Source organism: Bdellovibrio sp. CKG001 (genome assembly GCF_055397465.1).
In genome coordinates this window covers 2350059-2808961 of sequence record NZ_AP029173.1, presented here as the reverse complement: position 1 = coordinate 2808961, position 458903 = coordinate 2350059, and the positions used below count along the sequence as shown (strand labels likewise).

Here is a 458903-nt window from a genome sequence, read left to right as displayed (position 1 = left end):
GACGAAGGTCAAGCAGGGGACAACTGCGGTGTTCTTCTTCGTGGTACTAAGAAAGAAGACGTTGAGCGCGGTCAAGTTCTTGTTAAGCCAGGCACTGTTAAGCCACACAAGAAATTCAAAGCTGAAGCGTACATCCTGACTAAAGAAGAAGGCGGACGTCACACTCCATTCTTCAACGGTTACCGTCCACAGTTCTACTTCCGTACTACAGACGTTACTGGCGTTTGTACTTTGAAAGCTGGTACTGAGATGGTTATGCCTGGTGATAAGATCGAAGTTTCTGTTGAACTTATCGCTCCTATCGCTATGGAAAAAGAGCTTCGCTTCGCGATCCGTGAAGGCGGTCGTACAGTTGGAGCTGGTGTTGTTACTGAAATCCTTGAGTAATAACGCAGCGTAAGCTAAGTAATAATCACCCGGGGGACTTCTTGACAAAAGAGTCCCCCTCGGTGTTTCTTGGCAGTAGTAAAATGTAAGTCAAAATGGCTTTTACTGGTCCTAAAATCTCCCTCAAAAACAGTATCGCTGGGGAGATTATTGATGAGAAACGATCCGGCGCGGTCGCTTGTCATCAATAAGATCAGTAGGGGTGTAGCTCCAGCGGTAGAGCGAACGACTCCAAATCGTTAGGTCGTGGGTTCGAATCCCTCCGCCCCTGCCAATTTTGACTCCATAACTTTAGGATGAGGAACAATGGAAAAGGCGAACTCTAAGATTTTGACTATCAGCTTTGCACTTGCAGGTATCTTGGTCGGTTTGACTGTGTCTCTTCTTATTAAGGCTTTCGCTGGTGCTTTCGGTGTTGTTGCTCGTGCGGCTGACTCCGACATGGTTCGCCACGGTTTGCCGGTGTTGGCAGGTTTCGCGCTTTTTGCGGCCCTGCAATTCAACCCACGCGTTCATGCTTGGGGTGAAGAAGTTGTTTCTGAAATCCGTAAAATCGTATGGCCTTCACGCAAAGACACAACAGCAATGACGATTGCGTGTGTGGTGATGGTTCTTATTTCCAGTGTTATCATCAGTTCCTTCGACTTGATCTCTGGCTTCTTTATCAACTATCTCATGAAGTAAGGACGGAACCATGGAAAAGAAATGGTACATCGTTAACGTTCAGACGAGCTGTGAAAATACAGCTAAGAAGGCCATTGAAGAGAAAATCAAGTCTTCCAAAATGGAAGAGTTCTTTGGCGATATCCTGATCCCTGCGGAAAGCGTAGTGGAGCTTGTAAAAGGTCAAAAACAGACAAAATCACGTAAATTTTTCCCAGGTTATATCTTCGTTCAGATGTTTTTGAATGATGAGACTTGGCATTTGGTACGTAATTCGTCTAAAGTCACGGGCTTCGTGGGCGGTACTAAAACCCGTCCTCCGGAAGTTCCGGAGGCAGAGGTTCTTCGTGTGACTCAGCAGATGGCTGGCGTTGCTGAAAAACCAAGACCAAAAGTGAAGTTCTCTGTTGGTGAGAACGTGACTGTTATCGACGGTCCATTCTCCAACTTCCAGGGAACGGTAGAAGAAGTGAACGAGGACAAAGCGAAGCTTAAGGTTCTTGTGAGCATCTTCGGTCGTCCAACTCCAGTTGAGTTGGACTACATTCAAGTAGAAAAACCATAACCAGATGCCGCATGGGGCGGCTTTTGGATATTAATTAACACAACCTCTTGCAGGAGTGGGTCATGGCAAAAAAAGTTACAGGAATGATCAAGCTGCAAATACCGGCAGGGAAAGCTAATCCAGCTCCTCCCGTTGGACCGGCACTTGGACAGCACGGGGTAAACATCATGGAATTCTGTAAGCAGTTCAACGCTCGTACACAAGCGTTGGGTGATAGCATCATCCCTATCATCATCACTGTTTACCAAGACAGATCGTTTACTTTCATCACAAAAACACCACCGGTGTCTTCTTTGATCAAAAAGGCGTTGAAATTGGAATCTGGTTCCAAGCAGCCTCAAAAAGACAAAGTTGGCAAAATCAATAACGATCAAATCAAGCAAATCGCTACAACGAAGTTGCCTGACTTGAACTGCTTGAAAGTTGAATCCGCAATGTCACAAGTTGCTGGTACAGCTAAGAGCATGGGCATCGACATCGGTTAAGGGTGGTAAAAATGGCAGGTAAGAAATTCGCAGCAGTCGCTAAAAAAGTTGATTCTGCAAAAAAGTACACTGTTGAAGAAGCATTCAAACTGGTTGTTGAAACAGCTCCAGCAAAATTTGATGAATCTATCGACGTAGCTTTGCGTTTGGGTATCGACCCTAAGCAATCCGACCAGCAAGTGCGTGGAGCGATCGCTCTTCCTCACGGTCTGGGCAAAGAAGTTAAAGTTGTTGTTTTCGCAAAAGGCCCGAAAGAGGCTGAAGCCAAAGCAGCTGGCGCTGACTTCGTAGGTGCTGACGACCTTGTGGCTAAAATCCAAGAAGGTTGGTTGGACTTTGATAAATGTATCGCGACTCCAGACATGATGGCGACTGTTTCTAAAGTTGCTAAGATCCTGGGGCCTCGTGGTTTGATGCCGAATCCAAAGATCGGTACTGTAACTATGAACGTTGGTGAAGCTGTGACTGCCGAGAAAAAAGGTAAGTTGGACTTCCGCGTTGATAAAGCAGGTATCGTTCACGCTGGTATCGGTAAGAAATCCATGGGCGATGCTAAACTTAAAGATAACTTCATGACTTTGTTGGGAGCTATCGTTAAGGCAAAACCAGCATCTTCCAAAGGTATCTATCTTAAATCCATCGCCGTAGCTTCAACTATGGGCCCTGGCATCAAGATCGAGCCAAATGCGGCAGCAGCTGCAACTGGTGTTAACTAGTAAATAATTAGGCTCCGATTTCAATCGGGGCCTTGTTTTTTTGTTAGTTATTTTGTATTAGTTCATACGTTTTATTGCGATCAGAGACAGTAGGTTTCTTTTAGTGGATTTAATCCTTCGTTTGTGAAGGGCCTACCGAGATAAGGCAAAAAGGTTTTCTAAATGGATTCAGATTTTCTGGATTCACCAATGCGACCTCCAAACCGACCTGATTCGCACAGGCCCCTTCGAAAGAAGGGCAAAAGTCTAATGAAAGGAGGCTCACTTATGATCACTCGCGCAGATAAAGAGCAAGAGATTAAGCTTATCACTGAAAAGTTCGGTAAGGCTAAAGGGGCTTTCATCGTCGACTTCAAAGGCATCAAGGTTGAGCAAGTAACTAACTTGCGTAAAAAATTGAATGCTGCTGATTCTGAGATGAAAGTTGTCCGTAACACTCTTGCAAAAAGAGCGTTCAAAGATCACCCAGCTATTGAAACAGCATTTGCTAATTCAATGAAAGGTACTAACGCCATCGTATTCTCTTACGGTGAAGTGAACGCGACTGCTAAAACATTGGCTGATTTTGCTAAGGACGTAGAAGTTCTTCAAATCAAGTCTGGTGTGATGGACGGCGAAGCTTTGGATGATGCTAAGATTAAGTTCTTGGCGACACTTCCGGGCAAAGACCAGCTCCGCGCTATGTTGTTGGGTACATTGTTGGGTGCAGGATCTGCACTTGCTAGATGTCTTAACGCTTACGCTGAGAAAATGGGCGGCGGCGCAGCCGCTGGTACTGAAGAAGCTCCACAAGCTTAATGGCTTGAATCCCGAAGGTTCGGGACTGATGGTGCTGAATATTTGAATTTTTAAATAATTTTTTATCCCTGGAGGATTAAAATGTCTCTGACTAACGATCAAATCGTTGAAGCGTTGTCTGCGAAAACTGTTCTAGAAATCGCGGAACTTGTAAAAACTTTGGAAGAAAAATGGGGCGTTTCTGCTGCTGCTCCAGTAGCTGCTGCTGCAGGTCCTGCTGCTGTAGTTGAAGAAAAAACTGCTTTTGACGTTATCCTTGTTGACGCTGGCGCCAACAAAATCAACGTTATTAAAGAAGTTCGTGGCTTGACTGGTTTGGGTCTTGCTGAAGCTAAAGCCCTTGTTGAAGCTGGTAACAAAGCTGTTAAAGAAGGCGCTTCTAAAGAAGACGCAGAAAAAATCAAGAAAGCTCTTGAAGCTGCGGGCGCGAAAGTTACTGTTAAGTAATTTCTGCCTTTTAGTTTACGCTAAAAATGAAAAGCCTCGTGGAAACACGAGGCTTTTTGTTTTTCTGGGCCTGTCGTCGAATCTTACCAAGCAAAGCCGACTTTCATTCCGTAGGCTCCTTGTCCTGTCTGATTCGAATCTTTCCATTTAATATCAATATAGCTGTACTCGGCGGCGATGCGCAGTCCGCGGCGATGAGTGCTGAGTCCCAGGGAATAGTAGCTGTGAATCCCCTCGTCAGTGTAGGGGCCGAAAGATCCGTGATTGTTCTTTACGTCTGTTTCGATTTTGTGAGCCTCATAGATATATGAAAAGTAGGGCACTACGTGTTGAAATTTATAGCCTAAGCTGATTCCTGCCTGGGAGGTTGTGATGCTGGATTTGGCTTCAGACTGGGGTGTGGATTGATTGACGCTAAAATCGTCGGTGGACTCGCTTTTTGTTCCAAAAGCTCCCTGAAGCGACCCAACCCAGACGCCAGCTTGGGGTCCGTTGTTCAGGAATTGATACCGAGCTCCCCATAGAAAGTTATCCATGTAGATCTCAATGCCTTTATAGACGCTGAGGCTGGCGTCAAAACCGATATTATTGGCGGCAAACATGTCCCCAGCGTCGAAGTCCTCATTAATACGCACCTTATTGCGAACAGGAGGATTGGAGGTAATGTCATCGATGACAGTCACTCGCGTTTCAGAGGCGGCTACGATGGCTGCGTGGCCACTCCATTGGTTTTCTCCAACCACAGGAACGGCGAAATGTGAGGCGCGCAAGCTGATAGAGTGGGAGCAGGCGCTTAGAAATAGGGAAAAAAGAACAAAAAGAGCTTTCATCAGCTGGGTCCTTTGAGGGTTTAAAATAGGCTACGATGCGGTCTCGTTTCTGAGCCAGAAAAATGGCGGCAACCAGACCTATTGATGCGATGCGTTTGATTGCGAAAATCGGGCTCTGAAGAAATTGGAAAGTCCTCAAAAACCTCTAGAATCACTTGATTTATTGAAAACTTAGGGTAGTTTGAGATACTTGCGTTTTTATTTAATGTGGGCCTTGGAATGTTCCCCCCGAAGCGAACATCCGATTTTCTTATCACGGAGAGTACATTGGAAAAAACTCCAGTTACGGCTTCTAACATTCGAGTTAGAAAGTCATTCGCGAAAAATAAGCAAGTCATTGATATCCCAAATCTGATTGAACTGCAGAAGTCTTCTTACGAAGCTTTCATTCAAAAAGATATGGATCCAGATCGCCGTGGCGATGCTGGTCTTAATGGCGTTTTCAAATCTGTTTTCCCAATCACAGATTTCAACAATACAGCAAGCCTTGAGTTTGTATCTTACACTCTAGAGCCAGCTAAGTACGACGTGGACGAGTGCCGTCAGCGTGGTATGACTTTCGCTGCTCCTATCAAGGTGACTCTTCGTCTGATCGTTTTCGATGTTGATGAAGAAACTGAAGCACGCAGCATCCGTGACGTGAAAGAGCAGGAAGTTTATCTGGGCGAAATCCCATTGATGACTGCCAATGGTTCCTTCATCATCAACGGTACTGAGCGCGTTGTTGTTTCTCAGTTGCACAGATCTCCAGGTGTATTCTTCGACCACGATGGTGGTAAGAACAATGCTTCCGGTAAATTGATCTACTCTGCGCGCGTGATCCCTTATCGTGGTTCATGGTTGGATGCTGAGTTTGACCAAAAAGATCTTATTCACGTACGTATCGACCGTCGTCGTAAGTTCCCAGTGACAATCCTTCTTAAAGCTCTTGGTTACAACTCTGAGCAGCTTCTGGAATACTTCTACGATCTTGATGAGGTTTACGTTAAGGGTGGCAAGCTCTTCCGTAAGTTGGACATCGAGCGTATGTCCGGTCAAAGAGCATTGACTGATATCGTTGATCCTAAATCCGGTGAGGCGCTTGTTAAAGCAGGTCGTCGTATCACTCGTGCTATCGTTAAAAAGATCAAAGATCTTGATATCACAGAGCTTGAAGTTCAGCCGGAAGATCTAGATGGTAAAGTTTTGGCGAAGCCATTGATCGATGAATCCACTGGTGAAATCATCGCTGACGCCAATGCGGAATTGAACTCTGCAATCATCAAACGTTCCATTGAAGCTGGTATTGACCGCTTCTTCATGATCTTCTTCGATGGTTTGACTGTAGGTCCTTACCTGCGCAACACCCTGTTGGTTGATAAAGTCTCCAACAAAGAAGAATCTTTGGTTGAGATCTACAAACGTCTTCGCCCTGGTGAGCCTCCAACTCTGGAAGCTGCTACGACATTCTTCGGCCGTTTGTTCTTCGATCCAGAGACTTATGACCTTTCTGAAGTTGGTCGTATCAAGATCAATCACAGATTCGGTATCTCCATGGACGAGTGCCCACCGTCTCACAGAACACTGACTCACAAGGATATCCTGAGCACCATCAAAACTTTGATCGATCTGAAAAATGGTCGTGGTGTTATCGACGATATCGATCACTTGGGTAACCGTCGTGTTCGTTCCGTAGGTGAGTTGCTTGAAAACCAATACCGTATCGGTTTGGTTCGTATGGAGCGCGCTATCCGTGAACGTATGTCCCTTCAGGACGTTGAAACAATGATGCCTCACGATCTTGTGAACGCGAAACCTGTGAATGCCGTAGTTAAAGAATTCTTCGGTTCTTCCCAGTTGTCTCAGTTCATGGATCAGACGAACCCTCTTTCTGAGATCACGCACAAACGTCGTTTGTCTGCTCTTGGACCTGGTGGTTTGACTCGTGACCGCGCTGGTTTCGAAGTACGTGACGTACATCCTACGCACTACGGACGTATCTGTCCTATCGAAACTCCAGAGGGTCCAAACATCGGTTTGATCGCCTCTTTGGCTACTTATGCTCGTATCAACAACTATGGTTTCATCGAGACTCCATACCGTAAAGTTGAAGCGGGTCAGGTTTCCAAAGACATCAACTATCTTTCTGCATTGGAAGAAGCTGGTCACCACATCGCTCCGGCGGCTCGTGACGAAGCTGGAAACAAAGCCATCCAGACTGCGACTACCATCACTCGTCGTGACGGTGAGTATGAGATCGTAGACAAGGATAAAGTTGCTCTGATGGACGTTTCTCCATCTCAGCTGGTTTCCATCGCAGCTTCCCTGATTCCATTCCTTGAGCACGATGACGCCAACCGTGCCTTGATGGGATCGAACATGCAACGTCAAGCGGTTCCACTGCTTCGTTCTCGCGCACCACTTGTTGGTACAGGCGTAGAGCGTTTGGTTGCTCGTGACTCCGGTACTTCCATCGTTGCTCAAAACGATGGTATCGTTGAGGAAGTTGATGCTTCCCGTATCGTTATCCGTCGTTTCGCCAAAGGCGGCGAGCTGGGTGCGAACGTGGACATCTACAACCTGACGAAGTATCAGCGTACGAATCAAAATACGTGCTTCAACCAAAAACCAATCGTTACTGTTGGTGACAAGATCTCCAAAGGCGACATCATCGCTGACGGACCTTCCACTGAACTTGGTGAATTGGCATTGGGTCAGAACATCCTTGTGGCGTTCACCCCATGGCAAGGTTACAACTTCGAGGACTCCATCCTTATTTCTGAGCGTCTGTTGAAAGACGACGTTTACACTTCCATCCACATCGAAGAATTCGAGTGCGTGGCTCGTGACACAAAACTTGGTAAGGAAGAGATCACTCGCGATATCGCCAATGTAGGTGAGGAAGCTCTAAAAGACCTGGACAGCTCTGGTATCATCCGCATCGGTGCGGAAGTTCGCCCTGGCTTCATCCTGGTTGGTAAAGTGACTCCAAAAGGTGAAACTCAGCTTTCTCCTGAGGAAAAGCTTTTGAGAGCGATCTTCGGTGAAAAAGCCGGCGACGTTCGTGATACATCCTTGCGCGCTCCATCCGGCGTGTACGGAACTGTTATCGATGCTCAAGTTTACTCTCGTGAAGGCGCAGACCGCGATGAGCGTTTGTCCCTGATCATCGAAGAGAAAAAACGCAAGCTTGAAAAAGACTTGGCGGTTGAGCAGAACGTTATCAAAAATAACGCTATCTCCAAACTTCGTGACATCCTGGTGGGTAAAATCACTACAGGCGTTCTTCTGAATGAAGACGGTTCTCAGAAGTTGTTGAACAAAGGTCAAGAGATCACTGAGGCGGATCTAGAGACAGTTCCATTCGAATTGTTGAACTACATCCCTCTTGAGCAAGACCTTGAGTTCCAGGTGAACAAAATCATCGACAATGCTCGTAACCAGTTGGATGCAGTTAAACTTGTGTTCAACGAAAAGATCGATCGTCTTCGTAAAGGTGACGAATTGCCTCCGGGCGTGATCAAAATGGTTAAAGTTTACGTTGCTATCAAACGTAAAATGCAAGTCGGGGATAAGTTCGCCGGTCGTCACGGAAATAAGGGTGTTGTCTCCAAAGTATTGCCTGCGGAAGACATGCCTTATCTAGCTGACGGTACTCCAGTGGACATGGTTCTGAACCCACTAGGGGTTCCTTCTCGTATGAATATCGGTCAGATCCTTGAGGTTCACTTGGGTTGGGCAGCGCACAACCTTGGTAAGCAACTGGGTGCTCATCTTGAGAAATGGAATGCGGAAAACGCACGTTCCGAGATGAAAGACATCTTCAACGACAGCGATATCTCTGCAAAACTTGATAAAGCTGATGATGCTTCATTGAAGTCTATGGTTCAGCGTATGAAGAACGGTATCCACGTGGGTACTCCGGTCTTCGACGGTGCCCGTGAGTCTGATGTGAAAGGTCTTCTTGAAAAAGCACAGGTTCCAACATCTGGTAAGTCCGTCCTCTTCGACGGTCGTACAGGGGAGCCGTTCACGAACCCAGTAACCGTGGGTATCATGTACATGCTGAAACTTCACCACTTGGTGGAAGAGAAGATCCACGCTCGTTCTATCGGACCTTATTCTCTAGTTTCTCAACAACCATTGGGCGGTAAGGCTCAATTCGGTGGTCAGCGTCTAGGGGAGATGGAAGTTTGGGCGATCGAGGCGTACGGTGCGGCTTACTCTCTGCAAGAGTTCCTGACTGTTAAGTCAGATGACGTTGCAGGTAGAACTCGTATGTACGAAAGCATCGTGAAGGGTGAAAATATCCTTGAGCCAGGCTTGCCTGAATCCTTCAACGTATTGGTGAAAGAGCTTCAATCTCTGGCGCTGAACGTGGAGCTGATGGAGTCTGACATTCTACGTGACCAGGATGAAGATTTTGGTGACGAAGAAGTGATCGAGGTAGAACCAGTTGCGCCGGTTGCGTCTAAAGACGAACCAGAGCAGCACTAAGTTTAATAATTTAACAACAGGGGTGTTCTTTGAGAGACTTGTTGAATTTTTTCGATAAACCAAAAGATCCACTTTCGTTTGACGCCGTACGAGTTTCGTTGGCGTCACCTGAAATGATTCGTGAATGGTCATTTGGTGAAGTTAAGAAGCCAGAAACTATCAACTATCGTACTTTCAAGCCTGAGCGTGACGGCTTGTTCTGTGCGAAAATCTTCGGTCCTATCAAGGACTACGAGTGCTTGTGCGGTAAGTACAAACGTATGAAGTACCGTGGCGTCGTCTGTGAAAAGTGCGGCGTTGAAGTGACTCAGACCAAGGTTCGCCGTGAGCGCCTTGGTCACATCGAATTGGCAACTCCAGTAGCCCATATCTGGTTCCTGCGTTCTTTGCCTTCTCGTATTGGTAACCTTTTGAATCTTTCTTTGAAAGACGTTGAAAAGGTTCTTTACTGTGAAGCACACGTTGTTATCGATCCAATGGAAACAACACTGGAAGAAGGTCAGGTTCTGACTGAAGAGGCGCTGCAAGCGGCTCTGAACGAATTTGGTCCTTCCTTCAAATACGGCATGGGCGGTGAAGCGGTTCGTGATCTTTTGAAAAAGATCGACCCAGAGTACCTGTCTCGCAAGCTTCGTATGGAAGTGAAAGATACCAAGTCTGAAGCTGGTATCAAAAAATTGACTAAACGTCTGCGCGTTGTTGAAGCCTTCAAAGGTTCCATCAACAAGCCAGAGTGGATGATGTTGGAAGCGCTTCCAGTTCTTCCTCCTGATCTTCGTCCATTGGTACCTCTTGATGGTGGCCGTTTCGCGACGTCTGACCTGAATGACCTGTACCGCCGTGTAATCAACCGTAACAACCGTTTGAAACGTCTTCAGGAGCTGAACGCTCCAGACATCATCATCCGCAACGAAAAACGTATGTTGCAAGAAGCGGTTGATGCGTTGTTGGATAACGGTCGTCGCGGTAAGACCTTCACGGGTCCAAATAAACGTCCATTGCGTTCTCTTTCTGACATGTTGAAAGGTAAGCAAGGTCGTTTCCGTCAAAACCTTTTGGGTAAACGTGTTGACTACTCTGGTCGTTCCGTCATCACAGTAGGTCCAACTTTGAAACTTCACCAGTGCGGTCTTCCTAAGAAGATGGCTTTGGAGCTGTTCAAGCCATTCGTTTACAACAAACTTGAAGAAAAAGGTTTGGCAGCAACGATCAAGCAAGCAAAACGCCTTGTTGATCAAGAGACAGTGGAAGTTTGGGATATCCTGGCTGACGTGGTTAAAGAGCACCCAGTGCTTCTGAACCGTGCGCCAACTCTTCACAGATTGGGTATCCAGGCATTCGAGCCTGTTCTTCACGAAGGTAAAGCTATCCAGTTGCACCCGCTAGTATGTACGGCGTTCAATGCCGACTTCGACGGTGACCAAATGGCAGTTCACGTTCCACTTTCTGTGGAATCCCAAGTTGAAGCGCGCGTTTTGATGATGTCTACAAACAACATCCTTTCTCCAGCTTCCGGTAAGCCGATCATCAATCCTTCCCAGGATATCGTGTTGGGTCTTTACTGGTTGACTCGTATGCGTCCAGGCGCCAAGGGTTCAGGCAAAGCCTTCTCTAGCGTTCAGGAAGCTCAATACGCGTTTGAGACTGGTTTGGTAGACCTTCAGGCGTCTTGTAAGGTTCGTATCAAAGGTCAATTGCAGGAAACGACTGTAGGTCGTGCAATCCTTTCTGATATCGTTCCTAAAGAAGTTCCGTTCAACGAAGTGAACGTAACAATGAATAAAAAACAAATCGCTGCGTTGATCGACAAGACGTTCCGTCTTGCGGGCGCTAAAGCGACTTGCATCCTTGCTGATAAAATCATGGAGTTCGGCTTCAAGTATTCAACAGCAGCAGGTATGTCCATCGGTATCGATGACATGGTGATCCCGGCAGCGAAAGCTCCGATGATCGCGGATGCCGAGAAGCAAGTGACTGAGATCCAGCAGCAGTACGACGAAGGTTTGATCACAGATGGTGAGCGCTACAATAAAGTGGTGGATATCTGGGCTCAGACTGCGGATAAGATCGCTAAAGAAGGTATGAACGCGATCGAAAAACAAACGTTCAACGTTGGTGGCAAAGAAGTTGTAGGCCCGTCCTTCAACCCTATTTACATCATGGCTGACTCCGGAGCCCGTGGTTCCGCAGCTCAGATCCGTCAGTTGGGTGGTATGCGTGGTTTGATGGCGAAACCTTCTGGTGAGATCATCGAAACTCCGATCACTGCGAACTTCCGTGAAGGTTTGACAGTTATCCAGTACTTCATCTCCACGCACGGTGCGCGTAAAGGTTTGGCCGATACCGCATTGAAAACAGCGAACTCCGGTTACCTGACTCGTCGTTTGGTTGACGTTGCTCAGGACGTGGTTGTTTCTGAAGTGGATTGCGGTGTTGAAGATGGTTTGGAAATCACTCCGATTTACGAAGCGGGTGAGATCGTTCAAAACATCGGTGACCGTATCTTGGGTCGTACAGCATTGAAAGATGTAGTTGATCCGGCAACGAACGAAGTTGTTGTTCGTGCAAATCAAGAGATCACTGAAACTGACGTTAAGGTTATCGAAGGCCGTGGTATCGACAAAGTCGACATCCGTTCTGCGTTGACCTGTCAGTCCAAGCGCGGTGTTTGCGTGAAGTGTTACGGACGTGATTTGTCCCGTGGTGCGACTGTGAACCTGGGTGAAACAGTGGGTATCATTGCCGCTCAATCTATCGGTGAGCCGGGTACTCAGTTGACGATGAGAACGTTCCACTTGGGTGGTGCGGCTTCTCGTGCGGTTGAACAATCTGTTCACACATCTCGTTATGACGGTACAATTAAACTTGAAAACGTTCATGCAGTTACAAACCGTAATGGCAAGTTGACTGTGATGAATCGTAACGGTTCTGCAAAAGTTATCGACGAAGCAGGCCGTGAAAGAGAAGACTTCAAGCTTGTTTACGGTGCTGTATTGAACTTCAAAGAAGGCGACAAAGTTGCCAAGGGTCAGACAGTAGCGGAATGGGATCCATACTCGAATCCAATCATCGCAGAGGTTTCTGCGAAGATCCAATACCAGGATATCGAAGAAGGTTCCACAATGCAGGAGCAAGTGGATGCGGTAACTGGTTTCGCGACCAAAGTTATCATGGAGTCCAAGTCTTCCGATGTTAAACCAACAGTGTTCCTAGTGGACGGTGCTGGTAAGACATTGAACCTTCCTGGTCGTGACATCCCAGCACGTTACCTGATCCCAGTTGGGGCTCAGTTGCTTGTTGCGGATCAACAGGAAGTGCATGCGGGTGACGTAATCGCGAAGATGCACCGTGAAGCTTCGAAAACGAAGGATATCACTGGGGGTCTTCCGCGCGTTGCCGAGTTGTTTGAGGCTCGTAAACCGAAAGAAGCAGCTATCATCTCTGAGATCGATGGTTATGTGACATTCGGTAAAGACGTTAAAGGTAAACAACGTGTGATCGTAACTCCTGAAGTGGGTGAGCAAAAAGAATACCTCATCCCTAAAGGTAAGCACGTTGCGGTAAGAGAAGGTGAGTACGTAAGAGCCGGTGAGGCTTTGATGGATGGTCCAACAAATCCTCATGACATTCTGGCGGTTCTGGGTGCTAAAGCCTTGTCTGCATACCTTGTAGATGAAATCCAAGAAGTTTACAGACTTCAAGGGGTTGGTATCAATGACAAGCATATCGAAGTCATTGTTCGTCAGATGCTACGTAAAGTAGAAATCAAAGATGCCGGCGACAGCCGCTTCTTGGCTGGTGAGCAAGTGGAAAGATACGCTTTCCTTGAGGAAAACGAACGTATCAATAAAGAAGGCGGACAGCCTGCGACTTGCAGCCCACTTCTTCTTGGTATCACTAAAGTTTCCTTGAGCACTGACAGCTGGATTTCAGCAGCGTCCTTCCAGGAAACTACAAAAGTTCTTACGGAAGCAGCGATCAATTCTCGCACAGACCATTTGCGTGGCCTGAAAGAGAATATCATCATGGGTCGTCTGATCCCGGCAGGAACTGGTTTGACTTCTTACAAACGCTGGAAAGTGTCTGTACATGAAGACGACGATATCGGCTTTGTTGCATTGCCAGGTATGACGTCTTCTGTTCAGCCACAAGGCTAAGCAGTAAGAAAAGCCTGATTTGCCGGCTTCACAGGCCGGCAATAGGGTAAAAAGCCCATAGAATAAGGACCTCACGCCTGTTTTTATGGATAAATGTAATTTTAACAACAAAGTCTTGACCTGGGCGTCACAGAAATGTAAGTTCCAGCGTCCAGAACCGCATAATTGTTTTTAAGGGGTATATAAAGTGCCAACAATTAACCAGCTCATCAAAAGTGAGCGTACAGTTCAAAAAAACCAAACAAAATCACCAGCTTTGGACTCTTGCCCTCAGCGCCGTGGTGTTTGTACTCGTGTTTATACAACGACTCCAAAGAAGCCGAACTCCGCTCTTCGTAAAGTAGCAAAAGTTCGTCTTTCCAATGGCTTCGAAGTTATCTCTTACATCCCTGGTATCGGCCATAACCTTCAAGAGCACTCCGTTGTACTAATCCGCGGTGGTCGTGTGAAGGACTTGCCGGGTGTTCGTTACCACATCGTTCGTGGGGTATTGGACCTTCAAGGTGTAAACGGTCGTCTGCGCGCCCGTTCTAAATACGGTACTAAGAGACCTAAGAAATAAGGATTGAGAGATGTCACGTCGTAAAAAGACCTTTAAAAGAGAAATCATTCCAGATCCGGTTTTCAAGGATCTAGTAATCGCTAAGTTCATCAATAAAATGATGATCCAAGGTAGAAAAGCAACTTCTCAAAAGTTGTTCTACGGTGCTTTGAAAGAGCTTGAAGGAAAAGTTCAAGGTGAAGAGCCATTGGCAGTCTTCAAAAAAGCTCTTGAGAACGTTAAGCCGTCTATCGAAGTTCGTTCCCGCCGTGTAGGTGGTGCGACTTACCAAGTTCCAGTAGATGTTCGCCCATCTCGTCGTTTGGCTTTGGCTATGCGTTGGTTGGTAGAATACTCTCGCGAGCGTGGTGAAAAAGACATGGCGAAACGTTTGGCTGGTGAATTCTTGGACGCGTACAACAATAGAGGTAACTCTATTAAGAAGAAAGACGACGTTCACAGAATGGCTGAGTCTAACAAGGCATTCTCTCACTACAATTGGTAATCTGCTAAGATGTCAGCTAAAGATCCTAAAGTTGTAGCTGATCTCAAGTACACTCGTAATATCGGCATCATGGCTCACATTGATGCCGGTAAGACGACCACCACCGAACGTATTCTTTACTATACAGGTAAAAGTCATAAAATCGGCGAGGTCCATGATGGCGATGCTACCATGGACTGGATGGTTCAAGAGCAAGAGCGTGGTATCACTATCACGTCTGCTGCGACCATGGCGTTCTGGAAAGATCACAGAATCAACATCATCGATACTCCGGGCCACGTTGACTTCACTATTGAAGTTGAACGGTCTTTGCGCGTTCTGGATGGTGCTATTGCTGTTTTCGATGGTGTGAACGGTGTTGAGCCTCAGTCTGAAACTGTCTGGAAGCAAGCTGATAAATATAAGGTTCCGCGCATTTGTTTTGTGAACAAAATGGACCGTGTTGGTGCGGACTTTGTTATGTCCTACGGGACGATCAAAGAAAAGCTCAACGCGAACCCAATCCCTGTGCAAGTTCCTATCGGAGTCGAGGACACCTTCCGTGGTGTTATTGATCTGTTGGAGAATCGTGCTTATATGTGGGATCAGTCCGGAATGGGTGACCATTTCGAAGTTACCGATGTTCCCAATGACATGAAAGAGGAAGTAAACCGCTTCCGTACTGAGGTCATTGAGAAGATCGTTGAATTTGAAGACGAACTTCTTGAGAAATATCTCAATGGAGAAGAAGTCACTGTGCCAGAGCTTAAACGTGCTTTGCGCAAAGGGACTCTTGAATTGAAAGCCTTCCCGGTATTCTGTGGGGCCGCTTTCAAGAATAAAGGTGTTCAGCCACTTCTTGATGGCGTGATAGATTATCTTCCGTCACCTTTGGAAGTTCCTGCGATCGTGGGTCATGACCCTGATCGTCCTGATAAAGAAATTATCTGTAAAACTGACTTTGAGGGTAATACGGCTGCATTGGCATTTAAGATCGCCAATGATCCGTTTGCCGGTACTTTGACTTATATCCGTGTTTATTCCGGTGAAGTAAAAGTCGGTGAGCAGCTTTTGAATCCTCGCACTCAAAAGAAAGAGCGCATTCAGAAGCTTGTTAAGATGCACGCAAATTCCCGCGAAGAGATCGCGGGTCTTAAAGCAGGTGATATCGGTGCGGTGATTGGTCTTAAGTTCACTGGTACGGGAGACACTCTTTGTGAGAGTGCTCATCCTGTTGTGCTTGAGGCGATCACATTCCCAGAGCCGGTCATTTCTGTGGCGGTGGAGGCGAAATCCTCTGCGGATCAGGAAAAAATGTTGGCGGGCCTGGCAAAACTTGAAAAAGAAGATCCATCCTGTCGTTTGCGTACTGATCCGGAAACCGGGCAAATCCTGCTTTCTGGCATGGGTGAATTGCATTTGGAAATTCTCGTGGACCGGTTGCTTCGCGAACATAAGATTCAGGCCAATGTGGGTAACCCACAGGTTTCCTATCGCGAAACTATTACGGCTGCAGCCAAGGCTGATCACGTGTATGAGCGTGAAATCGCCGGTGAGGCGCATTTTGCGAAGGTTTCCTTGTCTTTGGAGCCTATTGCTCAGGCAGAGGGTATCCAGTTCGTTAGTAAGGTGGCTGTGTCTAAAGAGTTTACAGCCCCTATGTTGAAGGCGGTTGAGGCGGGCTTCCGTGAGGCGGCTGAGGTCGGTCCTTTGGCGAGCTGCTCCATGTTGGGTATTAAGGGCACTTTAACTTCTATTGAAGTGCGTCCTGAGGCTTCCAGTGAAATGGCCTTTAAAGCGGCGGCTTCCTTGGCGTTCCGGGATGCTGTAAGGGCAGCTTCTGTGGAGCTTATGGAGCCTATCTTTAAGCTAGAAGTGACATGTCCTGATGAGTTTGTGGGTAATATCGTTGGTGACCTCAATGCTCGTCGTGGAAAAATCCTCACGATGAATGTTAAGCAGGGTGGCGGGCAGGTTATTTCTGCCGAGGCTCCTCTGGCGAGTCTGTTTGGTTATGCTACGGACGTCCGCAGTTTAAGTCAGGGTCGTGCTAGTTTTAGCATGGAATTCCTAGAGTACGCCGTGGTGCCTGCGAAGGTAAAAACGGAAATTCTACATAAAATGGGAAGATACTAAAAAAAGTAATATTTCCCTTTGACATTAGATTTCAAAGTGCGCATACTCGCGCACTCATAGCGTCTAAATCTACAAAAAACCCCCCGCGTTGAAGGCGATTCAGGCCGCAAGGGCTAATTCGGGGCAAGTTTTCGATGGGATAGGGACGTGAGTTGTTAACAATTTGCTAGTAAAAACGATACTTTATAAAAGAGAAGAGTGTCCATATGCAAAGTCAGAAGATTAGAATCAGATTGAAGGCATTCGATCATAAATTGCTTGATCAGTCGACGAAAGAAATCGTTGAGACTGCTCGTCGTACAGGCGCTAAAGTTGCGGGTCCAATTCCCTTGCCTACTCGCATCAATCGCTACACTGTATTGCGTTCTCCGCACGTAGATAAAAAATCTCGTGAACAGTTCGAGGTGAGAACTCATAAGCGTATGCTCGATATTTTAGAACCCACTCAACAAACAGTAGATCAACTTATGAAGTTGGATCTTTCTGCTGGTGTTGATGTTGAAATCAAACTTTCTGCGGTTTAGAGGTAAGACGTGAGCGAAACTACAGAAACTCAAAATACTGCAGGTCTAAAGTTGAACGGCCTGTTCGCGTTCAAAGAAGGTATGGCTACTATCTATAACGAGAACGGTGAAGCTGTTCCTGTTACAGTTCTTCGTTATGAGCCTTGGTTTGTTTCTCAAATCAAAACTAACGAAACAGATGGTTACGAAGCTCTTCAAGTAGCTTGTCATCCTAAAAAAGCTAAAAACTCCAACAAAGCTGAAAAAGGTCACCTTGAAAAAGCTGGCTTCGAGAATGGCGCTCAGTTCGTAAAAGAACTTCGTCAAGCTCTTCCTGAAGGTGCTGCTGTTGGTGCGCAAATCTCTATCGACAGCTTGGCTAAGGGTGACTTCGTAAAGATCACTTCCAAGTCTAAAGGTAAAGGTTTTGCGGGTTCCGTAAAACGTTGGGGCTTTGCGGGTGGTCCTGCATCCCACGGTTCTAAATTCCACCGTCGTCCGGGTTCTTCTGGTAACAGAACATGGCCAGGTCGTGTAATGCCGGGTAAGAAATTCCCAGGTCATTTGGGTGCTGAAACTGTCACTGTTAAGAACGTAGAAGTTGTTCAGATCATCGCTGAAGAAAACGTTCTGATGGTTAAAGGGCCAGTTCCAGGTGCTAGAAACACTTTGGTGAAGTTGGTGAGAGAATAGTATGGCTACAGTAAATGTATTAAACTGGAAAAAAGAAAAAGTTGGTTCCGTTGAATTGGCTGCTGACGTGTTCGAAACTCCTGTTAAAAAGGAAGTTCTTCACACAGTTGTTCAATGGCAATTGGCGGCTCGTCGTCAAGGCACTCACATGACTAAGACCAAAGGTCTTGTGTCTGGTGGTGGTAAGAAGCCGTTCAAACAAAAAGGTACTGGTGGAGCTCGTCAAGGTTCTAGCCGTTCTATCTTGATGCCTGGTGGTGGTACCGCTTTCGGTCCTCAACCTCGCAGCTACGCTTTCGTATTGCCTAAGAAAGTTCGTCGTTTGGGTCTGAGCATGGCTCTTTCTCACCTTCAAAAAGAAGGTAAGTTGTTCGTTGTGGACAGCATGGCTTCTGAAGGTAAAACTGCTGAGCTTAACAAGCGTTTGAAAGCTTTCGGTTTGAAGAAAGCCGTATTGGTTGATTCTGCTGTTGATGAAAAATTCAGCCGCGCATCTAAAAACTTGCCGACATTCAAATACTTCCCAGTTGAAGGTTTGAATGTATTCGATTTGTTGAAATACGATGCAGCTATCATCACTAAAGAATCTGTGGCAAAAATCGTTGATCGTTGTTCATTGGAGAAGGCGTAATGAAACAAGTAATTAAAGCCCCTCTTGTTACAGAGAAAAATACATACCACAACGCAGCTGGCGTTTATGTTTTCGAAGTAGATATGAAATCTACGAAAACAGAAATCAAAGCTTCTGTTGAAAAGAACTTCAAAGTTAAAGTTGACAGCGTAAGAACAAGTGTCTGCCGCGGTCACTCTAAGCAAACTAAATTTGGTCTAACCAAGGTCCCTTACTGGAAAAAAGCTTACGTTAAGCTTGTTGAAGGTGAGAAGATCGCTCTATTTGAGGGAGTATAAAGATGGGTATTAAAACATTCGCCCCACGCTCTCATGGTCGCAGAGGAATGACTGGTTTCGATTTCAAAGAAATCACAAAGACAACTCCAGAGAAGTCTTTGCTTGCTCCTCTAAAAAAACAAGCTGCTCGTAACAATCACGGTCAAATCACGATCCGTCACCAAGGTGGTGGTCATAAGAGAAAATACCGTTTGGTTGACTTCAAGCGCACTAAGCTTGACGTAGCAGCGAAAGTTGTTGCGATCGAGTACGATCCAAACAGAACTTGCCGTATTGCTCTTATTTCTTACATCGACGGTGCTAAGGCTTATATCCTTGCTCCAGTTGGTTTGAATGTTGGTGATACAGTTATTTCTTCTGATAAAGCCGACATCAAGCCAGGTAACTCCCTGACTTTGGGTGCTATCCCAGTTGGTACTGTTATTCACAACATCGAATTGCGTCCGGGCAAAGGCGGTCAAATCTGCCGTGGTGCTGGTGCAAGCGCGACTCTTGCTGGTAAAGGCGAAAAGTACTGCCAAGTACGTATGCCATCTGGTGAGTTGAAGCAGGTGTTGACAGTTTGCCGTGCTTCTATCGGTCAAGTTGGTAACACTGACAACGAAAACATCAACCTAGGTAAAGCTGGTCGCTCTCGTTGGAGAGGTATTCGTCCATCCGTTCGCGGTATGCATATGAATCCAGTTGATCACCCACTCGGTGGTGGTGAGGGCGTTGGTAAGGGTCATCACCCAGTAACTCCATGGGGTCAACCATGTAAGGGTTACAAAACTAGAAACAATAAGAGAACCAACTCTTCAATCATCAAGAGACGTAAGTAGGAGTAAAAGGTGGCACGCTCAATTAAAAAAGGTCCATTTGTCGATACTCATCTTCAAAAGAAGGTCGACCATGCGATCGAAAAGAATGATAAAAAAGTTATTAAAACTTGGTCTCGCCGCTCAACAATTCTTCCTGAGACTATTGGACTTACTTTCGCAGTTCACAATGGAAGAAAGTTCGTTCCTGTGTACATCACAGAGAACATGATTGGTCACAAACTCGGTGAGTTTGCTCCAACAAGAACTTTCCATGGTCACGCCGAGAAGAAGGCCGCAGCTCCTGGCGCGAAGAAGTAATAGAGGTTGATAATGGAAGTTAAAGCAAGCTTGAAATATGCAAGAGTTGGCGCTCAGAAAGCAAGATTGGTTGCTGACCTGGTTCGCGGTAAAGACGTGAACGAGGCTGTTAAAACCCTTACTTTCCTGAACAAAAAAACCGCAGGTATGGTAAAAAAGCTAATCGAATCAGCTGTTGCCAATGCTGAATACAAAAAGGTTATGGATGTAGACAGCCTTTATGTTAAAGCTATCTGGGTTGATCAAGGTCCAGTTCTTAAAAGATTCCGTCCTCGTGCACAAGGTCGCGCGTTCGGTGTTCGTAAGAAGACCAGCCACATTAACGTAGTACTCGAGGAGAAATAGTCGTGGGTCAGAAGGTTAATCCAATTGGTCTAAGAGTTGGTGTTATCAGAACTTGGGATTCTCGCTGGTATGCGAAGGGTCAACAATATTATGAAAATCTCCACGAAGACATCCGTTTGAGAAAGTTCCTTAAGGACAAGCTTAAACACGCGGGTGTTGCGAAAATTGAAATGGAACGTGCTGCGAAGAAGATCAAAATCATCATCTCCACAGCTCGTCCAGGTGTTGTAATTGGTAAAAAAGGTACTGGTATTGACGCTCTTAAAGCGGAAGTTCAAAAACTTACACCCAACGAAGTTTTCTTGAGCATCCAAGAAGTGCGTAAACCAGACCTCGATGCTCAGCTCGTTGCTGAGAGCATTGCTCAACAACTTGAGAAACGTATCTCTTGGAGAAGAGCTCTTAAAAAATCTATTGCAGCTGCGATCAAAGGCGGCGTGAGAGGTATCAAGATCCGTGTTTCCGGTCGTCTTGATGGTGCAGAGATTGCGCGTTCTGAGTGGTACAATGAGAAGAGTGTTCCTCTTCATACATTGCGCGCTGATATCGACTACGGTACAGCAGAAGCTCTAACAGCATATGGTATCATCGGCCTGAAAGTATGGATCTATAAAGGCGATATCTTATCTGCTCGCGAAGTTGAGGAGGCAGGTCGTGTTAAGTCCTAAAAGAGTAAAATGGCGTAAACAATTTGTAGGCCGCGCTACTGGTTTTGCAGTAAGAGGCGCTAACCTTGATTTCGGAGACTACGGTCTTCAGGCAATCGAGGAAGGTCGTCTGACTGCTCGTCAGTTGGAAGCTGGTCGTATCGCTATCTCCCGTTCTGTTAAGCGTGGTGGTAAAATCTGGTGCCGTGTGTTCCCAAACATCCCGGTAACAAAAAAGCCTGCTGAAACTCGTATGGGTAGCGGTAAAGGTAACCCAGAACTATGGGTTGCTCGTGTTCTTCCTGGAAAAGTTCTTTTCGAAATGAACGGTGTGACTCGTGAGCAAGCTAAAGAAGCTTTCGAACGCGCAGCTCACAAACTTCCTTTCAAAACTCGTTTCTTGGTAAGGGAGTAGTTGTATGAAGTTCGTAGAGATTAAAGATCTTTCTGTAGCTGAATTGAAAAAGAAAAGAGCGGCTCTTTCTGAAGAGCTGTTCCAGGCTCGTATTAAGAATTCCATTGGGCAGCTTTCTAACCCAGTGCAAATCCGCGGTCTTCGCCGTGACATCGCTAAAATCAACACAGCGATCGTAAAAAAAGTGGCGAGATAGGGGTAGGACATGACTGAAACTAATTCTAGAGGACGTAAAATTGAAGTCGTAGGTGAAGTTATCAGTGACAAGATGGATAAAACTATCTCTGTCCTCATCTACCGCATGGTTAAGCACGCTAAATACGGTAAGTATGTTAAGAAGACATCTGTATTCAAGGCTCACGACGAAAAGAACCAAGCAAAAGTTGGTGATATCGTTAAGATCCGTGAAACTCGTCCTCTGAGCAAAACTAAACGTTGGGCTTTGGCTGAAGTCGTAGAAACGGCAAAGGCGTAGGAGACTGTTATGATTCAAATGCAAACTAGACTGAATGTAGCAGATAACTCCGGTGCAAAAGAAGTTATGTGCGTTAAGGTTCTTGGTGGTTCTAAACGTCGTGTAGCATCCATTGGTGATGTTATCGTTGTTTCCATCAAAGAAGCTTTGCCAAATGCAAAAGTAAAAAAAGGTGACGTAGCTAAAGCTGTTGTTGTTAGAACTGTTGCTAAACTTCGTCGTCCAGACGGATCTTACATCCGTTTCGATGATAACTCTGCAGTTTTGATCAATGCTTCTAAAGAACCAATTGGAACACGTATCTTTGGCCCAGTAGCCAGAGAATTGAGAGCTAAGTCTTTCGTTAAGATTGTTTCTTTGGCTCCGGAAGTTCTATAAGGGGTGATGAGATGAATCGCTTACATACAAGATATAATAAAGAGATCGCTCCCGCTCTTCAGAAACAACTGGGAGTTAAAAACGTGATGCAAGTTCCTCGCTTGGAGAAAATCACTCTTAGCGTGTGCTTGAGCGAAGCTGTTCAGAATCCAAAAATCTTGAACACTGTGGTTGATGAAATCACAGCGATCACTGGACAAAAAGCTGTTATCACTAAAGCGAAGAAGGCTATTTCCAACTTCAAATTGCGTGCTGGCATCCCATTGGGTGTTCGTGTGACTTTGAGAAGAGAGAAAATGTGGTCTTTCATGGATCGTTTGAACACGTTGGCACTACCTCGCGTACGTGACTTCCGTGGTTTGCCTAACAAAGGTTTCGACGGCCGTGGTAACTACAATATGGGCTTGAAAGAGCAGATCGTGTTCCCTGAGATCAACTACGATAAAGTTGATAAAACTCGTGGTATGAATATCACTATCTGTACAACTGCGAAGAACGATACTGAAGGCAGAGCGTTGCTTGAAGCGCTTGGCATGCCTTTCAGAAAATAAGAGGTGTCACTTGGCTCGTAAAGCAAGCATTGAAAAAAACAATAAAAGAAAAGCTCTTGCTGCTAAGTATGGTCAATACAGAGCAGAATTGAGAGCTAAAACTGTTGATATGAAGCTTTCTGACGAAGAAAGAGCGGCTGCACGTAAAAAGTTGCAAGCTCTTCCTCGTGACACAAATCCAAACCGCACAATCACACGTTGTGAAATTTCTGGTCGCCCTCGTGGTAACTACAGAAAGTTCGGTTTGTCTCGTATTGCGTTCAGACAATTGGCCCTTGACGGTAAATTGCCTGGCGTAACGAAAGCCAGCTGGTAAGAGGTTCAGAATGGATACAATTTCTCAGTTCCTTACAATGATCAGAAACGCTGGAGCAGCAAAACACGAAAAAGTGGATATGCCTGCTTCCAAAGTGAGAGCTGGTATTGCTCAGATCTTGGTAAACGAAGGTTTCATCAGAAGCTTTAAGGTTGCTAAAGACAGCAAACAAGGCATCATGCGTGTTTATTTGAAGTATGACGAAGCTGGAGCTCACGCGATCAATAGCATTGACCGTGTAAGCCGTCCTGGCCGTCGCGTTTATGTTAAATCTGACAAGATTCCAACTGTTCGTTCTGGTATGGGCATGTCCATCATCAGCACAAGCAAAGGGATCATGAGCGGTAAGCAAGCTACAGAGCAAAAGCTTGGTGGCGAACTGCTTGCGACACTTTGGTAGGTGAATTATGTCTCGTATTGGAAAAGCACCCGTTGTTTTTGATAACACAGTACAAGTAAGCGTAACACCTGCTAACGAAGTTGTCGTTAAAGGTGCGAAAAGCTCACTTAAAATCGGTATGAAGCCAAATGTTTCCGCGAAAATCGATGGAAACAAAGTGGTTTTGACTCCGAATGATGACTCTAAAGAAAGCCGCGCAATGCACGGTCTTTACAGAGCTCTTATCCAGAACGCAGTAACTGGCGTTACTAAGGGCTTCACTAAAGGTTTGGAGCTTCAAGGGGTTGGATATCGTGCAAACGTAGCAGGTAAGAAGTTGGAGCTTTCTTTGGGCTTCTCTCACCCTGTTATCTTCGATATTCCAGAAGGTATTGAAATTAAAGTCGATAAGCAAACCAGCTTGACCATCACTGGTCCAAGTAAAGAGCTTGTTGGACAAGTAGCGGCTAAAATCCGTTCCTTCCGTCCACCAGAGCCATATCTTGGAAAAGGTGTTCGTTACACTGGTGAGCAAATCAGACGTAAAGCCGGTAAGTCAGCTGGTAAATAATTGAGGTAACGTATGAAACTTAAAATTAGCAAACATACAAGCGATAGAAAAGTAAATCGCCTCAAGAAGAAGATCAGAATCCGCAAGACTGTACAAGGTACTGCGGAGAGACCACGTCTTTGCGTATTCAGAAGCGGTAAGCACGTCTACGCTCAGATCATCAACGACGTTGATGGTAACACGTTGGTAGCTGTGTCTTCTTTGGGTAAAGAGGATAAATCCGGTATCGAAATGGCGAAACTTGTTGGTATCGAAGCAGCTAAAGCAGCTACTGCGAAAAACATCAAGGACGTAGTTTTCGACAGAAACGGTTACCTCTATCATGGCCGTGTTAAATCTCTTGCAGATGGCGCTCGTGAGGGCGGCCTCAATTTCTAAGGAGTGATGTGTGGAGAAAGTTCAAGCTCAAGCAGCTGAATTAGAAGAGCGTGTAGTCGCGATCAACCGTGTAACAAAAGTTGTTAAGGGTGGTCGTCGCTTCTCTTTCGCAGCTCTAGTAGTTGTGGGTAACAAAGCTGGTGATGTTGGATTCGGTTCCGGCAAAGCTGGTGAGGTTCCAGAAGCAATCGGTAAAGCAAGCAGATCCGCTAAAAAATCTGCTAAATCTGTAGCTTTGAAGGAAGGTCGTACAATCCCTCACGAAGTTATCGGTAAATTTGGTGCTGCAAAGGTGATCATGAAGCCAGCAGCTCCTGGTACTGGTGTTATCGCGGGTGGTGCGGTTCGTGCCGTTCTTGAATCTGTAGGTGTAAAGGACATTCTTACTAAGTGTGTTGGTACTCGTAACCCACACAACGCTGTAAGAGCAACAATCGACGGCTTGAAGCAGTTGAAACAACAGCTTTAATTCGCGGACTGGTGGCAAAAATGGCTAAAACATTCGTAGTAACTTTGAAAAAATCAACTATCAAGTGCACACAAGACCAGAAGGACGCGGTTCGCGTTCTTGGTCTTAAGAAACTTCACCAAACTGTTGAGGTGAAAGATTCTGCTGCGGCACGTGGTAATATCATGAAAGTACAACATCTTCTTGATGTTGTAGTTAAGTAAGGAGAAGCCATGAGCTTGCTTAAAACATTGGCACCTAAGGCAGGATCCAAGCACGCTCCAAAAAGAATCGGTCGTGGTATCGGTTCTGGTATGGGCGGCACTTCTACTAAAGGTCACAAAGGTCAGCTTGCGCGTACTGGCGGAACAGTGCGTCGTGGCTTTGAGGGTGGTCAAACACCTATGCACCGTCGTCTTCCTAAGTTTGGTTTCAGCAACGTAGCATTCGCAAATAACTTTGAGATTGTAAACGTTGGCCAACTTGCTAAATTTTCTGGAGAAGTCACTCCTGAATCTCTACACGCTGCTGGACTTATTTCCAAAGGCGCTGTTAAGATTTTGGGAAATGGCGAGCTTAAAACAGCTTTGACTGTGAAAGCTCACAAATTTTCAGAAAGCGCTAAGAAAGCTATTGAAGCTGCTGGCGGCAAAGTCGAGGTAATTAAGTAGTGTCTGCAATTGAGAGCATCGCAAAGAATTCTGATCTTCGTAAACGCATCTTGTTCACATTGGCTCTTTTGGCCATTTACAGAATTGGTGTACACGTTCCGACTCCTGGTGTGGACGGATCTGCGGTGCTCTCATTTTTCCAGGCGCAAAGTCGTGGGATTTTTGGGCTCTTTAATACCTTCACGGGTGGGGCCCTGTCTCAGTTCAGTATCTTTGCACTCGGTATCATGCCTTACATCTCCTCTTCCATTATCTTCCAACTTTTGACTTCTGCGGTTCCATACCTAGAAGCTCTTAAGAAAGAAGGGGAGCAAGGTCGTCGTAAAATCAACCAATACACTCGTTATGCGACTGTCGCTTTGGCAATTATCCAAGGTTACGGTATCAGCACATGGTTGATGAACTCCACAAGCCCTGATGGACATCCTTTGGTGATTGCTCCAACTGTGGCCTTCCTTCCGTTCCAGATCATGACTATCATCACCCTGACAGCAGGTACCTGCTTCATCATGTGGTTGGGTGAGCAGATCACAGAACGTGGTATCGGTAACGGTACATCTTTGATCATCTTCACAGGTATCGCTGCTGCGATCCCTGGTGGTGCTCAACAGCTTTGGGAGCTTGTTCGCACAGGCGAAATGCGTTTTGCATTGGCTCTATTGTTGGTGGCTTTCATGGTTGCGATCATCGCAGCTGTTATTTACATGGAAGTGGCTCAGCGTAGAATCACAGTTCAGTACTCTCAAAGACAGGGTGGCGGTGGTATGCAGTCTATGCAGACTCCGACATCTCATCTTCCTATTAAAATCAATATCTCCGGGGTTATCCCACCAATCTTCGCCAGCTCCTTGTTGATGTTCCCAGCAACAATGGCTCAGTTCGTAGACACTCCATGGTTGAAGGCTTTGCAGGATTCTTTGAATCCGTCTGGAACAATCTTCAACATCATGTTCGTGGCATTGATCATCTTCTTCTCGTTCTTCTACACAGAGATCGTGTTCAATCCAAATGACGTCGCTGAGAACCTGAAGAAGTACGGTGGTTTTGTTCCTGGCGTTCGCGCTGGTAAGTCTACAGCTGACTATATTCAGAAGGTTCTTGAGCGTGTGAACGTTCTTGGTTGTATCTACCTTTGTACAATTTGTATTCTTCCGGGCATCATGGTGAACCAGTTCAACGTTCCGTTCCACTTTGGTGGTACAAGCTTGTTGATCTTGGTTGGTGTTGCTTTGGACACTGCTCAACAGATCCAGTCTCATATGATCACTCAGAAATATGAGGGCTTCCTAAAAGGAGCTAAGATCCGTAGCAGAAGGGTTCAGTTCTAATGAACTTGATCCTCTTTGGAGCCCCAGGGGCCGGTAAAGGTACTCAATCCGAACTTCTGATTAAACGTCAGGGCATGACACAGATCAGCACTGGCGACCTGTTCAGAGCTGCCATTAAAGGGCAGACTGATTTGGGTAAGAAAGCTCAGGAGTTCATGGATAAAGGGCAACTTGTGCCAGATAGCATTGTTATCGGCATGGTTGAAGAAGTGCTCCAAAAGGGCGTAAAAGACTTTATTTTAGATGGTTTCCCTAGAACTGTGGCGCAGGCTCAGGCTCTAGATGAGTTACTTGTAAAAATGAACCTATCCATTGGTAAGGCTATTTTCCTGGAAGTTCCCATGAAAATCCTTATGGATAGGCTGACTGGAAGACGCGTATGTAAAAATTGCGGCGCTGTCTATCATGTAGTCAGTAAGCCCTCCCAAGTAGAGGGTAAATGTGATTTGTGTGGTGGTGAGGTCATTCAACGGAATGATGACAAGGCGGAGGTAATCGAGACCCGTCTTAAAACTTATGAAGAGTTCACAAGCCCCCTAAAAGAGTTTTATAAAAAATCAGGCAAATATATTGAAGTGGACGGAAATAGAGACACCGAGGAAGTCTATAAAGAGATCGAAAAAATAATAAAATAGGCTGCTGTATTATTTTTATCTCTAGACTTTAAGGGTTTTCGGTGTTAGCGTGCCGGACCGCATTCGTATTTTTGCTGGAATTTTCACTTTTTTAATGAAGTGAAAAAATAGCGTATGGGAAGACAGTATGAAAGTAAGACCATCAGTAAAAGCAATCTGTAATAAGTGTAAAGTTATTAAAAGAAAAGGCGTTATTCGCGTTATCTGCGAGAACCCTAAACATAAGCAAAGGCAGGGTTAATCATGGCACGTATTCTTGGTGTCGACTTACCTAGAAATAAGCGCGTTGAAATCGCGTTGACCTACATCTACGGCATTGGCCGCCCTCGTGCTGCCATGATCTGCAAGCAAGTTGGTATTCCTTCTGAACTAAGAACTGAAGGTTTGACTGATGAGCACATTGCTAAAATTCGTAGCATCGTTGAAGCTAACTTCAAAGTTGAAGGTGATTTGCGTCGTGAAATCGGCTTGTCCATCAAACGTTTGATGGATTTGAACTGCTTCCGTGGTATCCGCCATCGCAAAGGCTTGCCTGTTCGTGGTCAGAACACTCGTTCTAATGCACGCACTCGCAAAGGTCCTAAGAAGACGGTAGCTAACAAGAAAAAAGCCGTATAATTGAGGTCACGTAAATGAACACTGATAAAAAAGCTGTTGCTAAGAAAAAAGTAAAAAGAAACGTTCCTCAAGGGAACTGCTATATCCAAGCTGGGTTCGGTAACGTTATCGTAACGATGACAGATCCAACCGGAGCTACTGTGGCTTGGTCCTCTGCAGGCCACCTCGGTTTCAAAGGAAGCCGTAAAGGTACTCCATACGCAGCTCAGTCCGCGGCAGAAGACGCTGCTAAGAAGGCTATGGAAGCAGGTATGAAATCTGTGGACGTTTACTTGAAAGGTCCAGGCGCTGGTCGTGAGCCTGCAATTCGTGCATTGGCTGCTACAGGAATGAGAGTTTTGTCTCTTAAAGACGTGACTCCAGTTCCTCATAACGGTTGCCGTCCACCTAAGCGTAGAAGAATTTAATAGGAGTATATCGTGAGCTGCATTAACGAAAGCGTTTGTAAGCTTTGCCGTCGCGAAAACGTGAAACTTTTCTTGAAAGGTGACCGTTGTTACACTGATAAGTGTTCCTTCGAAAGAAGACCTTATCCGCCAGGACAACATGGCCAATCTCGTTTGAAGTTCTCTGAATTTGCGCTTCAATTGCGTGAGAAACAAAAAGCTAAGAGATACTACGGTGTTTCTGAGAAACAATTTGTAAAATATGTTGGAGAAGCCAACCGTTCAAAAGAATTGACTGGTCATGCGCTTCTTAAGTTCCTTGAGACTCGTCTTGATAACGTTGTGTACACTTTGGGGTACGCAAATTCACGTCGCGAAGCAAGACAGCTTGTTAAGCACAACCATTTCCTGTTGAATGGTAAAAGAGCTAACATTCCAAGCATTCTTGTGAATAAAGGCGACGTTATTCAAGTTGCTGAATCAAGCCGCGAAATGGCTAAGATCCAGTCTGCTATCCAAGCGGTAGCTAGACGCTCTGTGCCAGCATGGCTTGAAGCCGATCATGCGAAGTTCACTGGAACTGTTAAAGATCTTCCAAATCGTGAAGACGTAGCAGTTGCTGTTGAAGAAAACATGATCGTTGAATACTACTCAAGATAATTTTACCTCTCGGGGGAGCTATGCAAGAGCATTATTATAAGTTTTGGAGAGAAATGATCAAACCAAAGGGATTTGAGGTTGATCGTGATTCTCTTCGTGATGACTACGCTAAATTCATTATCCGTCCCCTCGAAAGAGGCTTTGGGGTTACCTTGGGTAACTCCCTAAGAAGAATTCTTCTTAGCTCCATGATGGGTTCTGCAATTACAGCTGTTAAGTTCGAAGGCGTATTGCACGAGTTCACTACGATCCCAGATGTTCTTGAGGACGTCACTGACATCATCTTGAACCTCAAAGAAGTGCGCTTTAAACAATATACTGCAGATTCTTTGACTCTGAAGATCTCCAAAAAAGGTCCAGGCAAAGTAACTGCAGCTGATATCCAAACTAGCGACAAGATCGAAGTTTTGAACCCAGATCTTCCAATTGCTACTTTGGGCGCGAATGCAAACTTCAATGCAGAAATCGTTGTTAGTTTCGGTCGTGGCTATGTTCCAGTAGAGAACAGAGAAACAGACCTTCCAGTTGGCTTTATCGGCGTTGACGCTCTTTACAGCCCAATTAGAAAAGTAAACTACAACGTGTCCAATGCGCGTGTTGGTCAAAGAACTGACTACGATGCATTGACTCTTGAAGTTTGGACTGATGGTTCTTTGAAACCTGAAGAGGCAGTAGCTCTTTCATCTAAAATCATGAAAGAACAACTGCAAATCTTCCTTACTTTCGACGAGACTATGGAGCCTGCAGAAGAAGCACGCGAAATGGGTTCTCCAACATTGAACGAGAACTTGTTCCGTTCTGTTGATGACCTTGAGCTGTCTGTTCGTTCTGCAAACTGCTTGAAAAACGCTAACATCCGTTACATCGGCGAGTTGGTTGTTCGTTCTGAAGCAGAAATGCTTAAGACCAAAAACTTTGGTCGTAAGTCATTGAACGAGATCAAAGAGATCTTGGGCGAAATGGGTCTTGGTTTGGGTATGAAGATCGAAGGCTGGCCTCCAGCTGGTTGGGACCCAAGTCAACCTCCTCAAAAGAGAGAGACTCAACAATAAAGAAAACGGCACCATGAATGGTGCTTGAACACGCGGCCCTGCGGGGCTGCGAGGGCACGGAGCCCTGAAAAGTAACACTCGACCAAATTAACAAAGAGTGTTCTATCGTGTTGATACCTGATACGGTCAGCACGTTTAAACCGGAGAATAAAATGAGTTCACACAGAAGAAGAGTTAAACATTTTGATCGTAAATCTGGCCCAAGAAAAGCTTTGTTGAGAGGTCTTGTGACTTCTTTGATCGAGCACGGCCGTATCACTACAACTGTTGACCGTGCTAAAGAAGTACGTCGTCACGTTGAAAAAGCGATCACACTTGGTAAAAAAGGTGACTTGGCTGCAACTCGTTTGTTGCTTTCTCGTTTCCCTAACAAAGAAGCAGTTGCGACTATCGTAAAAGATTTGTCTCCACGTTTCAAAACACGTCCAGGTGGTTACACTCGTATCATCAAAATCGGTCGTCGCCCTGGTGACACTGCTGAGATGGCGTTCCTTGAGTTCGTAGACTACGATTTCGAAGCTAAAACTGCGAAAACTGAAGAAGCAGCTCCGAAAGCGAAAAAAGCTGATGCTAAAACTGCGGCAAAACCAGCAGCTAAAGCAAAAAAAGCTTCTACTAAGCTTGTAGCAGCTAAGAAAAAAGCTGTTAAAAAGACTCAAAAGAAAGCAAGAGCAGCAGCTCGCGCTTAATTGAGACTCAAAGATACATCTTCAAAAGAAGGCTCAAGGAAACTTGGGCCTTTTTTATTTTCTGATAGCTATCATCGTCGGCCGCAATTTTCGACCAAGCCTGAAGCCTAAAGCGCTCTCTTTCCTTCCGATGAACGTCACAAATTTATCTTGTGGGCCATAATACTAAAAGTAGACGGAGCCCATGCAGGGCTTCCCCGGATTGCGTCTTGCCAACGGGGACGGGGGCTTCTATTTTGAAGTTGTTCTTGCCCATGTGTCGGAGGTTCTTATGAAACAACATCTAAAAGCATTTGTTATTGTCGCCGTTTTAGCGATGGCCGGACTGTGGGCGTATACCACCTACTTTGCCAACAAGCTGAACCAGGCGCCCTCTGATTATTCAACCATCGAGACGATGGAAAAAGAGGGTGTCGCGAGCTTCGCGATGAAGAACCTGGATGGTCAAGAGTTCCAGCTTCAGGACTATAAAGGCAAAGTGGTCATTCTGAACTTCTGGGCTTCTTGGTGTGGACCTTGTATCGAGGAAGTCCCTTCATTGATCAAGCTGGTAAAGGAGTTCAAAGGCAACGTGCAGTTGATCGCGATTTCAGGTGACAGCAGTCGTGAGGATATCGACGTCTTTATGAAGTCTTTCCCAGAAATGAAAGGCGAGAATATTCATATCGTCTTTGACGAAGACCGATCATTGATGAAGAAGTTCCAAGTCGCAAGATTGCCAGAGTCCCTGGTGTTAGGAACGGATCATAAGCTGGTAAAAAAAGTTGTGGGATCTATCGAGTGGTATAACAAGGATTCGGTGGCCTACATCGAGTCCCTGCTAAAGAAGCAGGAATAACCCCTGTAAAAGCATAAAACGGCCATTCTTGGCCGTTTGTCGCTTCAAGGCCCTCTCAGTGGCCAAGTCTTATCATTCGATTCAACAGAGCCTGTTGTGGGGGCTCCAGCGCCAGCCCATTAAGGAATGCCTTCCAAGCAATCATATTGCAGATCGATTTTAGTTCCTTCGATCAGTGAATAGGTGAACTTCAGCAGATTTTTATCCACTTTAAAGTTCAGAATAGGAAGCCCGTCGATGCTGACTTTCAACGATGAAGGCACAGGTTGGCATTCCAAAGTCAGGTGCGACAATGAGTTTACGATCTTGTCTTTAAACGTGTTTAGGTTCGCGCTGTAGTCAGCATCACAGATACTGCCCACGCCCCCGTCGGTGAGTTTGGAGAGCTCTTCATAGACATGGCCCGCATGACTGGGGGAGGTGTCCTTATCCTGTTCGGCCTCGCAGACGGCATCACCCGGTTTCACGATGATGGAGCTGAAGGTAAAGCGAACGTCCTCGCCAAAGGTGGATTTGGATTTTGCCACCAGATTTTCCGGAAGATCTTCAGGTTCCATAGGTTGCAGGACGGCTGCGGCATCTTTTGCTTTCACGCGTGAAGCCACGCCACCGACAGATCGTTCGTCTTCGTCTGAAATCAGGATCACAGAAATCGCAGCTCCATCACGATAGCATCCATGTGCATCTTTGCTGGCAAAGTGATCATGGGCCGCCTTGATGCCACGTTCATCCCCCGAACTGCCGCCGCCGATGGTCAGCGTGTCAATGGTGGAGGTGAAGATGGTGTTCAGGTTGCCAGTGCCTTTTTTCAAAAGGTAAGCCGGAACCCCTGACGGAGGAGTATAGTTAGCCCAGTTATAGGGGCTGCCATAGGCCAGGCTGCCACCGGAGGAGAGGCCGCGAGTGGTCGTTAAACACATCTGCCAGTCGATATTGCTGGCGTCCAGAGAACTCACGAAGGTCGACATGCGTGCTGCCAGTTTTTTTAGTTCCGGTAACATGGAGTTGGAATCGTCCAATACAAACAGAAAGTCGACCTGCTTGTTGCCGTAGGCCACCACTTCCGTTGTGGAGACAGTCTTGTTGGGGGCTGGAGTTGGGGGCGGTGTGATCGCCGTTGACTCCTGCTCAGGGACGGGAGTGAAGTTCATCTTCGCGCATCCTGCAGTGAGAGTCATAACCACACAGCCCAGAACTATAAAATGTGTATTAAGCGATGCTTTCATACCTACCTCTTCGTCAAGACTAGCATGAAAATGAATGCTTAAAATAGAGGCAACATCAAAAAGCGAGGAAAATTGATAAGTGAAAACAAGAAGTTAGAAGTTAGCGTCGAAGCTTTCGACAGGACCTGTTGAAAGCTTCGACGAAAAAGACAGAGAGAAAACTGACTGTTTGAGAGCTAGTCAGAAATCCAAAAAAACTTACCAGCCGAATTTTTTCTTCAACTCGTCGACAGCTTTCTGTCCTTCTTTTTCGAGTTGTTTGCGGCCTTGGTTTTCTGCATCTTTCTTGGCTTGATTGATGCGGGCTTCGGCCTGTTTTTTCTGTTCATTCAGCTGAGTCTCAGCTTTTTTGATCTCGCTGTCGAACTGGCTTTTAAGCTTGTTGATCTCGGCTTCCACGCGGGCTTTTTGTTTGCCGATTTCTTCGTTTACGTAAGCTTCGATTTTCTTGCGAGCTTCATCAATCTTGGCCTGAATCTGTTTTTCAAAGCCTTTTTGCAGCTCGGGCCCCAGATTCGAGTTGATCGACAACGGCACATTCGGGAAGACGCCCTGACCATCCACGGTCAAAGTCACCACGGGGATGCCATTAAAGACGGCCTTCAGAATCTGATCGGCGATGTCATTTTTAGACGACACCTTATAGTCAATCTGTGTGAACTTGTTGTCCATTGCCAAGGTCACGTTCTTAAGGGCCACCAGCTTGCCTTCGATGCCCAAAGCTCCTTTGGCTTTGTTGAAGGCGATCTCAACATCCGGTGTTTTCACCAGGTCCTTACCATCGATCGAATAGGAGTCGACTTTGAATTTATAGTCGATCACGCTGTCGGCTTTGGTGTTATCCAATGACAAGCGCACCAGGAAACCGAAGATTTCCTTGGAAGGGAAGTCCCCCGCCAGTGTTGCCACTGTGGGCTTTCCGATCAATGCCTGATTTGAGGTGATGTTCAGGATTTCACCTTTGATGTTACCCGCATCCGGAGTCAGACCGGCTTGTGAACTGACGGCCGTGCGTTTGATCCAAAACAGCGGATAAGAGTTCGGGCGACCAAATTCATAGCTGATACCTTTTTCGCGCGGATGAGGCTGAATAGCCACCTCGGTTTCTGATGGGGTTTTCTTCTTCATCAGATTTGGTGGAATGTATTTTTCAGCCATGGCTTTATAGCGGAAGAACTTGGCTTTGTAAGGTCCCAGATAACGGTTGAAGATTGCCATGGACAAAGACTTGGCATCCAGCTTCGGAATACGGAAGTGCTGTTCCAGACTTTTGATGTCCAGCTTCACTTGTTTTTCGATTTCCTTGTACTGCGTCTCCAGTCCTTTGAGATCTTTTTTCAGATCATCGCCAGTGGACTGAACCTGCTTGTACATCGCATCGCCATCCTTGAAGACCTTATCCAGCTCTTGCAGAGAGGTTTGCAGTTCTTGAGGAGTTTTGAAGTCTTTGGTTTTGATTTTTCCCAGACGGGCGTTCAAAGCCTCAATGTCTTTGCCCTGAGGCAGAGTTTTCAGGCGTGCGTCCCATTCGGTTTGTTTGCCTTTCAAATCCTTTTCGAACTTTTCCAGCATCGCTTTGGAGGGCAATGAGTCCTGCAGTTTTTGCAGTTGTACGTTGGCGTCCGTGCCTGTCAGCATCGCGATCACATCGCCGAGGACGTTGTCGCCAGCCTGTTCTTTGGCTTCTTGAATGGCCTGCTCTTTGATTTTTTCTGCCATGCCAGGTTCATTGGAGACGGGCTCAGGTGGAGCCACCTTTCCAGGGCGCTTTCTTTTGTTGCCGAATTCGATTTGTTCAACGGCGGCTTCGTTGACAACGGCTTTGGCGCGCAACAGGGCATCCCAAAGCATGGAGAAACGAATGTCGCCAATTTTGATCGAATTGTGTGTCGGCTTTTCGGCGTCAGTGACCTCGATGCCTTGAATACGCAGGCTGGCATTAAAGAAGCTGGTTTTTACGCTGGCGATATTTACTTCCGCGCCGACAGCTTTGTAGCCGGCCCATTCCATTCCGCGACGCAGGTGAGTGTCGAAGAAGAAGTGGAAATACAAACCAATCAATGCACAGATAATCACAAAGGGAATGATGGCTTCCCAGCGGATTGGGCCTTTTTCTTTTTTCTTTTTTACGGGTGTTGTTTCTGGTGTTGTCATGATGCTGTCGTCCTATCCGTAAAGATTGTCGTAAGTGCAGTACCAGTTATAAAGCTTTGTGGCGGTGAAGGCCTTCCAGAATTTTGTGCCTTTGAATCGGGCCACAACGGTCGCACGATATTTCAGAATCGCGATCTTAAAGCCAAAGAACGCAAAAGGCAGAAGCAGAATGGAGACAATCATGGAGCCCATGACGATGGAGTTGTTAAAGCGGGTCATCGGCACAAACGGCATGTTGTACATGGTGACAAACAGCGGGCGCAGGGCTTCGTTTTCCAAAACAGCTTTTCCCAGGAAGTGGGCCGGCTGATCAAACAGGAAGGCCACAAACTTGAAGAAGAAGGCGGAAAGAAAAGCGGCGCCCAGTTGCACTCTGAAAATGAAAATCAAGGCGAAGACCAAAAGTGTCTGAATGGAAATGAACGGGGCAAAACCCAGAATCAGTCCCAGTGAAAGTCCCCACGCGAGCTGATTGGTGCCGGTGTCCGAGTTGAGGAGTTTCAGAAAGTTGAATATCTGCTTGAGTAACGCTGTCATGGATTCCTCCTGCAGCGATTTTAATAAGCATAAATGCAAGGCGGCAAGTAGAAACCCGAGGACAGGGGGATTGGTCTGTTGTAAACTGGGGCCCTATGTCACATCCGTTGGAGCTTTTGATTCTTGAAACAGTTCAACTGGGAGGAAACCTGGTCTTCCTTGCCGATAAGGCTCCGTCAACATTGTTTACCTGGACTGAGTCCCTACAGAAGCACTTTGGTGCCGAGATTCCCTTCACCATTCGACGCGTCCAGGACCTGGTGGCACGACGTTTTGTGACTCGCGCAGAGGATTTGATTTTGTTCTTCAAGGAGCAGGAAAGTTTGCTGCCAGTGCTGGAAAGTCTTCTGTCCGGTCAACGGGCTTTGGTGGGGACGGACGCAGCACCTCGACTGAAGGATTCCTGGGATTTTGTTTTTTCTGATGTGACGATCGAGACCTGGAGAGCTTTATTGCAAAGCTTGCACAATCAGTGGAATCACACTTCAGTCCTGCAGGGATTGCCTGGGGAGCATCAGGCTCCGTGTCTGTTCCTGGATCGAGACAATGTGGTTGTGAAGGATGTTCCTTACAATAAAGATCCAGAGGCTGTCGTGCTGATGCCGGGAATAGCGGATTTGATCAATCGTGCTCATGCTCTGGGCTGGTGGGTGGCCTTGGTAACAAATCAGTCAGGATTGGGGCGTGGTCGTATCGCTTGGGACGAATATCAGGGTGTGCATCAACAGATGCTGCGCCTTTTGGCGGAGCAGAATGCCTGGATTGATGACTGCGAGTGGTCAGCCTTTATCAGTGAATCCGTCACACAGCGCGGTCGTCTTTTGGCGGGCTTAAGAAAACCCCGCAACGGGATGTTCTTGAAAATCAATGATAAGTTGAAAGTGAATATGGGTCTTTCCATGATGGTGGGGGACAGTGCTTCGGATTTGAAGGCTGCTTATGCTGCCGGGGTGAGGAAGCTATATCTGCTGGCCTCTGATAAAACCTCAAAGCAGGAAGAAAGCCTGAAAATCTATCAGACGCTTCATCCTGAGTTCTCTTACGACACCGTCGAATCTTTGATGGATATTTCTTTATAAGTAAAAACCAAGGCCGGATTGAAGATCTGGCGGGTTCTTTTACATCTTTTCCAAAGCCGCCGTGCTGACGCGTTCTTTGATGCGCAGATAGAAGAAGGCTCCCGCCAAACTGACCACGAAAGTTGTGACCTGGAAGGCTGTGATGACGGTGGGGCCGACTTCAGAAGTATTTCCATTATAAATATTAAACAGGAAATAGAAGGCCGCTTGCCCGACGCCGACTCCAGCAGGAGAGATGGGTATTGCTGTGGCCATGTACCCCAGAGGAGCAACCAGGAAATAGGTCTTCGCTGCGATATCAGTGAAGCCTGCGGCATTGCCGGCCAGAATCAGGAACAGGATCGAGCAGACTTGGGACAAAAGACTGAGGCACAAGACCAAGACGAAACGTTTTCCGTCTTTGCCATACAGGTGCATACTTTCGTAAAGCTTCATGAACTTTTCAGACAGAGGTAACATGTGGATGATTTTTTTCAGAATGGATCTGTCATAGACCTTTTGTGAAAAGATCAGCGCCAGGGCGACGATAAATGCAAAGAACAGGCTAAGAATAAACCAGAACAGCGTGGTCAGTGCAGGCACGGTCAGGATGTGATTTAGGTCATAGACCATCACAAGCAAAGCCAGCAGCAACATTGCAAACAGCCCCAGCACCCGGTCCATCAGGACGCTGGTAACAGCAACAACTTTGGACCCGGGATTTTCCCGGGTAAAGTAGAAGGCCTTGATGACGTCGCCGCCGACCCCGCCGGGCATGGCGAAGTTAAAAAAAGACCCGATGAGGCTTAAGCGAAAGACCTTCAACGGACTGACCTTGAGCCCTTGGGACTTGATCAAGGCGCGCCAGCGTTCGCTGGCCAGGAACAGGTTCAGCACCACCAAAAGCAAGGCCACGGAAGCCGCCGCCGGAGTCAGAAGATTTTTAAGAGCTGCAAAGTTCAGCTTTCCGGATTGGACCAGCCAATAGATGATACCGGCCGAGAAGAGAATCTTGGAAGTTTGAACCAGGAGCTTTTTGGTGTGTTTAACCATAGGGGTCTGTCTTACTTGAAAACAGATCAGAACTCCAGAGAAATGGCTTATTTAAGGGCCGTCGGAGCTGCTATTTCAGAGGCTTTCTCAAGGGAACTCAGATTTTTGACGAATCGAGCCATGATGCGGCTAAAAATACTCACTCTCCTCGAATAGTGCTATAAAAGAGAGCTTATTTTGGAGGTCGTCTTGATACCAGTAATCCTATCCGGTGGCAGTGGAACGCGATTGTGGCCCGTATCCCGTCAGCAGATGCCCAAGCAATTCTGCGATATTTTTGGTGAGCCCTTGCAGACTCTGACGTTGAAGCGATGCCTTCGTATGGGAACGCCGTGGATTGTGACGTCCAAAGCCTTGCAGACCCTGACAGAGCTGAATCTGAAGCAAAACAAAGCCGACGGCGTTCAGGTGGTTTACGAGCCGATCGGCAAAAACACGGCCCCTGCGATTGCGGCCTTAAGCAAGCTTTTGTTGGATCAGGGAAAAGGTTCTGAGGTCGTGGGTATCTTCCCTTCGGATCACTTGATTGCAAAAGATGATGTTTTTCTGAAAGTGGTGGATTTTGCCAACACTGTTGCAATGGAAGACCGTGTGGTGACCCTGGGGATCACGCCATCATACCCAGAAACAGGGTATGGTTATATTCAGACCAAAGCTGTCAGTCTGAAAGACGGCCCGGGCAGTTTGAAGGCCTATTCAGTTGTGAAGTTCCACGAAAAGCCGGATCTGCAAAAGGCCAAAGAGTTTATTGCCCAGGGCAGTTTCAGCTGGAATGCGGGGATCTTCGTTTTCAAGGTGTCCCATATGGCAAGTCTCTTTGAAAAACATCAGCCGGCCTTGTGGAAGCAGATTCTGGCTTTGAAAGCTGATGCCTCGAATCTGGGTGAAATCTACGCTCAGGTGCAAAGTATCTCCATCGATTATGCCATTATGGAAAAGCTCAATGATCAGGAGCTGGCGTGTATTCCGGCGGATTTTGGCTGGAATGACGTGGGCTCTTGGGATGCGGTGGCAGCCTTGCAAAAGGGCCAGGACATCATCAACGTCAAAGGTCAGGAAAATTTTGTTTTCGGGGATCCGGCAAAGAACTACTCCATGATCGGCATGGAAGATGTCATCGTTGTTGATACGAAAGATGCCCTGATGTTGGTGAAAAAGGGGCAGTCTCAAGATGTGCGCCACGTGGTGGAAAAGCTGACTCAAGCACAGTCACCTTTAGTGAAAGAGCACGTGTTCGAATATCGTCCTTGGGGTTACTTTGAGATTCTTAAAGACACAGAGAATTTTAAATCCAAAGTGATCCGTGTGAATCCCCATTCGCAGTTGTCATACCAGTCTCATGCCAAAAGAGAAGAGCACTGGACTATTACACAGGGTTCGGGGGAAGTGGTCCTCAATGATCAGGTGATTCCTGTGAAGGCGGGCAGCCATATTCATATTCCACTGGGAGCAAAGCACCGCATGCGCAACAACTCGGATGAAATGCTGGAGTTTGTAGAGGTTCAGTTGGGAACATACTTCGGCGAGGATGATATTGTCCGTTATCAGGATGACTATAAAAGAGAGTAGTCACTTGCATCGTCTGGATCTGAAATAAAAAAAGCCCCGAAGTTCTTTCGGGGCTTTTTTGATTTTACCTGGTGAGTTCCAAATCAGATTACTGCTGAGGTGCTGAAACGGCTGACTGGCCCTTTCTGACGCTTTCTTCTTCATCTGGCAAATCCACGTCTTCATCGTCTTTTTCGCCGGATTGAACTTCCTGCAGTGTTGGATCTTTGGCGGCGACTGGGATCAAATCTTTGTGGTAAGCATAGATCAGTCCGCCTTCTTTAAAGTTATTCAGCATCTTTTTAATGATTCCAGGTGCCACTGCCGGACAGCCCCAGCTGCGGCCCAGGCGACCTTGGCTTTTTACGTAGTCCTCGGAAACATAGCTTGCAGCGTGTACGACGATATCGCGCTCTGCCGCCTTGCTGTTCGAAGCTTCAAGACCATACAGATTCAAAGATTCGCCATGGCCGCCATAATACGTATTGCCACCAAGATACATGCCTAAAGAAGACATTTTGGAGCCGTCGATATTTGAAAACTTGGCAGCCACGCGGACGCCAGAGCCCTTGCCGTGAGCGACGAAGTGTTTTGAGACAGCGCCGTCTTTCAGATTCATCACATACAGGCGTCGTTCACTGGAAGGCTTTGAGAAGTCGATGACAGCCACGAAGTCGTTGCGGATCGTGACTTCACGGTCGTCCATGAAGGTTCTTTCTTTGCCACGGACTTTGGAACGGACCTTGATGGTTTTGCCGGCATTGACATCGAGGAACTCAAAAGTTCTTTGTAAGGCGGCCTCTGGGACGCCTTGCTTGATAAACATATCGTAGAGGCGAACGTCCTTGACCTTTTTGTCGTACAGACTTTCTGCGAAGCTCTGTGAGCTGATAAGGGTGACTACTAGGGCTGTGATAAACTTCTGCAATTTCATTTCAGGTCCCAACTTTCCAATGAACGTTCGGTTATGATTCCGTTGTTTCTCTATACAAGGCACGTGCCATAATTTGGGGGCTTATGGACCCCCTTAAATCGAATTGAGTCAGCCTGGAGTGCCGTATATTGGCTTAGTGTGCAGAAGATATTCAGGGGGCTTGGGCCTTGGCAATATGCTCTTAAACAGTTTTCCGAGTTCGTGATTGAGGCTCCGCCTGGGCTGGAGATATGACTGTTCGGGAGGTATGAAAGTCACTTCGCCCTGATGTTGAAGTCGTCGGGATGTGGAGCATTGTTGCCGCTTCGAAAGCTAGTTGATAGAAACGTAATTCATCTTACAGCAAACGAGATTGCTAGGGGAATCTTCCGTCGGCTATCTATTCTGATGCTTGATACATCAAGGTAGGTGCCAATGGCGATTTTTAAGAAGTCTTTGATTTCGGCTTTTATTGCGGTCCATGTGATCATGATGGTTACGGCAGCACTTCCGGATCGAAGTGCGGTGGGGGATCAGGTCTTAAGATTTTTGTCTCCCTACCAGGTGTTCTTTGGCCTGGATCAAACTTGGAGCATGTTTGCTCCCAATCCCGCCTCGGTGAACTCATATTTAACAGCGACTTTGACGTTTAAAGATGGCTCCACTGAACGCTGGACCTTCCCACGGGCTTCTCAGCTTGACCCGCTGGAACGCTTCACTGCCGGTGAGCGATATCGCAAGTATCAGCAGGAAAATCTTTTGCCAATGGAAAAAGAAGAACTTTGGTTTGATCTGTCCCGCTATGTGGCCCGAGAGGTTGCGGCCATAGAGCAGCAGGGGCGTGGGCGTGAGCTGCAGGAGCTTTACTTCTATCGGCATTTCAATGTCGTGAAGCCTCCAGCACAATTGTTTATTCCCCACGGGCAGTTGAGCACCCAATACAATACCGAGACAGTTTTTCATTTCAAGCCCACGGGAGGGCCCCGCTATGAAGCTAGCAACAGTCACTAAGTCTTTAAATAATTTTTTCTTTAAGCCACAGCCTTCACACAGCGTCGCACTGATGAGGATTCTTTTTGGTGCGGTCTTACTGATCAATTGGTACATGATCTGGAGTCACCTGGAAACTTTCTGGGGAATAGATGGCCTGTTTTCCATGGAAAGCGCTCTGAAGTACAGTCACCCTTATCGCTTCAGTCTGTTTGAGCTGCTGCCGCCGGATGCCCGGGTTCCTATCTTGCTGGCATTAGTGAATTTGGTGGCGTCACTGGGGGTCTTTTTCGGTTTGTTCACCAGAACTTCTATTGCGCTCGCTTTTTTTACTCTTCTTTCCTTTCACAACAGAAACGTCTTTATTTTAAACAGTTCTGATATCGTTATCAGGAACTTTGTCTTTTTGCTGTTCTTTACTCCCTGTGCGGATTTGTACTCTCTGGATCGTTGGATTGGGTTGAAGCGGGGGACTGTGCCTCGGATTCCGGTCGAAAAGAGTCCTTGGGCCTTACGTTTAATGCAGATCCAGTTCAGTTTAATTTATATTGCGACGGTGATGTTTAAAATGAAGGGAACAATGTGGGCTGATGGAACGGCTGTTTACATTGCGACTCGCTTGGATGAGTTTGTACGAATGCCTTTGGAAATTTTAAACAATCTGATTATCGTCAAGTTTTTGACTTGGTCCACACTGGTGGTGGAATTGGCATTAGGAACTTTAGTGTGGATCAAAGAACTGCGCTATTGGGTTCTTTTGGCTGGCATGGGACTGCATTTGGGAATTGAAGTCACGATGAATATCCCGATGTTTGAGTGGGTGATGATCTTTTCCATGCTGTGCATGGTAGATTCCCGTGATCTTCAGTCGTGGTTGCAATCTGCCAAGGAAGGCCGTCTGATTCAAAGAATTCAATGGCCTTCCTGGTCTTTGCGCTACGCTAAGGATAAGTAGTTTTTAGGCGCTTTGGATCGTTTTCAGGCGCAGTCTTTGAAGGCGATCCATCCAGCTTTTTATGTCTCGAGAATCCACCATACTGACCATAAGAACAATCATGGCCCATTCAAAGACCGGGATCGACATTGTGTATTCGATACCCAGATGAAAGCCGACTCCCGCCAACAAAACCCAGTAACGAAGTTCTTTGACCCATACCAGGGTGCCCAACGCGAATTCAATAGCCAGTGTTGCCCAGGTCATCACTTTGATGAAGAGCATGCTGTTAAGCAATGGAAGTTCGAAGCGGATAAAGTCATCCAGACGGGTGGCGATGTAAACAGCGGTGCCGTCAACCCAACGATCGCCTTTAATTTTAAATAGAACAGTAGCAATGTAGATGATGCAGAACTGAATCTGAATCAAGCGAAGAGCCCAAGGGCTCTTCTCTTCTGGTATTTCAGGAGCACGTCCTTGTTGCCGCAAGCGCCAGCGATCCACAGACAGCCAATCTGCGCAGTGTGTGAAAAAGAGAAAGAAAAGGAAGATCCTTAGCACCGAATCTGCACTGTTTAAGATAAAGCCGTTGCGGTGATGAAACGAAACAAGAGTCACAAAGGCAATAAAGATGGATGTGCGGGTCCAGGCTCCGACGATGATTCCCAGAACAGCCAAAAGATTTACAAAGGCCAGTGTGGTTGTCACTTTTGCAGTGTTCGGTAAGTAATCAAATAGGGAAAAGCGCAAAGGATTTCCAAGTTGCTGCGCGGTCTGCAAGGACACAATGCCGTTAGGTCCGTAAAGGACATCGAGGTCCGTATAGAGCATCACCCAATTTAGGAGTAAAAGCAGTCCCAAGCCGATACGGAGAAGGGCGACACTATAGACGGGCTGTGGAATAAAGAGAAAATCATCAATGGCTTTGCTGATTGTTTTGAGCTTCATAGCGAATCCTTTCATAGGTTGGGACGTAGTGGAAGACATGAGTGACGTCAAAACGTTGGCTGCGCTGGCCGTGAGGTATGAAGGACCCCTCGGGCGGTAGATGAACACGGCTTTCAAATCGTTTGAATTGAATCTCTTTCAGCAATCGGCCTGAATTTTTGCTGGTCTCTTGCTGCATGATTTCGCGGGTGATGTAGCGGGACAGGTCGAACCAGACCAGATCATTATGCTCAGGCAGTAAAGTTTCCTGCCCCAGGATACGATAACGATCTCCGGTCAGAATTTTTCTAAAGAGGGGGAGGTCATGGGGGCGAGGAAGCTTCCAGACAGAAGTGCTTCCGTCGTCGAATCGGAGGTCGGCTTCTATGAACGCCGTTGTGTTCATGGGGTTTGGTGCAAACATCGACCAAGGTTGATACAGCATCGCCCACGCTTGATAGCGCGACACCAACGAGATGAATCTGGCCCCCAGGGCACTTTGATCCGGCAAACCATCGGCGATCATGATACCAACGTTCAGGGTAAAGAAGATCAGTATTAAAAGCTTCTTAATCGGAGGAATTAATGCATGGATCTTTTCAGATATATTCATTGGCCGGCTCCCGTGCGTTTAAGACCTTGAGTATTAACATAGATGGTTTGAAAAAGTGCTTTACGCTTTTGAAAGATCAGCAACTTTCCACCGAGGGGATATATTTCGGGGGAGCAAGAAATATGTTTTTCTGTGCGGATTACTTTTAAAGAGCAAGTTGTTTTTTGCGGTGTTTTCACTATGAAAAGTGTTGTGATCGCTTGTTTTGGAGTCGTCGAGGAATGAGGAGATTCCTGAAATCTGTCATTAGACAGACCAAGATGTGTCAATTAAATGGATGAAATTATTGTTTATGTAAGTGTCCAAAAAAATGCGTGCGTTCTAAAAAACTTAGTCAGCTTAAACAATTAATCACGCCCTGAAGATGAGGCCGCGGGGGCGGCGTCGTCAGGGGTGTCAAACTAAGGAGAATGCAATGAGTGGGTCAAGGAAGGTTCTTTTCTTGGCGGGCTTGTCGATGCTGGCGAACGTCGCATGGGCGAAGACGTCGGCAACCGCAAACGCAAAGAATGAGTCGCATCAGATTCTATCAGACGTAAAAGGTCAGGGAGGATTTGTCAGCTTTAACTCGGCAGATGGTCGAGCAAGAAGCATGTGTTTGATTAACAAGACATGGGTTCCTTGTGAGGGAGTGCCTTCTGTTCAGGCCGTTAACGGAACAAATGGTAATAACGGCAACAACGTTAACAACGGGAATAACGGTAATAACGTAAATAACGGGAATAACGGTAATAACGGTAATAACGGTAATAACGGTAATAACGTAAATAACGGGAATAACGGTAATAACGTAAATAACGGGAATAACGGGAATAACGGTAATAACGTAAATAACGGGAATAACGTAAATAACGGGAATAACGGTAATAACGTAAATAACGGGAATAACGGAAACAACGGGAATAACGGTAATAACGGTAATAACGGAAACAACGTTAACAACGGGAATAACGGTAATAACGTAAATAACGGTAATAACGGAAACAACGTTAACAACGGTAACAACGGTAATAACGTAAATAACGGTAATAACGGTAATAACGGTAATAACGTAAATAACGGTAATAACGGTAATAACGGAAACAACGGCAACAACGGTAATAACGGTAATAACGGTAATAACGGTAATAACGGTAATAACGGTAATAACGGCAATAACGGCAATAACGGCAACAACGGTAATAACGGCAACAACGGTAACAACGGTAATAACGGTAATAACGGTAATAACGGCAACAACGGCAACAACGGTAATAACGGCAACAACGGTAACAACGGTAACAACGGTAACAACGGCAATAACGGTAATAACGGTAATAACGGAAATAACGGAAATAACGGTAATAACGGAAATAACGGAAATAACGGAAATAACGGAACCAAGGGGAACCATGGCTCTACTGGCTATTCTACGGGTTATACAACCGGTTACTCTACAGGATATTCCACCGGATACTCAACGGGATACACGACCGGGCAGGCTACAGGTCAGACTACTTACAGTACCGGTTACACAACTGTGACGACTGCAACCACTTATGGTCCAACGTCCACTTCGACAGCTACGACCCGAGGGGATGATACGGTATCCACGTCAACGTCCACGTCAACGTCCACATCCACATCGACGTCCACGTCGACCTCGACGACTAGTGCAAGCAGTTCTTCCACAGGCTATGACGATGAAGATAAAAACGAGTTCAAGGCCAAACTGAAACCTTTGTTCCATTTGAGCTTTGATTATGGTCAGTACATCGTCAACTTGACACCACACTTCCGCAATGTTCAGCCGAAGTCCATCGTGAAGTATGATTATCGACCAAGCAGCGACACTTTGATCTATGGCGACTATCGTGATGGCTTCCAAAAAACTGTCTATGGCTCCATCGAAGTTGGTTTGGGCGCTCAGGTACGCTTCTGGTTCGACAATGCCACAGGTCTGCGTCAGCACTTCTGGGGTTATGTCGGAGTTCTACCAATCGTGGGTAAAGAAACAGAGTCTGTTCGTTATGTCAGTACTCTGGAGAAAGCCCGCAATATGGGCGGACGCTGGCAGGTACCTAAGGATGCAAGTGATCTGGATACTTGGGATCCAGGTGACAGTATCACCTACATTGGACATGGTGGTGTTATCTTCTCTGCAGGCGCCGGTTTTGGCCCAGTCGGAGCGGGTGTAGCCAAACTTGCTAATGGTACTTGGGAAACCTATGTTGAAAAAGTGGGCTCTGATCAGGCTTACGTAAAAATGACCAAAGGTAAGCTGAACAGCTTCTCTATGTTCACAAACGTATCTATCCTGACTTTGAGCTTGAGTGAATTCCGCTATGCCGATGACGGATTCTCATTCCTGTTTGACTTGTCTACAGACACGGGACGCAAGGCTTACGAAGACGTGATCCGCGGAAACGTTTTGGCATCAGAAAACTTTGCGGCACAAAAGCCAAGAAATCTGGTCGAACGCGCTCCAGTTCTGAAAGTTGAGACATTCCGCTCTGTCTCCACGGGCCGTGTAGTCAGCAAGTCGCTGTCTATCCCTATTATTTGGGACAAAACATACAGCAAAGGCAAAGTCAGCTCGTTCACGACATCTGACATGCACTTAGATCGCAACACCGCGGTTGTGCATTACGGTATCTTCTCTGATTCCGAGGATTCTCGCTTCTGGTTCAAACATAAAGAGAAAGACTTTATGTTCTACGGTGCGAAGTACTCTGTACAGAACTGGGATACGAAAGCACGCATGGATAGTATGTTCGGTACCTACTCTTACGCCTTCAAACATGAGCAAAGCAATGGCAACCGTCTGAAAGCGGGTATCTATGCTCTGGTTAAGAAAACAGGTATTGATTCGTTGATGGTGGGTGTTCCGGATCGTGATCTGGGTTACACGGGAATTGAATTCAACGTGAACTTCGATGACACCAATACGATGAATCTGATGAAGGCTGCTCAGAAACTGAGTCAGGATGACTTTATCGACAAGGCAACGGACCTGATCTATCCATACTTCAACGAACGCAATGATCCATATGATTTGTGCATGATTGATGGTGGTGGACGTCTGCCAGGCTCTTGTCTGAATACGACCATTCGCAAGACTGCGGAGGCCGCAAGCAAAATGTACTATGCTCTGAAGACTATGTACAAAACTATGAATTCAGATCCTAAGGCGTTTGCTGCAGCTTATGGTACCTTCGGTGAAGGTATGGCAGAAAATCTGTTTACATTCAGAGCAGCTATGAAATTGGCTGGTCCTGGTGCGACGATTGATTATCTTGTCGAAGGCACGCACATCAACATGTACTTCCGTGAATGGGCTGTTGATAGATCCGGCAGCTGGGTTCCAGCGATGCAGTCACCTAAATACAAAGGTCTGCCGTTCGAACCAGCGACTCGTCACTCTCGAGTGCGTGGTATGATCATCGGAAACTCCGATGCAGGCAAAGTTCCACACATGAGTCCTGTGACATTCTAATTGTTCGCAAAAAAAGAAGAAACCTTGGAAAGGCCGCTGAAAGAATCAGCGGCCTTTCTCATTCCCGGGGGTGGGGGAAATAAAGTTACAAATCCTTTAATTGCAGTTTCGTATTTTGTGAGCCCGAGATACTTGCGGTTAGAAGTATTTACTCAAAAGTTTTTTTGTTTTTCCAATCAAGGAAATCAGAAAGGGATATTTATGAATTTCAAAATGCTTCTTGGCGGTATTCTTCTGGCGACGTCCATGCAAGTCAGTGCTAGTGAGTTTGAAAGTGGAAGTGATGAGTTTACTCCGCGCCCGCTGCCTCAATACTCGGAAGCTGAACTTCAGAAAAAAATTGAGAATGAAATGGCCATCGCTTGTTCGGGGAATCTTTGTAAGATTGTGGGACAGGATAGCAGCGGTTCTGGTTGGACGGTGCAGTTCCAGGTGGGCTATGGGCGCGCCAATGGTGGCAACGGAGACACAATCTACATCGGCGACTATGACGGCAGCAATGATAACAATGGATTCGCCAGCATCACGGTGACATACAAAAACTATAAATGTCGATCAAACCTTCTGGTAACCCCCGCGGTATACCGTTTCGTAAATACCTACCTCTATAACATGGTGAATTCAGACGGATCTGTAAAAAGAAACTTCTCTCCTGCAGATCAGACCGTTGTTCTTTTCTATACGACGATGCTGAACAAAGTCAGCTCTTGCGGCAGTGGCATGAACTAATGCCTTTTTTGGAGAGGCGGGATCTATGGCTAAAAGTTTGATTTTATGTTTGCTGGTTTTTGGAATGGCGACGGGTGCTTATGCGCAAGTGGCTTCTTCTCTGGGGCTAAATAAGCTGCGAGTCACCAACCGGGCTCAGTGTGCCGTAGACTCCGAGATTCCGACAGAGTCCGCGTTTATCGTGGTGGACGGATACAATGCCGGAAAGATGGTTTACTCCCTTGGAAAGAACATCGGGTCTAATGCTGAGACAATGAGTGCTGAGGGCATGCAGCAGTTTCGAATTGCAGTGACCCGTCTCACCAAGGTGATCATGAACAAGTTGCTGGCCGGGCAACTGCCTCTTCTACCGACCAATCTAAAGAAATCCACGTTGACGGGTTACAACGCCATTGTGGAAAAGTGTCAGAACCAAACCTACTGTCCTGAGCTAAATGGATATCTGTCAAAAATCTGGGACAACTCCGAGGGTGCTGGTTTGCGCTGGGAAAGTCTGGATAAATTCAATGGCAGTCACTTTTTGTCCATGAAGAAAACGGACCGAGTTGCCTGTTTTTATGTGAAAAGATTCTCTGCCCTGCAGGAACAATTAAACTCTGTCGAGGTGGATAAGTCGGTTCTGTTGGATGTGGCACAGGCGGCTCTGGCAAAAGAGAAATATATAACGGATTGTGAAAGTAAAGATGCGGCACTTGATTCGCGCAACTCCATAATCCAGCTTGATTTGAAAATTCCACGCGCTGTTGAGTTTTCCTCTGTCGGATTTGACTTCTGGAACAGCGTAAAAATCTATCTGTCTTTCGCGTGGAGATATTCGAACATTCCTCTGCAGGTGGCACCAGAATACGGGCAGATGTTCCGCTCTATAGCTCTTGAGGAATCTATTATGATGATTCCGAACGGCTGTAAAAGCATTGAAAAGCCTGAGTGTGACGCTGCGACGCTTTCCATGAACAGTATTCGTGAGCTGGCTCGGCCGGACGGAGACAAGACGGAACACAAAAAGGAAGTCCCTCGCGGTCCGGAAAACGATGTGGTCAATCGCGGTCCTCGTGATGTGAATGACGACTTCCTGGGGACACGTAGTTTCGATGATGCCTCTGATTGGGTTGAGAATTTTCGCAAAAACTATGTTTCCGCACGTGGTTCTATGAAAAATCGCGTTCAAAGTGCCATTCAGTTTCTCAACATCATCGGGGGAGCTATGACTCCTGCCGAACTGACTGAATTTGTTCGACCACTGGCTTTTGCCAAAACCTATTCAAATCAACATCGCGATGAGCTGTATTACCTTTGTACCGAGGCTCGTTTGGCGGGCGATCAGCGTCTGGATTTTATGAAGACGGGCATCGACAAGGTCCAGCAGATGGAGGTCATGCAGCGGTCTTTCCAGGGTTCGAATGTGCAGCTTGCCGATGCGACTCGATACTTCGACAAGGTGGCTGAAAACATTGTGGCCTTCTGTGATGGTCTTGAGCGCGAAAGAATTTGGAATGTTTCTGGTTATACAGTCAACAGGAGTGGTTTCCATGCCTGGGCCCGGGAACTTTTGCAAATCCCGCCGCCAGCGACTATCGCCGCGACAGAAATGCAGCCAATGAGTTTTGGAGCACCTCTTTTGGTATGGGATATGTCGCGTGTTAGTGATTCGGGAAATACCATTTGCGTTTCGGCGATTGATTGCTCCCGTAAGCTGATTAAAGCCATGGTTGATTTGTATGCTGTTGCTAAGTATGCCGATGCCTTCTTGCCGGTGAACTCGACTGTTTCAACGCCGGATGTTTTTAATCCGTATGCGGATCTAAAGGCGTGCAAGGTCTATGATCCTTGGTTCCAGACTCGTCGAGCGAACAAACGACTGGTCGCAGACCTTGCCAGCACGGCCTTGTTTGGGTGGAATGCCTTGCCACTGTATCTTGATGTTGATTTTAAACCACCGAAAGTCACCAGCTTGAATGCGCTTATCCGTAATGGTGCAGTGAAGTTTGATCCGAAAATTCAGAAAGAAAAGATGGAAGTGGCTTTGTTGGCGGACTTCGGTCCTTTGCTGGGGGCTCCTTGCGCGGTCTCGATAGCACCCAATAGTGCCAAGGACTTTAGTTTCTATGCGTTTAACGGAATTTCTGTGAACTATTGCAAGATCCGCGATGCGGGAGATGTTGTAGGGCGATCGCCAGGCGAAATGGTCAGCGCTCCGCCGACAAGCAAATCATACTGTGGTGGATGTTCAATCAACTTTGTGGGTGTTGCTGGAGGGGCCGCTGTCTCCAGTGGGGGAATGCCGCTAAATCCCATCAAGCTGGGCGTGTACCTGTTCCGGAGTATCCATCGCTATATCACTGCAAAAAAAGACAAGGTGAACATACCTCGCGTGCAGGAGATTGACGTCAACCAAGTGGTGGCAACCTACAAAAGATATGGCGGAATCCCGGATCACTGCGTGGAGCAGCTGGCCGCGGGTGTGGGCTGTTACCAGAATATCTGTGCCGCCAAAGCGGCGGACTATTTCGAGCGTTATACCGGAGAAAAAGTCCAACATCTGGAGCTGGAGGAACTGACGGACGGTAACGGAAATATCGTACCTTCCTCTGGAGTGATCATTCAGTCCGATTACTGTGACGGCAAGGTCCGGGTTCGTTACAGCTGCTCTGAGGACGGCAAGAAATTTAAAACATTTGAAAAGTTCGGTGGCATGTACGGCATGAGCAAGGACTGTCGGCGAACCATCGGCCATAACATCTGGGGCTTCTAGTGAAAAAGTGGATAGGTGTTTTAGTGATATCAGTTTTACTTCTGGCGAATCAGGCGTCGGCCTTTCTGGTGGAAAGCAATTACATGAAGCAGCCGGGGGGAGCCTATGTGAAGGTGACGCAAGTCACCTGCGATACGGCTTCTTCATCATACTGCCAAAGCCTGTGTCGGAATCCGACGGCATGTCAACGGCCAGAACCTTACTGTCGCAACTGTGCGGGAACCACGTCGCCGTTGCTTCGGCAGTTGTTCACTGAAATTTCCAAGTCCTATGCGATTTCCCAAGAGCTGAACGATCGACAGACATTGGTGAAGTTTCTGGGGATGGAGAAGTACGTTCTTTTGGATATAAAAAGTGTTTTTAACTACTACACGGCGGTGGGTGGCGAAGCGTTTGTAAATGAGCTGCGCACCTTCTGTGGCGATGCTGCTGAAACAGCCCTTCTGGCGGTGAAGTTGGATGAGGTTCATCAGCCAATGGCTTTGAGCTACGTCCTTTGCCGCAACAATATCGGGCAGACTTCAGCTCTCGAGGTGAAGCCTCGTGTGCCTGGCATTGGAAGTCGTCCTTTGACCGCGCCATTAATTTTTAATTTGAACTGAGAAATCAGTTTTTTACAACAACACCCTTAAGTGGGAAAGGAGACAACATGAAACGTATGTTTAAGGCGATGGCAACAACTGCCGTCACACTTATGGCGATGCAAGCCAACGCCATTCAGGTGACCTATAGCTTCAGAGTGAACAGCTCGGGTCCAAGTATCTATCCTTGTAATGCCGGGTTGATGACTCATGATCCGCATGAAGGCGATAAGGTGGCATGTTATACGGCGATCACTCATGAGAAGTGTTCTGGAGACTGTGTCGGTTTGGATTGTAAGGGCGGAGAAGAGGATGATCATGGTCCTAAGCCCCATGCAAAACTACCGAAGTTCATGAACTTCAGTGGTGGTCACCACGGACCTCCAGGCCCTCCAGGTGGCGGTAAAGAAGATGATAAGAATAATTGCGTCTGTACGACTTCCAAAGGTCGTAAGACTGGAAATTACTTCCACGCCAATTACCGCCCTTGGGGTGACAGTGTGGATCCACATGCTGACGTGGTGTCCGGCGAAAGTCCAAAGTTCAACCAGTTGTTTGATGAAAAAACAGCTTATCACAAAGTGCTGGAAAAGTTGGCCTTCAACCTTGGCAGTGAGTTGTACAACGCGAAATACTTCGTGGATATCTGCTATCGTGGGTCTCAGATCGACTACAGCCACTTTGAAACTAAATGGAATCTTCTGGCTGAAGCATCAGTCTCTGACTACGGTCTGAAAGTCAATGGTGACGGTTACAGCGATTTGTCTGATCTTAAGATGAAAGCTTACATCATTTGCTCCACGCAGGAAAGATCTTGTGCCGAGGGCAAGTGTGACGACAAGGATGATGAGTTGAAGTACGACCTTCCAATGTTCAACGAGCACTTCCTAAGCTACTTCCATCCGTACAATGCTGACTACGAGTATGAATCTGACACATACCCAGCGACGTCTTCTTCCTTCAAGAAGATCATCGACAAGCAGTACAAAGAATTGGATTACAAAGGTGGAGCTGCCAAGTTCTGTAAAATCCGTTACGTCTTCGAAGAAAAAGATGGATTGGATAAAAAATACGCTAAGCACAGAAAATGGCAGAAACATGGTGCAGATATCTGCACTCACACAAAAGTTGAGATGGCAAAACTTGAGAACGGTTGCAAAGACTGTGACTAAGGATTTGTAGAACTGTATGCGACGGAGGCAGGATATGTGGAATGTATGTGTAAATAGCTCTTGGCATTATCAAAACAGGACGCAACTGTCTCTGTTGCTTATGTTCGTCTTTCTTTTTACAGGGTCGCCGGCTTCGGCGGCCTGTATTGTTGAAAACGACGATCGAATTCAGATCAATATTTCACCCCAAAACCGCTCTTGGGCGGATTATCTTGGGCAAATGTCAATACCAGCTTCGAAGGTGGTCAAGTGTCAGGAAGAGGCAGGTAAGTTCCTGATGTTTTCGTTGGGTTCGGTTCAGTGGGGACCTTCTTCTGAGTCAAAGGACAGCTATATTTTTGACAGCTATGAACCTGGCAAGTGCCAGCTTGAAAATTCCCGGTCGGTGTCCTCCTATGTTCCCCAGGTGACACGGGATAATTTCCAACGACAGTACAAATTTATTCGCAGTTGCATTGATTTGCGTGTGGCAGACACTCGCGGACTTCCTTTGGTTGTGAAAGACCAGCAGGAGTTCTGTCAGGTCCAGAGAATCGATGAAAGTGCCGTGCTTCTGCGCGGAAGCATGTGCTTCGTGAAAATACGTGCGCAAAATGATTTTTCGGTTCAGCCTCTTTTACGGTCTGAGTGCACCGATCCGGACTATTTGAAGTCATTGGGTATAGAGGCGCAGGATCTATTCTCTAATTTAGATACTCTGGTTGTCGGCGATGACACCGGCGTTTCGACTGATGTTCGCCATATTGGCAGTCGTGCTTTTAATGTCAATATCACTCCCAAAAAGGGACTGCTGGATCTATCCGATGATTTCGGCGAAGGGGTACCACGGTTTCCGACGACTTATAATGTTGAGGGCGATTGGGGGCCGGTTAATATTCGCACGCGCGAAAATATGACTCAATTTGATCTTTCTTTTTTTGTTTCCAATATCGGTGAACGTCGCTGTCTGAATGGTGAATGTTCCAGCTCTTCGAATTTTACCCAGCCTTTCACGGGTCAGATTGAGCTTTACAAGCTTTCCAAGAACGCACGGCCTGAACTGATTGAGGAATGGTGGGATGGAGGACTGGTTCCACCTAATTGGCAGGGGTTTATGAGCGGTATGAGCTTTAAGGTCCAGGATCAGATTATTAAGTCCGGATCCCGGTATCGCCTGATTGCGACTTTCCAGGACCCCACGGACGATTATGCTATTTTTCTCAATGGACTAAAACAAATGTTGGTTCGCCTTTATAATACTGAGGGCGCCACGGTTGGGATTGACAACCTTCCTGCCATTCAGACGCTGGGTGAGCTTGGTGTGGTTCCCACCTTTGCTGGCCTGAGCGGTTTACGCGAGAATAACCAAACCGTGAACTTATCAGAAACATTGGCGGGATTGGAAGGGATCATTGCCTCTACGACCTGGCCTCCTTATTACGGAAAAATATGCAGTGAGAAGGCGAAATGCCAGAAGCTTGGCAATCGCAAGTTCCATCAAAAACTTATTTTGGAATTTACTGCTATTTTACCGGATCCTTCCGGAGGGCGCGTGATTCTGCAAGACATAAAAATGCAGAAGATGTCACCTGTCTTCAGGGAATATCCATTGCAGTCCGGGGAATTTATTTCCCTGCAGTGTGAGAGGTAATTAATGAAAAAAATGATTTTGGTGCTGCTGGCGTTTTTGGGTGAAGCGGTCCTGGCTTCTCCGGCGAACATGCAGACAGTTGTCAATAAAGACTCTGGCGAAATGCTTTATGCCTGCAATGCGAGGATCAGGCATCCGGGCGGCGAAGAGCTTGAGTGTGTGAACCTTTCAACGGGGGAGTCCTGCTCTCCTGAGAAGGTCGCGGATGACGGAGCTTCTTGTGTTTGTCGCAGTCGAAGCAACTGGGGTGATCAAATTCAGGCTTCGACTGTTTTTAATAAAACCCAAATCGCAATGGCGGGACCTGACTGGGCATATCTTCAGCCTATGGATCGGTCTTTTGACAACAAACTGTCGGAACTAGATATTTCATTAGGGAGCGAACGCCTTGGTGCGGAATATGCCATTACGTTTTGTTATGTCGGCCCCAAGGAGATGATGAAAAAGAAGACGCGTCCAGAGGAGCAGGATCAGGACATGTCAGAGGGGCGCTATCAGTTGGATGTTTCGCTGGCCGGAGTAAACTATGGCGGGTCTTTGGCGGATATCCGGTTTTTGTATAGCTGTGATTTGAGGAGCTCGGGGCAGCAGCTTCGCGCTCGTGATGCCAATGACTTGATCCCTTCAGGAGGTCTTCCGGAGGACGATGCTGGCTCTGAAGTGCAGATTTTAGGGGCGGGTTCCGGTTCCTCGGAGGTGAGCTTTTCCAAGAATAGTATTTTTCTGAACACAGATTTTGTTCAGGTTCCGCGTTTTTGTGTCTTTGAGTTTCGCTTCAAGGAGCTCAGTAAGGGCTTTCGAGATGCGGTCGGTAAAAGTACAAACTTTAGTGGAAAACTTCGTATCTGCAAACAAGGTGGCAGTTGTCCCTGAGTTGGTGTCCTCAGGGACAGGGCATGCTAGACTTTAAATTGCTTCTGGGCGGCGGATGAAATGGTGTCTGCAATCAGGAATGCGATATCGCGTGCCTGTTGCTCTTTTTCTTCCGGCCCCAGCCTTTGTAAAGACTTAAATTTTGTCAGCTGTTCATTTGTAGCGCCCATAGAGCGCACCAGGAACTCTTCCAAAACCTGCCAAGCCTGATCTTTTTCAAAGGCTCGCAGCATATCCAAAGAAAGCACGTTGGTGGTGCCTTCCCAGATGGAAAAGACCTGGGCATCACGCAGCAGACGGGGAACGCCGGTGTCTTCGATGTAGCCGGCACCTCCGAACATCTCCACCACTTCGCTGGCTATATGAATGGTTTTTTTTGCTGTATAGAGTTTTAGAATTGGCGTAAGGACCCTCAGAAGAATTTTTTCTGAAGCAGAGGCTTCGCCGACTTCTTCTTTGCCCAAAAGATCCGCGACCAGAAAGCAAAAGCTGATGCAGCGACGGAAATCCGCCTCCAGGGAATCCAGTGTGGTCTTGTGCAGGGGGTGATCAATCAGAAGCTTGCCGAACGCGTGGCGTTTGCGGGAATAGCTTTGCGCCAGATCCAGGCAGCGACGCATGTGTCCGACAGCGCAGATGGAATTGTAAATGCGGGTGATATTCAGGACGCTGGCGATGCGCTTGACGCCTTCGCCGGCGGTGCCAATCATGCGGGCCGGGGTTCCTGACAAGCTCAGTTCTGCCGTGGGCAGGGCCTTGGTTCCAAGTTTGTCTTTCAGACGATGAATCTGAATATTGTTCAGTTGTCCGTGATCATTGCGCAGTTCCAGGAAGAACAAAGCCAGTCCTTTGGATCCAGCCGGCGCACCCTCAGGACGAGCCAGTGTCAGCGCCATTTGGGATGTCGTTGCCGAGGTGAACCACTTTGTTCCATGCAAGGAATGGGTGGCGCCAAAAGCACTGGTACCAGTGAAGGGATGGGCGTCGGTGGAGGTGCCGCTAACGTCAGAGCCTCCGCTTCGCTCGGTCATCCATTGGCCTGCGGTCCAGAAGTTTTTGGGGTCACGAGATAGCAGATGAGGCAAAGTCCGGGACTTAAGATCGCTGTCGCCGTAAAGTTCAATCGCACGGGCCGCTCCGTCGGTCATGGCCAAGGGGCACGAGAATATCGCAGAGCTTGGAGAGTACAAATAAAGCAGCGCCATCTGGTAAGCCCGTGAGGCCGGGCCCCAGGTTCGATCGTAGGCCGTGGCCACGATACCCTCTTCCGCAGCGACGCGTTCAAGGGCTTTCCATCCCGATGAAGTTTTGATGTTATCAATGCGACGCCCCCAAGGGTCGAAGGGGATATGTTCAGGGGGCTGGGCTTCGGCTTCCTCCGCCCAGATCAGCATATCCGTGACGGCACGTTCGCCCAGATGATCCAGATGAGGAAGGGCCTGTTTTTGAGCTTCCGGAGGCAACAGGGATTTAAGAATTTTCTGAAGAGTTTCATCGGAACGAAAAGTGTTCGAAAGGCTGGGACCTTCTTGATAAAAATTTTTCATACCTGAAAGTTTAGGCTTTTAGAGTCAGAGTTCAAGAATATGTCGGGAACCCCGTCTTTTTTTCAAAAATATGTTGCCGTTTGGTAACGTCCTACATATAAGAGCCCCTCTTTTAGGGGGAGGCTTTTTTGAACCGATATTTATTGGTATTGGCAACTATTGTTTTGGCGTCCTGTGGACTTTCAAATCGTCCACAAATCAACGCTAAGGATTCCACGGCTATTATTGGCGGCACAGATGTGGCAGAAAACAGCTCCATGTCCTCTGGTATTGTGGGAATCTATGACCTTGAAAATGATGCCATCTGCACGGGCTCTCTTATCGCGGATAACTATGTATTGACGGCGGCTCACTGTGTTTGGGGGGTGAAGCCAGCTAAAATTCGTCTGATCTTCGGTGTGGATATGGACGATCTTATGAACGCTCGTGAGCAGGATATCGTTCAGGCCTACACCCGCAGCGTGAGTGATTATAAAGTTCATTCCAGTTACGACCCGGATACCCAGGAAGACAAAGAGATGGATTGGGGCGATATTGCTCTTATTAAGTTCCGTGGTTCTTTGCCGCCAGGATACAAGCCTGTTCAGATTCTTCAGGATGACAGTATTCTGAAGCGTGGTTTGACTGTGACAGTGGCGGGCTACGGAGTTTCTGAAGTAGAGACCGAGCCGATCGATCCTAGAAAAGTAAAAAATCTGGACGAAGCCCTGGAATACGGCGAAGTCATGTGTGATGACGACCTGAAAAACTGCTTGAAAGTGGATATGTTCGGCGATGGGCTTTTGCGCGAAACGAAAGCTCCGATTTCATTTGTTCATGAAACAGAAGTTCGTCTGGATGAATCCAAAGGTCACGGGACATGTTCCGGTGATTCTGGTGGTCCCGCTTACGTGGAACAAAACGGCCAGATGTATCTGTTTGGCGTTACCAGCCGTGGCAGTGCATTGTGTGACAATACGGGTGTTTACACCAATGCGGTTTACTACAAAGACTGGATCGCTCAAACGATGCCAAAGATGCGCTAATACGCATGAAACAGCTGGTTGAGATCTGCTCAGGCTGTATTGTGAGATCTTCCGGGGAAGAGGGGTCCTCGGTGGTCATTAAAAAGGAGTTCCTGGAAAAGCTGCGAATTCGGCTGCAGGAACTCTGTCCGGATATTGCGTGGTCGGTGTCGACCACGTCCTGCCTGAGGCTCTGTCCGCCTCAAAGAATGTCGATGGTTGTGGCCAACCGCATGGAAATGAGTCGCAGCAACACGGTTGAAAGTGTTGCTGACGACATTATCTCTCGAATTAAATAATAAACTAGAGCTGAGGTCTGAGGCGCACGTATTCGTTGATCGCGCCCGTGATATGATAAAGCGAGCTGGCTTTGGCAGGTTGAATTTTGAACTCGCCACTTTCCAGCCAGGTATCAAACCACAAACCCTTTTGGGGAGTTTCAAAGAACTTAAACAACGTCGCCATGGCTTCGTCTGCGGCTTTCGCGTAGACAGCACGCTGGGTTGTGTTTTCCAGCCCCATCTGCAGGACTGCTTTGATGCGCTCACATTGAGGCCAGAAGCGGGAAGAACGCTGCTTTGAAGACAGATCACTCCAGACTTCATCATAGACAGATTTTCTTTCCGGCCAGACGCCGTGCTTTTCGCTTAGAGCAATCAATTTTTCACGAACAGCTGTGAGATCTTTGCCTGTGAGGCCCTGATAAAGTCCCAGCAACCAGGCCCATTCATATTGATGCCCCGGCTCGAAAACAAAACGGCCACCTTCAAGAATAGGGGACCAGTCAGCATTGAAGTGCTCGGCCAATGTGCCTGATTTTGCATCGATAAATTTATTCAGACACAGTTGCAGAATTTCATCGGCCAACCTTTGCCAAAGAGGATCTTTGTCGATAGCCATCCACGCCACAGCAGACTCAAACATGTGCATGTGCGGATTGGCCTCGTACTGAACTCCTTTGTCAGTCAGCTCAGTGAAGCCGCCTTGAGGCAGATGCCGTTCGTTGTATAGATACTGCACCAGTTGGCGTGCGCGTTCTTTGTATTCTGTCTTGGGAAGAACAGCATAAGCATGAGCCAAGCCAAAAAGAGCAAATGCCTGTGCATACAGGTCCGGTGTGGTGTTCTGAGCAACGCCATCTTTGCTGGCGGAATGAATGAAAGCACCAGATGGCAAGGAATAGTTTTTGATCAGGGTTGTTGCACCAAGTTCGATGGCTTTGAGGGCCTTTTCCTTATCGCAAAGCTGAAGCTCCATGGCGATACGCAAACTGTATATTTGGCGGGCTTGCACCATCGAGCGACGGGGAACATCCTGCGGTTCGCCGTCCAGCGAAAAGGACTCTACAAAGCCACCATTCTGCCAGTCCACTCCCTTTGTGATCCATAGAGGTAGGACCTCCTGGGAAAGCCATTGCTTGCACTGATTGATCATATCGTCTCCACAAAATTACCAAGCTTTGCAGGTCACGATATCATTGCAAAGTGACAGGAGTCCAGCAGACTCTGGGCCCAAACCGTGGGATTGCACAGAGTTTGGGTGTGTAAAGTATGTGTTTCATCCGTTGGCTTGCCACTGAAAAGGAATTCCTTCCGAATAAGATGAAGGAAACATGAACTGCGCAAGCAAGGAGGACAGTATGAAGAAGTTGATTCTATTTCTGGCATTTGGTTTGACAGGGGCCTTTGCCCACGCCAACACCGAAGCTGTGGTGATGAATGATGAGGCCAGTATCGCCGGCAACCGCCTGTGGGCCTGTGGGTTGGCTTTCAAGGGCACATCCAAGGGCATCAAGGTGATCGTCGGACACTTTAAAACAGTGGCGTACGGAACTTTGAAGTGCAAGAGCATCAAAGGCACACGCTATTCACAGGATGTGAAGGTGACGATCGGACATCATTGGATTGGTCCAACAGCGGGTATAGGCTATTTCAAACTGGCCGGGGCTTCTTCAGAAGTCAGTCTTTTCAACTCGTCCCCGGACGTGATCCTTGGAAAATATCTGGTGGCACAAGGGGAAGCGGCGATCATTGGCGGTGTCGGGGCCTTCACGGCTGTGAAAGTGGGCTTGCCACAACTGGCTATGAATATCTCGTTGCAGCTGCTGCATGGCCTGGGCGTGCAGGTTGGTATTGATAAGCTGACAATCTCTGCGATCGATTAGTTTCTAAAATCATGACGAAAGAAAAAGCCCTTCCAATCAAGGAAGGGCTTTTTTAGTTTATTGCTTTTTCACGTAGGCATTAAGTTTCATGCCAGGAGCCATCGAGCTAGTGACGACCACCTGTGTTCCGCGAGCCAGGTCTTCTGTTTTATTCGCGCCAAAATCAACGTTGAATGTGATTGTTTTAGAGCGATTGCTAGGGCAGGTGAAGTTGCCTTTGAATTGTTTCGAGACGGCCAGAAGCCAGTTTTCATCCCAACTGACACTGCTCAGCAGGTTGTAAGTGCCGTTGCAGACTTCGTCTTCAGCGCCGTTGGCATATGTTCTTTGTACTTCGAATTCGGTTGTGTTTAATACGCGAAAGTTCGCATAAATCTTTTGAAACCCGGCACGAGCCTCCACCTTATAGCGGCCCACCAAAGTTCCTGGGGTGATTTCAGCCGCCATTGCTGGCAACGCGGATAAAAGAATCATAGATGCAGAAATGAAATACTTTTTCATTAAGAGACCCTCCATTGGTTGATGAGCTTTTATACCGAGGGTATGCTGGACGGGACAAAACAAAAGACGGGACTTTGAGGTTATACAAAAGAATCTCGTCAAAATTTTTGTGGCAGTTGCCACTATTGGGAAAAGTATGCCGGGAAGAAATGTCGCTAAGCTTCATTCGATGGAAGCACTGGGTATTGTCACAGCTCAAAGAGGTGATATTCGCGCTGAAAGATTGGAAGAACGTGTGAACCCCAAGGTGCCGTTCCCGCATCGCCATGATTTTTTTCAGGTGGTGATCGTCACTGCTGGCAAGGGGCTGCACAACATTGATTTTAACAGCTACCCGCTGAAGGCCGGGAATATCTTTGTGGTTAAGCCTGGTCAGGTTCATCAGTGGTATCTGACCAAAGGAACGCGAGGATATGTGGTCGAGTTCTATCTGGATTCCTTGCGCATGGATCTTTTGGAAAAAGCTCCTTTGCAAAGCCTGTATGATGCTCCGGATGTATTTCGATTCTCTGCAGAGCTGCAAAAAGAAATGCGCTTTTATTGTGAGAAAATGTGCCTGGAGTTTGCAAAGAAGAAAATGGGGGCAGACCAGGCCTTGCGAAGTTTATTAAGCTTGCTGGCCCTGGAATTACTGCGCACCACCGAGTCAAAACCTAGCAAGGCCAAAAAAGCTGAAGTCAGTTTCATGCGAGAATTTGAAGGATTGATTGAAAAACACTTCAGTGAACAGCACAACGTGGACTTCTACGCCAGATCGTTGGGGATTTCGCCCAAGGCTTTGACGATGCGGGTGCTGAGACTATTGAATAAATCCGCACGTGAGATGATTCATGAACGTTGTTTGTTGGAAGCCCAAAGATATCTGGCTTACACAGTTTTACCGATAGGGGAGGTTTCCAATGCGCTGGGCTTTCAGGATCCCAATTATTTCAGTCGGTTCTTCCGCGCCAAACTGGGGCTGAGTCCCGGGCAATTCCGGGACCGGTATTCCAAGTTGAATTAGCCTTTGAAAGGAGTGTTGCCAGTGTCTTCGGATGCACCTTCTTTGTGGCTGCGTTCAGCATCCAGGGCGACCTTGCCAGTGATGCCCACCCACTCGGGGAAGAACACCATCAAAGAGAAATAGACTATCACGGAGATTCCCGCCACTGCTAAAAAACCAAGTATGAACCATAATTCCATGGCATGCCCCCTAAGAACTCTGTCACTATAGTCGATATTCCAGTTTTTTGCCAGAGACGCCTTTCACATTCAATAGCACAAAGGTAACAGAAAAGCCTTTGGACCAGGGCGTCCAGCAAAAGAGCCTTTTTAGCTCTCCTGCTGTTGTCTGCGGGCTTCGGCTTTTTCCACTTCAAGGATGTACTTCTTGGTGGCCTCTGGCAGTTCCTTCCACATGCGCAGGGCAAGAACCAGGCCCAGAACAGCAAAGGGGATCAGGAAAAGTGGCCAGTAGTGCCAGTTTTTTGCGGATAGATAGCCGATCGTAAGAGATTGCAAACCTGATCCCAGATAAACACAGCCGTCGACAATACCCGAAGCTGTTGCTGTCATTTTCTTGCCACCAAAGTCAGCCGCCGCTGTTCCTGACATCAGGGAATGCACGCCGATCACGGCCAGGGTCATCAAGACAGCGGCCAATCCGAAGACCGTAGGATCTTTGGTTAAGAAAACGCACATCACAATCAATAGCAGAATCATCACAACGTTATTGATTGCAGCCGGAGGCCCGCGACGGGACTGGAACATGCGATCTGAAACCAGGCCGGCAATAAAGCCTCCGAGAACCCCGGTTAAGCACAACAACAGCCCCCAGTTCTTGATGAAGAATTCGGACCCTGCATAGAAGGCCGGATTGGTGTCCTTGGTTTCATTGGCAAAGATCAGATACCATTGCATGATCCCGTTGCGCAAAACCCCTGAAGTGAAGTCCACCATGGCAATCGTGATCATGACGGGGTTAGAAAACACCTTCTTCAGAATCAGTGTCATCGTCATTTTGACATTTTCATCGTCATCGGTGGAGGAAGCATCAGCGGTGTCAAAGTCATCGAAGTTGGCTTCTTTTGGGGAATCTTTTAAAAGCACCATGTCGATCAGGGCCCAGACGATCAAGATGAAGGCGGGAATGGTAAAGACCAGCCAGGTGGCATCTGTGGCACCGGTATCAATCGCAAAGATATGTTGAATGAATTTTTGGAAAGCGGTCTTTTCACCTTCGATATGTAACTTCGAGGCATCAACGATGGCCTGTCCCCAGTCGAAGGCGAAGTACACGCCGAACGAAATCAGGGTTCCAAAGATGGCGCCAAAGACGCCGCGTTCACGAACGTGGAACCAATAGGCTTTGACCTTGATGATGGATACAGCTCCATAGCTTTGGAAGAACATGTTCATCGCGTACAGAACCGAAAAGGCCACAACCATATTGGTTTTCAGGCGTCCCATCAGGTACAAATAGGTTGCGCCGCCCATCAGCAGATTCATCAAGGCAGAACCCAGGGTGGCAATCAGAATTCCCTTTTTGCCACCCATTTTGTCCACCAGGGGTCCATTAATCAGGAATGACAGGCCATAGACAATAGTGCCCGCAGCAAAGATGATCCCAAACTGTTCTTTGGTCATCATCTCGCCCATGGCATTCTTGGAAACATTCAGATTGTAGCGGGCCATGTAGAGAAAGGCATAGCTCATCCCCAGGGGGAACCAGTTCACGAAGCGCCTGAAGATAAATTTTTTCGAGTGATTCAGAGGATTGTTGTTGAAGTATAAATAAATGACCGCGGCTAGACATATGCTGACGAGAAGTAAGGCCATAGCGTCTCCAGTGCGTTGAGCGGCCCCACAGTATGTGAGAAACGAGCAAATGGCAAACTGAAGTCTGTAATGTGAAGAGGTTTATTTTTCTTCTCACATGGGGGCTGCGTGACAAGGCCAATGAAGACAGCAGAATGTTGAAGAAAGTGCCCAGGTCTTTGACAGCTCTCTCAGATTGAATGCCTCAAAGGGGACATTTTTGAGTCTGTAAGTCGAGAGGAGTATATTGAGCGTAAGAATTACCAGGAGGGTAAGATGAAGCGTGTTTCTGTAAAGCTTATATGCCTCGGTGCTGTGCTGCTTGGGTCCGCCTGCAGTCGCACTGTCAGTGAGCCAGACTCTGAAAGCGGAGCCACCTCGAGTCAGTACAAAAGTGAAATGAGCACAGTCAGTTTCAAACTGACAGATGCGCCGAATAAAGATCTCAAGTCCGTTGTGGTGGATATTGATCACATGGAAGTCTTGATCGGCGGGGCGGGTAAATCCGGGCGTCTGCAGTTGGCTCAAGGATTGGGGCCGGTGGATTTGTTGAAGTTGCAAAATGGTGTGACGCTGCCGTTGCAGGATATCGTTGCTCCAGCGGGATTGCGTATTCAGCAGATCCGTCTGGTTCTAAAACATGAAGGACATTATGCCGTCAAAGGTGATGACTCCATCTGTGAGCTGAAAACACCGAGCGCCCAAAAGACCGGTGTCAAAATCATCCTGACGAATAAAGTGGAATTTGAAGCAGGTCATAACTATGAGGTTGTTGTGGACTTTGATGCGCTGAAATCCGTCGTTGTGCAAGGTAACGGGGGTTGTCTGTTGAAACCTGTGTTGAAACTGAAGTCCGTTTTGAAAACACCGGCAGCTATTGAAGAGCCTGGCACTGGCGAAGAATCCGGATCTGGTGAAGAACCCGGAACGGGTGAAGAAGCTGGGGCTGGCGAAGACCCTGGAGCTGACGTGGATTCCGGTTCTGGCGTTGATAGCGGTGGTGATTCCGGAGCGGTTGAACCTGAGCCAACACCTGAGCAGCCAGGAGAAGAGCTGGTGACTGTGCCTGATACGAATGATGGTTCTGACGATGGTTATGTCCCAATCGTAGATGGTCAGGAGTATCCTGTAGTGACAGAGGAAGAACTTTCTCAGCTTTTGTAAGTCTCATCTTTTTCCCGGGCTCTCAGTCGAGAGTCCGGGGTTTTTGAGTTGCCTCGCTTTCGTGGCCCCGGCATCATGGGAAGCATGAAGCAACAATCCGTCAAAAGAAAATCCGCACGCATTCAGAGTCTCTTGCAGCTCTGGCAGCAGCGCCTTCGTCAACATCAGAACATTCGTCTTTTAACAGCCCTGATCTTTCTTGCAAGCCTTGTTGTGCTGTCTATGATACCAAATGCACGCTCAGGTTTTGCAGTTCCGGCGGTGTTGATGGGGATCTTCGTGGTCCTTGTAGTGCGAACGCGCCGGATCTATCGTCACGTGCAAAGGTTGACCCGTTGGAATGAATTCCTTCTGCGCCAGCACAGGCGTCTTTTAGGGCAACCCTCGGGTCGCAGTTGGAAGCAGGCATTTGACACGTCGGCAGAGTTTCCCATGATCCGGGATTTGGGATTGGTGGGGTCGCACTCATTGTGGACTTTGCTGGACGAAACACTTTCAGAAGGAGGACTGCGTCGACTTTTGCGATGGATGAGTCAGCCGCCCTCTGAGGTCGAAGTTTTAAGAAAACGTCAGGAGCAAATCCGTCTGTTGCGCCCGCACGTCTGGTTCTACACGCGGCTGGGGATTGAAACCAATTCCAATGAGCTGAATCTTTCCACCTTGCAGATCCAGGAGTTTCTGAAAAACTCTTTCGTGGGGCCGCACTTTGGTGTGCTTCTGATTGCCAATTTGATTTTATGGTCGATCACACTGGCTGTGTTGATTTTTGTCATTGTGACGGGGACGGCTTTGCCATCAGTGGTGTTTATGGCATTTCCTCTTTTAAGTCTTTTCAGTCTGGGGTCCGTGGGGTCCGCCTTTTTGCAGGGAACCGGATTGTCTCATCATCTGACGGCTTTGGCGCCGGTGCTGGAGGCGATTGAAAGAAAGTCCTCCAGCGATAAAGTATTGCAGGATCTTTGTCCGACAATCTTTCAGTTGTCACCGTCACGAACAGCACAGAAGCTGGAAACAATTCTGGGCTTTGTGGGAACTCAGACCAATCCTATTTTGCATTTTATTTTAAATGCGATTCTTCCGTGGACGGTGGTCTCGGTCTATTTCCTGGAACGTTTAAGATTGAAGATGGCTCAGGACTTCCCGGCCTGTGTCGAAGAGCTTTCAGAATTTGAAGTGCTGGGGTCTTTGCTGGTCTTTGATAAGTATCAGACCCAGTGTTATCCGGAGTTTGCCACGGAAAAGACTTTGATTTGCAAGAATGTCTTCCATCCTCTTTTGGATCGCAGTAAGGCGGTCGCCAATGATTTTGAGTTCCCGAAAGATAAATCGTTGGGGCTTCTAACGGGGTCCAACATGTCGGGTAAGTCCACGTTCCTGCGCACCTTGGGGGTGAATCAGACACTGGCCAACATGGGCGCGCCAGTCTTTGCAGAACGCTTTGTGACGATTCCTCTGCAGATTGAAACCTGCATCGAGGTCAGTGATTCTTTGCGTGATGGGTATTCTTACTTCTATGCGGAAGTCCGACGTCTGAAGGACATTCTGAACACCGCGGCTTCAGGAAAGCCCGTTTTATACTTGATTGATGAAATCTTCCGCGGCACTAACAATCGGGAGCGTCAGATCGGCAGTCGTGCGGTGATTCAGACGCTGGCTCAGGAAAAATCTGCGATGGGCTTTATTTCAACACATGACTTGGAGCTGACAGCATTGGAAGCCAGCAACCCGACCTTGTTAAATCTGCACTTCCGGGAAGATATTGATGATAATGGAAAGATGATATTCCATTATCATCTGCGACGGGGGCCTTGTCCAACGACCAATGCTTTGCGAATTATGGCGGCTGAAGGTATTAAGGTCGAAGAAGTTTAAAGTTTACTCGGATTAAAGTGTCTGCTTCTTGGCAGCAGACGCTTTACTGAAGAAAAAGTGCGTTATAATAAGCATGTGGAAACGATCCGGAAGTTGGTAAGTGGTTTTAGATTTCATTCTTTTTTCACCTTCCATCTTTTAGGGGTCGTCCGAAACGGGACTTGGCCAAAGGGTCGGGGCCCGTTTCCATTTTTAGCGTCTAAAGTTCAAGTTCCTTTAAGCGCTCCTTCAAAAGGCCACTGGCGCAGTTAATAAAAGCCATAAGGCGCGGTTGGGTAAATCGTTGAGGCGGGTAGACGAAGCTCACGGGTCTTACATCTGAACGCCAGTCCGGCAGAATGCGCACCAGTTTTTTGGTTTTCGACTCCGCTCCACAAAGGAAGGTCGGCAGCAGAGCGATGCCCTCACCTGAAACCGCCAGTTCCTTGATTGTATTCAGATCATCAATGACCAGATCTCCGCGCAGATTCACAGTCACTTTATTGCGGTTTTTGTTTAAAAATTCCCAGTGGTCTTTTCCCAGCGGCGTGAATTGTAGGCATTGATGGTCGCGCAGGTCCTTGGGGTGAAGAGGAGTGTTTGTTCGTTTGAGGTATGTCGGACTGGCGAAAGGGGCAAAATAACTCAGTCCCAGTTTCCTGGTGATCAGTGTTGAATCCTTCAGCTCGCCCGCGCGAATGGCCAGATCCACTCCTTCGGAGATCAAATCCACCTGTCGGTCTGTCAGCAGCAGTTCCAGTTGAATTTTCGGATATTGGCGACGAAACTCTGTGATCACTTCCTTTAACAAGCTGGGGCCGATGATGGCAGGGGCGGTGACCCTCAACAGTCCCTGTGGTTCTCCTTGTCCTTGACTGACCTCTTCTGTGGCGGCTTTAAGCTCGCCAATCCCCACCTGACAGCGTTGAAAGAACATCTGTCCGGCCTGTGTGATTTGCAATTTGCGAGTGGTCCGATGAAGCAAGGTGACGCCCAGGCGTTTTTCCAGAGACGAAATTTTAGCGCTGACAGTGGAGTTGGGCATTTCCAACTGCTTTGCAGCGGAGGAAAAACTGCCGGTCTGAACGACTTTGACAAAGATGGCGATTTCATTCAAGTCCATGGCTGAATTGTGCCTGAGACCTGCGGGAAAAACAAATCCGAAGGAGCCTTGGCCCCTTCGGATTCTTTTTAGCGCGAACCTTCGATGGAATCAATCTGACCCATTTTACCTTCTTGGAAGTCAATAAAGGCCTGACGTATTTCTGCTTCCGAATTCATGACAAACGGGCCATAACCAACAATACGCTCTTCAATAGGCTCACCACCTAAGAAAAGTATTTTGGCATCAGTGCCGGCAGCCAGAGTGAAGCTGGCTCCCTCGCGGTCCAGGACGGCCAGCTCCGCTTCCTGCAAGCGCTCTCCCGTACCCAGTGTGACCTCGCCACTAAGAACAAAGACAGCCGCTGTATGGCCAACGGGGGGATTGAGTTCCGTTTTGCTTCCGGCCTGTAAACGCAGATCCCACAAGTTGATCGGAGTGAATGTCTTTGCAGGTCCTCGCATCCCATGGAATTCACCGGCGATCACTCGCAAGTGGCCCGCCCCATCTGCCAAAGCAACTTGAGGGATTTCCGTATTTATCAAGCCCTGATAGCGGGGTTTGGACATTTTGTCTTTCTTCGGCAGGTTGACCCAAAGTTGAACCATTTCAAAATTGCCGCCCTTTTTCGCGAAGTCGGCACCATGGAATTCTTCATGCACCAAACCTGAAGCAGCCGTCATCCATTGCACATCGCCGGGTTTGATCAGGCCACCACCGCCTGCAGAGTCGCGGTGTTCCACTTCGCCGTCGTAAACAATGGTCACTGTTTCAAAACCGCGGTGAGGGTGCTCACCCACGCCGCGACGATGTTCCGACGGAGGAAAAACGGCCGGCCCCGCGTAGTCCATCAGCAGAAATGGACTCATTTCCCGGGCGATGTCGTTGTAGGTAAAGATCGAGCGGACTGGAAAACCGTCGCCGACCCAGTGTCGGGCATTACTTTGTTGAGAGAATAAGAGTTTTTTCATAACAGTCCCTTTCATAGGCTGTTAATATAACACCCCGTTGATCTTTTGATTAGATGGATAAAATAGAAAGATTATTTAATGTATTGGATAATCAATGGATTTAAGGGGCTGGCTCATTGCCACAGCGTATAAGTTCGTTTTAAGAAAAAAGCAGGGACTTTGTCACAAGTGGGAAGCGGGCCTCCTAGTGACAGAGAGAAGCTTTGAAAGGATATTTATGATGAAGCAGTTCAAAGAATGGGGCGTTATTGTCGTTGCCGCCGTTTTGGTTTTTTTGGCGTTTGGATCAGAGGCTTTGGCAAAAGAGTCTTTGCAGATTGTTCCGAATCAAAAAGTCTGTATGGTGACGAACATGGTTTTCCCCCGTGATCAAATTCCAGTGTCCCATGCCGGGAAAACATACTATGGCTGCTGTGAGAACTGCAAAAAAACCCTGGCGGAAGATGCCAGTGCGCGCAAAGCGATTGATCCTGTAACCGGTAAGTCCATCGACAAAGCCACGGCTGTAATTGCGGCTCGCGCTGACGGTTCTGTGGTTTACTTTGAAAACAAGGCCAGCTTCGAGCGCTACAGTAAAAACAAATAACAATCGACCTTGGCCTGAGTCGTTCGCTGAGAGTTGGCACTTCGCTACCGGAGGGCTGGCTCTTGCGGAAAAGTCGCTATACTTTGAAGACATAAAACAGGGAGGTTTTATGTACAGCAAAGTATCAATCAAAGGGCATGGAATTCATCCCATGCTGGTGGCCTTTCCCATTACGTTTTATCTTCTTACCTTTGTCAGCTTTCTTGTGTACCAGTTCGCGGATGTTGAGATCTTCTGGTATAAGCTGGGATATTTTTCCAATATGGCGGCCGTGGCACTTGCCGTGGTGGCGGCCATTCCCGGATTCATTGACTGGGCCATGGCAATTCCCAAAGACACCACTGCAAAAAAAGACGGCCTGATTCACATGTTGCTCAATGTTCTCACTTTGGGACTATTTGCTGTGAGTGCAGTCCTGCTTGGGGGAACTTGGAATGCTCCGCTGAATTCGCTGACATTTCCGCTGGTTTTAACGGGCGTAGGTTGTCTGTGTCTGGTGGGCGCAGGTGCCTATGGATGGACCTTGGTAGCCATCCATAAAGTGGGAATTCCGATGAGTTCAGAACAGGCGATCTTGCAGGATCGTTATGAGCACGATGAAAGACCCCAGGATCATATCAGCTTTCATTAAAGTGGGCTGAGTCATTGTCCCCCTGGCGCAACAGAGTGATTCGGTTTTGAACCCTGCCGCAACAGTGAGTTCTTTCGGATAATGAATCCATGAAAGATCGATATCACCGAATCACACGCAGGTCCCTGATGTTCGGAGCCGGAGGTTTTCTGGCTCTACTGGGGCTGCGTCAGTTGAAGTTGGGGGGAGGTTCCTTGGATGCATCATCAGCTATGCCAGTTCTGTTTTTAGGTCATGGAAGCCCCATGAATGCAATCGAAGACAATCGTTTCACTCAGCGCTTAGGGCAGTTGGGAGTCGAGCTTCCGCGTCCCAAAGCCATCTTGTGCATTTCTGCTCACTGGTTGAGTGCCGGGACCTGGGTGACTCACATGGGTCAGCCTCGCACCATTCATGATTTTTACGGGTTTCCGCAGGCTCTTTTTGATGTGCAGTATCCTGCTCCGGGCAGTCCGGCCTTGGCAGAACAAATCCAAAAGTTGACCGACAAGCCCCAAATACACGCTGACAAAAATGTGTGGGGATTGGATCACGGGACCTGGTCCGTACTGCGCCGAATTTATCCCGAGGCGGATATTCCTGTGTTGCAGCTAAGCATAGATATGTCCGAACCTCCGGCGTTTCATCTGCAGCTGGGAAAAATTCTGAAGTCCTTGCGTGAGCAGGGGGTTCTGATCGTGGGCAGTGGCAATATTGTCCATAACCTTCGGCAGATTGACTGGAGTAAGCAGTCCCAGGGCTTTGACTGGGCCGTGGAGTTTGACGAGTGGGTCAAGGGACAGATTGAAAAAAGGGACTTTGCCTCATTGGCCTCTGATTTTATGAAGACCTCCGCCGGGCGCAACAGTGTACCGACTCCGGATCACTACTATCCGCTGTTGTATGTGTTAGGGGCTGCAGACGCGCAAAAAGATGAACTGAAGTTTGAGTTTGAAGGTTATGACATGGGTTCGATTTCCATGCGCTGTTTGAGTCTGGGAAGGAAGGTCTGAATTATGTATAAACACATCCCGGCAAAAGAAGAATCATCTGCGAAGACACCGGTTCTGGTGCTGATGCACGGAGTGGGATCCAATGAGCAGGACCTTGCGGAGTTCGGAGCTTCGTTGGATCCACGCTTGGATGTTTACAGCTTGCGTGGTCCTTTGGCGATGGGCCCTCACAGTTATGGTTGGTTTCATGTGAATTTCACGGAGCAGGGACCTGTGCATAATAAGGAACAAGCCGAAGTGGCGCGGCAGCACGTCGTCGAATTTCTTCGTGACCTTTGTCAAAAACCGAATGTCGATACGGAGAGAATTTTCCTGGCGGGTTTCAGTCAGGGCGCTATCATGAGTTTTTCCGTTGCTTTGACAGAGGCAAATCTTGTGAGGGCCGTGTTTGGTATGGGTGGGCGTACGTTGCAGGAGATGGCTGCACTGTCCCGGAAGTCCAACTACTCAGCGACACCGGATGTTTTTATTCTACATGGAATCGAAGATAACAGGCTTCCTTTCTTTCATGCTCAAGAGTCTGAAAGAGTTTTTTCGGATGCAGGCTTTCCTGTGCAATTACTGACTTATTCAGCGCAGCACGAAGTCAGTGAAGAGATGCGCGCGGATATCCGTCGTCTTCTGAAACAACGACTTTGAGTTTATCCATTAGAAAGTCTGAAAGGGAATCCGAACTAAAAAGGAGTTGAATATTGTCAGCTCTAAATTCATGCTAGTTGGAATGTTTTTAAAAACGCTGCTGTTTATTGTGGGTCTTGTTATTTCTTTTCCGGCGATGGCCGAAAAAGTTGTCTTTGCTTCTTACGAAGATATTCCGCCCAAAATCTATCGGGACAAAGGGGAGCTGAAGGGCACTTACGTCGAGATCATTCGGGAGGCGTGCAAAAGAATGAAGGTTCAGCCTGAATTCGTGACGTTCCCCTGGGCGCGTGCTGTGGTGATGGCTCGCACGGGGAAGGTGGATGCGCTCTTTCCCCCGTTTGTGACCGAGGAACGAAAAGAATTTCTCTATTTTCATGAACCGGTCAGTGAAACCCGTAATATGGTTTTTGCGCTGAAGAAGAGAAAGTTTAAAATTCGCAGCCTCGAGGACCTCAAAGGTCTGACGGTGGGAGTGAATGATCAATACTCTTATGGACCGGAGTTCGATGCCTATAAAAAGAATTTGCGATTGGATCTTAGTGGCACTCAGGAAATGCTGATTCAGAAACTGGGGCGCTCTGAGGGGGTCAAACGTGTGGATGTGGTAGTGGCATCAGAGGAAGCGTTCCGCTTCATGAGCAAAAAACTGGGATACAGGGATATCTTTGAATCTGTTTATCTGGTTTCTGAAAACCCGTCCTACGTGGCCTTTTCCAAGGCCCGAGGGCCTGGCAGCAAAGAGCTGGCAGAGCGCTTCGGCAAGACCATTCAGCAGATGAAAAATGAAGGCGTGATCCAAAAGATTTTTGATGATTACATGAAATAGAGATTTTGCGTCTCAACTTGAGAGACGAAAATTCAGCGAACAGTTAATTATGAGCATTCCTTAGGTCGAAGTTAATCTCCGCCGATCAATAAAACATGAGAACGTTTCTTCGTATTATGCTTTACCTAAGTTTGGTTGCTGGCCTGGGAGCATGTTCTCTGGATGCCTCTTTCGAGGATCTTAGTCAGCTTCCGCCGACACTTTCAAAGGAAGAAAGCTTTTATGCGGACTATCCTCCCGCTGAGATCTCTTTTTTAAAGTCATCTGATGTGCAGGTGAAAACTGGACAGACCAGCAGGCAGGAAATAGTCGTGACCATGGCGGAAGCCAGTCCGACGAATATCTATGTTCGATACACCTTGATTCCGGAACTTAGCACGGCTCAACAATCGGTGAACCATAATCTTCAAGATGGAGTGGTGATGATTCCCGCGGGACAAACCGAGGGAAAAATAACCTATGATTATTTTGGATCGTCTTCGGGTTCGAAAACTTTGCAGGTTGCTTTAAAAGAGGTCATTGGCTATCCGTCCTACTTTAAGCAGCAGGTGATGCGTCGGTTTGTTCTTGATCCTGCCGAGGATAAAACATTTATAAAAGTCAGCAGGGGCAGTGATTTTTCCTGCGGTATTTCTACGGGCGGAGTCCTGAAATGCTGGGGGCAGAATTCAGCCTTGCAGTTGGGAGCACCGGGGCCTGGACAGATTAGTCCCGTGGTTGTGGACGGTGGTGTTCTTTACAAAGACGTCGAGTTGGGGATGACGTCTGGTTGTGCGATCACGACGGCCGGGATAGTCAAATGCTGGGGCGGCGGGGCTGCCATGGCCGAAGTGGATGCGGCAGTGACTTACAAAAAGGTGACCCGAGGAACCAGCCATGCCTGTGGGATCACAGATGGTGGTGTTCTGAAGTGCTGGGGTAAGAATGATTATGCGCAAATGGGAACGGGGAGCACCAGTCCTTCGAGTACCACATTTGATCCAACGGAACTGGATCCTGGAGTTCTTTATAAAGATGTCACTGCCGGTGCCTATCACAGCTGCGGAATTACCACTGACAATGAATTGAAATGCTGGGGGACCAACAGTTCTTTGCAGGCGTTGGGAACGGGCGGTTCGCCGGTGGCAATCACGACTGTGGATGCCGGGGTTGAATACCGTCAGGTTTCTGCTGGGACCAGTCACACCTGCGCCATCACGATGGACGATAAGCTCAAGTGTTGGGGTAACAATGCTTCAGGTCAGGTGGGTGACGGAGTTGGCACGGGGAACAACCCTGTGACAGCGATTGATTCAGCGGTGGCCTATTCATCAGTAAGCACGGGTGGTGGGCATACTTGTGCCATCACCAAGAACGACAAGCGTCTAAAATGCTGGGGTGGTGGTGATTACGGGGAGTTGGGTTTAAACTCAACGGGTAAAGCCCTCGTGCCGACGCAGGTATCTGATGCAAGCTATTTGACAGTTGCCACTGGAATTGTCGGAACCTGCGGAATTCAAACTTCGGGTGTGATGTTCTGTTGGGGCGAAAATGGAAGTGGGCAGAACGGTGACGGCATGGCCTCTGTCCGACCTGTCCCTATTGTCGTCGACAATGGGGAGCAATATCAGTTGATGGATGCCGGGATCCTTTATCATGTCTGCGGTATTACAACGGCGGGTGTGCTGAAGTGCTGGGGGAACAACGGCAATGGTCAGGTGGGTGATAAATCAACGATCACTAAACCGTTCCCAGTGGAAGTGGACCGTGGAGTCAAATACAAAGCCGTTTCGCCCGGGAACTATCATACATGTGGGATTACGGTCGATGGAGTTTTAAAATGCTGGGGCGCAAATGGGATCAATCACCGTCTGGGCGATGGTATCACCACTCAGCGCGCGGTTCCCAAAGTTGTGGACAGTTCAGAGAAGTTCCTCAAGGTTTCTGCCGGAGGCGACCACTCTTGTGCATTGACGGATCAGAATAAGATCATGTGTTGGGGACTTAATGATGTCGGCCAACTGGGGAATGGCACCACGGACACCGCCAGCAAACCTCAATTTGTGGATTCAGTAGAAAGCTTTAAAGACATTGCCGTCGCCGGAAACAAGGCCACTTGTGCCTTGACCGGAGCGGGAGCTTTGATGTGCTGGGGTGGTGCCGGGCATTTTGTGCCAGAGAATGTTGACGCGGGAACGGTTTACGAATCACTCAGCCGCAGCGGGAATAACTTCTGCGCCAAAACCCAGGCCGGGGTTTTCAACTGCTGGTCGTCAGGAACCTATCCGACCAGCTTTACAGCTCAGCCTGCGGATCCTGGATTTGTGCATCAGGCCTTGGACGTGGGGTTTGCTCACAAATGTGTACTGACCAGTACGCAGGATATTCGTTGTTGGGGCAGCGGTTCTGACGGGCAGTTGGGGAATGGTCTGCAGGTTGTACAAGCTTCAGCAGTACCGATTTCTTCTTTGGATAAATACAAGGCTGTGGCAGTCGGGCGATATCATAGTTGCGGCATCACGTTGGCGGGAGCTTTGCACTGTTGGGGCTCTGATCGTCTGAATCAGCTCGGAGCAGGGCGTTTGGTGAATGTTCCTTCGCCAGTGAAGCCTTAGCCTGTAAAGTCCTGAAGGGTGGACTTGTTGTGTCTTATGTGCTATAGTGAGCAGATGTCGATTTATTCCTTTTATTCAGTCTCAGAGTAGTTTGTTGGAAGGACCTTAAGTCTTAGAGGTCTTTCCCTTCATCGTCATATCTTCAACAGAATAGACAATAGAATAGTTTTGAAAGCAGATGGCCACAGCCGTAAGGCTTTGTCCGTTGGATTTCTTAGAAAGAAAACAGAAGAATGAAGAAGGTAATACAGGTAGAGGAATCAAGCCCGGTTGAAAATTGGGAGCGCTGGTGGCATGCGCTGTCTATTTCAGACACGATCTTGTCGCGATCTGCGGAAGCGCCTTCGGCGGAGGAGATTTGCAATTATCTGGAAAGTATCGAAGTGGTCTTTGAAGATGCCTGCGATCCGGCCGAGGATTTCAAAGCCTATGCGATCCGGGCACTTTGTCAGGCCGTGCGACGGACTTTGGAAAATGGAAAAGAGTCCTTAGTAAAAGGCCCTGGGAGTCTGGAGGAGTGATCGATTTTTTCAATAAAACACGAAACCAAGGGCGTGTATTGAGGTCTTTCTTGAGATTTTAATTTATCGGGCATTGGCAAACTCTTAGCATTGTAATGTAGGAGTTTTTCTATGAAGACCGTTGTCGTTCTGTTGTCTTTTTTGATTTCCACTCAAGTGTGGGCCCGCTCCTGGGAAAGAATTCAGATCCCTGGCGCTTATTGCGGGGACGGCAGTCAGTACTCGGTCTTTCTGGACCAGCGTCGTAAGGATAAAATCTTAATTGAGTTCATGGGCGGAGGAGCCTGCTGGTCGGAGTCCACCTGTCACGGTTTGGATCGAAAAACTTGGATCTATAAAATTCCGGCAGTTCCGGCTTTTAGCTATTTAACGGCCGAGTCGGCATCCCATCCCTGGACAGATCATACGGCGCTTTATTTTCCCTATTGCACGGGGGATGTTTTTTCAGGCCGTCATGTGGCGCGCTACACGGAGTACTCTGCGCGCCAAACCTGGCATGTCGGTTACACAAACATCCTTAGATCTTTAAACTATCTCCGTGATCGAAAGATTTTAAACTTTGATAATTTTGATGACGTGACCTTGTGGGGTGCTTCTGCAGGTGCCATTGGCGCTTTGGTTCATTCCCACACGATCTCAGACGCATTCCCGAGGGCGACACAGAAAACTCTTTTGGCCGACAGTCCGGGACTGCATTTTGGGGATAAGTTCTTTGATAAGTTTTCTTCTCAAATGCGTGCAGATTTCAAACAGGCCTTTGCGGCGGTCGGGTTGATTTATCCAGAGCACAGTGGTTTCGTGGCTCCGTACTTCGGTCCGGTCTTTGCGCAACTGCGGGACTGGAAGGTCGGTCTTCTGCAGGCCACCAAGGATGTTGTCATGGCCGTGGTATTTGGTGAGATCTCTCCGCAAGAACATGAAAGACGTGTGCTTTCAGAAGGTGGCATTGTTGAAGTCGCTAAACCCTTCAATCATGTCCAGGTTTGGGCGCCTCGTTGCCTGATGCACACCTTCTTGTTAGCGCCACCGAGCGCCGGAATGGAAAACGAGGAAAACTTGTCAGCCATCCGCTTTGCTGAGCGAATCTATCACGAGAAAAGATAGCCCCTATCGTGCTCCGGCTTTTTCCAGAATCGCCACGATTTCCTTAAATCCCTTTTTTTTGGCGTGGGTCAGGGCCGTTACCTTATCCCGATCCGGGATGTTCACATTGGCGCCCGCATCGACCAGAATCTGAATAATTTGTTGATGAACAGGGCCGCCATCACTTAAGACAACGGCTTCCATCAAAGCTGTCCAGCCCAGGTTGTTGACATGATTTATATCAATGGGTGTTTTGACGAGTTCCTTCACAACCTCGACATGACCTTTTTCCGCGGCTGGAATTAAGGCAGTGCCTCCGAAACGATTGTATATTTTGAAGTTAGGTTTGGACTTCAGAATCATTTTCAGTATTTCCAGTCGGCCTTCTGCTCCCGCATAAAGCAGCGGACTGTCCTGAATTTGATCCTGAATGTTCACATCAGCACCAGCTTCAATCAGAAGCTTGGCGATTTCGACATCGTTATTGCGGGTGGCAATCAACAACGCCGTTCGGCCTTGAGAATCTTTTTCGTCAATTTTAACTTTCTGTTTCAGAAGGGCACGGACCATTTCGGCATTGTTCTTCTTTGTGGCTTCCAACAGTTGAGATTCCAGGGGTTTAGTCTGCACGTCTTTGTCCTTGCTGCAAGAAATGGATGCGATCAGTGTCGTTAAGAGAATGATTAAAATCTGCCTTCTCATAGAGCCTCCGGTTTTTCAGGAACGCCGAACTTTTCCAGTTCTTTGATCACAGTTTTAGGCAGGACCGTGGCATTCGGTCCGACGGTGGCACGGCGACCTATTTCGACTCCGCCCAGAACTTTTGCTGCAAGTCCTATGGTGGCGCCCGAGCCAATTTTCAAATGATCAATGATAAGATAACCTTTCATTCCGTAGTGGGCCATCAAATATGCAGATCCCCCGATAGTGACATAGTCACCCAACCTGATAAGGGCCGGATCCGAGATGTTGGAGGAATTGATCATACAGGCTTTGCCAATCTTCATGCCCATGGCGCGGAAGAAAAAGATATTCAACGGTGTCGGTGTGATAAAGTCCAAGACTGTGTAGCGCACCAGATAGGTCAAGGCATTGTGATAAAACCAGGGGATGGATTCCAAAGAAAACCAGGGACCACGATAAGTTTTGATAAATGGCAAGGCGGGCGCATTCAAAACGGGCACGACAACAATCAGAACAAAAATGAAGGCAACGAAACCTCCTGCCAAGGAGAGCCCCAGACACAGCGCCTGCAGCAGATCCGGCAGAGCGGTGCAGTTCGCAGACACCCAGCGGAAGAGATAAATCCCCGGAGCCAGCGAAACCCCCAGACAAATTACATAGGCCAGAAGAACTGGAATGATGGCAACCAGGTATGCTATCTGACGAAACTTGCGAAGAAAGCTTTCAAGCATCCCGGAGGCTCCGGTTTTTACAGATCGCTCGGCATTGATATCCTGAATGTCCTGATGATGTGTCATTCTTTCATAGTGAAATCTTGGAGCAACCTGGTCACGTCTTTTTTTTGGTTCAAGAAGATCATTTCAACACGAATGTAGACGCTGCTGATGTTCGCTGAATTTTAAGAGACAACAGAGGGCTGATTTTACTGTTAATTTTCTGCAAATTTTAAAAGGAGAGCTTTCGTTACCTCTTCCGTTCGGGTAAACAGCGTCCACTTCATTTTTAGCAGGAAGAAGATTATGAAATACTTTGTTCTTACTTTTTTCGCGGTTTTTATCTGGGCGCAGGACAGTTTGGCCATCTTTCTGGCGACAGATCCCGGTCAGCTTCGGTCGGGCGTCCCCACGGATGTGTTTGTTGCGGGAGATGGAGATGATCATGGAAATTTGTTTTTAAAATCGGCTATTCTGGCGGCGAAGGTATCACGCGATCGCTTTCCTCAGCGTCAAAGAATTATCATCAGTGCAGCCAATGACTTGTATTCCGATCAGCAACTTTTGGCTAATGCGGGTTTTAAGCTCCACATCGCAGATTCCTCCAGATTGGATAAATCCCAGATCCTAAGCGCATTGAAGTTTCCCCGTTCATTGCTGACATCGCTTCAGTTCTTTGTTCACTCAAACCCTCAGACGGGGATTGTGTTGCATAAGAGAACCAAGCGGTTGGCTCACACGGATGCAGAGTTTGTTCAGATGGGAAGTTTTTTGGCGCGCAATGCGGTTGTGATTTTCCATTCCTGCAACTCGGGGTGGTTCCTGGCTCCGGCGGCAGCGAAGCTGTGGGGGCGCCCGGCCTTTGGCACCTTCACGGCGGATGACTTTCAAGAGCCGATGTCTGATGGTCAATGGTACTATCATGATGCCGGCAGATATCCGGAACATCTTTCCCGAGTTGGTAACACGACTCGCATTCTTCGTCAGAGCATGCGCTGCGGATCCTACGATTGTCTGCGTTTAAAGCCTGTGAACAATAACTATTCAGGTATGATGGGCCGATTTGATAAGGGCCTGGGTTTCTATAAAGGTTTTGCCAAGAGCGAGGCGGACTTGCCTCAGGCGATGATTCATTATGCGCTGCTGATGCCTTCGGTGACGCCGCTGTCGATGCAGTCTTCGCGCGCAGAGTTCATGGCTGTCGTCAAAGACTGGATGTGTCCTTCGGATAAAAGCGGTTCGCTATTCGCAGCTTGTAGCAAAGCGATCGATAGCAAATCTTTTGAATCGAACCCGAAGTTGAACTTCTACGCCGGGACCCCGGTATCTTGCTCAGCTTCGCAATGTTATACCATCGTGAAATGCAGTTCCTTCAAGTCTGCTCTGGGAATCAAATCCTGTAAGACTGTGGATGTTCAGGACAAGCCCTCGACAGTCTTTAGTGATCAAATGAAGCAGATCATGAAAGGTGTTCAGATGTTTGAAAAAGGGCAGATCTCTTTATAGAGGTCCGCCTTTAAGTCGGTTCGGTGCATAAAAGCGCCCACTTTTTAGGTGCCTTAAAATTGAATAGATTTGAAATCAGCCTTCGAGTTGTTCGGTAAATGAGCCTAGTAACCAAATAAATTCTTGAAATCGGGGACTTCTGCCCCTATAAGAAAGATTCACTCAGCGTGATACCGTGGTTCCGTAGCTCAGCTGGATAGAGCATCTCCCTTCTAAGGAGAGGGTCGTACGTTCGAGTCGTACCGGAATCACCACTTTCTTTAATTAATCAATAAAATTAATAACTTATAGTCCTGTCGGGTCTTTGGGGTCGAATTGTCGCGAACTATGCAACGTGTCGTTTTTGCAGGCTCGCACACAGGGCGACGCCTCCCAGGATCACATACCATAGTGTCAGAATCCATAACAGCAACAGGGGCAGGGCTGCGAAAGAGCCGTAAAGTTTGTTATAGGCAAAGAACTTCTTGGCCAACAGAACGTAGCCTTTGTGAACCAGGAAAAGGCTGATCGAAGCCAGTACCGAACTAATGACAGCGGCTCGCGTTCGCACTTGCACGTCAGGAACCATCTTATAGACCAAAAACAAGGTGCCGACCAGAACCAGCGAGTTTGAAACCGAGGCCGGGATCACGCGGTGAACGAATTCAAACTGTTCCAGTGAAGTAAAGCCCACATAGATCGCCAGAAAAACCGGGATCGCCAGCACTAGAGCCCAGTGATAGATCAGGCGCTTGTAAAACGGTCTGGTGTTGCGCTGATTCCAGACGCGGTGAATGCCGACTTCCATGTCGTGCATCAGACGGATCGACGTGATGAACAGGAAGACCGCACCGGCGGTCCCCAGTTTACCGGCGTTGACGTTCTTTAGGACGATCTTCATCATTTTGGTAAAGCCACTGCCTGCGGCTTCCTTCATATTTGAAAGAAGCAGGGCTTCGACTTTGGGATAAAGAGCCTCCAGGCCCCCAATGGATTGAAAAGTTGCCAGAACAACGGCGATAAAAGGAACCAGAGCAAGAGCAGTGGAAAAAGACAAGGACGCGGCGACCAGTTGCAATTCACCATCGCGCATTTGTTGAAGGGTGTCTTTAAGTACGCTCCACAGTCTTTTTAGCAAAATGCAATCCAGTTCCGCGAGCCCCGCCCGCTGCACGTTCGGCGCGTGAGTGCGCTACAGCCAGAATCTTTTTTGAACGGCGAAATCGTTCCCGCTGCGTTCAATCAGAGCCGCATCACAGTAAGGATCGTGCTCAAAGAAAAGATACCATGAATGATCTGCTGCTTCACTAAGATACTTGGTTTTTTCCTCGATCAGCGTCAGCGGATGCAGGTCGTAACCCATTACCCAAGGCAGTTTCACGTGTGTGCTGGTGGGAACCATGTCCCCGCAATACAACAACGTGGTGCTGCCATCGGTGACTTTGATAACCTGCTGACCTTGGGTGTGCCCGTTGCTGATGATGGCAGAAATACCGGGCAGGAAGTTTTCCTGAGCGCCTTTCATGATATTCACAACGCCCGCATCAATCAGTGGCTGGAAGTTCGCAGGATAGTAGCTGGCTTTTTCGCGCAAGTTGGGGTTGGAGGCAGTGTCAAGGTTCGCTTTTTGGATCCAGTACTTTGCATTCGGGAATGTAGGAACCAGCTTGCCATCTTTTTCTGTGGTGCCACCGCCGGCGTGGTCGAAATGCAGATGAGTCAAAATCACATGATGGATATCTTCAGGTTTTACATGATGATGCTTCAGGGAGTTGAGCAGGGACGGGCCGTCGCTGTGAATGTTGAACAGTTCAGCAAACTTGCCACCCAGCTTTTCACCGTATTTGGCAATGAAGTCGCCACCGTTGCCGGTGTCGATCAGAATATTGCAACCCGGGGACTTTAACAGCAGACCACGGGCTTCCATCGAGATTCGATTTTTTTCATCAGGTGGATTGCTGCGCTCCCAAAGAACTTTCGGGACGGTACCAAACATCGCGCCGCCATCCAGTCCAAACAGACCTGTCGGGATGGGGCAGACCTCATAAGGTCCGATCTTTAAGTGTTTGTTTTCGATTTGCAGTTCATTATTCATGAGGCTTTTCCTCCGTAGCAGCCGGGAAGGCATCCGGGTTGATGGTCATAACCCAGCTCTTATAAGCAGCATACACCTCTTGAATCGGACCCGGTGGATGAACTGGACCGACGTGCAGGGTCAGTTTTCCAGGGCGAGGCATGCTTTGACCCTTGGGCCAAAGTTCCATCACGCCATCCAAATAGGTGAACAACAAAGGTGTCTGAGTGCGCTCTGAAAAGATCGAAACGCCCCGTTTGAATTCCTGAATTTTCCCGTCTTTGGAACGGGTGCCTTCTGGGAAAATGATCAGCCACATGCGGGGAAGCTCGGTCAGAAGCTTCAAAATCAGATTGATGGCTTCGCCCTTACGGTCCTTGCGGTCAATCGGAATGGCACCCAGGCAGTGTTGAGAGAAAAACATAAACAGCGGATTGCTGAAGAAGTAATCCTTCGCGGCAGCGATGTATAGATTCAGCCAGTAACGGCGTGGGATGGAGGCGGCAATGGACACCGCATCCAGGTGACTGGCGTGGTTGCTGATGATGATCAGCTTCGGCTGTGTTTTATAGATTTCGGAAAAGGGGGTGCCTTTGACTTCCAGTCGGATGTAAAACTTGTACAGAATATTTTTAAGGATCAGCGACCACAAAAAACGCATGCACACACTGAAAAGATCAATGTGGCGGGTGAAAAGCGGCAAGTGCTTCAGGTAAGTGGGAAGCTTGGTCCACTGTTCGTTTTCGTAGTTCCAATCCTTCATAAAATGACCGTCATGACGTAATAGTAAATAGGAGCAACAAAGATCAAGCGGTCCATACGGTGCAGGAAGTCCCCGCGGCCGATGATGAAAGGGCCCACGGTTTTCATGCCGGCATCACGGCGAACCACCGTCATCACCAGATCCCCGATAAAGCCGCCCATGGAGGCCACAAGACCGGAAGCAAGCCAGTACTTGTCAGACCCATCCGGCAAAAGGAAGCGCATGGAACCTGCCAGGAACAAAGTCAAAAGCATGGACACCACGGTGCTGCCCACGGTACGGCGTGGATTGATGCCCGGGAACAGCTTCCAGCCACCAATGTAACGGCTGACCGCCAAGTTGGTGTTATCGCAGAACTCTGTCAGGATGATCAGGTACATCACCTGGAAGACCCCGTTCGGGAACTTCATGATCAGTCCCAGGTGCATAAACGACCAGCCAAGGAAGATAAAGGCCAGCAAGGTCAACGAGATGTATTGAATCATGCGTTTGTACGAGTTGCGCACCAAAGGCACCAGGCAAGTCACACCCAGAACCATCATTGGCATGGCATTGTAAATATCCAGGCGGTCATACCAGGCACAGACCCCCAGGCCGATAATCCCCGCATAACAAATCAAAACAAAGTAACTGCGATGGAACATCCCCATGATTTGGAAGAAGATCTTTGCGCCTAAGATAGCCAGTGCGGTCAGAGCCACCAGCGGCCAGGGCTCGGGCATCCCCATCGCCAGGAACATCAGTGGGGCTGCGATCAGCCAGGATTTGATGCTGGCCCAGGATTGAACGAAGTAGTAATTCTTTTTACGGAACCAGAAAATGATAAAGGCCGAGGCAAAGATGATGGACAGGACAATCAGTACGGTCTGACGATAGATGTGGCTTTCCCAGGCCGTCGGCATGGCGATGCGGATGGGAAGATCAAGATCAAAAAAATCCATTAAGAAGGTTCCTCTTCAATTTTGTAGTCTTTGATTTTTTTGTATAGATTTGAGCGAGAGACTTTCAAAACTCGCGCGGCGTCTTCGATGTCGCTGGTTTGCTTGATGCAAGTGCGAATCACATGCGCTTCAAATTCTTCAACCAGGGTGTTGAGGCCCTTATTGAAATCAATCACAGTATAAGATGGTGCTCCCACCGGAGTAGCCGCAGGCTTCAGCCATGCCGTGACATCTTCGGCACGAATGAAGGGCAGGGGGGACGTCAGACTCAGTTGTTCGCACACGCGTTTAAGTTCGCGCACGTTTCCGGGCCAGTTATATTTTTTTAGGGCCTCAATGCCGTCGTCAGTGAAGGACTTGTTACGGCGCGGGCGTTCTGCATCCAGGAAGTGTTTTGCAAGCTCAGTGATGTCTTCCAGGCGTTCACGCAATGGTGGCAGTTCGATACGCTGAGAGGCCAGGCGGTACAAAAGGTCTTCGCGGAATTCTCCGGCAGCGACCATTTTTTCAAGGGACTTGTTGCTGGCAACAATCACGCGGGTTTTAACTTGCGTGCTTTCTTTGGCTCCGACTCGACGAACTTCACCGGTTTCCAGAAAGCGCAGAAGTTTTGCCTGCTGGGTCAGTGGCAGGGCTTCGATTTCATCCAAAAACAAATCTCCACCGTGGGCGGCTTCGGTCAGGCCGATCTTGTTTTGATCCGCTCCCGTGAAGGCCCCCTTCATATGGCCAAACATTTCAGATTCAAATAAATTTTCCGGAATGCTGGCTACGTTAACTGCGATGAAAGGGCGATCGCCCTCTTGTTCGTGCAGAAGTCTAGAAACAACTTCCTTTCCACACCCGGTTTCACCTTCGATCAGAACCGGACTGGTTTCGCCACGAAGATCTGCAATGCGCTTTTTTATTTTCAATGAGGCCGCAGATGTTCCTACCCAGCGTGTGCTTTTGCGGTTGGCTGCCGGGTCCACACTGCGCAAGTCCCAGAGGGCTTCGATTTTTTCCAGTACCAGAAGAATTTCTTCCGGCATCAGGGGCTTGGCCAGAAAGCGCTGGGCGCCGGCTTTAAGACAGCTTTCCATCAGCGGTCGGCTGAGGTCACCTGACATAGCCACAACTTCCAGTTGGTTGTTGTGCTTTACCAGTTTTTCAATCACCGACGGTCCCACGGCTTTGGTAGAGCCTGGTTCCAGATGCATATCCACAAAGGCAGCATGATAGAAACGTTCGTATTGAATGGCCTCTAAAGTCTGGGCCGAAAACACCTTCCAGTGATTCGGAAGGGCCAGCTTCAGGGACTGATGAATCAATGGATCGTCATCCACGATAAGTAGAGAAAATACTCGAGTTGATGTCATAGACTCCAGCATACCCGAGACGTCTAATTTGGCCATCATTAGCACGCCTCGTCACTGCGAATAGTGACGAAGATCGTGAATGGGAGTAGCATCATTGGTACGGAGGCCCGATGAGCGCTCAAAGAATTTTGTTGGTTGAAAATATTCATGCGGTGGCGAAACAAAGACTTGAAGAGGAAGGTTACAAGGTTGACCTGATCACGCATTCGCCTTCTGAGGAAGAGCTGATGCAGTTGCTTCCCAACTACGAAGTTGTGGGCATCCGATCCAAGACAGAGTTGACGGCCAAAGTCCTTGAGGCGAACAAACATCTGGTGACGATTGGTTGTTTCTGTATTGGCACAAACCAGGTAGATCTTCTGACCGCGCGTGAAAAGGGTGTGCCGGTTTTCAATGCTCCTCACTCAAACACACGATCTGTGGCGGAACTGGTGATTGCCGAAATGATATCTCTGTCCCGTCAACTGGGCGATCGCAATACTCAGGCTCATATGGGTGAATGGGTGAAGTCGGCTGTGGGATCTCACGAAGTGCGGGGTAAAACCCTGGGCATCGTGGGTTACGGGCATATTGGAAGTCAGGTCAGCATTTTGGCCGAAGCCATGGGGCTAAAGGTTTTGTTCTATGATGTTCTAAAAAAGCTTCCTCTGGGAAATGCCACCATGATGTCCTCAATGGATGAGCTTTTGCGCTCTTCTGATTTCGTAACCCTGCATGTCCCGGAGACTCCGGAAACCAAGGACATGATCGGCGCACGCGAGTTGTCGCTGATGAAAAAGGGGAGCTTCCTGATTAATGCCAGCCGCGGAACGGTGGTGGTGATCGACGATCTAGTGAAGGCTCTTAAAGACAAACATCTTGCGGGCTGCGCGATTGACGTGTTCCCGGAAGAACCTTCCTCTAATAAGGAAAAATTCAAGTCGCCATTACAGGGAATGCCCAACGTGATACTGACTCCGCATATTGCGGGAAGTACGGAAGAGGCACAGTACGCCATCGGTTTGGAAGTGGCGGAAAGCTTCCGTCGTTATTTGAAAGTCGGGTCTTCTCCGGGGGCTGTGAATTTTCCGAATGTGGATTTGCCAGTAAAGCAGGGGACTTCGCGTATTTTGAATGTGCATAAGAATGAGCCAGGGGTCCTGGGGGAAATCAACGGATTGATCTCTAAGGCAGGGGCCAACATCGAAGGACAGTACCTGTCGACAGATGAAAAGATCGGATATCTTGTGATGGACGTGCATTCATCCCATGCACACACACTGGCGGCGGAGATCGAAAAGTTGTCTCGATCCATCCGCACGCGGGTGGTTTACTAGTTCTGAGAAGTCAGTGCCTTGATTTCCGCGCCACTGAGCTCTTGGTCAAAGATCAGGAGCTCTTTGAGAGAACCCTTGATCGGCAGGGTTGTTCCCGCTGAACCACCTGAGAATAGATAGGCCTCTGTATTTGTAGAGGGTACATATCCTGTCAAGGACCCAGAAACCTTTGCCGGAGTCGTTGTCGATGAGGTGATCAGATCTCTTTTGGGTGCACCGACTGTGTTCAGAATCAGGGCTTGTCCCGGGACACTTGTGTTTAAGGCAGGGCCCGTCGTGGTTTCCAAAGTGGAAGAGGTCGACGCCGATTTCACGGACCATACGCCTCCGGCCGTGCGACCGATTTCAAATCCTTCCAAGTTCGACGGATCTTTTTTGCCAAATGAAAGCAGAGCTGCCGCAGTGCTTTGTGCGGTGAAGGTGAAGTGAGTGTAAGCGGTCATGGCGGTGAGTGCCGGGAAATCGGGAAGGATCATGGCATCATCAATTCCATCTGCAGTAATACGCAAAATGCCCCCGGACAAGCTGACCGTTGGCTGGCGGTTTGGGTCGGGCTGATAGGCGTGTTTGCCTTCTGCACCCTGGTCGTACCAGGTGACCAAGCGCCCGGTCGTACCAGCAAAGGTTGTCAGGTAAGAATCCACCATTCCATTGGTATCAAAATAAATGTCAGTGGTGCTGTTGTCAGAAGTACGGCGTACTGTCAGTGCCGGGCCGGAATAGCTGCCATGTTTGCGCCACGAATAAATCCGTCGTGGCGTCGGCAAGGCCTGGAGACTGATGTTCACGGTGCGGATGGCCTGACCGTCGGTGGCGTTCAGTGAAATGCCAGTTTGTCCATAAACTCCGGGAGTGGAGGCGATTGCGATGGAACAATTCAGCCCCGAACCGCCCAGTGTCAGACTGCTGTTGGGAATGACTCCGGTGTTGGAACTGGTGGCAGAGTTGCCACTGCAATCAATGGTATCTTCGGGGTCCGGATCGGCAATAGTGAATTTTCTGGTATATGTATCACCGAAAGTCACGGCGTTCACCGCCGTATTCACAGCCAGTGCCGGACCTTGCATGGTGATGTTGGGTTGATTGCTGGTGGGTGTTGTGCTGACGTTGGCCGCGGCGGTGCTGCTATAGGCGTTCACCGCTTCGACACGGAAGTAGTACAGCGTTCCGTTGGTCAGTCCTTCCACCACAAAGGGGGACGTTGCAGTTGTGGAGGCGACGGACGTGGGTGTTGTCGTGGTCCCGTATTTCACGGTGAAAGAAGAGGCGCCACTGCCGCCTGACCAGGTCAGTGTGGCCTTTTTGTTTCCGGCGGAAGCCGCGACAGAGGTCGGTGCACTAGGAGCGCCGAGTGTGCAGGCGATATTACTTGTTTTCGGTCCGGTGCCAACAGCATTGATGGCTTCGATGGTGTAGTTGTAAGTGGAGCTGGAAAGACCCTCTTCCGAACAGGTGCGTGCAGAGATATTCTCGCAGATCACAACGTTGGTGGTGGGGTTGACCACGCGACGAACAGTGTACGTTATAGGCGGAGCCCCGCTGGCCGGAGGCATCCAGTTCAGTGTGCACTTGCCGATTTCGTTCACCACCACTGTTGGACTCAAAGGGACTGAGGGGGGGACGTCCGGGGTCGCGCTCAATGAGTTGGAAGCTGTTTTGCTTCCCACCGCATTCGTGGCAATCACAGAGAAGTAATAAGGCACGGTGTTCGTCAAAGCTCCGACGACATGAGGTGAATTGGCACTCGTGGAGGCCGTGGAGGTGAAGTTGCCCGGACTGGTGCCATATTTAACCGTGTAAGCCGTGGCCAAAGAGCTGTTTTCCCAGGTGAGTGTGACCTGACCGTTGCCAGGGGTTGCCGTCAGCAGTTGGAAATCGCCGGGTGTTCCGACGGCGCAGGACACACTGCTGCTCAAAGGACTTGTGCCTGAAGTGTTGGTGGCTTCAACGGTGTAAGTGTGGATTGCATTTGAAATACCGCTGTCCAGACAAGTCAAAGTCGGAACGTTAGAGCAGGCCACAACGCTTGGATTGCCCCCAGTGGTTCTGCGAACGGTGTACAAGAAAGGAGCGGTGCCTGTGGCCGGAGCTTGCCATGTCAGGTTGCACTCTCCGGTGCCGGGCGTGGCCACAAGATTTTGTGGGGCGCTGGGTGGTGGACTGGGGGTGGCGCTTAAAGAGTTTGTTGCCACCGTCGAGCCGACGGAGTTTTTGGCAGTCACAGAGAAGTAGTAGGTGGTGTTGTTGCTCAGAGAGGAAATCAGTTTGTTGGTGGTCAGGGCCGTGCCTGCAGATGTGGTGAAGTTTCCGGGGCTGGTGCCGTAAGCAACCGTGTAACTGGAGGCCTCCGGGCTGGCTTCCCAGCTTAGCAGAACCTGACCGTCACCGGCGACGGCCGTAAGCAGGTTAAAGTCTCCGGGGGCTCCCATGAACGGAAAACTTTTTTCGGAAGAGGAATCCACGCTGCCCAGAGAGTTTGTAGCACTGACTCGGAAGTAGTAGGTGGTCTTGGGCGTCAAGCCTTCGATGATAGCAGGGGACTTGGAAACCGTGAGGCTGTTGGTGTAGGTGTTCGACGTGGTCCCGTATTTCACTTCATAGGAATTAGCGCCCTTGGAAGTTGTCCAAGAGACCAAAAGCTTTTGATCCACGCGCTGAAGAGAGGCCAGATCGAATTCCCCGGGCGCTTCTGTCGAAGGCTGCTCCAGCGGGTTTTGATCGCCTAAAGGTTTAGTACAGGAAACACACAATAAAAATAGAAATAGAATGAATATACGCACTGTACTTTCCAGTCTAACAGAAGACTGGAAAGCGGCAATGGTCGCAGGTCTTAGGTGAGGTCTAGATCACTTTACCCGGGTTGATGATATTGTCAGGATCAAAGACTTTCTTAATCCCGCGCATAAGCTCAATTTCAGCTTCAGAGCGCGTATAATTCAGGAAGGATCTTTTGGTCAGACCCACGCCGTGTTCGGCGGAGATCGAGCCCTTGTACTTTTGAACCGCCTCGAAGACCAGAACATCGACTTTGCGGCACTCTTTCACGAACTCTTCTTTGCTCATGCCTTCAGGACGCAGAATATTGATGTGCAGGTTGCCGTCGCCAATGTGGCCGAACCAGACCACTTCCCAGGTCGGGTACGCCGCGGACAGGACCTGGTCCAGGTCTTCCATGAACGGCGGCACTTTGGAGATCGCCACGGCAATGTCGTTCTTGTAAGGGGAGTACTTGGCCAGACATTCGGAGATGTCTTCGCGATATCTCCAGAAAGTTTTGGCTTGAACGTCGGATTGGGAAATCACGCCATCCAATACCCAGCCTTCTTCCAAAGACTTTTCAAACACGCTCAGCGCCTGTTCTTCATCGGCTTCATTGCGAGTTTCAACTTCGGCCAGAACATAGAACGGACATTCGGTCGCCAGCGGAGCGCTAAGCCCTGTGCCTTCCAAAACTTTGCGAAGGGCTTTGTCTGAAAACATCTCAAACGCCACCAGGGATGTTTTGGTTTTGAATTCCGCAAAGATCTTCATCACGGCATCCAAACCACTGACACCCATCACCAGAACTTTCATGGGCGGAGGCGCCGCAGCCAGCTTGATGGTGGCTTCAGTGATGAAGCCCAAGGTTCCTTCCGAGCCAATGAACAGATGGCGCAGATCATAGCCGGTCGCATTTTTCACAAGAGCATTGTTCAGATCCAGCACATCACCTGTGCCTGTGACCACTTTCAGGCCCACCACCCAGTCGCGAGTCAGGCCGTAGCGAACGACCTTGATGCCGCCGGCGTTAGTGGCGATATTACCACCCATTTGTGAAGATCCACGGGCTGCAAAGTCCACGGGATAGAAAAGATTTTTAGAGAGTGCGAACTCCTGCAACGCTTCTGTGACAACACCCGGATCAATCACCACGGTCTGATCGACGGGATTGAATTCCTTGATTTTGTTCATTTGATCAAAGGACACAACGACTTCACCTTGCGTGGCCACTGCCGCGCCAGAAAGTCCGGTGCGACCTCCCGAAGGGATCAGGGCCATTTTGTTTTTACGGGCCCAGTGAACCAGTTTAACGACGTCTTCGGTGGAGTGTGGAAAAACGATGGCAGAAGATTTGATATCAAAATAGGTTGTCCAGTCCTTGCCCCAGTACTTCAGACTCTCTTCGTCGGTTTTGATTTGGTCTTTCTTCAAGAGGCTTTCAAGTTCGAGGAGAGCGCTGGTGGACATGATGACAACATCCTATTCTTCGTTGATCGGTCGGTGGTAATCTTTCAGAGTTCTGATTCTAAAGAAAGCATAGACGGGACACAAGCCCCAAGCTGCGGTGATGAGGCCATAGACCCCGATGTACGCCCAGAAAGGACCGCCGGCCACGGCGTAGGCAGTTAAACCCACGCCGAATAAAAACCTTAGAATGCGGTCCCACAGGGCGACGTTGCATCTCATATTACTTCAAAAGTTCCTGAAGTTCGCCGGACTGGTACATTTCCATCATGATGTCGCTGCCACCAACCAGTTGAGAGTTGATGTAAAGCTGTGGAATTGTCGGCCAGTTGCCGTATTCCTTGATGCCCTGACGGATTTCATCGTCATCCAACACGTTCACATCGTGGAACTGCACACCCATGTCCTGAAGGATCGCGCAAGCACGAGCGGAAAAGCCGCACATAGGGAACTGCTGAGTTCCTTTCATGAACAATACGATTTTATTACCTTTAACAATCTGATCGATTCTTTCGTGAGTTGTAGCCATTTTTACGGGTCCTTTTTATGATTTAATCTTAGTCTTGATTGACAGGGCGTGAACCTCGCCGGTCTTCAATTCTGGACCAAAGCAAGCCATCACGTTTTGGTGCTGCTGGATGCGAGTCATCCCCGCAAACACAGTGCTTTCCACAAATACTTCCCAGTGATCCTGAGTGCCCGTCAGATCGAAAACTTCGATGATGGCACCTGGATAATGCTTCTCTAAACGTTCTTTCATTTGTTCTGCTGTCATAGATGGGGAAACTAGCAGAGCAGGCCCTCTCGGTAAAGGGGGAGGTGCTGATAGATTGAATGATGCAATCCGTCAGTGTAGTATATCCCCATGTTTGGACCGTCCCATCGAATTATTAAGATCTTCTCTCTGGTTTTAGTGGCCGTGCTGTTCTATTTCCTGGCACGGGTCGAGTTCCTGATCTGGAACTGGAGTCTATTTAAAAACAAACCGGGGCAGGATCTGTTGTGGTCTTTCATCGTGGGGTTGCGCTTTGATGTGGTGGCCACGCTGACTTTGGCGGCGCCTCTGGTGCTGCTGTCTCTGATTCCATGGCCGCAAAGCTGGAATCGTCTGTGGCAGCATTTTACTTGGATCTCTTTTAGTGCTTTGCAGGTGCCGCTCCTGATCCTTAATTTGGTGGATACGGAATTTATCAATTTTGTTGGGCGTCGTTTCACTTATGACAGCCTTTTTTTGATGAATGAGCTTTCCGGAAAGTTGTGGAACTTTGTCAGCAGTTATTGGCTGCTGTTTCTGGTGAACACATTGCTGGTGGTGTTGTTTGTACTGGTGGTGCGACGGGTGGCTCTGGCGGAATCCCCAGTCGTTTGGACGGCACCCAAAAGCTCGGGAAAGCTTAAGCTTTGGGGGGCTCACGTATTTTTAAGTTTTGTGGCTCTGGTGCTGAGCGTGATCGGCATCCGCGGCGGTTTGCAGGCCAAGCCCATTAACTTTGTAAATGCCAATGTCTTCACCGCTCCGCTCTTGAACAATCTGGTTTTGAACTCGACTTTCACCTTCATAAAAAGTTACGGCGCTGAAGGCCTGAGCAAACAGAAGTACTTCAACGACAAAGACCAGATGCTGTCGTTATTAAACGGTTCTTTGCGTGGTTCCCTGTTGGAGGGACGGCGGGCTCAGAAGCCTCAGAATGTTGTTGTGATTATCCTGGAAAGCTTCGGGGAAGAATACCTGGGGCCGGTCGACGGTGGGAAGTCCTACACACCTTTTTTGGATTCATTGAAAAGTAAATCTTTGAGCTTTGAAAACGCCTATGCCAACGGGCGCCGTTCCATCGAAGGGGTCGGAGCCATCATGGGCGGTATTCCGGCATTGATGAATGAGCCTTTTATCTCATCGCATTTTACCGCCAACTATTTCCTGGGTCTGGGAACTTTATTGACCCCGCATAAGTTTTCTTCGAGCTTCTTCCATGGCGGGCATAACGGAACCATGTATTTTGATAGCTTCATGCAAAGTGCCGGGGTGGAAAAGTATTTTGGTGCCCGTGAATACGGCAACACCGCAGACGATGACGGCGTGTGGGGGATTTGGGATGAGCCATTCCTGCAATGGATGTTGACCCAGGTGGATGAAATGCCTCAGCCGTTTATGACCTCGGTCTTTACTTTGAGTTCCCATCAGCCCTTCAAAGTTCCGGCACAGTATTCAGAGCGCTTTGTGGAAGGTCCGTTGCCTATTCTGAAGGCTGTGGAATATACGGACTACGCCCTGCAAAGATTCTTTGAGGAGGCAGCCAAGAAACCGTGGTTTAAGGATACACTGTTCATCATCACGGCGGACCATACATCCATGCACTATCGCCCTGAATATCAGAACGAGCAGGGGAACTACCGCATTCCGTTGATGTTATATCATCCGTCCTTTAAGTTCCCCCAAGTGGATACGCAGATGGTGGTGCAGCAGATTGATATTCTGCCGACGGTTTTGGACTTCCTGGGGATTTCGGATAAGGATCAGAACTATCTGGGAAGCTCTGTTTTTGTTCCAGGGGACAAAGTAGCCGTGAACTTTATTGATGGACGTTACATCCTGTTTGCCAGGGACTATTCAGTGACCTGGTCCCCAGGGCATGGCGAGCCTCAGATGTTTGCCATTACCGACCGGGCCCATGAAAAGGATCTGTCAGCCTCTCTGACCGAGGCCCCCCGTCGGGATCTGTTGGTACAAAGACTGAAGGCCACGATTCAGTACTTCAACGAAGGCATGTGGGACAATAAGCTTTATTATCCATCAAGATAGTTTTTCGTAAGAGAGGCCCGTTACCGGGCCTTTTTTTAGTGTGATACGTGCGAAAGAATATTGTGGGACAGCTTCTGGTCATGGCTTTTGTTGGCGATATCCCCCAGGCTCAGCATCCCGACCAGTCGTTTCTGTTGGTTGATTACCGGCATGCGACGGATCTTTTTTGAACCCATCTGAGTTCCGACGGAATCCAGATCATCGTCTTCAAAGCAGAAATTGATGCCCGGACTCATGCACTCACTGACCTTGGTGTTGTTGGGATCGAGTCCTTTGGCAACAACTCTCAGGGCGATATCACGATCGGTGATCATTCCGACCATTTTATCTTTGTCTTCAACAGGTAGACATCCGTAGTCGCCACGCGCCATCATTTGCGCAGCTTCGCGAACAGTATGGTTTAGGTTGATGACGTCGGCGTGCTTATGCATGACCTCTCTGACTTTCATGGAAAACTCCTTTGTTGGTGTGAATAGGATAAAGACTTTCGAAAAATAATATCTTTGTATTTTTCCGAAGCAGAGAAACAGACACACAGTTGACTGACAAAAACAGAATGATTATAAAATCTGTGTCATGTCAGAAGATAGAAATTCCAGCTTTGAAGTTCGTTGTGGTGTCGTGATTGCTATTTTTGCCGCGATCATGGCCGTGAGTGACCTGGTGGCCGGCAAATACGGTGATGATGAGATCATCGGGACCAATGAAAAGGCTGCCGCCTACATGTGGTATCAATCCAAAAGTATCAAGGAAACTTTGGTGGAAGGGGAAAAGTCCCTGCTTGAAAGTTTGAAGCAGGCTGGGGCCATTCAACCCAAGGCCGAGGTGGCTGTGAATGGGCATATTGCCAATTTGCAGAAACGCATCCTGCGCTACAAAAAAGAAAAGAATGAAATTCTCAAGGGCTCCGAGGTGGTCGGGCCGGAAAACTGGGTGCAGGATCTGGATGGAAAGTTAGGGCAGATTGTTGGTGCTCAGCAGATGGAACAGCAACTGGCGGTTCTGGCTACCGCAGGGGATCGCTTTGATATGTCCAGTTTGTTCTTTCAACTGTGTCTTGTCCTGGGTGCGATGAGTTTGGTGCTGAAAAAAGAAAACCTGCAACAGGTGTTCTTTACAGGCATGTGTGTACTTGGTTTTATTGGCACCGGGATTTCCCTTTGGGCTTATCTGGGTGTGGCTTAAGCCGCTTTGCGGAAGTAAAGCTCGCGCTGTAAATCTGTCAAAGAACTGACGATATGGTCTTCGCTGGCGTTGGCCAGGTGGTTGAACTCCACTCCCAGCGTCAGGAATTCGTCATCTTTGATGCGAATGTTTTTAATAAGTCCCTGAACAAGTATGGGCTCTCGATCCCCCAGGAAGATTTCGGCCTGAACCATGTCTTCAAGATTCAAGCTGGCCGCCGTCTGAGATATTTCAATCGCGCAGCCTTCCGTGGAAAGATCCAGCAGTCGACAGGCGTGGGAACAAACGACCTGATTCAAATAGGTGATCACGAACTCTGCCGAATAGTCTGAAGGGATCATATAGCGATAGTTTTTGCGCCTTTGTAAATGAAACAGATTCAGCACGGTCAAAGTGATGTTATGTTCATTCACCACCGGATGGGTTTCGAACAGGTACTTTTCACCTTTAAGCGAGAAGCTCGCTGTGAAGGTCACCGATTCGTCGGTGTTCATCGCTGTGGATTCCGGGGGATGACACTTGATTTGCAGTTTATCGTTGGTGCCCATCGGTTTTAGCACGATGATGCGGTCATACTTGTCGCGCAGGCTGATCAGCTCCTGAGAATTCAAGAGCTGCTGTAAAAGCTCGTGCTTTCTGGATTCGTTGTTAATAGCTTTGAAAATGACCAATGCTTCGCTCATTTTAGGCCGCCGCTGTCATCTTGTGGCCGCATTCGTGGCAGAACTTGGCGCCAGCCTGAACGTCCGCGCTGCATGCAGGGCAGGAAGGTCCGCTGGATTTTTTCTTGGGTTTTTCTTCTTTTTCGTCCATGTCGACGAAGCCTTTTTCGTTCCACTTTTCAATTTCACGCAGCATCTTCCAGCTCTGCAGGATCGAGCGGAACTCTTTGGTTTCGAACTGTAACTGAACTCCGGTGCCGCCGTTTTTGCGTTTCATGAAGACACCTTTGCCTTCAAGACGGTTGAAGTGGTCGTTGTTCAGATTAATTCCGATTTCCTCTTTGCAGTATTCGCTGAATTTGGCAAAGTCCACGCCGACAATGCCGAAGCGATCCGGCTGTTCGTTTTCTGACATTTTCAGGATGGCGGTCAGCATTTGCATGCACAGTTCGTCCACTTTCAAAAGATCCGAACGGCCGCCTTTGAAATAATAGTATTGATAGAATTCAAAGAAGCTTTCCACCAAAGATAGATCCAGGAAGTGAACTTTCTGAATTTCATCCGGTCCGTCGGGATTGGTGGGATCTTTGCCCATTTCATACAAAGCAAGCTTCAGTTTCACCAGGATATTGATAGCCTGCTCCAGACGTTTGGGGGATTCACCCATCACACGCTGGGAATACTGCTTCATCATGTTCCAGTCGACAATCACGCGACCGGGTTGAGATCGATCCCCTTTGTGGTTGGCGGTGTGGAAGACAGAACCGTAAACCTTGGCCACTTGATCTTCCGGGCAGGGGGAGGAGTCTTTTTCAAGTTTGTTGGAGCGAACATCATTCACCGCCAGGCGCAGACGGTCTGTCAGGGATTTGATGATCATTTTCAGGGTTGGAGGCGCACTTTCATAATGTTGTTTCAAAGTTTCAACCGGGATTTCCAGAACTTTGGTTTCAGTGGTGGCAACGGCGGCGGTGGGATGTGTGCTTTGCCCCAGAATCACCTGTTCGCCCAGAATGTGGGACGATCCAAGTTGAAAAAGGTCGATGGTTTTCTTTCCGCGGATCAGGCACTGGTTTGCACCACCGGATTGGATCAAATAAACGGCTGTAATTTTATCACCGTCTTTATAGATCACTTCGCCTTTTTTAAAGGTTTTTACTGACATAGAATCCCACTCCTTCAATAGTCACAGGGTTTTATCGGCTAAAAGAGGCCTGAATTTGAGCTCTTCCAGGGCACGGCCTCGTCCAGTTTTCCGGGTCTTGCGGGGGGGCTGGACTTAAGCTATAACGACTCTATGGATTATTTCTTTTCAGCCGCTCCACCCGAGCATCAAAAACGCGAAAAAGCCAAGGCCCGCGAGCTTCGTCAAAGCCAGTGGTGGAAGCAGGAGCTGGGAAAAGGTCTGTGCTATCATTGCGGTGAGCGCTTTAAACCAGCCGATCTCACAATGGACCACTTAATCCCCATTGCCCGTGGTGGAAAATCCAATAAGAACAACTGCGTGCCGTCCTGCAAGGATTGCAACAGTAAAAAAGGTTATAAAACCCGCGCAGAAATGGCGCTGGAAGAACTCAAAAGTTCCCAGGCACCCGCTGAAGAAACCCCAGAGGATGAATAACAAAAAACCCGGTGTCCCCGGGTTTTTTTGCTATGGGATCAGCGCACTGCCATCTCCGGCAGACGGCTGGTCTCAACGGCCATAATATAGGTGTCTTCTTTATTGGTGGAAAACAGGGGGCTTAGCCACCAGATCTTGGTCAAAATTTCCATGCGCTCCAAAGATCCGGTTTCGCGAATGATGTGTTCGGGAGCATGCACTTCGATGGTGCGCAAAGGGGAGTGTGCATAAAAAAGTCCCAGGTCTTTATCCAGTTGCTCTTGATCTTCAGGGCTGCGTTCGTACAGGTGATACCATTTGCGGCAGTAAATGTCTTCGAGGGAATAAGTGCACACTTCAAAGTAAGGAAGGCTTCGAAAGATCTGGGTGTGATTTGTGTTGTAGATTTCGACCAGATGATCTGGGCGTAAAAGATCCATCACCTTTGGATCGGCTCTTTTATTCAGGCGGGATATCGCACGTTCGGTGAACTTACGGGTGTCCTTGAGGGAGTCGCCCTGATGCTTCATATCCATGCAGATTTGATAGTAGATCAGCAGATCTTTAAGGACCTGTTCTTGTTCTTCGGTGGATAGAAGATTGAAATAAGGCAGTGTCGGGTGGGTGTAGGGGCGCACTACCAGGCCCTCGTCTTCGATGGCCTGGCTGATATTTTCGCTAAAAATTTTAAATCGCGCCTGCCGACTCAGGCTTAAAGCTGATTCCATAGTTTCTTATGCACTACGAAGTACCGTTTGCCAAGTTACATGCGGAAATTTCGCAGGATCTGTTCGGTAAATTGAATTCTTCTTGAATGAGCCCTATTTCACCCAACGCACATTGTAGTGATCGCCGTCGGAAATATAGAAACCTTCTGGAGTAAAGATCGGCTGAATAGGTTTGTAGAACAAGACGTCATTGAGTGGTCCATCGCCGTGTCCGATGAAAAGGGGATTTCCCAACCAGGTGGTCACTTCATTGTTGGCTGGATTGTAGCGACGTATGGAGTTTGTTCCCCGTTCTGTGAAATAAACGTATTTTCCATCGGTTGTGAGTCCCGTGGAGGTGTGCATCCTGGCAGCGGCACCAACGCCATCGGCGTACCCGACAAGACCATCCGTTCCAGCGACCGTCGTAACAGAGGCGTTGCGTGGATCAGTAATGTCGATTTTTCTTAAGACGCCTCTATCGGTGTCGGTGACATAGAGATCATCTCCCACGGCTGTTAAAGCATAGGGCCAACCCATACGACCTGTGGTTTTGTCGCCGTCGACAACAGTGTTGTCGCCTGCAACCCCCATCACTGTGAAAATTTCCTCAGTATTAAGATCCAGGGCCCGCACTAGGCCCGTGGTTCTTTGTACAAAGAACAGGTAATGGTCCTTGTGGACCAGGCCATAAGGTTGATTCATGCGGGCGGTTGCCAAAGGGCCGTCGTTGGTTCCGGATTCTCCTGCGACCCCGGCGACAGTTGTTACTTGTCCCGTCGTCATATCAATTTTACGAATGATATGAATGTCATAGTCAGCCACATAGAGCGCCCCATTATAGTGGCTGATAAAGTGAGAGGAGAAGAATCGAGCGCTTAAGCGTGGACCGTCAATATAGCCCGGGACGCCGGTTTTTCCGGCATACAGACTGACAACTCCATCCTTGTCGACCTTGTAGATGGCGGTGTCATAGAAAGATACCACGTACAAGTCATCACCCACTTTCACCTGATTCGTGCCGCGAATTGCGGAGGGTGTGCGCTCAATTGAGCCATCAGAGTCGGAACGAACGATCTCGCGGACCAGTCCTTGACCCACGATAAACTCCACCTCTTCTGAGATCAGACTGACCCGGGCGATAGAATGCTGATTTTGCATTGTGACGTAGGCATTGTCCCCGATGATGGCGACATCGGCCAAGGGAGCAGAAAGTGCATATAAAGATCTGCGTTTGGCCGGAGTCGTAGGGGCCATGTCTTTGTTAATGATGGACGTGACTTCGGCCGAATTATCCAGATCAATCTTGCGCAAACGTCCTGCGGACTCGGCAACATACAGGATGTTGCCGACTGCTTTGATTCCATACAAGGAGTCAAAGCGGGCAGCAGTGCCGATACCATCGGTGTTGCCTGTTGCAGCCAGGCTTCCCGCAAGGGTGGTGACATCTCCCGCCAGGGTAATTTTGCGTACAGCTCGGGTGTCGTTTAGATAAAGACCTTGATGTGCGCCATTGGCGATGCAGGCAATGCCCAAAGGTTCGGTGAATTTTGCTCCCGCGCCACTGCCGTCCTGATAACCGGAGCTGGAACCGGCGATAAAGACCGTGGCCGGATTGGTGACGGGGTTATTGATGTCTCCCACGTCCAGGCGGCGTATACGGACGTTATCGTTATCCACGACGTAAAGCGAATTTCCGATGGAACAAAGGCCGGTCATGCCATTGAAGCGGGCTACGTCCCCCGGATTGGTGGCTTCCAAGTATCCGGGAACCATCGGATCGCCGGCGACTGTGCGGGTGTTGCCTGAGTTGTCGGTAAAGCGAATCACGTGGCTTGCCCGGTCGATACTGTAAATGCCTCCGGTAACTCGCTCCAAACCCCAGACATTTGTATGTCGGGCATTGCCGCCGTTGCCGTCCACGTGACCGCCAAAGGCACTATGACCGCTGACGGTGGAAAGTGTTTTGGCCGTCAGATCGATTTTTTTGACGGCATTGTTGGCAGCGACATAAATGTGGGTCCCGTCTGTGGTAAGAAAACGCGGTGTCGATATTTTGGCGTGATTGCCGACCTTATGCTCTGTCAGCGCTGGAGGGGCTCCCAGATACTCAGACAGCTCGTAAGTTGTCAGATTCAATTTCATAATCTGATTGGCAAAAGGACTGGTGACGAACATGTCGTTTCCGTCAATCAGTGTGAAGGTGGGGGAGTAAAGCATGCTGACGGCGGGTAAACCCATTTTGCTGCCGGCCACACCTGCTTGTCCTGCCACCACTGCCGAACTTCCGACATAGGCCAGAGGATTGGTGGGGTCATAGGGGATTTCGACGATGATGTGCGAATACTCATCCGTCACAAAAAGACTGTTGCGAGGTCCCGCATTCAGGGCGCGCACACTGTAGGCGGCACGGAACATGGTGTTTGGTGCAGGCCCTACCGAGTTGGTGTCACGCACGGCTGAGGTTCCAGAGAATGTTTTTAAGTTAAACGGTGGCGTCAGCGAGGTGTAACTTAGAACACCGTTGGTGTGTTGAGCAATCCACAGATTTTCCTGGCTGTCGATATCGATACCCACGTTGTTGATGCGATTGGTGCCAAGGTCCCCCGCGATATTCCCGGAAGATCCGCAGTATCCGGCCACGGTGGAAACCGTGTCGTTCATATCAAAGCGGCGGACGCAGTAATTGCTAGTATCGGAAATGTAAAGATAGCCGTTGTGATACTTTAGATCCGTCGGGTTACGGAAACGTGAGCCCGCCTTGGTCTGATCAGCATTGGCTGCGGGTGTTCCCAGGGTGCCACAGGCTCCCAGAAAAACTTCTACTTCTTTTGAAAGAGGGCTTGGGTTGTATCGCAAAATACAGTGGCGCGAATAATCCGAAGCATAGACATAGGTGCCATCGGTGGTCACGCTGGAAGAAAGTCCCAGCGATACATTTCGGCCAATTCCCTGATAGGCCGTTGTATAGGAAGATCCCACCAAAGTTGTCACCGTTGGCAGCGCCGGAGCACTGATATCCACGGCGCGCAGATAAGCACGATCTGCCACATAAAGGGTGTTCCCAACCTTGGTCAATGAATTCGGGCCCCAGAAGCGGGCGGCAGTTCCGATTCCATCCGTTACTCCAATCGTTGGAGAAGTGCCGATCACGGTCGTGACTTCTGTCAAGATCTGGAAGGCAGGGGAAGTGACGGTGGAAACATTGCCCTGCACATCCGTGATGCGAACCCGCATTTTGGCCTGGCGTTGAGATCCGCCACTAAAGTTATAGATGTAGTTTGGCGTGGCAGATGTAAAGCTTTGAACCGATGTGCTGGAATCAGAGTCGTTCACAAAAAGAAGTTCCCAGGAAGCCACTTCGCTATCCAGCGCCAAGGAATTGAAATTGAAGTTGATGCTGTCAAGATCGCGACGATAAGCCGGATCAATGAAGCTGAAGTCATAGGTTTTTGCCGCAAGCTGATTGCGGGTGAAGGTTCGAGTCAAAGTCGTGACATTGCCCGCGTCATCACTTTGACTGACAGTGATCGTTTTGTTGCCAAATCCGGCACTGAACGTCACATTTGCAGACCAGTTCCCGGCGCTGCAGGTTGCGGAGGGAGAGCCTGTGACATCGCCGGTGATGGTCAGGGTGGCCATGTCTCCGCTGGCGGCTCCACAGGCTCCACTCAGAGTCAGACCGTTGATTCCGTTACTGCCATCGGCCGGGCTGGTCCAGGTTAAGGCCGGGGCCCCGTTGTCGATGGTGTAGGGAAGACTGATAGTTGTCTTGGAACGGCCCACGATATCCAGTGCGCTGACTGCAAATTCAACATTGGAGGAATTTATGTTCGCTGGAACCGACCAGTTCAAAGATCCCGTGGAGGGATGGTTGGCTGTGCCATTCAGTGTTATCCAGGAACCGCCATCGACACGGTAAACGGCAGTGACCGGATCCGTGCCGAGATTGGCGTCAGTTGCCAGCCAACTGAGGGTTAGGACGTCGCCTCCCTTCAGGGTGTCCGTGTTCGGAGAGCTTAAAGTCAGACTGATCAATGGGTCCAAGCTGTCAATCAGATGAGAAACCGGCGAAATCACCTCGGATGAGTTGCCAAGTATATCTTGAGCCACGATCCGGATGCGCAGTTGATTTGAATTCAAAGCCCCGGTGGTCCAAGAATAGGGCGACGTGTTTTGATTGTTCGCGATGCTCACCCAAGAAACCCCATCGTCCAGCGAATAGGAAAGAGCCACCGGATTTGCATGAGGATGAGCGTCAGTGTATGTCCAGGAAATATTCTGCGTGCTGCCACCGTTAATATTCAAAGATGAAAGAAAACTGGTCAGTGCGAGCGCGGGACCTGTGCGGTCCCGTGTCTTGTTGTAGGTTGTGACCGTCGGATTGATGTTTCCGACTTCATCTGCGAACCACAGATGGAATGGGTAGACTTTGTCTGTATCCATTGCGGCGGCCAAAGCTTCTGTTGCCGTTGAACAAGTAACCCAGGACCTGTCAAAAGCCGGAACCGTGGCGGACTCTGTGATTTTCACAAAGCGCACATCACTGCAGTCGGCGATAGTGAAAAGGGCCATCGTGTTGCGAGTTAACGCTGAAGTGTGGTCCGTGATCCCGGGAATGGCAGGAGGAGTGGAGTCAATCTCGAGATTGTTTTCCACCTGCAGTGAGCTGCCGGATTCGTTCTCCAGAACAGCACGCAGGCCTGCCTGAGGATAGTCTCCGGCGGGGACGGACCAGGTGTAGTTGTAAACTCCGCGAGGCAGTTCAGTCAGAAGACTCCAGGTACTTCCGTCCAATGTGTAATAGATTTTGGCTTTTGAATAATTGTTGCCGGAAACTTGCAGCTGGATAGGGAAGTCTTCGCCACCCTTAATTTTGCTGCCCACTTCCATGGCGACAGAAGGAATGCTGACATCCTCCAGGTTGGCTGTAAGATTACAGCCGACCAGCAGGAAGGGGAATCCAAAAATGAGACATTTAAATGCCAAACAAGCACGTCCAATAAGCATCAATGTCTTATCGGTTCTTTGATGAAAAACCTAAGCCATCCAATATAAAAGTGAGTAATCTAGTATCTACGGTTCAAGCTTCAATTTGTTAATCCAGTAGTTCGAAAAGAAAGAGGAATAAGTCAGAGGTTGTTTGCAGACATTTGTGAGTGACACCAACGGTTGCCAGGTTTCCTGGTTCTGATAGCGAATGGGAATATTCAGATCAATCTGCAATACGGCAGGATCTGCCTCGCTCCAGGTGCAGACTTTCTCTGTCAAGCGCATGAATATCAAAGGATCGCAGGAAGTTCGGGTCAGCAGCCAGGGGGGCACGAGGGGCACTTCCTCTTTGTTTTGGGACTTTTTCCAGATTGTCAGGTGAGGCTGGCACTGCGTTCGTCCGTCGTACATGATCAGGGCATACATTCGTCCTTCACCGGTCAGAGCGGCTTCACCGGGAATGTAGTACTGAGGCAACTGCAACAGAATAAATGCAAGCAGCAAGGCCTGTGCGCTTCGCTGTTTCAGGCACCGCATCCAGCTTCTGCTAAACCCTTCCTCTTTTTGCAAAGGTCGGGTGATCAATAAAATTCCCAACAGCAACAACATCACACTGGGATAGAAGAATCGTGTCAGATGCCAGGAGTACAAATGAAAAAGCACCAGTTGAACAAAGAGGAAATAGAACCAGCGGTCTTTGCGGGCAAACAGCAAAAACACCAGAATCAGTTCGAGAATCAAAACATACCAGACTCCCACGCGGGTCAGAACCTCCGGCACCAGACGGTCATTGATGGCGGCACCGGAAAGCCATTGATGATTCAACTTCAGTATTCCGGCCGTGAAATAGACAACGAAGAAGGCCACGGGCAGGGCCCGGATTCGGCCGGGTACCAGTAAAAACACCAAGGTCAGGATGGTGGGAATGTAGTGGTAATTTCCCGTCAGGCGATAATCCAGCAGGATCACGCCGACTTTAAAAAACAAAAGAGTCCATAAAAGAAGAATGGCGCATTTAAAGCGTTGAAGCCCCCAGCAGGCAAGGGACCCAACGGCAAGAATCAGATAGAGCCCAAGAAGGCCACTTAGTATCTCGGCAGAGGGCTTCAGAGCTTCACAAAAAGGCAAGGCTGGCCAACACACAGAAGGATGGGAGTTGGAGAGAATCAAATGAACGGGACGTTCTGTGAGCCAGAAGACAAAAGTGAAAATATGCTCCAGACTCAGAAGCACACCGATCCAAGCCAGGGATTTATGCTGTTGCAGCTCTTGCAGAAGACTTTTCATGGGACCTTCTTCATGCCAAGCTGCAAGGCTGTTTGTTGCGAAAACGGAAGACGTGTTTTTTCGTCGAACTGCGCCCCTGACAATTGGGCTCCATAAAGCAAGGCCTCGGAAAGATCTGTGCTGCGTAAGTCGGCGTCGCGCAGATCGGCGAAGCTTAAGTGTGCTTTGGAAAGATTTTTTCCAGAGAGATTTTGATTTTTTAGTACGATGAAAGGTGCAAAAAGACGTTCTTGCAGAATGATATCAGAAGCGGGGAACTGCGGGTGCAGTCCAGCGGAAAGAACCGGGAACTGAGGGTTGAAGGTCTGCTCGAGAGAAGGAAAGTTCAGATGATTTTTTTTGGGGGGAGGAAGCAGCCGTCGCCCCCCCTCGAAAAACTGAAAGGTTCCAATGACAATGAGCAGGCTGGCATAGTAGATTCCCAGCGACCGCCTAGAATCCATCCCCATCCCCGTCACAGGTTGAAGGGACTGAGAAGGTCCCCAGACTGACCGTTCCGCCATTCAAACATTGCGCCATGGTTTTGGAACTGCAGGTGCTGCTAGAGATATACACTTGTCCGTGCTGATAGCCGCCACAAGCTGTCCCAGCGGCGACCGCCACATGACTGACGGAAGTGATTCTTCCTTGGCTGTCTACATAGAATCTTGGCACCGCGGTAGAAGTACCATACCAACCAGCTCCGACCCCCGTATTGGTCAGACTTAACGAGACGGCGCCTGAAGAACCTCCACCGGCAAGTCCCGTTCCTGCTCCGACACTAGTGATCGTTCCGCCTGAGTTATTATCAGCTTGAGGAGTCCATTGAGAACCATTCCACTTCAGTACCTGACCAGCTCCCGGTGCAGTCGAAGCCACCGAACGGCCTTGAAGACCTTCAACGACCGTGGCGCCCTGAGTGCCCGTGACGTCCCCACCCAGTGAACCATAGAAGCCCGCCGCGTTGCCGGGAATGTTTCCCGTGACCTTGCTTCCAGAAACTGACGCAATTTTGGCGTCAGTGACATTGCCATCCAGAATTTTGACAGTGGTCACGGCATTGGAAGCCAGATCCGCAGCGACAATGGAACCGTCAGCAATCTTGGCAGAATTCACCGCAGAGTCCGCGATATCAGCAGTGGCAATACTGCCATCTTGAATCTTTGACGAATCCACAGAGGAATTTGCCAGATCGGCATTAACGATCGTTCCGTCCTGAATTTTTGTGGAGGTGATGGCTGAATCAGCGACGTCGGCCGTTACGATCGAACCATCGAGGATCTTGGCCGAGTTGATGGCAGCATCAGCCACATCGGCCGTAACGATGGAGCCATCCAGAATCTTGGAAGACGTGATGGCGGAATCCGCCAGGTCCACCGTGACAATGCTGCCGTCCAAAATCTTGGCGGAAGTGATCGCTGAATCCACGATTTTTGACGTGCTGATGGAACCATTGGCAATTTTATTGAATGTGATTGCTCCGTCAGCAATCTTAGAGTTTGTGACAGACATATTCATAATCTTATCTGTGGTCACTGACTCATCAGCCAGCTTGTCAGTGGTGACAGCATTGTTGGCGATTTTGCCGCCGGTGACGGCACTGTTGGCAATGTCAGGAGTACTGATGGAGCCGTCAGCAATGGTGGAGGAGCCCACAGTGGTATTGCCAGTCATTAAGTCCTGCCACTGTCCACCGACAGAGACCTGTACTGTTTGCGTGGTTTCATCGTAGCGCATCAGGCCGTCGCGAGCTGGTGAAGCACTGCCATCAGAGGTGGGGATGCCAATGACTCCGTCGCTGGGAGGAGCCGCTGTGGGATTTAACATGGAAACCAGGCCGTCAAAGTTGGCTGGCAGAAGCAGCTGTTCGATTCGTTCCTGGGTCACTGTGGCCGATGTCTGAATAAAATCACCGGCTTTCCTTCCGCTCAATGCCACAGCGTTATCCGCCTCCAAAGCGAAGGGGACGGACTTCATTTTAAAATCTGGAGCCAGCGTGACAGACTCACTGCCCACGGTAAAGGACACTCGGACTTTGCGTGAATCACCGGGTTGCGGGGTGTAGGTATTCCCGGAAGCGCAGGTGGTCAGACCGGTAATGGGGGCCGAGTTCTTAAGAACCTGGTGTATGGCAAGAAGAGGACCGGTGTTAACAACGGTGGTGCCAGGTTCTGAGGCGCCGATTGTGAAGTTGATGATGCCTTTGCTGTTGGTCATGTTCACGACACGGTTTTCTTCAAACAGCACACAGCTTTCGGCGCCAGGAGAAAGAACTTTGATATTAAAGCTGACATTGGAGTCTTCCAGTGGAAGCCCGTCCGGCTGGATGATCTTACCCTGGACGGTCAGTCCTTGCGGCACTTCAGTTAATGAAACTGATGCCAGTGCGGAAACCGGTGCAGAGAGCAGATATGAAAAAAGAATGACTGTTCTTACTTGTGAGAACCCCATACCTTTTCCTTCCATTTACGTTCATGTTAAGGTCACAAGTTCATCAATACCTATTTTATCGGGTAACTTTCGGTCATTCATAAGAAAGAATCGTGAGGATTACCAACATTTGAGAATAGTGTCCCAGGCTGAGACAAATCAGCGACGCGAGAACTGCTGGATGTTATTACGGCAGGCGGGACTTAAGGATGCCAGTTGCTGTTTGAGACAACCAAAGTAGCTGGATTGCTTTGGACAAAGACGCTGGATATCGGCACCACAGTCTTTTTGAAATTGATCCCGAACCGCCGTCACTTGGTTGAAGCAGGCTCTTGAAAGCTGTTCTTTGTGATGGCGTAGGCACGCCAGGGGATGCTCGGCCAGATACGGATTTGCCAGACAAAGTTTTTTATAGTCTTCTTTACAGTCAGGTGTCGCTTTTAAAAGGGTTGTCTGAACTTCGTCGGCACTTAAAGGTCTTCGATGATCAAGATAGGCTGCCGCATCCGGAGCAGATATTGGCACAGGCATCGCGGTTTGAGATGAGGCCATCGTTGTTGTGGCAGGCACTGATGACAGGGGTGTTGCCTTGGAGCTGGCTTTGTCCGGGTTGAGCGTGGAAGCCGGGCTGTCAGGAGGTAAAATTTTTTCTGAAACAACTTGGGATGTTTTATCCTGAGTCAAATGCACCGCCAGCAGTGCCGAGCACACTGACAGTAGAACGGTCCCAAGAATTAAAATCATGACGTTCCGGTTATTCATAGGCCCTTGATTATTCGGAACTTTTACTTGTTTTCTTAAGCCCGGTCCTCAACCTGAAGGGAGTGTAATATATAGTTGGCACGATTGCCCGCCGATAAGATGAGGGAAGTGTCGGAGGCATGAATGTACTGGAACCTTGCGATAGCCCTTATATCATTGATGTATTTTACATCAGGATGTTCGCTGGATGCGAGTCTTCAGAATTTGGCCGGCCTGAAAGTGCCGAAACTTCCCCCTGGCATCGAAATAGCCGAAAGACCTGTTAAAGGTGTTGTGACAGACCCAAGCAAAGCTGACTTTGCAAAATCCGAAATCTATGTTGGTTCGAACGGAAAAGCCGATGGCCTGACTGAACTTGAGTTTGTGATTCAGCTGATGAACTCAGATGACACCGTGGTGGCTGGGTATGTTCCTGAGTTTAGCATCACTAAGGGGACAGGCGTTTATCCTTTGAGTTGTTCGGCCAGTGATGAGTTTGGTATTTCCGTCTGCTCTCTGCGCGCGTCAGATCCGGGCATTAAAACTGTCAGTGTCAGCAACATCGGCATTGCTTTGGCTCGAGACATGATCTTTGATGCGATCTCTAAAGACAGCACTCAGCTTGTCAGTGCGGGTGGTGACGTCAGCGTGGCCTCGGATCCTAAGGGGTGGCGTATGACGGGGACAGTAGGCACTCAGTACGATCGCGCGGAAGTAAAAAAGGACGGCTACAAATTGCGTCTGGGGGCGGGCGGGGCCTCTATTGACTAAGGACCAACAGCCCGTCGTCGCCCGAAGTTCCCAATAACAGTTTTCCGTTCCAGAAAATGGGTGAACCCGAGAAATCCCCTTGTAGTTTTATTTTCTGCAAAACGGTCCCGCTCCCCAAATCCAGAAGACACAGGGATTTATTTTCACACAAAACAACGGCCACGTCCTGTGCTTGATAACTGATGATCAAGGGACTGGCCTGGGCGCGCTGAGTTTTTTCGGAAATTTCAGAGCTCCAAAGAGATGTCCCTGTAGCCGTTTGAATTGCAAAGTTCTTTGCAAAACCTGTGACCAATAAAAGATCGCCGGTTTTACTCAAGGAGGGACAGCTCATGGCACTGCCATCCAGGGCGGTCTTCCAGATCAACTTTCCTGTGCGATCGTCCAAAGCATAAAGAAATCCGTCCCAAGAGGTGAAGTAAGCACGCCCCCGGGCAATCAAGGCGCTGCACTTGATATCGTCTTGAGTTGCAAAGGACCAGAGTTTTTGTCCAGAGGCACGGTCATAGGCTGCCATGGCCCCGGTGTTTGATCCCATCAACAATCTTCGTCCGTCTTCGCTCAAAGCCGGGGAAGAGTGGGGATGATTTCCCACCAAGGGTGAAGTCCAAACCCACTGTCCTGTTGTGGCGTTGATGGCTAATAAAAAACCGTCGGGATCAGCCAGCTCCACCCCGACATAAAGAAAGCCTTCATGCAGAAGTGGTGAAGAGCCGATGGTGACACCGGTTTTTGTTATCCAGCGAATTTTGCCCGTACGTTTATCCAGACTGTAAAGAAAGCCTGCATAATCACCAATATATAAACTGTCCTGATCCGTCAGTGGAGTGGAGTGAAAACCGCGGCTGCTGACACCGGAATAAAACTGCCAAAGCAGTTTCCCCTGCCAACTGTAGGCGCGAACAAACCCGGTGTCATCGGCGACATAAAAGCCATCGGCATCCACGGCTGGACTGCTTTTGCTGGCGCGGTGAATGCCGTTATTTAAAGTCGGTATTTTCCAAAGCAGAGAAAAATCCGTAAAGCGCGGCAATGTGGCATGACTTCGCCCGGATCTTTGTGAATCCCCGCGATAGGTGGAAAGGGCTGAGCGGTTTTGCAATGTTGAAAGATCATAGGTGATGGTCGCCCCATGCACTGGAGCGTTCAGCTTGGAAAAGCGCAGTTCCTTGTCCAACAAAGGCCATGTTTTAAGTTCCGCCCGGGCCAGCAGAGCCACGATCACCAGGCTGTACAGAGTCAGCGTGATTTTCATAGAACCTCCGCCCAAAGAAGTTCGGTCGAGGATTTTTTGCACACATCCCGGATCAGAAGGCGCGTCTGGAACTTTGATTCTGTGGTTCGGCGGGACTGCAACCAGAAGTCCATGTTCTCTGATCGGTCTTTGCAAAGAGTCGGTATCTGGGACAGGAAAACAATCGGATCACACTGCGTGCGGGTGGAAGGCGCCTTCACAAAAGGATCGTAAACTTCGTTGGCGCGGTCCTGATGACGAATGAGCAGTGTTTCGCACTCCATACGGGCATCAAGCATATTCAACGAAATCAGTCGGGGAGTGCCGCTGGCGGCGGGATCAGAACTCGCGAAGTAAGGAAGAAGCTGAAGCAGAATCAGGATGCCGCCGAACACCAGCGTGGTGGTCTGTTTGAGGATGAATTGATTCCACACAGCTTCCCAGGATTCTTTGCAAAGAGCCGGCAAAATAAAAATTGCCAGAAGCAGGAACATGGTCAGCGGATAGAAGTAGCCGACGATGTGCCAGGAAAAAATATGGAACAAGATGAATTGAAAAAGAACCACATGGCGAAGCCACGACTTGGAGCTAAAAAGTCCCAGTACCAGAATACATTCCAGCAAAACGGCGTAGACCAGACCCGCATGTTCCAGGGCCCCAGGAAGGACGCTGGGATGAATCAAGGCCACCCCGGACAGCCATTCCGGATTGAGTTTCAGAACGCCAGCCCCCCAATAGAAAATGCCCAGGCAGAGCGGGATCAGAGTTTTCTTGTAAGGCAGGAATAAAAAAGCCCCGTGGACAATGAAGCTCATGTAGTGATAGTTCCCCATCAAACCGTAAGACAGGCTGGTGAAGAAGATCTTTAATCCCACAAGTAAAAGCAGTCCCGCATAAGCCAAGCGCGTTCTTTTCAGGACAAAGAGACCCGCGACGAACAATCCCAGGAAGGCATAAATTTCAAGATAGGTCGCAGCTGATGCTGTCGAGGAAAAGCGCAGCGCCTGGCAAAAGGGCGCCCAGGGCCAGCACAGCGGCGAGGACAGTTCGCCGGCTTTCACAACGAGATCCAAGGATCGGTCCATCCAGAAATAAGCTGAAAGAACGTGAGTCAGGGCCAGCAAGGCCCCATAATATTGCAAGGCGCGGGATTTTAAAATCTCTTTCATTGTTCCGCCTTCACTTGCAGTTTCCATTTTTTAAGTAGTTCGGGATGGGCCGTATTTGCGGTGTTTTGATCCAGGGTGCAGTTTTCAAAAGTGCTATTGATAAAATCCACGCGACTCAGATCCGAATTCACGAACGTGGTGTTGCGGAAGGTGCTGATTAAAAAACGGCTTCCATCCAGACGGACATTGGCAAAGGTGACATTTTCAAACAGGCAAAGAGTGCATTTTGCGCCTGCCATGTTCGTATTCATAAAGCGCACGTGTGTGAATCGGGTCTTCAGTGCTTGCACCCCGTTTAGACGGGAGTCGATGAACGACGAATTATCGAAGGACATCTGAAACCACGAACTGAGAGTAAAGTGGCTTTCTTTGAATTCCGCATTGATGATCTGTGAAAGGGCCAGAGGTTTTTCAGCGTATTCGATCTTATCTAGTTTTTGACCGCTCCAGGGGGATGCGTTCAGGGGCGCCGCATGAAGGGCGCAAGACACGGTCATGGCAATGATGAAGTTTCCAGACAAATACCGAAGTCTCATTGTGAGATAATAGTGACACTTTTTTAATGTCAAAACAATCCAGAATTACCTGAAATTTCCGATAAATATAAAGATGATCAAGGGACGTTACTTTATTTTTGTCATCATGATGACCTGTCTTTCAGGCTGTATGAATGCCGACTTGTCGGTGTTGTCCAGCAACTTGAAAAGCACCTTGGCTCTTCGTCCGGCCTATAAATCCACATCCACAATGAACATTCGCTGGAGCACCAGCGGCGGCTCCGCGCAGCCGGATTATTTCAAGCTGGAATACTCAGCCGACGGTGGGAGCACCTGGGTTGTAGCTGATGCCCGCATCACCACCGCAGGTTCTTATGACTGGCTTTTGAGTTCGTTGGTGCCGGGAAGTTATAAGGCCCGTTTGACCGCAGTTATCAGCGAGTCTCAGGAAACGATTCCATTGGGTGATTTTTTGATTGATGATCAGGCTCCGGTGGCTGGCGCAGTTCAAACGATCCCGGTGACGGAGGATACTCCGTCCGGATTCCTCTTAAACACCCCGACAGAAAATGATCAGTACGAAATCGTGATTGTAACTCATCCAAACAAGGGGACTTTGACTGGTTGCGGGAACGGGCCTGTCTTAAGCTGTCATTATACCCCGCAGTTGAACAATGAGGCGGATGATTCTTTCACCTACAAAGTGATCGACCGGGCTGGCAACGAATCTTCACTGGTGACCATCACCGTGGATCTGCAACCGGTGAACGATCTTCCTGTGATCAGCACTTTGGCGTGCCCCACCACCGTCGGGGAAAATTACAATTATTCATGCACGATCAACGCCACGGATGTGGATCTGCCGTCGCCACTGACTTTGACGTATTCACTGGATGTGGCCACCACCTGCAGTGGCTGGCTTGGGATCAATTCCACGACGGGTGAAGTCAGCGGCACACCAGCCGCCGCGCAAGTGGGAACCACTTGCCATGTGTCCGTTTATGCCGAAGACGATCAAATGGGTCGCAGTAGTTCCTTTGCCTGGGATCTCACCATCACGAACTCAGCCCCAATCATCGTGGTCAGTGGGGGGCCTTATGTGATTTCAGAAGATGCCCCTTTAGCCACGGTGATCCCGGCGGCCAATGTTTCTTCGATTGAAGAGGCCACAAGCACTTACAGTTTGGTCACACCCACGGTGGCCGGGGACCATTGCGAGGATTTCGCGATGGCACCAACCGCGACCAACTACAGCATTGATCCTGTAACCGGGGCTTTTTCCTTCCGTCCGGCGGCAGACTATGATGGTGTTTGCCATATTCGGATCGCTTTAACGGACGGATATCCTTCCACAGGTTATGCGGATGTCGCGATTACGGTGAACAATGTTCAGGATGCGCCTGTGGTTTCCGCCAATCTGCTTCCATGCTCGTCTTCTGCGACCGAGGACGTGGCCTATTCTTGTACGGTCGCAGTTGTTGATCCGGATCCAGAAAACCTGACAATCACACGCGATGCTTCTGATTCATGTTCCTGGCTGACGATCACACCCTCTGCGGACGGACGATCTGTCGCAGTCAGTGGCACTCCGGAGGACACTCATGTCGGGACTTGCCGTTTGGCTGTGCAAGCCACTGATCCGCAGGCGGCCTCGGACATGGAATACCTGGATATCACCGTCAATAATGCGGCCCCGACTTTGACGCTGGGGACGCCCACTGTTTTGACAGAAGATGATCCGGCTTTTGTCAGTCTGGTGCAGGTTCTCAGTGACCCTCAGGTGTCTTCTTTGGATGAAGGACAGGGGACGTATTCACTGGTGTATACAGGCTTGTCGGGAACAGCATGCAATGATACGGCGGTGGTGCTGACTCCAGCTTCGGATGTGATGATTGATCCTGCCACGGGGGCCGTCAGTATCAAGCCGCGAGCAGACTATTATGGAACTTGTTACGCCAAGATTCATTTTGATGACGGAAATGGGGCGGGGAACTCCGTTGTGCAGCAGGAGATTTCAATCGTCGTCAACCCGGTCAATGATGCGCCGTCAATCACAGCTGTTCCGGCGACACATGAAATACTACTGAACCCCACGGGAGCCACGCCTTCGTCCTTCAGTCTGACAGTGGATGTCGGCCCGACAAACGAGGAGGCTCAGCAGGTACAAATGATCTGCACCAACTCAAACCCCACACGATTGACTGTGGACTGCTCACAGACTCGCATCGGGGATGGTGGATTGACAATTCAGCTTTCAGCAACTGCGGGACTGGATACATCTGCTGTGGTGACAGTGAAGTTGAAAGACAATGCCGGCGGTACAGATGAATCCGCTGTCGCCACGATCAATGTCAGTATCACCGATGCTGTTGTGTTGGCGGCCATTGCCACTGATACAGCCAACTATAATATCTATTCGCAAGCCGTTGCTCAGTACAGTGGTGCTGTGGCTTCTTCCAATCGCACGTTTGTGGTGACGGTGAATTCCGGAGTCAAAGTTTCCAGTGCGGATCCGGCTCAGCCAGCGATGCGAACCGGCTCCCTGGCCGCGGGCGCTCGGGTGCGATTGATTAATAACGGCTGGATCGTCGGAGCTTTCGGCGCGGGAGGCCTGGCTTCAGCCGGTGCAACGGGCGCACAACGTATGGGTCAGCACGGAGGCACAGCCTTCAAAATTGATGATATCTATTCACAAGTCACAATCTTGAATAACGGAATGATCTTTGGCGGTGGTGGCGGTGGCGGTCGCGGCGGCACGGACAACTCGGATGCCGGAGCCGGTGGTGGCGGTGCCGCAGGTGAGGGGCCTTCGACGGCGGCACTCTCGGGAACTGCCGGCGCTAGCGGTGGCGGAGGCGGGGGAGCACTGGCAACCTCATTAGCAGCGGGTGCAACCCCTGCTGGAAACTATTCTCCTGCCAATGGCCTATCTCCAACTCACGGATCCGCCGGACAAGGTGGCAGCAGTTGTTTGATTGGTTCGGGACTGGGCAACAATCCCGGCGAGGCCTACTTTGGACGCGGCGGTTTTGGTGCGGGATTTGGAGGCGGTGCTGGGGCCTGCTCAACGACCTATGGTGGTGGCGGAGGCGGTGGTCACTTTGGTGGCGGCGGTGGTTCTGGAGGCCTGGCCGATTTAGGTGATGGTGGCAACGTCAATACGGACACCAACGGATATAACGGTGGAAATGGTGGAGCGGCGATAGAGGTTCCAGCTTCCGTGTCGGTTCCCGCAGATATTGCAATCGAGATCATTCCCGGAGGCGGCAGTCAGATTGCCGGCTGTGTTTGGAATGATATTTCCGGAGTTTATCTTTCAAATGTGGTGAGTGACACAGACATCAACAATCGTGTGTTGAGCTACTCTTCGACGGCAAGTCAAAGCGTCAATGCGCCTTCCAGTCTGAAAATATGGTCTAATGGGCGCGGAAAAGCCTATCGATAGCTATGAAAAAAGGGGGGTTTTAGACCCTTCCAGACCCTGTTTTTGAAGCTCTTCAGTTCCTCGCATTTAAATTTACGCCAAGCATCACCGAGCCTTAAGTCTTGCTTTGACCCCCTGCGTTCGGCTTAACCTATGAAAGTCATTCATTAAAATTCGTTAACATCGTGTAAGGATTAAGCGACTGTGAGCAAAATTACCAAAAGTAGCACAGCTGAATATTTTGCTAAGAACCTCCAGCAGGTGGGTTTTTCATCTCCTTTGAAGGCCGTTTTGACGACCTTGAAAGAAGCCGTGGACAACTCATTGGATGCGTGTGAATCCGCTGGCATCTTGCCTGATCTCCTGGTTGAAATCTCCAAAGTGGGAGCGGGCTCAACCAAAAATACTGATTTAATTCGCATCGTTGTCGAAGATAACGGCCCGGGTATCGAGGCCGAGGATCTGGCCAAAGTTTACGGTGAATATCTGGCGTCTTCCAAGTTCGGTCGCGGACAGTGTTCCCGTGGTCAGCAAGGTATCGGTATTTCCGCTGCAACAACTTGGGCGCAAATGACCAATGCCCGTGGTGTGAGTGTTATCTCCAAGACTAAAAAAATGCGCAAAGCGATCTCCGCGCAAGTGGACGTCGATATCAAATCCAATACTGGTGTTCTGAAAAACAAAGAAACTCTGGATTGGGACCGTGAACACGGCACCCGCGTTGAATTCGTGCTGGATGGCCGTATTCAATTGAACGGTGACGGTGGTCTTTTGACTTACATCGAGGGCACCATCCTGGTGAATCCTCATATGACCATCACCTACAAGCTGACGGACGCGGACTTTGTGACTGTGACCCGCGTAAGCACCGATGTTCCGAAAGTTCCGGAAGCGTCTTTGCCGCATCCTCATACGTTCAAACTGGGTGAGTTCATTACGCACGCCACTTTGTTCGGTAAAACGACTTTGTCCAAATTCTTGAAAACGGGCTTTTCCCGTATTTCTGATCAGGCTATTTCTGATTTCGTAAAAAAAGGTCTGCCAAAAGGTCTTCTTGAGAAGCCTTTGACCTCTTTGAGTGAAGAAGACTTCAAAAAAGTCTTCCAAGCTGTGCAGAACACAGACTTGATGGCTCCAAGCACGAAGTCCGTTCTGACCGTGGGTGAGGAGGCGTTGTCCAAATCCATCACGCGTCTGGGGGAAATCGATTTCTTCGCGGTTGTGACTCGTAAACCGACCATCTGTGACTTCAAACCTGTTGTGGTGGAAGTGGCTTTGGCGCGTTTCAAAGACCGCAATCAGCAAAACGATTCTCCGGTGACGTTGCTTCGTTTTGCCAACCGCGTTCCGCTGCAATTCGATAAATCCGGTTGTGCGATCACCTGGGCGATTGAATCTGTGAACTGGAAATCCTATGGTTTGGGTCAGCCTAAAGACTCTTTGCCACTAGGGCCTTACATCTTTGCGGTTTCCATCGTGTCTCCGTTTATTAAGTTTAAAAATGCCTCCAAGGAAACGATTGATGCTTCCGAGGAACTGGTAGCGGAAATCCGTCTGGCCTTGATTCAAGCCGGTCAAAAGCTGTCCCGTCACATCAAAAAAGAAGTGAAGGAAGCAGATCTGGAAAGAAAGCTTGCTCATATCGAGCAGTTCGGTCCGATCCTGGTGGAAGGTTTGGCAAGAATCATCAAGGCACCAGAGTCCCGCAAGAAGAAAGCCGAAGAAGGTTTGAAGAAACTTTTGGGCCGTGATTCTGAAGAGGCGATGGCTGATCTGGAAGCCGCGGAATCCAAGCTTCTTGAGCAGAAGAAACGCGAAAAGAAAAAAGGTATTGATCACGGTGACGAAGATTTCGATGTGATTTCTTCAAGTGATCTGGTGGAGGAAGCTTCTGAGGAACCGCAAGGGACCAAGAAAACCACCACAAAAAAGACTGTAACCACTAAGAAAACCACTGGGAAGAAAAGCTAATGGGCAAACTACTCAGCATTCGTGACCTGAAAATTGATATTCCTAAAGAAGCCCGCATCCTGGCAGATAAAATGTTGAGGGATCTGGAGTCTTCCAAACGTCCGGTTCTGGAGGCGGTGAAAACCTCTCTGGACAACTCCTTGTACAACTCCAAAGTGGGTTATCTGACTCCGGGGGACAAGGTTGTTCGCACCGAACTGAATGTGTCCTCTGTACAAAAACTGGCACGTGTTGTTTTCGTTTTGGAAATCCTGTTGAACAACCTGGAAAAAGGCGCAGTCAACACCAAGCGTGAGCTTTATTACATGTGTAAAGGTCTGATCAAAGGCAATCCTCGTTTGAAGCCTTTGGACTTTGATGACCAACCGGAATCTGATGCCATCATCGACTTCATCGGTGACATGCTGGAAGTTTACCGTGAGGAACTGAACTGTTTTGCCAATGATCGTGGTGGTCAGACGTACTCCCAGCAGTTGATCGTGACTGAAACTTTGGCCGATGGCGATAAAGCCGTGGTGGATCTTTCCACTCTGGGAACATCTCCGTTCCAGCCAAAGAACAAACCGCAGTCTTTGAAACTCAAGGCAAAGAAGAAAATCGACTTCTGCCTGATCGTGGAATCCGAAGGTACGGCGAATACGCTGGTGACCATGGGCTTCACCAAACGTAACAACTGTATCGTGATGGGTGCTCAAGGGGTTCCATCCAACGGTGTACGTGGCTGGTCTAAGTTGATTCAGGATGAATTGGATGTGCCAATGTACTTCTTCGGGGATCTCGATGCGTACACATTGCAAAACATCTTCCGTACTTTGAAAGCCGGTTCTGCGGCGTCTTTAATCCGTAATGCTGACTTCTCCGCTCCGAATGTAAAATTCCTGGGCGTGTTGCCAGAAGACGTGAAAAAATACGATCTGCCTCACTACAAAGTGAAAGAATCCGATCCAGCCGAAGCGCGCGCTTTGAAAAAAGCCAAAGACGCTTTGGAAAACGATCCGTTCTTCCTGGATAAAAAGAACAAAAATCTGGCAGACATTCTGCGCTGGTTGATCAAAGAGAAAATCCGTTGCGAACAGCAATCCTTCTTCTCTGTCGACCCGAACGATCCAATCAAGACAGAAAAACTGATCCTTGAGAAAATCAAACGCGGATCTTACGTCTAAGATTTTAAATAAGATAAAAAAACACCAAAGCCCCTGTCCTCACGGATGGGGGCTTTTTTTTTGCCCGGCTTCCGCCAGCAGAGCTGTAGCTCGGCTCCAGCCGGCAGAGCTGGAGCACCGGAGGTGCGCAAGCTGAAGCAGCCGGCGGTTTTCGGCGGAACACCTTTTCGCCGACTTTTATGAAGATTCCGAAGGCTTCGGGAAAAGCTGTGGCGGGCGTGAGGAAACTTTGTTAGACAGGGCTCGCTGTTTGCCTCGAACCGAAAGGACTTTCATGAAAACACTGTTTTTTGCTCTGGTCTCTCTATTGATGGGTTGGACGGCGCAAGCTCGCCCGGTTCCGGAAACCTATGCGACTTGCCAGGGAAAGCTCTATGATGGAACTGCTGTGACCTTCACTGTGCGCGAAATGGCGGTGGTCGGTCTTGCGCAAGGGCTTTTGCAGTCTGAGGCGGATCAGGCAGTCAGTTTGACTTGCCGAAATTCCACCGGGTCGTCCTCTAAGGATCGTGTGGTGATGTATGTCTGCACGGAAAATCGTGCAGGGGATGGCAAGGTCAGTGTTCGTCTTGAATACGGGTTCAGCGGGCATGTGATCGGCCAGATCCAACGGGAGCAGATGTTCCCCCTGCCAGCGCAGACCATCGGTCATCTTTTCTGTCGTTAAGAGATCATCACCAAGGGTGTGCCACGAATATCGGCCACCTGTTTGATATCCCGTCGACCTGCCAGCATTTTACGAGCCTCATTCAGCGGACTCCAGCCATGGTCTTGTAGATCACGAAGCAGAATGTAAGCGCGGCCCTGAGGATTCAGGGCCTGGTCGATGGCTTCAATCAAAGTTTTAAAATCTGAATCGATAAAAAAGCGGCAGCGATTTTTGAATTCCGAGGGCGACATCTTGCCCTGGTTCAGTCGAAAATAGGGTGGGTTGCTCAGAATCAAATCATACTTTTCTGAATCAGGTATCGACTTCAGGGATTCATAGTTTTGATTGAGGAAACGGACTGAAGGCAAACCGTCACCAAAGTTTTTCAGGTTTTCTTCAAAGTAGGGTTGATACACCTTCTGCACTTCCAGAAAATCAAAGTGCGCAGGCATTGTGAACTGGGCCTTTTTTAGGTGAAACAGAAAGTCCAAACCCACGATCCCACAGCCTGAACACAGATCCAATCCGCGCCACGAGCTTAAGTCGCCAGAAACCAGTTCAAACACCTGACGGGCTAAAAACACGGAATCGTGGGAAAAACGGTATTCCTCCGGCTGGGTGTAGTGAAAGGTAAAATGGGGGTTTATTGAGCTCATAGGGTCCTGCAGTTGTAAAAGCCTTGGGGAAACTTGTCCATTTTTTCATTTCGTTTTCATTGGGCGGGTCTGAAAGCTAAATTAATTACATTTGAGGCCATTTTAGGGTCGTCTGGTTGAGTTTTTGGGGCCAAGAACTTATAAAAGGGGCAAGCAAATCCTATGAAAATATCCAAGCTCGCTCCGAACATGAATGTTTCCCTGATCCTTTCCGTCCTGTTGCACGGGGGGCTGTTCGCGTTGGCTTTAGGGATGGCGGCGCCCAGTGTGGTGCCTTTGCCGGTGGGTGTGGAACTGATGTATGGCGATGGCGGAACAGTTCAGGCTCCCAAACAGGAAGAAATTATCAAAGCTCCGAAGGTGAAGGCCCCAGTAGTGGTGGATAATTCCGACGGCCCGGCGATTAAGACGGAAAAGGTCACGGAAGCCGCTCCTCAAGAACAATCACCAACTGGCAAAACGGCGGGCTCCTTGGCGGGCACTTCTGATAAAGGCGCTTTGGAAGGTCGTGAGGGGGTTGCAAATGGGATCGAAGTTTCCCCCGAGCAACGCTATCTTTATGAAATCAAAAAACTGCTGGAGCGTCGTAAACGCTATCCCGTGCTGGCTAGAAAAATGGGTCAGACCGGTAAAGTCACCATGCGCTTTACTCTGGCTCAGGATGGCTCGTTGTTAGCTAGCGAAGTTTTAGAAAAAGCTCCGTATGATACTTTGAATCAGGCCGCTTTGGATCTGGTCAAAGGCATCCACGGCATGAAGCCCTTCCCACAGGAAATCCAAAAGACCTCCTGGGTTATCACAGTCCCCATTGAGTATGTCTTGAATTAAAAAAACGCCGCTTCTGAACGAGCGGCGTTTTTGTTTGTGACTTCATTTAAATCAACTATTTCGTGATGCCCTGGAAGTTCTTGCAGAAATAGATGAAGAACGTTCGGGCGTGGATGCCGTGACGGAAGGTTTTGAGTTCTTCCTTTTCACAGGAATCCCACTTGGCCCACTCAATGGGGTTGGCCGGATACTTTTCTGAACTCACAAAGATCGCATTTTGACCTTTCAAGTTGTTCATCTCCTCCGGGGATTGCATCACCGTGTAGTTGCTGACCGTGGAGCTTAGCATGTACACCTTCTGCTTGGTGCCCCAAGTGACCTGTGCGGTATTTTCATAACGGTGAGCCGCGATGAACGGCTTGCTGCCGCTTTCGGCGTGGATTTCACGCTGACGGCGGTTTACGTATTTGCCCAGCTCTTCCCAGCCCGTGAATTCATTACTGAAATCGTAAGTGGTTTTCCATTCTCCATTGGGATTGAATAGATGGAAAGCTTTGGGAATCCACGGATACGCAAACGGAGTGTAGCTGATCAGACCCAGAACGATAAAGAATCCCGCAATACCCCAGGTGAAGACTTTACTGCGCGCTTTGACGATCTGACGACGGCCCCAGACAAGTCCCTGGGACCAGATCGCACCAGCCCCCATCAAAAGCAGGGTGTAAGCAGCCCCGCTCCAGTGCGGTTTATAATCGGCGAACAACGGCTGCGGATAGAAGATTGCGATGGATGGCAGGGTCAGGCACAGCAAGAATCTCCAGCGCGCCTCCTGGCGCTTTACGAAGGATGTGATGAAAGCCAAAGCGATCAGCACATACAGGAACGGAGTTGCAAACAACAGCTGCGCACTGAAGAACACGAACCAGCGATTCAAGTTGAAAGATTCGCCCGTGTGACGATCATGGAATTGATATTTGAAGCCCGGCCATTCATGGATGTGATTCCAAAGGAAGATCGGCGTTGCCAAAGCAGTAGCGATCAGGAAGCCCACCCACGGCCACGGAGTCAGGAAATCTTTGCGGCGAGATGGTGTCGCCAGCAGATAGATACCAAAGCCCGGAGCCAGCAAGGCGATGATGAATTTGGAGTTCAGCCCCAAGCCCATCAGAACCCCCAGCCACAGCCAGGTTTTTTTCACACTCCAGGCTTTGTCGTCTTCGCGCACCCCTTGCCAGAAGACGTAAGAAGCTGCCACCCAGCAGAGCATGAACGGAGGTTCTGGAGACGCCACGTAACCGCCAAAGCCCCAGAAAGGGGACCACAGCAAAACAACGCCGACAAAAATCGCAGCCCAGTCATCGAACAGATCCCGAGTCAGTTTATAAAGTAAAACCACGGTTCCAACAAAACACAGGAACCCCGGCAGGCGGACCCCCAGATAGGTGTCACCAAAAAGACGGGTGGTGATGGCTTCCAGCCACGCGATCATGCCCGGATGGTCGAAGTAAGAAAGCTGCAACCATTTCGCCCAGGACCAGTGGTAAGCTTCATCGTCAATCAGGCCGATATTCAGCGAGAAAAAAGCTCGGAAAAAGAGCGTCAAAATAAACAGGATGACTACTTTTTGAGAGAGAGTTTGCTGCTTCCAGAAGTCACGAATCACGGCCACGTCCTCACGGTCGAAATCAGGTTGTTGTGTCAATGCTCTGTCGTAATATCTTGGGGCGTTGCTGGCAACACATCCCCGCATGACAAACGGTGTAAATTGAAGCTTTCTTGCCTCTCAGGTCGCTCAGTGAGACTCTGCGGGGCATGAAATTGTCCATGGTTCTTTTTATCGGTTTATTTGTGCTGATGGGATGTCAGAGCTTCCGCTATTATGACCCGCAAAAGCCCTATCGTGGGAAGACTCAGTTCTATAATAACTATGACAATTCCCCCAAGGCCAGTTTCTGGAAGTGGCAGCTGGAGCGCTGGACAAGCTCAAAACCGGCAGAGCCCCCCTTTGAACCCGAGATCATTAAAACAGATCTTGGTTATCTTCAGCAGAACAGCCAGGACATCACATTGACTTGGGTGGGGCATTCCACAGCTTTGTTGCAGCTTCGGGGTTTGAATATTCTGATTGATCCGGTTTTTTCTGAACGAGTTTCTCCGGTCAGCTTTATGGGGCCGAAGCGTCTGGTGGGATTGCCGTTCACTATCAAAGATCTTCCCAAAATTGATGTGGTCGTGGTTTCTCACAGCCACTATGACCATCTGGATCTGCCGTCTTTGCGTGAGCTGGGTAAGAAAGACCCCGAGGTTCTTTTCCTGGTGCCGTTGGGAGATGCAGAGCTTTTGCAGTCCGAAGGAATCCCTCATGTTCAGGAATTGGACTGGTGGGATGAAGTGAAAGTGCAGAACCTGTCGTTTGTCTTTACTCCTGCCCAGCATTGGACTCAGCGTTGGTTGTTCCAGCGCAATCAAAGTTTGTGGGGTGGTTGGTCCATTAAGACGGACGGTTTCCATTTCGTTTACACGGGCGACACAGGTTATTCCAAGGACTTTGCTGACATTCATGCCCGTCGTGGGGATGTAGATCTGGCGATGATCCCCGTGGGCGCCTATGAACCCCGTTGGTTCATGGGACTACAGCATGTGGATCCTGACGGAGCTGTTCAGATCCATCAGGATTTGCGTTCAAAGCATTCTATTGGCGTGCACTGGGGCACCTTCCGTTTAAGTGATGAACCTATGGCCGAGCCTCCCGTCGAGCTGGCCAGGGCCCGTAAAAAGGCCGGCCTTGAAGACGGAGCGTTTCACGTCATGAAACATGGCGAGATCCTGAAAATAGAAGTAAAAAAATAGTTATTCTTGGAGAGATGTATGGATAAGTTCCGCGTAGAAAAAGATTTATTGGGCGAAAAGCAGGTTCCTGCCGAAGCTTACTATGGGATTCACACAGTGCGCGCGGTTGAGAACTTTAAAATTTCCGGCCAGACAGTCGGCACCAACCAAAGTTTCGTGCGCGGCTTGGCGCTGGTGAAAAAAGCCTGTGCTCTGGCAAACGGAGAGCTTGGCACCATTCCCGCAGACGTTTCCAGATCTTTGGTGGAAGCCTGTGACGAAGTTTTGCGTGATCCGAAGAAGTGGGGTCAGCAGTTCCCTTCCGACGTTTATCAAGGGGGAGCAGGCACCTCCATCAACATGAATGCCAACGAAGTGATTGCCAACATCGCACTGGAAAAACGCGGCTTGGCCAAAGGAACTTATTCAGTGATCAATCCGAATGATCACGTCAACAAATGCCAGTCCACCAACGATGCCTATCCGACGGCCTTCCGTGTGGCGCTGTTTGAACACATAAACGGCACCTTACAGGCCCTGGATTCTTTGGCTGTGGCCTTTGAAAAGAAGGGGAAGGAATTTCACAACGTTTTGAAAATGGGGCGCACCCAGCTCCAAGACGCCGTGCCGATGTCTTTGGGGCAGGAGTTTAATGCGTTTGCCACGCTGTTGAAGGAAGATGGTCGTCTGATTCGGACTGTGCAAAAGTTCATGCTGGAAGTGAACCTGGGGGCCACGGCCATCGGCACCGGCATCAATACGCCTCCGGGATACGCGGAGCTGGCAGTGAAGAAGCTAGCTGAAGTCACGGGACACCCTTACGTGCAATCAGAGGACTATATCGAGGCCACCAGTGATTGCGGCGCTTATATTATCATTTCCGGTGCGTTGAAAAGAACGGCAGTGAAGCTTTCCAAGATCTGCAATGACCTGCGTCTGTTAAGCTCTGGGCCGCGTGCGGGGCTGAAGGAAATCAATCTTCCAGAAATGCAGGCAGGTTCCAGCATCATGCCAGCCAAGGTAAATCCTGTGATTCCTGAAGTGGTGAATCAGGTCAGCTTTAAGATCATGGGTAATGATCTGGCAATTACATTGGCGGCCGAAGCAGGGCAGTTGCAACTCAATGTGATGGAGCCGGTCATTGCCTCCAGTTTGTTTGAATCCCTGGATCTGTTGAAGAATGCGTGTGAAACTCTGGAACACAAATGTGTTCACGGTATCACGGCCAATGTGGAGCGCTGCCGTGACTATGTGATGAACAGTATTGGCATTGTGACTTATCTTGATCCGATCATTGGACATGATGAAGGTGATCGTATTGGTAAGATCTGCGCGCAAACAGGTCGCAGTGTTGCAGAGGTGGCACTGGAGCGTGGTGTAGTCACGCAAGAACAGCTCAACGAGATTTTCTCTTTGGAAAATCTTTTGAACCCGAAGTATGTAGGCAAGATCCAGAAGTAAATTTTAGTGGATCGTTCCATATTCGGAACGATCCTTTCCGATTTCGCCGTCTAATCAAATCCACCCCGTGGGAGTAGTCTAATACCTGAAGGCAGGTTGAAGATGAAACTCCTCGTGATGCTACTGACTCTGGTGACCTTCGCAGGATGCGCAGAGTTTAAAAAAACACCTTTCACGGACGAGCTCAAGACAAGCACTCGCAATTGGAATGCCCGCAATGTTGAAAAGATTCGGGCCCTGAATCTTAGTGATACATTCAGGATCGCGACGATTTCCGATACACACTCAAATTATGATGACCTGCGATCGGTCATCAGGGAATTGAACTCTCGCAGGGATATCGATTTTGTGATTCACCTGGGGGATTTCACAGATCGTGGATACAATTTCGAATACGATATTTTCGTGGATATCATGCAAAATCTGAACAAGCCCTCGCTGGTGGTGATTGGCAATCATGACAGCATCGGCAAGGGTCCTCAGATGTATCAGCGCGTTTTTGGCAATCCTGACTTTGCCTTTGATTTCAACGGCACCAAGATCATTGTAGCCAACAACAATCGCCTGGACTTCATCAATTCCTGGTCTGCCGACTGGATGTTTCATGAGGTTTCCAAAAGCCAGGATTTTGAGCGGGTGATTGTAGCCCATCATGTGGACCCTGATTCCACCAATTATTTTACGACTACGCAGGTGATGCAGTTTGATAAGTTGTATTCAGACAGCAAGGTCAATCTGGTTTTAAACGGACATCAACACACCTTCCTGATGCGTGCGATGACGGACTATCTGTCCTTGCAGGTTCCGCGCATCCAGGATCGTCAGTACAACATTTTGGATTTTAAAAAAGGAGAACTTCATGTTTGGTATTGTCAGAAGGGAAGTTGTCAGACTGTGGCTCCTTAGTCTTCTGGTTTTGAGCCCCCTGTCTGTGCAGGCGGTTGAATGGCAGATGTCTTTGCAGCATGCAGGCTTTATGGGTGAAACTTCGGTGGCCGCAGGTTTCGAAAATCAAAGCCGCTGGTTTGGGATGGATTTGGGTGTGGGATTTAGTTCGGACAGCGATGGAAAATCTGTCCGGCAGATCAATGTGAAGGCCCGTTTTCAGCCTTTGATCTGGGGAGTAGGTAAATACGGAGAAGTGATTTTGCCTTACTTTGGTGTGCAGGCGATGTACACGGATGATACAGCTTTTTTTGTGCAAAGCGGAGATGAGTTTCCCGAGGACGAATATTACGATTTTACGGCCATTCGCTTTGGAATACCTGTGGGCATTGCCTGGAGAAATGAGACCTGGTCTGTTTATGCAGAGTACGTGTTGCTGGATACGGACATCATCGCTCAGTACAACACGAAGTCCGCTCTGGGCTATCAGGTCATCGCTTCGGCCTCCGTAGGTTTACGTTATTACTTTTGAACTGATTTGCTCTTGCGATTTTTGGGCGAAGGTTCATGATGAGACCATGAACCTTCATCATCTTGATATCAATGAAGTGTACTATTTTATTCGCATCATGCAGGCCGGAAGTATTTCGTCAGCATCGCGCCTGCTGAATATTCCCAAATCCAAGCTCAGTCGGAAGTTGAGCAGTCTTGAAAAAAAGATGGCCGTAAACCTGGTGAAAAGAAAAACCCGCCAGTTGGAACTGACGGCTGAAGGTCAGAAGCTTTTTGATCGCACGGAATCCCACTTTGATTTTATCGTCACAGAACTGGACAACCTGGTGTCGCCACATTCTATGTTAAGCGGTGAGTTCCGCATCGCTGCGCCGGTGGCGATGGCCTCTGATAGTTTTGTTGCGATGATCGGAGACTTCCGTCGGCGCAATCCGGCTTTGCGGGTGCATTTGGATTTGTTACCCAAAGGGCCGAACCTGACAAACGATGACTATGATGTGGCCTTTGCCGGCGGGACGGATATGCCGCCCCAGGTGGTGGCTTTGAAGCTGATGGAAATTGATATTCAGCTTTACGCCAGTGCTTTGTTTATTCAAGAGCGCGGACAGCCGAAAGAGCTGGATGAACTGCCACGTTTTGCCTGTGTTTCCATGCATGAAGTATCTGATCTTTTATCACTGACGTCTTATAAAAGCGGCGAGGTTCGCAAGGTTCCCATCCATCCGGTGATGCTGTCCAATCAACCGCAAGTTGTGCGAGGTGCGGTTTTGCAAGGTCATGGAATTGGTTTTTTGCCCGCGATGTTTGTGCAGAAGGAGCTGGATTCTGGAGCAGTCCAGAGGGTGCTGCCGGAATGGCATTATCCGGGAGTGGGGTTGTATCTGACTTATCTGAAGCAAAAGGTTCGAAATCCGAAAGTGAAGGCCTTTGTGAATTTCATCAAGAGCGAATTTAAAAATTATGAAGGGGTCTGTTAACGAGGACGTCGTCGCCAGACTTCCTGGGGATTGACCAGAACGATCGCGACCAGAGACAGCAGGCAGCCGATCCCGGTGGCGGTCAGGCGAACCATGGGTGTGTGCAGATCACCCCGTTGCAGATTGGGCATATCTAGAATGATCAGCAGCATAATGACCAGGACGGCCGACCCCAGCCAGTAGCTGCGCACAATGGACCAGGGGCCCCAGAAGCTGATCAATCCCAGAATAATGATGGCCAGCCAAGGTGAATGCACGCTGTAGATGATGATGTCGGCGACCAGGACCCCAAGCAAAGTGCCTAGGAAACGCTGAATGCTGCGATAGATGCTTTGTTTCAGCTCTGGCCGCATAATAATCAGAACAGTACCCACAGCCCAGTAGCCGTGATCTATTTTGAAGTAATCCACGATCACGAGGCTTAGGAGGATCGCACTGGCATACCCAGTGGCATAGAGATGGTGCGATCGTTCTGTCGTCAATGACTTCTTAAGTGAGGCACGCAGACCAGCAAAGGGATTGGGGGTGTGACGACGTAAAAACACCAGCAGGGTCAAAGAGACAATCACACACAGATAACCGAGCAATGCATAGGAGAGGACTGGGGCCAGATAGCGCTCCAGTCCCTGAACGTAGGCTCCGGCCAGAACCTGAAAGATTGCAAAAAGCAACGCTCGCTCCAGCTCGGCGCCTTTTCCTCCACCCATTAAGCCCAGCCAATACACCAGACCGAAAAGCAAAGGCATCAGAAGCCATCGATCCCCATGGGTTAGTATTCCCAGGGTCAGTCCACCCAGCATCATCATGCACGTCAGGGTGATCGTCCAAAGGCGATGTCCCAAGGTGCCCATATGGTCATTCAGAACCAGCAGAAAACCCATCAGTGAGCCAAAGATGGCGGCACCTATTTGCTGCGTCAGCAGCCCGATAATAAGAGGAATTGTCGTGGAAATGGCGCAAACAAACATGCGCGGCCAGGGCGAGGCGACGGGGTTTATTTTGAGAAGTTCATCGATATGATGGCGTAAGGTCATGATGTCCATTATACTACTTGGCAGGAGTCATTATGAAAAAGAAAATTGAACTGGAAGTGGTCGTCGATATCGTCTGCCCCTGGTGTTATGTTGGCAAAACAACACTTCTGAAAGCGATGGATCAGCTGAAGGATCAGATTGAATTTGATGTGAGAATCCTTCCTTTTCAATTGGATCCCGATGTCCCGGTGGAGGGGCTTCCACGAGCCGAATATTTGACAAAGAAGTTTGGCGACGGACAGCGTTTCGCTGAGGCGGAACGTCGTGTGGTTCAGGCCGCGAACAATATCGGTGCGGAAATGCACTTTGATAAAATTCAGACGCAAATCAACACCATGGATTGTCACCGTCTGATCTGGCTGGCCGGGCAAGATGGAAAGCAGTTGGCAGTGACCAATGAACTTTACAAGGCCTATTATGTCGAGGGTCTTGATCTTTCAAAGAAATCCAATCTGGCCGATGTGATGGCGCGACTGGGATATGAGGCTCAAAGTATTTATGAGTTTCTTAACAGTGATCAGGGCACGCGTGACGTTGAAGCACTGATTGGCGAAGTTTATAGTTTTGGTATTTCCGGTGTTCCGTTCTTTATTTTAAATAGGGAGGTCGGAATCTCAGGAGCTCAGCCACTTGAGGTGTTTTTACAGGCGTTTCAGGAAGTGTAAAGCCGGCCTGCACAGGAGGCGTCAGAAGAAGCACTTCTTTGGGCGCCTTCAGGTGGGAAAACCATTTTCGATACAAGTCTTCAAATTCACCACTGCGTTTGATTTCAGTCAAAGCTGTATGCCAGTTTCTGATCAGGTGGGGATCTGTGCCCTGGGAGAAAGCAAAGTACAGCGAGCTTGATTTCAGTGAAGCCACTTTGACATAATCTTTTTCTTTGTATCCAGTTCGTCGGAAAAGCTCGGCGACCGCCAGATCGTCATCACACAGAACCTCCACGCGGCCACTCATAAGCATGCGCACGGCACTTTCGGATGAATTCACAGGCACGATATGTTCAAATCCCTGCTGCTTCAGCAAGTTGTGAAAAGCTGTGCCCCGATGAGTGCCTACAGTCAGACCGCGTTTGATTTCATCCAGAGTGATCGTTTTTCGGTTCTTTGCGTGCGCTGACATGTACAGCGATATGTCGCCATCGGCGATCGGCCCCAGCAGGGTAAAGATTTTCTCTCGCTCGGGTGTGCGCACCAGGGTGAAGAGCAACACATTGGGTTGGGTCAGTGCGGTTTTATAAGCTCGGGTCCAAGGCTGGACTTCGACTTGGTTGTGCATGGAGAGATGCTTTTGAATCATTCGGGCCAGATCCACGGCCATACCTTGGGCAGTTCCGGATTTTTCGAAAGACATAGGAGGCCAGTGCTCGGTCACGAGTCTTAAAGAGGTCTCGTGTGACAAGCCCGGCTGCGATAGCAGCAGCAGACAGAATAGAAAAAAGTATTTTAGCTGCAACATGCCCTGATTTTAACACAAACTTGACAGCTAATCAGGGCATGGAGGAGAGAGTTGTTGAATATCAATTTCCCTCAAATCGCCTGTGGGGCAGGGAACTCGAGGGAAAAGTGAGTCTTGGATTAATTGCGTTTTTTGCGAGCCTGGTGGCGATGTTCTTCCTGCCAGTTGCGTCGTTCGCTTTGACCTTGATCCTTGGAAATAGTCATCTCGGGCAGCAATTGCAAGTGACCCTTTAATTGAGAGTGCAGGGGAAGCAAGTTTAATCCGGACATTAAAAGCTGGCGGAACTGTTTACCAAATTCACTTTGGTGCGGCGGCTCTTCAAACAGCAGACGTTCAATTTCTGCACGGGCCACAGCGGCATGTTGATCGGTGATGAATTCAAGTTCTGTCAGGGTGTCGATGTCAGCCATCAGGGATGTGAACTCGCGCAGCCACACGTAGCGTTCAGCACCCATCAAAGCCTGAAACCATTCTGTCGGCGTTGTTTCGTAACCATTTTCGCGATCGAACTCTGCTTTAAGGGCTGTTAGAGTTTCCTTTTGCAGGCCCCAGAGGGCATGGCGAACTCTCAGAGTGTTGGCGTGATGATGTGAATGAGTCATGGGGTCGGGCTCCTGTTGCTCTTAAAAAACCGATGCTAGCTTATTTTTACAGTCTTGACATCTACTTTTAAGAACAGGAGCCCGTGGGGTTTTTAGAGCTTAGCGGCAGCGTCTCCACTGAAGGTGATAGATCAGGCCGGAGCTGATATCGGCGCTATCCACAGTGGCCAACGTCTGCTCGCCACGACCGTTGGATCTGGCCATCATGGACGTATTGACGCGAAGGTTTACGTCCGCTCCGCACGGCGTCCAGACCATGGTGCTGGCAATCAGGCCGTCAGAGATCGTGTAGCTGTCGTTAACAGGGCCCATGAAGGTGCGGCTGATGCGTGGTCCGCGGGCGCCGGCCCAGAAGTATTCAGCGTCAAAGCGGGACATGCCTCCGCGTGGGACAAAGTTAAATCCACGATAGTCCACCTGGAAGACTGCCACACTGTAACCACTTGGAACAGAAACTGGGACCGAGATGTTGCAGGACTTACGATCCATTGCGCGTCCGTTACCGGCTTCCGCCACGTAGTTGTCAAAAAGGATACTCAGTGCTGAAGCATCCGGGCTGACTGTGACACTGGCGCTTCCCGCAGGGCAACCAGTACCGCCGTATGCAGGCTGACCCAAACGAATTTGTTGTGCCTGAGCGGTGATGCTCGCAGCGGACATAAGACCAACGATCGCAAGTAATAGTGTACCTTTCATAATTCCCCCTTTGGATTATGTGTGTTTTTGTTTTACTTAAAAATTTGGTTATTGATTTTATTTATGGAAAACGCGGTGGTCTTCCTGGTGCTGGGTTGGGACGCCCTGGTCCGGGATCGCGACCCGGGGGTGTCACTGAACCGCCGCCCGAGGGGCGACATTGCTTCCACGCCAGTTGGTAGCGCTGTGACTGCACCTGACCGTCAATGCTGTCCAGAGTGATCTGCGCGGTCAACAGCGATGACAAGTTCAGATTACGAGCCATCAAGTAAGTCGTGATGTAAAGCGACTGAATCGAATTGGCATTACAAGCCGCCCATGGAGCAACACGCGGATCGACCTGGTGACGGATGTAGTAGGTGTCGTTGTAAGGTCCGCGGAATTCCTGCGCGCGGAAGTTGTAGGTGCCACCGTTTTCATATCCGGGTCTTTCATTGCGGGGTTTGCTGCCGTCAAAAGAATAAAGAGCCTGGTGAGTTACCAGAGTGCCAACTTCAGCATAAGCAAAACCGCGATAGTCCGCCGACGTGACAGCGAAAGTCCATCCTGCCGGAACCTGGAAATTTACACGCAGTTCGCAGTTCAATCTCACAATAGGTTTTTGCATGGAAGATTCAGCAATGAAATTGTCCAGCAGTAAAGAGAAGGTCTGGGCGTCTGGAGAAATGGTGGCATTGTAGCTTCCAGCGGGGCAGCCGCTTCCCACTGCCTGAATACTATGAATCCTGATACCCGGTGGAGTTTGTGCCAAGGCCGGTGCTGCCGCTATGAAAGTAAGACCTAATATAGATGTAGTGATTCCCCGCCACATATTTGTTTCCCCCCAGAAACTGGTGACAACCGTCACCTGGGAAACAGCTATAGCAAGGGTTGGGCCACCTCTTATGGTGGCATCTTGGCTCTGAGTTCTTCTATGTTGCGCAGCAAGTCGGTTTTACGCAAGGGTTTGACCAGATGCAAATTGCACCCCACCTCAAGGCTGCGATCAATTTCATTTTTCAAAGCATAGGCCGTCAAGGCCCAGATGGTGGCCGGTGTTTTGCGATGTTCTTTTTCCCACTGACGGATTTTCTGTGTGGCCGTAAATCCATCCATCACCGGCATCTGCATATCCATCAAAATCAGATCATAGTTATTTTCGCGGGCCAACTCCAGAGCCTGCTGACCGTTGACCGCTTCATCAATGTGATGGAGAGAGCCCTTAAGGTAGGCTTTGATCAAGGTGCGATTGTCTTCGGTATCATCGACGACCAGAATGGAAAGAGCTCGGCCCTTTTTTTCGTGGGAGTCTGTCGGTGTGGCAGCAGTGGGCTCTTTTTCCAGAGTCTGCAGAGTTTCCTGATCCTGCAGGCAGGGAAGATCCAAAGTGAAAGAAAAAACACTTCCCTGATGTGGTTTGCTTTCAACCGTGATTTCACCACTCATCAGGTGAACCAGTCGCTTGGAAATGGACAGCCCCAGCCCGGTGCCTCCAAACTTTCTGGTGATGGTTGAATCGGCCTGAGTAAATGGCTGAAACAGGGACGGGATTTTTTCCTCGGGAATGCCGATACCGGTGTCCTTCACCTGAAACAACAAGTTGCCGTGCAGGTGGGGGAGGTTGTTGCGAGAAACGCGGACCTCAATAGATCCTTGCATGGTGAACTTCAAAGAATTGCCAATCAGGTTTGCCAGAATCTGACGAATGCGCGTGGGGTCGCCCAGATAGATATAATTCGTGTCCGGACTCAGAACAAGCGACAGTTGCAGATTTTTTTCCCGGGCTTTCAGAGCGAACATGTCGCAGACATCACGGACTAGTTCGTGCAGATGGACCTGGGTTTTTTCCAGAATCAACAGGCCGGATTCAATTTTTGAGATATCCAGGATGTCATTGACGATGTTCAAAAGATTCTGCCCGGCCTTTTTGGAGATTTCCACATAGTGGGCCTGATCTTCATTTAAGGGGGATTCCTCCAGCAAATCAGACATGCCGATGATGACGTTCAGGGGAGTGCGTATTTCGTGGCTCATGTTGGCCAGGAATTCAGATTTCGTTTCGGAGGCTTTCTTCAGTTGCAGATTTAAATCAATCAGGTGCTGGGTTTTCTCATCCACGATTTCCTCCACCGACATGATGCGATTGGCGATGGTGAGAAGCAGGGCGCAGAGTAAAAACACAAAGGTCAGGGAAGCCATCAGGAACAGATTGGAGTTGGACATGGCAGCCAGAGGCTGCGAGGGATCTTGTTCCAAAGTGACTTCCCAGATGCGATCACCGACCTCGATGGGCTTGCTCCAGCGGAAGTCCTCTAAGAAGGGATTGGCTTGTTCGGGAAACGACTTCGACTGCAGAACCAACGTGGCCGGAGTCGTTGTGATATCCCGGATTGTGACGGCGTAGCTGGGATCATTCAGAACGGCGGTGAGGTCCTTGAGGACATCATCCAGTCTCAGAACCTCCAGCAAAATTCCACCTGGATGTCCAAGGGCAAAAAACAGGAAGCTGCTGGAGCCGACCTCATTTATCTGCAGGGGCAGTGAGGAGGTGATTCGTTGCGATTTCAAAGATCTCCTGAACAGCTCTTCGTGCTCGGGATAGTCGCTGAACTTAAGGTTTTTGATCAGTTCATTCTTATTCAGAGGTTCGATGAATTCGATTTCGAAAAGACCGGGTTTTTCGGGGCGCACGGGAATCCAGGCAAGGGCCTGAACCTCGGGGTGACGGGCATGCAGGGTGCCCGCAAACTTTTTAAACTCTGCCACCGTCACTTCGGACGAGCTTTCGTAAAAACTTTGCAGGGAGCTGAGCATGTCCAGATTGGAGTTCAAATCCTTTTCCAGGACATTATAAGTGAATTCTGATTTTTTGCTGAATTCAGCCAGCCATTTGCTTTGTTCAGTTTTATTCAGATAGTGTGATACCGAAAGAATCAGGCCAAAAGAAACACATACTGGCAGCAGAACCTTGGTTACTGATTTGAGCCAGTACTTGCGCGACTGGATTGAAAACATCAGGGCCACCGGCGCAAAGATCAATCCTCCGGTGGCATCCCCCACAAACCAATGCAACCAGTTCTGGAAAAGACCCCTAGGGCCGACGGCACCGGCAAAATAAAGGGTGCCTGCGCCCAAAGTGGCAGTGATCAGTGATGACAGTGGACCTGCCACCAACAAAAAGAGCAGGACTTCCCGTTCTGTATAAAACCGTTTTGGAAACTGCAGCCAGCGGCGAATCAGCCAGGCCGCCGTGACAATGCCGAGCGTGCTTCCCAGGGCCACCCCGGAGGGGATCAGTATGGCATTGAGGGAATCCAGGTTGCGAATATTAATCAGAAAAGCGCCCGCCGCAACTCCGGGCCAGCGATTGATTCCAAAAAGCAACAGGGCGGCAATGCTAAGGCCTAATGGGGCCCAAATAAGGGAGGCGTACCCTGGTGGCAGGGCCAAAAGCAGGCCTGCTTTGCCGGTGATAAAATAGACAGCGGTAATCAGCAGAACCTGAGCAAGCCATGAGCGCAGAAGGGGTCTCTCCATAAATCAAGTTTATCGGGCTTCAGGCGGGGAAACAATAAATCTCTCGATGGAAGCACAAATGCGTTTTTGTACTGTAGTCAAAATTGTGCTATGAATAGACCTCGTTAGGAGATCTTTATGCAGACTATTCCCGGACTTTGTCAGACGCCTGACAAAGAAACTCAAGCATATACTTTCAACCACACTATGCTAAGGATCAAAGACCCCAAGGCGTCTTTGGATTTTTATACGCGTGTTCTGGGAATGAAGTTGATCCGCAAGCTGGACTTTGCGGAGTGGAAGTTTTCTTTGTTCTTCCTGGCTTATGTCCCAGAGAGCACTCAAGTTCCGACCGATAATGAGGCCAATGCAAAATATGCCTTCGGACGTGAAGCCGTGCTGGAGTTGACGCACAATTGGGGTACGGAGGAAGCAGAAACCACACCTTACCATAATGGCAACTCCGAGCCTCGTGGCTTCGGTCATATTTGTATCTCTGTTCCCGATATTCAGAAGGCCTGTGCGCGTTTTGAAGCATTGGGTGTGAACTTCCAAAAACGCCTGGGCGAAGGCGGAATGAAAAACATCGCCTTCATCAAAGATCCGGATCAGTACTGGATTGAGGTGGTTCAACCGGGTCTTCTTTAATGCGCAAATGGTGGCCGATTCTCAGAAAGTGGATGCTCAAAGCGGTGCTGCTCTTTTTTGTGAGCAGTCTGGGCTTTGTCTTGCTGTACCGATTTGTTCCGGTGCCGTTGACGCCGTTGATGGTCATTCGCTCTGTCAGTTCTTTGTGGGGGGATGAGTTTGTCGGCATCCACAAAGACTGGGTTCCGCTGGAAGAAATTTCACCAGCTGTACAAAAGGCGGTTCTTAAGGCAGAGGATTATCGCTTCTTTGAACACAGCGGGTTTGATTTTGATGCGATTGAAAAGGCCATCAAGTACAACAAGACCCATAAAAGAAAAAAAGGGGCCAGCACCATTTCCCAGCAGACGGCGAAGAATGTGTTTCTTTGGCCCAATCGGGACTGGATTCGCAAGGGTCTGGAGGCCTACTTTACGGTTTTGATTGAGACCACCTGGCCCAAAGAGCGTATCATGGAAGTGTATCTGAATGTGATAGAGCTGGGGCCGGGCGTGTATGGAGTGGAGGCGGCTTCACAAAAGTACTTCAAACGCAGTGCTAAAAATCTGAACTCTTATCAGGCGTCGTTGATTGCGGCAGTTCTGCCAAATCCACGACGTTTCCGTATCGATCGACCTTCAAACTATGTTGTCGGTCGTCAGCGTCGTATTTTGAACCGTGTGGCGCCAGCGATCCCCAAGACGGCCGAGGCCTCTTTGTTGGATTTCCTGGATCTGAAGTTTGATTCAGACGAAGAGGACGCTCCCTAAAATTGGTTTGCCCGGTCCTGGGCAGAGTTCTAAGATTTCCTTATGAGCTCAAACAAGAAAAAAGCCAAAATGATTGCCGCCATCAATGAACGCGGATGCCTGCTGGTGTATCCTCTGGAAAACCGTAAAGAGCCCGCCAGTCTTTGGAGTGAGCTCTATCCGCGCACGAAGATGCGTTGGGAGTGGGATCAGGACGGTGACAATCGAGTGGCAGAATTGTGGGTGTTGCGAGAGGAGCTGTCGCGCAGTGAAGAGGTTGTTTACGCCAAATGGTTTCGCAATCGGGCGACCTTCTTTTCAAAGGAAGTCTTCGTCCATCTGCTGGCCTGGTTGGGCAGTTCGCAAGGTCGCGTGAATCTGCCTCGCAGCAGTCAGGAGGCGCTGGACAGCTTCCTGCAGGACTCCCCGCAAAGCACCAAGATCATCAAAGAAAATCTGGGCTGGCAGGGGAAGATGATGGAAAGCCACTATAATCGGGCTATGAAACCCCTGTGGAATTATCTTTTTTTGGTGGGCTATGGAGAAGTGCAGGATTCCAGCTTTCCGTCGTTGAATATGGCGGCCACTCAAAATCTGTTTGAAGACCTGTGGCTGAAATCGCAGGAACTGGATGCGGCTTCAGCGGAATCGTTCCTGCGTAAAAAGCTGGGTCCGGATAATTTATTCTTTAAATACGCTCAGAAGCTGGTCAAAACCTAAGGGGCATACCAGCAGCGTGGACGTTCCTGCTCCAGAAGCCCGGCAATCATCGTGTCCAGTCGGCACTGGGCGCTGGGATAGAAGGTTTCTTGCAACTCCACTTTATCCACCACAGTCAGATCCGGTGTGTGATAGTCGGTTTCACCGCCACCGCTGGCAAGCTGGCGGAAGAAGAGGCGTTCCACCTCTAAAGCCTGAAATCCACGGAAGCAATTGTACAGTTCTTCCGGGGAGGAGAACTTCTGGCGACACAGATTTTCTGTATAGGCGTTGGGTGCCTGCACAGGCTGGAACTCAGGAATATATTTGAAAACTCGCTTGATACAGGAGCGGGTGGCAAAATAGTCGGACTGTCCTTCGGTGGAAGCCCGAGTGCTGTCGGTTTTTCTTTTGTAAGGGGCGCCACCAATGCCATGCCCCAGTTCATGACAAAGAGTCATAGCCACTCCATCCGGGGTCATTCCGGGCATGCGGGCATAGCCACCAAATAAAAACAGAAAATGCTCAGTCAGACCCTGGGAGTCCGTGTAAGCACTGTAAGATGCGTGACGGTCGTTTAAATCCCACCAGAAGTTGGGTAGCTGTGGACTGGGGGGACGATTGATGTTCAATCGGGCATTTTGTTTTGCCAGTTCGGTGGAAAACTCTGCTTGGAAGGCCTGACTGATAACTTGAAATTGTTCAAGGCTGATCTGCGCCTTTGCAGGAAGTGTTGTGCTGAAAACCAATAGTGCCAGTAGTGCCAGGAATTGCCAGAGTGTGTATTTCATGCCCCTTCTTTTAACAGATAGGTTCGGAAAGTCCCAGTGGGTGGGCGTTTTTTACAAGAACTGTTTATTGTTTTTCTTCAGTGTGCGAAGCGCTTTTTTGCCTCTGCCGCTAAAACCGTCAGAATAAGGTCTTATGAAAAAACAAATCATCTTTTTAGGACTTCTGGCGTGGTTTCTATTGAAAGTCCTTAGCGCACACGCTGCAGGGAATGATGTTCGTTTTATGACGGAATGCGAACCCGGGCAGGAACGGATCAGCCTGTCTTTTGTGGGGGATATACTGGTGCATGAGGCTCTTTATCGGGCGGTGGTGAAGGGGACTCAAAACTTCAGTCAGATTTGGAGACACACGGACAGCCTGATGACCAAAGCCCATTTTTCAGTGGGCAATCTGGAAGGTCCTGCTGCGATGGGTGTGGATCGCCGGGGGCGTGATCATGGGGATGTGGGATTTATCTATGACGAAGTGGTGTACTCGGGGTCTAATTTTTCCTTTAACTATCATCCGCGTATTCTGAGGGATCTGCAAAGATCGGGATATGATCTGTTGACCGTGGCCAATAATCATTCTTTGGACCGGGCTTCGTTGGGAATTGATAAGACCATCGATGCGGCCCGGGCGATTGGACTTCCGACTGTGGGGATTCGCAAAGCTTCGGAGCGAAATGCGCCGTTTTATGAAGTTGTCTCTGTCGGCGGTTTACGTGTGGCCTTCTTAGGATGCACCGAGATGAGCAATGGTCACAGCGATAGTAAAGACCAGCTTCTGTTCTGTTACAAGGCCCCCGAGAAAATGGTGGAGCTGATTCGCGACATCTCCTCACGCTCTGATGTGGATGCTTTGATTCTACTGCCGCACTGGGGGCAGGAATATAAACATACCCCGGACTCCCGCCAAAAAAGTTACGCCCGCAAATATCTGGAGGCCGGAGCCACGGCGATTATCGGATCGCATCCCCACGTTTTGCAACCGTGGGAAAAGTATGTCACCAAGGACGGTCGCGAAACTTTGATTGCGTATTCTTTGGGAAACTTCGTGGCCGGACAGGCGGGGGTGGCGCGAAAGACCGGTGTGGTGGTTTATCTGGGGCTTGTGAAAGAAGGAGGGCGAGCCCGGATTTTTGGAACCGCCTATACCCCCACTTATCGTGAAGGCACCGAGATCTGGCCGGTGACCAAAAATAAAGAGGCTCTGGAGCATGCCGCCTCTTTGTTTGGCAGTGAAAGACGGTTGTCGCCCGATGGAGCCTTGATGAATTTTCTTTGTCAGAAGAAAATGTGATGATCGACGGGTCAGCCGGGTGTAGAGTTTTGGCATGAACGACAAGGATAAGTTTCCCACCACGTTGGCAATTCGCGAACTTCTAAAATATCAGGTCAGCTATGAAGGACACCTTTTTCAGTATCAGGAAAAAGGTGGAACCGCACATTCCTCAAAAGAGCTCGGGGTCCCCGAGCACAGTGTGATCAAGACGCTGATTATGGAAAATGAAAACAAAGAGCCGCTGGTGGTTCTGATGCATGGGGATCGACAAGTTTCAACGAAGCAGTTGGCGCGAGAACTGGGGGTGAAAACCATTTCTCCCTGCAAACCTGAGGTGGCAGATCGTCATTCGGGGTATCAAGTGGGGGGGACTTCCCCGTTTGGGACCAAAAGAAAAATGCCAGTATATATGGAAAAAACCATATTGGATCTGGAGCTCATCTATATCAACGGTGGCAAAAGAGGCTTTTTGGTTTCCATGAAGCCGCAGGAAGTGGTTCGAGTTCTGCAACCGACGTTGGTGCAAGTGGGTGTTCAAAGCTCTTGAATCCCTGTATCCCGACACTTGATCTTGTTTGCCTGGTGCGGTGTCTTTAAAATCCTCTGTGAATATCATCACAGGAGGAGTCTATGAAAGCGGTCCGCTTTGTCGGAGTGGGAAAACCTGCGCAAATTGTTGAATTGCCAAAGCCAGAGCCCAAAGCGGGAGAGGTGCTGGTGAAAATCGGTGGGGCGGGTGTGTGTCACTCTGACCTTCACGTTCTTCACAGCGGGATTGGGATTGAACATTCTTTTACTCTGGGACATGAAAATGCAGGATGGGTGGCGGGTACCGGTGCGGGAGTCCGTAACTGGAAAGAGGGTGACGCCGTTGCCATCTATGGGCCCTGGGGATGCGGCCACTGTCACGCATGCATGCAGTCTTATGAAAACTATTGCGAAAATTGGAAGCCGGGTCAGGCCTATGGCGGTGGCTTGGGCGCAGATGGGGGAATGGCTGAATACATGCTGGTCCCTTCAGAACGTTTGTTAGTTTCGCTGGGAAAATTGAAGCCTCAGGATGCAGCCCCTTTGAGTGATGCGGCCCTGACGCCTTATCATGCCATCAAGCGGGCGTTACCACTTCTGACCCCCGAGGCCACAGCTGTGGTGTTGGGGGTTGGAGGATTGGGCCATATGGCTGTGCAACTGATCAAGTGTCTTTCTGGAGCCCGCATTGTGGCTGGGGATGTTGACGACGCCAAGTTGGAGATGGCCAAAAAAATGGGGGCCGATCTGGTGGTAAACACGAAGAGCGAGGATGCCGCAGAAAAGATTCTTAAATTCACCGGGCCCCGCAAGGCGGCCTTGGTTCTGGATTGTGTGGGAGTCCAACCCACAGTGACCTTGGGAAGCAAGATCGTGGGTATGAACAGTCATTTCACAATCGTGGGACTGGGGGGAGGCAAGCTCACCATGGATGGAGGTGCCTCAGTGCCGTTTGGCTGCATGGTCAGTACTCCTTACTGGGGGTCTCGCGCAGAGTTGATGGAGGTTCTGGCTTTGGCTGAATCGGGCCGCATCCACGCCGAGGTCACTCACTTCAAACTGGATGAAACTCCTGAGGTTTACAGAAAGCTTGATGAAGGAAAAATACGTGGTCGCGCTGTGATCGTGCCAGAGGCGAATTTTTAGTATCCGCCTTCGTCGAACATCATCATGCGCTCTTCGTTGCGTTGAAGCTCAAACCAGTATTGGTCTTCGCCATCGGCGCTTTTGTTGCGAACCTTGTATTCGCGCAGAGTGTCTTTGATCGATTTATTGAAAGAGTCATCTTTAAAGTTGATGCGAAGGCGGCCTCGTTCATCAAACTGGGAGGCCGGGGTGAAACGCAACTGCACTTTCATTTTTGGATTGTGCTGAGTCATGGAAGCCTGCCATGCGCTGACGGGGACGGCGCTTTTTTCTAGCGACGGATCCAGAATGTATGGGATCAGTTTGTTATCCTTTTTTACCAGAACCGCTGGAGCCACATGATACTTCCACTCGACCGTGGTTCCGGTTTTCGTGGGATTCGGGCGGCGCAGGCGTGGTGATTCGTTTTCATCAACAGAAGCGAAAACTTTTATAGGTGTGATACCCTTAAGTAACATCAGGCGTGACATTTCATGGGCCCTCTCTTCGCAGCCCGCGATGGAAAACTCGAAGGGGATATCGCCGTTGGATTTAAGTTCCTGAAAAAGTTTCTGTGCTTCTTTTTCCGTCAGGACAGACACATTATCGCTTTCCAGTTTGGTGGTGCGAGATTGGACTTGAGTCAGTTTCGAAGAATCACACTGAACCGACTGTTGCGCGTTCAGGTGGCGCAAGGTGGAGTCCAGGCTGGTGGCAAAGGACTTTAGATCATCAGCTGCGCGGGCGCTCAAAGAACTAAACAAGACAAAGATAAAAAAGACTTTAATCATGATGAATCTTATCGGCGCTTTGCTCCCCAAACATGACCAAGTCGAGCCAGAACCCCGCGAGGAAGATTTGATCAGAAAGAAATTGCACTCTTTGCGTGGACAGCTATCATCTCCTAATGACTTTGGTCCTGATCTACTTGTCCACAGCATTGAGCTTTCTTGTTTGCACGGTCTATGCCACTCGCTCTTGGTCCTATCGTCGCTCTTATTCTCACGGGTTGATTTTCTTGATCGAGGCCACCTATGCCATGTGGGCGTTTTCGCTGATCAGCGTGTTTGCTATTGAGACCATGTCATTTAAGGTCTTCATGACTCATGCTCGTCAGTTGATGCTGCCTTTGATCTGTCCTGCCTGGACGCTGCTGACTCTCGCTTTGTTCTTTCCGGACTTCTCAAATCGCATGCGACGGCATCTGCACTGGATTTTTCTGCTGCCAGTGATCGTGATTGCCGGGAATGTTCTGGCGATGCTGGGGTTTTCGTTTGCTGAGAAGTGGATTTTCTATGACTTCCAACTTGTGCCGGGCTTGAGTGGCTTGGTCGACTTCAAACGAGGGCTTCTGCTAAAGACTTCCTTTGCCTACAACACACTCTGTGTGGCTGCGGCTTTTGGAATTTCATTCTATGCCTTTGTGACTTTGCAGGGGCGTCGCAGGCTGTATGCGCTGGTGCTGATGCTGGCGGGCACCTGGCCGACTTTTCTAGAGGCGTGGGCTCGAATGGTTCCTTCGGAGACGATCCCTTGGGCTCAGTTGACGGTGCTGGGTTTGTGGCCCTGCGTATGGGGAATGCACTTTGCGGCCAGCCGGGTGGATTTGCTGGAGATTGTCTCTTTGGCGCAGCAGAAGGTCTTTGAACATCTGCCCAGCCCCGTGGTGACACTGAATACGCGGGGGGAATATTGGGATGCCAATCTTGCCGCGAAAAGATCTTTGAAGCTGCAGGAAGATTGGCGGGGCAGGTCCGCCGCTAAGATTCCTGTGCTGGATGCGATCGCAAATACGGTTGGAAAATATAAAATAGCGGATCGTAGTTATCAGGTGATTCGTCACACACTGGATTTTCACGGAGGCGAAAGTCAGGCACAGATTTTCGTACTCAATGATGTGAGTGAGCTTGAAGAAAGCAATAAGACCCTGCGGGACCTGAATGGTGCCATCTTGCAAATGACCCGCTTCAATAAAAAAGTCCAGACGGTGCTGGCACATGATCTCAGTGGTGCACTTTCCGGGGTGCAGATTCTTTTAAACGGCGTGATCCAGAAAATGCAGGGCACGGAAAACATAAACATGCTGCAGGCTTTGAACCGGGCCAGTGAAGCCAATAAGTCTTCGCTAGCGTTGTTGCAGAATCTGCTGGCCTGGAGTTACGAGGAAGAAAACTTCCACAAGGTAGGGCTGAAAGAGAGAGTTCACACCGCCGTGGCTCAGCTTTCACCGCAAGTCCTGCAAAAAAATATCACCTTGAACATCGATTTGCCAGAGCAGGATGTGGCATTGACGGGATCGGGGAAAGTGGTCGAAGCCATTATTCGAAATATTCTGTCTAATGCGGTGAAGTTCAGTCCGGTGGGGGGGCAGATCGACATTCAATGGGAGCAAATGGATCGCCATGTGGAACTGATCATTCAAGATCAGGGACCGGGGATTTCAGAAGAGTTGATGCGCCAGTTGTCGGACCCGACCGCCTCCATCACCGCTCAGGGAGAGGGTTTTGGTCTGGGACTTCGATTTACGACGGATTTCGTAGCCCAAATGGGTGGTATTATGGAATTAAAGAATCACCGTCCCACTGGGACTCGGGTTTCGGTCAAGTTTCCTTTATTTGTTTGACCGTAACCTCGCAGAACGAAATAGTTAATTGGGAGTAATGTTCTATTTATGTCAGAAAAAACGAAAGTTTCCTTTTATATCGTAGATGATCATCCTGTTACTCGGCATGGATTGCGCGTTTCTCTGGAGTCAATGTCAGATGAAATGGTTTGCCGTGGTGAAGCGGGCAGCGCTGAAGAGGCTCTGAAATTTTTTGAAGCGGGCAGTGCCGACATCGTGGTTCTGGATCACGCCTTGCCGGGGAAGTCCGGCTTGGATTTGGTGACAGAGCTTCGTCAGAAGGCGCCACATGTGCGTTTTGCTTTGTTAACTCAATGTGATGATGCGGGCGTGCTGGCTCAGTATCAGAAGCTGGGTGTGCGAGTCATGATGGCAAAGACCTCTGCCAGTGAAGTTTTAAAGGAGGCGATTCAAAGCCTGCTTAACGAGCGCATTTATATCTGCCCGGCGATGAGAAAACTTTTGGAAGAGCCACGCCTGACCTCGGTGCTGACGCCAAGAGAGATTGAAGTCATCCGCATGATCGCTCAGGGGAAAACCAACAAAGAAGTGGCTTTGGTTTTGGGATGCTCTGAACACACTATCAAGACCCACAAGACCAACGTGATGAGAAAGTTGAATCTTTCCAATGCCGTTGAAATCAGCGTCTGGGCTTTGAAGCGAAATTTGGCCTAAGGCGAAAGGCGGCGGAACACCCGAAGGTTTTCCGCCGCCAGTTCCTGTCTGTTAAACTTTCTTAGCAAACTGCAAATCCAATGAAATAGCGACGTCATCGCCGACCAACACGCCTCCCGCTTCCAGGGCCGCATTCCAGCTTAAACCGAAATCTTTGCGTTTGATTTTTGTCGTCGCTGAAAAACCAATTTTGATGTTGCCATAGGGGTCTTTCATTTCCGCAGAGGGGCCTTCCACTGCCAGTACGACTTCTTTGGTGACACCATGAATGGTCAAGTCTCCAGTGACCTTCAGGTCCTCACCATCTTTTTCAACGCGAGTCGATTTAAAGTTCAGGGTCGGATATTTTTCGACATTGAAGAAGTCAGCACTTTTTAAGTGTGTGTCGCGTTGGGCTTCGCGGGTGTTGATGCTGGCGGCATCAATGACAGCTTCGATGGATGACTTGGTCACATCGGCGGTGTCCAGTAGCAATGTGCCAGAAAGTTTTTCGAACCCGCCATGGACTTTGGCGATCATCATGTGTTTGATGGAAAAGTTCACGCTGGAGTGAGCCGCATCGATAGTGAAAGTGGTTTGAGCCATAAAATTCCTCCTTGGGAAGTGGTTGTTTATGGGTCTATGATGTCACTTTCTTGATTGTTGCGTAAGGGCACATTAATGCAATATATTGTTGCAATAATGGCACTAATCAAGTGTACTGACTCAAGCTACGATCAGGGCATCGGAGGAACTATGAAAATCGAGAATATTCTTAATCAAAAATTCACCGTGCAAGTGACCGGAGGGGAGGCTCGCCTATTGTATCGTCGTGGGCCTGAAAACTCATTGGATTTGTACTCCACTCAGGTGCCGGTGGAAGCTCGCGGTCAGAACATTGCTGAAAAACTTGTGTTGGAAGCTTTGAAGTTTGCCCAAGATGAAGGTGTGAAGGTGATCCCGACTTGTCCTTATGTGCATCGCTGGTTTGAGAAACATCCAGAGGAAGCTGGACGTCTGCTGAAGCCTTTGTCTGAAACGAGACCCTCTCATGGCTCTTAAGTCCTTACCTGCCGTCTATATGAGAGGCGGCACCAGTCGGGCTCTGGTCTTTAAAAAAGAAGACCTGCCGGCAGATCAAGCTCAGTGGGATGGGATTTTTTTGTCCGCTCTGGGAAGTCCGGATGCCTACGGACGACAACTTGATGGTATGGGTGGGGGGATTTCCTCTTTGTCCAAAGTGTGCATCCTTTCACCTTCACAGCGCCCCGAAGCTGATGTCGATTATACTTTCGCGCAGGTGTCTGTGCATGAAAGTAAAGTGGATTACAAAGGCAACTGCGGCAATATCAGTTCCGTGGTGGGGCCATTTGCTCTTTCCCAGGGCTGGTGCCAGGCCTCCGGCGAAGAGGCGTGTGTGCGCATCTTTAATACCAACACCCAAAAAATCATTCATTCTTATTTTCCTGTAAAAGACAAGCAGCCGATTTATGAAGGGGAGCTACAGATTCCCGGTGTTTCAGGAAGTGGCGCCCCCATACGCCTGGAGTTTCAACGCCCTGGAGGAGCCACCACCGGACGGCTGTTCCCGACGGGGAACAAGTCAGAGCCCTTGTCCTATCTGGGGCAACAGGTGGAGACCTCCATGGTGGATGCTGCCAATCCTGTGGTCTTTGTCAGAGCGGCAGACGTCGGTGTTTCCGGTTTTGAATCTCCGGAAGAGCTGGCTTCTCATAAATCGGTTCTGGCCGGACTTGATGAACTTCGGCGGCAGGCGGCCGTGGCTATGGGACTTGCTGCGGACCTGGAAGCAGCAAAAGACTTGGTCTCGGTTCCCTATGTGGGATTGGTCAGTCCTTCCCTGGATGGCACTGCCAGCTTCAATATGCGGGTGATTGCGGGGGGACAGCCTCACAAGGCACTGCCATTGACGGTGTCATTATGTGCCGCTGTTGCGGCGCGAATCCCTGGCACATTGGTGGCGGATCTTGCCACAACGGTCTCAGATGAAATTCGTATTTCAATGCCTTCGGGGGGCCTGACACTCAGTGCGAGAGTCGAGGAAAAAGACGGGCAGTGGGAAGCTGTGGGGGGAAGTTTCTTTCGTACAGCACGACCCCTGTTTGCCGGAGTCGTGTTTTACCGAGATTAAATTTTAGTGGTTTTTGCGAATCACGCGGATGGCGTGTTGCATGCCGAACTCATACACCTGGTCTGGAGACAGGCCAGGATCATTGCGATAAATCCAATCCGGATAGTACTGCACATAGTGCGTGCCCGCAAAAGTCATGGGCTGAGGCTCCATATTCAGGGCAATGCCGACAAGTTTTGAGCAGTAGGTTTTGTTGTTGTTCCAGACAAATTTATAATCAAAAGGCAGACCCATCTGTGACATCAACGCGTCTTCATTGACCAGGGAATCAGGAATTTCAATCTGGATATGCCCCAGGTTGCCCCCAAGGTGGGCGATGGGCAGACGACGTCCACCGGCACGAGTGTCGGCCTCGTAAGCGTAACCTTTGTATTCCAGGATGACGTGGAACAGAGGCTGAGGAACATTCGGGTTGCTGTAAAAGTGCAAAACGGCGGCAAAGCCATTAGCAGAGAAAAGCAGAGCTGAAATGAGGATAAAAAGACACTTTTTCATGCCCCACTTCAATAGACCTGTGTCTGCGCTTTGGCAAGAACTAAGACGCCCTGGGCTCTGTCTTGCTTATGATGAAAGCTAGGAGTAGGTTCAGGCCATCATCCCAAAGGAAGTCTTGTGGAAACTGATAATAAATACAATCGCCCGGTCTATATTCCTTACTCCGGAACGGTGTTGTTAGAGATGTCACTTTTAAATAAAGGAACGGCTTTCTCTGATGAAGAGCGCAGTCATCTGAATTTGCATGGCTTGGTTCCACAAACGATTGAAACCATAGAAGAGCAGGCCGAGCGTGTTTATTCTCAGTACCGTCTGCTCAAGGCTGATATCGACAAGCACATCTATCTGCGCAACCTTCAGGACACCAATGAAACCCTGTTTTATCATCTGGTCGTGAATCACCTCAACGAGATGATGCCCATCATCTACACGCCAGTGGTGGGTGAGGCCTGTGAGCATTTTTCTGAAATCTACCGTGCGTCCCGTGGGCTATTTATTTCCTATCCAAACAAAGACCGCATTGATGAAATGCTCAGAAACGTGACCAAACAAAAGGTCAAAGTGATTGTTGTCACCGATGGCGAGCGCATTTTGGGTCTGGGGGATCAGGGGATTGGCGGCATGGGTATCCCGATCGGGAAACTCTCCTTGTACACGGCTTGTGGTGGTATCAGCCCGGCCTACACCTTGCCTTTGGTGCTCGATGTAGGCACGAACAATCAGCAGTTGCTGAATGATCCGTTGTACATGGGGTGGCGCCATCCCCGGATCACAGGACAAGAGTACGAGGATTTTGTGGATGCCTTTGTGCAGGCGGTGAAGCGTCGTTGGCCGAACGTGCTTTTGCAGTTTGAGGATTTTGCCCAGAAAAATGCGTCGCCGCTTCTGCGCAAGTACCGTGATGAAATCTGCTGTTTCAATGATGATATCCAGGGAACCGCTGCGGTGACGTTGGGAAGTCTGATTGCAGCCAGTCGTGCGGCGGGTGGTAAGCTGCGGGATCAACGTGTGGTCTTCCTCGGTGCGGGGTCTGCGGGCTGTGGCATTGCGGAACAAATTGTCTTGCAGATGAAGCAGGAAGGACTCAGTGATAGCGAAGCCCGCGCGCGAATTTACATGGTGGACCGCTACGGTCTTTTGACCGACAAAATGCCAAACCTTTTGGATTTCCAGTCGGCCCTGGTACAGAAACATCAGGATATTGCCCATTGGGAAACGCAAGGGGATGAGATTTCTTTGCTCGAAACTGTGCGCAATGCACGTCCCACAGTTTTGATCGGGGTTTCGGCTCAGCCTGGGCTGTTTACTGAGGAAATCATTCGCACGATGCATCAGCACTGTCCGCATCCGATCATTATGCCGCTTTCAAATCCGACCTCTCGTGTGGAGGCGGTTCCAGCTGACATCCTCAGATGGACTGACGGGGCGGCCTTGGTGGCCACGGGCAGTCCTTTTGTGCCGGTTCAGCATGGTGACAAAGTGTACCCCATTGCTCAATGTAACAACTCCTATATCTTCCCGGGAATTGGCCTGGGGGTTTTAGCTTCGGGGGCTCGCCGTGTGACGGATTCCATGCTGATGGCTGCCAGTGCGGCCTTGGCGGATTGCTCTCCACTGGCGCAGAACGGGGTGGGTGCCTTGTTGCCGGACTTAGGTGATATCGAGAAAGTGTCCCGCTTGATCGCCTTCAGAGTTGGTAAAGCGGCCCAAGCCGATGATGTGGCATTAAAAACGACGGATGAAGAGCTTCTGAGTGCGATTGAGAAGAACTACTGGTATCCGATCTATCGCACTTACAGGCATGCGTCTTCCTAAGTGACGAAGGTGGACTCAGGCTTCGTCGGGACCATATCTTGACTGTTGCTTGTGGGCCACCGGATAATTAGATGCATGACAAAACTTGGCGCCCTTTTGCATGTTCTGATTAGTGCCTGTCTGCTGTTTTTCTCGCATGATGCCAGTGCTACGGACATCACCTCGCAAGTTCTTTGGGGAGAAGCGCCCTCTTCGATGACGGACCCTCTGCAGGTCAATTACGTTCAATCCGGACAGAGTGAAATCAATCGTGGTTATACTCCGCTGAACCAGTGGATGCAGATAAATCTGCGCAATGATGAAAGTCAGGCCGTGGAAAAGCTTCTGCTTTTTGATTCTCCGTTGGTCGGGAAACTGCGATTGTACAAAGAAGGACAGTTGCACGAATCTCCGCTTCTGTCCGGTCCTGGGTATTCCTTGCCCCAGCGACAATATCCCTTTCGTTTGGGCGCCTATCTGCTAAAGCTTGAGCCTGAACAGGAAGTTCGACTTTATGTGCAGCGGGACGCTCACCATGCCCTGAATACCCGTGTTTTTCTAAAAGATCCCCAGGAAGCAGCCCGCGACGAAGTGCAGGCCAAGATGATTTTCTATTTCTATCTGGGCGGTATTTTTGCCTTGGTGGTTTATAACCTTTTGATGGGTTTGGTGACCCACCAGAAGGATCATCTAAGTTATTCACTTTTTGCCGCCAGCTTCGGAGCCACCGCACTGGTTTTGCACGGGGTGGTGGATACCTATATCTGGCCCGAGGCGCCCTTTATTTTTTCCAATTATCTGATGTTCTTCTCGTCATTAACCTTGTTTGCCGCCAGTCTTTTTGTGGGGCGTTTTTTGAACATCAAAAAAGACTTTGCTGTGGGGTACTGGGGTGTTCGCCTGTTCCAGGCCCTGTCAGCAGTGACAATGGTGGCAAGTTTTTTTGCCCCTCAACAGCGAGGTTTGTTCTTCTTCGGGTACTGGATTGATCTGTCCATTGCGACGGGGATTGTGTTTTTTGTCTACTGCGGCTTTTATTCACTGTATCGCCAGGGCAACCGTTTGGCGCGATTCTTTTTGTTCAGTTGGCTGGTGGTTTTGCTGGGGACCTCGGTGTGGCTGGCCTCTTTTCACGGATTGGTGCGCAATAACACCTGGACACAGTATTCATTGTTATTCGCAAACCTGGGGGAAATGCTGATCCTGTCTTTGGGTTTGGCCTATAAGATCAAAGTTTTAAATGAAGAAAAGATGCGGGCTCAGCAGGCGGCCGAAGACAAAGAACGCTATCATCGTCTGGTGCGGGTGCTATCCCATGATGTCGCCAATACCGTCTCAGGATTGATGTATCATTCAGAAATGTTGCAGGAATACTGCGCTGGTGAGGCGGAACAGCAGCATTTAAGTCGTATCACCAACTCCATCGAAAAACTGAACGGCATTCTGCGTTCTGTCCGTCAGGAAGAGATTTTTCAGACGAATCGAGCTCATTTGAATCTACAAACTGTGGAGCTGAGTCCTGCCTGCTGGGAGGCTTTGAATCATTACTCCTGGCAGATGGAGGAAAAGAAACTCTCAGTTCATGTCGATGTTCCGACGGGTGCTTATGTGCGAGCAGATCGGGCGGCGTTGATCAATCAGGTTCTTTCTAATCTGCTTTCCAACTGCATCAAGTTCAGCGAATCAGGGGGCTGTATTTCGCTGACAATGTCCGAAAGGCAAGGAGCCCTGGTGTTAACGGTGCAGGATGAAGGTGTCGGCATCCACGAAGAAGAATTAAACCACCTCTTCAAAGGGACACACCTTTTTTCGCGCTCGGGCACGGCTGATGAGCAGGGTTCCGGTATGGGAACCGCTTTGGTGATGGAATACATGAAACTTTTTGGCGGGGCTATCGAAGTGCAGTCCACCCATCGTAGCAAGAATCCTCAATCCGGCACCAGGGTTCATCTGATCTTCCCAAAGCCCGTTTGACCGGGGACCGTGTCCTGGGGCAGAATGCCCCTATGAAAATCAGCCGGCTGCTGGAGCAGCATCAAAAATTCGCAAGTCACGGATTGCCGGAAAGTTTCGGTGATGGCTACCTGATTCAACACAATCGCTTTTATCGATCCATTCGCAAGGCTGCAGAAAAATTTGGTTTTTCCTTCAGCAAAGAACGCAATGAATTCTACGAAGTGTTTCCGCTTTTGCAACTGGAAAGCCTTCTGCAGACCAAGGTGCTTCCCTATGTTGATAATGTTGGGGTTTTTGCCCAGCTTGCAAAAACACAGTTGGAATCCCTGACCTGGGAGGATCTGGAAGGCAACCTGAAAAAGAACTATGTTTTTCATGAAGCCAGTCATGCTGTGATCCGTACTTTGACGACCCGTCATTGGGGAGTCGGGCCGAGACCGGGAACTTCCCTGGATTCTCAGCGTGACTACGTGATGCGAATGCTAATTGAGGAATCCTGCGCCAACACCTGCGAGCTGTTAGGCGTCGCCGAGGCCTCTGATGCCGTTCATCGCATGCTGTATGAAATGAACTCTTATGTTTGCGAATTTGAAAGCCGCACCCATCTTAAAAGAGCCTTGGAGGAAATAGGGGTGATGGAGGTCAGCAGCTTTATGATGCTGGCTTATTTGCAGTCCAACTTCCTGCGGGAAAGCATTACTGATAAGGATTTGCTGCTGATGCTGGAACTCTCCGGCCTCGAGGGACTTGATGCCAAGCACGTGAAGACCCTGCGAGCCCTGGCCCGGGTGGCATTCAATTTAAGCGAGCGCTTCCGCTATCAGACCACAAGTTTTCATCTGCGACTGGCAGGAGTGCAGACTTCTTTGCAGGATCTGGTTGATTATCCGTTCCTGGAATCACTAAAGCGAAAACCTCATTTCCAAAGCGTAGTAAAAGACTGGGTCATTTTGCTTTAAGGACTTCTTGCTCTAAATTCAGCAGCCGCTGTTTGATTTTTAATCCGCCTGAATAACCGCCAAGCCCGCCATCGGTATTAATCACGCGATGGCAGGGAATAACAAGGCAAAGTGGATTCTTCCCGTTGGCTGTTCCGACGGCACGACTGGCCCGGGGGCTTCCCAGTGCCGTGGCCAGTTGTTTGTACGACCGAGTTTTGCCAAAGGGGATTCGTCGCAGCTCTTTCCAGACTTTCTTTTGAAACTCCGTGCCCTCGGGGGCTAGTGGAAGGTCAAATTCTTTTCGGGTTCCGGCAAGATATTCTTCAAGTTGATTTTGAGTCTGAATCAACACCATAGCCGCCGCACTGTTGGGGTCTTTCAGCAGGGGAACCGCGGATTTTTCCCAGAAGACACTGTGCAGGCCTTCAGAGGAGGCCACCAGATACAGGTCTCCCAGCAGAGTTTTAATTTTAAGTTGGGCTTTTTCCATGGCCTGATCCTTTCTTTCGGGAAGAACGTTTTGTCAGCTTGTGGGTGTAGTTTCTCCAGAACAAGGCTGCAAGATAGCCTTTCCAGGGACTGAACTGTTCCAGTTTTATTTTTCGATGTTTTTCCAGGGCGCGTGCCAGAATCAGATCTGTCGCAGGAAACGTGTCCGTGTGGCGCAGAACTTTTAAAGCCATATACTGTGCGGTCCACGGACCTATGCCACGAATCTTTTGGATGCTTTCCAAAAAATGATCCACGTCCTGAGTCGGTTGCAAAGAGATCTTCTTTTCAACCAGAGCTTTGGAAAAATCCAGCAAAGTCTGTTTGCGGGCCCCGGTGGTTTTCAGGGAACGCAGATCACAGGACAGAATATCTTCTGCTGTGGGGAAGAGTTTGATACGGGTGTTGTTCAGCACCAGGCCTGAATCCTTTCCGGCAAGATCAATCAGATCAGCGACCAAGGCGCGGCCCCTTTCGATACTGACCAGCTGTCCAAGGATGGCTGAAATCGCCACTTCGAAGGGGTCCCATCCCGAAGGCAGGCGAATGCCGGGATAGGATTTCAGCATTTTTTTGATGTCAGTGTCGGCTTCCAGACAGTTGGCAACAATCACGGGGTCTGAGTCCAGATCAAACTGATTGCGCACACGTGATATGATCGTGTGAATCACCGAAGTGTCAGGGGAATTGATTTCTACAAGCAAAGCAGATTTTTCCGGCTGATTGGAGATTGTGACCGTTCCCACCTTTCCGCCGATGGAAATCACCCGCAGCATTTTGTTGTCCGTGAACCACTCCAGTGAACCCATCCGGTGATTTTGATAAGAGTTCATCAGGCCATCGAAATCAAATGGCGGCCGGTAAGGCAGACTGATTCGCAGGGCTCCTGGGGGGGCACTTTTTTGCCGTCGAACCTCGCGCGGGGCCTTTTTGAAACGATCCTTGAAGGCATCATTGAAGCGGCGGATGGAATCAAAGCCTGCGGCAAAAGCGACCTCCGTGATGGGAAGCGAGGTTTCCACGATCAGTTGTCTTGCCAGATTCAGGCGGTTTTCAAAGGACAATTGTTTGGGGGTTTTGCCAATTTCTTCAATAAAAAGACGGCGCAGGTGTCTGGCACTGACTCCGAACAAAGCGGCGAAGGCATCTTCATTGAATTCGATGCTTTCCTGGGAATTTAGAACTTTAACGGCTCTTTGTACGACTGCGGACTTTCCCACCCATGCGGGGGATTGGGGGGCGCTTTCCGGTCGACAGCGCAAGCAGGGACGATAGCCGGCTTTTTCCGCTTCCAGATGGGACTGGAAGAATTCCACATTTTCTTTTTTTGGTTTGGCTGGACAAATAGGGCGACAATAGATCCCGGTGGTTTTGACGCCGACAAAGAACTTGCCGTCAAAACGTGGATCCCGGGCTTTCATGGCTTCATAGTAGATGTCGCTCTTCTTCATGGGGGCAGTATATCTCTGTTTTTGCAAAAAAGTGGCTATTTTCGGACATGATCGTTTTTTGATGAGAAGACATCGGCCGCCCTGGACCCTGATCTGTGACAGAGCAAAACTCTGTCAAGTTACTCACTTACCAGTCGGGAGCAGATTGATATAGTAAGGGCATCAACAAATTCGACAGCAGGAGGTCTTCATGAATCCATCAAATCGGATGATTTTTTTGGGAACAGTTATGCTTCTTCTGGGTATTGCGGCGGTGATCTTTGCCTCCGTTTCGACCTTGGCCTCGGTGGTATTCCTGGGTGCTGTTTTGGGTGTTGCCGGCGTTTTTGAAATCACCTATGGGGTTCAAGGGCGCAAAGATGGAGAACTGTGGCCTCACCTGGGATTGGGTATTCTGTCGCTGGCGTGTTCGTTCCTGATAGTGCGTAACCCGATTGAAAACACGTTGGGGCTGACTTTGCTTGTCAGTTTTCTTCTGCTTGCCTCGGGCCTGACAAAGTTGATTGGTTCGTTAAGTGAACGCACGCCGGGGTGGGGCTGGATGGCCGTCAGTGGAGCCACGTCATTCCTGCTGGGCAGTATAGTGCTTCTGACTTTTCCAGCATCGGCTTTCTGGACAATAGGAACTTTTGTGGGAGTGGATCTGATCCTGGTGGGACTGAGCTTTATCGGCATGGGTGTTTCAGTGAAAAAGATAAAACAAGAGCTTCGTTCTGCCGGACATAGCTGGCGAAAAAGCACCTACCGGGCCCCGCATGAGAGAGACAGAGATCAGGACTCTGAGTTGCATCCTTAACTTCGAATGTTCGATTTTTATATTCGATCAAACCTGCGTCTTATCGTTGCAGGGTCAGTTTTATTCTAGACAAAATCTTCGTGAAAAATAATGTTGCTACAAATTTTTTTACGGAGGTTTTTGAAAATGAAAGTTCTGAATGTGGTTCTTGGATTGTGGCTGACTGCCAACGTGGCGCAGGCGGAAATCTGCGGAAAAACTGATGACCGAGTTCCTTCCTTTGATCCCAAAGTCGGGAGGCTGGTCAAAGAAGGTGCAACGTCTGGGTGTGGAGCGACACTGGTGGGTCTAAACTGTGTCATCACGATTGGTGAGTGCGCTCAGAATCGTGATTTGGTGGAGTTTAATGTTCCAGCTTCGGTTGCCGGGATTTCTCAGATGTCATCTTCTGAAGATGTTTATTACGTGGACAAAAGTGCGACCGTGTTTAAGCGTGGTGGGATTGGTAGTCAATGGGCTGTTTTGCGTTTGCTTCCAAACAAAGTGACGCAAAAGAATGCGGGTGACGTTCAGGGCTTCTATCGCCTGGCTGAAAAAAAATCTCAGAACGGGGACCCGATTCGGGTCGTTCAATACGCTTACGCTTTGAATGACATCTACGATATCCGTCAGGGGAATATACCTGCCAGTCAATATCCAGAAACCATGCACTTTGCACAGCAGGTGTCCCGCGGGAAACTGGTTAAGGCCGGTCTCTTCCTGATTGCTGAAATCATTGAACACGATGCTGACACCTCTTATGGCAGCTGGGGGGCGCCGGTGATCAATGAAAAAACCAATGAAGTTGTCGGAATCAACACCCATGGTGGTTGCAGAGCCGATTATATGGTCAAAGTCGGTGCTCGCTACACCAACTCGGGAACCTCTGTGACAGGCTCTAGTGAATTTAAACGCGCGATTGCCGCGTGCTTGGCCGGAAAATAGCCTCAGCCAGTTGAGGAAGACTTCAAACTGAAGGTGGAGTTCTCTGTGAGGCGGACATGAGTTTGATGCGTGCAAGCGCAATGGGTCCGTCTCACTTATGATGTGTCAAAGGTCTAAAGACTTGTCTTGAATGGTCGTCAAAAGCTCTGTGTTGGATCTGAGCGGTCTTTTTAATATAAAGTTCAATTAACGGTTTTAGCTATATCTATCTAGTCTTCGATGTGTTCTACTGCATGTACATAGTCGTTCACACAGTTCATTAGATGCCCTTTTGTCTTCTGCGAATGGCCCCAAGCTTTTTAAGGAGGCACAAAATGGGAAAAAAATTATACGTAGGCAATTTATCTTTTTCGGTTAGCTCTGATCGTTTGACAGAGATGTTTTCTGAAGTTGGAACAGTTGATTCTGTGAATATCATCACAGATCGCGATACTGGTCGCAGCAAAGGCTTTGCTTTTGTTGAGATGTCCTCAGACAGCGAAGCCCAATCTGTTATTGAAAAACTTAACGGGATGGACTGTGAAGGTCGCGCGATGAATATCTCTGAAGCCAAACCTCAAGAGCCACGTTCCGGTGGCGGTGGTGGCGGCGGCTTCCGTCGTAACAACAACAGCTGGGGTTCCAGCAACCGTCGTTCTTACTAGTTTTCCAGACAGCGTCTAATTCAAGGCCGGTGTCATGCCGGCCTTGTCATTTTCAGGGAGGACCATGGCTAAAGATGATTTGGTTATGATTGATGGGAAAGTATCGGATCTTTCCGGTGGTGGAGTGTACTTCATAACGCTCGAAAATGGTGTCGACATCAGAGCGCGCCTGTGCGGGAAAATGAAAAAATTTAAGATCAAGGTTGTCGTCGGCGACCGCGTCACCGTCGGGGTGTCCCCGTACGATCCAACGCACGGTCTTATCACTCATCGTTTCAAAGCTTAAATTTTCATTCAGAACAAATACTGCAAAGAAAGACCTGAAGGAATATAATACTGAAGGTCTCTCCGAGCATCGTCGGGGTTTCAACGTACCCACACCTTTCACAATTTTAAAATGCGTTCTTTGCAAGTTTTGACGTGTGTTTTTTGATATCAGCGGGCCAGTCAGCGATTCTCTTTTCAAAACTTTTTTCATCGCCGGCATAAAGGGCTCGTAGAGCCTCTTCATAGTCAGGCAGGTCTCCGGCCATTGCCTGCATGAATTTGTAAGTGGATTCCTGAGCTTGTCGGATGAGATCCTTAGAGGCGTTTTTCTTTCTTGCTTCTTCAATGAGTTTACGCAAAGTCACTGATGCGCCGCCGGGCTGTAGGGCCAACCACTCCCAGTGATGAGGCAGTAACGTGACTTCTTTGGAAACCACGCCCAATTTCGGACGTCCCGGTCCCGCCTTTTTTTCCTGCGGCTCCAGCATTTTTTCCAGGCGTCGGGCAACAGCTTCCGCCGTGCCACGCAGATCCAGCTCGATCTGGGCGCTGGTGACGTCGTCAAAGATCAGAATCTGTGCCTTGTGATCATTCAGGAAGCTTTTCACTTTTAAGGCCACTTCCTGAATATCCCCTGTGGCGATGATTTTATGGTTGGCAAAGGCCGTGCAGGGCCGGTTGGGTTGTGGTGTCACGGGGACTCCCTTGTTGCGGATTTGAGTTTTTCAACGGCTCGATTGATAAAGAACATCATTGCAAGAATCAGCAGTCCCAGAACCACCATGATGTAGCCGATCACTTCAAAGTGCCGGATCATGCCGGAGCTTTCCTGTACCACGATGGCGCCGGCAATAATGGCTCCCAAACCGCCTGCCAGTTGCTGCAGCGATGAGCTGACGGACATAAAAGATCCCCGATTGGCCGGAGAAGGAATGGCCGACATCAACGTCTGCGACGGGATCATGCGAGAAAAAATACCCACGAACATGGCAACATTCACGATGATCACCAACCATAGCGGAGTGGTTCCCAGGTGAGTGTAAATCATCACCATGACAGAGCTTACGATCGTACCAAAGAAGAAGACCTTCATGCCCCCGTAGGTGTCACTGACTTTTCCAATCAAGGGCCCAATCAAGATGGAAGCCAGGCCTGTGATCATGTAAATCATCGGGAGCTTTTCCATACCGATCCCTAGGTTGTTGACGGTGAAAGCGCTGGCAAAAGGCATGATCATAAAGCCTCCGATGGACAGCAGGGCCGTTGCCAAAAAGGGCAGGGCATATTGTCGGTCCGTCAGGGTGTGCCACAGATGCAGATAAGCCTTCTTATCCACCTGCAAAGTCAAATGACCGGTGATGGGTTGTAGATATCGCCAGATAAAAACACCTGCGATCCCGCTGATAGCAACGATCATCAGGAAGGGGGCATGCCAACCCCAAAGATTGGAAAGATAAAGTCCGATCGGCAGGCCAAGGACTTGGCTTGCGGCAAATGCCGTTTGCATAAAACCCATGATTCGTCCACGTTGCTCCAGCGGAAAGATATCAGTCATGATGGCAAATGAAATAGAGCCGATGACGCCGCCAAAGATACCTGTGACAATTCGGGCTGTCAGCAGCAGCGTGTAGTTCGGGGCCAGGGCGCAGAACAAGGTGCCCAGAGTGAATCCGACATAGAAAAACAAAAGTAACTTCTTGCGATCAAAGCGATCGGCAAAACCTGCGGTGAACATGCTGGAGGCCGCGGCACTTATGGCGTAAGCCGACACCACCGTTCCGAACTGCGCTGCCGTGATCTTAAGGGCTGGCATCAATAAGGCCCCCAAGGGGGACAAGATCATGAAGTCCAAAATAATTGTGAATTGCAGAAATGCGAGCAGGGCGATGACAAATTTCTGATAACCTGTGAACTTCATAAAAGGACCTTCCTTCAAGGAAGGATATTACCCGGGTAAAATAAAAAGTCAATATCACCCGGGTAATATTATTGAGGGGCAGGTCTTTTTTTTCTGAAATAGAATAGAAGAACGACCCCCAGGCACATAATCAATGATCCTGAATACTTCCAGATTCGTCCCGGATCATGATTCACTGACAAGATCGAGGCCCGCGCCTGGCCGGTGGGGGAATCCTCAAAGCTGGCCTGGTACAGATAAAAGGATTTATATTTTAAAGGCTCATTCATGGAAATCAGGGCTTTTTCATTTTCGCCATAGTGAACTTCGCTTTGATAGGCCATGGCTCGCATGGTGCCGGGATAATCGGATTTTTTAAAGTTGGCCAAAGAGATATCAAACCCCAAGGGTACGCGCTTATTTGTGTATGCGACCAAGTACACCCATTCGTCTGTAAAGACTTTCACATAGTCATTCAGGATCAGATAACTTTCCTGTCCGTTATGCCGGACTCGAACCGCAGGGCGGGTGTTGGGAGTCGGGCGCTCTAGCGCTTTGACTTCGTATTTTTGCTGAGCTTTGGGGAAATAGCGAAGTGCCTTCAGTTCCAGCCCCATCCAGCCAGTCGCAAGGGTTTGTCCTTCTTGCAGCTGCCCTTTCTTAAAAGGATTGGAGCTTTCCCTGTTGTACAGCGCATAGTGCAGGGTTGTATCCTGCTTTTGGAAAAGTCGAATTTCATTGATTTCAGGTGTTCGCTCCCAAAGGCCGCCCATGGTGATCAGGACAGGGCCCACTTGTTTTTCGGCCCGTTCAAAAAGATTGCGTTGGATCAGCCAGTCCACTTCGCTGACATTGGCATTGGAAAGTTGATAGCGGATGGCGGCACCACTTTGTAAGTTTGGTGATTCCTCGACTTTGATTTGCGCTTGCCCATAATCGATGGATTCCAACAGCTCAAAGCTGAGTCCCTTTGCTTTAATAAGATATGGATGCTGGGGTGTGATGGGTTTTTTCAGAAAATTAACATCTTCGCGGAAGACCTGCTCATAGCTGTCCCCATTGCGCGAACGATAGACTATCAACTCGGTGTCTTGCAGGGTGACTTCCCTGACGGGTTCTCCCGACCGGGGCAGGCGAATGGTGCCATCAATTCCAAAGAACTGAGTCAGTACAGATCCATAGAGAATAATGATGATACCGACGTGAGCAAAAATAAAAGCCGCGTGGTGGGGCTTCCAGGGCCAGCGATCCACCATGACCGCAACCAGGCTGAGTGTCAGCAACCCCAGAGTAAGATACATCCAGACTGAGTTGTACACCAGATTCTTGGCGGTCCAGGCGTCGTAACGGGCCTCCACAAGGGTGCCCACGGATATCAGGACCGCCAGCATGGCAATGATGACCACTGCCAGTTGAAGTGAAGCGAAGAACTTAAGGACAGATCGAAACACCAGAACCTAATTTCCAGCCACTTTGCTTCTGCGAAGTTCAGCCACAAGCTTTTGTCCCTCGCGTACTTTCTCGATGGAAAGTCCCAGGATGCGTGCGGATTCCTGAGGTGCGTGGAAGCCTGAAGAGTTTTCGGCTTCAACGAAATCAAACAGGAATTGGGCTTCCTTCTGCAGGGCGCGGGCTTTGGCCAGTGTGGCGTTCGGAGTTTTCTTCAGATCCACATCTTTGAACTCCTTCAGGTCGTTGATAAAGTCCACCAGTGCATCAAAGGCCACATTGCGCAGTTGAATGTGACGATCTTGAATGGTTTCCACCCGGGACTTCAGCTCGTTTTCGGGAACGTTGTGGCAAGTCTGGCAGGCTTTGTTGATGTTCAACAGTGGGCTTTGCACATGATGGTCCGTGATTTTCATGGCGCCGACACGTTTATAAGGCATATGGCAATCCACGCAGGCAACACCCGCACGCGCATGAGTGCCCTGATTGAACATTTCAAACTCAGGATGCTGGGCTTTGAGAACTTCCGCACCGGTCATGGCATGGACCCAGTCCTTATGACCATCTTCTTTGTAGTATTCCATGATTTGGTCAGCCTTTAAGCCTTTGGCCCACGGATACACCAGGCGCTTGTCCGGACCTTTAAAGTAGTACTCAACGTGACACTGGCCGCAGACGAATGTGCGCATCTCCTGACGAGAGGCCATTTTGTTCACGTCATATTCCTTGATGCCTTCTTTGGCTTTGACGGCCTTGATGCCTTCCATGAAAGCCGGGCGGGTCACACGCAAAGCCATCGTGGAAGGGTCATGACAATCGATGCAGGATACGGGGTGTTTGACGGAATGAACGATGTCTTTGTAGGGGATCTTGTTCATTTCCTCAAAACCCTTGGTGATGTCGCCCTGACCCAGTTTTTTATAAAGCGTGTACAGGGATGCGTGACAGTTCAGGCAAGTGCCGGGTTGTTTCGTCACGTTTTGACGTTCTGTGAACATCTGATCGATCAGCATATAGGCGTGACCACGTTCCTCGCGGAAGTCTGTTGCAAACGCGTATCCCGCCCACATGATTTTCAGGCGAGGATCCTCGTCCAGCTTTTGCGTGGAAACCTTGTCCCGGGGATCTTTATCTGTCGGGATGTGTGGGAAGGCCTCAGAGCCACCATATTTGGTGTGAGTCATGTCTGCGGTTTTCATGTAAGAGTCATACTGATGAGGGAAGTTTTTGCCCCAGACAGCCGGATCGTCAATTTCGTCGTTGATTTCAACCACACGGTAGAAAGGATTCTTCCCTTCGGATTTTCTTTCAAAGATATTTACCAGGAGTGCGGTGACAAGGACGGTGGCAATAGCAGCGCCACCAACGGCCAGAAACATCCATTTATTTTTGTTCATAGTCGAACTCCTTATCTTGCGTGGCCGACGCCGCGATGGCAGTGCAGGCAGTTGGCATCTTCATTATGATTTGTATTGGATCGATCCATGGCTTGCACCATGGGTTGATGGCAGGACAGGCAGGAGTTTTTCACCACCTGCAGGCTGTGTTCCTTAATCAGAATAGGCTCATGAAAGTTCTGCAGCGTGAAGGCCGACGAATGCGCCCAGCCGTTCAAGGCTTTGACGGCGTATTTACCGATGATGTTGTGAGGCAAATGACAGTCGTTGCATTTGGCAACATGATGATGGGCGGACTTTTGCCACGAATTCAGATTGTCCTGCATGATATGGCAGTTCACACAGGCCTTGGGGTCATCCGACATGTAGGAATAACCCTTGGCGTAGATAAATGAATAACAACCCAGGCCAATCACGATACCAAAGAGGATAAGTACAAGGATGTTAACTGTGTTTGACCTGTTCATGTGCGTAAATTTACAAAAGTTTACGCATGAGTACTAGTGAAAATAAGTGGAATGGGTGGAATGTGTCATGAATCCACCCCGGGAAGGCTGTTGGTGTTGGAAGGCACGGCCCCGTTATCCGAAGCGAGTGATGTAATTGCAGCGCTGGCACAGCTCCTCGGTCAGCTTGTTGCTTTTAAAACCGGCCAAAATTCTTTGCGATCGTTCACTGTTTAAGATGGACTCAATCGGCTGATCTTGCACTCGGCCCAGGGGGATTTTTCCTTCCTTGTCCAGACAGCATGGCACCACGGTCCCGTCGGCCAACACTCCAAAATGGCTGGTCAGCCCGTAGCAGGTGCCCCGTTGTCCCAAAACCGGCAGATCAAGGGATGGCCAGGTGAATTCGGTATCAAAGTGCAAATGCAGGCGGTTCTTGATGCGCACACTTTTTTGTCGCCGAATATCGATATTCTCATTGAAAGTGAAGTCAAAAAACTGGCAAACCCGATCCAACATGGACCGATTTTGCAGGCCGACGCCCAGGGGCTCATCCAGATTCCAAAGGCGGTAGTTGATGTAAAGGTCGGGTCTTTCAACAAAAGCCCTTTCCGTGAACCTGAAGATTTTTTTCAGATAAACGCTTGGGTCTTTGTCGCCGTAGTTGTCATGAAAGCTGTGCAGAGAAAAATTGATCTGGCGAATGATCTTATCAAGAAGGATGTCTTCTTTAAGCTCTGTTAACAAAACCCCGTTGGTCACAAAGAAAATGGGAACTTGGTTTTCTTTGCAGATATCGATGAATTCCGGCAGCCGCGGGTGGACCAGGGGGTCACCCATCAGGTGCAATGTCACCTGATCCGTCATCGGGGCCACTTGTTCGATCACCGAACGAAAGACCTCAGGGGCCATCATTTTCTTCTCGCGTTCCACCGGAGGACAGAAACTGCACTGGAGGTTGCAGATGTTGCTGATTTCAATGTTCACTTTGTTGAAACGATTTTTTTGCCTAATGATGGACCTCGTCAGCCCCTAGATAACACTGGAAGTTGCGGATAAGCAAGGCGGAGTTTTCAACCTCAAGGTGTCCTGACACCGGACTGGACTGACAGGGGCATTATCTCGACATTTTCGCAGGGCAAAGATTGAATTTGTTTTCATCGTGGTATCAGCTGGGGCTGTGGAGGTCTTTAAAGACCCAAGGAGATTCCAAATGAAATCAGCATTTGCTCTTTCTGTGCTCTTGTTTGTGGGAATGGCGGCGGCTCCGGCGTCGGCCTGCAATGCTCCGCTTTCCTGTGTGATAAAAACCTATACTGGAAACTATGTCACGGCTGTCGGTGGCGGTGGACGTGTGACAGATGTTATTCATACTGACGCCACTCGGGTGGGGTCCTGGGAACGCTTCACACTCGTTGATTCCTGTGATGGCAGCTCTTTTATCAATTATGGAATCAAGACGGTCAAAGGCTACTATCTGACGGCTGTTGGGGGTGGCGGTCGCATCACGGATGTCATTCACTCGGATGCGACCCTCTTGCAAGCGTGGGAAAAATTCAAACTGATTTCATTGGGGAATGGCGTATACGCAATTCAGACAATCAGTGGCAACTACCTTACAGCCGTCGGTGGTGGAGGTCGGATCACAGACACCATTCACACAGATGCAACTCAGATTGGGAACTGGGAAAAGTTCCGAATCATTTGCAGGCCCTAGGCTATTGAGTGGATGTGTTCAGGGGTGGCCCGAAAAAAACTGAGAAAGGATCTGCGCCATCTCGGCGGGTTTTTCCAGGGGAATGTAGTGACCGCATTCCTCTATGACATCAAGTTGGGCTTTGGGAATTTGCTGTTGCAGAGCTTCCAGTTGTTTCAAGGGGACCACGCGATCCTCTCGTCCGCCCACAAGCAGAATGGGGCAGGACAGCTGGCGCAGTTCCGAAGTCAGATCTTTTCGGTCCAGGGTGGCCATCATCTGATTTAAATACATCTCTGATGTGTAGCCTGCGCTCATATCCACAATGGTTCGGGTGATGTGGGCGTCGGTCAACGACTTGGGGTGCAGAAAACGCGATAGTTCTTTTTCGTTCATGCCACGATATTGGTATTTGCCAAGAAACTCCTTCATGCTCAGGCGCCATTGTCTTTCGCGCTCACTTAAAGGACCTACATTGGTGGCCACTAGGCTTAAACTCTGCACTCGATCCGGTTGTTGGGTGGCAAAAAGCTTCGCAACGTATCCGCCCATCGAAAAACCCACCAGATGAAATTGGTGGTAGGGCAGATCGTGTACAAGATTGAGCATCTCCTGAAGGTCCTTGCAGTCCTTGAAATGCACGGCAAGCATAGCCCCCGGCAAGTTCAAACGCGCCAGGGTATCACTCCAAACACGTTCATCGCACAAGAAGCCGGGAAGAAAAACTGTGGGAGTCAGATCATTGCGATTGTCCATGGGCTTATTGTGCATTTAACGGGAAAAAATTCAAGGCACTTTCATCCGCGCATTCAACATCGAGCTTTTCAGGCTGGCTCCTTACAGCGGGATGCCCAGGCGATCGACTTGCCAGATTGAAAACTCATCCGCGTGAATAATTCCCGAGACTGTGACCCCTTTGGTGCTTTTGGTATTTAGCTCCAGCTGTGAAAGCTTCTGATACCGGGCCAGGACTTCCATAAGGTCTCGGGCAAAGGATTTCTTCTGTTCGACCGAAAGCAGAAGTTCAAAAGGCTTGCAAACACAGCCAGTGCCTTCGTCATAGGTCGATGACTTATAACTCTTGGTGATGAAACTGAAAATGGAGCGTAGATTCTGCTGATAGTAGGCTTTCTGCAGCAGACCGTCTTCGCGCCATTGAAACGGGAAGCGGGCCATCTGGTAGATTCGATCCCGCGGCATTAGTTTGATGAGCTCCACGTTTTCCAGTTGGCGCAATCTTTTACGAAGTTCGGTCTCTTTTAAGTTCAAGCTGGTTTTTAACTGGGCAAAGTTAAGTCCCATGACAATGGATCGGAACAGCAGCAGATAGCTGAGATCGCTGGCAAAAAGCTTTTCCTGTTCTTCGCTGAACAGGTAAGGCTTGGGTGTGTTGTGCTTGCTGATCTCGATTAACTCGTAAAAAGAAGTGCCCAGGCTGGTGGCGATTTCGCTGAGTTCTGACAGGCTCAGCTCCCCCTTGTTAAGTCGTCTTTTGACGGTGGCAGTGGAGACACGCAGTTTTTTTGCAAGATCACTGTACTGAAGACCCTGTTCCTTCATGAGCTTCTTAAGGCTGTCCTTGATTTTGGCTTCTTCGGCTTTCATGGCGCTCCGGTCTATTAAAAAGAGCAAAAATTGACCCTTTTTGTAAGATTTGGCGCAAGAAAGGTCAAAATAAAAGACTTTGATTTCTAATAAAAGACAAGAATTTTAAGCGCCGCCAGCGCCAGGTGGTGGTAAAGTGTCAGAATGAAGAACGCGCTGAATGAACTTCTTTGGATCCAGGAGCTACTGCCCACAGACGTGCAGTCCGCCCCGCAACATGGGGGGATGGCCTATTATCTTGATATGAAGCTTGTCATGATTTTGGTGGAGGATCCGGCCAGCACCCACGAGCATAAAGGGGTCTTGTATCCTTTTCAGCTTTGGAATGGCTGTATTCTGCCGGTTGAGTACCGTAAGCAGAGTGCTTTTTTCCTGAAGTTCTCTTTCCTGGAAAATCATCCGGCCAACCGGGACTGGTTGTACATCCCGGCAGAGTCAGAAAACTTTGAAGAGGAGGTCCGGCAGTTTGTTCGTGAAATCACCAAAAGAAATCCGCTTCTGGGAACTCCCGTGAAGTTTTCAGGAGTGCCCAGATCAAAAGCCCCCTCCGATGAGCCGCGAAAAAAGACGTCCAAACCCATCAAAGCGGATAAGAAACGGGAAAACACTTTCCTTCTGGAAATGCTAAATAAGACCAAGAAGTGAAAAGTGCCAGTTTATCTCTTTTTTGGCCCAGGAGCAGTCTCAAGTGTTGGAAAACACAAGTGTTTACTTTCTCTTGAATATGTATAGGTTTTTCTATACAATAGATGGTGAGCTCAAAACAGAGAAGGAACTTGTATGAAAACAGTTATTTCGCTCTTGTCGTTGCTAGTTTTGACTTTTGCTCCGCTCACCCATGCGGAAGATCCATCAGATCCCGAGGTTGTCCCTGCGGTGGATTTGAATCGTTATGCGGGCCTCTGGTATGAAATTGCCCACTCTCCCAACTTCTTTCAGCGCAACTGCGTCCGTTCGACGGCAGAGTACGGTGTCCTGAGCCCCTTGTCAGTTTCCGTTAAAAACACCTGTTACAAAGAAAACGGGGCGGTGAGTGATATTTCAGGCGAAGCAAAAGTGGTGGATCCGGCTGTTCCGGCCAAGCTCAAGGTGCGATTTAACTTTTTTGCCCGTGGCGACTACTGGATCGTGGACCTTGACCCCGATTATCAATGGGCTGTGGTCAGTGGCCCGAAGAAGAAGTCTTTGTTTATTCTGTCGCGAAAAGCGCCGATGGATGCCCAGGTGTTGGCGCAGATGTTAGAACGACTCAAACAACGTGGCTTCAAGCTGGATGATCTTATTTACGATCAGTATTGATTTATGAAACTTTTAACGGCGATCACAGTTTTGTTGATGCTTGGAGGGTGTGGGACAATGTCTTCGCAAGATCCGCTGCCAACAGTATCTTATGTTGATATCCCCAGATTTATGGGGGACTGGTATGTGATCGCCAATATCCCCACGTTCGTCGAAAAGGGTGCGAATAATGCCATCGAAACCTATGCTTGGAACGCCAAAGAGGATCGAATTGATGTCTCTTTCCGTTTTAATGCAAAGACGCCGTCCGGGCCGCTGAAGAAGTATCCGCAGAAAGCTTGGATCTATGACAAGAAGACAAATGCAGAATGGCGAGTTCAGCCGTGGTGGCCGTTGAAGTTTTCCTATCTCGTTGTGGATTTGGCGCCAGACTATTCCTACACCGTGATCGGTGTTCCCAGTCGCAATTACCTTTGGATTATGGCTCGCAAGCCTCATTTGGATGAGGCCGTCTATTCAGGCATAATCAACAAGGTGAAGTCTATGGGCTATGACACTTCCAAAATTCAGAAAGTTCCCCAGGTCTGGGGAGCTAACTAGGGCAGCTCTTTGAGGTAATCCTGGAACTGTTGCATGGATAAAAAACCCGTGACCTTCCGTTTTAGCTTTAACTCCATTTGATTTGTATTTCGCCCAGCCAAAAGGAATTCAATTTCCGCAGGCAAGTTTCGATCAAGGAAGTTGATGTAGCTAAAAAGACTTTCTTTGGCGCCCTCTTTTTCAGACACAGTGCTGGAAAGAAGCAGGTGGGAGGCCTGATAGCGCAGGCAGGTTTCGCTAAGATCCTTTTTGGGGGTGCTGGGGCCAAGGAACAAAGTTTGAAGTCCTTCAAGTCTGCTAAGGCAGGAAGCAAAGGCGATACCCATATCGTGCAGATCACCGTCTGGAGTGGTCATGACAATACGAGACTTGGACTTCTTTTTTTTGCTGTCGGTTTGAACGAGTATCAGTTGCTCTTTGATAAAGGCAGACAGGATGTGCTCCTGTCCCACGGACAGTTGGTTTGCAGCAACCAGTGACCCCATTTGTCCGGCCAAGGGAGTCAGGATGGTCGTCACAAATGCGTCTGGCTTCAGGCTGCGGCGCTTTTTCTGAAGTCGATCAGAGATATCGTCCCATTTATAAAGGTGGGCTAGATCCAAAAGTTGGTTGATAAAGTTGAGCTGTCTGTCAGGAGGAGTCGGGGTGGCTGTGGCGGCTTCCTGCTGAGGAAGAATTTTCTCCAAATCAGTCAGTTCCAGTTTGGCGATGTTGCCGATCTTATAACCTTTATCCAGGAGGGCCTGCAAAAGACGAGCTTTCTGAATATCTTCAAGCGAATAAATTCTTCGGCCCGTGGAGCTGCGCTTGGGTTTAAAGGCTTTATAACGTGTTTCCCAGCCGCGCAACGTAAATTCAGAAAGCCCTGTGAGCTCAATCACCTGTCGTATCGAAAAAGAATCCTTCTTAGCCATTGACCTATTTTATCCATGGTCTCTTTAAAATGTATAGAAAAAACTATACAATAGGGTGAAAGTAAGTCATATGGCATGTGTGAGGTGTCAAATGAAGACAGCGGTCATCGGTTCCGGGATCAGTGGTTTGGGGGCGGCATGGATTATGAGTCAGACGGATGAGGTTCACCTCTTCGAATCTGACAGTCGCCTGGGAGGACATGCTAACACGGTGCGTGTCAAAGACGGCAGCTCTGATATTCCAGTCGACACCGGCTTTCTTGTCTACAACGAACTGACCTATCCTCATCTGAAAAGTTTCCTCAAGGAGCTTCAGGTAGAGACTGCTGCCTCTGACATGTCTCTGGCCATTAAAGCTCCTCATAAGGGGTTGGAGTGGGCAGGAACAAGTCTGGACACTGTTTTTGCTCAAAGAAGTAATATCGTTCGCCCGGGTTTTCTTAGAATGCTGTATGATATCACGCGATTTCACCGTGAAGCCGAGACTAACAGAAGCCTGGCGCAAAAGAACGGGTGGACTCTTGGACAACTGATGCACACTCGATCCTATAGTGAAGAATTCAAGCGCGACTACCTTCTTCCAATCGGAGCAGCGATTTGGTCCACCCCGGAGCGCGGCATGGAGCATTTTCCTGCCGAAAGCTTTTTGACGTTTTTTATTAATCATCGCCTTTTGCAAATTAGCAATCGACCTGTTTGGAGAACCGTCAAAGGGGGCTCGGTGGAATATGTCAAAAAGGTGGCGGCGCGAATTCCGTTCGTGCATTTAAACTCTCCAGTGACCGGCGTCGAGCGACGCGCAGGAAAAGTTTTGGTAAAGGTTCGCGGAGAGTGTCTGGAGTTTGACCGAGTTGTCCTGGCGACCCATGCCCCCATTACACTACAAATTCTGGAAAATGTGTCCCCTCTTGAACATCAAGTCTTAGAGGCTGTGAAGACAAGTGCAAATAAAACCTATCTGCACACGGATGCGTCGTTTATGCCGACCAGAAGAAAGTGTTGGTCGTCCTGGAATGTTCTGGGATCCCCGGAAGGTCAGAACCACGAGAATGTTTCTTTGACCTATTTTATCAACAAACTTCAGCCATTGGGGACGGACAAGGATTACTTTGTCACTCTCAATCCGCGCTCTCCGGTTCAGGAAGTTCTTCAGGAGTTCACTTATCATCATCCGCAGTTTGACCAAAAGGCCATTGAGGCTCAGAAGGCGTTGTCGCAGATTCAGGGCCGGGGAGGAGTTTATTTTGCCGGGGCGTGGACGCGATATGGTTTTCACGAGGATGGACTGCTCAGTGCTGTCCGCGTGGGTGAACTGATGGGGATTAAGCCTCCCTGGGAGGTCTCATGATGTCCCTGCAAATTCTTAAAGGCCATGTCTATCACAGTCGAAGCCATCAGGTGCGACACAGCTTTCGCTATCCCACCTTTGCTTTGCTTTTTCCGCTGCTTGAAGAGGACGCCAGTCTTCAGCTTCTGAAGCGTAAAACCTTCGGGCTTTTGTCCTTGCACTCGCAGGACTATCTTCAGGGCCACAAGGAGTCCTTGAAGGATTCGGTATTTCGCTTTTTAAAGGAAAAATGCCAGTACGAACCTGAAGAGGTTGTTCTGCAGACATTCCCCAGAATGTTGGGATATGTCTTTAATCCGGTCAGTTTCTGGTTTTGCCGTCGAAAGGGACATCTTGAGGCCGTCTTGTGTGAGGTGAACAACACCTTCGGAGAACGGCACTTTTACTGGATCTGTCCGCCGCAGGGTATAGAAGGGGCGCAGTTTTATCGTTCTGAAAAGGTTTTTCATGTCAGCCCTTTTTTCCCCGTGGATGGCTTCTATAAATTTCGCTTTCAGTTTGATAGCAACCGTTCCCGGGTTGAGATCTTTTATTACGATGCGGATGAAAACCTTAGATTTTCATCTTGGATTGAAGGGGCCGTGACGGATTTTGAAAAGCAGTCCCCCTGGAAGTTGTTTTGGAGCTACGGCTGGATGACGCCACTGGTGGTCATTCGGATACATTGGCAGGCCCTGAGGCTTTGGATGAAGCGAGTGAGTTTTTATAAAAAGCCGGAACCGCCGCGCAAGGAGATCACGTGAGCAAGATGACGTTTAAAACAAAAATTTTGATCAAGCTTCTGGGAAACTCCAAAGGTGCGACACTTCATCTGACCTTCCCGGATGGAACGGTGGATTCGTTCGGATCGGGAGGTCCTCAGATTTCCGTTCACGCCAAAACCTGGAAAGTTTTTGATGAACTTGTCGACAAAGGGGATCTGGGACTGGCTGAGGCGATCATTCGTGGGGATCTTGTCGTCGACGATGTTTCTGCTCTGGTGCAGTGGGCGTGTATGAACGAAGATTCCGTGAATCGTCTTCTGCACGGAACCTGGTATGGGACTTTGTGGGCCCGTCTTCGTCACTTGATGAATCCGAACACCAAACAAGGGGCCAAGAAAAACATTATGGCCCATTACGATCTGGGGAACAGTTTCTATAGTCTTTGGCTGGATCCCAGTATGACCTATTCGGCGGGCCTCTTCGCCGATCCGACACAGGATCTGCGGGAAGCCCAGATGAAGAAGTACGATCGAATTATCGATGTGCTTGATATACGACCTGGGGATCATGTTCTTGAGATCGGTTGTGGCTGGGGTGGCTTTTTCTCTCGGGCAATTGAAAGAACCGGCTGTCGTGTGACGGCAGTGATGAACTCGCCGTCACAGGCAAGATACAATCGTGACCTCATTGCCAGATTGGGCTTGGGAAATCACATCGATCTTCGACAACAGGACTATCGCGAGATTGAAGGGCGCTACGATAAAATTGTCTCGATTGAAATGGTCGAAGCTGTGGGCGAGAAGTACTGGCCCGATTTCTTTGGAAAAGTCAGTGGGTGTCTGAAAGACAAGGGGGCTGCCCTGGTCCAGTCCATCACAATGCAGGATCAGTACTTCGATCAGTACCGTCGAAAAACAGACTTTATTCAGAACTATGTCTTTCCAGGAGGAATGTTGCTGGCACCGAAAGTGTTCGCGGACTATGCCAGAAGATTTGATCTGAAGGATGAAAAGCCCTTTGAGTTTGGAGTTTCCTACGCCGACACCCTGGTGAAGTGGCGACAGAACTTCCAGGAGGCCGAAGGGGATGTGCGCAGTCTGGGGTTTGATGACAGGTTTATGCGCCTGTGGAATCTGTACCTGAGTTATTGCGAAGGGGCCTTCCGGGCCGAACGCATCAATGTCGGTCACTATCTGATGCAAAAATAAGGAGATCCACCATGGCACTGGGAGTATTTATTGACTGGATGGAACGAGGGTGGATTCCCGAGCCGATGATTCGAGCCGGGATTCGTCAGCTGTGTCGCCAGCGACTGAAAAGTTTGGAAGTCTCAGACCCAGAGCTTGAGCAAGAACGCAATTCCTCTTACGTGGGTGCACTAAAACAGTCCGCGATCGCTTTTGCCACCGAGAAGGCGAACCAGCAGCATTACGAGTTGCCGGCAGATTTTTATGAGCTTGTGCTGGGAAAAAATAAAAAGTACAGCTCTGGTTATTGGCCCGAAGGATGCCACAGTCTGGATCAGTCCGAAGAGACTGCCTTGCAGATCACCTTTCAGCGGGCCGAGGTCCAAGATGGTATGAGAATTCTTGATCTCGGTTGTGGCTGGGGATCTGTCTCATTAAACCTGGCGGCACAATTTCCGCAGGCGCAGATTGTGGGGATCTCCAATTCAAACTCACAACGTCAATATATCATGGATCAGGCCCAAAAAAGGGGGTTGCACAATGTGACCATCCTTACTGGGGATATCAGTACATTCCAGGCTCCGGATAACTGGCTCAGCGGTTTTGATCGGGTCATCAGTGTTGAGATGTTGGAACATGTCCGAAACTATGAAAAGCTGTTTGAAAAAATCAGTCAGTGGTTAAAACCTGAGGGTAAGTTCTTCGTACATATCTTCACCCATAGTCGCTATTCATATCCTTTTGAAACCGAAGGTGATGACAATTGGATGGGACGGTACTTCTTTACCGGCGGACAGATGCCAAGTCATCATTTGCTGACTTATTTCCAAAAAGACCTTCTTTTGGAACAGCAATGGAGTTGGCGCGGGACACACTATCAAAAAACTTCTGAAGCTTGGTTGCGGAACATGGATCAGAACCGGGATGCCATCATGCGGATCTTCCGCGAGGTCTATGGTTCGGCGGAAAGCGACAGATGGTTTGAACGCTGGCGTGTCTTTTTTATGTCGTGCTCAGAGCTGTTCGGATTTGATGAGGGGCGTGAATGGGGAGTCTCTCATTACCTTTTTAAAAACAGGCCACGCTAGGGGAATTAGATGGAAAATTTTTGGATTCAGATTCTGGCAGCGCTGTTTATCATGTTCCTGGTGATGACGGTCACCTGGGCTTTGGGACGCCGATGGGACAACTATGGGATTGTGGACGTCGTATGGTCCTTGTCGTTCTTTCTGGTGAGCGGTTTTTATTCTTTTATGACTGAGGGCTGGTGGGTCCGAAAGCTTCTGATTTTATCGATTGTGGGGTTGTGGAGTCTGCGGCTGTCCTACTTCCTTGCCCGAAGGATCTATCTACATCATCCCAAGGAAGATTCGCGCTATCAAACCTTGCGACAGGATTATGGGGCTCACTTGAGGTCTCGATTTTTTCTGTTCTTCCAGTACCAGGGTGTCAGTGTTGTTGTGCTAAGTCTGGTGTTTTTAGAACCACTTCGGAATACAACGGAAGTCTTGTCGTTGTGGGAAGTTGTGGGGTTGGCATTAAGTCTGCTGGCTCTGTGGGGGGAAGGGATTGCTGATGCCCAGGCTCAGAATTTCAAATCCAATCCTGACAACCGCGCCAAGGTGTGCAATGTGGGGCTTTGGAAGTATTCGCGCCATCCGAATTATTTTTTTGAGAGTCTTGTGTGGTGGGGATTTTATGTGACCGCTCTGGGAACGGAAGGGGCATTGTACACAATCTATGCCCCGTTAACTATATTGTTTATTTTGCTCAAAGTGACCGGAATTCCTCCGTCGGAAGCACAGGCTTTGCAAAAGCGGGGCGAGGCCTATCGCCGCTATCAGGCTGAGACCTCGGCCTTTGTTCCCTGGTTCCCCAAAAAAGGAGGATAGACTCACCAGTCCTTTTGCGGGAATTACTCCTCGTACATCATCATATGGCGCCCTTTTTTTTTGTCCATCATAGGGCATCCATTTTCGCCCATGTTTTTGCAGGCCATTCGCATGTCTGCCTGGCACTCCGAAGGGGATTTAGACGTGCGAAGACACTTCGCCATGTCTTCATGCATTTTTGCCATGTTTTCGCGCTGCAGATTGCTCCAGTTAACTGTTGGAGCTTTGGGTGGCATCGTGTCCCGGGCAAAAGCAAAAGATGCTGTCAGGGTCAGAGCCAGAATCGTGGCGGCTGAAACAAGGTTCATGGTTGTTTTCATAGATCATTGCCCTTTCTTCGTTTTGAAAAGTATGTTTGAGACAAATATATTGGCTCAAGAGAGGAAGGGCAGGTTTTTGTTGATGGGGTGCAAAGAAGCAGGGGAGTCAGGGCAAAAAAAAAGCGGCACCTTGTGGTGCCGCAAAAGAAACTAAAGAGGTTCCAGACCTGCATAAGGCTGGGGAGGTAAAGTCGGAGCTTCACGGAAGTTCTTAGGAAGTTCGCCCGTCAGACTTTCCAAAAAGGCTTTAATCAAAACGACCTGATTATCTGAGAGATCTTTGTTTAGCTGCAATTTTCCCATCCAGCGAATGGCCGTTTCCAGATCCTTGGCAGAAGCATCATGGAAGTAGGGGGCCGTTTCAGTGATATTGCGCAGTGATGGGACTTTGAACACGTAAAGATCTTCATCTTTCTTGGTGACGTCTTGTCGTCCCTTGTCTGGATTCTTGGATTTGGTCACATTCCAGTAATTCTGGAATACACCAAATTTTTGCATGGTGCGACCACCCACAGCGGTTCCGTTGTGGCAAGAAGCACAGCCGACTGTGATAAATTCCTGCAGACCTTGGCGGGCTTGTGTGGAAATGGCCTTTACATCTCCTTCCATGAATCGATCAAATGGGGCCCGCGTGGTCAGTGATCTTTGATAGCTGCCTAAAGCTGAAGCGGCGTTTTCTAAAGTCAGAGGTTTTTCTGATTTCGGAAACGCTTTTTGGAACAAGGGTGTGTATCCGGCCAGCTCAAATCTTTTCAAAGCCTCTTCAGTGGAGGAATTTCCGTAGCTGAGCGGTGTTGTGAACGAACGCAAAGCCTGATCTTCGATACTGGTGCGATCGTTGCGCCAGTGAACGATGTCCTGATATTTCAGGTTCAAAATGGATTGAGCGTTGCGCGCGCCTTTGTTGTTGTTAAAACCTGCGGACTGAGCCAGGCGATCGGTGCTGAAGTACTGGGGTTGGTGACAGCGCACACACGTGGTGCTGCCGTCCTTGGACAGGCGATAGTCAAAAAAGATCTTTCTTCCCAATTCAATTTGTTCAGCAGAGATTTTGTCCGGAGTCGGAGACTTCGCGGGAATGATCCCAAATAGCGCCTTGGCTGTGTTGACAAGTTCTTTGTCGCCCGAAGCGGAGTGAGCGTGCAGTCCTAAGATCAAAACACCTGAAAAAAGTAGTGAAGGAATTTTCATCGAAAGCCTTTCAGTTGAGTTGCGATTTTTTTTGGTTTATCGGACAGAGAATTTGCAAAGCTCTATTGTACATAGATTTTATGATTTAGAAAGTGGCATTGAGGTTGTTATTCGCTCCCAATACTCGTGTAAATCGAGTTCGACCTCGAGTTTTCTTAGAATTGCGAATACTCCTCCTAATTTCCGGTGCAGAAAAATCAGTTTGTGCGGAGGTGGTGAGAATTTAAGACTCTGAATCAGTTGCCTTGACAGGCGAGAGTTCTCTTTTAAAAAGTCATCATTTTTAAAGTTGAACTTTTTCCCGGGCGTATCATTGAAGAACGGACTCATGCCCAGCTTCATCAGTTCAACAAAGATAAGCTTTGATTCCCTGCTTTCCCGAGCATCCAACAGACCAAAGCTGATGGCATTATCCAAGATAGACTCAGGATTTGAGCTGTGGATAGAGTTTAGGAGTTCAACATATTTATTGCGAAAGTCCTGCGGGTAGTACTTCGAAGCGCCAAAGTCCAAAGCGACAATTTCCGGATGCGGAATTTCCCGAATCAGAAAGTTTCCGGGGTTTGGGTCCGTCTGGACGAAGCCCCAGACAAAGAATTCCATGATGTAAAGCTCTAGCAGTGTCTTGGCGACGATTTCACGTTTGGCTTTGGCTGGTGCGGTGTCCATCCATTCTTTCAAAGTCAGTCCGGATTCGAATGTCAGGCACAAAATCTTTTGTGTGCTAAGGTCTGACAGGGGCCGGGGAGTTGTGACCTTGGCATAGCGCCAGTTGTGGCTTGAAAAGAGATCGTTGAATTTTTCCAAGGCTTCAGCTTCATTGAGATAATTCACTTCTTGCAACAAAACCTCTTCAATTTCGGTGAATAAATAGTCCAGATTCATGTTTCTGCCGGTGAGAAGGCAGAAGGCCGATATAATTTTCTGAAGTGCTCTGATGTCATTTGTAATGGATTTTTCCAAGTCCGGATACTGAGCCTTAACGACCACAGGCTTACCATCGACCTTGGCACGATAGACCTGCCCCATGCTGGCGGCGGCAAAGGGTTTGAACTGTATGTCTTGCAATCGCTGAAGTTGGGCGGGGGAAAGTTCTTTTCTTAGGGTGGCAGCCAGATCCAGATCGGGACTTTCCCAGACCTGGTGTTGCAGTTGTGACAGGATCTGGATGGCTTCTGGAGGAAAGTAGTCATCCAGATCAAGACTTAAAAGCTGTCCGGCCTTCATGGCGGCCCCACGCAGGTTCCCAAGGCTTTCGGTAAGGATTTTAGCCTGCTCAATGCGTGACTGGATGTCCCCGGAAGTCAGCTCCTTAATACCAATCTTGGTTGCCATTTTGGTTAGTTCCAATGTCCGTTTAAATCGGCTGCTAAATAGGGACCCCATGGCAAACTCTCCTGAAGTTGAGGGCTGGTAATTATTGACTTCCAATTTGGTTCATACTACTATGAACCAAATTGGAGATCAAGATGCAAACGACAAAAGACACGTCTCAAGTTGAAATTACCGTGTTTTATGATGGCCTCTGTCAGTTGTGTTCGCGGGAAATCGATCATTATCGGACGATGAGGGGAGCTCATCGGATCTCTTTTGTGGACATCACGGCGGCAGGCTTTAATGCTCAGGCTGAAGGTTTGGATCCATATAAAGTTCACCAAAGTCTGCATGTGCGGGATTCGGGGGGCAGAGTCTACGTTGGCGTTGATTCTTTTCTGCAGATTTGGTCCCGCTTGGACAGGATGAAAAAAGTGGTGCCCTGGGCGTCTTGGGCTCCAGTCAAGAAAGTGTTGCAGGCGGGATACTTCTGTTTTGCGAAGGTGCGCCCTCTTTTGCCTAAGCGGGATTGCTCGAACAGTCCATATTGTGAATTGAAACCGGAATATAAAGGAAAAAAATCTTAGGCGTCCTGTCGCTGGGGGGTTCGTGGGAATATCAAAATCACTCAAAGAAAAGTTTGCCGGTTTTTCCCCCGAAGACAGATCCAGATTGGTTCGCATGGGGTGGGAGGATCGAAGCACCTTCGATGCCATCGCAAAGCAGTTCGGACTTTCGCCGAATGAATTTGTTCACTTCATGCGATCGAATTTGGAAAAATCCGCCTTCGATCGGTGGCGACGGCGTGTGTTTCAGCAGGGGCATTTGAAGAATGAAAAATTAAGGGGATTTAAGGTCACGCGCTTTAAATGCTCGCGACAATCTGTGGACGGCATCACCAAAGGTTGGAAGTAGCCGCCGGGGAGGCCCTCTTGGAATATCTGGACTGGAAAACTCTGCATCTGGCGTGTTGTTTCTATCTAACAGGTGTGATCTGGGTCATTCAGTTGACTCATTATCCTGCATTCTCTGTGGTTTCTGAAAAAGACTTCACCAGGTTTCACGCAAAGCACACCGCCGTGATGGGCGGGATCGTGGGACCTGCAATGATTCTTGAACTTTTGTCAGCACTGGTTTTGGCGCGCCAGCTTCACATGGGGTGGCTGTTGAATCTGTCTGCTGTCGCAGTCATTTGGATTGTCACTTTTGCCTTGAGTGTACCTTCTCATTCAAAGTTGTCCCGTGGGCGAGACTTGGATGAAATAAACAAACTGGTGCGTGACAATTGGACTCGCACCATTCTATGGACGGTGCGAGCGGCCGTTCTGTTAGGAACTTTATGAGCTTCACGAAGGTCAGCGACATTTCGATTTTCAGAAAAGTGGCGCTGTCCCTGTGGGGGCCCGGAGGGGATCCTTCGGTATACGGCTTTCTTGAGGTGGATGTCACCGACCTGCGGCTGACCTCATCCCCGATGTCGTTGGTCATCAAGGGGCTTGGTGAGGTCATGAAGAAGCACCAGGAGCTTAATTATATTATGCGCTTTGGAAGGTTGTATCGTCGGCGCGACATCAACATTTCAGTCATGGTGAATATTTTTGAACACGGGAAGCATGATCTGTCCTTTGCGACTTTGCGCAAGGTGGATGAGTTGAGTCTTGCAAGTATTGAAGAGCAGTTGTCAAAAGATGCCGCGCAAATCCGACGCCGCGAAGATCCTCATTTGGGTTTTGCTTTAAAGTTGATTCATCGCCTTCCGCATTCATGGACGCGAGTCTTTTTAAGGGCATTTGCTTTTTTGAGTCACGATTTGAATTTAAATCTCTCATTTCTTCGTCTGCCTAAAGATCCATTTGGTTCGGTGATTGTGACCAACGTGGGATCTCTAGGAATAAAAAAGGCCCTGGTGCCACTGGTGCCACTGACTCGCGCGGGACTTTTGGTTTCCATCGGACAAGTCAGTAAGGAAGCTGTCGTGGTCGATGATCGCATTGAAATACGTGAAATCATGCATCTGGGAGTAACCTTTGATCATCGTCTTTTTGACGGAGCTCAGGCCGCGAGAATGATTCGGGACTTCGAGCTGTTCCTGAAGCACGGTGAGTGGTGAACCTGGACGTTTGTCTCGAAGTGAGAAAAACTTTCGACAAGGCGATTAGATATCACATTTTTTGATTAAAAAAAACTTCATCGAAGGTATCATGAACTAATCAAAACATCCGATAAGGTGATTAGTATGGTTATTTCAGATGCACTTCTCGATATCGATCAAGTCAACCAGCTCACAGGGCTGTCCCAGGCGACTTTACGTAACTGGGAAAAACGTTATGGGTTTCCCAAGCCTCAGCGTTCTGAGGGGGGACATCGTCTTTACGATGTAAACGAAGTCAAAAAGATACGTGAAGTGGTAAGTCTTTGTAAAGGTGGAATCAAAATTCTTGAGGCCATCGAAACCGTGTTGCGCGGGGAAGGGGCACCCGTTGTTGCCAGTGCCGCAGCAGCCCCTTCCGCTGTCATGGTGGAGTCTTTGAATGAAGGCATCCATCAGGTGCTAAAGGCTCTTTATAAATACGATATGGATCTTGCGGAACAATACCTTTCCCGCCTGGGTATGCGTTTAAGTGAAACCGATCTTCTGGAAATGGTGTATCCGCAGCTTCTTATGCAGGTGGGGGATGATTGGGAAAACTCGCGCATTAATATCGCGCAAGAGCATTTCAGTTGGAACTTCCTGCGCACTCGTCTGTTGAATTACTTTAAGACCAACAAGATGGGTGTGAATCAACCCAAAGTGCTGTTGACGACTCCGTCGGGTGAATTGCATGAGGGTGGACTGATTGTTCTTGCGGCTTATCTGATGTTGAAAGGCTGGCAGGTCTATTATCTTGGTGTCAATCTGCCTATGGAAGACCTGCTGCATGCCTATGAAGGTATTGAGCCAGACATTGTTTGTCTGTCAGCGATCGAGGCCTGGAATATTGAAAAGAATTGGACTGAGCTGGAAAAAATGAAGTGCGTTGTTGTCGGGGGACCTTGTCTTGCAGAACTGAGAAAGCAAGAGCGTCCCGAATCCAAACGCATTTCTCTGATCGGGGGCAGTCTGCATTCGGCGGTGGCTCAGATGGAGCTGCTGTTGCATTCTGCCACATAGAATTTTGGATTTAGGTTTTATTGTTAGTATCACTTTTTAAAGGAGAGCCAAATGGGGTCGAATTTTAGTTTAAAAGCCAGACTTTTGCTTCTTGGGGCTTTCATGTCCGCTATTCCAGTGGCGGTGGGTGGATTTGCGTTCTATGGAATGCGTGAAGTTGCAGGCAGCTATGAAAAAGTCACCGACGGAGTCCTTCCCAATATCGAGTCTGCCGATCAGATGTACATGAGTTTTCGCGGTGTCAGAATCGGTTTGCGCAGTTTGGGCCTGCCGGGGTTGTCCAAAGAACAAGAGGCCGATTTTATCAAAAATGTTGAATCCTACATTGCCGAATATGAGGTGCACAAACAACAATATCTGCGCGTGAACTTCAAAAAAGGTGAACGGGAGCTTTATGAAAAGGTGGATGCGGCCTGGGAGTCCTTCAAAGTCCTGGGTGCTAAAGTCATTGAATACTCCCGCTCAGGCAAGCCCGAAGATCATGCCAAGATGCTTGAAATATTCCTTTATGACTGTCCTAAGGCGGCCAAAGTCTATGATGATGCCATGACCAATCTGGTGGCTTTCCAAAGAGCCACTGGCGGGCAGTATGTGAAAGAGGCCCGTTCCACAACAACAAAAACTGATGCAAGCATGGCGATCATCATCACACTTGGCGTGGTTGCGGGTATTTCTATCAGTGTCTTGTTTGCCTTCTCGCTGTCTAAATCCATTTCCACTGTTTCAGGTGACCTTGCTGAAGGTGCTAATCATGTGACAGATGCTGCGGGACATATTGCACATTCTTCTCAGTCCTTGTCCCAAGCAGCGCTCCAGCAGGCTTCTTCTTTGGAGGAAACCGTGGCGACAATGGAAGAGTTAACTGCCATGGTACGTGTTAACACCGAAAATGCGAAGCAGGCGGCGTCCCTGGCCTCTTCAACCCGCGAAACAGCAATCAAAGGTGAAAAAGAGATCACAACGCTGATTGAATCCATTCAGAGTATCTCCTCCGACTCAAAGAAAATTGCAGAGATCACGTCTGTCATTGATGACATTGCCTTCCAGACAAATCTTCTAGCATTGAATGCGGCAGTGGAGGCGGCTCGTGCCGGAGAGCAAGGGAAAGGTTTCGCCGTGGTGGCAGAGGCTGTGCGCAATCTGGCTCAGCGAAGTGCAGATTCTGCGAAAAACATTGCCTCTTTAATTGATGACAGTGTCAAAAAGATCGAAGCCAGCAGCCGTCAAGCTAATCAGGGCGGAGAGGTCCTGTCTGATATCGTGAACTCTGTGAAGAAAGTTGCGGACATTAACATGGAAATCGCCACAGCCAGCGAAGAGCAATCCCAGGGGATCGCACAAATAGGCAAAGCGATGAATCAGTTGGATCAGATCACTCAGCAGAATGCCGCGGCCTCGGAAGAAGCCGCAGCGGCAGCAGAACAACTATCAGCTGAAGCCGTATCTTTGATGGGGAACGTGCGGGTTCTGAACAAAGTGGTTGCCGGCTGCGCTGCGCAGGGCAAGAGCCCTGCCGAAGAGACACCGTCGGCAGTGAAAGCGGTTGCGCAAGTGAAAAATACCACTTTGCGTGCGGCTTAGTCTTAGGTAAGGAATGGAACAGCGTAGGCAGAACGGATCGCACCTTGGATGCTGCCGCCTCCAAAAGCATCGCCCAGAAGAACAATTCTTGGGCCGGTGCTTAAGGACACAAAGGGCGATTCAAAGACTGCCAGAGGATGACTGTAGCGCCATTTTTTCAACTGCGAGTTTACAAGAGTGAAGGAGTCCGAGGGCGCCATCTGATTCAGGATTTCTGCAAAAGAGGTTGAAATTTCCTGAAGCGACATGGTGTCTTCCTGATTAAAACGTTGTCGGCTCCATTCGGGTTGCATCACAACGGTGAAGGCCAGGTTCTGGCTGACTTGTTTTGAAAGTTGGTTGCTGACGGAAAAAATTTCTTTTGTCACTTCATTGAGGTGTCGGATCTGAAGAATATTTTTGTCAGAAGACTGCACGCGAAACAAACCCACCAGGGCGGAGGCGTACTGAATGTCATTCAACTCCGCAGGATAAGAGATCCCCGAGTCCTGCAGAAGAGCCAGAGACTGCGGAAGTGGACTGGTGATGTAAAGCTCTTTGCACTCGTAAATTTGCCCGTTGTCCGTTTCCACACAACACGTTTGATTCTGTTTTTGGATTCGGATGACTTTTTCTTTCAGCCGCAATTGCTCGGGGAAGTTCAGGGCCTTTGGCAACTGAGTCATGCCTTTGGGGAAAGCGATGTGGTCCATCGCCTCAGAGTTAAACCAGACTTTGCCGATTTCCTGAATTTGAGGAAGATCAGGCCACACCATGGGGTCCTTTGTTTTGACTCGAATAAACTGAGCCCCGTGATCGAAAGCACAATCTTCGCCCCGTCGCGTGGCCAGGCGGCCACCGACGCCGGCGGATTTTTCCAAAATAACGAAAGTCTTGTTCAGAGATTTGAGACGGGACGCCAAGGTCAGTCCCGCCATTCCCGCGCCGATGATAACGGCATCATAAAGTGAATTCATCGGGTCCGTCCCTTTTATTCTTCCTGAGCCTTCAAAGCTTCCTGCGTCCAGCAAGCCAGAGAATCTTCATCGCTTTGGCCGATAATAAAATTCAGTGCGAACTGTGCCAGGGTGATCATCTGCCCCAGCTCTTGCAGGCGGTCTTCTTCAAGGATTGAATCCTGCGGGCTTCTTTTTTGGTGGATCTTGTTAAGAGCCTCAAACTGGTCTTTGGCTTCTTCGATGATTTTTGTTTCACGCTCTTTTAGGATTTTCTTAATCACCGGAATGACGTCTGGGGCGGCGGAATATCTTTTCGTTTTTTTTCCGTCTTCCGTCATCAGGATAAGACCATAGTCTTCTAATTCAGCCAGAGCAGGGCTGACCAGGGCCTTCGAGACTCCAAGACGTTGTGTCAGTTCCGCTCCGCTAAGACTGGTCTTTGACAAAAACACTTGAGTCCAAATCTGACCATGAATGCGGCGAAATCCCCAGTAGCGTATAAAATCACCGACAGACTCTGAAAGGGCTCGCAATTTGTCGATCTCAGCTTGAGAGGTTGATTTTTTGTCTTCTTTTCGGGATATTTGATTTTTCATTTGGTTCACACTACCATGAACTAAGAGCCGGTATCAAGAGGATAAGGAGACTTTCGTATGATTAAATATCCAATGTCTTTCAAAGTGAGTGCGGAAAGTGCCGAGGGCATTCAGACCTCTTGGGAAAGCAAAGCGCAAACTCAGGCTGCGGGGATCCGTATGTCGATTCCTCCTGAATTCGAAGGTCCCGGGGACGGTTTCAGTCCCGAGGATCTTTATGCCATGGCCTTGCAAAACTGCTTTATTGCCACCTTTAAGGTGTTTGCCGAAAAATCAAGGCTGGCGTATTCGAAGCTGCAAGTGGCCACAGAGCTTGTTGTGGATAGAAACGAAAGTGGTCGCCCTTGGATGGCCCGCTGTGTTCTAAAAGTACAGCTGGAAGGATGCACACAAGTTGAGAACGCCAAAAGAATTCTGGAGCGCACATCAGAAAATTGCATGATCCTGAATTCAGTGAAGACGGAAAAAGTCTTTGAATTCGTGGTGACCTAGAGGATCGCAGGCGATGGGCTGGCCTTGGATCCTTAAGGTGCAAAGTTCTCTGGATCCAGGAACTCGGCGACGCCGGATATTCCGTTTTGCTTGATCGGGAAGACCAGACGATCGGGTTCTCCGGCAGATCCGTTTTTGAAGATAATCTTATTTCCGTAGCATGTGGAGCCATGTGGCAGTGGAAGTTCCACCTCCGTGTAAGGGGCGGTGGCTTCTTTTCTGTAGAGCAGGGAAGGTCCGTTTTCAGGGGCCGAGCAGTAATAGAAGTAAGATCCCCGATAAAAGATCGAAGTGGCATTTTCATTTAAATCAAAAAGTTTTGTTGCCAGGCCACCACCGACTTTGTGCACGGTCTTAAGTTTATTGGCCAGATAGATCCAGTAATTGGTGCCTGCCACGTTGGAATGGAAGGTGGGGCTGAAGGCACCAGTACCAAATCCGAAGAAGGAAGTGTTCAAGGCACAACCCGAGGCCGCCCCATTCGGGCAGGTGGCTCCGGTGGTGGCAGAACCGTTACCGGCAATATGTTTGGAGCTTCCGGTGCTCAGGGAAAACTCGCGAAGGGCGGAGCGATAGGTGTCGGTGCCGTTCCAAGATACGAAGCCGACTAAAAGACTGGTGCCGTTGATGGCCATCGGGGTCGGAGGATAACCCGTCATTCCATTGACGTCACTGTAGTGCAGCGGGGTGGCTGTTTCCCAAGCCCAGGCCCCGGACATCGGAGCCAGGACACTTTCCCATACGTTGGAGGCTCTGTTGAGTCGGCACAGGTTGTAACGATCGCATGTCCAATAGACGTTCCCATTGGTGGGATCCGTCGCAAAACGTCCCGGTGTTGACCAGAACATTCCAATAGGGTTGAGATGGGCCGCCACACCCAGAGGCGTGTTCGAGCCCGGTGCATCGGATCCATTCCCGGCAATGGTTTTAATTCCCGGAGACCCTTTGAAGTCGATTTCTCTGAAGCGCCCCCCTTGAGCATCGAGCACAATAACTTTGTCCGTAGTGCCATGGTCCAAAGAAATCACATCGTTAAGTCGGGCTTCCATGGCGTCGCCACCGTCGCCCGAACTGAGATTGTACCCATAGAGAGTATAAATTCTTCCGTCCGAACCCAGAATTCGAATCAACCCATCATCCATGAAGTAAATCTGTCCTGTCTGAGAAACAAACATGTCGTTGGCAATCACCGGGCAGGACAGGGCCAGGGTTCCATCCCCACAGCTGCTGCGAGCTCCAGTGCCGATGATTTGAGTCCATCCAGAGCCGTTGAACTTTGAAATATGGAAACTCCATGGATTGTTACGATTCAAAGCATAGATCTGACCATTCATTCCCTGAATCATGTAGCCGGGGGTGCAGACTTCATAAGGAACGTTGGGATGCCCACTGCCCAGGGACTGAAGGGTTGTAGGGTTGACATTCGCATAGTGGAAGTTGCTGCAACTGGGGATAGGATGATTCAGGCGAACCAAAGCCTTCGACACAACATTCGAGAAGGGATCAAAGACAAAATTCATGTTCGCCAGTTGCCAGGCACCGATGTCTGTGCCGGCATCGCCATAGTCGCCTGTACCACCGACCCGTAGGGTGTCTACATAAGGTTCAATAGCACTGCCACGATAGACTCTTATGCGGGCTCCGTTGGCACGTGTTTCAAAGGTTTTTTCCGTCTGGAAGTAAATGTCACCGTTAGGCAGGACCAGGAATATCAGATACGGACTTCCCAATCCGGCCATTCGGTACGTGGAGCTGAGTTGAATCTTAACGTCGTGCGGATCGGCCACAAAGTCAGCGCTGTTCGTGCCGACTCTTCCATCATCAAAGGCTCCGATGATGGATTCGATTGTCATGGGGCTGGTTCTTGTATCGATACGACGAATGCGATCAGGTTCGAAAAGCAGAATACGATCCTGGAAGTCGATGGCGATTTTCAAAATACCCTGAGTGGTGGCCTCGCTGAGCAGCCCCCCATCCCCGGTGCTCGTTTCTGTTTTGCGCAGCACCAGCTTTTGCACTCCGTTACCAGGCTCAACCATCAAAAGTCCTCGGGCAATATCGCGGAAGAAAAGAACTCCGTTGCGTGAAACGACAAAAGAACCACTGTCAGGGAAAAGGCCTCGGAAGGCTGCGTTTTTCGCAGAGCCGTGGGTTCCTGGATCTGTATTCCCGGCAATCGCGCGGAAGTTGGGATTGCTGATGTAGACCGTGTTTTTGATAACCGTCTGCTCAATGCCATCCGCCAGCCGAACTTGAATTTTATAGGGCGTATTGACAGGCACAGGTGAATTCCAGGTGTACTGACACACGTCTTCGCTGCCACTGGCGGTGCAACTTAAACCCACACCGGGGGACAGATCTTTTTCGATCAAAGTGTACTGGGTCCCGTCGATGGTGTACCACAAACTGACGTTGGCAGTTCCGGTGAAAACTCGTTGTTTCCATTTCAGGTACAAAGTCGTTCCAGGGGTCGTGACCAGCTCCCACGGTGATGGCTGCGTGGTCGGGTTCGGAGTTTTCGCAACCAGAAGTTCCGCCAGTGTTGGCTGTGGAATCGGAGTGTAAGTTACAGAAATCCGGTCTGTGCCGTTATTCACAGGTCCCGCATTGACCGACACATTCCCGGCCTGATCGCGCACCCAAAGATGCACAATGTAGGTGCCCGTGATCCAGTCGACAAGATGGTCATAGTTTGTCAGCTTCACATTAACGTCAATCGGAACATCAATCCCAGGTGCGTTGAAGGCCACCCAGCATGGATCGGACAACGCGGGTGAAGACGAAGAGTTTTTCAAACAAAATTGAGTGACCGGGGTCTGATTGTCGGAGGCTTCAAAGCTGACCCGTACAAAGGGATTGTAAGTGGTCACAGGGCCCGGCGAATCCAGAATAGTAAAGGAAGAAACCGTGATCACCGGTGGCGTTATATCATAAAGCAGAATGGCAGACTGGCTGTCACTGCCGGTTTGATTGGTCATGTCAGTCAGACTGACTTTGAAAATCGTGGGACCTGCGGTGGCCGGCAGGAACTGATTGTGTTTATAGATCTTTCCATTCACGGCACCAGTTCTGCCGACTGGAGTGGTTGCCAGATTGGTCCAGGTTGTACCCCCGGTTTGGCTGTACTGGATCGTAAAGTTAGCTCCGGCAGGGACATTTCCCTCGGTCAAGGACCAGCGGAATTCATAATACGAGTTCGTTCCCAGGAAGGGCGGAATGGGATCCAGGTGAATTTCAGGGGGCAGAGTATCGTAATCCACAAGGACTGTGGCAAAAGATGGCTGTATGTTTCCGGCGCGATCTCTCACAAAGACTCGCAAATTGCGTGTGCCTTGGGCTCCTGAAACACTTAAGTCATAGTGTGTGGCTCCCGCTGCGGATGTGCAGCTGCTCCATTCGGGTTCACTTCCACTGGGAAGGGAGGAGCTTTCTTTGATCAGTACGTCTTTAATGTCCGCACAGCTGGAAACCGTCATATCCACCGTCCCGATCATCGTGGGGCTGGCAGAGATTCGCGTTACACTTGGAAGAGGCGGTGGTACATTATCCTTGTTCAAATTTAAACTTGCTGTGCTTGAGTTCCCCGCCGCATCTGTAGCTCTGACCTGAATGGTCTTGCTGCCGTCGGCGCCTCCCAAAGACGGAAGTAACTGAAGGGTTCCCACTGCACATGTTTCAGTTATGGGAATTGAGACGTCGCCAAAGACTTCGACATAGGAGCCAGCCTCGCAGGAAACTTCAAGCGCAAATGTGTTCTGATGGTCAGTTCCTGCAAGAGGAGCAAGAAGACTTAATGCGGGTGGCGTGATGTCGTAAATAAAATTTTTCTTCAAACTGGTGAAACATTCGGTGTTGCCCAGGTCGTCCGTAACTCGAAGAGTCAGATAGTATTCTTTTTCAAGACTTAAAGGATTGTCCAGTCCTACTGAAAAAGCACCAGCACTGTCTGATGTTGATGAACCCAGGGCGGGTTCTGTGCAGTCATCAGAATCATAAAGGGCAATATGTGAATTGCGCTCCGTGCTGCCGGTCAGTTGGGGCGTGTTGATATTCGAGGGACTGCTGGGGGTCAGCGCCAAAATCGTTGTGGTGTCAACGACGGTGTCCAACAGATAAGAGTACGCGGTTGAACATCGCGTATTTCCCAACACGTCTGTAGCCAGGACTGAATAACTGACCAAGCCATCCAACAATAGAGGATTCGTCGGAGGCAAACGCAAAGTAAATGCTCCGTTGGCTGCCGCTTGGGAATAGTCCAGAACAGGACCCGTGCACCCTGCGCCTGCGTAAAGTTCCATGCGGGCCAGGGCTTCACTGTCCCCAATAAAGGACGGACGTCTTTCATTGCCTCTGGTGTCGGGAAGAACTCGTTGATTTGCAAAGGCCTGCACGGTGCGCTTAATGGTCACCTCGCCCAGACGGCTTGAAGCCTTTGTGTCCTGGCCGTATTCGCCGTAAATACACAGGGTGTGAGTTCCTTCGGGAAGAGTCGTCAGATCCACGCGAAACTCAACCGATTGCGGAGAATGCGCGCCCAGAACATTTTCCGGTGAAGGCGGATTCAGACAAAGAGGATCCCCCGGAGAGATATAGACCGTAATGGTGGCATTGGGTTTGGTGCCGCCTTCAAGTCTTAAAGCTGTGTCGTTGGTAAGAAGCTGCAAGTCTCCGGTGTTGTAATTTTTTGGAACACCATGATCATAAATGGTGATGCTTCGGGGAATAAGGTCTTTCTGATTGAAGAACGAGGTGTTGATGCTGCATGCAGAAGCAAGCAGCATAATAGTCATGACAGCCGTTAAAAGAACGTACATGCGGCTAAACATGAATTTCTTATCGGATTTAGCCGCGACTTCTTTAAGTATCAATCTCATTCTGAGACAGAGGCGGAGATTTTTCTGGTCCAGCAAGGCGAAAGGGCAACCTTTTAGTTTGCAGTGGGGCTTGGCGGGTTCTCTGTCACCTTGGCCTTGATGTACTCGCAGCAACTTTGGATCGACGTCAATTTGGGATAGTCGATTTCCATGATTTCAACATTCAAAATTTGATGAAGATGAATGACAAAGCGAACGAAGTCCAGCGAGTCAATATCCATCTGATCTCTAAATGGTGCCGTGGGCTTTAGGGTAGTCAAATCCACTTCCGGCGCAACGAAGTGCAGATCTATTTGTCAAAGGACTTCTGGGCAATCCTCACGCAACACTGCCACAATAAAAATGCCAATAAGGCGGTAACTAAAGCTAACGAGGCCGAATATGTTAGAAAGTCGCGAGGATGCAGCCCGCTTGCTGCTAAAAAGACTGCTGAAATTTAAAGGGCAAAATCCCCTGGTGTTAGGGATTCCCCGAGGTGCGATGCCGATGGCGAAGATTATTGCCGAAGGCTTAAACGGAGAACTGGGCGCCGTCCTGATTCATAAAATACCGGCACCTTATCAGAGAGAGCTTGCCATTGGATCTGTGGGCTTATCCGGAAAAATCTTTCGTCTTCCGATGTTGGATGCCTATGAAGTCTCTGATTCGTATATTGAGCGAGAATCAAAGAAACAGATAGAAACTTTGCAGCGAAGAAAAAGCATGTTCAACCTGCCTGACCTAAATTGCAATGACAGAATTGTGATCATCGTGGACGATGGCATTGCAACAGGCGCCACCGCGATTGGCGCGATTCAGGAGGTTCGGGAGCAGAAACCCAAGCGTTTGATCTTTGCAGCCGGCGTTGTGGCAAGATCGACCGCCGCCACCATTCGCAGCATGGTTGATGAATTTATTGTGGAAGAAGAACCTGATGGTTTCTTTGCGGTGAGCCAGTTCTTTGTTGATTTTAGCGAAGTGACGGACGAAGACGTCGTCGCCTTGCTGAAGACGGGACCAAAAGAAAGAGCACCCGAAGCCTCTCTTTGAGCTTGAGGAGCCCTGTCAAAGAGCTCCTTCGTGAACCGGAGTTTGTGAGATCAGTAGTTGTCGAGGGACTGAGGTCTTGCAGACTCCTTGTATTTTAAGTTCTTCGTGAACCAGTCCGAGGCCAAGATGGCAACTTTTTCCAGGGTGCCAGGCTCTTCAAACAAATGTGTAGCGCCCGGAATGATCTTCAATTCTTTTTTGCACATCAGCTTATCATAGGCGATTTGATTGAGTTCTATGACATAGGTGTCGTCGCCACCAATAATCAACAGTGTGGGGGCTTGAACATTGTCCAAAGCTTCTGCCGCCAGATCCGGGCGTCCCCCTCTGGAAACAACTGCAAATATCTCGTCAGGGTCCTGGGCTGCGGCAACCAGGGCCGCTCCTGCCCCCGTGCTTGCGCCAAAGTAACCGATGGCAAGGTTTCGAGTGGCCGCTTGGCTTTGCGCCCATTTTTTTACGATGGTAAGGCGTTGCGCCAGAGTTGATATATCAAAGACGTTGGCTCTGTCGTTTTCTTCTTCCGGAGTCAGTAAATCCGTCAGCAAAGTGGCGAGTCCTACTTTTTGCAGTTCTCGGGCGACAAAATTATTGCGCGGACTCCAGCGGCTGCTGCCACTCCCGTGCGCAAAAATGATCAATCCAACGGGGTTGCTCGGGGTCGAGAGAATTCCGTTAAGACGGACATCTTTGTAATTGATCACGACTTCGTGTTCATTTTTGTTTAATTGCGGTCTGCCTCTGTCCATGGCTGACTCCCTTTAAGGTTTATAGGATTTATACTTTAATGACGTCTGCAGATGTTCTCACTATGTTTTTATGCGGAGATGTGATGGTCGGCCGAGGTCTGGATCAGATCCTGGCTTACCCCAGCGACCCTGTCCTGCATGAACGCTACATAAAGAACGCGATTGATTACGTGAAGCTGGCTGAGGCCAGGAATGGACCCATTCCCCGCAAAGTCGACAGTTCGTACATCTGGGGTGAAGCCTTGTCTGAGTTAAGTAAAGAAGATCCCCAGGTGCGCATCGTAAATCTGGAAACCAGTATCACAACGAGCAACCACTGGGCTGATAAGGGTATCAACTATCGGATGCATCCTGAAAATTCGGATGTTCTGACGGCGGCGCAAATTGATATATGCGTTCTGGCAAACAATCACATTTTGGATTGGGGAGAAGAGGGACTTATTCAGACCCTACAGACTTTGCACGGACGCGGAGTAAAGACAGCGGGGGCTGGGCGGACAAGGGAGGAGGCCATCGCTCCAGCCGTTGTCGATCTGCCTTCGCGGGGACGGGTTCTGGTTTTTTCTATGGCCACTGAATCCAGCGGTGTGCCACCAAGTTGGGCTGCCGGCAAAAACAAGGTCGGGGTGAACTTCATCAAAGACTTTTCGGCGGCGACAGTTCAATGGCTTGGGCAGCAGATCCGCAGTCACAGAAAAGAGCGGGACCTTGTCATAGCCTCGATCCACTGGGGAGACAACTGGGGCTACGAGGTTGATGAAGAGTGTTCCGCCTTTGCGAGGTCGTTGGTTGATGTCGGTGTGGATGTGGTTCATGGTCATTCTTCCCATCACATCAAGGGTCTTGAAGTCTATCGGGAAAAACTGATCATTTACGGATGTGGTGATTTTTTAAACGACTATGAAGGGATCCGTGGTTTTGAAGAGTATCATGGCGAATGGCCTGTTATGTTTTTTCCCAAGGTCGATATCCCGAGCGGAAAACTTGTGAGTCTTCGCCTGGTGCCACTGCATCTAAAGCAGTTTCAGTTGTCCAGGGCGACACTGGCAGAAAGCACTTGGATCAGGGATGTGTTAAATCGTGAAGGTCAAAAATGGAAAACACAATTCTCGGTCGAAATAGATAGGTCCTTGAAAATGACATGGTGATTTCACGGATCTTTAACTTTTTCAAATCATCAGTGCTTCAAATCAAAAGAGCTATGGCTTTCTTTGTGGGGTTGTCCAAGGGCGGTCCTCACAAACTCAATCATTTTGTAGATAGGGGAGGTGTGACTTTCCCAGTATTCCACCGTCTGGACGTGGACCCTTAGAAGTTGAATAGTCGGGTCCTGTGGTCCTTGGGGGAACCAGTCTTCGTGGGGCTTTTGCCATAATTCACGAACCAGGTCACGATCTTCGATGAACTCGACTGTGCCATTGATAGAGACACATTTGTGTTTGTCAGAGTACGTCATATTGACGTCACCATGTTTTTGCAGTTCTTGATACTTAGGCGAATTTTTCGAAATCAAAAACCACAGACTTCCGTCAAAGTCCAAATCTTGAGCCACTAGCGGGAAACTGCACAGCTTGTTGTTATCGTTAAGGAAGGTCATCATGGCGACCGGGAAACCTTTGATCAGGTGATCCACTTTTTCCATTTCAGCAGTATAGTCGATATAAGGTTCTTTTTCTTCCACCGAAAACCTCCGTGCTGTTCCTAAGGTTCGCGCCAGTCAAGAAGGCAGGCAAGATGTGCTTTGGCAGGGGATGGCCGACTACTTGTTTTTGAATCCCAGGATGTCCACGTAAGTGATGCCCTTCGACACGGAGGAAGACGGCGTGGCTCGTTGACCTTTGATCAGAATCTTGCCGGACTTGAATAGTTCTTTATATTGAGTGCGAGAGATCTCGCGCAGGTTCAGGTCTTCGTTTTGGTTTTTGATTGCTGTCAGCAAGACACCATCAAGTCGTTTTGCGGACTTGAACAGCTCCAGAACAATGCGGAAGGATTTTGGGGGCTGTGGAGGTATGAAGTCTTGCATGCGTGTTTCCTGATTTGAAAAGGGTCGGCGCGAAAAGTCCCATAGGACGTGGGACGGGACAAGGTCTTTTATTGATCCTGTATATTAAACCGGCTTTTTCGATCTTAAAGCCCCAGACGTAGCTATACCCTCAGGGGAGTTTTAGTGGCTAAGTTGTTTTGGATTTTTTAAGAAAAGATGGATGGGGTAGCAGGACTCGAACCTGCGAATGACAGAATCAAAATCTGTTGACTTACCAACTTGTCGATACCCCAACAAGGTGCATTTGCGAAAACCCAAACTACGGATTTTGCGGCCTAAAATCAAGAAAAGACTTCTTGCGTCAGAAGATTGATGGGGATTGCCAATAAAAAAGCCCGTCAGGGATCTGACGGGCTTAACGTTTCCATCGGTGTTTGAAGCCGCCGTCCCGGGTCATCTCCACATAAAATGGCCCGTTGGCGTGTGAGCAGGGAACTTCAGACCTAGTAGTCGTCGTTGCCGTAATCGCTCCCAGGAGCTTTCTGGCGTTTTAGACTGACAAGGGTCTCACCCATGGATTTGAGTTCTTTTTCATAAGCCTCAAAAATGAGGTCTTCAATCATCGCCCGGGTCTCCTGATTCAGGGGGTGGGCGATATCGCGGAACTGGCCGTCTTTGCGCTTCTTGCTGGGCATGGCCACAAACAAGCCGCTGGTTCCCTGAATAACCTTTAGATCCCTCACCACGAAGCAGTTATCGAGGGTGATCGAGACATAGGCCTTCAGCCGGTCCTCATTGACGGGGAAAACTTTCACCTCGGTGACTTTCATACAGTCCCTTTCTTGTTGCCGTTCTTGTTGCAATATCCGTTGCTCATCTTGAACCGCCGAAGCAGCTCTTTTGTCGCAATCTTGGAGCCAAACTATGGTCCCGTATTTCTTCTCGGTGAGACTTTGAAAAACTAAAGACCTAGGTCGAGGATTTTTTTATATTTCGCCATTTTTTCCCGCGAACGCCCCAAAACGAGGCAGTGCTTACTTATATAGCAGCAAAATAAAAAAGCCCATCCGAAGATGGGCTTTGAAGCAGTGCTCTTAATTAAATTTTATATGCTCAAATCTATTCAATACTAATGATTTGGATACGGGCATTGCGGGCAATGCGCAGGGTGTTCTTGCCCTTTTTCAAGGATTTTAAAACGTCTTTAGAGTTGTCTACCGGCTGCTTATTAACATCCAGAATCACATCACCCACGCGAAGGCCGCCTTTGCTGGCGACAGAGAAGCGTTCGGTCTCAATGACAACCGGTTGCTTCATGTCGTCTGGCAGGCCCCACTCCTGGCGCAGTTCCGGGGTTGGATCAATCACCGAGAAGCCCAAATTAAACGGAGCTTTCTGACCCGCATAGGTTTTTGCGCTGGCCTTGCGAGTCGTGCGTTTTTCTTCCACTCGTTCAGCCGTCGTTACATTCAAGGTCAGTTCTTTGTTGTTGCGGATCAGCTTGGTCTTAACAGGTTTGCCAATCGGAGCATCGGCCACGGCATCCATAAGATCCAAAGTCGAACGAATGGTCTTGCCGTTAAACTCAGTCACGATGTCATACATTTTTAAACCGGCCTTCATCGCAGGACTGCCCGGTGCAATCCCTGTGATCACGGCGCCACGAACATCGCCCAGTCCCAGATACTCGGCAGCTTCCGGATCCAAGTCACCCAAGCTTGTGCCCAGGAATCCGCGAGCAATGCGGCCCTTGCTTTCAAGTACCGGAAGGATCGCTTTGACTTCATCAATAGGAATCGCAAAACCAATTCCTTGAGCGCGGGCATCAATCGCCGAGTTCACACCGATCACCTGACCTTTGGTGTTCACCAGCGGACCACCAGAGTTCCCCGGATTGATGCTGGCATCTGTTTGCAGCAGGGGAATCTTATTGATCTCGGTGATGTCGCGGCCTTTTGAAGAGATAATCCCTTTGGTCATCGAGTGACCGTGACCGAACGGATTCCCGAAGGCGGCCACCCATTCACCCACTTCAACGGAGCTGGAGGAGCCCAGAACCGCCACCGGAAGTTTTCCCTTCGGTGTGATCTTGATCAAAGCGATATCAGTTCGTTCGTCGCTGCCGACCAGAGTGGCTTCATAAACATCGGTGGATTTTTCACTGAGTTGGACATTGATAATATCCGCACCCGCTATCACGTGATTGTTAGTGATAATCAATCCGTCTTCACGAATGATGAACCCGGTTCCCAGGCCCATCTGCTGGGGGCGTTGTTGCTGCTGAGGCTGCTGCATACGGAAGCCATAAAGCTGTTCCAGCATATCCAGCATCGGATCACGCATGCGTGGGGAGTTTTTGGGTAGTGCAGTGGTGGAAATATTCACAACGGCCGGGTTGATGGCCTTGGCCAATTCCACAAACAAATTGCCGGGAAGTGGATCGTTGAGCTTCATTTTCGGCGGATCTTTAGGAAGCTCTTTCGTTCCAGTTTGAGCTTGCGCAGTCAGGGCAACGGACAGGAAAAGAACGAGAAGTGTCTTCATAGAAAAATTCTCCTTACATAGACACAAATTTCATTTGCAGATCACTGATTAAGTTTTCCAAAAATTTAGCTTCGTCGCTAGTCAAATTCCCCTTGGTCTTTTGTTGCAAGACCACCAAAAGGTCGATGTTAAAGCGAGCCATATTTTTATCTTTGCTCACTTCACCATTGGCAGGGTTCGGGGCAAGACCCATGGCCATCACGGCGGAAGAGGCCACAGACATAATCAAAACCGAGAAAGAAGCTTCTAATTTTTCAGTCATAGTTCAGGTCCTTTTTCTAATCTGAGTTTTCTGTTTATTCTGTCAAGTTTAGATGGGGTAATAGCCCATCAGTTTCTGCAGTCTGACTTCGATGGCCGGATGGGATTTTAAGAACAAATTCTTTTGTTTAAAGCCCTCGGGGTTCACCATGAACAGGTGGCTGGTGCAGGCCGGGATTTCCAACGGCTGGGTTTGTGCCAGACCCTCCATGCGCCATAAAACTTCGCCCAGCTTGTTTCTGTTTTCCAATAATTCGGAGGCCATCAGATCGTTTTCAAAGAATGATTTTTCAACCACTACGATTTTTATAATCAGCCAGCCCAGCGGGGACAGTAAGGGCATAAAGAATTGCAGGTTGTAAGGCAGAAGGTTGTCCAGGAATTGCCCCAGCCCCACGACGGAATTAGCTAAGGTGCTGCTAACGCTAAAAGCAAAAGTATCCAGACGACGGATATGGCAGATCTGGTGGGCCACGACAGCCTCCAGTTCCTCGTCGTTGAGCTTATTTAATAGCCCCACAGTGAATCCCAAGGAACCACGCTTCCAGGAATGTCCCACGCAGAATGCGTTCACGGAAGTGTGTGGCGTTACGTAAACCGCTGGAGCCGGCATGGACAGTTGAGCCGAAAGGCGTTCGACCTTGTCGATCAAACCCCAAGAGTCCTGACCTTTGATTCTTTGGGCATTGAGCTTGGCCAGCACACGACTTTCGCCGTAAATGAAGACGAAAAGATTCAAAAGAACTGCCAACAAAAAGCCCATCAACAGGCCCAGACGTTCCCCCAATTGGTAGCCCAAGATAAGCAGGGCCAGGGAGCTTGAAAGAATGAAAATCCAGACTTTTGTATTGTTGTTAATCATATAAAATTTGTCCCACTTAAATCCCAGGTTGGCAAGCGGGGAGGACGCGGCGTTATGCCAGCCCTCAAAATAGTTTTTCCTGACATGGCAACTCTAAACTTGCGAAGTCTTTGGGATAATTGTGAAATAGATTAGTTCTATTCTCCGGGAGGCAAGAACGTGAGTGAAGTCGATATCATGGCCCTAAATGCCGCAATCAAGCAGGAAAGCCAATTCATTGATAAGATGATGGCGGAAATCAACAAAGTTGTCGTAGGGCAAAAAGAAATGGTGGAAGGCATCATGATGGGCCTTCTGACCGGCGGGCATATCCTGCTGGAAGGTGTGCCAGGCTTGGCAAAGACGCTGACCATTGCCACCGTTTCTAAATCCATTTCCCTGGATTTCCAACGTATTCAGTTCACGCCGGATCTTCTGCCGACGGATTTGATCGGGACGATGATTTTCAATCCAAAATCAGGTGAGTTCGCTCCACGTAAAGGACCGATCTTTACCAATATCGTGCTGGCCGATGAGATCAATCGTGCCCCTGCAAAGGTGCAGTCCGCGTTGCTGGAAGCCATGGCCGAAAAGCAGGTCACTATCGGGGAGGAATCCTACAAGCTGGCGGCCCCTTTCCTGGTTTTGGCGACACAAAATCCCCTAGAGCAAGAGGGAACGTATCCACTGCCAGAGGCGCAGATGGACCGTTTCATGTTCAAGATCAACGTCGTTTATCCGGGTAAAGGCGAAGAGCTTGAGATCTTAAACCGCATGGGCACGAACGAAAAACCGGTCGTGAACTCTGTGATTTCCAAGGAAGACCTGCTGCGTGCTTCCGAGCGTGCGGATCAGATCTACGTGGATAACAAAATTAAAAACTACATCGTGGAACTGATCATGGCCTCCCGTAAACCGGGGGAATATGGCCTGAGCCGTATCGCCAATCTGATCAACGTCGGCGGATCTCCGCGTGCGACGATCAGCTTGTATCGTGCAGCGAAAGCTCACGCGTTCCTGCGTGGTCGCGGTTATGTGACAGCCGAAGACGTGAAGGCCATTGCCTACCACGTTCTGCGCCACCGTCTGATTCTGACTTATGAAGCGGAAGCGGAAAATATCAAAACCGATGACATCATCAAAGAAATCCTGAGCCAGGTAGAGGTGCCCTAGTGAGCCTGCCTCCTGAGGTCTTAAAAAAGGTCAAACTGCTGGAGATCAACACAAGGAAGCTTGTGAACAATCTCTTTGCGGGTGAGTACCACACGGCATTCAAAGGCCAGGGTATGACCTTTGCGGATTTCCGGGAATACGTTCCGGGCGATGATGTGCGTTCGATCTCCTGGCCGCTGACCGCGCGCACGGGAAAACCGTATATCAAAACCTTTGAGGAAGAGCGCGAGCTGACCCTGATTCTGGCCGTGGACGTCAGTGGTTCCAGTGATTTTGGAACGGGCCCTTATTTTAAGGGCGAAGTGATGACTCATATGGCAGCCTTGTTGGCGTTTTCTGCGGTGAAGAACAACGACCAGATTGGTTTGTTGCTGTTCAGCGATCAGGTGGAACACTTTGTACCACCGAAAAAAGGGCGAGGCCACGTGCATCGTCTTTTGCGCGATTTGTTTTACTATAAACCCAAAAGCCATCGCACCAAGCTTTCTGCCGGGTTTTCATACCTGCAGGGGGTTTTGAAAAAACGTGCGACGGTCTTTGTCTTTAGCGATTTTATGGATCAGGGCTTTGAACAGTCCTTGCGTTTGTTGGGAAGAAAACACGACGTTGTGGCCTGTGTGGTGAACGACGCGGCGGAATACTCTTTGCCTGCGATGGGTGTCATCGAAGTGCAGGATGCCGAAACCGGTGAAATCGTCACGGTGGATACGTCTTCTCAAGGTTTCCGTGAACAGTACGAAGAAGCCGTGAACAAACGTAAAGATCAGCGGGATAAGATGCTTCGCCTGGCACAGGTGGAGCGGGTGGATGTGAAGTCCAGCGAGGATTACGTGAATCCTTTGGTGGCCTTCTTTAAGAAGAGAAAATAATGGCGGCGATTCAGTGTAAGGCAGAAATTCCCAGTGTTGAGGGACTTAAAGACAACGAGCTCACGGTCGGGCGCGAGTTTTTGCTGGTCTGTGACGGGGATTTCCCTAAAAATCTGCAACAGGAAAAGCTTCATTTTGTTCTAAAACCAGAACAGAAGTATCAAATTCATTTTTTGGGGTTTGAGTTCCGGTCGCCAACCCAGGCCGATATCAAGGCCACAGCTTATACAGCTGGCAACATCCAATTTGAAGATCTACAAATTTCTGATGGTGTTCAAACCCTCAGCTTAGGTCCCATTCACTATGGGGTGCAATCCGTGCTGCCACCGCAACAGCCCGGCGAAGCTCCGGTCAAGCAAGAACCCTTCGGTCCGATCGGACCCGCCAGTATCGGGGTGCCGATGCTGTACTGGGCATTGTTAGCCGGGTTTGTCGGCTTGCTGATATTGATCGCAATTTCCAAAGTCTATCGAGTGGTGCAAAGACGCAATATGCTTGATCGCTTGCGTGAGCATGATTCAGCTCTCAGTCCCTTGGCCGAATTTCATCAGCAGTTCCGACGTCTGCAAAGAACCAACCCTGTGTTCTTTGGTCAGGATGCTGATTCAGCTCAGATTGATGAAGTTCTGGTTGAAACCCATAAAAGTTTTAAATTATTCCTGACCCGTCAGTTCCGTGTTCCGGCGCTGGAATGGAGCGAGCGTCTGGTGATCAAGGATTTAAAAAAATACCATGGCAAAGTTTATGCGGAGCTTTCTGAGGACCTTAAAAAAGTTCTGCGTGAATACCAATTGGCTTTTAAAGACCGCAAAAATCTGTCCAGTACCGATGTGCTGAATCTGGCAACCCAGGCGCGCATTCTGGCTGAAAAGATGGAAAGGTTGTCATCATGACCTACCATTCCTTGTGGGCCTTTTGGTTCCTTGTTCCCCTTGTTTTAGTGCTGGTGTGGATCTTCTGGCAGCGCAAAAAAAAGACACCGACGCTGCAGTTTGGCTCGGTTGAACTGCTAAAATCAGTTGCGCCGACTTTGCGTACACGTCTGATGCATCTTCCAAATATCTTGAAGGCGCTGGGTTTGATTCTGGTCATTGTGGCGCTGGCCCGTCCACAGACGATGAACACCAAGGTTCGCAAGAATGTGGAAGGTATTGATATCGTCATCTGTCTGGACGTGTCCGACAGTATGTTGATCGAAGACATGAAGCCGCTGAATCGTCTGGAAGCCGCCAAAGAAACCATCGGGAAGTTCATCGAAGGCCGCACCTCTGATCGCATCGGTCTGGTGGTTTTTGCCGGTGAATCCTTTACGATGGTTCCACCGACATTGGATTATCAGATGATCCTGCAAAGGGTGGCGGATATTTCCAGTGCCTCCAGTGCAAAGATCAAAGATGGTACGGCTTTGGGTGTTGCCATGGCCAATGCTGCGGGTCGTTTGAAGGATTCCCAAGCGCGCAGCCGCGTGATGATATTTATGACAGACGGGGAAAACAACTCAGGGACCATTGACCCGGAAACAGGTCTTGAGATCGCCAAGGGTTACGGTATTAAGGTTTATTCCATCGGCATTGGCAAAGACGGTCCGACACGCATCCCGGTTTATGGCCGTGATATTTTCGGTCAAAAGGTGAAAACCTATCAGCCCTTTGAAAGCACTGTGAACGAAGAACTTTTAAATCGCATGGCTTCTGATACGGGCGGTAAATACTATCGCGCCACGAACGAAGGGGCCCTTCGCAATGTCTTTAACGACATCGACCGTCTGGAAAAAACCAAGATCGATGTGAACAAATACACCAACTACACCGAAGAATTCCCGCCGTTTTTGATTGCCGGGTTGATTTTGTATCTGGCGGGCCTGTTGTTGGGTCGTTCCTGGTTAAGGAGGGTGCCGTAATGTTTCGCTTTGAAAACATAGCCGCCTTTAACTACTTGTGGCTGATCCCCGTGATTATTCTGATCGGGATCTTCTTTGACCGTCGTTCGCGTAAGCAAATGGAAACGGCGATTGGCTCCAGGTTGTATCCGTTCTTATCCAGCTCAGTATCGCGAAAAAAACGCTCCATCAAAACAGCGCTGCAGGTCCTGGCTGTTCTTTGTTTTGTGCTCGCCCTGGCTCGCCCGCAAATGGGAGAGTCCCAGCAGGAAGTCAAAAGCGAAGGGGTCGAGATCATTTTTGCCGTGGACGTTTCAGAAAGTATGATGGCCGAGGATGTAAAACCGTCTCGTTTGGCGCAGGCCAAAGCCGAGCTGAGCCGTCTGGTGGATTTGATGCCGGGAAACAAGGTCGGTATTGTAGCCTTCGCCGGATCAGCCGCACTGTTGTCACCCCTGACTAATGACCCTGGTGCGATCAAAATGTATCTGGAATCCTTGGAGCCAAGTTCGGTGTCTTCCCAAGGAACTAACTTCACAGAGGCGTTGAAAATCTCCAAGGAAGCTTTTGAACGTGGCGGTGTCACCACTGATGACACTGTGAAAGTCACCCGTGTGATCCTGATTGCCTCGGACGGGGAAGATCATGAGCAAGGGGCTTTGGATGAAGCAAAGAAAATGGCTCAAGAGGGCATTCGCATTTTCTCGCTGGCCTACGGGACAGAAAAGGGTGGCGCGATCCCGGTTCGTGATGGCATGGGCTTTTTGAAGGGTTATAAGAAGGACCGCCAAGGTCAGACAATTCTGACGACGGTGAAGGGGGACGCATTGCGTGCCCTGGCCGAGGCGGGGCAAGGAAGTTTCTATTTTGCCACCTTCGGCGGGGAACAAACCAAGCTTTTGGTTGAAGACATCAGTAAACTTGAAAAAGCTCAGTTCGACACCACCATGGCCGTTCAGTATGAAGAACGCTTCCAGACTATTTTGATGATCGGAGTTATCATTGCGCTGCTCGAGTTGTTCTTGGGCGAGCGCCGCACCTCTTTCCGATTCTGGAAAGGCCGCTACGAGGTACCCCCAGCATGAAGCGCTTGGCCTGTGGTTTTTACTCGAATCTTCGAACAGTGTCTCGGGCTCCTGCCCGAGCTCCTTCGGACAATGCTTCAAACGGCCTTCCTGGCCGTTTGATCCTCGCTCGACAGGGGCAGGGGGTTAATATGATGGCCGGTGGCTCGCTGTGGAACTTGCTTCGAGCAAAAACCATAGGCCAAGCTTTGTGTGTTGTGTCGCTTTCGCTTTTGGCTTCCGGCTGTGGGCCGGGTCGACCTCATTTGAAGACGTTGGAGTTGAACCGGGAGGCGAATAAGGCCATCACTGGTCAGACTTATCCGGCGGCGATGGAGAAGTATCTGCAGGCATTGCGGTATGATCCGTTTATTGGGCAGTTGCATTTGAATTTGGGTTTGAGTTTTGAGGGGCAGCAGCAGGCCGAGAAGGCTTTGCAGTCCTACAAGGAAGCAGAAAAGCTGGCTTTGCTGGATAAGAACTTCCCGTTGGTGTTCATGGCGCGCTTTAATCAGGCGCAGCTCTTAGGCAAGGCCAAGCAGGTGGATGAGGCTTTGGCGGCTTATCAGAAAGCTTTGGAAATCATTCCATCTTCGAATGAAGTCAAAACTAATATCGAACTTTTGATCCAGCAGCAAAAAGGTCAAAGCGGGGGCGAGGGGCAGCAGAACCAGCCTCAGCAGGGTGATCAGCAGCAGAATCAGAATCAACAGAATCAAGAAGGCAAAGATCAGAAGGATCAAAAGGATCAGGAAAAAGAACCTCAAGAGGGTCAACAGAAGCAGCAGTCTCAGAAATACAAACCTCGTCCGTTCAACGGCAAAGAACTGTCTGAAGCTGATGTGAAGAAAATCCTGGGCGAACTTAAGCAGCAGGAAGAAAAGATCCGTGCCGAGTACAATCGCAAAGATGTGAAGGAGCAGCCTCGTGATAAAGACTGGTAATTTCCTGTTCTTTCTTAGTTTTATTTTCTTTGGGCTGTTGGCCCAGGCCGCCGGGACGACGGTCACTTCGACGGTGGATCGCAATGAAATGGGCCTGGGGGATACGTTCACCCTCAGTGTCGTGGTGGTGAGTTCGGAAGATGTGGATATTCAAGATCCACGTTTGCCCGATTTGGAAGGTTTTGATCTTTTGAACAACTGGACGTCCAACGCCGTAGCACAAAAGCTGGTTGAAACTCCCTCAGGCATGCAGTTTCAAACGCAGCGTCGCCGCGAGTTTCACTATCAAATGGCTCCCAAAAAGACCGGCACTTTAAGCGTGGGGTCTTTTGAGGTTGTTGTTGGCGGGAAGGTTCATCGCACTCAGCCCGTGGTCATTAAGGTGGGAAATGAATCTCAAGGACGTGTCCCCAAACCACCGAAGCGTCCCACTTTGCCGGGATTTGACGATCCTTTTGAAGAGATGGATCGTGCCGAGCAGGAAATTTTCGATCAGCTCTTGCGCAACCGCATGCGTGGCTTCCAGGGCGGCGGCCAGGGACCGGCACAAGAGGATCAGTACAATGGTTACCCCAGTGCTTCTAATTTGCCAGATGCGGCCTTCCGCAGTTTGCCGACTAATCCAAACGAGGCTTTCTTCATTTCCGTTGAAGTTGACAAGACCGAGGTCTTCGAAGGTGAGCAGGTCACAGTTAATTGGTACATCTACACTCGCGGCCAGATGGAAACCTTGGATCGTCTGAAGTTCCCAAGTCTGAAGGGCTTCTGGAAAGAGATCATCGAGGAAGTTCCATCCATCCAGTTTATGGAAGAAGTCGTCAATGGTGTTCCGTGGAAGAAGGCGCTTTTAGCCTCACACGCGCTGTTTCCGATCAAGCCTGGGACAGCCACTATTGACGAATACAAAATCAAGTCCCGTGTCAGACTGCCGGCACAGGGCTTTGGATTTTACGGCAAGCCTTACGAGTACACCAAAAGCTCCGCACGTGTTCCCATCAAAGTGAAGCCTTTGCCATTGGAAGGGCGTCCGGCAGACTTTACCGGGGCGGTAGGGCAGTTTGAATTCCATGCCTCTGTTGAGAACAACAATGTCCTGGTCAACCAGCCCTTTAGTTTGAAGATTCGCTTTGAAGGGGCCGGCAATGCCAAGATGATTGATTTGCCGGCGTTGAATCTGCCAGCAGGGCTTGAACAGTACGACAGTAAATCCGAATCCAAGTTCTTCAAAAACGGTCGAAGCTACAAAGAATTTGAAGTGCTGGTCATCCCCCGTCAGGAAGGCCCGGTGAGCATTCCTGGTTTGAGTGTCAGCATGTTTGATCCGCAGAGCAAAAAATACTACACACGCGCCACCGATCCGATCAATTTACAAGTGTCCAACAACCCGAATGCCCCTGTGGGATCCTCTTCGCGCATGGCGGATACGACCAAACCACAGCAGGCCAAAGTGGTTGAAAACCGCCTGCCGGATCCATTGATGCAATGGCAACCAGCGGCGGAAGCCAGTGTTCTTTATCGCCCGTGGTTCTGGGCTGTGCTGTACTCTGTGGCGTCCGCGTTGTTGTTGGTTAAAGCCCAGCGTGAATTCGGCTGGGGTCGTCGCCGTCGCAGCTTGAAAGAGCTTGTGCAAAAGCGCTTTAAGGTTGTGGATGCGGCGTTGGCCAAGAATGACCACCGAAAGGTCGGTGTTGAAATGACTAACACCTTCTACACTGTTCTGGGAGAGATCTCTGGATCGGGGGGGGCTGCGCAGGAAATTGAACGTCTGTTGGAAATGATTCCGCCAAGTGTTCGTCGTGATCACGGTGATGCCATCACCAAAAGTTTTGAGTTCTTCCAAACCCTGAGTTTTGCTCCGGAAGAAATGCTGGGCAAAATGAAAGAAAAAGAGACCATGAAGACCCAGGCGGACCAGGCTAAGAAAGTTCTTGGCTCGGTGGTTTCGGCCGTAGAGGAGAAATAACTATGAAAGCCCTTTTATTGACATCACTGACCGCGCTGACTTTGCAAGCACAATCCCCAACACCTCCGGTCGAGCCGACTTCTGTGCCGGCGCAGGATTCTGCTCCGGCAGAAATGCTGACATTGACAGCCCCAGGAAAGGGAGAGGTTTCATTGGAAAGTACTCCGCAGACGAACAAGGATCTGGCAATGGCCGGGTTTAAAAAGTGCTATGATCAAACGGTCGCCGAAGCCACGGCACAGAATCAACCCATTCCGACCGGAAAAGTAGTGGTGGATTTCAGTTTTGATTCAGAAGGCATGGTGACGCAGTTCGAGTTCAAGGAAAACCGCGTTCGCCCAGCTTCGACAGCTTTGAATGATTGTATTGAAACGTCAATTCGCCAGACAAAATTCGAAAAGCTACAGAGTCAGCGAAACGGGAAAGTGGTCAATCTCTTCTATCCCTACATCTTTGAAAATAAGAAGAGAGTGAAACGTTAGGTTGTTGAACCGACATAAGAAAAGCGCTCCTTGGGAGCGCTTTTCTTGTTTTTAGCGTCTGTAAAACGGCAGGCGCTCAAATTTTTTGTGACGCTGGAACGGGGACTTCCCACTGCTTTCTTGCGAAGCAGTTCCAAGATAGAAAAGCTCCTGTCCGTCTTTTGGTTCGGTTTTAAAGATAGAGTAAGTCTTATCGCCCACGTTGGGGGCTTTGTACTCATCACACAGGTAACCAGAAACCACTTTCTTTTCGTTGCGTCTCCAGTCCGTGTATTCACAGTAGCGAACCATGTTCAGCGCTTCAGCCACTTCCTCGGTCAGAGGAGTGTAAGAGGACTCGGTCACCGTCAGATCCACATTGCCGCCATCAATGCGCACGCCGTACTGAATCTCAAAAGCCAGATAGGACTGCTTGCAGGCATCTTCCTCATAAGCAATATGAGTTAGGACCCATTTGCCGTCCTGTACCTGAAGATGAGTTGTGAGAACATCTCCATCATCGCTGTAGCAGGGGCGGTCATAATAAGTCACAGCCTGTTGCGGAGCCGCGAACGCCAATTGTGTCAGAGCAAATAAAAGTTGAATCATGTATCTAGACTATCGAACAGAAGCTGAATGCCAAGAACAAATTAGATATATTTTGCTTAGTGGCAAATGGACAGGGTCCGCGACAGGGCTGAAAATAAAGACTCGCGCTAAGGAGGTTCCTATGACACCGGATTATTCTCCCTTTCGGCATCTCAACGACATTGGTGGTGAAGAGATCGAAGGTCTTTTCGTCGATGGCAAAACGGGGGAGCCCATCTTGATCCGCGCTCAAGGGGATTATTGGATGAATCCATTTGCGTTGCGTTTTGTTCCCGTCAAAGACCTAAAACACGAAGGCTATCAGGACTATCTTGAGCTTTTCCATCGTGAACAGCCACACCTGAAGGGCAGCGAAAACGAAGCTGGCGCCCCGGGATACTAAGAGCGGTGTCGGAGGCTTGAGTTCTAACGGCCGCCTTCTTCGAGGAATTCTGAAATAAATCTTGGAACCTCTGTGGAGGCCGGCCCTATAAAGTGCTGGTCGAATGCGGGGGAAATCTCGGTGTCCTTGAGATTGATTTCTATTTTCTTCGCTTTCCAGGCCAGTCGCACGAACCCGGCGGCCGGATAGACGTTCCCACTTGTTCCAATCGAAACAAAGTAGTCGGCCTTATCCAACGCCTCATAGATTTCCTCCATGTGGTGGGGCATTTCCCCAAACCACACGATGTCGGGGCGGACTCCGCCGCGGCGCCCACAATGAGGGCAGGGTTCATCCACAGCCAGATCCAGAAGCCATTCAAAGTGCTCATCACAGTGAAGGCAGAAAACCTGGTCCAGCCGGCCGTGCATGTGCAGCAGGTTTTTAGACCCGGCCCGGCGGTGAAGGTTGTCGACGTTCTGGGTGACCAAAAGGAAGTTTCCTTCCCAAATATTCTCCAGCTCCACCAGGGCGGAGTGGGCGGCGTTTGGGTGCAGGGCGGGGTCTCTCAGTTGAGCCCGTCTCATGTTGTAAAAGCGCTGGACCAGGGCTGGATTTCGAGCAAAAGCTTCAGGTGTGGCGACGTCCTCGATGCGATGGTCTTCCCAAAGGCCGTTTTGGTCCCGGAACGTGCGAATCCCGCTTTCTGCCGAGATTCCCGCGCCTGTGAGGATGACTATATTCTTAAAAAGCCTTAAGTCCATTATGCCTCGCGCAACGTGCTGGATTCGTTGAGATTTCAACTGATTTTCATTAGGATGGGGCGTTCTTCAAAGAAAGGCAATTACAATGGCTTCGAAAATCGAAACTACGCCAGAAATGGTGCAGAACGTTTACAAGAAGACAGCTGAAAGATTGGCTGTTGTTCGCAATCGCTTGAACCGCCCTTTGACTTTGGCGGAGAAAATTTTGTTCGGTCACTTGGACGACCCACAAAATCAAGAATTGGTTCGTGGTGAAAGCTTCCTGCTTTTGAGACCAGACCGTGTGGCAATGCAAGATGCGACAGCGCAAATGGCTTTGTTGCAATTCATGCTTGCTGGTAAAGATGAAGCAGCTGTGCCTTCCACTGTGCACTGTGATCACTTGATCCAGGCGTACAAAGGTAAAGACGCTGATATGACAGCGTCCAACATGTCCAACAAAGAAGTTTTCGACTTCTTGGCAACAACTTCTTCCCGTTACAACATCGGCTTCTGGAAACCAGGCGCTGGTATCATTCACCAAGTCATCCTTGAAAACTACGCGTTCCCAGGCGGCTTGATGATCGGTACGGACTCCCACACTCCGAATGCGGGTGGTTTGGGTATGTGTGCTGTGGGCGTTGGTGGTTCTGACGCTTCTGACGTGATGGTGGGTCTGCCTTGGGAAGTTAAAAATCCTAAGCTGATCGGTGTTCACCTGAAAGGCAAGCTGACTGGCTGGGCGTCTGCTAAAGACGTGATCCTGAAGCTTTGCGGAATGCTGACTGTTAAAGGCGGTACTGACAAGATCGTTGAGTACTTCGGTGAAGGTACAACTTCTATTTCTTGCACAGGTAAAGCAACGATCACAAACATGGGTGCGGAACTGGGCGCGACTTGCTCTGTGTTCCCATACGATGATCGCATGGCGGCTTACTTGAAATCCACAGGCCGTGAAGAGCTTTCCAAAGTGGCTGATGCTCACAAGGAACTTTTGGCTGCGGATGCTGACGTTGTGGCAAACCCAGGCAAGTACTTCGACGAAGTTTACGAAATCGATTTGTCTGCTTTGGAACCACACCTGGTGGGTCCTCACTCTCCAGACATCGCTCGCCCAATCTCTGCTTTGAAAAAAGAAGCGGCTGAAAAAGGTTACACAATCAAGATTTCTTCTGCGTTGATCGGTTCTTGCACGAACTCTTCTTATGAAGACATCGGTCGTGCAGCATTCGTGGCAAAACAAGCCATGGATATCGGCGTAAAAATGAATCAACCGTTCCTGGTTTCTCCAGGTTCCACTCAGATCCAGAAAACCATCGAACGTGATGGTCAAATGGCGACCTTCAACGAAGTGGGTGCAACTGTTCTTGCGAACGCTTGCGGTCCTTGCATCGGTCAGTGGAAGCGCGACGACGTTAAAACTGGAGAGAAGAACACCATCGTGACTTCCTTCAACCGTAACTTCCGTGCACGTAACGACGCGAATCCAGAAACTTTGGCATTCATCGGTTCTCCGGAAATCGTGATGGCTTTGGGTCTTGCAGGTCGTTTGGACTTCAACCCGGCGACTGACGAACTAGAAGGGCCAAAAGGCAAAGTGAAGTTGCAAGCTCCAGTAGCTCCGGAACTTCCGGCTCAAGGCTTCATCCCGGACACTGAAGGTTACCAAAAACCAGCAGGTGCTCAGGCTCAAGTAGCAGTGAGCCCGACGTCCGAGCGTTTGCAGCTTCTTTCTCCGTTCACGAAGTGGGACGGTAAGGACTTCGTTGATAATTTGGTTCTTGCGAAAGCAAAGGGCAAATGTACGACAGACCATATCTCTCCGGGTGGTAAGTGGTTGAACTACCGTGGTCACTTGGACAACATTTCTAACAACATGTTGTTGGGTGCGGATAACGCCTTCACAGGTGAAATCGGTAAGGGTAAAAACCTTCTTACTGGTGAAACAGCAGAATTTGCTCAGGTGGCTCGTGCTTACCAAAAAGCGAACAAAGGCTGGGTGATCATCGGGGATGAAAACTACGGTGAAGGCTCTTCCCGTGAGCACGCGGCGATGTCTCCAAGATTCTTGGGTTGCACAGCTGTGATCACGAAGTCTTTTGCTCGTATCCACGAAACCAACTTGAAAAAACAAGGTGTTCTGGCTTTGACGTTCGTAAATCCAAAAGACTACGACAAAATCCAGGAAGAAGATCATGTTTCATTGGTGGATCTGAAAGATCTTGCTCCAGGCAAACATGTGAAAATGAACATCAAACACAAAGATGGTTCCACTGAATCCATCGAGTTGAAACACACTTACAACGCAGAACAGTTGAAATGGTTCCGTGCGGGAAGTGCGTTGAACCTGATCCGCGGTCTATAATTAGATTCTGTAGAGTTCCAAACAAAAAGCCCTGGTGCAAAACACCAGGGCTTTTTTTGTCTTCGGTTTAAGGATTGGTGGGACGGGCCTCGTACAGTTGGACCTTATATTTCTTTGCAATGCCGTCTAGGAATAGATTTTTGCGCATTTCCATAAGATGTCCTTGCATGCGGGAAAACTGCGTCTGATCAAATCTTTTTTTTGAAAATGCCATGTAATACTGGATTGATTCACCCAGCTCCGGAACTTCCAGCAACTGGCTTCGTGTGCGTTGAATCCAGGTCGTGGCGACGTCGCGATTTGCATACGCCAAAGGATAGGCTTTGTTTTCAAGCTTTCTTAAAGAGATAAAGACCGTGGTCTCCGGTTGAATGGTGAAGTTTTTATCTGAAAATTCGTGGATCTTTTGCAGACTGACCTCTGTCATTGAGGGACTGAAGACCCCCACTTTCATGCCCTTCAGATCTGGATAGCCTTTGATTTTTTTTACATAGCTTTCCGGGCCAAAGAATGAATAGTGCGTGGAAAAGACGGGAGTCATAAAGTAAACGGTTTCGCGCTGGGGTGAGGCCGATAGCGGGCAGCCAATGTCAGCTTTGCCTTCTTTGAGCATGGCCAGAAATGTTCTTAGCGGTGCTATCTTGAACTTGCAGTGGACCTGCTCCATTTGGCAAAGGCGCTGGATAATTTCATAGCAGGCCCCTTGAACACCAGATGTGCCGGATCTGAAATAAAAAGGTTCATAATCCTGGCCGATCACGGTCATCGAGGGAGCTGTGAAGGCCGTTGAACCGGCAAAGAGCATCGATAAAAGAAAAATTAGGGCTCTGCTCATGCTTTAAGATTAAACCCGGCACGAGCTTCCCTCTAAAGATGGCAGAGTCTGGTGTGCAAAAACAGCTTAGAAACTGAAATAATTCGGGAATAATTTCGGACCAAAATAGAGCCAGCCATAGAACGCAAGGGAGTTGAACAAGATTGCAAGCAGAAGTCTGTTACGGCTGACACGGCCTAAAGGGCGTTCCTGTCTAAGAACGCGATAGCCCAAAGCCATCGAATAGAAGTTACAGATCAATGGTACAAAAATGCATCCCAAGATGGCATTCAGCAGGGCTTTTTTTGCCATTGCTTCTGTATCCACGTCTTGAACGGTGACAATTTGAATACGCGGCTGTTCCCGGCTTTCCAGCAACTGAGAAGCCTCCATGTATTCATGTTCCGGGATTTCCAATGTAAGTTTACCCAGAAGATTTTCGAAATGGGGGGCGACACCGCGAGTTTGTTCATCTTTCACGCGGGGGTTTAGACCTTGAGCCATCAGGAAGGAACGAATCACCTGTGCTTCGGAAAAATCCGCACAATCCATCAAAAAGACGTAATTTTTTTGATTACTCATAAGATCAGCTTACGCGCTTTAGGGGGAGCTGTACACAAGGATCTGATTGCCTTCACCCGCAGATCCTTGCGGCAAACTAGCCCTTAAGGACGGCGTGTACCGCCTCCAGTGCGCAGTGGTGGGCCGTTTCAAAGCAAGGATTGGCCCAGTTGTCCTGGTTGGCAAAGTGTATCACGCTATTGATCGAGGCGGCGGCCCGTTGTGGAATTCCTTTTTGAATCAAACCGGCTTGAGCCAATGGAAGCGAGTGTCCCCAACGAGTCAAACGAATGCCATGCACGTCATCCAAAGTCAGATTCATGGTTTTCAGAACCGGTTCCACATCAGTCAGATAGCGTGTCTTGTATTTATCGTGTGAGGCCGGATTAAACAGGAACTGACGGGCCCCATCATACGGAATTCCGTGATAAAGAGTCAGAACACTGTGATCGACTTTTTCCTGCTGGGCCCAGGTGCCGTAACAAATATCCGTAAAGCTGCGATCGCCGCGTCTTAAGGCGGTTGGAGACGGTGGTACTTGGCCACGCAGACAGTAGAGTTCATAGCTGGGGCTTTGGAAAGGCTTCTTCGTGATGATGTTGCCGACCAAATACGCTCGGTACATGAGCTGGCCGATGGCATCGAACTGCTCTTTTGGCATTTCGGGGATGATACGTCTTGCGACAAATTTTTGGCAGGCCATGACGACTTTTTTGGCGCGGATCTTTTTCAGGTTCCCCATCGCATCTTCGTAAAGAACCACTGCCGAATCACCTTCTGTGGTGACTCGCAGAACGATGGCGCCCGCACGCAGGGACCTGGTGCCTGCAGCCTTGCGGATGGCTTGGGCCATCTTATGCACCACATAGGCGTTGCCGCCAGGGTAAGCCATCAAATTGCCGGTTTCAGCGCAGATAAAACCCAAGTACTGATACGCAGACAATTCATCAGTGGAGCCACAGAAGGAACTCCAGCCATACAGTTGGAAGTATTCCAGCAGGTGAGGATGAACATCGCCGAACTCTTTTTTCAGCCATTGTTCGAATGTCAAATGATCCACTGTGCGGGCCAGTTCCCCGTTGTAATCAAAGTCAGCCTCAGCACCGATTTCGGCCAAGCGGGTGAAGATTTTTTTAAATTGCTCGGAGGCGGCTTTGTCGGTAGCACCTTTCCAGAAAGGAGAAGTAAATTTATTATTATAAAGCACTGTGGTGTGGTCCGAAGATTCACGGCGTGCGTGATCCCAAACGCCCAGTTCATTCAGCAGATGAGCCAACGGCGCGTCTTTATCAGGCTCAACGAAGTAAGCAGCCCCGGTGGAATACATCGCGTTTTTATAGGTCTCACCTTTGGAGTTGCCTCCCAGACGGAAATCCATCTCAAGAACGGCGATTTTTTTATCACGCAGATAGTACGCGGTGGAAAGACCAGCAACGCCGCCACCGACAATCACCACGTCCAGATCCTCCGAAATACCAGAAGGTTCGCCGCCTTTTTTGGCGATATAGCCGTCGATATTCCAGAAGGCATCGTGCGGGCGGTTGATGTCGTCTCCGTTAAAGTCGATGCTGTTGTTTTCAGAGTCTTTAAGACGCGCAATAGGCCAGTCATCGGACATGTTGGTGTTCATCCACTCGGAACCCTTGGCAAGGGTTGAAGCGGGCAGAGAAGAGATCGCGGCCAGAGAAATACCTGTTTTAAGGAAGTCACGTCTTTGCATGGCGATTTAATAAAAGCGCCCTCGTAAAGACACAAGAGGAGTTCATAGAACTCCTCTTGTTGAAAAGGAAATGAGAGGCTTAATCGGCTGTCACATTTTCGCAGTTGGGAACTGTGTAAGATTTTCTAAACAGCAGTTCATAGCGTTCGACGTTTCTGTTGGAAATACGTCGATAAACCGGAATGTTGACGGTCAAGGGGTAAGAACCCGTCACAATCTCTGTCTTGCAGACACGACGCTCGCCACGCCAGTCGCAGTTATCCACCTCGTGGCGGTAGCTGATCGGTGTTGACAGATAGTCGCGGTCAATCACAATGATTTCCTCGCGGTCGCCACGAGTTCTGCTGACAGTGGTATCCACCGGCTTTAGGGTGCGCAGGTGGTCCCCGTTGCGGCAGACGAAGGTGTAGTCAATGGAGCGGCCCATATAAACTGTAGGGGCTTTCACGATGGCGTATTTGTCGCGCATGATCTCTTCCCAGGAAGAGGAGGCGGTGACGCCGGCAAAGGCTGGGGCTGCGGTCAGAAGGCCAATAACAAGGGATAGGAACTGTTTCATATCTAGGTTCTCCTAAAAGGGGTTAGAGTGTTTTCTTCTTTGCGCAAAGAGATGACGCCACTTTGGGGTAGAGACCTCTGTGAGCTCAAGTTAAGGGCCTGTAAGAGGGGATGTTCGGCCCTTTTATTGTTCCGGCAATTTCTACATCTAACGCTTTTGGTCACGAAAAAAGTCATGCAACTGCTGGGTCCATAAGGTAAGCACCATCCATGAATTTTGAAATACCTGTGCTGCCAGAAAAGTTGAATCGTGAAGAGATTATCGAGAAGTCCTGGGTTGTGACCTTGTCTGGAAACCGCTTCAGTATTTTGAAGCCGGAACCGGATGCCATCATGATCGAAGACATTGCGTGCGCCTTGGCACGTCAGGCCCGCTTTAATGGTCACACCAGATTCTTCTACAGTGTGGGCCAGCACTCCTGCATTGGGGCGGAGGTTTCTCCGACCAAAGAAATTGCCCTGCACATGCTTTTCCATGATGCCACAGAGGCGTACATTGGCGACTTGGTATCTCCGGTTAAAGCTTTGCTTCCTGATTTTGAAATTATCGAGTCGCGCATTCACTGGGCGATTTCCAAACGCTTTAATCTGGAATACCCGTTGCCGAAAGTGGTGAAGCAGATCGATCGTCGTCTGTTGGCAACAGAGGTGCGCGACCTTATCACCAAGGATCTGAAGTCCTGGGGCATTTCCGAGGACGAGCCGTTTGATTTCCCGATCATCCCTTGGCCTCCGGAAGTGACAGAAGCGCGTTTCCTGGATCTGGCTAAAAACCTTTTAAAAAAATAAGTTTCTTAAAATCCGACCGAGCCCCGTTGAGGGCCCGGTCTTATTTGCAGGACAGTTTTTCGTTTGCTCCTAACTGCTTTAATAACTGAGCGGTCTTCAGGCGATCCTCCATTTCAGCTGGTAAAAGAACATCCACCGATTTAGCCAGACGCTGATAAGCAGTCATTTCATCCCAACAGGCATCAATATTCCATCCTGATTTTGTCGCACTTTCGATAAAATCGTGGCACCCACGCAAAGCCGCCAGATGAATCAGATAGCTAAGGTCGGTTCTTTTTCTAAGAAGCAGTTCAAAGTTTATAATTCGGTACTTTTGGCACAGACCAATCAAGTCCTTGATCTGATCGGCCTCACTGTCTTCCGTGTTGAGCAGGGTCAGTAATGACGAGGAAAGATTGTAGTTTTTGTCCTGGTAGCCAGCAATCGGCAGAACCTCGTGCAGGACCAGAAGATTCTTTTGCTCGACGGTCAAGTTGGTCCAGACCGATTCGGACAGAACGACAAGTTCCAAGCTGGGTTGGTTGATGGCGCTGACTTCAAAGTCCTGCAGAAAAACTTGGGCTTGGGAGCGCACAGTGAGTCGGTACCGTTGGGCGCGGATTTTATTCACGATGATTGAAGATTGTTCGGGAAGTATCTTTTTTTCCAACAGCCCCAGGAGATTGTCCAAAATACTGAAAAACTCGGCGGCATAGGCATTGCCCCCATTGGTTTCAATCCCGCCGGGGTGGTGAGGCTGAGCAAAGGCCAGAGCAGAAAGAGTCAGAGAAAGCAAAATGGTGATACAGAGTTTCATAGGACCGCCGGGTAAACAGCCATGCTGATGTTATAGATATGTTCGTGATTTGATTTCTTTTCTGAGATGACATTGATGCGATGACGCGCCTTTTGAAGGATCTGTTTGATCTTCAAAAGGTCCTTGGAGCTGATCGGGACCGTCAATGTGCAGTTGTCGCGAAGTTCAAAAGGTACTTCGTCGATGGCCTTTTTGGCATCTTCCAAAAATTCCTGCTGAACAGTCTTGCGCTTTTCTGTGGTGAAGGGGATCGGCAAAGTGCTGATGTTTTTTGCGAGAACTTCAACCGCCGTTTCATTGATGGAGACCGCACCGATTCTTTCAAGTCTGCCGATACGGAGCTGAAGCTCTTCTTCGGGAAGGGCCAGCTGGTGTGCCAGGTACTTCCAGTTGCGTTTTTGTCTGAACTTATTCAGGCGCAGACTGGCTAAAATTAAGATATTGGTTTTTTCGAAGATATTCTCAAAGACCTCGGTGTCGATGTTTTGCATAGAAGAAGTCCGGGGCTTTCTTTGTGTTCTTTTCTTCGAAAGCAGTTCAAGCACCTGTGTTTGAGTTTCCTGATCCAGGTTCAGAGCGGTCATCACGGAAAGAGCCGTTGCCTGCTTGACCAGTCTTTTGCCACTCATGACTCGTGTCAGTGTTCCGGCATCTTGATCCAGGCTCTTAGCGAAGGCCCGCAGGCTGTAGCGAGGGTTTTTGTTTTGTCTTCTTTTAAATTCAACGTGCAAAAGATCCGCTAGTTCCATGGGGCGCATCTTCTATTCTTTCAAAACACGATGTCAAATAGGGAGTTCTGATAGCTGAGTACAAGTTTTTAATGTTGTTGCTTTAAAAATCATGAGCAACATAAACGAAAAATTTCAGCCGTTTTCTGAGTTGAAAATGTCAAGGGTGCAAGGGTTGAGTGATGGTCCGGGCTGTTGCTCACAAAATTGAATGCTAGGTGCATAAACGCAAAGTGGTTCTTCTTTTGTGGAAAAGATATTTTTCAAAAAATAGGCTACCGACCAAAGGCAATTCCGCCTGACTAAAAATAAAGGAGATAAAATGAAAGTGTTAGTTTCGTCTTTGGTGGTGTGGTTGATGATGTTGGGATCTTTTGCGCAGGCTCAGGTGCAGGAGGGGACCGCAGTTCTGAGAGAAGATGGTACCGTTGTGCTTCAACCGCTCAGTGGATACTGTCCGCCACAGCCGACCGCTGAAGACATGACCATGCTTGGCGCTTGTGAGCCTGAAACCTCTGAATGCCCGGCTCATTATGAAGAAACGGCAAAGTATTGCTGGGGTGGCTGGGGACGCGGTTTCTATCGCTGTGGTTCTGTGTGCAAACCATACAGAGACCATGAAGGACGTGGCGGTGATCGTGGTGGTAAAAAAGGTGGCCATCATGGAGGTGGACACGGCGGGCATCATGGTGATCGAGGCAATGACCGTGGCAAATAGCTAAAAAAAAGCGAGGCCTTATTCAGAGGCCTCGCTTTGGATTTTTTATCCTATGACTTAGGAACTTTGGATTCGTCGACAGTGATTTCAATTTCCACGCGACGGTTTTTAGCACGAGCTTCTTTTGTTTTTGCAGGGTCCACTGGGTTCGCAGCGCCCATACCAACAGAAGTCACAGTCTGAGCCGGAACACCTGCCGCGATCAGTTGAGCGCTGACAGATTTTGCGCGCATTTCAGAAAGAGGGTTGTTCACCATGGCGTTGCCAGTGTCATCTGTGTAACCTTTAACGGTCAGAACGTTCTCTGGATACTTTTTCATGATGGCAGCCAGCTGATTGATGTTTTCTTTTGCTGCGGGCTTCAAATCGGCTTTGCCAGTGTCAAACAAGATGTCACTTTTAAGCTTCGTGATCAAACCTTGTTCAGTTCTTTTTGTTTCAGCGATCTTTGCCAGTTCCTTTTGTTGTTTGTCCAAACGGTTGCCCACAACGCCACCGATACCAGCACCCAAAGCCGCACCAATCAGGGCGCCCTCGTTGCGTTTACCAGTCTGGTGACCGATCACAGCTCCGGCTACGGCGCCAATCGCAGCACCAATACCAGCACCTTTTGCTGTGTTAGGGTTTTCTTTCGTTGTCGCACAACCAGTCAGCATCATTGCTACGGCAGTACCAATCAGAATCATCTTTTTCATGGGGGGAACTCCTTAATTATTGAGACCTTATTATCGGGATAATTTCTGTCAGAGTGCAATATAAGAATCGCTGCGTCTGGTTGGGATACTGCACTAAGATTCTAGCCCTTTGCCTTCTACAAAGTCTGATTTATGCTTTGAGGGATAGCACCCATGGAAAGGGGTATTGCATGAAGAAAGTTTTAGGAGCCGGCCTTTTGGCGGCGGCATTGATGACCGGAATGATTGCTCACGCCGAAGATCGTTTTATCGTGGTCAGTGGTTCGGCGGAAAAAGGACTGGATCCAAACCTGGTTCATATGAACGTCGAGGTATGGAGCAAGGCAAGTACGGCGAAGCAAGCGCAGCAGTTGGCGGCCAATCAATTTAAGCAAGTAAAAAAGGCATTGGATGATTTCAAGGTCAAAAAAGAGGACATCCAGACGGACAACTATTCCTTGAGCCCTGAATACGAATACGATCAAAAGACCCGTCAGAATAAGTTGGTCGGCTTCCGTGTGGTGCAAAGTCTGTCTGTGACCTTGCGTAAGGTCGAGGATGCGGGAAATTTCCTGGATGCCCTGGTGGCCGAGAAAAAGACCACGGATTCCGGCGTGAATGTGAACTCTTTGGCTTGGGATTCTGACAAACGTCCTCAGGCTGAAACAGCGGCCTTGGGAGATGCTGTTCGTTTGACCCGCACCAAAGCTGATGAAATCGCCAAAGCGGCCGGTGTTAAAATTAAAGGCGTATCCAAGATCAGTCACGGGACTTCAGGAATCAACCCACCGCAACCGGTGTTCAGAAACTTTGGACTGAAAGCCATGGCAGCCGAGGCGGCTCCGACAGAACTGTCTTCCGGTCAAATCAAAGTTCGTGTGGAAGTCACGGCTGAATACGAAATCAATTAATTTTTAGGATCGAGTGCGTGAGTCTTTAACGGCACGCACTCGAGCTGATTTACTGTACAGGGAACAGGTAAGTGGTGGTCATGGCATTTTTCTCTGTGATAGAGTGAATCTCGTAGATTTCAATCACAGCGTCGGTCTGCTTCAGGCCGGCTTTCAGCATAAAGTCATTCACTTTCGGATACACTTTCAAAGGCCCGATGCCCGGGGATCCAGTGAAGACAGCCATCACATATTTACGCTGCGGGATTTCACCCAGCTGTAGGCCTTCGGTCAGTTTTGGTGGTTCCCCCTCAAGGATGCAGCCCACTTTGGAGCGCAGGCGTGCTTCTTCCACTTCGCGAGGGTTGTCCAGATATTCACCAAAAGTACGACCGCAAGTGATGCCCTGGGACTGCATGTACTTTTCAATGCGTTCCAGTTGTTTGTTCACTTTGTGATAAGGGCCAACGTGCTCAACATAGACAATCTTAAATGGTCCTTGAGTCACTTCAGAGATCTCAACACCCCGGAAAGCACCCAGGTAGTTTGCCAGGAACAAACCGAAAGAAATCATCGCCACTGCAATAAATACCAATACATATTTCATCTTCTTAAACCCACTTGATAGAGCAGCCCATAGAGGCCGTTTGATCTTCAGAAACTTTTTCGTCTTTTAGCAATGTCTGAACCGCATCATAAAGCTCGCGCTTGGTGACTTTGCTGGCATCTTTCCAGGAGTCATCCAGGCGGCCGCGATACGCCAGCTTGTGATTCTTGTCATAGACAAAGTAGTCCGGAGTGCAAACAGCACCGAACTTCTTGGCAATGTCCTGAGTCTTGTCATGCAGATATACGAAAGGGTAACCCTTTTCTTCAGCACGCTTTTTCAGGTTTGCAAAAGAATCTTCCGGATGGCTGACTTCATCGTTAGAGCAGATGGCGACGACAGAGACGCCTTGTTTTTTTAAGTCTGTGCCCAGCTGGATCAGGCGATCTTCAATGGCCTGCACGTAGGGACAGTGGTTGCAGATGAACATCACCACCAGCGGATGCCCCTTGGCGAAGTCCGCCAAAGAATAGGTTTTTCCATCTACCGCCGGCAATGTGAAGTCGGGGCAGCTATTACCCAAATCTGGAAATGGAGTGAACGTCAAAGCCATATCAGCACCTACAGTGTGGACCAGTTGATTTCTTTTTCACCAATTAGCAAACTGCCATCGGCTTTCATTCCCGTGTATTTTTCTTTTAACAAAGGATGCTGGTTCAGAGCTGCCAGCAAAGACAGTTGATCTGTCGGGCTCAGCTCTTCATCGGAATGTGAAACAGCATCTGTCAACTCAAACAACAGACGATCCAGGAAGCCCATATAGTCCTGGCCCAGCAGCGGAGCGCCCATCGGCAAGGATTCGATAATGCTTGTGGATGTTTCAACTTCTTCAGGGGACGCTGTCACATTCAGGCCCAGACCGATGATCAAGCGAACTTCATCACCTTGAGCGACATTTTCCAGAAGGATGCCCGCTACTTTTTTTGCGCCAATATAGATGTCATTCGGAGCTTTTAGGTTCCAAGGCAGAAAGGGCCAGGTCGTCGAGCAGGCGCGATAGACCGCCAGGCCAACCAAGCAGGATGTTGTCGGTTGAGGCTTAGTACCCAGAAGATAAGTCCATGAGCTTAGCAGTGCACTGCCTGGGCGAGAATCCACCCACGTGTTTTTACCGCGACCGCGACCCGCTGTTTGGTGGTCCGTCACATAAAGACACAAAGACTCTTCCATCAGGTTTTCTGCGAAGGCTTCTTCCTTGGCCAGAGCATTCGTGCTGGGCATTTCCTTTTGATAGGAAACGTACAGATGATTGCTCTCGGCCCATTGGGAGGTCACATAGCCAATACGGATATCAGAAACAGGAGTGTCCGTCATTAGTCCTCCCACTGGAAGACCAGGCTGACGTCTGCGCACGGCGCAGAGTGAGTCAGCGCGCCCACGGAGATGTAGTTTACGCCCAAAGCAGCCACAGAAGCCACGCGGTCCAGGTTCATGTTACCGCTGGCTTCGGTTTCGATTTCAGCAGGGATGATCTCTAAAGCTTTTTTCAAAGTGTCGTTGTCCATGTTGTCCAGAAGGATTCTTTGCACCTTCATGGAAACGGCCTCTTTGACACCGTCCAGATTCGCAGCTTCCACTTCAATGGGAAGATTGCTGTGTTCACGCACGCGATTAATGGCATTGGTGATGCCGCCCATGACCGAGATATGGTTGTCTTTGATCAGGATGGCTGTGCTGAGGTTCATTCGGTGATTCACTCCGCCGCCGTGAGCCACGGCGCGTTTTTCCAGATCCCGGAAAGCAGGTGTGGTTTTACGAGTGTCCAGGATCTTGGTTTTGGTGCCTTCGATCTTTTTAACAAAACGGCGAGTGTGGGTGGCAATACCGGACAGGTGTCCCAGGAAGTTCAGGGCCACCCGTTCAGCTTTCAGGATTTGCACCAGATCACCTTCGATGGTGCAGATGATTTGGTTCTTCAGGATTTCATCACCTTCTTCGAAGTGCCATTTGATACGGCAGGTGGGTTCCAGGGACTGCATGGATTGTTCAAATGCCATGGCGCCGGAAAGAACGATGTCTTCCTTCGCTTTTAAACGAGCGCGTCCCATACGGGGCTTTAGGGCTAGGGATTCTGTGGTGACATCGCCATTTGGCATGTCTTCTTTAATGGCTGCGCGGATGAGCTCCAGCAATGTCATAAGCGTGACCTCACAAGTGGCGGTCAGCTGTATGATCTGTGACTGACCGCTTTAGATAGACTTTTCAGTTTCGCGGAGGATCTTTTTGATTTCTTCGCGCACGATGCGCTCAGCGATCTCGGGAAGGACTTTCCAGCAAATGGATTCGATCACTTCGCGAGCTTCCTCACGGATAATCTTTTCCATCATATTGGGGTCTAAGTCCACCTTGGATTGTGTATTGGGCTTAGCATTAGAAGCAGGTGACGGAGCCGCCCCTGTGGAGGTGACTTTTGTTGCACCTTTTTTAAGGGTTTCCATCATTTGATCTTTGACGGATTTTTCCACGTTGGAAATGAAGGATTCCGCCGTTGGAGCCTTGGTTTTTGTCACTTCCGCAGAAGGCTTCACAAAGCTGATCTCTTCGAAGTCGCCATCCATTTCAATGTGGGCACCTGAAAGTTCGTCATCCTGAGGGATCACGAATTTAGAGGCAAAATCAGCACTTTCAACTTCCGGGATTTGGATTTTGAATTTGGTCAGATCCTGATGCGCCCAGCCGCCTTCATCGTGTTCGTCTTCGCCTTTAGGGGACGTCAACGGAACGGCCGAAAACTCCTCGCCGGAAACCTCCAGAAGGTTGGCCTCATCTGCATCAATTTCAGGAATATTCAGGAAGCCTTCGGATTTTTCCTCTGGCATGGCATAGTCTGAGTGTTCTTGGGCAGATGCTTCGGCTTCAGCAGGAGTTTCCTCAAATTCCGGCATTTCCGGGAACGTCAAAAAACTGCTGACAGGGTTGGATTTGGTTTTTTGAACCAGGTCCGAAACAATCGTGCGCAAATGATCCGCATCAAACGGCTTTTCCAGGCGACGGTCCGCTTGACATTCCACTGCCTTGGCCTCGTCGATCTCCATAAAACCGCTCCACATCAATACGACAGGAAGGTGAGCAGTTTCGGAATCATTTTTCAGATCAGCGCAGACCTCATATCCGGATCTTTTGGTCAAAAGGACGTCGGCGAAAACAATGTCAGGCTTGAAGGTCTTAGCCACTTGCAACACGTCCAGACCCACGGGGACCGATTTAACTTCAACCCCGAAGTCAGACAATGCCAGTTGCATTACTTTTTTGATTGTGGAACTCTCATCTGCAAGCAAGACGCGTAAAGCCATAAGCAAAGTAAAATAGGATTTCCGCCTCCAGTCAAGGGTTATCGGCGTTGTTCGGCTTCGCCGGCAGAGCTGGAGCACCGGCGACTCCGATGAAGTCGGAGTGTTGACAGACGCGTATGCTGAAGCAGATAGGTTTAAGAGGATCAGACGTGAACAGAATTGATCGATACACAGCAGGGCTTTTTCTAGGCTACTTCGTCGGTGGCCTTTTGGTGTTTCTGACGCTTTTTACGGCTGTGGATGCGATGAGCACGATGGTGAATTACAAGGACGTGGCGCCCTCGGCCTTGGTTAATTATTACATATATTCCTTCCCCGGCATTGTGCACCAGTTGCTTCCGGTTGCCTGTTTGTTGGGCGTTATTCTGACGTTGAGCAGCTTGAATAAAGCCAATGAACTCGTTGCGTTATTTGCCAGCGGGATGAGCTTGATTCGTATCACTTTGCCCATGTTGGCGCTAGTGGCGGCGATTTCGGCTTTGGGGTATGCGGTGTCGGACCGGGTGCTTCCGCGCGCGACCAAGCAAAAAAACTACATTTTGTATTACGATCTGAAAAAAGAGCCGCATCGTTTTTCCACGATTAAAACAGACCGTATCTGGTACCGCTCCAAGAACTCTATTTTCAATATTAAGACATTGAATGCCAAAGGGGACGGAGCCCAGGGTTTGACCATGTATTTCTTCAGCGATGAATGGGATTTGGTGCAAATGATCACGGCAGCTCAGGTGAAGATTCAAGGGGCCCAGTGGTTGCTGGAGAAGGGGACAGTCACCATCTTTAGCAAGGACTCAAGCTTCCCACTGACAAGTCCCTTTAAAACCAAAAGTATCGTGATGGCTGAGGACTCCAAAGATCTGCAAAGCGCCGGTCAGACGGCGGATATGATGTCCCAGAAGGAACTGGAACGCTTTATTGATAAAAACCGGGACGCTGGATTGGATACGGTGGCCTATGAGGTCGATTATCACTCCAAGATCAGCTTTGCCTTTGCGGGCCTGGTCATGTGTCTGCTGGGCTTGCCTTTCAGCGTGGGGCGGGCTCGTTCGGGCGGGACCATGTTGAATGTCGGGATCTGTCTGGCCCTGGTCTTTGCCTATTACGTGTTTTATTCGTCCGGGATCACCCTGGGGCAGCACGGGACGCTCCCTCCGGTCGCAGCCGCTTGGACCCCCAACATAGTTATGTTGGGCGTGGCCTTCGTTCTTCTCAAAAAGCTCAAACGCTGATATAATGGGGGCCTCCCGGAGGTTCCCATGATCATGAAAATCCTCACATTCCCTGACCCTAAGTTGCGAGAAGTTTCGCAGCCGGTAGAAACCTTTGGCCCTGAAATCGCCAAACTGGCAGAGGATATGATTGAAACTATGTATCACGCCAATGGTATCGGCCTGGCCGCCCCGCAAGTGGGGGAGCTGGTTCGTATGGTGGTGATCGATACGCGCCCTAAAGACGAAAAGGGCCGCCGTTACAAATACGAAGAAATGACCGAACTTGAAGCGGCCGTGAAACAGCCGTTGGTTTTGATCAATCCTGAGATTGTTAAAGGCGAAGGTAAAACCACTTTTGACGAAGGTTGCCTGTCCATCCCTGGTTACTACGAAACAGTTCAGCGCTTTGACTACATCGAAATGAAAGCGTTTGATGTGAACGGCAAAGAATTTATCGTTAAAACTGACGGTTTGCTTGCGATCTGCATGCAGCACGAAATGGATCATTTGGAAGGAACTTTGTTCATCGACCACTTGAGCTTCGTGAAGGGCAATAAAATCAAAAACCAAATCAAAAAGTACGGCTACCCGGTTAAGTCGGCGAAAGCCGGCAGTGCCGAAGCGTCCGAGGACGCGCAGGCTGAAGCAGCAATTGACGAAGAAAAGTGTGAAGTGTGAGCAAGGTCCGTGTCTGTTTTCTAGGGACGCCTGAATTTGCCGTGACCTCGTTGAAAGCTCTTCTTTCTGATGAGCACTTTGAGGTCGTCGGTGTTGTGACCCAGCCGGATCGTCCCGCCGGTCGTAAGTTGCAACTGACCCCGAGCCCGGTCAAAGCCCTGGCACAAGCCCACGGTTTGAAAGTCCTGGCGCCGGAGTCTTTAAAAGCCAATCCCTTGATGCTTCAAGAAATCAAAACCTGGGGGGCTGAAGTCGCGGTTGTCGTGGCGTTCGGTCAGATCCTGACGCAAGAGTTTTTGGACTCTTTCCAATTTGGTTGCGTGAACGTGCACGGTTCTGTGTTGCCCCGTTGGCGTGGGGCCGCACCGATTCAGCGTGCGATTGAAGCGGGTGACGTCGAATCCGGGGTCACCTTGCAGAAGATGGTGCGTAAGCTTGATGCCGGCGACATCATTGGCATTCGCCGTGTGAAGATCACTCCTGAAATGAATGCGCTGGAGCTGCATGATGAACTGGCTCGTCTGGGAGCGGAACTTCTGCAGGTGGAGCTGATGGATTATGTGCGCGGAAATCTGGCGCCGGTTCCGCAGGATGAATCCCAAGTGACTTTAGCCAAAAAAATTGAAAAGCAGGAATCCCAGATTGACTGGGCGACTTCGGCCAAGGCGATTGATGGCAAGGTCCGTGGTTTTGTTTATGGACCTGGCACTTACACTTTGTTGCAGGGAAAAAAGCTAAAACTTCATAAGGTGAAGCCGGTTTCTGGTATCACCACAGTGGCGCCGGGAACGGTGACCTCTGTTAATGATGATCACTTCTCGGTTGCGACCGGTGATGGGATTTTGAAAATCTATGAACTTCAGCCTGAATCCCGGAACCGTATGCTGGCTCAGGACTTCCTCAAAGGTCATCCTCTAAAAGTTGGAGATATGCTCGGTGTCTAAAATGGTTGCGCCCTCTATTTTGTCAGCGGACTTTGCCAATCTTGAAAAAGAGATCAAAGCCATTACAGAAGCTGGGGCGGACTGGGTGCATGTCGATGTGATGGACGGGCGTTTTGTTCCGAACATCACGATTGGTATTCCTGTTGTGAAGTCTTTGAAAAAGGTGTCTTCACTGCCATTGGATGTGCATCTGATGATCGAAGAGCCGGAACGCTATGTGGAAGACTTCATCAAAGCGGGCAGTGATTATCTGACCATTCATGTGGAATCCACCAAAGATGCCGCAGGAACTTTGCGCAAGATCCGCGAGTTGGGTGCCAAAGCGGGCATCACCTTAAGACCGCGCACACCGGTAGAGCAGGTCTTACCGCTGCTTCCGCTGTGTGATTTGGTTTTAGTTATGACTGTCGAGCCGGGCTTTGGAGGTCAGTCCTTCATGCACGATCAAGTTGCTAAGATCACGCGTCTGCGCGAAGAAATTTCGTCCAAAAAGTTGAATTGTCTGATCGAAGTGGACGGCGGCATCAACGCCGACACCGCGAAGATCTGCCACGAAGCTGACGTCTTCGTCGCTGGCAGCTATGTCTTCGGCAAAGAATACCGCTCCGCCATCACTACTCTTAAAAACGCTTAAAAGGTGCCTGGTTGTTTTTTCTGGCTACAACGCATCAGTCGTCGTGCTGGGGGTGTTTAGTTGGCTTTGGGGCGCGCGTTTGTCTGGCTTTGGTTAAGTAAGTTTTGTTGTCTGCTGCGCAGTAGCCAGAAAAAACAACCAGGCACCTTTTAAAGATTCAGCAGGGCGATGGGGTTTTGTTTGCCGTTTTCTAGGTAGAGGATTTCATTGGGGTGATCTTGCAGGCTTTGCAGACGTCTGGCGATGTTCGGTGCCAGTAATGGCAGGGCTTCATCGAAGTCCGTGAAGCGATAGTTTTTAACGTCATAGAATTTAGCTTCGATGGACTGGGCTTGTTCTTCGGTTAAGTCTTCGGTTGAAAAGACCAGTTGAAGATATTCTCCTTTGACGTCGGTGTTGGCGACATAATCAACAGCGATCAGGTTTTTTGGTACGATCTTGAGCTTTAGCTCATCTTGCACTTCTCGAATGAGAGCTTCTAGTGGGGACTCCTCATATTCCACTGTGCCCCCAGGTAGAATCCAACTGGAACTATATCCAGGCTGTATGATCAGCAGCATTCTTTTGTAGAATATCAGAGCGGCGACACCAATACGTTTGCGGGGCAGGGATTCATAATATTCTTTGTCGTCCTTGTACATAAGAACTCCTGTGTGAAGGTCCGGCCAGCTTAAGGGCCAGAGGGGACTGTTTCGGTCTTTGCATCGTTGACCCTTGGGCGGACTCCTCTCAGAATTTTAGGGGAGTCCAAAATATTTTTGGGTTACAAAAGGAGAAGACTTTATGAAAAAGCTCTTAGTAGTGTTGGTTGCAGTTCTTGGATTTGGGAGCGTTTCCAAAGCGGATATTTTGATTGAACCGTATGTGGGTTATGAAATGGGTAAGACCACGGATCCAGATGGGAAGCTGACGGGTTCTCAATTGGGCTTGCGCCTGGCTTACAAAACTCCGTTGATGTTGTGGGTAGGTGCTGACTACACAATGGGAAGTGGTGAAACGGATCCTGATGTTGGTACAAAAGAAGATGCAAAGCGATCCACTTTGTCTGGTGTCGTGGGAATTGATTTCCCGATTCTTTTGCGTGCATGGGTGGGTGTTGGTCTTACGAACGACATCAAGGTTGGTGACTACAAGTTTGAAGGTAAAAACGTGAAAGTCGGCTTGGGCTTCACAGGTCTGCCGTTTGTTTCCTTGAATCTTGAGTACATCAAAGACACTTGGGACAAATGGGATGGTCCGGTTGCTTTGACAACAGACGCTCAAAACGAAAGTTACGTGTTCTCTGTGTCCTTGCCTCTAGAGTTCTAATTTCCAAACAAAACAAGAAACATCAAAAAGCCATTCTGCTAACCCCAGAATGGCTTTTTCCGTTAAAAGGTGCCTGGTTGTTTTTTCTGGCAATAGCGCGTTATTGGGGTCTTTGATGCGCCATAGCCAGAAAAAACAACCAGGCACCTTTCTTTGATTGGGGTGGGGGTTTTGCGCTAGGATGCGGGCTTCTTTAAGAGAGGCCTACTATGCAGATTACTGGTGAAAATATCACACTTGAAAACCTATATCAGATCGCCCACAACCCTTCGATCAAGGCAGAGCTTTCCGCGTCCGGAAGAGCCAACATGCAAAAGTCCCGTGACTATATCGAAGGTCGTATTTCCAGTGGCGAAGTGATGTATGGCGTGAACACCGGTTTCGGCGCCTTCTCTTCTGTTCGTATTTCAGACGCTGAAATTGAACAACTGCAAAGAAATCTGATCCGTTCTCATTCCATGGGGATTGGGGCGCCGTTCACGAAAACCGAAACGCGCGCCATGATGGTTCTTCGTGCCAATGCCCTGGCAAAAGGTCACAGCGGTATTCGTCCCCTGGTTGTTGAAAAAATTCTTGAGTTCCTGAACAACGATATCATTCCGGTGGTGCCTTCCCAGGGTTCTGTGGGGGCCAGTGGTGACTTGGCTCCGCTGTCTCACCTGGCGTTGACCATCATTGGTGAGGGCGAAGCGTGGGGCGCTGACGGCAAGCCCGTTCACGTGACTGAATTGTTGAAGCAAAAAGGTATCACTCCGCTGGAGCTGAAAGCCAAAGAAGGTCTTTCCATGATCAATGGCTGTCAGGTGATGACGTCCATCGGTCTTTTGTCCTTGTGGGAAAACCGTCGCTTGTTGTGGTTGGCGGATCTGGCAGGAGCAATGACTTTGGAAGGCCTGCGTGGTTCCCGAAAGCCATTTGATCCTTTGATTCAGGCCAGCCGTCCTCATGCCGGCGAAGGCAAGACGGGGCGCAATTTGATTAAACTTATGGGCGAAACCAGCCCGATCGCAGAAAGTCACGCCGTGAACGATCCGCGCGTGCAGGATGCGTATTCTTTGCGTTGTATGCCAGCGGTTCATGGGGCTGCGAAAGATGCTTTGAGATATGCGGTGAAGGTTCTTGAAACTGAGGCGAACTCTTCCACCGACAATCCTCTGGTGTTTGCGGATGCGAACAAAGTTCTATCCTGTGGTAACTTCCATGGCATGCCAGTGGCGCACGCGATGGACTTTGCGGGGATCGCGCTTTCTTCTCAAGCCAGCATCAGCGAGTGCCGTATTTCCAAGATGATCTCCACTCAAATGAGTGAGCTTCCACCGTTCCTGACTCCAAACGGGGGCTTGAACTCCGGTCACATGATCGTGCAGGTGGCAGCCGCTTCCTTGGTGAGTGAAAACAAAGTCTTGGCGCACCCAGCGAGCGTGGACTCCATCCCGACATCGGCGGAGAAAGAAGACCACGTATCCATGGGCACGATCGCAGCCAGAAAGTTTGCGCAGATTCTGCGTAACGCAGAAAACGTGATCGCGATGGAGTTGCTGTCAGCGACGCAGGCTCTGGATTTGCTGGCTCCATTAAAGCCCGCAGCGGCGGTGAAGGCTGTGCATGAGCACATCCGCAAAACAGTTCCGTTTGCAAAAGAAGACCGCATTTTCTCTAAAGACGTCGAGGCGATCAAAGCCATGATGGTGTCTGGAGAATTGATGAAAGTCGTCGAACAAACAGTCGGCGAACTGGAATGGTAGTTTTTTAAAATCTAGCGCACTGCTTCTGTAAAAGTAAGCAGGTACCTTTTGGAGGATTTATGTCTCGTGTTGTGAAAGCCCCTACAGGGAATAAGTTGGTTTGTAAGGGATGGTTGCAGGAAGCTGCTTACCGTATGATTCAAAACAATCTGGATCCGGTGATCGCGGAGCATCCTGAAAATCTGGTGGTCTATGGTGGTATCGGTAAAGCGGCTCGTAACTGGGAATCTTTCGACAAGATTTTGGAAGCGTTAAAAGAGCTTGAAAACGACGAAACTCTGCTGGTTCAATCCGGTAAGCCAATTGGCATTTTGAAAACTCACGAAGACGCTCCACGTGTTCTCTTGGCGAACTCCAACTTGGTGCCGAAGTGGGCAACATGGGAACACTTCAACGAACTCGATAAAAAAGGTCTGATGATGTACGGTCAGATGACGGCGGGTTCTTGGATTTACATCGGGACCCAAGGGATCATTCAGGGCACATACGAATCTTTCGTTGAAGCTGGTCGCCAGCATTTCAATGGCAACCTGACGGGTCGTGTGATCCTGACTGCGGGCCTGGGTGGCATGGGTGGCGCACAGCCTTTGGCGGGTGTTTTTGCTGGTGCTTGTGTTCTGGCAGTAGAGATTGACCCCACTCGCATCCAAAAACGTCTTGAAACCAAGTACGTGGACGAAGTGGCCACGGATCTTGATGATGCTTTGGCGCGCATCAAAAAATACACGGCAGCTGGTGAGGCGAAATCCATCGCCTTGCAAGGCAATATGGCAACTGTCATCCATCAATTGATCGAGAAAAACTTCACGCCAGATCTTTTGACGGATCAAACTTCGGCGCACGATCCATTGGTGGGCTACATCCCAGAGGGTTATACTGTTGAAACAGCAAAAACCTTCCGTGAAAAAGATCAAAAGGCCTATTTGAAGGCCGCTTACGATTCCATGGCCAAACACGTTCGTGGCATGTTGATCATGAAGGATCGCGGTGCTGTGACGTTTGACTATGGTAACAATCTGCGTGCGCGTGCTCAGGAAGCCGGTGTTGAAAATGCCTTTGATTACCCAGGGTTTGTTCCAGCGTTCATTCGTCCTTTGTTCTGCAAAGGCTCGGGTCCATTCCGTTGGGTGGCTTTGTCTGGTGATCCTAATGATATTAAAGTGACAGACGATGCGCTTCGCGAATTGTTCCCGCACAAAAAAGATCTTCTGCGTTGGTTGGATATGGCTGAAGAGCGCATTGCCTTCCAAGGTTTGCCAGCGCGTATTTGCTGGCTAGAATATGGCGAGCGTGCCAAAGCGGGCTTGCTATTCAACAAGCTTGTCGCTGAAGGCAAAGTGAAAGCGCCAATCGTGATCGGTCGAGACCATTTGGACTGCGGCTCTGTGGCTTCACCTAATCGTGAAACCGAGGCGATGAAAGACGGCTCCGACGCTGTCAGCGACTGGGCCTTGTTGAATGCCCTTGTGAACACGGCGTGCGGAGCGACTTGGGTCAGCTTGCATCACGGTGGTGGCGTGGGTATGGGTTACAGCCAGCACGCAGGTCAGGTGATCGTAGCGGACGGAACGGAAAAAGCCGCACGTCGCTTAGAGCGCGTATTGACAGCCGATCCGGCAATGGGTGTCTTCAGACACTTGGATGCGGGTTACGAGCTGGCGGAACAAGTGGCCAAAGAGCGTGGCGTTCGCAGTCTTTGGATCTAATTTCGAAGTCATTACTGAGCCTCTCGATGTTGTGTCGAGAGGCTTTTTTTTTGCCCGGTTGACGGCTGCGCCTGTGTAACAACACAAACACCTGTCTTCGTCTTGCCATCATCTGCCAATAGTTTGACGATACTTTCATAAAGATTTCTTTTCGCTGGAGGAGGACCTTTTATGAAAGTGGTCAAGCTTACGGGATGGATTCTTCTGATCTCACTGTTTCATTTTCATGCTCAAGCCCAAGCACCTGATTTGGTGCGTGTCGGGAATCTTAAGTTTGCTCACTATGGGGCGATCAGTTACATGAGCGAGTATTGCGGAAAGTACAATCTGAAAGTCACAGAACGGGTATTTGCCAAGGGCATTGATATTATGCCCGCGATCATCGCCGGAGAAATTGACGTGGCGGCCAGTGCAGCCGATGCCGCCATTGCAGGTCGAGCCGGGGGTGTTCCCATTTTCGCCGTGGCAGGTTTTGCAGAAGGCGGCGCACGCATCGTGATTCGTCCGGATCTGCCCATTAAGTCAGTTAAAGATTTCAAAGGTCGAAAGGTCGGTGTCGCCCGAGGGGGTGCCCAGGAACTGCTGCTTTTGGCGGAACTAGCCAAGAACAATCTGACCTGGTCTGATCAAAAGGGCAAAGACGTGCAGATCGTCTACATGGCCTTCGCAGATTTGAATCAGGCGCTGCAGGCCAAGAACATCGATGCCATGGCTCAGAGCGAACCTCAGGCGTCCCAGGCGATCAATAAAGGCTTTGGAGTGGAGCTGTTGAAACCCTATGACACGCCCATGGGCGAACCAATTCGCACTTTGGTTATGACCGAAAAAATGTACAACACCCAACGCCCGGTGGCGCAACGTTTTATGAAGTGCTTTGTTGAAGTGACAAAGTTGTTCATCGAAAAGCCGGAAGTGGCCGAGAAGTACGTGATATCAAAGATGTTCAAAAATCAGATCACCTCTCAGGATTTCAAAGATGCCATTGGCAACTCGCCTTACACTTATGATCTGACGATTGAGCATATTCAGATCACCACGGATTTTATGCAGAAGTACGGTGTCGGGCGTATGCAAAAACCACCTAAAGCCTCGGACTGGGTGAAGCTGGATCTTTTGACCGAGGCCAAGACCGCGTTGGGAGTCAAATAGATGGCGGCCGAGAAAAGCCTCCTTTCTCAGCTTAAGGGTGTGTGGGTGCCGGCCATTGTCATCCTGGTGTGGGAGGCGGTGGTGCGTGCAGGATGGGTGAACCCTCAGGTTCTTCCGGCGCCCTCGGCTGTTCTTATCAAGTGGTATCAGTATTTGATGCCTTTGGAGGAATATGATCCGTCACAAGGGTCGAAGTTTGCCTGGTATTTTTCCGGGGAACTGGTACGGGACATGTGGGAAAGCTTCTATCGTGTGCTGATGGGATTTGTTATCGGTGCGGGGCTTGCGCTGCCGCTGGGGCTTTTGATGGGAGCCAGTAAGCACATCTATGACTATATGAATCCCTTAATCCAGGTGCTTCGTCCGATCCCTCCGATTGCTTATATTCCGCTGGCCATTCTGTGGTTCGGTTTGGGCAATCCTCCCGCCGTGTTTCTGATTGCATTGGGCGCTTTTTTTCCCGTCTTGATGAATACGATTGTCGGAGTTCGAGCCGTGGACAGCATCTATATCCGAGCCGGAAAGAATCTGGGAGCGGGGTCTTTTTTAATGTTCCGCAAGATCATCGTACCAGCTGCGATGCCTTATATCTTAAGTGGTGTGCGTATTGGTATTGGAACTGGCTTTATCTGTATGATCGTGGCTGAAATGATCGCTGTGAACAACGGTTTGGGGTATCGCATTTTGGAGGCCCGGGAATATTTCTGGTCAGACAAGATCATTGCCGGGATGTTTTCTATCGGTCTTCTGGGGCTTGCCATTGATACCGTGGTCAGTCGTTTGAACAACTATCTGCTGCGATGGCATCGAGGTTTGGAATAATGGCAGATCAGGCACAGATTCAAATCAAACATGTTTCAAAAGTCTTTAAAGGATCAGAGCAGGACGTGGTCGCACTGAGGGACATTGACTTCAGTATCCCCGAAGGGCAGTTCGTCTGTTTGTTGGGGCCGTCGGGGTGTGGCAAGAGCACGTTGCTCAATGCGATAGCGGGGTTTTCCCTGCCATCTGAAGGCAGGGTTGTGGTCGGAGGGCAGGATGTCTCTGAACCAGGCCCGGATCGAGGCATGGTCTTTCAGGAGTACGCCTTGTTTCCATGGATGACGGTCGAGGAGAATATCACCTTCGGTCTTAAAATCAAAAAAGCAGATCCGGCGAAGATCGAAGAAAAACTACAGCAACTTTTAAAGACATTGAAACTGACAGACTTCCGCCGCCGTTTTCCCAAAGACCTCTCAGGTGGTATGAGACAGCGGGTTGCGATTGCGCGCGTGCTGGCACTGGATCCTCCGATCATGTTGATGGATGAACCCTTTGGCGCTCTGGATGCTTTAACCCGCCGAAGTTTGCAGGATGAGCTGTTAAAGATATGGAGTGATCTTAAAAAAACCGTGGTCTTTGTCACTCACAGTATTGAAGAGGCCATATATCTGGCGGACCGTATTGTGGTGATGAGTTATCGCCCGGGCACCGTAAAGAAAGATGTGCAGGTGGATATTCCTCGCCCGCGCAATCCCGCAGATCCAGATTTTAACAACTTAAAAAGAGAACTGTCGTTGATGGTGATGGCCGAACAAAATCGCTTCGAACAGGCCACAATGGGAAGCACCGGCGATTAACCGGCCCCGCCGGCAGAGCTGAAGAGCCAGAGGCTTTAATCATCCGACGAAAGCGTACTGGTCGTCACGCGACTGCGACTGACTTTTTTTATTTTATGAGCGAAGTGGAAGAACATCATTCCGACAAAGGAAAAGGCCAAACCCAGAGCGAAAGTGGTTGAAGTGGAAACCAGTGCCAACTGCAGGAAGTCTTTTATCGAAGGGGCCTCTGTGTAAGAGAGCTTCAGGCAATTTCGGATCAACAAGGGCAGTATATATCCCAAAGTCATCAGCAAAGAGTTTTCGATAATGTGGGTAAAACGTCGGGCCAGGAAGCCATTCATGAAAAATAGCAGACAAAGAAAATTGACGGAATCGCCAATCACTTCCCAACCAAGTGCTTGATAGACAAGGACTAAGGACCCTGAAAAGAAGAGGGTGTAGTAGACCCACAAGCTTCGGCTATGCAAAAATGAACCGCTTTTTGTCATGATAAAACCCTCTGTGTTTAATCTTAACAGAGGGCTTGTGGATTGAAATACCGTGACGGATTCTTAATAAGGTCCTGGACCTTGGATGGGCCCTACTGACACTGACATTCTTTGAAACGGCAAGAAAGGATCTTGCCATGATTGTTGTATTGGAACTCAAAGACTTTGTTATCGTGTTTTTCCAAAGCAACAGAAGTCTTATCGCGCAAGAAAAGTTCAGACTTCACTTCATGACGGGTGACTTGGCCCAGAGCCAGCAGGGACTCCAAGGTCTCATCGCCTTTCAGGGGCAGACGTTCCGGATAGCCTTCAGCATCCAGTTTGAAGAAGCGGATCTCGACACGGTCTTTGGCGTTGGTATTGTCAGCCGTGATCAAATGCACACGGCGTAGGGATCCGTCTGGCAAAGTCAGATGATAGTTTTCCAAAGAAATTTCCTCTTTTTCGATGCCCACGCTTTTCTGCAGATATTCCATCAGGGCTTCAGGGGTCGCAACCGCCTGGGCAGCCACTTCCGGAGCGCACTCTTGCAAAGACTTCAGAAAGTTGTCTTTGCCGGAGTCAGCTGGGGTAGCGGAGTCACCCTTTTCCCCTAGAAAACTTTCATCGGATCCTGTGGTTTGAGGAGTTGCATTCGATGGGATCGCTGCTCCCTGATCTTCCATAACTTGCATAGCTTCCTGCTGCTTTTGGTGGAAAAGGATGTGCAGGAAATAATAGTCCGTTGCAATCCCCAAAAGGAAAAGTGCCAGTGCCCACAGAAGCCAAGTGCTGAGTTTTGTCGATCTCATAGTTCCTTATTATTCCTGGTTTAAGTCCGGAGCCCAATGGTCCCATGACTGGCAGGTTCTTGCACGCTGCGAAGGTCCACGAACCTCACCCCAGCGGTATTCGCCGCCGTCGTGCGGGTTGTTGGAAATCAGGCCCAGGAACAAGCGGCGCTTGAACTCGGCCAGATCCATGGTGCGGCCAGGAAGGTACGCCGTCGCGCAGACAGAAGAAGCTGTCACAGTTTGTGCCGCCATTTTTGCAGCTTCTTGCGCCACAGACAGGTTGATGGCCGGGAAGATCTTATCCAATTGAGCTTTTGTTCCTGCGCTGAGCTGATTGCCGCCATTGATTTGCAGAATTTCGCGGTACGCACGACGCAAGGACATGAAGTCGTCAAAAATACGACGGTCACGGTTTGGTGTGGAGTAAGTATCGTAAGTTGCATAATCCATGCACTTGGAGTTGCGCTTCAGATAGTCGATGCCTTCGTTGAGGGAGGTCACGCGGCCCGTGAAGCCCTCACAGGTGGTTTTCATCAAACGAGCAATCAATTGATCGTCCGTTTCCTGGCGCAAAGCCAGACGGTTTTGTACGTAGCGAACCCATTTGTTCAATGGAATTTTAAACTGTTCATCGCTGTAGCCCGGAGTCTGCCAAACAGGTTTGTTCAAAGCAGAAGCTGGTCTCCAGTAGCGGAAGCCCGCTCCGCTGGAAGCGGAGTAGTCACCCTCAAATACCCATTCAGGATTGGGCCAGGACTGACGTTCTTGCAAACCAAAGCCCGAATTCGCGCCCACAACAGAATTGTAAACCAAATAAGGGACCCCAATAGGCAGGATCTCTTTGATTGTCCAAGAGTGGTGATTCTTTTTTGTCGTCGCCATCAAACCACCGGAACGGATGGTGTCACGGCTGATCGCCACAGGGTAAGTGTCGTTTGGAAGTGAGCGAGTGCTCATTGTGTTGTAGATGAACAACAGGAAGTTGCGAACGCGGTTGATTTCGCTTTGACCATCCCAGCGACTCATTTTATTGGAAATCGTTTTGCCAGAGGCTGTCGGGTCTTGAGCTATGAACGGCAGACGGTTTTCGTAAGCAAACACGATGCGCATGGAATAAACAGTGTCGGCACAGTCGACGCGAAGGCCATAATAAGGATTGCTCTGACCATTTTTCAACGATTTGCGAGAGAAGAAGTCCGTACGCCATTCCGCGCGCACCCATTCCGCGAAGCGGTCCTCATAGGCCGGGGACCATTCGTTGACTTCGGTCCAAACCGCCGCCTGAGCGGACATTGCGAAGAGCATCATTACAGCAAAAGCGAAATTACGCATGTAGCCTCCCTGAAGTGTTACACCGGGGCAGGGGTATATTGCTGTGGAGTAAGGATCAATGGAATTATTATACTGCCTTATGTGTCATCTCGAATTTTGCGCTTAGCGACATTAGTATGCTGCGTTATCTATGCGAACAATCATTCATCTCATACTTATTGCGTCCGTTTCTGCTCTTCTTTCGTGTCAGACAAAAGAGCAACCTGTGACTCGCGAAAGTCGTCTGTCTGCCGGTCACAAACTGATCGATCAGGGGCGCTATGACGAGGCGATTGGCTACTTTAAGGAGTTCTTGCAGGAAGATTCTCATCCCCATGTGAAGATGGCTCTGGCGTCAGCCTATGCAGGGCGGGCGGGGATTCGCATCGAGAAGATCTATACATTTGTGGTATTGCGGAACTTTCAAACCGAGATTGCGCCTCTGGAGGGTCTTTCATTGGATCACCAAACACAAAGTCTGGTGAGATCGTTGTCAAAGTATTCGCAGCACTGGAAAAAGGTGCCGCTGCTTTCAGAAGAGGGACGCCACGATATTTCTGCCGCCGTGGCGGTGCTGGAGCATGAAGCAAACTCGGGAGCACGCCTTTATTCAGCAGTCCTTCGCGTGGTGCTGTTAAAATCTGTCGTTGAACAGGGGCTTCAATCCTGGAGTCGGGTTCACAAGCACAGTCTGTGTTCGGATCAGTTGCAACCTTACTTCCAGTGGATGATTGAATTGACAGACACGCTGATCCTGGTTTTGCAGGATCTTCAACGGGCCTTTCCGGATCAGAAGAGTGAATATGCCAAATATGAATCAGACCTTATGATCTTCAAAGCCGAGGCCCAGAAGGTGCCGTGGCCTCAGGAGAAAATATGCTTCTGAGACTTCTTGTGTTGTTTGCAGCGATGTCCGCCCTGACGGCTCAGGGGGCGACTTATTCTCCGGTCTTACGGGATGGAGGCAGCCGCTTCCTAGTCAGATCTCTGGGAAGTGTTTGTTATTCGATGGACAGCTTCCGCCGGGGGCTTCCCTGCAATCCGGCTTTTGTTGCTAAAGACAAAGCTCCGCGCTTTGATGTGGATCTGATGCTGGGAAGTAATATGGAATACCTGCGCGAGGCCGAAGAGCTTCTTAACGGCAAAAGCGATGAGCAGGGCGTTGCCAAAATCTTTTCCCGGCGCGAGATGGTGGATGGCGAGATTTCTATTGAAGCCTCTTTTCAGCGGCCGACTTGGGGTGTTTCGATTGAGCCATATCGCCTTGTGTATGTTTATCAGTTTGAAAATGCAGCTCTTCCTATGGTGGAGCTGATCGCTTCGGAAGAACAAAGTCTCAAAGCCCAGTTGGCCAGTTTCACTTCCGGAAATTTTTATGCCGGCTTGCAGTTGCGCTACACACATATCAAGTACATTGGAAATTCGTTTTCCATCGCCGAAGCCATGGCCGGTGATAATGAAAAGCTTTTTGAAATTCACAATCAGGACATTTTGTATGTGGAACCGGGAATTTTGTATGCCTGGGAAGACGCCGTTTGGGAGCCGCAGATTTCTGCCATGCTTTCGCAGTGGGGTGTCAGCTCCAAGAAATCAGAACAGTATCCCATCCGACCGCAGGGGCTGTTGGGGGCTTCGCTAAAACCCACTGTGCCGATGGGCTTGCTGGAAGTCGGTATGCAGGTTCAAATTCACAATGAAACCAAAAATTTTCAGGATGCTGTTCGTGCCGCGATCACTTATCAACTGGGTCTTCTGCAGGCGGTGGTCAGTGGGTCGCAGTATGATCAGTCGGCAGGATTTCTAGCGACTTATAAAAGCTTTTCCACGGGGCTTTCCTATTGGAGTGAAAGACAGAATAAAAGCGTCTTCGTTCAATTCGGGGTGAGTCTGTGAGGCTTTTGCTGCTGATGATGACAGTTCTGCTTTCTCATCCGTCGTGGGCAATGAAGCGCGAGACGGCCTATACTGGTGCTGTCCAATGGACGGAGTTTCGTCAGTATGTGTTGCATCAGCAGCAGGAAGATGAACGCACGGGTGTGGCTTATATGATTTCCGGGGCGGTGGCTGCGATAGGCGGAACGATCGCGTATCAGCAGTCAGAAGAAGTCTTCAGTCGCACGATCTTTGCCATTACCTCCAATTTGGGGCTGGCGGCGATCGGACTTGGAGCCACTTATTATTGGACGGGGAACGAGCTGGATTCTTTTTATTATGCCATCGAGGGCTCATCCTTAAGTCTAGCTGAGCGCAATGAGGTCCTGCAAAGATTCCTGTACAAGCAACAGGAAGAAAAACGCAAGGCCAAATGGATTCGTGTGGCCACTCATGCACTGCTGGCGGCAGCCAATATCTACGGAGCGACTCAGGAAGAAAATAAAGAGATAAGCTCAGTTTTCTATTTTCTGGGCGGAGCCAATGCTGTGCTGGCTTTGACCTACACCTTTTAGCTGTGTTCCTGGACTTTAGTTCATTCAGTTTTGATTCAATTAAACAGATAAGAAGTTGATATTCCACTTGATAGGAGAAGCTAGTGCGACGTTCAAATACTTCTTTCTGGTTTTCCACATTTTGTTGTTTCGTGGCCTTTGCCGGTTTTGGCTGGTATCAGGCGTCGGTAAACTCAAATCCGGAAACGGCGGGAACTGCCGACTTTGCATCCAAAGGTGCCTTTGAGACGGCAGAGCAGTGTGGACCGGAGCGAAACTATTTTGCCAATGACCTTAAAAAAATGTCGGCAGTCTACGCGGGCAACCGCAGTCGGGCGCAATTGGGGAACAGCAACCCACCGAAGGAATGTGTTTCCTTTATCATGCAAAACTTCATTCCTTTAAACTCCAAATCAGGTGCTATTTCGATGTGTCGCGGAGCTAAAGGAGAGCTGCTGGCTTCTCCGACTAAAGGTGCTGACGGCCTTGGGTTCCAACCCCCTTGTACGACAGAGCCCTATGTGAACAGTGTTTACAACGCTTTGGTGGATGTCGGGGATTGTCTGAATATTCCAGTGAAGGAGCTTCTGCCGAAGCTTTACAACGAAAGTGGTCTGCACGTGAACACCTTGGGCGGCGGTTTCGACGCGGGTGTGGGACAGTTGACGGTCAGCGCTCTGAAAGAGGTTTTCGTCCGTTATAATATGGATGCCAAACAGCCATCCACCTTGGACTGGTATATGAAAGAAATTGCCAAATCCAACAAAGAATCCTGCAAAAGAATTGTGGCCGAAAAAAGCGCTTACGCTCTGGAAGTTCCTGCAGGCAAAAAGCTTTGTCTGGTGGGCGAGTCTGAAGGTGCCGATTGCTACACACCGTGGTCTTCTTCCAATCGTTGTGTGGTCATGACGGTTCCGTCCAGCCCACTTCGCAATGTTCTTTTCACTGGGATTTTCTATCGCAGTATGCTGAAAAATGCCACGGGTCTAAGCTATTCCGCGGGTAATGACATTATCAATGGCCGCATTTACAGAGAAGGCGAAGAGCTGAATGGTTACATGGGTAAGGGTAACTATGTCGAGCGCCTGCGCGCTTTGGGGGCTACTCATGCCAATCTGAATGTGATCAAGCAGATTCTGGTTTCTTTGGGTTTCAATGCCGGTATTCAGAGCGGAAAAATCTATCTGGATAACTACATCAAACAACGAGAAGAAAAGAAGAAGTATATCAAAAACGAAGACATCGACTTCCAGAACATCAGCACCGGGAAATGGGCGATCGTGACGAATCTGCCGACGTTCTGGCGCGGTCTGGGTTCGGAAGATGCGGCAGAGTTTGACAAAGCTCTGACTTCGCTTGAGGTGCTGCGGGAATTGGGCGTGGACGTGGTGAAAGCTCAGAAGATGTACAAAGATCTGCGTCCTCACGTGCAAAAAGAAGTCAAAGCCATCAACGGCAACGCCAAACTGTCGGAAAATGACAAGCAGAAAAAGATCAATGAATTGAAAGTAAAATACGACAAGTACCGCCATCCGCTGCTGAAGGCCGTATTTGCCAAGTCGGATGAACTGACTTTGCCAGAGTACATGAGAATCGCACACGCCTATGCGATCATCACAAATCCAAATGCGGGCGGGGCTCCAGGGTATTTGAGTTTCGTCGCCGCAAAACATAAGCAGTTGGAAAAAGAGATGGGAGTTAAAGTATGTACAGCAGACCAATACTTGCAGTTCTAGGATCAATTTCAGTTGCTTTGCTGACGTCCGCGTTCACCTTCCAGGTGCGTGCTCCTTTTGCTGGTGGCGGTGAAGCGACGATCATGAAGGTGGCCGACGTGGTTCGCAGTGTGGACGGGCAGCTCAACGTTCTTAACAGACAGGTTCATTCCCGTATGCCGGCCAGTGCAAAAGTGGAAATTCTAAAGCAAACTCTTTCGACGATCGAAGAAGTTCGTAAACAAAACTCGCTTCAATCTGTCGACAGGGAAGTCTATTTGGACTACTCGACGGCGTCTTTAGAGCATGTGGCAACGGACAGGGAATTTTCCGTTGAAAAGTGTCCCGAATACAAAGCCCGTGTGATGATCGACTTTGAACCCTATGCGGAGCATCGTCCGACGCACCCTGCGTTGAAAAGATCCTACGAAATCATCGAAGGCATCTGCTCATAAGCTGGCAGGTGAAAAAGGCCCCACTGACGGCGTTGGTGGGCCTTTAGGGGCAGCCTTTATATTTTCGCCATGTGTGCTTTCTCATGAATCATAATTAAAAAATCAGCAGTATTTGGATTACCAATAGGGTCGTGATTGAAAAAAGCTCCAGAACGTAAGATAAAGGGTCTGGAGGTCGTTATGAAATCGGGTATCTTAATTTGGGCAGTCTTGGGCAGTCTGTGTCTGGGGGCCACTTCAGTTTCTTACGGGGCTGGAGGCAAAGAGATTCCGATCTACAGCAACCGCAGTGTGCGCCAACAAGTCGATACCTTGGCGGAACTTCTGGAAAAAGAAGTCGGCAAGGCCAAAAACAACCGGGATCGTTTTCGCGCAATGAACCGTGTGGTGGGACAGATAAAAAGTCTCCGCGACAACAGCGTACCACAAGGAGCGCAAGACGAGGCCCACATGGATCTGATGGTTTCTGTTTTGGAATCTCTGCCATCGGAAAAGAACTTCAAGAAGAAAGACTGTGCCAAATACGAAAGCGATTTGATCAATCAGTATGAACCCACTGCGGAAGAAGTTCCGCAAGAGCCTGCGGTTCAGCCGGCATGGAAGGTGCTCAGCTTTTTGTGTCAATAGCTGAGTCGTTGGGTTGTCTCACATTGAGACAGGTAAATCTTAAATCGTTGCAATGATTTAAAGGCGACCTCACAAAAATCCGATCTTTCCAAGTAATGAACCTAAAGGTAAAAATCTGTCTTTTACTATGTACAATGGGAGTACTTGGAGGCTGTTCAATGGAAGCCTCTATCGAGTCTTTGTATAGAGGGGTAGGCCCCTTCGTATCAAGCAAAGGAAAAATAGTCATCGCTCCTTCTCGTCAAATGATAGCGCAGGATCACACGGGGCAATACAGAGCCGAAGGTGTGGTCGGCGAGGTCATTACGACAGAGCAGGCCCAGTCGCAAGACGGTGCCTATCGTGCAGAAGTTAATGTTCGTTTTCAGGTGATGTGAGGCGATCTATGTCATTCGCATGCGGATTTTTGTTGATCGGACTTCTTTTCCTCTCCATAGCACAGGCCAGCGGCCCTAAGACCGTAAATATCTCAGGGCGCATCATGGACAATACGACAGATCTTCCTTTGGCTGCGGTCAGTGTGGATTTTACAGTTAAAGTTCTCAGTCCCAACAACTGCCTATTGTATGAAGAACAACATCTGGGAAAAGATATGTCTGGCTCCGAGGGGGCTTTTTCACTTTCCGTGGGGACTGGAACCGGAGCTGTGAATGTGTATGCCACAGCAGGACAGGAACAAACCCGGGAAAATATCCTGAAGGTTTTTTCAAATCACACGACAACCCTCAATGGACTTCAGTCGGAAGATCAGGGCAGTGAATCCACGGTGTGTAACGGAACTTACACGCCGGCAGCCGGGGATTTGCGTAAAGTGAAGATTGTCTTTAATACAGGCGCTGGCGGGCCACGTACTATTTTGCCTTATCATCAGATTGGCACAGTCCCATATTCGATGGTGGCGCAAGAGGCGGCCATGGCCCGTGACTCTGAAAAGCTTGGTGGAGCGTCTGCAGGTGATTATGCCAAGTTGTCTGACTTAAGCGCCGAGGTTCCGAATAATGAAACCGATCCAACGGTGCGCCCGTTTGCGAAATCGGCATTACCCAACTGTGGAGCGGGTGAGGTTTTGAAATCCAATGGAGCCAGCTTTTCCTGCGTGACTGATACGGGCGGAGCCGTGCCGGTGGCTACCGCCGCCAGCACCGGCGTTGTGCAGGTGGGTTCTGGCTTGTCTGTAAATGGCGCTGGTGTTTTAAGTGTCGGCAGTCTGCCGATCTCGCAGATCACGGGTTTGCAGACGGCCCTGGAAGACCGCCTGCAGATGAGCGTTTTGCAGCAGTGCTCGACCAGCCAGGTTTCAATTTGGAATGCGGTTTCAGACACCTTTACATGTTCTAATATCAGTGTGACTGCGAGTCAGATGACTGACTTTAACACTGCGGTGGATGCGCGTGTCGGTGCTGCTGACACAGCCAATCCTAAATTGCCTTTGAGCGGTGGCACAATGACGGGCGATCTGAATATGGGTGGCGAAGATATCCTGGCCAGCGGTCACATCACAATGAGCGCCACTAAAACACTGCTTTTGGGGAACTTCACGCAAGTGCAGGAAGATGCCCTGGTGTTGAATGCCGGTCACAAGGGGCTATCGTGGTACAATTCGGATCTGAAGGCATTGAGATACTATGATGGCGCAGCCAAGCTGACAGTGGCGGCCAGCACTTCGGCCTGCACTGACGGGCAGATTTTAAAATGGAATAACACAGCCAAAACCTGGGATTGTTCGGCGGACTCTTCGGGATCGAGTCCCGGGGATGCAACTTACGCAGCAAAGGGTCTTGTGCAGTTTGATACCAGTGCTGATACTTCAGGAATGATCGTGGCGTCCGGTGTTGCCAGAGTGAACCACGGGACGGGGGCCTATCAGATTGTCAGACTGGGATCTGATTCCAAGCTTCCGGCCGTGGATGGGTCTGCACTGACGAATATCAATGCCAGTAATCTTGCGACAGGGAGTGTTTCTGCTTCCGTTTTGCCGACGGCCACAGTCGCCAAAGGTGGTACAGGTTTGACGTCAGGCACTTCAGGTGGAATTCCTTATTTCAATTCCGGCACAACTATGGCTTCGTCGGCGGCGCTGACTCAGCACGGGGTTGTATTGGGCGGTGGAGCAGGGTCTTCGCCTGTTGCAACAGCTGCCGGGACTGCTAATCAGGTTTTGCGTGTGCCAGCAGGTGGCGGTGCGCCGACCTTTGGTGCTATTGATTTGGCTTCTGCGGATGTTGTGGGAACTTCAGTTTTACCAATTGCAAACGGCGGTACGGGGGCTGCGACAGCGGCCAATGCCCGCACAGCTTTGGGGTTGGGAACCGCGGCTGTGGCGACAACGGGGAGTGCTTCAGGCAATGTCCCGGTCTTGGGTGTGGGTGGTATGACTGCGAATAAGATGTGTACTTCAGATGGTACCGGAACTGGCATTATCTGTAACGTGAACATCCCGGGGACAAGCACCCTGATGGGGTCTTTGACGATGCTGGGAAAGGCGGGGTGCGTGTGGGAACATGCCAATACTTCGTATGCCTCTTTTTCGAATGTGACAGCATGTAACGCGGCCACGGTGACGGGGCTGGCTTCGGCTCCAACGGAAGGCAAGATTCCGGGCATTCGTTTCGCAAGTCTTCCCGCGGGAGATTATGAGCTGACGGTATTACTTTTTTCGATGTATCCAGTGGATGCCGGGGTTTACTGTCGTTATCGTCTTTGGGATGGCACAAACTACTCGGGCACGGCAGGGGCCTATCAAAGTGAAATCTATCAAATGACCGGGTTGTTCTCTTATGCCACGGACCAGACGAATTTGACCTTTTATGTTCAGACGCAGACGACGACGGCCTCAAAAAACTGCCGTGCCGACATTTCGGTGCCTGGACAGGATAAGATGCAAATCTATTTGAAGAAGTTATAGCTGGTTGAATACGCGGAAAAGAAAAAACCCACAGTCGGTGACTGTGGGTTTTGTTTTTGCTGCTTCAGCTGAATCGCCGGTCGGCAATTCCGCACTGCCGGCGGGGCCGACTACATCTGGCGTTGACGTTTTTCAACGGCCAAAGCCGCTTCACGCACAACTTCAGACAAAGTCGGGTGGGCGTGGAAGGATCTTGCCAGATCTTCGCTGCTGCCGCCGAACTCCATGCACACGATCACTTCGTGGATCAGTTCAGACACGCTTGGACCCACCATGTGAGCGCCCAGGATTTTGTCTGTTTTCTTATCCGCGATGATTTTGACGAAACCTTCCGTGTAACCTTTCGCGCGCGCACGGCCGTTGGCCATGAACGGGAATTTACCCACGTTGATTTCAAGACCTTTTTCTTTGGCGTATTCTTCAGTGATACCGACAGAAGCAATTTCCGGGTGAGTATAGATCACACCTGGAACCGTGTCGTAATTCACGTGACCTGCACCACCAGCCAGGATTTCTGCCAATGCCACGCCTTCTTCTTCCGCTTTGTGCGCAAGCATAGGACCGGCAATAACGTCACCAATGGCATAGATGCCAGGAACGTTGGTTTGATAGTGTTTATCGACGATGATGCGGCCTTGAGGATCCTTTTGGATGCCCATTTCTTCGCAGCCCACACCTGTCGTGAATGGTTTGCGGCCTGTAGAAACAAGCACAACATCCGCTTTCATCGATGAAGCTTTCCCATCAGTCAAAGACTCATAGGTCACTTCAACGCCATCATTGCCCACTTTAGAACCTGTCACTTTGGTGGATAGAAGGAAAGTCATACCTTCTTTTTCCAGGGACTTTTTAAGCACATTCATACAGTCCTGATCCATCGTGCCGCCCAGACGGTTGGCATACTCGATCACGGTGACTTTAGCACCCAGACGCTGCCATACAGAGCCCAGCTCCAAGCCGATGACACCACCACCGACAACGATCATGGTTTTTGGAACCTGATCCAACGCCAGAGCGCCTGTGTTGGAGACGATACGTTTTTCATCGTACTTCAAGAACGGCAGCTCCACGGGGACAGATCCAGTTGCGATCACGATATTTTTGGTCGTAAGAATCTGCGTGTTGCCGTCAGCACCTTTTACTTCCACTTTCCCCGGAGCCACGATTTTACCCAGGCCGTTGAAGGGAGTGATCTTGTTCTTTTTGAACAAGAAGGCGATGCCTTCGGTGTTTTGTTTTACAACTTTGTCTTTGCGAGCCTGCATGGTTGGAAGATCCAAATCGACTTTGGATACTTTCACACCGTGAGCCGCTAGATCATGCTGAGCCGCCTGATAGTGTTCAGAGCTTTCAAGAAGCGCTTTGGACGGGATGCAACCTACGTTTAAGCAAGTGCCGCCATAGGTTTTATCTTTTTCAATCACGGCCGTTTTAAGACCCAGCTGAGCTGCACGAATGGCCCCTACGTAACCGCCGGGACCGGAACCAATAATAATTAGGTCAAATTGAGTGTCTGCCATGATTATACCTCTAGAAGCAATCGTTCAGGATCTTCGACAAGTTCTTTAATTTTCACAAGGAAGCTCACAGCCTCTTTGCCATCGATGATACGGTGATCGTAAGTCAACGCCAGATACATCATCGGGCGGATTTCCACTTTGCCGTTGATCGCCATAGGACGATCCTGGATTTTGTGAAGGCCCAAGATAGCTGACTGCGGGAAGTTCAGGATCGGAGTTGAAAGCAAGGAACCGAACACGCCCCCATTCGTGATGGAGAAGGTGCCGCCGCCCAGATCGTTAGGAGTGATTTTGCCGTCACGACCTTTTGCTGCCAAATCGCGAATAGCGAGTTCAATACCAGCCAATGACAAAGTGTCCGCATCTTTAATGTTCGGCACCATCAGGCCTTTCTCAGTGGAAACGGCAATACCGATATTGTAGTAGTTGTGATACTCGATGTCTGTGCCGTTGATCCATGCGTTCACCGCAGGGAAGTCTTTCAGTGCTTCGACAACCGCTTTCACGAAGAAGCCGTTAAAGCCCAGATTCACGCCGTACTTTTCTTTGAATTTGTCTTTGTATTTAGAGCGAAGCTCCATCACTTTGCCCATGTCCACTTCGTTGAAAGTGGTCAATAGAGCTGCTGTGTTTTGCGCTTCCTTCAGTTTTTCCGCGATACGTTTGCGGATAGTCGTCATTGGAACAAGTTTTTTGTCGCCTTGTTTCGACGGGCCCGTAGCAACCGGAGTTACTGTCGCAGGAGCGGCCTTAGCTGCCGGCTTGTCCGCCGTAGCTTTAGTGGAGGCGGAAGCCTCAAGAACGTCCCCTTTCGTCAGGCGGCCGTCTTTGCCTGTGCCTTGGATCGCAGAGGGATCAAGACCCTTTTCATTTACGATTCTGTTAACAGCCGGGGACAGGTGCGCAGAGGCGGCGGCAGCCGGCAGAGCTGCAGCACCGGCAGGTGCGGAAGCTGGAGCAGCTTTCGGAGTTTCAGCCGCAGGAGCTGCTGCGCCCGCTGCCGGTTTTGCGTCCGTATCAAGAGTTGCAACTGTTGCGCCGATTTGAACAACCGCACCAGCCTCACAGCCTGGATTGATAGTCAATACACCGTCATTTTCTGCAACAACTTCCACGCTGGCTTTGTCAGTCTCAAGAAGCATAAGCACTTCATTGCGTTTTACAAAGTCGCCGGATTTTTTGGTCCAACTGCCGATGGTTGCTTCTGTGATGGATTCCCCAACCGCGGGAACTTTAATCTCTTGTTTCATGGCAACGTCCTTTTTTAAATCTTTCTAAAAATCAAATTATTTTCTACTTCAGCTTCTGCGACTGCCGTCGCGCCAGCTCTGTCGGCCCAGCCGAATCGCGCCAGCTCTGTCGGCTCAGTCGACTATTTACTGAACACGGCTTTGACAATCTCAGCTTGTTCGATGCGGTGTCTGTAGACAGAACCTGTCGCCGGAGAGGATCTTTCCGGACGGCCCACGTATTCAAAGCCCAGCTTCAGGCCGGCTTTGGAGACAACATCAACAAACTTGAAGTACACGTTCTGGAAGGCACCCATGTTTTTTGGTTCTTCCTGCGCCCATACCAAAGTTTTTGCTTTAGGGTAGGACTTCAGAACTTCCGTCACCTGATTGGCAGGGAATGGATAGATCTGCTCCAGACGAACCAATGCGACATTTTCTTTCTTGGACTTTTCTCTTTCTTCCAAAAGCTCGTAGTAAAGCTTACCGGAAACAAACACCACCGTGTCCACTTTGGACTTATCAATAGTGTCAGCAATCACTTCCTGGAAGCGACCGTTGGCCAGTTCGTCGATCGTGGAAACGGCACGCGGGTGACGAAGCAAAGACTTTGGTGACATCACAACCAAAGGTTTGCGGAAGTCTCTGCGCACCTGGCGGCGAAGAGCATGATAGATCTGAGCCGGTGTTGTCAGATTTACAACTTGCATGTTGTTCTGAGCACAAAGTTGCAAGAAGCGCTCAAGACGGGCCGAGGAGTGCTCGGGACCCTGACCTTCATAGCCGTGAGGCAGAAGAAGTACCAGGCCGCTCATCTGTTGCCATTTGGATTCACCCGCAGACAGGTATTGGTCGATCACGATTTGCGCGCCGTTGACGAAGTCACCGAACTGCGCTTCCCACATCACCAGGGATTTGGGATCCTGAACGGAATAACCGTACTCGTAACCCATCACGCCGTACTCAGACAGAATACTTTCCGCCACCAGCAGTTTCGCCTTCGGATTCAGATCCGCCAGCGGGAAGTAAGCTTTGCCGGTTTTAAAGTCGTACATGCCTGCATGACGGTGAGTGAACGTGCCACGCACGCAGTCTTCACCGGTCAAACGAACATTGGTGCCCTCTGACAGCAAAGAACCGTAGGCCAAAAGTTCACCCATGCCCCAGTCGATGTTTTCTTTGCCAGCGCCCATCGCTTTACGCGCTTCCAGAAGTTTGATCAGTTTCGGATGTGGAGTGAAGTCAGCAGGGTGACTGCCGATTTTCTCGCCGATTTGTTTTAGCTTGCCCAGATCGAAAGTGGTGTCGGCGGATTTTTCGAAATCAGAATCCTTGGCCTTGCGCAGACCTTTCCAGTTGCCTTCGAACTTGAAGTTCTTAAGTTTCGGCGGATTCTTTTTGGTATCTTCGAAAATAGTCTGCAAGCGATCCATCGCCTGGTTGTACATGTCGTCAGAAGTTTTCTGATCCACACTTCCTTCCGCAGCCAGTTTCTTCGCAAATAGCTCGCGAACTGTTGCGTGGGTTTTGATGATCTCATACATCTGCGGTTGAGTGAACGCAGGTTCGTCCCCTTCGTTGTGGCCGAATTTACGGTAACACAGCAGATTGATCACAACGTCTTTGCCGAATTCCTGGCGATAGCGAAGGGCGATGTCCATGGCGCGCACGGCGCTTTCAACATCGTCACCATTCACATGCAGAACAGGGGTGAAGGTCATTTTCGCTGCATCAGAGGAATAACGTGTGGAGCGAGTGTCCTTGCCGTTGGTGGTGAAACCCACCTGATTGTCGATGATGATGTGGATCGTGCCGCCAGTGGAGTGAGAGTGAACTCCAGCCATTTGCAGAGTTTCCTGAACAATCCCCTGACCGGCAAACGCCGCATCCCCGTGGATTAGAACTGGAACAACATTCTTTTTGCCCGTAGTGCCGATTTGGTCTTGAGCCGCACGCGCCATCCCCAAAGCCACCGCGTTCACGGTTTCCAGGTGAGAAGGGTTGTAGGCCAGAGTGACTTTGCAAGAGCCGGTCGCGGTTTTCTTTTCAGTGACATAGCCCAGGTGGTACTTCACGTCGTTGTCGAAGTCTTCAATGGGCTCGGCCAGTTCCAGCGGACCGTTGAAGTCGCCGAAGACATATTCTTCAGGCTTTCCGAAGAAGTTCACCAGGATGTTGACGCGACCACGGTGGGCCATGCCCACGAAAACTTCCTGAACCTGATGAGCCGTGCCTTTGTTCACCAATGTGTCCATCATCGGCAAAATGGAATCAGCCCCTTCCACAGAGAAGCGCTTTGTTCCCACGTAACGGGTGTGAACGAACTTTTCCAAAGTTTCCGCTTTGGTCAAAGCCGCCAGAGCGTTTTTCTTTTCGTCCAAAGAAAGTTTTGCCGGATTGTTTTCGAATTGCTGAGTCAGCCATTGAACTTCTTTTGGAGAAGCATCCGCAGCCTGCAGGGAAAGTGTTCCGCAGTAAGTGGCCTTCAGATGTGCGATGATGTCGCTGAGAGTGGCGTTGGCTTTGCCAATCACAGAACCAATCTGGAATTTCGCCGTCAGATCTTTTTCCGTCAGGCCAAAGCGCTTCAGGGAAAGAAGCTCGCCTGCTTGCGGAGCATACAGCGGATTCAGGTTGGCTTCGGTGTGTCCGTCAGCGCGATAAGCCTGGATGAGTTGGAAGACGGCCAGCTCTTTATCGGACATGCCGAACTTGCCCCCTTGGGCAAACTCAACACCTTCAAAGAAGCTTTTCCATTCTACTGCGAGTGAATCCGGATTCGCTTTGAAATCAGAGTAGAGTTGTTCGATGTATTCAAGATTCGCACTATTGATGCCACTGTTGCTCACGATATAACCTCAAACTTCACATGGGTTGAGCGGGCGGTTAAACAAATTATCTCGAATCCAGAGGTCTTGATATAACTTGTTTCACCGTCCGCTAGCGCTCGCTAATTTTTCAAAAAGTTGGGGATTTGACACGTCTTAATGCGCAGCAAAACGCCAAGCTTTTGATGTTATTTAAAGCCTTGTCATGATAGCTCTTTTTCTATCCAAAATGAAGGAGTTTAAACGTGTATAAGTTGGTACTTATTCGACACGGTGAAAGTGTTTGGAACCAAGAAAATCGCTTCACGGGTTGGCAGGACGTTGATCTTTCCGAGAAAGGTCGAGCGGAAGCTCTAAAGGGTGGCAAAGCTCTTCGTGAAAAAGGCTTCAATTTTGATGTGGCCTATACAAGCATGCTCAAAAGAGCGATTAAAACTCTGAATTTCGTGCTGGATGAGGTTGACCAAGTGTGGCTTCCTGTCCACAAGGACTGGCGCTTGAATGAAAGACACTACGGAGCACTTCAAGGTCTGAATAAGGCAGAGACCGCGGCTCGTCATGGTGAGGAGCAAGTGAAGATTTGGCGCCGCAGTTACGACACTCCGCCACCTCCGATGGAGGTGACAGACCCTCGTCATCCCACGCATGACCCTCGTTACAAGGATGTGGATGCTAAACTTTTGCCTAGCAATGAGTCTTTGAAGGACACCGTTGCTCGTTTCTTGCCGCTGTGGAACGGCACAATCGCACCTGCTGTAAAATCAGGCAAAAATGTCCTGATCGTGGCTCACGGTAACAGTTTGCGTGCCTTGATGCAGCATTTGGAAGGTATGACCCCTGAGGAAATCATGGGCGTAAATATGCCAACCGGTATTCCCATGATGTATGAGCTGGATGCTGATTTGAAGGTCCTGAAGAAGGAATTCATCGGGGACCCCGATGAAGTGAAAGCGGCTATCGAGGCCGTCGCCAACCAAGGCAAAGCAAAATAAGCATTGCGATGAGGGCTCCTTTTAGGAGCCTTTCTTTTTTGTCATTCGAATTTGATACATAAGTTGTTTCGATGTGAAACAAATCCCGTGCGGCGGGACCTCCTTTGCCCTGTCTTTTCTTAAGTTTGATACGATTTATGTCGATACAAGAGACAGGAGAAATCACCGTGAAATCAGTCCGTAAGTCACGTTCTGTCTTTAATAACAGGGGAAGCGCATTCGTCCAGGCGTTGGTGGCCGTGGGTGTTGTCGGTGTTATGATCTACTTCCTGTCGCCGACAGTTGTTAAGCACAGAACTCAGGTCACTAAAACGGCCTCGATCATTACGGCGCGACTGGCTCTGCACTCCATGGTGGATTATACTCTGTTCGGTATTCGACAGCGCTGGTGTTTTTCTGAATCCTGGATGCAGGAAAGTTGTGGCAAGAGTGTGCCGGCAACAGCGGTCGAGCTGCTCAGTCACCCGCGCTCGGTTGAGCGTATTCTAATGAAAAAAGAGACCGTCGACTTCTTGCGAGTGATCGGCATCGCCAATCCGGAAAAAGTCCCTGTTTCAAAAATTCGCCAACGAATCAATATTGAGTCCTTCTCTGCCTTGCATCCGGTTTATAAGATCGTGGCGGATCTGAAGGGTTACACCGTGGCTGCGATTGATGTCTCTATTTCACGAGATGTTCGCGCGTCCATCCCAGAGTACGGTCGGGAAGTGTATTTGCGTATTGATGTGAGCTTGTTGGATCGCTCCGGCAAGGTGATCGAAGTGGGCTCAAGCTCCTTGAAAACAACTTCGTATGTCGGGGTTTATCCTCGTGAGGTTGGAAGCTTTGCCGTGATGGTGGCGGGTGACCTTTATCTGGATAAAACAGTTACCACGGCTTCGGGTTTGAAGAAGGGTGATGCTGTTATCAAACAAACCGGCTCACGCCTTGCCAATATCAAGTATCCAGGTTTGATCTTTGAAAGTCCGGTCTTTGTAAACGGATCCATTCATTTGCCGATGGCGCCGAATTCCGGGGCGGATCTGACTGGCGGGGACACTGTTTATACGCCGGTGACCTTCAAGGATAAAGTGGTTCTGGGTGACGGACCTGTGATGCGCAATAATCAGGAATTTAAACCGCGTTACGCCGGTCAGCAGGATGACCAGTTCTGGGGTCAGATTCGTCAGTTCGGTGGCTTCCAGAAAGGTGTGGAAGTGGATGGCGCACGTGATCTGGGCTTGGACTATCTTTCTGGTTTTGCCGTCGGAGAGACCGTGAATGCCAGTTTGATGGCACAATGTCTGCGCCACGAAAAGATCAAATACGAACTAGCCAATACCGATAACAGTCAATTGACGGGTCAGTTGCTGGGTCAAAAAGGCAGCAAATACAATTACCGCCTGGCTTTGACAGACGGGAATATGTTCACAGTTCAGAACAAAGACGTTGAAAAGCCAAATTCGCCGGACAACTGGTGGGGCTTCCGTGATCTTTTGAAAGGATTCTCTTTAAGTCAGGAAAAACTGGCCGCGACAAGATATAACATCAAGTTCGGTAATATGTATCTGACCGGGGAGATTCCGGCTGAAGGGTCTGTGACTTTGGAACCGAAGATCGATCTTCGACCTCTGGAAAAAAGTCTGGAGCGTCAGGTCAGTCAGCTAGAGTCTGACGTGAGCAGCAGTCAGGCTCGACTGAATCAAGCAGCCCGTGCTGTGGAGCGAGCAATTCGTGATGTCAACGATGCTGAAAATGATGTCGAGCGTGAGGAGCGTCGCAATCCCGTCGACAAGGATCGCCTGTCAAGTGCGCGTTCCAGTCTTTCCAGTGCCCGCAATGATCTGGCTCAGGCAAAACAATATAAAGAACGCATGGAAGCTGAGTTGGATGCGAATGAACGTAAGCTCAGCGGCGCGCGTGAGCAGCTTCGTAAAGTTCGTGCCAGCATGGACATCCAGCCCAAAATTCATCTGACACTTAAAAAGCCTCTGAAGCCAGGGGATGATCCTAAGAACAATAACTCCAACTCTTCTTTCCAGGATTTGGATGTCAGCTTTGATAATGCTTCCATGCTGGTCAACTCCATGGGTGAGCGTTTGCCGGTCTCTCTTGAGTTGATCGCTTACGATGTTGGTTACTATGATGGACGTAACTTAAGAAAGAACTGGGCTGCCGGAAATAACAAAGGATGGCTGGTCTTCGAGCCTGAGGGTGCTGACTTCAAGGTGGGTTCTCGCCTGCGCGATTCCGCTGGTCGTGACAAGAGCGGCTATCCAGAGGATATCGACCCTTATGTGAATCTGGACAATGCCTGTGAAGCCTTGGGTAAAAACTCTTCCGCCTTCGGAGGCTCGGACTGGTCCCAGTCATTTGCTTCATCGGCCCGTCAATCGTGGTCTTTCACGGCGAAACTGGGCGAAGCCAAGGACTTTATCTTTGACAAGAACAACGCCCGTTGGGAGCCAAGTGGTGGCAGCACCGCAGCCTTCCAGGTCGTGTCGTTGGCTAAGACCTGCTATATCAAATCCGATGCGAACTTTGTATCCGGTTTCATGAATTGCGAAAGACTGGTGATTGAAGCCCGTGATAAGCCGCTCAGAATCGTCGGCAGCTTCATTCTGTCGCAAGGAATGTCCATAGATGATTCCGCTTATCGCAGTGGTATTCGCTGGAGTACCATCTATCACGCCATGGCGACTTATGAACTTCGTAAGGCGGGTGTACTAAGAGGTAATAACAGTGTTGATTGCTCGGTGATCAATCGTTACCCGGTATGGCATCCGTACCCAAGTATCACGGACGTTTCCAATCTGTATAAGTGCAACTCCATCTCCTTGCGCGCCAAGGCCGATCCTTTCCGTTGGACGGCAGTGGATCCGGATTGTGGTTTTATTAAAAACAGCAACTCGACAGTGTGTAAGAACCGTCTGGTGCGCTTCTATGTTCTGGAAATTTCGCGGGAGTCCGGCATATGAAATCCCTCATCCGAAACCAGCAAGGTATTTCGATTCTGGAGGTCTTGTTAGGGTTGGCCATGCTGACTCTGGTGGGGTCATTCTTTATCTCAGGAATTCTGAGTATGAAGAAGGTGGCCACAGACAGTGGAGTTAAGAACTCGGTCTATAAGCAGATCAACGACGTCATTGAAAACATCCGGCCTAATGTGCGCATGTATCAGATCAACTACTTCACCTCGGACAAAGAACGTGAAGCAGCGCTGGCGAAGGACAAGCTGCCCATGGCCTGGGGGAATGGAATGATGTCCACGGCCAAGGAATGTCCCGGATGTCCCGGCCGCTATGGTTTTACCATTCAGGCCTACCCGGGGATGAAAGGTTTGTATCTGGTAACAGTTCGTCTGACCCACAAAGATTGGGCGGATGGTACGGATAAAAATGGCAAGGCGGCCAAGCTCACTCCGGCTAACTATGGCTCGGTGGACTATCAGTTTGTGGTGAATGCACAATGATGAAGAATCAACGCGGTTTTACTTTAGCAGAAATGATCGTTGGTGTGGCCCTGATGGGAATCATGGGCATGGTGGCGGCCTCGTTCTTCGTCTTCACGGCAAAAACCAAAACCGAGATCACCAACGAAATTGAAGACAAGGTCGACAGTATTCTGGCCGAGCGTATGATTCTGCGGGATCTGAAGAACTCCGAACCTTCATTTAACAATTTGAATGTGCTGGATGATTACGGTCGCCGGTTCTTTGACTACGTTTCCGATGCGAGCGAGACGGCCGTCGATAACTCTGAACGAAAGCTGACATTGGAGGCGGGGCGCCGCCACGAAGTGATCTTTATTACGACGGCGGAACGAAAGGGCGGAACGATCCTTTATACTCCAGCTTCAGCTTATGAAGTGGGGAATCCGCCGGCGGATCCAAGGCAGGCGGCCTCTTTGAACTTTGTCTCTTTGAATAAAAACAATGAAGTCACCTTCGCCAACGACAAGATCTGGGTGGGTGGAAATGTGGTGATGCTGGATACACCGACAACGGTGAGAGAGATGACCTCATCGGGGCCGGACTACAGCAAGCCGGCGCGCTCTCCGATCTTTTTGGGTGTGGTGCCCAATTCCGGGGCCAGCACGTTGGTGCGCCTGAACTTGGGAAATCTGATCGACATGAGTAATCCGATGTATCCTAATGAGACGATTACAAACGAAGATAAGTTCTTAAGGGATATACCGCCAATGGGAGGAGCTGCTCCTCTTGTCCGCTTGAAAGTTGTCAACATAATCAAGTATTATCTAGCCAAGGATCAAAGCGGGAAGCAAATCAACTTGTGGCGCTCGGTTTATGGGCTGCAAGGATTTAACCAAGGTCAGCTGTTTGCATATGACGTGCAAAAAGTTGAGTTCTCTCGCAAGGACGCAAAGGATGCCTTGATTTACTTCAAGATCGTGCGTCCTGAGAAGAAGTAGCTTTGAGTCTTGATGGGGAATAAAAGGGGGCTTGTATGTTTATGCGTAAAGGGCTTTGCGCCGCCGCTGTGCTAGTGGCATCGGGTGCGGCATATGCTCAGACCGAACAGCAACCGGCAGCAGTGAACTCCGGTGCAGGCGGTTCGGCAGGGTTTCAAGGGGTCGTTTTATCCGGCCAGGCGACACGGGCCTCTTCCGACGGTGTGACCATCAACGTGGCCAACACGTGCTTCGGGACAAATCTTCGTCACGTTTCAAATCCGATTTCACCTGCGTCTCAGGTTAAAATCAAAATTACTATGAATGTCAAAGGTGCGATGAAGACCTACGAGGTGCTTTATCCGGCCAATATCGTAATGAAGGCTGGTGAAACCAACGTGGCCGTCATCAAGCACGACACCGTCAAGGCCAGTTATGCCGGGAACAACGTGCGGATTGTGTTGCCGATCAACTTTAACACGATGGTTGACGAGCAAGGGAATATCTCTGATGACTTTGAAGCCAAGCTGGAAGCCATCACCTTCGAACAGGTTTTCGATGCGCGCCAGAAGCAGGAATACATGGGTTACAACGGCCCGCTTTCTGCCACAGTCTATACCAGTGGTTCAAAAGATGGCCGACAGTACAGTGTCTCAGCCTTCTTCCCGGGTGAAAACGGTTATTGCGGCGGGTATTTCTCGCCACTGATGGTCTTCTTTGATGACAGACTTCCTCAGTTCTCTGCGGCTGTGGACTTCCCTCTGAATCCAACGGGCAAAACAATGTGGCCTGAAGCTGGTGCGCCAGGGGCATTCATTGCAGTGGATCGCAATGGCGATGGTCTGATCACCACCGAAGATGAGTTGTTCGGTAATCAGGGGGACAAATATAAAAACGGTTTTGAGGCTTTGCGCGAATTTGATTCGAACAAAGATGACGTGATTGATAAAAAGGACAAAGACTTTGCAAAACTGCTGTTGTGGTTTGATAAAAACGGTGACGGCAAAGTACAAAAAGGCGAACTGGTTCCTTTGAAGTCACGTATTGAGTCAGTGTCTTTGAAATACGATGCTTCTGCGGTAAGCTCCGTGGCAGACCGCGCGGAAATCCGCGAGAAGAGCACCTTCGTCTTCAAAGAAAAAGGCAAAAAGAAGGAAGGCCGCGTGATCGACTTGTGGTTCTCTCCAAAAATGAAGTAGTCCAGTTTTAATTAGCAAAAAAATCCGAAGCCGGAGTGTGTGAAGACACTCCGGCTTTTTAATTTTTGACAGGTTAATTTCGGCAACATTGACCTGAGTGCAGAGCGCGCCATAATTCGGGCAAGTGATTACAAGGAGGATGTTATGCCTATGCGTTCTTTGGCGCCCTGGAGCAGTCAGCGCCGGTTGGGGGCCACTTCAGACCTAATTAGTCAGTTCGAGGATTTTATTAACGACTTTGACCGGGGTTTTGGTTCAAGTCTGGCGCGTTCAGGGATGGACTTCTCGCCTGCCGTGGATGTTGAGGAAAAGGACAATGCTTATCTTGTGACGGCTGATTTGCCGGGCATGAAGAAGAATGAAATCAAGTTGGATCTGTCAGACAATGTACTGACGATTTCCGGAGAGCGCACCCGCCAGAGCCAAGGGGAAGGGCGCTATACCGAAAGATCCTATGGCAAGTTCCTAAGATCCTTCACGTTGCCGACCCAGGTTAACTCCGAAAAGATCGAAGCTCACTTCGAGGACGGTGTGCTGCACATTACGCTGCCCAAATCAGAGGGCGCGCGCAGTCATAGTATCAAGATTATGTAGGGCCAAGATTTTAACTTGATCCTCGGGACCCATGTGCTTGAATAGGTGCATGGGTATTCTGCTTAAAAATATTTCGACATTACTGACCTTGCAGGGCGCTTCAGCCAAAAATGGCCGCCACATCAAAGAAGAAGATCTGGGTATTATGAACCAGGCTTCGGTTGTCATGGATAAAGACAAAATCCTGTGGGTGGGCCCCCATAAAAAACTTCCCAAGGAATGGGCCAAGAAAAAAGGAATGCGCGAACTGGACATGAAGGGCAAAACGGTTTTGCCTGGGTTCGTGGAATGTCACACACATCTGGTTTTTGCCGGGGATCGCGCGGCCGAATTTGAGATGCGCAATCAAGGGGTCAGCTACCAGGAGATCGCCGCCAAAGGAGGCGGCATTTTGTCGACGATGCGAAAAACGCGGTCCTCGACTTTAAAGGATCTGGTGGCGACCGGGCAGAGGCGGGTGAATCACTTTCTGGCTCAGGGGGTGACCACGCTGGAAGTGAAATCCGGTTATGCTTTGAATCTGAAAGATGAAATCAAGGTTCTTCAGGCGATCCAAGAGCTCCAGGGCCCACGCACTGTCAGTACATTCCTGGGGGCGCATGCTTTGCCACCGGAATACAAGTCTTACGAAGAATATCTGACCTTCCTGGCGGAAAAGGTTCTTCCTGTTGTCGCCAAAAAGAAATTGGCTCGCCGGGTGGATGTCTTTATTGAAAAGGGCTTCTTTCCAGCGGAGGCCTCTGAAAGATATCTGCGTCGTGCGCAGGAACTGGGCTTTGATGTTCTGATCCATGCTGACCAAATGTCTTTAAGTGGCGGCAGTGAGGTGGCTGTGCGTGTCGGGGCGCTTTCTGGCGATCATCTGCTGCAGGTCGAAGAAAAAGAAATCCGCAATCTGGCAAAATCGGAAGTGACCGGAGTTTTGTTGCCTACGGCCGATCTTTACACAAAGACAAAATATCCTCCGGCCCGAGCGATGATCGATGCGGGAGTGCGCGTGGCTCTGGCCACAGATTTTAATCCGGGTACGTCGCCGACGCAGGATCTGAATCTGGTCGGCCTCTTGGCGCGTTTGGAAATGAAGATGAGTCTGCCGGAAGTCATTGCTGCCTACACCGTGGGTGCAGCTCATGCTTTAAATCTGCACAAAGAGGTGGGATCCATCGAAGTGGGTAAATCTGCTGACATTGTAGGCATCGATCAGGAGTGGTCGTGTCTGTTCTACAGTGTGGGAGAGCACGCGGAGAAGGTTGTTTTCTCGAGAGGAAAGAAGGTTTTTGAGCCTTAAAATTAATCTGACGCGTCAGAAAATTTAAGATTCTTAAAATTTCCTTTGAATTAGGAAGGGTTTTCTTCCTAGTCTTGGGTTGTGTCAGTGGAGGGGGGAGCTACAACATGAGGTCATCATACACCACGTTAATGCAGTCGAAGTATTTTAATCCTGCTTTTAATAGTGCCATCTTTGATGGTCCCGTTCGCATTTACTTCGCCCAGTTTCATGAAGCGCTGGCACTGAAGATTTATTTTTTGATTCAGCAGAAGCTTACTGCCGAAATGGCAAAGGCCAAGGAAGTTTCCAAGGCTTCCGGAGCCAACATCCTGGTGATGGTCTATCCGACGGAAGACAGCTTCCTGCTGTCTTTTGAAGACGCCGCCAAACACATCGGTCCTTTGGAAGTTGAAAAATGGCACGATGATGTGGTGATCGGCCTGCGCGGTCCTATTGAAGATGAAAACCTCGACCTTTTGGTTGAGACTTTGCGTCTCACAATGGAAAACTGGCGTCCAGCCCCTGTGGTGCGCACTACCTCTCCTGCGGAAGTGTGATATAATTTAAAATATGAATAAACGAGGTCAAATCGTGGTGGAGTATGTGCTCCTCCTCGTCCTAGCCGTGAGTCTTGCCGCCATCCTGGTCAGTCGACTGGTGAGCCGCAATGCTGATGACCCCGGCATCCTGGTCGCGAAATGGCATAATATTTTAGAAGTCATCGCGGAAGATCTTCCTGATGGAAAATAGAAATTAAAGGAACGCGTGCCCGCGTTTTTGCAGTTCTTCTTCAATTGCCGTCTGCATTTTTTCCTGAATATCCTGAGCAATCTCGTTCATCAATTCCGAATCATTGATGGCTTCCGGTTTATAGGGCAGATGGATCGGCTCTAAAAAGCGAATGCGCCATTTGGCGGGCAGGGGAATCACATTCAAAGGCAGCGGAATGACGGTGCCCTTCAGGAATTTCGTGAACTTCAACTTCTTCAGATTGATGTGGGTTTCCTCGGCCCCCAAAACCACCACGGGAACGATGGGGCATTGGGCTTCCAGGGCCATACGCACAAAGCCGCGTTTGAATTCCTGCAGCTGATAGCGTTCAGACGTGGGTTTGAAGTTTCCCTGTTCGCCTTCTGGGAACAGAACAATGGCGTTTCCTTTTTTCAGGGCATTGACGCCGTTTTCATAGGTCGCCTCGGTAAAACCCATTTTGTTGGCGGGAATGGCCGTGGTCTCAGTTAAAAACCAAAAGTGGTGAGTCAGAACGCGCGGCACACGCTTGGCTTCCTGTTGGACAATATGTCCCAGCAAGATGGCATCAAAGCCAGAATAGCCGGAATGATTTGGTGCTAGCACCACGGCGCCTCGGCGGGGAATGTTCTCAACGCCTTCCACTTCCAGACGGAAGTATTTGCGCATGATTTCCAGAAGAAAACGCGGCAGAACACGAAAAATCAAAGTATCGCGATCCAGAGAGCGCAAACCAAAAATTTTTTCGTTGGGTTTCTTCAGGAAATTCTTCATTATTATTACATCGATTGGAGAATGTTTATGTCTTCTTTTATCATGGCCATTGACCAAGGGACAACCAGCTCAAGAACCTGCATCATCAATCAAGCCGGAGGTCTTGTCGCCGAGGCGCGTGAGGCCTTTAAACAGATTTTCCCCAAGCCCGGCTGGGTGGAGCATGATCCCGAGGATATTTGGTATTCCACGCAACGATCCATGCGTTTGGCATTGGAAAAAGCAGGGATCAAAGGGTCACAGATCCGTGCCATTGGCATCACCAATCAGCGTGAAACAGTGATGCTTTGGGATTCGGAAACAGGCAAGGCCCTGCACAACGCCATTGTGTGGCAGTGTCGCCGGACGCAGCAGATTTGCGAAAAGCTGAAGAAAAACAAAAAAGAAAAAATGATCACTGCCAAAACCGGACTGGTTTTGGATCCGTATTTTTCGGCGACCAAAATTCAGTGGCTGCTAAAGAATGTCCCCAATGCGGCGAAGAAGGCCCGTGAAGGTCGTGCCTTGGTCGGCACCGTAGACACTTTCCTTCTGTGGAAGTTGACTGCAGGCCAGTCGCATAAGACGGATGTGAGCAATGCCTCACGCACGATGCTGATGAACATCCACACGGGGTGGTGGGATCAGGATCTATTAAAACTTTTCGGTGTGCCTGAGGCCATTTTGCCGGAAATCTGTCCGTCCAATGCGGAATTTGGTGTCACTCATGGTTTGGGTTTTATGCCCGATGGAATTCCTGTGACGGGTATTGTTGGGGATCAGCAGGCGGCCTTGTTTGGGCAGACTTGTTTTGATGTTGGGGATTCCAAATGCACCTTCGGTACAGGCAGCTTTTTACTTTTGAACACCGGAAAAAAAGCGGTGAAGTCCAAGAACAAACTTCTGACGACAATCGCATGGAAACTGAAAAATCAGGAAATGACCTACGCCCTTGAAGGAGGCGCATTCGTCTGTGGGGCCGCAGTTCAGTGGTTGCGCGACGGACTGGGATTGATTCAGCAGTCATCTGAGGTGGAGACTTTGGCCAAGACCGTACAAACCACCGAAGGGGTGGAATTCATTCCGGCACTGACCGGTTTGGGAGCGCCTCACTGGAAGCCGGAGGCTCGTGGGGTGATCTGTGGATTGACTCGTGGAAGCACCAAAGCTCATATCGCGCGCGCGACTTTGGAAGCCATGGCTTTGCAGAATGTGGATATCCTAAATACCATGCAAAGGGATCTGGGTAAAAAACTGCGTGGGGTTCGGGTGGATGGCGGTGCTGCTGCCAATGATCTTTTGATGCAGCTGCAAGCGGACTATTGTGGGGCCAACGTTGTTCGTCCCAAAAACTTGGAAACCACGGCTTTGGGGGCGGCCTTTATGGCAGGATTGGGCGCTGGTGTTTGGAAGGATCTAAAAGAAATCAAACGGGTCTGGAAAGTGGAAAAGGAATTCAAGGTTCAGATGGCCACGAAGGCGCGCAAAGATCGTCTTAAAAAGTGGGCCGAAGCTTTGGAAAGAGTGTAGTGCATGAACGGCCCCGGAGCGCAGACAATCTTTAAGAAAGTGGCGGTGTCCGAAAAGAAGCTTCTGTTTCGCGAGATCGCCGATGACAAGCTTCAACTTTCGATGAAAGGCTCGGTGAACGAGGAGGTCTTTCATTTGATTGCTGTGCAGGTGGATAAGGATGAAACTTTGTTGTGTCATCACACGGCGGACTCCAAAGGGGTTACCACCCCTCAGAAAGTGGTGGTGAACTTTCCCTTCAAAAGCGAGCGCTACTTTTTCCAGACGGACTTGTCCTTCAGTGTTGGGTGGGCGGTGCTTAAGACCGATGTGGACCTGTTCCAGCTGCAACGCAGAGCCAATGCCCGTATTGATTTGCCGGCAAAGTACGAGGCCATTTTCAGCATTCTGAATCACGGCAATCGGGTTTACTTTGTTGAAACCAGGGTGAAAGATGTCAGCGCCGGAGGTCTGAAAATAGATTTCAAAGGGACCTCACCGGATCTGAAAGTGGGGGACCGCATCAAGGGCGCTCTGCGTCTTGGAAGTCGTCGGGCCATGGAGTTTGAGGTGGAGGTGCGTTTTGCCCAGAAGCGGGAGCAAGAGGGTGAGACCTTCCAAACTGCGGGTTTACAGTTTCTAAACGTCAATCAGATGCTGGAAACGCGTTTATTGAGTCTGATGATGGATCTGCAGCGGGAACTGTTCTTAAAATATCCCAAAAAAGACGGGCGATAGAAGTTGTCAGTTTCATTTGGTGTCATTTTGTCCGGCACGAATCTTGGAAAGATTGTTGTGTTTGATTAAAAAGGAGCCTTTATGAAACTACCATTGATGTCTACTCTTTTGGCCGCAGCTTTCATGCTGCAAAGTCCATTGGTTTCTGCGCAAATTCGCCCGGATCGTGGCAACGACGATCGACGCGAAGATCGCCGTGATGATCACCGTGGGCCGGATCGTTACCATGATGACGATCGTTATGATCATGGCCGTCGCGATGATCGCCATGGCGGCATTCGCCCTCGTCCAGAACCACGTCCACCGGTCAGACCGAATCCGCGTCCTGATCCATATCCGCATCCAAACCCTCGTCCAGAGCCGTATCCAAATCCTTATCCTCCGCACAATCCCTATCCGCCTCCAGGCAATCACTATGGTGAATCCAGCGTGCAGTTCTATGGCGTGAGTCGTCGCGGCGGTGGCGAGTGGTTGCGTGTGCAGTTCAACTATGCAGCTTATGTGGATTATGTTCGCGTCAGCGTTTACCGTGCCGGAGTGCAATTGCATGAAACTTATGCGATCACTCAAAGCGGTCGCCGTGTGCAGTTGAACCGTTTGAGCTACACAGGCACGTTCTACTCTGGTTTGACGTCAGAATATCTGATGGCCGGAGAAAGAATTGTGGCGATTGATATTCGCGCTGAATCCATGGGTGGGTATGCGGACCTGGATGTGCGTGTATCATCCAGCTACGGTGCACCTTCCATTTATCCTGTTCGATACTAGTTCCAAAAAAACTGGAGGCCTTAGTGGCCTCCAGGATACCAAATCTTCGTATAGGATTCTTCAAAAGGGATCCTGCCTTCGAGCTCTTTCAAAGAGTGGGCTTTCAAAGAATCCGCTGTCACCTCAATTGGTTCACTGACATAACCGCTGGGAGCCAGGCCGGCAAAAGCTCGGTTGAATTCATCAGCCAACTGCCATCCCTGAGCACGTAAGGGTTCCGCAATGGTCGCCACCTGTTGGGACAGTTGGGACTTGATGCGAGTTAAGGCGGTGATGGAACCATCACCGGCCGAGATATTCACGATATCTTTTCTTCCGATTTTTTTCAGCGGAAAGTTCATGTGATCAAAGTAGACATCATTGATTGCCAGTGTATGAGTCCATTTTTTTCCGTATTGTCTGTGCAGGGTTTCAACGGTCTTGGGAACTTCACGGTCCGCTTGCGAAATTGGCATATCCAGAGTTGTTAAGACCTTGATGTCCTTTGAATCTTCCAGAATGTGTTTCATTCTTTCTGCTTTCGCCAGTGCAATGGTGAAGCGACTGTCGGTGATTATAACCACACCGGCTTTGCGCGGACCGAACTTCGTGGCCAAGCGGGCGGATCTTTCAGCTACGATCAAAGGATCTGTCGTAATGTTGGTGAAAAGAAGCTTGGATGGGCCGGGTTTGGCAGAGGCATGCCACCCCAGAATACGAATTCCTGCGGCCTGGGCTTGTTTGACCTGTTCGGGGTGATCCTCGGCATCGAAGCCCCCAAGAACAATACCGTCCACTTTCTGCGAGATCGAGTGGCGCAGCTGCTGGCGCAGAAGTTCCGAGCTGCCTTTGCCGTCAAAAATCTGCGCTTGCCATCTCAGGACACGAACGGCGGAAAGAAAACTTTCGCTGACGGCACTCACGCCGCCATTTTTTAAGTCCGAGGCAATAAAATGAACAGTGTGTGATTCCTGGGCTTGAGGCCCTGTGGTGGGGCCGGTCCATTTTGTTGTGTTCTGGTGTTGGGCCTCAGTGGTCATGGGGGAAAGCAGTAAAACCACAGGCAGTGAGCAAAGGAAAATATAAAATCTAAATTTGGCGATCATTTGTTCTCAGCATACATGGTCATTTCGCAAATAACTATGTGATTGAGGATTACAATGCGCTCAGGAAAGTGAGGAGGACACAAAAAAACACCCCGAATAAGGGAGTGGTTTTAAGGACTGCGACGTTTGAACTGCTCCATTTCTCGTATTTTTTCCGTCATATTTTGCAGGCGGTCGGTAAAGGACTTCAGCATGCACTCAGCCCAGGTGGGAAGTTCGGCCAGAAGTTGCTTGTAGCCTTCTTCCGAGACTTTCACCAGTACAACGTCGGTGGTGGCTTGTGCTGAAGCTGAACGGGGCATTTTTGAAATCAAAGCAAATTCACCAAAGGATTCTCCATCGGTGATGTCACAGATGTGAATGCGTTTTCCCATCTGGTCTTTGGTGAAGATGTTCACCACACCGGATTCGACGATATAGAAGTGATTTTCGATATCGCCCTCAAAGAAGATGTAGTCGCCAGGTTGATAGCTCTCTTTTACAATAGCGCTCTGATCGTCCATGTCAGAATCCTCTCGATGTGTGAATGTTCTATTTAATTATTCTACTCAGATCATGCACATTTTTGACAAATGAAATTTTCTTCTCTTTCGAAAGCTTCACTTCCTCCAAATGGCGTTTGTTGGAAAACGGAATCACAAAGTGCATAAAGCCCAGCTTGTCAGCTTCGCGGATTCTTTGTTCCACAAAAGAAACCCCACGGACTTCGCCAGTTAAACCGATTTCACCAAAGAAGCAGGTTTTTGCATCCAGATCTCTGCGGCCTTCTGTGGAAAGTACCGCAGCAGCCACCGCCAGATCTGAAGCAGGCTCCACCAGCTTCAAGCCACCTACCACGTTGATAAAGATATCACTGTGGGCCAGGCGAATATCCAAGTGGCGATCCAAAACGGCCGTCAGCAAATGCAGACGATTGATATCAATTCCCAGCGCCGTTCGGCGAGGCATGGCCATGGGACTGGAAAGGGTCAGCGCCTGCACTTCACAGAGCAGTGGTCTTGTTCCTTCCATCGACGCGAACACGGCCGATCCTATCAGTTGATCGCCACGTTCTTCCAAAAACAGTTCTGATGGGTTTGAGACTTCTTCCAGACCGCGCGAGTTCATCTGGAACACACCCAGTTCATGAGCCGCACCAAAACGGTTTTTCAAAGCCCGCAAAAGACGGAAGTTGTAAGAGACATCACCGTCGAAGGACAGCACGCAGTCGACCATGTGCTCAAGCACCTTCGGGCCGGCAATGCTGCCGTCTTTGGTGACGTGACCAATCAGGATGACTGTGATGCCTTCTTGCTTGGCTAGTCCCATCAAATGACCGGCACACTCGCGCACCTGGGAAACTGAGCCGGGGGCTGCCTGCAAATCAGGCAGGAACATGGTTTGGATCGAGTCCACCACTAGAACATCGGGTTTTTTAAAGCGCGCCATTTCCATGACGGCCTGAAGGTTGCTTTCACAACCGATTTCAATCAGCGGAGAACGAATGTCCAAACGATGCGCCCGAGATCCGGTCTGCGAAACGCTTTCCTCTCCAGAGATGTAGAGAACCTTGTGTTTGTTTTTGGCTAAACCACCAGCCATTTGCAGCAAAAGGGTGGACTTACCAATACCAGGCGAGCCCCCCAGAAGAACGAAGCTGCCTTTGGCAAGACCGCCCCCCAAGACACGATTGAGTTCTTCAAAACCCGTGTCGAAACGATCCAGCTTCACCTCTTCAAGTCTTTGGTCCAGGGTGACTGGTTTGGAAGCCGCGGCATCCCTCTCCGGAGAGCCAGTGGACCATCCTCGAGTTTTGACCTCGGGCATCTGCAGTTCTTCGACGTAGGAATTCCACGCGCCGCAGTCAGAGCATTTTCCTTCCCACCTAGGTCTTTGGGCCCCACAATTTTGACAGGTATAGATCGTTTTAGTTTTCGATTTTGCCATAGATATTCGGTATCATTATTAAATGACGGAAGCACCTGAAAAACGATTTGGGAAGGGGCTTCTTTTTATTGGAACTGTACAACTTTTTGTATCGGAGTGGTGGACATGAAGGTCTTCCTGAAATGCATTGTTTTTTCTCTTTTGATGGGTCCTTTGGCGGGAGCTCAAACAACCAAGAACGATCTGGAGCCCTTTAAAAAGGCGCTGGAACAATTTCGTGCCGCCAAATATGAAGAAGCCATTCCTGCATTTCAAGCTCTTCTGAAAGACAAGACCTCTTTGGAAGAATACGTGCGCTTCTATCTGGGTCAGTCCTACATGAAAACATCCAAGTGGGACGAAGCAGAAGGGGAGCTGAAGAAAGTTCTGGAGCTTTCCCCAAATGTGAAGATGTCCATTGAAACATCCAATCTGATGGGTCAGATTGCCTTGGAAAAAAAGAACTTCAAACAAGCCAGCGTGCAGTTCATGAAGCTGGAAAAACGCACACGTAACACCGAGGACTACCCGGATGTCATTTACAACCTTGCCATTGCGGAAAAAGGTTTGAACCGTCATGGCAATATGTGCAAATGGCTGGTGAAGCTTTACGAGCGTCATCCGGCCTATCCGAAAGTCGCTGACTGGAGTGTGGACCTTGCCAGCAATGAATTCCAAGGTAAACCCACAGATTGCAAAGCTACACCTGAAGATTTCCGCACCCGCGTTCGTTATTTGCTGTGGGCCGGACAGGATCAAAAAGCTCAGGCTGAAATCAATATCATGAAAAGCAAACTTCCCAAGTCGGACAAATATCTTTCCGACAAACTGCAGGCCCAGTTCTATCTGCAGGAAGGGGAAGTGGTTAAAGCTGTTGAATTGTTAAAGCCCTACTATGAAGCCAATAAAAGAAACTTTGATTTCCTGATTCTTTTTGCCTCCGCCGCCGCACGAGCAGGGGAAGTGCAACTGGCAGTGGGATCTTACTATTCTGCCTACAAGATGAGCCCGAAGTCCAAGACCGGCCGTCAGGCGCTTTATCAGTCCGCTTTCCTCAGTTATCAGTTCCAGGACTATGACGGAGCTGCTCGTCGCTTCCAGGAGTTCATGAAGGCGTATCCAAAATCCGGCTTGAACCGCGATGCTCAATGGCATTTGGCGTGGCTGAAGTATCTCAAAGGTGATTACCAGGGGGCGTATAAAGCTCTGGGTGAATTGAATGCGGCGAAAAAAAGAAACAAAAAAGCCTGGAAGTCCTTCCCAGAAGATCGTGTGACTTACTGGATGGCGATGAGCTTGTATCGCCAGGGGAAAGTGGAACAGGCCCGCGCCATGATGTCTTCTTTGGCGAAGGATTCTTTGCTGGGGTACTATGCGATCGCGGCCCAGGCCCGTCTGAAGAAGATGGAGGAGATCAAAGTTCCTCGGTTGGCAGAATCCAGCCTGCCGACCCAACCGCGTGTGATTTCCCGTTTCTCGGCCGGCGAATTCCTGATGCCATTTTCGCAAGAAAGCTATCGTGGGGATGAAAGTGAATCAGAAGAAAATCTGATCCTGACCCAGTATTCTGCGGACGATGAAAAAGGGGAAGAGGAAGAAGCCGAAGCGGTGGACAACCCGGATTTGAAGTCCGTGGAAGTGGCTGATTCGGTGGAATCTGCGGATGAAGTTCCGGATGCCAGTGGTGAAAAAGTGGCGACGTTCTCGAACCCGGCGCTGATGAAGCGCTTTGAACGGGCTCGCGATATGATGATTCTGGGTGAAAACGAATGGGCGCGTTGGGATCTTTATGACATTGAACGCAAGACATCCAACCGCGAGTACCTGCGCACGTTGATGAGCGAATACAATACGGCCGGTCACTACAACCGATCTTCGTATATCGCACAGATCAACTTTGGCGGTCAGCGCGCCGCTCATGGCGTGGAAGGAATCCGTTATCTTTGGGAGTTTGCTTATCCTCGCGCCTATTCCGAGCATGTGGAAAAATACACCAAGAAATTCTCTGTGCCGGAAGAGCTTGTATGGGGGATCATGCGCGCGGAAACTCATTATCGTCGCGACGCGATTTCTCCGGTGGGGGCCCTGGGCCTGATGCAGGTGATGCCGTTCACGGGACACAAAGTGGCGATGCTTTTGAACGAAAAAGAATTCAAAGCCCCAATGCTGTTGCAGCCGGAAACATCCGTGAAAATCGGCTCGCGTTATTTGAAACGCCTGATGGATCGCTTTGAAAATACGATCCCACTGGTGGCGGCGGGTTACAATGCCGGTCCTCACCGTGTGAAAAACTGGCTTTCCAGCTTCGGTAATCTGGAAACGGATGAGTTCATTGAGCACATTCCGTTCCTGGAAACTCGCAACTATGTGAAACGTGTGGTTTCCAATGCGCACATTTATTCACAACTGTACGGCAACAAAAAAGATCTTTTCCCTTATCTGGCGGGTGCGGTGCCGGTGAAGTTCACCGCCGAGCTGGCAGGAAAAGAAAACTGGGATGACATTTGAGCGATACGGGATTTCGTTTTGTCTTAAAAAAGTTATTTGAAATGTTAGCGTCGCTGGTGGTCCTGGCGACGCTAACATTTTTTTTGCTTAAAGCCCTTCCAGGTGGTCCCTTTGACGAAGACACCGCGCTGAACCCTGTGGTCAAGGAAAAGCTGTCCGAGCACTGGGGAGTTCAGCAGTCCGCGCTGGGGCAAGTGGGTTCTTATCTGTTGGCGGTGGGGCAGGGCGATCTGGGAATTTCCATGGCAAAGCCCGATCGCACAGTGGCAGAGATCATCGCGCAAGGGGTGCGCAACACGCTGGCCTTAAACGGCATTGCTTTATTGTGCATCTTGTCCGGAGCCTTCATAGTGGCGGTGGCAGCCGTGCGTTTCCGTGAAACCTGGATTGAAACCATGGTGGATCAGATGGTGATTGCGTTTTTGTCACTGCCCAGCCTGTTCTGGGGTCCATTGTTAATATATCTTTTCGGTTTTTACTGGAACCTTTTGCCAGTGGCCTTTTTGGCTTCTCCGATTCACTATGTGCTGCCGGTTCTGACGTTGAGTTTGCGCCCGCTGGCCTTTTTGATTCGTCTTTTGAAAAACTCGCTGAATGAAAATTTCCAGATGGATTACGTGCGCACAGCCAAAGCCAAAGGCATTGGGGTGTGGGCGATTTTGATTCGGCACGTTTTAAAGAACTCGCTGGTTCCGTTTCTGAGTTACGTGGGGCCTTTGATTGTTTCATTGCTGTCGGGTTCGTTCCTGGTTGAAGTTCTTTTTGCCGTGCCGGGATTGGGAACCGAGTTCATCAGTGCCTTGAACGACCGCGATTACACCTTGATCGTGGGTCTGACGCTTTTCTATGGCAGTCTGTTGATCGTGGTGAATTCGTTGATTGATGTGCTTTTGCGTCTGGCAGATCCACGCTTAAAGGAGCAGGCATGAGAAAAATCTTGTTCGCTTTGGCCGTGGTGTTTTTGGGAATTCTTCTGTTTGCCACGATCTTTGGGCCCTGGTTGCTGGCGACCTCCGGACTGGAGCAAAATGTCGAAACCATTTTACTGCCGGCGGGGAAAGAGCATCTGTTCGGGACGGACAGTCTGGGGCGTGATCTTTTTGCACGCGTGCTTTTGGGGGGACGAATTTCACTGGTGGTGGGACTTTTGGGGTCGCTCATGGCCTTTGTTGTGGGGCTTTGTTATGGCGGTGTGGCCGGTTGGTCGGAAGGTCTTGTGGACCGCACGCTTATGCGCTTTTGTGACATCCTGATGGCCATCCCCAGCTTTATTCTGGTGTCGGTATTGTGTTTAAGTCTGCAGTTGCTTTTGCCCTTTGAAGATCCTTTGTACCGTTCCTTGATCAGTCTGTGTGTCAGTATTGCGGCGACTCATTGGATGAGCCTTGCCCGGGTCACCCGCGGGATGGTTCTGGAAATCAAGCGCAAGCCTTTTGTGGAAGCCGCCATTGCGTTGGGTGGCAGTCGCAGTCATATTTTTATCAAGCACATACTGCCGAATATGCTGGGCACATTGTTGATTCTGGTGGCGATGCAGATTCCGACCAACATCTTGTATGAAAGTTTTATGAGTTTTATCGGGTTGGGGATTCATCCGCCGTACACAAGCTGGGGTATCTTGGTGCGAGAAGGGTGGAAGACTCTTTCCAGCTTCCCGCATCTGATTTTGTTCCCCAGCCTGGTGTTGTTCCTGACGGTGTGGAGCTTCCACATCATCCTGGATTATCTGCGTCGGCCTAAATTCTAAAGACCTTTGGGAGGCTGCCAGCCGCCGAAGGTTGTTTCCAGGAATTCCGCACAAGACAAAGCCAGATGGTCCTTCATGTAAGGGGCCACCACCTGCACACCCAGTGGCAGGCCGTCTTCATTCAATCCCATCGGCACTGACGTTGCTGGATGTCCCAAAGTCACAAAGATCGCTGTGTAGATAAAATCAAACGGTGACCACAAAGGCGCACGATGTTTCGGAGCCACGCGCGGATGTGGGGGAAGGATCAAAAGACCTTCGTCGCCCAGTTTGGCATCCAGTTCAGCGCGCATCTTTGCCAGAGCTTGCATTTCTTCGGCAAAGTCTTTTTTGCTGGTGTCAAAAATTTCTGCCAGCGACACCAAAAGATTTGGCAGGGTGTAGTCGCCTTTGCCAAATGTCAGCTTCAGAATTTCTTTTCCGATGGACAGATGTTGGGTGGGTCCCATCAAAGTCTCATACAGATTGCGAGTCTTGGAGTTTTTCAGGGCTGCAAACCACAACTCCACCGCGCGAACAAAGAAGCGAGGATCCAGTTCTTCCACCTCAGCACCCAGCTCTTTAAACAACTTTCCACAATTACGCACAGCTTGTGCCATATCGTCATCCGTCCCGCGCGCACGGTGGAAATTGGGTGTTGGACAGATCAGGATCTTTCGTCCGGCCCATTCCTCTGTCAATCCGCCCAGTGACGGGGTTTTGACGGTCTGTTGATCGATATCATCAGAACCTATTAAAACTTTCAGCATGGGATAAAGATCCACTGCTTTACGAGTCATCGGTCCCATGGATGTGAATGGATACTTTTCCCCCAACAAAGTGGTGCGGAAGTCATCTTCCACAAAAGGGAAATGTCCTGTCAGAGGCAATAGATAGCGTGAAGGCTTGTGGCCGAAGACACCACAGAAAGAGGCCGGCATACGAATGCTGCCGCCAATATCACTTCCCAAGCCCAAGGGGGTGGCACCCGCGCCCAGCAAGGCTCCTTCACCACCACTGCTGCCACCGCAAGTGCGGCCCAGGTCGTAAGGGTTGTTGGTGCGGCCATAGACCGGATTGTAACATTCAAACCAGAAGCCCAGTTCAGGGACATTGGTGGTTCCCATGGGAATGGCGCCCGCTTTTTTCATACGCGCCACCACGGTCGCATCCCAGTCCATCACTTCGTTTTTGCGATGGATACTGCCGCCCGTGCGTTTCATGCCGGCATAGGCGAACATTTCTTTGACGGTGAAGGGCACACCAAAGAACACCGGCAGGTTGGTATTGTCTTTGGCCAATTGTTCTGTTTGTTCATGCGCCAATTTTCTGGCGCGAACAAAGTCGTCTTCCACCATGGCATTCAAAGCAGGATTGACCTGTTCAATGCGGGCAATGTGCGCTTCAAGCACCTCCGTGGGGGAGACTTGTTTAGAGACAATTTTTTTATTCAGTTCAACAGCAGAAAGCTTCAGAAGTTCATTCATAAAAAAAACAAAAGGGAGCTGGGAGCTCCCTTTCCTCTTCCTCTCGGAAAAATTAAACGTTGAATTTGAAGAACAAGACGTCGCCGTCTTTCACCACGTACTCTTTACCTTCGATGCGGTATTTGCCGGCATCCTTGATGGCTTGTTCGGACTTATAGTTGAACAAGTCTTCACAGTGGTAAGTTTCAGCTTTAATGAAACCGCGTTCGAAGTCCGAGTGAATCACACCCGCAGCCTGAGGAGCTTTCGTGTTGGCACGAATAGTCCAAGCGCGAACTTCAGTCACACCTGCAGTGAAGTAAGTCTGCAGACCCAAAAGTTTATAAGCTTCACGGATCAAGCGGTTCAAGCCCGGCTCTTCCGCGCCCAAAGCGTCCAGGAAGTCCTTACGTTCTTCTGGTGGCAACAAAGCAATCTCTGCTTCCATCGCAGAACAGATCAGAATGGTTTTGTTGTTTTCCTCAGCGGCGCGAGCCTCAACAGCTTTTGTCCAGTCGTTGCCACCGGCGGCGAAGTCCGTGTCGTTTACGTTCATTGCGTAAAGAACTGGTTTTGCCGTCAGCAGATGCATTTCGCGCAAAGCACCCATTTCCATATCGTCCAAGGCAACGGAACGAGCCGGAAGGCCTTTACCCAAAGCCTCTTTGATTTTTTTGGCAACTTCTACTTCCAGCTTCAATTTCTTGTCGGTGGAATTCTTGGCTTGTTTTTCCGTGCGCTGCAAACGCTTTTCCACGGAATCCAAGTCAGCCAAAAGAAGTTCCGTGTTGATGATTTCGATGTCACGGATCGGATCTACGGAACCTGCCACGTGAATGATATTTGGATCATCAAAGCAACGAACCACGTGAACGATGGCATCAGTTTGACGGATGTGGGACAGGAACTGATTTCCCAAACCTTCGCCCTGGGAAGCTCCTTTAACGATACCCGCGATGTCCACGAATTCCATTGTTGTCGGAACAACCTTTTGAGGTTTGATGAATTCGGTGATTTTATCCATGCGTGGATCGGGAACTGTCACAACGCCCACGTTTGGATCAATTGTACAGAACGGATAGTTAGCGGCCTCAGCCTTTGCGGAAGTAAGAGCGTTGAACAAAGTACTTTTGCCAACATTCGGTAATCCTACGATACCAACCTGAAGTGCCATTAAAAACCCCTTGGAAAACAGTATTAAACAAACGCAGTCAATCTAGCTTAAGTGTTGAATTTTGTCGAAGCTTTTTGAATTCCGTCCAGTATGATACTTTCAATCGCATCACCGGCTTTATTCAGGAAATCCGGCATTTGCGCGAACTCTTCTTTGGTAAATTTGCCCAGCACATAGTCGGCCACGGGAATATGAGGATTCTCGGGACGACCGACGCCCAACTTCAGGCGGGTATAGTCCATGGACCCCAACAGACCCGAGATGCTCTTAATGCCGTTGTGGCCGCCATGACCACGGTTCTTGTGAATCTTCATCTGATTGAAGGGCTGGTCAATGTCGTCATGAATAACAATGAGGCGTTCCTGAGGGATTTTATAGAAGCCCATCAAAGGCTGCACGGATTCGCCGGAAAGATTCATGTAGGTTTGCGGTTTGCAAAGGATGACCGGGTGATCTTTGATTTTGGTCTGCGCAATTTCGGCCTTGAATTGATTTTTAATGGCGGGGTTGCCCAGGCCTTCCATCAAATAGTCGATGGCCATAAAGCCGATATTGTGTCGAGTCAGTTTATATTCTCCGCCGGGATTTCCAAGTCCAACAATCAACCACATTGTTCAAGCCTTTCAAAAACAAAAGGCAGCTCGGGTGAGCTGCCTTTTTGAACTATCAATTCGTGCGTGCGAATTATTTTTTCGCAGCAGGTGCTTTTGCAGCAGCAGCTGGAGCAGCAGCAGCAGGAGCCGCAGCGGCAGCAGGAGCAGCAGCTTCTTCTTCTTGAGCGTTAACAACTGCAACAGTTTGCTCAGCGCCAGTGATCATTTTCACGGAGCCAGAAACTTTGATGTCGGAAACGTGAAGAGCATCACCAACTGCCAAGTTAGAAACGTCAGCAGTGAAGAATTCAGGGATTTCAGTTGGCAAGCACTCAACCTCAACGGAACGAAGAACAACGTTCAACAAACCGCCTTCAGAAAGACCGATTGGTTTACCTTCAAGACGAACTTCAACGTTAACGCGAACAGCTTTCTTAAGATCCAAAGCAAAGAAGTCTACGTGTTGTGGACGACGAGTCAGTGGGTGTACGTCTACGGATTTGATCAAAACAACGATACCGTCTGCTGTTTTGTCAGTGGATTTCAAGTTGAAAAGAGCATTCTCGTAAGCACGAGTGTTGTACTTAACGATTTCTTTTTCACCAACGGAAACGTTAGTTGGAGTTACAGCTCCGTAGATAACAGCAGGAACGTTGCGGCTCACGCGCAGGCCACGGCTTGTGTGTTTACCAGTTTGACGAGGTTCAACTGTAAGGTCGATTCTTGTTTTCATTTTTTATCCTTCTAGTCCAATAGAGGAAGTTAATAATATCCACCAGATGGTGGTTTAAGTTTTTACTTCAGCTTTCGCACCTTTCGGCGCTTCAGCTCTGTCGGCTGAGGCCGCTTAGTCAAAAAGCGAACTGACAGAGTCGTTGCCGTGGATACGCTTGATCGCTTCAGCCAGAACCGGAGCTACAGAAACCACTTCAATTTTTCCGCAGTTTTTCGCCGCTTCAGTCAGCGGAACCGTGTCAGTCACCCAGACTTTTTCGATCTGGCTTTCTTTTAAACGATTGATCGCGGGACCCGATAAAACGGGGTGCGTTGCAACGGCGAACACACGTTTTGCCCCATTCTTGTAGAGGCTGTCAACTGCTTGTGTAAGAGTTCCCGCCGTATCGATCATATCGTCCACGATCACGGCCGTTTTGCCAGTCACATCGCCGATTAAATGCAACGCTTTGGCCTCATTAGGCCCGGATCGGCGTTTATCGATAATCGCCATCGAGGACTCAATTCTTTTGGCAAAGGCACGGGTTCTTTCGACCCCTCCGGCGTCTGGACTCACTGCGACAAAGTCGGAGCCCTGGCCATAGGCCTCACGCCAAGCGCGAGCCAAAGTCGGAATCGCAAACAAGTGATCCACCGGAACATTGAAGAATCCTTGGATTTGGGCGGCGTGCAGGTCCACGGACACCACACGGTCGGCTCCGGCGGTCGTCAGCAAGTCGGCCATCAATTTGGCAGAAATGGGCGCACGGGGAGCCACTTTACGGTCCTGGCGGGCATACCCGTAATACGGGATCACGGCCGTAATGGAGGCGGCAGACGCCCGGCGAAGGGCATCGAGCATCACAAAAAGCTCCATGTAGTTCTGGTTCACCGGAGGGCAGGTGCTTTGGACGACAAAGACATGCTGTCCGCGAACGCTTTCATGGATTTCGACCTGAATTTCGCCATCAGCAAAACTGCTGACTTCACAGTATCCGAGCTCAACTCCTGCGGCTTCGGCTACTTTTTTGGCTAATATGGGATTGGCATTGGCAGTAAAGATTTTTAGGCCCTTCATCACTCGTAGTCTCCTGAGTTGACGTTGTGCACTCTGACGCTGTCAGAGTAGGGATGCGTTTAAAGGAAGCTAGCAAGGGGCCCTGATTTTGTCTACCCAAAAGGGGCCTTTTTAGGGCCCCTTTCTCTATATTTCTCCTCTGGATTTATGCTTTAAGCGCACGCGCAGATCCTGGGAAATTTTTTTCCACATTTGGCGCTCTTCCCGGGCGATTTCCGGATCGGATTTGCGTTGAAAATAACGCAGTTCTCGATCCAAATTTTGAAAACTTTCCCATCTTTCTGTGGAAAGTTCCCCACTTTGCAAAGCCCGCAGGATGGCGCAGCCTGGTTCAGTGTTGTGTTGGCAGTCAGAAAACCGACACTGGGTGGCCAGATCGACAATATCCTCGAACTGACTATCAAACCCTTCGCGGTGGTCCAAAAGCCCCAACTCGCGCATACCCGGGGTGTCCATCAGTAAGGCTCCCGAGGGAAGCTGGTACAGGGATCTTGATGTCGTGGTGTGCTTTCCCTTGTCATCGCTTTCCCGGATGCTCTGAGTTTTGAGCTGCTCTTTTTCCAGCAGCACATTTCCCAAGGTGGACTTGCCAACACCAGAAGAGCCCAAGAGCACCAAACTTTTCCCGGGCACCAAATAAGGATTCAGCCCGAGCACTGTTTCCGGTTGCAGGGCGCTGACGGCATGAACGGGGACGCCCATATGCTGGGACTCGACCGCCCGAAGCAGGCTGGCGATGTCTTCACAAAGATCCGCCTTCGTCAGAACAATGACAGGGGAGGCATTGCTTTCCCATGCAAGGCTCATGTAGCGATCCAGGCGCTTTAAGTTAAAATCCTGATTCGCCGACATGGTCACAAAGATCGTGTCCACGTTGGCGGCCACCACCTGGGCTCGTGCGCCGCTGCCGGGTTCTTTGCGATAAAAGCAGGATTTTCGTTCTAGCACCTCATGAATCAAGGCTTGCGTTCCGTCTGAATGCAGTTTGCAAATCACCCAGTCGCCCACGCCGGGGTATTCCAGGTTGATATCTGCGTGTTCATAGCGAAACTTGCCGGTCAGTTGGGCTTGGGCTTTTTCAGTGCCATCAGCGGTAAAATAAACCACCCGGTACATTTCGCGTTCTTGATTGATAATTCGTGCGACCACCTCGTCGCTGGCAAGTGGGCGCATTTCCAGTTGTGTCTGGAAAAATACATTCCATCCCCATTCGAGGATGCTGTGATTAAAATTCACGGATGACTCCATTTAGTTAAAAATAAAAAAAGGAGCTCTCGTGGGGCGAATTTGAAATTTAAATTGAATTAAACAGCCGCAGGAGAGCCAGCAAATTTGATAGAAGATAGAACAATCATCAGCCCTCCTTTATTTGGGTGTTTCTAAAGTATTCTCTATATCTGGAAATTATGCAAGTCCCTGGTGCAAAAGAGGTCAGTCTGGCAGGAAGTATTCTGCCACACCATAGAATCCGGAAGAATACACTGCGAATATGACCGAGTTGCGCTCGGGATGATAGAGCAGTCGACGAGCTGAGCCTACACATGACAGGCCTGGCTGGGACCAGCTTAACTGTGATTCTGAGTCAGTTTTCATATCGTATTGGTAAAGCTTGTTGTTGTTGCAATAGAAGAATCGTTCACGAGTGGCATCGTGGACCTTATTGTCCCAAGCAAAGCCAGTCATGCTTCTAGGGAAGTTCTTATAGGGAGAAATGTCTCCGCCTCGGGTGACCGAATAGATGGTGGAGCTAAACGGAGTCAGCAGCCAACTGTTTGCGGTGGAAGGGTAGGCGCCAGAGAGTCCCCCATAGGAGGGAAGGTAGGCCGTAGCGGCAGGGGTTGTCGTTGTTGGGAAAGGCCCATTGGTTCCGGTCACGCCGGCAACATGATACTGTTTGTAAGAGCTGCTGCTGTCATAGATTTTCAACATGGCATCAACGGTCCCCGAGTTCCAACGGGATTTATGCTGTAACACATCTTTTCCATCCCAGGCCAGAACCTGGCCGTTGTAGGCAATGCTGGCCCCGGCGGTGAAGCTGATACTGGCGCCATTAGTTCCATCCGCTGCGGTCGTGAAGGCAGTACCTCCGCCACCGGCAACCAGATTCGAAGCAAGAGTGCTGTAATCAAGGCGATAAAGCCCGCCTGAATTGCCCCAGAAAATATCGCCAGTGGCAGGATCGGAGGCGAAGTTATAAAGTCCGCCATAGCCGATATATCGGATGCTGCCACCCAGTTGGAATTCACGAATCGAGTAGTTACCCCAGTCGATGATATAGAACCGATCGCGGGCACCGCCAATGTTTTTACCAAACTCAAGGTCCATAATTGAACTGATACGAGCATTGGTGGAGCGATCGCCATCACCAGAGGTGAGGCCCTGACCAAACACGGTCAGGATTTTGTTGTCACTATCTATGGTGCGGATCAAACCTTTTTCCATAAAGAAGATCTGTCCGGTTTTTGAAATGAAGACATCGTTGAGCATAAGCGCACAGCTGGTTTTGGGCGTTCCATCGGGACAGATGGCCCTTGAACCGCTGGTGGTGCCTAATAGCAATGTGAGCGAGTTTGTGTCTGGATCCCATGAATAAAGGGCACTGCGGTCGTGCGTCACCACATAGAATTTGCCATCCATCCCGGTCATCAACCATGGGTGGTAAGGGAAGGCAATGTCATAAGGGGCCATCGTGGAGTAAGTTTGACTGTGGCTTCCATTCAGGAAATCCAAGCGGGCGTAACTTTGTTGATCGTTCCCAAGCACCAGATAGTAGATCATGGCCAGCATGTGTTCGACGGCTGAAGTTGTTGGGTTGAATTTTACGTGAATAGCTCTGGGATAGCGAGTGTAACCACCCTGAGGGGTCCATGGCGCGCTGGCATTGGTGTCAAAGCCCGGCCCTTGAGTCTGGATACGCTCCACTTTTTGAGTGGCTGCAACATAGTGTTGGAAGACCCCATTTCCACTGCTGGAGGCGCGGAAGTACATGTCACCGTTGGGAAGCACGGTCCAGCCAGCGGTGGCTTCATCATAGGCCGCAAGCTTAATCTGATTCCAGTCGACTTGCGTCCCTGCCGGATCAGTGCTTGCTCCGCCGCCAACAATGGTGGTGATGATATTGGTGTTAAGATCCACGCGACGAATGCGATCCGAGTCCCAGATCAGCAGTCCGTTGTTGTAATCAAGTCTTAGGGCTTCGGGGTATTTCAGTGTTGCAGAGGCGGCCGGGCCCCCATCACCACTGGAGGTTCCGGTCGTTGGAATAAATTTGTCGATAACCCCTGTGGCTGGATTGATCCACAACAGTCCATCGAATAGATCCCGAACAAAGACACGTCCGTCATCGGCAAAAATCAAACCGCCGGAATCCAGGGTATAGCCCGAGGTTTGGTTGCCGGTTTTGAAGGTGTACCCCATGGCACTGCCTTTCAGTCCTGAGCCAATATTCCCCGCAATAATCTGCAGATTGTCGTCATTGAGACCTGAGGAGCGCGCAAAGGTTTTCAGTCCCAATGTATCCCTCGCCGTCACACGAATCGAAAAGTATCCCGAAGTTGGTGCATTCGTCCAGGTGTAGCACCCGGTGGAGGAGTCTTGGTTGGTGCATCCACCATTGACGGCATTTGGAAGATTTTGGGCGCCAGGGATATCGACAAAGTTCACTTCGTCGGTCGTATACGACAGTGAAATTGGATTGGCTGCAAGCCCTTCGAGATCGGAGGCATTCCAACGGATATAGACAGTTTGCTGACTGACGCTGGTTTTTAGCTGTGACTTCAGTGGTGGAGACGACGGAACATCGACATTTGCGGCGATGACGTCCTTAACCACAGGGGGCGTGCCTGGATCGAAGTAAATAGATTTTTTATCGACGCCATCGCTGCCACTGTTGGCAGAGATGTTGCCAGCTTCGTCCATGACCCAAACATAGACAGAGTAAGACTGTTTTGTGAAACCCAAAAGATAGTAGATTCCATCCGCAGGAGTGATTGAGACTGTTTGCGATTGCAACCCCGTTGCCAGAGTTGTCCAACAGGCGGCGTTGCTGGCAGGGGTGGCCGGAGTGCCTATGCTGGAGCTTAGGAAGCACACACGATTCACTTTGCTGAAAGAGTCCGCGGCATTGAGACTGATTTGAACGTTATTGTTCGAGGTGTTCGCGGCTCCATTGTTCAGGTTAAAACTGCTGATGGTGGGCTTGGAGTTATCAATCTTGAATGTCCAGACCGCATTTGCGGAGTTTCCGGCAAGGTCAGTGAAAGAGACTCGCACTTTAGCGCCTGCGTGGGAAACGTCGGGCAGGCTGAGGCTGGTGTTGAAAGGTCTGTTGCTAAGAGGGCCATTGGCGGCTGCTACTGCGGGCTGAGCAATATAGTTACTGCCGTCAGAGGCCAGTTCAACGACAAAGTTCTGGGAACTGGATGTGTTTTGATCAGTCAGAAGCCAAGAGAACGTGGCTGAACTGTTGCCTTGGAAAATGGCTCCAGAACTGAAACTTATTGCCGGTGCCACAGTATCCAGTGTGAAGGTGGCTGGTGAACTCACGGCGCTGATGTTCCCGACGGCATCCATAGCAAAAGCATAGACAGACTTCAGGCCATCCCCGGTGCTGGTTGTAAAGACTTTGCTGGCAGCGCAGGAGGTCCAGTTAGGATCGCTGGCCAGTGGCACAGAGGCGCTTTCAGAGAAAAGCATTTTGACGGCATCGCCGGTGCATCCGGTAATGTTCATGGAGATTGAGTTTGTATTGCTATAAGCATTACTGGTGCGAGTAAGCACGAGGGAGCCAGGAGCTGTAGAGTCCACAGTCAGGTTGGAGCTGGAGATGGCAGAGTTGCTCCAGCCCGCAGAGTCGATGACTGAGATACGAATCTTGACTTGGGAAGAGTTGATCGAGCTGGGGATTGTCCAGGCATAGCTCCCAGAGGCAGGCTGAGCTGTGGCAATGCTGTTCCAAGTGGTGCCGCCATCAGCGGTGTAATCAATACTGACAGGGGAACCCGCCAAAGAAATATTGTCAGAAGCATTCCAGTTGATACTTTGAACGGAGCCGCCTTGATATGATCCGGAGTTCATCGAAGTCAGAGTGACCGATGGAACCGTGTTGTCCACTGTGAAGGCCAATGTGGAGAGGGTCTGACTGAAGTTGCCAACGGCATCGTAAGCAGTCAGGCGAACCAGCATGGTTGTGGAGTCCAGGGACGGCAGAGTCCAGCTATAGCAACCGCTGCTTCCACCAGGAATGCTACAGCCACCGCTGGAGCCGTTGATTGTGCCAGGGGACAATGTTGTCCAGGTGCTGCCGTTGTTGGAACTGTATTCAATAGCCACAGGGCTTCCGGCAAGTGCAAAGTTGTCTGAAGAGCTCCAGGCGATAGGCTCTGTGCTGCCAGCTTTGAATATCCCAAAATTAAAGTTATTCAGTGAAATTGTCGGCGCGGCGGAGTCAATGATCAGCGCGGCCAAGGAGGCCACTGTCTTACTGTTGCCTGAACTGTCGGTGGCCTTGGCGCGAATCCGGACTTGGTTTGAATTTATCAGGGGTAAAGTCCAAGTATAACAACCACTGCTACCACCGGGCACCACACAAGTGTCGTTGGCTGCATTGTTAAGAGTGTTTGCAATGGAATTCCAGGTCAAGCCGTTGTCGCTGGAATAGTCAATGCTGATAGAGCCGCTATTGAGGCCGACGTCATCTGAGGCATTCCAGGTGATTGTTTGAACCGAGCTTCCTTTAAAGCTGCCACTGTTAAACGAGGTCAGTGAAAGAGTCGGGGCAGTGCTGTCGATACCAAATGCGGCAGAAGTGATCGTGGAAGAGTTCCCGGCCATATCCATGGCAATAAGTCTTACTTTTGATCCAGCGGTATTTACCGCGGGCGGGGACCAAAGATAGCTGGTGCTTCCGGCGGCGGGTGTGGCGATGTCCGTAAAAGTTGTTCCATCCTGGGCAAACTGCAAAGTGAGTGAAGAAATATTGTTGGTATCACTGGCTGAAAATTGCAGATTGAAAGGGGTGGCACCTTGAATGGTAACTGGCAGATTAGTCAGGGAAACTGTTGGAGCAGTGGAGTCCACAGTCAGACTTCCCGACGAGACAGATGAGGCCGTCAAGCCGACTTTGTCAGTGGCCGTAACACGAACTTTGACTGTGTTGGAATCAATACTTGGAACTGTCCAGAGATATACGCCTGAGTTGCTGAGGCCGGAGGCGATGGAGATCCAAGAACTGCCATTATTGGTAGAGTATTCCAAGGCAATAGGAGCGCTGATCAATCCTCCCGTATCGCTGGCTGTCCAAGAGAACGTTTGGGTCGATCCACCTTTGTAAAGGCCGCTGTTCAGCGAGGTGAGGGCCACCACGGGCACAACAGTGTCATGGGTGAACTCCACTAAAGAATAGGACGAAATATTCCCGGCCAGATCTCGCAGCCAACCATAGATGTTATGAACGCCTTGGGTTGCGGGGATTGTGTAGGTGTAGGTGCCTCCCGCGGTGCAAGTCTGCCAACGGTTGTCACCAAGGCCAGGCTGCAGAGTGGAGTCAGTGAAAATGATCTGAGACGCAGCCTTATTGCAGTTTTGGTTGGTTAAAGAAACGCTGGTGGATTGAGATGGAGTCACGGTATTTAAGGAAAGTGCTGGAGGATTTGGTGCCGTGCTAGAGATGTTAAAGGCTGCACTTGTTGAGGTGTTGCTATTGCCGGCATTGTCGATGGCAACCAGTCGGATTTTGACTCCGCTGGCGTCCAGAGTTGGAACCCGCCATTGATAAGAGGTTGCTGAAGAAGCAAGTGTTGCGACATCCGTGAAGGTGTTGCCGTCTTCGGCAATTTGCAAGGTGAGCGAGGCAATTCCATAAGAATCGGTGGCGGAATATGTAAGATCCACCAAAGAATTTCCCTGCAGGTTGGTTGAGCTTAAGGCTGCCAGAGAGACCGCCGGAGCTTGTCGGTCCAGTGTGAAGGTCACTTGGGTTGGAACGGTGGAGATCGTTTTGCTGGCATCCAGGGCCCACAGTTTCAGGGTGATCGGACCATCTTCGGAAGCCAGAGTATAGTTGAGGGTTTGAGTCCCTGTGGTGTTGCAGATGATGTTGTAAGCAGACTCGTTGGTCGGTGCAATGGCAGCATTTTCAGTCAACGCTAGAGACGAAAACGACTCGCAGTTGATTAAAGAGGCGCCTGTATTGAGATTTAGGACGACATTTGCAGAGTTGATAAACGCCCCTGTCGGCGTGGCTTTGGTGAAGGTCGGGGAGGTTGGTGGAATTGTGTTGTCAACTTGGACGTTAAAAGTGCGAGTCCAAATTGGTTTTGTCGTGTCGATCTTCCCGGTGCCATCGTCACGCCCCAGGGTGATCTTCACGCTGCGCGAACCCTGGGAGTTGGCCGAAAAGACCTTGCTGAAGGAGGGAGTGCTGGAATGGGAGACCACTTGACCATCCAGTTCCCACTTGTAGATTGTCAGGTAGTTTGAAGACCAGTGCTGAGTTTCTACAATCGGGGTCAGCGTTTGCCCCTCGCCGAAGCTTGAGGACACCGTCATTTTTTTGATCTCAGGAGTGATGTCTTCGACTTTTTCAACGTTAAAGCCATAGACCTTCAAAAACTCGGCAGAAAGGGCTGGGGAGTTTTTGATTTCAAGGTAGGTGCCCTCTAGAGATGGCAGGCCGTATTCACTTTCAATCATTTGCAGGCGTGCGACGAAGTTTCCGAGTGCAGTCTTGTCAATACTGCTTTTGGAGATCCCCTGGAAGGCCGCTACGGCCAGAGCTTGTTCGGTGAGTTCGCTTCCCAGCGAAATGTTTTGATTTTCCATGCCCGTCAAGGGGCGACTGAAGCTAGAGTCACAATTGCTCATCACAGCTTTGTACTGGAGACTTCCATTTTTTAAACTGTCGCGGTCTGCCTCGCTGATGGTGAATGCATAAGTTCCATCGCTTGAAACAGAAACTGTCTGTAGAGCTGCGGGATTGTCGCCGCGATAGAGCGTGACGTTTGCGGGGCATCCAAGACCAATGTATGAACCTAGGGTCTTTAGGATGCCCGTGGAAAACTGACTTTCGGGAAGAATGATTTTTCCTGAGATTATAGTAGGGGAAATATCAGTGAGCGTCGCCTGAATATTACACGCGGTTTGACTCAAAATGAGACAAATGATGAGTAAAGAACGCTCCAAGATTCCCATGAAGAATCTATCGGCCACCAACGAGAACAGCTGAAGATTTTTTGCGTTAAAATGAAGATATCTCCAATGAAAGACTCGCGGATGTGTTCTGTATTATTCCATGACAAAGACAATGGTCCTGAAAGTCTCTCACGCCCCGCACCCAGCTCAGTGGCTGCCCTAGAATGTCACACGTGAAGAAAAGTTGAGCTGTGGCATACACTTAAGCCACAGCTCAGTATGAGTCATTGCATACACAAATGTCCTTGTCCTGCATTTTAAGTGCAGCTGGGCCGGGCGGAGGCATGGGGGCGCGAATGCTGCAAGAACTCACTTTGTCACAAGACCATTAAAAAATTGGCTTAAGCCAAATTAACTAAGGAGAATCTTATGAAAATGAAGTCCGCTATTGCGACGGCAATCCTTGCTATTTCCACATTTTCCACAGTGGCCCAGGCTGTGACAGAGCTCAGCTGCAGTTATGAGTATAAAAACGTCGGTCAGCGTCTTAAAATCGATAACAGAATAGGTCGCGACGGTAAGCTTTATCCTTTTATGCGTCACTTTGAAGACAGATCAGGTGATTCTGATTTGAAATTCGGAACCGACGAGATTCAATTCAGCGTTTCCGGGAGTGACAAGCGCATGCAAAATTGGATTTACGTTGAAGCGTACAGTGACATTGCAGAACGCACCTTTCAGTTGGATCTGAAAAAAGGCACCATCACCATCATCAAAGGTGGACGAGTTATTTTGGCTAATAGCCCACTTTCATGCACTCTTTCGATGGGTGGCGAGTAGTTTTTAAAAATTAAATAGAAGTTCGCAAAAAAAAGCCCCCATAGTCAGTCAGATTATGGGGGCTTTTCATTTACGGATTCACAGTCTGTAGTTTTTCAAGGAAAGCTTTGAGTGCCATCGCCCGGTGGGAAAGCAGGCTCTTGTAGCCTGTACCCAGCTCTGCCAGCGTCTGTGTCTGGCCTTCCGGGATAAACACCGGATCATAACCAAAACCGTGCAGGCCGGCTGGTTTAGAGGCTATCGTGCCCTTCATTTCGCCGGTGAAGACCCATTCTTCCCCGGTTGGTGTGTAAACCACTGTAGTGCAGACGAACTTCGCGTTTTTGTTGGGCATCGGTTTTAAAGTGATCATCTTCAAAAGCTTGGCCACGTTCTCGCTGTCAGAAGCCTTCGGTCCGGCATAGCGAGCGGAATGAATTCCGGGCAGACCATTGAGCCCCTCAACCACAAGTCCGGCATCTTCCCCCAGCACCCAAACATTGTTTTTCACCGCACGCAAAGTTTTGGCTTTGATGCGGGCGTTGTCTTCGAAAGTTTTTCCGTCCTCGGGACGGGGAGTGAAGGATGGAATGTCGCCTTGTGAAAAGACTTTTAAGTCTGGAAGTTCACGCAGCAGTTGTTTGTATTCAGCCAGTTTTCCTTTGTTTCCGGTCGCAATCCACAATTCCATTTTTTTAAACCCCAGCAATTTTATAGATTTCACCCATGACAGCAGCTTGGTGAATGAAAAGTTCACGGCAGCCTTTTTCCGCGACGTCCATCATTTTGAACAACTGATCGCGAGTGAAGGGCACATGTTCAGCAGTTCCCTGAACCTCAACGAATTGGCCTTTGTCCGTCATAACAAAATTCATGTCGGTGCCGATCGCAGAATCTTCGTCATAGTTCAGGTCCAGCAGAATATTGTTCTCATGCAGTCCCACGCTGATGGCAGACACATAGTTCGTCAAAGGCATGGACTTGATTTCGCTGACAGCATGCAATTTTTTAAGCGCCAGTGCTAATGCAACAAAGCCACCAGTTACAGACGCAGTGCGAGTGCCACCATCGGCGTTCAGAACATCACAATCCACGATGATCTGTTTTTCGCCCAGTTGTTTCAAATCCACCGCGGCACGCAGTGAACGCCCGATCAGGCGAGAAATTTCCTGAGTGCGTCCGCCCGTCATGGACTTTTCACGCTTGATACGTGTGTGGGTGGAGCGGGGAAGCATACCGTATTCAGCCGTCACCCAGCCAGCCCCCGTGCCCACCAACCAAGAGGGCGCTTTGGCTTCATAAGTGGCGGTGCAAAGAACTTTGGTGCGACCAAATTCCACCAGCGCCGAACCTTCAGCGTATTCAGAAACATTTGGTGTGATTTTGATATTTCGTAGTTGATCAAATAAGCGGCCATCAGCGCGCATAAAAACTCCTGCGACTGTCGAAAATGATCCGTCCGATGCGTTGTCGTGCGGCGGCTTTGCCTTGCGGCGCAACCCTTTGAACAGTCTTAAATTGGGGGTGGTAAGACTTGTCTAATTTAGGGTTTTTGCGTTGTGGTTGTCCATCTTTTCTTTATAGGACTGGAGGGCGTTGTAGATTTTTTGAGCAAGGTCGCTTTGATAATTCGCGCTGACCAGCTTTTTGACCTCTTTGGGATTTGTGAGGAATCCTATCTCAATCAAAACTGAGGGCATGGTGGTTTTTGAGATCACATAGAAGGGGGCTTGTTTGATCGTGGCTTGCGCCGCCGAAGAATCGCGCTCCCACACCTGGGTCAGTGTTTGCGTCAGACGCAGGCTGCTGTTCATGCGGCTTTGACGTTGTAAGTCCTCGACAATAGCGGCCACATCGCCTTTTTTGGAAAGTTCATCACCACCGGAAATCTCCTGCAGTTCACGGCGATTCAGGACCATTTGATTTTCCTGACTGGCCAGGAACAGAGCATCCTCATCCGGAGGTAAATTGTTCTGGAAGAAAAACTCAACCCCTTTGGCGCGCTGATCGGCAGCGGCATTGGCGTGCAGGCTGACGAACAGATCGACTTTGGAGCTTTCGGCCAGTTTCACACGTTCGGGAAGTCCAAGGTTGCGATCGTTGGTGCGAGTCATGCTGACCGTGAACTGGTCATCGTTTTCCAGAAGCACTTGCAGCTTCTGTGCGACTTTAAGAACCAGATCCGCTTCTTTGGCGCCACTGTAAACGGCCCCTGTATCCACACCCCCATGCCCAGGATCGAGCATGACATGCAAAGCATTGGCAGCAGAGGACGTACAGAGAATAAGCAAAGCCCCAAGGCTTTGTTTCAGAAACGGAAGATTCATGAAATCAGAATAAGAAGGAAGTCGAGGGTGTGTCGAGTCCAGAGCCCGAATCGGGCCGAACCTAGCCATGGGTCAAGGAAAGGAGCCTGCGAAGATGCAGGCTCCAAAGCTTCTTACTGAATACAGAAGGAAGGGGAGGCGTTCACTGGAACGGTTGGGATATCTTCTTCCGCCATGCGGGAGTAAGCGGGAGCTCCATCGAATTCAGCGCAGCGTGTTTCAGGTTCGCTGCCGCATTCGCCTTCGGCGATATAGAGTTTTTCTGATTCAAGCTTGGCAGTTAAGTATGTTGTGGTATTGCATCTTGTGGAGTTGAATTCTACGGTCCACGGGGACTGGGACACAATATTGCCAATTTCAACAGTGTTTGTACCAAGGCTATTAATACTAAACACATCGCCGCTACAATCGTAACTTTCGTAGTTTACGCGGAAAAGGTTTTGAGATCCGTCTTCATTAAGCTGGAAGTAATCATAGCTACTGCCGATAGCCAACAGCATAGGTGCCGCCTGGCATTGGCCTTTCCAGTAACCAGTCAGGTCCGGCTCTGTGGAACCAGGATTTGACTTCTTGCTGTCGGAGCAGGACACGATTGTCATAAGGGAGGCTGCCAGGACGATGTTTAGACTCATTCGTAAGTGCTTCACGTGTTTTGTTATCCTTTCAAAACATAGGGTTGTTGTTTTACTGTGGGGCAATGAGATGAGCTTGGGGATCGCACGGATAAGAGATCCAGTGCGGTTTCCTATAAAATCCGGACCTGCGTCTACTCACTTTGAGACAATCTGACTAAAAAAAATGGGTGATCTGGAAGGGGCGAACGTCGAGGCAGAGCCTCCCACAAAGACACGTTTATATGAAACTTCCGTCCGACAATTGTCGTTTTCTGTCAAAAACCTCGACATAGGATTTGAGCGCTCTGTGAGTTTAATCGGATCTGACGAAGTAGTAGGCATGGCATCGCGGTTGCTTTAGTACAAGGCAACCCCCCATGGCGGCCAGGACCCCTCCCCCCCAAATCCTGGTCGCTTTTTTTTTGCCCAAAATCCCATTATCCTAAGTGCTATTGAACATCGATTGAAACATCGAAGGAGACATTCAATGCAGTTAAAACCCCTTGGGATTCTTCTCTTGGCAGCTCTGATGACCTCAACCATGCCACTGACGGCCAAAGCGCAGGTGGACAGTTCGCAGATTGAAGCTGAAGAAGCCACTGCGGATGCTGAAGCTGCGAAGGCCGAAGCGAACGAAGCAAAGAAACGCGCGGAAGAAGATCGCAAACGCCGCGACAAAGTGCGCGCGGAATCTCAGGCGGCGATTAATAAAGCTCGCTCTTTGGAAAATGATGCCAAGAAAGAGCAGGCCGAAGCCGAGCGCGAATCAGCCAAACTAAAAGCCGAAGCGGCAGAGCATGAGCGGGCTCAAAAAGCCGCCGAAAAAGAACAAGCCGCGGCTCAGGCCCGCATCAAGGCCGCACAGGAAAAGACTCAAAAAGCCCAGCAGGTGCGTGATGAAGCTCAAGGCAAACGCAAGCAAGCTGAAGGCAAAGCCAAAGAGTTAGGCGACGAGGCGAAGGAACAAGAAAAGCTGGCAAGCAAAGCGACGGAAGAAGGAATGAAGGCTTCTCAAGAAGCTGAAGTTGCCAAAGCCGAGACGATGAAGGCCGAACAGAATCTTTCCAAGGCCAAGCTGTTAACGCAAAAAGCGGTGGCAGAAGCCAAAGCCCGTGAAGCCAAGGCCAAACAGGAAATCGCCCGTGCGGAGGCGGACCGAGCGCGTGCTGAAGCCGAGATGTCGCGTTTGAAGGCGCAGGATGAACAGTCCAAAGCCATGATTGAAAAAGTCGAAGGTGAACTGAAGGCTTCATTGGAAGCGTCCAAGAAAGCCAAGGAAGACGCCGAAGTGGAACGCAAGAAAGTGGCAGAGACTAAATCTCAGGAAGAGAAGTTGAAGCAGTCTGCGGCCAAAGCCCGACAGGAACTGGAAGGTAATCGCAACAATCTTCGTAAAGAGCAGGCGACAGCGAATCTGGAAATCGCCCGGGCCAAGAAGGCCATTGCTGAATACGAAGCCGAGATCGCCCGCTCAGAAGGCGAGCTGAAGCGTTTGACGGAAGAAACGGAAAAAGCCAAAAAAGAACGCGAAAAGTTAGAGAGCCGATTGGATTCAGCAAAGAATCAGGTCGAGGAAGTTCGCATCAAAGTGGCCACAGCCAAAGCTAATTTCGAAGCGGAAGAGTCCCGCCTAGAGGCTGTGAAAATCCGTATAGACGCGGGTTTGAAATCGAAGAGAAAAAAGTAGTTAAATATTCGTAAAGGTTAAATCAGAAGTGGAACCTAATTTCTAATTTAAGATTGGTACTCGGAGCGAAAAGCCTTAGCGTCTAGCTGAGGCTTTTTTGTGGATGCGGAGGCCCGACACCCTTAGATTGTCCTGGCTTATTCGTGCCATATAATTGAGACATTCACTGAAATCCCCTTTATAAACTGTGATCTCCATAGAGTTATCTTTTGCGGACTTATCATAGTAGTCGCTACGATAGACTAAAATAATGCGTTCTATAGTGCTCAGATCAGGCAGGCTTTTCATTTCCTCAAGGCGAGGCCGGTGGTCTGTTGACTCGGAACTTTGCCGGTTTAGATGTACTGATGAGATGAATATGGCACCATATTTTTTAGCCAAGAAATTTAGTGATTTTAAGACTGTCGAATATTTTTCGTTTTCGGTGAAGGTTTGTAAGAAGTCTCCAAAGAACACGTAGATCTTCCCTTTACTTTTCTTTCTAAGATATCTTAGTCGTTGATCGACTATTTTAAGAGAAAATAGTTTTGAATCATCGATAAAAATGGGTGCAGTGTAAAGATCTTTCTGGGTTGAGTGTAGTTTAAAGAACTGTTTATTCGAATAGAGTCTATTGCGAATCAATCGTATTGAAATGCCGGTCTCCATGCTTAATATGCGATTTATAAGCTGATCTTTTGAGTGTGCGGTTATTGGAGAGAAGAATATACATGTGTGCCTATTGATGATTGAGAGATCTAGTATTAGGGATAGGGCTAGTGATGTTTTGCCCATCGAAGGACGTCCACCTATCAGTATGTGTTCACCAGTGCGGATATTTTTCAGCAAATTCGCAAGGCCAATATTCTTTGTTTTTTTACTTGTTTTCATTAGGCATCTCTTTCTATTAAGGTATTATTCCGGCGAGAATCTTCAATCGAAGGAGTTCTTCAGTTTGCTGTATCCAATCATTGGTATTCTTATCTGAGATTGTATTTGCTTCCTTTTTCTTAGCGTGAAGAATTTCAAAGGCTGATTCATCCAGAACTCCAATATTATAAATGTCAGCGCCAGCATCGACCAAAAACGCAATGTCATCTATTGGGAGCTGCCATGAAATTGCAAGCCCTAGGGCTGTTTGTCCACAACAGTTCTTCATTTCAATATCTGCTCCGTGGTTAATGAGGTAGTTAAAGATTTCCCGATTTCCCACATGGTTGAAGATTGCTGATGTTGTATTGTTGTAGTTGGTGATATTTGGGTTAGCCCCAAATCCGATTAAAAGTCTTACGATGTCGATGGATTTAGCTGTCGTCAAAGGCGGGGTGGGGTCTTCGATTAGTCCGTCAGGTGATGCTCCAAACTCTAAGAGTCTTCTTACGGACTTAATTTTGTTATGAGCAGCTGCAATAGTTAAAAGAGAAGTCTTGTGTCGAGTTGGACTTTTTTTATTTGATGGTAAGTAAATGGATGAAAATTCTATATCTAGATGGATATTGGATTGGACAATAAATAGGGGATGGTCACTTAGTAATGCGGCAATAATTTTCGACTCTAGGTCTTTAGATCGTGGTTGCTTTCTTTTGGGCATTTGAATTTGTCCTTTTAAACTGCCAAGTAATTTAATGGCAATGTCTAAAGTAGTGCCAATTTATACTTGGTAAGTTGGACAATTCTTGTCCATAGGTCAAAAGACCTTGATCTTTTTTCTTAGATTTTCGTAGGAGACTTTGGTTTGATGTAAGATATCCCTCTGTAAGCTATTTGGCTTGATTGATGTTATGTGGGGAGATAGGCTAAGCAGGAGTCGAATAGTTGTTGGCTGTATCGGGGCCTCGAAGGTAATTCTGAAAACTCCAACCCTTTCTGTTGTGATCTCTTGGTTCAAAGAAATTTGGTACTCCTGAAAATAGGTAGCTAGATATTCGTCGCCTACAAGTTCGACCTTCACTAGGTCTTCATTTTTTACTGTAACGCCACCGATGCTCTTGGCTTCTTTTGCGTAGCGTTTTGGATCTATTGGTGTGGCTTCTTTGTCTATGATTTGAAGATTCTTTATGCGATTTAAGCGTAATTTTTTAATTTTTTTGTTATCGCTTAAATCTTGCGCAATTAGGTAGGGTGTTCCACCAGTCATTTCAAAAATGATTGGAGAAAATGTTCTCAGGTTTTTTGTACTCAATTTATATGGTGAACTGTATTCAAGCCGCAAGCACTTTTGATGCCGTAGGCTCTCTAATATGCGAGAGGTTGTGTTAATGTCAGCTCCAATACTTCTTCCTTCAAGTGTTCGATGGGTTTTTTGAATGTCTCGTTGTTTATAAGCTACTTCTCTGAGGGATGGGGGAAGTGCGGAAATTAGGTGTTCTTCTGCTTCTCCAGCTAAATGCCCTAATCCGTCGGGCGAATTGGATCTTAATGCTGAGAGCGATAGAAGCACTATCTGAATATCCTGCTCACTGAGAATTAATTGGTGAGTTCTTTTGTAGTCGGAGGGGAGAGAGAATCTTGCTGGGAAACCTTCGGATTCAAGAATCGGGTAAATCCTAGATAGATCCGCAATGTCCCGTGCTATAGTTTTTCGTGTTATCTGAAATCTATCCAGCATTGCTGTATGAATCTCAGTGATCGAAGTCCCGGTAGATCCTGCGCGTTCTAGTAGTGAAAGTAGGAATGTGGCTCTGACGTCTTTTTTACTTGTCATTTATGGCCTCTTGAAAGAAGGAGATGGACAATTAATGTCCATCTCCTTCTTAGCGTCTATTGTGCTTGTCGCTTGTGCAAGGGAATTGTATGGATTCGGGTTGATTTTTTTTGATGAGCCGGAAGACATCCTATCAAGTAGCTGCGCTATATATTTTGTCTTAGATTCAATACATATATAAATAGTGTTTACCGCAGATCAAGGCTGAGCTATTCTTAAGCCTTCAAAAAAGAATTGTACGTCCTTGAGTAACTTGAATTGCGTGGAGTAGTGAGTGGCCTTTGAGATCAATAAGGAATTTATAAAAGTCTTGTCTCAAGAGATTCGCCTTTTAAAAAAAAGGCCGGACATGTTGAAAAGGAGGGGTGCAGATTCTAAGGCGCGAGTTTTCTTTTGGGAAAAGGATATGCAAACCGCTTTTATGCGAGCAATTGCGAAAACAGGCAGTTTTTCTTCGGAAGATATCAAGCAGCAAGTTGATGGCAAAGGTTATGGTTTAAACTTGTATCTATCTGAAAGAGGATCAAGCCGAATTGATATTTTGGTTAACTCGGAATATGCTGTCGAATTGAAGGTGATTTCTGTACCTCGGCTTGCAAAAGGTAGCTTGTATGATATTGGCCAAGTCTCGTCTGACCTTTACCGTTATGAATATGCTAAGTTCAGCAAGGTCAAGAAAGTGACGTCACTAATTATGGTGACTGGGCCAACAATTATTGGGATGAGAAATAATTTGGCTTTTAGTCAGAATGATATTCGAAGGTTCGTGCACAATAGTTTTTTTGCGGACTACTGCTCTTCAGAAGAGTTTTTTCCTTCTGTCGATAAAAAGAAAAATATGGGTAGTGCACGTCTAAAGATGAGGGGCGTGCAAAAGAAATATTTGGAGAAGCTTGGGTTTGGAGAAGAGTACCATCACAGGACATCAAAGTTGAATTGCTATTGGTATCCACAAGACTCCTTTGCTATAGGTTGGGTTACCAGAGAGTGCTAAGTGTTGTAGCGCCTTCTCGTCACGGGCGCGCTTTGGCGGTGTGAATATCGAGGGGTGTGTTATTATGGATCCAGTGATATCGTCCTAGCTTATCAGCTTGCATCTCGCTCAACCGCAATGATTTGGTGCGGATCAAAGAAAACGGCAATCCGAACTAGGATTGCCTAGGAATAAAATCACTTCATTTTTTCCAAGAAGCGGAAGTAGCGTTCCGGTTGGATATCCACGGACATCAATTGTCCGTTGCTGTCGTGGACTTCTGGGAAGGAAAACTTCCACTGGCCTTCGTACAGATAGAAATTAATTCCGATCGAGAACTGAACGGGAGTTTCTTCCCCAGTGGATTCTGAATAATAGGGGACAGAGAAGCTGCGCACGCGGGCTTGTTTGGGTAAAAAGCCATCAACCATGTTGACCTGATCAATAAAACATTTGGGCGCATCGTAGATCAAAATCTTTGCATTCTTCAGCGACGAGGCCCAGTTGATGAAAGTCCGTACACCCAACGAGTTAATTCCACGTAATTGATCCAGATGCAGGTGCAGATCCAGATGTTCCGGGATCTGCAAGGACGCGAAAGACTTTTCGTCATTTTCAAGCAAACCGCCCAAGCTGATTTTGGCAACGTTTTGCTCTTTCAGAATAACGAAATCCAACTTTACTGGCATCGGGCTAGGGTCCTATTTGGGTGTAAGGTTCGTTTGATACACGGTCTGCGTTGGGTACGCAAAATCGACCTTCATATCGGCGGCAATCTTCAGAATCTCAATAAAGATTTTTTGTTGATGAGCCAGCTCTTCAGGTCCAGTGTACACCTTCAGGTGGAAGTTGACGAGAACATCCAGGGACGAGGCATTATAATTATTGAAATGAACAGTGACGGTGTCGGAAATCACCTTTTCGTCGGATTTGATGTAATAACGAACACGGTCGCAGAATTCCTCGATCTTTTCTGGCGGGGTTTCATAGGTAAGACCCAGGACTTGGCGGACCCTGCGGGCTGGACGAACACCCATATTATCCACAGTTTCTTTAGCCATCATCGCGTTCGGAATAGTAATCAAAGAATTATAGAATGTGCGAACACGAGTCGAGCGGAAGCCAATTTCTTCAACGGTGCCCTCCATGTCCTTGATTTTGACCCAGTCTCCGACCTGGAATGGACGGTCAAATAGAATTGTAATGGAGCCAAAAAGATTCGCGGCCGTATCCTGGGCCGCCAAGGCCAAAGCCAATCCCCCAAGCCCTAGACCGGCCAACAGTGACATGACATTCAGACCAAAGCTTTGCAGAACAATCAGGAAACCCATGACCACGACAAAGATCTTTGCCGCTTTGGAAGCAAAGGGCACGATTTGATCGTCGAAGGTGCTGGGGGTTTTGGAAGTGTAGTCGGCCAGAACCGAGCAGGCAGCGTCGACCAGATAGTAGATCAAGCGAATGATAAAGATCGCAATCAGACCGCGAAGAAAGTGGTCATAGTATTTGGCAAATTTTCCTGAAAGATCGGCGGCGTCGCCGGCCGCGAACCACAACAGAATAACCAGTATCCAGGCCAAGGGGCGATCGGTATTGGATTGTAAATAGTAACCCCAGAAGCTTTTTGGATACTTTTTGACGATTGGATTGTGCTTTTTTAGTTCTTTTAGAATGAAGTAGAAAAGAGGGCGCAGAACAAAAATCCCTGCAGCAAAAGCGATTCCCAAGAATGCCCACTTCCAGGTTGGCATAATAAAGACGGTTGATTTTAGGAATTCACTCATTTCAGTTGAAAACCATTGAGAGTCTTCAAATAAAAATCTTTCCATGCTGGACAGTTCTTTCATATTACATCACCTGCAGATTGTGTCCTGTATATAGTAGTACAAGTAAAACGACGCCCAAGACGATTCGATAGTAACCAAAGCCCCGGAAACCGTAGCGAGACACTATACCGATAAAGAACTTGATCGCAAGCATCGCCACGAAAAACGCCACCACGCAACCCACCAGCAGAACATTGATTTGTTCTGGTTCGATCGTCTTATAGATTTTCAACAACTTGTAAAAGGTGGCTGCGGCCATTGTGGGGACCGCTAAAAAAAATGAAAATTCCGCTGCCTCTTTTTTGTTCATGCCAAGTGTCAATCCACCCATGATAGTGGCTGCGGACCGTGATACGCCCGGGATCATGGCGATGGCTTGAAACAGCCCCAGTTTGACCGAATCCTTGTATGTCAGATCATCGGTTTTTCGCCCCATCATTGTCAGATGAGCAAAGATCTTATCGGACCACACCAGGATCACTCCACCGATAATCAGCGACCAGGCCACGACGTGCACGCTGCCCAATAGATGTTCTACAACATCTTTGACCAAGAAGCCGATGGTCACAGTCGGCAGAAAGGCCACGAACAACTTTTTATAGAATCCCCATTGGGGAAGGAAGCGTTTCCAGTACAAAACCAGCACGGACATGATGGCGCCAAATTGAATGATAACCTCAAAGGCTTTGGTGAAAGTGTTGTCTTCAATCCCCATCATGGAGCTGGCAATAATCATATGTCCGGTGGAGGAAATCGGCAAAAACTCGGTGATACCTTCGACAATGCCAAGGATGATGGCGTGGAGATAACTCATGCTGAAACTCTCTTTCGCTGCATAAAAACAGTCGCCCACATCATTGAAAAGAAGCGGTGTGGGTTCAATATTCGATGGGTTGTGTCAAAAGATTTTAAGATTTGTTTAAGATTTTTGTATTCAACGCAGAAGAAAGGTGAATATGATTTTTTTTACCACGGAGGGGGTTTAATATGAAACGTGCATTACTAGTTGGTGCGGTTTTGTTTGGTTCTCAGGCGTTCGCAGGCGAATACCTGGTGAAATATACGAACACACGCGCTTTCAACATGCTAAATACAATGTCGACATCTAAAGTGTCCACGATCCAGATGATGGATCACAACGACACGGCAAGCTTGGTTCTTGTAGATATCGCGAAAAAACACGAAGCTCAGGCTTTGGCTTCTCTTTTGGGTCAGCCAGGAGTTGAGTACATCGTGCCTAACTTCAAAATCAGAGCTTTCGAAGCGCCTGTTGATGCAGCAGCTTTGAAAGAACAATGGTCTATCGCGAAAGTTCAAGCTGAGAAAGCTTGGCAGCGCGCAGGTAACAAAGGTAGCAAAAACGTTATCGTAGCGGTAATCGATACGGGCGTGGATTACACTCACCCAGCTTTGGCTCCAAACATGATCACGGGTTATGACTTCCGTGACAACGATGCGGATCCAATGGATATCACTGGCTTCCAAAACCCAGGTCACGGTACACACTGTGCGGGTGCGGTAGGGGCGACGGGTTTGATCGACGGTGGTATCGTAGGTCTTTCTCCAGAAGTTTCCATGATGCCACTGCGCTTCTTGGGCGCTGACGGTTCTGGTGACTTGAACAACGCGATCAAGTCTATCGACTACGCTATCGAAAAAGGCGCTCACATCATCTCTGCATCTTGGGGTGCGGCGGTTCCTCGCAATCAAGCAGCTCCGCTTCTTGAGGCTGTGAAACGTGCAGATGATAAAGGTGTTATCTTCATCGCAGCGGCTGCGAACGATGGTAAAAACAACGATAAAACTGAAATGTTCCCAGCGAACAACGGTTATCCTAACTCTATCACAGTTGCGGCTTCTGGTCCTTCTGATGCAAAACCATCTTGGTCCAACTATGGTACTGCGACAGTACACGTAGCTGCTCCTGGTGAAAACATCATGAGTACTTTGCCAAAAGGTAAATACGGCAACCTATCCGGTACATCCATGGCGACTCCGCTAGTGTCTGGTTTGGTGGCTTTGATGAAAGCTCAAGATCCTTCTTTGACTGGTGCGCAAATCCGCGCAATCCTTCAGACGACAGGTGCTAAAGTTTCCATCGAAACTGCATGTAACTGCCGCGTTGATGCTTACGAAGCTGTTGAAGCTGTTATGTCCAAGAAAATGGTTGTTGTTCCATCTGCGGCGACAATCAAAAATTCTGAGACTTTGGCGCTTTCTGTATTGAATGGTAAAGCTCCATTCAAATTCACTTCCAGCAACCCATCTGTAGCCACTGTATCTGACAACGGTACAATGACTGCTGTGGCAAATGGTTCCACTGTGATCACAGTGACTGATGCTTCTGGTAAAACAGCTTCCACTTTGAACATGCACGTAGGTGCTTCTTCTGGTGGTTCTAACCCAAATCCTCCAGATGATGGTGGTGGTTTGCCATCTCCTGGCGAGCCGGGCGAATGCCCACTGGGTGATCCAGCGATTTGTCAGATCATCTGCCAAATCAAACCAGATCTACCGTTCTGTCAGTAGTTGACGAACAAAAAAAGGCTCCTTCGGGAGCCTTTTTTCGTTCTAAGGGGGAGCAGCCTATGGAATGCCAACTGCTGCGTTGGGCGTCGTCGACGTACCAGTGGTACGCCTCCTCCTTCCGCCTTGCATTTGACATCCCCTAGACTGCTTGGGTAGGTTCGAGAGAGGGGGCGTTGTGTCTTTTTATTCTCAGGCTTTTGCGCATCTTTCGGTTTCTCTTAAAAATCATACGCTTTGGGTGACTTTGAATAATCCAGAGCAGAGCAACGCTATTTCGCTGGAGATGGTGGATTCTTTGACTCGGGTTTTGAAGTTTGCGGATTTCGATCCCGAAGTTCGGGTGATTGTACTTAAGGGCGAAGGGACTTCGTTCTGTGCTGGCGGGGATGTGAAGGCCATGCAAAATAAGACCGGCATGTTTGCTGGTGAAAGCAATGAGCTTCGCATGCGCTATATTCACGGTATTCAACAGATTCCTAAATGCATTGAAGAACTTTCGACTCCAGTTATTGCAATGGTCAACGGGCCTGCGATCGGGGCGGGTTGTGATCTGGCCATGATGTGTGATTTGCGCATTGGTTCTGCCAAATCCAAATTTGGCGAAACCTTCGTGAAGTTGGGACTTGTTCCGGGTGACGGAGGCACGTTCTTCCTGCAGCGAGTGATCGGCTTTAGTAAAGCCATGCAGATGTCTTTAACCGGGGACCTGGTGTCTGGCGAAGAGGCTTTGAAATGGGGACTTCTGAACTATCTGGTGGAAGAAGCAGCCTTGGAAGCCGAAGCAGACAAACTGGCTTCCCGAATTGCAGCAAATCCTCCGGTGGCAGTGCAGATGACCAAGAAGGCGATGAAGATGGCTTACTTGAATGATCTGTCGACCATTTTGGATCTATCAGCGGCTTATCAGGGGATCACTCAACGAACGGAAGATCACTTCCGGGCTTTGGAGGCGATGAAGGAAAAGAAGTCTGCTGATTATCAAGGGCGTTGAGCGATCTGTTCCAGATCCTCGGCGCGGGCGATCAGATTTTCTTGCAGGTTTTCTTTTTGTTCGGGACTTAGGCCCTTCCAAAACTTTTCAGCCAGAAAAATTTGAAAAGCGTGTTTGTGGGCGTTTAAAGCTTCGGTGAATTCAGGCAGTCGACTGGTTTCATAGTCGGTGTAATAATCGGCCACAAATTTTTGTAAACTTTCCGGGTTCTGGCTTGAATCGATAAATTGCTTCAAGCTGTATTCGCGGCTTTTATGTTGCAGATCCCAAGGGTAGGGGTGGCGCTTTAAAAAATCTTCTAACTCTTCTTGTTGTTTGGCGGATATCCCACCGATCCAGAATTCCACCGAGCGGCGATAGCGCTTAAAGGCCGTGCGTTGGGCTTTTTCCGGAGTGTCGTTGTCTTTTCTGGATTCTTCGATGTCGGCGCGAACTTTTTCAGCGAAATGATCAAACTGAGGTCTTTTTAACTGAGCTGTGATCTTGCTGGCTGTAGCTTTAAAGTATCCCGCACCTTTTTTGAAATAATCCTGTACCAGCATAAAGTTTTTCGCCAGCAGGGCCGGGTTCATGTGGCCATTTTTGATTTCAGGCTCCAGTTCCCGTAAGGATTTGGCAACTTCAGGCAGAAGTTCCTTGCGCAAACGGGTGATGTCTTTTTGCAGATCTTTTTTAAGCTCTTTTTCTTGGTCGCCGCTCAGATCAAAGTACTTATCGACGCGCGAAGTGGCTGTGAGGTCAGCCCAGCGGACCACCATATCCAGGCGACTGCATCCCAGGGACATCAAAACTGTGATTAAAAGAAGAAGCTTTTTCATCCTATCTTTGTTTTAGAATGGCCCTTCGTAACAGCAAAGCCTCAATGACAAGATACAGGATAAAACTGACGGTCAGGCCCACACCTTTTAGCAGGGCCCAGTTGGTGGTGGTCCAATCATAGGCCGCCCACGTTGCCAACACCGCATGAATGGCAAAAAAGACTCCCACGCGGAAGGTGAGTCCGTTCATCCGGGACTTGATTTCTTCCGGAAACTTTTGCCCCTGTTGTTCTGCAAGATAGACCAGTAAGGGCTTTTTTAAAATCAACGAACCCCACAGCACCAGGGCAAAAGCCCCTTCCATCAAAGCGGGTTGCAGCTTAAACCATATGCCTTCAGATGAAATCAGCGAAATTCCACCCAAAGCCAACAGCATCCCGTTGCCGATCCAGGTGATCTTTTGTACTTTCTTGTGGCGATAAAGTTCCCAGATGATTTCGCCCACACCAAAAATCATCCCCGCAATCAGACCCGGGATGATTCCGTAGTATTCTTCGATGAAAGTAAAGGCGATAACCGGAAGCAGACCGCCGAAGAACAGACCGGCGGCCGTTTTTTTAGGGGTCGGGTTCATGGGGTTTTATCCAGAAAATCCACCGGCTGACCTTGTGACGGCAAAACGACCTGATCGCTTTCCATCACAAGCTTTCCACTAACGATGGTGTGAGTCGGCCATCCGGTCACCTTCATGCCATGGAACGGAGTCCATCCGCAGCGGCTGGCAATCCAGGAATTATCAATGGTCATTTCTTTTTTCAGATCCACGATCGTGATGTCAGCGTCATATCCTTGGCGCAGGCGACCTTTGTTTTTAACTCCAAAGACACGGCAAGGGTTTTCGGTCACAAGCTCAGTGAACTTGCGCAAACTTAAGCGGCCCTCATGCACATGATTCAGCATGATCGGCACCAAGGTTTGCACGCCCGGAACACCCGAAGGACTTTGTGGGTAGGGTTTGTCTTTTTCTTCACGTGTGTGGGGGGCATGATCGGAGCCGATCACATCCACGGTGCCATCTTGCAAAGCTTTCCAGATGCGATCCAAATGGCGCTTTTCTCGGATCGGCGGATTCTGCTGGGCATAGGTGCCCAGTTTGTCATAGCAGTCAGGGGCATATAACGTCAGATGCTGTGGCAAAACCTCGACCGTGGCGATGTCTTTGGCATCTTTCAGCAGGTCCATCTCTTCGCCCGTGGACACGTGCAGAACATGAATCTTACGTCCGGTTTTACGAGCCAAACGCAGCAAGCGGGTTGTGGAGTTCACGGCGGTTTCCACATCTCTCCAGACCGGGTGGTAGTGAGGATCAGCCATATCCACGGCAATATGACGTCTTTCTCGCAGGCGCATTTCATCTTCGCTGTGGAAGATGATGCGGCGATGGCCCTGCAACAGGATTTTTTCTAACGTTTCATCGTCCTCAACCAGCAGGTTCCCGGTCGAGCTTCCCATAAAGATCTTAATCCCCGAACAGTGGGGCAGAAGCTCCAGCTCGGCGATTTTGTCGACATTGTCGTGAGCTCCCCCGATAAAGAAGGCATAGTTGGCGTGGCAGCGGTTTTTGGCGCGGTTGAGTTTGTCTTCGAAGGCCTCTTTGGTGGTGGTCGAGGGGTTGGTGTTCGGCATTTCGAAAATACTCGTAACTCCACCCAAGATGGCGGCGCGGGTGCCGGTTTCTAGATCCTCTTTATGAACCAGTCCAGGTTCGCGGAAGTGAACTTGGCTGTCGATCACCCCGGGCAGGACGTGCAGTCCATGAGCTTTGATGATCTTCAGGGTGGGTTCGTTGATGGTTTCTCGGATCTTTTCGATGCGTCCATCTCGGATGGCGATGTCGGCCTGCTGCTCTATCAGGCCAGTTTCAGACGGGTGAGGCAGCAGGCAGGTGCCGCCTTGAATGATCAGATCGTAGGGACGTGGCTGAGACATGTATCACCTCGGAATGCCTTCAAAGCTAACATTAGATACCTTCGAAGGTCCAGCGTTGACGAGACCCTTGGGATAGGTGAGAATTTGAATTGTGACAGTTGAAAAATTTCTCTCCTTCTGGGACCAGCACAATACCGCCATCATTGAGGGCCTCGTCGCACTCATTGTTCTTATTTCATTGTTTCTGGCCTATCGCGCCTTCTTTGCCAAAAAAGACCAAGGCGGCGGCGAGTTGGGGAGCGGCTCTTTGGATGCCGCGCAACTGGAAAAAACTCTGCAGAAGATTTTAGAAAATCAACAGGCGTCCGGAAAGTCCCCACGCAGTGCTGCTGCGTCAGAAGATTTTGGTGTGGATGTGGAGATGGATGAATCTCCCGCTCCTGTTCGCGGGCCCAAGGTGGCAGCCGCTGCAGAGTCAGCAGTCGATGCTCTTGAAGTCAAAGCCGCCATCGAAGGGGCCAAAGAATCTGCAGCAGAAGTGGCGCAGCTGCGATTGTCATTGACAGAAGGACATCAAAAAATTGCCGAGCTTCAGGCGCAATTGCAAGAAGCCAAGGCCGCAGCCCAAGCCGGTGGTGGCGGTGGTGCGAGTGAAGGCGGGATGTCTTCCGCGGAAAAAGAAGAACTTAACGGCAAGCTTCGCGATCTGGAAGCTCGTTTGGCTGAATATGAAATCATCAGCGAAGACATTGCGGATCTATCCCGCTATCGCGATGAAAATGAAGAGCTGAAAAAACAGTTGGAAGCCTTAAAAGCGGGAGGAGCCGCAGCGCCAGCCGCGACACCGGCGGCAGCAGAACCGGCTCCAACGCCAGCCCCAACGCCAGCGGTTGAAGAACCTGTTGCCGAGGTGGCGGTGGAAGCAGCCCCAGCAGAAGGTGGCTCGGATCTGATTGATGATGATTTGATGAAAGAATTTGCAGCGGCCGTGGAAGGGCAAAGAGCCTTGGACAAGGCTGCTGAAAAAGCCGGGGACGGCAGCGATGCAGCTGCGAAGGCCGGGGATGAAACTAATCAGTTGATGAGTGAGTTTGAAAACTTCGTTTCCAAAAAGAGTTAAAAGCTATGAACAAGTTTCTTTTGGCCTCTGTTTTGTTTGCGGGACTTTCTTCAAGTGCTTTGGCGGCAGGGACTAAACCTTCATCCAGCACTTTAACTTCAGCCTTGGAGTTGTTGAAACTTCCTGGTGAAAACCGCCGCATGGTGGTCCAGGTTCAGGGCGAAAAATACTATCAAAATTTTATCTCGTTAGCCTTCAGTGACGCTCAACCGATGGGGCTTCGCTGGCGGGCCTTGATGGCTGCTGCCGAAGCTCGTGGCGCGAAGGCGACTCCGGACTTGGTAAAGGCGGGGGCGAACAGTCAGTGGTTCATGCGCAATGCAGCCCTGATTGCGCTGTCTGAAGTAAACCCCTCTGAGGCCGAAAAACTTGCCAAAAAGCTGATCAAAGACAAGGCCCTGGTGGTTCGTTCGGCGGCGGTCGAGACTTTAGAAAAAAGCGGGTCTTTGGATCGAGAGCTTTTATGGGAAGAGCTGAATCAGGATTATAACTTCAAGAACCGTCAAAGCCTGTGGATCCGTCATCAGATCGTCGAAGCTTTGGCGAAAAAACCGATGGATCGTGAAATGTCGTCGTTTGCCAGTCTGCTAACGGATAAAGACGCCCGGGTTCATATGCCCGCCGTGCGAGGGCTTGAACGCCTGACCGGAGTTCGTCTGAACGACAAACCGATGAAGCAGACCGCATTGGTTGATCTTTGGAAAGACTATATCAAGAAAAACAACTAAGAAAAAAAGCCGGGGGAACCCGGCTTTTTTAGTTTTGTGAGCTTATTCAGAATCCGGGCTGCTCTCGGCTGGAGTTTCCGTTGGCCCGTCAGTTTGCTCTGGTGCGTCGGCGTCTTCGATCTCTTCCTCATCTGGAAGTTCGGGTTTAGCACTTGTCAGGGTTTCGTTCACAGAGGAAGGCGTTTTTGCCAGAACGGTGTTGCAGGAAGCTTTTACCCGGAAGAAGTGCTTCCACATTTCACCGTCGATCTTTCCTTTGATCTCGGGTTTTTGCAGTTCCGATCCCATGTATGAGCTCGCGTTGGCAAATTCTTTAAGGCGTTTCAGGCGCGGGATCTTGCGTTCGCCGTCACATTCACCTTGGGAAGCTTTTCCGCCTTCAGCAATGAAACTATAAGCTTTGGGTGGAGTTCTTCTTTTTGCATGAGCCACAGAGTCTGGACTCAAGAGAGGGTGAAGAAGCAGGACGCTGGTAAAGATGAACAGTTTTTTTAAAGTGGAGTTCTTCATAGAGAAGAATGGTAGCAGGAGTTGGCGATGGCTAAAAACAAAAAAAATGGGTTCGTTGTATTAGAACCCGGCTTTTTTAAGGGCTTCGTTGATAATCAGCTCACGCTCGATGCGATAGAAGATGATCTTTTCTTCCAGACCGTCGGTTTCCAGGGTTTCGGGTTCAGAGAAGAAGTCTTTTAAAATTTCCATGCGCTTTTCAATGGTCACGCGCGTGGATTCACGCCCCTCGGTTTTGCCGCGGGCAAAGATCAGGGTCAGTTTATAACGGATGCCGCCGGATGGGCGTTCGGTCTGGCCTGGTGGTTGCCAGCCATCGATGCCTTTGATGTATTCAGTTTCAATCACACCCGTGTCTTGGTTTTCTTGGGCGATGGGGTACTTCAGGACCGCGTGGGCGGCTCTCCAGACGTTGTCGTAAGGAGCAAAGAAGACTTTTTGTTTGTTGATTTGGCCCATACGTTGGTGGGCGGAAGGCTTTTTATCAAACAGGCTGCACCCAAATAAGGAGCAGCCTGTGATAATCACAAGTCCAAGAAGGATTTTTCTAGAAAGAGACGGAACTGTGTGTGACATGTGTTGCGGCTTCAATCATAGCAGGACCCAGGGCCGCTTGTGAAGTAGTTTGGCTGCCCACGAAGTTCACTTCCCAACGTTTTTTGCCGGTGATCGCGGAATCGTTCGGCCATACGGGCAGTTTCACGCGCTCAGCCCAGTTTTGAGAGTATACTTCCCATTGTGGGTTCAGGATTTTCACCTTCGCAGAGCCTTGAATCACTTCCTCTTCCTTGGAAAGAACAGAATAGGTCGCAATCGGGCTGACACCATCAATTGTGTTAAACTTTGGCATCAAAAGCTCGCCGGCCTGCAAAGTCGGATCCGGGATCAGAGGCAGCATCTGAGGCGTCGTGCCCGCCGCAAACGGAAGCAGGGTTGCGCTCATGCGGTCGCCGCCGGACTTAAGGTCTGCTGTTTTCTTAAGCACACCCAAAACCATGGCTTGAGATCCTGGCAGGACGTTCAGGCCCATTTTCTTGCCGTTTTGAATGGACTTCACATCCGTCGGGATCAGGTAGCCGGATTGGTTGGCGACGCCGACGGCGATGAAGGTTTCATCAGAGCGGAAGCCAGGGGCTCCGACGTCTTTTTTCTCGTTGAAGTTCAGCTCGCGGGTTGGCATATCCAAACGCGTGCTGCCGGATTTGACTTCGATGTCACGAACGGCGCCGCCGTTGATAGAGAACGAATTGATCAGCTCATAGAATTCCGCCCCGCCACGAAGAGCGTCCACGGTGGATTTGAACGGGAATCGTCCGCGAGCTGCAAAGACGCGGTTCACACCGCTGTTTCCGTAATAAATACGATAAGTCGGTTTATCCAGGTTGATAGTGAACAGACCATACTTTTCGCTTTGATCTGGTACGGAGATGTTGGCCGGGATGTCGATGTCCTGACCCATGGCAGAGATACGGTCAAACTGCGGGCTGATAACATTATTAATGTCAAAAGCCAGAAGATCCATTTTAGAGAACGCCGGCATCACCAAACCGAAATCGACATAGCCGTCTTTGTTTTGAATCGGAAGACCGGAAGTCACGCCTTTGACTTCATACTGAGTCTTAGTCGCTTGAGCGCGAAGTTTGATCGTCAATGCGCCCGGCTCTTGATTCATATAAGTGCTGCGCAGGAAGCCTGGGGCTTGAACTGTCACCGGAAGGCCCGTGTTCCAAGCTGCGGGGATTTCAACCTGGCCGTTGGCGTCGGTGGTCAGGAAGTTGCCAGCAAACGGGGAGTTCAGGGCGTCACCGATCAGGATTTGTGCGCCTTTGATGGGTTTGTCGTCAAAAGTGCGGATAGAGATGATGTTGGTGGATTGTTGCCAGAACAGGCCGGCAAAGCCATTAGTGTCATTTTTTTGAGTGCCTTTGTGGTCCGAACAACCCGCAAGAAGTGCCGGGACGGCCATGGCCATCACTAGTTTTTTCATGTTGTATCCCTCCGTGGTGGGCTTTAGGGGCCCTTTTTTCAGTTTCTTTTCTAGAGCAGCGGTACTAGTGACAGGTTTCTTTCTCGCGCTGCTGGCTCGGTCCCCTTCGTTGGAGTCCGAATAATCTGTCATGACCTGTAATTGCATTGCGGAAAAGCCACAGGGTCAAGACCTAAGGCGAGGAATTGGGTAAAATTTAAGGAATCTAATTTAACGCAAAGCCCATTATTGACTTCCTGCGCGTTCACAACTAAAAATCTTGCTTCACGCACTTCCAATAAGGCTTCGTCTTTGTCGGGTGTGTTACTGTGTGGTGGGGTAGCTCAGCTGGTTAGAGCAACGGAATCATAATCCGTAGGTCGGCGGTTCAAGTCCGCCTCTCACTACCAATTTTTTAAAACCCGCGTAACTGCGGGTTTTTTTGTTTCTGAGGCGGACACCTCCCTTTCACGGGAAATGCAGCATTTCTCGAGGTCTGTTAGAATTGATTTGAACGGTTTCCAAAGAAGGTCGAAAAAAGAGCCGACGTGGATCTAGGCTTTCGAGACTCGATGAAGCTAAGGCTAGAGACAAGCAGCTATATGCTGAACGAAAAATCAACAAAGATAAAGTCAGTATATCTTCAGAGCGAGTGGTGTGGGAGCTGCTGAAATGGTCGGCCTCTTTTTGATTGAAACTCTTGCTCATAAAAAGAAACCGTAAAAAGTCAAATTTTCGAGTAGAAAAAAAGCAAGATCATGAGAGGTCGATTTATCGGCCAACCTTCGGCCCAGTCGAGAGCTTCTTATTAGTTGGTTTCGACTTAAAGCCATTAGGTTTTTCTTGCTCCAATCTCTTCTTTAATTCAAGAAATCGAGCACCTTCCATTGCAGTGACGTCATCAATTCTGTTATCAAGAATAAATTGCATCAGATCGTTGTCACGGAAATACTCTCTAAGAAAGCTGCTGCCTTGTCGAAGAGAGCTCCAGTCGGTAATGCTGCCGTCCTCCTCCACCAAGTAGTTCTCACGAACCTTTAATTTCGGAAATTCCTTTTTGAAATGATTTTTAGAGCCGTGTCGTAGAACCAGTCGATCTGCATGTATCAGAGTTTTTCCTCTGGTCGTCTGAATCGGCACAACTATCTTATTTCGATTACGTCTGATGGCCTTTGTATCTATCGTTGCGCATTTATATGTTACTAACCCCAATTGAATCATGGCGGACAGAAGAAGCTGATTAAACGGATTTGTACGATCACTTATTGTGAAGGGGTCTTTATTCTTCCCATTCATGATTATTCGAAACCTATTGCTGCTGCGAGATCGCAAAAGATCCAAATCCTGTTTGATAAATTTAAAATCTTTTATCCAAGAAGAATATTTTTCTTGGTTCTCATTCTGATAAATTTTTAATAATTTTAAACGAGTTGTTCTTCTTCTTGATGGTGGTAGCGATCGCAATTTGTTAATTAAATCCAAAGACTTTTTTGTTTTTGGAGACGAACACCAATATAGAAATTGAAGATTGTCCTCTTGTATATCTTTTTGAGCTGCAATTGAACGATGCCTTTCAAAATTCTGCAAAATTTCCTGCAAAGCCAATCCATAAATACTAGGATAAAGTTGGTTTATTTCATCGTGAACGAAATTTTCGAATGCATAGTGGCAAGCCTCCACAATGCCGCCATCACCAGTACCAGAAATGAATACCGTCTTCTTGCTATTAGATGTATTTATGTAGTTCTCTTTAAAGCCGCTAGTCCAATATGTAGTTGGATCAAACTTGTGCGAAGTAGTCTCGATTCCGAATCCTGTCGCAAGAATGACAATGTCAAATTCTAAGTGTCTATTTTTAACAATAACTTTAGGCTTTTCTTTGATTGCTTTAGGAACTGATACGTGTGCATTTAGAATAGTTTCAATACCATATTGCCGCGAATATTTGGCCCACTTGCTTCGAATCTGACGTGCAATTGCCCAGCCAAAATTACTTTTCCAATTTAAAAATGGCAAATCGGTTTGATCAGAATAAAATTCAGTATCCAGATATTCTTGAAAAGGTGTGATCCATCTCCAATAGGCATTATCCAAGATGGGGAGTAGGCATGATCGCTTTTCAAAAATCTTGACCTTGCATTTTGCTTTCGAAGACAGCGCTAGGGCACATGTCAGACCAGAAAATCCGCCGCCGACGATTGCAATTTTACTATTCTTTTTTACCTTTCCTGATTCAATGAGGGCCCAGGCTAATCCCAATGCCTTCTGTTGCTGCTCGATTATAGAAATGCCAAAACGATCGTTTTGGCCAATAAGATAGGTTGCTGGATAATTTTTAACTGCACATATAGAGAGAATTGCTTGAATGTTCGCCATATCCTCTCTTATCGGAACTAATATGAATTTGTTTAGAATTTTAGGGAAGGTAAAAAAAATGGGGCTTGTGGTCCCCTATAGTTTACATGAACTCAGAGACATCTACGCCAAATGCATCTGCAATCCGCTTTATAGTTTTGAATTGCGGTCGATATTTGGCTCGTTCGATATTAGATATGTATCATCTATCTAAGCCTGTTAGCTCTGCCTCATCTTCCTGTGTTTTCGGGCCCAGTCTATTTTTATGTTTTAAATATGCAGATAAGAATTTAGACGAAATGTTCTTCAGAAGGCGTCAGTGTTTTGACATTAGATTGTTTTTTGGTAGTGGTTAAAATCGTGGAGATGAACAAAAAACTTAGTGCCTTCCATAACTTAGAGTGGGGGCATTTTATTTGACCTGAGAATCAATAGATTCAATCTGAATGGCGTAAAAAATAGACAACAAAAGCAAGTTTAAGCGGGCTGCGTTTATTGCCGAAATTGTGAGTATGAATTTACTAATTTTAGTTCACTCACTAATTACTGTCGCGCTAGTGTGAACTATCGAAGAGAATTTTTTAAGGTAGAGCTATCAACTATTCAGGAGCTAGTAAAAAGCAAACACCCTGATGTGGAATTTGTTATCACTGCGGAGGCTAAAGAGTATCATGAGTCTCTTGCTATAAAAGCCGTTTCCGAAAAGAAGGAGATGGAAGGCGACGCTCGCAAAAAGTTCCCAGTTGCTATCTAGCTCCATTTAAAATCTACAATCTCAATTAACTTAGCCCGCTTTTAGGGGCTTTTTTTGTCCTTAGTCCTAAGGTCTCTCGGTGTCGTGGGCCATATCTACGGATTTGAATTTTGGCGGTGGATCGAAAGCTATTTGGAAACTAACTTCTGGATTTTCTGTAGTTACTTTCAAAGTGGACATTTGAACTTCCTCGGTTGCCTTCTCGGCCTTAGTCCGTGCTCGGTATTAGGATGAAGATATGTAAATTGAGACAGATTTTGTTCCAGGGTGATACGAAGCTGGAAATCTGGACTGCCCGGGAGCGGCCCTCGTATGTAAACATAAAAAGCTCTAGTTCGTTAATAAGGAGTGTGTGTGGGTTTAGGTATTGGGCTGTATCTTGGTTATCTCGTCTTTGTGATAATAGTATTTTTGGTTTGTCGCGAAGTTGTTTGTTGGTATTGGAAAATAAATGTGAATCTAGAGCTCCAAAGAGACATCTTGAAGGAGCTAAAGAAGCTAAACGGGGAGAAAATTATCGAAGAATTTGATCCCAGCGCACCGAGAAAATCTGTCTAAAAAAATCTGCAAATCTTCTTCCGAAATTTATTAACAAGGAGTCGCCATGAGAATATTTGCGCTACTCCTGATTTCCAGCAGTCTGTCTGCGTGCGCTTTGGACAGTTTAAAAGACAGCCCACCGTCGTAGCGCGAAGCAACTTCGACGATTATTGTGAATAGGAACTTCAAGAAAACTTGGGAAAAGCTGCTGCAAAGCGGCCAGTATCCCACCAACAATTGTCTAGAATATTGAATTCATTGAGCGCCTATTTCTTTCTATTATTTGTAAAAGGCAGACTTCTACATCGCTCACTATAAATCGGAACTTGAACTGTGGATAAGGTTCTTAATCCGAGGCACGACTTCCTGTCGTATGGTTAAATCTTTGGGATGCGGTCGATATTCTCACATTTATAAAGAACATTGTATGATGAGAAGTCGCCAAGTGGGTTGATACCTAGAGTGTAAGCCTTCTGAATAAATGCGTATCTGTTGCCATCTACTTCGAATACTGAAATGGTATTGAGGTTTCCACTTCCAAGAGGTTCAATATACCTCTTCATTTTTGCATCGCGACTGGTGTAGAAATGTTGCAATTCGGAGCTTCCGGCGTTCCCGATCAGCGTGCTGGATTTTCTTTTCAAATTGAAGTAGATAGTAGGACTACCATCACAACGGGATCCTGAAGCAATATAAAGTCCGTCTTGAAAGACAAGGTTCGTATCTACTTCGCAAGAGCATTCAAGCTTTTCAGCCAAGGCAAATGAAGGTGTCAACATTAGGATCACGAGAATCGTTTTAACTAGTTTCATTTTCAGTCCTTTTTCTGTTTCAATGTCATTTTTAAATATAGTTAAGCTTTTTGTTGGAGTGGCACTTTTGCGCCCTTTGCTGAGTTGCATGATCTATGGGCGATCGCCAGATTCTTTATGCTGAGAGCCAGTTCAGGGTAGTGGGAGCGTGGTTTGATATGATCAACTGTAATATCCGATCCCACTAAATATCCGCAGATGCTACAAGTTAGTCGACCCACTCTCTGCCTTTCTTGACTAATGAACTTTGCTCTTAGGTTTTTCCATTCCGGGGTTCCGTAGAATCGTTGATAAGCAAGACGCTGCTCTTTGAATAATCCATATAGTAATGGATAAAGACGATCTGTTCTTTGTTTTATGGCATCAGCAACAGGGGATTCATGTTGTTTTCTATAGCTGTTCGAAAACCAGATAATCGAAAGCGATGCCACTGCAATCCAAATGAATTCTTCGAACTTTCCAAATAGCAGAATAAAAGCCGAGAAGAACATAAATAAAGCTGCCAAGCTAGATATTTTCCCAAGTTTTAGAGAGAAGTGGTACTTGGTTATAGCCTCTTGTGACATTGATTTCATGACCTCATTCGAAGCATGATTTCGTGATCTTTGCCTTGATAGTAGTTCGAGCCTCTTTTTAATCCCAGGGGTCAATCCATGCACTTCAATGTGCAAATCCCTTTCTCGTGCTTTCGTCGCACGCATCTTTGCCTCACAGACTTTGCAGGTCCGCACGTGCTTGCGAAACTTGGCTATGTATCGAAAACTGCTCGCGGGCTGAACTGAAAGGCACCTTCTGCATCTGTATTCGTATTCCATAGCAGTTTGTTTAGCATAATCACTCTAGCCGAAACGGCTAAAATTTTCTTAACAATACAAGTTTCATTGTTGTCTAAAAAATATTCACCTATGCGCTATTGATGCCCTGGATTGCTCAAAGTCCATCTGGACGGATAGTTGTAAAAAGGGGCCTGCGTAGAAGTGTTTTTTTGGTCATTGAGGCCCATTTTTCCATCGTCCTCATACTAAGGACTTTTTCGCAAAAGGTCTGATAAGCGATCAACGCCTGTTTGTCTTTTGATGTTCGGCTGAGGTCAAGCCGCCCTCCGTGTCTATTAAATCGTCAACTATCACTTCGACGGAGTCCTCCGTCTATTTACTCCACGACGCCTAAGAGTCTCGCCTTGGGGTTTTTCATCCTTGATTTGGGAACACGAACAACGCAATGAGCCGAAAACGGTGTCGGCGGTTCAAGTCCGCCTCTCACTACCATTTTTCTAGAAGTAAAAAAAAAGCAGCCTCGAGCTGTTTTTTTATTTCTACAACTGGCTACTGTCTGAGGTGGTCTTCGAACTGATCTCGAACCTGGTGGTTCCTCGCCCTAGCAGGATGCTAGCGCCAGGGTGCCGAAGGCAGTCGCGCAGCGACCGAGGGCCCTGATGGCCCGAGCCCCATTCCGCCTCTTGCAGCCAATTTTTAAAAAAGCAGCCTTTGTCTGCCTTTTTTTATTTTAGGTGCAGGTCGCCTAGGCGATCGCTGTTCTCGTTCGAGTTCGCGTGGGGCGCTTTGTCGAAATCTGATCTCACGATAGAAGAGAATTCTGCTAGAGTAGTTGATGGATATCTCCGCATTTTGATACTTAAGTTTCTAAGATACGTTTTTTGATATCCATAGGGATGGCGAAGGTAAGAAAGTAGTCTTTTAGCCATGCGTATTTGCAGAAATTTTCTGATGCATTAAGGTATTCAATTCGCCAGTTTTTAATTACTAGGGCGGCTGCTTCTCTTGCGTATCTAAATGGTGGATTTAGGTTTATGGCAAAGTTAACAAATAAGTGATCATTGTATGCTTGGGGCAGATGATTGTGCTTTCTCCAGTCAAATATCCAATCTTGACCTTCGAATGCAGAATCCTTAGGGGTGGCTACCTGATCGAGAAACTCTTCTTTTGATAAGCCGAGGTCGGCAACGATTAAGGGGTCTAAAATTACTCTTGGGTATTTGGCCTTTAGTTCATGGGCATGGGCCGAAACTAGTGCTGGCCCAACGACGAATTGAGAGTCCATAAATTTAATCTCGCCAAAGGAGATTCCGCCGCGAAGCCAGATTCCTTCCATTGCTAGATAAAATTGTAGGTGGGCAATCCCGGCACAAAGTGCTCGAAGGCTTAATAGCTTAGAATTGAAATCTGTGGAGGTAGGCTCTACAGAAAAGACAATCGAATCACTCATGATCTGGAAGTCAATTTTACCAAAATCGTTCAGGATCTCCGATAGCTTTTCAATCGAGTCCTTGATGATGCTGTAATAGATACTTATTTTTGTTGTGTCAGAGTTGGCAACGAGTTGCTTAAAGCCAAGGACGTCGACAAAAGCAACGTAAGATTTTTTGTACTTGATTAAGTCAACATCTACGGAATTTAGCCCTACATCAGCATCATCGTTCATTAGTACCTCGATAGTTTAATCATGTTGGGCGTTTCTGCCGCCAATTGCTACAAAATTACTTGAATTGCTTGAGGATGAAGCAACCATATTTGATTTAAACGGAGCGGGATATTTTCTCCATTGTGTAATTTCCTACTATGTAGACGCCCTTCAAAACAAAAAAAGAATCTCTGCTGAATGAAGAAGCGAGCCACAACTGACCCTATTGGTTAAATCGGTTGCACATATCCGCTTGTTACCTTTTCTTATCCTCTTTTTTAGTAGGTTTGGATGGCTCCGGAGGCTTGAGTGTAGCAATATCGGTAAGGGAGTTGTAAACAAGATCTTTCTTTTTTGTGGTTTGGTTCGAAGTCTGGCTCTTTGCTGGTTTGCTGCTACTTTTGGTCACTTCTTCTCCTTCGTAATAAGCTTTACTGGTGGCATTTTTGGTAGAGTCGTTTTCTTTCGATTCTGGTGCTACTACTGCTGAAATAAAAATGGCTGTAGTCAAAAAGACGGCAATAGTGAAAATGATCTTTGTAAGAGAATCCAATATCTTCAGGGTATTGTTATTTATAGCTTCAGAGCTTTTGTTTTCCACAATAGTATCTCTACAGAGTTCGGAATTTTTGTGAAAAATAAAAAGCACTAGGCCTACGCAAACTGAAAAGAATATTGAACTTAATATTAACAAAAACTTCAAGAAGTAAGTGGAGCTTAGCTTTTCATGAATTCCTAGCATAAGTCCAATGGCCGCAAGAGAAATGGCTAATATTTGCTTATCGATTCTGTTCTACTTTCTTGGAAAGATCTTAGTATATTTGCATAAAATTCAACTCTTTTATTTGAGTTTTCTTGATCTATTGGTGATTGGTTCATGCTAGGCCCTCAAGTCCCTAAAATTATAAAATGTCTCTTATTGGAAGGAATGACTTTCCTGTTTGTGCCGCAAACTTTTTTTTGCGTCGAATTAGCTCATCAAGCCCGATTCGTCCTTCTAGTACGGCAAGTAGATCATTGTAATCTGAGAGCAGGCAGACCTTTCTGTCAGACCTATCGACTGCTTCAATGGCTTCATTCGTAAAGCCGCTCATTGATAGGAAAAAACCCAAAGTGTTGTCCAGCTTGTTGGTAATTTTGCCCTTGAAAGAGTAGACTGAAGAAGCGGAAAGAGGGTTAGATTCCCACTTTATTTCAAGGAGATATTCGAAGTTTTCGAAGACAAATGAGCCATCTATTTGCTCTCCGTTGATCTTATATGAGGACTTCGGCTCCATTTCAAAGAGAGAGAGTAGTTCACGAAAAATACGTTCGAGTTCGAAGCCGCGCTTTTGTGGAGATAGTGTTGTGGTCTTGTAAAATGCATTCTTAATTGATTCAAGATTTTGATTGAAAGTGTTTATCTCTTTTAGTCGATGCGTCTCATTTTCTGTTCTTTTGGTTGCTGATATTTTTTCTTCATTGTTTTTTAGGTGCTTGGCGGCGTACGCTTTCAGCGCTTTCACTGCTTGGGTTGCATTTGCTATTAGTTTTTGCCCATCTTGCTCTCTAGATAGGTGCTCAAAGTTCTCCATTTTGCATATTTCTTGTACGAAGGATAGCAAAACCTCTCTATGCTCCTTTGCTAGTCTGGATACAATAGCGTCTGAAGTTTCTCTCTTCTTTAAGTCCCAGTTCACATGTACTTGAACTTTATGCTCATTTAATACAGACTGAATGAACTTTCTATGTTGATCTTTTCTCCAAAAGATATGTGTTAATGCTTCCGAAATTAAGATAAGGCCAGTTGGAGAAATCTGCTTCATCGGTTTTCCTGCTTGTTAGTCGAAGAAAAAGCATTGATTCTGATTGCTTCTATCAGTTCTTCAAGTGTTAATGTATTTTCTTTTTTACGGTGGATCATGCAATGACAATTCGCACACAGTGGAATCAGATCCTTCTCTGGGTCAATTTTTACCTCACCATATGTGGTGGATAGAGGCTTGCTATGGTGGATTTGGATATAATTTTTTCCGATTTCACCATAGACTTTTTCAAAATTAAAACCACAGGCTAGGCAGGTTGTGCCATGTATTTTAATTGCTTTAAGTCTGTTGTTCTTGTTGCGTTCATAAATAGTTGTATATATTTCGATCTTGCGGCCGTCAGTGTACGACTCGAGTTCGTCAGGTTCAGTGGCCTGATATGTTTTTTTAGGTTCATGCAGGTGGAGCTTGGCTCGCGCAACAATTGAGTCATAAACTTCGTAAGAGCATTCTCTTACGCCGTCATAGAAGAAGTTACTTTTCCTGTTTTCGGGTATTATTTCCAAGTAGTGATCTTCATCTTTAAATGGAACTGGTATCTCAAAAGGCCGGAAGTCACTAATGACTGCCCAAAGTGCACCTTTTTTGTCTCTGTCTGGATATATCTTCCCAATGGTTGCAATGCCGAAATAGTGAGGATTGGGTGAAAGCCGTGATTGCGCAAATTTTTTATCGCGAATTCTTCCTTTGTAGTAGATGACTTTTGTTCCTGGTCTTAGAAGGCCTTTGTACTTATTCGGAAAATGATAGAGTTCCCCAGTTTTATCGCTCCACGGGGACTCATCATTTTCCGTTATAATAGCAAACATCATCTTCTCCGGAGTTAGTTGCGGTAGCCTACGCTACCGCAAAGCGCTTATGAGGCGGTTTTGCCCTCTAATTGGCCTTCTGAGGTCGGTACTATTGCCTCTTCCGATAATGGCGATGTCGGACCATGATCGTTTGCTGTCAATGTCTTACGTGTTTTTTTGGTCTTGCGGGAAGCACGCTTTTGAGACTTCACGAACTTGTGAATCTCTGCAGCCTTGGTATCATTCCACCCTTTGATTGCATCATTGAGGCCTTGCTCAAGTAACGAGTAAAGGCGGTCAGTCAAAATCTCGTGATTAGCTTTAAATTCATGTTCGCCGCGAACATATTTGGCAACATACCGAACTACGTCTACTGACAGAATGGCTTTGGCCAAACACTCAGGAGAGAACGCCATAGCTTCCTTAGAAAGCTCAGGCCATGTGGAAGTGGTGTACGAGCTCTCATGGAAGTCGAAGAACTCATAAGCCTGTTCTTCCACGGCTTTCTTGGAGACTTCGATAGAATCTTCGGATTTAAGATCGAAAGTAGCGATCTCAATGCCGCCATATTCCGGTAGGGAAAAATCATAAAGCTTCCATTCGCAACCATTAGTCAGAATACCCCAGCGAACATCACCGATCAGGCTTAGATACTCTTTAAGCTGAACTTTACCGCATCGGAAGTCGGATTTATTTAAGTCAAATCCCATTTTTTTAACTTCTACAACGAAGATAGGCTTGTCTTGGTGAAGCACCACAAGATCGGGACGCATTTTGCCCTTAGTTTCCTGCGCGCGGATGGAGTATCCCGCCGAAGCAGAATAACCAAGACAGTTTCTTAGAAAGCTTTGCGCCCAACGTTCGATATCAAGCTCTTTCGTATTAGGATTTGCATCCAAACTCTTTAGTTCATGCAGATGTTCTGTTGCTTGATCCAGTAGGTTGCGAATAGTTCTATCTTGTTTTGTCTCTCTAGACATTTTAGCTCCTTGATGTGGGCTACATTTCGGATTGTTTAGTCAAAAGTTTAGGGATGCCTAAATATAAAGCATTAATTGTTTTGTTCGGTTTTTAACAGGGGTGGAGATGAGTGCTACTTTGGGTACTCTTCATTTTTAAATCCCATTTTGACTCGATCGATTATTACTTGGTCCGATTCGCTACGAGAAGATTGTTGGGATTCATTTGGAAGCTCTTGATTGGCTACAACTCTTTGAGACTTTAGATTTTCTTTTTGTTTCGGACGATTCTTGGTTACTTTTGATGTCGGCGGTGTTTCAGGTGAATTCACTTTTTGGATGACAGATGACTCTTTCTTATCACTGGACAGTAGTGCCGGTGTACCAACCGTAAATGTGACACCTATAGATACTATAGTGAAAAGTGCCGCAACCTTTTCTATGTTCATTGTGATTTACTCCTTGATACGTACCTCTGCTATATACATCGGAATGTTTATAAAATTATTGAGTACATTTTACGAACGGGACAATTTGGTAATCTCTGCGGTTGAGATGTTAAAAATATTTTACGAAGAATGAGCCAAAGAAACGATTGAGGCCAAGACAATCTTTCTCACTGAGTACTCCTTGTTGGGCTTCCTTGATGAAGCAAAGTCCGGTGTCGCAATGTGGGCATTATGAAACCATTTCATGTTTTGTCTTTTAATTTTTAAAACGCAGCGCTCTGAGCACGCCTGCCTGGTCAGCCAGAATCATCAAATCCTTATAAGCTACGACATTGTTGAAAGTCCCTGGCCATTGGCCTTCAGGCTTCCAGACGGATAGCAGGGCCTGGTTTTCTCTGGAATACACATACAGCCCCTCTTCCCCAGGAAGCAGGATTCGATTCTGGGAATCAATCGAAACGGAAGCATAGCTGAGACCCTTGGTTGGCACCTGGATGGTCCATTCAAGTTGGCGAGTCTTTAAATTGAATTGATAAATTTTCCCGTAAATGTCTGAAACAACCAAATGATCACCGCGCACAACCGGTTGGCTGATCAAAGATCCCGTGGTGTTGAATATGAAATAATCCTTCCCACTGGCTTTTTCGTAACAGGACAGTTGGCCAAATTTTAAGTTCTTATAAACGTCCCCGGTAGGAAGGCAGACGACGTTGTTCCAAAGAACGGGGATTCCCCAAACGGAGGTGGGTAAAGGTTTTTCCCAGACCACTTTTCCGGTCTGCAAATTAATCGCGAAGGCCTTGGTAGGGGTTTCTTCAAATCCCGCCTCCAGACCCGAGCCGATATAAGCCTGTTCACCATCCACGGCGGGGAACGTGTCAAAATGCCCAAAAGGAGCTTGCCAGATTTTTTGCATTGTTTCGGGATTGATAGCATAAAGTCCGTCCTTGCCCGCAGGAAAAACCAACAAGGATTGATTCTGGGTTTTGGTGTAAACGGCGGCTCTTTCAATATGCCCGGCTGTTTGGAAGGCTCCGGTGAATTCTCCGGATTTAAGATCGAAGGAATAGATACGGGCGTTATAGGTCAGGTGGATTCCTTCGCCAACATAGATCTTGTTATTGGCAATCACAGGAGAGGCCATGACAGGCTGCCCGATCTCAAATTTTCGCAAGAGCTGGCCGGTTTTAAGATCGACCTCAATCAGGCGGCCTTTTTCTAATCCTGCAAATAAAGAGTCCCCGGCCACCAAAGGCAAACCAAAAACGACACTTTTCAAAGGCAATTCCCAAACCACTTCCAGATCGTTCGAAGCGGGCAAGGCAGATACCGTCGTCGCGAGGGGATTTGTGGTTTCATAATTTCGGTCGGAAGGCTGCGGCGATGCGTTTTGCAGTTCAACCCACCAAAGCGGGTAAGGCCCGTTGGACAGATGCTGAACCCCTTTGATGGCGCCATAGACAATCAAATTCGACACCAGAGCGAAAGCCAGAACTTTTGGTTTCATCAAGACTTCAAAAAGTCTTTTGGGCCCTTCGGCTTTTAGCTCAAAACCGAAAAGGGCCGCAATCCAAGTCGCCACGCTGGTTAAGATCATTCCAATGATTGTGAACGGCAGTACGACCGTTGGAATAATGGCTAATTTAGTTGCTTCGTCTAATTGTCCCGTGATTTCCATCAATCCAAACACGTTCACCTTCTTTAAATAAATGACTTGCTCCGCGAATTTCCCCAACCGCAGGAAGACCCATTTCACGTGCGACAATAGCACAGTGAGATAACACCCCACCACGCGCAACGATAATGCCTTTCGCCCGTTCAAATAGAGGCGTCCAGCCCGGATCGGTGGCTTCGGCGACCAGGACATAGTTATCCGGCCAAGAATCCAAATCCTCGTCTTCGGGGTTATTCACGATGTGGACGACACCAGAGGCAATACCCGAGGACAAGGAAACGCCTTTGACCAGAGGAACTGACGAACTGGCGCTGGCATCCTCGGTCAGAACTTTTTTGAGTTCCCCCAAAGAGAAGGTCATCGGCAAATCCACAGCTTTCAGTGCCTTGGTGAGCTGCTTTCTTTTTTGGATCAGTGCTTGAAGCTCTGAAATGTCTTGGTCTGGCTGCAAAGAAAGGATCTCATTCAGATTAAGCCAGAAGATGTCGTTCCCCAGATTCATCTTTGCAGCAATGGCCAAGGCCAGCCAGCGAATCTGAGCATAGGGCTTCATGACTTCCATTTTGTTTTCTTCACGAATCTGCAAAAGCTTTTGAAGCTCTTGGAACTCTTGTTTGAACACCGGTCTTCTGAGGCTAGAGATCTTCTGCAAGACCTCGTCAAGAAGAGCATTGGTTTTTGGGGCAGGCGCTTTGTTGACGTTAGGCTTGTATTGAGGACGCTGGGTTTCGATCCAACGCGGATGGGAAAGCTCCAGTTCCCCCACGCCACGGTGACCATAGCGTGACAAGAATGAATTCCATTTGTCGTCGCAGTCCGCAACGGCCTTTAATTCCTGATTCATTTCGCTGGCCAGGGTTTGCAGACTGGTGCCAGTCAAAAGCTGCAAAGAACTTTCAGCCTCGTCCTTGCCCAGGTCCTTTGCAATAAGGGCCATAAGACCTTGCGTGGTGGATTCAATCAGCAGAGTCAGTAAAAAGGTTCCCTGCATCGCCGTGGATGAAAATAAGTCACAGAGAGACTTTAGTTTCTGCTGCTGGGACTCTAGCGATTCAGTCTGACATTCTGCCTTGAGAGAGAAGGCATCCTGATTGGCTTGCGAAATGGATCTGGTTGAAGCCAGGACTTTTTTAGCAAGTTCGCGGCGTCCGGTTTGAATATTCCAAGCGACAGTGACCATTTTGAAAATACCATAGGGAGCGCGAGCCAGGATTGGCAAAGACAGTTTACTCCAGGCGAACTCAAGATGCGGGCGAGGATGCGGAACTAACTTGTAAGGCGACTTGCCAAAATAGACCGGCTCTAGAGAATTCAGGTTCAGATAAGCCCGGCCGTAAACCCGATCGAGCAGACTGAATTTTTCGGACCTATTGCCAAGCCCCTCGTAACCGATGGATTTCAGAGCCAAGTCGTAGGCTTGGTTTTCAGCGAAAGTCCGCTGCCAAAGATCGAAAGTCAGCTCGGTCGGAAGCCCTGTCCATTCAGCAAAGGTGTGGCCATCCCAAGTGGTGTCCAAAGAGTGCTGTTTGGAAAGTCTTTGCCACTCTTGATCTAAGATCTTGCGATTGTTGGATGGGGCCGCCATAGCGGTGATCGGGCGGGATTGCAGAATCCAAAAGTGCCCTTCCTGATCGATGGCCCATTCCATGTCCACCTTATAGCCAAATTCCTTTTCAACCTTCAGGCCCCATTGAACGATGGTTTGTAAGTGCTCAGACCGCCAATTCTTTGGCAAAGCGGAAGGACCCTTGTCATCAAAGCGGTAAGGGGTGACCTGACCGGAAACAAGCTGCTCGCCCTGACCTTCAACGACCTCGACCAGCCATGAGCCTTCGGGATTGCGAGGGTCCACGGAAAAGAAGACTCCGGAATACTGCGAATCAATCATACGCTGCACAAGAACGTGCATGGGGATTTGTGGCTGTTCAAAGTGGGAAGCATAGGCTTTGCTGGCGGTGCGATGAACGGCCTGAAAGCAGGTTTTCACAGCCGATTGCAGTTCTTCAGCCGTTTGCAGGTGCAAGAGAGTCACAAACTGGCCAGCATAACTAAAATCACCACTGTCTTCACCAGAGGCAGAGCTTCGTGCGGCCACAGGATATGAACCCATTTCCTTCCACCAACTCAAAAGGGGAGCGAAATCACTTGCACCCTGGGGTTCATGAAAAACAACAGACCCAGGGGGAACCGGGAAGCCCTTTTGAAGCAGGTGAGCCAGGGTTGCCGCTTTGCCTCCCATCAACTTAATTTCTGAAGCTGTGGCATTACGAATATCCTGAAACGCCGAAAGTTCCGTTTCCATAAGTCTTTCCTTTGAGCAAAAGGACTACCACCTTTAGCAAAGGGGAGCAACAGCCATAGGGGGAGGGCCTATTCCTCCATAGGCGGCCATCAGGATTACCCCCTGGGAGGAGAGGTTGGCTCTGGTGGCCCGGATTGGAAAGCCATCCCGGATCTCAGAACCCTTTCTAAATTCTAGGATGCAAGTCCGTTTTTCGCACTTGAAGTCCAATATATTCGAGTTGCGGATCCGTTGTTGTGGCATAAACGATGAAAATGACAATACGGTATGAACAAAATATTAATCACCTTAGTTGGATTTGCTGTAGTTCTGGTCGCTCACACTCGCGGAACCGTGCCCCCATCTCATTCAGAAAGAGGGGGCTCCGCGAGACTTCTGCCAGCCAAGGTTCAAATAGAAAGGCAAGCTCAAGACGCCTTGCCGAAGCCACATCATCCATCTTCAGATAATGTGCCCCCAGTGGTGGCGACGGCAGCTCCCAAGAATGACGCTGCAGAGGAAACTCAAGTGCACGCTCCCAAAGCGCCTCAGAACCTCGATCGAGATGTCCTGTTTTCGCCTTATAAAGTCACCATCACGAATCAGGACTCCCCCCTGGGGCGCACTCCGAAGTCACTTCAGAAGATCAAGTCCTTGGCCTCTATAAAGCACTTTGATTCAGTGCCTTCCTTGCGGTTCCTGTCCGGTAATTTTATTGGGGCCTATCAACGAGGGGGTAGCCTTAACGTCATACGGTTGGCGCTGTTTTTTAAAGATGATAATTTGGACGAGATGTCTTCTGTTTCTTGTGCAGGAATACTTCAACGGCACCCAACGAGTCAGAGTCTGTCAGGAAGCCTTCAGGACCAAACGGTGGAGTTTTTTTCAATGGATGGAAAGACGGAGAACCAAAGAAGTCTTCTTGTGGTGATCAAGGATCAGATTGTCATTCATGCGTGGCAGGTCGATAAAAGAGCAAAAAAACTCTGGGCTAAGGTTTATCTTGTGCAGAAGAAAGGTGATCTTTTGGAGCTGGGATATGCCCAGCTGGAACAGGCCAAAGAAATCTTTGGCTCGTGCTCTAGCATAAATTGATTATGTTGATTCAGGGGGGCGTGACTTTTTGATGATGTAGTATGCGGCTCCAAGTGCGACAATAAGAGCCGCAATCCCGACCAGCGTAAGAGCAGGAGTTTCTTTAAAGTCGAGTGTGATAACCTTCCTCGATAATGCAATCAATGTAACAAGAATCACAACTTCGGCGCGCGCCGAGCTTTGATGAAGATACAGCTTCAGCGTTTCAACAAGTTCGATTCCTATCAAGACCAAAAGAAACATCGAAAATATATCTAAGAGCTCGTTCACATCTAAAAGTATGATGGGCGGTGTGATGATGTCTTTGATGAGCAGCCAGATGAGATCAATAACGGTGAGGCAAACAACAATGCTCATCAAGACGATCAGGATCCCAGTCACGATTCGTTCGAACTGTTTTAAGTAATCCATATTTCCATTTGTCGCCACGAACGCCTCTCAGGTTCAAAATTCACAGCCTCAGTTCTTAAATTAGACCCTATTAATGAACTGGGCAAGATGCTCAGCAAGTGGCGTCTTTTAACAGTAGATTCCTTCATGACTTCTCTTTTGGGACCCATCATCCTTTGATATAAAGGGGACGTCTAAAATGGATCAGCGTGATCAATCTCAATATGTCTATGCAATGACTGGAGACGAAGTCTTAAAGCTTCTCTCAAGTCAAGTTGAGGGTCTTTCCCAAGAAGAGGTTCAAAAGCGCCAATCCAAATATGGTAAGAACATCCTTCCCCAAGCGGAAGGCGAAGGTGTGCTCAAAATATTCTTTCGTCAGATTCACAACCCCTTAATATACATTCTTCTGTCTTCTTCTGCTCTTGCATTTCTCATGGGAAAGTCGACAGACGGAACCATTGTGCTTTTCGTCGTGGTGATAAATGCCTTCATTGGCTTCTTTCAGGAATTCCGCGCCGGGAAAGCCGTCCAGGCCCTTTCAGCTATGATTCCAAACAAAGTCCGGGTCATCCGTGACAAGCAACGGCTTGAGATCGACTCAACGGATCTGGTCCCAGGTGATATTGTGCATTTGTACAGTGGCGACAAAGTTGCAGCTGACATGAGGCTGCTCGAGGTAAAAACGCTTAGGATCGAAGAGGCGGCCCTTACTGGGGAGTCGGTTCCAACTGAGAAAATCATCAGTCCAGTCGAAAAAGACAAGGTCGTTGGCGATCGGCTGAACATGGCTTTTAGCGGAACTCTAGTTTCTTTTGGTCAAGGGACGGGTGTTGTCACCGGCACTGGAGATCGAACGGAGCTTGGACGAATAGCCAAGTTGCTGAAGAGTGCAACAAAAGTTGAAACTCCACTGACTCGATCCTTAGACTCAATCGGTAAGATCCTGACGATAGCTATTTTGATCGTGGCAGTTGTTTTGCTTGTCATCAGTCTTTGGCGTGGGTTTCCTATCGTTGAAGCCGTCCTTGCATCGATTACATTAGCCGTTGCTGCGATTCCAGAAGGGCTTCCTGCTATTATAACTATTGCGCTGGCCATTGGTGTTCGCAGGATGGCTTTACGAAAAGCAGTTATCCGTAAGCTTCCTGCCGTTGAAACTCTCGGGTCGACCACAGTTATTTGTTCGGACAAAACAGGAACATTGACCAAAAACGAAATGACGGTTCAGGCTCTTTGGACACCGCAGGCAGATTACCGTGTCACTGGTGTTGGATACACTAATGACGGAAAGATTCTCCTCGACGGCATTATCTTGAATGAGCCAGGTGATGATATACAGGACCTTCTGAAGGCGGGCGTTCTGTGTAACGATTCAGAAGTTGTCAATGAGGGTGAGAATCGGAAAGTGCAAGGGGATCCTACAGAAGCGTCATTAATCGTGGCCTTCGAAAAGGCCAATGGCGTCGTGGCAGCGATAAAGTCCGATCATCCTCGGCTGGACTCTATTCCCTTCGAATCAGAGAGGCAATACATGGCAACTCTCCATCAAGATGGCAACCAAGGGGTTCTCTTTCTCAAGGGGGCGCCAGAGGTCATCTTAAGGGCTGTGTCCTCTGAAGAGGTCGTTGTCAACGAGGCCCGTAGCCGAATTTCTTCCTATGCGGCCCAGGGGATGCGGGTGCTGGCATTTGCGCGAAAAACCTTTCAAGGACATGAACTTACAGAGGCAGGTTGCCATGGTGGTTTTGAGCTTCTCGGCCTTCAAGCTATGATTGACCCACCAAGGGAAGAGGTGATCCAGGCCATTGCTGATTGTCATAGAGCCGGTATCGTCGTGAAGATGATTACAGGGGATCATCCAGAGACCGCGGAAGCTATCGCGCGGGAACTAAATATCTCTACCGGGAAGCCCGCCTTGACTGGTTCCCAGGTAGAGAAAATGCGGGATGAGGAACTTGATGGTTTGGTCGCCCATATGAATGTATTTGCTCGGGTTGCCCCTGAGCACAAACTTCGACTTGTTAAAGCTCTGCAGCGAACTGGAAATGTGACAGCGATGACCGGCGATGGAGTGAATGATGCTCCTGCACTGAAGCAATCTGATATTGGCATTGCCATGGGAATTACGGGAACGTCTGTCTCAAAAGAGGCGGCCGATCTTGTTTTGCTGGACGACAATTTCACAACAATTAGAACAGCAGTCGAAGAGGGCAGAAGGATCTATGACAACCTAATCAAGTCACTTGCGTTCGTACTGCCGACCAATTTAGGTCAGGCGTTTATCATTCTTATTGCAGTTGCGTTTTTCCCAAGGGAAGAGGGGCATCTCTTAATGCCGATCCTGCCTGTTCAAATTCTGTGGATCAACCTTGTGGCCTCCGTAGCCCTCTCACTGCCTCTTGCCTTTGAAGCTAAAGAGCCTGATATCATGTCGCGACCACCTAGGCCCCCAAAAGAGAAAGTTTTAGGAAAGTTTGTTTTGTGGCGAACTTTGATTGTCGCACTGATTATGGCTTTAGGTGCCCTTGCGCTTTTTCGCTATGAATTGAACGTCGCTCGGGAGCTCGGACATGATTTCGAAGATGTCGTTCGCAAAGCGCAAACCATGGCTGTTAACACTGTTATTTTCTTCCAGATCTTCTATTTTCTGCAATGCCGTTCCCTTAAGAGCACGCTGTTCAAGATCGGAGTTTTCTCGAACCCAACGGCCTTTCTTGGTATCGGCAGTTTGATTCTGCTACAAATTGCCTTTGTTCATCTGCCATTTATGAACAAGTTCTTTCACTCAGGTCCTTTGCCTGTTGAAGACTGGTTGAAATCAATTGCGGTCGGAGCGCTTGTGTTTCCCGTTATTGCTTTTGAAAAGATCGTGCGTCAGTCAACTAAGCGCTAATCATTTGAGGATCCACGCACTTAAGTTGGCCTGCATTGCCTTATCAAAAGACATGTTCAGATCCTGAATCTTGTCCTTATTTACAAACACCGTGAAGCCTCCTCCCACCATGTACGCCAGGGGTATGTACACGGCCACCAAGTCCTCCATGGGTTCATTCGTCGGCAATGTGTTCAAATCTGTTCTGGTTAAGAATCCAGCAATTCTAAATTCAGGATTGTCGAATTTTACAATGACTGCTTTTCCGTGGGGGCTTGCTTCTGCTTTTTTGAAGAAATCTGTCAAGTCGCGAATAGAGACGTAGATTGCCCCCAAAACAGGAATTCTGATGATAGTTCTTTCCAACCACTCCTTGATAAACTTCGCGACAAAAAGATCCGAAGTTCTTCCCAACACATAGATCAAAACCAGACCGCCACCGATGCCAACGCCGAAAGGCAAGGTGATTCCCATTGGTACCAATATCCCTGAAAAAACCTTATCAAAAAAATCTGCAAGCCAGTAAAGGAAGTAGAAACTCAGAATGAATGGAAGAAGAACAATAGCCCCTTTTACGAGATTGTCAGAAATATTCTGTCTTAATCCTTCGGTCTTCATATTTTTACCCCTGCTGACTTCAAATTTTCACCTAATTGCCGCCAACAAAGAAACTAAAAACGGTCATGAAATTCATATTGCTTAAAAGCAGAATGTATCCAACATCGGAAGGAGTTAGTCTGTCGTTTAATAGGCCTGCGGTGTTTGACAAGAAGAATGAGGCTTTTGGCAAGTGCCATAGTTAAGCTTTTCTGAAGTTACCAGGGCAGGGCGGGGGGCTCTTGAGATTAATAAATTAAAGAACTTCCGCAAGATGTGATCTAAGGCGTTTTTTAAACTCATCAATATCGATGGGCTTCCCAGTTTCTTTTTCTAAACTGGTCATTACATTGCTTTTAAGGCCGCAGGGGTTCATCCCTTGGAAGGCTTCGGGGTCTTCAATAAGATTGATGGCGGCTCCGTGGAAGGTGATCCATTTTCTGACACCAATTCCCAAGGATGCAATTTTCTGTGTGCCAATCCAGACACCGGTTTCGTTATTTTCAACCTGTGTCAGAGGATTTTTTTGCAGCGACCGACCGACAACATTGGCGACACCGTAGCCGCTAATAACTTGGGCGATGGCGGATTCGAGTGTTCTTAAGTAACCTGCGATCTCATGAGAAGATCGGCCCTTGCGCGGACGAGTGAGATTTAAGATCGGATAGACAACAAGCTGGTTGGGTCCGTGATAAGTGGCTCGGCCCCCTCGCGAGACCTCCACGGTATCGCCCTTCCAAGCAAAGACATCGCCGGGTTGGGTGGCTCTTCCTAAGGTGACAACGGGTGGATGTTGGCAAAAGATCAAATACCCGGGGAGCTCTTGTTTGTGCAAAGTTTCAACCAGCTCCAGTTGCTTGGTCAGAGCAAGCTCATAAGGAATCAGTCCCCAGTCTTCGAAAATCAGATCCATGATTTATCTCAATCCTCTTTCGACAAGGCTTTTCATGAAGAATTCACCCGCACGGTAAGAACTGCGAACCAGGGGGCCGGAGGCTACGTAAAGGAATCCCATGTCCTCAGAGATCCGTTTCCACTCGTCAAATTTTTCGGGGGTGACATATTCCATCACTTTTAAGTGGCGCGGAGTCGGTTGGAGGTATTGACCGAAGGTGACCACATCGCAGTCGATCTCTCGAAGGTCCTTGAGTGTTTGCAAAATTTCTTCGTCGGTTTCACCAAGCCCCAGCATCAAAGAGGTCTTCGTATAGCGTGAAGGATCACGATCCTTAACGGATTTTAGAACCTGCAAACTTTGACGATAGCCGGCTCGGGGATCTCTTACTTTTGGGGTGAGTCTTTCAACTGTTTCCACGTTGTGGGCATAGACATCGGGTTTGGCATCGGTGAGCTTGTAAATCAATTCCGTGTCGCCGCGGAAGTCACCGGCTAGAATCTCGATAATAAGATTCGGGGAGCCTTTTTTGACCTCATGAAGGGTTTTGACGAAGTGTTCAGCCCCTTGATCGGGAAGGTCATCCCGGTCCACGGTGGTGATGACGACATATTCGAGGTTCATTTTGGCAATAGATTCTGCGACTTTTTGGGGCTCCAGAGGATCAAGCACCTTTTTGGGATTTCCCGTTTTTACGTTGCAGAAACGGCAGCCTCGCGTGCAGACATCGCCCATGATCATGATCGTCGCAGTGCCACCATTCCAGCATTCCCCAATATTGGGGCAACGGGCAGACTGGCAAACTGTTGCAAGCTTTAGTTCCGACATCATTCCCTTGAGATTTTCATAGGTTTCCCCGGTGGATGCGCGAACCTTAAGCCAGCCCGGTTTTTCGAGAGTTTTCGTGTCTTTTTGCATGTGAACCTCTGCAGTCGATATCGTCTTTTAGCTTAACCTGGGGGGTATGTAAATCTTAGACTGCCAACTGCTCCTCGGGCTTTGGGTCGACGGAAGCTCCAATGCCCGTTGCTAAAGAGCCTCAGAGCTTCCGTCGCGATGTTCCATTTTCTCCGTATAAAGTCACCAACAGCTGTCCATCACTTTACGGCCACTTGATAACCGCACCTGTCGACATAGCTGAAGCATTGCCGCTCGAATCCACGGCAACCACCTGATAGGTGTATTGCACGCCTCGGGTAATATTACTATTGCGGTAGCTCAAGTTTGTGGTTTCCCCCAGCTTCACACCGTTGCGATAGATCACATATTTTTGCACAGCCACGTTGTCCGTGGAGGCTTGCCAGGTCAGATCGACTCGGGCGGATTTTCCACCACGAAGATAAGTCAGAGTCGCTTTGACATTCCCCGGGACTGTGGGAGCCAAGGTGTCGGCGGGTGGGGCTACCGGGGCATTGCCAGCTCTCAGAGTGGATGTGTTCGCATCAACGTAAGAGGGAACTCCTGCCGCCGAAAGCAGGGTGTTTCCCTGGGCCGGGTTTACGATGTTGAAGCGCAACGTGCTCAAAGGACTTCCCACGGTCGAGTCCTTTTCAATCAGATAGAAGTACTGATTGTTGATATCAGACCCCGCCAAAGAGGAAATATCAAAGTAGAAAGAGCCTTGTTTTTCTAAAGACGTTCCGTCAAACGCCCAGTTGCCACCGTTGTTAACAAAAGCAAACGGTGTCCAGTAGGCTGCAGGTTTGGTCGTTGTATTTGTCGAAGATCCAAACTGCAAGGACACTTGCGAACGCAGGGCGTGGGACATGCTGACTTCGGCTAGAAGTTTCGGGGTGTAGGCTGTGTAGGTTGTAAATTCAACGGTTCCGACTTGCGTCAGTTGCACTCGGCCAGCTGGGGCGAAGTTCGGAACTGTCGAAGTCGCACGGAAGGCATCATAAGAAGCCCAGCCGAAGCCTTGATTGCCCCAGGTTGTTCCGAAGGAGTTTGCAATCTTGAATGCGCCAAGTTCCTGGCTTTCCACAAGGCCATTCCCGTTGATGTCAGTCCAGATTGTGTCGTCATACCCAACAATTGTAATCGCATGACCCGCGACAGTGCCATTCAGGTGAGTCACGATGATCTGGCCCACAAAAGGATTCGATCCCACGTTGGGATTAGCTTGAACCTTCTTATAGACCCAGCTGTTTGCATAAGTTCCGGTGATCACGACGTGACCGTTGGCAAGCATCTGTTTTAGTGACGCCATGCCGGCGTCGGTATTGACCACCATATAGCTCGACGGACGCATGCGCGAGTTGATGGCATTCTTCCAATGCTGAGGGTTCATACTCCAGGCGCGATAGTCCGTGTCATAGGGGAACTCCGAGTTCAAAGCGGCCCCATGCTTTTCCAGAACAGACAGAGCGGCTGAGAAATTAGAGCCGTTGTCGCTGCCGCCGTTAATAAGATTGTAAGTCCATTTCGGAGAGTAGATGCGCTGGCCATAGTTTTTGTTATTACAACCCAAGGTCAGACACACTTCGTGGCTCATCATGTAGTAGGTCGACGCAAAGGCAACACAGGAGCCTAAGCCACCTTGATTGGCGATCGGTGGGAAGGAGGCTAAGGCCGAGTTGTCGACCTGAGCCGGCGCACTTCCCAGTGCAGTGCTGTAGATTCCGTCAGAGGAGGCAGCTCCCAGGTTTTCTTCCGTTTCGAATTCCGGCAGGGAAAGATCCGCAGAAAGGGGAGGCTCACCGCGGTGACTACGCTCTTTGTTAATACGTTCCAGCCCCAGACGGTTGGGGCGTACCTTCTTGACCTTCTTTGTGTGAAGTTTTTTGCTCTCCTCAGCCGTCATTGCTTTAAGACCAGGGCGGAAGGCGGTGTTATTCTGCGCAAAGCTATGAGAAACGTTCAAAAGGAGCGTCAGGGACAGGGCCGCTCCAGCAGGCATAAAGTAATTTCTCATGGGGTTCATCTCCAGAGTTATATTGTGGTACTAAACGCAACGGCAGATTTGGGCTGAAGTCTTAATGTCGAACGGAAAAAATATGTGAATGCGAGGTGCTTCCCGCAGAAAGTGAAAAAGGACTGTACAGATTGCGGCAAATTTCCGGGTTGTTACTTGTATGCGGTGGGGCTGTTAGAGCCGACGAAGGGGTGCCTTAGTTAAAGCCATTAGAACTGACCCACTCTTAAAAAGAGGGAGTCAGCATTCATTCCTCAGTGTTTATTTGGTCTCATCAGTCTTGTTGTGTGTGCGGACTTCGATCATTACTTCATTCCTTCGTAAAAAAGGAAGTGTCCACGGTGGGTCATAGCCAGCAAACACCGGTTCAGAGACCTGTTGGTAAGTTCCATTTTTAGTCAGCCACTTCAGCAATTCATCGGCTTTCTCCTGATTTTTTTCTTCCGACCAAGTCCCAGAGTACCGAAGAATCGCGAAAAGTTTAGCAGGAACCGACATGAGCTTCACACGCGGATCTTTGGGGCGAGGCAGGTCTTGCATAGAATACTTTGACGGCATCATAAAACTCATCTGCCAACCATCTGCGACTTTCGTTTGCACCACGGGTGCCGTCATCTGAATCTTTTCTGAAGATGGCGCCGCCACATGGCGGCTACAGACTTTATGCTGCAACGGGTGTTATCCGAGAAAATCAGGTTCGGGCCTCAGAGGTGTCCTCTAGAGGCTTGAAGGTCCCTCGGTGACCGTTCGCTCCCAGCACATGGACACTGGTGGCTTTGGGGCCCTTTTCCCCCATGTCTTCGGCAAAACGCACTTCCTGCCCAGGCATCAGCTCGTCAAAGTTGCCGGTGACAACCGAGTTTCTGTGGAAGTAGATTTCGCGATTATCCTCCGTAAGTAAAAAACCGTACTCTAGGTCCGGAGAGATTCTAAGGACCTTGGCGTGATTGGAATTGTTTTTGGTTTTGACGTAGCCTCCCATCATTCGCATATATTCATCGACACGGCGGCGGGCCGAAAGGAAAGCATCTCGAATAGCCACATAAACATCTTCGTGGGCATGATTCAGACCACGTTCTCGGTCCACTACGAGGATGTTTCCTGGAACTGTCATACGAATTTTGATGTGATAGATACCCCCTTGATGTTGTTTGCGCGGCGGACGTTCGACGACCACGTGACAGGAAAGCAGTTGAGGGCAGGTTTCTTCAAGAGTGTCAGCGTGATCCTGAATCGCTGAGGTGACCGCGTCTGATTCCGGAAACCCCACGAATTGAATCTTTAAGTCCATCATAAATTCCTTTCCGCGATAGAACGCTTTTTCTCCATTTTACAGTAAGACTGCGGCTGCGGATCGCTGCTCTTCAACATAATGGGTGGCTTATGCAATAGAACTCTAATACAGGTCGAGGATGCCGTATTCGTGATAGGTCCATTGTCAGTTGAAATAAGATTTTTGCATTGGGTGATCAGTCCTGACCAGTCGACCTGGGCAGAGTATGGGATTTATGTTGTCCTCAGAAGCACGTGATCTATTGAATGTCGTTGTAGATCACGTAATAGATGGCGATCAATGCAATCAGCGCCGGTAAAATAAATGTCAGACCTAAAACCCACAGAGTTTTTGATCGTACTTTCTTTTCTTCCGTGGTCATGTTTGTTCCTAACCTTAAAGTTTTGTCTTGGCCTCGAACTTTCACCAATCCTTGGCTTTTGTAAAGGAAAAATAGAACGTGGATCCTCTGTCTTTAAGGCGTAGCCGCTTGGAGCACTCCGTGCTAATATTTCATTTTGAGGAATTGAGGAATGGATATAATAGTTAAGATGCCGATCCGTGGAAGGGGGGGCCTCTTCCTTTAATTTCTTCAGCAGGAGATCACAATGATAAGAAAGCTCATAGAATCGGATATAGATCATGTTGTAAATCTGTGGCTCTCGGCTTCAATTATTGCGCATGATTTTATTCCGGCAGAGTTTTGGAGTGAAAAGGTGGATGCAATGAAATCAAAGTACCTGCCGTCAGCCGAAAGCTATGTCATTGCTTCTGATTCTCAAGTTGAGGGGTTCATCAGTTTAGTGGAGAACTCTGTTGCGGCTATTTTCGTGGATCCGTCCTCACAGGGGAAGGGCTACGGTAAGCTGCTGCTGAATCATGCAAAGAAACTCAGGGCGTCCTTGCAACTCTCGGTGTATTCAAAGAACGCAAAAAGCATTGATTTTTACAAGAGCCAAGGCTTTGTCATTCTCCGGGAAGAAACAGAACCCGAGACCCAGGAAAGCTGCTATATCATGGCTTGGAATCAGTAAAGGCAGCAAAAGTGAAGCATAAGATTTCAAAAACATTCGTTCGCACTCTCTGGTTAAAATCCCAAGGGCTTGATCAGCCCAAGCCCTTTGGCAGCGGTCCCAAAGCCACGGTGAAGGCCATTCAACATCTGGGCTATGTTCAGATCGACACTATCAACGTGATTGAACGATCGCACCATCATATTCTGTATTCCAGAATTCCTGACTACAAGCGATCCCATCTGCAAAAAGCGCAAAGTAAAGATAAGACGGTCTTTGAATATTGGACCCATGCCTTGGCCTATGTTGCCACGGATGATTTTAAATACTTCATTAACGACATGAAGCGCCGACAGAAAAATCCATCACAATGGTATTCCTCTGTCACCGAAGCTGATGTCAAAAAGATGCTAACTACAGTCAAAAAGCAGGGGGCTATTTCAATCCGCGATGTGACCGACGATGTCTTAGAGGAAAAGAAGCACCCTTGGGCAAGCAAAAAGCCATCAAAGAAGTTCCTTCAATGCGCTTTCAATGGGGGGGAGCTGGTCATCGCAGAGCGCTTGGGTATGCTCAAAAAATATGAACTGACGGATCGTCATTTCGATTGGGAAAAAAGACCCAAAGCCGCTTCGCCCAAAGAGGTCACTGAATACAAACTGGAACGGGCCTTAAGATCCCAAGGCGTGATCAGTCTGGATTCGGCAGCTTATATGGAAAAGGCGGCGCCTAAAAATGAAATCTTAAAGGCCATCGAAGCACGCGTGCGCCAGGGCACTTTGATCCCTGTGGAAGTCAAAGGTCTTGAAAGAGTGCACTTTTGGGTCAAGCCAGAACTGCTGGAATCCCCGCAAGAGAACGTCAACAGTCTGACACACATCCTGTCACCATTTGACCCTCTGGTCATACAAAGAAAGCGTTTTCACATGTTCTTTGACTATGACCATCGCTTCGAAGCCTATGTGCCGAAAGAAAAGCGCAGATACGGTTACTTCGCATTGCCGGTGATCATCGGTGATCAGGCTGTTGCGGTTTTAGATTTAAAAACAGACCGGCAAAAACAAAAACTTCTGATTCAACAATGGAGCTGGCTGGGAAAACACAAAACCAAAGTGAATAAGCAATTGATCGAGCAAGAGTTGGAACGATTTGAAAGGTTTCAACTGGGAACGTAGGCAGGGTGAACGCTTTGTTGTCAGAGGCGCGCGCAATTTCTGCGGGCGCGCCTTTTTAAATAGCCAGTTCTTTGGTCTGCGGAGAAAGGCTTGCGGCCTTTTCAAACAGAGTGTCCACGTGACCTGCGACGGAGGACACCTTATGGTCAATAGCATCGCAGTGGGAATTGAGCTCCTGGGCTGCTTTTTGAATGGAGCTGTTTGAAGACTGCAGCAGATTAATGAATCGCAGCATTTCTTCCAGATAATGAACGAAGGTAACTTTAACTTCGTTCACACGGGCAGATTCTACGGCTCCGATTTGACGGATGACTTCCAGACCTGTTGTAAATCTTTTCACATCAGCAAGTTGCGAAGAGATTTTCGACAGTTGTTCGGCCAGGGCCTTAATTTCAACAGTCAGTTCGTGCGAATTGCCACGGAAAAGGCTGGCGAAGTTGTCTCGAACAATCAGCATATCTGAAAAAGCGTTCTCGGCGTGCTGACTTTTTTGAATGGATTCTTTGATAAAGAAGTCCACCATCATCATTTGCACGTCCATCGAAACAATTTTAAGAGTGCATTTCTGGATTGTTTCAGTCAGATTTTGTTCGAAGTGTTCCAGTCCGGACAGGTGGGATCTGATTTGCTCGGAAAGATCAGAGAACTCTTTTGCAACCACACCCAGCGAAGAAGCCACTTCTCCGAATTTGGCAGCAGCAACAGTCATGTTTAAAGCATTAAACTTCAGCTGCGTGAATCCACTGGTCAAATGTTCCATGGTGGTGACCAAGGACTTATTGATGTTCTGAAAATCCTGAACTCGTTTAAAGCAGTCCTTCAGGTCCTTGGAGGTTTTGGAGCTGATATTAGAAATGTCGGCAATAACACCCACGCTGCCAGACTTTCTTTCCACGTCCCGGTCAGGCAGGGCATTGATTTCAGCAAAGGCCGCTTGAATCATAAAGTCAGTGTAGTCCCGGAATCCAGCCTTCTGCACCTGATCAAGGATAAAGGGAACAGAGCCCTCCATGCCTTCTTTTTCCTCGACCGCCAAGGTGGCTGTATAAAGGTCTTTCACGACACTAAAAATAGGTGAGGAGGGCTTTAAGCGAATAGAGAGATATCCGTCCTTAATGGGGAACACGAAAGCATAGACCCAGTAATAGCTGCCATTGGCCGAAAGGTTTTTTACATAGGCGGCGATGGGGCGGCCCGCAAGCAGAGTGTCCCAAAGAAGTTTGAAGACGGCGCGAGGCATATCGGGGTGGCGAATGATGCTGTGAGGAGCTCCCTTCAGAGTTTCGCGAGGGTACCCACTGACACGAACAAAAACATCATTGCCGAAAGTGATCACGCCACGATTGTTGGTGGTACTGAAAAACAGTTCATCAAAGCCAAAGGGGCTTTCATTTTGGTTGGGGGTCGGTCTTTTCATTTCTTGCCTCTAATAGTTTGATTTGAACACAACCTGCTAGGGACAACAAAAGATGAAAAAAGAAACACGACCTGGAGGATGGAGACCCGACTTATTGCCGGTTCAATCCTTTGTCCTTTTCAATGGACAAGGCCCCCGCATCGGCCAGCGTTTGGAGCGCTCGGAGATCTGACCTGGATCGAGTGAAGTATTGACTCACCATGCAAGGGTTCCCATGGTTTAGATCCTTCACGAGTCTAAACAGCCCACCTGACTTTTTACCGGCCACAGTCACCCCAGCAAAGCTGAAGTAAACCACGCCTTTGGACGTCAAGCTGTGCTGCCACAGAATCAAAGAGTTTTTATTGCGCAAGCGGATCTTGGATTTTACAGAAATCTTCACAGATGCACTCGGGACGGTTTTAAACCCTTGTGAAGAAATATGCTGCATCCAGGACTTTAAGAAGGTCTCTTGCAGTTCTTCGACACTTAATCTCTGCAAAAGTTCGATGGTCTGACAATAGGCTTTAGGAAGTTCGCTCACTTCGCCGGAATCGCTGTGCAGTTTCTTAAACTGAGTTGCCACCTTGGTACCGGCGGCACCGCTTTTTTGTGCCAGCAGACCTTTTAAGGAATCAGAGATCATTTCCTTGTGTGGCTGATCCACCCAAACCCCCAGGCTCCAGGTGGCACTGAAGGATCCATCCGATTCCGCAATATGCCAGGCCGAAGAAGGCCAATAGGTCATGTCACCGGGGCGGGCCTCTAAAAGTTCGGATGCTTTTTTGTGTTTTTCATACTTAAACGCACGATCCAAGGAAGGATTCTTTTTCACATACTGTGGTTCCCACAGTCGGAACCGTTTAACCCCCGCAACTGGGAAGCTAAAGACCCCGCAGGAATCCACATGCACTCCAAATGGAGTTTTGCGGTAATTCCCCAAATACAAACCCATTTCCGAAAAGCGATTCGGGAACCCGACGTGACGATACAGCTCGTCGGTAAATTCTGTCAGCAGATGTTGCTTTTTGTGATTCACCTGCAAAAGCTCATCACAGACCAGGCAGTAGTCCGGAAACAGCGCTTTCATGCGCGCATGGTAGCCTAAAAGGGATTTGTCCTGTTTTTCAGGCAGAACTTGCAGGACGTCTTCTTCCTCTGCTTTAAAACCATCGATGAAAAACTTAAAACCCGTCGGATCGTTTAGTTTGCGGCAGCGATCTGCATACAAGACAAGCAAATCAAAAACTTCGGCGTCGGTTATTTCCAGAAGGCTGGATTTGACGTTTCTTAGAACCAGCGCTTTTTTCTCCCAGATATTCCGGGAAAAATTGCGCCAAAATTTTTTGTCCAACATCGTCTTCATGCCCGGCAGAGTCGTTGAGATCGCCGTCAGAGTCAAATAAAGCACCCCAAAAACATAAGCCCCCGACGAGGATTTGTAAATTTGACCCGCGCGACGGAATGAACCGCATAACCCCTTGTGATTACCTAGGATTTATCATAAAAAGTCCCCTCTGGAGAAGCCCCTCATGAACGCAGCCCCTGTTACATTTGAAGATCCCATTTTGACCATCGAGCTTAAGCGGGATGTCACCAAACACCTAAAACAGGGGCACCGCTGGATTTTTGCCAACTGCTTTGAAGAACGTCGGTCCATCAAGTCGGGCATTCATATTCTGAACTACAAGGGTGAACCCTTGGCTTTGGGGATCTGGCAGGGTGATACGCAGTTGCGTTTCCGCGTGCTGGTGTTGGCTGAAGAGCCGATCTTCCGCCGCAACAACATGAAACGCACCCTGGAGCTTTACTTTGAAAGCCAGTGGCGCAAGGCCGTGGAAATCCGTAAGACCTTCGATCTTTCTGTCACCAACTCCTTCCGCCTGATCAATGGGGAGGGGGATGGTTTCCCTGGGCTGGTGGTTGATGTTTATAACGACACGGCTGTGATCAAACACGATCACGCCATCATGGAAAAAACCTGGAACGCCAGTGCAATTGCAGAAAAGATTCAGGCGGATTTCCCTCAGGTAAAGTGTGTGTACCTGAAGCGCCGTAACGACGCTGATGAAAAAGGCACAAACATCGTGGGCACATTGGCGCCCGAGGTGCAGTTCCTTGAAAATGGAGTTCTGTTTGCCTCTAACATCCGTGATGCCGCCAAAACGGGGTTCTTCTTGGATCAGCGTGACAACCGCAAGATGATCCAGAACTTTGCCAAAGGTAAAACCGTTTTAAATCTGTTCAGTTATACAGGCGGATTTTCCATTTTTGCTGCCAAAGGTGGCGCCAAAGAAGTGACCAGTGTGGATATTGCCAAGGTGGCCATCCAGGCGGTCGCCAGAAACTTTGAAATCAATGGTCTGACAACAGTTCACCATGATATCGCCACCGATGCCTTTGAGTATCTGGAAAAGCAGAATGCCGAAAAGAAAAAATACGATCTGGTGATCACTGATCCGCCCAGCTTTGCTCCGAATGAAAAATCCGTCGAACAAGCCAAGGCTGCTTATACGAAGGTCTTTAGCAATTCGATCAAGCTGGTCAACCCCGAGGGTTTATTTGCGGCCAGCTCCTGTTCCAGTCATATCTCGACCCGGGATTTTATGGAAATATGCAAAGAGGCCTTTTCGCGTGCGCGCAAGAAGGGCACACTGGTATATCAAGGCGGGCAGCCGGTGGATCATCCCTATCCCATGGCGATGGAAGAGCTTCGTTACTTGAAGTTTGCCCTGTTCCGTCTGGATTAGTTGATTTTTGGGTTTGATTTAAAGAGGTTCATAAGTGGATAGCATCGCCAGTCTTCGTCAGGAAATTGATCAGGTTCATAAAGAGCTTCATGCGCTGCTGTTGCGCCGTCGTGAACTGACCATGGCCGTATGGAAGATCAAGCAAGAGCAGGGCTTGCCGTTTTTTAGCCCCGAGCGTGAAGAACAGATCATCCAGAGCTTCGTGGCAATGCAGCCGCATCGGCCCCATGATCCAGCCTTCGAGGAACTTCTTAAGGGCGTCATGAATTCCATCTTAAGAGAGTATGAGAAATACCTAAAAGCTCAGTTTCCCACAAAATAAAAAAAGCCCCTGTGGAGGGGCTTTTTTTTGCGAAGTTTACTTTTTACGACTTTGATATTCTTTTTCGCGTTGGAAGTGGCTTTCAGACAGGCCGTAACTTTCCACGTTCCCCAGATCCTTGATCAAGGAATCCAGATCCTTCTTGCCACTGATAAAGTCCAAGTGCCCTTGGATTTTTGAAATCAGCTCTGCTCCGCGCTCTTTCAAAGCTTCATAGCGCACATAGCCCAGCCCATGGGATTCCCAGTCCTTGATGTAACGAGCCGCCGACTGTGACGTTCCGTTGTACATGGTGTTGCGGCACTCTTGATCGGGCTTGATCTGATGCCAGTTGCCGAACTGGTCCTTCAGTTTGACCTGATGTTTTTCACAGGGTTTGCCACAGTCTTTGAAGCTGGTCCCTTTGGAAAGGAAGGCGGCAAACACACAGTGTTCCATATGGAAGCTTGGCATGTACTGGTAAGCGGTGACTTCAAAACGCTCGGCTTGTCCTGCTTGAATCAGTTCTTCCACTTGCACGTGGTTCAGGTCATAGCCCAGGCACACACTGGACAGACCCTTTTCCAGAAGGTACTGAGCCGTCAGGTGATTGGTCACGTTCAGGCTGAAGTCGCCAAGAATTTGACCAGTGTAGGAGTTGGCCTGCAAGTACTGCACAGCCCCCAGGTTGCGCGCCAAGATGGCATCGGGATTCAGGTTGAGCAGATGCTTCACATTGCGGTGTTCATTGGGTTTAAGAATACGGGTGGTGGCAATGGCAACCTTCATGCCTTGATCGCGCAGGACTTTCAAGCTGGGTTCGAAATCCAAACCGAATTCAAAGTCCAGGATCACCAGATTGATACCGGAGGTTTCAATTTCACCGGCGGCGATGGCTTTAGCCACGTCTTCGACTTGTTCTTTGTCGCGCAGAAGAAGATTTAGCTTCAATCCTGGCTTTGCTTTGGCCGCCACTTTATTGGCGTCAATCCAGCTAAGAACCTGCTCCTGCGGAGTGACTTCCGCATCAGCGCCGTTTTTAATGCGCAGATCCGTCAATTCTTTGACCATCTTTTGGCGAAGTTCTTTGACTTGTTTGTTGGGAATAAACAGCGGTGTGGTTTCATCCAGCTCGCAGGCAAAATTATCACCTCGGAAGGGACTTCCCATCAGGGCAAACAGCTCTTCGCGCAAATCCAGGGAATTCAGCCCCTTGTTTTTGGCAGCTTCGCAGATGTTTTCAGAATAGCCTGTCACGGTGTTTTTGCCGTCAGAGTACTGAACTTTCAATGGCTGACCCAAAGAAGCTTCTGCGCGGATCGAAACTGGAACGCGCTTTTTTCTTTCCTTGTCTTCAACACTCAGGGCCACGTCACGCTTAAGGTCTTTATCGTGGTTATAAAACACACGAGCGCCCACAAACAGATTGTCCATGACGATGTCCCGTGAAAACTCCAGCGCAAAACGGCGCGGGGACAAAGTTTTGACGGCAAAGACGAATCCGCCTTTTTCCGCGCTTTGTCCGTTACGGTCTTTGTAAACCCAAAGAATTCCGTCACCGGCTTGAATGAAGTCCGCTTTTAAGCCCTGGGCGACCTTGTCGTCCGTGATTTCCACTTCCAGGGAATTCCCGTTCACACGCAGAACTTTTCCGAATTCAAACCCACGGTGCGCACTGAAGGTGCCTTCCACCAGTTCCTGGTGATTCACTCCATGGAACCAGCCGCTGTAAAAGCCACGGGAAAATGCCGTGGCCATTTGTTTTTTCAACAAGATAGGATTAGCCAGAGCCTGGTCGCGTTGTGCGGAAGTGATGGCGGCATCGAAACTGCGGGCGGCAGTGGCCACATATTCTGGCGTTTTTAGGCGGCCTTCGATTTTAAAGCAGTCCACACCTGCTTCCAAAAGACTTGGAACTTCGTTGATACCGCAAAGATCCTGCGGGGACACCAGGAAGGACTTGCCACCCAGATCACGCTTTTCACCGTCAACGTACATTTCGTAGTTAAAGCGGCAGCTTTGCGCACATTGACCCCGGTTGGCAGATCGTCCACCGATGCCTTCAGAAGTAAAGCATTGCCCCGAGTAGCTGACACACAAAGCCCCATGAACGAAAACTTCGATTTCTTTTGAGGTGTTTTGTTTGATGGCGTGGATTTCTTTCAGCGAATTTTCACGTGCCAGAACAAAGCGCTGAATGCCCAGGTCGTCCAGCCACTGAATGGCTTCGGCATTGCTGATGCTCATTTGGGTTGAGGCATGCACGCGCTGGTGAGGGGCCATTTGACGAACCAGGCGCACCAAGCCCAGGTCCTGGATGATAAAGGCGTCGGGCTTCAGCGGAAGAATTTTTTCAAGGACTTCGACGGCCTTGTGCAGTTCGTTTTGGAAGACCAGAATGTTGAAGGCCAGATTCACTTTCACGCCATACAGGTGGCAGGTGTCGATGATCTCTTTGACCTCTTCGATCTGAAAGTCATAGCTGCGGCCGCGGGCGTTGAAGCCGGGGACTCCCATGAAGATGGCATCAGCACCATTGTGAATGGCAGCCATGGCCATCTCTTTGGTACCTACGGGAAGTAACAGCTCGGGACGTTTCAAATCTTGTTTTTCCATGCGGTGTTTTTAACGAAGGCGGGGGCTGGGCACAAGGGGAATTTCGCCGGGTAAAAGCGGGCTGGCGGCGCTGGCAGTGTGAGACCGCCTTAAATCCCATGACGTCAGGTCTAAGTGCCTGAATTATCATGGGATTTACTCAAGTATTCAAAAGACCTTGAGGGGGCCGTGATTAAGGGCGACTTTTTTTAGCTGTCATTTTTTTGATCAGCTCTTTCATACTTTCAATTTCTCTTTGGACTTCCTTGGGGATGTGAGTTCCCGAAGAGCCAGTGAAGGCCATCTGAATCAGGTCCTGATACTCGGTCAGGCAGGCCGGGGCGATCTTGGATTCAGGGTGTTCCAGGACACATTGTTTCAGATACAGCTCGGGCATGGAGTAAAGGGCTTTTTCTTCGTATCGTCTTTCACAGAAGGACAGCCAGTAAAGAATTTCGGGCTTTAGCGGGGTGTTGGGATACTGCTCAAGATACTTGTACAGAACACTGGAAACTCGCAGATAAGCCAGCTCCCGGTCTGTGTTCATCTCAAAATCACCTGAAAGTTCTTTTTTTAGATTCGTCTGAGCGAACTTGCGCAGTTCATTACTTTGTTTGTCGTTAAACTCCGGATAGGGCAGGGATTTGATTTTTTCGGCGGATTTTACCAGATCCTGCATGCGGTTTTTAAGGAACTCTGGCAGCTCTTTGTTACCCAGATCTTTTTGCAGACTTTGGATCAAGCCCGGAAGGTCCCTTTTGACACGGGTGAAGTAGTACACTTTTCTGGAAAGGGCTTGTTCAGCATGTTCAACCGAAGGATCACTTTTGGGGAAACCAGCAAGAACTTCAGAATACATCGGCAGTGCCTTGTCAAAGTTTCGCACAATGAACAGGAACTCTGCTTCATCAAATGGCTTGCTCAAGAAGCGGTTTTTATCAGAAAAATCAAATTTAGTGGAAGAGCTGGGAAGCTGTGTATGACAGGACATGCACACACTCAGCGTAGAGCGAAGCATCCATAAAGAGTAGTCTTTGTTACCCACACGATAAACAATCTCGGCTTCCTTGAGCTGCTGATTCATCGCCCGGCCTGAAATGGCGAAGCCGGAATTTTTGATTTTACCTTCGTGAGAGATCTTTTCACTTAAGCTCACCATGTTTTCCAGGGATTTTTGAATCACGGGTGCGTTCTTAGGGTCACGATAGTCGTCTGCGGAAACAATAAAAGGTTTTAGCGTATAGATTTCCTGAAGCATCTGATCCATGTAGGGTTTGACTTCGGCTTGAGCCTGCAATGAAAGAGAAGTGATTAAGAGTAAGAAGAATTTTCCAGCCATGGGCCCTCCGGTTGTATCGCATTCATTACATAGGCTTCATAACTTGGTGGCAAACTAAAAAATGTCTTCTTGTTTGTTCTCCAACCGGGGCGGTTGCGGGTTAACAGGCCGTTCTTGTGATTTTAAGCAGCTACTTCATTCTTTGTTCGAGATTTTCCGGGTTCACGATTCAGAATCACAGTTCAGACAAAAGTATAATTGAACCTAACGGAAAGGAATGAAGATGCAACGTCCATGGTCTCAACGAATTTTAGCTTCTATTTTGGTCCTTCAGGCGCCTTTGTTGGCCCAGGCTGAACTGAGTCCTTACACCAGTGGTGCCGAGCGCAGCGTACTGAATCCTTATGCCGCCTTTGAAGGCGTGGGAAGGGTGGCGGATATCACCCGTAAAACGGGTGGGGCTTTGTACCGTCTGGAGCTGGCCAAACCACTGCCTTTAACGTCTTTGCGCATTAGATCCAAGGCGGGGAAGGTGAAGATTTTAGGCGTGACGATGATGACTGACAAGCAAGAGCGCATCGTTATTAAGAGCTTTACGAACGTGAGCTTGGCTGAAGCGGATCAACCTCTGGCTTCGGAAGTTTTAAGCTCCACTGCGGGGATTGCGATGATCGAAATTCAGGCAGAGGCCATGGGAGGCAGTGCTTCGCTCGAATTAACCGCTGTTTCCAGTCTCGAAGCGCCGCAGTTGTCATTGCGGGATGATTTTTCTTGCAGCAAAAAGTTTGACGCGATTTTGAAAGAAAAGCTAGATGTGGTTCAAGTTTGGGCAGGTCGAGCCGAATCCAGTGCGCCAGATTCTTGGCAGGAAAAGTATGCAAGCAAAGAGTTCACCAAATATGTGAACGACTTTATCACCACCTTGAAAGAGTCTAAAAACTCTGTGGCTTCTACGGAATACACTTTGACGCTGTTAAACTTCTTCACTGAACGCCATAACTCCAGCCGAGTCGGCAGTGCCGCAGAGCAGGGCTATAAATCCATGGCGACAGAGACCTTTGAAGTCTTTTTGGCCTCTTTCCAAAGCCAGCAAACCTGCCGTGTGGTGTCCAGCGAGGCGTTGATTGAAATCACCGTGGATTTCCAGAAAAAACAGGAAGCCAGCAAACCTGACAGCCGGGCTCGTAAGATCTATGAGATGATGATCGGAAAATTGGGGAAATTCATCCCGACCCAGTATCGCAAAGAGCTGGCGACCAAAAATCTGACGTTCCGTCAGGCCGACAATGAAGGATATAAGTTCTATAAGCAGTTTGCCGCCAGCAAGCCTGAGAGCATGCTGAAAGGAACTTATCAGGAAATGAGTGCGAACGCCTATGCGTTGGCGGAACAAGCCCTGATGAAAGAGGTCAAGGAACTGGACAATGAAAGAACCTATCAGCTGATCGTGGAATTCCAGGCCAAATACAACGACCCGGCCAATTATCCCCAGGAAACCATGATGAAGTATCTGGTGATCCTGTCTGAACACAGCACCTTCTTAAGAAACATCATGCAAAACTAAAACATGCCAACCTCAAGGCGTGATCCCAGGATCACGCCTTGTCTTTACCTGATCTTTCGCGCCAGCCATTTCGGCAGAAGGTCTTTCCAAGACTTGCGCGCGGAAATACCTCGTTTTTCCAAATAGGCGATAATGGCTTTGTTATCATAGCGTCTGGCAGCTTCGATGCAGTTCATATCATCAAAGAAAGACTTCAAAAACGGGTCGGCCTTGTGTTCCAGAAGATACAGGGCAATGTTCGTGTGCCCAGCCGCAATCGCCGCCACCAGTGGTGTGGCTAAAATTTCGGGATGTTGATAGTTCGGATTCACATCGTGTTCGATATGATAGCGTACCAGCTCGATATTTCCATTTTGCGCAGCCAGATACATTTCTTTCCAGTCACCAGCAGACATCAGATCCCCTTGATTGATGGTTTCTCTGGAGTCTAGCATTAGGAATGGTGATGGCTAAAGTATTTTGAGGTGAGTCAGAAAGGGCCGGGTTCCCCCGGCCCATTTATTTAGTGGAACAAAGGGAACCCGTAGGTTTCTTCAGCCAGGATATTCAGATATCGGGCTGCGACGGCTTGTGGAATCTCCGTTCCGCTGTTCATTTTCCCTTGGTATTCGACGATCAACTGGAATCTTTGTTCGATGTCCATCATTTTGACTTCGCGTTTCAAGGCCTGTTCGGCAGCGACAAAGGCATAGGCACTCATGCTTTTGCTGGTGTCTTTCAGGAAATCCCCGTTAGGGGCGGCCAGATACATTTTGAAGTACTTGGATCCCTCGGTGTCGGCGTCGCGGAAGCTAAGGTTTGCAGCGACAATTTCCTTGCGATATTGCTCGGGCGCAAAATCACGGACTTTGTTCATGATTGTGGTGAATAATGGACGAGCTTTTCCATCGGCAGGCATGGCTTTGAGCTTTTTGTTAAAGTCCATCGAAACACTTAACAAAACGTCGCTTGGATAGCGGCGGCATGGAAGTTCGTTTTGAATTGCAATCACCAGCACATCATACGTGGCCGTCAGCAGATCCTTATAAGCGGGCTCTGAAACACCCCCTGAACGAACGGCATTGTACTGATCCGCAAAGAAGTTCATCAGTGTGATCAGGTAAGCATGGGACGTATAGCTGCCAGCGGTGTTCATGGTGGCAACAAAGTCTTTGACCTGCTCTTTAAGCTGATTGCCTGCAAACTTTTCCTGAACGGATCCGGGAGCACTGGATTCAGCACGTTTCACCCACAGTTGCACCGGGTCCAGTTTGTCCTTCAAAAGGGCGTCGATGTTTCGTTTGCACGAGAACGACGGGATGCGATTGCCTAAGGTTAGCCTTGGGGCTTCTTTGGTCGAGAAGGCTTTGATTTCCAAGGCGGCTTCTCCTCCCATGGCTTCGGCCAGAACCTCGATGCCCGTGATGTTGGCGGCGGTTTGGAACATCTCTGAACTCATCGGGGCTTGCGTTTCATCCAGATTGACACCAACGAACTGACGGACTTGCACCTTTTCATTCTTATCCGTGACCAGAGCGACAGAGTAAACTTTCATACGGCCTAATTTGGATTTGGCCTCCAGGCGCACCAAGGGCAAAGACTTGATCAAATCCAACCGATACAGATCCCCACCGCGATCGCGGGTGATCTGATCAATGCGACCGACGCCTTCATAGAGAGGGGATTGCGGAGGCTCTGTCGGGCGGTTGGGAGGTGCAGGTGGTTTGGGCAATTCTGACTTGGGCGGCTCCGGTGCCGCGAAAGCTATTTGTCCATGAACGAGCAAGGCGAGAACAGCAAAACGTAAATACATGTTCGAACTCCTTTCGAATAATTGCATTCTAATTTCGTACTTCCTTTGTTGAACCTATTCAATTTACAGATTATTCACCTTTGAACAGACCGCGCAGAGAACCTTCGATGTTTTTGTTTTGTCCGTACAAATCTGTCACAAATCGTACAACTCCGTCTGAGCTCATCATCGAAGTCAGATAAGCAGTGTACACAATTGTTTTCTTGTAGCTGGGAACAGTGATCTCGGTGGACTTGGTGACGATTTCTCCTGGGCGGGCCATCATGGCAGCAATGAGTTTGCGATCCCATGGCGTGTCTTCCAGCAGAAACTCGGCTAAGTCCAAAGGTTTTTCCAGACGAATGCAGCCTGAGCTGAGTTGTCGACTGGGGGTATCAAAAAGTTCCCTTTGATTGGTGTCATGCAGGTAAATGGCAAACGAGTTTGTCAGATCAAACTTTAAAACACCCAAGGCATTCCCCAAATGAGGAAGTTGGCGAATATTCACATCAGGCTCTACGCGTCCTGCGGCGATGCCCTTCCAGTCGATTTCTGTCGGGTCCATGCGGCGACGGAAGTCTTTGGACCAGGCTTCATAGTGGTGCGAGTTGAAGTATTCGCGGATCTGTTCGCTGTTAAGATTGGCCAGATCATTGACTTTGTCTTCATAGAAAATTGTCGGTGGCACCACCCAATACGGGTTGATAATGACTTTAACAATTTCGTCTCTCATCGTTGGTGACTTGCGGCTGGGGCGACCATTGACAGTGCGGAAGCTCATAATTCGCGGCCACTGGGTGGATTGATCCATCAGGATGAAATAGGACATCGCCAGATTCACAAAGATATAGCGGTTTTCAAAGTACTGAGGGAACCACCGCATCTTTTCCATGTCGATCTGCAATTGGCGGACTCGGTCCATACAAGACACGGTAAGGAAAGCCCAGACTTTGCCATTTGGAGAAATAGCCCCGTCGGGATTAATTCGCATATTCCATTGAATATCCGTGACGGCATTGAGAAGATCACCGTCAAAGCGGTCATCCATCAGTTTAAACTTATATCCAAGAAGAGCCAGCCGTTGTTTGATTTCCCTGATCACGGGATGCTGGGAAAAAAGTCTTAAGGTTGTGTTGATCGGAGTGATGGGCTGCCACTGTCCGCTTAAACAAGAGGGATATACCTTTTCCAGAGCCGATTTGACCGCCAGATACGGTGCATTCTGGGGTGATATCAGATCCAGCAGGCGACCGGGATCTTCGGCCGCTGTCAAAAAAACGACTTGCAGTTGTTTGGGTGTCAAAAAATCTTTCTGTATGAATTTGATGTCGCGGCCGGCACTTTGGGGGTTGACGCTGCCCAGGTGAATCTCTTTTAACAGTCGCAGAAAAGCTTGGTTGGCCAAGGGGCGGAGTCTGGTGGTGTTGCCGGAATTGAGCAGCGACTCCATCGCATCAGTCCAATAGGACTTTGGATTCACCCCGTGGCGCCAGGCATTCATACTGGCCTCACGAAGACTGCGCAGGTCCATCTGGTTTAACAAAGCATTGTAGTCTGCAGCTGCCTGAAGGTGAAGTGGGGAGCGGACTTCCTCAGAAAAAGCCCCATTGCAAACCAACGTGGGCAGAAGGAAAGCCAGGGTCGCAGAAAGCCGTGCTGTAAACATGGTGGGTCTCCTTTTTTACTGAACTCCCATTTTTTACATAAACGAGATGCGCGAGAATTGAAAAGGATCCAACTGTATAAAGTCAGGAAGAATCACAGGATCGTGGTCGGGTGTCCAAGTAAAGTACAGTCTGACCTCAGAGAAGGTGAGGCAATACGCCTCACCTTAAGATGTTAAAACTAGATACCGGTTCCGTAGAGTCTTAGAAGAATGTTGCCTTCGCTGGTCTTGATGGACATTTCACCGTAGTGCTCGCCTTTGGCTGTCGGGGCAAAGTAAATGTCGATCAAACAGTACTTCCCGGCTTCGACGGTGGCACCGCAGTTGGTGGTGGCGGCAAACATATCACCGAAAATCAAAAGTTCGTTGATGTTTAAGTTCCGATCTGCCGGGGCGTTGATTCCAATTTCTGCCAGCGCAGTTTGGTTAATAGGGACTTCACCGTATTCCAAACTCAGATAGTCAATATCGGTCGGAGAGATATTAATTCTGTCATTGGCATACCCGGGCAGAGCCAAGAGAGTTGTGAGGAAAAAGGCTGCGAGTGCTTTCATAGGGCCTCCTTTATGTTCATATTCTAAGAACAAGAGGACCCTTTCGCAGTATGCATAGAAACAACGGTCTAGTCTTTCGCAGACGGGGGGCGTAGATCTTCCACTTTGACCTTGTTCTGGCGGTGCGCCTTGGGGGTCTTGGATTTTTCTTCGTAGAAGTCTCCGTGGAAGTTGCGCATGGGGATTTGATCCAGTTCCTTGATGAATTCGTAAGCTTTGATCAGTTGATTCTTAAGATTCAACAGTGTCTGCCTCATGCCATGATCTCCATTGTGTGCTGATTCACAGTTTAAAGGCAGGCACGGAATCTTTCGTGAAATTCTATGGGAAACCCTGAAATCTGGACAGCCGTTGAGCTTTGGGAAGAGGGTTCGGAGGTCTTCTCATTTCTGGAAGGTCTAGGGGGCACGTTCTAAAGATATTTGTCGGAAATCTTCTGAAGTGTGCCGTCTTTCTTCATGTCTTCCAGAGCTTTGTTTAAAGACTGAATCACCACCTCGGGGGTGCTGATATGAAACGCCATCCAATAGTCCGTCGCGTACATGAATGCCAGTCTTTTGTATTTGATGTTCCAGCGTTTTTCATAGGTTTTCTGGCTGCCGTCAGTGACGATGTCCAGGTCGATGCGGCCTTTTTTAAAGGTCTCCATGCGCTCATCTTCACTGCGATAGATGCTGACTTTGAAGCCCTCTTTCTGCAGAACCTGAATCGGGTAGTCATCAAACTGACCGCCGACGGAATACTTTTTAAAACTGCGATAGTCCTCGGCAGGTTTGAAATTCGAAGTGCTCAGTGCCGCCAGATAAACGGAATCTTTTGCGATGGGCCCCACCCATTTAAAAAGTTTTTCGCGTTCCTCAGAGCGGGAGGTGGAAAAGACATAGTGCTTCTTCTTTTGGAGAGCTGCGCTGTAGGCCCGCGCCCAGGGCCACAGGGTGAGTTCCGTTTTTAGTCCGGCTCGTTTGAATGCCTCGCGCACCACGTCGGTGGAGTAACCTTGAATCTTATTGTTTTCAAGATAGTTAAAAGGCACGAAGTCTTCGGTCATGCCTTGATAGACGATGTCTTGCACAGGCTGACTTTTCCATTTGGCCAGCACCGTTTCGCAACCTAAAAAGACCGGCAGAAGAATAAGTAGCGGTTTGAGGCAAAGACTCAAAGTTCCACCGCCTTAAAGCGAGCCATCGGGGCCATACGCGCTTTGGTTAATACCAGCATCCCTTCGCTGAGAGAATAATTGTCGATACTTTGTAGGATCTCGACGAAGTTATCTTCTGTTGGCATTTGCAAACAGAACTTTTTCGTGGAAGCCAGTTTCGAAATAAAAAGACGCTGACCGTCCTTGGCCTCAAAGGCGCCAGTAAAGGCATTGCATCCATCGTTGCCATTCACGCGACTGTCCCCACTATTGAATTGAACATAGACTTTTTGCGCATCCGCAGAGGCGTATTTCACGGGATGTCCCATCAGTTCGACAAGTTCCCAGCGAATATCCTTAAATGCAGCAGGGGTGGATTCCTGGGTCATTGCAGAAACCTCCGTTTCCGTGTCTGTGGTTGCGCAACCGAAGAGAGATGAAAGAATCAAGGGCAAGGTGCAGAGGATTTTTTTCAAGGAAGATTCCTTTCTGTCGGTTCTTCGCCGACATCCTTTATTTCTGTAGCATCGGTGGCAATTTCCCGGGAGAAAAGATCCAGGGCTGATTGACCGACTTGTTTTGTATCATAGCGCGTGTACCAGCCGACGGCAACAGCCCCCGCAATGGGAATCCATCTGGAAATGCTGGCTCCCAGCATCCGCTGAGTCACCCGTAAACCAAGGCGCTCACAGACGCGTTCGATCATTCGTAAACTGGTTCGGCGCAAGACATAGCGTTCACCCACCCGGACTACTACGTCACGCAAAAGCTGACTGGCACCGTGTTTAAAAAGACAAAACAGCAGAGCTTCGCGGGTCAGATAGCCGGACTTGCCGTGAACGGCGGCGATATCCGCTACCATCTGTGCTTGAATACGCCAGATCGCCAGTAAATCCGGAAGAATGGTCAGCATCCCCAGTGGGCCTGGAGGGATGGCCAGGGCTCCGGAAACTCCTGCGGACTTCCACGCGGCCATCTTGATAATGTCTTGGGAGGCTTTATAAGGGTCCGAAGCGGGGGAGAGTTGCGACGAGGGGGCGGCTGTGACCAGGTCATAAAGCGTGCTTGCAACCTTGGAAGCGTCTGATTTTTTTGTTCTCACGGCAGACCTCCTGATGCCGTTATTTTATAAAAAAAGCCGGTGGAGGTCCACCGGCTTTACACAATCATTTTAAGACAATGCCTTTTATTTGTTGTAATAGACTTTCAAGACCACACGACGATTTCTTTGGCGACCGGTGGCGCTGTCGTTCGATGCAATGGGGCGAGATTCCCCGTACCCGATGGCCTCGATGTCTTTTCTGTCCAAGCTGAGCTCTTTGCTCAGAATATCCTTAACAGCTTCAGCACGTTTGCGGCTGAGTCGTTGGTTGTAATCATCACTTCCAACGGAGTCCGTGTGCCCCTCTACAATCAATTTCTTAATCTGAACCTGGCGCAGGTTCTGCAGATTTTTACGTAATTGAGCCAAGGAGGCATCCGTCAATTGTGCCTTGCCCGAGACAAATTCCAGATTGGATAAATCAATGGCTTTGTCCTCTTTGGGAGGCTCAATGACTTTGATGGTGGACTTGGCGGTCCGTCCTTGGTGATCGGTGACCTGAATCTGGACGGTCTGTTTGCGTAGGGGAGCTTCATAGAAACCTGTTTCTTCCATGGAGCCTTGGCCGCGAAGAAGGCTGAAGCGATAAGGCGCCTCGCCACCTTCAGCCTCCACCTGCACGGAGGAACCTGTGTAGACCTCATAGCTTTTTTGCGTGAAGCGCAGCGGACTGCGAACTGTGGTTTCGCGGATGGTGACAGTGCGGGTGACAGTACGGCCGAAGCTATCGCGGAACTCAAGACGGCTGAACCCCGGTTGATCTGAAGTAAACTCGCAGGCACTGTTCAGACTTCCCGGTCCTTCCACGACCTGGCAGTTTTCGATCTGCACATCACCTTCGGCATAGTATTGAATCCATTCAAAGGTGTTGACGACTTTGTCATCAGGTACAATCACAAATGCTTTTTCGACGGTTTTTTCTCCGGACGGAGTGCTGTTTGCGCCAGGCTTCCAGTAGTAGACCAAACCAGCAAAGACACGATAGGCCGGGGACAGGGTTTTGACTCCAGGTTCAACCGTGGCGCCCCAGTCAAAATTCAGATTCTTATACCAGCGGTGTTTAAGCCCCAGCAATAGGTCCAATGAAGAGGCGTCCACGGCATCTTTGTAAGGCTCTTTGTCCAGCGGATAACTGGAGAACGCTTCGAACACCCAGCGGGCGGTCGAGGAAAACTTGTCAGATATTCCATAGGACACCGTCAGTTGGCTTTTCAAAGGGAACATGTGCGCATCAGCTGGCGTGTCTGTGGGATTTCTGATGCGGGCTCCAACGTTGACGGATTGAATGCGGGTGGCTTTGGACCAACTGTAGGCGCCTTCAAGGTTAAAGATGGGAAGTGAGTCTGTCCCCGTGTAGGGGCTGTTTTCCAGGAACGGGAAATCCACGGACCCCAAAAGTGCCCAGTGTGTGTCTTTGCCAGATGCGGAGGACCACTTGAATCCGGGACGGAAGCTGTGAATGCCTTCAGTCAGGTTGACCCGAACCCCGTCTTGTTCCTTGGTGGAATGACTGAGCAGCACAGGCATCTGCAAACTGAACTGCAGGTTTTCAGAAAATCCGTAAGCCACGCCGAAATCATACTCGAACAATGAATCTTCATAATCAATGCGGTCTTGCGCATTAAGGGTTTTATAAACCAGCAGGTGATCTTTGGCAAAATTCAGATAGTTGCTGAAAACAAAATAGCCCTGCGGCAGCGGGCGGGCCGAGTGGACAGAGATAAAGTCCAGACCATCAGTATTTGGAGAGAAAGTTTGCATATCCCCAAGAACATTGGCCATCGCCGAAAGGGGAAACAACAGAGAAAGAAGAGCCGTCGTCATGCGCATGATGCTGATCCTTTGAAGTAATCTGACTTTTATCTTTTCAGATAGAAGTCCTTCAGAGCAAGAAGGAAAACCATGGAGCGGCTCATTTTGTTTTCCGTTGTGTTGGGAACGTTGCGAAGGTCGGGGGCTAGAGCAGATATCTTTGTTTTAGACGGGAGCACACTTGCTCCAGAGCTTGGCTGTAGTCCCCGAGGTCTTTGACAATCAGGTGAGCGTGTTCTTTGGAGGGCTCCACGAACAAGTTATGCATGGGGCGAACCTGAAGTTCAAACTGCTTATGAACCCCCTCAGGTGTGCGACCGCGTTCATGCACATCGCGATTCAGGCGGCGTTCAAAGCGCAAGTTTTCCGGGGTGTCAAAAAAAATGGCCTCGTCCAGTTCGGCGCGGACTTCGTGGGAATGCAGGATTAAGATTCCATCGACGATGATCACTTTTTTGGGCTGACCAAGCAGGGTTTCTTTTTTTCGTGAGTGGGTGACAAAGTCATAAATTGGAACATTCACGGCAATGCCGGATTTCAGCAGACGCAGCCCCTGCGCCAGCAGGGTGAAGTCCAACGCCTCGGGATGATCGAAGTTCACTGAACCGCCGTCCCCGTCGAATTTTGCCGATTGATCGATGTAGTAGTTGTCCTGATACAGAATCGTGCAGTTGGCTTCGCCCAGCATCTGTTGCAGTTCTTTGGCGAAATAGGTTTTTCCGGAACCGCTGCCGCCGGCAACACCTATGATATGTGGTCTTTGATTCATGACAAAACCCCTGTTGAACCCTCGCAGTTTCGATATTTTAACTGCATTTTTCAACAGGGGCGTAAGAGGTTTGCAGTCTTTGCAGGACTGTCAAAACTATAAACGAAAGACTTAGTAAATCAGCGGCTGTGGCGTAGAGGAGTCTGTCGGGTTGTTCACCCCGAGTTCGCCTTCTTGGCCCTCACCCCAACACCAGAGCTTTCCACCATTGGAAATTGCACAGGTGGTTCCAGATCCGGTGGAAATGACTGAGGCGGGCAATGCTTCTGCAGGCATATTCACCTGTGTTGGAAGGCTGACGGCCGAGGTCAGAGTTCCCACTCCCAAGCGACCGTTGGTGTTTAGCCCCCAGCATTTGATGGCTCCTGCCTGGGTCACTCCGCAGGTCATTTGTTCTCCGGCTGAAATCTGCATGTAGGAAGTCCCACTGTCGATCACCGTCGGGGTTGTGACACTTCCAGAGGCCACACCGTTTCCAACGGCACCAAAGTCGGCGCCACCCCAGCATTTCAGAATGCCGCTGGTGGTGACGGCACAGGTGTGCGTACTTCCGACGGACACCATGGAATAGGTTGTTCCCACATCAATCGCGGTTGGTGTGTTGTAGTTGGTGACATTGCCGGTGCCAAGCTTGCCATAGGTGTTCGTGCCCCAGCATTTGAGTTGTCCGGTATTAGTGATTCCACAAGTGTGACTCGATCCAGCTGAAATCTGATTATAGGTCACACCCGCGTCGATTGTGGTGGGGCTGGTCTTGAAGACCGTAGTCCCGTCACCAAGATTCCCTGAGATATTGTCACCCCAGCACTTTAAGACGCCCATCGTGGTGATCGCGCAGGCTGAGCTGTTAGCGACCGACAGGTTGATAAAGTAGTCGCCGCCAGTGACCGGCGCTGGCAGATCGTGAAGGGAGGTTGTGCCGTCACCGAGCTGACCTTTGGTGTTCATCCCCCAGCATTTGACTTCGCCAGCATGGGACAAGCCGCAGGAGAAATCATAGCCCATTTTGACATAGCTCCAGTCTGTGCCCGCGGGGGCAATATGTTTAGGGATGTTTTGTTGAGTGCTGACGGGATATCCTAATCGTCCTCCGCTAGGGTTCCCCCAACAGAAGGATCCCATCATGGACTTGGCACAAACGCCGTTAAACCCAGAGACAAATACGTTTTCTGAGCCATTGGCAAAAGGGCCACGAACATTGATCGTATAGCTTCCAGCTTGAGTCAGGCTGGAACTGACCCCCAGGGTCAGAGTCTGAGGTGTGCGTGCTTTAAGATAGAATGGCACTGAGTATTGACCTGCGCCCAAGCTGATGGAGCTGACGGGGTAAGAGCAGGCGCTGTCTGAGAAGTATTCGGCAGAGGAGGAGGTAAACTGGATTTCTAATGGGGATGGAGCCAGCACGGCAGTGTGCTGATCATTCACCAGAATGGCTTCGAAAGGGGAGTTGTAGCAGAAATCACGAGTTGGGCCGTCTCTGTGCCCCCGCAGTTCCAGTTTAGAAGGTGTGTTGGTTCCGCCGCCACGATAGATATTTTGAGTCAGCGAAACGAAGCTCGCACCTGACAAAGTGATGCTATTTTGCCCCGCAGTCCCCGTGCTTTTCACCCACACCGCTGTTGAAGAGGTATAGGAAGGGATCGTGATGGACGTTTGCGCAGCTCCCGAACAATCGGAAGTGCTGTAAACAGAAAGACCCGCTCCGGGGGCGAGAGTCACGACACCGGGACTCATGGCATTATCGGGGCTGTTGCCTGCATCAATGTAGCGACGAGTTAATTTAAATGGATAACAGAGGTCCGGCAAAATAGACCGAGCCCCTTGAAGCTCAACCCCTTTCAGGCCGGAATCGACAATTTGATAGGTTTTTGTTTGAGTCTGCAAGACCACAGCAGAGGAGACATTGGTGATGCTGATTTCCAGAGGGCCTGGAGTGTCGGGGGCACGGAAGACAACGTCTTTAAAGTTTTGACCGGCAGCAATCGTGGAAGTCGGACTGGTGCCCAGCATCTGGTGACATTCGTCGTAGCTTTGGTAAATGCCAACTTGGGTCCCATTCAGGGATAAAGAGAACTGAGTGTCTGTGGGAAGAACACCATGTCTATTTTGATCGTCAGAAAGAAAGACACCCACGCTAGTGCAAGCTCCCAGAACATAGGTGTTGGCCGGGAACCAGTCTTTGCTGCTGGTAATGCGTGTAGGAATGCTTGCGCCTGGGTTTGAAGGGCCGTCCTCCGGGAAATCAGGACCCCGGCAGCTATCAAACCATTTTTCTGAATCATAAGTGATGGGAATATCGACGACGGTGGTTTCTCCGGCACGAAGTTTCATCCCTGCCTTGGATCCCAAAACATAAGGACGTGACAGTCCGTCACCGAAGCCCGCGGATTTAAAGTCTTTGCATTGTCCGTCTGGAGCATAAAAGCCGATCACCAGGAACTCGCGGCTGTCCCCGGAAGGAACTTCCATGGTCAGTTCACCACCAGCAGGAACTCCGCCGGTCCAGGGACCTACGTTGCGCGCCGGTGCTGAATTGTCATCGCGTGCGCAGGTGTTTCTGCGAAGAGCCTCTTCCGGCCCAGTGACAGTGACAAGATAGCAGTTGATTGGAGCAGAACCCGTAAATCCAGTGGGGATCGGTCGACCGTCCGGTGTCGTACCGCCAGAGGTTGCAAAGGCTTCAGCTTTTGAGGCTAACGATTGTGCGGAGGGAAATTGAATGCGCACCTTGGAGGAATCCTGCAAAGACAGACGATCACATCCTGAGAGTCCGACAAGAAGCCCCAACATCGGAAGAACGGAATAATTTTTCATGTTTTACTTGTCGGCTTTTTGATAAGTCTTCTAAATGATCAGGGGAGCTTGAATAATTCTTAAGCTCGAGATGTTGTACCGAAATAGCGCAAAAAGATGTCAGTTGTGACATGATTAGAGAAAGGTCCAGTCGAGGCCTGAGACCTCGGTCCAAAAGAGAGACAACTGACAAAGTATTTTTTTAATCCAAGAATTTCTCATCTAAAATGAAATCATATTTAACAGCAGGGATGGATATGAACGTAAAGGCGGCGTCTTTAAATACGGTGGTGGGTTTATTTGTCTTGGGACTTGCGGTGCAGGTCTCTGCCGCAGAAAAAATGTATGGTGTCTTTATGGTCGTTAAAGGGGGCGTGCAGATCCAGTCTCCGGGTAAAGCGGAGGCAGCGGCCAAAGTCGGTGCCAAAGTCTATGAAGGCGACAAAGTGATCACGGCTGCAGACTCTCGCGCCAAGATCGTCATGTCCGATCGCAACGTCCTCAATCTGAATCCTGACACGACCATTGAAATTGCCACTTATCAGAATGATCCAGCCACAGGTAAAAAGAACGTCGAAATCAAACTCGGTGCGGGTAAACTGCGCGCCAACGTCGAGCAAAACTATGATGGCGAAAAAAACAAATTCCAGGTCAAAACTCCAACAGCGGTGGCTGGGGTGCGTGGTACTCAGTTTCAGACGGGGTTTGATCCAAAAACCAGCATGACCTCAATCGTCACCTTCAAAGGATCTGTGGCGGTGATGGCGGTGAATCCCCAGGGGCGTCCGATGGGGCAACCCGTGATTGTTAAAAAAGGCCAGATGACCACGACGGCTCCAAACTCCACTGCGCCGGAAGCTCCAAAGGCCCTACCTAAAGAAGAAATCAAGCAGATTGAAAATGACTCGCTGGCGACAAATATTCCTCCGGCGGTTCCTGCTACTGAGTCCGGAGCCAGTCGGGAAATTGCTTCCGAGGCTCCTGCAACTGTCGGACCAGAAGCTGCGCCGACCACGTCCATGATTGACAGCAAAGATATGGATTTGGGCATGGCAAAAGAAATCAAACCGGTGGCGGGGACCGCGACAGCTCCACCCAACACCACGGTGCGCGCTCCAACCACGGATACGGCGGTGAAGGATGTTTTGCGCTCCGGTGGGAAAACCAAGGTTATCATCCGTCCGACTCCTCAATAATCTAATTAAGAAGAAGACACATCTATGAAATTTGCAGCTTTGGGTATTGCGGGTGTTTTTATTGTGAATTCAGCCTATGCGCTGGATGCAAAAATTTCTCAGACACAGTCCTTGGAATTGGAACTTCAGGATAATTCCGTGCAAGGTGATTCACGTCCTCTGCGTGTGCGGGACAGTGAATCCGGCAAGGTCGCTCAGGTGATGTTGCACCGACGTGGTGGCGCGAACGGCCCCTGGAGCGGTTTTTTCATCATTCAGTTCTTTATCGGGGACAATCGTCCGCGCATTCTGGAATTTTCAGATCCCGGCCAGCCACCTTTTTATGCCTATGCTATTCCCGGTCAGACAGTTCAGCGTATTGTGCTGTTTAAGTCCGCTGATGAACTGGCAAAGTTCGTAGCCGTACAGGAACAAAAGCAAAAAGCCAAGCCAGTGGCAGCGGCTCCGGTGGCTAAAGTGCTTTCTCCGCAGGCGGTGCGCCGTTTGGAGCGCCAGGAGCGTGAGGAAAAGCGCCAGATGGAAAAAACACAATTGGCCCTGGAAGAAGAGCAGGCAAGACAAAGAGCCCAGTTGCTGGAACAACAGGCGGCTTTGACGCTGGCAGAAAAAAATCGCAAGAAAGCCGCAGCCACCAATATGGTCAAAGAGGCTGACAAACTTTACGCCAAACAAGACTATGCCGGGGCTGAACGCAAGTATGCCCAGGCCGTGGACATGGATCCGGAAGAGGATTCTTACTACTACCGCTATGGTGTGACCCTGTACAAGATTGAAAACTACAATAAGTCCCTGGCAACGCTGTCAATGGCGGATGTTCCGTCAGAACTGTCTTTGGAGAAGGACTACTATATTGCCCTTAATCATCTGAAACTTCGGGATTACGAAAAAGCCCGCAAAAAATTTGTCGAGATTCGCTCGGAGAATGATGCAACCTTAAGCCCGATGGCATCCTTCTTTGCGGGGAATATCGAGATGCAGCAGCAGAAGTTCCCCGAGGCCCGTTCGAGCATGGAGTATGTGCTGGATAACTCCAAGGACCCTCGGTTGGACCGTTCGGCGGAAGAGCTTCTGAATCAAATTGACAAGATGCAGGCGTTTTATGAGAGCAAGAAAGAAAAGTATCGCTTCACCGGATTTATCGGTGCTGTTTATGACGGCAACGTTTTGAATGTGGCTGAAAATAACGTGACCACAGATGTGAAGGCCTTGCGTTTGAACTATGGCGCCAGTGCTTTGGCTATCTGGAAACGAACCCCGACATCAGATTTTGGAACCCAAATCGGAATTTCTGATTACTACAGCACCAACACCAGCTTTCAGGGGGATGCGGTTTTGCAAACGGCGGACCCGTTGCAGTTGGATCTGAGTCTTCCGTTTCACAAGGAATTTGAATTCTCAAAACGCTCTTTGAACTGGGAACTCGTTCCCACTTATCGCAGCATCTACATGAGCCCCACGGGAGGCACTCGTTCGGAGGTGATTCGATCCCTGGGGGTGAACACCACGCTGGCGGCGCCAGTGCAAAGTGATATGCTGATGGCTGTGCGTCTGGAAGCATCCAAAGAAGAGACTTTGCTGGACTCTTCCGTGGGCGACGATGATCAAAGTGGTCTGCGCTATGGTATGACCTTGTTGCCGACGTGGATTCTGGATCTAAAAGGGGAGAAGTCTTTGACCCTGGATGCGGGTTATCTGATCAATCAGGCTGAAGGCCGCAATTACCGCTATAAGCGATCGTCTGTGGGTCTGACCTATGCTTTTGCAGCATGGTGGAAAAGCAACGCCAGTTTGCGTGCCGAATACTCCAGTCAGAACTATGATGAGGCGGTGACCACACGTATCGATTCAAACCCCATTGTCACCGCGGCTTTCAATAAGGATCTTAAGCGCAACGTGAACTGGTTGATGAGTGTGCAGTACAATGTGGGCGATTCGGATGAAGACTCTTACGATTACAACAAGTTCGTTGTCACCAGTCTGTTCACATTCACCCACAGCATTCTAGGGAAATAATTCTATTTGGTCTTCATGACATAGACTCCGTCCCATCCTTCCGGGGGTGGGGAGTCGATATAGTCCTGGCACCTTTCAATATAGAGCTCGCAAACCGCTTCTTGCCCGTTGGAGATTTCCAGGCCTTTTTTGAAGAACTCCTGGGCCTCTGCAAAGCGTCTTTCATGATAGGCTTTGTAACCTTGTTCGAACAACGTCAGCATTTCCGCTTGTGTGCCGGAAGCTTTTCCTTCGCAGATCAGTTCAAAGATACGAACGGGCTCCAGCTTTCCTTTGACCCGCACCCGATCAATTTCCCGGGCGGTAAACTGCCCCTGAATATCGGCGTAAGTAAATTCACTGATCACGATTCTGGTGCCGTATTCTTTGTTGATCCCTTCCAGACGCGAAGCCAGATTCACCGAGTCGCCCATGACGGTATAGTTCTGAACGATATTAGAACCCATGTTGCCGACGCTCATTTCGCCGGTGTTGATGCCGATTCCAATATCGATATAAGGAAGCCCTTTGTCAGAGAATTCCTTCTGCAGTTCTTTGAGTTTATCCAGGCTTTGCAAGGCACAACGACACGCATGGGCGGCGTGCTGAGGGTCCTTCACCGGCGCTCCGAAGAAGGCCATGATCGCATCCCCCATGTATTTGTCCAGAGTCCCCTGGTTTTTAAACACAATCTCGGTCATTGGAGTCAAATACAGATTCAGAACACGGGAAAGTTCTTCCGGAGGAAGTTTTTCTGAAATCGTGGTAAATCCGCGCACGTCTGAGAAGAAGGCTGTCATACGCTCTCTTCGCCCACCCAGTTTAAGATTGGCAGCGTCCTTTAAAAGTTCGTCGACCACGGCCGGAGAGACGTATTTCGAGAAGGTGGATTTTAGTTCTTTCTTCTTTTTTTCCTCGGTGAAGTACTTAAACAACTGAATGGCGGCAAAACCTGTCAGAGCGCTGATATAGATCAGGAAAGAATGCAGCAGGATTTGTTTGTGCATGAAGAGCCACAGATCCAGACCTGCCAACAACACAAAGATCAGAACAAAGCCCGCAATAGAGGCCAAAGGCCCCATTAAGGCCCACGCCGTGGCGAGCACGGTGCCGCCGATCAAAAGAATCCACGGCATCACGGCGGATTCGGCATTCCAGGGTTTTAAAAAGTTTTTATCGAACAGATTCGCCAGCATGGTCAGATGAAGTTCAGGGCCGGGATAGTTGGCTTCCAAAGGGGTGTTGCGCAGATCGTACAGACCCACGGCCGTGGCCCCGACAATCAGGCTGCGATCTTTGAAGAATTCTTTTTTGTCGTATTCCTTGGTTTCATAAACCAGTTGTTTGGATTTTTGATTCAGGACACTGGTGGTGACCTTGACGGTCGGGCTGTCGTTGAAAAGCTCTTTGGCAGAAACATAGGGCAAAGACATCTGGCGGCCATAGAAATTGATCAGCAGTTGTCCTGATCCATCGACGGGGTAGCTGCTGATTTTGACTTCCGGATCTTTGGAGGTGTCGTAGATATTAAAGGACTCCAGGGATTTTTCGCCTTTTTTACCGGTGTTCATTTTCAGTTCGGCTCGGTAGGGTCCGGAAAGCAAAAAACTTTGTAAGGCCATTGAAGGAATGAAGCTGGTTCCTAGCTTGTGGCCCGAACGGAAGAACAGGGGATAGCGGCGCACGTAGCCGTCGGAATCCAGTTGCGCAATAAAGCTGGCGGTGTAAGTGGCCGGGGTCTGCAGCTCAAGGATATTGGGCGTCCATTCACCGTACTGCGGGATGGGATGGGTTTTGTACGAACTGCGTATGCGTGCCAGCAGATTGTCAAAGCTGAGATTCTTAAGCTCAGGGGAGTCTTTGGTAACCTCTGCATACAACAGAGCCACCTGGGCCCGATTTTCACCTTTGAGGAAAATGTCGTCTTTGCTCAGCCAGGAGTGGCAATAGTCAAACAGTGCCATGGACTGTCGGGCTTTCAAGTTGTTCTTTTGGAAAGTGGAGAGCTCTTCGCGCGAGGATTTTCCCAGGCTTTTAAGAAGTTCTTCTTCTTCGCGTTCCTGAATACTGTCAAAGAAGGTTTTAAAAAGAGGTGCCCAGTTCAGATCATCAATTGCATGGGTTTCTTCATCGATGGAGAAGCTGGGATTGATTTTCACCAGTTGATCGCCCCCTGTGGCCAGGAACGCTTCAGCCACACAAAGATCCTGATGGGGTTGGAAATCGATCAGGTTTTCGCTGAAAGTTCCAAGGACGATTTTGTCAGGATTTTTTTCAATAACCCTGGCAAAGGCTGTATCCGCTGCAGGGTTGGCAGTTTCAGGTTCCGCAAAGATCACATCAAAAGAAACCGACTTCGCGCCATGTTGCAGGACTTTGTCAGTCATCTCCGCGATCATTTCGCGGCTCCAGGGCCAGCGGCCTATTTCACGCACAGAGGCGTCGTCAATGGCGATCAAAGCGACTGGCGCCTGACTTTGAACCGAAGGGCGCAGCTTGTATTTAAAATCGTTGATACGCAAATCCAGAACTTCGGTGCTTTCCAACAAAGGACTGTAAGGACGCTGGATTGCGGGGGTTCGTGAGTACTTAAAATAGTAATCACTGAACCACGCAAAAAACGCCGAGATGATGATGCCGATCAAGATGCTGATTTTTTCTGTCTTCATGGTGCTTTCTTAAATGTCTAATACACAGTTAGATTCACAGTCGTGCTTTGTCCGGCACTATCCTGAACCACAATCGTTAAAGGACCCGTTGCTGATGGTATCACCGACAGCTGCCAGTTCGGAGCATAAGGCTGAATGACATTCACGGTTCCGGATCCTTGGGTCACAGTGGCCGTGTAGGGCGCTGTCCCGCCAATGATGTTAAATCCGTGTGAAACAGTGTTCGGAATGGTGCTGTAGCCTCCAAGATCGACAGACAGCGGGGCCGGAGTTGGATTGAGACGGATTTCACTTACCGGAGAAGAACCCATAGTCTGAGTGTACGAAGAGGAGTAGCCAACAAAGAATGCCCCGAGGCTATTGGCTTTCATGTAGATCAGTTTGGAGGAGGTGCCTGCCGCCACTTCGTGCTCCCACTGCTGAGATGTACAGCTGCTGTCGGAATAGAATGATACATCGACAGGCTGAGCCATGATCTCAGGACGGGAGTGAATGTGAAAGCTAAGTTTTTTGTTTGCTGGGATGATGACCGGATTGTTTGAAGAATCACGAACCTCAACCTGGATGGCCTGGCATTGATAAACCTGTGGGGTGGTGCTGGAACCCGAGGGCAGGGTCAAAGAAAGATGATGCGCCAGCGGTGTTATATTTAGATTGGCCATCCCAGAAGTTCCAAAGCCGTCGACTTTTAAAGAGACATTGTTTAGCAGACTGGGGCCAGCCAACACCGCGAATCGTCCGACGCCATTGACGACGTTGATGGAGGCTTGAGGGGTTCTGGACACGCAGTTATTGACGATTTTGATGTCACTAGGAGGCGTGTAGGATGTGACCCCATCGAGCTCAATCCAAGAGAAGGTGGCGGATCCAGAATTGTTAACCGGATTGCCTCCTTCGTGGAAAAAGGCGGCAACAGGATGACAACCTTGAGGGAAGACCGCCATCAAAGGAGGGAAGCTTCCCGACGTGGTATTGGTGGTGTCCAGTGACAATGAGACACTGGTTGGAGTGCTTGTGGGGTCGACAACGTTTAAAGGAAAAGGACTTGGATTGGTCAGTCCCAGAGTGTTGGTCAGTGAAAGGTTGAAGTTACCGTAGGACGCTGACTTTATATAGAATGTGGACTCGATAAGCTGAGCTGTAAATGTCTTGGACAGAGTTGATACCGGCGATCCACTGCAATCCTTGGTGCTGTACAAGATAGCCGCCGCTGCATCAGAGTAATCTTTTGCTGTCACTGTATAGCCCAAAGAAGGGTACGGGTTCACGGCGAAATTTGAACCGGACAGGTTGACTTGGACAGCACGGCATTCACCCACCACCGGCCAATGGTTGAAGGGAAGTCCCGTGGAAGGACTTGAGCTCAAACTCAGTGTTTGAGGAGGTGATGGACTGGTATTGTTTACCCAGATGTGATTGGGTTGCCCATGGGGATGACCATCACGACTGAGGCAAATAATATGCTGATATTCAGTCTGCGCGGCCAAGCCTAATGAGTCTACCTGTATCTTCAGTGCACCATTGTCCAATGCTGGCAGCGGCAGGGATTTGTACAGACTCCAGCCACTGCTGGAAAGACGCTCACTCTCGCAGCGCTCATCGTATTCAGTGCTTGGCATAGGCATGGCCGTCGTGACTTTTCTATAAACCTGAAGGCCGTTGATTCCCTCAAGGGCTCCAGGAAGGGGACGTGTTTCGAGGTAGACTCCTGAAGAGTTGACGCCGAACTTAGAGGTTGAGCGGTATTGAGGGTTTTCCTCAGGGCGGTTGAACATGGTTTGAAGACCCACGATCCCGCTGCTTTCACCAATGTCATAAATCCGGTTATCCCAGGAATTGCCGTTGAATTTAAGATAGGAAATAAATTCTTCGGCAGGGGGTAACGACGCACAATCGCTGAAGGCCCGTCCGCCAATAAATGCAAGGGCCTGCGGCGTGGCTGTGGGGGTTGAGCCTGTGGCGAAATGTTTGATAGGCATTGGATGATTGCGGCTTGCACTGACAAAATGAGAGTTCGAGTACAAAGATCCACCGTTGCTCAGAGCGGACTGAACGCACACGGTTTTGTTGGAAAGATAAGTTGGGTTGTTGGCAAAGAAGCCAAAGAACTTGTCTTCAGGCAATTGCTGGATCCACGTCGAAGTTCCGACACTGGTCCACTGCTCGCGGAAAGACAAGGGTTCTGCGACTTTGACCAGATGAGGGCCAGTGACAAGAGTGTTCGTGGTCCATTGTTGTCCCATATAAGTGCCGTCAGGCAGCATATAGTCCATGGGGATGTCACTGAAGGCGACCATTTCAAACCACCCACCAAACATCATTTTTCTATCAACTAGCAATGCGGGTTTGCCAGGGGGGCGGTAAAAGAGTTTGAGCTCTCCGCTGGGGCCAGCATTGGCGGAAGAAAGATAGCGTCCTTTCAGGCGACCTTCGACCGTGCTTTCGCTGCCAAGTTTTTGCAGCGGCACATCCAAAGTTTCTGTTGTGCCTGCCAGAGATTTGCTGACATCTCCATAGTACAAGATCGCGCCCCCATCAGAACCTGCGGGAGAATAGGCCGCCAGTACCTGCACCAGACGATCAGAACCGGATGGAATTTCCAAGGTGATTTCTGAGCCCAATGACGATGAACCACCCGCATCTTGAAGCAGGGTGATGGGCTGACTCATATCCGGCGCTGTGACCTGAACGGCAAGATGCTTCAGCATCAGGGTGGAGGAGGCCGAGTTCATTTTGCCAGAAAGACTTCTGGGAACTTGCAAAGATATTTTACTGCCATCCACGGTCAGGCGATCACAGCCTAAAGCCAACAGACAAAGCAAAGAGATAACGTACTGGTGAAAGTGTCTTTTCATGTCAATGAACCTCGTAGATATGGAGAATTAATCGGATTTTTATGGGTCCTACTGAAGGCCGAAAAGGGTCTTGAACGATTCTTGAAATATTCATGGCTTATTCTGAGACAGAGGGAAAGTTGATTGCTTTTCTTTGGGATTCAAGAGTACTTTTTTGTAATGTCAGAAGAAAAAAAGCCCTACGAACTGCTAGGTGGGGAGCCGGTCCTGCGCCGACTAACCCAGAGATTTTACGAGATCATGGACACTCTTCCAGAGGTGCAGGGCATTCGCCAGATGCATCCGGAAAACCTGCGAGGCTCCGAAGAAAAGCTCTTTATGTTTTTGTCGGGGTGGTTGGGCGGACCGAATCTCTTTATGGAACGCTATGGGCATCCGCGACTGCGCATGCGCCACTTTCCTTTTAAAATTGGCAAGTCCGAACGGGATCAGTGGATGTTGTGCATGGTGCAGGCTTTTGATGAGCTGCAAATTGCAGAGCCCCTGCGCAGCGAGCTTCTGCATTCCTTACTTCGGCTCGCCGATCACATGCGCAACATCGAGGAAAACCAAGAGTAGCACTTTTTATTCTAAGCCTCTAACGGGATGAAGCTGAACTTCGTCACATCCACCAGGCCGCGGTCCGTGAGTTTCAGGGTTGGAATCACGGGCAAGGCCAGGAACGCCATTTGAATAAAAGGTTCATCCAGAACAACCCCCAGACTGCGGAAGGCTTTCTTCAGAGTGGCAATGCCATCTTTGATTTCTTCCGCACTTTGCAAGCTTAAAAGACCTGCGATCGGCAGTTCCACCAGGGCCTGAACTTTTCCCTGATCGACGACGACAAAGCCACCCCCTTTTTCAATCAACGTGTTCACCGCCACCGTCATGTCTTTGGCGTTGGTGCCAATGACCATAATATTGTGTGAATCGTGGGCCACAGAGCTTGCTAAAGCTCCCTGTTTAAGTCCCAAACCCTTGACCAGACCCAAAGCGGGAGGAAGGCCTTTGCCATAGCGTTCGATATTGGCCATGAAAAGAACGTCCTCTTTTTCAAATTTCTGTCCGTCGAACTTCAAAGTCAGATGCTGAGTGATGATCTCGTGAGGCACGATCTCAATCACATTGTAAACACCTGGAAGCAGATTCAGGGTCAGATCTTTTTCCGTCAAAGAGGCCCGCTTCATGGTGTTTTCCAAAGGGGGTTGGGAAGCTTGAAGCTTTTCCTGCAAAGACTTTTCCAGATGCAGTTCCGAAACAAACTGTCCGCCGATCATCACATCCTGGATGTCCACTTGTTTAAGGTCCTTCAAAAAGACCAGATCGGCCTTCTTGCCCGGAGCCACCAGTCCCAGTCTTTTAAGGCCAAAGTGTTTTGCCGCGGAATAAGTTGCCAGACGATATGCCACGTGAACAGCCACGCCATGTTTGTTGATCAGCTCTTTGATCAAATAGTTGATATGACCTTCGTGTGCGATTTCAAAGGGATTGCGATCATCGGTGCAGAGCAGGCATTGAGGCGATGAAAAATCATTCACCAAAGGCGCCAAAGTTTTTAAGTTCTTCGCAACACTGCCTTCGCGGATGATAAGGCCCATGCCTTTTTGCAGTTTTTCGCGGCCCTCTTCCAGGGTGACCGTTTCGTGGCAGTTCTGGATCCCGGCTAGCAGGTACGCATTCAGTGGTTTACCACGCAGCAGGGGAGCATGTCCGTCCATGTTGAGATCGTCAAAGGCCTCAATCTTGGCGTGAACGTCCTTGTCGGCATAAATCACACCGGGGAAATTCATCATTTCGGCCAGCCCCAGCACGGACGGGTGGTCTTTGAAACTTTTCATTTCTTCCAAAGGGAAATCACTGCCCGTGGTTTCAAAACCCGGAAGCGCCGGCACACAGGATGACATCTGAACAAACAGATTCTGATGCATCAGTTCTGATGAACGCAAAAACCAGCTAAAGCCTTTTCCACCAAGAACGTTGGTGATTTCATGGGGGTCACAAATGGCCGTGGTGGTACCCAAAGGCAAGGTGGCTTTTTCAAACTCAAAAGGCGACATCATGGAAGATTCAATATGCAAGTGACCATCGATAAAGCCTGGTGTGACAAAAGCCCCTTGGGCGTCGAAAATGCGTGCCGCTTTTTGGTCCTGATATTCAAGTCCAACACCCACGATGTACTGACCGCCCACGGCGATGCAGGTGGGGTAGGTTTCACCGGTGATCACATCCAGCAAGTGGACGTTTGTGATCAGCAGATCCAGTTCGCCATCCCCTCGGGCTTGCGCCAGACGCTGGGGCATTTCTTGCGAGGAAATCTTTTGTGTTTTCTTACTATGCAAGCTCATTGTTTTGGTCCCTTGTTTTAAGGATTTGCGCCACGATACTAAAGGCAATTTCAACTGGCGAGTTGGTGCCAAAGTTTTCACCCATCGGGCAGAAGAAGCGGGTCAAGGATTCCTGGGGCAGCCCCGCATCCAAAAGATCCTGTCTTAGGCGGCGGGCTTTTTGGTCGCTTCCGACATTGCCGACGTAAGTGAAGCGATCCCTTTGTTTCATCACTTCAATCAGTACAGGCAGATCTGTTCCATGTCCCATGGTCATTAAAGTGATATAGGCCTTGTCGGGGATGGAAGCCACCAGGCCCTTCATGTCTTCAGTACAAACGGTTTTAAGCTTTGAGGACTTTGGCAGTCGATCAATCCATTCCTGCCGGGGATCGACGCAGGTGATGCGGCAGTCCAGCAAAGTCAGCATACGCACAAATTCCTGGGCGATGTGGCCAGCGCCAAAGACATAGATATGAAACGGATGATTCTGTTCATGCAGCTCAAAGAAGAAACTGACCACGCCCCCGCAGGTCATGCCGATATCTTTTTGCAGATTCCAGTCGGCATAAAGGTGCGGTGTTTTGGCCTGAATCATTTTTTGCGCCTCTTCAATGGCGCGTTTTTCCACTTTGCCTCCACCGACGGTTCCAAACTCCAGCCCTTGAGCCGATATCAGGGCGCGTGCGCCCACTTCCTGAGGCGAAGATCCTTGTTGGTTCACCAGTGTCACACTGACAAAGGTCTTTCCTGCCTCTTGCAGGGTTTTGACGGCAGTAAGGTAGTCTTCAAAGTTCAGTCTACTCATGACGGGAAAGCTCCATCAGCATGTCCTCGGGGGTGGCCGGGGACTTCAGTGTTGAAATCAAACCTTTGCTTTTGGCATTGGCAGCATCTTTAAGTGCCGTCCAAACGCTAATGCCCAAAAGGAACGGAGGTTCCCCCACGGCTTTGGAACGATGAACGTTTTCGCGATTTTCATGGTTTTCAATAAATTCAACATTAAAGATCCTTGGTGTGTCCTGGACATTCGGGATCTTGTAGGTGGTTGGAGAATGACTGAGAAGTTTTCCGTCTTTGTTGTGGAAAAGTTTTTCGGACGTCACCCAGCCCATGCCTTGCACGAAGGCTCCGGTGACCTGACCACGGTCAATCCCTGGATTGATGGGGCGGCCAAGATCCATCAGGATATCAGAACGCAAGACTTTGTATTCGCCCGTCAAAAGATCGACTCGCACTTCGCTGACGGCCACACCATTGGTGAAATACTTAAAGGGTGTTCCCTGGCTGGTTTTTTTATCAAAACCCAAACCTTCGGTTTTAAAGTGAGCGTATTCCCCCAGAGACATTCGGTTGAAGTAAGCTTGTTTGACGACGTCCTGCCAGGAAATGGATTTACTCGACGGAAGATGTGTCAGCATTCCGCCTTCAAATTGGAATTCTTCAAAGCGCAGCTGGGTTTCATCCAAAGCCGGACATTCGGCGATGTCATTCATCGGAGTCCCCGCCAGAATGTTCTGGAAAAGCCACGCCAGACGCTTTTGAATTCCCAAAGCGGCCTTCATTGCCGCGGCACAGTTGATATCCGATCCACTGGAGGCCGCTGTCGGAGAGGTGTTATGGTTTTTCTCTGTCGAAGTCGCCATCACTTTGACATCCTGAGAAGGAATCCCAAAGGCATGCGCCACCACCTGCTGGATCTTGGTGTTCACACCCTGACCCATTTCCGTGGCGCCGGTGGAGACTTGCACGGTGCCGTCTTTGTGGACGTTGACGGATGCATTACCCTGATTCAGGAAGCGCGCCGTGAAGGCGATTCCAAATTTGGTCGCAGTCATCGACAGTCCTTTGACATGTGTCTTGCTGCTGGCATTGAAGGCGTCAATGTCCTGTCGGCGCTTTACGTAGTCCGATGATTTTTTAAGTTCTGCAAAAAGATCCGGCAGGGGGTTGTGCCCCAAGTGCTGCCCATAGTGGGTCACATTTCTGACAACTTTCTGGTAACAATTGAGTTCACGAATCTGCAAGGCATCTTTTTTCAGGTAAAGAGCGATGTCTTCGATGATGCTTTCGATCGTCATCGTTCCTTGCGGGCCCCCGAAACCGCGGAAGGCGGTGTTGGAATATAAGTTCGTGCGCACCACCGAACCTTCGATAAACGCATTTGGTAAATAGTAGGCCCCATCGACATGGAACATGGCGCGATCCAAAATTGAACTGGAAAGATCGGCATAGGCGCCACCATCTGCATACAGATGGGCTTTCAGTGCCAAAATTCTGCCATCATCATCAAAGCCCACTTCATAGTAGTTTTTAAAGGGATGGCGTTTTCCGGTCATCATCATGTCGTCGTCTTTGGATAGACACAGTCTTGCCGGGCGTTTCATTTTTTGCGCCACCAAAGCCGCCATGGCCGCAAACGGGGCGGCCTGACTTTCTTTTCCACCAAAGCCTCCACCCATGCGTTTTACAACACAGACAACTTCATGCAGGCTTAAACCCAAGGCTTCGGCCACGACGTGCTGAGTTTCGGTCGGATGCTGGGAGCTGGCGTGGATTTCCATCTGTCCGTCTTCCAGGGGATAGGCGATGCAGGCCTGGGATTCCAGATAGAAGTGTTCCTGACCGCCACATTCAAAAGCCCCCTTAAGACGGTGCGCAGATTGACCCAGAGCAGCCTCCACGTCACCGACCCTGAAGGCATTGGCTTTATAGATGAAACTTTGCTTGGCGATGGCGTCATCAATCGTAAAGATGGCCGGAGCTTTTTCCACCTCAAAGCGCACGAATTTTTTGGCGCGAAGCAAGGACTCCATGTCTGTTCCCACCAGCAGGACCGCCGGTTCGTCATAGTATCCAATCTTATCAGCCACCAGAATGGGTTGTTCCGGGACAATCGTACCCCAGGAATTGTGGTGAAGATCTTTGGCAGTGAAAGCCGCCAGCACACCTTTAGCCTTGAGGGCCTCAGAGACATCAATGGACTTAAGAATTCCCGCCGCAGCAGGAACTCCGATCGGCATCACTTGCACTTCGCCTGCCATCAAAGGACGGTCGTCAATAAAAACGCTTTCGCCGGTGACGTGGCCTAGGGATGAATCGTGGGGGATGTTTTGACCTACGGACATGGGATTTCCTGCTCAAGTTCTAAGTGGCATTTTTTAAATAGATTCTCGGCAACTTTCAGACGGTATTCGTCCGAAGCACGCAGATCAGAAATGGGCTTGATCAAAGAACGAACCTGCTTCCCCAGATCGGCAAAAAGAGCTTCGTCGAAACTCCGCCCCTGGGCCGACTTCTCAAGTTCTGGCAGGCGCACCACGGTGGGGCCGACACCACCCATGGCAAAACGTGCCTCGGTTATTTTAACACCATCCATTTTTAAACTCGCCGCAAAGGTCACGGCAGATATGTCGAGATCTTTGCGCAGGGATACTTTGAAAAAGCGATGTTTCCACTCCGGTCCCGGAACCGGGATCAGAATTCCAGTGGCAATTTCGTTGGGTCTTACGTCAAAGACTTTATAGGCCTTGTAAAACTGGCTTAAAGGAACTTCACGCAGACCGTCCACAGATTGCAGATGAACTTTGGCATCCAAGGCCAGCAAAGCCGGGATGCTGTCCCCAATCGGAGATCCATTCATCACATTCCCCACCAAGGTGCCCTGATTCTTGATCTGGGGCGAAGCAAAGATGCGCAGCAAACGGGACAGTTCGGGCAGGGTGCTTTCCACATAATTTTCAAGCTGAGTCAAAGTCACACGCGCGCCCACCCAAACGCCGTCGGCTCGGGATTCAATTTTTTCAGTTTCGGCAATCTTATGCAGGCTCATCACGTTATCAAGGAAGGACTTTCCTTTGTTATGAAGAACGCCCAGGTCCGTGGCCCCGGCCACCAAGCGAGTTTCGGGGGATTGATTTTTCTGATCCACCGCCACAGAAAGGCTGAAGGGCGCATGGAAACGGCGCTGGCCCGCTTCGATGTGCAAGGAATCCTTTAGCAGGGGAGCAAAGCTCTTTGACTGTTGTGTGGTGAGATATCTTTCCTTGAGGGGTTTCCACTTGGATAGATCCACATGCGTCGCCGCTTGCAGAATAGGCTCATAACCCGTGCAACGGCACAGATTGCCGGTCAGATGGTTGCGGGCTTTTTTTTCTGAAATGCTTTTGCCATGGCAGTGGCTGCTTTCGGCTAGGGATGAAAGCGCGCACACCATGCCCGGCGTGCAGTAACCGCATTGACCGCCGTGGAACGCGCGCATTTTGTCCTGCACTTCATTCAGCTCGTCCTGGTCTGACAGGCCTTCCACAGTGACCAGCGAGGCCAGGTCAAACAAGTACATAGGGGCGATACAGGAATTGATGGTTTGAAAATCTGACCACTCTGGATTTTCGGCCTGGGTTGCTTTGAGTTTGGCAACCAAAACCGTGCAGGCGCCACAGTCCCCCTCGGCGCAGACCACTTTTGTTCCCGGCAGGGAGTGGTTTCGCAGATATTGGGCCAGAGGAAGGAATGCTTTTTCACCACCGATGCTATGTTCAACACCGTTGATAAGGACATGAATTTCGTTGCGAATTTTTGAATCAGCCATCTAAATGGGTTCTCATAAAAGGAACCCCATTTCAATAGAATTTGCGGGGCCAACTGCAATGACCTCAATGACACGGTGCTGGCGGTGAAGGGCTTTGCGCCGAAGCCATGGTTGCCCCTTAAAAGCAGGCAGATTCCAGCGTTTTGAGTCTTCTCCGGCGTATGAGCACAAAAATCACGAGTTTTAAGTCGAGGAGAATATCTTCGCGGGCAAATTTTTCCCCTCTGCAAAGGTCTAAAAGAGGGCCAGTTCCAATCTGGAACGCGACCTACTCTTTGAGCATTGCGGGAAAACAGACAACGATTGATATCAGATCGCGAAGGATTCGCGTTCAGAGGGGAAAAAAATGAAAATGAACCATCTTGTAATTGCAGGCCTCATGATGATGTCTGCTCCGGTATTTGCGAAGTCTGGTCCTGTAGAAGGTAAAATCGTTGGTGGCGTTGAGGCGTCCATCGGTGAGTTTCCTTACATCGTGTCTCTACAGAGCAGCAGCCACTTCTGCGGTGGATCTCTGATCAAGAAGAACTGGGTTTTGACGGCGGCTCACTGCGTTCGCGGTGGCACTGTGAAAAAAGTTGTAATCGGTCTTCATGATCGCACAAATGCGGTGAATGCAGAGTCTATTGCTCCTAAGAGAATCATCGCTCACCCTGGTTACAACAGCCGCACAATGGAAAATGATTTTGCCCTGATCGAGCTTTCTCAGGATTCTTCCTACACTCCAGTGGCTTTGAATCCATCTGAAATCACTCTTCCAGAAGACGGTTCCCAGATCATGACGACAGTGGCTGGTTGGGGTACGACTCGTGAAGGTTCTTACTCTTTGCCAACTTTGTTGCAAAAAGTCAGCGTGCCATTGGTTTCTACTGAGGCTTGTAACAAGTCCTATAAGAACGAAATCAAAGACAGCATGATTTGCGCGGGTTATGAGTCCGGTGGTAAAGACTCCTGCCAAGGTGACTCTGGTGGTCCTCTTGTGGCTCAGGATGAAAACAATCAAACATACCTGGTTGGTGTCGTGAGCTGGGGGCAGGGTTGTGCTCGTGCGAACTACTATGGCGTTTACGCTAAAGTGAGCAACGCATACAAATGGATCACTGAAACTGCTCAGTAATTCTGCTGCAAAAAGCTAAAAACAAAAAAACCCCGGGCATTGCCTCGGGGTTTTTGTTTTTTATGACTTCTTCCGAGCGACTTAGCGACAGCGCTCTTTGCTCCACTTCACAAGTTCTGGGGCCTTGGACTGGCTGGCGTCAAACCAGCGGGCTTCTTCGAAAACCCAGACAAAATCCATTTTGAAGGCGCTGTAAGTGTTTACATAATGAAGCCCCTCACAAATGCCCTCAAGCCCCTTGTCGCTCATGTACCAGTCCGAATGAGTGCCGATAATTTCACTGCGGTTTTGCTGGGAATCCTGACAGGTATAAACGCAAGTCCACTTGCGTTTGGTGCCATACCAGGTCTTTTCATAAAGCTGATACTTTTTGCTGAAGGGGTCGGCGATGCACTGGCAGGCCTGGGCCATTCCCGGGGTTGTCAGGGACAGTAAAAACGTCAATGCAAGGAATAGAAAAGCGTTATTTTTCATGCGCAGGTAAAAGCTGCAAGTCCGATTCCAGGGTGGGGGCGGTTCAGATGGCCATCGGTTAAAAAAGTGCTGTCGATAAAATCGACAGTGCCTGTATTTATTTTTTAGGCGTCGCGGTGTTTTTTTGCGTTGTAAGCCTTGCGCCCTGCGCGATGTTGCAGGGGGAGTTCGTTGTTTGCTAGCAGAGCGCAAGATAAACTTGCGCAGCGGTCCAGCAGCTCTTTGGAGGCTTCGGCCAGCGCATGACTGTGTTGAACGTAACGGACATTGTGCTCCATGTTTTCGGCGCTCCACCCAAGGGAGTGGGCGATGAACGGAAACGGAGGCAGGTGAAACCCCAACTCCGAAAAAAATCCCATCAGGTGACCGGCGACAGACTGCACATTGTCCTGGCCCCCCGTGATGATGAAACCGGCGACTTTGTTGTGTATAAGCTGATTATTGTGGGTTGTGATTTGGTTTTGAATGCAATTAAAGCGTTCGACCATTTTGTAATACAACGAACTGGCCGAACCCCAGCGAATCGGGGTGGCCAAAATCATGATGTCAGCCCAGTGAATCAGGTCTTCATAAATGCGATCGAGCTGGTCGGTTTCATCCAGTTGAGTTAGTGAGCAGGGCCAGGTGCAGGCATGCGCGCTTTTGGAATAAAACCCCTCGCAGTGGCGAAACTTCAAATCGCGAACTTTCTGCAAATGGGTTTCGTAACCTTTGTCCTGTGCATATTTTAAAGTTTCCAGCAGCAAAAGCTCCGAGGTGGAAATACGTGGATGGGCAGGGTCCATCACGGTTGTTGAGATCCCAACCACCCGCAATGGTCCGTCGTGACGCTCGGGCTTTCGTGTCAAGGGATGCGGAGCGTGAGGCAGTTTTTGGCGCGGACTTGCATTGGCAAGATCAATCCAAAGTTCCTCATCTACGATCTTCAGGGGATAGCTGGGGACTCGGTCGGCCTCGAATCCGGGTTCCCCTTCACCGGTTCGATAGTGGAATTTGTAATAGTGCCAGGGGCACACAACGTAATCCCCCTCGAGGCAACCTTCGCCCAAGGGGCCCCCCGCGTGGTTGCATACACCCGAGATGGCCGTGAAAAGTTCATTCTTGTAGATCAAGGCAATTTTGGTGCGGTGAACTTCGAGTTGCTGAAGTTCTTTTTGTTTAAGCACTTCGACGGAGCCCAGTTTGTTCCAAGAAGGAGTGGAGTTCATAGCTTATTGAATCTGTAAATAGAGATGGAGAAAAGAGTTTCTGGGGTCTTTTTGGTGAATGGCAGGGACTTGCTGGAGGTGGAGGCTTCGACACTGAGTGTTGTGTGATTAAGTCTTCAGCATATTCATCGGAGCTTTGTTGAGATGACGGGCAGATTCTAGAATCTTGGTGGAACACTTTGGAGTCTAAATGGGACCCAAGGGATTGCCCTTCCTTTATGAAGCCCCACACAATGATGTTTATGGAGGAGCATGTGGCGGAGGATGTGGACACAGTGAAGGATATTCGGAAGCGTCTGGCAAAGGTTCTACAGAGCATAATTGAAGAGATGACATCTTGCTACAACCAGGTGGAAGTGGATTTTACAGAGGGCGACAAAACGACGATCTATCGAGTGGTGGTTCCGGTTGAAGTGCGTGGCAAGCTTATCGGTGCCCAAGGAAAAAACATCACTTCACTAAGAAATATCATTGGTGCGATGAGTGGGAATCACGGCTTTCGAGCGATCATCGAACTAGTGATCTAGTCGTGGGCGTTCCTTTGTGACGCAAAGAGGGAACGCTTCTGTTATTTTAATCTTGCAACTTCGTCATTAAATGTAAAAATTCCCTCATTTCATCTTGAGGGGATAATGTCTAATAAATTCGGAGCCCTGTTAAAAACCAAACTTGAGGAAATTCAAAAAAAGAACCCTCGTTTCTCCTTTCGTTCTTTAGCTAAAAAAGTGGGCATTTCGCCCGGTTGTTTGAATGAGTTGATGCACGGGAAGCGTCCTTTAAGTGAGTTCTATGCCAACAAGATTGTTTTGGGTTTGGAACTGGGGACAGAAGAACGCAACGAGGTTTATTCGTTGATTTCTACGCGTTCGCGTAAATTTGCCGCTCAGAAAGTTTTGATGGAAAAAGAGATGGAGATGCTTTCCAGCTGGGAGCACTATGCCATCTTGAACATGATTCGCATGAAGACCTTCCGTTCAGAACCGGAGTGGATTGCCGAGCGCCTGGCTTTGCCCGTGGAGCGAGTGGAAAAAAGTTTGGAGCTGCTGATGGAGCTGGGGTTCATCAAGCGCAAAGGAAATTCCATTGCCCGGTCTGTGGCAAGTTTGGCAACGACGGAAGATATTCCAAGCCAAGCCCTGGTGAAGGCGCATCTTTCGGACATGACCAAAGCCATGGAGGTTTTGCAGAGCACACCTCCGGATGTGCGTGACTTTACATCCATCACGATGGCAATCAATCCGGAAAAATTTGCTGAAGCCAAAAGCCTGATTAAAAAATTCCGTCGTAAACTGTCCATGCTTGTTGAAGAAGGTGAAATGACAGAGGTTTACAACTTGAATATTCAATTCTTCCCCCTGACGGTTCAGGAAAGAGAGAAAAGCCCTTTATGTTAAGACTTTCGTGTTTTATCGCAGCATTGATTTTATCTTGGGGGGGCCTGGCGCAGGCTCGCTTTGGTGGGGATGAAAAAGGTAACGGGGGCAGTGTTATTGATTGTCCGCAAAACAATCCATGGGAACGCTACGAGGTTTTGGATCTATACGAAGCCCGTGAGGTTCAGACCTTCAAGTTGGATTTGATTGAGTCGTATTCCTATCAGGACGTATTGGCCAAGATGATCAACAGGCTGGAGGAAATCAATCCGACTCGTGCGCGATTGTACCGGTCCTACGCAAAAACTTTCGAGCAGGAAACGCGGATGATATCCGGGGCTGAGTTTACCGATGTTCCGGATCGTGGCTGGGGCGCTTTACCGAAGGGCTGCCGACTGGTGCAGGGGGCCGTTCAGTACAAACGCCCGAGTATTGCGGGTCACCGCTATTACATCAATAAAGATGTTTGGGATGGAATGAACAACACCCAGCGTGCAGCGTTGGCTTTGCATGAGATCATCTATCGTGAAGGTCTGTTGCCGGAAAATGGTTTTCAGTCTTCCAACGGTGTGCGCCTGTTGAACGGCTATCTGCATTCGACGAACATGCGAAATGTCACGCTGAAGAAATACGTGGATCTGATTCAGCGTTCCGGTCTGCAGGCCATAGACATTCAAGGTTACCCGGTTATTTTGCACGGCGGTGGTCTGGGGGAAGAGGGTGATTACACCGTAGAGTTCTACGACTCAGAAGTTGTGAAAAGAGCCGTTCTGGCACGACAGGTAGAGCTGCCAGCGCCTCAGGCCAAAACTGCTCCATTTGTGTGTGGACCAGAGGCCAAAGGGCCTCCGGCGGAGATAAACTTCTATGCCAATGGTGTGATTCAGCGAGTTCGTCCACGTTGTTCAAGTGTGGGCTTTGATATTTACAGTCGGGAATCCTATGGTCAGATCACTGCTTACGAAGTGAACTACGATATTGAAGGGCGTATGACCAGTGCGATGTCCTTTCAGTTTGAGCTAAACCATCCTGATTACCATCTGCAATCCTCCAAGATCGGTGGGCTCATCGAATTTTATCCGTCCGGAGAGCCTCGACGTGCCTTTATTGGCCGACATTTTTCCGATGCTTCGGGAAGTTGGGTTCGCATTGATGAAGTGGGGCAGGACCTGGTCGCTTTGCAAAAGAATGACGTCCTCTTCGATCAAACAGGACGTATCGTGGAGCTTAACTTCATTCCGCGCTAGAAGGTTTTTTTCGGCGGTTTATCCGCCGAAAAGATTCAAACAGAACGTCACTAATGCGGCGTTAAAGAAATCAATAAAGCAAGAGCCAACCAAAGGTATGACCAAAAAGGCTTTCGGGGCCGGGCCGTATCTTTGTGCCAAGGACGACATATTGGCCATGGCATTGGCTGTCGTTCCCATCATAAAGCCGACGTAGCCAGCACTCATCACAGAGGCCTCATAGTCCTTACCAGCCACCCAGAATGCGGGGCCGATAGCCGTCGCAGCAACCAGCACGGCCTGCATGACCAGAAAGACAATGATCGGCAAGGCAGCGTTGCGCAGTTCTTCCAGACGCAAAGACATGATGGCCATGGCGATGAACAGAGTTAAGGCAACATTGCCTATTTCTTCAATCCATTCAGGCTTGATCTTAAACACGGGCTTCACGTCTTCAATGTTGCGAACAACGGCCGCAATGATCATCGAACCAATGTAAATGGGCAGCGTTATTTTCAACGAACTGATCCAGGAACTTAAAGTGGTTCCGATTCCCATGATCAGGACCAAAGCCAGAATATGCAGCAAGAGATCACGGCCAGGGAAGGAGCGAAGGAAGTGCGAGTCCTCGTGCTGTTGAGAAGCCGCAAGTGGAGCCTCCTTCAAACGTCGCTTGTTAATAAGATAAGTGGCCAGAGGGGTTCCGACAAGTCCTCCTAACACGATGCCCCCCATGGCAGTCGTAAGGCCGATCGCTGAAGCACCCTCCACACCGGCGGCTTCAAAGGAGGGACCGAATGCCAGGGCGGTGCCCGGCCCACCAGTTAAAGACACGGCTCCCGTCAGCACACCCATCAACGGATGCAGGCCCATCAGCTGAGCCGCACCAATACCAGCGGCGATTTGTAACACCAGTCCGCAGATGGTCAGAAGCAGGAAGAATATAACGGCGCGGCCGCCTTCTTTTAATAAACGCAACGAGGCGGAATAGCCGACCGAAGCAAAGAAGGCAATCATCAGACTTTCTTCGAAAGCTTTGTTGAACTGGATTTCAAAAAGTCCCTGACTTTTCAGAAGCGAAATGACGATGGCGACAACAAAACCACCAATCACCGGAGAGGGCAGGTTGTACTTTTCGATGAAAGAAATCCTGCTTTTAAGATAGCGGCCGAAATAAACGACCAACGCGGCAAGTGCAACTGTTTGAAAGGATGTCAACGTCATGCGTTTAAGCCTAACGTGACATCCCGGGTCTGTCTAGAAAACTCCTTAAACTTATCCGGCTTTGGCAGAGCCTTTCAGCACACCTTCGACGGCGCCCACCAACTGATCCAGGTGATGTGACTGATTCGACAACTCCACAGAAGCTGCGGCCGTTTCTTCAGAGGAAGCCGCGTTATTCTGTGTCACTTTATCCAGGTCTTGCAAGGCCTGAGAGATCTGCGCAATGCCGGTGGTCTGTTCAATGCTGGCGGTGGCGATTTCGGTATTCAGTGCTGAAACCTTTTGTGCTTCACGCACGATCGTTTCCAGTGACTCGCCACTTTTTACCGCGAAATCGTAGCTTTGTTCCACTTGTTGAACACTCTGCGAGATCAAGGATGAAATTTCTTTGGCGGAAGTCGCTGACTTTTGCGCCAGCTGGCGGACAGCGTCGGCAACCACTGCGAAGCCGCGCCCATTTTCTCCGGCACGGGCGGCTTCCACAGAGGCATTTAGAGCCAAAAGATTGGTTTGGAAAGCGATGTCGTCAATAACCCCGGTGATCTCCTCCACCTTTTTGGCGGTGGCAGAAACCTCTTTCATCGACTGAATCAGGGTGCGGATCTGTTCTTCTCCGATTTCGGCGGCCTTCATCGTCGACAGGGACAGGTCTTTTGCACTCTGGGCGTGGTCGGTGTTAAGTTTCACCATGCTGCTGAGCTCTTCGATAGAGGCGGAAGTTTCCTCCAGAGCGGCCGCCGCTTGAGTGGAGGCAGAGCTTAAGTTCTGAGAGGCATCAGAGATTTCCGTGCTGGTCGCAGACAGATGTGAGCTGGAGGACTTAATGGAGTCCACGGCCTGATGCAGGTGTGAAAGCGGTTTTTTCAGAATGAGCCATGCGATAAAGATGCTGATCAGCAGCCCTGCAGCGGAGAACAGCAGAATTTTGTTTGTGGAGGCCGCGCTGACTGCATCTGTGTTGGCCATGCTGCTGGTGATGGCAAACACCCCATGCAGGCGGCCATCGGCCCAGTTTTCCATTTTATGGCCTAGGATATCGTTGCCGTTGCCAAAAGGGCTTTGACTGGGATTTCCATGGCAAAGAAGGCATCCTTGTTGTTCGGACAGACGCACGGGGCGATAGACAACCACAGAGGATTCCTGAGTGTCGACGATCTCTTTCAGGGTGGGGTCTTTCAGGAAGCGATTGTAGATTTCCATTTCTGTGGCACTGGCCATATTGGTGTCGCGACGGGGTTCTGGAGAGAAGACCCGGAACTTATAGCCGCTGCGTTCGGCCTGATCCTGGCCCACTTTGATAGAGGAAAAGATCGGAACCCGGCGCAGGATGTTTTGTTTGATATCTTTAGGTACGTTGCCGTCGGGATACTTGTTGCGGATGCTTTCTATATATTCCGGAAGCCCACCCTGTGCGGCCACATAGTCCCGTGTTCCTTCCAGTTGGTCCAGAATCGCGCGACTTTTGTCGATGAGATTCTTTTCCCCCTGATCATGCACTTCGTGTCGAGAGACTTGGGTGGCGGTGACCACCGCCAGAGCTGCTGCCAAACTAACAATTCCTAGGATCTTACTGATGAGCTTCACGTACAACCTCCAGTAGTACTTTCAGGATAAGAGTGGAAGGTGGAGGCAGTGATGACGGCCATCATGATAATAACTTTATTTTTAGGGGCGGCGATTCGTATTGAGACAAACCCGGCTAGTTCACGATCCAATTCATAACAATGACGGACAGGGCTCCTGCCACAAAGTGTTTTTGAATAAGATATCGCATTTGTGTCTCTTTCATTTTTGCGAAAATCTCTTCCAGAGTCACACTGATCATGGCACCTCCGGCGAAGGCCAGAATGTAGGGAAGGGAAGATGACGTGATAGAGGTGAAAACTCCACCCAGTGTGCCTCCCAGAATTTCCATCACTCCGGTCAGGACAGCGCCGAAGAAAGACACTTTGCGGGACATGCCGATGGAAAGAAAGGCGGCCGCCGTGGCCAGTCCTTCGGGAAAGTTCTGAAAGACAATGGCACCCACCACCGTCCAGCCATTGGCCTGCGATATAGAATCAGCGCTCAGCGCAGCTCCCGAAGCCAAACCTTCAGGGAGATTGTGCAGCATCATGGCCGTGACAAAGAGCCAGGCTCTTCGATGAGCGGACCATGCGGAGGGCGACACATGATGGATCAGATGACTGAGTCCATAAATGGAAGCCACACCGAGCGCCAGGGCAAGAGACACCCCGAAGGCACTGTGGGAACTGGAATAGGCCGGCCCGATCAGGTTAAAAGCAGCAGCAGCCAGCATCATCCCGATGGCAAAATCCAGATTCAGACTGCGCCAGGGATTCCAGCCATTGCTTTTTTCCTTGAGGATGGGCAGGGCCCCCAACATTGTTGAAAGCCCTGTGATTCCTCCTGCAAGTAAACCCATCAATGTACTGCCCATTTTCAACCTCTTTGATGGTTCATTCGTCGATTAAGATCTGTGGCTGCGAATCATCCAAGCGGCTTTTTCGTGGAATCCGATAAGATCCTCGTACAAAGTCACCGCACTGGTTTCTTCCGCATCTTCCGCTGTTTCCAGACGTGCCTTTAACGCGATCGCCATATTGGTGTGATCCTGACTGAGTGTCTCGATCATTTGGTTGGCGTTCAGTCGGTCCGGAGCTTCTTGAATAGAGGAAAGTTCTTTAAATTCTTTGAAGCTGCCAGGAGCTTTGGTTTTTAAGGCGCGCAGGACTTCGGCGGTGCGATCCACGAATTCAGCCAGCTGGCCATATTGTTCTTCAAACAGTTTGTGCAAAGAGAAGAACAGGGGGCCTTCCACGTTCCAGTGGAAGTTCTGAGTCTTTAACTGCAGCAAATACTCTTCTGCAAGCGACTTTTTCAAAGTCTCAATAACAGAGTCAGTGCTTGCCTCAACTGCTTTGAGGCTGCTGACGGTTTTATTTTCACCGATGGAATGTGATGATTGTGATCTCATAATATCCTCCTTGCGAGTTACTCTTGCCTGATAACAGGATAGGTTTGCAGAGGGTATTTGAACAGTTCTCTTTTTCTATGGCATCTATAGACAGAAACTATGGGCTGTCTATAGACATAGATGAAAACTATTTGAGATAGCCCAGAGGATTGTCCACCTTAAGAAGGTTTTTGGTCTTGTTGACGGAGACACCTTCGGGCAGGTTTTTCTTTATGTTTTCAATTAGAGCCTTTAGCAAAGCTTTTCTTTGAAAGTGGGGGCCGTGAATCAAACTGACTTCGCGGGTGGGCACAGGATCGGAAAAAGGTCGCAGGCGTTTTTTGTCCTGGACATCCATCGCGGCCAGCCACGGCAGCAGGGTGAAGCTTTCGCCCTGATCCACCAGTTTTTTCAGTGTCTCCAGACTGCCGCTTTCAAAGGTGAAATTGCGGTCGGCGGGGGGAGCTATTTTTTTATTCCGGCATAAGGACAGACTTTGTTCGCGGAAACAATGGCCTTCATTCAGCAGAAGCACATCGTCCGAAGACAGATCCTTCTCGTCGACAGTTTTGCGGGCCAGCAGTGCATGTCCTTTGGAAAAGTACACATTGAAGGGCTCATAAAACAGAACATGACTGGCAATATTCAGGTCATCAATCGGTGTGACCAGAATGCCCAGATCCAGGCTGTGATTGCGGATCTTTTCGATCATCACTTCGGTCTGCAGTTCTTCAAAGGTTAAATGAAGTTCGCTGTGGGTCTCTTTCACTCGCTTCAGGAACAGGGGCAGCAGATACGGTGCCAGCGTGGGGATGATTCCGATGCGCAGTTCTCCACGTAAGGATCCCTTGGCGTCATCGACGATTTCCTTGATGTGCTGAGAACCTTTGACAACCAGTCGGGCCTGTCGGATCACCTCTTCGCCCACTGAAGTGGCATGAATGGGTTGTTTGGTTCGGTCAAAGAGAATCACACCCAGCTCATCTTCCAGTTTCTGAATTTGCATGCTCAGGGTGGGTTGAGTGACAAAGCATTGGCGTGCTGCCTGGCTGAAACTTCCAGTGTCGGCAACGGCGAGAATATATTCAAGTTGAGTCAGCGTCATGTTACAAGCTTGCCGTTGCGGTCAGGAGCTTGCAAGCATATTCCTGGTCAAGGGGGCTTGATTCAAAGGATCCAAATCCCCTGAATCAAGCCTTGGTGAGTGAGCAGGGACTCTCTCAGCCTAGATAGTCGTCTTTGGGTTTTCGATCTTTCGGATTGGGATTTTTGGGTTTGAGTTCCATCACCCTTTCCGGCTTTTCTTTTTCGGGTTTGACTGGTTTTTCCTCAGGCTCATCGTACAGATGATAGTGCGAGGCGATTTCGGCAAATCGTTCGCTGGCTTCTTCGATAGCCATGCCAACCTTGCGTTCCAGCAGGTCGACAATGGATTGTGTGTTTCCTTTGGTTTTTTCCAAGTCATGCTCTGAGAGCTCACGCCATCTTTGCATGAGCTCTCGTTTGAGTTCCCGCCAGCGGGGGCCGTTGAGGTCTGTTGCCATGGGGCACCTCCTTATTCGGTTTCAATCACCATGTCGATACGACGGTTCTGCGCGCGTCCCTGTTTGGTGTTGTTGTCACTGATGGGTTCCTCAAAGCCGCGTCCCACAGCCTCGACTTTGTCTGCTGCGATGGCGCCTTTAGACACCAGATAGTTTTCCACGGCCTGGGCTCGTTTTTCAGACAGGGACTGGTTAGTTTCGGCACTGCCGACATTGTCGGTGTGACCTTCGATGATCACCTTCGATGGCGCAACGCCCGCCAAAGCCGCTTCGACTTTATTCAACAAGGCCTGATTTTTGGGGCCCAGAGAAGATTGAGCTGATGGGAACTGCAGCCCTTTTAAGCGCACCATCAACTTTCCATTTTCCGTAAAGACTTCGGCTTCATTCGGTTTTAATTGGCGACGCAAGGCCTGGGCTCGGTCCAACAGGGCTTGTTGTTTTTCAAGCTCCATACGACGGCGTTCAGCTTCGCTTTGGACCTGCTGCAGTTCCTGTTCCGTGTAAGAGTACTCACTGCGCAAATTGGAAATTTGTCGTTGCTGGCGCTCAGCCATCAGAACAAGATCCTCTGAATTTCCCGCATTCACTTTGCGAGTGACTTCCAGCAGATGTTGCGATTCACGGGTGGCGTCTTGGGCGGCGCGGGCGATCGCATTGGTGTTGCGCGGGTCGGCCTGAATCATTTTTTCCGCGTTATCATATTTCATAGAGGCCATGCTGAAGCTTTTTGGTGCGTTTTTATCCGCCCCATCTTTTTTGGCCGTGTCCAGGTTGTCTTTGGCAGTGCCCAGGTAGGCCTTGCTCACAGACATACGCTCCAGTTCGCGATAACGTCGGACGATGTCCTCGCCACGTTTGTCGGAAGGTTTTAGATTTCCTCTTTCAACTGCGTGAGTGATCTTTTCCAGTTCCTTGCCGTTCTTGTCCCATTCTTTCGGGAAGAACTTCGGAGCTCCGGCTTTCATTGCTCCTTCACGGGCATCTGTGATATCGCTGCCCACGGACATTTTTGCAATTTCAGCTTTGGCATTGGCCTGTTCCAGCCAAGCTCGGGAGTAAGACACCTGCTCCAGAACGTCTTCATTGGATTTGTTCTTTTCTTTTTTGTCTTTGGCTTTCTGCAACGCTTTGGAGGCGTCCGTGAAGTTTTCCGGTGACAAGACATCCACCTGCTTGCTGCGAGCCTCGTTCAGCATCATTTCGGTTTTTTCAATTTCAGTGGTGGGGTTGGCCGTGGATGAAATGGATTGGACATTGGGTGGTGTGCTTGCGCAGCCTGCGACTACACCCGCCAGTGCCAAAGATGCGATAATCTTCTGAGTCCGGGAAACCATAAACTCCTCCTTCGTCGCAAAAACGAAAATATTATTGTTTATCGTATTTCAACGCTAATCCTGCGCGGTGAAAGCAGACAAGGAAAACAGAAGGAGGTGTTTGTTTTGGTGCAACTTAACAGGGATTGGAGGAGATAACACTATCGAGGGCGAGGCTAGCCTCGTGTCCCCCGACAATGGAAAATGAAAAATAGAAAGTTTGAGATTAGAAAGCGTATCCGAGGCGAACCATGGCGTGAGGCAGAACCATCTTACCCACTTTGTCGGCCAGATCCTCGGCGTCTTGGCGGGCTTTGATGTATTCAGGATCATTTAAAACCGTGGTGTTTGTGGTGCCATCTTGAATTTCAGTTTTGTTCGACAGGGGGATCTGAGCGCCCAGCTCAACACCGAAGTTCAAGCCAGAATTGAATTGCCAGAACCATCCCACTTTCGGGGAAACATAGGTGCTGGAGATTTTTACTTCCGGCTCGGCTTTTTCCGCACCGACAGTCAAAGTCTTCTTAGCTGTAACACCTTGTGAGCCCAGAGCCGCCGCCAAATAGAAAGAGCCCGCAGTCGGGTGATAGCGTCCGGCGACCTCCAGGTTGCCAATGCTGAACTCTTCCTTGTCGTTTTCTTCGTCTTTGGGTTTAAATCCTCCGCCGCCAATTTCAAGCGCCACCGACCACATTTGTGACTGATCCAGATATTCGATACCGCCGGACAGCACGTGCGGGATCCCCAGGCCGCCATAGACACCCCACAGGCTGCGAGGCCATCCACTTTCGCGGGCAACGTCAGGCGTGGCTTCCGGGACGGGGGCTTCTGCTGAAATCGGTGTAGGCTTTTCCGCAGGGACACTTTCAGTTCCTTGAGCAAAAGCAGTTGTTGTGGATAGAAGAAGAGAAAGAATCGTGATGTATGTGGATTTTGTCATAACCCACATTTTGAGTTAAAGCGGATTTAGTTTCAATGCAAAAACATAAAGCTTGCCAGCGAGTACAGTCCAGCTGTGATTAAAACCAGACCGGCGATTCGCTGTTGTTTCAGTCCGGCACTTTGAATGCCCTTTCTGACCATCATCGGAACAGCACTCAAGGCGGGAAGTCCCCCCAGCCAGAACAAAGCCAAAGTTAAAGCCCCCGCCCAAGGACTTTGGGTGGCGATGGCCGCAGTGACGTAGGTGTAAAGCCAGCCGCAGGGGAGCAGGGCGGTCAGAAGTCCCACAACAAAGCCGGACTTACCAATATGGAATGCTTGCAGACGTTTGATGACCCCCAGAATTGAGTGGGCGCCTTTCCAGGAGGACAGTTTTTGGCGAATGGAGGCGGGAGCCACCAGGTTCAGTCCGGACAGGATCAGGACCAAAGCCAAAAGGATGGCCGAAATCCAACGTAAGAGAATGAAGTCACTGTTGAGAAAAAACTGCCCCAGACTGCCAGCTAAAATCCCCAGCAAAACATACGAAATCAAGCGGCCCAGATGATAACTCCAAAGGCTGTGGCGGGCACTCATCAGGGTGGCCACCGGACCGCACATACCAGCGCAGTGCCAGCTGCCGAAGAAACTTGAAGAAAGAATGCCCAGGGCCAAAATCAACGAGGAGGTCATTGGGCTTTCGGCCCCACTAAGATCAGTTCCCGTTTTGTTTTGAATCCATCAAGAGCGAGCTCATCTTGCACCAGAACTTCGGTTTTGATTTGACCGCTGCCAGGCATCACTTCAGGGGGAATTCTGACAAAGAAGTACCACTCTCGGGCTTCTCCGGGGGCCAAGTTGATGGGATTTTCAGCCACTTGCAGGGTGATGCCTTTGTCCAAGAGTTCCTGTGGCAAAGTCAGAACGTAGCGCGCACGCAATGATCCCTGATTCTGGATATGCAGGCGGAATTGATTTAACAGGGCTTCGTGGCCATCCACGTTTTTAACGTATGAGTAGGGAAGTCCCGCGCCTCTGAGGACGGCAATATGCACCGGCTCACGGGTTGAAATGGCATAACTTAAGCCGCCCACCAGTCCAAGTATCGCAATAATATAAAGAATGGATCTTGGCTTTTTCAAAGAAATCTTACTGCCATCCAAAGTGTCATAGCGAATCAGACCTTTGGGTTTTTTCACTTTTTCCATGATCTCATCGCAGGCATCCACGCAGGCCGTGCAGGCAATGCACTCCATTTGCAGACCGTTGCGAATGTCTATTCCGGTCGGACAAACCTGAACACAGCGATTGCAGGCAACGCAGTCGCCGACTTTTTCTCCGGCTGCGGCGGTGCCTTTGCGAGGTTCGCCGCGTTTGACATCGTAAACCACGGCCAGGGATTTTGAATCCAGCAGGACGGATTGAATGCGTCCGTAAGGGCACATGATCACGCAGAATTGTTCGCGGAACCAGCCAAAATCAAACAGGATCACAGCAGTGAAGAAAAGAACCAGAATGAAGTAGGTCATGTGCTCTGCAGGAGAGCCTTGAGTCATGGCCAGTAAATCTTTGGCCCCGACGAAGTAAGCGATAAAGCTGTGGGCAATAAAAGAGGAAACCACAAAGAACAGGAGCCACTTCAGTCCCACTTTGCGGAATTTGGTCAGTGTCATCGGACCATCGCGCAGTTGACGGCGTTGGATATAACTTCCTTCAACCCATTGTTCGATACGGCGATAGACGGCATCAATAAAAACAGTTTGTGGGCAGGCCCAGCCACACCACACGCGGCCCCAGATGGAAGTGACAAAGGCCAGCCCCAGGGTCAGAGTGCCCAGAATGAAAAACAATAACGGAGCATCGTGGGATTTAAACAGAATTCCAAACAGCGCAAATTCACGGTTGGGGATGTCGATCAGAATAGTCTGGTGCCCATTCATTGTTGTCCAGGGCAAGATGAGGAAAATGATCAGCAGAATGATCTGGGTCCAAGTCCGGTGCTTTCGATAAAACCCCCGCACTTCTGCGGGGATGATATTGATGCGATCACCATGTACGTCAACACTTGTCAGTTTGCTTGGATCCAGACCTGCCATAAAATCACTCTACAGCCTCTCCTTGAGGTTCTTTAGCACCTGGAGGATTGCTGCCTTTCTTGGATATAATAAATGCACTCACGGCATAGATTTCATCTTTTTTCATCACAGGGCCCCAAGGCGGCATGCCTTTTTCAGGAACCCCGTCACGAATAACTTTGACGATATCCATGCGTGTTGCTTTTCCGTGTAACCAATATTTATCTGTCAGATTCGGACCAATCAAGCCCTGAAGCTCCGGACCGTGGCAAGAGGCACATTTAGCCACATACTGCTGAGCCCCCAAAGCCACCATACCGTCCTTTTCAAAAGCCGCCTGCAATGACTCCTCAGTTTCCATCGGTGCCGTTGCCGTTGCGGTCGCTTGAGTTTTTTCGATCTCTTGCATGGCCACTTTCAGTTCGTCCTGCAAAGTCGGTCCGCCACCCAGTTCATAGTGTATGAAGTAGATGAAGGCAAAGATGATGGTGAGGAAGAACGTCCACAGCCACCAGGTTGGCATGGGATTATCGTGTTCGATAATCCCGTCATATTCGTGGAATTTGTCCTTGTTGTCGCTGCTCATTTTATTCTCCATCCTTCAGTGGAATTTGTTCCATATGAGAGTAAATTTCCTTGCTCGATTTGCGGTAAACCCAGAACAGGACTCCGACAAAGAACAGGAAGAAGATCAAGAGACCCATCGCCGTTAAATGCGTGTCCGTGAAATACTTCAAAGCTTCCTGTTTCATTGTACTTTCCCTTTCTGTCCCAGCGACTGAAGGTAGGCGATCAGGGCCACGATCTCTTTATCAGCAAGACCCTTCGGAGCGCCATTCGCTTCTAGGTCTGCAGCAATTTGCTGCGCTTGCTTCTGAGCGTGAATATCCGCATTGGCAATCACATCTTCGTCGTAAGGAACATCCAGTTTTTTCATGACGGACAATTTCTTGCGCAGAACTAGGAAGTCGGTTTTCTTTTCCGCCAGCCATGGGTAGCTCGGCATGATACTCTTCGGAGTCACTGCGCGAGGATCCATCATATGGCTATAGTGCCACAGATTTGGATACTTCTTACCCAAACGGGAAAGATCCGGACCTGTACGCTTGGAGCCCCATTGGAAAGGACGGTCGTACATGGATTCTTCCACTGTGGATGCCGGTCCATAGCGCATCACTTCAGCCGCGATAGGGCGGATTTGTTGCGAGTGGCAGACATAACAGCCTTCCTTCACGTAGATATCACGGCCTGCCAGCTCCAGCGGAGTGTACGGATCTGTGATATTATTCGGATTTACATATTTGTGAAGCGACAAAGTCGGGTAAATCTCGATCACAGACCCCACAGCGATTGCCAGGAAAGCCAAGACAGAGAAAGTGAAACCCATACCTTCAAGTTTGCGGTGAGTTTCTTTAGTCACTTCATCAAAGCCAGTGCGCTGAACTTCGGCAGAAGTGTCTTCTTGATTTTTTGGTGCCATCTTAACGGTTTTAAAGATGTTGTAGCACATCATAATGAAACCGATCAGGAACAGCAATCCACCCAAAGCACGCACCCAGTACAATGGAACGATACGAACCACCGTTTCGATAAAGTCAGGGTACGCCAAGGCACCTTCTTTATCGACCGCCAGCCACATCAAACCTTGAGTGATACCCGCAACTACCATGGAGATGTAGTAAAGAAGCACACCGGTCAATGCCAGCCAGAAGTGGTTTTCCAAAAGTTTTTTGGAATAAAGTTCAGTTTTCCACAAGCGGGGAACCAGATAGTAGATCATACCGAAGGACAGCATCCCATTCCAGCCAAGTGCGCCGGAGTGAACGTGACCCACGATCCAGTCTGTGTAGTGACCCAAAGCGGAAACGGATTTGATGGACAGAAGAGGTCCTTCGAATGTGGACATACCGTAGAAGGTCAATGCCGCCACGAAGAATTTGATCAGCGGCTCGGTTCTTAGCAAGTGCCAAGATCCTTTCAAAGTCAAAAGACCGTTGATCATACCACCCCAGGACGGAGCCCACAGCATCACAGAGAAGATCATTCCCAGTGTCTGCGCCCATTCAGGCAGGGAGGTGTAAAGCAAGTGGTGCGGACCCGCCCAGATATAAATGAACACCAAAGCCCAGAAGTGCACGATACTCAAACGGTAAGAGTAAACCGGACGGTTGGCGGCTTTTGGCACGTAATAGTACATCAAACCCAAGAACGGAGTTGTCAGGAAGAACGCCACCGCGTTGTGGCCGTACCACCACTGAACCAGCGCATCCTGAATACCCGCGTACACAGGGTAGGACTGGAACAAGGTCACCGGAATCTCGATGGAGTTCACAATGTGCAGTGTCGCGACAGTGATGATCGTGGAGATATAGAACCAGATCGCCACATACATGTGTTTTTCACGACGTTGGCGGATAGTTCCGAAGAAGTTCACAGCAAAGACAACCCAGATCACGGTGATGGCGATATCAATCGGCCACTCCAGCTCTGCGTATTCCTTGGATTGGGAATAACCCAGAGGCAAGGTGATGGCTGCCGCCACGATGATCAACTGCCAGCCCCAGAAGTGGATGCGTGACAAAAGATCCGAGAACATGCGGGTTTTCAGCAGGCGCTGGGATGAATGATAGATCCCGGCGAAGATGGCATTCCCCGCAAAGGCAAAGATCGCCGCATTGGTATGCAGCGGACGAAGTCGTCCAAAGGTAATCCATTCCAGATTCGCATTGAGCGGCCAGTAAGCCAGTTGTAGCGCCGCCACCAGACCAAACAGGAAGGCCGCAGCCGCCCAGATCATTGTGGCGAGGGTGAATTTTTTGACGATATCGTCATCGTAATAAATTTTTTCGATGAGATTCCCAGTTGTGTTCACGATTTTTTCCTTTCGTTTTCTTCGCTTAAAATTCGGTGTGCAGGTGTCTCAAGGTCGTCAAATTGACCTTTGGAGGTGGCCCAGAGGAAGGCCGAGACAAAGCCAACCCCCAAAAGCAAGGCCATCGGGATCATAAGCAGGATGATATTCATCGCAACCCCCACAAGGACGACAGAATGATAATGATCGAGCTGATCGGCATCAGAATCGCCGCCATCATCGGATTGATGAATCCAGCCAAAGCCAGAACCCCGCCGATAGAGTTATAAATCAAGGAGATCGAGAGATTGCGGATCAGCACCTGTCGAGTCTGATGGGCCAGATCGAAAAGGTCAAACAAGGGACGCAGTCCGCCACGAGAGAAGTACACATCGGCACTGTTCAGGCTGAGATCCACACTGCCTTTCACGGCGATGCCGACATCTGCGGCCTGAAGGCTCAGAGAATCGTTGGCGCCGTCGCCGATCATGCAGGTGTCTTGATAGCGAGATAAAATTTCTTTCTTATCCTCGGGGAACAGCTCGCCGTAGGCATTGTCACGAGAAATGCCGCAGGCCAAAGCCGCCTGTTGAACGCGGGATTTTTTATCCCCGGAAAGAAGGTGGCACTGATAGCCTTGCTTTTTCAGACGGTCAACAGCACCCGGAGAATCCTCGCGCAAAGCATCCAGGAAATAAAGACGACACAGGCTTTTGCCATCTTCCAGTACTTCAATGGCGGTTTCATCTTCATGAGTGCTTTCAGAAAGGTGGCGGATCTCGTAGTTTTTGCCATCAATGCGACCGCGCACACCATGGCCCAGAATTTCCTGGGTGTATTCCACTTTGTCTGGGCGAAGCGCCGAAGGCCAGGCCTGGCGCAAGGCAAAGGCGATGGGATGATAAGAGGCGGCCTCCAGACTCAGGATGATACCTTGAGTGCGGGCAGAAATCACCGCGGGTTCTGAGTGGGAGAGACTCAGACTGCCTTCAGTCAGTGTGCCGGTTTTATCAAAGAAGATATTTTTCACTTTCAGTATGCGCTCCAGCGTGGTGGCGTCTTTTAGCAGCACACCATTTCTTTGCGCTTTCTTCAACGCCAGGCCGAAGGTGAGCGGCGAGCCAAATGCCAAAGCACAAGGGCAGGCCAGAACGATCAGGGCCAGAGATCGGTTGAAGGCTTCGGTGGCGTTAATGTTCATATAGATCAGGAAGAACAGAATCGCGACGGAGAAGACCACCAGAATCAGTTTTTGCGCCAGTTTGTCCGTCAGGGCGATGAATTGGCTTTTTTGCAGAGCGCCCTGATCCAGTTGTGCAAACAAAAGTCCCAGCTTGCTTTGCGCGAAGGAGCGCTCTACGCGCACGAAGATGTTTTGATCTAGGCAGCGTGTGCCAGCAAACAGAATCATGCCGGAAGAAAAGACTTTTGGCAGAGATTCACCGTTAAACAGGGACATATCCAAAGTGGCCTGGTCTGAAAGCAGTTCGCAGTCCGCAGGCAAAGTTTGATTCTGTTGAATTTTCAGAATGTCACCCGTTTGCACCGAGCTCCACGGGATGGTTTCCGTAACGTCGCCATTCAAGCGCGAATACTTTTCAGTCTGGAAGAAGGACTTTATGCGTGACGGGGACAGGTAATTCTGCTGAACCCGTTTAAGCAGATAGCGCGCTGACAGAATGAAGAACATGAAGCTGGCGGTGCTGTCAAAATAGATCGCACCGTCATCACGAATCAGGTTGTAGGTGGAAAGGGCAAAGCCGGACAGCATGGCGATCGCAATCGGCAGATCGACGTTGACCACTTTATACTTCAAAGAGTTCCAGGCGCCACGATAAAAGGGGACGGCCGAGAAAAACAGAATCGGCAGGAACAGGGCAAAGCTGATCCAGTTAAAGACTGTGGCCCAGGTGCCCGCCAGACCTGCATAGACCGGGATGACAAAAAGCATAGTGTTGCCTGCGCAGAAGCCTGCCACCGCAATTCGCATCAGGAAGGTGCGGTTTTCTTTTTTATAACGTTCCGCCAGGTTGTCCTGGGCCGCCAAAGGTGTGGGTTTGTATCCGAGTTCAGCGATGACGTGGGCGGCTTGGGCCAGCGAGGCATCAGGAGCCAGCTGGATGGCCACGGTGGATTGACCGAAGTTCACCCGTGCTTGGGAGATGCCTTCATAGAACTGAGGCAGTTTTTCCAAGAGATGCACGCAAGAGGAGCAATGCAGGCCCTCGGCGAAGAACAGGTAGTTGAAGTCCTCTTGTTGGGGATGCAGATACAATCGACGGAACTCGTCTTTATCCAGATACCCGTATGCATTTTCCTGCTCGTTCAGAATCGGCAGGGGGCGAACATGTTGATCCAGCATCTCACATGCGTTGCAGCAATAAGGGGCCTCTTGAGTCGAGGTGCCGCAATAGGCGCATACTTGTAAGGCTTTAGAGTCCATAACCGCTCCGTTTATACTGGAAATATGCCCGGCTCCCTGAGGATTGAATATGATCGGCATCATGTCCCCATAAAAAACCACTGATAAAGACTTTTGCCAAGGTCTTTGGGTGCCATAAAAAGTTGCAACCCCTGAAAAAAAGCCGCTCTGTGGGGGAATCCGAGGGTAAATTCCATTTCAATAATCTTCCCACTGTAAAGTCTTTTTGGGAACCGTCTTTGATTCAGATCAAGTTTGTTAGATTTTAATTAAAATAAACAATTAATGATGGACTAAGTCACGCAAGAAAACGCATAATTCTTAAGGCTATTGATGGCCGTCATGTATTTCGTGTTGAAAGTTGTCGAGGATGTAGATGCGAAAGCATTCATCAAGGAGAAAAAAGATGAAAGACTGGAATTATAAGAAACTAATGCTACTAGCGACAATCGCGTGGCTGCCATCTGGTGTGATGGCTCAAACTATTAAAGGTGAAGAAGTTGCCGTTTTGACTGACGCGCCGGAAGTACCACCACCAATCACTCGTAAACATGCCACTAAAGTGATTGTGAACCTGGAAACTAAAGAAGTGAAAATGCGTTTGGCTGACGGTGTGGATTACACTTTCTGGACATTTGGAGGCAAAGTTCCAGGTAAGTTCATCCGTATTCGTGAAGGGGATCAGGTGGAATTCCATCTGCACAACCATCCTTCAAGCAAACTGCCACACAATATTGACCTTCATGCTGTGACTGGTCAAGGTGGTGGTGCTGAAGGTTCCTTCACTGCGCCGGGACATAGTTCTACATTCAGTTTTAAAGCACTGAATGCAGGTCTGTATGTCTATCACTGTGCAACTGCGCCAGTGGGAATGCACATCGCCAACGGGATGTATGGTTTGATTTTGGTGGAGCCAAAAGAAGGTCTGCCTAAAGTGGACCGTGAATTCTACGTTATGCAAAGTGAGTTCTACACTAAAGGTAAATACGGGGCTCCGGGTCTGCAACCGTTCAGCATGACTAAAGCGGTGGAAGAAAAAGCCGATTACGTGGTCTTCAACGGTAACGTGGGCGCTTTGGTGGGCGACAATGCCATGAAAGCAAAAACTGGCGAAAAGGTTCGTCTGTTTGTGGGTAACGGCGGTCCGAACCTGGTGTCTTCATTCCACGTGATTGGTGAGATCTTCGACAAGGTTTACGTTGAAGGCGGCAAGTTGGTGAACGAAAACGTTCAGACTACTTTGATTCCGGCCGGTGGTTCTGCCATCGTCGAGTTTAAGTTAGACACTACTGGAACTTTCATTCTGGTGGACCACTCGATCTTCCGCGCCTTTAACAAAGGGGCCATCGGTATGCTGAAAGTGGAAGGTAAAGAGGATCACGAGATCTATTCCGGAAAAACTAAAGACGGGATCTATCTGCCAGAAGGTGGTGTGATCCAGGAAATGGGTGCGGATGCTCCGAAGCAGATTCCGGCAAGAACTTTGGAAGAGCGTATCGCGGGCGGTAAACGTATCTATGAATCCTCCTGCTTCGCCTGCCACCAAAGCAATGGACAAGGTTTGCCGGGCGCGTTCCCTCCACTGGCGAAATCGGACTTCCTGAATAATAACAAGGAAAAGTCCATCTCCGCAGTGATCCATGGTCTGGAAGGTCCGGTGAAGGTCAATGGCAAAGAGTATAACTCTGTGATGCCTGCCCAGATCCTGTCCGATGAAGATGCGGCAAACGTGCTGACTTATGTCTACAGCATGTGGGGCAACTCGAAAAAAGTTGTGACTCCGGCTGAAGTCAAAGCGGTTCGCGACGCTGGTAAGAAGTAACACGAAAGGGGATATGAAATGGACGGATTCTTAAAAGCGCTTATTCTGGCCGCCGTCCTTTTCTGTCACTCGATAGGGGCTGCTCAAGAGATTCTTATTCCTGCCGGAGATTTCAAGATGCCGGCAAAACTGAATAAGAACAGTCTGAAGGTGGCCTCTTTTTATATCGACGCTCATCCGGTGACAAACTCTGAATATCTGGAGTTTGTGCGTAAGAATCCACAGTGGAGCAAGTCCCAGGTTAAAAAACTTTTTGCCGATGGCAGCTATCTTGAATACTGGAGTGGGGATCAAAGTTACGGTGATAAATCGTTAGCTTCCTCTCCGGTTGTTCGGGTCAGTTGGTTTGCGGCGCGGGAGTATTGCGCATGGAAAGGCCAACGCCTTCCATCGACCAATGAGTGGGAATACGTGGCTCTGAGCCCGTTTAAAAACCGCACAGAGATCAAGGATCTGATTTTGGAGTGGTATGGACGTGGCGCGGAGTGGCCCTTAAGGAACGTCAAAAAGAACAGTCCCAATAATCTGGGAGTTTACGATCTGCACGGTCTGATCTGGGAATGGGTGGAGGATTTCAACACTTCACTGGTAACTGGTGAGTCCCGGGCCGATGGTGGACTGGATAAGAATTTGTTCTGTGGAGCCGGAGCTTCGGCGGCCGCGGATCCGGCCGATTATGCGGCCTTTATGAGATTTGCTTTTCGCAGCAGCTTGCAGGCCAAGTACACAGTTCAGAACCTGGGCTTCCGCTGCGCAAGAGATAAGGAGTAACTATGAACGCGTCAAAAATTTCCTCGTTCGTGATGTTAGTGGCAAGTCTGGCTTTAGCTGCCAAGGCTGTGGCCTCTGATCAGCATCACCATCACCAGGCTCCGGCAGCCAAAGAAGCGCCCGCCGCCCTGAACGATGAATCCATTTATAATCTGAATTCAGAACTGCTGGACGAAAACGGCAAAAAGGTGAAGCTGGAAAGCATGCGTGGTCAGGCTGTGGTGATTTCCATGGCCTATACAAGTTGTGCTTACACTTGCCCATTGATTCTGGCGCAGATGCAGCAGATTGAAAAGAAGCTGGCAGAAAACGGCAAAAAACAGGTTCGTTTTGTGCTGGTCAGCTTTGATCCGGAAAAAGACACTCCTGAAGTTCTCAAAGCCTATGCCAAGAAAAAACAACTTAGCGGGCAGTGGAGTCTTTTGACTGCAAAGAATGACAAGGCCCCTCGCGAGATCGCCAGTGTTCTGGGGATCAAGTACAGCAAGGTTGAAGGCGGGGACTATGACCACTCGTTCATTATTACAGTGCTGGATAAAGAAGGTGTGCCTCGCGGTCGTCAGGTGGGTGCCAGTGCGGATCCCAAGGATCTGATAAAGTTCATCCCTTGATCTGGATCAAGGCTAAAGAGGATTTTTTTTCTTAAAGTGGATTCAACAACAAGGAGGAACTTTTCATGAAAGAGTTCGTTATTGAAGCCCAGAAAATTGATCCCATGCACCGTCATTCCTTTATCTTCGAAAGTTTTGACAGCTTGGAAGGTGGGGATAGCATTGTTATCGTAAACAATCATGATCCTGTGCCTCTGCTGCGTCAGTTTGGTGAATCCCGTCCAAATCAGTTCGTGGACGAGTATTTGGAAAAAGGCCCTGATGTGTGGAAACTGCGCCTGACCAAAAAGAAAAAAGAAGGCTGTTGCGGTTTCTGTGAATAAACGACGAAAAAAGAGAGAACACCTGTTCTCTCTTTTTTTGTTTGTGAGTCTTATGCCGCAATACTTTCACACAGAATAAACAGACACTGATCTTCCTTGGCGATATGCTGGCGTAGAAGTTTTTCGTAATCACGACTGAGGCGGTCGAATGCCTGAGGAAATTCAGCCTGATATTTTGGATAAGAAAGCAGCTTTAAGGCCTCGGCAATCTCGTGGCCCAGCACGTGCTCGTCCATGGGCAGGCTGAGAGGGTTTTGCGGGGTCAGCCAGGGAAAGCTGGCATAGGCGCGGGGACGGGGAAATCCGCGCATGTAAAGCCCGCAAAGATAGTCCCGGGGCCCTTTTTGTGGATTCAGATCCAGTTCCATACCACGGAAATAAGTGCACAGTGGGCCGCCCTTGCACAGAAGGGTATTGTCCGCCACGGCTGGAAACAGACTTTGTTCCTCCAGGGGGTGATGAACCTCCTCCACGAACTGAACAATTTCCAGAATGTCGACTTTATCATCAAACATTTTCAGTATTTGCTGATGTTCCTCGCGCAATTTTTTTAGAAGGTCTTTCACCTTGCACCTCCGTAAGAGCTTGTCGATCCAGAATTTCGATGTGACGGCCTTCAGTTCGGATCCAACCATTTTTGGTCCATTGACTTAATATTCGTATCACTGTTTCACTTTGACTGCCGATACGATCGGCAATATCAGCCCGGGTCAGGGGAATTTGCAAATAGCTCTGGTCCGGTCCCTGACGGTCCAGCAGTCGCAATAAAAAATCCGCGATGCGCAAGGGGGCCAACTTGTGGGACTTGCAAACGTCATTTTGAAATTCCAAGAATCGTTCTGAGATCTGGCGATTGACTCGTCGGCGCAGCTCGGGAATTTGCATCAGTGTATCAAAGAAAAAGCCCACGGGAATTTTAAGTAAGGTGGACTCTTCGTTGGAGATCGCAGAAGTCGGGTAACGCGGGTTCGGAAGCCCCGCCATGGCCACCCCGAGGAATTCATCCCGGCTAAGAAAGTTGAAGATCTTCACCGTATCCCGATCCATGGTTTCCTGGATTTTGAAGGACCCATACAGAACCAGATAAATGTGTTCAATGGGTTGCCCCTTTTCAAAAAGCACCTGGCGGGTCATCGTGTGCACAAGTTCGAAATAGGGTGATATTTCACGTAAATCCTTCTCGCTGAAGCGGCGAAGGAAGTCCTGTTTTTTGAGTATATTGACTATGTTCGACATAAGGCCCTCGGGAATAGAATGCCCGCCTAAATTTGTGCCAGATATGATCGGGATCAAAAAAAGGTGTTTTTTACAGGTGATTCTTGATTTGGATCAAAGAAGGTTCGTTTTTTGGATGTTAACTAACTTCGAAAGACTACAAGTCGGGAGCATCATGTTAACAAAATCACAGGCAAAAAACTTTTTCGTGATCGGAACGGTGCTCTGTTCAGCGGCCTTTGTGTTGCTGACCATTGATACCTTCCGACGTATTCCTAAACAAACCAATCAGGCTGAAATGACCCCCGAAGTGGTACGGGGAAAACATCTTTTTGATCGTAACAACTGCATGGGCTGTCACACCATTTTAGGGGAGGGGGCTTATTACGCTCCGGAACTGACAAAGGTGTGGGAACGCCGGGGCGAGATCTTTATCAAGTCCATGTTGCGCGATCCACAGGCCATGTATCCCAAAGATCGAAAGATGACGAACTATCACTTCACCGAAGATGAAATCAATGATCTTACGGCCTTTCTCAGATGGGTGGGCACAATGGATCTGAACGGTTTCCCACCAAAGCCTGATCTAGCCCAGCCCGTGAAAGCGGAGTCTGTGCATTTGGCTATGACTCAGCCGGCGGTTTATGGCCAGGTCTGCGTGGCCTGTCACACATTGCAGGGCTCCGGGGGGACCGTGGGACCGGCGTTGGATGGAATTGGCACCCGTCGTGACAGCGAATATCTGACCAGCTGGTTGAAAGACCCCTTTGTTTTGAAAAGTGATTCAAAAATGCCAAAGCTTCCTTTGACGGATGAACAGATCCAGGAACTGGTTGCGTATCTTTCGCAGATAAAATGAGGACAACATGAAGTATCAAACACAGAAAATTTCTTACTGGTTCTTTGCCACTTGTATGCTGCTGTTTTCCTTGCAGCTTGTTTATGGATTTATCATGGGCTTTGCGCACATGGGGTATGATGGCTTGCATGACATCATACCCTTCAATGCGGCCCGGGCCACGCACACCAATCTTCTGGTTGTGTGGCTTCTGACCGGTTTTATGGGGGCGGCTTATTACATCGTCCCCGAGGAAACCGAACGTGAATTGATTTTTCCCAAACTGGCTTATGTGCAGTTGGGGGCTTTGGTTGCTGTCGGTGTCGTCGCCATTGCCGGTTTTCACATGAACTGGTGGGAGGGACGTAAGTTCCTGGAAATCCCGCGACCACTGGATTACCTGGTGGTGGTGGACGTTTTGCTCTTTATCTTCCTGATCGGTGGCACCATCTGGAAGGGGCGTCGTTATACCACAACCAGCATCGTGTTGTTCCTGGGGCTTTTGATGGCGGCTTTGCTGTATCTGCCGGGCATGATCAACACCGATCATCAGACAGTGGATTCCTACTGGCGTTGGTGGGTGGTGCATCTGTGGGTGGAAGGTGTGTGGGAGCTTATCATGGGTGCGATCATGTCCTTCCTGCTGATTAAAATGACCGGCGTGGATCGTGAGATCATTGAAAAATGGCTCTACATCATTGTCGGATTTACCTTCCTGTCGGGAATTCTGGGTACAGGTCACCATTACTACTACATTGGAACTCCTCGCTACTGGCTGTTGGTGGGTGGGCTCTTCGGTGCACTGGAGCCGTTGGCTTTCCTGGGGTTTGCGATCTATGCCGTGGCAATGGCTCGAAAGGGTGGAAAAACTCCGGATAATAAGATGGCAATGGCATGGACCATGGCGACTGCAATTTTATCTTTTGTCGGGGCGGGGTTCCTTGGATTTGCCCACACTCTGCCTCAGGTGAACATGTACACACACGGAACCTTGGTGACGGCTATGCACGGACATATGGCGTTCTGGGGTGCTTATGCGTGTCTTGTTCTGGCGTTGATTGCCTATGCGATGCCAAAACTGACCGGACGTAATTTGCAGGACTCACGTATGAACGTATTTGCGTTTTGGACATCCAATATTGGCATGACCGCGATGACTCTGGCTTTCGGTGTTGCAGGGATTGCGCAGGTCTATCTGGAAAGAAAAATGGGAATGGATTTCCTGGCCGTGCAAAAAGAGGTCGAGGTGCACTTCCTGGGGCTGGTACTGGCCGCTTCGTTGTTCTCTGTGGGAATTGTGGCCTATGTCTGGAACTTTATCCGCTTCGGAAAACCAGTTGGCGAGGTTCAATGAAAACCTATTACCGGGAAGTCGCCAGCGAAGTTGACATTTTCACCAAGTGCTTTGAACAGCAGTTGCCCTTGTTAATCAAAGGACCCACGGGGTGTGGAAAGAGCCAGTTGGTGGCACACATGGCAGAAAAGCTGGGTCGCCCTTTGGTCAAAGTCGCCTGCAACGAGGACACCAGCAGTGCGGATCTTCTGGGGCGCTTCCTGATTAAAGGGGCGGAAACTGTATGGCAGGATGGACCGGTCACACGGGCGGTGCGCGAAGGCGCCATCTTGTATCTGGATGAAGTGGCCGAGGCCCGCGAAGATGTGATCGTGGCGTTACATCCTTTGACCGATCATCGCCGGGAACTTTACGTGGACCGCACCAATGAAGAACTGACGGCACCGCCGGGATTTATGTGTGTGGCCAGCTTTAATCCGGGTTATCAGCGAGGTTTTAAGGAATTAAAACCCTCAACCCGTCAAAGATTTGTCACAATAAGTCTGTCTTACCCGCAAGCAGAAGTGGAGACTGAGATTCTGCACCGGGTGACCGAAGTTGATCTGAAAACCTGTCAGCGTCTGGTTGAAGTGGGTAATAAGATCCGCGGGCAAAGACACCTTGAGTTGAAAGAGACCGTATCAACCAGACTGCTGGTTCATGCTGCACGTCTGTTCAAGTCCGGGTTGCCTTTGCGGCAGGCTTGCCTTTTCGGAGTTGGACAGTGCCTTTCTGACGACCATCAGGTGCAGGAAGGATTGAAGGATCTTATCTATTTGAGTTTGTAGTATGGATATCACAGAGAAGATTTATGAGGCGGCGGTTCGCTGGAAGAAACGTCGCCAGGAAAATGAGCTGGAGTCCTGTCGCTATCACTTGCAGGATTGTGACAAGGCACTGGCTTTGGTTTTACAGCCCTTCTTTGATGACACCATCGAAATTCACGCGGCCCGCCAGTCCGGCGTGATGGGGCGGGTGGTGTATCTGCCCGAGTCCATCCATTTCTTTCCTGTGAAGGAACGCAACCGTGACCTGTATTTGCATCAGGCCCTGTATCTGGCGGCTTCGCAGAAGCTTAAAATTCACTGGCCCGAGTTGGGCAGAAATGCTTATGCCCGGGCTTTGCATTTTGTGCGCCATAAAGCCCTTCTTCATTCGCAGATATCAAAGATGTATCCATCCTTTCCTGACTTTCATCAAAGTTTGCTTCAGGATTTTTTGCAAAGATTGAAAGCCCCTGCGAACGCGCCGGGGCGGCAGATGATTCAACTGCTTTCATCGGTCGAAACAGTCGCAGCAGCCGGATTGGATCCGGCACGATTAAAACGCAATGAACCGTTTCCTGAAGACCTTTGGCTTTTGTGGGGCGGGTTGAGTTCTGTGGCGGGCCCAACCTCGGTGCTTCCGGACAGCTCCCCACCGGCCAAGATGTCCCGGCAGGAATCAGAGCTTTCCATGCAGACGCACTTTGAAAAAGAAGAAGTGGATCTGGACAAAGAGGAACACAACCCAGTGACTCATTCTTTTGAAAAAATGGAAACGGTGGATGAATATCAGGGTGGAAGTCGGGTGGCCGACGGTTCGGATCAACTTCAGGAACACAGTGAGGCACTCAAGGAGATTCAGCCCCGTCATGTGACCCGATCCGGAGAAGAGGCGGCTTCCTTCTTTAAATCCGATTTTGCCCAAGGACCGGGGCGTGACAATGCCACGCACACGTTATCCAAGGCAGGGGAATTCTTTTATTATCCCGAATGGCACTTTAAGCGCAAACAACTTCTGCCGGACTTTTGCCGACTTAAAGTCACTACTCCAGAGCCTGATTCGGAAGGATCTCTGCGAGAACAGCTTCTGCAGCAGCAGAGTTCGTTGATTGAGCGCAGTCGACGACAATTGGACGAGGTTCGCAATCAAAGGAAGTGGCGGGGCGGACAGCTGGACGGCCCCGAAGTGGATTTGGATGCGTATGTTCGCCATCTCAGCGACGTGCGAAATAGGGTTTCTGCCAGCGGGCATCTTTATCAAAGTCAGTTTCTGCGACAGCGTGACATGCAGATACTGATCCTGCTGGATTTCAGTCTTTCCACGGATTCCTATGTGGCCAATCATCGGGTTTTGGATATTGAACTGGAATCTGTGGGCCTGTGGGGCTTGTTGCAAACAAACCCTGATGAAAACACCATCGTTGCGGGGACCTATTCGGAAACACGACACCACTGTGCATTTGAGTTCCTGAAGAAACAGGATGAAAAATGGGACCGATATTTTTCCCGTGTTCCGAATGTCGTGCCGCGCGGGTACACACGCCTGGGGCCGGCGATTCGTCATGCGACACAGTTGCTTCAGAAGTGCTCTGCCCGGCAGAAGGTGCTATTGCTTCTGACGGATGGAAAACCCACGGACTATGATGGTTACGAAGGACGTTACGGCATTGAAGACATGCGCAAAGCCTGTCTGGAGGCTGAGACCCTGCAGATCAGTACGAAAGCCTTTGCCATCGAAAAAGCGGCGAAACATTATTTTCCGCAGATGTTTTATTCCTACGAGATTTTGTCAGAACCAGCGAAGCTGCCAGAAAGTTTGATTCAAACTTTGGCGAAGTTGCGACGTTAGATGATCCCCGTCAGGTGGCGCTTTCATTCTGTTTTCAGGCGTGATTTTTTTTGCTGAATCCGTTGTTTCATTTTTGTGATCGCTTTATTGCAGGACCCACAAACAAAAAAAGGACCTGGTGATGAAGCGTTTTTTATTTCTTCTTTCAACTATTTTTTCTTTGCGAACCATGGCTTTGGGGCTGGCAGGGGTTTATCCAGAAAATAATATTCAAATGGAGTTACAACAACAGCGGGAAGCAGATGAGGTTTCCCGTGGGACCTTACTGGGCTATGGATTTTCACCGAAGTTAAATCCTTCTTTCAATCTAACAGAAGTGCGGTCTGGGGAAGAGGCCCATCTCCGCGCGGCCGTCGGAAATGTATCTGCCTGGGCGGGGGAGCTTATTCAGGTGGCGTTTGTGCCGGGTTATTCACATGATATCAGCGAAGGGGTGTGGCAGCTGTGCGGGGAAATGTCCGGGGATGTGACTGCACGCTGGACCCCTTACGGACGAGTGTCTTCAGAGCTCGCAGGGGAACACGATTTTTCTGCGGATTTTATAGCAGGTGTTCGCTGGGTGGCGGCAGGGGAACTGGACGTGATCCTTGAAAAACAATTGCACCGGGATCAGCTACTAAAAGCCGGAGTGAACTGGCGCTGGGACCAGAATATTGAGCTGAACGTCGAGGCAACGATTCCCTCTGTCGAACATGCGTGGGGTGTGGTTGTGATTTTCCAGCCGGGTGAGTACTAAGTATCAACTAAAGATCTCACAAAAAGGGGCCGATGTAAGTCGCCACATGGGAGGTTTTGGGTGCGTTTTGCTTCTTGGTTTAAGGGAATTCGTGGACGTCTGTTGGCGGTGGCTATTTTGCCGGTGATCGGTTTTGTGATTTCATCCGGTGTGGCCTTCAATGGGATCAACCGGGTGGGGGGATTGTTGGATGCAGCCCATGATGAAATCATTCCTGCAACCAAAGCACTCAATCATCTGATCATCGCCCGCAATCGATATGGCTATAACATCTTTGTGGCTTTGACGGTGGCTGACGATCCGGCGTTGAAAAAACAGCGTCTGGAAATCGCTCGCGAATCCATCGCTGAATGGAAGACCAACTTCGCACTGTATTCAAAGTTCCCGGCTCGCACCCAGGCCGAGCAACAAGGTCGTCAATACATTGAGCAGAATAAGGATCACTATCTAGGAATGCTGGAAAAAGTTGTCGAACTGGTCGAGCGGGGAAATCCCGAGGATCTGTCCGAGGCGCGCGCCCTTCTTCTGGGGGATATCTGGAGGATTGGTACTGAGATCGGCCGCAACAATCTTGAAATCTCCAAAAGCTATGAAAAACGTGCTGATGAGGAAAGTAAAGAATCCGAACGCGTGCAAAGCAGTGTCTTTTGGTGGACGGGTGTTATTAACACGACCGCCAGTTTGACGGTGATTGGAATCATCCTGTTGATCTCCTCACGCATGGCGAACGGGATCTCAGCCATTGCCACTAGATTGTCTGGCGCCAGCGGCAATGTGACTTCTTCAGTTGTGCAACTGAGCGAGGCTGGAACCACGCTGTCCCAGTCTTCCACAGAGGCCGCGGCTTCATTAGAGGAAACAGTGGCTTCGTTGGAAGAGCTCACCTCGATGGTGCAGGTGAATTCAGATAATGCCCGGCAGGCGGCTGCGGTTTCGGCTTCTTCGCGCAGTGCCGCCGAGGCCGGCGAAAGTGAGATTCGTGGATTGATTCAGTCCATGAATGAAATTTCACAGTCGTCCAAGAAAATTGAAGAGATCATTTCCGTCATCGACGATATCGCCTTCCAGACGAATCTTCTGGCATTGAACGCGGCGGTTGAGGCGGCGCGAGCGGGTGAGCAGGGGAAAGGCTTTGCCGTTGTGGCCGAAGCCGTGCGCAGTCTGGCGCAGCGAAGTGCGGTCGCCGCTAAGGACATCGCCACATTGATCAGCACCTCCGTAGAACAGATCGAAAGAGGCAGTCGTATTGCCGCCAACAGCGGTGTCGTTCTGGGGAGTATTGTTGAGTCCGTGAAAAAAGTGGCGGATTTAAATAATGAGATTGCCGCGGCCTCTGCCGAACAAAGTGCGGGCATTCAGCAGATTGGAAAGGCGATGAACCAACTGGATCAGGCTTCGCAAAGCAATGCGGCTTCTGCGGAAGAGATTGCTGCCACCAGTGGAGAAATCGGCGGACTGGCCGAAACAACCCAGCAGCTGACCGTCGAGCTGAACGTGATGGTTCTGGGGGCATGACCGGGATCAGTGAAAACGCGGATTGGCTTTTGCAATCAGCGATGACTTGATGTGAATCATGTTTTGCCTTGAAGCCACGCCGTAATCTTTCCTCATGAAAGTGAGGAGTTTATGGAGACAGTGAAACATGTGGTTGTCAGTGGGGTGATTGGAACCGTTATGGTTTCCGGAGCCTGTATCGGGATTTTTGCAGCCACGATGGGTATGTGTGGGGCCGCCGTTGTCGGTCTTTGGCTGGCCGGAGGCTAAAAAGGGGGCTGAGAGCCCCTTTTTCTTGATTCGAGTCAAGGCAGCCTTCATTGACACATGTTAGGTTCATTAGGGACCCTGCAAAGGGCGAAGTGAGGCTAATATGAGTACGACTTCAATGGATGCTTATCGTTATTTCTTTCCAGCGGGCTGGGTGATGGGAGTCTGGGGCGTTTTGCTGTGGATTCTTTTCCCCTGGAATCTGGTTTCTTATCCGGGACTGCATCATCCTGAAATCATGTCTGGTGGATTTTTCCTGTGTTTTGTCGCAGGCTTTTTGATGACCGCAGCCCCGAAGTTCACATCCAGTTTTGAACCGGCCCCGTGGGAGCAAAATCTTTCCATGGTTCTGATTCTGTCCCTTTTTGCCAGTTTGCTGCCACAGAGCAAGGTCTACTTCTACGCCGTTGTCACGGCACTGTTTGTTTTTTTGATGGTCTATATGTTCCGTCGTTTTTTTAATCGTCAAAGCAATCCTCCGGACTCTTTCCTGTTTGTCGGAGTGGGATTGGCCGTGGGATTGTTTGGCAGTGTCGTTTTGTTGTTAGGACAGTCGCTGGATGTTCCCGGAAATCTGTATTCCTTGGCACGTACCTTCCTGCTGCAGGCTTATGTGCTGTGTCTGGTGATGGGTGTGGGCAGTCGACTGGTGCCAGCTTTATTGGGATGGGCTCCGTTGCCGACCGAGGCGGGCAAGACGGTTCGGGCTCGCATTGGATTGTTCTCTTTATTGGCGGTGCTGTTCTTGGGCAGTTTCGTTGTGGAGGTTCTGATTCACGCGCGAGCAGGTTTTGTTCTGCGCGCTTTGGTGATGAGCTTTATTGTGTTTTTCTTCTGGAAGATTCACCGCAAACCCCAGCGCAAAGCTTTTCAAAGTTGGTTTTTATGGGGTTCCGCCTGGATGATGTTACTGGGACAATGGGCGACCGTGGTCGTTCCGGATTTCCGAATCCATTTGCTGCATGTGATCCTGGTGTCGGGTCTGGGGCTTATGACCTTTATGATCGCAACCCGGGTGACTTTGTCTCATGGTAAGCACAACATGGAACTGGAAAAAAGCTCCAAGGGGTTGTTCCTTGGAGCCTTGTTGATGGGGTTTGCCGGTTTAACTAGGTTGTCAGCGGGATTTGCTCCTCATATCTATCAGTCTCATTTGGTCTATGCGTCTTATACATGGATTCTGGGGCTGTTGATCTGGGGCTGGATTTTCCTGCCGAAGATGATCCGTGTGAAGTCGTAGGGTGATAGAAGCGTTTGGCCGCCTCGATCTGACGGGACTTGCTGAACGCAGAAATGCGTTTCAGGTATCCGATCACACGGGTTGCATGGTCCACATCGGGGCTGCCACAACTGCTGCATTTGTACAAAGTCCTTTTGTCGATATGTTCGCATTCATTGCAGATGGTGATCTTGATATTCACGCACCAGTAATTGCATCCGGAAAGGGCCGCGGCACGAATCAGTTTCAGAAAACCGTCGGCGGTCAGCTTTTCTTCCAAATTCAAATGCAGGGCGGAACCTCCATCCAGATATTGCATCATTTCCTTGCCATGCAGATCCATTTTGTCCAATGAATTCACTTCGTCATTTTCGACAATATAGAAATAAGAGTTGTAACAGTCGCGCGGGACATACAATCCATCCTTGCGGTCCCACTGGGCGTTTTTCACCCCCAGGTTTTCAGCCGGAACAAACTCGGTGTTGAACATATAGCCAAATTTCTGACGGGCTCTTTTGTTGGCGTCATAGATGATTTTCAGTTTTTCCCGCACGAAGTCCTTGTAAGGGGCCTCATTGGCAATGCTCAGGCCTGAGTATTCCGCCGCTTCTACCATTCCGTTTATCCCGATGGTCAGGAATTGTTTATCCAATGAGATAAACCCTGCCGTATAGGCACTGAGCAATCCGGCTTCAAAATACTCCTGCATCAATTGGCGATAAGCGACCTGATATTTTTGAACTTTTTCAACCGTGGTCAACAGATCCAGTTTTCGCTGCACCAGGCGGTTCATATTAATGGTGATAACGTTGATGGACCCTGTCGCCACACCTCCGGCACCCAATGAATAGCTGAACGTGTTGTCCGAGATTTCGTTGCGCAGGCGGCAGCAACTGGCCAGACTGTCGGCGGAGTCGCTCATATACATGAAGAAGCTGTTGCCCTCGCTGAGTTCGCGGGCGCACATGCCTGCAAAATCATTGTCGCGGGGGCCGTTCTCATCAATCAACATCGCGGCGGTGACCACAGGGAATGTCAGAATCGCTTTTTTTCGTTCTTCATTAAACCAGGACATAAAGTGCGCTTGTAATTTTTTGACACTGTCCCACTGTGGCAGATCTCCGTTCGGGAAGACAAAGTCACCAAAAAGAGATTTGAAATAGTATTCGTCATAAGCCGAAATATTCCAGAACACCGATTGATAGCCACGCGCGGCCGCAGGCTGGTTCAGGGCATACACAACATGTTGCAAGTGATTGTTGATGATGCGAGTGTGAGTTTGCAGATAGTTGTCGCCGTAATCCTTGCGGGCAAAGTGATCAAAATACATCAACCATTCGACTGTGGCCACAGCTCCGGCAAACTGCGCGGAAATGGCAAAGACCAGATTTACAAAACAGCCACAGAAGCTTTCCAGATGTTGGGGGGCCTGGGATTCACCGCCCAGATCTTTCAAGCCTTGCAACAGCAACGGGTACATGGAGATAGAGGCGCAATAAGGTTTTAGCGATGTTTCGTCGTGAACATAGATTTCATGGCTTTCGATTTGGCGGACATACTCTTGCGCCAGGTTCGGACCGAAAAGTTCTTCGATCTTGTTTTGCACCAGTGTGCGGTTGATCTGGATATTGATGTCCTTGTTGATCTCTGCTTCCAGTGTCGCAATATTTTTCAACGTCACATTGGCATTGGCATCCAGCTTCGAGCCTTCGGCAGCATTCGGCGCGGCTTTATATTGTTGGACGAATTCGATCTTTTTCTGAATCTGTTCCGGTGTAAGTCGGATCATAGGGAGGTCTCCTTTGTGTTGTGTTGAAAGAGGTGGTTAAGAACTTTTCCAGTGTTCAGATCCCTAAAGACCTGATTGGTTGTCGGGGAGGACAGTCCGCCCCGGGCCTGAATCCATGGACCGGTTTTCAGGTAATCCAGATGTTGCTCCAATCGTTGGGGGACTTTTTCCAGTCCCGTGTACAGCGCGGTTTTAAGGTGATGACTGCGCCCCAGTTGCAGAAATTCGCACAACTCGGACTCATGCCATTCACCGCCCAGAAACAGTAGACAGGAAATGCGATGACGATATTTTTCGATCAAAGATTGTAAGAGGGGGGTGGTCAGCGGGGTGCCGGTTTTTTCGGTCCACAATTCGGGAGAATGGCAGCCCGGACATTTGAGCGGGCAGCCACAGACATAAAGGGCCAAAGAAATATGATGAGGAACTTCCTGGAAAACGATGTCGTACTTGTAGATGTTCATGTCTCGCTCCTGATAAAAGGATTCACGAGAACTTTTAATTGAACACTACAAATCCGCCAAAATCATGATCAGGGTCACTAGCCGTAGTGGTCCAGTGTTATCGCACGGATTTCAGGATCTGAATCTGTTTGTGATTCATCTTAATGATGTCCTGCTGCTCGAGTTCTGCCAAAGTGCGCGAAAAGGTTTCTGGACGCAGTCCCAGCATCAGGGCCACTTCGTGCTTCTTGCCTTCCAGATGAACCACGGGCGTTTGCTGTTCGGATTGCAGGCGCTCCAGATAATTCAAAACCCGATCCTGGGCCGAGGGTGTACTGATATTTTCGATGACCTGATTCAGATTGGTCATCCAGCGCACCAGAGAAGACACCACCGATTGATACAATAAAGGATTTTTCGCGAGGATATCCTGCAGGTCTTTTTTGGGAAGGTAGAAGATTTCGCAGGCTTCAGAGGCGGAAGCTGTGTCAGCTTGTTTGGATTGTCCCAGCAGGCTGCCTTCACCAAAAGTTTTGCCGGGCCCCAGAAGTCCCAAGACCACTTCTTTACCGTTGGATGAAATTTTAGAGATTTTCACCGTGCCTTTGACAATCAGATAAAGACCCTTGGCCTCTTCTTCCTGTTCAAAGATGACCGTATTTTTGGGATAGGTTTTCTTCTGAATGAAACTCAGAATCTGCTCTGTGACTTTCTCTTCCTGGGTGGAGCAGATGGGGCAGCCATCCACGGGATTCTTTTTCATATTCACCTCAGTACCAATTTAGCAGGAAATGGGGCGGACGTCATGTTAAAGCTTGATGTACCCACCTAAACGGATAGGATGCAAACTAATTGATTCGGAGGAAGTCGTGCCTAAGTTTGTATCCGCAGACGAAGCCTTAAAAGAAGTTCAGTCGGGCCACCATGTATTTATTCACACCGCAGCGGCAACGCCGCAACAATTGGTCAAGGCGCTGGTGCGCCGGGCTCCTGAAGTTAAGAACGTGAAAATATATGCCATTCATACAGAAGGCGACTGTTCCTACGCACTGCCAGAGTATGAGAAGAACTTTGAAGTTCACAGTTTCTTCAATGGCGCCAATCTTCGCAAAGCCCGCGCAAATATCAACTCCAGTTTTGTCCCAATTTTCTTAAGTGAAGTTCCTCAGTTGTTCTATCGTGGGATTGTTCCGTTGGATGTGGCTTTGATTCAGGTGTCTCCGCCAGATCGTCATGGCATGTGCAGTCTGGGGCCGTCTGTGGATGTTTCCATCGCGGCAGTGCGCACAGCCAAAAAAATCATTGCACAGGTCAACCCGCGCATGCCGCGCACCTTTGGTGAATCCCAGTTTGAATTTAACAAAATCGATTTTGCGATCCCTGTGGATGAGGAGCTTTACATCGCCTCCGCAGCAGATCCTGGTGATGTGGAAATGCAAATCGGGCGCAATGTCGCAAGTCTGATTGAAGATGGTGCCACCCTGCAAATGGGAATCGGTGCGATTCCGGATGCAACCTTGCGGGCCTTGCACGGGCATCGCGATCTGGGGATTCACACCGAGATGTTTTCAGACGGGTTGATTGACCTTTATAAAGCCGGGGCCATCACCAATCGTTTAAAGCCGCGTCTGACGGGCAAAGTGGTTTCAAGCTTTGTGATCGGCTCACGCAAAGTCTATGACTTTATCGACGACAATCCTGACGTCATGATGATGGATGCCAGCTACACGAATGATACACACGTCATTCGTCAGAACCCAAAGATGATCGCCATTAACAGCGCGATCGAAGTGGATCTTACCGGACAGATCTGTGCCGACTCCATTGGCAGCCGCATTTATTCAGGCATTGGTGGCCAAATGGACTTCATGAGAGGCGCAGCCCTGTCACCGGGAGGAAAACCGATCATCGCCTTGCGTGCCAGTTCCAAGAAGGGTGTTTCCAAGATTGTTCCGACCTTGAAGCCGGGGGCGGGTGTGACGACCACGCGCGCGCACGTTCATTATGTCGTGACCGAATACGGGGTGGCCCCTTTATTTGGCAAAACTTTAAAAGAAAGAGCCGACGCCTTGATCGCCATTGCGGCGCCGGAAGTGCGTGAAGAGCTGAGCCGTCAGGCCCACAAGATGCTTTACGATATCTAAGAAATATTTTTTCGATAAGCGGCGAAAGCCGCTTTAGTCGACTTCGGCGCGTTCGCGCAGTTTGTCTTTGGAAAGAATGCGGATGTTGCGTCCGTCAGTCTGATCGATGATGCCGTCTTTTTCAAATTGCGACAGCGTGCGGATCACGGTTTCAGGGGTGGTTCCTGCCCACTGTGCGATTTCCCGGCGAGTCCAGCTTTGATGGACGAAGTGCTCTTGCAGGAACAACAAGGCCTCAGCGATACGTTCAGAGGCTCCTTTGTCCATTTGGCCCATCCATTTTTCTTCCGCCATGCGCAGATCTTTTGAGATGTGCGAAAGCAGTTTCATTGCCAATTCTGGATGAGTCTTAAAGATGCTCATGATTTCAGCTTTAGGCACAAAGCAAAGTTCGCAGTCCTCCACCGCCACGGCGGAGGCATGGTAAGGCTCATTGGCAAACAGGGAGCGATAACCCAAGGTGCCACCAGGACCGATCAAGCGCAGCGTGTGTGCGGCGCCGGCCGGGGAGGTGACTTCCAATTTCACCAGTCCTTTTTGAATTGTGAAAATACCCAAGGGGTCATTCCCAGAATAAAAGATCACCTGACCACTTTTAAAGCGACAGGTGACGCGGGCTTTTTCCATCAGCAGCAGCACGTCCGGAGACGAGCACAGCAAGCTGTCAAAACGCGTTTCGCAGTTTTTGCAGGAATCCAGATTTACAGGCGAGTGACCGCAGTCTTTTTTTAAGGACATAGACCCCCAGCTTAGCAGATAATTGCCGGGCCGTCATGAAAGTTTATTGAGAGTGCGTCGTGTAGCAAATGTTCGTCTTTAGGACTTTCGAACAGGGGCGTATTGAGACGCTGGGCCGCATTTAGTGCCTCAGTGGGGAACTTCCAAGGCTTGAGACTGGCCTCATACAGCTCCTGAAACTCCCGCTCGGCTGCCGGTGGCAGGGGGTTTTTCATGTCCAAGCCATCGCGGCGTTTGAAGTAGCCCAAAAGGACGGCTTTCAGGGTTTTCAGCAAGTGAAGAGGAAACGAGTTCATGTCCGACATCAGATACTCAAACTCGGATTTGAAAACCTCATCAGACTTTAACATTTCTTGAATTTTCGGCAGAGCAAAGATCACAGCCAAGCGTTGACTGAAATGGATCTGCGCTGCCGCCTTCACGGGATCGGCAAAAAAGTGATCGGCATGAATCAGGTCATGAACAATGAATCCTAAGACGTCTCGGCCCTCTTCAACGAAACTCTGCATTTCATTGAGCGTTTGCAGCATCGAAACACAGCGCTGACCTTGAGTTTGTAGCGACAGAACTTCAAAAGGCGTCGGCACGAAAGAACACAGCTGCAGCGGATAGCGACCAGCCTGCCAAGCCATCAGGGACTGTGGCACAGACAGGGGAATGGATCGCCAGCTTTGCGAGCAGAAGTAGGATAGAAAATCCCCGCTGTGAGCAAAACGGCGCAAGGATTTGGCGTGACGAAGCGATTCAGGAAGTTCCCCGCAAAGGCACTGCAGGAAGTCCGAGGCTTGAAAAGAGGGCTTTTCAGGCAGCGCCGCCAGCGGCTGATTGTGAGGGCCCCCTAAAAAATCCACAGGCCGTCGCAAGAAAGCAAAAACGGCTATATAAGCCGCCGCGATTTCCGCATCTGACAGAGCTTTCGCGCGCCAGAGCTCCAGAAAAGGTTGCAAACATTGGTGTGCCAAAGCACTTTGATTTTTTAAAAAACCATCATCCAGCAGACGATGGCGGAAGCGACCGGCACGTAACATAATCCCTGTTGTAGGCAATCCTGCGGTGGAAGTCTAACAATTTGCTCTTTGCACACCGCGATTCATGCGTTTTTTGTCTTAAGATAAGACGTTCTTTCGTGAATTTCCTTCTAAGGGCAAATCTGGCGCGCTTGAGAGAATAAATGAAATATCCACCTTTGTTGCAGGTTTTGCTCTCTGCTACCCTAGAGGGCATGAACACTACCAAGACTCATGGTGCTGTTGTCCTGTCATTGTTGCTGGCTTCCGGGTGGGGTGTTGGGTGCTCTCCGGGGGCGAGTTTTGATGCCATTGCGGTTTCTGACTCTGTCGAAAGGGCGGCGTTGCAGTCCTCAACTGACTGCGCAACCCCTCGAGGTGTTTCCGGGCGGCCTGCAACTATCGAAGACGTGGTTGCTTTGGTGAATTCATTGCCCAAGCCGGTCACAGTGCGCTGCTTTTTAGAAAGCCTGGAGCGCCCGCTGAATGTCGCCTTAACCAACAGTCAAATGAGCGGGCAGCCAGCCGCAGGCAACCGCAGTCCGCGCATTTTTATCTTAAACGAAAAGCTTTACATGTCCGTCGTACCAGAGGGGCGAGGACGGGATTATCTGGAGTTGAGTTATCAGACCTCTACAACAACGTCGATCAAGGCGGAAATAGAATTCCCGGTGATGCAACCGATCGCCAAAAGCAGACCTTACAGCAATGTGCGTTTTGGCTCGGGAACCAACTGCAGTTCCTGCCATCGGGCGGAAAAGCAGGTCGGAACCATCGAGGATGTTCCTTTGTTTGAATCCTGGGCCTACCAGCCGGACAAAGAAACCCTGGTCGATTTACAGCAATTAAAGAATGAACTAAAGGTCTGCAATTTTGATAAGGAACCCGAAAGGTGTGGCATCATCAGAGCTCTTATGAACAACGGGGAAATAAGAACTCAGGCCTTCCCCAAAAGCATGTACTTCAATTTCTCTGTCTGGTGATCAGGCGCACGGGGTGGCCCTTGCGGCTTTTTGTTCGTTTTCTGTTTTTGTTTTCCAGCTCGCGATTTATTCTTTGCAAATAAGCGAATTTCTTTTTCTAATAAGAAAACAACGATGCTCTAAAAGGATTTGGAGACTTCATGAAGAAATCGCTTCTTGTGATGATGTTGGTGGCCACTTTCGGAAAATCTCAGGCCCTGGCTGAAAATTATCTCGCCAACCCCCGATTTGATGACTACTACACCGTCAAGGAAGGGGAATCGCCGCAAAATTCCTCCTCCTCGTTTTCGGATCCTTTGACTGTCGCCCATGAGTTCCTGTCTGATTCTGAAGATTTTTTCACTGAGTTACGCGCCCGTTTGTATTCTCTTTTGCAGTTTGATCACCACAATGAAAGTTATGGTGCTGTCACCGAGCCCTACAATCGCTCCAAGCATTTTGGGGGATGGGTGAATGATCGTCGGGATGATGTCTGTTACAATACGCGGGCCAAGGTGTTGATTCGCGACTCGGAAAGCCCAGTGGACTTTTCCTCCAATGGTTGCTCGGTGGCTGCGGGGAAGTGGCAGGACCCTTATGGGGATCGTTCTTACACGCGGGCCAGTGAAATTCAGATTGATCACTTTGTGCCGTTGAAAAACGCCTATCTGAGCGGTGCCTATAAGTGGACTAGAACCAAGCGCTGTCTGTATGGCAATTTCCTGGGGAATGGCTTCCATTTACTGGCGGTCTATGGAAAGGAAAATGCCTCGAAAAGCGATAAAACTCCTGAAGGTTACATGCCACCCAATCCAGCATATCGCTGTCAGTATTTGGTGCAATGGTTGAAGGTGAAAATGATCTGGTCCCTGGGGCTGACACCGCCGGAAAAAGATCGGGTGCTGGAGCTGGTTCAGGAAAACCACTGTGACGTGAATCAGTTCGTATACAGCGCCACAGAGCTGGCGGGGCAGCGCCAATTCATGACGGACAATCTGGCGATGTGCCAATAGTTTTACTCTGAGAATATGTAATGACCGTGTAATAAAATAAGGACTGGAAATAGGTCCTGTTTCGGCTCAATTTCGGGGCTGTCATGCCGATAAGTTCCCTATGAAAACAGCTCTTCTTTTTACAGTTTTGATTTTGAGCGCGACGACCGGGCGGGCGGCAGAGTCCTGCGGGCCTGGTGCAAAATCCGTAGTGCAGGATCTGAAAAGTCTTTGTCAGGAGCTCGATAAAAAGAATGAAGCTCACTGCCAGGTCAAGACCGCAGTGAAGGCTGAAAAGATGCCAGAGATCACTTATGGTGTGTTCAGTGCTTCCAGTAAAATGAAGGGGCTCTTTGACAAGCTCAACACTCTTCAACAGGCGTTTTTAAAAGAATCCGGGGGATGTCCAGGGGGATGCTCTAAGGTGAACTCTCCGGTGGTGGAAATCAAAACAGAACCCACGGGCACGGTGGCTGACCCTTCGTGTCCGGCAGCTTATAAGGTTCTTCAGGTGTCCGCGGCAGAGGCTTCGAAGTACGGGGTCAAGCAAACGGACAAGTCCTTCCAAAAAGCGTTTCGTCTTGTCGGGGATGAAAAGGTCTGTCAGGAAAAAGCCAGCACCTTTGCTCAGGAAACTCTGATGGGCAAAAATGAATTCGGCAGCTTTCTGGAGAATCAAAAGTGCCAATCACCTTGTTCATATGCCTCCGTCATTCGCATGAAGACGGAAAAGCTCAGTAAATCTGAATGTGCGGTGGTGCTGGAACTTTCCGTGCATTGTGGTCCTCCGAAAAAAGACCGCGAATGGAAAACCAACGCCTCTTTGACCAAGGCCTTTCGTTGTGAGGTGGCTCCATGAGAAAAGTGATAGTCTGTGCCATTCTGTGTGTTTCCTCAGTGTCCTTCGCGAAAGTGTGCGAGGATTCCGATAAGGGCTTGATTCCTGAAACGGCGGGAAAGATTATTTATGCTTTGGGGGATGAAAACTGTCTTGGTGACAGCTGTTATTCCCAGGTCGTCAAAGAATTTGACCGGTGTTTGGATTCGCAAAAACTTCTGGAATTCGCCTGTCAAAAAGGTGAAGTGCTTGAAAAGGAAATTCTGTGTTCCTCCGGGCAAGTCTGTCTAAAAGGGGCCTGCGTCAAGAAATAACGGTGTCGCAGATCTTGCGTGGACTCGATGCAAAATCGGCATGTGTTATCCGGTTCTGGTTGGCAGGGCTTTTTGAGTCTGTTTAGTATGTCTTTATGACATACACTACAGTTGAGCTTATCGGAACAATTCTGTTTGGCCTGGCCGTTATTCACACCTTCATGGTGGGACGGATTTTGGCGTGGTCCCATCATTTTCCCAAAAACTCGTTATGGAGCAATGTCTTGCACCTGCTTGGTGAAATTGAGGCGGTGTTCGCGATCTGGGCGGCGCTCTTTATGGCCATTTTCATCGGCATCGAAGGCTGGGAAAAAGCCATGGCTTATCAGACGGGTCTGAACTTTATCGAACCGTTCTTTATTTTTGCCATTATGGTTGTCTGCTCCACCAGACCTGTGCTGGCTGCAGGACGTAAAGGGATTTTAGTTGTCAGTTCGTTGATTCAAAGGGTTTTCCGCACGCCCGCTGTTCTGACTGATATTTTTGTGGTGCTGATTTTAGGGCCATTAAGCGGCAGCTTTATCACGGAGCCTGCAGCGATGACGGTGACGGCCTTTATGCTTAATTCGATGCTGCAGAAGGAAACAAACAAACTGATTTATGCCTTGATCGCGGTGTTGTTCGTGAACATCTCCATCGGCGGGGCTTTGACGCCATTTGCGGCGCCTCCCATTTTGATGGTGGCTGGCAAGTGGAACTGGGACTTTGCCTTTGTCTTCTCTCATTTTGGTTGGAAGAGTGCGATTGCGGTGGCTATTAATACCTGCTTGCTTCTGGCGATTTTCCGCAAAGAGCTCAAAGAAGGTTGTATCCCTTTGCGTGAGGTTGAGACTCGTCTTGCGGGGGCTCAGGCGGCCATCCCAGTTCCGGTCACTATTGTGCATTTGTTATTCCTGACCGGGATCGTTGTTACGGCTCACTATCAAAATGCCTTTATGGGCATCTTCTTGTTGTTCCTGGGGGTTGCGGCCGTCACGCAGAGATATCAGGATACTTTGCGCCTTAAAGAAAGTCTGCTTGTGGCCATGTTCCTAGGGGGGATTATTCAGTTTGGTGCCTTCCAGAAATGGTGGCTGGCGCCGCTTCTGGGCAGCATGAGTGATTTGTTGCTATTTAAGGGAGCGGTGGGATTGACTGCTATCACGGACAATGCAGCTTTGACTTATCTCGGATCTCAGGTGGAAGGTTTAAGTGAGGCCAGCAAATATGCACTGGTGGCCGGTGCCATCGCCGGGGGTGGTTTGACGATTATTGCCAACGCTCCGAATGCAGCAGGGTATTCGATTTTAAGCCATAAGTTCCCCGGTGGAATCAAACCTTTGAATCTTCTGATCGCCGCTGTGATCCCGACGGCCGTTGCGATCAGCTGTTTGTGGCTGCTGTAAAGGGCCTGTCAAAACAGTACTTCGGGCTCTATTATAGGATTCTTTTTAATTTATTCTTTGAGGGGGCTGGACAAGCCCCTTTTTTTTGAGTTACGCTGAATCATCTCACAAAGGGAAGGAGGCACATTATGATGATTAATTTTATCAACACTTCGATGAAGTTGATCTCTATGCAGAGCCTTCTTCTGTCACAGTTCTAAGACACCCTCATTAGGCGTCTTATTCTTCTGAAAATTTAGTTTTTGTTTTTTACAGCCCCAAAAGGGCAGTTATGGATTCTTTATGAATTTGTTCCGACGTTTGTTATTTGCTGACGTGACACCCTTGGTGAAACTGGCCAAAACCAAGCATATTGATGAAAATGATCTGATGGCATTGCCGGCCGATTTGCACCCACAGCACGGTCAGATCAACCTGGATGAAATCAAGTGGAGCAGTCCGCGGGCGCTGCTATTTTCTTTGATCCGGGCTTTGCGCAAGTATACCTGGCCCTCTTATACCTGGTATCTGGCAAGCTCTGTTCTGGCGCTGTTATCGCCTGTTTTGGTGAATCGTTTTGTCAGTGTTATTTCTGCAGGTGTGACGCAAGAGGCCTTACCGACGGCCCTGACCTTTGGGGTGTTGCTTGGCTTCTGTGGCTTTCTGTCCGGGCTTTTCATGCAGCATTACTTCTTCAACGGTTTAAAAGCCTATCAGGTGATGACCAACATCCTGAATGAGAAGTTGTTCCGTCACAGCTTGAAGCTGAGCCAGAAGGCACGGCAGAAAAATCAGGTGGGCGATATCGTCAACCACATGAGCACCGACTCTGAAAACGCTTCAGATTTTGCCATGGTTCTGGGGGACTTTGTTTCTGCGGTCTTTCTGATAGTGGGCGTGGTGATCATGCTCTTCTATTACATCGGCTGGTCGGCTTTGGCGGCGCTGGTGGTGCTTTTCACCCTGGCTCCTTTGACCAACTATGTGGCCAAGAAGTTCACGCGGTTGGATGAGGAAATGATGGCTCATCGCGATCACCGGGTGACGCTGATGACCCAGGCGATGAATGCTATTCGCGTGGTGAAGTATTTTGCCTGGGAAAAGAGTGTTTCCAAGGAAGTCACAGAGGTTCGTGAAAAAGAACTTAGCAGCCGTCGTCGCCTGGCCAAGGCGGAAGTTGTTTCCAGTCTGGGGTATCTGGCGGTTTCAACATTGGTTCTTTTTGTCGCCCTGGCAGTTCATTCCTGGCGCGGGGAAAAACTGGATGCGGCCATCATCTTTACCTGCATTTCCTTGTTTGGTTTGTTGGAAGGACCTTTCGGGGATCTGTCTCGTTTGATCTCTCGTGCGACGAACGCGATGGTGGGGGCCCGCCGTATTTTGGAATACCTGCAGGAAGATGAAGTGGAAATCTCCACGGAAGAAAGAGCTGATGCGGGTGCTTGTGTCGGTGTGCAGTTGCAGAACGTCAGTTTGCGTTTTGATGGCAACAGCCAGGATGTTTTATCAAATTTGAATCTGCAGGTTCCGGCAGGAAGTTCACTGGCTATAGTGGGGCCAGTCGGTGCGGGGAAAAGTTCCTTATTAATGAGTCTTTTGGGGGAACTTCATCCACGTGAAGGGCAGATCAAGTTCACACCGGAAATGCCCGGTCGACCGCGCATGGCCTATGTTCCGCAGGAAGCCTACATTATCAACAGTTCTTTGCTGGAAAATCTGCAGTTTGGTGAAGAGGTTTCCAAGGAAGACTTGCGCCGGGCCTTGCACAACAGTTGCCTCAGTCGTGACCTGAAAGAGTGGTCCGGCGGCCTGCGCACAGAGATCGGTGAAAAAGGTGTCAACCTGTCTGGCGGACAAAAGCAGCGTGTGGCTTTGGCACGGGCATTTTTGCGCAAACCGCAGGTGGTGCTTTTGGACGACCCATTGTCTGCCGTGGATGCTGAAACTGAAAAGCTTTTATGTGAGCGCCTGATTTTTGGTGCATGGAAAGGCACAACTCGAGTGGTGGTCACCCATCGCCTGGAGTTCCTGTCCAGTTTTGATCAAGTGATCTTTATTGAGAAGGGAAGGATTCAGGGGCAGGGCACTTATGAAGAGCTGTTAAAGCTTCCGGCCTTTGCAGATTTTTATAAAGAGCATGGAAAATCTCAAGGCGAAGGCGAATCCGTCAGTGTCAGCGAGGTGGCCCAGGATATTTCCAGCCTGCAGGAAGCTGTGGAAAGCAAGAATGTGCGTGTCACTGAGGACGAGGATCGAGAGGTCGGTGCTGTCAAAGGATCCGTGTATTGGGACTACATCAGCTCACTGGGCGGGGATGGTAAGTACACCAAGCCGTTGATTTTGGGATTGTTGTTGACGGGGGCTGTGGCGGCTACGTTGCTGCCCTTGGCGCAAAAAGCCTGGCTGTCTTACTATTCAGATCATCAGACACAATGGGTGGCTCTGACGGCCATTGGAATTTATGGTTTGATTGGTATAGCAGTTCTGGTGGGTTCATTGGTGAATCACTTGTTCTGGCTGGACCGGGGAATTCGTGCCGGGAAGAACATGCATGACAAGATGCTGAAAAGTGTTTTGTCATCGCCGGTTCGTTTCTTCGATTCAACGCCGGTGGGGCGGATCATTCAGCGTTTTTCCCGTGACGTGGAATCGGTGGATGTCTATTTGCAGTGGAGCTTTGATTCCGCCGTACATTGTGCTTTGCAGGTGGTTGTTTCGATGGCCCTGATTTTGACTTTGATGCCGTTGATGGTCGTGGTGATTTTGCCAGTAATGGTTTTGTACTATGTGCTGCAAAAGGACTATCGTCGTCCGGCCCGGGAAGTGAAACGTTTTGACAGTGTGGCAAGATCGCCGAGATATGCACATTTCAAAGAAAGTTTGCAGGGGCTGGTGGTGATTCGCAGCTTCAACAAGGCTCAGTGGTTTATGGATAATTTTTATGCGAAGCTGGCACACAGCAATCGCATGTTCCATGCGCACTATCTGATCAATCGCTGGTTTTCTTCGCGTATTCCGCTGATTGGTGGTGTGATTTCCATGAGCACTGCCGTTGGTGTCAGTTTGTCTGCTTACGCTGGGGTGATGGATGCGGGAACCGCAGGTCTGGTGACCCTGTATTCACTGTCCTTCTGGGGCTTCTTGAATTGGGGTGTCCGCGTGTTTGCAGACATTGAGTCGCGCATGACCTCCATTGAGCGTTTGAAGTACTTCTCAAATCTTCCGGCGGAGGAGTCCGTGCTGAAAGCGCCGTCAGAGCCTTTAAGTCCGACTTGGCCCGAGCGCGGAGAAATCTCGGTTGAGAATCTGAAAGTGCGGTACGCGTCCCATCTGCCATTGGTTTTGATGGGAATCAATTTCAAGGTCGAAGCGGGAAGTCGCGTGGGCATTATCGGTCGCACAGGTTCGGGGAAAAGCACCTTCTTCCAGTCGTTGTTCCGCTTTATCGAGGCGGAAGAAGGTCATATCGCGATTGATGGAATCGACATCGCAAGCGTGCCGCTGGAAAAGCTGCGCCGAAGTCTGGCCATCATTCCCCAGGACCCGACCTTGTTCATGGGCACGATCCGCAACAACCTGGATCGTTATAACGAGTACACGGATGAGGAAGTCATCGGTGCTTTAAAACACGCCTCCATGTGGAGCTATGTTTCCAGCCTGCCCAAGGGGCTGGCTTCCGAAGTTTCAGAGGGCGGTTTGAACCTGAGCCAGGGGCAGCGGCAACTGCTGTGTCTGGCGCGGGCGCTTTTGACCAAGGCACGAGTGATTGTGATGGACGAGGCCACGGCCAGCGTCGATGTGCAAACCGATGCGTTGTTGCAGAAGGTGATTCGATCCTCTTTTGCCGGAGTGACGATGCTGATCATCGCCCATCGTCTGGGAACGATCGAGGACTGTGACCAGATCGTGGAGATTCTGGCCGGAGAAGTGAAATCCATTCGCCGACCAACCGAGTTTTCCAAAGAGGAAATTGAAGAAAGTCTTGTGTAAATAAGAAGGCCATGCAGGACCTAAATCCCTGCATGGTACTTTTGAGGTCTCAAGTTGAGACGAATAAATGAGATCCATGTAACAATTTGCGATTTTTTGTCTTCTATTTAGGTAGTGTAATTAAAAAACTATCAAAATGTTCCGATAGTTAATGCATGGGATTAAAAGGAACGTTCACTGCACTCCTTCTTATTTTCGGTTTCGGGACTGCTCACGCGGCCCCGGCAGCCTTAACCTATCAGGGCCGTATCGTTAAAAGTAACGGGCAACCGCTGGAATACGCGGCGGTGGCATTCGAGTTTACGGTTCTGGCTCCGAACAAAACCTGTGTTCTGTATCGGGAACAACTTAATAACGTCAACATGGTGAATTCGGGTGGTGTTTTCGATGTGAAGATCGGAAGCGCACACAACTATCCGGGGGGAAACAACCCAAGCTTCACCATATTGGATGCGTTTAACAACGCTTTGCCTTTGGTGTGTGACGGGAACTCTCCTTACAATCCCGGCCTGACGGACGGCCGCTTCCTGCGTGTGCGTTTTTATGACGGCGCTCAGTGGAACACGATTTCACCAGACAGTGAGATTCGCACAGTTCCATTCTCGGGCTTTGCGGCGTCTGCTGCGAAACTGGGTTCGAACGTGGCATCTGATTTTGTCATGAAAAATGAAGTTAACGGGAACTTGAACTGTGACTCGGGCAGCTTCCTGACCTGGGATGCGATCAATAAGGAATTTGGCTGTGCGGCGGTGGCAGGTGCCAGTGGCGGGACTGTCAAAACTGTGACTGCGTCAGCGGGAAGCAACCCGTATTTGACGGTTTCTGCAGATACAGTAAATCCTGTGATCACTTTGAATGTCGGCACAACTTCAGGTACCGTGGCGGCTGGTGATGATGCGCGCTTTACGAACGCTCGTACACCATCAGGAACAGCTGGTGGCGCTTTGTCCGGAACCTATCCTAATCCGGGGTTGGCCGATAATGCGGTGACCACGGCGAAGATTGCAGATCAGGCGATTTCAACGTCAAAACTTTTTGCAAATCCAGGTATCAACCGTCTTGTGAAAACGGATTCAGCAACAGGGGACACCCTGGAGCCGTTCTATTGTTCCGCAGGTCAGGTGATGGTCTGGAACGCCGGTACGGGTTGGACTTGTGCCAATCAAACTTCTTTGGCTGTGGGCTCGGCCTCTGTGTCAGCCAATTTCACCGGAAGTCTTGCTGGGGATGTCACGGGCACGCAAAGCGCGACGGTGGTTGAAAAAATCAAGGGCTATGATCTGGACTTCACGGCAGCGCCGACAACAGGTCAGGTTCTGAAGTTTAACGCCTCTGGGAAATGGGTCGCTTCCAATGACAGCAATGCCGGAGGAACAGTGACGAATGTTTCTGCCACGGCGCCATTGTCTGTCACAAACGGCGGAACGACGCCGCAGATTTCCATCACCAAAGCGGACAATTCCACCGACGGTTATTTGTCAGCCAGTGACTGGATTGTCTTTAATGGAAAACAAAATGCTTTGGGCTTCACACCGTTGAATCCCGCCAATAATCTGAGCGAACTGACCGCGACCGCAGCGACGGCGCGAACCAACTTGGGGCTGGGAACTGCGGCCGTGAAAAACACTCCGGCAGCAGGTGATGCGGCGGCGGCGGAAGTTGTTCTGGGTAATGACTCTCGCTTAACAAACTCCCGTGCTCCTTCCGGGGCAGCAGGTGGGGATTTAACCGGAACTTATCCAAGTCCCACACTGGCGGCCATCGGGGCCGGTGGCACAGGGACTAAGATCACTTATGACACCAAAGGGCGTGTGACGGCATCGACGGGACTTGCGGCAGGTGACATTCCTAATCTGGATTGGTCAAAAATCACTTCCGGCAAACCTACAACGCTTTCTGGATATGGCATCACGGACGCTTTGGTTTCAAATGCCGGGGGTTCTCCAAGTATTCAATCCGGCACCGATGCGGCGAAACCGGTCAGCCCGGCGGCAGGGGCGATCTACTTTGCTTCGGATACAAAGGTTATCTATCAGTACAACTCGGGGGCGTGGGTGGCCATTGCTTCTTCCGCGGGAGCTGGTGGTACGATCACGTCCTTAACCGGGGACGTGACAGCATCTGGAAACGGAGCCGTCAGTGCAACGGTGAATTCCGTGGGTGGTTCTTCGGCAGCCAATGTGAACAGTGCGACGGTGGCAGCAAATGCCGCAACAAATTTAAATACCGCCAGTACAATCGTGAAGCGTGATGGCTCTGGCAACTTTGCCGCAGGCGCCGTCAGTGCGGGTTCTGTGGTGTTGCGTGATTCAGGTTCTAACACGGTGACCTTGCAGGCTCCGACAAATGTGTCTTCCTCTTATGTGTTGAGATTCCCAACGGCAGTCGGCGCGGCGAATCAGGTTTTGACGACAGATGCCTCCGGAAATCTTTCCTGGACCACGCCTGCTGTGACCACTGGGGTGGCTGTGACTTCTCCGATTGTGAACTCCGGGACCGCCAGCGCGCCGAACATCGGCATTCAGGTGGCTAACGGAACTCAGAATGGTTATCTGTCCTCTGCGGACTGGACGACTTTCAATAATAAACTTTCTGCGACACTGGCTCCGGGCAATATCCGCGTGGGTAATGGATCCAGTGTGGCAACAGCCGTGGCACCTTCTGGGGATGTGTCCATGACCAGTGCAGGTGCGTTCACGGTGACCAAGGTACAAGGAACGGCAGTCAGTGCCACAGCGCCTACAGCTGCAGGTCAGGTGCTGCGCTACAACGGCACCACGCAGTATGCACCAGCCTTCTTGCAACTGGGCGATCTGCGTTCCACCATCACTCCTTTTGGTGGAGTGTTTGCCAGCACGGCGTGTTCTGCTTCGCAGACAATGTATTATAATGCCGCGACTGACACGTTCCTGTGTCAGTCGATTTCAGTGACGGCGGCGAACTTTGCCAACCAGGCGCAGAATTCATTCTTTGCAGGTCCGGCTTCAGGCGGTGCGGGCGCACCGGCGTTCCGGGCCATCGCAGCAGCGGATCTGCCAACTGTGGGTACGGCAGGTACCTATCGCTCGGTGACGACGGATGCTTACGGTCGTGTGACTGCGGGAACAAATCCCACAACGGCCGCAGGTTATGGCTTGACGGATGTCTTTGTGAACGGTGGAAACAGCTTCGGTGCAAATGCCACCTTGGGGACCAATTCCGCCAACTCGTTGATTTTGGAAACGAATGGAGCCGCAAGAATGACAGTAGATAGCGCGGGTCGGATCGGCATTGGCCAAAGCCCGACGACTGACGGGATGTTGACGATCAAAGCGGATGCGACGACGGTGGCTTCTTTAAAGTTGGATAGTGTTGCGTCTGGAATACCGTCGATAGATATGCTTCGCGATGGCAGTTGGATGGGAACGCTGGGGTATAGCAGTGGAGGTTCCAATGACCTGTTCATCAGCAATGGGGTGAATGGAGCCATCATCTTTGACACCAGTAATGTCGAAAAAGTCAGAATCTCTGCCGCTGGATACCTGGGGGTTGGGACAAATGCCCCAGGCTCAACTCTGCACGTTCGTCAAAAGGTGTCAGAGGCTCCATTTAAAGTCTCCAAAGCCGATGGCACTGATATTATGTCGGTGGACTGGGCGGGACGAATCACGATGGATACAAATTCCAACTCGACAGTGCCAATGTTGACTATCGGAAATGGAAACTTCGGGGGGCGCTTGTTAGTTCTGAATGGCAAGACCGGCAATACTTCAAACTTGTTAGAAATTAAGCACAACAGTGTTGATCGCATGGTGGTCACTTATGATGGAAAAGTGGGTATTGGCAATGCGGCTCCCAGCGAGGCTTTAGAAGTCACGGGCAACATCAAGGCCGCGTCTTATCTCTACACCTCAGATGCTCGCTTAAAGAAAGACGTGGTGACGCTGCCTCAGGCTCTGGAAAAACTGCTGAAGCTTCGTGGTGTGAACTTCGTCTGGAAGAACAACCAGGAAAAAACTGTCGGTTTCATCGCCCAGGAAGTGGAAGCCGTGTATCCGGAACTGGTGAAGACGGACAAGGTCTCAGGCTATAAATCAGTTCAGTACGGAAATATCACAGCCATTCTGGTTGAGGCCCTGAAGCAGGAACACGCCGAGCGTCTGGCAGACAGAGAGCTTTGTCAGAGTCAGATGGCTTCTGTGTCCCGCGGACTGGCCAGTGTTCAGCAGAACGCTGAAACCCGCATGCAACAGTTGGAAAAGGAAAATCAGGATTTGAAACAGCGCTTGGAGCGTCTGGAACAGGCCCTTTTGAAGGGAAAGTAAACCTGTGAGACATGCATGGAAGATCTTTTTTATTCTAAGCACAGCGCCCTTACTTTTGGCGCTGAACACCCAGGACACGGGTCACCGGGTCAATCGTTCCACGACCAAAGCCATTCAGGCCCACAATGTCTGTAAGAAGGTCATCAACGCCAATGCCACCAAAGACTTTTTTGTGCCTACCAAAGCCGCGGCGGAGTGGACGGCTTTTCGTTCCAACTTGCCCGCCGGCGTGACCTTGGGGAACTGCACCTCATGTTTGGATATTTTAAATAACAACGGCTCTGAAGGAGACGGTGTTTATTACGTCGATCCCACGGGGAGTTCTCCATTTCCTGTCTACTGTGACATGACCACTGATGGAGGGGGCTGGACCCGCTTATTCAGACATAACATTGCGGGTGGGTACTTTGCTGATGCCACGGATGCTTTGTCGAAGAATGCCGCCAATCCCACAGCGGATTTGCATTCAATCTTAAATCGTATCGATCATTTTAAAACCTCGGGCAATCGATATCACTTCCGGCTGACCTGGCCGGGCGAAGACTTAAAGAATATCTGGTTTCAAACAACCAATCCCACGACCGATGTGAATGTAGCGGGTTATACGACCGAGTTCGTGCAGGGGTATACCAATTATTGGGGGGGGCTGGAGTTGTCCAACGGGGCTCATGGTCCGGCCTCTACGTCTTCATTTTTAGATGGTTCCGTCAATCACGCCAACTGGTATTATTCCGTGGGTGCTTACGTCGTCTGGGGATCGGCGCCGCCGGGGCTTCCCGCATCAGATGTATTGGGAGCCAGTCACGGTGTTTCCGAAGTGAATCTTTGGATTCGTGAGGACAATACCCACACGCTGTATAATTCATGTAAGGCCATTCTGAACGCCGGGGCGTCCAAGGGGGATGGCATTTACACTATTGATATTGATGGAGCAGGGGTGACGGCTCCTTATGAAGTCTACTGTGATATGACTACCTCAGGTGGTGGCTGGACATTGGTGGCTTATTCGAATGGTGCTGTGACCGGCACGACGCCGAATGATTTCTTTGTGAACACTTACAATCTGGCGGCGGCAGGCAAACACTTAATGCCGACTCAGCAGGCTTCCGTAAATCCCGAAGCGTTTTCGATTGCAGTGAACACGACCGATGCCATGTTTGTATCGCCGTCTTACAACAGCGGCGCACCGATCATTGATCTGGCCGGAGGAAACTGGGACTATAATACCACCAAGTGCACCGGCAACCTTCGCCATACCAGCCGCACCGCCGGGTGTGCCGGTCAGACGGCCAATGATCACTACAACCTTTCAGATGCCTTCAATATTGCCTTCAACGCCGGGAACGAAGGGATCGTTCCCAGCTACAAAGCCACGGAAGTCTGTTACAGTGGCAAGGGGAATGCTTGTAGCTTTAAGTTCTATCTTCGTTAAAGTGGGACGTGATCGAATATGAAACTGCGTACAGCCATGATGATCTTTACAGCGCCATTCATCCTGGGAATCAACACTCTCGGTGAAGGGTACCGTATTCCCGTGAGTGGCTCTTTGCGCCTGTATCTGCCCTATGGAGCAGAAGGATCTTGTTATCATATTCAGAACAATCACGCCTCCAGTGATTTGTTTGTACCAACGAAAACCAGCACCGAGTGGAACGCTTTCACGGCTGCCAGCAAGCCTGCTTTCATCGTGGCGACGCAGTGTTATCCCAAATCCTGCAAAGAGATCAAAGACACTCTGGGAAGTCCCGCCGACGGAGTTTATACAATCGACTCGGACGGGTTGGGGGGGGATGCTCAGTATCAGGTCTCCTGTGACATGACCACGGACGGAGGCGGATGGACACGGATCTTCCGCCACAATATTGCCGGAGGGTATTTCGCAAACACGGCCGATGCGCTGAGCAAGAACACGGCCGCTCCGACGGGGAATCTTTATTCTGTCGTTAACAAAATTGGTGACTTCGTTGCGAATGGAAAATACCGCTTCCGTCAGACCTGGCCGGGATATTCGCAGAAAAATATCTGGTTGCAAACCACGAATCCCACAAGTGATGTCATCACTGCCGGGGTTGTTCCAATTGCAGTGAATCTGCACTCTGACTACTGGAATGGGTTGGAGCTTGGTAACGGAACTCATGGGCCTGCGAATTCGAATCAAGCCTTGTTGGACGGATCGGCACAGCGTTCGGACTGGTGGTACGCTATTGGTTCCACGGTCGCCTATGGAAACCCGGCCGGGATACCCATGGCAAGTCCTGTCCTGGGCAGCGGCGCCGGAGTCAGTGAGGTCAATTTGTGGATCAAAGAAGATGACACTGTGACAAACTACAATTCCTGCAAAGCCATTTTGGATGCGGGTGCATCGAACGGAAATGGTTTGTATACAATTGACCCGGGAAACACGGGGACAAAGATTCCAGTTTACTGTGATATGACCACTGATGGAGGCGGCTGGACCCGCATCTTCTATCATGACTATGTTGCTTCAGGTGTCTTTGCCAGTAAAGCCGAAGCTTTGAATCTGAATTCGACGACTCCGCTGGCAACCAAGTATTCCATTTTAAATCGGCTTGCTGGATTCTATCGCAGTGGTAAGCTGGAGTTGAAAATAAACTGGCCGGGAACTTCGTCACTGCGAAACTGGTGGACTCAGACCAGTAACTTCACGACGTCCCCAGTTGCGGGCTACACAGCTGTGGCCATTCAGTCCACCAGTAATTTGTGGGGGGGATTGGAGCTCTGCACTGCGCCTCAGGCGCTGGCGGATGGATCTGTTGGGCATTCTGATTGGTTCTACGGCATCGGCATGATCAGCGCGACCTGGGGGACTCCGGTGGGGTATCCAGCGTCAGACACGGTGGCGGGGTCTGGGGTGGGAGTGCCCCGGGTTGAACTTTGGGTGAAATAAACGGGGCGTCTCGTGACTAAGAAACTGCTTGGAATATTTTTACTGATGCCGTTCCTGCTGGGGATTAATACTCTGAGCGAGGGGTATCGTATTGCTACGGGCGGATCTTTGCGATTGTATCTGCCTTATGGATCTCAAGGGTCCTGTTACAATATTCAAAACAATCACGCCACCAGTGATTTGTTTGTGCCGACGAAAACCAGCACGGAGTGGAACGCTTTCACGGCTGCCACCAAGCCTGCATTCATTGTGGCGACGCAGTGTTATCCCAAGTCCTGTAAAGAGATCAAAGATACTCTGGGAAGTCCCGCCAGCGGAGTCTATACCATTGATTCCGATGGTCTTGCCGGGAATGCCCAATATCAGGTCTATTGTGAGATGACGGCAGACGGAGGCGGATGGACTCGTATCTTCCGCCACAATGTTGCCGGGGGCTACTTCACCAGTCCGGCGGATGCTTTAAGTAAAAACACGACAGCTCCGACCGGGGACCTGTATTCGGTGTTGGATAAAATTCCGAATTTCTTAACGAACGGAAAGTATCGATTCCGCCAGACGTGGCCGGGATACACGCAAAAGAATATCTGGTTGCAATCCACCAACCCCACCAGCGACGTGGTCTCTGCGGGAGTGATTCCGATTTCAGTCAATTTACACACCAATATGTGGAACGGTCTGGAGCTGTCCAATGGCGCGCATGGACCTGGCAATACCAATCGATCTTTGTTGGATGGATCTGTTCAGCACTCGGATTGGTGGTACGCTATTGGTGTGAGTTCGGCCTATTACGGTGGGATACCGATGGATTCAGGGGTGACAGGTTCTAACTTCGGTGTCAGTGAGGTCGAACTTTGGATCAAGGAAGATGATACGGTCGCAAACTACAATTCCTGCAAAGCCATTTTGGATGCAGGTGCCTCTATCGGAAATGGTCTGTACACGATCGACCCAGGCAACACGGGGACAAAGATTCCGGTTTACTGTGATATGACCACAGATGGTGGTGGCTGGACGAGAATCATGTATCATGACTATGCCGCCGCCGGTGTGTTTGCCAGTGATGCTGAGGCGCTCAATGTGAACTCAGGCACTCCTCTGGCAAAAAAGTATTCTATCCTGAATCGACTGGCCGGATTCTATCGCGGCGGAAAGCTGGAGCTGAGAATCAACTGGCCTGGAACTTCCACCAAGCGCAACTGGTGGACCCAAACCAGTAACTTCACAACATCACCAGTGGCGGGATACACGCCTGTGGCTATCGAATCCACGAGCAATTTCTGGGGCGGGTTGGAGTACAATGGGGGTGTTGACACTCTCGCTGATGGATCTGTAAATCATATCAACTGGTTTTATAGCGTGGGTGCAAAGACAGTTAACTGGGGCGCGACGCCTCCGGGGTTGCCAGCTTCTGAAGATGTTGCAGGCGTTGGCGTCGGGGTCCCGCGAGTGGAGCTTTGGGTGAAATAGCGGCCCCAAATAAAAAAAGGGAACCCGAAAGTTCCCTTTATCACATTCTTGCTGTGAAGCAGGAATTAGTGACCAGCAGGAGCTGTTGCAGGTGCAGCAGGAGCTGCAGCCGCTGCAGGAGCAGCTTCTTTAGCGTGCTTTTTCTTAGCAGCTTTTTTCTCAACTTTTGCAGTTTCAGCAGCAGGAGCAGCTGGAGCAGTTGTTGTAGCAGCAGCAGGAGCTGTTTCGTTAGCGTGAGCAACTACACCAGCAAAAGCGATAGACATCAAGATAGAAGCGAATTTCATAGTAACCTCCTAATGGTTCTTTGTTAGCTTCAATTACGGAACACCGAAAGCCTAACAAAGGAGGTTAAAACCCTAATTAAAAACAGATTAAATGTTTTTAATTTCAAAAGTAAATTTCGCACCAGCCCCTGAGTGATTCTCAGCACTTAGCTTGGCATTGTGAAGGATGGCGATTTTTTGTGCGATCGCCAAACCCAGACCAAAGCCCTTAACTTTTGCTTCCATATTCGAACCGCGTGAGAAGCGCTCAAAAATTAATGGCAGTTGTTCTGCGGGGATTCCCGGGCCGTTGTCTTCAACGATCAGGGCTGAGTTTTCGGATCCGTGGTTCAGCGTGATAGAGACCACTTCATTATTGGGTGAGTACTTGATGGCATTCTCCACGATGTTCACAATCAGATTTTCCAGCAGGTCATTGTCTCCGCGAATCAGGCGGTGATCCTCGCTGGGTTCGTTGTTAATTGTGACCTTCAGTTTGATGTCTTTGGATTTCGCAAGCTTTTCACAACGAGCCAGAGCTTCAAAGACCAGCTCATCGAAGTTCAAATCCTGCAGATTCATGGCTCCAATCCCCGCATCCACGCGCGCCAAAAGCAGCATCTCCCGAACGATGCTGGACAGACTGTCCACTTCCTGCAGGGCGCTTTTGATAAATTGATCCACGTCTCGATGTTCGGCTTTTTGCAGCAGTTCCAGTTCACCCCGCATGATCGTCAAGGGGGTCAGGAGCTGATGAGAGGCATCGGCGACGAAACGTTCCTGGCTCATAAAGGCTTGTTGAATACGATCCAGCATTTCATTCAGCGTCAGGGAAAGCTGTTTGATTTCATCGTTGGCATGGGGCACGGGAACTCTTTTGGACAGCTCGCTGGCTTTGATCTCTTTGGTGATCTGAATAATATTGTTCACGGGCTTTAAAGCTCGCGCCGAAAGGAACAGCCCGCCCAAAGTGGCAACAATCAGAACCATGGGAATACCCAGTTGCATCAGGGTCAGTCGTTTCTGAATCTGTGTTTCCAACAGGGTCATGGGGACGGCGATCTGTAGCAGCAATTGCGGCTTGGCGGCATTGTCCAGAGGGAAGGAGATCAGACGGTAAGAATCTGCCTCAGCGGAGGGGATATTGCGAATGTGTTCGATTGTGCGATAGGTGGCTTCTTCGCCCTTCCAGATACGTTCAAAATCCTTCTTGTAGGGTGGGTTGAATTCACCAAAATTCCCCACGCGGGCCAGGACGGCACCGGAACTGTGGCGGACCTGGATCAGCGCCGTCCCCAAAGGGAAGGGCAGGATTTTACCATGATCCAGGCGCAAAGGGGGAAAGCTTAAGTCCCCCTTGATGCCAATTTCGATCCCGTCAGAAACATCCACGCAGTAGTTGAACAAAGCATCGTCAAAGTCCTGCTGAAGGTTGTCGATCATCATTTGGAACAGAAACATATTAAAGAACACCGTCGTTGTCCCGAAGATCAGAACAAAGATCAGCGACAGGCGCAGGCGGATGCTGAAGCTGGAAAGAAAATTACGAATTTTCTTTAAGAACATAGCCAGTTCCCACCACCGTGTGGATCAGACGTTTTGGGAATGGAGCATCGATTTTTTTGCGCAGCAGATTGATGTAGACATCAATCACATTGCTTTCAGAATCAAAGTGAATGTCCCAGACATGTTCAGCGATGGAAACGCGCCCCAGGGGCCGCTCTGGATTTCTCATGAAATATTCCAGCAGTGCGAACTCTTTGGAGGTTAACGAGATGTCCTGAGAGGCCCTGCGAGCTTTGCGTTGAATCAGGTCCAATTCCAGATCGGCATATTTCAGTACGTTGGAAGCCCCACCGTTGGAAGGCGTTTTACGACGTAAAAGTGCGCGCACCCGGGCATGAAGTTCGTCAAATGAATAGGGCTTCGTCAAATAGTCATCTGCCCCGGCGTCAAGACCGTGAACTTTGTCTTTGGTGGTGGAAAGGGCCGTCAGCATCAGAATGGGTCCTTCAAACCCGTCGCGACGGATGTGGCGGGCCGTATCGATACCACTTTGATCGGGCAGCATCACATCCAGAATCACCAGATCGTAATCCCCCTGGGCCAGATATGATTCCGCCGCAGATCCGCTTTCAGCAAGATCAACAGCATAGCCGACCTCATTAAGGCCCTGCTTCAGGAAGTTCGCCATCTTTACTTGATCTTCAACGACTAGAATCCGCATGGTCTACGGGTCCTTTCTGATCTTGTTTTTCCTTCATGAAATAGTAATCCAAAATACTCATCAATGATTTGTATTTCACGGCCAATTGCTTTTTGTGCTCTGTATTTTCACCGCGAACAAGGCGCTCGTAAGAGCCCTCCCAATCCAAAGGCTGGTCATTTTCAGCTTTGCCGGAAGTCAATACACCGCCGCTCCGATCCACAATCAGGCCGGAGTTGTTGACGGCAAAATCCCCGGTCTTGTCAAAAAGATCACGCCCCAAAGAATAGTACGGTGTTTCGGACAAAGCCAGATTGTACAGGGTGGGAGGGATGTCTGATTGAGAACCGAAGGCTTCCGGGTCCAACTTTTTACGGATGGCGTCTGGCAGATACAGATAGAACGGCACAGAACCTTTTTGCAGAAGTTCCTGTTCGGTAAAGTTCACGATCCAGAAGGTGTGGTCTCCGGTAATGGCGACGATCACTTTGTCTTTTAGCGGTGAGTTCTTGAGTTTGGTCATGAACTCGGCCAGTTTGTCCGAAGAGTATCGATAGGTCTTAAAACGTTTTTCCGCCAGTGCGGCATCGCCAATCAAACGATTCTTCAGCTCTGCCGGAGCGTTCAGGGGTGGAGCCTGATAAGTGCTGGGCAGTTGATAAGGCGGATGGTTGGTTGTGGTCATGGTCAGCAAGAACTGCGGTTCTTTGGCGTCAGACAGGGTCTTCAACACATAATTGAAAAGGTCTTCATCGTAGATACCCCAATCGTGTTTTTCTTTGATTTCGCCAAGACCTTCGGCGATTTCATTTTCGCCATCGACGGCGTCAAAGCCCTGTTGGAAGGCGAATTTATTCACCTCACGCCAGCCTGGATTGCCTCCGTAAAGGAAACGAGCCTTGTAGCCAGCACTTTTAAACACTCGTGCGGGACTGGAGCGGAACGGCACCTGCAGATAACTGCTTTCGGTCAGGAATTCACTGATGGGTCTTTGGGGGGAGCCGATCATGAGACAGCTTAAGCTGCCAATGGTGGCATTGGTGCTGGACAAAAAATGGGTCAGATAGGTGTCCTGCTGAAGATGTTTTTCAAAATCCCCCAGGAGATTGAAGTCGGGATGATTGTAGTTAAACCAGTAGGCCCCCATGGACTCCATGACCAAGAGCACGACATGGGGACGAGTTTTTTCGGCCCACGCGTTCTTCGGTGTTGTTTTCTTCATCAGTTGCAGGGGATCGGTCGGAACCTGATCTTCAGAAATCTGATAGAAATCGGCAAAAGCTTTGCGATAGTTTTCACCATAGCCGTAATGACGAAGATTGCTGTCCCATTTGGAGTTTTGCTGCGACTTCAGTTCAATGGCGCGGGTCAGGGCACGCACCCCATTAAAGCTGAGGTGATTGACAAAGATACTCTTGGAAATACCCGTGTCCATTTCGCTTAAAGGGAACAGCGCCAAAGAGCCCCGCGCCCCAATGCCATTAAGGACGAACAGCACAAAGAAAAACAGGACAAAAATCGGATAAGAAATTTTCTGGACGCCTGCGGGCCACCATTCTTTTCCTTGGGTGAAATTGACCTTAAGCCCCTTCCACAGAAGATAGGTGAAAAGGAACAAGCCCAGGAAGATCCAAACCACCGGATAGTTGCTCCACATGGTTTTTGTCAAAGCCCACGTATCGTCTTCGAAATAACCAAAGATCAGGACGTTAATGCGGTCCTGATAGAAACTGTAGAAGCCAAAATCCACAGCCGAGAAAAACATCACGATGAAAAGCATCACCGTGTAATATGGAATCAGAAATCGGGAAAAGCGGGAAAACAGGGGGTTCAGAATCCCGGCAAAACCCTTCCAGAAAGAACAAAGGCTGAAAAGCAAAAGCAGGAGCAGGGGAATGGCGTTGATGTAAAAAAGAACGGTTCCATCAAAGCGAGCCCCCAGGACGAAGGCTTTAAAGACATCTCCTGAAAGCGGGGCCAGTTCGCGGGAATCCCCGAAGGTCAGCATAAAGGCCCAGCGCCACAGGAATCCAATAAAAAGGAAAACTACATTCACGATCAGAATGCGTTTAAGATAAAGCCAAGACTGATTGAACCACTGTGCCCGTACGTTTTTCATTGAGGAAGTGAAAGTCTCACTTCCCGGGCTCAGGATCAATCTGGAATTTTACCGAAATCCCATTTCTGGTTCGGATCTTCGGGGACCTGGAATCCGCCCCCTTTGTCGCCTTGAACGGCCTCAACAGACTTAATGCGTTTATCGCCGTCGGCAGTGACAGAGACCGCCGGGCCGCCGGGTTTTCGCGACTTTTCCAGGAGTTTCAAGGTTGCGCCATATTGCGGCAAAGAGCGGGGGACGACATAGGCGCCCTTGGCTTTGTCGCCTTCGAAAAAGACTTCGACTTCTTCGGAAATTTCACGCACGACGCGAACTTTGGCGGAAAAACTTTCCGACTTTTCGGGTTCGGCCTCTTGCTCATAGATAGAGGTGTTCATTTTCTTGCTTTGGGCCTGCGCATCACCCGTGAGAAACAGAATCATGATGAAACTCAGCATTGTATTTCCCCTTTCTCAATATAATGCACGTCCTTTTGTTGCCGCGCAATAGGCCTTATGCTAGGGTTTGTGGGATCTAACGAGGAGACCTTATGAATTTGGGTTGGACTGAAATTCTTCTTATCGGCGGTATCGCTTTGCTTCTTTTTGGGCCAAGCAAACTTCCCAATTTGGGACGTTCTTTGGGTGAATCCATTCGCGGCTTCAAAAAAGGCCTGAGCGAGGACCCGAACGAAGAGCGTGAAGTGAAACAACAGATCACTCAGAATCAGCAAAAGCCGATGAATGAGCAGACTCAAACTGAAGAGAAAAAAGACTCTCACAAGCAGTCATGAGCTCTTCTAAAATCGCCCTGACTCAGACTGTGCAAAAGGGAGGTTGTGCCGCGAAGGTGGCCGCCTCCGAGTTAAGAAGCATTTTGCAGCAGGTGAAGTTCCCTGCGGCTCATCCGGCCTTGATGGTGGACGGGGGGCTGTTTGATGATGCGGCGATTTATAAAGTGAACGATGAGGTCGCTCTCGTTCAAACTCTTGATTTTTTCACTCCTATTGTCGACACCCCGAAACTGTTTGGTGAAATTGCGGCAGCCAATGCGCTGAGTGATGTTTACGCCATGGGCGGGAAGCCCAAAACAGCGATGGGAATTCTGGCGTTCCCGATTGCGACGATGCCTTCTGAGGTCATCGTTGAAGTCATGCAGGGGGCGAGTGATAAGATTGCCGAAGCTGACGCCAATTTTGTGGGCGGGCATTCCATTGATGATGACACTTTAAAATTCGGTCTTGCCGTGACGGGGTTCGTGAACCCTCAGTTTGTATGGTCCAATGCCGGGGCTCGTCCCGGGGATCATCTGATCCTGACCAAGCCTTTGGGAACCGGGACTTTGACGGCTGGTTTGAAACGTCAGGAAGCCACGGAAGAAGACATCATGGAGGCTTTGGTCAGTATGGCCACAGTCAATAATGCGGTGGATTTTATGACTCCGGCTTTGCAAAAGGAAGTTCACGCCGCAACGGATATCACGGGCTTTGGGTTGTCCGGACATTCGATGCAACTGGCGAAGGCCAGCAAAGTCAGCCTGCGTATTTCTTTAGGGAAGCTGCCTCGTTTTCAGAAGGCGTTGTCCTTTTTGGAAAAAGGTTTCCTGACCAAGGCGCACCGATCCAACGCCCAGTACACTGAAAAAGATGTGAGCTTTATGCAGGTCGATGACCTTCACAAGCTTTTGACTCACGACCCTCAGACAAGCGGCGGCCTGCTGCTGTCTGTTTCAGCGGCTGTAAGTGGGGAGATGGTTCAGGCCTTGCGTGCCAAGTTTAAATCTGCTGAGATCATTGGAGAGGTTTTACCCCTGCAAGATAAAGCGGTGATTTTTGAGCCTTAAGACTATCAAGCCCGATCAACTCAAAGAACTTTTTTCCCGGAACATTCCGCTGGTGGATGTGCGGGCTCCTGTTGAGTTTCAGCAGGGCAGCCTGCCTGGTGCCGTGAACTTGCCCATCATGAACGATGAAGAGCGGGCCAGTGTGGGAACCACCTACAAGCGCGAAGGTCAGGATGCGGCTGTCCGTCTGGGGCATGCGTTGGTTTCAGGCGCCATTAAAGAAGAGCGCGTGAAGGGCTGGAAGGATTTTTTTGAAAAACATCCCGATGCGGTTCTTTATTGTTTTCGTGGTGGCAAGCGTTCGCAGATTGCACGGCAATGGTTGCAGGATGCCGGGGTTTCAGTCCCGTTGATAGCCGGAGGCTATAAGGCTGCGCGAAATTTTTTGATCAAACAAATTGATGAGTTTTCTGTTCGTCACGAAATGATTGCGCTGTCGGGGCCGACGGGCAGTGGAAAGACCCATCTGTTGCATCGTCTGCGGAAGCGGTACCCGGTCCTGGATCTGGAGCACTTGGCTCGCCACCGCGGTTCCGCCTTCGGGGCTATGGAGGCAGAGCAGCCCACCCAAATTGACTATGAAAATCAGCTGGCTCGGGAACTGATGCTTCTTGAGGACAAAATTAACGGGGGAATCAAACCTCTGGTGGAGGATGAAAGTCGCCTGATCGGGCGTATCTATCAGCCAGCGACGTTCTTTATTCGACTTCGCGCGTCCTCGGTGGTGTGGATTGATGAACCTATGTCCGTGCGGGTTGAGAATGTTTTCGATGACTATATCCATAAAACGGCGATTGGATTGAGTGTCCAGTCACTGCCACGCTGTCAGGAGGAGGAAGACATCCTTCGAGGTGAAGCGTTGCAGGTGTTTGATAAGTACCGTCGCTCGACCATGGCCATCCATCGGAAGTTGGGTGGTCTAAGGCATCAGGAGGTGATGGCGGATTTGGATAAGGCTCAGCAGGATTATCTGAACCATCAGGATCTTTCCAGTAACAAAGTGTGGATAGAAAAGTTGCTGCTGTATTACTACGACCCTCTTTATTTGGGATCTTTGGATCGTCGTCAGGTGAAGGTTCTGTTTAAGGGAACTGCCGCTGACGCTGAAAATTACATCCTTGCCCTTGGTCAGAAGTGACCGCGATCGGCCGCTTCTGAGCCTGGCGGGAGCTTTCTTTTCTCTGCGCGTTATCTATTTGAAAATAAAAGAAACGGGCGCAAGATATAGCCTTTAGTATTTAAAACAAACCCCTTAAGAGGAGACAGCATGAATAAATTGGTCCTTGGTGGTCTTGTTGTTGCGGCTATGGCCTTCACAACAGCATGCCAAAAGAAAGTGAAGCTTGATACTGACATGAAAAAAGCGAGCTACGCTATCGGTCAGCAAATCGGTGGTAACTTGAAACAACAAAACATCGATTTCGATGCAGATGCATTGGCGATGGCTTTGAAAGATGCAGCAGCAGGCAAAAACGAAATGTCTAAAGAAGACATGCAAGCTGCGATGATGAAGCTTCAAGAGATGGCGATGAAAAAACAACAGGAACAAGCTGAAGGCAATGCTAAAGCTGGTAAAGACTTCCTGGAAAAAAACAAATCTGCAGCGGGCGTGAAAACAACGGCTTCCGGTTTGCAATACATCGTTGAAAAAGAAGGCACTGGCGCTTCTCCTAAAAAAGAAGACGTAGTTAAAGTTCACTACAAAGGAACTTTGACAAACGGTGAGCAGTTCGATTCTTCTTACGATCGTGGTCAACCTGCTGAATTCCCAGTGGGTGGCGTGATCCCAGGCTGGACAGAAGCTCTTCAGTTGATGAAAGTTGGCGGCAAAGCTAAACTTTTCATCCCACCTGAGTTGGCTTACGGTCCATCTGGTCGTCCAGGCATCCCGCCAAACTCTGTTCTTGTGTTCGAGGTTGAGTTGATCGACATCGTTAAACAAGACACTAAGAAGAAGAAATAATGTTCGACTTCAGCAAAGACCCTTTTGAGCATTTCGACCGCCTGATGAAAGAGGCGGTCGCTAAGCAAATCCCGGAAGCCAACGCAATGTCGGTGGCCACCGTGGATGGAAAGGGTGTGCCCTCCGTGCGCATCGTCTATCTTAAAGAGGTGAGCAAGGGGGGCTTTGTTTTTTACGGGAACTACAATTCCCATAAGGGACGCGATATCGAGGCCCATCCGATGGTGTGCCTCAACTTCCACTGGCCAGCTATCTGGCAACAAATCCGCATCACTGGCAAAGCCGAAAAAATCTCTGCAGCTGAAAGCGATGCTTATTTTGCGACACGCGCGCGCCTTAGTCAGATTGGTGCCTGGGCTTCTCATCAAAGCGAAGAAATTCCCGATATCGATTGGTTGTCTCGCAGAGTGCAGGAATACGAAAAGCAATTTGACGGTCAGGTTGTGCCACGCCCACCACATTGGGGCGGCTGGCGTGTGATTCCCATGGAAATTGAATTCTGGTTCGGGCTGGGCGGTCGCCTTCATGAACGCTACATCTATCAGCGCACAGCGGATGGTTCTTGGAACCGCCTGATGCGCAGTCCGTAAATCTGTTATTTATCCTATTTGACGGCAAGTCTTTATCTTCTTTCTAGGACCGGGTTAACTAGTGTCTTACAGGGGGGGATATGAGCCGTTCTATATTTGCCGTGATAATGTTTATTTTTCCATCCTTGGGGATTGCTAAAGTTGCGCCGCAAACGTTCCCCGATGATGGGAAAAGAGCCTTTTGAAAAACTACACTGATGGCATCCTGATTTTGCACAAAGGGACTGTTGTTTATGAAAAGTATCTGGGCAGTTTGACAGTTGAAGGACAGCATGCCGCCATGTCCATGACGAAGTCCTTTGTCGGGACTGTGGCAGAGATCCTGGCGGCTGAAGGTGTGCTTGATCCGGAGAAGCCTGTTATCACCTACGTGCCAGAGCTTAAAGGCTCTGGATTTAAAGAGGCCAGGGTTCGGGACTTGATGGATATGACAACGGCCATTCGTTTCAGCGAAGACTACGCGGACCCGAAGGCAGAAGTCTGGCAGCATGCCAAAGCCGGAAATCCGCTGCCCAAAGGGGCGGACTATCAAGGGCCAAGAACCTATTATGAATTCTTGGAGACGGTGAAGCCCGAGGGTGTTAACGGAGCCGAGTTTCACTATAAAACAGCCAACACCGATGCCTTGGGATGGGTCCTGGCCCGAGCCAGTGGTAAAAACGTGGCCGAGCTTATTTCCGAGAAGATCTGGAAGCCGCTCCGACCAGAGCAGGATGCTTATATGACGGTGGATTCAATCGGAACTCCTTTTGCCGGTGGGGGATTGAATCTGGGATTGAGAGACCTGGCGCGCTTCGGGGAAGTGATGCGGAACAAGGGGATGTTGCGGGGTCAGCAAGTGCTTCCAGCCAAAGTCGTTTCCAATATTGCTTCTGGTGGGGATCGCGATAAGTTTAAAAAAGCCGGCTATGATCATCTGCAGGGTTGGTCCTATCGAAGCATGTGGTGGGTGACCCATAATTCGCATGGAGCCTATATGGCGCGTGGGGTTCACGGGCAGGCTCTGTATATGGATCCCAAAGCTGAGCTGGTGATTGCACGATTTGGCTCACACCCCGTCGCCGCAAACGCAGCTAACGATGGGACGACATTGCCGGCCTTTCAGGCTGTTGCGGAGTACTTGATGAAGTCGTCAAAGTAGTGAAATGCGAAAGCGAGGCGGTTCTTCACCGGCCTCGCCATTAACAATTCCAGGATATTTATTTGCGTGCCTGAATCTCGGTCTCTTGAACTGTTTCAACACTGTCGCAATAGACCTTGTCCAGGGTTTTGGAACCGGACTTCTTGTAGTAAACATAAGCGCCTTTCAGGCGTTCATTGTCGTTGAAGGTCTGCACTTTTCCATCCACGAAGCCTTTTGCCGGACTCCAGTCGATGCTGCAATAACCGGCTTGGATATCAGGTGTAGATCGTACAGGAACCTTTTCACCGTTAGCTTCACGCAGATCTGCAATTTTTTGTTCAACCTCTTCTGACAGTTCCAACTTCAGGTCAGCGACAGTTTGTTTGGTTTGGCTCAACTCTGCTTCCAGGGCGGCAATGCGCTCCTGGGTCATGGTCTTGAGTTTCGCTGACATACGTAAGTCTTTTTCCAGATTGCTGATTTTGAATTCTTTGGACGGCAGACCTTTGCTGCTGCTGCCGGCTTTCATTAGCTGTGATCTGACGTGATCGGCGTTATCCTCCCACAGGTCAAAACCAGCTGTCTCTTGATTCAGACAGGCGACGCGCACAGGTTTTTTGTCGTTGATTGTGCAAGAGGCAATCTTAAAGTCCAAAAGATTGCCCTTGCCAAGAGCGGGCTGGGGCAGATTCTTGAGAAGCTCGGTTTTGCTCTTACTTGAAACCTTAACTAGCAATTGGTCCTCAGAATAGGAATTGGCAGCTGTGTCTGTGTCGGTGGATTTGATTCCTCCCAGACAGATTACAGGACTGGTTTTGTTCTTGCCGCGATACTGCATCCACCAGTTGCCTTTATAGGACTTGTTCGGCGTGACAGTGAATTCACAGTAATTGGGGTCATTGGGTTCGCGGGCGCAGGCCACCGCATTCATAGAAACACCACGACTTTCCTTGCGATAGCAAAGAAGCGGGGACTCGCTGGCTTTCAGCGGAGATGATTGCAAGTGGGACGTGTAGACCTTTTTCGTCAGACTGACGATGTTGGTTTTACCTTCAACATAATCGCCAATGCGAGGTGATTTGATATTGAGCGTATCGGCTGGGGGTACTACCGTTACGCCGATATCGCAGACTCGGCGGGCAACGAATTTGTGTTTGCCGGCTTTAGAGTCGTAGTTGAGATTTCCGTATTGCCAGCTGCCGTCTTTAAAGACACAGGCGCCGCCGTAGTTTTTTTTGTAATTCAGGTCAAAGTCATTGCAGCTGACACTGAGGGTTCGAGCAGCACCATTGACGGATGCCGAATAAGAACAGTCTTTGGGTCTTCCATCTGTCAGGGTCTCGGATTGCGCTGACAGGGGAGTAAGCATGAATAATAGCACGATCGAGCGCTTCATGGGGTTCTCCTTCTTAAATTCCTAGAATGTACTTATTTGCAACATTGCATTTTTCGTTAACGTGACAGAAGACATCTTCGCCGTCGGCATCAACACTCTTGGCAACACAAAGACCATTTTGTTCATCCAGCCCCGGAGGGCAGGGAAGTTGACATTTGGCTTCGGACTCGGTCCAGGCGCCGCCAAAGCTGGAACAAATTGCTGCGAGGTCAGTATTTTCAAGGCTGGCCGTGCAGCCAATGATATTGTTGCGTGAACTATCCAGATAGAAGAAGGCAGCAGCCCGTATTGGAGACTTCGGTGTGTTTTGTGCCGTGGCATCCAGGCGCAATGAGCCTTTTATGATTCGGCTGTTGGCAAAGTCAGTGGCATTCGCCCCTTCCAAGGCCACGTATTTATCACTGCGGTTTTTGCGGTCATAGTAGGGGGCAATACTGATGCTTTCAATTTTAAAGCGTCCGTAAGAGTCACCATTTTTTAGTTCCAGGAAACGACCGGAAATGCCTTTGTTCAAGGCAATTAATTTATTGTTCACCCAAGTGTCTGAGGTCACGGGAATGGGGTTTTCAAGGTCGGCAATGCCGCAGTTCGCGGACTTGCTGAGCTCCACCAGCTCACCAGAAAGTTCACGGGCCTCAAGTAAAGTGTTGAGGTTTGTTTCATGTTTATAGTTGTTCGCCATCAGAGTCATGAAGCCGCTGACGGCAATTCCCAAAATTGCCAGCGACAAAAGTACTTGTATCAAACTGAAACCACTCTGATTTTTAATATTCATATTTAAGTCCCGGGGCCCCTGGTACGTCCTAGAAAATGACTGTTAGTTATCGGGAAAAAGAAAGAGCTTCTAAAGAGTGCTAAAAAAAATTAATCAAACCTCGTGAAAAAGAGGGGAACATCTCCAGCAAACCCAAAAGTTCCCGGTAATATCGGCCATAATAGAGAACCTCAGCCTTATTGATGAATGTTTTCGATGTCGGATATATCGAAGACTTCATATCCATTATAGAGTTGAATATAAAGATAGTTCCCACGGATTGAAACTCCCTTGGCATTCCAGCCTCCGAACTCAGATTTGTTGATGGTACGCTTTAAGACCGGTGCTGATGGATTAGCGACGTTTATGATTTCCACGTGGCCAGCATCTGCTACAAAGACATAGTTGTCTTTTTTTGCTACTTGTTGCGCAGTTCCGGGGGTGTTGTATGTGCCTGTCAGTACGGGGGCGGCGGGATCGGTCAGGTCGACAATCTGCAGTCCTGCGGTGCCGTCAGCCAGATAAGCAAAGCTGCCATCTTGGATGGCATGATAAGCTGTCCCTGGGGAATTATAAGTTCCCAGCAGTGTCGGACTGGCCGGTGTGCTGATATCAAAAATCCGAAGACCTGTGCCGAGACTTGCGGCTAAGAGTTTGGTGCCGCTGACATGAAGACTTTTGATGTCAGCATAGGCTGTTGTTGACAGCATCGTCAGATTTGCCGGATTGGAGGCGTCAAAAAGGCTTAAATGAGAATTTGACTCGGTGGCATAGATGATACTGCCGGATTTGACTATGTCGTTCAGGTATTTGTTGTCCCCCGTGCGCGAAACTTGAGACAGTGCCACGGGGTTTTTGGGATCAGCCATATTAAAAGCTTTCAGGAAAAACTGATCCGCCACAAAAAGGGTGTTACCTTCTTCAATGGGATTCGCCACGATGGAATATAGTTCTATGCGTGTTAAATATTCAGGCTGCGTGGGTTTGGTGTTATCCAGAACCATCATACCAAAATAGCTGTCCGCCAGATACACCCGAGTGGCGGTCGTGGATAGAGCACTAAGGCTCTTGATCGTTGTGGGTTTGTTCATTTTGAGATACTTCTTGGAGTCATCATTTAGAATTTTAAATCCAGTGGATTCGTCAGCAATATAGATATTGCCGTCTTTGGCCTGAATCCCCAGGCATCCCCCCAATTGGTAGGCCTCTTTCAGAACCGGTAGTGGCGGGGTGGTGATATCAAATATTTGAAGACCGGCGTTATAGTCACAGCTATAGAGCTGGTTGTCTGCAACGACAAGATTTGCGGGAACATCGGTGCCGATGGTCTTGTAAACAAGAGAAGGGGCCGCGGGATTGCTGACATCAAAGACACCCAGATTTTGATTGCCTCCGACAAAGACATAGTTGCCACTCTTAGTAACGCTGTAGGTAGGGATCGGACCTGACGGATAGTCATAGGTTGAAACCACAGTCACGCTGGCGGGATTTGAGATATTCACAATCCGCAAGGAATTGGTGCCGGCTAGATAGGCATAGTTGCCTTCCACATACACATCGTCAGCATAATAGCCGTAACTTCCCGCCAGAGTTGGAGTTGCGGGTGTGGTGACGTTGTAAATGTAAATCCAGGAATCATAGACGACATAGACAAAATTGTTGAGTTTGAAAATCTTGCGCGCACCACTGCCATGATCCAGGGTGGCCACGATGCTGGGGCTGGCCGGATTGCTGACGCTGATGACTTTCATGCCGCTATTGCCAACGGTGGCATAGACATAGTTATTGTCGTAAATGATTTCTTTCTTGCAGGCGGTAACCCCTTGCGGAGTCTCGCCCAGGTATTTCGGATGAGCGGGATTACTGATATCAAGTACGGTCATTCGGCCCCAGTCATTTTCACAAACGTAGGCGCGGTTGCCGGAGGCATCGACCGAATTGGTCCACCAGTTCACGCCACGATAGCTGTAAGGAATGTGCGGGGCTTTGATGTCAGAAATATCCAGCGTGCCGACGCCATAAGTTTCCGAAGCGACGAAGAGATGAGTGCTATTGGAGATAAATCCATAGGGAATTCCCCACCAAACCGTGGCGAAAGGGGCGGCGGAGCCCTGGGTGATGGGGTTCACCGGGTCGCTGATGTCGTACACAATCAGACCGTTGTAGTAGTCCATCGCCAGCAGATAGTTTCCTTGAATGTCGAGCTTCTCAACTGCATTGTTGTAATTGAAATAATCCATGTAGCTCGATGCCAGATTGGGATTGCTTTTGTTGGAAATATCGACGATGTCGATGCTGCTCCAGCTGACGGCGATATAGGCATAGTTCCCTTTAACTTTGACATCCAAAGCGTCGCTGTTTGTGAGGTAAGAGCCGACCAGAACGGGTGTCGCTGGTGTGCTGATGTCAAAAATTTTGAGTCCTTGAAAATCGTCTGCCAAATACAAATAATTGCCATCCACTTGGGCCGAGACCGCATTGCCATTAGTGTCGATCGTGTTCACCAATTGCATGTTGGCAGGATCAGTAAAATCCACAACACGAACTCCACTGGCATTATCTGGTACATAAGCCAGCGTTCCCCTGGTGGCCACGCGGTGAGGAAAACTTAACATCAAAGTCGACTGCAATACGGGAGCTTGTGGGGCGGTGATGTCATAGAGTTCCAGGATTCCACTGCTGTTTGAAACAAAGAGCAGGTCATTCACCTTGGTCACGCGATGGATGCTGGATCCTTTCAGGGAGTTGATTTCTTTGGGGAGATAGGGATCCGTGATATCCAAAATGCTTAGCCCCCGGGATGTACCAGCCAGCAGAATGTCGCCAGCGAGGGCTAGGTCATAAGGTGTACCGCCGTAGCCCCATGCATTCTGTTTTGAGACGACTGGGGGCGGTGGTGTAGGGGTCGGCGTCGGTGTCGGTGTCGGTGTGTCTGGGGGCTCAGAGCTTCCTAAGTCGAGACTTTTCGGCTGGAAAAGCTCAGCGTTTACAAGCCCGCAAGAGGTTAGCAGGAGAAAAGACAGAATAAGAAGCAAATTTTTCGAGTACGTTCTCATAAGTCTTTCTCTCGGAAGCTCGAGAAAAACTTATGAGGCAAATGCAACACTTCCTCTATTTCATATCAGCAATAAAAGGTCGGCAGATCAAATTGAGATCCTTAATTGCTTTGGACATATCAGCCTGCTCAAGCAGGGACGGCTGTTCGGACAAAACAAAAGCTGTCGCCTGACGAACGGCGGGTGTATTGCCTCTCCACCCAGGGCTTTGTAGAGCATTGAAAAGCAGGATCTCATGCACAATCAATCCCGCTTGCTGGAAGCTGTTCATGCGAATCCAGATGTCATCGTTGATCAAGTAGCGTGGAGCCTTGTGCAGAGGTGTTCGCAGTTGCAAAGCGACTTGTTTCTTTTCGCAGCCCACCGGCACGACATAGGACACTTCATCTTGTACGTTGTGCATTTCGTGGCCAGGCAAATGGCGGATCTGCTCCCAGAAAGAGTCATTGTCAATGTAACTGGACAGGCAAGCGTGCAGCTCCGGGGCTGTGGTTTTCAGCGGCTCGATCAGTTCTTCGACAGTGTCTTTGATGTGCAGTGGTTTGAAGGCGGACCACAAGGCCTCTTGAGGGTGTTCCCCATAGGAATACAAGACATCCCTTTCGTGCAGATCCAGCAGGCGTGGGGTTTGGCGGGGACAGACAATCACATCGCCGCCGTTGCAGATTTCATCACCCGCATAAGTCGGCAATGGGTAAGTTAGAAACACAATCAGGAGGGCAGTAAAAAAGCGCATAAAATTTCCTATTCGAGTTTGCTCAAAGGGACAAGTTGAACACCCAGTAAATAAACCTGCTCGGTGTTTCCTTCTTCAAGAAGATTGGCCATTCTTTTTCGGAAGGCGCGGATTTCTTCTTTGGCCTGCGGGAGCTTCGACATATCAATCGCCATCATGATATGGGACACGTCCCGAAACTCCACCGGAGTTTTATCTAATGAAGAACGGCTTTGTTCCATGAGTTGAAGATGCATATGGCGAATCACTGAGCTTGGAATGTCCTTACTTGTGGTCAGGAAGGTTGTGGTCCGGACGAAGCGGCCTTGATGTTCTTCGATGAGTTTCAGTTTCATCAGGCGTTTCAATGCGGCCTGTGCCTGGGCGGGAGTGATGGCCAAGCGGTTGGCAAACCATCGGGGGTCCAGCGTTGCCTCCGGTGTTTTTACCAGACTTAAGATGGCAAGATGGTACCAGTCACGAATAAAATGCAACTCATCCTGGCTCAGCAAACGATCGGGTCGTTGCATTTTGCTGCGTTTTTTGGAGGTTTGGACAAAGTGTTTGGGGCTGAGATTCAAGGCCCGGGTTATTTTCCCAATATAATAAGGTGAAAGGGGGCGAGTGCCATTAAGGATTTCAGAGACCCGTCCTGAGGGGATCTGTGCCTTTAAGGCCAGATTGCGCCGGGACATTTTGCGGCGTTCAAGTTCGTCTCGCACAAGTTTCAAAAATTCCAGATGTTCCAAGGTGCTCCCAGTGCTGAGTGAGGGAGCTAAAATTTAGGTCATTTGTCCGAAAAAGTGAACAAGTCTGTGGAACTTTGCCATAGTTTTACGCATGAGTGATGAAATAGTGTTGCATATCCGGAAAGAACTTGTGCGTCGACGCGCTAAAAATCCACGCTATTCATTACGGGCGCTGGCGACCTTTTTGGGGGTGGCCCCCAGTGTTCTGTCGCGGGCGTTGTCTGGTGAGACTGTTTTAAGTGAACGAAACCGCACCCGCATCCTTGCTCGATTGCGCGGGAAGCGGGACTCAGCGACTTAAAATTCTTCTTTAGTCAGTGCCCAGATCTCCATATCCATCCACTTTTTATTCACCAGCAAGCGGCGCTTGCTAAGACCTTCTTTGCGCATCTTCAAAGCTTTGGCGACCTTGATGGATTTTTTGTTAGAGGGGGCAATGCCAGCTTCCACCCGGTGAAGCTTTAACTTTCTAAATGCGATATCCAGGGCCCCGTGACTTGCTTCTTGAGCAAAACCATAGCCCCAGTAGGGATTAAAAATGCGATAGCCAAGGTAGGCATTTTGGAAAACGGCACGGGAAATATCCATCAGGCTGACGTTGCCGATCAGAAGCCCATCGTCTTTCAGAAAAACTCCGAAAGAGTAAAAATGATCAGCATTTCTTTGCTGCTTTTCTTGCCTCAGAAGTTCTTTGAATTTCTTTTTGGTCAGTTCGCTCTCGGCCCAGTTGGTTTCATCCCATTCGTTTTGCGGCGGTTTCATACTGGAATAGGCCTGCACCCAGTTTTCGTAGTCAGTTTCTTCCAAGGGGCGCAGGATCAGACGGGCGGTTTTTTTATAAAGAGGCAGATCTATAGACTTCATTGCTGACAAGTCTAAGAGGGATGCGTTTTAAGTTGCAATAGAAATAGGTCAAATTATGCGAACTGCGCACCACGGATGTGTGGGGTTCATGACCAACCATTTTAACGGTGATCTTGACGGGATGGTCTTTTTTGATGGCGACAAGTTTCGGGGTTACGTAGCGGGTCTTTTGGTCTTCAATCCAGATCTCGGCACCTTCTTGTTCTGAGATCACCATGCAAAGGCACATTTCCGGCTTTTCCAGACCCAAGAGTTCTCGCAAGTTTTTAAACCATGCCATGATAGCCTCCCGCAAACTGGCACAGGGTTTAGCACAGCTTTATTTTTCAATTCCAGTGAAAAGGATAAAACTGGACCTCGAAATTGTTCCGAACAAATAAGGGGATTATGGGGAAATTAATGCAGCGCCAAAGGTGCCACAAGATAGAATTCAGGGATTTCCACGCTGAAGCTTTCTCCGTTTTCGGCCACGAAGAAATAGCGTCCCACCATACTGCCGGTGGAGGTGTTCAGTGGGCAGGCGCTGTCGTATTCGAAAGTCTGCCCGGGATGGATCTTGGGTTGTAATCCGACAACGCCGGGGCCGCGGACTTCCTCTTTGTTTCCAGCAGCATCAGTGATGATCCAGTGACGGCTCATCAGTTGGGCAGGTGAGGATCCAATATTTGTGATGGAAATTTTGTATGCAAAAAAGTGATAACCCTTTTCAGGTTTGGATTCTGAAGGGACATAGACGACTTTTGCCGAGATTTGAAAATCTGGGACGGATGTTTTTTGCATGCTCATACGTATCTCAGGATAAATCTTTCCCTGATTCCCGGCAAGAGCAACAGATGGTGCGTATCTTTTTTGGAGTGCGGCGTGTTGCAAAAAGGTACGGCGTATCCACTAGCGAAGTGGAAGCCCCGTCAGTTCGAAAACCAAGGGATAATGATCGGAGGGAAGATTCAGCTTGGCATCCATGTTTCGTGGGATGTCATGTTCCATTCCGAACTCATCCTTATAACGGTACACCTTGCAGGAGCCCGGTTTGACATGGCTCTGTAATGATGGCGGCGCAAAGACGAAGTCAATCTGGCGCCCATCGGCTCGAGAGCCGCTGCGGACCTGATAAAAGGTGGCCCGTTCTTCGGGGGACAAACCTGCAACTTCCAAGATATCTCGTAATTGTGTGCGGCTGTAGATATGTTTGAACTCTTCATCCGTGCCCTGAGAGCTTGCATTGCCATTGAAGTCACCAGCCACCATGACGGGAACCTGGGGATGGGTGGTTCCCAGTTCTTCATAAATATCCAGCAGGGTCTTCAGTTCGGCTTGGCGTCTTTCAAATCCATTGGGATCAATGCGCTCGGGATCCAGGCGGGATTTTAAATGAGTCAGCAGGATGATCAGGAAGGGTTTGTCTTGGTCCTTTTTGAAAAGCTTCAACTCCACAACGTCCCGGGAAAACTTGTGGCTTGTGGTGATCTTGCCACCCTTGACCAGATAGCCTGCATTCAGGCTGTCTCTTTCATGGGGGTAAAGATAGTTGATCAGACGATTTTTATTGGACTGGAGGTCAAAATAAAAGGGCAGACCTTTGCGAATCAAAAAGCCGACGTCGATATTGCGTTCAGAGTTTCCCTCAATAAGACAAGGTGAATACGCATCATCCATAAAGAGAAGGTTGAAGTTATTCAAAGACTCCAAACCACCCACTTCGCACAGCATAACAATGTCGGCATTGATGTCTTTAAGGGCCTTTGCAATTTCCAGGGTCTTTTTCAGGGGCTTATTTTCATAGACGGACGTGGACAGACGTTGCCACTGAGTTTCTTTCAGATTCAAGACATCCTTGGACGGAGTTCCATCAAACATCAAAAACAGGTTCTCTGCATTGAGTAAGCAAAATTTTAGGTTTGTGGTCTCGGTCCACGTCATATTATGATTTTACGGAACATACCGCCCTAGAAGCCACCTCAAAACATACTCTGCCGCATCGCTTCGTATGCTGGCGGAAGCCGAGGGGTTTCTTTCGCATAAAAATAAAAGTGAGGCAGACAGTGGCAAAAAAAGCGGCTCCAGCAGCAAAGTCATCCGGCAAACTTCAATTCCATTCTTGGATTGAAACTTTCGACTTCGGAAAAGAACTTAAAGTAAAAAATGAAATCACCGGATACGTTTATTTCTTAGGGGTGGATGACACTGCGAAGTTTTCTTCGCTGATCGGGACCCATTCTTTGGAGTGGCAGTCCAAGGCCTTAAAACAAAGTGAAAAGGAAGTCGTTTCTTTCGTTGGCGCGCAGGGGCCGGTGTGGATTCTGCGCCCGCGCAAAAAAGCGACTGTTGGACATGATGGCCTGATTGATGAAGCGGCCTATACCTGGGCGCGTGATCAGTTCGGTTCTTTGGTGGCGCAATTTAAAGCTCAGCAGATCAAGGCCGTACAAATTGAATTCCATGGCACCGAAGGTGTTCAGGATTTGGGGGCCTTGACGGGAATGGATATGGCGGCCTACAGCTTCCGCCAATTTGTTGACGGTAAACAGTTGGCAGACCTGCCAAAGGTGGCCTTGAAAAAATCTTTGGGCGCTTGGGATAAAGCCGTCGTTAAGGATGCGATGCTGCGTGCCCGTGCTGTCAATGTGGCCCGTCACATGGTGAATCTACCTCCGAATGATCTAAATCCTAAATCTTTTGCGGAAATGGCGACCAAGCGTTTGGGCTTCCCGAAAAATACCAAAATCACAGTTTGGGACACCAAAAAACTGGTTCAGGAAAAAATGGGACTGCACGTGGCGGTCGGTCAGGGGGCTGAACACGGGCCTTGCATGGTTCACTTGAAGTACCGCCCAACCAAGAAGTCTTCAATGAAACCGGTGGCCTTTGTCGGTAAGGGGATCACCTTTGATACCGGCGGCTTGGATATCAAACCGTCGTCAGCAATGCGTCTGATGAAAAAAGACATGGGTGGGGCGGCCAGTGTGATCGCCCTGGCTCAATGGGCGGCTGAAAGTAACTATCCAGGTCCGCTGGATTTCTATCTGGCTTTGGCAGAAAACGCGGTGGATGGAAAGTCCTTCCGTCCAAGTGATGTCATCACGGCTCGCAATGGGATGAAGGTTGAAATCGACAACACCGATGCGGAAGGTCGCTTGGTTCTGGCCGATGTTTTGGATGTGGCCTGCACGCAGAAAGCTGCTGATGAAGCTGAGATCGTGATTGACGTGGCAACATTGACTGGAGCCATCAAGGTGGGTTTGGGAGCTGAGATTGCCGGGTTGTTCTCTAACGACGATGAGTTGGCGACGGCTTTGACCAAGGCCGGACAGCGTTCGGGTGATTTGAACTGGCGTATGCCATTGTTTGAAAAGTACTGGGGTGATCTGTCTTCGCCATTTGCGGACTGCAAAAACTCCGGCGGCGGCTTCGGTGGTGCGATCACGGCGGCCTTGTTCCTGCAAAAATTCGTGCGCGGAAAAAAATGGGCGCATCTGGATGTTTATGCGTGGACGGACAAAGCCCAAGGGGCCTTGCTTGCCAGCGGCGGTAACGGTCAGCCGGTGCAGTGCTTGATCGAGTTCCTGAACGCTCGAGCCTCCAAATAGAATTTCACTGCAAGCTCCCCTCGGGGAGCTTTTTTTTTGGCGTCACACTGACACCGAAAGGGTTGGCCTTAAAATTGCTTTGGATTTTTGTACCTTCTTTGATGGGGTGAAGAAGGTACAAAAAACGGGGGTTTTCATGATGTCAGCTATAAGAAATTCTTTGGTACTTCTTCTATCCGCAACTTGTTTTTTCTTTGCGCATAATGCTGGCGCTCAGGATCGCAACTCTCAAGAGCGTATCCGTGTGTTGGAAACCCGGGTTTATCAGCTTGAAGCCAATCTTTCTCAAATCAATCAACGCCTGGCTAACTTGGAATATGGCCAACGTCCTCCTCCATTCCCGGAGCCTGCGCAGGAGGTAGCCTGCCTGATTACCGATACTGGCTATAACAAAGTGTTCCTGGGTAAAGGCCGCATAAAAATAGAGGCAGAGGCTGCGGCTCGCGAAGCCTGTGGGAAGTCGGTTCATCCCAGCTACTGTCAAGCGGCTGTGAAGTGTTCGGACCCACGCCAGGAGCGCCCGATTGCAGGTGCTATTTGTATGTTGACTGATACCGGGTATCAAAAAACCTTCAAAGGCGAGGGGAAGTCTTTGATCGAAGCAGAGTACAATGCTCGTAAGCAGTGTGGTGACAGTGTGCATGCCTCTTACTGTGTTGGTGCCGTTCGCTGCGACACTTTCTAAGGGCACTTAATTAGTTCAAATTCTAAGGCACGCTCTGATTTTGAGCGTGCCTTTTTATTTGTGTCGATCATAAAACGACCGCATAGTAAGGACTCGCGAGGTTGAATATGTTGGCGAGAATCCTGATTCCGTTCGTTGCTCTGGTGAGTTTGGCCCCTTTTGTTTCCTCTGGCGTAGCCCTTTTTGCGGGCGTTTTTGTAGCTTTGGCTTTTGGAAATCCTTATCTGGATCACACCCGTAAAATCACTCACTCCTTGTTGGGTATTGCCGTGATGGGAATGGGGGCCGGGATGGACTTGCACGTGATTGGGCGGGTCGGCTTGCAGGGGGTCGGTTACACTGTCGTGGGAATTTCGTTGTCTTTGTGTCTTGGGATCTTGCTGGGGCGTCTTTTGAAGACTGAACAGGACACGTCTGTTTTGATCTCTGTAGGAACTGCGATCTGCGGGGGCAGTGCGATTGCTGCTGTGTCGCCGGTGATCCGCGCTAAACATCATGAAGTGTCCGTGGCTTTAGGCACCGTTTTCTTACTCAATGCTGTGGCACTCTTTGTATTTCCTCCCTTGGGGCATTTCTTCGGCTTGACGGAGCATCAGTTCGGTCTGTGGAGTGCGCTGGCGATTCATGACACCAGCTCTGTGGTCGGAGCTTCCATGCAGTATGGGGCTGAAGCGTTGCAGGTGGGAACGACGGTGAAACTGGCGCGGGCTTTATGGATTGTTCCCGTGGCGTTTGTTATTGGTTATGTCTACTCAAAGAAAACTAATGCCACGGGGGAAAAGGCCAAGGCGAAACGCCCTTGGTTCATTTTAGGCTTCCTGGTTGCCGCTGCCATCGTGACCTGGATTCCGGTTTTAAAACCTGCCGGTGAGGTGGTGAACGCCGTCTCCAAACGTTTACTGGTTGTGACCTTATTCCTGATCGGCTCTAGCCTGACGCGAGAAACGGTGAAGAGTGTGGGGATCAAGCCCTTCTTGCAAGGCGTGATACTGTGGGTGCTGGTGGGTGGCGCCACCTTGGGCGCCCTGTTGTTAGGGTGGATTCACTAGGGGCCACCCAGCCATAATTACTTTAAGCCAAATAACTTCTGAGACTTGATCAAATCCTGAACGCCCGGGGGCACGAGTCGCTCCCATTGTGGGTCACCCTTTTCAATCATCTTCATCACATCGATAGAATGTAAATACTCTCCGGTTTCATCGCACCCGGAAATATCCACGATTTGCTGATTTTCGATGAAGTGAGCGTAAACATGGCGCAAGTGCGGGGCAGGGAAGAAGCTCTTCGTCGTCAGACATAAGTTTGGTGTCTTGTGCGGATAGATGTACAGTTTGGTTTTTTGCTCCAGTAGTTTTCCTAAACCTTCCAGTAGGCCGCCTTGCAGATCGCGGTAGTGCTCTTCGGTGAATAGCTTGTTAAGGTGGCTTGCACCAACCACCAAAGCCATGAAGTGTGGGTTGTAGCGGCGAATAAAGCGCTTCAGTCCATAGAACAGGAAGAAGTTGGAAATCAGAACATGCAGACCCTGACTGGTTAAAGTTTCCACCCTGGCCAGGAAATCTTTTTCGTTTACATGCCCATCGGCAGTCAGATTGTGCATGGTCAGTTCCATCAAAGGCAGAACTTCCAGATCCTTACCTTCTGATTTCAACACATCGCCCTTGATCTGCTGCAAACCTTTTTGCAAAACATCCAAGTGGGTCACTGTGACCGGGCGGAAGGTTCCGCGCTGAATCAGCAGGGACTTGCCATAGACTGCGTCAGAAATATTCAGAATCTCATTTTGTGGAGAGAACAAGATCGCCTCTGCCAGTCCTCGACGAACCAGCTCCAGATTCATCAGGCGCATATCAAAATGCTTCACATCCGGCCCGTGGAACTTGATCACATCGATCACGATCTGATCGTCTTTAAGACCATCCACCAGATGCGTAATAAATTCTTCAGCTTCGAGCAGATGGTAAAAAGCGCAGTTCAAAAGATTGACGCCCAAAATGCCCAAAGCCTCTTGTTGTTGCAGGCGATGACGATCCAGCATGCGCACATGCAGGATGATATCATTGGAAGGACCGCCGGGTTCGGTCTGAAAACGCACCCCCATCCAGCCATGGGACTGCTTGTTGCTGCCTGAAGACGCCGTTGCCACAGTGTTGGCGATGGCAAAGAAACGGGATTGCGGGCCTCGGGTGGGGCTTAAACGATCCACCAGAAGATCATACTCGTGCGTCAGCATCTTATTTAAGCGAGGCTCGCAGACATAACGGCCGTTTTTTTCGCGGCCATAGATGTCATCACTGACAATCATGTCGTAAGCGGAGATTGTTTTTGCAATAGTCTGAGACGCCTTGCCAGCTTGGAAGAAGTGACGGGCAACTTCTTGACCCGCACCGATTTCCGCAAACACACCATAGCGGCTGACATCCTGGTTGATTCTACGGGCTTTGCTCAGGGTGTTTTCAATGGAGTCAGACATTATTTCTTCTCGCCTTCGTTTTTATCAGCCTTCACCCAGCCGGTGATGGCAAGACTCATCGCTTTTTCAATAGGCATATCCAACGGAGTGATGCGTGAACGGGGCACCATCAGGGTGAATCCTCCCAAACCATAACTCATCGGAATATAAACGGCGATACGATCGCCGGCGTTTTGTTCAATCGCAGGCACATCTTTGAAGTTTTCGCGAGTCACAAGCCCCATGGCGCGGATGGTGGTTTCACCTTCGTTGATATCAACCAAAACGACTTTTTGCAGGCCACCGGGACCGCCGCCTTTGGAGAAAAGATTCATCAGATCACGCAGAGGACTGTAGATGGCTTTAATAAAAGGAACTTTGGTCAGTTTTTGTTCCAGCTTTTGGAAGATACCGCCAGCCAGAAGATTGTTCAGCATCAACCCCAAAAGCAGAATCAGGACGATCGTGATCAGGAAGCCTAGGCCGGGGATATAAACCGGAAGGATCTGGCGAAGGGCGTCCCCAAGGAAGCTGTCCACAATTGCGACGCCGGCATAAATAATATAGATCGTCAGCGCAATTGGCAAAAATGTAACGAGGCCCTGCAAGAAGATCTTCTGGAGTTGTTTCATACCTAGATGTCCTGTTCTTTAATGCCTATCGGCAACAAATAGATATCAGCTAAGTCGAAACGCAGCAAGTTCTGACGCTGTCTCACGGTGAGACGAATAATAAAAAATAATTTGTCTAAATCCACCTCGACTTCTGGCCGAAGAGTTCTCTGAAATGAAAAAGGAGAACCGGTGAAGCCGATTCTAAGATCTTTATTTCTGACGGTGACTTTGGTGGGGTGGACCGCGGGGGCTCAGGACGCTCCTGAGGCTGTTCCTGGCGAATATCTCATCAAGTTTAAGGCTTCTTCGGGGGGGCCGGCCTTGGCGCAGTCCAAGTTGCAGGGGAAGGCCAATCTGAAATCCACATTTCCGGGTTTGGGCATCTTTCAGGTTTCCATGAAGGTGGCTGCGGATGTTGAAGAGCTCAAAAAAGATCCGGATGTCGAGTACATTGAACCGAACTATATTCTGAAAAAGAGTGAAGTCGAGCCTAACGGCCCGGTAGAGCGTCTTTCCTATGAAGACGCCGTCGCCTCGGGGTATGCGTCGAGCAATCCGACGATTTATTCTCAATCCTCTGCAGACACGCGTGTGTCTGAATCCTGGGCTTATCAAAAGCCTCTTTCTGCCACAGGCAAGATCATCGTGGCCGTTGTCGATACCGGCCTGGATAAAAATCACGACGTGTTTAAGCCCGTCAGTGAGGGGGGAACCGGGGCCCTTTGGCGCAATGAAATTGAAGCCAATGGACGTCCGGGCGTGGATGATGACCAGAATGGCTATGTCGACGACATCAATGGCTGGAACTTCATCAGCAACACAGCCAATTTCTATGATGATGACGATCACGGCACTCACGTCGCCGGAGTTGTCGTCGGCGCAGGATTGAACATTTTTGCGCGTCCCTTGGATGAATCAAAAATTGAAGTCATGCCGCTGAAGTTTCTGGCCAAAGGCGGTGCCGGCTCGACGGCCAATGCGATACGCGCCATCTACTATGCTGTGAACAATGGTGCACGCGTGATCAATAACTCCTGGGGTGGGTCTGGTTACAGCCATTCCTTACAGGATGCGATTGCCTACGCTTATGAACGACATGTGCTGGTGGTTTCCGCTGCCGGTAACTATAGCAGCAACAATGACACCAGCCCGATGTACCCTGCCAGCTACGATGTTCCCAGTAACATCGCGGTAGCTTCGACAAGTCGCTGGGATGATCGTTCGGGCTTCTCGAACTATGGCAGCTATTCAGTGCATATTGGCAGTCCGGGAGAATACATCGAAAGTACCGTTCCTGGTAACGCCACCATGAAAATGTCCGGAACCAGTATGGCAGCGCCTTTGGTGGCAGGCATGGCGGCGTTGGCGATGCGTGAGGCCCCTAGTTTGTCCGGTTATCAAATCAAGCAACTTGTGATGAGCTCTGCGGATCAGGTGAACAGTTTGAATGGCGTGGTGTCCTCCAAGGCGCGTGTGGATGCGGTGACTTTGATGAGTGCTGCACAAAATATGGCGACGGCGGCGGCTTCTCAGCCTGTTTATAAGTCGGCAGATCGTTCACCAGCAGCCGAGGCAGCCTCTGCCGCTGGTGGATGTGGTCTGGTTCAAAGCGTGATTAAACAGGGTCCTGGCAGCGGGTCTGGTGGTGGCTCTTCAGGGGGCGGTACTGCCGGAGTGGTGGTGGGTCTGTTGCTGATTCCGCTGATCCTTTGGCAGGTTCTGCGCGCCCGAGATCCGAAGTCGCGCAGGAAGTATGAACGCTTTAAGATGAGTTCTGAGATCCGGGTTCAGGTCGGTGACCGTGAGTTGGTCGGCGCGGTGAATACGATTTCCGAAGGAGGATTGTCCTTCAACACCGACCAGGCTTTGGAAAAAGGCGGACTGGTTACCATGCGAATTCAAAGCCCGGATGGTCACGAGGTCATCGAGGTGCAGGGTCAGGTCGTCTGGTGCGAGGCAAACAAAGCCTACGGTGTTCAGTTCGCCAATGCGCGACAGGGCACTTTGGCCATGATCCGCGATTGGACCGCCGGGATGATGAAGTCCTGACAGTAGTAAATTAAAGAAGTTCTAAAAAAAACGGCCGTGAGACAAGAACTCGCGGCCGTTTCTATTTTTACGGTATTCTCCGGAACAGAATAATTACAATCCAAAGCGGACCCTTGGAAGGGATAGATCGTGCTTGGTAAGACAAGGCCACTTTAAAACAAAAAAAAGGGGAGGCCCATGAAAGCGATCGTTTCCGGATTGATTATGATGTTAGTGACCTCAACGGGTTTTGCGGCGGTGACCGCAAAGGATGTTGCCAAATGCCAGATGTTCGCAGAGGGTTTTGCCCAAGGCGTTTATTCCGCAAATACTTCCGGCATACAGGGGCATGAGTGGGGCAGTTCGATTGAATCCTTCACCGTGAATAACGGCGACAATTCCATTGACTACAAAGTGGTCGTCAGCGGCGGCAATGATGAGGGTGAAAGCTGGGATGTCTTCTATCTGATCACAGTGGCTGCCAAAGGGTGCCACCTGATTTCTTACGATGAAGTTAAGTAGTCAAAGAATAGGATTTTCTGCGTTTAAAGGCCAAAGAACTTAAACACGCGTTCGGCCAGCAGGAACTCGTCTTGCAGATCCAGAGGGTCCTCGGGCAGATGCCAGACGGCCTCTTTGGAGTCTTTGTGCAGCCCGGACAGTCGAGTCTGGGCCTGCTTCCAGAAAAGCGTCTGCCACTGTTGATTGGTGTTGTGAATGAAAAGATCACTTAGTTCCAGCGCTCTTTTCGTCGCCGCCTTCACCAGGGGTTTATTTCCAGGCAGGATATAATTCACCGCAGATTCGATGTCTTCGGTGTGAACCATTTCCAAAAGTAAGTACGTTGCAGTCAGCAGGGCATACAGGTACTGCCGGTATTCTTGTGGCGGAAGCTGAGACCATTTATCCACACCGCCAGGGCGATAGATGGCACGAACCTGTTCAAATGAATTTGAAACTTTTGTGCCCAGCTCATCTCCCAGGGCCAGATCCAAAGTGACCACCAGGCTTTCTGCAAAGTTCAAATAACGACAGAAGTCCCTCTGTTTTTTCGGAGCCGGCGGCAGCAGACGCCACAAGATACGGTGATTTTGTTCGTGAAACACCGAGATCTCGCTGTAAGCCATCAGGGACTTGACGGCCGCCTCGGGATCAGCAACCTCGGCCGCATGATCTTTGAACCAGAGTATTTCACTTAAGATGGGGCTGTATTCGATAGAGTCTTTAAACAGATCCTGAGCACTTAAGGAGCGCATGGTGGAGCAGACCTTCGCGCTGTATTTTCCATCCAGAGATAGATACAGCTGGCGACTTCGCTGGTACAGACTGCTGGCCTTGAGCAGTTGAGCATCGAAAGGATATTCTTCCAGGGTCACCGCATCGAATTTCTTCGAAGTCGGAAGCGCGAATAGAAAAGAGATGTGCTTCAGATACTTTTGCACGGTCGCATTTTTCTTCATATCAGAAACCTACAGCAGAATGCCACTGAGGAAGAACGAAGCCACCGTGAAGTAAATCACAAGACCCGTAACGTCCACCAGTGTCGCAACGGCCGGAGCCGAAGCCGAAGCGGGGTCAAAGCCCACCTTCTTCAGAACAAAAGGCAACATCGAGCCGGAAATGGTTCCCCACAACACAACCCCCACCACGCTCGCGGCGACAGTCATGCCCACTTGCATGTAGTGAACCGTATACAGACTTTCGCGGTTCGGCCACAACATGATACGAATAAAGCCGATCATTCCCAGCACCAGACCCAGGCAGGCCCCGGTGAGGATTTCGCGACCTAAAACGCGCCACCAGTCGCGCAGACGCACCTCGCGCAGAGCGATGGCACGAATAATCAAAGTGGACGCCTGAGAGCCCGAGTTACCACCTGAGCTGATAATCAGCGGAATGAACATGGAAAGAACCACGGCCTTGGACAGTTCGTCCTCGAAGAAGGCCATGGCCGTCGCTGTGAACATTTCCCCGAGGAAAAGAATCATCAGCCAGCCACCGCGCTTTTTTAACATCTCCAGCATGGAGATTTTCAAATACGGTGCATCCAGGGATTCAACACCCCCGATTTTGTGGATATCTTCGGTCGCTTCTTCCTGGATGGCTGTCGCCACGTCATCGAAGGTGACGATACCTTTCATGATGCCGTTTTCATCGACAACCGGGACCGCCATCAGCTCCTGTTGAGAGAAAATACGACCGATTTGTTCCTGGTCCATCTCAACTGGAACCTTCAACACGTCGGTGTGCATGATCTCGGCAATTTTCTTTTCCGGCGAGGACTGGAACAATTCGCGGAAAGAAACCACACCCAGAAGTTTTTGTTCTGAATCCAGAACGTAAGCATAGTAAATCGTTTCAACGTGGGTCTTGGCTTGAATACGAATGTAGCTGATGGCCTCATCCACGCTCATATCCGGGCGCAGGCGCACAAAGCGGGAGCTCATCAAGCCCCCGGCGGCGTCCTCAGCATAGGCGAGCAGGGCAGTGACCTCACGCTTGGTTTGCGGGTCCAGCAAAGACAGAATGTCCTCGCGGCTGTCATGTCCCATTTCCTGAATCAAGTCGGCTACGTCATCGGGTGCGAGCAGGCGAATCCAGGACCTTTTTTCGAGGTGCGTTGCTTCCTCGATCAATTCGGCCTGGTCGTGGGTCTTGAGACTGAGGAAAAGTTCTTCCGCCTCGGTGCGAGGCAGTTCTTTGAATTTCTCACGACGTTCGCCAGGACTAAGGGCGGACCAACTGTCCGATAGAGACATCACAGTGTCTTGTTCTTGGACGTCTTCATGGCTGTGGTTTTCGTTGTTGTCCATGGGCCCCACCTGGTTGAAAAACGGATATCGCTGTCCCGATCAAATACCCTCTAACATCGGCTGGAGCAAACTTATTCTTTAGAAGCCGTTTCAAAACCCTCAGACTTGGCGTTGCGGCGTCGTCGGCGTGCGGATCGCACGCCTTGGAAGAACGCGATAGTTTGGGCCTAGACTAATTCGGTGTTTTTGAAACGGGGAAGGACTTCCGCTGTCGGCCCCAGGGCGACAATTTCCCCATTCTGTAACCATAAAATTCGATCACATTTAGCCAGAGTCGACAGGCGGTGCGCGATAATTATCTGTGTTCTGTCAGAGAAGAACTCCTCCGTGGCGCGAACCATGATTTCTTCGGACTGCGGATCCACGGAACTGGTCGCCTCATCCATGATCACAATCGGGGCCTGTTGCAAAAGACAGCGGGCCATACACAGAAGCTGGCGTTCGCCCAGGGACAGGTTTTTGCCGCGCTCTTCAATGCGCATATCCAATCCGCCGGGTTGACTTAAGACCCAGTCTCGTAAGCCGACTTGCTCCAAAACAGAAAGAAGTTTTTCCTCGGAAATTTGACCGTCGATGTCCAGGTTAAAGCGCAGGGTTCCCTGGAAAAGGATCGGTTCCTGCGCGATAAACGCCATGGACTTTCGATACAGGTTCAGATCCACGCCGGAGACCTGCTCTGACAGCTTGGGGAGGTGATTGTTGATGGAAATCTGTCCTTTGTCGATCGGGTAAAGATAAAACAGTGCCTGAATTAAACTGGATTTGCCGGACCCGGTGCGTCCCACAATACCCAGGCGCTCTCCAGCGTGTACTTCAAAGTGAACACCCTTCAGAACCCATGGCAGGTCTTCGCGATAGCGGAACCACACGTCCTGCACCTGAACAGATGCATTGCGGTCTTCGGTCAGACGACGGTTTGCCAGATACTTTTCAACAGAGGGAGAGTAGGTCGGATGTCCTGTGGCAAAGGTGGCGGATGAGGGCAGCAGCGAGCCGCGCTCGATATCCATGCGCATGTACTGATCCAGTCGTTCGACGCCGATCATGGCTTCTTCAAATTGCGTCAACCATTCAAAGAACATCTGCACGGTGTTGCCGGAAAGTGCAATAAAGGCAAAGGCCACCCCGACGGACCCCACAGTGGCCCAACCCTTTTCCACCATGAAGTAGGCGGAAACGCCGGTGATAAGCAGAAGGAAGGCTGTCAGGCTGTTCATTTGCAATGAAAAGCTCAGAAGACTTTTTGTGGTGTTCAATTTTTGCGTCAGGAAATATCGATCCAGACGCTCGAAGCGTTCACTAAAGGATTTTTGCCGGCGGAAGGAACGAATGGTGCTAGCACCCTGCGTGGTTTCAGCAAAGTGCGCAATGCTGGGTGAGCGACTGGCAGATAGTTCCCGGCGGGCCGTGCGCAATTTTTCCTGATTCAGCTTATAGACCAGGTAGTTCATGATGGCGATAAAGACCACGAAGACCAGATACACAGGATTGGCCAAAGTAATCAGTGCCACCATCATCATCAGATCGAAAATAATTGAAATGAACTCGGCCAAGGGGCCGCCGAAAAGACGGAAGACGTTGCCGTAATCGCTGGAAAAGCGGGTGATAATGCGGCCTGCAGGAGTGTTGTCGAAAAAACTCATCGGCAGGCGAGAAGTGCGTAACGTCACTTCGTCATAGAACGAGGAAATAGCCTGGGCTGACAACCGCGAAAAGCTGACCCGGAAGGATAAGGTCAGCACGAAGCCCGTCAAGGCCATGCCTGTCAGCAGGGCAATGATCTGACCGGAAGTCATTCCAGTCAGAATGTTTTCTTTCCCGGTGATCGTGTCCACCCAGTAACCGATGATATTGGTGTTGGCCAGCAGCAGCCCGCGCCCGACAATTCCCAGGCACAGACAAACGATGATGCGGACCAGGAACGGCTGGTAGGCGTACTTCAGTGTGGCGTAGATGGTCTTGTTGTATCCGCCGCCTTTTTTGGTGTCGCCATCAGAAAGATATTTGGGGTTGATCGGTGCATTAGACATGTGTCACCTCCGCTTTTTTGTCTGCGGCCTCTTTGGCGACACTCGTGGTGTAGGCTCGGAACTTTTCATTGCGTGCCAGAAGTTCTTCAAACGTGCCAGAATCAATGATCTGTCCTTCTTCCATGAACAAAATGCGATCCACACGGTTTAAGGCACTCAGTCGGTGAGTGACCAGAAGGCGCGTGCGGTCTGCCCAGGCACCTAATAGCAACTGCTCAAAAAGTTTTTGTTCAGTGTCGACATCCACGGCACTGAGGCAGTCATCCAGCAGCATGATGGGAGCTTCAAGATAGTGAACGCGGGCCAGCCCGACACGTTGTCTTTGGCCTCCTGAAAGATTCACGCCCCGCTCGCCGATCTCGGTGTTCAAACCTTTTTCCACTCTCTCGGTGTTCAGATCAAATTGCGCCAGACGCAGAGACTCTTCCACCATGGGGTCGCGCTCGGCCTCAATGTCATAGATGAAGGCCACGTTTTCGCGCAAGGTCGCGTTCATGATAAAACCTTCCTGTGGGACATACGCAAAGTGAGATCGCACCTCATCGACGGAAACTTTTTGTGCGTCCTTTCCTGCCAGATGATAGAAGTCAAACCGGGCTCCGGTTTCTTTCAGCAATGATAAAAGCAGCATGGATTTTCCGGCGCCAACCTCGCCAACAACCGCCACAAACTCTCCGTTTTTGATATCCAAGGAGACATTGCGAAGAATGCGGCGTTGGGACACAGTCAGGTTCAAGCCGCGCACCTGCAAAGCATATTCTTCCTGTCCTTGCGGAAGTGGAGTGCTTGCTGAACGGTCTTCAGTTGTGTTGTTCTGGGTCGAAAAATAGTCTTCCAGGCGGCGCAGGGAGGTCCAGGAATCAAATGCGAACGTAAAGAACCAGGGCATTTGCCGGAACGGTCGGGTCAGAAAAACTCCGACAATCCATAGCAGGGCCAGAAGCTCGCCACTGGTTAATTGATGATTGGAGTAGAACACCAAAGTCGCCAACGCCACCGCATTCAGAAAGAAAGTGATGGATGTTGAAATGGAGTTCATCACCTGACCGTTGGTGACCATGGAAACGCGGTTGCGTGTTTCCACGATACGCTTGGCGAAGATGTTTTTTTCAAAGTGTTGGGTCCAGCTCAGGATACGAATGGTGCGGATGTTCTGGATCCATTCGTTCACCAGGCCGATACGCTCTGCCGCCAGTTGTTTGAAGTTAAAAAAGAACTTGGACTGTCGGAAGGCCAGGAATGTGTTCAGGCAGGAAATCGCCAGCATCAGCAAGATGGTCGGCCAAAGCGGAACATCAAAAAGCAAAGAAATTGCGAAGGGTGAAAGAATCAAAGGGAACAGCATAGAGGCGCCCGCGGGCAAAGTCTGATCCAGAAAAACGGTGGCGCCCTGAACGTCCGTGGCATACAAAGAAACGATTTCACCCACGGGGCGGCCGCTCATTGTGTCGACCTGCAGGTGCAGGGTTTTGTCATAAAGTCTTTTGGCGAAGACCTTTTGCATATAAAGCGCTTCGCGCACGCTCAGGAAGTTTGTCAGTTGAGTGAAGGCTTGGGCCAGCAGAACACAGAAAAAAGCGCCGATGATGTAAGTTAATGTGTGATCAAACTGGATAAAGTGAAGTCGGCTTTCAACGCCGGTCAGCTGATCGATGAACTCTTTTTGGAAAAAAGGCCCCAGCAAGCCCAGCACCGCGGCAATCAGCGAGCACACCAAAACGGTGATTCGCGCATGCAGACGGGTGAAAACAACTTCAGTAAAAAGAGACTTCATGATGCATCGTTCCTAAACCATCCGGTCAAACTGAGCCGGTGTGAATGACTTTTCTCCACTTGGTGCGGGAAAAGTTCGCTGCGGAATAAAACAAAGGTGCCAAGGCGAGGTTCAATCTGTGTGATAAGCTGATTTTCGTCGTCAGGCTCATACAAGCTGAGTTCGCCACCATCGCCCTTTTTCCAGTCTGGGTTAAGATAAAGAACAAAGGTTATTCTTCTCGCACCCGAACCACGATGGTTGTCAATATGCTTATCATAACCTCCGCCCGGAGGATACAGTGCAAAGTGAGATTCAAATCTTTTGAGACCTAAATAAAAAAACTGATTGAGTTTCGATTTTAAAAGCTCCATCTGATCGAGGAAGCTTTGTTGCAGCTCCGAGGCGGTGTTTTCCTCCAGCCACAGAGTGAAGTCGCCGCGGATTTCGGCGTTGATCGTTTTGCTGCCTGCATGCCCGATGGAGGCTTTGGTCAGCTCTCCTTCGTGGTGCAGGCGATGACACTCTTGGGCGAGCGCCATGCAGAATTCAGAGGGAAAAATGTCGTTTGCTGTGGCCCAGTTATCCTGGGCCAGAGACTCCAACATTCTATCCAGATTTATGAGATTGATTTGATTCTGTTCCAAAGTGTTGCCATTCTATTCAGGTGAGGGGAGCAATGGCAAAAAGTTCTTTTACCCGTCGTGAGTTTTTGAAAATCTCGGCCTTGGGGTCCGGCGCAATGGCTTTGGGGGCTTGTACCACCACTGAGCGCCTCTTTATGGGGGACACCCGGGACTTACGCGATGAGGTTGTGATTTTAGGGGCCGGCGCGGCAGGTTTGTCAGCCGCCTTCGAACTGAAGAAACGCAAAGTTCCGTTCCGGATCTTTGAGGCCTCCTCACGTGTCGGAGGACGTGTTCAGTCGGTGTCCGTGTTTCCCGCAGAAGGCCCGGTGGCCGAGCTGGGAGCCGAGTTCGTTGATGGTTCCCACGCCACCGTGATTGCACTGGCCAAAGAGCTGAATCTGCCACTGAGGGAAATCCGCACTCCAGCGGGAACCGAAGCCCACTTGTTTTCCTTTCAGGGGCGCCAGTATCGTGTGAAAGATCTTATTCCGCGTCTGAAGACGCTGCAAAATCCCCTGCGCCGTGTGCGCTTGGATTTGTACCGCGACCAGGATGTGGTGTTGAGTTATAAAAATGCGCTTCAGTTTGAACGCTCGGCTTACTATGACAGCCTTTCACTGAAGGATCTGCTGAATTCATGGTCCAGCGAGCTGGATCCGGTGTTGAGTGAGCTGATCGAGGTGCAAGCCGTGAATCGCTTCGGAGTGGATGCCAAGGATCAGTCTGCATTGCACTTTCTTTCCACGCTTGATGCCGAGGGCAGTTCACTGCTGAGTTCCTCAACCCTGTATCGCATGGAAGGGGGCCTGTCGTCTTTGATGCAGGTTCTGGCGGATCGGGCCGGCGGTGTCATTCCGGACCATATAATGAAAATGAACATGGCTTTGGTGGAAGTGGAGTATGAAAAGGAGATCTTCAAACTCACATTCCAGGGGCCTCGGGGAAAAGAAGTCTTCCGGGCTCGCAATGTTATTTGCACGCTGCCTTTTTCAAAGTTGCGTGAAGTCAAAGGCCTGATGGATTTAGAACTTTCCGAATTGAAGAAAGACGTCATTCGTCATCAGGAATACGCCACTCACAGCAAAGGGGTCGTGGGTTTTGCAACCCCGTTCTGGCGAAGTCCGCTGGCTTCGACGCCTGGAAATCTGGGCAACTTCACCGGGGACTTCCTTTCGGAAAAAATCTGGGACTCCGGACGCTCCCAGCCCGGCACCCAGGGCCTGCTGACTTGGCAACGAGGTGGCAGTTCCGGTTTGAGGGCCGGTGCGGCGGCAACCGATGAAGCGCGTAAGGATCTGGAGCGTTTCTATGGCGAAGTTCCCGCCAGACTCAGTGGGGTCCAGCAGATGATCAACTGGCGCCAGCGCAAATGGTCGTTGGGCTCTATGGCCGTGTTTAAGCCTGGCCAGTACATGAAGTATCGCGGAGCCGCAGCGGAACCCGAGTTGGCTGGTCATCTTCACTTTGCCGGAGAGCACACCAGTTTGCGTTTTGCCGGAACCTTGCAGGGGGCTTTGGAGTCTGGTCAGAGAGCGGCTGTCGATATCCTGCGATAGAAAATAAAAAAGGCGTCATGAAGATGACGCCTTTTTCTTTTTTCGGAACGTGCGGCTGAAATCGGGTTATTTAACCAGATTCACCTGCAGGACACCTGCATTGCCTTGCGAAGAGATGAAGCTGTCCACATCTGTTTTGTTGATCGCATTGATCAAAGAACTCATGCGATTGTTGGTCGCAGTCATGCCTTGAGGGATGGATCCGTCCGCGTTCACCCAGCTATAGTTGGCCTGAGGCGACACCACAAACACCACGATATTGTACGAAGGACGGAAACCTTCTTTTTCCACCTGAACAGAAGGCAGGCTCATTGTGTCGGCAGAGATGTATACCGTGCGGGCTTCCTTCACCTGAGAGATGGAAATCTGAGAGGAATCCGTAGAGATAAACGGACGTGAGCCGACGGCATAAAGCACCGTCAGATACTGCCCGCGGTAGTTGCCCAGGCGGTTGACCTGCAGAGCGGGGATGGACTCAAAGCGCGCAGCCTCGGCACTTCTTTGAGAGACTGAACCGCTCATGAGGCCAAGACCGATAATCAGAGTCAAAGCATTGATGATGATAAGTTTGAGGGATCGCATGTTATTTCGCTCCTGTTTTCGCGTAATCCAGATACATCACTAAGTGACCGTTTGGATCCATCATGACGCGATTAATATCCAGTTTAATTCCTAAAATCTGTGGAGGAAGAGGCAAGCCACCAGGCAGGGACTCTTCTGTTTTTCTCCAGTTTGCACTGCGTTTTTTCAACTCGTCTTTGACACCGTCACGGACTTTGCCTTTGAAGAGCTTGCCCGCCATAGAGATGTACTTGTCATCCAGATACATGGAATCTGTATCGATCGAGTGCAACAGCAGTTGCATGCCGCTCTTATCCTCTAACTGGCGCAATTTTGCAATGATATCGAAGTCCACCACGATGATGTTTTTTAGGAACATCGAACCGGGCTTAATTTCGACTGAAACTCTTAATTTGACGAAGGTTTCAGTAGGCTTCAAAGCCACACCAGCTGGAGTTTTTACATAGTCTATCAACGGTGTCGCCACCAGTTTCAAAACGGAACCATCGGATTGTTTGATCTGTTCGAAGTTTCTGCGCTCAAATGCCAGTTGCAGAACGCGATTGATCAGGGATCGGTCCACACTCAGGCCAATGTCATAATTTTCCTGAGCCACGGCGCCGAATGAGGGAGCCCCGCGGGAAGCGTGCCCCGCTACTGGAGCGCTGCGGCTGTTGACCGGATCTTCCACGTAGGTGGTCAGATCAATGTTCAGGGACTTCTTAAGATTCAGGTTTTGGAGCTGCAAGCCCCACTTGAAAGCCGGACGGGTGTCGGTGGGTTCCTGGCCAGGAGCTGCCATGTCCTGAACTTGTTCCAAGGGACCTTTTAGGAATTCTTTGGCTTTTTGGTTTAGCATTTCCGGTAGCTGTTTGCGTGCAAATTCACCGATGTTTTCACGGACTTTTTCCAGAATCATCGGAGCCTGAGCGGCAAAAAGCTTTTCGATTTCAGCATTGTTCAAATAGAACTTTTTGCCGTTCACCTCGATGGCAAAGGTCGGAACCAGTAGTTTTTTATACTGCAAAGCCAACGACGTTTTATCAAAGTTGTTGTCAATTTCCAAAGCCTCGAAATCCAGTGTTCCATAGGCATTCATGCGGATGTAGAAAGGAATGCGGATGCGCAAAGGGATTTCCTTGTCACCAGCCTCCAAAGAAACATCTTCAAAACCGATCTTACCAAGGAATTCGTTTTGCGTGTCCCAGGCGACCACGGACTTTGTGGCCAGGGTCATTTTTTTCACTTCCAATTCAATGGCCAGAATCGCACCGTCACGTTTTCCCAGGGAATCCATCAGGCGTTCATCCGTCACCAGACCAAAGCGGGAAAACTGCGCGATATAACCGGATTCTCCGATTTCAATTTGCGGCTGGTGATCGTTCATTGAGAATCCCACCAGCCACTGGGTCAGAAGACCACGCACCTGGTTGTACATTTTCACCATTTCCGGATTGGACGCCATGATGTCTTCAGGCTTCAGGGGCTTTTCAAAAGTATAAGTCATTGCCGGGAAATAGCCCTCATCCAGCTTCACGCCCAGATTCCCCAGAATTTCACTCAGGCGGTTGTCGAAGTATTTCATCCCGCGTTGAGTGACCTGAACACGGACTGCATTTTTCAACAGATGCTTATTGGCGATCTGCGGATTGGCGTCGGTGACAGCATGGGCAGTCATCGCCTGCAGGGTCAGCAGAAGCGGGATCAGCAACTTGGATGTGGGCAACCGATTTGGCATTTTTGTTATCCTCATATTTAGGGGCCATGGTCCGTTGCCCCAAGATGCAAATGCGATTCCATTTATGAGACGGTGTCAGACCCTTTATATGGACGCTGAGGCTTAGACAGGTGTCTAAAATTGATACAGGGGACCTTTTATGTCGACCAATGTAAATAGGGAAGGTTCTGGAAAAAAGATCAGGGTCTGGTCTTAGTTCCCCTTTTTTATTCAAGCTTTGATAGAAAAGGCCATCGTAAAAAAACACAAGGGGTAATACATGCTCAAAAAGTTAACGATGACTATGATGGCGACGGCAATGTTGGCAGCTTGCGGTCAACAGAACTCTGCTCAAGTACAAGCCACTGAAGCTCAGAATGGTGTGATTGGCGGTGAGGTTGTTTCCGCTGGCAGCAATATTGCGCGGTCCACAGTAGGATTGTATGATGCGAAAGTGGGGGCTTTGTGCTCTGGTACTTTGATTGCTCCGCAATTGGTTCTGACTGCGGCTCACTGTGTGGATCCAAACTCCAGTGAATTGATCGTCTTCTTTGGCCAGGAAATGAAAGGTTTGGATAAGTCCAAATCTCGTAAAACAATCAAAGCTATTCAACACAAGCTTTATAATCCAGATCGCGCGGAAGATACAGCTGACATTGCCCTGGTTCGCTTTGAAGGCAATGTTCCGGCGGGTTACGTTCCGGCTCCTTTGTACAAAGAATTCAATGAGCTGCAAAAAGGTTCCCGCATTGTGGTTGCCGGTTACGGTTTGAATTGGTCATGGGGTATCAAAAAGGGTGCAGGCACCTTGCGCACAACTGATTTGAAGGTGAAAAAGCCCTTGTATGGCAGCACAGAAATCATGATCGATCAGTCCTTGAAAAAAGGTATCTGCAGTGGTGATTCCGGCGGCCCGGCTTACGTGGAAAAAAATGGCAAGCTTTATCTGATGGGTGTTGCGAGTCGCGGCGACTCTATCCCAATTCCTCTGACTCCGGACTGCTTCATCATGTCCATCTTTACAAGAGTGGACGCTTATGTTCCCTGGATTCAGGAAACAGCAGCTTTGCTGATGTCCATCAAATAGGATATTTCAGAAGAATCTGAAATAAAATCAGGCGGCAACGCCTTATCAGGACCCACAACTTTCAAAAAGGTTGTGGGTTTTTTTATATTGTGGAAGTAGTCTTCTGCGATCTTTCCATCCACCAGCTCAAAGTACACGCAATTCTTATAGGTCGAAGCCTCTGAACAATCTCCTGACTTGAGAGCCGCCCGAAATTCAGTTAAATCCTTAGGCCTACCGCTTTTAACAAAGGTAAGAACATGATGAACAAAGTCGCTTTTGCTTTTTTGTCTTTTTCTCTGGTCCTGACTTCTCAGGCTGCCACAGCCAACTGTGATTTGCAGATCGCTGCGATCGTAGCCAATCACGGACATCCGAGTGATCACCCATCATCTCCAGTTCTGGTGGGGACTCTGCTGGCTGGGGATGCTCGCCGGGGAGCGCAAGGGCACATTGGTCCCTTTTCCGAGGATGTCTATCTTTACCTTAATAATGGATCCCAGCACAGCGGATGGTTTCAGGAAGCCTTTGCCTTGGATTTAGACTGC

433 protein-coding genes, 4 tRNA genes and 2 pseudogenes (2 of these 439 cut by a window edge) are annotated in these 458903 nt (G+C 49.3%); 226 read left to right on the top strand and 213 right to left on the bottom strand.

What is annotated here, in order from left to right:
• From tuf to rplL, 8 genes are all read left to right on the top strand, one after another.
• Positions 1–387: the 3' portion of an elongation factor Tu gene (gene tuf, locus ACZ50P_RS13350; protein WP_464118176.1), read on the top strand. Its footprint begins 804 nt before the window's first position; 387 of the gene's 1191 nt are visible here — the last part of the coding sequence; its start codon lies beyond the left edge, outside the window; it ends in the stop codon at positions 385–387.
• A gap of 198 nt (positions 388–585) precedes the next feature.
• Positions 586–661: transfer RNA gene (locus ACZ50P_RS13345), tRNA-Trp, on the top strand.
• A 32-nt stretch (positions 662–693) separates the two neighbouring features.
• On the top strand, positions 694–1071 hold the full coding sequence (secE, locus tag ACZ50P_RS13340; RefSeq protein ID WP_464118175.1) for a preprotein translocase subunit SecE: 378 nt from the start codon (positions 694–696) through the stop codon (positions 1069–1071).
• Between the two features lie 10 nt (positions 1072–1081).
• Positions 1082–1615, top strand: a complete 534-nt coding sequence (nusG, locus tag ACZ50P_RS13335; RefSeq protein WP_464118174.1) for a transcription termination/antitermination protein NusG — start codon at positions 1082–1084, stop codon at positions 1613–1615.
• 62 nt (positions 1616–1677) lie between these two features.
• Positions 1678–2100 carry a 50S ribosomal protein L11 gene (gene rplK / locus ACZ50P_RS13330; RefSeq protein ID WP_464118173.1) on the top strand — a complete coding sequence of 141 codons (423 nt, stop codon included), beginning with the start codon at positions 1678–1680 and terminating at the stop codon, positions 2098–2100.
• Between the two features lie 11 nt (positions 2101–2111).
• Positions 2112–2816, top strand: a complete 705-nt coding sequence (gene rplA / locus ACZ50P_RS13325; protein WP_464118172.1) for a 50S ribosomal protein L1 — start codon at positions 2112–2114, stop codon at positions 2814–2816.
• Positions 2817–3083: 267 nt separating this feature from the next.
• Positions 3084–3614: a 50S ribosomal protein L10 gene (rplJ, locus tag ACZ50P_RS13320; protein ID WP_464118171.1), complete on the top strand. Its 531-nt coding sequence runs from the start codon at positions 3084–3086 to the stop codon at positions 3612–3614.
• Between the two features lie 81 nt (positions 3615–3695).
• Complete coding sequence (rplL, locus tag ACZ50P_RS13315) at positions 3696–4061, top strand: 50S ribosomal protein L7/L12 (protein WP_464118170.1); 366 nt, start codon at positions 3696–3698, stop codon at positions 4059–4061.
• Between the two features lie 83 nt (positions 4062–4144).
• On the opposite strand, the gene ACZ50P_RS13310 is transcribed toward rplL, so the two are convergent.
• Positions 4145–4891, bottom strand: coding sequence for a hypothetical protein (locus ACZ50P_RS13310; protein WP_464131701.1), 747 nt, complete (start codon positions 4889–4891; stop codon positions 4145–4147).
• A gap of 219 nt (positions 4892–5110) precedes the next feature.
• Between ACZ50P_RS13310 and rpoB the strand changes: the two genes are divergently transcribed.
• From rpoB to ACZ50P_RS13140, 34 genes are all read left to right on the top strand, one after another.
• Positions 5111–9367, top strand: a complete 4257-nt coding sequence (gene rpoB, locus ACZ50P_RS13305; RefSeq protein WP_464131699.1) for a DNA-directed RNA polymerase subunit beta — start codon at positions 5111–5113, stop codon at positions 9365–9367.
• A 29-nt stretch (positions 9368–9396) separates the two neighbouring features.
• On the top strand, positions 9397–13524 hold the full coding sequence (gene rpoC / locus ACZ50P_RS13300) for a DNA-directed RNA polymerase subunit beta' (protein WP_464131697.1): 4128 nt from the start codon (positions 9397–9399) through the stop codon (positions 13522–13524).
• Between the two features lie 187 nt (positions 13525–13711).
• Positions 13712–14086, top strand: a complete 375-nt coding sequence (gene rpsL, locus ACZ50P_RS13295) for a 30S ribosomal protein S12 (RefSeq protein WP_011165356.1) — start codon at positions 13712–13714, stop codon at positions 14084–14086.
• Positions 14087–14096: 10 nt separating this feature from the next.
• Positions 14097–14570, top strand: coding sequence for a 30S ribosomal protein S7 (gene rpsG, locus ACZ50P_RS13290; RefSeq protein ID WP_464118166.1), 474 nt, complete (start codon positions 14097–14099; stop codon positions 14568–14570).
• A gap of 9 nt (positions 14571–14579) precedes the next feature.
• The gene (fusA, locus tag ACZ50P_RS13285) at positions 14580–16685 is read left to right on the top strand and encodes an elongation factor G (RefSeq protein ID WP_464131695.1); all 2106 of its coding nucleotides are present in this window, start codon (positions 14580–14582) and stop codon (positions 16683–16685) included.
• A 206-nt stretch (positions 16686–16891) separates the two neighbouring features.
• Positions 16892–17209: a 30S ribosomal protein S10 gene (rpsJ, locus tag ACZ50P_RS13280; protein ID WP_011165353.1), complete on the top strand. Its 318-nt coding sequence runs from the start codon at positions 16892–16894 to the stop codon at positions 17207–17209.
• 9 nt (positions 17210–17218) lie between these two features.
• Positions 17219–17881, top strand: coding sequence for a 50S ribosomal protein L3 (rplC, locus tag ACZ50P_RS13275; RefSeq protein WP_464118164.1), 663 nt, complete (start codon positions 17219–17221; stop codon positions 17879–17881).
• A 1-nt stretch (position 17882) separates the two neighbouring features.
• Positions 17883–18512, top strand: coding sequence for a 50S ribosomal protein L4 (gene rplD / locus ACZ50P_RS13270; protein ID WP_464118163.1), 630 nt, complete (start codon positions 17883–17885; stop codon positions 18510–18512).
• Entirely contained in the window at positions 18512–18790 is a 279-nt protein-coding gene (rplW, locus tag ACZ50P_RS13265) for a 50S ribosomal protein L23 (protein ID WP_347358360.1), read from the top strand. Before rplD ends, rplW begins: the two co-directional genes overlap by 1 nt.
• A gap of 2 nt (positions 18791–18792) precedes the next feature.
• The gene (gene rplB, locus ACZ50P_RS13260; RefSeq protein WP_262553302.1) at positions 18793–19611 is read left to right on the top strand and encodes a 50S ribosomal protein L2; all 819 of its coding nucleotides are present in this window, start codon (positions 18793–18795) and stop codon (positions 19609–19611) included.
• Between the two features lie 9 nt (positions 19612–19620).
• Positions 19621–19908 carry a 30S ribosomal protein S19 gene (rpsS, locus tag ACZ50P_RS13255; protein ID WP_464118162.1) on the top strand — a complete coding sequence of 96 codons (288 nt, stop codon included), beginning with the start codon at positions 19621–19623 and terminating at the stop codon, positions 19906–19908.
• A gap of 12 nt (positions 19909–19920) precedes the next feature.
• A complete protein-coding gene (gene rplV / locus ACZ50P_RS13250) occupies positions 19921–20253 on the top strand; it encodes a 50S ribosomal protein L22 (RefSeq protein WP_011165347.1) in 333 nt (110 codons plus the stop codon).
• A 2-nt stretch (positions 20254–20255) separates the two neighbouring features.
• Positions 20256–20921 (top strand): 30S ribosomal protein S3, encoded by a 666-nt coding sequence (rpsC, locus tag ACZ50P_RS13245; protein WP_262553304.1) that lies wholly within the window; start codon positions 20256–20258, stop codon positions 20919–20921.
• Positions 20908–21315, top strand: coding sequence for a 50S ribosomal protein L16 (gene rplP / locus ACZ50P_RS13240; RefSeq protein ID WP_041577922.1), 408 nt, complete (start codon positions 20908–20910; stop codon positions 21313–21315). The genes rpsC and rplP overlap by 14 nt, the downstream gene beginning before the upstream one ends.
• Before the next feature lie 4 nt (positions 21316–21319).
• Positions 21320–21511 (top strand): 50S ribosomal protein L29, encoded by a 192-nt coding sequence (gene rpmC, locus ACZ50P_RS13235; RefSeq protein ID WP_011165344.1) that lies wholly within the window; start codon positions 21320–21322, stop codon positions 21509–21511.
• A gap of 9 nt (positions 21512–21520) precedes the next feature.
• Positions 21521–21790 carry a 30S ribosomal protein S17 gene (rpsQ, locus tag ACZ50P_RS13230; protein WP_041577921.1) on the top strand — a complete coding sequence of 90 codons (270 nt, stop codon included), beginning with the start codon at positions 21521–21523 and terminating at the stop codon, positions 21788–21790.
• A 9-nt stretch (positions 21791–21799) separates the two neighbouring features.
• The gene (rplN, locus tag ACZ50P_RS13225) at positions 21800–22168 is read left to right on the top strand and encodes a 50S ribosomal protein L14 (protein ID WP_011165342.1); all 369 of its coding nucleotides are present in this window, start codon (positions 21800–21802) and stop codon (positions 22166–22168) included.
• 11 nt (positions 22169–22179) lie between these two features.
• Positions 22180–22719, top strand: a complete 540-nt coding sequence (gene rplE / locus ACZ50P_RS13220) for a 50S ribosomal protein L5 (RefSeq protein ID WP_464118161.1) — start codon at positions 22180–22182, stop codon at positions 22717–22719.
• A 10-nt stretch (positions 22720–22729) separates the two neighbouring features.
• Positions 22730–23035 (top strand): 30S ribosomal protein S14, encoded by a 306-nt coding sequence (rpsN, locus tag ACZ50P_RS13215; RefSeq protein ID WP_464118160.1) that lies wholly within the window; start codon positions 22730–22732, stop codon positions 23033–23035.
• A 10-nt stretch (positions 23036–23045) separates the two neighbouring features.
• A complete protein-coding gene (gene rpsH / locus ACZ50P_RS13210; protein WP_464118159.1) occupies positions 23046–23435 on the top strand; it encodes a 30S ribosomal protein S8 in 390 nt (129 codons plus the stop codon).
• Positions 23436–23442: 7 nt separating this feature from the next.
• Positions 23443–23985: a 50S ribosomal protein L6 gene (gene rplF / locus ACZ50P_RS13205; protein ID WP_464118158.1), complete on the top strand. Its 543-nt coding sequence runs from the start codon at positions 23443–23445 to the stop codon at positions 23983–23985.
• A 12-nt stretch (positions 23986–23997) separates the two neighbouring features.
• Positions 23998–24363 carry a 50S ribosomal protein L18 gene (rplR, locus tag ACZ50P_RS13200; protein WP_262553310.1) on the top strand — a complete coding sequence of 122 codons (366 nt, stop codon included), beginning with the start codon at positions 23998–24000 and terminating at the stop codon, positions 24361–24363.
• A gap of 10 nt (positions 24364–24373) precedes the next feature.
• Positions 24374–24832 carry a 30S ribosomal protein S5 gene (gene rpsE, locus ACZ50P_RS13195; protein ID WP_011165337.1) on the top strand — a complete coding sequence of 153 codons (459 nt, stop codon included), beginning with the start codon at positions 24374–24376 and terminating at the stop codon, positions 24830–24832.
• A 20-nt stretch (positions 24833–24852) separates the two neighbouring features.
• Positions 24853–25035: a 50S ribosomal protein L30 gene (gene rpmD / locus ACZ50P_RS13190; RefSeq protein WP_347358350.1), complete on the top strand. Its 183-nt coding sequence runs from the start codon at positions 24853–24855 to the stop codon at positions 25033–25035.
• A gap of 9 nt (positions 25036–25044) precedes the next feature.
• Entirely contained in the window at positions 25045–25482 is a 438-nt protein-coding gene (rplO, locus tag ACZ50P_RS13185; protein ID WP_088564474.1) for a 50S ribosomal protein L15, read from the top strand.
• A complete protein-coding gene (gene secY, locus ACZ50P_RS13180) occupies positions 25482–26810 on the top strand; it encodes a preprotein translocase subunit SecY (protein ID WP_464118157.1) in 1329 nt (442 codons plus the stop codon). The genes rplO and secY overlap by 1 nt, the downstream gene beginning before the upstream one ends.
• Complete coding sequence (locus ACZ50P_RS13175; protein ID WP_464118156.1) at positions 26810–27445, top strand: adenylate kinase; 636 nt, start codon at positions 26810–26812, stop codon at positions 27443–27445. The genes secY and ACZ50P_RS13175 overlap by 1 nt, the downstream gene beginning before the upstream one ends.
• A gap of 127 nt (positions 27446–27572) precedes the next feature.
• Positions 27573–27686, top strand: coding sequence for a 50S ribosomal protein L36 (gene rpmJ / locus ACZ50P_RS13170; protein ID WP_011165332.1), 114 nt, complete (start codon positions 27573–27575; stop codon positions 27684–27686).
• 2 nt (positions 27687–27688) lie between these two features.
• A complete protein-coding gene (gene rpsM, locus ACZ50P_RS13165) occupies positions 27689–28063 on the top strand; it encodes a 30S ribosomal protein S13 (RefSeq protein ID WP_464118155.1) in 375 nt (124 codons plus the stop codon).
• Positions 28064–28077: 14 nt separating this feature from the next.
• On the top strand, positions 28078–28470 hold the full coding sequence (gene rpsK, locus ACZ50P_RS13160; protein ID WP_464118154.1) for a 30S ribosomal protein S11: 393 nt from the start codon (positions 28078–28080) through the stop codon (positions 28468–28470).
• Between the two features lie 12 nt (positions 28471–28482).
• Entirely contained in the window at positions 28483–29109 is a 627-nt protein-coding gene (gene rpsD / locus ACZ50P_RS13155) for a 30S ribosomal protein S4 (RefSeq protein WP_464118153.1), read from the top strand.
• A 20-nt stretch (positions 29110–29129) separates the two neighbouring features.
• Positions 29130–30161, top strand: coding sequence for a DNA-directed RNA polymerase subunit alpha (locus ACZ50P_RS13150; RefSeq protein WP_347358345.1), 1032 nt, complete (start codon positions 29130–29132; stop codon positions 30159–30161).
• A 152-nt stretch (positions 30162–30313) separates the two neighbouring features.
• The gene (gene rplQ, locus ACZ50P_RS13145) at positions 30314–30850 is read left to right on the top strand and encodes a 50S ribosomal protein L17 (protein WP_464131693.1); all 537 of its coding nucleotides are present in this window, start codon (positions 30314–30316) and stop codon (positions 30848–30850) included.
• A 271-nt stretch (positions 30851–31121) separates the two neighbouring features.
• The gene (locus ACZ50P_RS13140; protein WP_464131691.1) at positions 31122–31688 is read left to right on the top strand and encodes a TlpA disulfide reductase family protein; all 567 of its coding nucleotides are present in this window, start codon (positions 31122–31124) and stop codon (positions 31686–31688) included.
• A gap of 119 nt (positions 31689–31807) precedes the next feature.
• Here the strand turns inward: ACZ50P_RS13140 and ACZ50P_RS13135 are convergent, their stop codons facing one another.
• The 3 genes from ACZ50P_RS13135 to ACZ50P_RS13125 all read right to left on the bottom strand — a co-directional run bounded on the left by ACZ50P_RS13135 (position 31808) and on the right by ACZ50P_RS13125 (position 35605).
• A complete protein-coding gene (locus ACZ50P_RS13135; protein ID WP_464118150.1) occupies positions 31808–32914 on the bottom strand; it encodes a hypothetical protein in 1107 nt (368 codons plus the stop codon).
• Positions 32915–33112: 198 nt separating this feature from the next.
• Positions 33113–35068: a TIGR03545 family protein gene (locus ACZ50P_RS13130; RefSeq protein WP_464131689.1), complete on the bottom strand. Its 1956-nt coding sequence runs from the start codon at positions 35066–35068 to the stop codon at positions 33113–33115.
• Between the two features lie 12 nt (positions 35069–35080).
• Positions 35081–35605 (bottom strand): TIGR03546 family protein, encoded by a 525-nt coding sequence (locus ACZ50P_RS13125; RefSeq protein ID WP_464131687.1) that lies wholly within the window; start codon positions 35603–35605, stop codon positions 35081–35083.
• A 95-nt stretch (positions 35606–35700) separates the two neighbouring features.
• On the opposite strand from ACZ50P_RS13125, the gene ACZ50P_RS13120 reads away from it, so the two are divergent.
• A complete protein-coding gene (locus ACZ50P_RS13120) occupies positions 35701–36684 on the top strand; it encodes a D-glycero-alpha-D-manno-heptose-1,7-bisphosphate 7-phosphatase (protein ID WP_464131685.1) in 984 nt (327 codons plus the stop codon).
• Between the two features lie 39 nt (positions 36685–36723).
• Here the strand turns inward: ACZ50P_RS13120 and ACZ50P_RS13115 are convergent, their stop codons facing one another.
• Positions 36724–37716 carry a lysylphosphatidylglycerol synthase transmembrane domain-containing protein gene (locus tag ACZ50P_RS13115; RefSeq protein ID WP_464131683.1) on the bottom strand — a complete coding sequence of 331 codons (993 nt, stop codon included), beginning with the start codon at positions 37714–37716 and terminating at the stop codon, positions 36724–36726.
• 189 nt (positions 37717–37905) lie between these two features.
• Between ACZ50P_RS13115 and ACZ50P_RS13110 the strand changes: the two genes are divergently transcribed.
• The gene (locus tag ACZ50P_RS13110) at positions 37906–39285 is read left to right on the top strand and encodes a mannose-1-phosphate guanylyltransferase/mannose-6-phosphate isomerase (RefSeq protein WP_464131681.1); all 1380 of its coding nucleotides are present in this window, start codon (positions 37906–37908) and stop codon (positions 39283–39285) included.
• Between the two features lie 88 nt (positions 39286–39373).
• Here ACZ50P_RS13110 and ACZ50P_RS13105 read toward each other — a convergent pair whose 3' ends face one another.
• Complete coding sequence (locus tag ACZ50P_RS13105) at positions 39374–40198, bottom strand: murein L,D-transpeptidase catalytic domain family protein (RefSeq protein ID WP_464131679.1); 825 nt, start codon at positions 40196–40198, stop codon at positions 39374–39376.
• A gap of 414 nt (positions 40199–40612) precedes the next feature.
• Here ACZ50P_RS13105 and ACZ50P_RS13100 point away from each other — a divergent pair, with 414 nt between their 5' ends.
• Both ACZ50P_RS13100 and ACZ50P_RS13095 read left to right on the top strand, forming a co-directional pair.
• The gene (locus tag ACZ50P_RS13100; protein WP_464118143.1) at positions 40613–41188 is read left to right on the top strand and encodes a hypothetical protein; all 576 of its coding nucleotides are present in this window, start codon (positions 40613–40615) and stop codon (positions 41186–41188) included.
• Positions 41166–42122, top strand: coding sequence for an HTTM domain-containing protein (locus ACZ50P_RS13095; protein WP_464118142.1), 957 nt, complete (start codon positions 41166–41168; stop codon positions 42120–42122). The genes ACZ50P_RS13100 and ACZ50P_RS13095 overlap by 23 nt, the downstream gene beginning before the upstream one ends.
• Positions 42123–42125: 3 nt before the next feature.
• Here ACZ50P_RS13095 and ACZ50P_RS13090 read toward each other — a convergent pair whose 3' ends face one another.
• Together ACZ50P_RS13090 and ACZ50P_RS13085 are read right to left on the bottom strand one after the other, a co-directional pair.
• Entirely contained in the window at positions 42126–43049 is a 924-nt protein-coding gene (locus ACZ50P_RS13090) for an HTTM domain-containing protein (protein ID WP_464118141.1), read from the bottom strand.
• Positions 43018–43641 (bottom strand): hypothetical protein, encoded by a 624-nt coding sequence (locus ACZ50P_RS13085; protein ID WP_464131677.1) that lies wholly within the window; start codon positions 43639–43641, stop codon positions 43018–43020. Before ACZ50P_RS13085 ends, ACZ50P_RS13090 begins: the two co-directional genes overlap by 32 nt.
• Positions 43642–44056: 415 nt before the next feature.
• Between ACZ50P_RS13085 and ACZ50P_RS13080 the strand changes: the two genes are divergently transcribed.
• The 7 genes from ACZ50P_RS13080 to ACZ50P_RS13050 all read left to right on the top strand — a co-directional run bounded on the left by ACZ50P_RS13080 (position 44057) and on the right by ACZ50P_RS13050 (position 54853).
• The gene (locus ACZ50P_RS13080; protein WP_464131675.1) at positions 44057–47116 is read left to right on the top strand and encodes a hypothetical protein; all 3060 of its coding nucleotides are present in this window, start codon (positions 44057–44059) and stop codon (positions 47114–47116) included.
• A 201-nt stretch (positions 47117–47317) separates the two neighbouring features.
• The gene (locus tag ACZ50P_RS13075) at positions 47318–47845 is read left to right on the top strand and encodes a protease (protein WP_464131673.1); all 528 of its coding nucleotides are present in this window, start codon (positions 47318–47320) and stop codon (positions 47843–47845) included.
• Positions 47846–47870: 25 nt separating this feature from the next.
• Positions 47871–50597, top strand: a complete 2727-nt coding sequence (locus ACZ50P_RS13070) for a hypothetical protein (RefSeq protein ID WP_464131672.1) — start codon at positions 47871–47873, stop codon at positions 50595–50597.
• Complete coding sequence (locus ACZ50P_RS13065; RefSeq protein ID WP_464131670.1) at positions 50597–51199, top strand: hypothetical protein; 603 nt, start codon at positions 50597–50599, stop codon at positions 51197–51199. Before ACZ50P_RS13070 ends, ACZ50P_RS13065 begins: the two co-directional genes overlap by 1 nt.
• Before the next feature lie 47 nt (positions 51200–51246).
• Positions 51247–52350 carry a hypothetical protein gene (locus ACZ50P_RS13060; RefSeq protein WP_464120259.1) on the top strand — a complete coding sequence of 368 codons (1104 nt, stop codon included), beginning with the start codon at positions 51247–51249 and terminating at the stop codon, positions 52348–52350.
• A gap of 220 nt (positions 52351–52570) precedes the next feature.
• Positions 52571–53980 carry a hypothetical protein gene (locus ACZ50P_RS13055; RefSeq protein ID WP_464131669.1) on the top strand — a complete coding sequence of 470 codons (1410 nt, stop codon included), beginning with the start codon at positions 52571–52573 and terminating at the stop codon, positions 53978–53980.
• Between the two features lie 3 nt (positions 53981–53983).
• Positions 53984–54853: a hypothetical protein gene (locus tag ACZ50P_RS13050; protein WP_464131667.1), complete on the top strand. Its 870-nt coding sequence runs from the start codon at positions 53984–53986 to the stop codon at positions 54851–54853.
• 26 nt (positions 54854–54879) lie between these two features.
• Here ACZ50P_RS13050 and ACZ50P_RS13045 read toward each other — a convergent pair whose 3' ends face one another.
• The gene (locus ACZ50P_RS13045; RefSeq protein WP_464131666.1) at positions 54880–56400 is read right to left on the bottom strand and encodes an acyl-CoA dehydrogenase family protein; all 1521 of its coding nucleotides are present in this window, start codon (positions 56398–56400) and stop codon (positions 54880–54882) included.
• A gap of 128 nt (positions 56401–56528) precedes the next feature.
• On the opposite strand from ACZ50P_RS13045, the gene ACZ50P_RS13040 reads away from it, so the two are divergent.
• Positions 56529–57425, top strand: a complete 897-nt coding sequence (locus ACZ50P_RS13040; protein WP_464131665.1) for a S1 family peptidase — start codon at positions 56529–56531, stop codon at positions 57423–57425.
• Positions 57426–57430: 5 nt separating this feature from the next.
• Entirely contained in the window at positions 57431–57703 is a 273-nt protein-coding gene (locus ACZ50P_RS13035; protein WP_464131663.1) for a hypothetical protein, read from the top strand.
• Positions 57704–57707: 4 nt separating this feature from the next.
• On the opposite strand, the gene ACZ50P_RS13030 is transcribed toward ACZ50P_RS13035, so the two are convergent.
• Entirely contained in the window at positions 57708–58838 is a 1131-nt protein-coding gene (locus ACZ50P_RS13030) for an AGE family epimerase/isomerase (protein WP_464131662.1), read from the bottom strand.
• Between the two features lie 205 nt (positions 58839–59043).
• Here ACZ50P_RS13030 and ACZ50P_RS13025 point away from each other — a divergent pair, with 205 nt between their 5' ends.
• Entirely contained in the window at positions 59044–59568 is a 525-nt protein-coding gene (locus ACZ50P_RS13025; RefSeq protein ID WP_464131661.1) for a hypothetical protein, read from the top strand.
• Between the two features lie 57 nt (positions 59569–59625).
• Here ACZ50P_RS13025 and ACZ50P_RS13020 read toward each other — a convergent pair whose 3' ends face one another.
• Complete coding sequence (locus tag ACZ50P_RS13020) at positions 59626–60069, bottom strand: hypothetical protein (RefSeq protein ID WP_464131659.1); 444 nt, start codon at positions 60067–60069, stop codon at positions 59626–59628.
• Between the two features lie 136 nt (positions 60070–60205).
• Between ACZ50P_RS13020 and ACZ50P_RS13015 the strand changes: the two genes are divergently transcribed.
• A complete protein-coding gene (locus tag ACZ50P_RS13015) occupies positions 60206–61072 on the top strand; it encodes a helix-turn-helix domain-containing protein (protein ID WP_464131657.1) in 867 nt (288 codons plus the stop codon).
• On the opposite strand, the gene ACZ50P_RS13010 is transcribed toward ACZ50P_RS13015, so the two are convergent.
• Together ACZ50P_RS13010 and ACZ50P_RS13005 are read right to left on the bottom strand one after the other, a co-directional pair.
• Positions 61069–61251, bottom strand: a complete 183-nt coding sequence (locus ACZ50P_RS13010; RefSeq protein ID WP_464120270.1) for a hypothetical protein — start codon at positions 61249–61251, stop codon at positions 61069–61071. The genes ACZ50P_RS13015 and ACZ50P_RS13010 overlap by 4 nt on opposite strands.
• A gap of 129 nt (positions 61252–61380) precedes the next feature.
• A complete protein-coding gene (locus ACZ50P_RS13005) occupies positions 61381–62886 on the bottom strand; it encodes an MFS transporter (RefSeq protein WP_464131656.1) in 1506 nt (501 codons plus the stop codon).
• 255 nt (positions 62887–63141) lie between these two features.
• On the opposite strand from ACZ50P_RS13005, the gene ACZ50P_RS13000 reads away from it, so the two are divergent.
• Positions 63142–64029: a DUF4382 domain-containing protein gene (locus tag ACZ50P_RS13000; RefSeq protein ID WP_464131654.1), complete on the top strand. Its 888-nt coding sequence runs from the start codon at positions 63142–63144 to the stop codon at positions 64027–64029.
• An 84-nt stretch (positions 64030–64113) separates the two neighbouring features.
• Complete coding sequence (locus tag ACZ50P_RS12995) at positions 64114–65901, top strand: MutS family DNA mismatch repair protein (RefSeq protein WP_464131652.1); 1788 nt, start codon at positions 64114–64116, stop codon at positions 65899–65901.
• A gap of 199 nt (positions 65902–66100) precedes the next feature.
• On the opposite strand, the gene ACZ50P_RS12990 is transcribed toward ACZ50P_RS12995, so the two are convergent.
• The gene (locus ACZ50P_RS12990) at positions 66101–67003 is read right to left on the bottom strand and encodes a LysR family transcriptional regulator (RefSeq protein WP_464131650.1); all 903 of its coding nucleotides are present in this window, start codon (positions 67001–67003) and stop codon (positions 66101–66103) included.
• Positions 67004–67071: 68 nt separating this feature from the next.
• Positions 67072–67953: a pirin family protein gene (locus ACZ50P_RS12985; protein ID WP_464131648.1), complete on the bottom strand. Its 882-nt coding sequence runs from the start codon at positions 67951–67953 to the stop codon at positions 67072–67074.
• Between the two features lie 217 nt (positions 67954–68170).
• Here ACZ50P_RS12985 and ACZ50P_RS12980 point away from each other — a divergent pair, with 217 nt between their 5' ends.
• From ACZ50P_RS12980 to ACZ50P_RS12945, 8 genes are all read left to right on the top strand, one after another.
• Positions 68171–68539 carry a hypothetical protein gene (locus ACZ50P_RS12980; protein WP_464120276.1) on the top strand — a complete coding sequence of 123 codons (369 nt, stop codon included), beginning with the start codon at positions 68171–68173 and terminating at the stop codon, positions 68537–68539.
• A 109-nt stretch (positions 68540–68648) separates the two neighbouring features.
• Positions 68649–69170 (top strand): DUF2231 domain-containing protein, encoded by a 522-nt coding sequence (locus ACZ50P_RS12975; protein WP_464131646.1) that lies wholly within the window; start codon positions 68649–68651, stop codon positions 69168–69170.
• Between the two features lie 212 nt (positions 69171–69382).
• Complete coding sequence (gene ygiD, locus ACZ50P_RS12970; protein WP_464135216.1) at positions 69383–70162, top strand: 4,5-DOPA-extradiol-dioxygenase; 780 nt, start codon at positions 69383–69385, stop codon at positions 70160–70162.
• A gap of 3 nt (positions 70163–70165) precedes the next feature.
• On the top strand, positions 70166–70801 hold the full coding sequence (locus ACZ50P_RS12965; protein ID WP_464131644.1) for an alpha/beta hydrolase: 636 nt from the start codon (positions 70166–70168) through the stop codon (positions 70799–70801).
• An 82-nt stretch (positions 70802–70883) separates the two neighbouring features.
• Positions 70884–71630, top strand: a complete 747-nt coding sequence (locus ACZ50P_RS12960) for a substrate-binding periplasmic protein (RefSeq protein WP_464131642.1) — start codon at positions 70884–70886, stop codon at positions 71628–71630.
• 95 nt (positions 71631–71725) lie between these two features.
• Entirely contained in the window at positions 71726–74224 is a 2499-nt protein-coding gene (locus tag ACZ50P_RS12955) for an RCC1 domain-containing protein (RefSeq protein ID WP_464131640.1), read from the top strand.
• A 233-nt stretch (positions 74225–74457) separates the two neighbouring features.
• Entirely contained in the window at positions 74458–74745 is a 288-nt protein-coding gene (locus ACZ50P_RS12950; protein WP_464120281.1) for a hypothetical protein, read from the top strand.
• A 111-nt stretch (positions 74746–74856) separates the two neighbouring features.
• Positions 74857–75849 (top strand): pectin acetylesterase-family hydrolase, encoded by a 993-nt coding sequence (locus ACZ50P_RS12945; protein ID WP_464131638.1) that lies wholly within the window; start codon positions 74857–74859, stop codon positions 75847–75849.
• A 3-nt stretch (positions 75850–75852) separates the two neighbouring features.
• Here the strand turns inward: ACZ50P_RS12945 and ACZ50P_RS12940 are convergent, their stop codons facing one another.
• Together ACZ50P_RS12940 and ACZ50P_RS12935 are read right to left on the bottom strand one after the other, a co-directional pair.
• A complete protein-coding gene (locus ACZ50P_RS12940; RefSeq protein ID WP_464131636.1) occupies positions 75853–76530 on the bottom strand; it encodes an ankyrin repeat domain-containing protein in 678 nt (225 codons plus the stop codon).
• On the bottom strand, positions 76527–77309 hold the full coding sequence (locus ACZ50P_RS12935) for a hypothetical protein (protein ID WP_464131634.1): 783 nt from the start codon (positions 77307–77309) through the stop codon (positions 76527–76529). Before ACZ50P_RS12935 ends, ACZ50P_RS12940 begins: the two co-directional genes overlap by 4 nt.
• 222 nt (positions 77310–77531) lie before the next feature.
• Here ACZ50P_RS12935 and ACZ50P_RS12930 point away from each other — a divergent pair, with 222 nt between their 5' ends.
• Together ACZ50P_RS12930 and ACZ50P_RS12925 are read left to right on the top strand one after the other, a co-directional pair.
• Positions 77532–78731: a hypothetical protein gene (locus tag ACZ50P_RS12930; protein WP_464131632.1), complete on the top strand. Its 1200-nt coding sequence runs from the start codon at positions 77532–77534 to the stop codon at positions 78729–78731.
• A gap of 177 nt (positions 78732–78908) precedes the next feature.
• A tRNA-Arg gene (locus tag ACZ50P_RS12925) sits at positions 78909–78985 on the top strand.
• Between the two features lie 71 nt (positions 78986–79056).
• Here the strand turns inward: ACZ50P_RS12925 and ACZ50P_RS12920 are convergent.
• From ACZ50P_RS12920 to ACZ50P_RS12900, 5 genes are read right to left on the bottom strand one after another with little or no spacing between them, the layout of a single operon-like run.
• Entirely contained in the window at positions 79057–79848 is a 792-nt protein-coding gene (locus ACZ50P_RS12920; protein WP_464131630.1) for a YihY/virulence factor BrkB family protein, read from the bottom strand.
• Between the two features lie 54 nt (positions 79849–79902).
• Complete coding sequence (locus tag ACZ50P_RS12915) at positions 79903–80805, bottom strand: MBL fold metallo-hydrolase (protein WP_464131628.1); 903 nt, start codon at positions 80803–80805, stop codon at positions 79903–79905.
• Positions 80798–81547 (bottom strand): lysophospholipid acyltransferase family protein, encoded by a 750-nt coding sequence (locus tag ACZ50P_RS12910; RefSeq protein WP_464120301.1) that lies wholly within the window; start codon positions 81545–81547, stop codon positions 80798–80800. Before ACZ50P_RS12910 ends, ACZ50P_RS12915 begins: the two co-directional genes overlap by 8 nt.
• Positions 81544–82488, bottom strand: coding sequence for a phosphatidate cytidylyltransferase (locus ACZ50P_RS12905; RefSeq protein ID WP_464120302.1), 945 nt, complete (start codon positions 82486–82488; stop codon positions 81544–81546). The genes ACZ50P_RS12910 and ACZ50P_RS12905 overlap by 4 nt, the downstream gene beginning before the upstream one ends.
• On the bottom strand, positions 82488–83885 hold the full coding sequence (locus ACZ50P_RS12900; RefSeq protein WP_464131626.1) for a sigma-54-dependent transcriptional regulator: 1398 nt from the start codon (positions 83883–83885) through the stop codon (positions 82488–82490). The genes ACZ50P_RS12905 and ACZ50P_RS12900 overlap by 1 nt, the downstream gene beginning before the upstream one ends.
• A gap of 71 nt (positions 83886–83956) precedes the next feature.
• Between ACZ50P_RS12900 and serA the strand changes: the two genes are divergently transcribed.
• Complete coding sequence (gene serA, locus ACZ50P_RS12895) at positions 83957–85162, top strand: phosphoglycerate dehydrogenase (RefSeq protein ID WP_464131624.1); 1206 nt, start codon at positions 83957–83959, stop codon at positions 85160–85162.
• Here the strand turns inward: serA and ACZ50P_RS12890 are convergent.
• The 5 genes from ACZ50P_RS12890 to ACZ50P_RS12870 all read right to left on the bottom strand — a co-directional run bounded on the left by ACZ50P_RS12890 (position 85159) and on the right by ACZ50P_RS12870 (position 90146).
• Positions 85159–87942, bottom strand: a complete 2784-nt coding sequence (locus ACZ50P_RS12890; protein ID WP_464131622.1) for a fibronectin type III domain-containing protein — start codon at positions 87940–87942, stop codon at positions 85159–85161. The genes serA and ACZ50P_RS12890 overlap by 4 nt on opposite strands.
• 61 nt (positions 87943–88003) lie before the next feature.
• Positions 88004–89389, bottom strand: coding sequence for an FAD-binding oxidoreductase (locus tag ACZ50P_RS12885; protein ID WP_464131620.1), 1386 nt, complete (start codon positions 89387–89389; stop codon positions 88004–88006).
• Positions 89390–89401: 12 nt separating this feature from the next.
• The gene (locus tag ACZ50P_RS12880; protein WP_011165270.1) at positions 89402–89608 is read right to left on the bottom strand and encodes a YgaP family membrane protein; all 207 of its coding nucleotides are present in this window, start codon (positions 89606–89608) and stop codon (positions 89402–89404) included.
• 1 nt (position 89609) lies between these two features.
• Entirely contained in the window at positions 89610–89915 is a 306-nt protein-coding gene (grxD, locus tag ACZ50P_RS12875; RefSeq protein WP_464120307.1) for a Grx4 family monothiol glutaredoxin, read from the bottom strand.
• A gap of 15 nt (positions 89916–89930) precedes the next feature.
• Entirely contained in the window at positions 89931–90146 is a 216-nt protein-coding gene (locus ACZ50P_RS12870) for a BolA/IbaG family iron-sulfur metabolism protein (protein ID WP_464120308.1), read from the bottom strand.
• Between the two features lie 105 nt (positions 90147–90251).
• Here ACZ50P_RS12870 and ACZ50P_RS12865 point away from each other — a divergent pair, with 105 nt between their 5' ends.
• Entirely contained in the window at positions 90252–92186 is a 1935-nt protein-coding gene (locus ACZ50P_RS12865) for an LTA synthase family protein (RefSeq protein ID WP_464131618.1), read from the top strand.
• 35 nt (positions 92187–92221) lie between these two features.
• Here ACZ50P_RS12865 and ACZ50P_RS12860 read toward each other — a convergent pair whose 3' ends face one another.
• Entirely contained in the window at positions 92222–92635 is a 414-nt protein-coding gene (locus tag ACZ50P_RS12860; RefSeq protein WP_464120310.1) for a CBS domain-containing protein, read from the bottom strand.
• A 127-nt stretch (positions 92636–92762) separates the two neighbouring features.
• Between ACZ50P_RS12860 and ACZ50P_RS12855 the strand changes: the two genes are divergently transcribed.
• Positions 92763–93371, top strand: coding sequence for a DUF4337 domain-containing protein (locus ACZ50P_RS12855; RefSeq protein WP_464120311.1), 609 nt, complete (start codon positions 92763–92765; stop codon positions 93369–93371).
• Here the strand turns inward: ACZ50P_RS12855 and ACZ50P_RS12850 are convergent.
• Positions 93368–94054: a PilZ domain-containing protein gene (locus ACZ50P_RS12850; protein ID WP_464120312.1), complete on the bottom strand. Its 687-nt coding sequence runs from the start codon at positions 94052–94054 to the stop codon at positions 93368–93370. The genes ACZ50P_RS12855 and ACZ50P_RS12850 overlap by 4 nt on opposite strands.
• 1 nt (position 94055) lies before the next feature.
• Positions 94056–95198, bottom strand: coding sequence for a cyclic nucleotide-binding domain-containing protein (locus tag ACZ50P_RS12845; RefSeq protein ID WP_464120313.1), 1143 nt, complete (start codon positions 95196–95198; stop codon positions 94056–94058).
• 132 nt (positions 95199–95330) lie between these two features.
• Between ACZ50P_RS12845 and ACZ50P_RS12840 the strand changes: the two genes are divergently transcribed.
• Complete coding sequence (locus ACZ50P_RS12840; RefSeq protein ID WP_464120314.1) at positions 95331–95654, top strand: HNH endonuclease; 324 nt, start codon at positions 95331–95333, stop codon at positions 95652–95654.
• A gap of 38 nt (positions 95655–95692) precedes the next feature.
• On the opposite strand, the gene ACZ50P_RS12835 is transcribed toward ACZ50P_RS12840, so the two are convergent.
• The 6 genes from ACZ50P_RS12835 to ACZ50P_RS12810 form a co-directional block, all read right to left on the bottom strand.
• Complete coding sequence (locus ACZ50P_RS12835) at positions 95693–96361, bottom strand: hypothetical protein (protein ID WP_464120317.1); 669 nt, start codon at positions 96359–96361, stop codon at positions 95693–95695.
• 93 nt (positions 96362–96454) lie between these two features.
• Positions 96455–101350, bottom strand: coding sequence for a hypothetical protein (locus ACZ50P_RS12830; protein ID WP_464131616.1), 4896 nt, complete (start codon positions 101348–101350; stop codon positions 96455–96457).
• A gap of 66 nt (positions 101351–101416) precedes the next feature.
• Complete coding sequence (locus ACZ50P_RS12825; protein ID WP_464131615.1) at positions 101417–102619, bottom strand: hypothetical protein; 1203 nt, start codon at positions 102617–102619, stop codon at positions 101417–101419.
• Positions 102616–103062 carry a pentapeptide repeat-containing protein gene (locus ACZ50P_RS12820; RefSeq protein ID WP_464131614.1) on the bottom strand — a complete coding sequence of 149 codons (447 nt, stop codon included), beginning with the start codon at positions 103060–103062 and terminating at the stop codon, positions 102616–102618. The genes ACZ50P_RS12825 and ACZ50P_RS12820 overlap by 4 nt, the downstream gene beginning before the upstream one ends.
• Complete coding sequence (locus ACZ50P_RS12815; protein WP_464131612.1) at positions 103052–105049, bottom strand: hypothetical protein; 1998 nt, start codon at positions 105047–105049, stop codon at positions 103052–103054. The genes ACZ50P_RS12820 and ACZ50P_RS12815 overlap by 11 nt, the downstream gene beginning before the upstream one ends.
• A 138-nt stretch (positions 105050–105187) precedes the next feature.
• The gene (locus ACZ50P_RS12810) at positions 105188–105790 is read right to left on the bottom strand and encodes a hypothetical protein (protein ID WP_464131610.1); all 603 of its coding nucleotides are present in this window, start codon (positions 105788–105790) and stop codon (positions 105188–105190) included.
• A gap of 123 nt (positions 105791–105913) precedes the next feature.
• Between ACZ50P_RS12810 and ACZ50P_RS12805 the strand changes: the two genes are divergently transcribed.
• The gene (locus ACZ50P_RS12805; protein ID WP_464131608.1) at positions 105914–106540 is read left to right on the top strand and encodes a hypothetical protein; all 627 of its coding nucleotides are present in this window, start codon (positions 105914–105916) and stop codon (positions 106538–106540) included.
• Here ACZ50P_RS12805 and ACZ50P_RS12800 read toward each other — a convergent pair.
• From ACZ50P_RS12800 to ACZ50P_RS12790, 3 genes are read right to left on the bottom strand one after another with little or no spacing between them, the layout of a single operon-like run.
• Positions 106530–107795 (bottom strand): outer membrane protein assembly factor BamB family protein, encoded by a 1266-nt coding sequence (locus ACZ50P_RS12800; RefSeq protein ID WP_464131607.1) that lies wholly within the window; start codon positions 107793–107795, stop codon positions 106530–106532. The two genes, ACZ50P_RS12805 and ACZ50P_RS12800, sit on opposite strands and share 11 nt — an antisense overlap.
• Positions 107792–108943, bottom strand: a complete 1152-nt coding sequence (locus tag ACZ50P_RS12795) for a hypothetical protein (RefSeq protein WP_464131605.1) — start codon at positions 108941–108943, stop codon at positions 107792–107794. Before ACZ50P_RS12795 ends, ACZ50P_RS12800 begins: the two co-directional genes overlap by 4 nt.
• Complete coding sequence (locus tag ACZ50P_RS12790; RefSeq protein ID WP_464131603.1) at positions 108940–109464, bottom strand: pentapeptide repeat-containing protein; 525 nt, start codon at positions 109462–109464, stop codon at positions 108940–108942. The genes ACZ50P_RS12795 and ACZ50P_RS12790 overlap by 4 nt, the downstream gene beginning before the upstream one ends.
• 88 nt (positions 109465–109552) lie before the next feature.
• Between ACZ50P_RS12790 and ACZ50P_RS12785 the strand changes: the two genes are divergently transcribed.
• The 4 genes from ACZ50P_RS12785 to ACZ50P_RS12770 all read left to right on the top strand — a co-directional run bounded on the left by ACZ50P_RS12785 (position 109553) and on the right by ACZ50P_RS12770 (position 116665).
• Entirely contained in the window at positions 109553–112885 is a 3333-nt protein-coding gene (locus ACZ50P_RS12785) for an Ig-like domain-containing protein (protein WP_464131602.1), read from the top strand.
• A gap of 183 nt (positions 112886–113068) precedes the next feature.
• Complete coding sequence (locus tag ACZ50P_RS12780; protein ID WP_464120321.1) at positions 113069–114835, top strand: DNA topoisomerase VI subunit B; 1767 nt, start codon at positions 113069–113071, stop codon at positions 114833–114835.
• On the top strand, positions 114835–115998 hold the full coding sequence (locus ACZ50P_RS12775; protein ID WP_464120323.1) for a DNA topoisomerase VI: 1164 nt from the start codon (positions 114835–114837) through the stop codon (positions 115996–115998). Before ACZ50P_RS12780 ends, ACZ50P_RS12775 begins: the two co-directional genes overlap by 1 nt.
• A gap of 274 nt (positions 115999–116272) precedes the next feature.
• Complete coding sequence (locus ACZ50P_RS12770; RefSeq protein ID WP_464120324.1) at positions 116273–116665, top strand: hypothetical protein; 393 nt, start codon at positions 116273–116275, stop codon at positions 116663–116665.
• Here the strand turns inward: ACZ50P_RS12770 and ACZ50P_RS12765 are convergent.
• Positions 116662–117303, bottom strand: a complete 642-nt coding sequence (locus tag ACZ50P_RS12765; protein WP_464120326.1) for a methyltransferase — start codon at positions 117301–117303, stop codon at positions 116662–116664. The two genes, ACZ50P_RS12770 and ACZ50P_RS12765, sit on opposite strands and share 4 nt — an antisense overlap.
• Positions 117304–117465: 162 nt before the next feature.
• On the opposite strand from ACZ50P_RS12765, the gene ACZ50P_RS12760 reads away from it, so the two are divergent.
• Complete coding sequence (locus tag ACZ50P_RS12760; protein ID WP_464131600.1) at positions 117466–118131, top strand: energy transducer TonB; 666 nt, start codon at positions 117466–117468, stop codon at positions 118129–118131.
• Positions 118132–118186: 55 nt separating this feature from the next.
• Here the strand turns inward: ACZ50P_RS12760 and ACZ50P_RS12755 are convergent, their stop codons facing one another.
• Positions 118187–119773 (bottom strand): ArnT family glycosyltransferase, encoded by a 1587-nt coding sequence (locus ACZ50P_RS12755; protein WP_464120329.1) that lies wholly within the window; start codon positions 119771–119773, stop codon positions 118187–118189.
• 110 nt (positions 119774–119883) lie between these two features.
• Here ACZ50P_RS12755 and ACZ50P_RS12750 point away from each other — a divergent pair, with 110 nt between their 5' ends.
• The 5 genes from ACZ50P_RS12750 (at position 119884) to ACZ50P_RS12730 (ending at position 124736) form a co-directional block, all read left to right on the top strand.
• Positions 119884–120921 (top strand): MBL fold metallo-hydrolase, encoded by a 1038-nt coding sequence (locus ACZ50P_RS12750; protein ID WP_464131599.1) that lies wholly within the window; start codon positions 119884–119886, stop codon positions 120919–120921.
• An 18-nt stretch (positions 120922–120939) separates the two neighbouring features.
• Positions 120940–122361 carry an aspartate ammonia-lyase gene (gene aspA / locus ACZ50P_RS12745; RefSeq protein ID WP_464120333.1) on the top strand — a complete coding sequence of 474 codons (1422 nt, stop codon included), beginning with the start codon at positions 120940–120942 and terminating at the stop codon, positions 122359–122361.
• Between the two features lie 102 nt (positions 122362–122463).
• Positions 122464–123267, top strand: a complete 804-nt coding sequence (locus ACZ50P_RS12740) for a metallophosphoesterase family protein (protein WP_464131597.1) — start codon at positions 122464–122466, stop codon at positions 123265–123267.
• Complete coding sequence (locus ACZ50P_RS12735; protein WP_464131595.1) at positions 123221–123778, top strand: hypothetical protein; 558 nt, start codon at positions 123221–123223, stop codon at positions 123776–123778. The genes ACZ50P_RS12740 and ACZ50P_RS12735 overlap by 47 nt, the downstream gene beginning before the upstream one ends.
• 46 nt (positions 123779–123824) lie before the next feature.
• Entirely contained in the window at positions 123825–124736 is a 912-nt protein-coding gene (locus tag ACZ50P_RS12730; RefSeq protein ID WP_464131593.1) for a LysR family transcriptional regulator, read from the top strand.
• Here the strand turns inward: ACZ50P_RS12730 and ACZ50P_RS12725 are convergent.
• Positions 124733–125770, bottom strand: coding sequence for an FUSC family protein (locus tag ACZ50P_RS12725; RefSeq protein WP_464131591.1), 1038 nt, complete (start codon positions 125768–125770; stop codon positions 124733–124735). The two genes, ACZ50P_RS12730 and ACZ50P_RS12725, sit on opposite strands and share 4 nt — an antisense overlap.
• Before the next feature lie 32 nt (positions 125771–125802).
• Between ACZ50P_RS12725 and ACZ50P_RS12720 the strand changes: the two genes are divergently transcribed.
• Complete coding sequence (locus tag ACZ50P_RS12720; RefSeq protein WP_464120340.1) at positions 125803–126435, top strand: DsbA family oxidoreductase; 633 nt, start codon at positions 125803–125805, stop codon at positions 126433–126435.
• Here ACZ50P_RS12720 and ACZ50P_RS12715 read toward each other — a convergent pair.
• The 5 genes from ACZ50P_RS12715 to ACZ50P_RS12695 all read right to left on the bottom strand — a co-directional run bounded on the left by ACZ50P_RS12715 (position 126359) and on the right by ACZ50P_RS12695 (position 132042).
• A complete protein-coding gene (locus ACZ50P_RS12715; protein WP_464131589.1) occupies positions 126359–127225 on the bottom strand; it encodes a substrate-binding periplasmic protein in 867 nt (288 codons plus the stop codon). The two genes, ACZ50P_RS12720 and ACZ50P_RS12715, sit on opposite strands and share 77 nt — an antisense overlap.
• A gap of 119 nt (positions 127226–127344) precedes the next feature.
• Complete coding sequence (locus tag ACZ50P_RS12710; RefSeq protein WP_464120342.1) at positions 127345–127830, bottom strand: hypothetical protein; 486 nt, start codon at positions 127828–127830, stop codon at positions 127345–127347.
• 99 nt (positions 127831–127929) lie between these two features.
• Positions 127930–128526, bottom strand: coding sequence for a DUF4360 domain-containing protein (locus ACZ50P_RS12705; RefSeq protein WP_464131587.1), 597 nt, complete (start codon positions 128524–128526; stop codon positions 127930–127932).
• Between the two features lie 61 nt (positions 128527–128587).
• Complete coding sequence (locus ACZ50P_RS12700) at positions 128588–129337, bottom strand: DUF4360 domain-containing protein (protein WP_464131585.1); 750 nt, start codon at positions 129335–129337, stop codon at positions 128588–128590.
• A gap of 71 nt (positions 129338–129408) precedes the next feature.
• On the bottom strand, positions 129409–132042 hold the full coding sequence (locus ACZ50P_RS12695; RefSeq protein WP_464131583.1) for an ATP-binding protein: 2634 nt from the start codon (positions 132040–132042) through the stop codon (positions 129409–129411).
• A 117-nt stretch (positions 132043–132159) separates the two neighbouring features.
• Here ACZ50P_RS12695 and gloA point away from each other — a divergent pair, with 117 nt between their 5' ends.
• Genes gloA through ACZ50P_RS12680 form a run of 3 tightly spaced genes read left to right on the top strand, consistent with a single transcriptional unit; the run spans position 132160 to position 134117 of the window.
• Positions 132160–132669, top strand: coding sequence for a lactoylglutathione lyase (gene gloA, locus ACZ50P_RS12690; RefSeq protein WP_464131581.1), 510 nt, complete (start codon positions 132160–132162; stop codon positions 132667–132669).
• Positions 132669–133418 carry a monofunctional biosynthetic peptidoglycan transglycosylase gene (gene mtgA / locus ACZ50P_RS12685; RefSeq protein WP_464131579.1) on the top strand — a complete coding sequence of 250 codons (750 nt, stop codon included), beginning with the start codon at positions 132669–132671 and terminating at the stop codon, positions 133416–133418. The genes gloA and mtgA overlap by 1 nt, the downstream gene beginning before the upstream one ends.
• A 42-nt stretch (positions 133419–133460) precedes the next feature.
• Positions 133461–134117, top strand: coding sequence for an AlkZ-related protein (locus ACZ50P_RS12680; RefSeq protein ID WP_464131577.1), 657 nt, complete (start codon positions 133461–133463; stop codon positions 134115–134117).
• On the opposite strand, the gene ACZ50P_RS12675 is transcribed toward ACZ50P_RS12680, so the two are convergent.
• Positions 134114–134887, bottom strand: a complete 774-nt coding sequence (locus tag ACZ50P_RS12675; protein ID WP_464131575.1) for a hypothetical protein — start codon at positions 134885–134887, stop codon at positions 134114–134116. The two genes, ACZ50P_RS12680 and ACZ50P_RS12675, sit on opposite strands and share 4 nt — an antisense overlap.
• A 133-nt stretch (positions 134888–135020) precedes the next feature.
• Between ACZ50P_RS12675 and ACZ50P_RS12670 the strand changes: the two genes are divergently transcribed.
• From ACZ50P_RS12670 to ACZ50P_RS12660, 3 genes are all read left to right on the top strand, one after another.
• Positions 135021–136169 carry a CapA family protein gene (locus tag ACZ50P_RS12670; RefSeq protein WP_464131573.1) on the top strand — a complete coding sequence of 383 codons (1149 nt, stop codon included), beginning with the start codon at positions 135021–135023 and terminating at the stop codon, positions 136167–136169.
• A 34-nt stretch (positions 136170–136203) separates the two neighbouring features.
• Entirely contained in the window at positions 136204–136698 is a 495-nt protein-coding gene (gene ybaK / locus ACZ50P_RS12665; RefSeq protein WP_464131571.1) for a Cys-tRNA(Pro) deacylase, read from the top strand.
• An 83-nt stretch (positions 136699–136781) separates the two neighbouring features.
• Positions 136782–137825, top strand: coding sequence for an NAD(P)-dependent alcohol dehydrogenase (locus ACZ50P_RS12660; RefSeq protein WP_464120354.1), 1044 nt, complete (start codon positions 136782–136784; stop codon positions 137823–137825).
• Here the strand turns inward: ACZ50P_RS12660 and ACZ50P_RS12655 are convergent.
• Positions 137822–138595, bottom strand: coding sequence for a protein-glutamine glutaminase family protein (locus ACZ50P_RS12655; protein ID WP_464131569.1), 774 nt, complete (start codon positions 138593–138595; stop codon positions 137822–137824). The two genes, ACZ50P_RS12660 and ACZ50P_RS12655, sit on opposite strands and share 4 nt — an antisense overlap.
• A 116-nt stretch (positions 138596–138711) precedes the next feature.
• On the opposite strand from ACZ50P_RS12655, the gene ACZ50P_RS12650 reads away from it, so the two are divergent.
• On the top strand, positions 138712–140427 hold the full coding sequence (locus tag ACZ50P_RS12650; RefSeq protein ID WP_464131567.1) for a sensor histidine kinase: 1716 nt from the start codon (positions 138712–138714) through the stop codon (positions 140425–140427).
• 48 nt (positions 140428–140475) lie between these two features.
• A complete protein-coding gene (locus ACZ50P_RS12645) occupies positions 140476–141102 on the top strand; it encodes a LuxR C-terminal-related transcriptional regulator (RefSeq protein WP_464131565.1) in 627 nt (208 codons plus the stop codon).
• A gap of 51 nt (positions 141103–141153) precedes the next feature.
• Here the strand turns inward: ACZ50P_RS12645 and ACZ50P_RS12640 are convergent, their stop codons facing one another.
• Positions 141154–141687: a YceI family protein gene (locus tag ACZ50P_RS12640; protein ID WP_464120359.1), complete on the bottom strand. Its 534-nt coding sequence runs from the start codon at positions 141685–141687 to the stop codon at positions 141154–141156.
• Between the two features lie 150 nt (positions 141688–141837).
• Between ACZ50P_RS12640 and ACZ50P_RS12635 the strand changes: the two genes are divergently transcribed.
• Both ACZ50P_RS12635 and ACZ50P_RS12630 read left to right on the top strand, forming a co-directional pair.
• The gene (locus ACZ50P_RS12635; RefSeq protein WP_464120360.1) at positions 141838–142143 is read left to right on the top strand and encodes a GNAT family N-acetyltransferase; all 306 of its coding nucleotides are present in this window, start codon (positions 141838–141840) and stop codon (positions 142141–142143) included.
• Positions 142133–143233 carry a PrpF domain-containing protein gene (locus tag ACZ50P_RS12630; protein ID WP_464131563.1) on the top strand — a complete coding sequence of 367 codons (1101 nt, stop codon included), beginning with the start codon at positions 142133–142135 and terminating at the stop codon, positions 143231–143233. The genes ACZ50P_RS12635 and ACZ50P_RS12630 overlap by 11 nt, the downstream gene beginning before the upstream one ends.
• 3 nt (positions 143234–143236) lie before the next feature.
• On the opposite strand, the gene ACZ50P_RS12625 is transcribed toward ACZ50P_RS12630, so the two are convergent.
• A complete protein-coding gene (locus tag ACZ50P_RS12625; protein ID WP_464120363.1) occupies positions 143237–143728 on the bottom strand; it encodes a hypothetical protein in 492 nt (163 codons plus the stop codon).
• Between the two features lie 117 nt (positions 143729–143845).
• Here ACZ50P_RS12625 and ACZ50P_RS12620 point away from each other — a divergent pair, with 117 nt between their 5' ends.
• The 3 genes from ACZ50P_RS12620 (at position 143846) to ACZ50P_RS12610 (ending at position 148437) form a co-directional block, all read left to right on the top strand.
• Entirely contained in the window at positions 143846–145543 is a 1698-nt protein-coding gene (locus ACZ50P_RS12620) for an NAD-dependent malic enzyme (protein WP_464131561.1), read from the top strand.
• 75 nt (positions 145544–145618) lie between these two features.
• Positions 145619–147496 (top strand): sensor histidine kinase, encoded by a 1878-nt coding sequence (locus ACZ50P_RS12615; RefSeq protein WP_464131559.1) that lies wholly within the window; start codon positions 145619–145621, stop codon positions 147494–147496.
• 32 nt (positions 147497–147528) lie between these two features.
• A complete protein-coding gene (locus ACZ50P_RS12610; RefSeq protein WP_464131557.1) occupies positions 147529–148437 on the top strand; it encodes a hypothetical protein in 909 nt (302 codons plus the stop codon).
• Here ACZ50P_RS12610 and ACZ50P_RS12605 read toward each other — a convergent pair.
• Together ACZ50P_RS12605 and ACZ50P_RS12600 are read right to left on the bottom strand one after the other, a co-directional pair.
• Positions 148424–148909 (bottom strand): methylated-DNA--[protein]-cysteine S-methyltransferase, encoded by a 486-nt coding sequence (locus ACZ50P_RS12605; protein ID WP_464131555.1) that lies wholly within the window; start codon positions 148907–148909, stop codon positions 148424–148426. The genes ACZ50P_RS12610 and ACZ50P_RS12605 overlap by 14 nt on opposite strands.
• A complete protein-coding gene (locus ACZ50P_RS12600) occupies positions 148890–150359 on the bottom strand; it encodes an Ada metal-binding domain-containing protein (protein WP_464131553.1) in 1470 nt (489 codons plus the stop codon). The genes ACZ50P_RS12605 and ACZ50P_RS12600 overlap by 20 nt, the downstream gene beginning before the upstream one ends.
• 190 nt (positions 150360–150549) lie before the next feature.
• Between ACZ50P_RS12600 and ACZ50P_RS12595 the strand changes: the two genes are divergently transcribed.
• From ACZ50P_RS12595 to infA, 4 genes are all read left to right on the top strand, one after another.
• A complete protein-coding gene (locus tag ACZ50P_RS12595) occupies positions 150550–151155 on the top strand; it encodes an HdeD family acid-resistance protein (protein ID WP_464131551.1) in 606 nt (201 codons plus the stop codon).
• A 126-nt stretch (positions 151156–151281) separates the two neighbouring features.
• On the top strand, positions 151282–152079 hold the full coding sequence (locus ACZ50P_RS12590; protein WP_464131549.1) for a trypsin-like serine protease: 798 nt from the start codon (positions 151282–151284) through the stop codon (positions 152077–152079).
• Positions 152080–152393: 314 nt separating this feature from the next.
• Positions 152394–152723, top strand: a complete 330-nt coding sequence (locus tag ACZ50P_RS12585; RefSeq protein WP_464120374.1) for an RNA recognition motif domain-containing protein — start codon at positions 152394–152396, stop codon at positions 152721–152723.
• Positions 152724–152787: 64 nt separating this feature from the next.
• Positions 152788–153009: a translation initiation factor IF-1 gene (gene infA / locus ACZ50P_RS12580; RefSeq protein WP_262555574.1), complete on the top strand. Its 222-nt coding sequence runs from the start codon at positions 152788–152790 to the stop codon at positions 153007–153009.
• A gap of 106 nt (positions 153010–153115) precedes the next feature.
• Here the strand turns inward: infA and ACZ50P_RS12575 are convergent, their stop codons facing one another.
• The 6 genes from ACZ50P_RS12575 to ACZ50P_RS12550 all read right to left on the bottom strand — a co-directional run bounded on the left by ACZ50P_RS12575 (position 153116) and on the right by ACZ50P_RS12550 (position 159166).
• A complete protein-coding gene (locus ACZ50P_RS12575) occupies positions 153116–153685 on the bottom strand; it encodes a DUF2239 family protein (RefSeq protein WP_464131547.1) in 570 nt (189 codons plus the stop codon).
• The gene (locus ACZ50P_RS12570) at positions 153682–154908 is read right to left on the bottom strand and encodes an MFS transporter (protein WP_464131545.1); all 1227 of its coding nucleotides are present in this window, start codon (positions 154906–154908) and stop codon (positions 153682–153684) included. The genes ACZ50P_RS12575 and ACZ50P_RS12570 overlap by 4 nt, the downstream gene beginning before the upstream one ends.
• A 68-nt stretch (positions 154909–154976) precedes the next feature.
• The gene (locus tag ACZ50P_RS12565; RefSeq protein WP_464131543.1) at positions 154977–156338 is read right to left on the bottom strand and encodes a cytochrome c biogenesis ResB family protein; all 1362 of its coding nucleotides are present in this window, start codon (positions 156336–156338) and stop codon (positions 154977–154979) included.
• 6 nt (positions 156339–156344) lie between these two features.
• Entirely contained in the window at positions 156345–157733 is a 1389-nt protein-coding gene (locus ACZ50P_RS12560; RefSeq protein ID WP_464120381.1) for an ammonia-forming cytochrome c nitrite reductase subunit c552, read from the bottom strand.
• Between the two features lie 11 nt (positions 157734–157744).
• Positions 157745–158200, bottom strand: coding sequence for a cytochrome c nitrite reductase small subunit (gene nrfH, locus ACZ50P_RS12555; RefSeq protein ID WP_464120383.1), 456 nt, complete (start codon positions 158198–158200; stop codon positions 157745–157747).
• 114 nt (positions 158201–158314) lie between these two features.
• A complete protein-coding gene (locus ACZ50P_RS12550) occupies positions 158315–159166 on the bottom strand; it encodes a radical SAM/SPASM domain-containing protein (RefSeq protein WP_464120384.1) in 852 nt (283 codons plus the stop codon).
• 226 nt (positions 159167–159392) lie between these two features.
• Here ACZ50P_RS12550 and ACZ50P_RS12545 point away from each other — a divergent pair, with 226 nt between their 5' ends.
• Positions 159393–159896: a fascin domain-containing protein gene (locus ACZ50P_RS12545; protein WP_464131541.1), complete on the top strand. Its 504-nt coding sequence runs from the start codon at positions 159393–159395 to the stop codon at positions 159894–159896.
• 18 nt (positions 159897–159914) lie between these two features.
• On the opposite strand, the gene ACZ50P_RS12540 is transcribed toward ACZ50P_RS12545, so the two are convergent.
• Both ACZ50P_RS12540 and ACZ50P_RS12535 read right to left on the bottom strand, forming a co-directional pair.
• The gene (locus ACZ50P_RS12540) at positions 159915–160631 is read right to left on the bottom strand and encodes an alpha/beta fold hydrolase (RefSeq protein WP_464131539.1); all 717 of its coding nucleotides are present in this window, start codon (positions 160629–160631) and stop codon (positions 159915–159917) included.
• Between the two features lie 81 nt (positions 160632–160712).
• A complete protein-coding gene (locus ACZ50P_RS12535) occupies positions 160713–161480 on the bottom strand; it encodes a helix-turn-helix domain-containing protein (RefSeq protein WP_464131537.1) in 768 nt (255 codons plus the stop codon).
• Between the two features lie 144 nt (positions 161481–161624).
• On the opposite strand from ACZ50P_RS12535, the gene ACZ50P_RS12530 reads away from it, so the two are divergent.
• The 3 genes from ACZ50P_RS12530 to ACZ50P_RS12520 all read left to right on the top strand — a co-directional run bounded on the left by ACZ50P_RS12530 (position 161625) and on the right by ACZ50P_RS12520 (position 163319).
• A complete protein-coding gene (locus ACZ50P_RS12530) occupies positions 161625–162125 on the top strand; it encodes a hypothetical protein (protein ID WP_464131536.1) in 501 nt (166 codons plus the stop codon).
• Between the two features lie 135 nt (positions 162126–162260).
• Positions 162261–162779 (top strand): lipocalin family protein, encoded by a 519-nt coding sequence (locus ACZ50P_RS12525; RefSeq protein WP_464120392.1) that lies wholly within the window; start codon positions 162261–162263, stop codon positions 162777–162779.
• 57 nt (positions 162780–162836) lie between these two features.
• Positions 162837–163319 (top strand): lipocalin family protein, encoded by a 483-nt coding sequence (locus tag ACZ50P_RS12520; RefSeq protein WP_464131534.1) that lies wholly within the window; start codon positions 162837–162839, stop codon positions 163317–163319.
• Here ACZ50P_RS12520 and ACZ50P_RS12515 read toward each other — a convergent pair.
• The gene (locus tag ACZ50P_RS12515; protein ID WP_464131532.1) at positions 163316–164233 is read right to left on the bottom strand and encodes a MerR family transcriptional regulator; all 918 of its coding nucleotides are present in this window, start codon (positions 164231–164233) and stop codon (positions 163316–163318) included. The genes ACZ50P_RS12520 and ACZ50P_RS12515 overlap by 4 nt on opposite strands.
• A 91-nt stretch (positions 164234–164324) precedes the next feature.
• Here ACZ50P_RS12515 and ACZ50P_RS12510 point away from each other — a divergent pair, with 91 nt between their 5' ends.
• Genes ACZ50P_RS12510 through ACZ50P_RS12490 form a run of 5 tightly spaced genes read left to right on the top strand, consistent with a single transcriptional unit; the run spans position 164325 to position 169364 of the window.
• Entirely contained in the window at positions 164325–165581 is a 1257-nt protein-coding gene (locus ACZ50P_RS12510) for an NAD(P)/FAD-dependent oxidoreductase (RefSeq protein ID WP_464131530.1), read from the top strand.
• A complete protein-coding gene (locus ACZ50P_RS12505) occupies positions 165578–166324 on the top strand; it encodes a DUF1365 domain-containing protein (RefSeq protein WP_464131529.1) in 747 nt (248 codons plus the stop codon). The genes ACZ50P_RS12510 and ACZ50P_RS12505 overlap by 4 nt, the downstream gene beginning before the upstream one ends.
• 5 nt (positions 166325–166329) lie before the next feature.
• Complete coding sequence (locus tag ACZ50P_RS12500) at positions 166330–167493, top strand: class I SAM-dependent methyltransferase (protein ID WP_464135215.1); 1164 nt, start codon at positions 166330–166332, stop codon at positions 167491–167493.
• 11 nt (positions 167494–167504) lie between these two features.
• Entirely contained in the window at positions 167505–168560 is a 1056-nt protein-coding gene (locus tag ACZ50P_RS12495; RefSeq protein ID WP_464131527.1) for an SAM-dependent methyltransferase, read from the top strand.
• Between the two features lie 9 nt (positions 168561–168569).
• Positions 168570–169364, top strand: coding sequence for a DUF1295 domain-containing protein (locus ACZ50P_RS12490; protein ID WP_464131525.1), 795 nt, complete (start codon positions 168570–168572; stop codon positions 169362–169364).
• Positions 169365–169387: 23 nt separating this feature from the next.
• On the opposite strand, the gene ACZ50P_RS12485 is transcribed toward ACZ50P_RS12490, so the two are convergent.
• The 3 genes from ACZ50P_RS12485 to ACZ50P_RS12475 form a co-directional block, all read right to left on the bottom strand.
• Entirely contained in the window at positions 169388–169684 is a 297-nt protein-coding gene (locus tag ACZ50P_RS12485; protein ID WP_464131523.1) for a hypothetical protein, read from the bottom strand.
• Positions 169685–169834: 150 nt separating this feature from the next.
• Entirely contained in the window at positions 169835–170875 is a 1041-nt protein-coding gene (locus ACZ50P_RS12480) for a cytochrome-c peroxidase (protein WP_464131521.1), read from the bottom strand.
• Between the two features lie 78 nt (positions 170876–170953).
• On the bottom strand, positions 170954–172210 hold the full coding sequence (locus ACZ50P_RS12475; protein ID WP_464131519.1) for an ABC1 kinase family protein: 1257 nt from the start codon (positions 172208–172210) through the stop codon (positions 170954–170956).
• Between the two features lie 134 nt (positions 172211–172344).
• On the opposite strand from ACZ50P_RS12475, the gene ACZ50P_RS12470 reads away from it, so the two are divergent.
• The 6 genes from ACZ50P_RS12470 (at position 172345) to ACZ50P_RS12445 (ending at position 176921) form a co-directional block, all read left to right on the top strand.
• A complete protein-coding gene (locus ACZ50P_RS12470) occupies positions 172345–172776 on the top strand; it encodes a thiol-disulfide oxidoreductase DCC family protein (protein ID WP_464131517.1) in 432 nt (143 codons plus the stop codon).
• 22 nt (positions 172777–172798) lie between these two features.
• Entirely contained in the window at positions 172799–173104 is a 306-nt protein-coding gene (locus ACZ50P_RS12465; RefSeq protein WP_464131514.1) for a TIGR03643 family protein, read from the top strand.
• A 17-nt stretch (positions 173105–173121) separates the two neighbouring features.
• Positions 173122–173532 (top strand): hypothetical protein, encoded by a 411-nt coding sequence (locus ACZ50P_RS12460; protein ID WP_464131512.1) that lies wholly within the window; start codon positions 173122–173124, stop codon positions 173530–173532.
• Complete coding sequence (locus ACZ50P_RS12455) at positions 173529–174299, top strand: 2-oxo acid dehydrogenase subunit E2 (protein WP_464131510.1); 771 nt, start codon at positions 173529–173531, stop codon at positions 174297–174299. Before ACZ50P_RS12460 ends, ACZ50P_RS12455 begins: the two co-directional genes overlap by 4 nt.
• 126 nt (positions 174300–174425) lie before the next feature.
• On the top strand, positions 174426–175340 hold the full coding sequence (locus ACZ50P_RS12450; RefSeq protein WP_464131508.1) for a MerR family transcriptional regulator: 915 nt from the start codon (positions 174426–174428) through the stop codon (positions 175338–175340).
• A 51-nt stretch (positions 175341–175391) separates the two neighbouring features.
• Positions 175392–176921 carry a methyl-accepting chemotaxis protein gene (locus tag ACZ50P_RS12445; protein ID WP_464131506.1) on the top strand — a complete coding sequence of 510 codons (1530 nt, stop codon included), beginning with the start codon at positions 175392–175394 and terminating at the stop codon, positions 176919–176921.
• Between the two features lie 2 nt (positions 176922–176923).
• Here ACZ50P_RS12445 and ACZ50P_RS12440 read toward each other — a convergent pair whose 3' ends face one another.
• The gene (locus ACZ50P_RS12440) at positions 176924–177877 is read right to left on the bottom strand and encodes an NAD(P)/FAD-dependent oxidoreductase (protein WP_464131504.1); all 954 of its coding nucleotides are present in this window, start codon (positions 177875–177877) and stop codon (positions 176924–176926) included.
• A 14-nt stretch (positions 177878–177891) separates the two neighbouring features.
• Entirely contained in the window at positions 177892–178455 is a 564-nt protein-coding gene (locus ACZ50P_RS12435; protein ID WP_464131502.1) for a GbsR/MarR family transcriptional regulator, read from the bottom strand.
• A 57-nt stretch (positions 178456–178512) separates the two neighbouring features.
• Here ACZ50P_RS12435 and ACZ50P_RS12430 point away from each other — a divergent pair, with 57 nt between their 5' ends.
• Positions 178513–178947: an OsmC family protein gene (locus tag ACZ50P_RS12430; RefSeq protein ID WP_464131500.1), complete on the top strand. Its 435-nt coding sequence runs from the start codon at positions 178513–178515 to the stop codon at positions 178945–178947.
• A gap of 32 nt (positions 178948–178979) precedes the next feature.
• Here the strand turns inward: ACZ50P_RS12430 and ACZ50P_RS12425 are convergent, their stop codons facing one another.
• Both ACZ50P_RS12425 and ACZ50P_RS12420 read right to left on the bottom strand, forming a co-directional pair.
• A complete protein-coding gene (locus ACZ50P_RS12425; protein ID WP_464131498.1) occupies positions 178980–183821 on the bottom strand; it encodes a hypothetical protein in 4842 nt (1613 codons plus the stop codon).
• A gap of 53 nt (positions 183822–183874) precedes the next feature.
• Positions 183875–184087: an acyl carrier protein gene (locus ACZ50P_RS12420; RefSeq protein WP_464120420.1), complete on the bottom strand. Its 213-nt coding sequence runs from the start codon at positions 184085–184087 to the stop codon at positions 183875–183877.
• A 115-nt stretch (positions 184088–184202) separates the two neighbouring features.
• Here ACZ50P_RS12420 and ACZ50P_RS12415 point away from each other — a divergent pair, with 115 nt between their 5' ends.
• The gene (locus ACZ50P_RS12415; RefSeq protein ID WP_464120421.1) at positions 184203–184850 is read left to right on the top strand and encodes a phosphoribosyltransferase; all 648 of its coding nucleotides are present in this window, start codon (positions 184203–184205) and stop codon (positions 184848–184850) included.
• A 50-nt stretch (positions 184851–184900) separates the two neighbouring features.
• Here ACZ50P_RS12415 and ACZ50P_RS12410 read toward each other — a convergent pair whose 3' ends face one another.
• Positions 184901–185599 (bottom strand): dienelactone hydrolase family protein, encoded by a 699-nt coding sequence (locus ACZ50P_RS12410; RefSeq protein WP_464131496.1) that lies wholly within the window; start codon positions 185597–185599, stop codon positions 184901–184903.
• Positions 185600–185637: 38 nt separating this feature from the next.
• Here ACZ50P_RS12410 and ACZ50P_RS12405 point away from each other — a divergent pair, with 38 nt between their 5' ends.
• Positions 185638–186747, top strand: a complete 1110-nt coding sequence (locus ACZ50P_RS12405; protein ID WP_464131494.1) for a CapA family protein — start codon at positions 185638–185640, stop codon at positions 186745–186747.
• 29 nt (positions 186748–186776) lie between these two features.
• Here ACZ50P_RS12405 and ACZ50P_RS12400 read toward each other — a convergent pair whose 3' ends face one another.
• The 7 genes from ACZ50P_RS12400 to ACZ50P_RS12370 form a co-directional block, all read right to left on the bottom strand.
• On the bottom strand, positions 186777–187280 hold the full coding sequence (locus tag ACZ50P_RS12400) for a pyridoxamine 5'-phosphate oxidase family protein (protein ID WP_464131492.1): 504 nt from the start codon (positions 187278–187280) through the stop codon (positions 186777–186779).
• Positions 187281–187358: 78 nt separating this feature from the next.
• A complete protein-coding gene (locus tag ACZ50P_RS12395; RefSeq protein ID WP_464131490.1) occupies positions 187359–187625 on the bottom strand; it encodes a hypothetical protein in 267 nt (88 codons plus the stop codon).
• Between the two features lie 178 nt (positions 187626–187803).
• Positions 187804–187879, bottom strand: a tRNA-Gln gene (locus ACZ50P_RS12390).
• A 210-nt stretch (positions 187880–188089) separates the two neighbouring features.
• The gene (spoVG, locus tag ACZ50P_RS12385) at positions 188090–188416 is read right to left on the bottom strand and encodes a septation regulator SpoVG (protein WP_011165187.1); all 327 of its coding nucleotides are present in this window, start codon (positions 188414–188416) and stop codon (positions 188090–188092) included.
• Positions 188417–188705: 289 nt separating this feature from the next.
• A complete protein-coding gene (locus tag ACZ50P_RS12380; RefSeq protein ID WP_464131488.1) occupies positions 188706–190130 on the bottom strand; it encodes a trypsin-like peptidase domain-containing protein in 1425 nt (474 codons plus the stop codon).
• Between the two features lie 13 nt (positions 190131–190143).
• Positions 190144–190392: a DUF1844 domain-containing protein gene (locus tag ACZ50P_RS12375; protein WP_464120446.1), complete on the bottom strand. Its 249-nt coding sequence runs from the start codon at positions 190390–190392 to the stop codon at positions 190144–190146.
• Positions 190393–190440: 48 nt separating this feature from the next.
• Positions 190441–191253: a M48 family metalloprotease gene (locus ACZ50P_RS12370; RefSeq protein ID WP_464120447.1), complete on the bottom strand. Its 813-nt coding sequence runs from the start codon at positions 191251–191253 to the stop codon at positions 190441–190443.
• Between the two features lie 177 nt (positions 191254–191430).
• Here ACZ50P_RS12370 and ACZ50P_RS12365 point away from each other — a divergent pair, with 177 nt between their 5' ends.
• From ACZ50P_RS12365 to ACZ50P_RS12330, 8 genes are all read left to right on the top strand, one after another.
• Positions 191431–192405: an AAA family ATPase gene (locus tag ACZ50P_RS12365; protein ID WP_464121391.1), complete on the top strand. Its 975-nt coding sequence runs from the start codon at positions 191431–191433 to the stop codon at positions 192403–192405.
• The gene (locus ACZ50P_RS12360; protein ID WP_464120449.1) at positions 192405–193274 is read left to right on the top strand and encodes a DUF58 domain-containing protein; all 870 of its coding nucleotides are present in this window, start codon (positions 192405–192407) and stop codon (positions 193272–193274) included. The genes ACZ50P_RS12365 and ACZ50P_RS12360 overlap by 1 nt, the downstream gene beginning before the upstream one ends.
• Positions 193274–194167 carry a hypothetical protein gene (locus ACZ50P_RS12355; protein WP_464131486.1) on the top strand — a complete coding sequence of 298 codons (894 nt, stop codon included), beginning with the start codon at positions 193274–193276 and terminating at the stop codon, positions 194165–194167. Before ACZ50P_RS12360 ends, ACZ50P_RS12355 begins: the two co-directional genes overlap by 1 nt.
• A complete protein-coding gene (locus tag ACZ50P_RS12350) occupies positions 194164–195174 on the top strand; it encodes a vWA domain-containing protein (RefSeq protein WP_464120451.1) in 1011 nt (336 codons plus the stop codon). The genes ACZ50P_RS12355 and ACZ50P_RS12350 overlap by 4 nt, the downstream gene beginning before the upstream one ends.
• Positions 195174–196238: a vWA domain-containing protein gene (locus tag ACZ50P_RS12345; RefSeq protein WP_464131484.1), complete on the top strand. Its 1065-nt coding sequence runs from the start codon at positions 195174–195176 to the stop codon at positions 196236–196238. The genes ACZ50P_RS12350 and ACZ50P_RS12345 overlap by 1 nt, the downstream gene beginning before the upstream one ends.
• 131 nt (positions 196239–196369) lie before the next feature.
• Positions 196370–197161: a tetratricopeptide repeat protein gene (locus tag ACZ50P_RS12340; protein WP_464120454.1), complete on the top strand. Its 792-nt coding sequence runs from the start codon at positions 196370–196372 to the stop codon at positions 197159–197161.
• Positions 197145–199124, top strand: coding sequence for a BatD family protein (locus ACZ50P_RS12335; RefSeq protein ID WP_464131482.1), 1980 nt, complete (start codon positions 197145–197147; stop codon positions 199122–199124). Before ACZ50P_RS12340 ends, ACZ50P_RS12335 begins: the two co-directional genes overlap by 17 nt.
• 2 nt (positions 199125–199126) lie before the next feature.
• Positions 199127–199606 (top strand): hypothetical protein, encoded by a 480-nt coding sequence (locus ACZ50P_RS12330; protein WP_464131480.1) that lies wholly within the window; start codon positions 199127–199129, stop codon positions 199604–199606.
• A 51-nt stretch (positions 199607–199657) separates the two neighbouring features.
• On the opposite strand, the gene ACZ50P_RS12325 is transcribed toward ACZ50P_RS12330, so the two are convergent.
• Positions 199658–200194: a hypothetical protein gene (locus ACZ50P_RS12325; RefSeq protein ID WP_464120457.1), complete on the bottom strand. Its 537-nt coding sequence runs from the start codon at positions 200192–200194 to the stop codon at positions 199658–199660.
• A gap of 121 nt (positions 200195–200315) precedes the next feature.
• Between ACZ50P_RS12325 and ACZ50P_RS12320 the strand changes: the two genes are divergently transcribed.
• On the top strand, positions 200316–200576 hold the full coding sequence (locus tag ACZ50P_RS12320) for a peptide methionine sulfoxide reductase (protein WP_262555654.1): 261 nt from the start codon (positions 200316–200318) through the stop codon (positions 200574–200576).
• Positions 200577–200599: 23 nt separating this feature from the next.
• On the opposite strand, the gene ACZ50P_RS12315 is transcribed toward ACZ50P_RS12320, so the two are convergent.
• On the bottom strand, positions 200600–201319 hold the full coding sequence (locus ACZ50P_RS12315) for an NAD-dependent deacylase (protein ID WP_464120459.1): 720 nt from the start codon (positions 201317–201319) through the stop codon (positions 200600–200602).
• Between the two features lie 85 nt (positions 201320–201404).
• On the opposite strand from ACZ50P_RS12315, the gene ACZ50P_RS12310 reads away from it, so the two are divergent.
• Entirely contained in the window at positions 201405–203663 is a 2259-nt protein-coding gene (locus ACZ50P_RS12310) for an aconitate hydratase (RefSeq protein ID WP_464131478.1), read from the top strand.
• Positions 203664–203730: 67 nt separating this feature from the next.
• Here ACZ50P_RS12310 and ACZ50P_RS12305 read toward each other — a convergent pair whose 3' ends face one another.
• From ACZ50P_RS12305 to ACZ50P_RS12290, 4 genes are all read right to left on the bottom strand, one after another.
• Positions 203731–204498, bottom strand: a complete 768-nt coding sequence (locus ACZ50P_RS12305; RefSeq protein WP_464131476.1) for a substrate-binding periplasmic protein — start codon at positions 204496–204498, stop codon at positions 203731–203733.
• A 66-nt stretch (positions 204499–204564) separates the two neighbouring features.
• Entirely contained in the window at positions 204565–205059 is a 495-nt protein-coding gene (locus tag ACZ50P_RS12300; RefSeq protein WP_464131474.1) for a hypothetical protein, read from the bottom strand.
• 76 nt (positions 205060–205135) lie between these two features.
• Positions 205136–206758 carry an FAD-dependent oxidoreductase gene (locus tag ACZ50P_RS12295; RefSeq protein ID WP_464131472.1) on the bottom strand — a complete coding sequence of 541 codons (1623 nt, stop codon included), beginning with the start codon at positions 206756–206758 and terminating at the stop codon, positions 205136–205138.
• 79 nt (positions 206759–206837) lie between these two features.
• A complete protein-coding gene (locus ACZ50P_RS12290; RefSeq protein WP_464131470.1) occupies positions 206838–207317 on the bottom strand; it encodes a hypothetical protein in 480 nt (159 codons plus the stop codon).
• A gap of 209 nt (positions 207318–207526) precedes the next feature.
• Here ACZ50P_RS12290 and ACZ50P_RS12285 point away from each other — a divergent pair, with 209 nt between their 5' ends.
• Positions 207527–208105 carry an HD family phosphohydrolase gene (locus ACZ50P_RS12285; protein WP_464131468.1) on the top strand — a complete coding sequence of 193 codons (579 nt, stop codon included), beginning with the start codon at positions 207527–207529 and terminating at the stop codon, positions 208103–208105.
• Positions 208106–208145: 40 nt separating this feature from the next.
• Here ACZ50P_RS12285 and ACZ50P_RS12280 read toward each other — a convergent pair whose 3' ends face one another.
• Together ACZ50P_RS12280 and ACZ50P_RS12275 are read right to left on the bottom strand one after the other, a co-directional pair.
• Positions 208146–208901 carry a hypothetical protein gene (locus ACZ50P_RS12280; RefSeq protein WP_464131466.1) on the bottom strand — a complete coding sequence of 252 codons (756 nt, stop codon included), beginning with the start codon at positions 208899–208901 and terminating at the stop codon, positions 208146–208148.
• A complete protein-coding gene (locus tag ACZ50P_RS12275; RefSeq protein WP_464131464.1) occupies positions 208898–209650 on the bottom strand; it encodes a DUF4423 domain-containing protein in 753 nt (250 codons plus the stop codon). Before ACZ50P_RS12275 ends, ACZ50P_RS12280 begins: the two co-directional genes overlap by 4 nt.
• Before the next feature lie 301 nt (positions 209651–209951).
• Here ACZ50P_RS12275 and ACZ50P_RS12270 point away from each other — a divergent pair, with 301 nt between their 5' ends.
• A complete protein-coding gene (locus ACZ50P_RS12270; protein ID WP_464131462.1) occupies positions 209952–210347 on the top strand; it encodes a hypothetical protein in 396 nt (131 codons plus the stop codon).
• 50 nt (positions 210348–210397) lie between these two features.
• Here ACZ50P_RS12270 and ACZ50P_RS12265 read toward each other — a convergent pair whose 3' ends face one another.
• Positions 210398–211042, bottom strand: a complete 645-nt coding sequence (locus ACZ50P_RS12265) for a YiaD family glycine zipper/OmpA-like lipoprotein (protein WP_464131460.1) — start codon at positions 211040–211042, stop codon at positions 210398–210400.
• Positions 211043–211212: 170 nt separating this feature from the next.
• On the opposite strand from ACZ50P_RS12265, the gene ACZ50P_RS12260 reads away from it, so the two are divergent.
• Positions 211213–211932, top strand: a complete 720-nt coding sequence (locus tag ACZ50P_RS12260; RefSeq protein WP_464131458.1) for an SIMPL domain-containing protein — start codon at positions 211213–211215, stop codon at positions 211930–211932.
• A 49-nt stretch (positions 211933–211981) separates the two neighbouring features.
• Here the strand turns inward: ACZ50P_RS12260 and ACZ50P_RS12255 are convergent, their stop codons facing one another.
• Genes ACZ50P_RS12255 through ACZ50P_RS12235 form a run of 5 tightly spaced genes read right to left on the bottom strand, consistent with a single transcriptional unit; the run spans position 211982 to position 215811 of the window.
• Positions 211982–212518, bottom strand: a complete 537-nt coding sequence (locus ACZ50P_RS12255; RefSeq protein WP_464120469.1) for an AraC family transcriptional regulator — start codon at positions 212516–212518, stop codon at positions 211982–211984.
• A gap of 4 nt (positions 212519–212522) precedes the next feature.
• Positions 212523–213071: a thioredoxin family protein gene (locus tag ACZ50P_RS12250; RefSeq protein WP_464120470.1), complete on the bottom strand. Its 549-nt coding sequence runs from the start codon at positions 213069–213071 to the stop codon at positions 212523–212525.
• An 8-nt stretch (positions 213072–213079) separates the two neighbouring features.
• On the bottom strand, positions 213080–213832 hold the full coding sequence (locus ACZ50P_RS12245; protein ID WP_464131456.1) for a biotin--[acetyl-CoA-carboxylase] ligase: 753 nt from the start codon (positions 213830–213832) through the stop codon (positions 213080–213082).
• Entirely contained in the window at positions 213832–214656 is an 825-nt protein-coding gene (gene nadC / locus ACZ50P_RS12240) for a carboxylating nicotinate-nucleotide diphosphorylase (protein ID WP_464131453.1), read from the bottom strand. The genes ACZ50P_RS12245 and nadC overlap by 1 nt, the downstream gene beginning before the upstream one ends.
• A gap of 51 nt (positions 214657–214707) precedes the next feature.
• The gene (locus ACZ50P_RS12235; RefSeq protein ID WP_464120473.1) at positions 214708–215811 is read right to left on the bottom strand and encodes a response regulator; all 1104 of its coding nucleotides are present in this window, start codon (positions 215809–215811) and stop codon (positions 214708–214710) included.
• A 149-nt stretch (positions 215812–215960) separates the two neighbouring features.
• On the opposite strand from ACZ50P_RS12235, the gene lptG reads away from it, so the two are divergent.
• The 4 genes from lptG to rpe are packed head-to-tail and all read left to right on the top strand — an operon-like array spanning position 215961 to position 219278.
• Positions 215961–217040, top strand: coding sequence for an LPS export ABC transporter permease LptG (gene lptG, locus ACZ50P_RS12230; protein WP_464120474.1), 1080 nt, complete (start codon positions 215961–215963; stop codon positions 217038–217040).
• A gap of 27 nt (positions 217041–217067) precedes the next feature.
• A complete protein-coding gene (def, locus tag ACZ50P_RS12225) occupies positions 217068–217700 on the top strand; it encodes a peptide deformylase (RefSeq protein ID WP_464120475.1) in 633 nt (210 codons plus the stop codon).
• The gene (fmt, locus tag ACZ50P_RS12220) at positions 217697–218644 is read left to right on the top strand and encodes a methionyl-tRNA formyltransferase (protein WP_464131451.1); all 948 of its coding nucleotides are present in this window, start codon (positions 217697–217699) and stop codon (positions 218642–218644) included. Before def ends, fmt begins: the two co-directional genes overlap by 4 nt.
• 1 nt (position 218645) lies before the next feature.
• Positions 218646–219278 (top strand): ribulose-phosphate 3-epimerase, encoded by a 633-nt coding sequence (gene rpe, locus ACZ50P_RS12215; protein ID WP_464135212.1) that lies wholly within the window; start codon positions 218646–218648, stop codon positions 219276–219278.
• Positions 219279–219427: 149 nt separating this feature from the next.
• Here the strand turns inward: rpe and ACZ50P_RS12210 are convergent, their stop codons facing one another.
• Positions 219428–219919, bottom strand: coding sequence for an NUDIX domain-containing protein (locus tag ACZ50P_RS12210; RefSeq protein ID WP_464131449.1), 492 nt, complete (start codon positions 219917–219919; stop codon positions 219428–219430).
• Positions 219920–220061: 142 nt separating this feature from the next.
• On the opposite strand from ACZ50P_RS12210, the gene ACZ50P_RS12205 reads away from it, so the two are divergent.
• From ACZ50P_RS12205 to ACZ50P_RS12180, 6 genes are all read left to right on the top strand, one after another.
• Complete coding sequence (locus ACZ50P_RS12205) at positions 220062–220586, top strand: outer membrane beta-barrel protein (RefSeq protein ID WP_464131447.1); 525 nt, start codon at positions 220062–220064, stop codon at positions 220584–220586.
• A 209-nt stretch (positions 220587–220795) separates the two neighbouring features.
• Positions 220796–222331, top strand: a complete 1536-nt coding sequence (gene hutH, locus ACZ50P_RS12200; RefSeq protein WP_464131445.1) for a histidine ammonia-lyase — start codon at positions 220796–220798, stop codon at positions 222329–222331.
• Between the two features lie 59 nt (positions 222332–222390).
• The gene (gene hutU / locus ACZ50P_RS12195) at positions 222391–224037 is read left to right on the top strand and encodes a urocanate hydratase (RefSeq protein WP_464120480.1); all 1647 of its coding nucleotides are present in this window, start codon (positions 222391–222393) and stop codon (positions 224035–224037) included.
• Between the two features lie 171 nt (positions 224038–224208).
• Positions 224209–225186: an ABC transporter substrate-binding protein gene (locus tag ACZ50P_RS12190; RefSeq protein ID WP_464120481.1), complete on the top strand. Its 978-nt coding sequence runs from the start codon at positions 224209–224211 to the stop codon at positions 225184–225186.
• A complete protein-coding gene (locus ACZ50P_RS12185; protein ID WP_464131443.1) occupies positions 225187–226008 on the top strand; it encodes an ABC transporter permease in 822 nt (273 codons plus the stop codon).
• Positions 226008–226805, top strand: a complete 798-nt coding sequence (locus tag ACZ50P_RS12180) for an ABC transporter ATP-binding protein (RefSeq protein ID WP_464131441.1) — start codon at positions 226008–226010, stop codon at positions 226803–226805. The genes ACZ50P_RS12185 and ACZ50P_RS12180 overlap by 1 nt, the downstream gene beginning before the upstream one ends.
• 35 nt (positions 226806–226840) lie before the next feature.
• Here the strand turns inward: ACZ50P_RS12180 and ACZ50P_RS12175 are convergent, their stop codons facing one another.
• The 3 genes from ACZ50P_RS12175 to ACZ50P_RS12165 all read right to left on the bottom strand — a co-directional run bounded on the left by ACZ50P_RS12175 (position 226841) and on the right by ACZ50P_RS12165 (position 229380).
• Entirely contained in the window at positions 226841–227128 is a 288-nt protein-coding gene (locus ACZ50P_RS12175; protein WP_464131440.1) for a hypothetical protein, read from the bottom strand.
• A gap of 239 nt (positions 227129–227367) precedes the next feature.
• On the bottom strand, positions 227368–228066 hold the full coding sequence (locus tag ACZ50P_RS12170; RefSeq protein WP_464120485.1) for a hypothetical protein: 699 nt from the start codon (positions 228064–228066) through the stop codon (positions 227368–227370).
• Between the two features lie 9 nt (positions 228067–228075).
• Complete coding sequence (locus tag ACZ50P_RS12165; protein ID WP_464131438.1) at positions 228076–229380, bottom strand: hypothetical protein; 1305 nt, start codon at positions 229378–229380, stop codon at positions 228076–228078.
• Positions 229381–229510: 130 nt separating this feature from the next.
• On the opposite strand from ACZ50P_RS12165, the gene ACZ50P_RS12160 reads away from it, so the two are divergent.
• The 8 genes from ACZ50P_RS12160 (at position 229511) to ACZ50P_RS12125 (ending at position 237487) form a co-directional block, all read left to right on the top strand.
• Entirely contained in the window at positions 229511–230245 is a 735-nt protein-coding gene (locus tag ACZ50P_RS12160) for a hypothetical protein (protein WP_464131436.1), read from the top strand.
• Positions 230236–231252 (top strand): hypothetical protein, encoded by a 1017-nt coding sequence (locus ACZ50P_RS12155; RefSeq protein ID WP_464131434.1) that lies wholly within the window; start codon positions 230236–230238, stop codon positions 231250–231252. Before ACZ50P_RS12160 ends, ACZ50P_RS12155 begins: the two co-directional genes overlap by 10 nt.
• Positions 231249–231806: a hypothetical protein gene (locus tag ACZ50P_RS12150; RefSeq protein ID WP_464131432.1), complete on the top strand. Its 558-nt coding sequence runs from the start codon at positions 231249–231251 to the stop codon at positions 231804–231806. The genes ACZ50P_RS12155 and ACZ50P_RS12150 overlap by 4 nt, the downstream gene beginning before the upstream one ends.
• 83 nt (positions 231807–231889) lie before the next feature.
• Positions 231890–233521: a hypothetical protein gene (locus ACZ50P_RS12145; protein ID WP_464131431.1), complete on the top strand. Its 1632-nt coding sequence runs from the start codon at positions 231890–231892 to the stop codon at positions 233519–233521.
• Positions 233491–233955, top strand: coding sequence for a hypothetical protein (locus ACZ50P_RS12140; RefSeq protein ID WP_464131429.1), 465 nt, complete (start codon positions 233491–233493; stop codon positions 233953–233955). The genes ACZ50P_RS12145 and ACZ50P_RS12140 overlap by 31 nt, the downstream gene beginning before the upstream one ends.
• 180 nt (positions 233956–234135) lie before the next feature.
• Complete coding sequence (locus ACZ50P_RS12135) at positions 234136–234582, top strand: hypothetical protein (protein ID WP_464131427.1); 447 nt, start codon at positions 234136–234138, stop codon at positions 234580–234582.
• A gap of 158 nt (positions 234583–234740) precedes the next feature.
• Positions 234741–234959, top strand: coding sequence for a hypothetical protein (locus ACZ50P_RS12130; protein WP_464131425.1), 219 nt, complete (start codon positions 234741–234743; stop codon positions 234957–234959).
• 8 nt (positions 234960–234967) lie between these two features.
• The gene (locus ACZ50P_RS12125; RefSeq protein ID WP_464131423.1) at positions 234968–237487 is read left to right on the top strand and encodes a cell wall anchor protein; all 2520 of its coding nucleotides are present in this window, start codon (positions 234968–234970) and stop codon (positions 237485–237487) included.
• Between the two features lie 110 nt (positions 237488–237597).
• Here the strand turns inward: ACZ50P_RS12125 and lpdA are convergent, their stop codons facing one another.
• From lpdA to ACZ50P_RS12110, 3 genes are all read right to left on the bottom strand, one after another.
• A complete protein-coding gene (gene lpdA, locus ACZ50P_RS12120) occupies positions 237598–239007 on the bottom strand; it encodes a dihydrolipoyl dehydrogenase (protein ID WP_464131421.1) in 1410 nt (469 codons plus the stop codon).
• 2 nt (positions 239008–239009) lie between these two features.
• Positions 239010–240257 (bottom strand): 2-oxoglutarate dehydrogenase complex dihydrolipoyllysine-residue succinyltransferase, encoded by a 1248-nt coding sequence (gene odhB / locus ACZ50P_RS12115; protein WP_464131420.1) that lies wholly within the window; start codon positions 240255–240257, stop codon positions 239010–239012.
• 122 nt (positions 240258–240379) lie between these two features.
• On the bottom strand, positions 240380–243085 hold the full coding sequence (locus ACZ50P_RS12110; protein ID WP_464131418.1) for a 2-oxoglutarate dehydrogenase E1 component: 2706 nt from the start codon (positions 243083–243085) through the stop codon (positions 240380–240382).
• 224 nt (positions 243086–243309) lie between these two features.
• Here ACZ50P_RS12110 and gpmA point away from each other — a divergent pair, with 224 nt between their 5' ends.
• The 9 genes from gpmA to ACZ50P_RS12065 all read left to right on the top strand — a co-directional run bounded on the left by gpmA (position 243310) and on the right by ACZ50P_RS12065 (position 252258).
• Positions 243310–244056, top strand: coding sequence for a 2,3-diphosphoglycerate-dependent phosphoglycerate mutase (gene gpmA, locus ACZ50P_RS12105; RefSeq protein WP_464120496.1), 747 nt, complete (start codon positions 243310–243312; stop codon positions 244054–244056).
• Between the two features lie 167 nt (positions 244057–244223).
• The gene (locus ACZ50P_RS12100) at positions 244224–247013 is read left to right on the top strand and encodes a hypothetical protein (protein WP_464131417.1); all 2790 of its coding nucleotides are present in this window, start codon (positions 244224–244226) and stop codon (positions 247011–247013) included.
• Positions 247010–247507, top strand: coding sequence for a type II secretion system protein (locus ACZ50P_RS12095; RefSeq protein WP_464120498.1), 498 nt, complete (start codon positions 247010–247012; stop codon positions 247505–247507). The genes ACZ50P_RS12100 and ACZ50P_RS12095 overlap by 4 nt, the downstream gene beginning before the upstream one ends.
• Positions 247504–248466, top strand: a complete 963-nt coding sequence (locus ACZ50P_RS12090; protein WP_464120499.1) for a pilus assembly FimT family protein — start codon at positions 247504–247506, stop codon at positions 248464–248466. Before ACZ50P_RS12095 ends, ACZ50P_RS12090 begins: the two co-directional genes overlap by 4 nt.
• A 35-nt stretch (positions 248467–248501) precedes the next feature.
• Positions 248502–249644: an EF-hand domain-containing protein gene (locus ACZ50P_RS12085; RefSeq protein ID WP_464131415.1), complete on the top strand. Its 1143-nt coding sequence runs from the start codon at positions 248502–248504 to the stop codon at positions 249642–249644.
• 144 nt (positions 249645–249788) lie between these two features.
• Positions 249789–250238 carry an Hsp20/alpha crystallin family protein gene (locus tag ACZ50P_RS12080; protein ID WP_464131413.1) on the top strand — a complete coding sequence of 150 codons (450 nt, stop codon included), beginning with the start codon at positions 249789–249791 and terminating at the stop codon, positions 250236–250238.
• Positions 250239–250287: 49 nt separating this feature from the next.
• Positions 250288–251526 carry an imidazolonepropionase gene (gene hutI / locus ACZ50P_RS12075; protein ID WP_464131411.1) on the top strand — a complete coding sequence of 413 codons (1239 nt, stop codon included), beginning with the start codon at positions 250288–250290 and terminating at the stop codon, positions 251524–251526.
• Between the two features lie 107 nt (positions 251527–251633).
• Positions 251634–252065 (top strand): hypothetical protein, encoded by a 432-nt coding sequence (locus ACZ50P_RS12070; RefSeq protein ID WP_464131409.1) that lies wholly within the window; start codon positions 251634–251636, stop codon positions 252063–252065.
• Between the two features lie 13 nt (positions 252066–252078).
• Positions 252079–252258 (top strand): hypothetical protein, encoded by a 180-nt coding sequence (locus tag ACZ50P_RS12065; RefSeq protein WP_464120504.1) that lies wholly within the window; start codon positions 252079–252081, stop codon positions 252256–252258.
• Between the two features lie 3 nt (positions 252259–252261).
• Here ACZ50P_RS12065 and ACZ50P_RS12060 read toward each other — a convergent pair whose 3' ends face one another.
• Entirely contained in the window at positions 252262–253032 is a 771-nt protein-coding gene (locus ACZ50P_RS12060) for a lysophospholipid acyltransferase family protein (protein WP_464131407.1), read from the bottom strand.
• 21 nt (positions 253033–253053) lie between these two features.
• On the opposite strand from ACZ50P_RS12060, the gene glpK reads away from it, so the two are divergent.
• From glpK to ACZ50P_RS12045, 3 genes are all read left to right on the top strand, one after another.
• Positions 253054–254541, top strand: coding sequence for a glycerol kinase GlpK (gene glpK, locus ACZ50P_RS12055; protein WP_464120506.1), 1488 nt, complete (start codon positions 253054–253056; stop codon positions 254539–254541).
• 3 nt (positions 254542–254544) lie between these two features.
• Positions 254545–255258 (top strand): flagellar brake protein, encoded by a 714-nt coding sequence (locus tag ACZ50P_RS12050; RefSeq protein ID WP_464120507.1) that lies wholly within the window; start codon positions 254545–254547, stop codon positions 255256–255258.
• Between the two features lie 81 nt (positions 255259–255339).
• A complete protein-coding gene (locus tag ACZ50P_RS12045) occupies positions 255340–256026 on the top strand; it encodes a beta-sandwich domain-containing protein (protein ID WP_464131405.1) in 687 nt (228 codons plus the stop codon).
• Positions 256027–256046: 20 nt separating this feature from the next.
• Here the strand turns inward: ACZ50P_RS12045 and ACZ50P_RS12040 are convergent, their stop codons facing one another.
• The 3 genes from ACZ50P_RS12040 to radA form a co-directional block, all read right to left on the bottom strand.
• Positions 256047–257111 carry a substrate-binding domain-containing protein gene (locus tag ACZ50P_RS12040; protein ID WP_464131403.1) on the bottom strand — a complete coding sequence of 355 codons (1065 nt, stop codon included), beginning with the start codon at positions 257109–257111 and terminating at the stop codon, positions 256047–256049.
• A 110-nt stretch (positions 257112–257221) separates the two neighbouring features.
• Positions 257222–257614: a Crp/Fnr family transcriptional regulator gene (locus ACZ50P_RS12035; protein ID WP_464120510.1), complete on the bottom strand. Its 393-nt coding sequence runs from the start codon at positions 257612–257614 to the stop codon at positions 257222–257224.
• A 28-nt stretch (positions 257615–257642) separates the two neighbouring features.
• The gene (radA, locus tag ACZ50P_RS12030; RefSeq protein ID WP_464131401.1) at positions 257643–259037 is read right to left on the bottom strand and encodes a DNA repair protein RadA; all 1395 of its coding nucleotides are present in this window, start codon (positions 259035–259037) and stop codon (positions 257643–257645) included.
• Positions 259038–259142: 105 nt separating this feature from the next.
• On the opposite strand from radA, the gene ACZ50P_RS12025 reads away from it, so the two are divergent.
• Genes ACZ50P_RS12025 through ACZ50P_RS12015 form a run of 3 tightly spaced genes read left to right on the top strand, consistent with a single transcriptional unit; the run spans position 259143 to position 263271 of the window.
• Positions 259143–261524, top strand: a complete 2382-nt coding sequence (locus ACZ50P_RS12025) for a transglycosylase SLT domain-containing protein (RefSeq protein WP_464131399.1) — start codon at positions 259143–259145, stop codon at positions 261522–261524.
• Positions 261525–261565: 41 nt separating this feature from the next.
• Entirely contained in the window at positions 261566–262453 is an 888-nt protein-coding gene (locus tag ACZ50P_RS12020; RefSeq protein ID WP_464131397.1) for an ABC transporter permease, read from the top strand.
• A complete protein-coding gene (locus tag ACZ50P_RS12015) occupies positions 262450–263271 on the top strand; it encodes an ABC transporter permease (RefSeq protein WP_464120514.1) in 822 nt (273 codons plus the stop codon). Before ACZ50P_RS12020 ends, ACZ50P_RS12015 begins: the two co-directional genes overlap by 4 nt.
• Here ACZ50P_RS12015 and ACZ50P_RS12010 read toward each other — a convergent pair.
• The 7 genes from ACZ50P_RS12010 to ACZ50P_RS11980 form a co-directional block, all read right to left on the bottom strand.
• The gene (locus ACZ50P_RS12010) at positions 263268–264737 is read right to left on the bottom strand and encodes an amidase (protein WP_464131395.1); all 1470 of its coding nucleotides are present in this window, start codon (positions 264735–264737) and stop codon (positions 263268–263270) included. The two genes, ACZ50P_RS12015 and ACZ50P_RS12010, sit on opposite strands and share 4 nt — an antisense overlap.
• 52 nt (positions 264738–264789) lie before the next feature.
• Complete coding sequence (ychF, locus tag ACZ50P_RS12005) at positions 264790–265890, bottom strand: redox-regulated ATPase YchF (RefSeq protein WP_464120516.1); 1101 nt, start codon at positions 265888–265890, stop codon at positions 264790–264792.
• Between the two features lie 47 nt (positions 265891–265937).
• Positions 265938–266501 (bottom strand): aminoacyl-tRNA hydrolase, encoded by a 564-nt coding sequence (gene pth / locus ACZ50P_RS12000; RefSeq protein ID WP_464120517.1) that lies wholly within the window; start codon positions 266499–266501, stop codon positions 265938–265940.
• A gap of 73 nt (positions 266502–266574) precedes the next feature.
• The gene (locus ACZ50P_RS11995; RefSeq protein ID WP_464131393.1) at positions 266575–267216 is read right to left on the bottom strand and encodes a 50S ribosomal protein L25; all 642 of its coding nucleotides are present in this window, start codon (positions 267214–267216) and stop codon (positions 266575–266577) included.
• 114 nt (positions 267217–267330) lie between these two features.
• Entirely contained in the window at positions 267331–268275 is a 945-nt protein-coding gene (locus ACZ50P_RS11990; protein ID WP_464131391.1) for a ribose-phosphate diphosphokinase, read from the bottom strand.
• A gap of 126 nt (positions 268276–268401) precedes the next feature.
• Positions 268402–269511, bottom strand: a complete 1110-nt coding sequence (rsgA, locus tag ACZ50P_RS11985; RefSeq protein WP_464131389.1) for a ribosome small subunit-dependent GTPase A — start codon at positions 269509–269511, stop codon at positions 268402–268404.
• Between the two features lie 195 nt (positions 269512–269706).
• Positions 269707–276465 carry a hypothetical protein gene (locus ACZ50P_RS11980; RefSeq protein WP_464131387.1) on the bottom strand — a complete coding sequence of 2253 codons (6759 nt, stop codon included), beginning with the start codon at positions 276463–276465 and terminating at the stop codon, positions 269707–269709.
• 369 nt (positions 276466–276834) lie between these two features.
• Here ACZ50P_RS11980 and ACZ50P_RS11975 point away from each other — a divergent pair, with 369 nt between their 5' ends.
• The gene (locus ACZ50P_RS11975) at positions 276835–277245 is read left to right on the top strand and encodes a hypothetical protein (protein WP_464131385.1); all 411 of its coding nucleotides are present in this window, start codon (positions 276835–276837) and stop codon (positions 277243–277245) included.
• Between the two features lie 70 nt (positions 277246–277315).
• Here ACZ50P_RS11975 and rdgB read toward each other — a convergent pair whose 3' ends face one another.
• From rdgB to ACZ50P_RS11955, 4 genes are all read right to left on the bottom strand, one after another.
• Positions 277316–277915 (bottom strand): RdgB/HAM1 family non-canonical purine NTP pyrophosphatase, encoded by a 600-nt coding sequence (gene rdgB / locus ACZ50P_RS11970; RefSeq protein ID WP_374000337.1) that lies wholly within the window; start codon positions 277913–277915, stop codon positions 277316–277318.
• A gap of 4 nt (positions 277916–277919) precedes the next feature.
• Positions 277920–278651 carry a ribonuclease PH gene (rph, locus tag ACZ50P_RS11965; RefSeq protein ID WP_464131383.1) on the bottom strand — a complete coding sequence of 244 codons (732 nt, stop codon included), beginning with the start codon at positions 278649–278651 and terminating at the stop codon, positions 277920–277922.
• Between the two features lie 111 nt (positions 278652–278762).
• Positions 278763–279551, bottom strand: coding sequence for an N-acetylmuramoyl-L-alanine amidase family protein (locus ACZ50P_RS11960; RefSeq protein WP_464120524.1), 789 nt, complete (start codon positions 279549–279551; stop codon positions 278763–278765).
• Between the two features lie 113 nt (positions 279552–279664).
• Positions 279665–280183, bottom strand: a complete 519-nt coding sequence (locus tag ACZ50P_RS11955; RefSeq protein WP_464131381.1) for a hypothetical protein — start codon at positions 280181–280183, stop codon at positions 279665–279667.
• A gap of 469 nt (positions 280184–280652) precedes the next feature.
• On the opposite strand from ACZ50P_RS11955, the gene ACZ50P_RS11950 reads away from it, so the two are divergent.
• Positions 280653–281852 (top strand): hypothetical protein, encoded by a 1200-nt coding sequence (locus tag ACZ50P_RS11950; RefSeq protein ID WP_464131379.1) that lies wholly within the window; start codon positions 280653–280655, stop codon positions 281850–281852.
• Between the two features lie 75 nt (positions 281853–281927).
• Here the strand turns inward: ACZ50P_RS11950 and ACZ50P_RS11945 are convergent, their stop codons facing one another.
• The 3 genes from ACZ50P_RS11945 to ACZ50P_RS11935 all read right to left on the bottom strand — a co-directional run bounded on the left by ACZ50P_RS11945 (position 281928) and on the right by ACZ50P_RS11935 (position 284535).
• Positions 281928–282722, bottom strand: coding sequence for a DnaB-like helicase C-terminal domain-containing protein (locus tag ACZ50P_RS11945; protein WP_464131377.1), 795 nt, complete (start codon positions 282720–282722; stop codon positions 281928–281930).
• Positions 282723–282738: 16 nt separating this feature from the next.
• Positions 282739–283422 (bottom strand): ankyrin repeat domain-containing protein, encoded by a 684-nt coding sequence (locus tag ACZ50P_RS11940; RefSeq protein WP_464131375.1) that lies wholly within the window; start codon positions 283420–283422, stop codon positions 282739–282741.
• A gap of 96 nt (positions 283423–283518) precedes the next feature.
• Positions 283519–284535 (bottom strand): helix-turn-helix transcriptional regulator, encoded by a 1017-nt coding sequence (locus ACZ50P_RS11935; protein ID WP_464131373.1) that lies wholly within the window; start codon positions 284533–284535, stop codon positions 283519–283521.
• 274 nt (positions 284536–284809) lie between these two features.
• Between ACZ50P_RS11935 and ACZ50P_RS11930 the strand changes: the two genes are divergently transcribed.
• Entirely contained in the window at positions 284810–285529 is a 720-nt protein-coding gene (locus ACZ50P_RS11930) for a hypothetical protein (RefSeq protein WP_464131371.1), read from the top strand.
• Positions 285530–285705: 176 nt separating this feature from the next.
• Here ACZ50P_RS11930 and ACZ50P_RS11925 read toward each other — a convergent pair whose 3' ends face one another.
• Genes ACZ50P_RS11925 through ACZ50P_RS11915 form a run of 3 tightly spaced genes read right to left on the bottom strand, consistent with a single transcriptional unit; the run spans position 285706 to position 288148 of the window.
• The gene (locus ACZ50P_RS11925; RefSeq protein WP_464131369.1) at positions 285706–286197 is read right to left on the bottom strand and encodes a hypothetical protein; all 492 of its coding nucleotides are present in this window, start codon (positions 286195–286197) and stop codon (positions 285706–285708) included.
• A 12-nt stretch (positions 286198–286209) separates the two neighbouring features.
• Positions 286210–287355: a mechanosensitive ion channel family protein gene (locus ACZ50P_RS11920; RefSeq protein WP_464131367.1), complete on the bottom strand. Its 1146-nt coding sequence runs from the start codon at positions 287353–287355 to the stop codon at positions 286210–286212.
• A gap of 1 nt (position 287356) precedes the next feature.
• On the bottom strand, positions 287357–288148 hold the full coding sequence (locus ACZ50P_RS11915) for an undecaprenyl-diphosphate phosphatase (protein WP_464131365.1): 792 nt from the start codon (positions 288146–288148) through the stop codon (positions 287357–287359).
• 173 nt (positions 288149–288321) lie between these two features.
• On the opposite strand from ACZ50P_RS11915, the gene ACZ50P_RS11910 reads away from it, so the two are divergent.
• Both ACZ50P_RS11910 and ACZ50P_RS11905 read left to right on the top strand, forming a co-directional pair.
• On the top strand, positions 288322–289863 hold the full coding sequence (locus ACZ50P_RS11910; protein ID WP_464120528.1) for a S8 family serine peptidase: 1542 nt from the start codon (positions 288322–288324) through the stop codon (positions 289861–289863).
• Positions 289864–290038: 175 nt separating this feature from the next.
• Positions 290039–290854 carry an enoyl-CoA hydratase-related protein gene (locus ACZ50P_RS11905; RefSeq protein WP_464131363.1) on the top strand — a complete coding sequence of 272 codons (816 nt, stop codon included), beginning with the start codon at positions 290039–290041 and terminating at the stop codon, positions 290852–290854.
• Here the strand turns inward: ACZ50P_RS11905 and ACZ50P_RS11900 are convergent.
• Genes ACZ50P_RS11900 through ACZ50P_RS11890 form a run of 3 tightly spaced genes read right to left on the bottom strand, consistent with a single transcriptional unit; the run spans position 290842 to position 293601 of the window.
• Complete coding sequence (locus ACZ50P_RS11900) at positions 290842–291672, bottom strand: DUF6279 family lipoprotein (RefSeq protein WP_464131361.1); 831 nt, start codon at positions 291670–291672, stop codon at positions 290842–290844. The genes ACZ50P_RS11905 and ACZ50P_RS11900 overlap by 13 nt on opposite strands.
• 1 nt (position 291673) lies before the next feature.
• Positions 291674–292246 carry an inner membrane-spanning protein YciB gene (locus tag ACZ50P_RS11895; protein ID WP_464131359.1) on the bottom strand — a complete coding sequence of 191 codons (573 nt, stop codon included), beginning with the start codon at positions 292244–292246 and terminating at the stop codon, positions 291674–291676.
• Positions 292243–293601: a dihydroorotase gene (locus ACZ50P_RS11890; protein WP_464120532.1), complete on the bottom strand. Its 1359-nt coding sequence runs from the start codon at positions 293599–293601 to the stop codon at positions 292243–292245. The genes ACZ50P_RS11895 and ACZ50P_RS11890 overlap by 4 nt, the downstream gene beginning before the upstream one ends.
• A gap of 91 nt (positions 293602–293692) precedes the next feature.
• Between ACZ50P_RS11890 and ACZ50P_RS11885 the strand changes: the two genes are divergently transcribed.
• On the top strand, positions 293693–294661 hold the full coding sequence (locus tag ACZ50P_RS11885; RefSeq protein WP_464131358.1) for a hypothetical protein: 969 nt from the start codon (positions 293693–293695) through the stop codon (positions 294659–294661).
• Positions 294662–294666: 5 nt separating this feature from the next.
• Positions 294667–295389, top strand: coding sequence for a HEAT repeat domain-containing protein (locus tag ACZ50P_RS11880; protein WP_464120534.1), 723 nt, complete (start codon positions 294667–294669; stop codon positions 295387–295389).
• Between the two features lie 42 nt (positions 295390–295431).
• Here the strand turns inward: ACZ50P_RS11880 and ACZ50P_RS11875 are convergent, their stop codons facing one another.
• From ACZ50P_RS11875 to ACZ50P_RS11865, 3 genes are read right to left on the bottom strand one after another with little or no spacing between them, the layout of a single operon-like run.
• A complete protein-coding gene (locus ACZ50P_RS11875) occupies positions 295432–295899 on the bottom strand; it encodes a hypothetical protein (RefSeq protein ID WP_464131356.1) in 468 nt (155 codons plus the stop codon).
• 60 nt (positions 295900–295959) lie between these two features.
• Positions 295960–296475, bottom strand: a complete 516-nt coding sequence (locus ACZ50P_RS11870) for a hypothetical protein (RefSeq protein ID WP_464120536.1) — start codon at positions 296473–296475, stop codon at positions 295960–295962.
• Positions 296447–297886, bottom strand: a complete 1440-nt coding sequence (locus tag ACZ50P_RS11865; protein WP_464131354.1) for a hypothetical protein — start codon at positions 297884–297886, stop codon at positions 296447–296449. The genes ACZ50P_RS11870 and ACZ50P_RS11865 overlap by 29 nt, the downstream gene beginning before the upstream one ends.
• 312 nt (positions 297887–298198) lie before the next feature.
• Here ACZ50P_RS11865 and ACZ50P_RS11860 point away from each other — a divergent pair.
• A tRNA-Met gene (locus ACZ50P_RS11860) sits at positions 298199–298275 on the top strand.
• A gap of 361 nt (positions 298276–298636) precedes the next feature.
• On the opposite strand, the gene ACZ50P_RS11855 is transcribed toward ACZ50P_RS11860, so the two are convergent.
• From ACZ50P_RS11855 to ACZ50P_RS11800, 12 genes are all read right to left on the bottom strand, one after another.
• Positions 298637–300241, bottom strand: coding sequence for an NAD-binding protein (locus ACZ50P_RS11855; protein WP_464131352.1), 1605 nt, complete (start codon positions 300239–300241; stop codon positions 298637–298639).
• 82 nt (positions 300242–300323) lie between these two features.
• Positions 300324–300410 (bottom strand): hypothetical protein, encoded by an 87-nt coding sequence (locus ACZ50P_RS11850; RefSeq protein WP_464135211.1) that lies wholly within the window; start codon positions 300408–300410, stop codon positions 300324–300326.
• 1481 nt (positions 300411–301891) lie between these two features.
• Positions 301892–302326: a hypothetical protein gene (locus ACZ50P_RS11845; protein ID WP_464131350.1), complete on the bottom strand. Its 435-nt coding sequence runs from the start codon at positions 302324–302326 to the stop codon at positions 301892–301894.
• A gap of 41 nt (positions 302327–302367) precedes the next feature.
• Positions 302368–303027, bottom strand: a complete 660-nt coding sequence (locus tag ACZ50P_RS11840; RefSeq protein ID WP_464131348.1) for an HNH endonuclease — start codon at positions 303025–303027, stop codon at positions 302368–302370.
• Positions 303028–303961: 934 nt separating this feature from the next.
• Positions 303962–304768: a hypothetical protein gene (locus ACZ50P_RS11835; protein ID WP_464131346.1), complete on the bottom strand. Its 807-nt coding sequence runs from the start codon at positions 304766–304768 to the stop codon at positions 303962–303964.
• Between the two features lie 235 nt (positions 304769–305003).
• A complete protein-coding gene (locus tag ACZ50P_RS11830) occupies positions 305004–305348 on the bottom strand; it encodes a hypothetical protein (protein WP_464131344.1) in 345 nt (114 codons plus the stop codon).
• Positions 305349–305649: 301 nt separating this feature from the next.
• A complete protein-coding gene (locus ACZ50P_RS11825) occupies positions 305650–306552 on the bottom strand; it encodes a restriction endonuclease (protein WP_464131342.1) in 903 nt (300 codons plus the stop codon).
• A complete protein-coding gene (locus ACZ50P_RS11820) occupies positions 306549–307364 on the bottom strand; it encodes an HNH endonuclease (protein ID WP_464131340.1) in 816 nt (271 codons plus the stop codon). Before ACZ50P_RS11820 ends, ACZ50P_RS11825 begins: the two co-directional genes overlap by 4 nt.
• Before the next feature lie 44 nt (positions 307365–307408).
• On the bottom strand, positions 307409–308323 hold the full coding sequence (locus ACZ50P_RS11815; RefSeq protein WP_464131338.1) for a type I restriction endonuclease: 915 nt from the start codon (positions 308321–308323) through the stop codon (positions 307409–307411).
• A gap of 113 nt (positions 308324–308436) precedes the next feature.
• Complete coding sequence (locus ACZ50P_RS11810; protein WP_464131336.1) at positions 308437–308751, bottom strand: hypothetical protein; 315 nt, start codon at positions 308749–308751, stop codon at positions 308437–308439.
• Between the two features lie 256 nt (positions 308752–309007).
• Positions 309008–310441: an outer membrane protein assembly factor BamB family protein gene (locus ACZ50P_RS11805; protein WP_464131334.1), complete on the bottom strand. Its 1434-nt coding sequence runs from the start codon at positions 310439–310441 to the stop codon at positions 309008–309010.
• A complete protein-coding gene (locus ACZ50P_RS11800; RefSeq protein WP_464131332.1) occupies positions 310395–312728 on the bottom strand; it encodes a PEP/pyruvate-binding domain-containing protein in 2334 nt (777 codons plus the stop codon). The genes ACZ50P_RS11805 and ACZ50P_RS11800 overlap by 47 nt, the downstream gene beginning before the upstream one ends.
• A 267-nt stretch (positions 312729–312995) precedes the next feature.
• Between ACZ50P_RS11800 and ACZ50P_RS11795 the strand changes: the two genes are divergently transcribed.
• Positions 312996–313802: a hypothetical protein gene (locus ACZ50P_RS11795; RefSeq protein WP_464131330.1), complete on the top strand. Its 807-nt coding sequence runs from the start codon at positions 312996–312998 to the stop codon at positions 313800–313802.
• Here the strand turns inward: ACZ50P_RS11795 and ACZ50P_RS11790 are convergent, their stop codons facing one another.
• Complete coding sequence (locus ACZ50P_RS11790) at positions 313803–314231, bottom strand: phosphate-starvation-inducible PsiE family protein (protein WP_464120567.1); 429 nt, start codon at positions 314229–314231, stop codon at positions 313803–313805.
• Between the two features lie 160 nt (positions 314232–314391).
• Between ACZ50P_RS11790 and ACZ50P_RS11785 the strand changes: the two genes are divergently transcribed.
• Positions 314392–317088, top strand: coding sequence for a cation-translocating P-type ATPase (locus ACZ50P_RS11785; protein ID WP_464131328.1), 2697 nt, complete (start codon positions 314392–314394; stop codon positions 317086–317088).
• On the opposite strand, the gene ACZ50P_RS11780 is transcribed toward ACZ50P_RS11785, so the two are convergent.
• From ACZ50P_RS11780 to ACZ50P_RS11750, 7 genes are all read right to left on the bottom strand, one after another.
• Positions 317089–317685, bottom strand: coding sequence for a DUF502 domain-containing protein (locus ACZ50P_RS11780; protein ID WP_464131326.1), 597 nt, complete (start codon positions 317683–317685; stop codon positions 317089–317091).
• Between the two features lie 235 nt (positions 317686–317920).
• A complete protein-coding gene (gene lipB, locus ACZ50P_RS11775) occupies positions 317921–318577 on the bottom strand; it encodes a lipoyl(octanoyl) transferase LipB (protein WP_464131324.1) in 657 nt (218 codons plus the stop codon).
• A gap of 3 nt (positions 318578–318580) precedes the next feature.
• Positions 318581–319477, bottom strand: a complete 897-nt coding sequence (gene lipA, locus ACZ50P_RS11770) for a lipoyl synthase (protein WP_464120571.1) — start codon at positions 319475–319477, stop codon at positions 318581–318583.
• A gap of 184 nt (positions 319478–319661) precedes the next feature.
• Entirely contained in the window at positions 319662–321473 is a 1812-nt protein-coding gene (locus ACZ50P_RS11765; RefSeq protein ID WP_464131322.1) for a C1 family peptidase, read from the bottom strand.
• Between the two features lie 261 nt (positions 321474–321734).
• Positions 321735–322145 carry an SOUL family heme-binding protein gene (locus ACZ50P_RS11760; RefSeq protein ID WP_464131320.1) on the bottom strand — a complete coding sequence of 137 codons (411 nt, stop codon included), beginning with the start codon at positions 322143–322145 and terminating at the stop codon, positions 321735–321737.
• Between the two features lie 19 nt (positions 322146–322164).
• Positions 322165–322767, bottom strand: coding sequence for a cold shock domain-containing protein (locus tag ACZ50P_RS11755; protein WP_464120573.1), 603 nt, complete (start codon positions 322765–322767; stop codon positions 322165–322167).
• 238 nt (positions 322768–323005) lie between these two features.
• Positions 323006–323128: a hypothetical protein gene (locus ACZ50P_RS11750; protein ID WP_464120574.1), complete on the bottom strand. Its 123-nt coding sequence runs from the start codon at positions 323126–323128 to the stop codon at positions 323006–323008.
• Positions 323129–323354: 226 nt separating this feature from the next.
• Here ACZ50P_RS11750 and ACZ50P_RS11745 point away from each other — a divergent pair, with 226 nt between their 5' ends.
• Both ACZ50P_RS11745 and ACZ50P_RS11740 read left to right on the top strand, forming a co-directional pair.
• Positions 323355–323780, top strand: a complete 426-nt coding sequence (locus ACZ50P_RS11745) for an N-acetyltransferase (RefSeq protein WP_464131318.1) — start codon at positions 323355–323357, stop codon at positions 323778–323780.
• 11 nt (positions 323781–323791) lie between these two features.
• A complete protein-coding gene (locus ACZ50P_RS11740; RefSeq protein WP_464131316.1) occupies positions 323792–324934 on the top strand; it encodes a winged helix-turn-helix domain-containing protein in 1143 nt (380 codons plus the stop codon).
• Between the two features lie 55 nt (positions 324935–324989).
• On the opposite strand, the gene ACZ50P_RS11735 is transcribed toward ACZ50P_RS11740, so the two are convergent.
• A complete protein-coding gene (locus tag ACZ50P_RS11735) occupies positions 324990–326351 on the bottom strand; it encodes a PAS domain-containing protein (protein WP_464131314.1) in 1362 nt (453 codons plus the stop codon).
• A gap of 91 nt (positions 326352–326442) precedes the next feature.
• Entirely contained in the window at positions 326443–327741 is a 1299-nt protein-coding gene (locus ACZ50P_RS11730; protein ID WP_464131312.1) for a JmjC domain-containing protein, read from the bottom strand.
• A gap of 121 nt (positions 327742–327862) precedes the next feature.
• Between ACZ50P_RS11730 and ACZ50P_RS11725 the strand changes: the two genes are divergently transcribed.
• Positions 327863–329080, top strand: coding sequence for a class I SAM-dependent rRNA methyltransferase (locus tag ACZ50P_RS11725; RefSeq protein WP_464131310.1), 1218 nt, complete (start codon positions 327863–327865; stop codon positions 329078–329080).
• Between the two features lie 34 nt (positions 329081–329114).
• Positions 329115–329402, top strand: a complete 288-nt coding sequence (locus tag ACZ50P_RS11720) for a chorismate mutase (protein WP_464131309.1) — start codon at positions 329115–329117, stop codon at positions 329400–329402.
• 36 nt (positions 329403–329438) lie between these two features.
• Here the strand turns inward: ACZ50P_RS11720 and ACZ50P_RS11715 are convergent, their stop codons facing one another.
• Positions 329439–331997 (bottom strand): peptidase U32 family protein, encoded by a 2559-nt coding sequence (locus tag ACZ50P_RS11715; RefSeq protein ID WP_464131308.1) that lies wholly within the window; start codon positions 331995–331997, stop codon positions 329439–329441.
• Positions 331998–332169: 172 nt separating this feature from the next.
• Positions 332170–333315: a hypothetical protein gene (locus ACZ50P_RS11710; RefSeq protein ID WP_464131306.1), complete on the bottom strand. Its 1146-nt coding sequence runs from the start codon at positions 333313–333315 to the stop codon at positions 332170–332172.
• Between the two features lie 223 nt (positions 333316–333538).
• Between ACZ50P_RS11710 and ACZ50P_RS11705 the strand changes: the two genes are divergently transcribed.
• Positions 333539–334819, top strand: coding sequence for a beta-sandwich domain-containing protein (locus tag ACZ50P_RS11705; protein ID WP_464131305.1), 1281 nt, complete (start codon positions 333539–333541; stop codon positions 334817–334819).
• A 44-nt stretch (positions 334820–334863) separates the two neighbouring features.
• Here the strand turns inward: ACZ50P_RS11705 and ACZ50P_RS11700 are convergent, their stop codons facing one another.
• The 11 genes from ACZ50P_RS11700 to ACZ50P_RS11650 form a co-directional block, all read right to left on the bottom strand.
• Entirely contained in the window at positions 334864–335253 is a 390-nt protein-coding gene (locus tag ACZ50P_RS11700; RefSeq protein ID WP_464131304.1) for an ankyrin repeat domain-containing protein, read from the bottom strand.
• A 68-nt stretch (positions 335254–335321) separates the two neighbouring features.
• Positions 335322–336611 carry a beta-sandwich domain-containing protein gene (locus ACZ50P_RS11695; RefSeq protein ID WP_464131302.1) on the bottom strand — a complete coding sequence of 430 codons (1290 nt, stop codon included), beginning with the start codon at positions 336609–336611 and terminating at the stop codon, positions 335322–335324.
• 70 nt (positions 336612–336681) lie between these two features.
• The gene (locus tag ACZ50P_RS11690; RefSeq protein ID WP_464131301.1) at positions 336682–338256 is read right to left on the bottom strand and encodes a L,D-transpeptidase family protein; all 1575 of its coding nucleotides are present in this window, start codon (positions 338254–338256) and stop codon (positions 336682–336684) included.
• 179 nt (positions 338257–338435) lie between these two features.
• On the bottom strand, positions 338436–338810 hold the full coding sequence (locus tag ACZ50P_RS11685; RefSeq protein ID WP_464131299.1) for a hypothetical protein: 375 nt from the start codon (positions 338808–338810) through the stop codon (positions 338436–338438).
• Between the two features lie 68 nt (positions 338811–338878).
• A complete protein-coding gene (locus tag ACZ50P_RS11680; protein ID WP_464120587.1) occupies positions 338879–339067 on the bottom strand; it encodes a hypothetical protein in 189 nt (62 codons plus the stop codon).
• Between the two features lie 155 nt (positions 339068–339222).
• Positions 339223–339969 (bottom strand): substrate-binding periplasmic protein, encoded by a 747-nt coding sequence (locus ACZ50P_RS11675; RefSeq protein ID WP_464131298.1) that lies wholly within the window; start codon positions 339967–339969, stop codon positions 339223–339225.
• Positions 339966–340424: an META domain-containing protein gene (locus ACZ50P_RS11670; protein ID WP_464131297.1), complete on the bottom strand. Its 459-nt coding sequence runs from the start codon at positions 340422–340424 to the stop codon at positions 339966–339968. Before ACZ50P_RS11670 ends, ACZ50P_RS11675 begins: the two co-directional genes overlap by 4 nt.
• Positions 340421–341050 (bottom strand): hypothetical protein, encoded by a 630-nt coding sequence (locus ACZ50P_RS11665; protein ID WP_464131296.1) that lies wholly within the window; start codon positions 341048–341050, stop codon positions 340421–340423. The genes ACZ50P_RS11670 and ACZ50P_RS11665 overlap by 4 nt, the downstream gene beginning before the upstream one ends.
• Before the next feature lie 84 nt (positions 341051–341134).
• Positions 341135–342880, bottom strand: a complete 1746-nt coding sequence (locus ACZ50P_RS11660; protein ID WP_464131293.1) for an OmpA family protein — start codon at positions 342878–342880, stop codon at positions 341135–341137.
• A 127-nt stretch (positions 342881–343007) separates the two neighbouring features.
• Positions 343008–343631 (bottom strand): uridine kinase, encoded by a 624-nt coding sequence (gene udk, locus ACZ50P_RS11655; RefSeq protein ID WP_464131291.1) that lies wholly within the window; start codon positions 343629–343631, stop codon positions 343008–343010.
• 111 nt (positions 343632–343742) lie between these two features.
• On the bottom strand, positions 343743–346445 hold the full coding sequence (locus tag ACZ50P_RS11650; protein ID WP_464131289.1) for an RCC1 domain-containing protein: 2703 nt from the start codon (positions 346443–346445) through the stop codon (positions 343743–343745).
• 206 nt (positions 346446–346651) lie between these two features.
• Here ACZ50P_RS11650 and ACZ50P_RS11645 point away from each other — a divergent pair, with 206 nt between their 5' ends.
• Positions 346652–347620, top strand: coding sequence for a FecR family protein (locus ACZ50P_RS11645; protein ID WP_464131286.1), 969 nt, complete (start codon positions 346652–346654; stop codon positions 347618–347620).
• 24 nt (positions 347621–347644) lie between these two features.
• Entirely contained in the window at positions 347645–349633 is a 1989-nt protein-coding gene (locus ACZ50P_RS11640; RefSeq protein WP_464131284.1) for a tetratricopeptide repeat protein, read from the top strand.
• A gap of 2 nt (positions 349634–349635) precedes the next feature.
• Here ACZ50P_RS11640 and ACZ50P_RS11635 read toward each other — a convergent pair whose 3' ends face one another.
• Both ACZ50P_RS11635 and ACZ50P_RS11630 read right to left on the bottom strand, forming a co-directional pair.
• Positions 349636–352281, bottom strand: a complete 2646-nt coding sequence (locus ACZ50P_RS11635; protein WP_464131282.1) for a CHASE2 domain-containing protein — start codon at positions 352279–352281, stop codon at positions 349636–349638.
• A gap of 17 nt (positions 352282–352298) precedes the next feature.
• Entirely contained in the window at positions 352299–355136 is a 2838-nt protein-coding gene (locus tag ACZ50P_RS11630) for a hypothetical protein (RefSeq protein WP_464131281.1), read from the bottom strand.
• 159 nt (positions 355137–355295) lie between these two features.
• Between ACZ50P_RS11630 and ACZ50P_RS11625 the strand changes: the two genes are divergently transcribed.
• On the top strand, positions 355296–355694 hold the full coding sequence (locus ACZ50P_RS11625) for a group II truncated hemoglobin (protein ID WP_464120597.1): 399 nt from the start codon (positions 355296–355298) through the stop codon (positions 355692–355694).
• A gap of 11 nt (positions 355695–355705) precedes the next feature.
• Here ACZ50P_RS11625 and adeD read toward each other — a convergent pair whose 3' ends face one another.
• The 4 genes from adeD to ACZ50P_RS11605 are packed head-to-tail and all read right to left on the bottom strand — an operon-like array spanning position 355706 to position 362030.
• Positions 355706–357460, bottom strand: a complete 1755-nt coding sequence (gene adeD, locus ACZ50P_RS11620) for an adenine deaminase (RefSeq protein ID WP_464131279.1) — start codon at positions 357458–357460, stop codon at positions 355706–355708.
• Positions 357447–358247 carry an XdhC family protein gene (locus ACZ50P_RS11615; protein WP_464131277.1) on the bottom strand — a complete coding sequence of 267 codons (801 nt, stop codon included), beginning with the start codon at positions 358245–358247 and terminating at the stop codon, positions 357447–357449. The genes adeD and ACZ50P_RS11615 overlap by 14 nt, the downstream gene beginning before the upstream one ends.
• Positions 358240–360567, bottom strand: a complete 2328-nt coding sequence (xdhB, locus tag ACZ50P_RS11610) for a xanthine dehydrogenase molybdopterin binding subunit (protein WP_464131275.1) — start codon at positions 360565–360567, stop codon at positions 358240–358242. Before xdhB ends, ACZ50P_RS11615 begins: the two co-directional genes overlap by 8 nt.
• On the bottom strand, positions 360558–362030 hold the full coding sequence (locus ACZ50P_RS11605; RefSeq protein ID WP_464131274.1) for a xanthine dehydrogenase small subunit: 1473 nt from the start codon (positions 362028–362030) through the stop codon (positions 360558–360560). Before ACZ50P_RS11605 ends, xdhB begins: the two co-directional genes overlap by 10 nt.
• 346 nt (positions 362031–362376) lie before the next feature.
• On the opposite strand from ACZ50P_RS11605, the gene ACZ50P_RS11600 reads away from it, so the two are divergent.
• Positions 362377–363147, top strand: a complete 771-nt coding sequence (locus ACZ50P_RS11600) for a S1 family serine peptidase (protein WP_464131272.1) — start codon at positions 362377–362379, stop codon at positions 363145–363147.
• Between the two features lie 81 nt (positions 363148–363228).
• On the opposite strand, the gene ACZ50P_RS11595 is transcribed toward ACZ50P_RS11600, so the two are convergent.
• Positions 363229–363621, bottom strand: coding sequence for a hypothetical protein (locus ACZ50P_RS11595; protein WP_464131271.1), 393 nt, complete (start codon positions 363619–363621; stop codon positions 363229–363231).
• Between the two features lie 104 nt (positions 363622–363725).
• Positions 363726–364829 (bottom strand): Rieske 2Fe-2S domain-containing protein, encoded by a 1104-nt coding sequence (locus ACZ50P_RS11590; protein ID WP_464131270.1) that lies wholly within the window; start codon positions 364827–364829, stop codon positions 363726–363728.
• Positions 364830–365047: 218 nt separating this feature from the next.
• Here ACZ50P_RS11590 and ACZ50P_RS11585 point away from each other — a divergent pair, with 218 nt between their 5' ends.
• The 3 genes from ACZ50P_RS11585 (at position 365048) to ACZ50P_RS11575 (ending at position 367449) form a co-directional block, all read left to right on the top strand.
• Positions 365048–365356: a KH domain-containing protein gene (locus tag ACZ50P_RS11585; RefSeq protein ID WP_464131268.1), complete on the top strand. Its 309-nt coding sequence runs from the start codon at positions 365048–365050 to the stop codon at positions 365354–365356.
• A 105-nt stretch (positions 365357–365461) separates the two neighbouring features.
• Positions 365462–366223 carry a DUF4423 domain-containing protein gene (locus ACZ50P_RS11580; protein WP_464131266.1) on the top strand — a complete coding sequence of 254 codons (762 nt, stop codon included), beginning with the start codon at positions 365462–365464 and terminating at the stop codon, positions 366221–366223.
• A complete protein-coding gene (locus ACZ50P_RS11575) occupies positions 366217–367449 on the top strand; it encodes a hypothetical protein (RefSeq protein ID WP_464131264.1) in 1233 nt (410 codons plus the stop codon). Before ACZ50P_RS11580 ends, ACZ50P_RS11575 begins: the two co-directional genes overlap by 7 nt.
• An 18-nt stretch (positions 367450–367467) precedes the next feature.
• Here ACZ50P_RS11575 and gltS read toward each other — a convergent pair whose 3' ends face one another.
• The 15 genes from gltS to ACZ50P_RS11500 form a co-directional block, all read right to left on the bottom strand.
• The gene (gltS, locus tag ACZ50P_RS11570) at positions 367468–368652 is read right to left on the bottom strand and encodes a sodium/glutamate symporter (protein ID WP_464131262.1); all 1185 of its coding nucleotides are present in this window, start codon (positions 368650–368652) and stop codon (positions 367468–367470) included.
• A gap of 51 nt (positions 368653–368703) precedes the next feature.
• Positions 368704–370236 (bottom strand): methyl-accepting chemotaxis protein, encoded by a 1533-nt coding sequence (locus ACZ50P_RS11565; protein ID WP_464131260.1) that lies wholly within the window; start codon positions 370234–370236, stop codon positions 368704–368706.
• 115 nt (positions 370237–370351) lie between these two features.
• Entirely contained in the window at positions 370352–371092 is a 741-nt protein-coding gene (locus ACZ50P_RS11560; RefSeq protein ID WP_464131258.1) for a ZIP family metal transporter, read from the bottom strand.
• Positions 371093–371122: 30 nt separating this feature from the next.
• Positions 371123–371629, bottom strand: a complete 507-nt coding sequence (locus tag ACZ50P_RS11555; protein ID WP_464131256.1) for a Dps family protein — start codon at positions 371627–371629, stop codon at positions 371123–371125.
• Between the two features lie 127 nt (positions 371630–371756).
• The gene (locus ACZ50P_RS11550) at positions 371757–372713 is read right to left on the bottom strand and encodes a hydrogen peroxide-inducible genes activator (RefSeq protein ID WP_464120612.1); all 957 of its coding nucleotides are present in this window, start codon (positions 372711–372713) and stop codon (positions 371757–371759) included.
• Positions 372714–372828: 115 nt separating this feature from the next.
• A complete protein-coding gene (locus ACZ50P_RS11545) occupies positions 372829–373152 on the bottom strand; it encodes a transcriptional regulator (RefSeq protein WP_464131254.1) in 324 nt (107 codons plus the stop codon).
• A gap of 11 nt (positions 373153–373163) precedes the next feature.
• A complete protein-coding gene (locus ACZ50P_RS11540; RefSeq protein ID WP_464131252.1) occupies positions 373164–374489 on the bottom strand; it encodes an OmpA family protein in 1326 nt (441 codons plus the stop codon).
• Positions 374490–374694: 205 nt separating this feature from the next.
• Positions 374695–375408, bottom strand: coding sequence for a hypothetical protein (locus ACZ50P_RS11535; protein ID WP_464131250.1), 714 nt, complete (start codon positions 375406–375408; stop codon positions 374695–374697).
• A 32-nt stretch (positions 375409–375440) separates the two neighbouring features.
• On the bottom strand, positions 375441–376082 hold the full coding sequence (locus ACZ50P_RS11530; RefSeq protein ID WP_464120616.1) for a sulfite exporter TauE/SafE family protein: 642 nt from the start codon (positions 376080–376082) through the stop codon (positions 375441–375443).
• On the bottom strand, positions 376079–377485 hold the full coding sequence (gene ccoG / locus ACZ50P_RS11525; protein ID WP_464131248.1) for a cytochrome c oxidase accessory protein CcoG: 1407 nt from the start codon (positions 377483–377485) through the stop codon (positions 376079–376081). The genes ACZ50P_RS11530 and ccoG overlap by 4 nt, the downstream gene beginning before the upstream one ends.
• A gap of 4 nt (positions 377486–377489) precedes the next feature.
• Positions 377490–378050, bottom strand: coding sequence for a cbb3-type cytochrome c oxidase N-terminal domain-containing protein (locus ACZ50P_RS11520; protein ID WP_464131247.1), 561 nt, complete (start codon positions 378048–378050; stop codon positions 377490–377492).
• 1 nt (position 378051) lies between these two features.
• Complete coding sequence (locus tag ACZ50P_RS11515) at positions 378052–378216, bottom strand: CcoQ/FixQ family Cbb3-type cytochrome c oxidase assembly chaperone (RefSeq protein WP_347358684.1); 165 nt, start codon at positions 378214–378216, stop codon at positions 378052–378054.
• On the bottom strand, positions 378213–380336 hold the full coding sequence (gene ccoN / locus ACZ50P_RS11510) for a cytochrome-c oxidase, cbb3-type subunit I (RefSeq protein WP_464131246.1): 2124 nt from the start codon (positions 380334–380336) through the stop codon (positions 378213–378215). The genes ACZ50P_RS11515 and ccoN overlap by 4 nt, the downstream gene beginning before the upstream one ends.
• Positions 380333–380461, bottom strand: coding sequence for a cbb3-type cytochrome oxidase assembly protein CcoS (gene ccoS, locus ACZ50P_RS11505; protein ID WP_464135208.1), 129 nt, complete (start codon positions 380459–380461; stop codon positions 380333–380335). The genes ccoN and ccoS overlap by 4 nt, the downstream gene beginning before the upstream one ends.
• Before the next feature lie 23 nt (positions 380462–380484).
• A complete protein-coding gene (locus ACZ50P_RS11500) occupies positions 380485–382821 on the bottom strand; it encodes a heavy metal translocating P-type ATPase (RefSeq protein WP_464131244.1) in 2337 nt (778 codons plus the stop codon).
• A gap of 322 nt (positions 382822–383143) precedes the next feature.
• On the opposite strand from ACZ50P_RS11500, the gene nirK reads away from it, so the two are divergent.
• The 4 genes from nirK (at position 383144) to ACZ50P_RS11480 (ending at position 386264) form a co-directional block, all read left to right on the top strand.
• Positions 383144–384559 (top strand): copper-containing nitrite reductase, encoded by a 1416-nt coding sequence (gene nirK, locus ACZ50P_RS11495; protein WP_464131242.1) that lies wholly within the window; start codon positions 383144–383146, stop codon positions 384557–384559.
• 18 nt (positions 384560–384577) lie between these two features.
• Positions 384578–385330: a formylglycine-generating enzyme family protein gene (locus ACZ50P_RS11490; protein WP_464131240.1), complete on the top strand. Its 753-nt coding sequence runs from the start codon at positions 384578–384580 to the stop codon at positions 385328–385330.
• A 2-nt stretch (positions 385331–385332) separates the two neighbouring features.
• Entirely contained in the window at positions 385333–385941 is a 609-nt protein-coding gene (locus ACZ50P_RS11485) for an SCO family protein (protein ID WP_464120623.1), read from the top strand.
• A gap of 65 nt (positions 385942–386006) precedes the next feature.
• Entirely contained in the window at positions 386007–386264 is a 258-nt protein-coding gene (locus tag ACZ50P_RS11480; RefSeq protein WP_464120624.1) for a DUF2249 domain-containing protein, read from the top strand.
• A gap of 50 nt (positions 386265–386314) precedes the next feature.
• Here the strand turns inward: ACZ50P_RS11480 and ACZ50P_RS11475 are convergent, their stop codons facing one another.
• Positions 386315–386779, bottom strand: a complete 465-nt coding sequence (locus tag ACZ50P_RS11475) for a hypothetical protein (RefSeq protein ID WP_464131239.1) — start codon at positions 386777–386779, stop codon at positions 386315–386317.
• Complete coding sequence (locus tag ACZ50P_RS11470) at positions 386772–387500, bottom strand: Crp/Fnr family transcriptional regulator (protein WP_464120626.1); 729 nt, start codon at positions 387498–387500, stop codon at positions 386772–386774. Before ACZ50P_RS11470 ends, ACZ50P_RS11475 begins: the two co-directional genes overlap by 8 nt.
• Positions 387501–387654: 154 nt before the next feature.
• On the opposite strand from ACZ50P_RS11470, the gene ACZ50P_RS11465 reads away from it, so the two are divergent.
• From ACZ50P_RS11465 to ACZ50P_RS11430, 8 genes and pseudogenes are all read left to right on the top strand, one after another.
• A complete protein-coding gene (locus ACZ50P_RS11465; protein WP_464131238.1) occupies positions 387655–388338 on the top strand; it encodes a c-type cytochrome in 684 nt (227 codons plus the stop codon).
• 7 nt (positions 388339–388345) lie between these two features.
• Complete coding sequence (locus tag ACZ50P_RS11460) at positions 388346–389671, top strand: cbb3-type cytochrome c oxidase subunit I (protein ID WP_464120628.1); 1326 nt, start codon at positions 388346–388348, stop codon at positions 389669–389671.
• Complete coding sequence (locus ACZ50P_RS11455) at positions 389668–390438, top strand: AAA family ATPase (protein ID WP_464120629.1); 771 nt, start codon at positions 389668–389670, stop codon at positions 390436–390438. The genes ACZ50P_RS11460 and ACZ50P_RS11455 overlap by 4 nt, the downstream gene beginning before the upstream one ends.
• 1 nt (position 390439) lies before the next feature.
• Positions 390440–392263 (top strand): nitric oxide reductase activation protein NorD, encoded by a 1824-nt coding sequence (locus ACZ50P_RS11450; RefSeq protein ID WP_464131236.1) that lies wholly within the window; start codon positions 390440–390442, stop codon positions 392261–392263.
• 121 nt (positions 392264–392384) lie between these two features.
• Positions 392385–392999: a hypothetical protein gene (locus ACZ50P_RS11445; protein WP_464120631.1), complete on the top strand. Its 615-nt coding sequence runs from the start codon at positions 392385–392387 to the stop codon at positions 392997–392999.
• A 60-nt stretch (positions 393000–393059) separates the two neighbouring features.
• Positions 393060–394514 (top strand): methyl-accepting chemotaxis protein, encoded by a 1455-nt coding sequence (locus tag ACZ50P_RS11440; RefSeq protein WP_464131234.1) that lies wholly within the window; start codon positions 393060–393062, stop codon positions 394512–394514.
• 111 nt (positions 394515–394625) lie between these two features.
• Positions 394626–394763: a hypothetical protein gene (locus ACZ50P_RS11435; protein WP_464120633.1), complete on the top strand. Its 138-nt coding sequence runs from the start codon at positions 394626–394628 to the stop codon at positions 394761–394763.
• Between the two features lie 103 nt (positions 394764–394866).
• Positions 394867–395931, top strand: a pseudogene (locus tag ACZ50P_RS11430) (NnrS family protein); the annotation flags it as partial.
• Here the strand turns inward: ACZ50P_RS11430 and nrdD are convergent.
• The 3 genes from nrdD to ACZ50P_RS11415 form a co-directional block, all read right to left on the bottom strand.
• A complete protein-coding gene (gene nrdD, locus ACZ50P_RS11425; RefSeq protein ID WP_464120634.1) occupies positions 395873–397771 on the bottom strand; it encodes an anaerobic ribonucleoside-triphosphate reductase in 1899 nt (632 codons plus the stop codon). The pseudogene ACZ50P_RS11430 and the gene nrdD sit on opposite strands and share 59 nt — an antisense overlap.
• Entirely contained in the window at positions 397768–398235 is a 468-nt protein-coding gene (gene nrdG / locus ACZ50P_RS11420; RefSeq protein ID WP_464120635.1) for an anaerobic ribonucleoside-triphosphate reductase activating protein, read from the bottom strand. The genes nrdD and nrdG overlap by 4 nt, the downstream gene beginning before the upstream one ends.
• A 97-nt stretch (positions 398236–398332) precedes the next feature.
• Positions 398333–398977, bottom strand: coding sequence for a Crp/Fnr family transcriptional regulator (locus tag ACZ50P_RS11415; protein ID WP_464120636.1), 645 nt, complete (start codon positions 398975–398977; stop codon positions 398333–398335).
• A 106-nt stretch (positions 398978–399083) separates the two neighbouring features.
• Between ACZ50P_RS11415 and ACZ50P_RS11410 the strand changes: the two genes are divergently transcribed.
• Complete coding sequence (locus ACZ50P_RS11410) at positions 399084–400358, top strand: acetyl-CoA hydrolase/transferase family protein (protein WP_464131232.1); 1275 nt, start codon at positions 399084–399086, stop codon at positions 400356–400358.
• 33 nt (positions 400359–400391) lie between these two features.
• On the opposite strand, the gene ACZ50P_RS11405 is transcribed toward ACZ50P_RS11410, so the two are convergent.
• Together ACZ50P_RS11405 and ACZ50P_RS11400 are read right to left on the bottom strand one after the other, a co-directional pair.
• Positions 400392–401096: a Crp/Fnr family transcriptional regulator gene (locus ACZ50P_RS11405; RefSeq protein WP_464131230.1), complete on the bottom strand. Its 705-nt coding sequence runs from the start codon at positions 401094–401096 to the stop codon at positions 400392–400394.
• A gap of 11 nt (positions 401097–401107) precedes the next feature.
• A complete protein-coding gene (locus tag ACZ50P_RS11400) occupies positions 401108–402124 on the bottom strand; it encodes a hypothetical protein (RefSeq protein ID WP_464131229.1) in 1017 nt (338 codons plus the stop codon).
• Between the two features lie 194 nt (positions 402125–402318).
• On the opposite strand from ACZ50P_RS11400, the gene ACZ50P_RS11395 reads away from it, so the two are divergent.
• The 10 genes from ACZ50P_RS11395 (at position 402319) to ACZ50P_RS11350 (ending at position 419242) form a co-directional block, all read left to right on the top strand.
• On the top strand, positions 402319–403086 hold the full coding sequence (locus tag ACZ50P_RS11395; RefSeq protein ID WP_464131228.1) for a hypothetical protein: 768 nt from the start codon (positions 402319–402321) through the stop codon (positions 403084–403086).
• 140 nt (positions 403087–403226) lie between these two features.
• Positions 403227–404078 carry an HNH endonuclease family protein gene (locus ACZ50P_RS11390; RefSeq protein WP_464131227.1) on the top strand — a complete coding sequence of 284 codons (852 nt, stop codon included), beginning with the start codon at positions 403227–403229 and terminating at the stop codon, positions 404076–404078.
• 100 nt (positions 404079–404178) lie between these two features.
• Positions 404179–404916, top strand: coding sequence for a hypothetical protein (locus ACZ50P_RS11385; protein ID WP_464131226.1), 738 nt, complete (start codon positions 404179–404181; stop codon positions 404914–404916).
• On the top strand, positions 404913–405209 hold the full coding sequence (locus tag ACZ50P_RS11380) for a hypothetical protein (RefSeq protein ID WP_464131225.1): 297 nt from the start codon (positions 404913–404915) through the stop codon (positions 405207–405209). The genes ACZ50P_RS11385 and ACZ50P_RS11380 overlap by 4 nt, the downstream gene beginning before the upstream one ends.
• 95 nt (positions 405210–405304) lie before the next feature.
• Positions 405305–406594, top strand: coding sequence for a putative Na+/H+ antiporter (locus tag ACZ50P_RS11375; protein ID WP_464131224.1), 1290 nt, complete (start codon positions 405305–405307; stop codon positions 406592–406594).
• Positions 406595–406876: 282 nt separating this feature from the next.
• Positions 406877–410563, top strand: a complete 3687-nt coding sequence (locus ACZ50P_RS11370) for an ABC transporter transmembrane domain-containing protein (protein WP_464131223.1) — start codon at positions 406877–406879, stop codon at positions 410561–410563.
• A 155-nt stretch (positions 410564–410718) separates the two neighbouring features.
• Positions 410719–414867 (top strand): tail fiber domain-containing protein, encoded by a 4149-nt coding sequence (locus ACZ50P_RS11365; protein ID WP_464131221.1) that lies wholly within the window; start codon positions 410719–410721, stop codon positions 414865–414867.
• A 4-nt stretch (positions 414868–414871) separates the two neighbouring features.
• Positions 414872–416299 carry a fibrinogen-like YCDxxxxGGGW domain-containing protein gene (locus ACZ50P_RS11360; protein WP_464131219.1) on the top strand — a complete coding sequence of 476 codons (1428 nt, stop codon included), beginning with the start codon at positions 414872–414874 and terminating at the stop codon, positions 416297–416299.
• Positions 416300–416317: 18 nt separating this feature from the next.
• Positions 416318–417775, top strand: a complete 1458-nt coding sequence (locus tag ACZ50P_RS11355) for a fibrinogen-like YCDxxxxGGGW domain-containing protein (RefSeq protein ID WP_464131217.1) — start codon at positions 416318–416320, stop codon at positions 417773–417775.
• 12 nt (positions 417776–417787) lie between these two features.
• Entirely contained in the window at positions 417788–419242 is a 1455-nt protein-coding gene (locus ACZ50P_RS11350) for a fibrinogen-like YCDxxxxGGGW domain-containing protein (RefSeq protein WP_464131215.1), read from the top strand.
• Between the two features lie 65 nt (positions 419243–419307).
• On the opposite strand, the gene ACZ50P_RS11345 is transcribed toward ACZ50P_RS11350, so the two are convergent.
• The 5 genes from ACZ50P_RS11345 to ACZ50P_RS11325 all read right to left on the bottom strand — a co-directional run bounded on the left by ACZ50P_RS11345 (position 419308) and on the right by ACZ50P_RS11325 (position 424270).
• Positions 419308–419529 (bottom strand): hypothetical protein, encoded by a 222-nt coding sequence (locus tag ACZ50P_RS11345; RefSeq protein ID WP_464131212.1) that lies wholly within the window; start codon positions 419527–419529, stop codon positions 419308–419310.
• A gap of 87 nt (positions 419530–419616) precedes the next feature.
• Positions 419617–421074 carry a sensor histidine kinase gene (locus tag ACZ50P_RS11340; protein WP_464131210.1) on the bottom strand — a complete coding sequence of 486 codons (1458 nt, stop codon included), beginning with the start codon at positions 421072–421074 and terminating at the stop codon, positions 419617–419619.
• Entirely contained in the window at positions 421052–421735 is a 684-nt protein-coding gene (locus ACZ50P_RS11335) for a response regulator transcription factor (protein ID WP_464120651.1), read from the bottom strand. Before ACZ50P_RS11335 ends, ACZ50P_RS11340 begins: the two co-directional genes overlap by 23 nt.
• Positions 421716–423833 (bottom strand): LTA synthase family protein, encoded by a 2118-nt coding sequence (locus ACZ50P_RS11330; protein ID WP_464131208.1) that lies wholly within the window; start codon positions 423831–423833, stop codon positions 421716–421718. Before ACZ50P_RS11330 ends, ACZ50P_RS11335 begins: the two co-directional genes overlap by 20 nt.
• A gap of 35 nt (positions 423834–423868) precedes the next feature.
• Positions 423869–424270 (bottom strand): hypothetical protein, encoded by a 402-nt coding sequence (locus ACZ50P_RS11325; RefSeq protein ID WP_464120653.1) that lies wholly within the window; start codon positions 424268–424270, stop codon positions 423869–423871.
• 92 nt (positions 424271–424362) lie between these two features.
• Between ACZ50P_RS11325 and ACZ50P_RS11320 the strand changes: the two genes are divergently transcribed.
• From ACZ50P_RS11320 to ACZ50P_RS11295, 6 genes and pseudogenes are all read left to right on the top strand, one after another.
• The gene (locus ACZ50P_RS11320; protein WP_464120654.1) at positions 424363–424605 is read left to right on the top strand and encodes a twin-arginine translocase TatA/TatE family subunit; all 243 of its coding nucleotides are present in this window, start codon (positions 424363–424365) and stop codon (positions 424603–424605) included.
• Positions 424602–425654, top strand: coding sequence for a selenide, water dikinase SelD (selD, locus tag ACZ50P_RS11315; protein ID WP_464131206.1), 1053 nt, complete (start codon positions 424602–424604; stop codon positions 425652–425654). Before ACZ50P_RS11320 ends, selD begins: the two co-directional genes overlap by 4 nt.
• Complete coding sequence (gene mnmH, locus ACZ50P_RS11310) at positions 425644–426792, top strand: tRNA 2-selenouridine(34) synthase MnmH (RefSeq protein WP_464131204.1); 1149 nt, start codon at positions 425644–425646, stop codon at positions 426790–426792. Before selD ends, mnmH begins: the two co-directional genes overlap by 11 nt.
• A 129-nt stretch (positions 426793–426921) precedes the next feature.
• Positions 426922–427617, top strand: coding sequence for an FKBP-type peptidyl-prolyl cis-trans isomerase (locus ACZ50P_RS11305; protein WP_011164968.1), 696 nt, complete (start codon positions 426922–426924; stop codon positions 427615–427617).
• Positions 427617–428207: a pyridoxamine 5'-phosphate oxidase gene (gene pdxH, locus ACZ50P_RS11300; protein ID WP_464131202.1), complete on the top strand. Its 591-nt coding sequence runs from the start codon at positions 427617–427619 to the stop codon at positions 428205–428207. The genes ACZ50P_RS11305 and pdxH overlap by 1 nt, the downstream gene beginning before the upstream one ends.
• A gap of 166 nt (positions 428208–428373) precedes the next feature.
• Positions 428374–429348: pseudogene (locus ACZ50P_RS11295) on the top strand (serine hydrolase domain-containing protein); the annotation flags it as partial.
• A gap of 58 nt (positions 429349–429406) precedes the next feature.
• On the opposite strand, the gene ACZ50P_RS11290 reads toward ACZ50P_RS11295, so the two are convergent.
• The 5 genes from ACZ50P_RS11290 to ACZ50P_RS11270 all read right to left on the bottom strand — a co-directional run bounded on the left by ACZ50P_RS11290 (position 429407) and on the right by ACZ50P_RS11270 (position 436000).
• The gene (locus tag ACZ50P_RS11290) at positions 429407–430726 is read right to left on the bottom strand and encodes a hypothetical protein (RefSeq protein WP_464131200.1); all 1320 of its coding nucleotides are present in this window, start codon (positions 430724–430726) and stop codon (positions 429407–429409) included.
• A 13-nt stretch (positions 430727–430739) separates the two neighbouring features.
• Positions 430740–431501, bottom strand: a complete 762-nt coding sequence (locus ACZ50P_RS11285) for a type IV pilus modification PilV family protein (RefSeq protein ID WP_464131198.1) — start codon at positions 431499–431501, stop codon at positions 430740–430742.
• 176 nt (positions 431502–431677) lie between these two features.
• Positions 431678–434536: an LVIVD repeat-containing protein gene (locus ACZ50P_RS11280; protein WP_464131196.1), complete on the bottom strand. Its 2859-nt coding sequence runs from the start codon at positions 434534–434536 to the stop codon at positions 431678–431680.
• A gap of 55 nt (positions 434537–434591) precedes the next feature.
• Positions 434592–435272 (bottom strand): hypothetical protein, encoded by a 681-nt coding sequence (locus ACZ50P_RS11275; protein WP_464131194.1) that lies wholly within the window; start codon positions 435270–435272, stop codon positions 434592–434594.
• A gap of 8 nt (positions 435273–435280) precedes the next feature.
• Positions 435281–436000: a TIGR02147 family protein gene (locus ACZ50P_RS11270; RefSeq protein WP_464131192.1), complete on the bottom strand. Its 720-nt coding sequence runs from the start codon at positions 435998–436000 to the stop codon at positions 435281–435283.
• A 91-nt stretch (positions 436001–436091) separates the two neighbouring features.
• On the opposite strand from ACZ50P_RS11270, the gene ACZ50P_RS11265 reads away from it, so the two are divergent.
• Complete coding sequence (locus ACZ50P_RS11265) at positions 436092–436301, top strand: hypothetical protein (RefSeq protein ID WP_464131190.1); 210 nt, start codon at positions 436092–436094, stop codon at positions 436299–436301.
• Here the strand turns inward: ACZ50P_RS11265 and ACZ50P_RS11260 are convergent.
• From ACZ50P_RS11260 to ACZ50P_RS11245, 4 genes are all read right to left on the bottom strand, one after another.
• A complete protein-coding gene (locus tag ACZ50P_RS11260) occupies positions 436298–436864 on the bottom strand; it encodes a GNAT family N-acetyltransferase (protein ID WP_464131188.1) in 567 nt (188 codons plus the stop codon). The genes ACZ50P_RS11265 and ACZ50P_RS11260 overlap by 4 nt on opposite strands.
• On the bottom strand, positions 436836–437144 hold the full coding sequence (locus ACZ50P_RS11255) for a hypothetical protein (RefSeq protein WP_464131186.1): 309 nt from the start codon (positions 437142–437144) through the stop codon (positions 436836–436838). Before ACZ50P_RS11255 ends, ACZ50P_RS11260 begins: the two co-directional genes overlap by 29 nt.
• Before the next feature lie 116 nt (positions 437145–437260).
• Positions 437261–437650 (bottom strand): Co2+/Mg2+ efflux protein ApaG, encoded by a 390-nt coding sequence (apaG, locus tag ACZ50P_RS11250; protein ID WP_464120665.1) that lies wholly within the window; start codon positions 437648–437650, stop codon positions 437261–437263.
• A 102-nt stretch (positions 437651–437752) separates the two neighbouring features.
• Positions 437753–438721: an endonuclease/exonuclease/phosphatase family protein gene (locus ACZ50P_RS11245; protein ID WP_464135206.1), complete on the bottom strand. Its 969-nt coding sequence runs from the start codon at positions 438719–438721 to the stop codon at positions 437753–437755.
• A 185-nt stretch (positions 438722–438906) separates the two neighbouring features.
• Between ACZ50P_RS11245 and ACZ50P_RS11240 the strand changes: the two genes are divergently transcribed.
• From ACZ50P_RS11240 to ACZ50P_RS11230, 3 genes are all read left to right on the top strand, one after another.
• On the top strand, positions 438907–440451 hold the full coding sequence (locus ACZ50P_RS11240; RefSeq protein ID WP_464131184.1) for a M17 family metallopeptidase: 1545 nt from the start codon (positions 438907–438909) through the stop codon (positions 440449–440451).
• A gap of 136 nt (positions 440452–440587) precedes the next feature.
• A complete protein-coding gene (locus tag ACZ50P_RS11235) occupies positions 440588–441136 on the top strand; it encodes a hypothetical protein (protein ID WP_464131182.1) in 549 nt (182 codons plus the stop codon).
• A 107-nt stretch (positions 441137–441243) separates the two neighbouring features.
• Positions 441244–442185 (top strand): YeiH family protein, encoded by a 942-nt coding sequence (locus ACZ50P_RS11230; protein ID WP_464131180.1) that lies wholly within the window; start codon positions 441244–441246, stop codon positions 442183–442185.
• A gap of 17 nt (positions 442186–442202) precedes the next feature.
• Here the strand turns inward: ACZ50P_RS11230 and ACZ50P_RS11225 are convergent, their stop codons facing one another.
• Together ACZ50P_RS11225 and ACZ50P_RS11220 are read right to left on the bottom strand one after the other, a co-directional pair.
• A complete protein-coding gene (locus ACZ50P_RS11225) occupies positions 442203–443609 on the bottom strand; it encodes a hypothetical protein (protein WP_464131178.1) in 1407 nt (468 codons plus the stop codon).
• Entirely contained in the window at positions 443609–444220 is a 612-nt protein-coding gene (locus ACZ50P_RS11220; protein WP_464131176.1) for a DUF502 domain-containing protein, read from the bottom strand. Before ACZ50P_RS11220 ends, ACZ50P_RS11225 begins: the two co-directional genes overlap by 1 nt.
• A 171-nt stretch (positions 444221–444391) precedes the next feature.
• On the opposite strand from ACZ50P_RS11220, the gene ACZ50P_RS11215 reads away from it, so the two are divergent.
• The gene (locus tag ACZ50P_RS11215) at positions 444392–446251 is read left to right on the top strand and encodes a S8 family serine peptidase (RefSeq protein WP_464131174.1); all 1860 of its coding nucleotides are present in this window, start codon (positions 444392–444394) and stop codon (positions 446249–446251) included.
• A 177-nt stretch (positions 446252–446428) separates the two neighbouring features.
• Positions 446429–446752, top strand: a complete 324-nt coding sequence (locus tag ACZ50P_RS11210) for a hypothetical protein (protein WP_464131172.1) — start codon at positions 446429–446431, stop codon at positions 446750–446752.
• 23 nt (positions 446753–446775) lie between these two features.
• Here ACZ50P_RS11210 and ACZ50P_RS11205 read toward each other — a convergent pair whose 3' ends face one another.
• The 5 genes from ACZ50P_RS11205 to ACZ50P_RS11185 form a co-directional block, all read right to left on the bottom strand.
• Complete coding sequence (locus ACZ50P_RS11205; protein WP_464131170.1) at positions 446776–447690, bottom strand: hypothetical protein; 915 nt, start codon at positions 447688–447690, stop codon at positions 446776–446778.
• 9 nt (positions 447691–447699) lie between these two features.
• Positions 447700–449043: a magnesium transporter gene (gene mgtE / locus ACZ50P_RS11200; RefSeq protein ID WP_464120674.1), complete on the bottom strand. Its 1344-nt coding sequence runs from the start codon at positions 449041–449043 to the stop codon at positions 447700–447702.
• Between the two features lie 167 nt (positions 449044–449210).
• Positions 449211–451073: an ABC transporter ATP-binding protein gene (locus ACZ50P_RS11195; RefSeq protein ID WP_464120675.1), complete on the bottom strand. Its 1863-nt coding sequence runs from the start codon at positions 451071–451073 to the stop codon at positions 449211–449213.
• Positions 451066–452847 carry an ABC transporter ATP-binding protein gene (locus ACZ50P_RS11190; protein WP_464131168.1) on the bottom strand — a complete coding sequence of 594 codons (1782 nt, stop codon included), beginning with the start codon at positions 452845–452847 and terminating at the stop codon, positions 451066–451068. The genes ACZ50P_RS11195 and ACZ50P_RS11190 overlap by 8 nt, the downstream gene beginning before the upstream one ends.
• The gene (locus tag ACZ50P_RS11185; protein WP_464131166.1) at positions 452844–453473 is read right to left on the bottom strand and encodes a 2OG-Fe(II) oxygenase; all 630 of its coding nucleotides are present in this window, start codon (positions 453471–453473) and stop codon (positions 452844–452846) included. The genes ACZ50P_RS11190 and ACZ50P_RS11185 overlap by 4 nt, the downstream gene beginning before the upstream one ends.
• Positions 453474–453505: 32 nt before the next feature.
• Between ACZ50P_RS11185 and ACZ50P_RS11180 the strand changes: the two genes are divergently transcribed.
• Positions 453506–455011, top strand: a complete 1506-nt coding sequence (locus ACZ50P_RS11180) for a flavin monoamine oxidase family protein (RefSeq protein WP_464131165.1) — start codon at positions 453506–453508, stop codon at positions 455009–455011.
• Between the two features lie 66 nt (positions 455012–455077).
• On the opposite strand, the gene ACZ50P_RS11175 is transcribed toward ACZ50P_RS11180, so the two are convergent.
• The gene (locus ACZ50P_RS11175) at positions 455078–455593 is read right to left on the bottom strand and encodes a hypothetical protein (RefSeq protein ID WP_464120679.1); all 516 of its coding nucleotides are present in this window, start codon (positions 455591–455593) and stop codon (positions 455078–455080) included.
• A gap of 1 nt (position 455594) precedes the next feature.
• Positions 455595–457310, bottom strand: coding sequence for a DUF2785 domain-containing protein (locus tag ACZ50P_RS11170; RefSeq protein ID WP_464131163.1), 1716 nt, complete (start codon positions 457308–457310; stop codon positions 455595–455597).
• Between the two features lie 259 nt (positions 457311–457569).
• Between ACZ50P_RS11170 and ACZ50P_RS11165 the strand changes: the two genes are divergently transcribed.
• Positions 457570–458376 (top strand): S1 family peptidase, encoded by an 807-nt coding sequence (locus ACZ50P_RS11165; RefSeq protein ID WP_464131162.1) that lies wholly within the window; start codon positions 457570–457572, stop codon positions 458374–458376.
• A gap of 239 nt (positions 458377–458615) precedes the next feature.
• Positions 458616–458903: the 5' portion of a hypothetical protein gene (locus tag ACZ50P_RS11160; protein WP_464131161.1), read on the top strand. Its footprint extends 36 nt past the window's final position; the window shows 288 of its 324 coding nt (coding positions 1–288); the start codon lies at positions 458616–458618; its stop codon lies off the right edge, out of view.

Coding starts and splice junctions, on each gene's coding strand:
- lipB (WP_464131324.1), bottom strand. CDS start 318,577: ATGGATCTGATTTTCGAAGACTGGGGACTGATTCCTTATGAGCTTGCT.
- ACZ50P_RS12455 (WP_464131510.1), top strand. CDS start 173,529: ATGAGCTTCACGAAGGTCAGCGACATTTCGATTTTCAGAAAAGTGGCG.
- apaG (WP_464120665.1), bottom strand. CDS start 437,650: ATGAGCATGCAAAAAACATCCGTCCCAGATTTTCAAATCTCGGCAAAA.
- ACZ50P_RS12605 (WP_464131555.1), bottom strand. CDS start 148,909: ATGGAAAAAGCCCAACTTAAAATTAAAACTCTGCTGGGAGACCTGTAT.
- ACZ50P_RS12770 (WP_464120324.1), top strand. CDS start 116,273: ATGAAAACACTGTTTTTTGCTCTGGTCTCTCTATTGATGGGTTGGACG.
- pth (WP_464120517.1), bottom strand. CDS start 266,501: ATGTGGTTGATTGTTGGACTTGGAAATCCCGGCGGAGAATATAAACTG.
- ACZ50P_RS12720 (WP_464120340.1), top strand. CDS start 125,803: ATGAAAAAGAAAATTGAACTGGAAGTGGTCGTCGATATCGTCTGCCCC.
- ACZ50P_RS11325 (WP_464120653.1), bottom strand. CDS start 424,270: ATGCTGAGTTTCATCATGATTCTGTTTCTCACGGGTGATGCGCAGGCC.
- rplW (WP_347358360.1), top strand. CDS start 18,512: ATGAAACAAGTAATTAAAGCCCCTCTTGTTACAGAGAAAAATACATAC.
- ACZ50P_RS12695 (WP_464131583.1), bottom strand. CDS start 132,042: ATGGAGAGACCCCTTCTGCGCTCATGGCTTGCTCAGGTTCTGCTGATT.
- ACZ50P_RS11975 (WP_464131385.1), top strand. CDS start 276,835: ATGAAAATGAAGTCCGCTATTGCGACGGCAATCCTTGCTATTTCCACA.
- ACZ50P_RS13105 (WP_464131679.1), bottom strand. CDS start 40,198: ATGAAATTGCAGAAGTTTATCACAGCCCTAGTAGTCACCCTTATCAGC.
- ACZ50P_RS11195 (WP_464120675.1), bottom strand. CDS start 451,073: ATGTCTAATGCACCGATCAACCCCAAATATCTTTCTGATGGCGACACC.
- ACZ50P_RS11910 (WP_464120528.1), top strand. CDS start 288,322: ATGAAACGTGCATTACTAGTTGGTGCGGTTTTGTTTGGTTCTCAGGCG.
- ACZ50P_RS11880 (WP_464120534.1), top strand. CDS start 294,667: ATGAACAAGTTTCTTTTGGCCTCTGTTTTGTTTGCGGGACTTTCTTCA.
- ACZ50P_RS12060 (WP_464131407.1), bottom strand. CDS start 253,032: ATGAAGAATTTCCTGAAGAAACCCAACGAAAAAATTTTTGGTTTGCGC.
- hutH (WP_464131445.1), top strand. CDS start 220,796: ATGCAGATTACTGGTGAAAATATCACACTTGAAAACCTATATCAGATC.
- rplJ (WP_464118171.1), top strand. CDS start 3,084: ATGATCACTCGCGCAGATAAAGAGCAAGAGATTAAGCTTATCACTGAA.
- ACZ50P_RS11950 (WP_464131379.1), top strand. CDS start 280,653: ATGCAGTTAAAACCCCTTGGGATTCTTCTCTTGGCAGCTCTGATGACC.
- ACZ50P_RS12845 (WP_464120313.1), bottom strand. CDS start 95,198: ATGTCAGTAAAAACCTTTAAAAAAGGCGAAGTGATCTATAAAGACGGT.
- ACZ50P_RS12025 (WP_464131399.1), top strand. CDS start 259,143: ATGAAGGTCTTCCTGAAATGCATTGTTTTTTCTCTTTTGATGGGTCCT.
- ACZ50P_RS12610 (WP_464131557.1), top strand. CDS start 147,529: ATGAAAATCAGCCGGCTGCTGGAGCAGCATCAAAAATTCGCAAGTCAC.
- hutI (WP_464131411.1), top strand. CDS start 250,288: ATGGGTATTCTGCTTAAAAATATTTCGACATTACTGACCTTGCAGGGC.
- ACZ50P_RS13140 (WP_464131691.1), top strand. CDS start 31,122: ATGAAACAACATCTAAAAGCATTTGTTATTGTCGCCGTTTTAGCGATG.
- serA (WP_464131624.1), top strand. CDS start 83,957: ATGAGCGCTCAAAGAATTTTGTTGGTTGAAAATATTCATGCGGTGGCG.
- ACZ50P_RS12655 (WP_464131569.1), bottom strand. CDS start 138,595: ATGATTAAAGTCTTTTTTATCTTTGTCTTGTTTAGTTCTTTGAGCGCC.
- ACZ50P_RS11785 (WP_464131328.1), top strand. CDS start 314,392: ATGGATCAGCGTGATCAATCTCAATATGTCTATGCAATGACTGGAGAC.
- ACZ50P_RS11915 (WP_464131365.1), bottom strand. CDS start 288,148: ATGAGTTATCTCCACGCCATCATCCTTGGCATTGTCGAAGGTATCACC.
- ACZ50P_RS13045 (WP_464131666.1), bottom strand. CDS start 56,400: ATGAAAAATTTTTATCAAGAAGGTCCCAGCCTTTCGAACACTTTTCGT.
- ACZ50P_RS11660 (WP_464131293.1), bottom strand. CDS start 342,880: ATGCGCATGACGACGGCTCTTCTTTCTCTGTTGTTTCCCCTTTCGGCG.
- nrdG (WP_464120635.1), bottom strand. CDS start 398,235: ATGAACATCTACAAGTACGACATCGTTTTCCAGGAAGTTCCTCATCAT.
- ACZ50P_RS12405 (WP_464131494.1), top strand. CDS start 185,638: ATGACGTCTGCAGATGTTCTCACTATGTTTTTATGCGGAGATGTGATG.
- ACZ50P_RS12250 (WP_464120470.1), bottom strand. CDS start 213,071: ATGGCTTTGACGTTCACTCCATTTCCAGATTTGGGTAATAGCTGCCCC.
- ACZ50P_RS12910 (WP_464120301.1), bottom strand. CDS start 81,547: ATGAAGGATTGGAACTACGAAAACGAACAGTGGACCAAGCTTCCCACT.
- ACZ50P_RS11280 (WP_464131196.1), bottom strand. CDS start 434,536: ATGAGAACGTACTCGAAAAATTTGCTTCTTATTCTGTCTTTTCTCCTG.
- ACZ50P_RS11485 (WP_464120623.1), top strand. CDS start 385,333: ATGAACGCGTCAAAAATTTCCTCGTTCGTGATGTTAGTGGCAAGTCTG.
- ACZ50P_RS11500 (WP_464131244.1), bottom strand. CDS start 382,821: ATGATGCCGATCATATTCAATCCTCAGGGAGCCGGGCATATTTCCAGT.
- ACZ50P_RS11230 (WP_464131180.1), top strand. CDS start 441,244: ATGTTGGCGAGAATCCTGATTCCGTTCGTTGCTCTGGTGAGTTTGGCC.
- rpmD (WP_347358350.1), top strand. CDS start 24,853: ATGGCTAAAACATTCGTAGTAACTTTGAAAAAATCAACTATCAAGTGC.
- ACZ50P_RS12160 (WP_464131436.1), top strand. CDS start 229,511: ATGCGAACAATCATTCATCTCATACTTATTGCGTCCGTTTCTGCTCTT.
- ACZ50P_RS12275 (WP_464131464.1), bottom strand. CDS start 209,650: ATGGAACTAGCGGATCTTTTGCACGTTGAATTTAAAAGAAGACAAAAC.
- ACZ50P_RS11320 (WP_464120654.1), top strand. CDS start 424,363: ATGAATTTGGGTTGGACTGAAATTCTTCTTATCGGCGGTATCGCTTTG.
- ACZ50P_RS12440 (WP_464131504.1), bottom strand. CDS start 177,877: ATGAATTCACTTTATGATGCCGTTATCATCGGCGCGGGAATGGCGGGA.
- ACZ50P_RS11895 (WP_464131359.1), bottom strand. CDS start 292,246: ATGAACCCGACCCCTAAAAAAACGGCCGCCGGTCTGTTCTTCGGCGGT.
- ACZ50P_RS11810 (WP_464131336.1), bottom strand. CDS start 308,751: ATGAACATAGAAAAGGTTGCGGCACTTTTCACTATAGTATCTATAGGT.
- ACZ50P_RS11550 (WP_464120612.1), bottom strand. CDS start 372,713: ATGACGCTGACTCAACTTGAATATATTCTCGCCGTTGCCGACACTGGA.
- ACZ50P_RS12885 (WP_464131620.1), bottom strand. CDS start 89,389: ATGTCCACCAGCGCTCTCCTCGAACTTGAAAGCCTCTTGAAGAAAGAC.
- ACZ50P_RS12355 (WP_464131486.1), top strand. CDS start 193,274: ATGGCGGCGATTCAGTGTAAGGCAGAAATTCCCAGTGTTGAGGGACTT.
- ACZ50P_RS12245 (WP_464131456.1), bottom strand. CDS start 213,832: ATGACGGACACTCCTGTTTCTGATATCCGTATTGGCTATGTGACCTCC.
- ACZ50P_RS12365 (WP_464121391.1), top strand. CDS start 191,431: ATGGCCCTAAATGCCGCAATCAAGCAGGAAAGCCAATTCATTGATAAG.
- ACZ50P_RS13020 (WP_464131659.1), bottom strand. CDS start 60,069: ATGAAAAAGTATTTCATTTCTGCATCTATGATTCTTTTATCCGCGTTG.
- ACZ50P_RS12415 (WP_464120421.1), top strand. CDS start 184,203: ATGTTAGAAAGTCGCGAGGATGCAGCCCGCTTGCTGCTAAAAAGACTG.
- ACZ50P_RS11690 (WP_464131301.1), bottom strand. CDS start 338,256: ATGTTTACAGCACGGCTTTCTGCGACCCTGGCTTTCCTTCTGCCCACG.
- ACZ50P_RS12305 (WP_464131476.1), bottom strand. CDS start 204,498: ATGAGCAGAGCCCTAATTTTTCTTTTATCGATGCTCTTTGCCGGTTCA.
- ACZ50P_RS12345 (WP_464131484.1), top strand. CDS start 195,174: ATGTTTCGCTTTGAAAACATAGCCGCCTTTAACTACTTGTGGCTGATC.
- ACZ50P_RS12785 (WP_464131602.1), top strand. CDS start 109,553: ATGATCAAGGGACGTTACTTTATTTTTGTCATCATGATGACCTGTCTT.
- ACZ50P_RS11395 (WP_464131228.1), top strand. CDS start 402,319: ATGAACACTACCAAGACTCATGGTGCTGTTGTCCTGTCATTGTTGCTG.
- rpsG (WP_464118166.1), top strand. CDS start 14,097: ATGTCACGTCGTAAAAAGACCTTTAAAAGAGAAATCATTCCAGATCCG.
- ACZ50P_RS13130 (WP_464131689.1), bottom strand. CDS start 35,068: ATGACAACACCAGAAACAACACCCGTAAAAAAGAAAAAAGAAAAAGGC.
- ACZ50P_RS12290 (WP_464131470.1), bottom strand. CDS start 207,317: ATGAAACAGTTCCTATCCCTTGTTATTGGCCTTCTGACCGCAGCCCCA.
- ACZ50P_RS13080 (WP_464131675.1), top strand. CDS start 44,057: ATGAGTGGGTCAAGGAAGGTTCTTTTCTTGGCGGGCTTGTCGATGCTG.
- ACZ50P_RS13070 (WP_464131672.1), top strand. CDS start 47,871: ATGGCTAAAAGTTTGATTTTATGTTTGCTGGTTTTTGGAATGGCGACG.
- ACZ50P_RS12045 (WP_464131405.1), top strand. CDS start 255,340: ATGAAACTACCATTGATGTCTACTCTTTTGGCCGCAGCTTTCATGCTG.
- ACZ50P_RS12330 (WP_464131480.1), top strand. CDS start 199,127: ATGAAAGCCCTTTTATTGACATCACTGACCGCGCTGACTTTGCAAGCA.
- ACZ50P_RS12095 (WP_464120498.1), top strand. CDS start 247,010: ATGAAATCCCTCATCCGAAACCAGCAAGGTATTTCGATTCTGGAGGTC.
- gloA (WP_464131581.1), top strand. CDS start 132,160: ATGCAGACTATTCCCGGACTTTGTCAGACGCCTGACAAAGAAACTCAA.
- ACZ50P_RS12495 (WP_464131527.1), top strand. CDS start 167,505: ATGGCACTGGGAGTATTTATTGACTGGATGGAACGAGGGTGGATTCCC.
- ACZ50P_RS13125 (WP_464131687.1), bottom strand. CDS start 35,605: ATGACAGCGTTACTCAAGCAGATATTCAACTTTCTGAAACTCCTCAAC.
- ACZ50P_RS12430 (WP_464131500.1), top strand. CDS start 178,513: ATGATTAAATATCCAATGTCTTTCAAAGTGAGTGCGGAAAGTGCCGAG.
- ccoS (WP_464135208.1), bottom strand. CDS start 380,461: ATGGCCTTGCTTTTGGGGGTTGGCTTTGTCTCGGCCTTCCTCTGGGCC.
- ACZ50P_RS11265 (WP_464131190.1), top strand. CDS start 436,092: ATGAGTGATGAAATAGTGTTGCATATCCGGAAAGAACTTGTGCGTCGA.
- ACZ50P_RS12190 (WP_464120481.1), top strand. CDS start 224,209: ATGAAAGTGGTCAAGCTTACGGGATGGATTCTTCTGATCTCACTGTTT.
- ACZ50P_RS12260 (WP_464131458.1), top strand. CDS start 211,213: ATGAAGAAAGTTTTAGGAGCCGGCCTTTTGGCGGCGGCATTGATGACC.
- mgtE (WP_464120674.1), bottom strand. CDS start 449,043: ATGGACAACAACGAAAACCACAGCCATGAAGACGTCCAAGAACAAGAC.
- ACZ50P_RS11330 (WP_464131208.1), bottom strand. CDS start 423,833: ATGAAAAACGTACGGGCACAGTGGTTCAATCAGTCTTGGCTTTATCTT.
- ACZ50P_RS12635 (WP_464120360.1), top strand. CDS start 141,838: ATGAAAATCGAGAATATTCTTAATCAAAAATTCACCGTGCAAGTGACC.
- ACZ50P_RS12315 (WP_464120459.1), bottom strand. CDS start 201,319: ATGGACTTAAGGCTTTTTAAGAATATAGTCATCCTCACAGGCGCGGGA.
- ACZ50P_RS11815 (WP_464131338.1), bottom strand. CDS start 308,323: ATGTCTAGAGAGACAAAACAAGATAGAACTATTCGCAACCTACTGGAT.
- ACZ50P_RS13115 (WP_464131683.1), bottom strand. CDS start 37,716: ATGGTTAAACACACCAAAAAGCTCCTGGTTCAAACTTCCAAGATTCTC.
- ACZ50P_RS12955 (WP_464131640.1), top strand. CDS start 71,726: ATGAGAACGTTTCTTCGTATTATGCTTTACCTAAGTTTGGTTGCTGGC.
- ACZ50P_RS11960 (WP_464120524.1), bottom strand. CDS start 279,551: ATGAATCTTCCGTTTCTGAAACAAAGCCTTGGGGCTTTGCTTATTCTC.
- ACZ50P_RS11460 (WP_464120628.1), top strand. CDS start 388,346: ATGAAGTATCAAACACAGAAAATTTCTTACTGGTTCTTTGCCACTTGT.
- ACZ50P_RS11210 (WP_464131172.1), top strand. CDS start 446,429: ATGAAAGCGATCGTTTCCGGATTGATTATGATGTTAGTGACCTCAACG.
- ACZ50P_RS12710 (WP_464120342.1), bottom strand. CDS start 127,830: ATGACTCATTCACATCATCACGCCAACACTCTGAGAGTTCGCCATGCC.
- ACZ50P_RS11780 (WP_464131326.1), bottom strand. CDS start 317,685: ATGAAGACCGAAGGATTAAGACAGAATATTTCTGACAATCTCGTAAAA.
- ACZ50P_RS13085 (WP_464131677.1), bottom strand. CDS start 43,641: ATGAATATATCTGAAAAGATCCATGCATTAATTCCTCCGATTAAGAAG.
- ACZ50P_RS12995 (WP_464131652.1), top strand. CDS start 64,114: ATGAAGCAACAATCCGTCAAAAGAAAATCCGCACGCATTCAGAGTCTC.
- ACZ50P_RS11580 (WP_464131266.1), top strand. CDS start 365,462: ATGTCTAATAAATTCGGAGCCCTGTTAAAAACCAAACTTGAGGAAATT.
- ACZ50P_RS13120 (WP_464131685.1), top strand. CDS start 35,701: ATGTCACATCCGTTGGAGCTTTTGATTCTTGAAACAGTTCAACTGGGA.
- ACZ50P_RS12935 (WP_464131634.1), bottom strand. CDS start 77,309: ATGACACATCATCAGGACATTCAGGATATCAATGCCGAGCGATCTGTA.
- ACZ50P_RS11840 (WP_464131348.1), bottom strand. CDS start 303,027: ATGCGTGCGACGAAAGCACGAGAAAGGGATTTGCACATTGAAGTGCAT.
- ACZ50P_RS12960 (WP_464131642.1), top strand. CDS start 70,884: ATGTTTTTAAAAACGCTGCTGTTTATTGTGGGTCTTGTTATTTCTTTT.
- ACZ50P_RS11635 (WP_464131282.1), bottom strand. CDS start 352,281: ATGAAGACAGAAAAAATCAGCATCTTGATCGGCATCATCATCTCGGCG.
- ACZ50P_RS11605 (WP_464131274.1), bottom strand. CDS start 362,030: ATGGCTGATTCAAAAATTCGCAACGAAATTCATGTCCTTATCAACGGT.
- ACZ50P_RS11630 (WP_464131281.1), bottom strand. CDS start 355,136: ATGAAAAGACACTTTCACCAGTACGTTATCTCTTTGCTTTGTCTGTTG.
- ACZ50P_RS11245 (WP_464135206.1), bottom strand. CDS start 438,721: ATGTTTGATGGAACTCCGTCCAAGGATGTCTTGAATCTGAAAGAAACT.
- ACZ50P_RS11845 (WP_464131350.1), bottom strand. CDS start 302,326: ATGAAACTAGTTAAAACGATTCTCGTGATCCTAATGTTGACACCTTCA.
- xdhB (WP_464131275.1), bottom strand. CDS start 360,567: ATGTCCGTAGGTCAAAACATCCCCCACGATTCATCCCTAGGCCACGTC.
- ACZ50P_RS11900 (WP_464131361.1), bottom strand. CDS start 291,672: ATGAAAAAGCTTCTTCTTTTAATCACAGTTTTGATGTCCCTGGGATGC.
- ACZ50P_RS11415 (WP_464120636.1), bottom strand. CDS start 398,977: ATGAAAAAGAATCCCGTGGATGGCTGCCCCATCTGCTCCACCCAGGAA.
- ACZ50P_RS12800 (WP_464131607.1), bottom strand. CDS start 107,795: ATGAAAATCACGCTGACTCTGTACAGCCTGGTGATCGTGGCTCTGCTG.
- ACZ50P_RS11920 (WP_464131367.1), bottom strand. CDS start 287,355: ATGAAAGAACTGTCCAGCATGGAAAGATTTTTATTTGAAGACTCTCAA.
- ACZ50P_RS11435 (WP_464120633.1), top strand. CDS start 394,626: ATGGAGACAGTGAAACATGTGGTTGTCAGTGGGGTGATTGGAACCGTT.
- ACZ50P_RS12300 (WP_464131474.1), bottom strand. CDS start 205,059: ATGAGTAATCAAAAAAATTACGTCTTTTTGATGGATTGTGCGGATTTT.
- ACZ50P_RS12775 (WP_464120323.1), top strand. CDS start 114,835: ATGGGCAAACTACTCAGCATTCGTGACCTGAAAATTGATATTCCTAAA.
- ACZ50P_RS12085 (WP_464131415.1), top strand. CDS start 248,502: ATGTTTATGCGTAAAGGGCTTTGCGCCGCCGCTGTGCTAGTGGCATCG.
- ACZ50P_RS12915 (WP_464131628.1), bottom strand. CDS start 80,805: ATGAATAATGAACTGCAAATCGAAAACAAACACTTAAAGATCGGACCT.
- ACZ50P_RS13050 (WP_464131667.1), top strand. CDS start 53,984: ATGAAAAAAATGATTTTGGTGCTGCTGGCGTTTTTGGGTGAAGCGGTC.
- ACZ50P_RS11475 (WP_464131239.1), bottom strand. CDS start 386,779: ATGTTTGATGATAAAGTCGACATTCTGGAAATTGTTCAGTTCGTGGAG.
- ACZ50P_RS11370 (WP_464131223.1), top strand. CDS start 406,877: ATGAATTTGTTCCGACGTTTGTTATTTGCTGACGTGACACCCTTGGTG.
- grxD (WP_464120307.1), bottom strand. CDS start 89,915: ATGGCTACAACTCACGAAAGAATCGATCAGATTGTTAAAGGTAATAAA.
- ACZ50P_RS12530 (WP_464131536.1), top strand. CDS start 161,625: ATGAAGAACGCGCTGAATGAACTTCTTTGGATCCAGGAGCTACTGCCC.
- ACZ50P_RS11755 (WP_464120573.1), bottom strand. CDS start 322,767: ATGATGGACTTAAAGATTCAATTCGTGGGGTTTCCGGAATCAGACGCG.
- ygiD (WP_464135216.1), top strand. CDS start 69,383: ATGCCAGTTCTGTTTTTAGGTCATGGAAGCCCCATGAATGCAATCGAA.
- ACZ50P_RS11220 (WP_464131176.1), bottom strand. CDS start 444,220: ATGAAACAACTCCAGAAGATCTTCTTGCAGGGCCTCGTTACATTTTTG.
- rplV (WP_011165347.1), top strand. CDS start 19,921: ATGGAAGTTAAAGCAAGCTTGAAATATGCAAGAGTTGGCGCTCAGAAA.
- ACZ50P_RS11955 (WP_464131381.1), bottom strand. CDS start 280,183: ATGAGTCTAAACATCGTCCTGGCAGCCTCCCTTATGACAATCGTGTCC.
- ACZ50P_RS12280 (WP_464131466.1), bottom strand. CDS start 208,901: ATGAAACTCTGTATCACCATTTTGCTTTCTCTGACTCTTTCTGCTCTG.
- ACZ50P_RS12480 (WP_464131521.1), bottom strand. CDS start 170,875: ATGAAAATTCCTTCACTACTTTTTTCAGGTGTTTTGATCTTAGGACTG.
- ACZ50P_RS12485 (WP_464131523.1), bottom strand. CDS start 169,684: ATGAAAACAACCATGAACCTTGTTTCAGCCGCCACGATTCTGGCTCTG.
- ACZ50P_RS11995 (WP_464131393.1), bottom strand. CDS start 267,216: ATGAAAACAAGAATCGACCTTACAGTTGAACCTCGTCAAACTGGTAAA.
- ACZ50P_RS12810 (WP_464131610.1), bottom strand. CDS start 105,790: ATGAATAACCGGAACGTCATGATTTTAATTCTTGGGACCGTTCTACTG.
- ACZ50P_RS12735 (WP_464131595.1), top strand. CDS start 123,221: ATGTTTGGTATTGTCAGAAGGGAAGTTGTCAGACTGTGGCTCCTTAGT.
- rpmJ (WP_011165332.1), top strand. CDS start 27,573: ATGAAAGTAAGACCATCAGTAAAAGCAATCTGTAATAAGTGTAAAGTT.
- ACZ50P_RS12515 (WP_464131532.1), bottom strand. CDS start 164,233: ATGGCTAAGAAGGATTCTTTTTCGATACGACAGGTGATTGAGCTCACA.
- ACZ50P_RS12865 (WP_464131618.1), top strand. CDS start 90,252: ATGTTTGGACCGTCCCATCGAATTATTAAGATCTTCTCTCTGGTTTTA.
- selD (WP_464131206.1), top strand. CDS start 424,602: ATGAGCTCTTCTAAAATCGCCCTGACTCAGACTGTGCAAAAGGGAGGT.
- ACZ50P_RS12805 (WP_464131608.1), top strand. CDS start 105,914: ATGTACTGGAACCTTGCGATAGCCCTTATATCATTGATGTATTTTACA.
- ACZ50P_RS11380 (WP_464131225.1), top strand. CDS start 404,913: ATGAGAAAAGTGATAGTCTGTGCCATTCTGTGTGTTTCCTCAGTGTCC.
- ACZ50P_RS12295 (WP_464131472.1), bottom strand. CDS start 206,758: ATGCAAAGACGTGACTTCCTTAAAACAGGTATTTCTCTGGCCGCGATC.
- ACZ50P_RS11945 (WP_464131377.1), bottom strand. CDS start 282,722: ATGAAAACAAGTAAAAAAACAAAGAATATTGGCCTTGCGAATTTGCTG.
- ybaK (WP_464131571.1), top strand. CDS start 136,204: ATGAACGACAAGGATAAGTTTCCCACCACGTTGGCAATTCGCGAACTT.
- ACZ50P_RS11725 (WP_464131310.1), top strand. CDS start 327,863: ATGAACGCAGCCCCTGTTACATTTGAAGATCCCATTTTGACCATCGAG.
- ACZ50P_RS13150 (WP_347358345.1), top strand. CDS start 29,130: ATGCAAGAGCATTATTATAAGTTTTGGAGAGAAATGATCAAACCAAAG.
- ACZ50P_RS12255 (WP_464120469.1), bottom strand. CDS start 212,518: ATGAAATATGTATTGGTATTTATTGCAGTGGCGATGATTTCTTTCGGT.
- ACZ50P_RS12185 (WP_464131443.1), top strand. CDS start 225,187: ATGGCGGCCGAGAAAAGCCTCCTTTCTCAGCTTAAGGGTGTGTGGGTG.
- hutU (WP_464120480.1), top strand. CDS start 222,391: ATGTCTCGTGTTGTGAAAGCCCCTACAGGGAATAAGTTGGTTTGTAAG.
- ACZ50P_RS11165 (WP_464131162.1), top strand. CDS start 457,570: ATGCTCAAAAAGTTAACGATGACTATGATGGCGACGGCAATGTTGGCA.
- ACZ50P_RS12545 (WP_464131541.1), top strand. CDS start 159,393: ATGAAATCAGCATTTGCTCTTTCTGTGCTCTTGTTTGTGGGAATGGCG.
- ACZ50P_RS12235 (WP_464120473.1), bottom strand. CDS start 215,811: ATGGCTTTACGCGTCTTGCTTGCAGATGAGAGTTCCACAATCAAAAAA.
- ACZ50P_RS12760 (WP_464131600.1), top strand. CDS start 117,466: ATGAAAATATCCAAGCTCGCTCCGAACATGAATGTTTCCCTGATCCTT.
- ACZ50P_RS11615 (WP_464131277.1), bottom strand. CDS start 358,247: ATGAGTAGACTGAACTTTGAAGACTACCTTACTGCCGTCAAAACCCTG.
- ACZ50P_RS13000 (WP_464131654.1), top strand. CDS start 63,142: ATGAAGCGTGTTTCTGTAAAGCTTATATGCCTCGGTGCTGTGCTGCTT.
- nusG (WP_464118174.1), top strand. CDS start 1,082: ATGGAAAAGAAATGGTACATCGTTAACGTTCAGACGAGCTGTGAAAAT.
- ACZ50P_RS11935 (WP_464131373.1), bottom strand. CDS start 284,535: ATGACAAGTAAAAAAGACGTCAGAGCCACATTCCTACTTTCACTACTA.
- ACZ50P_RS11535 (WP_464131250.1), bottom strand. CDS start 375,408: ATGACAAAATCCACATACATCACGATTCTTTCTCTTCTTCTATCCACA.
- ACZ50P_RS11925 (WP_464131369.1), bottom strand. CDS start 286,197: ATGCCAGTAAAGTTGGATTTCGTTATTCTGAAAGAGCAAAACGTTGCC.
- ACZ50P_RS11275 (WP_464131194.1), bottom strand. CDS start 435,272: ATGCGCTTTTTTACTGCCCTCCTGATTGTGTTTCTAACTTACCCATTG.
- ACZ50P_RS12540 (WP_464131539.1), bottom strand. CDS start 160,631: ATGGACAATCGCAATGATCTGACTCCCACAGTTTTTCTTCCCGGCTTC.
- ACZ50P_RS12340 (WP_464120454.1), top strand. CDS start 196,370: ATGATGGCCGGTGGCTCGCTGTGGAACTTGCTTCGAGCAAAAACCATA.
- ACZ50P_RS12855 (WP_464120311.1), top strand. CDS start 92,763: ATGTCAGAAGATAGAAATTCCAGCTTTGAAGTTCGTTGTGGTGTCGTG.
- rpsQ (WP_041577921.1), top strand. CDS start 21,521: ATGACTGAAACTAATTCTAGAGGACGTAAAATTGAAGTCGTAGGTGAA.
- ACZ50P_RS11400 (WP_464131229.1), bottom strand. CDS start 402,124: ATGTTACGTGCCGGTCGCTTCCGCCATCGTCTGCTGGATGATGGTTTT.
- ACZ50P_RS11480 (WP_464120624.1), top strand. CDS start 386,007: ATGAAAGAGTTCGTTATTGAAGCCCAGAAAATTGATCCCATGCACCGT.
- ACZ50P_RS12210 (WP_464131449.1), bottom strand. CDS start 219,919: ATGTACAAGGACGACAAAGAATATTATGAATCCCTGCCCCGCAAACGT.
- ACZ50P_RS12080 (WP_464131413.1), top strand. CDS start 249,789: ATGCCTATGCGTTCTTTGGCGCCCTGGAGCAGTCAGCGCCGGTTGGGG.
- ACZ50P_RS11940 (WP_464131375.1), bottom strand. CDS start 283,422: ATGCCCAAAAGAAAGCAACCACGATCTAAAGACCTAGAGTCGAAAATT.
- ACZ50P_RS11595 (WP_464131271.1), bottom strand. CDS start 363,621: ATGAAAAATAACGCTTTTCTATTCCTTGCATTGACGTTTTTACTGTCC.
- ACZ50P_RS12065 (WP_464120504.1), top strand. CDS start 252,079: ATGAATAAACGAGGTCAAATCGTGGTGGAGTATGTGCTCCTCCTCGTC.
- ACZ50P_RS11745 (WP_464131318.1), top strand. CDS start 323,355: ATGATAAGAAAGCTCATAGAATCGGATATAGATCATGTTGTAAATCTG.
- ACZ50P_RS11375 (WP_464131224.1), top strand. CDS start 405,305: ATGACATACACTACAGTTGAGCTTATCGGAACAATTCTGTTTGGCCTG.
- ACZ50P_RS11795 (WP_464131330.1), top strand. CDS start 312,996: ATGAACAAAATATTAATCACCTTAGTTGGATTTGCTGTAGTTCTGGTC.
- ACZ50P_RS11180 (WP_464131165.1), top strand. CDS start 453,506: ATGGCAAAAAGTTCTTTTACCCGTCGTGAGTTTTTGAAAATCTCGGCC.
- ACZ50P_RS11470 (WP_464120626.1), bottom strand. CDS start 387,500: ATGTCGAACATAGTCAATATACTCAAAAAACAGGACTTCCTTCGCCGC.
- ACZ50P_RS12860 (WP_464120310.1), bottom strand. CDS start 92,635: ATGAAAGTCAGAGAGGTCATGCATAAGCACGCCGACGTCATCAACCTA.
- secE (WP_464118175.1), top strand. CDS start 694: ATGGAAAAGGCGAACTCTAAGATTTTGACTATCAGCTTTGCACTTGCA.
- rplD (WP_464118163.1), top strand. CDS start 17,883: ATGGCTACAGTAAATGTATTAAACTGGAAAAAAGAAAAAGTTGGTTCC.
- ACZ50P_RS12205 (WP_464131447.1), top strand. CDS start 220,062: ATGAAAAAGCTCTTAGTAGTGTTGGTTGCAGTTCTTGGATTTGGGAGC.
- ACZ50P_RS12285 (WP_464131468.1), top strand. CDS start 207,527: ATGAATTTTGAAATACCTGTGCTGCCAGAAAAGTTGAATCGTGAAGAG.
- ACZ50P_RS12825 (WP_464131615.1), bottom strand. CDS start 102,619: ATGAAAAGTCTTCTGCAAGAGCTGCAACAGCATAAATCCCTGGCTTGG.
- ACZ50P_RS11305 (WP_011164968.1), top strand. CDS start 426,922: ATGAATAAATTGGTCCTTGGTGGTCTTGTTGTTGCGGCTATGGCCTTC.
- ACZ50P_RS13015 (WP_464131657.1), top strand. CDS start 60,206: ATGCCGGGAAGAAATGTCGCTAAGCTTCATTCGATGGAAGCACTGGGT.
- ACZ50P_RS11870 (WP_464120536.1), bottom strand. CDS start 296,475: ATGTCACACACAGTTCCGTCTCTTTCTAGAAAAATCCTTCTTGGACTT.
- ACZ50P_RS11990 (WP_464131391.1), bottom strand. CDS start 268,275: ATGAAGGGCCTAAAAATCTTTACTGCCAATGCCAATCCCATATTAGCC.
- ACZ50P_RS11255 (WP_464131186.1), bottom strand. CDS start 437,144: ATGGCATGGTTTAAAAACTTGCGAGAACTCTTGGGTCTGGAAAAGCCG.
- ACZ50P_RS12380 (WP_464131488.1), bottom strand. CDS start 190,130: ATGAAGACACTTCTCGTTCTTTTCCTGTCCGTTGCCCTGACTGCGCAA.
- ACZ50P_RS12595 (WP_464131551.1), top strand. CDS start 150,550: ATGAATCCATCAAATCGGATGATTTTTTTGGGAACAGTTATGCTTCTT.
- ACZ50P_RS11455 (WP_464120629.1), top strand. CDS start 389,668: ATGAAAACCTATTACCGGGAAGTCGCCAGCGAAGTTGACATTTTCACC.
- ACZ50P_RS12660 (WP_464120354.1), top strand. CDS start 136,782: ATGAAAGCGGTCCGCTTTGTCGGAGTGGGAAAACCTGCGCAAATTGTT.
- rplK (WP_464118173.1), top strand. CDS start 1,678: ATGGCAAAAAAAGTTACAGGAATGATCAAGCTGCAAATACCGGCAGGG.
- ACZ50P_RS12175 (WP_464131440.1), bottom strand. CDS start 227,128: ATGAATGGCTTCCTGGCCCGACGTTTTACCCACATTATCGAAAACTCT.
- ACZ50P_RS11405 (WP_464131230.1), bottom strand. CDS start 401,096: ATGTCCTTAAAAAAAGACTGCGGTCACTCGCCTGTAAATCTGGATTCC.
- ACZ50P_RS12040 (WP_464131403.1), bottom strand. CDS start 257,111: ATGATCGCCAAATTTAGATTTTATATTTTCCTTTGCTCACTGCCTGTG.
- rpmC (WP_011165344.1), top strand. CDS start 21,320: ATGAAGTTCGTAGAGATTAAAGATCTTTCTGTAGCTGAATTGAAAAAG.
- ACZ50P_RS12740 (WP_464131597.1), top strand. CDS start 122,464: ATGAAACTCCTCGTGATGCTACTGACTCTGGTGACCTTCGCAGGATGC.
- ACZ50P_RS13075 (WP_464131673.1), top strand. CDS start 47,318: ATGAATTTCAAAATGCTTCTTGGCGGTATTCTTCTGGCGACGTCCATG.
- ACZ50P_RS11700 (WP_464131304.1), bottom strand. CDS start 335,253: ATGCTAGACTCCAGAGAAACCATCAATCAAGGGGATCTGATGTCTGCT.
- ACZ50P_RS12020 (WP_464131397.1), top strand. CDS start 261,566: ATGTTAGCGTCGCTGGTGGTCCTGGCGACGCTAACATTTTTTTTGCTT.
- ACZ50P_RS11490 (WP_464131240.1), top strand. CDS start 384,578: ATGGACGGATTCTTAAAAGCGCTTATTCTGGCCGCCGTCCTTTTCTGT.
- ACZ50P_RS11285 (WP_464131198.1), bottom strand. CDS start 431,501: ATGAATATTAAAAATCAGAGTGGTTTCAGTTTGATACAAGTACTTTTG.
- ACZ50P_RS13060 (WP_464120259.1), top strand. CDS start 51,247: ATGAAACGTATGTTTAAGGCGATGGCAACAACTGCCGTCACACTTATG.
- ACZ50P_RS12700 (WP_464131585.1), bottom strand. CDS start 129,337: ATGTGGCGGGGAATCACTACATCTATATTAGGTCTTACTTTCATAGCG.
- ACZ50P_RS11835 (WP_464131346.1), bottom strand. CDS start 304,768: ATGAACGATGATGCTGATGTAGGGCTAAATTCCGTAGATGTTGACTTA.
- ACZ50P_RS13025 (WP_464131661.1), top strand. CDS start 59,044: ATGAAGAAGTTGATTCTATTTCTGGCATTTGGTTTGACAGGGGCCTTT.
- rpsK (WP_464118154.1), top strand. CDS start 28,078: ATGAACACTGATAAAAAAGCTGTTGCTAAGAAAAAAGTAAAAAGAAAC.
- ACZ50P_RS13175 (WP_464118156.1), top strand. CDS start 26,810: ATGAACTTGATCCTCTTTGGAGCCCCAGGGGCCGGTAAAGGTACTCAA.
- ACZ50P_RS11465 (WP_464131238.1), top strand. CDS start 387,655: ATGTTAACAAAATCACAGGCAAAAAACTTTTTCGTGATCGGAACGGTG.
- ACZ50P_RS12900 (WP_464131626.1), bottom strand. CDS start 83,885: ATGATGGCCAAATTAGACGTCTCGGGTATGCTGGAGTCTATGACATCA.
- ACZ50P_RS12985 (WP_464131648.1), bottom strand. CDS start 67,953: ATGAAAAAACTCTTATTCTCTCAACAAAGTAATGCCCGACACTGGGTC.
- ACZ50P_RS12425 (WP_464131498.1), bottom strand. CDS start 183,821: ATGAGATTGATACTTAAAGAAGTCGCGGCTAAATCCGATAAGAAATTC.
- ACZ50P_RS11680 (WP_464120587.1), bottom strand. CDS start 339,067: ATGAGGCAGACACTGTTGAATCTTAAGAATCAACTGATCAAAGCTTAC.
- rplF (WP_464118158.1), top strand. CDS start 23,443: ATGTCTCGTATTGGAAAAGCACCCGTTGTTTTTGATAACACAGTACAA.
- ACZ50P_RS12070 (WP_464131409.1), top strand. CDS start 251,634: ATGAGGTCATCATACACCACGTTAATGCAGTCGAAGTATTTTAATCCT.
- ACZ50P_RS12125 (WP_464131423.1), top strand. CDS start 234,968: ATGTCATTCGCATGCGGATTTTTGTTGATCGGACTTCTTTTCCTCTCC.
- ACZ50P_RS12450 (WP_464131508.1), top strand. CDS start 174,426: ATGGTTATTTCAGATGCACTTCTCGATATCGATCAAGTCAACCAGCTC.
- ACZ50P_RS12475 (WP_464131519.1), bottom strand. CDS start 172,210: ATGGCAACCAAGATTGGTATTAAGGAGCTGACTTCCGGGGACATCCAG.
- ACZ50P_RS11600 (WP_464131272.1), top strand. CDS start 362,377: ATGAAAATGAACCATCTTGTAATTGCAGGCCTCATGATGATGTCTGCT.
- ACZ50P_RS12135 (WP_464131427.1), top strand. CDS start 234,136: ATGAAATCGGGTATCTTAATTTGGGCAGTCTTGGGCAGTCTGTGTCTG.
- ACZ50P_RS11820 (WP_464131340.1), bottom strand. CDS start 307,364: ATGATGTTTGCTATTATAACGGAAAATGATGAGTCCCCGTGGAGCGAT.
- rdgB (WP_374000337.1), bottom strand. CDS start 277,915: ATGGAATTGTGGATTGCGACCGGAAACAAAGGAAAACTGGCTGAATAC.
- ACZ50P_RS11530 (WP_464120616.1), bottom strand. CDS start 376,082: ATGACCTCCTCGTTGATTTTGGCCCTGGGCATTCTTTCTTCAAGTTTC.
- ACZ50P_RS11515 (WP_347358684.1), bottom strand. CDS start 378,216: ATGAAACAGGAAGCTTTGAAGTATTTCACGGACACGCATTTAACGGCG.
- ACZ50P_RS12265 (WP_464131460.1), bottom strand. CDS start 211,042: ATGAAAAAGATGATTCTGATTGGTACTGCCGTAGCAATGATGCTGACT.
- nrfH (WP_464120383.1), bottom strand. CDS start 158,200: ATGAACAGGTCAAACACAGTTAACATCCTTGTACTTATCCTCTTTGGT.
- ACZ50P_RS12670 (WP_464131573.1), top strand. CDS start 135,021: ATGAAAAAACAAATCATCTTTTTAGGACTTCTGGCGTGGTTTCTATTG.
- rplN (WP_011165342.1), top strand. CDS start 21,800: ATGATTCAAATGCAAACTAGACTGAATGTAGCAGATAACTCCGGTGCA.
- ACZ50P_RS11235 (WP_464131182.1), top strand. CDS start 440,588: ATGATGTCAGCTATAAGAAATTCTTTGGTACTTCTTCTATCCGCAACT.
- ACZ50P_RS13010 (WP_464120270.1), bottom strand. CDS start 61,251: ATGGAATTATGGTTCATACTTGGTTTTTTAGCAGTGGCGGGAATCTCC.
- ACZ50P_RS12320 (WP_262555654.1), top strand. CDS start 200,316: ATGACACCGGATTATTCTCCCTTTCGGCATCTCAACGACATTGGTGGT.
- ACZ50P_RS12650 (WP_464131567.1), top strand. CDS start 138,712: ATGACTTTGGTCCTGATCTACTTGTCCACAGCATTGAGCTTTCTTGTT.
- ACZ50P_RS12950 (WP_464120281.1), top strand. CDS start 74,458: ATGAAGAAGGTAATACAGGTAGAGGAATCAAGCCCGGTTGAAAATTGG.
- ACZ50P_RS11710 (WP_464131306.1), bottom strand. CDS start 333,315: ATGGCTGGAAAATTCTTCTTACTCTTAATCACTTCTCTTTCATTGCAG.
- ACZ50P_RS12510 (WP_464131530.1), top strand. CDS start 164,325: ATGAAGACAGCGGTCATCGGTTCCGGGATCAGTGGTTTGGGGGCGGCA.
- ACZ50P_RS12130 (WP_464131425.1), top strand. CDS start 234,741: ATGGAAGCCTCTATCGAGTCTTTGTATAGAGGGGTAGGCCCCTTCGTA.
- rplL (WP_464118170.1), top strand. CDS start 3,696: ATGTCTCTGACTAACGATCAAATCGTTGAAGCGTTGTCTGCGAAAACT.
- ACZ50P_RS12155 (WP_464131434.1), top strand. CDS start 230,236: ATGCTTCTGAGACTTCTTGTGTTGTTTGCAGCGATGTCCGCCCTGACG.
- ACZ50P_RS11560 (WP_464131258.1), bottom strand. CDS start 371,092: ATGGGCAGTACATTGATGGGTTTACTTGCAGGAGGAATCACAGGGCTT.
- ACZ50P_RS12980 (WP_464120276.1), top strand. CDS start 68,171: ATGATGAAGCAGTTCAAAGAATGGGGCGTTATTGTCGTTGCCGCCGTT.
- ACZ50P_RS11575 (WP_464131264.1), top strand. CDS start 366,217: ATGTTAAGACTTTCGTGTTTTATCGCAGCATTGATTTTATCTTGGGGG.
- ACZ50P_RS12140 (WP_464131429.1), top strand. CDS start 233,491: ATGTACAGCAGACCAATACTTGCAGTTCTAGGATCAATTTCAGTTGCT.
- ACZ50P_RS12505 (WP_464131529.1), top strand. CDS start 165,578: ATGATGTCCCTGCAAATTCTTAAAGGCCATGTCTATCACAGTCGAAGC.
- ACZ50P_RS12375 (WP_464120446.1), bottom strand. CDS start 190,392: ATGACTGAAAAATTAGAAGCTTCTTTCTCGGTTTTGATTATGTCTGTG.
- ACZ50P_RS12350 (WP_464120451.1), top strand. CDS start 194,164: ATGACCTACCATTCCTTGTGGGCCTTTTGGTTCCTTGTTCCCCTTGTT.
- ACZ50P_RS12765 (WP_464120326.1), bottom strand. CDS start 117,303: ATGAGCTCAATAAACCCCCATTTTACCTTTCACTACACCCAGCCGGAG.
- ACZ50P_RS12490 (WP_464131525.1), top strand. CDS start 168,570: ATGGAAAATTTTTGGATTCAGATTCTGGCAGCGCTGTTTATCATGTTC.
- spoVG (WP_011165187.1), bottom strand. CDS start 188,416: ATGAAAGTCACCGAGGTGAAAGTTTTCCCCGTCAATGAGGACCGGCTG.
- ACZ50P_RS11625 (WP_464120597.1), top strand. CDS start 355,296: ATGTCAGAAGAAAAAAAGCCCTACGAACTGCTAGGTGGGGAGCCGGTC.
- ACZ50P_RS11335 (WP_464120651.1), bottom strand. CDS start 421,735: ATGCGGATTCTAGTCGTTGAAGATCAAGTAAAGATGGCGAACTTCCTG.
- ACZ50P_RS11765 (WP_464131322.1), bottom strand. CDS start 321,473: ATGAGAAATTACTTTATGCCTGCTGGAGCGGCCCTGTCCCTGACGCTC.
- udk (WP_464131291.1), bottom strand. CDS start 343,631: ATGAATCAAAGACCACATATCATAGGTGTTGCCGGCGGCAGCGGTTCC.
- rph (WP_464131383.1), bottom strand. CDS start 278,651: ATGCGCGCTGATGGCCGCTTATTTGATCAACTACGAAATATCAAAATC.
- ACZ50P_RS11260 (WP_464131188.1), bottom strand. CDS start 436,864: ATGAAGTCTATAGATCTGCCTCTTTATAAAAAAACCGCCCGTCTGATC.
- ACZ50P_RS13095 (WP_464118142.1), top strand. CDS start 41,166: ATGAAGCTAGCAACAGTCACTAAGTCTTTAAATAATTTTTTCTTTAAG.
- ACZ50P_RS11555 (WP_464131256.1), bottom strand. CDS start 371,629: ATGAGATCACAATCATCACATTCCATCGGTGAAAATAAAACCGTCAGC.
- ACZ50P_RS11590 (WP_464131270.1), bottom strand. CDS start 364,829: ATGAACTCCACTCCTTCTTGGAACAAACTGGGCTCCGTCGAAGTGCTT.
- ACZ50P_RS11855 (WP_464131352.1), bottom strand. CDS start 300,241: ATGGCGAACATTCAAGCAATTCTCTCTATATGTGCAGTTAAAAATTAT.
- ACZ50P_RS11540 (WP_464131252.1), bottom strand. CDS start 374,489: ATGGTTTCCCGGACTCAGAAGATTATCGCATCTTTGGCACTGGCGGGT.
- lipA (WP_464120571.1), bottom strand. CDS start 319,477: ATGCAAAAAGACACGAAAACTCTCGAAAAACCGGGCTGGCTTAAGGTT.
- def (WP_464120475.1), top strand. CDS start 217,068: ATGATCATGAAAATCCTCACATTCCCTGACCCTAAGTTGCGAGAAGTT.
- mtgA (WP_464131579.1), top strand. CDS start 132,669: ATGCGCAAATGGTGGCCGATTCTCAGAAAGTGGATGCTCAAAGCGGTG.
- ACZ50P_RS12560 (WP_464120381.1), bottom strand. CDS start 157,733: ATGAACAAAAATAAATGGATGTTTCTGGCCGTTGGTGGCGCTGCTATT.
- rplA (WP_464118172.1), top strand. CDS start 2,112: ATGGCAGGTAAGAAATTCGCAGCAGTCGCTAAAAAAGTTGATTCTGCA.
- ACZ50P_RS11225 (WP_464131178.1), bottom strand. CDS start 443,609: ATGTCTGACTCCATTGAAAACACCCTGAGCAAAGCCCGTAGAATCAAC.
- ACZ50P_RS11170 (WP_464131163.1), bottom strand. CDS start 457,310: ATGCCAAATCGGTTGCCCACATCCAAGTTGCTGATCCCGCTTCTGCTG.
- nrdD (WP_464120634.1), bottom strand. CDS start 397,771: ATGATCCGACTTACACCGGAACAGATTCAGAAAAAGATCGAATTCGTC.
- ACZ50P_RS12310 (WP_464131478.1), top strand. CDS start 201,405: ATGGCTTCGAAAATCGAAACTACGCCAGAAATGGTGCAGAACGTTTAC.
- ACZ50P_RS11645 (WP_464131286.1), top strand. CDS start 346,652: ATGAAATCATATTTAACAGCAGGGATGGATATGAACGTAAAGGCGGCG.
- ACZ50P_RS11640 (WP_464131284.1), top strand. CDS start 347,645: ATGAAATTTGCAGCTTTGGGTATTGCGGGTGTTTTTATTGTGAATTCA.
- ACZ50P_RS11750 (WP_464120574.1), bottom strand. CDS start 323,128: ATGACCACGGAAGAAAAGAAAGTACGATCAAAAACTCTGTGGGTTTTA.
- ACZ50P_RS12850 (WP_464120312.1), bottom strand. CDS start 94,054: ATGAGCGAAGCATTGGTCATTTTCAAAGCTATTAACAACGAATCCAGA.
- ACZ50P_RS11390 (WP_464131227.1), top strand. CDS start 403,227: ATGAAGAAATCGCTTCTTGTGATGATGTTGGTGGCCACTTTCGGAAAA.
- ACZ50P_RS12840 (WP_464120314.1), top strand. CDS start 95,331: ATGGATTATTTCTTTTCAGCCGCTCCACCCGAGCATCAAAAACGCGAA.
- ACZ50P_RS11735 (WP_464131314.1), bottom strand. CDS start 326,351: ATGAAAAGACCGACCCCCAACCAAAATGAAAGCCCCTTTGGCTTTGAT.
- ACZ50P_RS12165 (WP_464131438.1), bottom strand. CDS start 229,380: ATGCGTAATTTCGCTTTTGCTGTAATGATGCTCTTCGCAATGTCCGCT.
- gltS (WP_464131262.1), bottom strand. CDS start 368,652: ATGACGTTGACATCCTTTCAAACAGTTGCACTTGCCGCGTTGGTCGTT.
- rplR (WP_262553310.1), top strand. CDS start 23,998: ATGAAACTTAAAATTAGCAAACATACAAGCGATAGAAAAGTAAATCGC.
- ACZ50P_RS12880 (WP_011165270.1), bottom strand. CDS start 89,608: ATGAGATGCAACGTCGCCCTGTGGGACCGCATTCTAAGGTTTTTATTC.
- ACZ50P_RS12725 (WP_464131591.1), bottom strand. CDS start 125,770: ATGACCTTACGCCATCATATCGATGAACTTCTCAAAATAAACCCCGTC.
- ACZ50P_RS12470 (WP_464131517.1), top strand. CDS start 172,345: ATGCAAACGACAAAAGACACGTCTCAAGTTGAAATTACCGTGTTTTAT.
- lpdA (WP_464131421.1), bottom strand. CDS start 239,007: ATGGCAGACACTCAATTTGACCTAATTATTATTGGTTCCGGTCCCGGC.
- ACZ50P_RS12270 (WP_464131462.1), top strand. CDS start 209,952: ATGAAAGTGTTAGTTTCGTCTTTGGTGGTGTGGTTGATGATGTTGGGA.
- ACZ50P_RS12445 (WP_464131506.1), top strand. CDS start 175,392: ATGGGGTCGAATTTTAGTTTAAAAGCCAGACTTTTGCTTCTTGGGGCT.
- ACZ50P_RS12820 (WP_464131614.1), bottom strand. CDS start 103,062: ATGGATTCTAGGCGGTCGCTGGGAATCTACTATGCCAGCCTGCTCATT.
- ccoG (WP_464131248.1), bottom strand. CDS start 377,485: ATGGCAGGTCTGGATCCAAGCAAACTGACAAGTGTTGACGTACATGGT.
- ACZ50P_RS12500 (WP_464135215.1), top strand. CDS start 166,330: ATGACGTTTAAAACAAAAATTTTGATCAAGCTTCTGGGAAACTCCAAA.
- rpsH (WP_464118159.1), top strand. CDS start 23,046: ATGGATACAATTTCTCAGTTCCTTACAATGATCAGAAACGCTGGAGCA.
- ACZ50P_RS12645 (WP_464131565.1), top strand. CDS start 140,476: ATGTCAGAAAAAACGAAAGTTTCCTTTTATATCGTAGATGATCATCCT.
- ACZ50P_RS11175 (WP_464120679.1), bottom strand. CDS start 455,593: ATGCGATCCCTCAAACTTATCATCATCAATGCTTTGACTCTGATTATC.
- ACZ50P_RS13055 (WP_464131669.1), top strand. CDS start 52,571: ATGTCAATACCAGCTTCGAAGGTGGTCAAGTGTCAGGAAGAGGCAGGT.
- ACZ50P_RS11865 (WP_464131354.1), bottom strand. CDS start 297,886: ATGAAAAAACTAGTGATGGCCATGGCCGTCCCGGCACTTCTTGCGGGT.
- ACZ50P_RS11385 (WP_464131226.1), top strand. CDS start 404,179: ATGAAAACAGCTCTTCTTTTTACAGTTTTGATTTTGAGCGCGACGACC.
- ACZ50P_RS12815 (WP_464131612.1), bottom strand. CDS start 105,049: ATGGGGTTCTCACAAGTAAGAACAGTCATTCTTTTTTCATATCTGCTC.
- ACZ50P_RS12615 (WP_464131559.1), top strand. CDS start 145,619: ATGACAAAACTTGGCGCCCTTTTGCATGTTCTGATTAGTGCCTGTCTG.
- ACZ50P_RS12625 (WP_464120363.1), bottom strand. CDS start 143,728: ATGAAAAAGTGTCTTTTTATCCTCATTTCAGCTCTGCTTTTCTCTGCT.
- ACZ50P_RS13090 (WP_464118141.1), bottom strand. CDS start 43,049: ATGAAGCTCAAAACAATCAGCAAAGCCATTGATGATTTTCTCTTTATT.
- ACZ50P_RS12015 (WP_464120514.1), top strand. CDS start 262,450: ATGAGAAAAATCTTGTTCGCTTTGGCCGTGGTGTTTTTGGGAATTCTT.
- ACZ50P_RS12705 (WP_464131587.1), bottom strand. CDS start 128,526: ATGAAAGGTACACTATTACTTGCGATCGTTGGTCTTATGTCCGCTGCG.
- rpe (WP_464135212.1), top strand. CDS start 218,646: ATGGTTGCGCCCTCTATTTTGTCAGCGGACTTTGCCAATCTTGAAAAA.
- ACZ50P_RS11450 (WP_464131236.1), top strand. CDS start 390,440: ATGGATATCACAGAGAAGATTTATGAGGCGGCGGTTCGCTGGAAGAAA.
- ACZ50P_RS12010 (WP_464131395.1), bottom strand. CDS start 264,737: ATGAATGAACTTCTGAAGCTTTCTGCTGTTGAACTGAATAAAAAAATT.
- ACZ50P_RS13135 (WP_464118150.1), bottom strand. CDS start 32,914: ATGAAAGCATCGCTTAATACACATTTTATAGTTCTGGGCTGTGTGGTT.
- ACZ50P_RS11345 (WP_464131212.1), bottom strand. CDS start 419,529: ATGAAATTCGCTTCTATCTTGATGTCTATCGCTTTTGCTGGTGTAGTT.
- ACZ50P_RS12410 (WP_464131496.1), bottom strand. CDS start 185,599: ATGGACAGAGGCAGACCGCAATTAAACAAAAATGAACACGAAGTCGTG.
- rplQ (WP_464131693.1), top strand. CDS start 30,314: ATGAGTTCACACAGAAGAAGAGTTAAACATTTTGATCGTAAATCTGGC.
- nadC (WP_464131453.1), bottom strand. CDS start 214,656: ATGACATTGCTGGAGCTCATCCGCGCAGCCATTAAAGAAGACATGCCA.
- ACZ50P_RS12170 (WP_464120485.1), bottom strand. CDS start 228,066: ATGAGATCGACAAAACTCAGCACTTGGCTTCTGTGGGCACTGGCACTT.
- rplB (WP_262553302.1), top strand. CDS start 18,793: ATGGGTATTAAAACATTCGCCCCACGCTCTCATGGTCGCAGAGGAATG.
- ACZ50P_RS11355 (WP_464131217.1), top strand. CDS start 416,318: ATGAAACTGCGTACAGCCATGATGATCTTTACAGCGCCATTCATCCTG.
- ACZ50P_RS12945 (WP_464131638.1), top strand. CDS start 74,857: ATGAAGACCGTTGTCGTTCTGTTGTCTTTTTTGATTTCCACTCAAGTG.
- radA (WP_464131401.1), bottom strand. CDS start 259,037: ATGGCAAAATCGAAAACTAAAACGATCTATACCTGTCAAAATTGTGGG.
- ACZ50P_RS12835 (WP_464120317.1), bottom strand. CDS start 96,361: ATGGAATCAGCTTTAAGCCTGAGTCGGCAGGCGCGATTTAAAATTTTT.
- ACZ50P_RS12585 (WP_464120374.1), top strand. CDS start 152,394: ATGGGAAAAAAATTATACGTAGGCAATTTATCTTTTTCGGTTAGCTCT.
- ACZ50P_RS11445 (WP_464120631.1), top strand. CDS start 392,385: ATGAAGCGTTTTTTATTTCTTCTTTCAACTATTTTTTCTTTGCGAACC.
- ACZ50P_RS12435 (WP_464131502.1), bottom strand. CDS start 178,455: ATGAAAAATCAAATATCCCGAAAAGAAGACAAAAAATCAACCTCTCAA.
- fusA (WP_464131695.1), top strand. CDS start 14,580: ATGTCAGCTAAAGATCCTAAAGTTGTAGCTGATCTCAAGTACACTCGT.
- ACZ50P_RS12050 (WP_464120507.1), top strand. CDS start 254,545: ATGAACGGCCCCGGAGCGCAGACAATCTTTAAGAAAGTGGCGGTGTCC.
- nirK (WP_464131242.1), top strand. CDS start 383,144: ATGAAAGACTGGAATTATAAGAAACTAATGCTACTAGCGACAATCGCG.
- ACZ50P_RS11705 (WP_464131305.1), top strand. CDS start 333,539: ATGCAACGTCCATGGTCTCAACGAATTTTAGCTTCTATTTTGGTCCTT.
- ACZ50P_RS12965 (WP_464131644.1), top strand. CDS start 70,166: ATGTATAAACACATCCCGGCAAAAGAAGAATCATCTGCGAAGACACCG.
- ACZ50P_RS12090 (WP_464120499.1), top strand. CDS start 247,504: ATGATGAAGAATCAACGCGGTTTTACTTTAGCAGAAATGATCGTTGGT.
- ACZ50P_RS13310 (WP_464131701.1), bottom strand. CDS start 4,891: ATGAAAGCTCTTTTTGTTCTTTTTTCCCTATTTCTAAGCGCCTGCTCC.
- ACZ50P_RS11980 (WP_464131387.1), bottom strand. CDS start 276,465: ATGGGAATCTTGGAGCGTTCTTTACTCATCATTTGTCTCATTTTGAGT.
- ACZ50P_RS12940 (WP_464131636.1), bottom strand. CDS start 76,530: ATGAGAAGGCAGATTTTAATCATTCTCTTAACGACACTGATCGCATCC.
- ACZ50P_RS13030 (WP_464131662.1), bottom strand. CDS start 58,838: ATGATCAATCAGTGCAAGCAATGGCTTTCCCAGGAGGTCCTACCTCTA.
- ACZ50P_RS13100 (WP_464118143.1), top strand. CDS start 40,613: ATGGCGATTTTTAAGAAGTCTTTGATTTCGGCTTTTATTGCGGTCCAT.
- ACZ50P_RS12535 (WP_464131537.1), bottom strand. CDS start 161,480: ATGAAAGCCGAAGAAGCCAAAATCAAGGACAGCCTTAAGAAGCTCATG.
- ACZ50P_RS12795 (WP_464131605.1), bottom strand. CDS start 108,943: ATGAAAGAGATTTTAAAATCCCGCGCCTTGCAATATTATGGGGCCTTG.
- ACZ50P_RS12730 (WP_464131593.1), top strand. CDS start 123,825: ATGAACCTTCATCATCTTGATATCAATGAAGTGTACTATTTTATTCGC.
- ACZ50P_RS11520 (WP_464131247.1), bottom strand. CDS start 378,050: ATGAGCAGCGACAACAAGGACAAATTCCACGAATATGACGGGATTATC.
- rplO (WP_088564474.1), top strand. CDS start 25,045: ATGAGCTTGCTTAAAACATTGGCACCTAAGGCAGGATCCAAGCACGCT.
- aspA (WP_464120333.1), top strand. CDS start 120,940: ATGGATAAGTTCCGCGTAGAAAAAGATTTATTGGGCGAAAAGCAGGTT.
- ACZ50P_RS11890 (WP_464120532.1), bottom strand. CDS start 293,601: ATGTCTCAGCCACGTCCCTACGATCTGATCATTCAAGGCGGCACCTGC.
- ACZ50P_RS11650 (WP_464131289.1), bottom strand. CDS start 346,445: ATGAAAAATTATTCCGTTCTTCCGATGTTGGGGCTTCTTGTCGGACTC.
- ACZ50P_RS12395 (WP_464131490.1), bottom strand. CDS start 187,625: ATGCAAGACTTCATACCTCCACAGCCCCCAAAATCCTTCCGCATTGTT.
- ACZ50P_RS11290 (WP_464131200.1), bottom strand. CDS start 430,726: ATGAAGCGCTCGATCGTGCTATTATTCATGCTTACTCCCCTGTCAGCG.
- ACZ50P_RS11585 (WP_464131268.1), top strand. CDS start 365,048: ATGAAGCCCCACACAATGATGTTTATGGAGGAGCATGTGGCGGAGGAT.
- rpsM (WP_464118155.1), top strand. CDS start 27,689: ATGGCACGTATTCTTGGTGTCGACTTACCTAGAAATAAGCGCGTTGAA.
- ACZ50P_RS11190 (WP_464131168.1), bottom strand. CDS start 452,847: ATGAAGTCTCTTTTTACTGAAGTTGTTTTCACCCGTCTGCATGCGCGA.
- ACZ50P_RS11715 (WP_464131308.1), bottom strand. CDS start 331,997: ATGGAAAAACAAGATTTGAAACGTCCCGAGCTGTTACTTCCCGTAGGT.
- ACZ50P_RS12370 (WP_464120447.1), bottom strand. CDS start 191,253: ATGATTAACAACAATACAAAAGTCTGGATTTTCATTCTTTCAAGCTCC.
- ACZ50P_RS11825 (WP_464131342.1), bottom strand. CDS start 306,552: ATGAAGCAGATTTCTCCAACTGGCCTTATCTTAATTTCGGAAGCATTA.
- ACZ50P_RS11365 (WP_464131221.1), top strand. CDS start 410,719: ATGGGATTAAAAGGAACGTTCACTGCACTCCTTCTTATTTTCGGTTTC.
- ACZ50P_RS12990 (WP_464131650.1), bottom strand. CDS start 67,003: ATGGACTTGAATGAAATCGCCATCTTTGTCAAAGTCGTTCAGACCGGC.
- ACZ50P_RS11685 (WP_464131299.1), bottom strand. CDS start 338,810: ATGAAAGCACTCGCAGCCTTTTTCCTCACAACTCTCTTGGCTCTGCCC.
- ACZ50P_RS12180 (WP_464131441.1), top strand. CDS start 226,008: ATGGCAGATCAGGCACAGATTCAAATCAAACATGTTTCAAAAGTCTTT.
- ACZ50P_RS11875 (WP_464131356.1), bottom strand. CDS start 295,899: ATGAAGAACTCCACTTTAAAAAAACTGTTCATCTTTACCAGCGTCCTG.
- ACZ50P_RS12325 (WP_464120457.1), bottom strand. CDS start 200,194: ATGATTCAACTTTTATTTGCTCTGACACAATTGGCGTTCGCGGCTCCG.
- odhB (WP_464131420.1), bottom strand. CDS start 240,257: ATGAAACAAGAGATTAAAGTTCCCGCGGTTGGGGAATCCATCACAGAA.
- infA (WP_262555574.1), top strand. CDS start 152,788: ATGGCTAAAGATGATTTGGTTATGATTGATGGGAAAGTATCGGATCTT.
- ACZ50P_RS12975 (WP_464131646.1), top strand. CDS start 68,649: ATGTACAGCAAAGTATCAATCAAAGGGCATGGAATTCATCCCATGCTG.
- ACZ50P_RS12520 (WP_464131534.1), top strand. CDS start 162,837: ATGTCTTCGCAAGATCCGCTGCCAACAGTATCTTATGTTGATATCCCC.
- pdxH (WP_464131202.1), top strand. CDS start 427,617: ATGTTCGACTTCAGCAAAGACCCTTTTGAGCATTTCGACCGCCTGATG.
- ACZ50P_RS12830 (WP_464131616.1), bottom strand. CDS start 101,350: ATGCTTATTGGACGTGCTTGTTTGGCATTTAAATGTCTCATTTTTGGA.
- ACZ50P_RS11545 (WP_464131254.1), bottom strand. CDS start 373,152: ATGGCAACAGACCTCAACGGCCCCCGCTGGCGGGAACTCAAACGAGAG.
- ACZ50P_RS11205 (WP_464131170.1), bottom strand. CDS start 447,690: ATGAAGAAAAATGCGACCGTGCAAAAGTATCTGAAGCACATCTCTTTT.
- ACZ50P_RS13035 (WP_464131663.1), top strand. CDS start 57,431: ATGAAACAGCTGGTTGAGATCTGCTCAGGCTGTATTGTGAGATCTTCC.
- ACZ50P_RS12715 (WP_464131589.1), bottom strand. CDS start 127,225: ATGTTGCAGCTAAAATACTTTTTTCTATTCTGTCTGCTGCTGCTATCG.
- ACZ50P_RS12905 (WP_464120302.1), bottom strand. CDS start 82,488: ATGGATTTTTTTGATCTTGATCTTCCCATCCGCATCGCCATGCCGACG.
- rpoB (WP_464131699.1), top strand. CDS start 5,111: ATGTTCCCCCCGAAGCGAACATCCGATTTTCTTATCACGGAGAGTACA.
- glpK (WP_464120506.1), top strand. CDS start 253,054: ATGTTTATGTCTTCTTTTATCATGGCCATTGACCAAGGGACAACCAGC.
- ACZ50P_RS11695 (WP_464131302.1), bottom strand. CDS start 336,611: ATGTATTTACGTTTTGCTGTTCTCGCCTTGCTCGTTCATGGACAAATA.
- ACZ50P_RS11800 (WP_464131332.1), bottom strand. CDS start 312,728: ATGGAAACGGAACTTTCGGCGTTTCAGGATATTCGTAATGCCACAGCT.
- ACZ50P_RS12680 (WP_464131577.1), top strand. CDS start 133,461: ATGAGCTCAAACAAGAAAAAAGCCAAAATGATTGCCGCCATCAATGAA.
- ACZ50P_RS12590 (WP_464131549.1), top strand. CDS start 151,282: ATGAAAGTTCTGAATGTGGTTCTTGGATTGTGGCTGACTGCCAACGTG.
- ACZ50P_RS12930 (WP_464131632.1), top strand. CDS start 77,532: ATGAAATACTTTGTTCTTACTTTTTTCGCGGTTTTTATCTGGGCGCAG.
- ACZ50P_RS12675 (WP_464131575.1), bottom strand. CDS start 134,887: ATGAAATACACACTCTGGCAATTCCTGGCACTACTGGCACTATTGGTT.
- ACZ50P_RS12570 (WP_464131545.1), bottom strand. CDS start 154,908: ATGAAGTTCACAGGTTATCAGAAATTTGTCATCGCCCTGCTCGCATTT.
- rpsJ (WP_011165353.1), top strand. CDS start 16,892: ATGCAAAGTCAGAAGATTAGAATCAGATTGAAGGCATTCGATCATAAA.
- ACZ50P_RS11340 (WP_464131210.1), bottom strand. CDS start 421,074: ATGTTCTTAAAGAAAATTCGTAATTTTCTTTCCAGCTTCAGCATCCGC.
- ACZ50P_RS12640 (WP_464120359.1), bottom strand. CDS start 141,687: ATGGCTCAAACCACTTTCACTATCGATGCGGCTCACTCCAGCGTGAAC.
- ACZ50P_RS13005 (WP_464131656.1), bottom strand. CDS start 62,886: ATGGCCTTACTTCTCGTCAGCATATGTCTAGCCGCGGTCATTTATTTA.
- ACZ50P_RS12870 (WP_464120308.1), bottom strand. CDS start 90,146: ATGAAAGAACGTTTAGAGAAGCATTATCCAGGTGCCATCATCGAAGTT.
- ACZ50P_RS12035 (WP_464120510.1), bottom strand. CDS start 257,614: ATGGACGATCAGAGCGCTATTGTAAAAGAGAGCTATCAACCTGGCGAC.
- ychF (WP_464120516.1), bottom strand. CDS start 265,890: ATGGCACTTCAGGTTGGTATCGTAGGATTACCGAATGTTGGCAAAAGT.
- rplE (WP_464118161.1), top strand. CDS start 22,180: ATGAATCGCTTACATACAAGATATAATAAAGAGATCGCTCCCGCTCTT.
- ACZ50P_RS12525 (WP_464120392.1), top strand. CDS start 162,261: ATGAAAACAGTTATTTCGCTCTTGTCGTTGCTAGTTTTGACTTTTGCT.
- adeD (WP_464131279.1), bottom strand. CDS start 357,460: ATGAGCTTGCATAGTAAGAAAACACAAAAGATTTCCTCGCAAGAAATG.
- ACZ50P_RS12630 (WP_464131563.1), top strand. CDS start 142,133: ATGGCTCTTAAGTCCTTACCTGCCGTCTATATGAGAGGCGGCACCAGT.
- ACZ50P_RS12750 (WP_464131599.1), top strand. CDS start 119,884: ATGAAATTGTCCATGGTTCTTTTTATCGGTTTATTTGTGCTGATGGGA.
- ACZ50P_RS12600 (WP_464131553.1), bottom strand. CDS start 150,359: ATGAAGAAGAGCGACATCTACTATGAAGCCATGAAAGCCCGGGATCCA.